Here is a 461,373-nt window from a genome sequence, read left to right as displayed (position 1 = left end):
GAAGGATGTTTTAGCCGAGGAAAATGTTGAACCTTTCCCCAATGATATGAAGCTTAAGGGCTATAAAATCTTTGGCAGGGGTAACAACAGTAATGTCGAAGAAGTTGTCCAAGCGCTCTCGGAGTCTAAAAAGCCCGTCATCTATGCTGGCGGGGGAGTTGTGACGGCAAATGCCGAAGGCGTTCTCCGTCAATTGGCCGAAAAGGTAAATTTGCCCGTTGTCACGACGTTAATGGGGATTGGAAGTCTGCCTTACAGTCATCCTAATCTTTTGGGTATGGTTGGTATGCATGGTACAGTAACAGCCAACTATACAGTGGATGATTGTGATTTGCTTATCGCTGTTGGAGTTCGCTTCGATGATCGGGTAACTAGCGGCTTAGGACATCGCTTTGCAACCAAGGCGAAAGTTATTCATATCGACATTGACCCGGTGGAAATCAGTAAAGTCGTTAAAACCCACCTACGAATAGTAGGAGATGCCCGCAAAATTATTGAAAAATTACTGGAGGTTCTGCCGGAAAATTCTCTTCCTGGAATTGACGAATGGTGGGGACAAATTCGCAGCTGGCAGAACGATCATCCTTTAAGCTGTGATCTAAACGGTCTTACACCACAGTTAATCATAAAAACCCTGGGAGAATTGGCCGGCAGTGAAGCTGTTATTGCTACGGATGTCGGACAACATCAAATGTGGGTCGCTCAGTTTTATCCTATCGAGCAGATGCGCAATTATGCCACAAGCTGTGGCCTGGGAGTTATGGGATACGGACTTCCCGCTTCTGTCGGAGCCCAGTTTGCTCGTCCCCATGAAAAGGTATTTCTTGTAACGGGAGATGGTTCACTGCAAATGTCCATCCAAGAACTGGGGACTATTGCTCAAAACAAACTGCCAGTTAAAATTATCTTACTCAATAACGGTGTTCTGGGAATGGTCCGTCAAATGCAGAAAATGTTTTATGACGGTCGGTATAACCAAATTCAGCTGGAAGGGAATCCGGATTTTGTGAAGGTCGCCGAGGCTTATGGGATTCGCGGAATCCATGTAAATTCTGTGGATCAAGTACGCAGTGCTATCGAGGAGGCCGTTAATTATTCCGGTCCGATTTTACTGGACTTCAAAATTTCTCCTGAAGAAAATGTTTTACCCTTCGTTCCTCCCGGAAAGGCTATCACTGAAATGATTGTGAGGTAATCGTATGTTGCATACACTTGCAGTTCTTGTAGAAAATCACCCGGGTGTTCTGATTAAAGTCGCAGGGCTTTTTGCCCGCAGGGCCTACAACATTGAGAGCCTGACAGTTTGCCAGACTGAGGACCCGGAAGTATCGCGGATGACCATTGTCGTGGCAGGTGACGATCAAGTCATTGAACAAGTAAGAAATCAGCTGAGTAAACTCGTGGTTGTTCATACCGTTGTGGATTTGACGGAAATGAGCGTTGTGGATCGCGAACTGGCTTTGGTTAGGATTCCGATTAACTCAGAAACTCGCTCAGAAATTTTTCAAACGGTGGATGTTTTCCGGGGGCGGGTTGTTGACATGGGAAGAAGCAATATCACTGTGGAATTGACCGGAGACATTGACAAAATCGATGCCTTCGTCCATACCATTCGTCCCTATGGATTATTAGAATTAGTTCGCACAGGAAAAATTGCGATTATGAGATCCGAAGCTTGAGGTGTATAATAGATACAGCTTACTGCTTATTTTATTATAATAGTTTAGAATTAGAGAGGAAGATTTCTTATGGCAAAAATGTATTACGAAGTTGACGCAAATCTGGAATTACTCAAAGGAAAAGTTATTGCGGTTATGGGTTATGGCAGTCAAGGACATGCTCAAGCTCAAAATCTTAAAGATTCCGGACTTAAAGTATTAATCGGACTTCGTCCCGGCAGCGCTCGCTGGAAACGGGCTGAGGACGCAGGTTTTGAAGTTATGACCGTTTCTGAGGCAGCCGCTCGTGCTGATATTATTCAAATCCTTCTTCCTGATGAAACGCAAAGTAAAGTCTATGAAAATGAAATCAAGCAACATTTAACCTCCGGCAAAGCGCTTGTTTTTTCCCATGGCTTTAATATTCACTTTGGCCAAATTGTTCCTCCCAGTGATGTCGACGTTTTCATGGTTGCACCAAAAAGTCCGGGGCATCTGGTCCGCAGAACCTACACTGAAGGCGCTGGAGTACCATCTTTGATTGCTGTTCACCAAAATGCTACCGGCAAAGCCAAAGAATTGGCCTTAGCTTATGCGAAAGGAATTGGCTCCACGAAAGCCGGGGTATTAGAAACCACCTTTGGTGAAGAAACCGAAACAGATTTATTCGGAGAACAAGCTGTTCTTTGCGGAGGGACTTCGGAACTCGTTAAAGCCGGGTTTGAAACCTTGGTGGAAGCCGGATATCAGCCGGAAATTGCTTACTTTGAATGCTTACATGAGCTCAAGCTGATCGTAGACTTAATGTATGAAGGCGGCTTAAGCTGGATGCGTTATTCGGTGTCGGATACTGCTCAATACGGAGATATGACTGTAGGGAAGCGGATTGTCAATGATGAGACCCGCAAGGAAATGAAGCAGGTATTGACGGAAATTCAAAACGGAACCTTCGCTAAAAACTGGTTATTGGAAAACCAAGCCAACCGTCCGGCCTTTAATGCTATGGCTCGCCGTGAAGAAAATCATCTTATTGAAAAAGTTGGAGAAGAATTGCGCGGGATGATGAGCTGGCTGAAAAAACACGAATAAAGTTCGATTTGATGCTAGTTCAGGTTATCGTCAGCGAAGCCTCAATGTTCGGCTCAAGCTGAAGGAGTCATTCGGTACGTTTTATAAATAAAAGGCAATTATAAAGGAGGGAGTAAGAGCTATGTCCATGACCATAACTGAGAAGATTCTTGCAAAACATGCCGGATTAGATGAGGTGGTGCCCGGGCAACTGATTACTGCCAAGTTGGACCTTGTCTTGGCTAATGATGTCACAGGACCGGTAGCGATCCGGGAGTTCGCTAAGTTTGGCACCGACAAAGTTTTTGATTCTCATAAAGTGGCTCTTGTTCCGGATCATTTCGCTCCGAATAAAGATATTTCTTCGGCAGAACAATGTAAGGTCATGCGGGATTTCGCTCGCAGTCAAGAGATAGAACACTATTTTGAAGTGGGGAAAATGGGGATAGAGCATTGCCTGCTTCCCGAACAAGGACTCACTTTACCCGGAGATCTTATTATCGGTGCTGATTCTCATACCTGTACCTATGGCGCTGTGGGAGCTTTTGCCACCGGTGTAGGCAGCACGGACTGTGCCGCAGGTTTAGCTACCGGTGAAGCTTGGTTTCGGGTGCCTGAATCCATGAAATTTGTCTTTCACGGAACTAATTTCCAGAAGTATGTGGGCGGAAAAGATCTTATTCTTTATCTCATTGGCAAAATTGGTGTAGACGGTGCCCGCTACCGAGCGATGGAATTTGCCGGAGAGGGAATTTCGGCTCTGTCCATGGACAATCGTTTTACAATGTGTAACATGGCTATTGAAGCTGGGGCTAAAAACGGCATTATTGCCCCTGATGAAAAGACCTTTGCTTATTTGGAAGGACGAGCCAAACATTCCTATACTTCTTATTACAGTGATAAAGATGCTAACTATGTTGAGATTCAAGATATTAACGTTGCAGATATTCCTTTGCAAGTAGCTTTTCCCCACCTTCCGGAAAATACTAAATCCGTTCAAGAAGCGAGCGGGATAAAAGTAGATCAGGTTGTGATCGGTTCCTGCACCAACGGCAGGCTGGAAGATCTGCGGCTGGCGGCAGATATCCTGAGAGGCAAAAAAGTTCATCCTGAGATCCGTCTTTTGATTTTCCCGGGAACGCAAACCATTTATCGCGATGCCATGAAAGAAGGCATTATTGATACTTTGATTGAGGCCGGCGCAGCGGTGAGTACGCCGACCTGCGGCCCATGCTTAGGCGGTCATATGGGTATTCTAGCCAAAGGCGAACGGGCAATTTCCACCACCAATCGAAATTTTGTAGGACGCATGGGTCATGTCGAAAGCGAAGTTTACTTGGCTAATCCGGCGGTAGCTGCTGCATCTGCCATTAAAGGACAAATAGCCCATCCAGAGGAGGTATCTTAAGATGGGAAAAGCATGGAAGTTTGGACATGACATTGATACGGATGTCATTATTCCGGCCCGCTATTTAAATCAGTCTACTCCGGAACATCTTGCCGTACATTGTATGGAAGATGCAGGAACCAAGTTTGCTGAGGAAGTCAGCTCTGGAGATATCATGGTCGGCGGAAAAAATTTCGGCTGCGGTTCTTCCCGGGAGCACGCCCCTATTGCTATTAAAGCTTGCGGTATTAAAGTAGTTATTGCTGAATCCTTCGCCAGGATTTTCTATCGAAATTCTCTTAATATTGGCTTGCCGATCTTAGAATGCCCCGAGGCAGTGGCAGGAATTTCTCAGGGTGATGATTTGGACGTTGATTTAACCACGGGTAAGATTATTAACAAAACCACAGGATCAGAGTTTCAGGCCCGGCCCTTTCCTCCGTTTATGCAGGAATTGATTCGTGCAGGCGGGCTAATTCCTTATGTCCGAGGGAGGGAAGAGAATGCCTAATGTTGTCGTTCTTCCGGGAGATGGTATCGGTCAGGAAATTACGCCGGAAGCAATTAAGGTGTTAAAGGCTGTCTTAAAAGACAGCTCTTTAAAGTTGGAGTTTGAGAATTACTTAATAGGCGGAGCAGCCATTGATGAAGCAGGCAAAGCTCTTCCGGATGATACCCTTGAAGCAGCCCTTGCAGCTGATGCGGTTCTTCTGGGATCGGTGGGCGGACCGAAGTGGGATACCCTCCCTGCCCAGCAGCGCCCTGAGTTGGGGGGCCTGCTCGCTATCCGCAAGGCTCTGAGTCTCTTTGCTAATATCCGGCCGGTCAAAATGCTGCCTATGTTAGTCGAAGCGTCGACTCTTCGTCCCGAAGTTGTTAAAAATGTTGACCTGGTGGTCTTGCGCGAGTTGACGGGCGGTCTGTATTTCGGAGAAAAAGGAAGAAAAACGAATCCCCCCAGTGCCTACGACACGTTGATTTATTCAGATGAGGAAATTCGCAGGATTGTTGATCTTGGTTTCCAAATGGCTCGCCAACGCTGCGGCAAGCTCTGTTCAGTGGACAAAGCCAATGTTTTGGAGTCCTCGCGTTTTTGGCGTGAGATTACCCTGGATGTTGCCAAGAAGTATCCTGAGGTTGAGTTAACTCATATGTACGTAGATAATGCTGCTATGCAGCTTGTCCGTTACCCGACCCAATTCGATGTCATTGTGACAGAAAACATGTTTGGAGATATACTGACGGATTTAGCTTCAATGCTCATGGGCTCTATTGGCATGATTTCTTCAGCCAGTTTAAACGGGAAGAAAGGTCTCTATGAACCGGCTCATGGGTCGGCTCCCGATATTGCGGGTAAAAATATCGCTAATCCTTTAGCCACCATTTTGTCAGGGGCATTGATGCTGCGTTATTCTTTTGATTTGGAAGATGAAGCAAAGCTGATCGAGCGTGCTGTGGAGAGCGTATTGGAACAGGGCTATCGTACAACGGATCTTGCGAAACCGGGTGATAAAGTACTGGGAACCCGGGAGATGGGGGACGCAGTTGTCGCTGCTTTAGGCAAGAAATAACTGAGCTGACCCTATTAGGACCAGCAGAGAAATTAGGAATCCGTGATTAGAAATCTCTAATTACCTGGAGGATCATGGGGATTCCTGAAATTTCCTAACATGTCAGACTTGAAATTAGTAAGTACATGCGCTAGAGTATAATTAATTGTATATGTATAGAATGCCAATGAACGATCCAGTATGATGGACGCCGGAGTTCAGAGAGAAAAACAAACGCTGAGAGTTTTTCCGCCCGCGTTGTCAGAAACCCAGTCGTGAGGCTCTGATGATGAATCAGACGGTTTCCCCCGTTAGATGGTTGTTTATTGGATTTACTCTGGTGACATTGAGCCGGCATTGCAATAAAGGTGGTACCGCGGAAGACTTCTTTCGTCCTTAATAAGGATGGAGAAGTCTTTTTTATACTTTTAGTAAGTAACCTTCCGTTAAATACTGCTAGAAGAGCTAATACATGCGAAGACAGTGTCTGCGTGCAAGCTCCAGCAAGTTTTCTTTATTCTCCTTTGGAGAGAGTTTATGGTTGAGAGTGAGATAATAAAACTCTTTGGCGGAGGCAGAATAAAGAAGATCTTTAGCTAAGGTTTTTACAATAGGCTCTGAGATTTAGGTCCGAAAAAACGCCGGTGGATATCCGCAACTCAGAACTGGTTCGACTATACAATGAGAAAGGGTGTTAAATTTGAAACTAAGTGTTGGTTTCATTGGTGCAGGAAATATTGCCGAGGCCATGATTAGCGGTTTGACAAAAGTAGAAAAAACGATACAAATACGGGTGACGAACCATACAAATAATGAACGTTTGCAGCAGTTGGCCTCAAACTATAATGTCCTTGCCGCCAGCTTCGAGGAACTTGTCAATAACTCTCGTGTATTGATTATCGCGGTAAAACCTAAAAATGTTAAGGACGTTATCAAACAGCTTAGTAATTATGATTTAGGGGATAAGCTAATTATCAGCGTGGCGGCTGGTGTTCCTATGAAATTGTTTAACAGCTATTTGCCTGGAGCTGCTGTTATCCGGGCAATGCCTAATACATCGACAACCGTACTGCATTCTATGACTGGATTAGTACGGGGCGAAAATGTAACTTCAGAACAGGCTGAGATCGGCGAACAGATTTTTTCAGCCGTAGGGAAAATATTGTGGATCCCTGAGGAAAAAATGAATGCTCTGACTGCGATCAGCGGAAGTGGGCCGGCGTATTTTTATCTGTTTATCGAGAGTTTAATTCTGGCCGGTGTTCAGTTGGGGCTAAGTGAAAAAGAAGCGGAAATGCTGGTACTGGAAACGTCCATCGGAGCAGGAAAAATGATTGCGGAGAGTGATAAGACACCGGGAAGACTGCGTAAGGAGGTTACTTCGCCCAATGGTACTACCTACGCGGCAATCAATATTTTTATGGAAGAGAAATTAGCTGAAACCGTGGTGAAAGCCACAAAAGCCTGTGCTGAGCGTTCAGAAGAAATGGAAGGAGAGTATTCGGAGTGACCAAATTTTCGGCGCGTCGACTTGTTTTGAAAATTGGAAGCAGCAGTTTAAATCATCCTCAAGGAGGTTTAGATGATCAAGCCATTGCTGAAGTCGCAGAGGTGATTGCCGGTTTAAGACAAACGGGAGTAGAATGCGTATTGGTAACTTCTGGAGCCGTGGCGGCAGGAATGGGACAATTGCAACTGCAGACACGACCCCGGGATTTGGCAGGCAAGCAAGCGGTAGCGGCGGTGGGTCAAGGCGTTCTGATCGAAAAGTATGCTCAAAACTTAGAACGCCATGGGTTAGTTGGAGCACAAGTTCTATTATCGCGGATAGATCTGGCGGAAGCGTCCCGCTATCATAATGCTCAAAATACCTTAGAAAAACTTTTGCGGTTACAGGTAGTCCCAATTATCAATGAAAATGATACGGTAGCAATTGAAGAACTTTGCTTTGGTGATAATGACAGCCTTTCGGCTCTTGTCGCCGGGCTTGTGCATGCAGATTTATTAGTTATTCTCACTGATGTCGATGGATTGTACACTGCGAATCCTAAAAAGGATCCTTCGGCTCAACTTATCGAAGAGGTTGATGATGTTTCAGCGGTAGAAATGATGGCCGGAGGAGCTGGGAGTATCCTGGGAACCGGAGGCATGCTGACAAAACTAAGAGCGGCTAAGATTGCTACGCGTTTCGGCATAGGAATGTTTCTTTTAAATTTCAAGCGAATCAGAGAATTGTTGAGGTTAAACGAAAACCGGGGCCCCAAAGGAACTTATTTTCAGCCTGTTAAGCATCGTCTTGCAGGACGTAAACGCTGGATAGCTTATGCTGGGCTCACTGAGGGAAGCATTCAAATCGATGAAGGTGCGGCAAAGGCCTTAGTAGAAGAGGGTAAAAGCTTGCTGGCTAAAGGAATTAAATGGACCGAAGGAACCTGGGAACGAAAAGAAATTGTTCGGATTATGAATCTTCAAGGGGAGGAGGTTGCCAGGGGAGTTGCGGAATTAAGCCGCGAAGAGGTGGAGCTTGTAAAAGGGTTACACTCTGAAAAAATTCAAGGGCTAATCCCCGATTTTCTCGGGGAAGAAGTAGTTCATCGTGATAATATGACGTTGATGATCGATATATCATCGCAATGTTAAACTTAGTTTAGATTGGGTTAGGTTACCTCAATTGAGTAAGCTAATTAGTCCGGAAGTTTGATAACACGATTATGGTTCTTTTGAATATCATGATTTCACGCATTTTGTGCAAAGACTTGGGAGGGATGGATTATTATGATTCGCCGGGAACTTGTGGAAATCGGGCAACGAGCAAAACAAGCAGCGCGTCAGTTGGCCTATGCAAGCACAGAGTCTAAAAATAAGGCTTTACTGGCAATGGCTGAGGCCTTACTGGAAAATGAACAGGAAATTCTCCGAGCAAACACTATTGATGTTCAAGCCGCTGAGGACAAAGGTATTAAAAAAAGTCTCATTAATCGTCTGAGACTTACTTCTCAAGGAATATCCAATATAAGCAGTGCTTTGAGGGAAGTTGTCAATTTGAAAGATCCGGTGGGAGAAGGCGAAGTTTGGACCAGGCCTAATGGTTTACGGATTCTGCAGACTCGAGTTCCCTTAGGGGTTGTGGCTATGATCTATGAGGCAAGACCGAATGTAACGGTTGATGCAGCGGCCCTGTGTCTAAAGTCCGGCAATTCGGTAATTCTAAGAGGTGGTTCAGAGGCCTTAGAAAGTAATAAAGCCTTAGCGAAGGTCATTGCCAAGGCTGCCGAGGATAGTGGGTTACCGGCAGGCTGTATTCAACTTATTACCGAAACTGATCGGGAATGGGTTCAGCAGCTAATGCGGATGAATGAGTTCGTGGATGTTATCATCCCCAGGGGTGGAGCAGGATTGATTCAAACCGTCGTCCAATATGCAACGGTTCCCGTTATAGAGACCGGAACCGGAATGTGCCATGCTTTCGTTGACCGAGATGCGGATTATGAGAAGGCGATTCCTATTGTGATTAATGCCAAAACGCAAAATCCCGGTGTATGTAATGCCCTTGAGACCCTTTTGGTTGATGAAACCATTGCTGAAGATTTTTTGCCTAAAGTGGAAGAAGAATTAAAGAAACACCATGTGGCACTGAAGGGATGTCCAAGAACCTGTGCTATATTGCCCAACGCCCTTCCTGCTGAAGAGGACGATTGGGTCTTAGAACATTTAGACCTTGTTCTTAGTGTAAAGGTTGTATCAGACTTAGATGCCGCGCTCGACCATATTTATCGCTACAGTACTAAGCATTCTGAAACAATCATTACCGAGAATTACTCGAAAGCTCAACGTTTTTTAAAAGAGGTGGATGCGGCTGTCACTTATGTTAATGCATCAACTCGTTTTACTGACGGAGGACGTTTTGGTTTTGGGGCAGAAATCGGGATCAGTACCCAAAAACTGCATGCCCGCGGACCCATGGGCCTCAAAGAACTTACAACAATCAAGTATATGGTTTACGGAGATGGACAGATAGTAACCTAGAATTAAGGGTAAAACCCTACCCCTTAGGAGTACGCATTGAGCGTAAAGCGGAACGATAGTCTTCGTCACCGTGCCTCCTAGAAGGGGTAGGGGATTCTTTTTTTTCGTCAAGGTATTGACGTAAGGTATTTCTATATTGCTGATCGGACATCTGTGCCAGGTGAATATTTTTAGGATTAGGTTTAGGGTCGTATTCTATATCAGTAGCTGTAGGCTCATCCGTTGAGATGAGTTCTTTTTGATTTTCCAGCAAAGTTTTCTCTTTTTCATCTTGGGAGTTGTCTTGCCCGGCTGTTGCTTCAGTATGACGGTCTTGTAATGTTTCTGTCCGGCTAAATGCGCGTATATTAAAGGTTAGCAAAAGAGTTATGGCAATTATGGCGATTACCCCAAATACAATAAACGAAATCATTCTCATCTCACTCCTTCACTTGTTTCATTGGTTTATATTCCATTGACTTTTAGGGCTGAAAGTATGATCAAGCTTTAAATTTTTGAACAGTTTCAGCAACACGTTGGCCAAGTGCCTTTCCCAGCGCCAAATCCGATTCCGTTGGCATATTGGGAGGACTGTCGGGATTGATTTCAACGGGACATGTGATCCCAACGCCGTAATATGATCCATAAAGAGCATTCGCCGGAATGTTTCCTGGCAGCCCAACGATAATCATACCTTGATGGAGCATAGGGATAATAAGGTTTAAAAGGGTTGATTCGATTCCGCCGTGAACAGTGGCGGATGTACAAAAAACAGCTCCGATTTTGTTAATCAATTTCCCTTCCGCCCAGAGATTGCCAAGATTATCTATCGATGTTTTTAAATTAGCACTTATTGTCCCAAAATGACCGGGACATCCCCAAATGATTGCATCCATATCCGCAAGCTCATCGGGCTGGCTCTCGGAAATGTGTTTGAGGTATATTTGAGTATCTTTGACACTTTCTGCTCCCTCGGCAATAGCTTTAGCCAGCATTTCGGTATGTCCGCTTTCGCTGTCATAAACAATGTAGACTTTCATTGTTTGTATTCCTCCTTGTAACAACATCCTTCGTTAGATTACCAATTTTCACGAACTGCTATACAACTCTCCTAATCCATTTGTTTCCTCATTTTTCCTGACATAGTAAATAAGAATATGGAGCAAATTAGTTGCAGTTTAGCCTAATGAAGTTTTGTTTAATGATTTAAGGAACAAGTTTCTAAACTTCTCAAAGGCCTCATAAATTGGTCAAATCATGCTTGTGGAATACAAAAGGGTACAGGAGGATTGAAAGAATGAGTAACGGACGTGCAGTAAATACAAGCCGCATTATTTTAATTAATATTCTCGTTTTGGTGCTGATTATCGGCGGAGGAATTACAGTCTATTATTATTACAATCAATCCTATTATTACGTCTCGACGGATAACGCACGAATTGATGGTCAACTCATTACAATCAGTGCCCTAGGCAATGGCAAAATTGCTGATTGGAGCGGAGCAGTAAATACTCGGTTTAATGCAGGGCAGCGCCTTGGAGGTATGCAAATGCTCGGGGCGACGCAAACTTCCGGAATCACAGATATCACGATGCCGGTCAATGGAACCCTTGTTCAGCAGAACGTAATAGCCAATAGTTTTGTAGCCGCAGGGACACCGTTGGCGTACGCTTATGATATGGATAATTTATGGGTGAGTGCTAACATCAATGAAACGAATATCAATAATATCCAACAAAATCAGGCGGTGGACGTATATGTCGATGCCTATCCAGGTACCACTCTTTCGGGGAAGGTCAGTCAAATTGGTCTTACTACCGCCGCCCAATTTTCGCTTATTCCACAGCAAAATACTACCGCCAATTTTACAAAGGTTACACAGGTGATTCCCGTTGTTATTACGCTGGATGGGTATAAGGGATTAAATCTGGCTCCGGGTATGAGCGTAACAGCACGAATACATATTAGATAAGGGAGGAAAGGCTATGATTTTTCTAGCGTCTGGTTACCTTCTACTAGCATTCCTTCTGTTAATTCTAATTAATATGGGGCTTTGGCGAAAGAAGAGGGAGCATACAATAGAGCATACAAATGATGATCTGTCTCCGGCGTTATCAATAGCTCCCGGAACGGAACAGCCTTTATATGGAAAGTCGCCGTCTGCAACAGCCGGGTCAGCCAATGATACCGGCATGGAAGCCTTTAATACGCTCCAAATTCTTACCGTATTAATGTTAGGAGCTTTTGTTTCCATCCTTAATCAAACTTTGGATAATGTGGCAATTCCCCATATGATGTTAGACTTTAATGTTTCCGCGAGTACTATCCAATGGATCGTAACGGGTTATATGCTAGTTAATGGGGTTCTGATTCCTATCACGGCTTATCTTATGGAATCTGTAGGAAGCCGAAAACTGGTCTTTGCAGCAATGACCAGTTTCACGATAGGTTCATTTATCTGTGCCTTAGCTCCCAAATTTCCTGTTTTTATGATTGGCAGAATTATACAAGGAATTGGTGCAGGTATTCTGATGCCTTTATTAACCAATGTCTTTCTGACAATTTTTCCACCCCATCAAAGAGGCAAAGCTTTAGGAACCATGGGAATCGTCATGGTTTTTGCTCCGGCCATTGGTCCAACTCTGGGAGGGTGGGTAGTTCAAACGTATTCTTGGCGGCTCCTTTTTTCCGCCCTGGTACCCATTGGTGCGTTGGATTTGTTTTTAGCCGCTATCTGGATGAAAGACGTCTTAAAACTAAGCTTTCCGGAGTTTGATGTCTGGGGAGCTGTGTTTTCTACTGTCGGTTTAGGAAGCTTACTTTATGGGGTCAGCGAAGCAGGAAACAATGGATGGGGTAGTACAGAAGTGATTGCCTTTATATCTATCGGTATTTTTGCCATTTTGCTTTTCATAAGGCGTGAACTGACAATTGAGACCCCTCTGTTAGAATTGAGAGTTTATAAATACCGGGCGTTTTCCTTGACCATCATTATTAATGCTGTAGTAACGACGGTCATGTATGCGGCAATGATGCTGCTGCCAATATACTTACAGAATATTCGGGGCTTCACTCCTTTACAGTCAGGATTTCTTCTATTGCCGGGAGCCTTGCTCATGGGAATTATGGGGCCAATCGCCGGTGCAATATTTGACCTGATAGGTCTTAGGGTCTTAGCAGTTGTCGGCCTGATGATTACGGCTGTAGCAACCTGGGAATTTACCAAACTCACGGATGCCACCATGTATAGCAATATATTATTGCTTTATACGATCCGTTCACTGGGAGTTTCCTTAATCATGATGCCTCTCATGACCGCGGGCCTCAATGAGTTGCCTAGGCATTTAAATAGTCATGGTACAGCGATGTTTAATACGATGCGTCAAGTTTCAGGCTCCCTGGGCACTGCGGTTTTGGTTACGATTATGACAACCCGATCAACGATCCATTTGGCAACGTACTCAAGTACAATTACATCCCTAAATCCTTCAATTCTTGTCCAACTTAACAATTTTATTCAACATTTGGGTCTTTCACCTCAAACAGGACGCGTTCTTGGCCTGAAAGAAATCTACGCTTTGGTGTCTGAGCAAGCAACCATTCAGGGTATTAATGATTCATTTATTGTAGCAACAGTCTTAGCAATTGTTGGCTTAATTCCGGCTCTTTTTATCAGAAAAGTAATTACTTCCAAGTCTGATCCGGTTTCGTAATTGACAAGGGAGATCTTCATAGTCGTCTAAAAGGGAGCAATGGGACAGATCCATTGCTCCTTTAAGTTCCATCATCAGAAAGTATAACCTTTGGATATGCAGAAGAAAGGCTAACTAATACGTGCGAAGACAGTGTCTTCGCGTGAGCGCCAGCTAAGAGTTCCTGTATCATGATAGTTCACATCATTACTTAATTCCAAGAAAAATGAATTTCTGCGAATATGCGAGTATTCAGGAGATATTGAAATTACACTGAGGGATTTTTCATTAAATCCTTTAATATCCTGCGGCTAAGAGGTAATTCGCAGTAATAGTAGAATAGATATATAACCTATTACCATACCTGGAAGACTTAGCTTTTAAATTTGTCAGAAAGGGTGAGTTTTTGAATATTTCATGCAGTGCTGCAAAAGAAATCTTAGATATACCCCTTGAAGGCAGGGCAATTATCGCAGGATACTGGAGCCCTAAATATGGTCTAAGCTCTCAGCCTACCATCGTTCAATGGAGGGCAAGTCAGCTCAGCAGTCTGACGCCTTTAAGCAATACAGAAAATCCAGATCTTGATCTTTTTCATTGGGAATCCTATTATTTACAGCCTGGGTGGATAGATTGTCATGTACATTTAGCTTTAGACAGTTTGGATTTCTACCAGTGCCTAAAAAATTGGGAGAATCCTAGCCTGATTCAGAAGAATATTCAGGTCTATCTGCAAAACTATCTCAGGCTGGGCATTGTTGCAATCAGAGATGGCGGAGATCTGCCCGGCTACTCTTGGCTGGCGCGAAATAACGTTCGGGAGGGTACATGGCTTGGCCCAAGAGTAATTTCCGTTCGTGAAGCAGTCAATCGAAAGGGTATGTATGGCCGTTTTCTTGGACGAGGCTTTGCAGGAATATCCGATTGGCACAGGGAATTGATTGATTTTTATGGGCAAGGACTCGATCAACTTAAAGTCATCGTTTCCGGATTGATACGTTTTGATAACTTTAAGGTTGTTGGTCCCACTCAATGGACAGTTGCCGAATTAAGCGAGATTGTGCAAACTGCTCACCAGAGGGGAATTTCTGTGATGGCTCATGCCAGCGGAGAAGATGGGATCTCAACAGCCATCGCCGCTCGTGTAGATTCTATTGAACATGGTTACTACATGACCGCCGAGCATTTGAATCAGATGAAAGAATACGGGATTGCCTGGATTCCGACGGTGGCTCCAATCGGCAATATTTTAAAATATCCAACCGATCGTTATTCAAGTTTTGAGATTGATACTTTAAGGCGTATTCTTGAAACCCAGCTCACCATGATTTATGAAGCTTATAAAAGGAAGGTTCGGATCGGAGTCGGGACGGACGCGGGAGCTTATCTCGTACCCCATGGTGAGAGTTTGTTTGACGAAATGGATTGGCTGGTTCAAGCCGGAATTCCAAAGTTAGATGTATATTCTATGGCTACGCAAGAAAATGCTGGGATAGTAAGGCAAAAAGATTTAGGTAGATTAGAAATTGGAACTCCTATGAATCTACTGCAGCTTACTAAAGGGAACGTTTCTCTAGAACGAAATAGAATTTAGGTTATAACTTTCGTTTCCTTCTTCGTTGTCATCAATTTTGCAAAAGATATACCCTCATTTTAGCGGGTTAGGAATATTAATTTTTGTATAGGACGATTCCTTCAGTAAATGTTTGGCGATATTAAAAATTGGAGGCAAGGAAAGCAAATGGAAGAACGTATTAAATTTCCGGTAGTTGAAACAATTAATAAGAGAATTTCCGTGCGGACGTATAATGATACAATATCTTTGCCCCCTGAAATGAAAGTGAAGCTTAAAGAGTTTATTGACTCAATCAAAGGTCCTTTTGGCGGTCAGTTGAGATTCGAAATTATTGAGAGTGACACTGCTCTAAAAGGAACAAACGCTCGTTTAGGGACTTATGGCATTATCAGGGGAGCAACGTCTTATGGTGTAGCGGTAGGTAAAAAAAGAGACAAAGACTTAGAGGATTTTGGATATATATTTGAATCTTTAATTCTTTATGCAACTTCTTTAGGGCTAGGTACATGCTGGTTAGGCGGGACTTTTAAAAAAGGTGAATTTGCTAAGGCGATTCGGCAAAAAGAAGATGAGATCCTGCCTTGCATAACCCCGATTGGTTTTCCAAGTGGACGTAAGACGTTGCTGGAATCTGCAATGAGATTTTCAGCCGGCTCCAATAGAAGAAAGGTGTGGGGTGAACTCTTTTTTCAGAATGACTTTCAGAAGCTTTTAACCAGTGAAGAGGCGGGAAGCTACAGAGTCCCCCTGGAAATGGTGCGCTTGGCGCCTTCCGCGTCTAATAAACAACCTTGGAGAATCATCAAAAATCAGAATGAGTATCACTTCTATCTTCAACATACGCCTGGATATGCAAAATTCCTAGCCTATGATCTTCAAAGAGTAGATATGGGAATTGCGATGGCACATTTTGAATTGACTGCACAAGAGCAGGGCATTATCGGGAAATGGGTAATAACTCCGCAACAGGATGTTATAGTACCCCAAAATACTGAGTATATTGGCAGCTGGCAAGAGGAATAACGATTAGGTAAAAATTAACAGAATAAAAAGTGTTGACAGGGAAAGCTGAAAGTGGTACTATAACTAAGCGCTCAAGAACAGCGCTTTTAATTCTCTCAAAACCTGTTGCTTAAATAATCTAGTTTAAAAAAGTGATTGACAGAATAAAGAGAGAGTGTTAAGATGAAATTCCTGGCGCAAACGCCGGGAAGATAAAAAGATGGTCTTTGAAAACTAAACAACAAGGACAGCCAATGAGAGAAACTCGCAAGAGTTTCAAAAGAATCATGAAATCATGAGCAAGAAATCATCTTCTTACGAAGAAGTTGAATAACTTTTTTGGAGAGTTTGATCCTGGCTCAGGACGAACGCTGGCGGCGTGCCTAACACATGCAAGTCGAACGGAAACAAACTCTAAGTTTACTTAGAGAGCGTTTTAGTGGCGGACGGGTGAGTAACGCGTGGGTAACCTGCCCATAAAACCGGGACAACTCTTGGAAACGAGGGCTAATACCGGATACGCTTAAGAAGCGGCATCGCTTTTTAAGGAAAGATGGCCTCTGAGTATGCTATCGCTTATGGATGGACCCGCGTCTGATTAGCTGGTTGGTGGGGTAAAGGCCTACCAAGGCGACGATCAGTAGCCGGCCTGAGAGGGTGAACGGCCACACTGGGACTGAGACACGGCCCAGACTCCTACGGGAGGCAGCAGTGGGGAATCTTCCGCAATGGACGAAAGTCTGACGGAGCAACGCCGCGTGTATGATGAAGGTCTTCGGATTGTAAAGTACTGTCTTTAGGGAAGAACGGTCTCTTCAGGAATATGGAGGAGACATGACGGTACCTAAGGAGGAAGCCCCGGCTAACTACGTGCCAGCAGCCGCGGTAATACGTAGGGGGCGAGCGTTGTCCGGAATTATTGGGCGTAAAGGGCGCGTAGGCGGGTATTTAAGTCCGGTGTGAAAGATCAGGGCTCAACCCTGAGAGTGCATCGGAAACTGGGTATCTTGAGGACAGGAGAGGAAAGTGGAATTCCACGTGTAGCGGTGAAATGCGTAGATATGTGGAGGAACACCAGTGGCGAAGGCGACTTTCTGGACTGTAACTGACGCTGAGGCGCGAAAGCGTGGGGAGCAAACAGGATTAGATACCCTGGTAGTCCACGCCGTAAACGATGAGTGCTAGGTGTAGGGGGTATCGACCCCTCCTGTGCCGGAGTTAACACAATAAGCACTCCGCCTGGGGAGTACGGCCGCAAGGTTGAAACTCAAAGGAATTGACGGGGGCCCGCACAAGCGGTGGAGCATGTGGTTTAATTCGACGCAACGCGAAGAACCTTACCAGGGCTTGACATCCTCTGAACTCTCTAGAAATAGGGAGGTGCCCTTCGGGGAGCAGAGAGACAGGTGGTGCATGGTTGTCGTCAGCTCGTGTCGTGAGATGTTGGGTTAAGTCCCGCAACGAGCGCAACCCCTGTATTTAGTTGCTAACACGTCAAGGTGAGCACTCTAGATAGACTGCCGGTGACAAACCGGAGGAAGGTGGGGATGACGTCAAATCATCATGCCCCTTATGTCCTGGGCTACACACGTGCTACAATGGCCGGTACAGACGGAAGCGAAGCCGCGAGGTGAAGCCAATCCGAGAAAGCCGGTCTCAGTTCGGATTGCAGGCTGCAACTCGCCTGCATGAAGTCGGAATCGCTAGTAATCGCAGGTCAGCATACTGCGGTGAATACGTTCCCGGGCCTTGTACACACCGCCCGTCACACCACGAAAGTCTGCAACACCCGAAGCCGGTGAGGTAACCCGCAAGGGAGCTAGCCGTCGAAGGTGGGGCCGATAATTGGGGTGAAGTCGTAACAAGGTAGCCGTATCGGAAGGTGCGGCTGGATCACCTCCTTTCTAAGGAGAACGGTTTAGAGCTTAGGCTTTAAACGAACATCCTATGGGTCGATGCTCTTGCTAAGCAAGAGATCAAAAAGAGTCGCAAGACTCAAGCCGAGGGATCGGCAAACTCATTGGCAAAACTGTTGTTTAGTTTTGAGAGACCAGGAAGATGAACCGCATAAATACTTGCGAATTAATCAAAATGGAATCTCGTTCACAAAATTATTGGTAACATTGAACATGCTGTTCTTTGAAAACTGCATAGAGAAATAATTTCTAGTAAGTCAAAGGAAACATCACCTCAAAACGACGTGTCAACGAAGTTTTGAGAAACCCTAACGTAGTATAGATTTTAGGTCAAGCTACTAAGGGCGTACGGTGGATGCCTAGGCGCTAAGAGTCGAAGAAGGGCGCGGTTAACAGCGAAATGCCACGGGGAGTCGTAAGCAGGCTTTGATCCGTGGATACCCGAATGGGGCAACCCCACCGGAGTCATATCCGGTGATCTGCAGTTGAATACATAGGCTGCCGAAGACAACCCGGGGAACTGAAACATCTAAGTACCCGGAGGAAGAGAAAGAATAATCGATTCCCTGAGTAGCGGCGAGCGAAACGGGAAGAGCCCAAACCAATCCCTTCGGGGATTGGGGTTGTAGGACCCTCTTTTAGGCACAATGTTCTAGCTGAAGAGATCTGGAAAGGTCGAGCAAAGAAGGTAACACTCCTGTAAGCGAAAGAGCAGAGTGCTGTGAGGGAATCCTGAGTACCGCGGGACACGTGAAACCCCGTGGGAAGCAGGGAGGACCACCTCCCAAGGCTAAATACTACTTAGCGACCGATAGTGAACCAGTACCGTGAGGGAAAGGTGAAAAGCACCTCGGAAGAGGAGTGAAAAAGAACCTGAAACCGTACGCTTACAAGCAGTCACAGCACTTCGGTGTAGTGGCGTGCCTTTTGTAGAATGAACCGGCGAGTTACGGTATGCAGCGAGGTTAAGGCGAAGAGCCGGAGCCGAAGCGAAAGCGAGTCTGAAAAGGGCGACGAGTTGCATGCTGTAGACCCGAAACCGTGTGATCTACCCATGGCCAGGGTGAAGGTGGGGTAAAACCCACTGGAGGCCCGAACTCACTGTCGTTGAAAAGGCAGGGGATGAGCTGTGGGTAGGGGTGAAATGCCAATCGAACACGGAGATAGCTGGTTCTCCCCGAAATAGCTTTAGGGCTAGCCTCAATTGATGAACCATGGCGGTAGAGCACTGAATAGGCTAGGGGCCTTACCAGGTTACCGAACCTTATCAAACTCCGAATGCCATGGTCTTAAGATTGGGAGTCAGACTGTGGGTGATAAGATTCATAGTCAAAAGGGAAACAGCCCAGACCATCAGCTAAGGTCCCAAAGTATACACTAAGTGGGAAAGGATGTGGAACTGCACAGACAACCAGGATGTTGGCTCAGAAGCAGCCACCATTTAAAGAGTGCGTAATAGCTCACTGGTCGAGTGGTTCTGCGCCGAAAATGTAACGGGGCTCAAGTGTATCACCGAAGCTATGGCTTGCACGTTTACGTGCAGGGGTAGGGGAGCGTTCTAAATGCAGGGAAGTCATTCTGTAAGGAATGGTGGAGTGTTTAGAAGTGAGAATGCCGGTATGAGTATGCGAAAAGACAAGTGAGAATCTTGTCCGCCGAAAATCTAAGGTTTCCTGGGGAAGGCTCGTCCGCCCAGGGTAAGTCGGGACCTAAGCCGAGGCCGAAAGGCGTAGGTGATGGACAACTGGTTGAGATTCCAGTACCACCGAGAAGCGTTATTAACAATGGGGAGACACAGAAGGATAGGTTAAGCGTGCCGTTGGTCGAGCACGCCCAAGCGAGTAGGAGGTAGGGTAGGCAAATCCGCCCTGCGATAACTCTGAGACGTGATGGGGAGCGAAACATAGTAGCGAAGTAACCGACTCCAAGCTGTCAAGAAAATCCTCTAGTGAGTGACTGGGTGCCCGTACCGCAAACCGACACAGGTAGATGGGGTGAGAAACCTAAGGCGCGCGAGAAAACCCTCGTTAAGGAACTCGGCAAAATGGCCCCGTAACTTCGGGAGAAGGGGCGCTCACTGCAAGGTGAGCCGCAGAGAAAAGGTCCAGGCGACTGTTTAACAAAAACACAGGTCCCTGCGAATCCGCAAGGAGAAGTATAGGGGCTGACACCTGCCCGGTGCTGGAAGGTTAAGAGGAGAGGTTAGTCGCAAGGCGAAGCTTTGAATTGAAGCCCCAGTAAACGGCGGCCGTAACTATAACGGTCCTAAGGTAGCGAAATTCCTTGTCAGGTAAGTTCTGACCCGCACGAAAGGTGTAACGATCTGGACACTGTCTCAACGAGGGACTCGGCGAAATTGTAATACCCGTGAAGATGCGGGTTACCTGCGACAGGACAGAAAGACCCCATGGAGCTTTACTGCAGCTTGACATTGGATTTTGGTATAAAATGTACAGGATAGGTGGGAGACAGAGAAGCTAGGGCGCCAGCCTTGGTGGAGTCGCCGGTGGGATACCACTCTTTTTGTACTGAAGTTCTAACTAGGTCCCCTGAATCGGGGATTAGGACAGTATCAGGCGGGCAGTTTGACTGGGGCGGTCGCCTCCTAAAGAGTAACGGAGGCGCCCAAAGGTTCCCTCAGCGCGGTTGGAAATCGCGCGCAGAGTGTAAAGGCAAAAGGGAGCTTGACTGCGAGACCTACAAGTCGAGCAGGGACGAAAGTCGGGCTTAGTGATCCGGTGGTACCGAGTGGAAGGGCCATCGCTCAACGGATAAAAGCTACCCTGGGGATAACAGGCTTATCTCCCCCAAGAGTCCATATCGACGGGGAGGTTTGGCACCTCGATGTCGGCTCATCGCATCCTGGGGCTGTAGTAGGTCCCAAGGGTTGGGCTGTTCGCCCATTAAAGCGGTACGTGAGCTGGGTTCAGAACGTCGTGAGACAGTTCGGTCCCTATCCGTCGCAGGCGCAGGAAATTTGAGAGGATCTGTCCCTAGTACGAGAGGACCGGGATGGACGAATCACTGGTGTACCAGTTGTCTCGCCAGAGGCACAGCTGGGTAGCTATATTCGGATCGGATAAGCGCTGAAAGCATCTAAGCGCGAAACCGGCCTCAAGATGAGATTTCCCACAGTGAGAGCTGGTAAGACCCCTGAAGGAAGATCAGGTTGATAGGCCGGATGTGGAAGCACCGTGAGGTGTGGAGCTGACCGGTACTAATCGGTCGAGGGCTTGACCTAATGAACTACGGCAGGAACGTGGCTCAGTGTTTCCGAAGAAGAGAAGACGAAACTAGAAAGAAGACTCTATGTGGTTTTGAGAGAGCAGGGTTCTGTAAAAGAAAACTGAAAATCTCAGAGATCTGGTGATCATGCCGGAGGGGTTCCACCCGTTCCCATACCGAACACGGAAGTTAAGACCTCCAGGGCCGAGCATACTTGGGGCATAGCCCCTGGGAAAGTAGGTCATCGCCAGGTAACAAGCGATGGACTGCCAATTATGGCAGTCCATCTGTGTCTATAACAAGAAATATATAGCAAAACTACCGGGGTTCCACCCGTTCGATCCACGTTGCAGGAGAATGCGTTACGAGACGCAGTGTAGCGAAAAGCTCATCCGCCTTTCGTTCCAGGGCCAAGCATACTGCTGCGATTTCACGAAAGATAAAGTCATCATAGAGGGTTTCCGGTACACTGATCAATTGTCCATTCAGCGTGGCCCGCAAAGGTGTGTTCTCCCTTTGAAGCTCTTGCCAATGAGATGCACAGCTTTGTACAAATACCGGTATCACAGGCTTTTGCATGGCAAGATACCGATGCCATTCTCCGGGAGTAACTTGCCCCCATCTGCTTTTCTGCACGATATTTCCCTTTTCGTCGGCTTCCCCTTCCGGCAACTTGACAATAGAAACCCGTTGACCATGCGCTTTCCACTGATTCAACTGCCCCATGAACCAATAGAGTCCACACATTTCATCAGGATGATTGCTGTACCAGATTCGAAGAGATTCTCCCACTGCGCGCGTTCCTGAACTGTTTTCAGATCTTCTTTTACCCTTTTAAACATTTTCTGAGCCGCCTGATGCCCCACGTCACTCGGAAAAATGCTGTATAAGTGTTCCAAAGTCTGCTTCCGCTTGATACCGGGCTGATTCTCCGAAATATCTCCAACGCTCAGCACCAAGTCAAATCCATAAAGTAGGCAGCTATATTTATGAATTTTGTTCACAAAACGGGAGATTTGGGAAAATAAATTCGGGTAATGGACATATTGACCTTTGCAGGATTTAAAGATAAAAAACAAAAGTTAAGTTAATATAGAAGGAAAAAGGGTATCTACCCTTTGGGTAGAATATGTAAATTAGCCGAAAAAAGTAATAAATTTTTATCATTAAGTTTGTCTAACCTTGGTTATCGGTCTCAAAAGGGTGGCTGAAGGAGGGGATTAGCATGGGTTTCACCCTCTTAGAATGGGGAATTCTACTTCTTTGTTTTGGAATGGTGTGCCATTGTGGAAGGAGTAAACCAAATATCCTGCCATCGTTACTCGCTGGGGCGGTTGCTTTAGACATTTCCATCGACTGGTTTCCACCTTTGGGACCACTTGGTTCACAGTCGATAAGTCTTGCCCGTCTCGTCACTGTTGGAATCCTCGGGTCTGCCCTCTGGCGACTTTGGTTAGAACCTCAGAAACGCCAAAAACTAAAGGTAATACTAAATTGTTTCCTGTCTCGATCCTTGTTAATTTACATTGCAGTTGGGGCCTTTAGCCTCTTTTACACTATTGATCTGGGAAAAACGGCGGTTGGAGTGGTTCGATTACTAATATTATTTTTGCTTTATCTCGGCACCTTTCTGCTTGCAGAACGTAACCAAGTCCTTCTTCCTTTTCAGGTCGTCCATTGGGTTGGGGTCGCTCTTGTACCACTTGCGCTTTATGAAGGAATGACGCGTCACTTTATCTGGCGAGAATATTTGGCTCAGGGAGAGATTGCTCGAGTTAATGCAACCTTTGTTGATCCAAATATTTTTGCCCGCTACCTCGTATTGGCTATCGTTGCAAATTTAGTTCTTCAATACTTTAACCGTGAAACAAAGAAGCATGTTGTGTATTTGGTTTCGCTTTTTTCATTGTTAGGAGCGTTAGCTATAACATTATCACGTAGTGGAGAATTAACTTTGGTTATCATCTTAGTTCTTATGATCCTGCTTATTCCACGTAAACAGATGATTCAGCCAATTGGACTAATAGGACTCATTGGGTCCGGTATTGTGGCAATGAGCCCGCTCGTCCGGCATCGTCTGCTTACCTTCATGGACGGGATGGGAGCTTTGGATCAACGAAAGTATTTGATAAAGGTTGCCTGGACTATGTTTACAGACCATCCTATGTTCGGGGTTGGCTTGGGTGTATTTGAAAAGATGTTTAAAACCCATTATATAAACATGAAGACAGTAATTCCGTATGTTGAAGGTGCAACTCTCTCCCATACGACCCTCCTAACGATTGCAGCAGAACTTGGCTTTATGGGTCTAACTGCACTGGCGTTGGTTTGGTTTGCTCTCATACGGATTCTTCGAAGCTTACGAAGACTTGATCAAAATGGAACTGAACGGTATCTCCTTGGAGTAGGGTACTTTATATGGATTGTGACTATTTTTATTAGTTCACAATCAGAAGGACGTTTTTTTGAGGATCCGGTACTCTGGATTAGCATGGCAATGATGCTTAGCTTGTTTAATTGCGAAGAATGTGGGTTATAGATACAAGGGAATAAGAAAGAGGTGTACGGAGATGTTCCTTTACGTATATAGGCCCGCTTACTGCGATTGGAATGCTTTTATTTGCCAGTATACCACCAGTTCTTTTAATCGTTTACATTCTGAAAGAGTTGATAAAAAAATAAGGATTTGTTCTTGTGAAGAATTACAGAAAACACCTATTGACTTTCCCTTGCAGTGGAGGGTTTATACTGCTTCCAAAGGAGGTGAGGTCATGTATAAAATCAGTGAGTTTTCTAAAATTACGAATTTAACGGTTAAGACCTTGAGGTATTACGATGAAGAGAATATCTTGAAGCCGTCTTACCGTGCCGAAAACGCTTATCGTTATTATGATGACAATGATTTTGAAAGAGCAAAGGTTGTAATTTTATTGCGTAATTTAGATTTTTCCATATCGGAAATTAGAGATATCATGGCCAATTGTGATTGTCATAATGATTTATCATATTATTTATCCGAGAAGCAAGAAATGATTGCTGAACAGATCAATAAAGGAAAAGAGCTCATTAATAAAATTGACCTTTACCTTCAGCCGAAAAAGATGGAGGTAAGTTGTATGAACTACAAAATTGAGCTTAAAGAATTCAATGCCCTGACAGTTGCAGCCATTCGATTTAAAGGGAAGTATAGCGATGTTGGAAAATACATAGGCGTGATCTATCAAGAGGCTAAAGGAAAAACTTCCGGTGAACCGTTTTGCTGCTATTACGATGACGAATTTAAGGAAGAGGCAGATATTGAACTTTGCGTTCCTACTAAAGGGATGGTGGCAGGAAAGAAGATTGATTCAAAACAGTTGCCCAAAATAAGAGCAATTTGCACCATGCATGTCGGGACTTATGAAACTTTGAATTTAGCTTACAAGGCTGTGCTAGATTATGCGAAGGAACATAGCCTTAATTGTATACTGCCTTCGAGAGAGATTTATCATAAAGGACCAGGTTTGGTTTTTAAAGGTAATCCCAATAAGTATGTTACAGAAATTGTGATCCCCATTGAGCAGGAGGGTTAAGATATGGCTGATAAATTTGATTACAAAAAAGAATATAAGGATTTGTATGTACCTAAACAAAAGCCCGTCCTTATTGACGTTCCGGCGATGAATTTTATTATGGTTGATGGTGCTGGGGACCCAAATACTTCTGTAGAATATCAGGAAGCCTTGGAAATTCTTTATGGTTTAAGCTTTGCCGTTAAGATGAGTAAGATGAGCGGAAAGCAACCTGCGGGATATTTCGAATATGTTGTACCGCCTCTGGAGGGACTGTGGTGGTTTAAGGATGATAGTTTTGACGGTACAAAGTTAATAGATAAATCTAAATTTCAATGGACCTCAATGATCCGTCAACCTGAATTTGTCACCCAAGAAGTTTTTGACTGGGCTGTTAGTGTGTTGAAACAGAAAAAGCCTAAGATCGATCCCACAAAAGCTCGTTTAGAATCTTTGACAGAGGGACTCTGTGTGCAAATGATGCATAACGGCCCCTATGATAGTGAGCCGGTTACTCTTGGGAAAATGGAACAATTCCTTTTGAGTAATGGCTATATATGCGCAATCTCCGAAACACTGCCTTCCGGTCAAATCCGGCGTCATCATGAAATTTATTTAAGCGACCCACGAAAGACGACACCCGAAACGTTAAAAACAGTATTAAGGCACCCAGTAAAAAAGGTCTAGATTTAAAAGACTTCTGATCACTTTTCAGGACAAAAGTTCATGGGTATTGCCGCAGTTTCCGTCACGAGTCGATATGCGCCTAAGCCTCATCCGACCTTCGTCTCACGGCAGCATTCTTTGGGGACGACCTATTGCGAAAACCTTATAGTTTGCCGTGAAGCGGTTCAGCAAAAGTTTAGAATTCTAAATAACACGCTGAAGTATTATTTGTGTTAGAATCCTCCATACTAAAAGAGAACCTTATAAGATTCATATGAAATTCATGGAATAGTTGCAAGTTGAGGTTCTTTAATGTGAAGGGGGTTAAACTATCAGTGTTTTTGAATACAATAAAATCCGATGAAGAAGAGGAATCTAAAGCTGGTGAGGCCACTACCGCGATTAAAGAGTTAGGGCAAACTGAGGTCCCTGAAGTATCCGAAAGGATTTTTTGCTTGCCGATTATTGGTCAGATTGAAGGCCATCAAATATTACCGGCTCAATCTAAAACGACCAAATATGAGCATATAATTCCCCAACTGCTGGCGGTTGAGCAAAACCCTAAAACAGAAGGAATTTTAGTTATATTAAATACGGCGGGTGGGGATGTAGAGGCTGGATTGGCGATTGCTGAAATGATTACCAGTTTAAGTAAACCTTCTGTTTCTCTAGTTCTTGGCGGTGGTCACAGTATTGGTATTCCCATTGCTGTTAGTTGTACCAAGAGTCTTATAGCTCCGACAGGTACAATGACGGTTCATCCGATACGCTACACAGGTTTAGTAATTAATGGTCATCAGCAGTTTGATTATTTGAGAAAAATGCAAGAACGAATTGATCAATTTATATATTCACATTCAAAAATTAGTAAAGAAAGATTAGAACAGTTGATGTTCCAAACCGGAGAGTTAGCTCAGGATATTGGAACAATCCTTATTGGGGAGGAAGCTGTTAAAGCGGGACTAATCCAAGCGGTTGGAGGTGTTCAGGAGGCATTTAATGAATTGAACAGTTTGATTGGCTCTTCTTAATTGATTATGTTACACTATAGATAAAAAGCGGCGAGAGCCGCTTTTTATACTGTCTGTAAGTATAATCTTCGGTTGTATAGTGCAAGAAGGGCTAATACCTACGAAGACAGTGTCTTCTGGTACCGGCCAAGTTTTCTTAATATGGGGAGAAGCGCAGGTTTAAAATGCAATTTCAATAAAAAAGGAAAACTTCATATCTATGTGGAATTTACACTAGTGCAAAAAATAGTAAACGTTTGGGGGACTAAGTGTGGCGAAAAAAAGAGGACGCCGCAAAGTAAATAAAAAGATTGATATGAGAGCTGGTACTATAGCAGAAACGATACGTAAAGAAGTCATTGGAGTTTGTATTGTTGGTATGGCTTGTTTAGGGATGGTCTCGCTCTACTCGCAGAGAAGCGGCGTCGTCGGTAAAGAAATAAGCCAACTATTGATTATGTTAGCTGGAGACGGAAAGATCGGAATTCCGATTATGTTAGGAATTTTGGGTATCGCTTACATGAATAAGCAAACTCCGCGCTTAGGTCCAAAAACTGGAGGGATGCTCCTTCTTTGGCTTGTTTTCTTGGGAATTCTTCACCTTCAATTACCGGGAATAGAGGCTTTTTCTCGCTCCGATATTATACATGAGGGACAACTTGGCCATGGAGGGGGCCTTATCGGTGCAGCTATCGTATTTTTATTAAAAGAAACCGTTGGGATTTTGGGAAGTTACGTGATTTTAATTATGTTGGCAATTATTGGGGCATTACTGATTACCAATCGTTCTCTGATAAAGGGAGTACGTGAGGTTAGTCAAGTGGGTAAAGAATCAGGTGTGTGGATGAAACAACACATTGAGGATTTCCGAGAGGCTCTAAATAATTCTGATAGCGGCAAAACTAATGAAATAAGTGAAGAAACGAAATCGGATCTTCGTTATAAAGATGCTAAACACTCTAAAAAATCCGCAATGTCAAAACCTGTCCTGGATCCGGATATTATTGAACGTCCTCTCGTCATTAAGACTCTGGATGATCCCCGTGAAAATCCCAGTGAGGACATGATCGAGGATATTGTATCTGAAACTCTTCCTAAGGGACAATTGGGTTTTGGTAAAGCCCCCGGTAGCGCATCTCCTAATGGCACATCTCCTTATGGTGCGTCTTCTCATGGAGCAGGTTCCAAAGGGACATCGGCTCAACCGGGAAAAGTGACCAGTACTCCTATTTCCCGGCAGACTCATGAAGACGGAAATTATCAACTTCCGCAAGTTTCGCTCCTGCATAAATCATTGAAAGTAAAAAATCCAAGATTAAATAAAGATTTGACGGATAATGTGCGAATACTTGAGGAAACCCTTGCTAGTTTTGGAGTTAAAGTTAAAGTGACTCAAGTCACTCAAGGACCTGCAATCACGCGCTACGAAGCACAGCCTGCGCCGGGGGTAAAAGTCAGCAAAATAACTAATTTAGCCGATGATATTGCTTTAAGTTTAGCTTCGGCAGACGTGCGCATTGAGGCACCGATTCCCGGCAAATCTGTTGTCGGAATAGAAGTGCCAAATAAGGAAATTGCTATGGTTCATTTTCGTGAAGTTCTGGAAACACCTGAATTCCAGGGCTCGAACAATAAGCTGATCTTATGTTTAGGCAAAGATATCACCGGGGCACCGGTGATAGCAGATTTGACTAAAATGCCCCATCTTCTAATTGCCGGGGCAACAGGTTCAGGTAAGTCTGTTTGTATTAATACCTTGATTCACAGCATTCTTTTCAAAGCTCGTCCTGATGAAGTGAAGTTTTTGCTGGTTGATCCGAAAATGGTGGAGCTGGCAAATTATAACGGCATTCCCCATTTGATAGCCCCAGTTGTCACTGATTCTCGCAAAGCGGCTGGAGCGCTGAAATGGATTGTGACGGAAATGGAGACTCGTTACGAGTTGTTTGCTGCATCAGGTGTGAGAGATATTGTTCGTTACAATTTTTTGCGTTCACAGGAAAAAACGGATGAACATCCGCCTCTGCCCTATGTTGTGGTTATCATTGATGAATTAGCCGATTTAATGATGGTTGCCCCGGGAGATGTCGAAGATGCTATTTGCCGTTTGGCTCAAATGGCACGAGCGGCAGGTATTCATTTAATCGTAGCGACTCAAAGACCCTCAGTTGATGTCATAACGGGACTCATTAAAGCCAATATCCCTTCGCGAATCGCCTTTTCTGTTTCTTCGCAAACAGATTCAAGAACAATCTTGGATTTGAATGGAGCGGAGAAACTTATGGGTCGCGGGGATATGTTATACTATCCAATGGGTGCCAGTAAACCCATACGGGTACAAGGGTGCTATCTTGGCGATAAAGAAGTTGAAAATGTGGTAGAATTCCTTCAAAATCAAGCGAAACCAGAATATCAGGAAATCCCTAATATGGACATCGGAAGTGTGTCCAAGGATGAAATGGAAGACGAACTGTTTTATCAGGCCGCTCAGCTTTTTATTGAAAGTGGTACCGCTTCAGTTTCTTTGCTGCAGCGCCGCTTACGGATTGGATATACTCGTGCTGCACGACTCATGGACCTTTTGGAAGATAAAGGTGTCGTTGGAGGATATGAAGGTTCGAAGCCACGGGAAGTTTTGCTGACAAGGGGACAATTTGAATTAAAGTATGGTCCATGGAATGATGAAGCTGCATTTTAGTTGCGAGTTGCAAAAAAATTTGTTAGGCTTTATGATAAGAAAGAAAATTACTTTTTTGTAAAGGAATATAAAGGAATACTTATGGTAAAAGAGATACATATTAACGAGCTAAAAACTCTAGATCATCCTGTTTTGATTGATGTACGCTCTGAAGGAGAATTTGGAGAAGCAACAATCCCTGGTTCAGTTAATATCCCTCTATTTAATAATCAAGAACGTGCTGAAATAGGAACAATTTATACTCAAGCATCGCCGAGTCTTGCTCGCGAAGCTGGGTTGGAAATCGTTAGCCCTAAATTACCTGATCTTGTCAAAAAGGTTGAGGAACTTTCTAAATCAGGTCCCTTAGTGCTTTTTTGTTGGCGAGGCGGCATGCGTAGTAAGTCACTTGCTACTGTCATAGAATTAATGGGTATCCCTGCTTATCGTTTACAAGGAGGTTTTAAAGCTTACCGTAATCAAGTGGTAGAATACTTTGATAATCCGCTTCCTGTTAAGGTCGTAGTACTTCGTGGCAACACAGGCGTCGGAAAAACAGAGCTTCTAGGAAAATTGCGTTCGGATGGGTATCCTGCCATTGATCTTGAACAATTAGCAAACAACCGGGGATCAGTTTTTGGTGCCTTGGGTTTAGGTGAACCGCCCTCTCAGAAGAAATTTGAGGGCTTATTGTATGAAGAATTAGAGTCATTAAAGGATTTTCCCTACGTCATTGTAGAATGTGAAAGCAAACGAATCGGCAGAGTATCCTTGCCAACATCTTTTTTCTCTGCCATGCAACAAGGCCTTCAAATACTGCAGTATGATAGTTTGCCAAATCGGGTTCAGCGTTTAATACGGGATTATACGGCAATCCCTAATGCTTGTGCAGAGATAGGGATTGCACTGGAACGGTTGGTGAAGACCCTAGGGCATGTTAAAGTTCAAGAATTACGTTCTCTTTTAGAAACGAATCGCTTGGAGACCTTTACTGAACTTCTTTTAATTGACTATTACGACAGGCTTTATGCTTATCCGAATCATCCAACCGCAGAGTATGAATATTTTATTGATTATAGCGAACCTACTAAAGCGTCAAGGGAGTTGGAACGCTATCTTGATGAAAAGATGGCCTACGCAGGCAGAGAGCCTGATGTACTTGGAATACGACATTCAGCAAAATAAGCCGGGCCTGTTGGGGGCTGTGACGACCTTAATGGGCATGTTGGATCTTAATATTTTGGCGGTCACCAGCATTGGTCAAACTCGGCGCGGGCTTCTTTTGGAGGCCCACTCGGATACTAAAATCCAGACTCTGCATGAGGCCTTGCTGGAAGTAGATGCTATCAAAATGACTGCCTTCCGGAGACCGACATTGTTAGATTGGATAGCCCTGCGCCATGGTAAACGCTTAGACATGGCTGAAATTAATCCGCCGACTTATCGCTTTGTACGCGAAGAATTAGGAGTGCTCGTTGGATTTTTAGGAGATACTTTACTTGAAGGCGGAAATAAAATCATTGGTATTCGAGGAATGCCGCGTGTGGGAAAAACAGAGGCGGCCATCGCTGCCTGCGTTTATGCTAACAAGCGTTGGACTTTATTATCTTCAACAATCATTCGGCAAACCTTACGCACAGAGTTATTACTCAACGAGTCAACAGACAGCGTCTTTCTGATCGATGGAATTACGAGTACGACGCGAGGAAACGATGCTCATTGGTCCCTAATCCAAAAGGTTTTGGAAATGCCAACTCCGAAAATTATCGAACACCCAGATGTTCTCTTAAGAGATGGGCGTTTGGATATTGACTTTGATTTTATCATTGAAATACGTCATCACGAAGATGACATAATTCGATGCGAGGATATTGCAATGAGTTTTTCTGCCTTCGATTTAAGCTAAAAATACAAGGGGGGGTAACCATGGCAGGAGAAGGTCAAATGCTCCGGGCCGCTCGTGAGGAGAAACAATGGAGCCTACGATTTACCGAAGACACCACCAAAATTCGCGTTCGTTATATTCAAGCACTTGAAGAAGAGAATTATGGGATACTTCCAGGAGCTACTTATGTTAAAGGATATTTACGTACCTACGCTAAGCACTTAGGTTTAAACCCGGATGAGATCATTCAACTCTATAACAGTAACCCTGAAGCCCGGGAAACTTTAAAGGTTTTAGAAACTCCCGACCATATTCCTTTAACGAGAAGACCAAATTGGGTCAGACCTTTTGTTGCAGGGATTATGGCTGTATTGGCTATCGGCATCGTCATCGGAGTTTCGGAATGGAGTCATAAAACACCCGTGAAGCCCTCGAATGCTGCCTATTCGGCTTCAGCGCTGCCAACGCCGCCTCCACAGACAGATAATTCAACACCAAAGCAGAATAAGACACCGAGCAATACTCCGGACCCTAGTCAGAATAATGCTCAGGATGCAACTCAAAGTTCTCCTCCTTCGGTTGCGGCGGCAACACAGGATGGTTTAACTGCTCAATTAGCGTTCACCCAGCCTTGTTGGGTTGTTGTTCAAGCCGATGGCCAGCCGGTATTTCAGGGAACTTTTGGCGCGGGAACCACTAGGGTCGTTAAAGGTACCAGCAAAATTGAACTTGTTACGATAGGAAATGCCGGAGGACTGACAGTAACTTTAAATGGAAAAGTGTTGCCGAGCCTCGGGAATTCGGGACAAGTTCTGCACAATGTTATCTATACGCCGGAAACTTTGAAAACACTATAGGATTGAGGGGAGAAGAAGGTTGGCTAAAGATTCTTCATTTGACGTTGTTTCTAAGGTGGATTTGCCTGAGGTTTCCAATGCAGTTCAGCAGGCCCAAAGAGAGCTGACTCAGAGATTTGATTTTAAGAACAGTAAATCATCGATTACCTTGGAAAACGATAAAATTATTTTAATCTCTGATGATGATTTTAAATTAAAGAATGTCGTCGATATTCTGGAGAGTAAGCTTGTTAAACGTGGGATTTCTCTAAGAGCGTTAGACTATGGAAAACCCCAAGCAGCTGCCGGTGATACTCTGCGACAAGAAGTGAAAATGGTACAAGGGATTGCTCAAGATAAGGCAAAGATGATCAATAAAGTTCTTAAAGACAGTAAAATTAAGGTGGTTAGCTCGATTCAAGGTGATGAACTCCGAGTATCCGGTAAAAATAAAGATGACCTGCAAGCGGCCATCGCACTTCTAAAAAAAGAGGACTTCGGAATCGAATTACAATTTATCAATTACAGATAGATAGAGATAGAGGGGGTGGCCCGTTCCGTTGGCCCCTCTTTTCTTTTTACTGCATTCAATGGAAGAGAGATGTGCTTAGACATAACTATAGTATCTGTTATAGCAGAAAGGTGAGAATATGCGTTTACGAAGTTTTTTACCGATAAATCGAACGGACATGGAAGCCCGGGGATGGGCCGAACTTGATTTCCTGTTAATTACAGGGGACGCTTATGTGGATCATCCGAGCTTTGGGATTGCAGTGATCGCCCGTGTTTTGGAGAATCAGGGTTTCCATGTAGGTATCTTGGCTCAGCCCGATTGGAAAGATCTTCAGGCGTTTAGGGTTATGGGTAAACCTCGTTTAGCTTGCATGGTTACCGGTGGAAATCTTGATTCTATGGTCAACCATTATACGGCCGCTAAAAAGAAACGTCATGAGGATGCCTATTCTCCGGGAGGGGAGGAGGGGCTTCGACCGGATCGTGCTACAATCGTCTATTCCAATAGAGTGCGGGAGGCACTTCCGGGAGTTCCGGTGATCATTGGTGGAATAGAAGCCTCTTTAAGGCGTTTTGCACACTATGATTATTGGAGTAATGAGGTTCGTCGCTCGATCCTTATTGACAGTCAAGCTGATATGCTGGTTTTCGGTATGGGAGAAAAACCGATTACTGAGGTGGCCAGGCGGCTCAAGGATGGAGAGTCGATCAGTCAAATCTCAGATGTAAGGGGAACAATGGTTCCTTACAGTCTCGAGGATAGTACAAATGATGTCATAGTCCTTCCTGGTTTTGAAGAGGTAGTGGCAGACAAGAAAAAATATGCCGAATCATTTTGGGTTCAATATAATCAACAGGACCCTTTTCGAGGCAAACCAATGCTGCAAGTTCATAACCGCAAAGCGGTCTTGCAAAATCGACCTTCACTTCCCTTGAGCCGACCTGAAATGGATGCCATTTATGCGTTACCTTTTGTGGGAACTTACCACCCGTCTTATGAAGAAAAGGGCGGGGTACCTGCGATTAAAGAAGTTGAGTTTAGTTTGACCAGCACCCGTGGGTGCTACGGAGCTTGTTCATTTTGCGCTTTAACATTTCATCAGGGACGGATTATTCAGAGCAGAAGCCCCGAATCAATTATTCAAGAGGCTGAGCAGATGACTTGGAACAGTCGTTTTAAAGGGTATATTCATGATGTTGGAGGGCCTACGGCTAATTTCCGCCGTCCGTCCTGTCAAAAACAATTGACTAAAGGGACGTGTTCCCATAGACAATGTTTATTTCCCAAGCCCTGTGAAAACCTTGAACATGATCATGAGGAATATTTGAGTTTATTACGGCGCTTGCGAAATTTGCCGAGAGTTAAAAAAGTGTTCGTGCGTTCAGGTATTCGTTATGATGCCGTATTGGCAGATAAAACAACCAAATTTATTCGTGAGCTATGCGAACATCATGTTTCCGGTCAATTAAAGGTGGCGCCGGAACATGTCAGTGATGAAGTGCTGCGCTACATGGGCAAACCGGGGAAAAAGGTTTATGAGAAATTCGTGCAGCGATTTAAAGAAGAAAATAAACAATTAGGGAAAAAACAATACCTTGTTCCTTATCTGATGTCATCTCATCCGGGCAGTACTTTGAAAGAAGCCATAGAATTGGCTGAATATGTGAGGGATATGGGTGTTAATCCTGAACAAGTCCAAGATTTTATCCCTACACCGGGAACTCTTTCTACCTGCATGTATTATACGGGTATTGATCCCCGCACGATGGAAAATGTATATGTGCCTCGCAGCATGCACGAAAAAGCCATGCAAAGGGCTTTAATTCAGTATAGAAACCCTAAGAATTATGAACTGGTTGAAGAAGCTTTGCGGCGATCCCATCGGGAAGATCTAATCGGCTACGGTCCCCAATGCCTCATACGGCCTCGTAAAGAAGCGGGTTCTGGCACCGGAAACTTGGAAAGGTCCGCTAAGAAAACCACGAGACGGTCAGGGATGAAGCCTAAGCAAAGCAAGGAGCTTGACCATAAGGCACATACAAATGAAAAACACTCGGCCAAAGGTCGGCAAAATGTAAGAGACCCTAAAAAGGACATTAAGCGTTAATAAAAAACTGAACATCGGGGCTTCAGATGGGGACTCTACTCCACCTGAAGTTCACGAAGAACCCACCCCCACTTATAGAAGTGGAAGTCTTAAAAACTAGATAAAGGCGGTGTGAGCAGGTATATGCCCACACCGCCTTTATCCCTTACTAAGGGGTTGTGCCAAAACTTATTGTCACACCATTGAATTTCCATTTCTGTTTGCAAATTATTAAATAAATTTCACTGGATTATTTCACCAAATTCATCGAGCAGAGTATCTTCCACCTCTTCAAGAGTGATACTGCCAAGTTCTTTTAAATATCCATCTTCAGACCATTTTACAAATCCCTCATAGGTGAGATTCGGTTCATTATAATAAAATTTTAAAAAGTCGAACCAGATGCCTTCTGATGATGGATTCGTTTCATAGCGTAAAAGAAAATATTCCGAGTCTTCAATAGTACTTTGAAAGAAAATGGCCTGACCAGGAACTACAAAGGCAACATGAGCATCTGCATATTCACGGCCTATAAATTGAAGGGTAAACGCTTCTGCTTGCATTTGTTGATAGGATTGTTGAATGGGCTGATTAGTATCGGGTTGATTCGATTTCCAAGTGTAAACAGCAATCGTAGAACAGTCTGCCTCCATTTGTTCAGCAATATCTTCAAGGCGTCTGGAGACTTCAGGCGGCAACGTAAATTCCGAACAGGATTTGGAACGACATTGATAGACAGGAACATTTTCTATGTATCCGACACCGTGAGCCAGGTCGATAGGGACTTTTCGGGTAGTTAAATACCCAGTATCCCCGCACCCACAGGTGTCTACCGGATTAATTGTTTGCTCAAACACGCTGTACACCTCTTCTTAAAGTAGATATGTTATGCCGGCAGAAGAATTTAGGGAGTAGTTTTTATCATATATTACCATACTATGAATCAAAGGTTAATATCCCCTTTGAAACCCGGCTAAGTAGAAGTCATAATGAATAACCAAGATAAGCATATTGTTAACATATCTAAGCGCAATTAAGCGTGATGAAAGGATAGTTCGCAGGCTTATAGGGAAAACTATCGGACTTAAACATGTTAACAAATATAAAAAGTTAACATTAAATTAACGTTCCGTTTGTTTTTACATTACAATGGTTTGCTATAATCAAAACAGTTCGAAGGGAATCTTAAGATTTTGGATATATTAAGATATATTCAAATAATAAAAAGGAGGAAACGTTAGTGATTCGTAAGTCTGGTAGAATTCTCACCGCAGTTTTAACAGGAGTTTTGGCGATTTCTTTAGTAGGGTGTGGCAGTCAAAATCAGTCTCAGGGTCAATCATCCACTTCCGGAACTCAACAAGCCGATCAAGCAGTCACTCTTACAGGTGCTGGAAGTACTTTCGTACAGCCTCTCTTGTTACAGCAAGTTGCTGAATATCAAAAAAGCCATTCGAATGTAACCATTAACTATCAAGGCGGTGGAAGCGGCTTCGGAATCCAACACTTATCTGATTCAACCATTGACTTTGGTGCAACAGATGCATTTATGACCGATGATCAGCTTAGCAAAGCTCAAGGCGGCAAAGTTCTTCAACTGCCGGTTGCTTTAGGAGCTGTAACACTCTCTTATAATGTTCCTGGAATTCCTGAACATATTAAAATCAGTCCTGAAAATTTAGCGAATATCTATTTCGGTAAAATTACAAACTGGAATGATCCCGCTCTTACTAAGGACAACCCGGATGTAAAATTCCCCGATTTAGCGATTATCCCAATCCACCGTTCTGAGGGAAGCGGAACGACTTCGATCTTCACACACTATCTAAGTGCTATTAGCCCGGATTGGAATACTAAAGTTGGCAGCGGTACTTCAGTCGATTGGCCGAATCCATCGGGAAAAGCTCTTGGTGCTAAAGGAAACCCAGGTGTTGCCGGTGCAGTAAAAAGCACTTCCGGGGCTATTGGTTATATTGAATTAGCGTATGCTTTACAAAACAAAATCCCCTATGCTTATATGCTTAACAAAGATGGCAAATGGGTCTTACCTTCCTTAGAAGGCGCTTCTGCCGACGCAGCTTCTTTCCAAATTCCTGACGATATGCGCGTGAATATTGTTAATGGACCTGGAGCCGCAGCTTACCCGATCTCCGGATTCTCATGGGCGCTTGTATATCAAAATCAAACGGATAAAGCTAAGGGAACTGCTTTAGTTAACTTCTTGAACTGGGCTTTACACGATGGACAAAAACTTGCTCCTACCCTTTCCTATGTACCATTGCCTGATAATTTGGTTGCACGTGAAACAGCAATGTTAAAAACTGTTACTTCCGGGGGACAACCTTTTTTGAAATAATCATAAACAGATGAATATTGTAAAGATAAGATTTAGACTACAAGAAAGAAGAGAAAAAGCTCAGCTAGACGCTGGGCTATTTCCTCTGTTTGATAAAATGAAGGAAGGATGCGGGCAGTGAGTAGAGATAATAATCGCTTATATGAATCCGTGGGAGACAAAACCCTGCGTTACATCACCTTGCTGATGGCAATCCTAGTTGTGGCTCTGATGATTTGGATAGGGTGGCAAATGTTCTCCTCTTCGCAGGAAAGCATCCATCACTTCGGTTGGGCCTTTATTACGGGCAGAGTGTGGGATCCCGTTCATCATACCTTTGGTGCCTTGCCTTTTATCTATGGAACGTTGGTGACCTCTATTGTGGCTATAGTCATAGCAGCTCCTATTGGTATCAGTGTGGCAATTTATTTAAATGAAATGGCACATTCGAAGGTACGAAAGGTAGTCGCTTTTTTAGTCGAACTTCTGGCGGCAATTCCGAGCGTTGTCTATGGATTATGGGGGATATTTGTACTTGCACCCGTACTAAGACAATCCGTTGAACCCTGGCTGACGAAATGGTTTGGCTTTATACCATGGTTTAAAGGTGCTCCTGTTGGTTTCGATATGTTTGGTGGGGGTATCATTTTAGCAATTATGATTTTGCCGACGATTTCTTCCATTTCTCGTGAAGTTATGGCGGCGGTGCCGACGGCTCATAGAGAAGCTGCCCTGGCTTTGGGCGCTACGAAATGGGAGATGATTAGAATATCGGTGCTATCCTATTCTAAGTCAGGAATCTTGGGAAGCATGATGCTTGGTTTAGGACGTGCCTTAGGTGAGACTATGGCAGTAACTATGGTCATCGGAAATATGCCTAAAATATCTTCGTCACTATTTTCATCGGCCTATTCAATGGCTGCCGTCATCGCTAATGAATTTACGGAAGCGACCTACAGCTTATATCTAAGTGCTTGTATTGAGATCGGACTTATTCTCTTCGCCATAACGCTTCTCCTGAATATACTTGCTCGTCTCTTAGTATGGTCAGTCGCTCGTGGACCGAAAGGAGGCCATCTGGTATGATAAATGCTAGGCGAAATATTGTTAATAAAATAATGCTGGGAATCTTTACAGCGGCGACTCTTTTGGCGATCATTCCGTTATTCGCCTTATTTGGTTATGTTGTCAAAAATGGGATTACTTCTTTAAATCTTGATTTCTTTATCAAATTGCCTGCACTCATGGGAATGACAGGCGGGGGTATGGCGAATGCCATTGTAGGAACCCTGATTCTGATTGCTATAGCGAGTATTATTGGGATTCCTATAGGAATTCTGATTGCCATTTATTTGACAGAATATGATCGTTATAGTTGGCTGAGCACCGCAGTACGTTTTACCACGGATGTTTTAACCGGGATTCCCTCGATTATTATTGGGATTGTTGTCAGTATGGCAATTGTCTCAAAGACCAAACATTTCTCGGCCTTTTCCGGAGGGGTTTCCTTAGCCATTATTATGATCCCAATGGTCATCCGCTCCAGCGAAGAGATGCTGAAATTAGTACCTCACGCCATCCGTGAGGCGGGTTATGCCCTAGGTATTTCCCAACGGAGGATCATTCTCAATATTGTTTTACCAACCGCGGCTAAAGGAATTGTTACGGGCGCAATGCTGGCGGTGGCTCGTGTTTCAGGAGAGACCGCACCACTGCTTTTTACGGCTTTAGGCAATCAATATTGGACCCATTCATTGTTTAAGGAGCCTATTGCTTCATTACCGGTTCAAATTTATACGTATGCCACATCACCCTATGATGAGTGGCACAGACAAGCTTGGGCAGGAGCATTAGTCTTAATTACGATTATCCTTATTTTGAATTTATTTGCACGTTTTGCCTTTCGATCGCGAAGCAACTAGGAGGGGTTAGAATTGGGTCAGAGTTTAAGTGTTCGGCAACTTGAAGCTTGGTATGGTACAAATCAAACTCTTAAAGGGATTAACATGGAAATTGCGGCGAATCAGGTTACAGCTATTATCGGACCGTCGGGCTGCGGTAAATCGACGTTTGTAAGATGTATTAATCGTATGCACGACACGCTGCCAGGTTCCAGAGTTAAAGGCGATATTATTCTGGATGGAGAGAGTATTTATGCTCAAGATCCGGTTTCCTTGCGTAAAACAGTGGGGATGGTTTTCCAAAAACCTAATCCCTTTCCATCCATGAGCATCTTTGAAAATGTTGTGGCAGGCGTAAAACTCAATGGGATGCGGAATAAACAGAACTTGCAAGCTATTGCTGAAAAGAGCTTGCGTATGGCTGCTTTATGGGATGAAGTGAAAGACCGACTCAATTATTCCGGAATGAGTTTGTCAGGTGGTCAGCAACAGCGTCTTTGTATCGCCAGGGCGTTAGCCGTAGAACCGTCAGTCTTGCTCATGGACGAACCGGCTTCAGCGCTGGATCCTATTGCAACGATGCGCATTGAAGAATTAGTTGTTCAACTTAAATCTGAGTATACTATTGTCATAGTGACGCATAATATGCAGCAGGCCGCTCGTATAGCAGATACAACCGCATTTTTTCTTAACGGAGAACTCATTGAGCATGGCCCAACGTCGGATATATTTACAAATCCACGTGACAAACGAACTGAAGATTACATTACGGGACGTTTCGGATGATGAGGGAGGAACTTAAATGCGTCATTCACTGAATGAAGGTCAGCAGATTTTGACTACCTTACTTAAAAAAATGGGTGAGGAAGTCTCAAGAATTTTACAAGGAAGTATGAAAGCTTTATATTCTCTCGACCGAGAGAAAGCGGAATTTTGGATCGCAGAAGATCAGAAAGTCAATGATTACGAACGTCAGGTGGATGATGAGTGTGTTCTCCTGATTGCAACTCAGCAGCCCGTGGCTAAGGATTTACGAAAAATTATTTCAGCGATGAAAATATCGACAGATCTTGAACGAATAGCGGACTTAGCCATTGATATCGCTAAAGTTGTGCGGAGAATCGAAGGACCTTTATGCAAACCGCTCATTGACATTCCTCGCATGGCCGATGAGGCTATGAAGATGATGCGTCAAGGTTTGGAAGCCTACAGTAATGAAGATATGGTCCTAGCCCAAAACTTATCGGAACTTGATGACGCAGTTGATCATCTTTATAAGCAAGTAGTGCGGGATTTATTAGTTATTATGACTCAGGAGAGTGACAATTTAGATCAAGCCATGCACTTGACGTTTGTTGCTCGTTACTTAGAAAGAATAGCCGATCATGCTACAAACATTGGCGAAAATGTTATTTATATTGCGACCGGTGAGCGGAAAGACTTGAATAAATAATAATTAGGGATCGTGTGAAGGGGCATTAGTTTAATTTGTGACTAATGTCCTTTTCTTTATTTTGTAATGTCACAAGTTATATGGATAATATCTTTTGACCTTGTTGAAGTGTTGGTTTATACTAAGATAGGTAAAACAGTGATTTGAGGTGTAACCTTGACGAAGAAAGTGGCAGTTGTTACTTTAGGTTGTCCTAAAAATCAAGTGGATAGTGAAATTATGGCTGGTTTTCTAGCCCAAAACTATGCACTGACAGAAGAACCTGAAGCAGCAGATATTATAGTAGTGAATACATGTACTTTTATTGATTCGGCTAAGGAAGAGTCTATAGAAACGATCTTTGAAATGGCCGGCTATAAGCAATCAGCAAAATGCAAAACGTTAATTGCCGCCGGTTGCTTAGCTCAACGCTATGGTCCTGAATTAATGCAGGAAATTCCGGAGCTTGATGGTGTTATAGGGACAGGTAATGTGGATGAAATCACGACGATAGTTCAAGCTGCCGGAGAAAAACGAACAAATTTAATAAAAATTGGGCCCCCTAATTTCCTTCACCATGAATTAATGCCAAGAAAGCGTTCAACTCCCAATTATTTAGCCTATGTTAAAGTGGCTGAAGGCTGTGACAATTTTTGTACGTATTGTGTGATTCCCCATGTGCGCGGACATTTTCGCAGTCGTCCCCAAGAATCGGTGATTCGTGAGGTTCGGGAGATGGCAGCTCAGGGTGTTAAGGAAATTATGGTTATGGCCCAGGATACCACACGATATGGACAAGACTTAGAGGGGAAATTAGTTTTGCCGCAGCTGCTTCGCCAACTTGCGCAGATCGAAGGAATTGAGTGGATCCGGTTAATGTATTGTTACCCTGAACGTTTTACAGATGAACTCATCGAAACCATGCGTCAGGAACCAAAGATATGCAAATACATTGATTTGCCGCTGCAGCACGCTGATAATAAAATTCTTCGAGAAATGAATCGCCAAGGAACCATTGAACGGGCCGAAGCATTAATAAAAAAGTTACGATCGGCTATGCCGGAACTTACTCTTCGCACTACGATGATTACAGGATTTCCGGGAGAGACGGAGCAAGAATTTAAAGCTCTGGTTGAATTTGTTCAGCGAGTACAGTTTGACCGCCTTGGAGTTTTTGCTTATTCCCAGGAAGAAAATACGCCTGCCGGGCAAAGAGAGGATCAAATACCTCTGGAAGAACGCGAGCGACGAAGGGATCATCTTATGCAGATTCAGCAAGAAATATCCCGGCAAAGGCAGCAACGCTGGGTAAACCAAATGATAACAGTGCTGCTGGAACAGGAACTTCCTGACGGACGCTGGATCGGGCGAACAGAAGGAGATGCTCCGGAAATTGATGGCCAGGTATATATTAACAAAACGAGTGCGAAAATCTCACTTCAGGTAGGGGACATGATTAAAGTACGTATCCTTGAGGCGGATAGTTACGATTTAATAGGAGAGGTTGCTTCGTGAATTTACCCAATCGTTTAACATTAGCGCGCATTATTTTAATACCTGTGTTCATGGCCTTTCTGCTGCTCCAAGTTCCCAAAGGTCATACACTTTTTCCTCATCAAGAAATAGTAGCGGCGATCATTTTTATATTAGCCTCTGCCACAGACGGCTTGGACGGTTATATAGCCCGTAAGCGTCATCAGGTAACGAATCTTGGTAAATTTATGGATCCGTTGGCAGATAAACTTTTGGTTTCCGCTGCGTTGGTTTCTTTGGTTGAGCTTGGTGAAGTAAATGCTTGGATTGCTTGGATTGTTTTAGCCAGAGAGTTTGCGGTTACTGGACTGCGTGCCATTGCCGCAGTGGATAGGGTTGTGATTAGTGCAAGCAAGCTGGGGAAAATAAAAACAATCACTCAAGTCGTTGCGATTTCTGCTATACTACTCAACGACTGGCCGCTTTCACTTATAGGCCTGCATATTGGGCAGCCTCTGCTGTATGTAGCCGTATTTTTTACAATTATTTCGGGGCTTGATTATATGCTGAAGTCCCGGAAATTGTTACATAAGTGATCTAATTGGTATTGATTATATTAAAGATAAAAAAAGGGAGAGCTTTCCAATCCAGAAAGCTCTCCCTTAGTTAGCATTTGAGATTTTTAACACGAATTACCTAACTAGGAAAAATCTTTAATTTCTATATGATATACTGCATGCTATAATGTCGATATAGCAAATAGTATTGCATATGGAGGACGATGCGTATATGACGAAACGGCGCGTATTAATTATCAGCTTTGTTGCAGTTATAATATTCGGTTTATTAATAGGTGGAAAAATTCTTTACCAGAAGCAATGGATAGATTCATCAATCCTTACACAAAGTCAAAAAATATCCGGTATTGTTTCAGTAAAAACAGTTCAGGGTGATGGTCAAGCAGAATTAGATGTTACGACCCAACACATAGCAAATTTGCGTCAAGTAAGTTTGTCTTTGGAAACTATAGTGGGTAAAGAACCTATTCGATATTTAGATCATAGGAATGCTTCCCTGACAACATTATTTGACCAAATGCAGTTCCCAATTCAAGAGGGAATTACGCGTGGCAATTTTACCGAGATGCAGCAAAGCATTCAAACGATGGCTAAAAAGGCCGGCGTTCAAGTTCAGCTGCAAATGGACAGTGATAATATTTATGTTCTATTGGAACAAGGAAAGGCTCAATTAATTGAAGTGGTTGAACGGCATGATCAAGGGCAGTTTCTGCCAAGTAAGGAGTTAAGTTAATACTCGCTGATGGCATTGGATAACAATCACTTTATCAAGCAATTTCTTTATAAGGAGGGGACCACGTGAAACGAGATATCCTTATTGGTTTAGCATTAGGTGTTTTTGCCTTTCTGCTGGTTATGGGTTATAATGTTTTGCCCATTGCCTTATTGTGTATAGGAGCGTATTTTTTATGGACGCTTGGGATTTCCCGTCAAGTATTAAAAACGGGAAGTGGTGAATCGATTACCTCAACGATGGTTAATTTTGAGGACATTGGCGGGCAAGCAATTGCTAAAAAGGAACTTCAAGAGGCCTTGGATTTTCTGCGTTACTCAGATCGGATGAAGGCTTTAGGAATTCGTCCGTTAAAGGGTATTTTATTATCAGGCCCGACGGGGACGGGAAAAACGCTGCTTGCGAAGGCAGCGGCTAAATATACAGATTCATCATTTTTATCTGTTTCCGGCAGCGAGTTTGTGGAAATGTACGCAGGTGTCGGTGCGGAGAGGGTACGAAGTTTATTCCGTCGGGCGAGGGAAATGGTTAAAAAAGAAAGGAAATCCAGCGCCATTATTTTTATCGACGAAATGGATATTCTGGGAGCAAAACGAGGGAGCAATGTTTCTCATCACGAATATGACCAAACTCTTAATCAATTGCTCATTGAGATGGATGGTCTGAAGACGGAACTAGGCCCGCATATTTTGGTGATGGCAGCAACGAATCGCCCGGAAGCCTTAGATCCGGCAATACTTCGACCGGGACGTTTTGATCGGCAGGTTAAAGTTGATCTACCCGACAAGGAGGGAAGAGTTGCGATTCTGGAGATCCATACCAAAAACAAACCCTTGGCTCCTGATGTGGATTTGGAAGCGATTGCTCATGAAACTTTTGGTTTTTCAGGCGCGCATTTAGAGAGCGTAACGAATGAGGCTGCAATTTTTGCCTTGCGGGATCAGGCAAAAGAGATTACAGCGCGGCATTTCCATGAAGCCGTTGAAAAGGTCATGCTTGGCGAGAAGTTAGATCGAAAGCCAACTGCAGAAGAACTGCAACGTATTGCCATTCACGAAAGCGGACATGCCATGCTGGCAGAAACTGTACGACCGAACTCAGTTTCTCAAGTCTCAATTCGTTCTAGAGGAAACGCTTTAGGATATGTTCGTCATTATCCGAAAGATGATTTATATCTTTATACACAAGCTATGTTAGAAGAGCAAATTATGGTTGCCTTAGCAGGGGCTTTAGCTGAAGAAGAAAGTCTGGGAAATCGCAGTACAGGTGCTGCCGGCGATTACGAGCAAGCCTTGAATCTTGTGGAAAAAATGCTTCAAGCAGGTATGTCTCCATTAGGAGTGACCGATGTTTCATTATTAAGTGCCGAACAACGGCAACCTGTTACAAAAGATATCCTTGCTGAGCTAGAAAACCGTACCAAGCAGATTATTCAGCAAAACAAAGAGGTCTTATTGCATTTAGCCGAGATTCTGCAGGAAGAGGAAAGTCTAAGCGGGGATACTTTGAGAACTTATATACAAAATGTTGCTTAACTCTGAACCTCTCCGAGGTTCTTTTTTTTTTACTTTTCATCTCAGCACCAGATAAGTTTTTCTATCGTATGAAGGATAACATAATGTAAGGTGAGAAATAACTAAGCAAGCAAGACAAAGCGCGTATATTTGCGTTGATATAGGGAGAGTGATAAAATAATATGAAAGCTGAAATTGTAGCTACTGGGACAGAGTTGTTACTTGGAGAAACTCTAAATACAAGTGCTCACTACTTAACAGGAAAACTTTCCTCTTTAGGCATCGAGGTAGACTATCACACGACGGTTGGAGATAATTCTTTGCGTTTAGAACAAGTTTTACGTCAGGCAATGGATCGTTCAGATCTTTTAGTCACAACCGGCGGACTGGGACCGACGGCGGATGACTTGACAAAGGAACTTGTTGCTAAGGTCTTGAATTTGCAAATGGAGCTGGACCAAAGGAGTTTAAACAACATTAAAGAGTTCTTTGGTCGGCGGAAAGCTCCCATGCCTTCTAGTAATGAGAAACAAGCCTATTTCCCCAAAGGCTCAAAGATATTGCCCAATCCTATCGGTACAGCGCCTGGAGCAATTATTGAAAACGGCGGAAAGACAGTCATTATATTGCCGGGACCACCTTTTGAAATGCAGCCCATGTTTGAAAATTATGCTTTGCCCGAAATACAACGTATTATTGGACCCAATTCCGAGCGAATGAACGAACGTGTTTTGAAAGTTTTTGGTATTGGTGAATCTGCTCTTGAGGAAGTTCTGGGAGATCTGATGCATCTTCCCGACCTATCTATGGCTTTATTAGCTAAGCGTGCGGAAATGCATATTCGTTTAGTTGCAAGAGGAACGGTGGCAGCCTCAGAGAAGGTACTGGATGCTTTAGATAAAACTGAGACCGAAATTAAAAGGCGTCTTGGGGACAAAGTATTTGGCCGTGATCAGGAGACGATGATAGGGATCGTAGGGCAAATTTTAAAAGAGAATCATTTGACTGTTTCTACGGCCGAGTCTTGCACCGGAGGCTTACTCGGTGCGGCCTTAACACAAGAACCAGGCAGTTCGGAGTTCTACCTGGGAGGAGTGGTTAGCTATTCAAATTCCTTAAAACAACAGCTTCTAGGGGTCAATGAAAAAACTCTCGGGCTGTTTGGGGCAGTTAGCGAAGAAGTCGCCAAAGAAATGGCCGAAGGAATTCGGACGAGATCGGGATCGGATTTTGCCGTCTCAACCACCGGTATTGCCGGTCCGGGTGGAGGCAGTGACCTGAAACCCGTGGGGTTGGTTTATATTGGATTTGCTTCGACGGAGAAAGTTTATGCTCAAAAGTTTCAGTTTTATGGAGAAAGAGAGTCAGTTCGGCAATTGACCGTTCAGGCCGCTCTTAATGGGATAAGACAGTATATGTTGAACAAGGAAAGGGGATTACACATAGGTGATGGTTGAACGTTTACAATCTTTCGGGGATATTCAGTTAAGCAAGCAAATAGTCCAAGGTTTGTCTGAAATGGGATTTGAGGAACCTTCTCCAATTCAGCAACAGGCAATTCCGGTAGCTCTTGAAGATACGGATATTATTGGGCAGGCACAGACAGGAACGGGGAAGACGGCGGCTTTTGGGATTCCCATCGCTGAAAAGGTCAATGCGAAATTCCAAGCCGTCCAAGCACTCATTGTAACTCCAACGCGCGAATTGGCTATTCAGGTTGCGCAGGAAATATCTAAAATCGGTAAATATAAACACGTAAAACCGTTGCCTATCTATGGCGGCCAGCCGATAGACCGTCAAATTCGTGCCTTGCGTATGGGCTACCAAGTTGTTGTCGGAACCCCCGGAAGGTTGTTAGATCACTTAAATAGGGGCACACTGCGCTTGCAGCATGTCAAGATGATGGTTTTGGATGAAGCGGATGAAATGCTGGATATGGGATTTGTCGATGATATTGAGAGCCTTCTCAAAGCTGTTCCCGAGGAAGGCCGTCAGGTTATGCTTTTTTCAGCGACAATGCCGCAGGCGATTCGCAAGTTAGCACAGACCTATATGAAAAATCCTCAATCTGTGACAGTTAGCAGGGATGAATTAACAGTTCCTCTCATTGAACAGGTTTTTTATGAGACGAGGGAAAGCAAAAAAGTGGATGCTTTATGTCGTATCATCGATATGGAGGATATCGGTCAAGGGATTACTTTTTGCCGCACAAAACGAGGAGTCGATGAACTTGTCGTCGCCTTGGAAGCGCGGGGGTATTTTGCGGATGCCCTGCACGGGGATTTGAGCCAGCAGCAGAGAGACAGGGTTATGAAGCGCTTCCGTGATGGAAAAACAGAAATGTTAGTTGCTACTGATGTAGCAGCCAGAGGAATCGACATCAGTAATTTGACCCATGTCATTAACTTTGACATTCCCCAAGATCCCGTATCCTATGTACACAGAATAGGAAGAACAGGGCGTATTGGCCGACGAGGACTGGCAATAACCTTGATTTCTCCTAAAGAATATCGTCAACTTCGTTTGATTGAAAATTTAATTAAGACTAGGATACGACGCCGAGAACTTCCTTCCTTAGCAGATATTAGCGAACGTCAAGCGGAAAATCTAAAAAATCAACTGATTAAATTAATTCAGAACGATCGCTTAGGAAATTATCGGGCTATCGTCGGAGATTTGCTGGAAGAATACGATTCAACGGATGTTGCGGCGGCTGCTCTAAAGTTTGCAGTTGAGGGAGCTGATTCAGAAGAGCGAATTGACGATAACGACCCGGATGTTAATCACTTTGGCAACACCGGAGCAGCGCCGGGGATGGTTCGTTTCTTTATGAATATAGGAAGAGTTCAGCAAATTCGCCCTCAGGACATCATACGCTGGATTGCAGAAGAAAGCGGAATTCCCGGAAATATCATTGGGATGATAAATATCTATGATAAATTTACGTTTGTTGAGGTTCCTGAAGAATACGCTTCGAGGGTCTTAAGCTGTATGCATCAAGCAATGATTAAGGGCCGAAGAGTCAGTGTCGAACCGGCGAAAGCCCGCGAAAACTCCTGATTGCAAGTTAAATATCGATGATAATGAAGAAGCTAGTCTCTAAGGATTAGCTTTTTTCCTTTTCTATACTAGCCGGAAGGTATAACCCTCGGTTAATTACTTTCCGGAAGCATAAGTGCAACTAACGGTTTCTGCTTCGCAAGCTCAGCACAAACCGAGTTTTCTATATGTCCTTAAGATCGTTTTTGATATATAATGTTGATGGTAGTTGTCCATCTCTATAATGTTAAACGAATTGACAGGGATGGAGCCTGCCTCTATAATGATAATCGAACAGATGTTTTGCGGATAACGAAAATTTGTTTTAACCGATTGAGGAGGTTGGAAGATGGCCGAAACAAATAAGCTCAAGGCACTGGATGTTGCCTTAGCACAAATTGAAAAACAGTTTGGCAAAGGTTCCATTATGAAACTGGGAGAATCTGCGACGATGTCAATTGATGTTATTCCTACAGGTTCTCTAGCTTTAGATTTAGCCTTAGGTGTTGGCGGGGTGCCGCGGGGCAGGATTATTGAAATATATGGACCTGAGTCTTCCGGGAAAACGACAGTCGCCCTCCATATTATTGCCGAGGCCCAAAAACTTGGCGGAGTAGCAGCATTTATTGATGCTGAACATGCGTTAGACCCTGTTTATGCTAAAGCTCTGGGCGTTAATCTTGAAGACTTATTGGTTTCTCAGCCTGATACCGGAGAACAAGGCTTAGAAATTTGTGAGGCCTTAGTGCGCAGTGCTGCCGTCGATGTAATTGTTCTTGATTCAGTGGCTGCCCTAGTGCCTCGTGCTGAGATTGAAGGGGAGATGGGCGACAATCATGTTGGACTGCATGCCCGTTTAATGTCCCAGGCCTTGCGTAAGCTGACCGGATCAATCAGCAAGAGTAATACTTGTGTTGTTTTTATTAATCAAATTCGTGAAAAAATTGGTGTGATGTTTGGCAGTCCGGAAACGACAACAGGGGGACGGGCTCTTAAATTCTACGCCACCATCCGAATTGATATTCGTCGTCAAGAAGCCCTTAAGCAAGGGCAAGAAATAATTGGCAATAAAACCCGGATTAAAGTTGTTAAGAATAAAGTGGCTCCGCCTTTTAAATCTGCCGAATTTGACATTATGTATGGTGAAGGAATTTCTAAAGAAGGAAGTATTGTCGATATAGGAACTGAGATGGAAATCATCACAAAATCGGGGGCTTGGTACTCATACAATGGAGAACGCTTAGGGCAGGGACGTGAAAATGTTAAGGAATACCTGAAGCAACACCCCGATATGGCTCTGAAACTTGAAGAGCTGATTCGTTCCAATATGAATGCGGTCCCCTCCGCGCCCATAGAAGATGGTTCCTTTGACGAAGAATAAACCTAAGAAAAGCGCATGGGAAGCGGCACTCGATAGTTTGTCCAGAAGAGCCTTGACAAACTGCGAATTGGAAACACGCCTTACGGAAAAGGGATATGAAAACCAAGAAATTGAGAAAGTCATTGCCAAATTGACAGATTACGGTTACCTCAATGACCAAGAACTTGCCCTAAACTATTCTAAGAGTCGTCTTAAACGATATTCGCGCCGCCGCGTCATCTCTGACATGAAAAACCGCGGAATTGCAGGCACTTTAATTGAGCAAGTCTTACAGGAAGTATACTCCGGTGATGAGGAATCAAAACTCTGTTTAGCTTTGGCTCAAAGATGGTGGGCACAAGAGGAACAACGCTGGGAAGAAAAGACGTCTAAAGATCCGGACAAAAAGTCCCCGCCGGTTGAATTATGGGTACGGCAAAGAGTAGCTAGGAAACTTTTACAGCGAGGGTATCCTTCAGAGATGGTAAGAAATGTTATCATGGAAATGCGAATAGAATCGTCTCATTTAGGACAAGCTTGACAATAATAGCAAATGATATTAAAATCTTAGCAGAGACCTGTCTCTGTTAAGATTTAACCTTTATGGTTTTCTTATAGATTTCGTGGTAGTCATTCTTAATATTGTTTTTTGACTAACGAGAGTTGTAGGAAGCGGGGGAAGTCTGGAAAACTCCCGTATTAAAGGTTGCTTAAGAGACTGGTTTGAAGCCAGTTTTTTTTATTTAATTGTTAAATTTTGAATTTTTACAAACAAGGAGGTGTAAATGTTGCTTGAAATAGTTATTACAGGTTTGATTGCCATAATAGTTGGCTTAGGTTTAGGAGCCTTAGTTGGCTGGCATATTCGCAGAAATACTGCCGAAAAAGTTATTGGTACCGCTGAAGAAGAGGCAAAACGTATTGTTGAAAATGCACTTTCGACTGCAGAAAGCAAAAAACGAGAATCAATTATTGCTGCCAAAGAAGAAGCTATGCATATTCACAATGAGGTGGAAAAAGAAACTCGCGAGCGTCGGAATGAACTCCAGCGCTTGGAACGACGATTATTGCAAAAAGAAGAGAGTTTAGACCGTAAAATTGAGTCTATCGAACGAAAAGAAGAAAATATGCATCGCCGGGAAAGTGAAGTTGATTCCCTCAAAGAAGAGCTGAATTTACTTGTGGAAAAAGAGCAAGCTGAGTTAGAGCGCTTATCAGGGATGACTTCGGAAGAAGCTAAGCAGCTTCTTCTCAAAAGAGTTGAAGAAGAGGTTCGCTATGAATCAGCGATCATGATTAAGGAAATTGAGACTCGCGCCAAAGAGGAAGCAGAAAAGAGGGCTAAAAACGTCATTTCTCTGGCTATTCAGCGGTGTGCCGCTGATCATGTGGCTGAGACTACAGTATCAGTCGTAGCATTACCGAGTGATGAAATGAAAGGGCGAATCATTGGACGTGAGGGACGCAATATTCGAACATTGGAGACATTAACCGGAATCGATCTTATTATTGATGATACACCTGAGGCGGTTATTCTGTCTGGTTTTGATCCCATTCGCCGTGAGGTAGCACGTATTGCTCTGGAGAAATTAATTGCTGATGGCCGCATCCATCCTGCTCGTATTGAAGAGATGGTTGAAAAGGCTCAAAAAGAAGTGGAACAGAAAATACGTGAAGAAGGAGAGCAAGCTACCTTTGAGACTGGGGTTCATGGGTTGCATCCGGAATTGGTACGATTACTTGGCCGATTGAAATTCCGTACCAGTTATGGTCAAAATGTGTTAAAGCATTCCACTGAAGTTTCTCATCTGGCGGGACTTATGGCTGCCGAATTAGGGATAGACATTCAATTAGCAAAACGCGCGGGACTTCTGCATGATATCGGTAAAGCAGTGGATCATGATTTAGAAGGAACCCACGTTCAAATCGGTGTTGACCTTGCTAGAAAATATAAAGAATCCAGCGATGTTATCCATGCTATTGAAGCTCATCATAATGATGTAGAAGCCAAAAGTTTAGTTGCTGTATTAGTGGCAGCGGCTGATGCAGTTTCGGCTGCTCGCCCTGGTGCTCGACGTGAGACTTTAGAAACGTATATTAAACGCCTGCAAAAACTTGAGGAGATTGCCGAGAGTTTTGAGGGAGTGGAAAAATGCTTTGCTATTCAAGCTGGTCGGGAAGTTCGAATTATTGTCAAACCCGACAAGATTGATGATGTTCTGGCACCACGTGTTGCACGTGAGATCAGTAAGCGAATTGAAGAAGAACTTGAGTATCCGGGACAAATTAAAGTTGTAGTGATTCGCGAGACAAGGGCCGTTGATTTTGCTAAGTAAAACGTTTAATTCTGATCAGGCGTCTAGATAGACGCCTGATTTTTTTTTATATTATCAGAAAGTACAACTTTTGGTTAAATACTGCAAGAAGAGCTCATTCGTGCGAAGACTGTGTCTTCGTCTTCTGGCATAAGTGCAACTAACCTGCCGCTTTCGCCGGAGGCATAGCGCCGGCTAAGTTTTCTTCACTATCAGCCCCCCATGTTAATACGCAGCACTGGTGGATGATGGAAAACAGGCGTTCACTCAGCACTCCGAGGCTCGCCCACTTGCTTGCGCGTGAGCTGTCTTCAGCGGGCAAGTATTCTTTGGGGATAGCAGACTCCAGCAGTGTGGATTAACCGAGTGTCCCCGAAGCCAAAGACGGCGAGAAGAGAATTACGAATGTTGCAGGAGTTTGGTTTCTTATGACGAATAATTCTCATGATAGGTCAGAGCAACAGAGAGGATTGACAAGGGTGCCGAATAATATTCCGAGAGATATAAAATATGTTACAGATGGAGTCGATTTACTAACTTCAATTTTAACGAGATATCCTGAATTAGGAGCTGTACATTATTGGTGTGAGCGGCAGGCTCTTAAGTTTACGTTTATGTTTAAGCAAGCCATTGATGTTGAATCAATTCAGGGAATTCTACGCCCTGCTTTAGAGTTCTATCATCATTTAGAACGACGAAAAATCCGTGTTTTTGACATAAGCTGCCGAAGTGAGGAAAATATTGGCGTTTTACATGTAGTTCGCGATATTGAAAGCGTGAGTCAAAGGGAAGTTGGACTAATGATTGAGTTGTTAAGGCGAAACTATATAGAAGAGATGATATATGATGAGCCTTATTTACCGGAAGAGGAATTAGAAGTTCAAGAGGAAGTAATTAACCAAATGCTCACTTCGCTTAAACACATGGACCTTGATAAGAATGTTATAGCTTTGAGAGATGAGGGACGTGTCTTAGTATTTAATAATTAACGGCTCAAAACTTTCGCATTCATCCAATCGTGAGACTCCTGCTTCTATAAGTGGGAGTGACCCCGTTCTCTAAGAATAATAACGGCATTTCAGGGGAGTTTAATTGAGGAGAAAAAGGGAAAAAGTATTAGAGTATATAATAAAGACATTTAGATAGGTTTGAAGTGGGGGGAACGCTTTGCGTATACTTTTTGTTGGGGATATAGTCGGTAAACCAGGTAGGGAAGCGATTAAAAGGTTTTTAAAACCGCTTCAGCTTGAATATAATATAGATGTAACAATAGCTAATGCAGAAAATGCTGCATCAGGAAAAGGAATAACCAAAGACATAGCGGAAGAACTTTTTGATTACGGAATTCATTTTTTTACAATGGGGAATCACGTATGGGATAATCGTGATATTATGAATTTTATTGATTATGAGACAAAAATGGTACGACCGGCAAATTATCCTGTCGGGGCCCCGGGGCGGGGATACGGAATAATAAGAGCTAAGGGTTGCAAAATTGGCGTTCTAAACCTTTCAGGACGGGTATTTATGACACCGTTAGATGATCCTTTCAGTGGGGCTATCCGTTGGATTAACCAACTAAAGCAAGAGACTCCCATCATCCTAATAGATATCCATGCTGAGGCAACCTCAGAAAAAGTGGCTTTAGGATGGTTTCTTGATGGAAAAGTCAGTGCCGTTGTTGGAACCCATACTCATATACAGACCGCTGATTTCAGGGTGCTTCCCCAGGGAACCGCTTATATCACGGATGTGGGCATGACAGGCCCAAGAGATTCTGTATTAGGAATAAAAAAAGAGATTATTATCAATCGATTTTTAACTCAACTGCCAGCTAAGTTCGAGTTGGCAACAGGACCTATCCAAATCAATGCTGTGGTGATTGATATCGATGAAAGCACCGGCAAGGCACGCAAAATTGAAGCGATTCAGCGCTGCTTTGAATCATAAAGTAATTTTATATAAAAATCAGAAAACTTAGTTAAAAAAAGAGGATTTCCTCCTTAAGCTCTCGAATACATATTTAAAGATGTGGTAATACCTGTAAATGAATTCGAGCAGGAGGATGAATTATGGATGTATTAAAAGTTTCAGCAAAATCAAGTCCCAATGCCGTAGCTGGAGCGCTTGCCGGGGTTCTGCGAGAGAGTGGAGGAGCTGAATTGCAGGCTATCGGAGCAGGGGCTCTGAATCAAGCGGTAAAGGCTGTTGCTATTGCACGTGGTTTTGTGGCGCCTAGTGGGGTCGATCTTGTTTGTATTCCGGCTTTTACAGATGTTGTCATCGATGGGGAAGAAAGGACAGCCATTAAGTTGATTGTTCAGCCGCGCTAGGATAATTTGAAGCACCTGTTTGTGAGTACAAGCAAACAGGTGTTTATTTATGTGAATTTATAGTAAAGTCCTTCGGTAATATGTCAAGACCCTAAGTGAGTCAATTTTTCAGTAAGTTAGTTATCCGTTGGCAAAAAAGGCAATAAAAAACCCTCTTATTCCCAAAATGAAATGGAAACAAGTTACAAAAATGGGACTTCAATTCTCGTAGTTCATGCTTAGTTTGCAATCCCCCTATTGCCATGTGGCATATAGATTTGGTTGCTGCGTAGCAGAGCATCAACCATACGGACGAGTTTGCGTGCAGTAAGCACGAGAGCACGGCGATGATGGTGAGTCTTACTTTCCGAGAATTTACGTTGGTAGAAGGCTTTGTACTCTGGTTCCTTTTGGCGTACTAGGTTAGCAGCCTGGATGATATAACTTCGCAAGTAGGTGTTGCCGGTTCGAGTTAAGGGCGTGTCATCGGCTGTAAAATCACCGGACTGGTGAGAACGCCAGGTTAGCCCAATAAACTTTGCTAAGGCTCCTTCATTCGGAAAACGGCGGATGTCTCCAATCTCAGCAATAATACCAGCTGAAAGCACAGGGCCAATACCGGGAATGGTAATGAGCGTATTAGGGAAATGCCTGATTTCAGCTTCGATCGCCTTATCGATTTTCTTGACCTGTTTCTCTAAAGTGTGGATGGTTTCGATGCTCGTGGCTAGGATAAGGTTAATGGGTTGCAATAGGCTTCCACGTAGTCGATGGGCCTTGCGAGCGGCTTCCTTCAACTCTCTGGCTTTGGCTTCCGGATCCTCGAAATGACTTCTTCCTTTCTCCATGAGGAAATCAATCAGTTCATCAAGCGGTCGAGCCGCAACCTCTTCTGGAGAAAAAAACTCAAGTGTCAAGGATTCAGAAGTAACGCTGAAAGTATTACTAAAAACCGTACCTTGGGCAAGAGTGCTAAACTTTAAGAACAAGTTCGTGAGGAAATAATTCTTCTCTCTGGAGATCATCTCGATCAGATGACAACGAAAGCGAGTGAGTCGCTGTAACGGTAAGTAGCGGAAATCGACCTGAGAGCCCTCCGGGAGCCGGCCGAAGCGTAAACGTTCGGCAATGACCCAGGCATCAATCCAGTCGTTCTTCGGAAGGTCCACATAAGCCTTTTTGAAATTAGCAACGACCTTGGGGTTAAAGGAATAAATTTGGGGCTGTAAAGGTGCTAAACAATGGTCTTCCGCTAAGAACATTTGTAACGGCCAACTGTACACGGAAGTGGCCTCTAAACCAATAACCAGCCGGTCCTCATTCTCTTTATTACAGGCTTCAGAGAGATATCGGGCAACTTGCTCACAACCAGGCTGATCATTCAAAACCCTTAGCCTTTTAACTGGTTCATTACCACGCTCATCTAAGATTCGCACTTTAAAATCACTGGAACTCACATCTATACCGACAAATAAACTCAAGTAAAATCACCTCACTTTCCGAGTCGAAGAATTTGTAAGATTAACGTTGGGACCAGGCACCACAACAGGTCAACAACCTCGCCGAATCAGCACTTGTCTTAAAAAGACCTCGGATCCAACCGATCTGCTACCATCGGAGGGGTTCCCTTTAAGCTGTGCAACCTTCGAGTTAAAAGTTCAAATTGTGGGCTGGCAGTCAGACTTAATAAGAGGTCATAGCCTCAAGGAGTGAAAGGCCTTACCAGAACGAACCTCACGGTATCATTTTGCCTGAAACCCCAACAAACTTAAATACTTTTTTGTTGTCAAAGAACGACTTAAGGAATCATTACTCAGGTATTCCTTATCCTGAGCCTGTGGACAGTGCCAGCCTATGGAAAAGCCCTTATGGGTCTATCTTAAAAGAGCTTTCCCTCAGGCTTTGGACAAGTCGAATTTGAAGTGTGCTTTGGGGTTGACTTGTCCACACTGCCCACAGGCACGACGACTGCATGGGGTATGCGTTATTCTGCGCGCATCTTGTTGATGATGACCAACCAACTGAATTTCCAGTTTTCTTTGGTCATTTAAATACCCCACGTTCCATTAGTTTTTTGGACTCGTGGGGCAGGAACTAAATTAATTATACGAGGAGTGTTGTCATTGGATAAGGTTTTTATCGTTGACGGACATTGTGATAGTATCGGTTACCTCAGTAGTCAGACAAGGACGTTGTTGCTGCCATCTGAAGGGGGGCATTGGGATGTTCCGAGAGCAAAGAGTGCCGATATTTCACTTCAGTTCATGGCGGCTTTTATTGAATCCAAGTTCAAGCCCTCCCTAGCCACATTAAGAGGTTTGGAACTTATTGAGACAGCACAGAGGTTTGTGGAAGAAAACCCAGATCAACTATTTTTGATAAAAAACCAATCGGATTTAAATCAAATCCCGGACCCGACGCGGATAGGAGTTTTGCTAAGTGTTGAGGGAGGAGAAATAATCGGTGAAAATTTGTTTATGTTAGACATTATTTATAGGTTGGGAGTCAGAGCCCTTGGACTAACCTGGAATCAGCGAAACGCTTTAGGTGACGGGGTTTGGGAGAGAGAAACGAAGAGTAGATTGACGAATCTTGGTCAGGATGTTATAAGGCGCATGAACCAATTGGGAATGCTGATTGATGTTTCTCATTTAAATGAGAATGGGTTTTGGCATGTTCTGGAGCTCTCAGAATATCCTATTGCCGCAACCCATTCCTGTGCCTATTCTCTGTGTCCAAATTCGCGTAATTTGACAGACTCCCAACTTCGTGCCCTAGGTGAACATAAAGGAATTGTAGGAGTGAATTTTAATCCCGGATTTTTAAAAGAAAACGGTCCTGTCACCCGTAAAGATGTCGTCAGACATATATCTTATATTGCTGAAGTGGCAGGTGTAGAAACAGTAGGCTTGGGTTCGGATTTTGATGGGATTGAGGAGACACCGGATGGGTTAGAAAATGTCAGTGATTTATCCTATCTTCTAGACGATTTGACAAAAGCCGGATTTTCAACTAAAGAAATTGAACAGATTTCTGGCAGAAACTTTATGCGATTATTGTCGGGCGTGCTAAAATAAACATTGGTATTCCTAGAAAAGAGGTAGAATTATTGGAGTCAGTAATATTCGAAGTTGATTTACATTGCCACACAACTGCATCGGATGGAGAGCTTACGCCATCGGAGCTTGTACATTGCGCTGCCGGCTTAGGCTTGAAAGGGGTTGGCATTACCGACCACGATACGATTCAAGGATGGAAAGAAGCTGAAGAAGCTGCAAAAGTCTATCAAATCAAGCTAGTTAAGGGTATTGAATTAAATACCGATTGGAATGGCAAAGAGGTACATATTCTAGGATATGAGCTCGATGATTCCTCCGATTACTTAAGGCATAGGTTACAAAATTTAAGAGATGCTCGTAAGCAGAGAATGCTCGAAATCATTGAGCGTTTTCGGCGCTTGGGGATCACCATTGAAGTCCAAGAAGTTCAAAAGTATGCCAAAGGTGAATCAATGGGCCGTCCGCATATTGCTCAGGCACTTATGGAGATGGGTTATGTCACCAGCATTAAAGAAGCTTTTGAGCGTTACATTGGGAGGGGTGCTCCCGCTTATGTTCCGCGTTATAAACTGACTCCGGAAGAGGCAATTGAACTAATTAGGGAATCCCATGGAGTTGCTGTTCTTGCGCATCCTGGCATATATCGTCTTGAAGAAGGAATCCGGCCTTGGATTGATGCCGGTTTACAAGGCATCGAAGTAGCCCATTCCGAACACAATCAAGAAGATGAACAACGATATCGTGCTTTAGCGGGGGACTATCATTTAATCATGACAGGTGGGTCTGATTTTCACGGTGAGAAACACAAACCGGGTGTAAAACTCGGTCACTGGGGTGTTAGTGAGGATGTAATTCAACAAATATTGACCTTAGCAAAAGGTAATACTCTCAAATAGATTTAGCAGGGTTAAAATGTTGCGTCCCGGCATAGAATAGTTTTGAAGAACTTGTCGGGGGGCGTTGTCATTGGATTCTGCAGAGGAAATACGGCTGTTAAGGGCGCGTATCGGAGAATTGGAACAGCGGGTTGAACATCTAAGAGTTAGCCGAAGAGTGCTAATGAACCTGTTAGAAAAAGTAGAACGCGAGAAGGTCGCTCTTGTTCACAAACTTGAGAAAGAAAACGTACGCCTGCAGCGAGATAATAAACGATTTGCAAAATGGATATTTTCTAAAAATAAAGAGATTGTAGAGCTTAAGGAAAGAGTTGAATCAGCAGTGCAAAAAGCATGAGTAAGTATGATTACTCGTGCTTTTTAGTGCTGATTATCAGCTCTGTATAACATCTGACCAAGCTTAGAGTTTGGTGAGTGGTGATCGTTTATTAGCAAACATACCCTGGAATTCAGTCCTATTTCTTGAGCTAAATTACTTCCCCAGCGGGCATGATGGTCAGCAATTTGTAACGGCGCAGCCAAAAGTGATGGCCCATTTTTTAGTAGGCTCCAGATACCTTGAGGCAATTGCTGAATTAAAACGATAAATACTCGCTGCCAAAGTCGAATCTTGGTGAGAGATTTGCCACAGTCATGAAGTAAAGCCGCTGTGATCAAGTCCAGATATTCGGACGAAGAAAGACTTTCTTGATAAGGCAAAAGGCTTTTAGCCACTGCCAGAGCATGTCGCTGTTCAGCCTTTGACTGTTGAAGAAAAAGCAAATTTGCTTGAGGAGATAAAATTTGTTTTGCCCAAAGTAATTCGGAAGGATATATTCGGGGAAAAAATGCTTCTATGAATTGGTGGGTACGATAGAACATGAGTAATTCCTCCTTACTCCATAATAAGGAGCAATAGTCTGCCTGACAAGTCTACTAGAGTAGTTTCTAATTAAATAGGGAAATATAATTGTAAATTTCCGAACTTGTTCAAGGAATAAGGGCCGGACATAAACTTGATAGTCTCTCTTAGCTGGGGTGAATTATTATTTCGCTGTTTTAATAATAGAATTTCTGATATACTAGTTAGAAAACTATTGGGAAAGGGAGCTAAAACTAATCATGCAGTCCAATCGTATTTTACAAGAGGCCCTTACATTTGATGATGTCCTAATTGTTCCGGCAAAATCCGAGGTACTACCACGTGACGTGAATGTCAGTACTTATTTGACCAAGAAAATCAAACTCAATATCCCCCTGATGAGTGCGGGCATGGATACGGTTACAGATTCCCGTATGGCAATTTCCATGGCGCGGGAAGGTGGTATAGGGATTATTCATAAGAATATGAGTATTGAACAACAAGCCTTGGAAGTTGATAAAGTTAAACGTTCAGAGCACGGTGTTATCACGGATCCAATATATTTGAAACCAACGGATAAAATTACAGATGCTTTAAAATTGATGGAGCGATATCGGATTTCAGGAGTCCCGATAACTGTTGAAGGAAAATTAGTCGGGATATTAACAAACAGAGACTTGCGCTTTGAAAAAAATTACGATCGCCTAATCAGCGAGGTCATGACCAAAACAAATTTAGTGACGGCCCCTCAGGGCACCACTCTGGAGCATGCTAAAGAAATCTTAGCTCAACATAAAATTGAAAAACTCCCGATTGTCAACTCGGAAGGAATTCTTAAAGGCTTAATTACTATTAAAGATATTGAAAAGTCTAGGCAATATCCGAATTCTGCGAAAGATGAAAGAGGCCGGTTGCGTGTTGGTGCAGGGATAGGGGTTACGGCAGACGCTTTGCAGCGGGCTGAAGCCTTGATTAAAGCAGGTGTGGATGTTATTGTTCTCGATACGGCTCATGGACACTCCAAAGGGGTTATTGAAATGGTAAAGGTACTAAAAGAACATTTCCCGGAAACCCAGTTAATTGCAGGAAATGTTGCTACTGCGGATGCTACTCGTGAATTAATTAAGGCTGGTGCAGATGCTATTAAAGTTGGTATCGGACCGGGCTCGATTTGTACAACTCGAGTAGTAGCCGGTATTGGCGTACCCCAGGTAACTGCGGTTATGAATTGCGCTGAGGAAGCGGATAAGTATGGAATTCCAATTATCGCTGACGGAGGAATCAAATTTTCTGGTGATATAGTTAAAGCCTTAGCAGCCGGGGCTCGCACTGTTATGATAGGAAGTCTTTTCGCCGGGACGGAAGAAAGCCCGGGGGACATGGAAATCTATCAAGGCAGAAGCTTTAAGGTATATCGGGGGATGGGATCAATAGGGGCTATGAAAGAAGGAAGTCGTGATCGGTATTTCCAAGAAAAAGATCAGAAACTGGTACCGGAAGGCATTGAAGGACGAGTTCCCTATAAAGGCCCAGTTTCTGAAACGATTTACCAAATGATCGGTGGATTACGAGCTGGGATGGGGTATTGCGGAACTCCAACGATCGACGATCTGAGGACAAAAACGCAATTTATACGTATAACTTCTGCAGGTTTGCGAGAAAGTCATCCTCACGATGTTACTATTACTAAAGAAGCACCAAATTACAGTTAGACCGATATGCACGTTAGGTAGAGGAAAGTAACCGGGAAGTTTATTCTCTAAGTTAGAGTCTTGGAATTATGGGGGGAGAGTGGAGGGATCCTCTCCCCTTTTAATGGAGGTATATATGAATAAAGCTTTCTGGAGATACATGCTGCTTTTAAGCTTGCTCTTCCTTTTTTGGAGCGAGTTTTTTGTTTCGGGTGGAATACTGAGTCAATTGGCCTTTAATTTTGCTCTTTTTTATCCCCTCGGTTTTTTTGTCGGCTATAGGTCTCGGCAAGAAAATATTAGGACTGCCTATTTAGCTGGATTTATTTTTAATTTATTATCCTATTTGGCTTCTTTCATTTATCAAATTCCTATTCAAAGTTGGTCTATGGTAATTTTGGATTTTGTTAGTTTCTTTATCTTTGTCAAACTTGGAGCTATTTTCGGAAAACGTGCACAATCTTAGAATGAGGAGTGATTATCATGAGAATTGTCATTGCCCCGGATTCATTTAAAGGTTGTTTGAATGCTATGAATGTTGCGCTGGCAATGCAGAAGGGTGTACAGAGGGTCTATCCTGAAGGGAAAATAGATTTGATTCCTATGGCAGATGGAGGAGAAGGAACTGTTGAAGCTGTTCTAAGTGCAGTTAACGGCAGAAAAGTAGAGGTTGAGGTTAAAGATCCTCTCGGACGTTCAATATCTGCAAACTATGGGATTCTTGAAAACGGGAAGACTGCAATTATTGAAATGGCCGCTGCTTCAGGGTTACCGTTATTGCTTCCGGAGGAGAGAAATCCTCTTATTACTTCAACACAGGGAACAGGAGAATTAATCCGGGATGCCTTAGACCATGGAGTAGAAAAGATACTCCTGGGGATAGGGGGAAGTGCCACCAATGATGGGGGTGCCGGGTTAGCCGCTGCTTTGGGTGTCAAGCTATTGGATGATCAAGGCAAGGAGTTAGCTCCGGGCGGAGCAGCTCTAGGAAACCTTCGAAAAATAGACACATCAGGTATTGACCCACGACTGGCAAAGGTACAAATCGAGGTTGCTTGTGATGTGCAAAATCCGCTTTGTGGGCCGGAAGGTGCAAGTGCAGTTTATGGTCCGCAAAAAGGGGCAAATCTTGAGGATATTAAAATTCTGGATGCAGCGCTCTTGAATTTTGGTGAGCAGCTGAGTGAACTCTGTGGCACGAATCTTTTGCAATTACCGGGCGGTGGGGCTGCAGGCGGATTAGGTGCAGGACTTGTTGGTTTTTTGGGAGCAAAATTACGCCCAGGTTCACAGATGATTTTAGATGTGGCAAATGCTGAGGAAAAAATTCGAGAAGCTGATCTTGTTCTCACCGGTGAAGGAAAGACTGATTTTCAAACAGCCTATGGGAAAGTACCCGTTGGGGTTGCCGCCTTAGCCCAAAAATATCATGTTCCAGTCATCGTCATTTCCGGGACTGTAGAAGGCCTGCCGGATCTTCTTTGGGAGCATGGGGTCAGCAGCTGTTTCAGCGTTGCTGAAGGTCCGGCATCTTTAGAAGAAGCTTTTTCTAAGGGAGAAGAACAACTGGAAAGGGAAGTTTGGCGAATATTAACAGTTTGGAAACTTGGAACGCAGGCGTCGGCGAAAAACATTAATTAATAGATTTATGGCTGTTCCCCTCTTTGCTAGAAGGAAAAAAATGGTATATGGCGAATAGATAAACTATCTATAGTGTTTATACCTAAAGTTAAGGGGGAATAAGCGTGGCGGATTTGTCTCGTAGAGAGCGTAAGAAAAAGGAGACTCGCGAGAAGATTTATTCTAATGCTATGAAACTTTTCCGATCACAAGGATTTGGAGCAACCTCTATTGAACAGATTACTCAACATGCTGATGTTGGAAAAGGAACTTTCTATAATTACTTTCCCACCAAAGAAGCAGTTGTTTTAGAATTTTCTAAACGGACTTGTCAAAATCTGATTAATATTGGACGTGATAATTCAGGTCTTAATACAAGGCAGCGCCTAGAAAGCCTTCTTCATGACTGGACTGATTTTATGGTGAGAGATCGCGAAATTGCCTGGGTTACTGTACGTAATCGTGACGGAGCTGAATATGACATGAGTCTGCATTATGCCTTACTGGCAATTTTGAATGTGGGGCAAATGAATGGGGAGATCAATGGGGATTTTGATTCGGCTTTTTTGGCAGAAAGCCTTGAAGGAATGGTTGTTCAGCATTTTATACGCTGGTTTGTTTCCGGTTCAAGCGATTTACATAAAGAGGTCAATGCGGCTCTGAGCGTTTTTTTAGATGGACTTTTAGAAAAGCAAAAAGAGGCCTGATGCATGTTGATCTGAATAAGAATTCGTTCATATCCCTCTTCAGTTGCACATACTGTTAACTGCGGGGGGATTTTTATGTCTATAAGATCTAGTCCGAGAGATCTTGGGCTGTGGCTTGGGCAAATGCCTGTGGGAACGTTTAATGATATAACCGATGTTCCGGGAGTAAGGGTGGGGCATGTTTCCCTGGTCAAAGGAGCAGGCCCCCTGCTTCCATCGGGCAAAGGTCCGGTGAGAACCGGCGTGACAGCGGTTATTCCTCGTGGGGAAAATTTATATCGGCATCCTTGTTGGGCAGGAATTGAAGTTATCAATGGCTATGGGAAATCGCTAGGTGTTCCTTTTATTCAAGAAATGGGTTATCTGAATTGTCCTATCATGTTAACAAATACGTTAAGTGTAAACGATGTGGCCCATGGGGTGTTAACATATCTGCTGCAGCAAAACCCTGAAATCGGGAATGATGCCAGGAGCCCCAATGTTGTGGTTATGGAATGTGATGATTCCTATTTAAATGATATACGAGGGCGACATGTAAGACCATGGGATGGACTTATTGCCTTGCAACGTGCCGGAGGAGGACCTATAGCACAGGGAAATGTGGGAGCAGGAGTAGGAATGTCTTGCTTTCAGCTTAAAGGCGGCATCGGGAGTTCTTCGCGTATTGTCCAAAACAAACGCCATCGTTATACTCTTGGCATGTTAGCGTTGGCTAATTTTGGACAATTAAGGGACTTGATCATTTCAGGTGTTCCCATCGGAGAATTGCTGACGATTCAAGCAAAGGGATATATACCTGGGTCATTGATTCTTATCGGGATAACCGATGCACCTATATCGAGGTGGCAGTTGAGACAACTTGCCCGTCGAGCAAGTCTGGGAATGGCTCGGACTGGATCAATCTCTATGACTGGGAGCGGGGATTTTTGTCTTATGGTTTCCACGGCTCCTTTTGACAATCGGAATTATCTATCAGACTGGGATCTCGATGACTTTTTTCGGTCAGTTACCGAAGCAACTGCAGAAAGTATTTGGAATGCTTTATTTTTAGCAGAAACTATGGAAGGCAGAGACGGAAATATTCGTCGAGCCCTTCCCATTGAGAAAACATTAGAACTTATCAAAAGCTGGAAAGGTGGTTATTGAAGTTTTGTCATGAATTTCGTTTTTTGTACGTAAACATGCTAAAGGAGAAAACTAAGGGAGGTTCATTGTGAAAATCACCTGGGATATTATCTGGGAAGCGCATCCGGAAGTATTTATAGCACAAAATTGGATTGAATGTACAGAAGACAAGAAGAAGGCTAATCGTCTGCCGGCTCAATATTCCTATTTTATGGGCGGAGAGACGACGCTTCGAGCTGGGATTGTAGCAAGTTCTTCAATTTTGCGAGAAGAAGACTTTTTGTTGGCTGGCGTATTATGGGGCAATAGGCTGAGCAATGGTGCAAAAACAATTATTTATTATGTTGCCCCTGATTTTTCGGCGGCCTTCTTAAAGAGTATTAACAAAATAGGCGGCAGTATTTCCGCCAGGGCAGTCTATTGGCGTGAAAAACTTACACCAAGCTTGTACCTGATTCCTGAAGAAAGACAGAACATGCGGCAACGGTACTCTATTGGCGAAGAACGCCCAGACTGGAAACGATGGGGTCAAGGTTTAAACCCTGTGGCTCGTCAGCACTTAATGATTGTCAATAGATTTTTTACAGAACTAAGCAAACGAAGAATCAGGACTGAATTCAAACCACAACATATTGCCTTTTTTTGGGGGAATTTTGAAATAGCTGAAGTTCGAAGAACCGGCAAGAAATTCGAATTAAGCAGCAGAGTCAAGTGGCTTAAAGATCAGGATCTTTGTATAAAGTGGCAAAAACTGGGTTGGGTAGATGCCTCAGGTTCTCTTAACAGTGAATTTTGCGGGACTATTTACTGTATCCTCGATTACTTAGAAACACTAGAGTCCGAAAGAAATCTTCGTACCCAAGATCTGCTTTCTCTTTGGCTTCACCAAGGTGACGGTGTCTTAAAATCCCTTTGGGGAAGTTCGTGGTCTTGGCCATGGCTGCCTAAAGAACGAAGTGAAAGTTCAGTGTTAGAATTAGAGCAGTGGCATTTCTTCCAGGGGAATGGTCAACTGAGCGTTGTTTGCCCAATCTTTGAAAGACCTTTGCTCAAAGCTTCTAAAAGTATTATTTTATCCAGCGTACTTAACAGCAGCTTTCTACTGGAAAATGTTAAGGATGAGTTTGGAAATTTATTAGCTTGGGATGGCCGCGTACATTGGCTAACCACTCATGGAATGGAGGATGAGCTGCGGCGTTGGTATTGTTGGCTTAAAAATAGCGATGATTTCCCTATTTGGACCTTGCCGGAGAATTGGAAGGAAAAGGGGATTTATGAACTCAATAGTCGGGGACCCCTTTTTAATTAGCCACTACGCCGTCAGAAAATTTGAACAATTACTATAGCGGGGCAATTCGATGATGACTTCCGCACCGGAATGCTGAGAAGGATCTTTAAAATGTAATTTTCCATGATGGGCGAGAACGATTCTTTGGGCGATTGTCAAACCTAGGCCTGTGCCCCCGGTTTGGGTTGAGAAAAAGGGGTCGAGTATACGATGACGTAAATTTTCAGGGATACCATGCCCGTAATCAATAAAGCTGATGCGAATGTATTGATCATTACGGCTAAGTCGAATAATTACTTTTCCTTCTTGTGGTGAAGCCTCAATGGCATTATTTAATAAGTCCTTCGGTAATATGTCAAGACCCTAAGTGAGTCAAATTTTCGGTAAGTTAGTTATCCGTTGGCAAAAAAAGGCAATAGAAAGCCCTCTTATTCCTAAAATTGAATGGGAATAAGTTACAAAAATGGGACTTCAATTCTCTTAGTTCGTGCCTAGTTTGCAATCCCCCTATTGCCATGTGGCATATAGATTTGGTTGCTGCGTAGCAGAGCATCAACCATACGGACGAGTTTGCGTGCAGTAAGCACGAGAGCACGGCGATGATGGTGAGTCTTACTTTCCGAGAATTTACGTTGGTAGAAGGCTTTGTACTCCGGCTCTTTTTGGCGTACTAGGTTAGCAGCCTGGATGATATAACTTCGCAAGTAGGTGTTGCCAGTTCGAGTTAAGGGCGTGTCATCGGCTGTAAAATCACCGGACTGGTGAGAACGCCAGGTTAGCCCAATAAACTTTGCTAAGGCTCCTTCATTCGGAAAACGGCGGATGTCTCCAATCTCAGCAATAATACCAGCTGAAAGCACAGGGCCAATACCGGGAATGGTAATGAGCGTATTAGGGAAATGCCTGATTTCAGCTTCGATCGCCTTATCGATTTTCTTTACCTGCTTCTCCAAAGCGTGGATGGTTTCGATGCTCGTGGCCAGGATAAGGTTAATTGGTTGCAATAGGCTTCCACGTAGTCGATGGGCCTTGCGAGCGGCTTCCTTCAACTCTCTGGCTTTGGATTCCGGATCCTCGAAATGACTTCTTCCTTTCTCCATGAGGAAATCAATCAGTTCATCAAGCGGTCGAGCCGCAACCTCTTCTGGAGAAAAAAACTCAAGTGTCAAGGATTCAGAAGTAGCGCTGAAAGTATTACTAAAAACCGTACCTTGGGCAAGAGTGCTAAACTTTAAGAACAAGTTCGTGAGGAAATAATTCTTCTCTCTGGAGATCATCTCGATCAGATGACAACGAAAGCGAGTGAGTCGCTGTAACGGTAAGTAGCGGAAATCGACCTGAGAGCCCTCCGGAAGCCGGCCGAAGCGTAAACGTTCGGCAATGACCCAGGCATCAATCCAGTCGTTCTTCGGAAGGTCCACATAAGCCTTTTTGAAATTAGCAACGACCTTGGGGTTAAAGGAATAAATTTGGGGTTGTAAAGGTGCTAAACAATGGTCTTCCGCTAAGAACATTTGTAACGGCCAACTGTATACGGAAGTGGCCTCTAAACCAATAACCAGCCGATCCTCATTTTCTTTATTACAGGCTTCAGAGAGATATCGGGCAACTTGCTCACAACCAGGCTGATCATTCAAAACCCTTAGCCTTTTAACAGGTTCATTACCACGCTCATCTAAGATTCGCACTTTAAAATCGTTGGAACTCACATCTATACCGACAAATAAACTCAAGTAAAATCACCTCTCTTTCCGAGTCGAAGAATTTGTAAGATTAACGTTGGGACCAGGCACCACAACAGGTCAACAACCTCGCCGAATCAGCACTTGTCTTAAAAAGACCTCGGATCCAGCCGATCTGCTACCATCGGAGGGGTTCCCTTTAAGCTGTGCAACCTTCGAGTTAAAAGTTCAAATTGTGGGCTGGCAGTCAGACTTAATAAGAGGTCATAGCCTCAAGGAGTGAAAGGCCTTACCAGAACGAACCTCACGGTATCATTTTGCCTGAAACCCCAACAAACTTAAATACTTTTTTGTTATCAAAGAACGACTTAAGGAATCATTACTCAGGTATTCCTTATCCTTATCCTGAGCCTGTGGACAGTGCCAGCCTATGGAAAAGCCCTTATGGGTCTGTCTTAAAAGAGCTTTCCCTCAGGCTTTGGACAAGTCGAATTTGAAGTGTGCTTTGGGGTTGACTTGTCCACACTGCCCACAGGCACGACGACTGCATGGGGTATGCGTTATTCTGCGCGCATCTTGTTGATGATGACCAACCAACCGAATTTCCAGTTTTCTTTGGTCATTTAAATACCCCACGTTCCATTAGTTTTTTGGACTCGTGGGGCAGGAACTAAATTAATTATACGAGGAGAGAAATGCTTCCGAAAGCTGTTCACGATCACCTAATACATAAACAGGATCAAAATCGGAATCAAGAAAGACTGAAATTCTCCGATTTTGACAGAATGGTTCATTGGCTTGTAATATGGAATTGAGAGTTTCAATTAGGTTTATCTCACTCATTTGCGGGGCTGAAGGACTTGTAATCAATATGAATTTATTAAGAATCTGATCAATGGACTGAATTTCGTCAAGTATTAGCTCTTGATAAGGTCGAAAAGATTCAGGCCATTCTTCGGGTTTAATTAATTGCATGAACCCCTTGATTGTCGTCAGGGGGTTGCGAATTTCATGGGCTAATCCTGCGGAGACTTGATTGATTATTGAAAGTTTAGCAAATTGCACAAAGGCTTCTGAGCGTATTTTTTCTTCGCTGATATCGCAAAGAGTTAGAAGTAATCCATAGGGTTTGTTATGATCGAGCAAAGGTTGAGTACGATAGCGTAAATGCATAGGGTTTTCTGAGGAGGCTTTCCAGGTGAATTCTCCATACTCAGGGGAATTCGCTAACTGAATATTGGGGAGAATTCCTAGTATGTCTGAAATATTTTTGCCGACTATGGCTGATTCGGAGAGCATTAAAAGGTGGTTTGCAAGATGGTTAGATTCGAGAATTGTCCCAGAATTATCAAGAATCATGATTGCTTCCCGTGTAAAGTCGATGGTAGGGATGATTGATGGCTTTTGATGGAGTAGAGCTCGAATTGCTTTGATATGGCGTTGGTGGAGAAGTTTAAGACGAAGCTGACTGCGGTCAAATAAGTACATTGTACCTAATAAGAGGATAAAAAAGATTACATGAATAAGATAGATTTTGAGTGACGGAAATTTATTATATCCTATCGTTAAAAACAAGAGAAAGGTTATTGTTGCTATCCAAGCCCTTCCCCAGGAAGAAGACAAGAGCTTGAACCAAATTATGAGGACTGTATATGGAAGTAGGACAAGCAGTAGATCGAAAAAAAGGCTGAGATGAGTGAAAGAAATTACTAATACATTGGTGATAAGAAGAAGAGACAATATGATTAAGGCACCTTGGCGATGGAATGTGAGGAATTTAAGGGAAAACACAGTCATATCTCCTTCCGGATTCAACAATAAACCCTGGAATAGTGTATCATAATTTGCTGGTAGAAAATTGTAAAAAAAAGGGGATATATTCATTGAATTTAATATTTTAATGAATTGATACTCTAAAGGCACAATCTAGATATTTTAAGCTATTCAGATGTAGGCGAAATAGATGTTAATAGCTGACGAGAAGCGGCTTGGTTGTATAAATTTATTGGATGAAAATATATAATATTTGTTGTATAATTATGCAAAGGGAAAGGAGAAACGATCATGAAATTGCGTAAGGCCAAAATAGCCGATGTGGAAGAGATGATGTCACTGATTAATAATAATGCAGAACAAGGTCTGATGCTTCCGCGATCGAGGAATATGCTCTTCGAAAATATTCGCGAATTTATGTTGGCAGAAGAAGATGGAAAACTAATAGGAGTTGCTTCACTCCATATTTTATGGAGTGACTTAGCTGAAATTAGAGCATTAGCCGTTTCTGATAATCACAGGAGACAAGGTATAGGGACTAAAATCGTCAAAGCAATTGAGGAAGAGGCTAAAGAACTGGGGTGTTCAAGACTGTTCGCTTTGACCTATCAGCCTGAATTCTTTAAATTTTGTGGATATGAAGAGGTAAGTAAAGATCAGATGCCGCAAAAAGTTTGGACAGAATGCATTAATTGCATTAAATTTCCAAACTGTGATGAAATAGCTGTCAGTCGAATAATATAGTTATTGGTTAGTAATACAGTTATTAGGTGTTCTTGATGTCTTTAATGTCTGAAGATAGTATGCGAAAATCCATCGTCTAGTTTTCCAACTGGGACGATGGATTTTTTGTGCTATCAGAAAGTTTAACGTTTGGTTGTATACTGCCAGAAGGACTAATATGTGCGAAGCCAGTGCTTTCTGGCGCCTGCCGCGTTTTCTTTAAATATCAAAGGTTTTTCTAAGTCAATTTCAGTCAATAACTTCATGTTCGATAACTAACGGTTATTAACGATTATTTATTAAGATTGCTGCTTAAGAATAGTATGAAGAAAATCCCACTGAAGTTCCAGGTAGGCGTTAGTCATCTCATTTTCGCTTAATCCTTTAGATTTTAGATATTCGCGTGAAGATATTTCGAATTCTCGTATAAATCCTAGAATCTCATCCTTATGAGTTGACAGCATTTTTCACCCTCCATTCGAAAACAGTATGCTATTGTCTTAATTTGCATAATCCTTCCAGTCAAATTTATTATAAAATAATATCTTTAAAAATTATGTTGTAATTGGGTGCCAGATAGATAAATTAATATAGAAAGAAAGAAGAACTAACAAGAATTATTGTAGTTTTACGTAGAATTATATAGAGTTAGATGGATAATTACGCCAAAGTGAAACATCAAATAATAAAAGATTGCCTGATAGGTAATGAAATTTCGCCTTTTTGAGATTTTTCATCATAAAGTAGCAATCACCTAAAGTATGATGAATACGGGCTATATAACCTAAAGACAGAAGTTTTTGGGTAATCCAGGCTGAACCATTGCTGGGGAATCCCCTTGTCTTGGCAATGTGCAAGCTCCGTTCAAAGACTAAAATTGATTCGGAGATTTTACCAAGCTTGAGAAGGGCAATTCCTTGAGTTGCCAATAAAAGTGGATTCAAAAGCGTATAGGGGTTATCTCTGATGATATAGAGGGCTTGGGCGGGTTTTCCTTCTTTAAGAAGAATATCGCATAAGGTAGTACAGAGTAAAGGATCATGAGATGAGAGGAATTTTTCCAGCAGTGAAATTGCCTGAGATGGTTTATGAAAATAGTAATAGAGCTGGCTGGCAAAACGAGATAGGGATATTGGGCTGGCGTCTTGGGCAATAGCACGAGCCATTCGTTGTGCAGTAATTTTTTTCTCGGGGGGAGAAAACGATTGTTTTTTTATCATGGCAATGTATGATGTGATAAGGCCAATGATAAGCACAATCAGAGCAACTTTAATTCCAAATGCCCAGATCGTGACGGCAAAGCTCAATAGCGTCAAAGTCATGAGGAACATAAAAAAATAAATCTTTTGAACATAAAGTATTTCCAGATCAACTTGAATACTCTGCATTCCATCCCCCCATACCATAACTACGATATTTTGCGGACAAATAGACCTTTTAATACTCAAAATAAAGAAATTGTATGGACACCATTAACCAGAGGGAAGATTTTTTGGGTTGTGGTGTTGATCTTAGAGAATTGGGTTCCGGCATTCGGTCAGGCTGAATATATGAGGGTTCCTTATGGCAACTTTACACCTTTTAAAATCCCCGAGAACAGTGAGGTGGACGATAAGAATTTAGTCTTGCTCGCTAATGCCATGACAACTGCTTTTTGGAGCGTAGAAAATGCCGGTGTTAAACATGGAGATACAGTGATTGTATTAGGCTGCGGACCTGTAGGATTGTTGGCTCAAAAATTCCCTTGGTATATGGGAGCTCAGAAAGTGATATAATTGACGCATAACTCTTTCCTGTCGACTGCTCTGAGGCATACTTTCTTTGTCTAAAGAAATTTCCTATGGAGGATACTTAATGCGTCTTCAACGTAAAATAAGCATTTATTTTCTCATCATCTTATCTGTCTCTATTGGAAGCATCGTGTTTTTATCTGTCTATCAAATGAAAAGTCTTGTAAAAAACCAGGTTAGTAAGAGCCTCTTAAATGTTGCCAATTCAGTGGCTAATTTTTCAGAAGTTCAGGACTTCCTAGGCGGGAAGAGCACTTTAACAGAAAACGCATTTAATGAGCAGATTGAATCGATCCGGTCAAAAACCGGAGTTGCCTTCATCGTTGTCATGAATATGAAAGGAATCCGCTATTCTCACCCGGTAGAAACAAGAATTGGAGAGAAATTTCAAGGCGGAGACGAAAAAAGAGTCTTGATATCCGGACAAGAATATGTTTCTGAGGCTCATGGAACGTTGGGCATATCGTTACGGGCCTTTGCCCCAATTTATAAAAACGGGCAGCAAATAGGTGCCGTGTCTGTCGGTATCTTATTGACAGAACTTAACTCAGATGTGTACAAAGCGCTGCTGAGTTTTTTGCCGTTCATAATCCTTGGTCTTTTTCTCGGAGGAATGGGTGCAACTTTCCTGTCGTTGAGTATTAAGAACACTATCTACGGGATGGAACCGGAAGAGATTGCTTTAGCACTCAAGGAGAGGGAAGTTGTCTTGGAAAATGTAAAAGAAGGAATTGTCGCTGTCGATGACAAGGGAAAAATCGCTTTATATAACAAAGAAGCAGCTAACATCTTGGACCTTAACGAAAGCGACAAAGGAAAGAACGTCTTTGAATTCATCTTTATAGACGAAAAGCAGGGTCCTTTGTCCCTTGGTCAGTTACTGGAGGATGTGGAAATCAGAATAAAACCGGGACTTACGATCGTGTGCAAATATAGTCCTCTCGTAGACGAAAAAAACAGAGTCATGGGTGCCGTAATCAATTTTCGTGATCTGACAGCAGTGAAAAAGATGGCTGAAGAGCTTACAGGTATTAGGAAAATGGCCTGGTCGCTAAGGGCGCAGAATCATGAGTTTATGAATAAATTGCACACGATTTCTGCCTTGATTCAGATGGAAGAGTACGATGAAGCCGTCGACTATATTTCGAGCACGGCGAAAGCAAGAAACAATATTAACGGCATTTTGACCAGAAAGATAAAAAATGTTTCTGTGTCAGCCCTGCTCTTTGCCAAATACAACAAAGCGGAAGAGTCTAGGATAAAGCTGAAAATCGACCCCAATTCCAACCTGTCTGAACTCCCTCAAGCAATGACTGCCGATGATCTGTGTTCCGTACTTGGAAATCTGATTGAGAATTCATTTGATGCAGTTAAGAGTGATGGCAGCGGAGAAATTTATGTAAAGCTTGATGAGGAAGACGACTTTCTCAATATTACCGTTTCGGACAACGGTTCAGGTATTCCTGAAGCTGTTCAGCCATACATCTACAACCTAGGCATGTCAAGCAAATCCGGACAACGAGGTTATGGTATGTATATTGTGAAGAAAATTATCGATGACGCTAGGGGTACAATTCGGTTTGAGGTTGAAAAGGGGACCTCATGGTACATCTCAGTGCCCATCAAGGGGAGGGACAGGAATGTTTGATGTTTTGATCGTAGAAGATGACCCCATGGTAAGCCACGTGAATACAAAATTCCTCAAGAAAGTTCCAGGTTTTAATTTGGTGGGAACGGCCGCAAATTTGGCGGAAGCCAGAGAGTATGTACAAAAGGAAAAGATTGACTTGATCCTGCTCGATCTATTTCTCCCCAAAGAAAACGGCATTGACTTTCTCAAGTGGCTGCGCAGCAACGAAATTCACATCGATGTTATTTTGATCACAGCCGACAAACGCAGCGAGAGCGTACTGGAAGCCTTTCGTTTTGGAGCGGTCGACTATCTAATCAAGCCTTTTACCTTTGAACGTTTCAAAGATGCTATGCAGCAATATAAAGAGCGGGCCGACAGCTTGCTAAACAGTATTTACATAGAACAGGATGCCTTGGATCGCTACGTTCTGCCTGGAAGAGCGGAGGATGAAACAGATAAGCCTTTGGAAAAGGGTTTGAGTAAATATACATTTCAGCGAATTTGGAATCACATTGTCCAGAACGGTGAAGAGTACTTCACCGCAGATGAAGCAGCAGAATCTTTAGGGATGGCACGGGTTTCCGTCCGTAAATATCTTGATGTCATGGAACGGGAAGGAAAATTAGAACTTTTGATCGAGTATGGAAAAGTCGGCCGGCCTCAGCATAAATTCAAACTCAAGGACTTCTAGGAGATATTGTCCGTTTTTAACGCACAGTGATACCTTCTACCGAAATTGCAGAACTCAGCCCTTTAAGTTAAAAAGCATCTGAAGAAGAGAACAAGCCAAGAACAATTGTGGTGATAAAGTTCTCGGGAGCAAAATGAATTTAAAGTTCTTTATCTACGAAAATAACTCTTAATTTACAGAATATTGCCAATAGTCCTCCACTTCGGCTAATATGAAGTTGCGTATATTTTCTATACAAAAAGGAGGTTTTTTAATTTTCAGATTCTGAAAACAGTAGACTCTGGAACGAACTGCTGCATATCCGTAACACAGATTAGCCGTTGTTTCAATTCAAACTACACATCAAACTTCAGAATGAATTGGGAGGATATTTAATGAAACCTACAAAAGTGCGTTGGGAAGTCATAACCCTGTTATTCTTCGCAACAACGATTAATTATCTCGACCGAACTAATCTATCAGTTGCGCTCCCGGTCATTGCCAAACAGTTAAACTGGACACCTGCGGCCATGGGCGCTATTTCTTCAGCTTTTCTTTTGACGTATGCACTTTTGCAAATGCCAATTGGTGTTTTCATTGACAAAATCGGAACCAGGATGACCTATATCTGGTCTGTCATTATCTGGTCTCTCGCCTCGATGGCGACAGCCTTGGGTACTTCCTTCGGTTCGATCTACTTCTTCCGCTTAATCTTGGGTGTAGGTGAAGCGCCTGCTTTTCCGGCAGCGACAAAGACAGCCGCTGACTGGATTCCCCGGCGGCAGAGAGGAATTGCAACCGGATTTTTCACTGCCGGAGTAAACATGGGCTCTGCTATTGCCCTCCCTCTGGTTGCTTGGATCGTGAGTTCTTTTGGTTGGCAAATGTCTTTCATCATTACCGGTTCCCTCGGTTTCATCTGGCTCCTTTTCTGGCTTGTTCTTTACCGTGACAGGAAAGACAATAAACGGGTCAATGCAGCAGAAAACGCCTTGATTGACGCTGACATTACAACGCTGCAGGAACAACCGCGAGTGCCCTGGATACAGCTGTTTAAAAAGATGTCGACCTGGGGTCTTATGCTCGGCTACTCCTGTCAGCTCTATATCATGTTTGTCTTTGTCACCTGGCTACCGACCTACCTGGTGCAGGCTCGCCATATGACCCTCTTGCATTCCGGAATTTATGGGATGATGCCGTTTATTGCCGGAACGATCAGTGCCTTCCTCGGCGGCAGGACTTCAGATCTCTGGGTACGCAAGACACCGAACGGCAGAAAAATTGCCATGAGCCTGGGGCTCATTCTGGCGATGACCATTATTCCTGCGGTTTACGCAAATTCTGCCTTCACAGCTCTAATCCTTTTGACGATATCTGAATTTGGAGTTATGTTTTCCAACGGTGCCGCCTGGGCCGCTGCTTCGGAAATTGCTCCCGCAGGACAGGCTGCTTCCGTTGCCTCTATCCAAAACTTCGGCGGTAATGTCGGCGGTTTCCTGGCCCCAACTATTACTGGGATACTCGTTCAGGCTACCCATTCCTTCAATAGCGCTTTGATCCTAGCAGGAATTCTAGCTTTTGTTGGTGCGATTATCTACTACACGATGCTTCCGGGTTCAAAAGTGCAAGAAGAAAGCAAAACCTTAGCAGTTTGATTTCTCTGTAAGTTTACCAATCCTTTGTGTTGATATTATTACCACCGATACTTTGATACATTGTTTCTCTTTTGGCAAAACTAATTGATAGTAAGTATTTAATTCTGTAAAATTATTTTTGTGTAATGCTGTTATTGGTATAACTTAGTTATACGCCAGCTGCAGATTCTTCGGGGTCTGCAGTTGTATTTTTACTTAGGAAAGTATATAAATTGCGACCTGTGGATACCTACTCTGAACGCGTGCGGGAGCATGGTTTTTTTATACTATCGGAAAGTATAACCTTTGGTTATATACTGCAAGAAGAGCTAATTCGTGCGAAGACAGTGTCTTCGCCTTCTGGCATACGTGCAACTAAGCTGCCGCTTCGCCGGAGGCTTAGCGCCAGCTTAGTTTTCTTTATGGAGCAAAAAAGGAGCGTTCCTCGAACTACTCAAGTTCGTTTTCGACACTCCCAAAATTCTGTAACCCTTAGCTTATGTCATTTCGTCATGTTTGCAGATGTCTATTCTCAACCCCGTTGTGGTCAAATTTTGTGTCAAGCCTCTTTAATTGTAAAAAAATAGAAGCGGTGTTCTCTCAAACCCGCTCCATGATTGTTTTTTTGGTGGAGGTAAGCGGGATCGAACCGCTGGCCTCTAAAATGCGAATCTAGCGCTCTCCCAGCTGAGCTATACCCCCAACAACTTCTAATTATATTCCGAAAAAATAAAAATGCAAGCAGTAAAGTTATATTATCTAATTACTTGGGATACTTGGGATAAATACATTGGGATTAATGGAAGGGACTTGGAGGATTTCCGCGTCCGGAAACCTCCATATGCGCAACGTCTACAAGAGTGAAGTCTACAAGACTTTACTTAGTTAAACATAACTCATATTTTGTCGAAAATCAATGGGCAATTTATAGGAGATTTTATTATGTAAGGTTTATAATTGACGAATTTATTCAATGAGATAAGATTTACCAACGTTTATAATTCATTCTCGTTCTTATTTTAGTTAGCTACATAATTTGTATAAAAACTTGAAATTTTAATCATAATTATTTGAAATTTTAGAACTGGGTATTGTTTTTTATTATATTATATCTTAAAATAAAATTAATGGTATGATGGTCTGACCAGATTGGATACTTTTGTCTAATAACTAGCCAGCGATCGTATGAAGAAAAAACATTGAGGAGGATACCTCTATGGCAAATGCTCGTTCTAATGAATTATATGAAAAATTTAAAGCAAAATTGGAAGCAGTATCAGGAGAATGTTACCGCGCAGATACGGAAGAGGAAGCCGGAAAACTGATAGGTACTATCTTGAAAGAAAAAGGTGTACAAAATGTTGCTCTTTTAGAAGGTGAAATATCACAAAAGGGGAATTTGGCCCAGCAATTTAAAGACATGAACATAGATGTTATAACCAGCAATTTTCGAGAAGTTACCCCTGATGCTCATGCCGGAATTACTCAAGTTTCCTATGCTATTGCTGAATTAGGTACTTTAGTTCAGGCAGATGAAGATGCCAATGTTGATCAACGCTTATGCTCGACGCTAGTCCCAATCCATGTTGCTTTGGTACGGACGGAGTCCTTGATACCGACTTTAGCGGAAACAATGTCAACAATTCATCAACTTCCTCAAATTCCTGGATTTGTGGGTTTTATCACAGGACCTAGCAGAACATCGGATATTGAGCGGGTTTTGACAATTGGAGTACATGGTCCCAAACAGCTCGTCGTTGTTTTCGTGGATTAATTGGGAGAGGGAGTGGTCTAAATGGCAGATAAACAATTTAAGAAGAAAATTTCGGATGCACTGGAGAATGATGTGCTGCGCGGTGCCTTAGGTCGTTTTGGAGATACTTATATCACTGCACGTGAAAAAGCATACGAGGGATATGATTTTCCGTCAATTCGTGAAAATATTGTTAAAGTTAAATCCTATGCCGCCAGTCACTTGGATGAGATGATCGATCAATTTGAAAAGGCGGCTACTGCAAGAGGGGCAAAAGTTTTCCGCGCAGCTAGTGGGGAAGATGCCAAAAAGTATATCAGTGATTTGGCAAAACAACAAGGCGTTAAACGTGTTGTTAAATCGAAGTCAATGGCTTCAGAAGAAATTTCGTTAAACAAAGCATTAATGGCTGAAGGAATCGATGTTCAAGAATCAGACTTGGGTGAATGGATACTTCAGCTTGCCGGGCAACATCCCTCGCATATGGTTATGCCGGCAATCCATATGACGAAAGAAGAGGTCGCAGATGTTTTTTCGGGGCATTTGGATAGGGTAAGTCAACCTGTTATCACAGAGCTGGTTAAAACAGCTCGAGTTGAACTCCGTAAAAAATTTCTCGAGGCAGATATGGGGATTTCCGGAGCGAATATGGCTATCGCTGAAACTGGTACTTTAATGATGGTTACCAATGAAGGAAATGCCCGGCTCACATCAACCTTGCCTCGGGTTCATGTTTTCCTCGTAGGTATTGAAAAACTCGTGCCAAAATTTGAAGATGCTACGCATATTTTGCAAGCGTTGCCCAGAAGTGCTACTGCACAGCAAATCACGAGTTATGTAACTATGGTTACAGGCCCGACACCTGCCTATTATCAAGACGGTTCAGTAAAGGACAAAGAGTTCCACATTATTCTCATGGATAATGGGCGGCGTAAAATGTATAACGATCCGAAGTTCAAAAAAACATTCCAATGTATACGATGTGCCTCCTGTCTCAATGTGTGTCCTGCTTTTCAACTTGTAGGCGGTCATGTTTACGGTCATATCTATACCGGTGGAATCGGAACCATCTTAACAAATTTCTTAAACTCAGAAAATGATGCCAAAAATCCCCAGAATCTTTGTCTTCAGTGCGGGAAATGTTCCGAAGTGTGTCCGGGAAATTTAGATATCCCCGAAATGATCTTAGAACTTCGCAACCGCATGGGAGAAAAACAAGGGTTGCCTTTTACCCAAAAGTTTGCTTTAGATGTTGTTTCCAATCGACGGTTATTCCATTCGTTGTTACGGGTAGCTTCCAAAGCGCAAAAACCATTTACCAAAGGACAGCCGGTCATTCGCCACTTGCCGCTATTTTTATCGGGCATGACTGAAAAGAAGAGCTTGCCGGCGGTAGCGGATATACCATTCCGTGATGTATTTAAAACGATTAAACAAGACGTTAAAAGCCCAAAAGGAAAGGTTGCTCTCTATTCAGGGTGCTTAATTGACTTTGTTTACCCTCGGATCGGCGAAGGAGTCATCAGTGCTCTCAATGAAAAAGGATATGAAGTTGTTTTCCCAGAGGGGCAATCTTGTTGCGGTGCTCCGGCTACCTATATGGGTGACCGCAACAATGCACGAAAACTGGCTAAAATGAACATTGAAGCTCTCGATGCTGAAAATGTTGACTATGTGGTAAGTGCCTGCCCAACCTGTACCCACGCTCTTAAAGATAGTTTTCTGGAACTCGTTGAAGACGATCCTGCTTTAGCTGCTCGGGCTGCTGAGTTAAGCCGTAAATCCTTCGACTTTTCCAAATTGCTTTCGGATCTGGGAGGTCTTGAACCAGGTGGAGATGGTGTACCGCTGAAAGTTACTTATCACGATTCCTGTCACCTGAAAAGAAAAATGGGTGTCTTCGCTGAGCAACGTAAACTTCTGAGTGATACAAAAGGGGTTGAGCTCATCGAAATGAAAGAGTCTGATCGTTGCTGCGGATTTGCAGGTTCGTACTCCATCAAATTCCCGGAACTGTCTGAACCAATTTTGGAGCGAAAGCTTAATAATATTGAGGAAACGGGGGCTGAAGTCGTAGCCGTGGATTGTCCCGGATGTTTGATGCAAATTTCCGGTGGATTGGATAAACGAAACCCTAATATTAAAGTGATTCATACTGCCGAACTTCTTTTCGAAAAGCGTAATAAAAAGAAGCAAAAAGGAAACAAGAAATAGTTAATTCTACAATAGTTACCAAAAGTTATCTTTTTTCGTTCAAGGAATTTCTTATGATCAGCGCGAATAAGTAGATAGGAATGGATACTTTGTCCGGCATGAACAGGCTAAATAATTAGCCTCGAAACGAATGAAATCAAAAGGACAAGGAAAACCATGGTTCCTGATTTCTTGCCATATGTTCTGTTTCTCCGGTGCTGCAGCACCGAGAAAGGATGTCTCAGTTTATGCACCTCTGTAAAACAGAGCGGGTCGTAGCAAACGCTGAGATTTGGCTGAAGCCTCTGAGAAGATTATGCTCAGAGGCTTTTTTTTAGACCTCCACGATCCAAGCGGTATCAAAGAAAAGAGTTTAGAGATTCTAAATGCGTGAAGGAATTTTATATGGAAGGGTAGAATGGTAAAGGGGGATAATATAATTATATTGTTAATTCTTTCCGCAGATTGAATATAAACTAGAGGGGGAGATACCTTGGGAATCTACGATCATCTCCTGTTCCCAAAACCAGCAGTACCCATGAATCTTCCGGTGCCATCAACCAATTTTGCCAATTTATTTTATGAATTCCTCAGACGTTATTATGAATGGAAAAGCGCAAAGCTCAGAGAGATTATTGGGATGCTGTTGTTGATGATTATTGGGGTCTGCATCGTCAGTATACCATGGTTATTACCCAATTTCGGAATACTCTTCAGTCTCTGCTTGTTAGTCTTGTTTTATTTGGCGGTAAGATATTTTTTAGCGGTTAGTCAAAGGGTAAGTCATTTATATGTTAATGTACATGTTTTACAGCATCATCTCGTCGGCAAACTTGAAGTTGGCTTTTGTGAACATCGTGAACCCTGTCACTGTGCTGAGGAGTTTATTGATTATGTGTTAAGGAACTATAATATTTCCTTGACAAAGATTTTAATATAGAACATTAAGATGAAGAGCAATTTTAGCAGAATAATGTTATTATAATAATGATATGATAACAATGATATTTAACATCAATTGGAGGTTTGATCATGAAAAAATACGTTTGCAGTGCTTGTGGTTATGTTTATGATCCTCAACTGGGAGACCCGGATTCAGGAATTGAACCGGGTACCGCTTTTGAGGATATTCCGGATGATTGGGTTTGCCCGCTTTGTGGTGTGGCCAAAAGCGAATTTGAAGTTGCCGATTAAACTGAACGGACAACATAGTTGCGGATAATAAAAAAGGGGTGTCACAAAGCTTGCTTTGAGATACCCCTTTTTTATACGATCAGAAAGTATAACCTTCGATTAACTACTGCAAGAAGAATTAATTCATGCGAAGACAGTGTCTTCGTCCGCTAGTATAAGTGCAGCTAAGCTGTCGCTAAGCTTCTGGCGAAAGCGACAGCTTAGTTTTCTTTATTACCATCCAATCGTGAGATTCCTACTTATAGAAGTGTGAGTGGTCCCCCGTTCTCTGCTGCTGCTTACAGTTCCATAATTGCAGCTTCATCCCGATCGAGTTTATCCATGCATTCTTTGAAACGCGATCTTAAATTTGAGTCATTCACTGCATCACGCATTTGACGCAATAAATCGATGGTACGTCGAAAAACACTAATGATATCTCCTTCGTCGAGATTACACATCTTTTGAACTTCACTAAAGGACTGTCCCTGACTCCAAGCGTAAGTGATTCCTGAAACACGAGGGTCAAAGCGAACAGACTCTGGCCCGCATATACTCTGGATGTACGTAAGGATATCCTTAACCGGTGTTGAATCAAAGGCTGCAGAACGCTGGAAAATATCATTTTTTCGAGCTTCGAAATCAATGCTTGAAAGCAGAGCATTCATTTGATCATCGTCGAGCTGAGTCAAGACGTCTGAATAAATCAACTCCGTCACTAGCAGCTCCTGTACATAAATCCGGCTGGCGCATAGACCTCGTGGTAATAGTTCATCATCACGAAGATATCCAAGCTGGCGAAGATGATTTTTTTTATACTCATATTCCATTAGAAAGGCATTCTCATTAGGAAGGGCTTCAAGAGCATTTAAAAGTTCTTTCTGTTGTTGTTTTAATTTAAGGTAGGTTTTACTGTAATTTTCGCAGCGATCTCTTTGCTCTGAAGGACAGTTTTGCGGAGGGTGTAATAATATTTTTTCCCATGATCGAATCTTACGCGCCATTTCACGACCATAAGCACGGTTCTGCTTACGGGGCCCCAGAGCTCTGTAAGCTTTACGCAATCTTTCTAACTCTTTTTGTTTAGGACGGTGCTTTATAGGACACTTAAACGACTCAACATCTTCGCATAAATTCTTTTTGGATTCTGCCAGTTGTTTTTCAATGTCAGCCAACTCTAAATGAAATTGATCAGAGTTCGATCGGTAGCTGTAGGCGGCGAAACTCTTCTGAAAATAGGTTTCTATTTGCTCTTGATTAAGTGTGGCCGTTAGATTTAAAACGGAATTATAAGACAACCGAAATTGGCTGGTCAAAGGTTCAAGCTTGTTAAGCTGAAATTTGGGAGGGGGACTTTTTTCCATATAGGCTAAGTCTACTATGGCAAAAGAAAACCCTTTTTTATCAATACCTCTCCGTCCGGCCCGACCTGACATTTGAAAGAACTCATGGTTAGCCAAGGGACGGAAATTGCGGCCGTCATATTTATTGAGAGAATCAAAACAGACCGCTTTTACAGGATAATTAATGCCGACACTAAAGGTTTCAGTGCAATAAAGGACTTTAATAAGTCGTTCTAGGAATAGCTCTTCTACCACCATTTTTTGAGAGGGCAGCAACCCTGCATGATGATAGGCGATTCCCTTCGAACATAAGCGCTTTAATTGACGAGTTGATGAAGACCAATCATTTTCCGGACCAAAGTATTGAAGAAATTTTTCTTCGACCATTCGCCGCTCCGGAGATTTTAGATAGTTGGCAATAGCGGCTAGTTCCATAGCTTTAATGGCACACTGCTTGCGGCTAAAAACGAAAAAAAGAGCAGGCAGATGGTCGCGCTGTATTGTCCGGATAAGATCCAAGTGGGTTGTGGGACTGAAGGGATTCTCTTCATTTTTGTTTTGCTTGAGTTTTTGACGGTAAAATTTCCAAAGGTGATTGTAATCTACAAGTCCCGTATCCTTGGTAAAATAAAAATATTCTAACGGAACAATGCGTTTGGGTTCTTCGATTAAGGCAACTTCCTCATGACGGATGGATTCAATCCAGTCCACTAACTGCCGGGCATTGGCAATTGTAGCGCTAAGCCCAAGAATTTTCATCTTGGCAGGAGCAAGAATGATTGATTCTTCCCAGACCGTTCCTCGTTCCTCGTCGTTGAGCCAGTGAATTTCATCAAAGACAATGTGAGATACGAATTCAAGATTAGGGTCTTCCGTTATAACTTGATTGCGGAATACTTCCGTCGTCATAATGAGAAGAGGCGCTGTAGGATTTAAGACAACATCTCCTGTCATTATACCCACTGAATCTTCTCCGAACTGGTCCTTAAAATCACGATACTTTTGATTGCTTAAGGCTTTGATAGGAGCTGTGTAGATCACTTTAAGGTGTTCAGACATAGCTTTCTCGATTAAATAATCAGCAACTAATGTTTTGCCTGTTCCGGTGGGTGCGGCTACGATAACTGATTTCCCCGCATCAATGGCTGCTAAAGCTTTTTCTTGGAAGGGGTCTAAGGTATATTCATGAAAGGTAAGCTCAGACATGTAAGTCAGCTCGTTTCTGATGTCATTTTTTACTTATTTTAACAAAAGGGTCATTGGTGGTCAACTTTACGCAAGGTTTGGTCTTAATCGGTTCTTGAATCCATATGATGAAACAAGAGACAAGGCTAAGGAGGGATTGGTGGTGTCTTCGCTGAGATTAGAGATAGAGCAGTCCATGGGGCTAAAATTTCCGGAACGAAACGGAGCAGCAATTGTGAAGTTTGAGGAATCCATGGAAATACCCCGTGCGGCTGAAACAATGATGCGGGGGGTATACCGAGATCCTGAACGTGTTCGGCAGGGCTTTAAACGCTTGCATCAAGAAACAGGCTCGATGATCGAGCTATTAATGCCCAGGCGCTCGCGGTTAAGGGAATGGTCGGATTCTCTTCCGGAACGTCCAAAAGATGCTGAGGCTTTTTTAAAAGAAACCACGGATGAACTATTAACGAGAGAACAACGCTTAGTGCAAGCTGAACAAGATTTATTAGGCCAATTGCAAGAGAGCGGTTTAGAAGATGTCTTCCCAGTTTCACTATCGGCCTTTGGAGTTTGCACTTATCGAGATCCAAGTGTAAAGGTTTTCCTAAAGCCTTTAGGAAGGTTTGCTGAGATTTTTCAGATGAATCCTGACTCTTTGCGTCAAGCAGTTCGAGTACATTTTCTTTGTCTGCTCTTGATAATTGCCGGTGAAGATTTAGATGGGCAAGTTTTTATACGTGGCGTCGAAGAGGAGGTTATCCATTGGCTGACAATTATTTACACCATTCGATATTTGAAGCGGCAGGCAGCAGAACAGATTCATTGCTATCTCGAATGGGTTAAAGCATGGGGAGGGAAGATCCCTAATCAAAGCATGTTCAATGATCGGGTTAATGAGAAGACACGAGCCGCCATGATTTTTTGGAGGCGTCAACTAAACATGAGTTGGTCTGACTGCTGGCAGATAATAAATCAATTCGAATCCGTAAACATACAGGACCTAGAAATTAATTAAGGCCAATCGGCTAGTTCATGGGGTTTGATAATTTCTAAGCGGTCGTCGACCTGTCTAAGTATTCCGGTCTTCTTCCATCCGTTGATAGCCCGGTTGACACATTCCCGGCTTGTCCCAATCATATTGGCAAGATCACGATGCGTGATAGAAGCATCGATAAAAATGGGTTCTCCCGGAGAAGCCGCAGGCTGAGCCAGACGCAGAAAGAGCGCAGCCAATATTCCCGAGGTAGAGCGATTGGTTAAAATTCGGATAAACTCTTGAGCTAATCTTAGCCTGCGGTTTAAAGTACGAATAAGGGCTAAAGAGAGTGTGGGGCTGACCTCAAGGATTTGGGGCATAATCTCATTGTCTAGGACAAATAAAACAGTATCTTGAAGCACTTCAGCGGTTGCAGGATATGGGCCTGCCTCTAAGAGCAAAATTTCGGCAAAGCTATCGTAAGGGCCATACCAGTCGAGAATTTGTTCATCACCTTCAGGAGATCGTTTACTAAGTTTTACTTGTCCTGAATGCACAAAATAAACGCAGGTGCCGATTTCTCCTTCCACAAACAAAAGCTGTCCCTTCCGGTAATGACGTTCTAGGAGATGGGGAATGAGCGGGGACAGATCGTCTTCTGTTAACGATGAGAACAGAGAAAAACGCAGGAGTTCATTAGGTGTAAGCACAATAAGACCTCTTTTCCATCCTCAATGCAAATTTATTTAATCGGAGTTTAATGTTATACTAAGACCATAAAATAACACTAAAACTGACGAGAGCATACATTATTTACAGGAGGCAAGAGTATGCTCGGAATTGAACTCGTTCGTATTCGATCGGTCATTAATTCACCTTTCAGAGTTACTGTTGTATTCGTTGTTTTTTTTCTGATGGTCATTATCATCATAAATTCTGTTTAATTCGTAACCCAATTATGATTTGTTATCTCAATAATAAGGGGAAATAAATAAAGAAACAAGTAAAAAGAGCATCCTTTATGGGGATGTCTCTCTATTTCTCTTTATTTATTGAAGGAACAAGATTTAATTATTTTTTTAATTTACTGGTAACTCCTTGCCAAAACCGATTGGTCTCATATCCCAGGCGCCAAATAGCAATACCTCTTAAACGGTAACTTTTAACAAAACCAAGACGGATTTTGGTTGAAATCTCATTTTCAAACCAAACACTATGGCGGGAGCGGCTGAGCCAATAGTAGAAATATGGTTCAACAGCTGTATCGGACCAAAGGATACGGGCGTTGGCTTTAGCAGCTAAACCAGGAATGTCACGCATTGGCACTATTTGAGTGGCTTCGTTGGACCAGTCGTATCCATAAACAGGTATTCCTAATAATAGTTTGTCCTGAGGGAGATAACGTATTGCATAGTCGAGCGTCTGAGTCATCCATGGCAAACTGGCAATTGGGCCCGGAGATCCGCCGGAAAAGTGTTCGTCGTAGGTCATAAGAGTGATTGCATCACATAACCTTCCTATTTCTGTGAAGTCATAGCCCGGAGCTTCCCATTCTGAACGCTTTGCAGGGACGGCAATAGTTAAGAGTAAACCTCTGTCATGCAAAACAGCTCGAAGAGATTCAAGAAAAGCGATAAAAGGAATTCGGTACGGGGCTTCGACTCCCTCAAAATCCACATGTACACCGGCTGCGGAAGGCGGCAGTAAATTGATCATTTGTTGGATACAATTTTTTTGGGAAGAGGTTGAGGCAAGAACAGTCCGTATGGGTATTGGATCAAAAATTCTTCCATTAAAATTATGGAACAGAATGAGTGGTGCAATGTTTCGTGCCAGACCTTCTTGTAAAGCGAGATTATTAATCTGCCCTGTAAAAAAACCATTCGTCTGAAGCTGAAAAGCGAAGTCTGCGTATACATCGATGTGGGATCCTTGTTGGCGAATCGAATCTATTCCTCGCAAATCTCCGGGATAATCATCGGAAACATAGCCAAGGACCCACAGGCGGTTATCCATGAGATGTCGTACGGTTGGTGTCCAATTCAATTATATCCTCCTCCTTTATCGGTACTCTTAGGATAAGATATGAGAAATTTATAATTTAATTTTACTTTTTTAACTGTAAAATTAAGGAAGGGATAACGGCTATGAATACGGAATTCATTAAAAAATTACATGATATTTATCACCTCTTGGATCAAATGGAACTTAAAGAAATGGAACGGGATTATCCGATCCTTTGGGAAAAAGTTCATTTGACTAGCTGCGCTCAGATTGGTAGGCTATTAGCACAGAAGCGTCATGTGGATAGTGAACAAGCAGCCTTAGCTTGTGCATTACATGATTGTGGGCGCTGGGTCACCGGTCGCCAAGAAAACCATGCCCCTCAGGGAGAAGATTTTGCCCGTCACTTTTTAGCACAGCAAAGTATTTCTCCAATAAACCAAGAGCGGATAGTTCAAGCGATCATTAATCATTCGAAAAAAGAAGAAGTAGGTTCACCTCTTGAAGAACTGGTGAAAGACGCGGATATTCTAGATTGTTATTGGTATGGTGACGTTATCTCTAAAAAATATCATGTTGCTAGGCTTCAAAGTCTTCTTTCAGAGCTAAATATAACATCTTCAATGGAGGGATAGTCTTGGAAAAGGTTCTTCTTATCGCTACCGGCGGAACAATAGCTATGCGCAAAGATAAGGCAGGGAAAGCGGTACCTGCGGTGAGTGGGCATGAACTTCTGGAAAGTATTCCCGAACTTACAAGACACGCCAAGTGGGATGTATGCGATTTCAGTAATGTAGCAAGTTGTAATATGGACTTAAATCAAATGAAGAGGTTAGCCTCTGTCATTGAAGAATGGTTATCTAAGGATTCTTCCTTAAGAGGAATTGTTGTGACTCATGGAACAGATACCCTTGAAGAAACGGCCTATTTTTTAGATATAACGATTAAGGACCCTAGGCCGATAATATTAACGGCTTCCCAGAGAGACGCTTCGGAAGCAGACTCCGACGGGCCGCGCAATTTAACAAACGCTATGCGGATTGCCCTTGATCCTCGTGCTGTAGGTCGTGGAGTTGTGATCGCACTTAATGAACAAATTCACGCAGCCAGAGATGTCAGGAAACTGCACACAAATCACGTTGATGCCTTTAATTCCGGGGAGAAAGGTGATTTAGGGACCATTGATACAGGAGAGGTCATTTGGCACCGTATGCCGGAAAAAACGATCAAACTCGGCGTCCCCCAGAATTTGGCTGATGTTGCTATTTGCAAGGTCTATACGGGTATGCCCAATAATATTCTACGCTCAATAACGCAAGAGAAAACAGGTGCTTTGGTTATTGAAGCTTTCGGTCGAGGTAATTTACCGCCTCATCTCGTTCCGGAAATCGCAGAGATAGTTGAGAGAGGTATTCCAGTGGTGATAACGTCACGCTGTTTATTCGGACGAACTTCTCCCGTCTATGGATATCCTGGCGGTGGAGCTGATCTCGAACGTATTGGTGCCTGGTTTGCTTCCGATTTATCGACTGAAAAGGTTCGCTTATTTCTAAGTATTGCCTTGGGACAGAGAGTGAGCAAAAAAATTATAAAGGAAATGTTACTTACTGGGGCTGTAAGTTTTGCTGATTAGCGACGTAGTCAGAATTCAGCGAATTCAGGATTATGACGCTGCAGGGAATTAATCATATTGACAAGGTCAAGAAAGAATAGTATGCTATAAACAAATGAGATAGATTCTCAATTAAGTTGCCTATTTTATTGAGAATGAGTATCAATTGCGGAGGAGGGATCAACATGGAACGCTGTCTTGGAGAGTTAAAACCTGGAGAACGGGCTTGTGTCGAGCGCATTAACGGCGGAGGAGCATTGCGCCGCCGGATGATGGATATGGGAATTGTACCGGGAGTCGAACTGGAGGTTGTCCGTTGCGCTCCTATGGGAGGTCCGCTTCAAATTCGCCTAAAAGGTTATTATCTTGCCATGCGTCGCGGAGAATGTGCCAAAATAGTTGTCTCAGAGAAGCAACAAGACTTTAATCGACATTCCTTGGCCAGCCGCTGATGGATAACGATAAATCAATTTGCCGCTTTGACATAGTTAACAATGCTTTGAGAAGGAGGGCGGCTGTGCCATGAAAATTGCTCTAGTAGGCAATCCTAACGTTGGGAAGAGTACGGTTTTTAATGCTCTAACAGGGTCAAATCAACAGGTAGGAAATTGGGCGGGTAAAACGGTTGAACGTAAAACGGGATATATACGCCGGGATAATCTTGACATCGAATTAATTGACCTGCCGGGGACATATAGTTTGACGGCTTATACTCAGGAAGAGATTGTAACTCGTGAATATATTCTCCGTGAAAAACCAGATGTCGTAATGGCTATGGTAGATGCTTCTAATATCGAAAGGAATCTTTATTTGGTTCTTCAGATTCTTGAGCTAGCTCCACGCGTAGTCATTGGACTCAATATGATGGACTTAGCAAAATCCTCGGGCATAATCTTACATACCACTGAGCTGGCAAGAGCCTTCAATGTCCCAGTGGTTGAGATTGTGGCAGCCAAGGGGATCGGAATTGAGCAGTTCTTAGCAGAAGCTATTAACGTTGGACTCATGAAGGAGGACCCTGTAATTCGTGAAGTGCCCTATCCGGCTGAGCTCGAAGAGAAAATTCAAGCGATGGAGACTCTTTTAAAAGATACGGTCTGGGCTTCTAAGTATCCATTACGGTGGTTAGCCCTTAAACGTTTAGAGAGAGATCAGGAGATAGGACAAGAATGGACGGCAATCTCTTCTTCAGATTCTTCAAAGAGTAGGCAGCGCGATTCTTGCTGTGATTCGGGCGATGCTTTAAAATACAGGCTTATGAACGCGGCAGAGCTTCCGGGAGATGATTTGCTGCGTACCTTTGAGGAAGAAGGATGGACTAAAGACCATTTCGAAATGGCTTTTGCTGATGCGAAGTATAACTATATATCTCAGATCTTACCCAAGTTTTTAACTCAAGAGGCTCTTAAGAAACCTTCCCGTACTGATTCCTTGGATCGTTGGATTTTATCCCCTTTATGGGGATATCCCATCATGATCCTGGTTCTTGCCCTTGTATTTTGGGCTTCCTTTATCGCCAGTGCCCCTTTAGGAAATGCTGTTTCTCAAGGAATGGCATGGGCTGCTGATCGTTTAGTCGACTTATTGCAATGGGTACACGCACCTGTTTTTCTATTGAGCCTGATCAGGGATGGGATTTTTGCCGGAGTTGGGGCTGTTCTGGCTTTTGTTCCGCAAATTGCTATTTTCTTTGCTTTTTTCTCCTTTCTGCAAGACAGCGGATATTTGGCCAGGGCTGCTTTCTTAGGTGATCGCTTGATGCAATTGATGGGTTTGCATGGCAAATCATTTTTTTCCTTGGTATCCAGTTTCGGATGTAATGTTCCGGGAATTATGGCCACACGAACCCTTGAAGATCCCAAGGATCGATTGATTACAATGCTGCTGAATCCCTTAATTCCCTGCGTACCGAGGTTAGGAGTTATGAGTGCTGTCGTCGCGGCATTCTTTCCTGGAACTCGCGGAGCTATGGTTATGTTAAGTCTTATGCTTATTAGTTTACTTCTTGTCATGATCTCTGCTTTATTTATGCGGAGAGTTGTCAATCAGAAAGAACGCTCAGCCTTTGTTATGGAATTGCCTTTGTATCATCTTCCCACCCTGCGTAATGTTTTATTGCCAACTTGGCATAAAACTTACACGTTTCTGAAGAGAGCTTGGACATTTATATTAGGTGCTTCTATTGTGGTCTGGGTGCTGAGTTCTTTCCCCCAAGGAGTTCCCATGAACTTAACTTGGGCCGGTAAGATGGGAGGATGGTTGGAATTCATCGGAAAACCCCTTGGTTTTGACTGGAAGATTATGGTTGCTATAGTTTTTGGCTTTACGGCTAAAGAAACTACGTTATCGACTTTGGGGATTTTATATGGTGTTGCAGCCGATGCCTCACAATCAATTGCCCAGGCGATGACCGGAGCCATGTCTCCTTTGCGAGCCTATACGTTTTTAGTAGTGTATATGCTCTACATTCCCTGTTTAGCCTCGGTCGTGACGACGTATAAAGAGTCCGGCAGTCTGCGTTGGACTGGTTTTGGGATCGCTTATAACTTAATCTTAAGTTTTATCGTGGGGTGGATTATCTTTCACGGAGGTCTAGCCTTGGGCTTTCGCTAATTGAATTTAACTCCTGGAGGTGGTCTCGAATGCTTACTAGTATTTTAAACATCTTGGCTCGCAAAGAATCATTATCATTGACTCAACTTGCTCAAGAATTAAATTCTTCGCAAAGGGAAATAGATAGCGCTTTGGAACAAATGGAACACATGGGTTACGTTCGCAGAGAGAACTATGGACAGGCTTGCAGTGTTAATTGCGGTTCAAGCGAATGCAGCAGCCATTGTCAAGGTTGTGGATTCGCCTCCTCAGAAACCTATTCTTTTTGGGTGCTTACCGACCGGGGGAAATCGTTAGCGGGTACCAAGTTGTCTTGAAGTATTTATGAAAATCAAAAAATATGATATCATCTAACTATTGCTTAGATGGAGTTATCTGTGATTGAAGGGAGTCCTTCCTAATGAGTAGACCCCGTGAGGAAAAATATCAAGCGATTCTTGACGCGGCAACGGAGGCATTTGCCGAATATGGTTTCTTTAACAGTCAAATATCTAAAATTGCTAAATTAGCCGGTGTTGCCGATGGAACGATTTATCTTTATTTTAAAAATAAAGAAGATATTCTTATCAGCTTATTTACGGAGCGCATGGGACAATTCATTAATGAGATCCGTCATGAAATAGAGGAGTGCCAGTCTGCCAAGGAGCGACTATTACGTATCATAAAAACACATTTGAGATATATGCAGGAAAACAGATCCTTAGCGATGTTTACTCAGATTGAGTTGAGGCAATCTAATCCAACCATCAGAGAAGCTATTTCCGGTCCCCTTCGGGAATATTTTCATATAATTGAACTGGTTTTGACTGAAGGCGTTAATAAGGGTGAGCTGTTGTTGTACGACGTGAAAGTCGGACGACAAATGTTTTTTGGCACATTGGATGCCATGGTTAGTGATTGGGTTATTTCCAAAAAGCCAAGGTCCTTAGAGGGGATGGAAGAGGTTGTTTTCGATCTCATGTGTGGTGCTTTCAAGATCGGAGAAATTAATTAAGGTCAACAAGCTCGGCACAAGCCGAGTTTTTCTTTACACTTATTCAGCCTAGACAACAAACGCCCAATCGCGTATTATTTATACGAATGTCCAATACTATAGTGAGACATGATCGTAAGAATGGGAGAAAGCTTATGGATTTTTCAGGAAAAGATAAAGCAACTTATGTTCAAGAAACGTTCAATGCAATTGCGGGTCATTATGATTTAATGAATAGCTTAATGAGCTTGGGAATGGACAAACGCTGGCGAAGACTAGCCGTTCAGCAGGTCGGTGCTAAACCCGGCATGAGTATTCTGGACGTTTGCTGCGGGACAGGACAGTTTTCCATGGAATTAGGCAAGACAGTAGGCAGTAAAGGCAAAGTCACCGGTTTAGACTTCTCGCAAAAAATGCTCGATGTTGCCCGGCAGACACTTGCTGAAACTCCGGATATGCATTGGATTGAATTTATGCAAGGAGATGCTATGGAACTTCCTTTTCCGGATAATTCTTTTGATGGAGTCACTGTAGGATGGGGGTTGCGAAATTTACCGGATTTAAGAAAAGGTATTAGAGAGATGGCACGTGTTGTTAAGCCGGGAGGCAAGGTAGTTTCCTTAGACATGGCTAAGCCGTCATTTCCTGGTTTCAAACAAGTTTATTGGTTATATTTCGAAAAATTAATTCCCTTGATGGGGCAAATTTGGGCTAAAAAGGCCAGTGCTTATCAATATCTACATGACTCTGCGCTGGAATTCCCGGCACAGCAGGAACTCGTTAAAATTTTTGCAGAGTGTGGTTTGGAAAATACGAAGTATATTAATTTGGCAGGCGGTGTTGTTGCGATTATCGTCGGCACAAAGCCAAAGTTTTATTAGTTTACTTAGCATCACATGCCATTTGCAACACTTCATTAAAAGTTACTAAGTTCGGCAGGGTGAGGTATTTGAATAGGATAGAAAGTTGGGAGTGTCGTAAAACTACTTTATCTGGAGGTAGCAAATGATACTCCCTTATTTATCCTATTAGTATAGATAACATCTATTAGTATAGATAACATCTATTAGTATAGATAACATCTATTAGTATAGATAACATCTATTAGTATAGATAACATCCGGTTGTTACCGTTATACCTCCATTCCCGAAAGCTGCACCACCGAATAATGAAAATTTATTACGTAACTAAGTAACTGCTGCTTAAAATAATATTAACAGCTTGGCATGGATTTATTAATAATGTACATACTAATCCTGTTTAGATAATTATTATTTAGGAGGGTAAAACAATGAAAGTCAGTGACGTAATGACAAGCACTGTTGATTGGGCAGGATCCAAAACCTCGGTTGCAGATGCTGCACGTTTGATGAAGAAGGATGATGTTGGATCCATTCCAATTTGTGATAACGGTAAAGTAGTTGGCATGATTACAGATCGAGATATTGTTTTAAACGTCGTAGCTGCCGGTAAGGATTATAATACTACTTTAGTACAAGAAATTATGAGTAAAAATATTGTTAGTGTTTCCTCAAATCAAGATGTTCATGAAGCGGCCGATTTAATGTCGCAATATCAAATCAGAAGGCTTCCTGTCGTAGACCAAGGAAAATTAGTTGGCATTCTGGCTATCGGAGATTTGGCGATTGAAAGAATCCATGTTAATGAAGCAGGAGATGCTCTGAGCGATATTTCTCGAGGAGCCCATCAGAATATGAACTAATCAGAAAGGATGAAACGTAAATGGCCGATTTGCGTGAACGGATGGATTTAGGCACTTGGGGAGCGTTTCGGACAGGCTGGTGGGTTTTGCACATTGTTGGTATTGTAGTAGTGGGTTACATTGGTTATTGGCTGGCTAAAATGTAATTCTTGAAAATACTTTTGTTTAAAAGTAGTGTTGTGATAATTTCACACACTACTTTATTTTATGATAGAATATACGTAAATTTTTAATAAAAGGATGTAGTATAGTGGCGATTAGTATTGGGATGCGGGGTTATGCTGAGACAAATGTAACGTTCTCAAATACGGCTAAATCTATGGGAAGCGGAAATTTAGAAGTATTTGCCACACCTGCCATGGTGGCACTCATGGAACAAGCCGCTGTAAACGCTTTGGAATTACCTGAGGGACAATCGAGTGTAGGAACTTCTTTGACAATCAATCATATTGCTGCCACTACTATAGGCGTTAAAATAACAGCAACTGCTGAGTTGATTGAAATTGACCGGAGGAGATTAGTGTTTACAGTGGAAGCCAGCGATGAAGCGGGACAGATCGGAGCCGGCAAGCACGAACGCTTTATTATTGATATAGAACCTTTTTTAAACAAAGCTCAGAAAAGGAACCGGGAGATTTAATTATGGAAGGGTTTTATACACTCTCCCAAAAAACAATTGCCGAGCAAACTATAGATAAATCACGTTTTATAGGAATTGGAATGCCTGTAAACTGTCTTGAACAAATCAATCAGGCAATGCAGCGAATCCGTCAGGATTATCCGAATGCGCGGCATTATGTTTATGCCTACCGTCTGCATGATGGCCATTTGGAAAAAGCTTCTGACGATGGAGAACCCCAAGGAACAGGAGGGCGACCGGTCCTTGATATTCTCAAACATCAAAATATATGGAACATCTTACTGGTTGTTGTTAGGTATTTTGGAGGAGTTCTTCTCGGTACTGGTGGTTTAACAAGAGCTTACGGCGGTACCGCAAAGAAGGTTTTTGAGGAAATACAGTTAGTTCAATTGACTCTTTTTCATCAATATCGATTACGCGTTTCATATGATTTATATGCTTCCTTGAAATATCAATTGGAGCAAAAGGATTACCATATCAAAGGTGAAGAATTTAGTGAAGCTGTTGATATGATAATCTCTGTTCCGGAAGAACAAAGAGAATTATTCTTAACGTGGCTGGGGAATTTCTCCAACAGTCAAATTTCGCCTGAAGATAATGGACTTATTTGGGAATAGAGTCATTTTTGAAAATAAAAATAATTTAAAAGAGTTAAACTTTGGGAAAGTGAATACAATCACTTTCCTTTTTTATATATATATGCTATCATTATAGCAAGATAAGGAACGGCTATAATGATATTAAATACATTAGGGAGTGTGCATATGTTAACTTGGATTGGAACAGTGATGATTGGCTTTTTTCTTTTAAGTTGTGCTTCAGTAATTGTTACTTCTGGTTTTCAAATTTTAAAATCACTTCTAAAAGTTCCTAAAGATCGTGGTTTTGTGTCAAGGGCTCAAGAGGCTTAAGACAGGTGCTTTTTTCAATTTTAAACAAAATATAGCAGAATGAATGAATTCAAAACTCCGCATCATTAAAATAGCGGGGTTTTTCTTTTCTTATACTATCAGAAAGTATAACCTTTGGCTAAATACTGCAAGAAGAGTTTATACGTGCGAAGACAGTGTCTTCGTCCTCTGGCATAAGTGCAACTAACCTGCCGCTTCGCCGGAGGCTTAGCGCCAGCTAAGTTTTCTTTATATACGAATGCAACAAATGTAATTCGAATCAGAATTCACTGTATTTTTCGCAGCGCAGAATGCTTGCAAACTGTGGAAATAGAAGAAGGAGAAAGTAATTTTCTGTCGAATCTAAATAAAGATTGTACAGAAGAAGGGGGGACCCGTACTCTGGCATATGAAGTGATTGTTTTTTTGGGAAGTATTCCGTTTGTTGCGTTCATAACTGTGAGAGCAAAATCTTGGGGATTGACTAAACGAAGTGCTGTTTTTATTGCTTTCTTATTGTGTGGAGATGTGATGGCTTTTCCCAGTGCTCTCCAGTCAGGGTATATTAGTTTGTGGCTTATTTTAACTATAGTCCTGATATTCGCAGGTTCTTTTTGGCCAAGCATCGTTGTGAAAATTGTCAAAAAACAAAAAACAGATTCCCAAAGAGACAGCTATGCTGAAACGAGGAATAACGACAAAAGAAATGAACAAATTAACCTCAATGATGAAGGTTACTCTAGTAGTCATCAAAATTTCGGCATAGCAGAATCCATTGCGGAGAAAGACCATTCGAATCAAGCGGAACTAATATCCGGCGAGCTCTATGACTTTGAGGATTCCGAGTGCATAGAAAACTCTCGTTTAGACAGGAATGAAGTATTGAACGAAGCAGCAGCAGTAGAAGCATATCATGCCGAAGACTTACAGAAAGAGGAACTCGGTGAAAACAAAGCGGATGAAGAATTCGAGGGGACAAAAGTCACCGAAGAGGCAACTGAGGTAATTGAAGTCGATGAAGAGGCAACTGAGGAACCGGAAGTCACCAAAGAGGAGACCGAGGTAATGGAAGTCGCCGAAGAGGAAACCGAGGTAATGGAAGTCGCCGAAGAGGAAACCGAGGTAATGGAAGTCGCCGAAGAGGAAACCGAGGTAATGGAAGTCGCCGAAGAGGTAACTGAGGAAATTGAAGTCGCCGAAGAGGAAACCGAGGTAACTGAAGTCGCCGAAGAGGAAACCGAGGTAACTGAAGTCGCCGAAGAGGAAACCGAGGTAACTGAAGTCGCCGAAGAGGAAACTGAGGAACCGGAAATCACCGAAGAGGAAACCGAGGTAATGGAAGTCGCCGAAGAGGAAACCGAGGTAACTGAAGTCGCCGAAGAGGTAACTGAGGAAATTGAAGTCGCCGAAGAGGAAACCGAGGTAACTGAAGTCGCCGAAGAGGAAACCGAGGTAACTGAAGTCGCCGAAGAGGAAACCGAGGTAACTGAAGTCGCCGAAGAGGTAACTGAGGAAATTGAAGTCGCCGAAGAGACAACTGAGGAACCGGAAGTCACCGAAGAGGTAACTGGGGAAATTGAAGTCACCGAAGAAGCAACTGAGGAACCGGAAGTCACCGAAGAGGAAACCGAGGTAACTGAAGTCGCCGAAGAGGTAACTGAGGAAATTGAAGTCACCGAAGAGGCAACTGAGGAACCGGAAGTCACCGAAGAAGAAATCGAGGAACCCGAAGTCGCCGAGGAATACCCTGAGGAAATTGTTGCGTCGGAAGCGTTACCTGAGGAATCTGTATTGGTTGAAGTTCATACGAATGAGCGGCTAGACTCCTTATCCTTAGAAGAACTTATTGATTTGGGCTTTAATGAGAAATTTGCTGGGAATTTTACTCAGGCAGCAGTTTATTTTATGCATGCTTTAACTCTGGAACCTAAGCCTGATGTAGCTTTTTACTTAATTTTGGATTGTTATTGGCTCTGGAAGAATATTGGAAAATCTGACTATGCAGTTTTTAGAATTATGAAATATGCCCGAAAGTATAGTTCACAATTCAGTTTGGATTTACAATACCAATTTGAGATCTGGTTAAAAAAAGAAGGTCTCGATAAATATTTATATTAATAGGGGGCTGGTTTGCAAAATGAAACCTACAAAAGAAATTATGGGATTAAGGATTATTAGTATCTCGGATGGTACTCAAACGGGTGTGGTCAAGGATTTTGTTCTTAATCCGCAAGAGAAAACCTTAGACTTTGTTATTGTTGATCAGCCTACAGATTATTTTGGCGCCAAGATTATTGCCTTTAAAGATATTTTAGGTGTTGGTGAATTCGCTATGACGATACCAAACCCTAATGTTATTCAAGATGTTGCTCAAAATGTAGATGCTCAAAAGTTATTAAATTTGGATACCCGAGTGATTGGAACAAAAGTGCTGACTAAAAAAGGGCAATTGATTGGAGAAGTTACCGAGATACTTATCGATGAAGAGACAGGCCGCATTGCTGCTTGTATTTTTAAAACTAATAACCAAGAGCATGAAATTGGAGCCGAAAAGGTTATTACCTTAGGTAAGGAATTGCTTATTGTAGAGGGGTTTAACGAAGAACCTATTCAAGGGAAACCGCAAATTGGAAATGTTGAATCGGTTTCCAATAGCGCTGTAACAGAAGCCAAGGAACAGGCCGCTCCTGCTCCTGCCCCAGTTCCTGCTCCTGGTGAGGTCGAAGCCGATAAGGGATTTAACCTGTTTGAACAGCGTCAACTGCAGTATTTTATTGGCAAAATAGTAGAAAAAGACATTGTTTTGGACAATGGGAATGTTTTGCGGGCAGGAGAACGGATTACTCCTGAAATGATATCGTTTATTACTTCGCGCAGTACATTGATGGAAATCACATCGCACTTACAGAAAAATTAAGGAACTGAAAAGTAATGAAAAAGGCTGGATTCATTCTGACCGCGTTAGTTGTTCAGTTTTGTGTAACTTTAAGTCTGGGGAGCGTAGTAGCTTATGCTAGTACACATAACCGCGCACCATCAGGTTTAATCATTTGGGGTCGGAACTTTTCTGGATTGAATCAAGCTGAGGTAGCTTCTGAATTAAAAGCGGAGATTCCCAAGACTGTAGTTTACCAAGGAAAAATATTTCCCTTAAGATTGGAACGCTCCTACATTAAAATTGACAACTGGCTGAACCAAGTTTTTCCGCCCACATCTGGAGTTTGGTACTGGGATGTCTTTCAAAGTTTAATTCATAAACCGGTTTTGAATCCGGTCTTAGAATTGGACCGGGAAGATATTGTTTCTCAACTGAAGACTATTAGTACCCAGATTAATGAACCGATGCTTCCGGCAACAATTTCTTATGAAAATCATCATTTTATAAAGATAGCAGGTAAAAAAGGACAAACGCTGGACATTGACGCAACATGGCGTAAAATTGCCGCTAACCATACAGACAAACAAGTTGAAGCGGTAGTAAAAGATGTTCCAATTCAACCTGCTACGGATCAACTCAATGAAGTCGGGGATGTCTTAGGAGATTATACTACTTATTTTAATCCCGAAGATATTTCAAGAACCAAAAATGTAAGATTAGCCGCTAATGCCATTAATAATCACTTGATTGCCCCAGGTGAGGTTTTTTCTTACAATAAGGTGGTTGGGGAACGCACTGAGGCGGCTGGGTACCTTCCCGCTTATATTTTCGTAGATAGCAAAGAGGTCAAAGGAGATGGGGGGGGCGTTTGCCAAGACTCCAGCACCTTGTTTCAAGCTGTTCGTCAAGCAAACTTAAAAGTGGAAGAAAGACATGTTCACTCGTTGCCCGTATCTTACGTTTCAAAAGGTCAAGATGCCACTGTTGCTTATGGTCTGCTTGACTTTCGCTTTCAAAATAATACAAAGGGTTATCTTCTTGTCAGTGCTCTAACAGGCGAAAATTGGTTAAGAATTAGACTGTTTGGAGTTTCAGATGCTAATCATCCTGTTCAACAACCGGATGGTTATCCAGTTCGACCCGATGTATTCAGCGATGATTTCAAGTAGTTATCACTTTAATCATCAGTGGTACCGCTTTTGCGGCATGGGACCTGCCCCTATAAGAAGAGCTCCCTAGTCGGAGGTAACGAAAGCCTTTGACTAGGGAGCACTCTATTTTCCTATAATTCAATAATATAAATTGGAATAAGTAAATAATAAATTTTAAATATATTGGTAAATTAACTTAAATGCTACTAAAAGAGACATTGTAATAAAGATAGGTTTTACAAGAGCGGCGCCCCGACGAATGGCAAGTTTTGTTCCCAGAAATGAGCCTAAAATCATAGCCAGAGCCATTGGGATCCCGTATAAGAAGAGGATTTTACCGTTCCAAGCAAATAGTATCAGTGAGGCAAAATTACTGACGAAATTTAAGACCTTTGAATTTGCCGATGCTGAAACGAAATCAAAGCCGAAAAGTGCGATAAAGGAGAAAATTAAGAAAGAGCCTGTTCCTGGGCCAAAGAAACCGTCGTAGAAACCTAAAGCCAAGGCAAAGCAACAGCCTGCCCTAAGTTTTGAGGGAACTAATTGTTCAAAGCGGTTTTCCATACCTAAGTTCTTGTGGAGTATCGTATAAATTCCGACAATTAGGATTAAGATTAAGACAACTTTGTTCAGAAATTGAGAACTGACGCTGAGGACTGCCCATACTCCAAGCAACGCTCCAATAAACGTAAAGGGGATTTGCCATTTTACTAATGGAAAATGCACTTTACCTGAACGAGCGAAGGTGATGGAACTGTTTAGGGAAGCCATGGACGCAGCGAACTTATTCGTTCCTAGAGCTAGTTGAGGGGGTACACCAATGAGTAATAAAGCCGGTAGGCTTATGAGTCCGCCGCCTCCTGCAATTGCATCAACTGCCGCTGCCAAGAAACCTAAAATGATGACAATAAGAAGATTAAGCCACATATTGTTACCTCACTTATACCAATTTGCAAAGACCTTTTTAAGTATACCCCTAGAGAGTGAGTTCGTCATTATTTTTTCCATTAGTTTAGGGTAATCTATTTGATTTTTACTTAATCCCATATTATATAATGTCAAAGGGCAGAAAATGTATTATTTAAGAATTACACGTCATTAGGGGGAGGTAATAATGAACAGAAAATTGGACGCTTCCCAACTGGAATATATTTATACGGCTCTGCAAAATAAATTCCCTGATGCCCACTGCGAGCTGAACTTCCGTACTCCTTTTGAACTTCTAATTGCCACGATTTTGTCTGCTCAATGTACTGATGAGAGAGTGAATCAAGTTACAGCATCATTATTCGAGGCAGCTAACACTCCAGAGGATATTCTTGCTTTAGGATTAAGTAGTCTCGAAGGCAAAATTCGTTCTTTAGGCTTGTTTCACAATAAAGCTAAAAGTATTCTTGCAACGTCTCAAATACTCGTCGAAAAATACTCTGGGATTGTACCTGAATCTATCGATTTATTGAGAAAACTGCCGGGAGTAGGACGGAAAACGGCTAATGTGGTTGTCAGCAATGCTTACGGAATTCCCGCTATAGCAGTAGATACTCATGTTTTTCGTGTTGCACATCGGATAGGTCTGGCAGAAGGTTCTACAGCAGAGAAGGTGGAAAAAGAATTGATGGAGCAATTTCCACGCGAACAATGGTCGGATCTTCATCATTTATTAATTTTTTTGGGCAGACGAATATGTACGGCCAGAAAGCCAAATTGTCCGGCATGTCCAGTTGCTTCCGTTTGTAAGATGGCTAAGGGTCACGAACTTTAATTCAACAAATTTCGCGTCTCTTCTTTTTAAAGTCCTTTCGTGTTAAAATGCAAAGAAGATAATCGAATACGGGCTAGGGCATCTTACTTAGGTATTCGTGGATTAAAAGGATAGGATTAACCAGTCCATCAAAAACTAGAAAGGGTGAAAAAAGTGAAATTTGTTCGCTTTATGGATCAAAGCAATGAAATTAAATTTGGTGTCCTAGAGGATACAAACATTCGATTGTTCGACAGAACATTCTTGGATTCCAAGAGACAGCTTACTGATCAAGTAATAAAATTGGAAGAGGTTCGCCTACTGGCCCCTGTTGAACCTAGTAAAGTAATATGTGTAGGATTGAATTATTCTTTGCATATAAAAGAAATGAAAAGTTCTTTAAATTTAAAGGACACGGAACCTTCGAAACCCGATGACCCTATTGTTTTTTTAAAACCACAAACAAGTGTCATAGGACCCGGAGATAAAATTATTTATCCCCAAATCAGTCAGAGAGTGGATTTTGAAGCTGAACTTGCTGCAGTTATTGGAAAGACCATTAAAGGAGTAACAGAGGAGGAAGCCTCTAACGCTATTTTAGGATACACATGTGCCAATGACGTTACGGCAAGGGATTTGCAGCAAAAAGATGGCCAATGGACTCGCGGAAAGTCCTTTGATACGTTTTGTCCGCTTGGACCTTGGGTTGTCACAGATATCGACCCAAGCGATTTGGATATTCAACTTTTTCTGAATGGAGAAGTTAAACAATCCTCGAATACAAAGTATTTTATTACACCCGTGCCAAGGCTAATAAGCTTTATTTCTCAAGTTATGACCTTGAATCCCGGTGATGTCGTTCTAACTGGGACTCCAGAAGGTGTTGGTCCAATGCAGCCCGGGGATGAGGTCGTTGTTAAAATACCTGCGATAGGAGAATTAGGCAATACCATCATTGCAGAGAATTAGAAAATCAACTTAAGATTCTTGATTTTGCTGAAAGGTATAACCTTATGGGGGTAATTGAATGATCCGAATTGGACATAACCCGAATACAAACATGTTGCCGATGTTTTATTTTTTGCCTAAAGAACATCCTCTCTTAAAGTCAGTTACGGCAGAACCGACTGGGCATAATGCTATGTTAGCCCAAGGGCTGATCGATATGGCCCCGATTAGTGCATTTTCTTATGGTGAGCATTGGAAAGAGTATCTAGTACTCCCCAATCTCTCTGTTTCTACCAAAGGAAGAGTAGGCTCTATTCTTTTGTTTTCAAAAGTTCCTTTAGAAAATTTAAATGGTTTAACCGTTGCTTTAACAGATATGTCGGCAACCTCTGTTAATCTGACAAAGATATTACTCCATGGATTTTATAAGGTTTTTCCTAACTATATCACGACGCCTTCAAATCTAACGGATATGTTCGCTCAAGCAGATGCGGCGCTCTTGATAGCCGATTCCGCTATTCAAGCGGCCCAAGAACACCCGGATTGTTTAATATACGATTTGGGGGCAGAATGGTTAAAACAAACGGGACATTCTATGACTTATTCTGTATGGGCTTTTCCTAAGAAATTGCTGCTAAAGCAGGCCGATGAAATAAAGGGTGTTTATCAATTGTTGTTGGAGGCAAAATCGAAGGCCTTGAATCATATGGAGGATATCGTCAATGCCTGCCAAGGGATGCTTGGTGGAACAGGTGATTTTTGGGAGGATTATTTTACTCAGTTTCATTATGATTTAGATCCTATGCTAAGGTCAGGACTGCAAAAATATTTAGATTTGTGCTATGAACAGAATTTGCTGCCAAGCCGTCCACATATCGAAGTTTGGGCAGAGGGGTAAGGTATGGGGTATTGGGTGTATCTTGCACGTTGTGGGGATGGTACGATTTATACCGGGGCCACTACAGATCTCAAACGGAGAGCGCAAGAACATAATCGAAAAAGTTCCGGAGGGCATGGGGCAAAATATACAGCCTCTCACCTTCCCATATCGCTGGTTCAAGCCTGGGAGGTTAACTCATGGGGGGATGCCCTGCGTTTAGAATATGCTATTAAACGTTGTGAGCGGACCGAAAAGCTGCGTTTAATCCAAGACCCTTGGGAAATTTGTCGTATTGCCGAGAGACGAAAGTTAACCTTCTGTATCAGAGCAGCAACCGAGGAAATCCGTCACATAAACTCATAGATGAAGCGAGACTGAATCTTACTTAACAAGAATGAGGTGGAAGACTTGAGAATTGCCTTAATTGCCCATGATGAAAAAAAAGCAGAAATGATTGAATTTGCTAAAACACACAAAGATCTCTTGGCTCAGTGTGAATTGACCGGGACTGGCACAACCGGTAAATTGATTAAACAACACGTAGGCTTAAATGTACAAGCTCTGTTGTCAGGTCCTATCGGAGGGGATCAACAAATTGGCAGCTTAGTTGCAACGCAAAATTTAGACATGATTATTTTTATGCGGGATCCATTAACTGCTCAAGCCCATGAACCTGATATTGCGGCATTGTTAAGAGTATGTGATGTTCACAATGTTCCTCTGGCGACCAATCGGAAAAGTGCAGAAATATTAATGGCTTATGTGAAACTTTGTTTGGAAGAGCAAAACGATTCTTCCAATAGTTAAATAATAGTAAATAACTGACTTAAAAATGGATTGATAAATAAAGAAAACTCCGTCTCAGTACCAGAGCGGAGTTTTCTTTTACTATCGTTTACCATTCTCACTAAGATTCGAGGGTATCAGCCACTGACTGGGCGATAAACGAATGAGTTTATCGCCACGCCGCAACTTATTTCAAACTCCCGCAGAGCGGATTGGCTGAGTGTCTCTGGAACCAAAAAGTGCGCTGCTCTCCACTGGAGACTAGCGGGATGGCGGGAGGAGAACGATGGTTGTATATGGTTAAACGTTATAAATACTCCCGCCTAAAAATTCTCTGAGAATCGAGATGAAGGGGATGGTAGAAACATCTAAGGAGTTGAAGAAAGACAGCAAGGTTAAGAGATGAGTCGCCGTTTGATAGTAATCAGAATCTGGGGTGACCGTGAGCAGAAGTCGTTCCGCATAAGGGCGCAGCGCATTCAATTCATATAAAAGGCTGGAGTTAAACATAACATCGGCTTCTTCTTGATAAGGAAAGATATTGTGGTTCTCACCGCGGCGCACGCTCTCCCATTGAGCTAATGTCCGCTCAGGATTAATGCCGCGAAATTGATTATCTCTGACGATACGTCGTATAAGTCTGACTTCAGTCGTAGGTACTCTGGTATAGTTATCGATGTTAAGTTGAAATAAAGCGCTGACATAGATCTTAAACATTTGGTTTCGATCCAGCGAAGGAATTAAACTTGGATTAAGGCCGTGTATTCCCTCGATCACAAGGATTTCATCTGAGCTAAGGTGCATTGGTTTACCTGCCGGTGATCGCCTTCCATGGACAAAATCGAAAATTGGAGTTTCTACATTTTCACCGCGAATGAGAGCATTTATCTGAGCAGCAAGGAGAGGTAAATCTAAAGCTTTCAAAGATTCAAAATCATATTGCCCATTTTCATCGAGAGGAGTTTCTTCCCTGGATAGGAAGTAGTTATCCAGAGAAAGGGCGACAGGCCGCAGACCGCTGACTCTCAGTTGAGTTGATAAGCGCTGAGCGAAGGTGGTTTTGCCCGAAGAGGAAGGTCCCGATATGAGAATCATGCGGACATTACGCCGTTGTTCATAGATACGGTCGGCAATAGAGGATATTTTCTTTTCGTGCAAAGCTTCAGCTAAGCAAATTAGATCGTTTGATCCATGTTCAGATATAATGGCGTTAACGTCCTTTACTTTATCGAGGTGCAAATTTTCCAACCAACGCTGGCTCTCAGAGAAGGTAGAGGAAAGCTTTTCCGGTGGGACAAAAGGGGCCAGTGTTTCAGGGTGATTAGCATTGGGAAAGAGCAGAATAAAGCCTGGAGGGAAATGAATCAGCTGGAAGAACTGTAAGGAACCGGTGCGTTCGAGAGGGGGGTACAGTGTTTTAATTTCAAGGTCACCTAAGCGACATTGATATAGATGATCTTGACTTGGATTACAAGAGATGGTTTGATCTGATAATACCCAGCTTCTTAACGCTTCTTCAACTTGAATGACTTCCCTGGAGGATAACAATGAGTCTTCGAGCTCACAATAGACTCCATCGAGTATTGAGTGAGAAATTTTGAGCTGCTCATCTGGGAAGAGTTTTTTGGCGACCCCTATGAGGCCGAGAATTAAACTTTGACGATATCTGCGAATAGTGTAATCAGACATTCAAGGCACCGCCTTTCTAAAATGTTGTAGTTTTGGAGAGTATATTTAACATGATATTCTACATATTTATCCAACTTTCCTTTAAAAATAGGGGAGGATTGCCTTTTATTAACTTGCTCAGGGATTGGTCTGTTAATTTTGAAGGAATTTAGCGGGTAATAGCGAATATACTGCGAATAGAACGCAAATAAATAAAAAAATTAAAGTCAAGGAAGGAAATGAAATGTACGAAAGCACTCGGGGTAATTTATCGGGACAAAGCGCTTCTCAAGCTATTGCATTAGGTATGGTACCTAAAGGGGGACTTTTTGTTCCGTCAACGTTTCCTGTCTTGAATTGGCAAGAACTTCAGGGACTTTCCTATCGTGAAGTGGCCAAGCGTGTCATGACAGCATATTTGCCGGATTTTGCTGAGGTGACTCTCGACAAAATTGTTAATGTATATGCCGATGGAACCTTTGACGGCCAAAATCCAGCCCCGCTCGTTTCAGTGGGTGATTTTGGCGTACTCGAACTTTGGCATGGTCCCACATCAGCTTTTAAGGATATGGCTTTACAAGTATTACCTGACTTACTAAAAATTAGTCTTGAGCAAATTAGCCTTGAGGCAGAAGTATTGATCTTAGTTGCGACCTCAGGAGATACGGGTAAAGCAGCCCTGGAGGGATTTAAAAACCGGGCAGGCATGCACATTGCAGTTTTTTATCCTGAAGGCGGAGTAAGCCCGGTACAAGAGCGTCAGATGACTACCACAGAAGGATCTAATACCCATGTGATTGCCGTTAAAGGTAACTTTGACCAGTGTCAAACAGCGGTTAAACAAATGTTTTCCTCAGAATCCCTAAAAACTAAACTGTGGGAAAATAAGCTGGTTTTCTCTTCAGCTAATTCGATTAACTGGGGACGACTGCTGCCCCAAATCGTCTATTATTTTTGGGCCTATTTGCAGGCGGTTGAACAGGACAAGGTTGCCCTTGGCGGCGTGATGAATGTGGTTGTACCCACAGGGAACTTTGGGAACTTACTAGCGGCGTATTATGCTCAGCGCATGGGTTTGCCAATCGCCAAAATCATTTGTGCTTCAAATAAGAATAATGTATTAACGAATTTTTTTGCTGCCGGTGAATATCAAAGTCAGCGTGATTTTTTTCAAACCATATCTCCTTCCATGGATATTTTGATTTCCAGTAATTTTGAACGTTTCTTATATGAGATGAGTGGACGGAAGGCTGATTTAATTAAAGATTGGTATGCTCCTGAAAAGCGGGGGAGTTTTAAAGTTGATCTTCAAACGCTAAATAATTGCCGGGAAGTTGTGTTCGCGGGTTGGGCCAGTGAAGAGGAGACCTTAGAAACTATTGCTCACAGTTATAAGGCTTATCAGTATGTTTTTGATCCTCACACTGCCGTAGGCATGAAAGTTTTTGAAGATTATCGTACATCAAGTCAAGACTCAACCTTTACCGTGATCGCTTCAACTGCCAGCCCTTTTAAATTTGCCCCTAATGTTTTGATCGCTTTAGAAGGAATTAATCATAAGCAGAGAGATGAGTGGCAGGCTTTAGCGGATCTAAGTCAGTTAACAGGCTGGAAGATTCCTGAAGGATTAAAAGATTTAGATAAGAAGAAGGCCAGAAACGTTGATTCCTTCCAACCTGAGAGCATTGAAGAAGCAATTCGGAAACTGTTTATTAAAGAAAATCTTTAGAAACTGTCAAGCTTCAAATTTCAGATGATTTCCGAGACTATTTACGCCTCCATCTGTTTTGCTTCTCTAATCATTAACGAAAGGGATAGTCACTCTCTATAGTGGTAAAGTGACTATCCCTTTGGGTATTTCGCTCGCTTTTTTTTGATCCGGTTTTTAAGGCCCCCACTTCATAAGCGGGGGTGGGTCCTTCGTAAACTTCGGGTGGGGTAGAGTTCCCATATGAAGCCTAATGTTCAGCTTTAGTTGAACGAGTTCCCTCAAGTTTGGGCAATCCTTACGATGGGGATAATGAAAATTGACCCGTAATATAAATATCAATGAGCCTTTTAATATGTTTTCGCTGTGACATACTAAAAGGCTCATTGATTGGCGTTTAAGACGTTTAGAAGATTGTTTCGTCGGGAAGAGCTTTGGGGTATGAACCCAACAACTTAACGGAAATGTTTTCTACTCTCAGGGCGTGGAGAACATCTTGGATCGGAGGAGCAAAAACATAACCGTCAACATCAATAAAGAAAACATACTCGCCAAGTTTTCGCTTTGAAGGACGCGATTCAATGCGGGTAAGGTTGATATGACGTTTGGAAAATTCCCCGAGAATAGAATATAGGGAACCTGGAGTATTATTGGCGACAATTAGTAAAGAGGTTTTGTCGTTTCCTTCGGACATTTCTGCCAAACGATGACCGACAAGAACAAATCTGGTAGGTTGAAGAACCACATCCTGAATGCGTTCCGCCAGAATGTGAAGATTATAAAGGTCGGCCGCTCTGCGTGGACCAATAGCCGCCCAATTTTCCCGAATTGACGATATTCTTTGAGCGGCTTCCGCCGTACTCAAACAAGTCACTTGTTCAACCTGGGGAAGGTGTGTTTCCAGAAAGTCTCGGCATTGCCCAATTGCTTGTTCGTGAGAATAGATACGTTGGATTTGTTCCAGTGGCATGGGTTCGTGAGTTAATAAACACTGGTCAATTGGCTGGACGAATTCATAGCTGATATAGAGGTGTTCAGTCTGGCCCAGTATATCCATGGTTACGCCAACTTGTCCTTCAGCCGAATTTTCTAAAGGAATGAAGGCCCAGTCAATCTTGTTTTCATCACAAGCAAGCAGCAGACGAGGAATGGTGGGAAAGGGGATCAACTGCGGCGGGGACAGGTTAAACTCGGGATGATCAGCTAGAAAAAGATGGATTGCTTCTTCAGAAAAACTTCCTTTTGGGCCTAAATAACCCATCGTTGTCATGGTGTTGTCTCCTTCCTCTATATAAAATGATCTGTCCCGCATCTTTTAGAGACGAAACAGAATCCTGGAATATCTCATTGTCTCTTATCATAATACAGATATACAATACCAGCAAGTCACCTTCTAAAAGTATTGGTTAAAGAATGTCACTTTGCCTAAAAGATACTTGCGCAGGCGAAAAGAATTTAGTAAAATTAGAATAGAAGGTTGGGGAACCTTCTAGGGGATCAGTGGACAAGGTGAAGAAGCAGGCAGTGGAACGTACGCTGCCTGCTTCACTTTTATTTAGATTAAAGTCTGTAGAGGAGATGTTAATTTGGCTTTGGAAATCGAACGCAAATTTTTAGCAATCCAGGAAAAGTTGCCTGACCTGCAAGGAGGACAGTACATAATTCAAGGGTATTTGTCTGAAGTGCCGTCAGTTCGCTATAGAATCCTCGGTAATTCCATCAAGATAACGGTAAAAGAACAACTAAGTGACGGCACCCGTCAAGAGATTGAAACGGTTAATTATTCGGCAACTGAAGAGGAACGGGAGGCTTTGAAAAGAATATCTATGGTCCCTCCTATTGAAAAAATTAGGTATAAGATTCTCTTCGAAGGTCTCATCTGGGAAATTGATGAATATCAGAAGGAAAATCGGGGCTTAATAACTGTAGATGTTGAAGTACCGGAAATAGGTTATTCCCTAACGTTTCCGAATTGGGTTGACAGCAAGCAAGACATTACCAGCGATTCAAAATACTTTAACATAAACTTAGCTCGCAGACCATATACTACTTGGTAGATATCTATGATATTCATAATAATTGATAATAGCGATGCAAAATTAGTCCTTGACCCTTTTCTGAATACTTGCTAAACTTAGTAATGGAGCTGTTCGATGTCCAACGACTTAAAAGAGCAGAACCTTAGATTTCAAAGTCTCATTAAGGCAATTTAGTTAGTTAGATGGAGGGAAAGAAAGAATGAAAAAGTCAAGGTTCCTAAGCACTCTGGTTGTCGTACTTACACTGGCTGTTGCTCTTGTCGGATGCGCTAACACATCAGCGCCAAAATCCACGAACTCTGCCTCAGCGAAAAAGGATTTTAAAGTCGGGTTAGTCACAGATGTCGGAGGGCTTAACGACCACAGTTTTAACTTCTTGGCCAACAAAGGGTTAGAGAAAGCAGCATCTGATCTGGGTATTACCAAAGGTGTTGTGGAATCGAAGCAGATGACGGACTATGAGACTAATTTAACGCGCTTTGCTCAGGATAAATACAATTTGGTCATTGCCGTTGGATTCTTAATGCAAGATGCTGTGGAAAAGGTCTCCAAAGAGTACCCTAATACCAAATTTATGATCATTGATTCTGAGGTTACAGATCGCCCCAATGTTGCCTCTGCTATGTTTAAAACAGAACAATGCGGCTATTTGGTAGGGGTCATGGCAGGCTTAATGGAGAAAACACCTGGGATTCCCAATGCCCTTGGCAAAAATACGGTTGGAGTCGTTGGTGGTATGAAAATTCCTCCGGTTGACGATTATATTGCCGGATTCATTCAAGGTGCTAAAAGTGTGAATTCTGATATTAAGGTAAATTTGAACTATACGAACAAGTTTGATGATCCCGCCTTAGGTAAACAAACGGCACTTTCGCAAATTGCCAATGGCGCTGATATTGTTTTCCCGGTCGCTGGCGGAACCGGTACGGGGGTTATTGATGCTGCCAAACAAAAGAATGTTTATGCTATCGGTGTTGATGCCGATCAGAATTACATGGCTCCTGAGACAGTTATGACAAGTGCTCTCAAAGGTATGGATACTGCTACTTACGATATCATTAAGGATACAATGGATGGTAAATTCAAGAGCGGCGATGTGTACTTTGATTTAAGCAATAATGGCGTTGGTTTTGCTACGCCTATTAAAGCTGTGCCTAAAGATGTTGTCGATAAGGTAAACGATGTTGCCCAACAAATCAAAGACGGAAAAATTAAGGTATCTAACAAAATGCCCGCAGGTTTCTAATTGGATTTGATTGCTAAGGGTTTTGACAAGTGGATTGCTTCATAGCCAATATGAGGCAATCCCTTTCTATAATTGTCCTAAAAGTATCAGTATTGCTTGGGTCTGACGGTTTGCCTATTATTAAGGCTGGTGCCTGCGCCTGACGGCTTGTCACTAGCCAAGTTTTCTTTATTATGGAGGGGACTATGCGTACTTGTTTAGAAGTTAGAGACATCACAAAATCATTTCCGGGAGTGATCGCTAATGATCACGTTAATTTTAGTGTGAGCGATGGAGAAATCCATGCAATTTTAGGTGAGAACGGCGCTGGAAAATCAACGCTCATGAAAATCATCTATGGACTTTACAAACCGGATTCGGGGAGCATAAAGCTTTATGATCAAGAACTCAACTTCACAAGTCCTCGCCAAGCAATCCAAGCAGGCATCGGAATGGTTCATCAGCATTTCATGCTAATTCCTGCTTTAACAGTGGCTGAGAATATAGTCCTTGGCGGAGAACCTGGTAACATTCGCTATCGACGCCGTGAAAATATTGAGATGGTTCGTGACCTCGCAAAACAATATCATATGGATATCGATCCCAGTGCTAAGGTTGGGGACCTCACAGTGGGTCTTCAGCAGCGAGTAGAAATTTTAAAAGTTTTTTATCGCAAGGCTAAGCTTCTTATTTTGGATGAACCGACAGCTATGCTCACACCTCAAGAAGTTGAAGAATTAATCTTAGTCATGGAACGACTTCGCTCGCAGGGGATTCCCATTATTTTTATCAGCCATAAGCTTGATGAAGTTAAGCGCATTTCCGATCGGGTAACTGTCATGAGGGCAGGTAAAACCGTCAATACTGTTGAGACAAAATCTGCTTCCGCTCAAGATCTTGCTAACATGATGGTTGGACGGGAAGTCGTACTCCACGTCTCTAAACCGCCCCAAGAGCCAGGCGAACCTATTCTGAAGGTTGAGGACGTTGTTGTTTCAGCCGACCGGAGTGATAAAGTAAAAGGCGTTAGTTTTCAAGTTCATCGCGGAGAAATCTTTGGTTTAGCTGGAATCGATGGAAACGGCCAATCTGAGCTCATCGAAGCAATTACCGGCCTAATGCCCTGTAAAGAGGGCAAAATCGAATTTCTGGGAAAAGATATCACCCATTCAACAGTTCGCCAGCGGACAAAGGAAGGGATTGCTTATATCCCTCAAGATCGTCATTTAGATGGATTGGTGTTGGATTTCGAACTGACGGAGAATTTTGTACTCCGAGACTTCTCAGCGGAACCCTATTCACATCTGGGTCAATTAAATAAAAAGTCAATCGAAGAATACTCCACCCGTTTGTCAGAAGCCTTTGACGTTCGGCCTCGAAGAATTCACGCTTTGGCCAGAAATCTTTCCGGCGGAAATCAGCAAAAAGTCATCCTTGCCCGTGAAGTCTCTCGGAATCCTGAACTGCTGATTGCCGCACAGCCGACTCGCGGCCTTGATGTTGGGGCTATCCAATTTATTCATAATAAACTTTTGGAGCTGCGTGCTCAGGGAAAAGGTGTTCTTTTAGTTTCTTTGGAATTAGATGAGATTATGGCCTTGTCCGATCGTATTGGAGTGATCCATGACGGAAAGTTAATGGCAATTGTTCCTGGGGGAGAAGCAACTCGCGAACAACTGGGCTTATTGATGACAGGTGTAGACATGGAGAAGGAGGGGTGAAAATGCAGAAAACACTAAAAGGCTTGATTACCCCTTTGTTGGCGATAGTAATTGCTCTACTAATCGGTGCGGGGGTCATGTTAATCACAGGAGACAATCCGATCACTGCTTACGGAGCTCTATTTTCCGGAGCATTTGGTTCTACTGCAAATTTCTCTAATACCTTGGCTAGCGCGATTCCTCTTATCCTTTCAGGTCTTGGAGTGGCAATTGCCTTTAAGTCCGGGTTGTTTAACATTGGGGCGGAAGGACAATATTGGATCGGCAGCATGGTGGCTGTCTGGATTGGTTACTCACTGAAAGGACTTCCTTCCATATTGCATATTACCATTGCCATTGTCTTGGCCATGTTAGCTGCAGGTTTATGGGGAGGGATTATCCCTGGATTGGCTAAGGCATTTGTCGGAGCTCACGAAGTCATTACAACCATGATGATGAGTTATATTGCAATTTTTTTAAGTCACTATATGCTGGAAAATGGTCCGATGATGCAGCCCGGATATACCCCACAATCTCCGGTTATATTACCCTCGGCAACGATTGGTCTGATTGTTCAGCGCACTCAATTGTCCTGGGGGCTTTTAATCGCCTTGGTTGCTTGTATCATAGTCTATTGGATGCTCTACAAAACAACGTTGGGCTATCGCTTGAGATCCGTAGGCTTAAATCCCCGGGCGGCAAAATATGCCGGAATTAATGTTCCCTTACACCTTATCTTAGCTTTATTTATCAGTGGTATGCTTGCAGGTCTGGCAGGAGCTGTACAGATGCTGGGTGTTCAGCATCGGCTCTATGACAGTTTCTCGTCAGGATATGGCTTTACTGCTATTGTCGTTGCTCTGCTTGCCAATAATAATCCTTTTGGGGTTATTCTTGCTTCGATATTCTTTGCCGCTTTGTCTTCAGGGGGACAATCTATGCAATTGGTTTCCGGAGTCCCGGCTAATTTAACCGATGTTATATCGGGAATCATCATATTTTTAGTGGCCTCAAAGGATATCGTTCAAATGGTTCAAAAACGCTGGCGTAAGGATCAGACCCTTGCGTCAGGTAAGGAGGTTTAGCTATGTTGTGGGCGGCATTATTAAGACCTGACCTTTGGGCGGCAACGTTAGCCATGGCTACTCCAATTGCTCTGCCTGCACTGGGGGGGACTTATTCGGAACGCAGTGGGGTTGTAAACATTGCTATGGAAGGCATTATGCTTATCGGAGCATTTTTCGGAGTCCTTTTCGCTTATTATTCAAACAGTGCTTGGGTCGGACTTCTGGGAGCATTGATTATGGGTGCTTTGATATCAGTCTTATTCGCCTATGTTACAGTGAACCTTAGTGCCGACCAGGTTATAGTTGGTATGGGGATTAATATTTTCGCTGCAGGCTTAACGGCATTTTTGTTAAATACGATTTTTGGCTATGGCGGGACTCCTCGTACGACGCCGGCTCTGCCCAATATCACATTACCTGGAATAAGTAACATTCCTCTGGTCGGCCCAATCCTCGGTTCTCAAAATGTTGTTGTTTATTTAATGTTGATTCTAGTCGTTGCTTCCCATTATTTTCTTTTTCATACAAACTTGGGACTGCGTCTCAGAGCAGTTGGCGAAAACCCTCAGGCTGCGGATACTGCCGGATTGAATGTACGAAAGTTGAGATATTTGGGAGTCATTATTGGAGGTATGCTTTCAAGCTTGGGAGGCGTTTACTTATCACTGGGCCTCTTGAATAGTTTTGAGGTTAATATGAGCGGCGGCAGAGGTTATATCGCTCTTGCAGCCATGATTTTTGGCAAATGGACTCCCTTGGGGTCTTTAGGAGCTGCTTTATTATTTGGCTTCGCTATGGCCTTAAGCATGGTCTTGCAGGGGGGAGGCATCTCTTCAAATATTATTCAAATGCTGCCCTACGCACTGACCATTCTCGCTTTAACCGGATTAGTTGGGAAGAGTACTGCGCCTGCCGCAGATGGAATTCCGTATGATCCGAACAAATAAATAGGAGGGGTTATCGTAGATGGGACGTATTCAGCAGAGTGGAAAATCCCTCTCCGATCTTGTTCGCTTGGAGCTTTTGGATGAAATTCGACGAGGGAAGTATCTGGTAAACAGCAGACTTCCTAATGAAGAACAATTAGCCAAAGAAATGGGTGTCAGCCGAAATACGCTTCGTGAAGCCTTGCGAGTGCTGGAGGCCAGTGGTGTCGTTGAAAAAAAACAAGGACTAGGGACATTTATTCTGGGAGAACCTTCACCCAAAGCTAAACCGGGTTTAGAAGTTCTGTTTCGAGTAACGGATGCTATTTTGGAAATGGGCTCTACTCCGGGTACTAGTGAAGCAGCCTTTGAAATGTCCACTGCAGATGCCCGGGTTGCTGAAAAGTTAGGGATTGAGGTGGGGACTTCAGTTTACCATTTGCGCAGAGTACGTACTGCAGATGGTATTCCGGTGGTCTATTGTATCGACACGTTTCCCGCGGTGATCGGAGAACTTGAAGTTGAAAAAATGAGATCTTCCGTGTTTGCCTATCTTGAAGAGGTAAAAGGTGTTCGCATTTCTTATGCGTCAACGGACCTTCGCCCTATTGTGGCCGGTAAAGAACTAGCCGATAAATTGTCCGTTTCCGCTGCGAGCCCCTTGCTTCTTCTGGATGAAGTTCATTTTGACAAATTAGATCAGCCAATCTTTTATTCGCGGCTATTCTTCCGCTCAGATTATTTTGTATTTCATCTTTTACGATCTCATTAATCGAGAGTGAATTCGTTCAGCAAAAGATGAACATCAGGGCTTCGGTGACGAAAGTGTCCTGTGGACAGTTTCGCCGAAAGCGCCTAGCCAATAACAAATACTATCGCGCTTAAGGATGGACTTAACACTCACTGAAGATACCGAGGAGTAAGAATAAAAGGCAAGTTGCTCAAGAAATCGGGATTCCAACGAATTTAAGCATAAACTAAGGGTGTAACCAACGATTTGTTTGGTTACACCCTTTTGATACTATCTGGAATGCGAAGACAGTATCTTGAGTGCCGGCCAAGTTTTCTTCAAAGAAAGCTATAGAAAATGGTAATTTTTGATGGGCGTGTATATAATAAGTGTGACGAACAACAAGGAGGGTATATTTGTGGAACAAAATCGACTAAAGTCCAGAGAAGAAGTTCCGGAGGCCATGAAATGGAGACTGGAAGATATTTTCGCCAGCAATGACCTTTGGGAACAGGAGTATATTCATATTGAGAAGCTCTTGGATGAAGGGGAAAAATTTGAAGGTCACCTAGGAGACTCCTCAAGTGTCTTGGTGTCCTGTTTAAAATGGATGGATGACCTTAGTTTACGACTTGAAGAGGTTTACTCTTACGCGCGAATGAGAAGGGATGAGGACAATCGTCAGGGGAACTATCAGGCAATGACGGATCGTGCCGGAGCCCTTGCTGTTAAAGTCAGCAGGGCAACAGCCTTTGTTGTCCCTGAATTATTGGCAATGCCTGAAGGGAAGCTCAACGAATTTCGTGCCGAGTCTGAAACGTTGAAAGTTTATCATCATGCCCTCGAAGAGATCCTGCGTAAGAAAGAGCATATTCTTAGCTCCAATGAAGAGAAATTATTAGCCGGAGTTGGTGAACTTGCTGAAGCTCCGAGCGCTATTTTCACCATGGCAAATAATGCGGATCTTAAATTTCCTTCAATTGAAGATGAATCTGGGCAAATGGTTGAATTGACCAAGGGGAATTTCATTCACTATATGGAGAGTTACAAACGTGAAGTACGCAAGGAGGCTTTTGAGACTCTCTACAAAACCTATGGCAAACAGCGAAATACCTGGGCTGCAACCTTAAATTCCAGCATCAAATCGGATGTTTTTTTTGCCAAAGCTCGAAACTATCCTTCCGCCATAAAGGCTTCCTTAGATGATGATCGGGTTCCTCTGAAAGTCTACGATTCCTTAATTGAAACGGTCCACGAATTTCTTCCCGAAATGCACCGCTATGTTCGCCTGCGTAAAAAGGCCTTGAATCTTTCGGAGATACATATGTACGATATCTATGTACCTATGGTCCCTGAGACGACCATGAAGATATCCTATGAAGAGGCTAAATCAATGGTACTAGAGGGTTTGAACCCTTTGGGAGCTGATTATCTCAAGATTTTGAAAGAGGGATTTGAAAACAAATGGGTTGATGTCTGCGAAAATGAAGGCAAGACAAGCGGAGCTTACTCCTGGGGTACCTATCAGTCGCATCCTTTTGTGCTGCTGAATCATCAGGATACCCTCGACTCTATGTTTACGTTAGCTCACGAAATGGGTCATTCTTTGCACACGTACTTATCAAATCATGCCCAACCTCATCTTTACGCCGGTTATAAAATTTTCGTTGCCGAAGTGGCCTCAACTTTGAACGAAGCTCTTGTCATGGAGCATCTGTTGGCAAAAACGAAAGACGCTAATCTTCTTGCCTACTTAGTGAACCATTATCTTGAACAATTCAGGGGAACCATCTTCAGGCAAACTATGTTCGCTGAATTCGAAAAGAAAACTCATGCCATCGTCGAAGAAGGAGGAGCACTGACTGCCGATCAGTTCTCAGAAATTTACCGCGACTTAAATGCGACTTACTATGGAAATGATATGATATTAGACCCCGAAATTGCTCTTGAATGGTCGCGCATTCCCCATTTCTATAATGCTTTTTATGTCTATAAATATGCCACAGGTTTTTCTGCAGCTATAGCCTTTGCCCGGGCGATTTTGAAGGAGGGCCAGCCGGCTGTGGCACGTTATCTCAAGTTTTTAAGCAGCGGCAGCTCAGACTATCCTATTGAATTGCTGCGTAAAGCCGGAGTAGATATGGAGACACCCCAGCCTGTTCGGGAGGCACTGCAAGTTTTTACAGAACTTATTGATCGCTTAGAAAATCTCCTTAACTAATTTTAAGGTGCAATGAGTGCTTGAAAACGTGGATATTCTCGCACAGGAGCAAAATCTTTTTCCTCCCGGGCAACCTCTTTGACATCAGGATCAAGGGCGATGGCTTGCTGCAGGTATTCGACCACCTTGTTAATGTTCCCGAGCCGGCCATAGATACTTGCAATCCCGTAATAACTCCAAGTGTCGTTTTTGTCTAATTGTAATGTCTTTTGATAAGCGGCAATGGCCTCATCCCACTGTCCAGCAAGTTCGAAAGCTAATCCTCGGTTGAAATTTCCATAAACATAGGCTGGATTAAGATCAAGGGCTTGCTGAATCAGAGCGAGTCCTTGATTATAATTGCCTAAATAGGCCTGAGTTGCCCCCTTGCCGTTAAGGGCTTCGTAACAAAGGGGGTCAATGGTTAATGATTTATTAAAGAGCTCAAGGGCCTGTGAAAACCGGCGTTGATAATAGAGCTTAAGTCCTTCTTCGTAAAGTGTAAGGGCTTTGGGATCTGAGGAATGAATAGGAGGAGGGTTTGAGTCGGAGATTGAGATTGGAGAAGCGAGTTGAGCCGGAGAGGACTGTGGGTGAGAGATTTCAATGGATTTTTGCTCAAAAGTTGAGGTATTCACCTCAGAATAATCATAGTATGAAGTAATGCAGAAGGTTATGCAGAAGGTTATGAAGACGGTTAGGATAAGGAACGTGTTAAGAACGGTTGTTTTGCTCATAAATGCTCCTTTTAATTAGTAATAAGTAATATTGACAAGTCCGAAAAACGGGGAGTAAGATGGACTAAATTGGAAAGAGTATTCAATATAGGGGAATGGAGGTGGGCACAATGGATTTTCCCTCGAGTCAGGAAATGATAGATCAGGTAGTCCAAATTGCAAAAGGCTTTTACGCACGCAAGGATCGGGCACATGACTTAGAGCACGCCTTGAGGGTTAGAAACTGGGGTAAAAAAATAGCCTTAGCTGAAGGTGCAGACGTTACTGTGATTGAACTTGCGGCCTTACTGCATGACATCGGTCGATCCGGTGCCGTTGAAAAAACACATGCTCAAAGCAGTGCAGGGCTTGCAGTTAATATTTTACATAAAGCCGGATATTCAGAGGATCTTATTGCAAGAGTCAAAGAAGCAATTATTGCCCATTCTCGGGAAGCTGGGTATGAACCGGAAACATTAGAGGCCAAAATATTGTATGATGCGGATAAATTGGATTTTGTAGGAGCCATTGGTTTGGGGCGTCTTTTTACACTCGGGGGTGTGCAAGGTTGGCCCATTATGGGAGAAAACTCTTGTGAATCCTTTTATCAGGAGAGAATTCAAGGTTATCAAGAACATTTATTTACGAAGACGGCCTTAACTTATTTTAAACCATTATTCCTTTATATGGAAGAATTTTGGCGACAGTTACATTCGGAAATGATTTAAATCTATCTTATCTGGGTAAGCTATTTCCATAAAACATTTATAGTTTTTTTAGCTTATTTGGAAGGATGAGTTTAGATGCGTTGGCTTTGGCGTGGTATACTTCTTATTGCGATCGCGTATTTTCTAAAAACTTACACGTTCTCAGAACCGAAGGCGTTTATTTCTTGGCCTGAAGGGAAAAACTGGGTAGAGAAAATTAACTTTGAAGTTAAACATTGGCAAAGTATTACTCAAGGTCTTCCCGAAAGCTTAGAAGTTGAAGTACGCCAATTTTTGAAAGATTTTCGTGCATCAGGAAGTGGGGAAGAAGTCTAGGATTTAAATGATAAATTGGTTTAAATTTTAGTTTATTTTTCCTTGCTAAAAACTAAAAATATGGTATATTTAGGACTAGCGAGATGAAAGGGAGTGAGATTTATGGTAGCAATAACAGAGCTCGCCGCCCAAAAAGTTAAAGAAGTGTTAAAAAGCCAAAATAAAGAAAATGCATTTCTTAGGCTTTATTTAGCAGGTGCTGGCTGAGGTGGGCCGAATTTCGGCATGACTCTGGATGAGTCAAAGACAACGGATGATGTACTTGATGAAGGCTTTGGCGTGTCAATACTCACCGATAAGAAGCTTTCCTCTTATTTAGAGGGCGCAACAATTGATTTCATTGATTCTCAAAATGGCGGTGGGTTCGAAATCCGCACAGCCAATCCGAGCGGCGGTTGTGATAGCTGCGGCGGAAGTTGTTCATAATACGTAAAGTTTCTAAAGAGAGCTCTTTGGGGCTCTCTTTTGACATAACATATACTAACGTCTCAAAGGGAGGATAACAATATGTCAGTGATTCGAGAAGAGTCCAATCGAGCCATCATTACGGTTATTGGACGAGACCAGATAGGGATTATTGCCTGGGTTTCCAATAAACTTGCAGAGTTTCAAGTAAACATTTTAGATATAAGCCAGACGATTCTTAAAGAGTTTTTTACGATGATCATGGTAGTTGACTTGAAATCTGCAACGTTGGAGTTAGTTGCATTAGCCAATACTCTTGAACGTGAGGGGCTTGAGAAAGGACTTCAAGTAAAGGTTCAACACGAGGATATTTTCACTTATATGCACCGCATTTAGGATTGGCGTTGAAAGAATATTAAAGGTAATTGTGGAGGGAATCGTGAATGACGATTACATTTGCCCGTGAAGAAATTCAACAAACGATCAAGATGATTCATGAAGAGAATCTTGATATTAGAACGATCACCATGGGTATAAGTTTGTTGGACTGCATAACAGACGATATTAATTCTTTGGAACGGAAAATTTATGATAAGATCGTGAAAAAAGCAAGTCAATTGGTTAGCGTTGGGGAACAGGTCTCGTCACGCTTTGGAATCCCGATTATTAATAAACGTGTTGCAGTTACACCGATAGCCATCGCGGCAGCTCATTTATCGCCGGAAGGAATGGTTAAAATCGCAAGGGCCTTAGACCGGGCAGCCAATGAGTTAGGCATTAATTTTATCGGCGGTTTTTCGGCATTGGTGCAAAAGGGATTTACGAATGGAGATTTGGCCTTAATTGAGGCAATTCCTCAGGCTTTGAGCGAAACAAACTATGTATGCTCATCCGTTAATATTGGAACAACGAAGGCCGGAATAAATATGGATGCGGTATTAAAGATGGGAGAGGTTATTCTGGATACCGCACGTAAAACCGCTGATCAAGACGGTATTGGTGCGGCGAAACTTGTTGTCTTCTGCAACGCTCCGGAAGATAATCCCTTCATGGCCGGTGCTTTTCATGGTGTTGGGGAACCGGAATGTGTAATTAATGTTGGAGTAAGCGGTCCGGGAGTTGTGGCAAAGGTTGTCAAGGAATACCCGGATGCAGATTTCGGTGAACTATCGAATCTTATAAAACAAACAGCCTTTAAAATCACGAGGATGGGTGAATTGATTGGTCGAGCTGCCTCCAAGGCTTTACAGGTTCCTTTTGGGATTGTTGATTTATCTTTGGCTCCTACGCCGGCAATCGGTGATAGTGTGGCGGAGATTCTTGAAAACATGGGTTTAGAACGGTGTGGAACTCATGGAACAACGGCTGCCTTAGCTCTACTAAACGATGCGGTTAAAAAAGGCGGCGCGATGGCTTCTTCTCATGTCGGCGGGCTAAGCGGCGCTTTTATCCCCGTCTCTGAAGATGCCGGGATGGTTAATGCAGTTGAAGTCGGAGCTTTGAATCTGGATAAACTTGAAGCAATGACTTGTGTTTGTTCCGTTGGTTTAGACATGATTGCGCTGCCCGGGAATGTGAGCTCGGAAACTATTTCTGCTATCATAGCTGATGAAGCTGCCATCGGAATGATCAATAAAAAAACAACGGCTGTTCGAATCATTCCCGCCATCGGCAAAAATGCCGGGGAACGTGTTGAGTTCGGAGGATTATTGGGTGGTGCTCCGGTTATGGATATTCATCCCTTTTCTTCAAAAACATTTATAAAGCGCGGAGGTAGGATTCCTGCTCCCATTACAAGTTTGTCCAATTAAAATTTAGGCTTTATTATCTTTATTTTTACTGATTTTCGTAGGAAATATTCGATTCTATGATAATAAGAAACTCGATAAAAGTTTTTGCTCGCTCTATCGAAGGTATAACTAGCTAAAAGGTTTTTTACAAAGTAACGATAATCAGGTAAAATAATCACTGTAAATTCTTTGAGACATTAATTTTACTTTGGGCTATGGAGCGTTATTCTAGTGCACGATTGGCAATCGAAGGCGGGCCTAATAATCCGCCGAGGGCATACCGATGAAGTTCCTGGTGGTGGCTTTCGACGCCCAGTCGAGGGCTGCTGCTGGGGGTTAAGGAATGAGGGGGATCCGCAATGGCATGCGGGCGCGACCCTTTTCCGTGGAGGCCTAAGTGCGTGGCTTTTATAGCTATGGCTTAGGGTAGAACCTGCATTAGGAAGGAACTTAGTGCAGTGTAGCCTGCCTTGAGGTGGAAAAGTTGGGAAGGCTGTAAGAGGTTTGGAAGGTGTTGGCCGATGCCTTACAAACTGCCGGAAATGCTTTTCTGCAAAAGAGGCTAGATTGTCTAGGAGTGTTAAGGAAACTTCTAGAACGTTAACTAGAGAGGATTGAAGTGGGGACTAAGTGGTGATCAAGTTCTGGTGATGGTGACATCCCAGGCTGAGAAAAAGGAGAAATCGCCTTATGGGAAACCGAAGGAGCTCAGTGGGAAAACCTACTTGACCTAAGCCTCAATATTGACTCTTTAGCCTCCTGTGGCCCAAGAAAAAACCCGCCCCTCAATTTGAGGGGCGGTTTTTTGTACTATCAGAGAGTATAACCCTTGGTTGTATACTGCAAGATGAGCTAATTCGTGCGAAGACAGTGTCTTCGTCCTCTGGCATAAGTGCAACTAACCTGCCGCTTTCGCCGGAGGCTTAGGGCCGGCTAAGTTTTCTTGATAGATTTACTAAATGTTTCCTGAGTTGCAAAAATAATGGAATTGCTAGTTAGAATTTCCACGAATTATTGCAGGCCTTTTTAGACATACTGGCGAATAGCCTAACATAGACGAATAGACTAATAGTAAATGCTGAATCCCAACTATGTTAGGAGCGGGGGACTTTCTTGGGGTGAATCACGAATTTCGTGTAGGGCTTACACCTTTAGCCCGAATCCGTCAACTAACCTCGTAAGCAAATGAAAGGTGGATTTTCCTTGCTAATTTCCTCATCCGGGCGGATGTGGTTAGGAAGCACAGTTTTGGCAGGCATCTTGTTGGCAAGCAGTCTATCAGTACCGGAAACGGGTAAAGTTGCCGCCAACTCAGTTTCAATTTCCCTGTCAACTGGATCCTACACCAAGACCATCCGCACTCAGTTCCATTGGAAGAATCCTTCAATTACCACAAGTGACATTGGCAAATCTGCAGAGAAAACAAATTCAACGGTAGTCCAGGTTCCGACAACAAGACCCGAAACGATTCAATCCGAGCCTGTTCAAGTGGCAAATGCGTCCCAAAGTCATGTCTCACGGTCGGACAGTTACCAATTAATTGCTAATGCACTAAGCCTGCAGGGTGTCCCTTACCGTTTTGGCGGAACGAGTCGAAGCGGCTTTGATTGTTCAGGATTTACCCAGTATGTATACCGGGCGGTAAATACTTCTTTGCCTAGAACGGCTGCCGAGCAATTTAGAGTTGGAGCCTCAGTGAGCCGAGGACAGCTGCAAGTAGGTGATTTGGTTTTCTTTTCAACTTATGCCTCAGGGGCCTCTCACGTGGGTATTTATATTGGCGGAGGGCGTTTTGTTCATGCCTCAAATAAAGGTATTCGTGTTACCAATTTGAATGAGAACTATTATGCAAACCGTTATTTAGGCGCACGGCGGGTTAATTAGATCATCATAAAAGTATTTAGTGAACTTGTTCAACTCAAGTTGAATCTCGGGGCTTTGGTGCCGAAAGTGTCCTGTGGACAGTTTCGCTCCGCAAGTGCCTAGCCAATAACAAATGCTATCGCGCTGAAGGATGGGCTCTACTCCCCGCTGAAGAAATAGAAGGAGTAACCCTCACTCATTGAAGTGGGGGTCGAGGTACCCAAGGAACGGGCCTGTAGTGAAGACACTCACCGCCAGGTTTCGTTAAAAAGTCATTTGAATTATTGATATAGTCATCTGTACTTAAGCATTGTTGAGTGCGTTTATAGTAACATTTTCGGCATAACTCCACTCTGTAATTTAAGATCATGGAATTGATTTCTCCTCCTCCAAAGGGTTAAGTGACGGAGCCGGGTGAAAATATTCAAAAATTGAGACTGCAATTGCTCTTGGCAGTCCTGTCGCTTGTAGTTCTTCTATAGTAGCCTTCTGTATCTCAGAAAGGGAAGAATAATGCTGTAAGAGATGCTGCTTGCGTTTGGGCCCGATTCCAGTTATTCCGTCTAAAGCAGAAAGTGTCATATTTTTAGTTCGCTGCTGCCGGTGAAAGGTGATGGCGAAACGGTGAACTTCATTCTGAATTCGCCCCAACAATAAGAACGTTGGATGGTTTCTCGCCAAGGGAATTGAATTCCCCTCCCTATCCATGAGTTCATTTGTTTGGTGACGATCATTTTTAACCATGCCTGCCACAGGAATATTGAGGCCAAGGGCTTCCAATTCTTTTAAAGCCGCATTAATTTGACCTTTTCCCCCGTCGACCAGGATCAGGTCCGGCAAAGGTTCATCTTCAGATCTAAGGCGAGCGTAACGGCGGCGTATCACTTGACTCATAGAAGCAGTGTCATCGGAAGTCTCCATTGGTTGAATTTTAAATTTACGATAGCCTTTTCGATGGGGTTTACCCTCGATAAACTGAATCATGCCTGCCACAGAATGAGTGCCGGCCGTGTTTGAAATATCAAAGGCCTCAACTCGTCTAGGGTATGATATCTTCAAGAGCTCCCCAAGGGTTGTCAATGCTTGGAGATTATCCGATTGTTGGCGGATTTCCAGAGTAATCTGCTCATGAAGTGTTGTTTGAGCATTGGACATGGCCATGAGAACTAAATCTCTTTTTTTCCCTTTTTGAGGAATTGAAATAGGAAACAGACTAGTTAAGGCTTGTGAGTCGATAGGAGGGATGAGAATTTCCTTCGGCCATGCTTTACGATCAAGGTAGAATTGAGCAATAAAGGAACTAAATGCATCTTCGGGATCTTCGAAATAAGGAAAAATAAAGTTATCTCTCGCCAATAATTTACCTTGACGAAGATAAAATATCTGTATACATAATTGATCAGTGGTTTGAGCATAGCCAATGACATCACGGTCAATAAAATCGTTGAGAGTGATATTTTGCTTCTCACCAAGGCGTTTCAAATCCTCGATGAGATCTCGATATTCTTTGGCTCTTTCGAATTGGAGGGATTCTGCAGCTGTATGCATTTTTGTCGCTAGAAGATTCAATACTTCACTTTGGTCGCCATTGAGAAAGGTTGTTGCATTCTTGGAAATTTCTTCATAGGCATTAGGAGTGATATCATGAACACAGGGCGCTAAGCATTGATCCAGATGATAATAGAGACAAGAACGAGTCGGTATTTGGCGGCATTTTCTAAAAGGAAAAAGACGGTTGAGCAAACGAGCGGCTTCTTGGGCGGCCGTTGCGTTGGGATAGGGTCCGAAATATTTACCGGAGCCTTTTTTAATTTGACGTGTCACAATAACCCGCGGGTGCCTTTCATGGGTAATCATCAAATAAGGGTAAGTTTTGTCGTCGCGCAGAAGAATGTTGTACTTGGGGTTATGTTTTTTTATTAAATTACATTCCAGTACTAAAGCTTCTACTTCGGAATCGGTTAAAATATACTCAAAATCTATGATCTGGCTCACTAAACGAGCGGTTTTTCCATCATGGGATCCGGTAAAGTACGATTTTACACGATTTTTTAGTTGTTTAGCTTTGCCGACGTATATAATTTGACCTTGGCAGTCTTTCATAAGGTATACACCAGGTTTTGGAGGCAGCAGGCTTAGTTTTTGGCGGAGTATATCCATCTATAACACCTCTGTTCTATTTTAGAACTCGGGTTAGTTAGATGCAAGTATCTTACACATATCTTCATATAGCTGAACGTATATATGTTTAGGGATGCTTAATTATGATAGAAATCATGACTATAGGGGGAGAGGCTATGCCAAATACCTGGGGTAGACCACCACATAGTGAATTGTGGCAAGATTTACAAGCCTTGGCCCTATGGATTTTTATCATAGGAGTCGTAGGATATTTGTTATTTCCTAATTTTTTTAAAGATATTTACAATCGTTTATCTTCTCCCGTGACTCAAACAAGTACGTTAAATGACAATTACACTATGAACGGTACAACGGATCAAATTTATAATAATATAAACTCACAAAATTACCTGGGCCAAGATTATTCAAATGCCTCCAGTGCATTTGATAATGGAAAAAGCGAGATCACCTCCGGATTTTGGATAATATTTGTTGCCGATGGAGTGTTTAAGCAACTTCCTGTAAGCAGTGAAGCTTATGAATTCTTGCTTCGTTTGATTGAAATAGATAAAAACTCGAATGGCAAAAATACGGTTATTCTTGCCTCAAATGGTCAAATTCATAAATTCATTGTCAGCGATGAAATATATTCCATTATAATAAACATGGCAGCTATTACAGCTCGTTCGAATAGCTAATGTTAGCGAAAAAGAAGTTTCGCTCCAGCCGCAAACAAAATAATCCCCAAAAGCTGCCATTGATTCCAGGGAAGTCGATGAATACCAAACCAACCAAAATGGTCGATAAGAACTGCGGTGGCAACTTGACCAATAATAATGGCTGTTGTTGCATTACATACGCCGATCTTAGGAATGCTGACCGCAACAAGTCCTACAATAACAACACTTAGTACCCCGCCAAGATATAGATACCAAGGAACTGACATCCAATGTTGTTTAAAGATGGGTGTCTTGTATGCTAAGAGAGCTAATAAGGCAACAAAAGTTCCAATAATATGAACTACAAAAGTAGCAGATAATAAAGACGTTTTCTCACTTAATAAAGAGTTTAAACTTCCTTGAACAGCCATGGCAATCCCGGAAATGGCTGCAATGACAAAAGGCAGTGATAGAAATTTTAACATTGTTACCTCCTCATATTCATAAATTTAATGTAAGATATCGCCAGATCCGTAAACAACTCATCAGTATTCATTAGAAAGGTTAAGGGAAAAATGAAGACATCAAAATAAAGTGGAGGTGCGTCATGGAAATCGATTACAATTTAATTCAACGCGCCCAGATGTTACTCACCCTTGACCATCCTCTAACTCAAGTAAAAGATATTCTTTTGCGAGAAGGATATCCTCAAGAACAAGTTATAGAGTTAATGGATGCTACTGAAGAGGTTTTAAATTATCTTGTTCCTCCTCAATATGACGAACATAAAATAGGGATTGATATTTTACACCCGGGAGAGAAGGAACAAGGAAGAAAGCCAACGGTTGATATTTTAATCGATAAAAGATCGGGAAAATTAGAATTGATTACACCTCATCTGCCGGAAACTTGGCGTGTCGCCAACGAAGTTCGGAAGGCCATTAAACGCCAACGTTATCCAGGGAAGTATTTACATTGATTTTTAAGGATTGTTTGGGAAACCTTACAATCCTTTTTCACTCTTAGCTTTTCTCCAAATCCAAGAATTATGTTATAATGTATCAACGAAACGCGAAGATTTAGCTGTAAACGAATAATATAGATGACAAACAAGATGAGAAAAATTACATATGAGGTGCATCTGATGAGAATTGCTGTATTATCTGATACCCATCTAAAAGCCGGACGATCACTGCCGCGTTTGGTATGGGAGCATTTAAGCGACGCGGATCTCATTCTTCATGCAGGAGACTTAACACACAAGGAACTCGTTGATGAACTTTCCCTTGTTGCCCCAGTAAAAGCAGTGTGCGGGAATTGTGATGACTGGACTGTAGATTTGCCAAGTCAAGAATGGGTTGAATGTGAATCGTTTAAATTTGGTATTATCCATGGACATCAAGGCAAGGGAAAGACTACCTTAGAACGGGCTTATTCAGCCTTTGAGTCGAATCATGTTGATGTTATTGTATTTGGGCATAGTCATACTCCAACTCTCAAGTGCCATAATGGAGTACTTATGTTTAATCCTGGTTCCCCTACGGACAAACGACGTGAACCTCAATATTCTTTTGGCTGGCTTGAAGTGCAAGAAGGTCATATCAATGCAAAACATATTTATTTTTAAACAAACAGCTTAGGAAGTTTCCTAAGCTGTTTTAACCATAACAGAAACGATTGCTAACGGAACGGGAGAAAGAGTATGGAAATAAACATAAATTCCTTATCCCTAAAGTCGATGGATTTACTAAAATCTAAGCTAGGGCAACCTGGAGAACGACTTCTCGTGGAAGTAATCCAGAAAGATGGAGAGAACATAGGGACAATATCGGTTAAAGGTCAAGAACTAGCGGCTATTTTTGAGACATCGGCGAAGGTCGGGGATAAATTCTGGACAAAAGTTGGCGAAGACGAAGGGTTTTACCTTTTGCTGAGAGACATTAATCAAGATAACCCTCAGGAGATTTCGGTCAATTCCCCTCAATCGTCGGAACTGACTGAAAGAGGACTACCGATGAAACAAGAACTCTTGGGTTTGCTTAGGAATTTTAATGCAGGTGGAAGCGGAACATTTCTCTTGGAAAATTTACAGGGCTTGTTACCGGACGAACTTCTAGAAAATGTTAAAGAATCTTTTCCCAAATGGGAGAGTCTATCCGATGAAAATGGGGCCGAACAAATAATTGAGTGTTTGCGTAAGTTAGGGATAAATTATGAACAACGGCTTTATCAAATGGTTGTTATGCTCGATCCCAGCGCCATAGAAGCAGAAAAAGAAAGTCTCAAAAACACCTTGAAATATGCGATTTTGAAAAAATTGAATGAGCAAGGAAGCGGGCCGAGAACAGAGCAAGGAACAGGGCAAGGAACCGGCACAAGAACAGAGCAAAGTACCGGATCAAGGACGGAGCAAGGAACCGGCCCGAGGACAGAGCAAAGTACCGGCCCAAGAACGGAGCAAGGAACCGGCCCGAGGACAGAGCAAAGTACCGGCCCAAGAACAGAGCAAGGAACCGACACGAAAACAGAGCAAAGTACCGGATCAAGAACAGAGCAAGGAACCGGCTCGAGGACAGAGCAAAGTATCGGCCCAAGACTAGAACAAGGAACCGGCCCAAGAAAAGAAGAAGGTATCGAGCCAAGAACAGGGCAAGGAACTGTACAAGCAGAGGAAAACCATTTAAAAGAGCCGCTCCAACGTCTTCTTAATACAATTACCGGACAGCAATTGTGGTATAAAACGGGGACACAAAATAATGGGTATATGTTGCTCCATTTGCCAGTTATGTATCAAGACCAATGTCTACCCGTTCAAATAGGCATAGAAAGCGCTCGCAAAGGTTCAAAAATGGATGAAAAGCATTGCCGAATAGCCATCCAGATGGAAACCGAAGGCTTGGGACTTATAGGGGTGGATGCATTTTTTAATGAAGATTCCTTAACTCTCAATATTCTTTCCCATGACCCTGAGAACGTATCTGAGTTAGTCGAAGAGGTTCTGCCCGAAGCAAAAGCTAGATTTGCAAGATTAGGATTTCAACTTATGAAGGTAGGAACAGACGATTTGAAGGAGAGCTCAGAGCTTGAAGATTTCCTCCGAGGCCTTAGAAGAAGTGGGGTAGATGTTAAACAATGACGATCAAGAATACTAAACTTGAAATGGCTGCCGCTTTAAGTTACGACCAGACAGGAGCGCCGCGTGTTGTTGCCAAGGGGCGAGGCGACGTAGCTCGGAGAATGATCGAGGTCGCTGAGGCAGAAGGGATACCGATCCAGAGAAATGAAGCCTTGGTAGAAGCCTTAATTCAGATAGAATTAACGAAAGAGATACCTCCGCAGCTTTATCGGGCCGTAGCCGAAATACTAGCCTTTGTTTATTCCTTGGAGGAAGAGGCAAAACAAGCAAAGATTTCATCCTCAAGCACATAATAGCAGGATTATGGAACAAACTATTCAAAAATGAATAGGAGGATTGGAAAATGGATAGATCTTTTGAAGTATTAAATACTATTTTACAAGGTGAGCATATGGCCATTGAACAATATCAGGCATGTATAGATACTCTCTCTGATGGTCCCCTCCGAAACCATCTTACAAGCATTCTTACGGATCATAAAAATCACGCGACAAGACTAGCCTATCATATTCAAACGAATGGAGGACATGTTCGCGAAGGCGCGGGGGTCATTGGGAAAATTGAAAATTGGAAACAACGAATACTTAACTTAGGGAAGGAAAATCCTGAAGCAATGCTTGATCGGCTCTATAATGGTGAAGATAAAGGTCTGGCACGGGCAGTCCAATATTCTGAGCGTAATTTAAGCATTGCAGAGAAAGAATTACTGGAACCAATTTTTGCTGATGAACATGATCATTTGAAGCAGCTGCAAAAAATTAAGGAAGGTCTTTATTTTCACTAAACAAAAAGAAGCGGCGGTTGCCGCTTCTTTGATTAGGCGTCTTTTTCCCTATGTTTCCTGGTTAGGAGTTGTTTGCGGGCCAACATATCTGCTACTTTACTATTGTCACCAAGCTTAATTCCCTGTAACCGCCATTCACGAAAGGTTTGCCAAAACTGCTGTTCCGAAATACGACGAGTAATTCGTTCGGATTCCTCATCATAGGGCCAAAAAACATCAACCCATAAAGTCCCTTTATTACTTAGAACCAGCAAAAAATGTACAAGCTGAGGGTTTAGAGATTCGGAATCACGCATTAGTATGTGTGAACGGCCATTAGGGAAATCAGTACGTCCATAAGTAAGCTTCATTCATTTAATCCCCCTTTGTGCACTTCAAGTTGAGCTTCTAAGGTAAATGTAGTATAGCATGAACTACAAACAAATACACTCAAAGCTCAAAACTAAGAAATTGGTGTTGCCTAAAATCTACGCAATTTAAAGTATGCTAATGTTGAGATGAAGGTTCATAGTTTAGAGTATGCTAAAATTCAGTTTAGGGTAAACTATTCTAAATAAGAAGTTTTGGAGGTAAAGTTTATGCTCACTGTGATTCATACCTTTGATGGTCCTGACCTCGAGGGATTATTGGGACAAGTAAGAACCGGAATTCGAACTTGCGAAGACTTCGATGGATTCAAATTTGCCTCGGTAAATCAACAACAAGATACTTCAGAAATTATGCTCTTTTCAAAATGGGAAAATCGCCGTGCTTTTGAAAATTGGGCAAATACCATTGGCGAAAATAATGCTTTTAAGTCTTCAACTCCCCAAATATTTGAAGTCCTTGAGGAGAAATATTAGAGAAGGTGTCAGGTATAACCTGACATCTTTTATTTTGAGGGCAAGAATGCATAAGATTCGGATAGTATTTACCTCTGGCATAGGATAAATGATGCCTGGTCATGACAGGACAAGCTGCATTGATTTTAACTATTTTGATCATGGAGTATTTTTTCAAGTTCTTGAAAGGCGGGCTGGAGGTTAGAGTCATTTATCCCTTGCAGGATCATTGTTCGATTAATAGTAACTCGCCCAACATTTGCTCCTTCAACCTCTATCTGCAGGGATTCAACATCCAGGGTAACAGGGTGCTTATCTACGACTAAGGTCATCCGTTTTGGCTGGGGAAACGTAGCCTGTAAACTAATGGTGGTGGCAGGATCAGTACTTGCTAATTCTTGAGAACTTGGGGTATGTAGATCACTCAAAACAAAAGAACATTCGTCAAGTAGATTTTGCATGACAGCCATATTTGAATTCCAAGGTAATTGAATAACTTCTGATTGGGTCATACCAGATGGCGAAACAGTCAGAATAACATAGGATCCGTCTTCAGACAAAAAAGGTTTTTCAGAGCAACCGCCAAGAAACAAAACTGAGAACAAAATAGTTAAGCTGAGTGCCAGTGTTGAAAATCGTCGCCTCAACAACAATGGGTTAGCCTTCTTCCTTAAACAAGATTGTCCATTCTTGCATGTTTAAAAATTTACTCTATGTATATTCGCTGCCTAAACTTGAAATCCTGCTTTTTTCGTACTGTCAGAACGTATAAACTAATGTGGTGTAATTTTCCTTCTTTATACTAGCCGAACGTATAACCTTTGGTTAATTACTTTCGGAAGCATAAGTGCAACTAACGGTTTCTGTCTCGCGAGCTCGGCACAAATCGAGTTTTCTTTATTGCTTATTGCAGAAAGATTGGTTACAATGGCTCAAGAGAGGGGTCAAGAGTGTGCATAAGGACATGGTTTTTTTTCACATAGAGACGGGTTTTTTAGAGGGCGGGCAGGAAAAAATCCGCGAGTTCGCCGCCCTTAGAATTCACGATGGACAAGTTCAAAAATCATGTTTCTTTCAGGAACACCCTAAAATAGAAATAAATAATGACGATTACGATGAACTTTCTCAAAATGATCGAACTTGTGCGATTTCACTTTCAGGCAAACGTGGAGAAATCCTTGATGTTTTAAAAGAAGCAGTTTTGATCAGTCATCAAGGAACCTTTAATTTACAAATTTTAGAGAAAACAATCAATAGTTATTTAGTGAACGACTATTGGGATACTTACGAATTAGCTCGGATATTTTTTCCGATGATGCAAGATTACCAGTTGTCCTATTTGGCAGAGTATCTTTCTCTTGGCAATGATGAGGAAGAAGACCTTCAACTTGCAGAGAGAAAGGCTTATTTAACGTGGAGAGTTTTTGAGGCCTGTAAGGATAAGGGACGGCAATATGATCTTAGTTTTTTTGATCAAGCTCAGGTATTTTTGGAGGGGTGGTCTGGGAAGGGTTTTTTTGATGATTTACGGCGAGAGATTAGAACCCAATTTCCCGAGCGGCGAATACAGACCGACCTGGTGCTTGCTCCCGCGCCGGAAGGGTTATTTGCTCAAGTTCAAACTTCCCATCGTCAAATACCGGATTCTATAGAGTGGGTTATCAAAAGCTTTTCCCAGGGTGGTATTCTCGAACAATCTCTCCCAGGTTATGAATGTCGTTTCGGCCAGATGAAAATGGCAAAACTTATCGCAGAAGGACTTACTTCAGCCCATCATGTCGTTGTTGAAGCCGGCACTGGAACAGGGAAATCCTTCGCTTATCTGCTTCCAAGCTTATGGTTTGCTCGAAAAACTGGCAATAAAGTGGTTATCGCAACTCATACCATACCGCTGCAAGAACAACTACAGAAAAAAGATATCCCAATGCTCGAAAAAGTCCTTCCTTTTTCTTTCCGAACCTCAGTTTTAAAAGGGAAAGGTAATTATTGCTGCCTTAAGAATTGGCTGAGTTGTTTGAACAACCCAAGCGAAATTCGCGTTCGAGACCAAAAGTTAGCGGTCTTAAGCATTTTGATCTGGCTGAGGGAAACACATACGGGGGATATCCAAGAACTTTCCAAAGTCCCGGGGCTGATGGCGCTCTGGCCGAATTTAAATGCAGATCATGAAATGTGTAATCCGAGTAAATGTTCTAAAGCCGGAGTTTGTTTTCTGCTGCGAGCGCGTAAAAAGGCTGAAGAAGCAGATGTATTGATCGTTAACCATTCCTTATTATTTTCTGATTTAAAAACGGATTATAATGTATTACCTGAACATCATCAGTTGGTTATTGATGAAGCCCATCAGATATATCAAACAGCGCTGCAAAACTTGGGATCCGAACTAAGTCTGGAAATGGTTTTGCGTACAACAGAGTCAATTTACCGAAAGACAGGCCCGAGTTTTTATAGCTCACTAAAAGTTCGTTTGGGTTCCTTGAGCGAAAGAGTGCCTGCAGTGGCTTGGGATACCTTCGCAAAACATTTGGAAACGATACCTGAGTTATGTCTTAAGGTGTCAGAACAAGCGAAAGAGTTATTCCAGTTATTTGAACGTATCTTAGGCCCTAATCGTACATTTCGCTTCGTTCCCCAACATACAAATCTCTCTTGGTGGGAACTGCTGTTGATCCAAATTGAAAATTTAACGGGACGTATAAAATCGTTATCCGTCGTATTTCAAAATCTTACGAGCGCCTTGAACGGAGAAGAAGCTGATGAAGCCGAAGAACTAAGATACCTATTCGCTACTCATCTAAGGGAACTTCAGCAAATTCAGGAAACTCTAGCTCTGGCGGTAAACGTAAATGACCCCAAACAAGTAACGTGGCTGGAACAAAGTGCCAGGCTATACTTAAAATCGTCTCCCATTGAAGTTAATGAAATTCTAAGGGAGAAAATATTTAAACGCCTTGATACGGTCATTTTAACTTCAGCGACACTAAGTATCGCTGATTCATTTAATCATTTCTTGCAGGATATTGGCTTACCCTTATCAACAAAAACCGCTGTTGTTGATTCACCTTTTGATTTCGATGAGCAGATGAAGTTTTATATCCTCAAAAACTATTCTCATTCTCTGCCTTCTTCTGATCAAGAAAAGGTCGAACGTTTGTCTGAGACAATTTTGGAGATTGTTAAGCGGATGCAGGGACGCACGTTAGTTTTATTTACCGCCCACAAATTGCTGCAAGAAACTTATACGTTATTGCAGCCTCGTCTAACAAACATTAATATTGATACATTAGCTCAGGGAATTCATGGAGAACGTACTTCCTTGTTGGAAACCTTTAAGAGAAACTCAAGGAGTGTTTTGTTGGGTGCCAATAGTTTTTGGGAGGGGATAGACATCCCTGGAGAAACGTTATCGTGTGTTATTCTTGTTAAATTGCCCTTTTGGCCTCCTTCCCTGCCCTTAATTGAGGCTCGGTCAGAATTCCTGAAATCACAAGGGCGAGACCCCTTTCAGGAACTCCTTCTCCCGGAAGCCGTTATCCGATTTAAGCAGGGCTTCGGACGTTTAATTCGCTCGAAAGAGGATCGGGGGTTCGTTGTATTATTGGATGATCGGGTGCTTGCTAAATACTATGGACGATACTTTTTGAATTCGTTGCCTATTAAGACCCATCTTCGAGGAGATGATAATTTGCTGTATGAGAAAATACAGGAATGGCAATTAGGGATTAATTAGGTGCTTTAATAATCGTTATAAAAATGGTAAACTAGAGAAGATTGAGAGGGGGTTACTTTTTCGGTGGAACAATATTCCTTATCGTGTGATGATTGGTCTCATTATGCGATATTACCTGTTTTATCCGTTTTAGTCTATTGGTATAGGCCGCAGTTATTATCTTTATTTATTTTAGTCTTAACGGTTGCCTTATTTGTTAATTACAATGTTTTGAAGAATAAAGACGATGTGGTTGTTGGAGTAAATGCGATAGGGAGGTTGAGTAAAAAATGAGTAGCGGTAAACCAATCCCGGCTCGTATGATCCCGAGCATGTTTACTCTTGCAAATCTTTTATTTGGTTTCCTTGCCTTAATATGGGTTTTGGAAGCGAATTTTGATTTAGCATCGACGATGATCCTTCTCTCAGTGCTCATGGATAGTCTTGATGGTAAAGTTGCTCGAAGACTTTCGGTTAGTTCCGATTTCGGAAAGGAGCTTGATTCCCTCAGCGACTTAGTATCTTTTGGTGTTGCACCAGCCATATTAACCTATCAAGGTATTATCCAACCTCTTCAGTTTAGCTATATGAGGTATATCGGCTTAGGAATTGCTGTGATTTTTGCTTTATGTGGTGCGGTACGTCTGGCACGTTTTAATATGCTGAACATCACAACTTATTTTGTGGGGGTACCCATTACCTTCGCAGGCGGGCTCATGGCTTTATTAATGTTTTTACGCCATATGTTGCCTTGGTACCTTTACCCCTTTAGCATGGTTATCCTTGCTTTCTTAATGGTTTCAACGTTCAAGGTTCCGAAACTAGGCAAATAGTGTTTATTTTACCGGCCTTATTTTCTAATTCTTATAGTTTAATTAAATATCTTCTAAACGAGCAGGAATCATAATCTCCTGCTCGTTTTTTCACCCTTGAAGGCAGTACGGCATATAGTATGGCACAGGACTGTGAACACTAAGGGGGAAGCATTTTATGGATAATCAACAAGTTAGTTGGAATAACGTAGGATTACGGATAGTTCAAGGTCTGACCACCACAATTGATGTCGTACGCCAACTGGATGTTCAAGAAGCCTCTTTGGTTATGCGTTTATTAGGGAAGAGTTGTACCCGGATGGTCAAAGAGGGCGTAGGGCATCAGTTTGGCATTGCTCTCATCGAAACCAGCGCACAATTGGCAATGAAAGAATCATTAGTACTGGAAGATGTTATTAAACTTATTACGGGCATTATTGGCCGCTTATATTTTACTGCCAATACGGAAGAAGAACGTCAACTTGTAGCCCAGCTTGAAGAAGCAGTTAAAAATTACCAGGCTGTTTGATTTGGAATTTCGAAGCTTAAGAGCATACATTACCTCTAGGAAAGGTTATTTTCGGGGCGAAGGAGGAATTATTCATGCGGATCTACTATGTACGATTACCAGAGTTCGTACTTAATGTATTGAGAAAAGTTTTTGGCTAAAGTGGAATAAAAATGCAATTCCCTCCTAAAATGGTAATAGAGACAAGCAAGGAGGGAAAACAATGCGGCAGAGTCGTTACGTATGGATCTTGGGTCTGTCTATCGTTTGCTTATTTACAATTGTTATGTTCCAGACACCGCAAACAGTAATTTCAACCATGGCAGATCCTCATTTTCAAAGCAATCCAAGAACAACTATTCAGCATTTCTGGTCTTTAATGGATAGGCGTCAAACGGATCTTGCTCAAGACCTATTACTCTTGCCCAAAGGTTCAAGAGATGACCAAGAGTTTAAGACCTGGGCAGCAACGCTAAATAAAGATCCTTTGTTATCGTTGCAAAAGGTTGAACTACTAAATTCAGAGCAAACTGCAGGGCAAGAGGTTATCGTGAGGGTTTCCTGGTTATCGCCAAACCAAGAAGTGCAAAGTGCGACCTTTGCAATGGGATTAAAACAAACTGAAAATGGATGGCGAATTCAGAAATTTAAGCGGATAAATACCCTCTCCTAAGTTCTATGCGTAGAATGAATAGGGAAGCAATTTTTAGGACGCAGTCTTCTAAAATCTAGGGACTGGGTCCTGATTTTATTTTGCCGCTAGTTTAGCTGAATTGAAATAACAGATAGCAGACTTCTTGTCTGAGGAAAAGTTTCAAAATGCAGGGAATTAAGGTCTTTATGCAGAATTATATACAGAACATTCAGTAAATTCCACTAAGGAGGATATGAACGTGAGAAGAGAAAGGGGTTTTGCGGCAGTCATTGCTATTATTCTGATCCTCGAGTTGATTCTTGCGGGCTGCGGAAGTAATAGCACAAAAGGCAGTGAAGGAATCCAACTGCCCAAAAAAATGAAAATGAGTTTTGCGCCTGGAGGAGAACCAAAGACTCTGGATCCTCAGATGTCTGATAATATCCCCGAAGCGATTATCGAAACAGCTTTGTTTGAAGGCATAATGCGTCTGGACAAAGAAAATACACCTCAATTGGCAGTTGCTAAGAGCGTTGAAGTTTCTTCCGATGGATTGAACTATACGATTACCTTAAAAAACACAAAATTCAGCAACGGAGATCCTCTAACAGCTTCAGATTTTAAAGACTCTTGGATGCATGCCCTTAATCCATCTTCGGCAGCAGCGTCTGCCTACCAATTATTCTATATCAAGAATGCTAAAGCGTATTATTCCCAAACTGCTGAAGCAGGAGAAGTAGGTATTAAAGTAGTGGACGATAAAACGCTGGAAATAACTTTGGAGTCTCCTTGTCCTTTCTTTAAATCTCTTTTAGCTCTCCCGACGTACTTCCCTGTTGATCAACTGAACTCTCAAGTACATTATGACTGGAGTAATGGTGCAGCAACGTTTGTGGGGAACGGTCCCTTCATGCTTAAGTCATGGAGTCATAAGGATAAAATGGTATTGGTCAAAAATCCCAATTATTATGATGAAGCAAGTGTGAAATTAGCGGAGCTAGACTTCAACTTGAGTGCAGACGGAAAAGAGGCTGCTTCCGATTTTGAAGCCGGAAAATTAGATGGACTGAATAATCTGGTGCCTGAAGATACCTTGCGTTTTAAAAAGAACGGCACACTCAAATGTGCACCGATGTTGGGTACATACTTCTACTGCTTTAACACGACTAAAAAGCCCCTCAATGATCTGAGGATTCGCCAAGCTTTGTCTATTGCCCTAAATCGTCAGGATCTTATGGATAATGTTTTAGAAGGTGATGAGCTTCCTGCCTATGCCTTTGTGCCGGGTGCGATACCTGATGCCGTTCCGGGCACAACCTTTCGAACTGCGGGCAGTAATTTAATCAAGGAAGACATTGAAAGGGCAAAACAACTTTTGAAGGATGCCGGCTATCCTGAGGGTGTTAATTTTCCGACATTAACGATTCTCTATAATACGAACGGCTCCCATCGACTGCCGGCTGAAGCTATTCAAGATTATTGGAAAAAGAACTTGGGTGTTAATGTGCTGCTGCAAGGTCAAGATTGGGATGTTTACCAAAAAAGTCAACAAGTATTACAGTACGACATTGCCCAAGCTTGTTGGATTGGTGACTGCGTCGACCCGATGCCGTTTTTAGACATATTTGTAACGAATGGCGGAAACAACAAAACCGGGTGGTCTAACCCAGTTTTTGACCAAGCTGTCGAAACCGCCCAAAAAAGTCCTGATCAAACGGTACGCATGAAAGCTATGCATGATGCCGAAAAAATATTAATGCAAGAAATGCCGATTATCCCGATTTATTACTACGAACAAAACTATCTCCTTAAAAACAACATAAAAGGAGTCATAGTATCTCCTCTTGCCTGCTTCGATTTTAAGAATGCGATAGTGCAATAAAAGTCAAAGAGCCAATACGCCTTACTACTGAGTTCTATAGTCGGGCTATATTATTCCTAAGTTTGCATAGTTTTTCGGTGAATCGTTTAAACTTAAACTAATTGTTTAATTAAGGTGCGTAAAAGCACACAAAAATGTGTGTTAAGTCACACTTCCTGGAAAGTTATCATGGTAGACTAACCCATATAAAGAAGGAGGTAGACAACTATGCCGAATGAAAAAAAAGAGGCCCCGGAACTTGAGTGTGACCAATGTGGAACAACGAGTGAATTAACACCTATCTTGACATATGTTCACCAAGGTGAGGAAAAACATGTTTGTACGCATTGCCTGCCAATGCTCATTCATGGATAGGAGAATACGATGCGCTTTACACTTGATATGAAATTAAAAGATATAATGGCGGCTAACCCGAAAACAGCGGAAGCAATGCAGGAATTAGGATTGCATTGCCTGGGGTGTGCATTTTCGGTGAACGAAACATTAGCTAATGCGGCACAAATGCACCATTTAGATCCTAACCTCTTGTTAGAAAAAGTGAATGCGGTGGAACAGGGTGAACTCTCCCCTGAGGCAGCAGCAAAGGCACAGCCATCCGGTTCAATTCTCCAAATGGATAAAAAAACCTATTCAATTGCTCCCCATATTCCGGCAGGAGTTGTTACTCCGGATATCTTGCGCAAGATTGCTGATGTTGCCGAGAAATATAAGGCCCAAGCTCTGAAGGTGACCTCTGCACAACGAATTGCCATTGTTGGTCTGCAGCCGGAAGATATTCCGAAAATTTGGGACGAGTTAGGTATGGATCCGGGTCATGCGGTGGGTTTGTGTGTAAGAAGCGTCAAGGTTTGTCCGGGTGATACTTTCTGTAAACGAGGGCTTCAGGAAACACTAGCTTTAGGGATGGAAATTGATAAACGTTATCATGGCTTGGAATTGCCTTCAAAGTTCAAAATTGGCGTTGCCGGTTGCCCGAATAAGTGTACCGATGCGGCTTCAGTGGATCTTGGCTTAATGGGAACCAGTAAAGGTTATCACCTGTATGTCGGTGGAAATGGCGGTGTTAAGCCAAGGCAAGGTGACATCCTCCTAGAAAACCTGCAAAAGGAACAGGTACTGCCCGCAGTGGATGCAGTTATTTCTTACTACAAAGAAAATGCAAGACCCCAAGAACGAATTGGCCGGCTAATTGACCGGATAGGACTTGATGGTCTTCGTGAATATGCGGAAAAACATGTTCAATGAATTGGGTTTGTAAAAGATAGCAAAGAAGAAAACTCGGCATAAGCCGAGTTTTTCTTTGTACTATCAGAAAGTATAACTTTCGGTTGTATACTGCAAGAAGGACTAATACGTGCGAAGGCAGTGCCTTCGTCCTCCAGCATAAGTGCAACTAGGTAGCCGCCTGCGCCGTAGGCTTGGTGTCAGCCAAGTTTTCTTTATACTATCAGACCCCCCATGCTGTTTAAAACGACACCATGAATGATTTGCTATAAAGCAGTTATTTCACAGTAATAGCATCAACAGGGCAGCCTTCTTCTGCTTCTTTGGCAGCGTCTTCGACTTCACTGGGAACCGGGTTGGTATAAGCTGTTGCAAGTCCATCGTCTTCCATCTTAAACACTTCCGGGCAGAATTCAGGGCAAGCACCACACCCAATGCACGTATCTTTGTCTACTTCAGCAATCATTATGTACCCTCCTTCAGAAAATCTAATGATAGTCTGCCCTTGTAAAAGTTGTCTATTCACGATACTTTAATATTATAAGATTTTTTCTGGTTTTCAGTGCAAAAGATACGGAGAGGGGTCCAGAGAAAACAAATGAAAATTGGGATACGTATTGCAGAAAGTCACGATTTGGAACAAATACGAGAGATTTATAATTGGGCGGTAAAGAATACCGTCGCGACCTTTGATCTTGAGGAACGAACCATTGAACAAAATATAAAATGGTTTAACGAGCATCATACGAGGTATCCTCTGTATGTAGCCATAGATCAAGAGACGGTGACCGGTTGGGGGAGTATTTCGCCTTTTCACCCCAGACCTGCCTATCGGCCCACGGGAGAATTTTCTATTTATATTGCCCCAAACTTTCAAGGAAAAGGTATTGGAGACGTGCTTCTGAAACATCTTTGCTCTTGTGCTAAAACCTTAGAATATCATTCTTTAATCGGGTTAATAACAGGTACTAATAAAGCTAGTTTGAAGTTGGCAGAAAGGAATGGTTTTGTTCAAGTTGGCCATTATCGAGAAGTCGGAATAAAATTCGGGGAATGGCTTGATGTTGTTGCTGTTCAAAAAATGATTGCAAATCAACGTTTGGAAAAAATCATTTGAGTAATCTCGATATAGTTCTCTTTATTTCATGATCAAAATAAGTTATTTCGATCATGTGGAAAATATAGGGAGATTTTGCGTCCGAAATAATTACCAGTATTATCCAAAAACCATAGCCTGTCCGCTTTACAGCTTATGAAACACCTTTATACAGCCCCCTAATTATTTGCGATTTCGACATTGAGCATAACGTATAATAAGGGCACCGGAGTTACAAAAAGAAAAAAGGTTAGCCGGAATACTATTAAGGCGGGTTGATGGTCGAATGGGTAAGAAAATAAAAATAATTGTGGCGGATGACAATCGTAATTTATGTCAAATGCTACAGAACTACCTACAAGGTCAAGAAGATTTAATCGTTGTTGGCGTTGCCAATAACGGTTTAGAAGCTTGGGAACTCATTCAAACTCAAGAACCGGATTTAATAATCCTTGACTTGGTAATGCCGAATTTAGATGGATTAGGAGTTTTAGAACGTGTAAATAGTCGTACTACGATGACTCGTCCAAAAGTAATCATGCTCACTGCGTTTGGTCAAGAGTCTCTTACTCATCAGGCGATGCTGCTAGGAGTCGATTATTTTATACTTAAACCCTTTGATTTAGAAATTTTAAATAAAAGAATTCGTTCCTTAACGCAGGATGTTCCGACAAATCCCCCTGCTCAATTTACATCAAATGCTCCTGCAGTGACGTCCGTCGGCAACGGAGTTAATTTAAGCGTAGAGGTCACTTCAATGATGCATCAAATTGGCATCCCTGCCCATGTTAAAGGATACCAATATATTCGTGATGCAATTCTGATGGTGGTTGAAGATGTTTCCTTGTTAGGAGCAGTTACTAAAGAGCTGTATCCGGGAATAGCCAAAAAATTCGATACGGCACCAAGCAGAGTGGAACGCGGAATTCGCCATGCCATCGAATTAGCTTGGGAACGGGGACATACGGATACTCTGAAACGCATTTTCGGATATTCCATGAACATAGAGCGTCAAAAGCCTACAAATTCAGAATTTATTGCTCTTTTAGCCGATAAATTGAGAGTCATGAGTAAAGTTAGCTAAGACAGCCAATTAAAGGTTTAGCGATTTTGGAAAGGCAATGAATTTTAAAAATAGCAAAACACGTTCCTTTCATACTTTTTCGGTATGGTGGAGAGGCGGTCAAGGAATTATATTAGTTAACCCCTAGCGGGTTCAAGAGTCTAAATAAGCGTTGGGCAGGTGGTTATGATTTTTCCGATATCTGGGAAGTCATAGCCACCTGGTTTGTTATATAGGCTATTAGATTAGAAACTGGAAGATGGGATCCTGCGTATGACAAGCATTTGAGAGAAAGCAGCTGCCTCTAAAGTCTTCTCTCTGCAATAAGGGAGGGAGTTATAGTCTTTTAAAATTATCTCGTGTGACAACAAAATGGGCAACTAAATAAATACCGAAAAATATTGGAAAGGAGTAATAATGATGCCAATGTTTTGGAGAATAATAGCCGAGAACCACAAATAATGGTTGTGCCCCAAATGAACCTATTAAAGAAAAAATAACTGCCTTAACTAAAGGGTTAACCATAGGTTTATATTGTAAAAAGGCCATTGTAATTACAGGTAAAAGGGTGAAGTCCCAAGGTATAAAAGCGGGTGAAAGTGGAATAACTTCAGCGTGGTAAGACCAAAGACCAAAGAGTATCCCTACAACATCCAACCATGATGATATAAGTATCGTTATGACTCCTGCATATAAAAGGCGGTTAGTACTATCCTTCCTCCTTTTAACTATCCATGCTGCCCAAGGAACTATGGTAAAAACGAGGGATAACCACCATCTCCAAGTGAATAATATTTGGTGATACCAAACATAAATCATATCTTTATTAGCTTGAATGATTAACCCATACGCTTTTTCAAGGTCGTTTATCATTTGTTGATTCATAATCGCATCTCACCCTCAACTATAAAGAAAGTAACTAAAAGCATAATTGAATAGTCACGAGAAAAGAATTTATATATTATTATCGAGGCTTAATTTGCTTACACCTAGTGCGTTGTGTTCCCACAAAGTATTTTTAATCATATCTAATTGCTTGTCATTACAATCGATGATTACTACAACTTCTGACGACTTCGACTTTTTTTGTCTATTATATTTTCTTGTGGTTATCAGTTTTATTACGAGACCTACGCTAAAACCAACACACATGCCGATTATTCCCCACATAATGGGGCCCCACGCTAGAATAAAACCATAAATTCCACCAAAGAGGCAAGATATGGTTGCCAAGATAATGGGGAAATCAATTAAACTCAAACCGTCGGCGGAATGGATTGTATCAAAAAGCTTTTTATCTTCACTTTTTTTATCCAGTGGAACACACAGGATGTTTTCCTTGGCAATTCCTTTCATTTGGATAGCAGTTATTGCTAATTCTAAATAATTTGAGTGTTCAAAGGTAGAGATAACATACATATAAAAGGTCACCCCTATATCTTACTTTTTAAAGGGCATTTTGAAATACTTATATTGGTAATCCCGCTTTAAAAATTTGGCTTGTTCCCAATCAAATAATTTATTGTTTTCCACAGTGTTTACATAAGACTCGTAAATAGCAAAGAAGTAAAGACATGGAATATTTAATAACCAATGGGCATCAACGATGGATTTAAGATAAATGGATTTAACATAGTCAAACTGTCCCATTAACGTGTAATGAATTGCTGGAAGCAGTTTAGAAAGGTAGACCATACTAATAAACCAGCACATAGAGAACAATGCACTGGGAATTCTATGAATATAGATTTGCCCTAATCCAGGCATCAAAGCTGACCAGGCGGCTGCGACCCAGGGTTTTCTCTTGTCTAAGTGATTAATCTCAGTTGAATTGATGTTAAACATCTTTACCTCGGCATCTTCTCTCGCTGCCAATATATATTGAAGGTTTATGTCAATCGTAGTTCGATACGAATCATAAACTGCAAATAAATAAGTTGGAGGATAAAGCATCACCCAAGTTAAATCTAGCACGTTTTTGGCCATTTCGAACCTGCCTGTGAAGGAGTATAAAATTGCAAGATTAATATGTGCTTTATAATTCAAAAATATTTCCCAGGTAAACAAAAGAAAACCTCTTAAGTATTTCGATAATAGAAGGTGTCCTAAGCCTGGAAAGGAAAATGACCACCAAGCTATTACATATGGATTTCTCAAATGAAGTTGCGTTGTACCAAGCGTACTGACGTATGCTATATAACGGCGAACAGTAGAATTAGAATCAGGGCGGTCCATAATAATCTCCTTTAAAAAATTGTTATGATTATTATGCCGTTTAGTTAGGTATCTAACCCGAAAAAATAGTATAAAGTTGCCATTATCCTGGAAGCATCCTAGAATAAAAAAGGAAATTTCTATTTGACAGTAGAAGAAAGAAACAGATGAAAGACTTTAGGCAATAAATCGGCTTGAGAACAGAATATGAGGTTAGGGAAAGGAGCAGTCTATGGCTATTCAAATAATCGTGGTAATTTTACTGAATTTTATTATCTCGTTAATAGGAACATTAGCCTATTCGGTAAGATTAGTCGGCGTTAGAACCGGAAAAATTGCTGTCTCATTTGCGCTTTTCAACATTTTAATGTTGGTCTCCAGAGTCGCAGTTTCATTTCAAGTTCCGATATTAACAAGATATGTAGAAGGAAACCCGGGAGCGGGTGATCTTCTGACGGTCTTTAATGTAATTATCGTCATTTCCGGTACAGCGACGGTTTTTGGGGCTATTCTAATTCCGACGTTTCAAAGATTACTCTATCGGGGAGTTCAATCATTTACCATTGACAGGTCATTATCTAAGTTGATAATACATAGTTTCTCGAAGTCCGGAATTCGCTATATAAAAGATTGTGTTACGGTCCCATCAAAAGAAAACGTCAGGCAGCTAACCCACAAAAAATATCCCAGAAGAATAATATTTTATAATTTTCTTGCAGTAGCTTTTTTGACAGTGGGTTCTTTAGCTCCTATCTATGCGGGAATCTTAGAACCGGACTTAAGAGCTACTTGTATTACCCTTTCTTCGATTGTCAATGGCATAGCAACAATACTCATGACAATTTTTATAGATCCTCATTTATCAATCATGACGGATGACGTTATTGACGGGAAACGAACTGAGGATGAATTCAGAGTTTGTGTCATAGGCTTGGTGGGTAGTAAAACGTTGGGGACCTTTGCTTCGCTGTTGTTACTCCTGCCTTTTTCATATTTGATTGTTTTTATGGCTAGAGTAATATAAAAATAGATTGTAGTCCATTCAATGTTAACTATTGATAGTTTAATTGGGATTAAACTAGAGGAAAGAAAACTGGTAAAACAGTTTGGCATATCGAACATTAATTATCAAAGGAAGGTTCCGGCACTAATTCCGTTTATAAAAAGAGTGGATTAATTGAACTTGAAAATATGACCAACTGCTTGAAGTGGCATTTTCGGAGACAAATTCACTTTATCGTTTTAACTTTTGCTTGAACCCTAGGGCTTAAGATTGTATTATAGGTTGAACGATAATGTCTAATTCGACAAGGAGGCGCTTTTCTTGAAGGGAAAGCTGATTGTAATAGAAGCCGGTGATGGTTCTGGCAAAGCAACTCAAACGAAATTATTATTTGACAGGCTAAACGCTGAAAGTTATAACATTAAAAAAATAGAATTTCCGGATTATGAAAGTGATTCCTCTGCTCTCATCAAGATGTATCTAAAAGGAGAATTCGGCAGAAATCCTGCGGATGTTAATCCCTATGCCGCTTCGACTTTTTATTCGGTAGATAGGTATGCATCTTATAAGAAAGAATGGGAAGACTTCTATTTGAGCGGCGGTATTATCTTAGCTGACCGTTATACTACCTCAAATATGGTACATCAGGCAGCCAAAATTTCAGACGAAGAAGAGAGAAAAGCATATCTTCGCTGGCTATCAGATTTGGAATTTGAAAAATTTAAACTGCCTGTTCCTGATTGCGTAATTTTCCTAGATATGAATCCACACTTTAGCCAAAAATTAATAAAAAATCGAGAAAATAAATTCGGTGACAAGGATAAGGATATTCATGAAAGTAATTTTGAGTATCTGGTTCATTCCTATGATACTGCCTGTGAAATAGGAACAGCCTATCATTGGCAAAGAGTTAATTGTGTTTCTGATGATAAGCTGCGAAGTATTGAAGAGATTCATAAAGATATATATGTAATTGTAAAACAGCTATTAAACGGATAATGTTGTTACATGTGAGGGCACACGCATACGATATTTAATTTAGTATAAGCATGAGGAACGAACGAATTATCTTGTGAACCTGAGAAAAGGAGAAACAGGTAATGCTTGAATATGTTCTACTCATAATTTAAACCAGATTATCATACATAAGTGTTATTGAACCAAGAGGGATACGGAAAACAAAATAAAGCCACAACTAAAGTTGTGGCTTAAATACATTATGGTGCGCCCGGCGGGATTTGAACCTGCGACCTCCGGCTTCGGAAACCGTCACTCTATCCACTGAGCTACGAGCGCATAATTGGACACCACTTTATTTTACCTAATTAGAGACAGTTCGTCAAGTATGAAATCTGCCTCTTTTTGCCTAAGTTGTCTCTAAAGGCCCCCTGCTGTATAATGCTACCAGGACTGATATGTTATTAGAAATGAGGAATTTTGTTGCACTGGAAGAAGATAAATGAATTATTTTCGTGGCAATTCTTAAAAAGGATTTTAGGGATAATACTCGGAGCGACCATCGTGAGTGCAAGTATTAATTCCTTGATTATTCCTAACCGCATAGCAGACGGCGGAGTTACAGGGATTGCGATTATCTTGCACTATTTATTTAAATGGCCGGTGAGTTGGATTATTTTGGTTTTAAATATACCTCTTTTTATCGTAGGACTCAAATTGGTTGGACGCAGTTTTTTATTATTGAGTGTTCTTGGAGTCGCTGTTCTCTCGTTAACCCTTTCAATGACAACGCATTTACCGCCATTAACACAGGACACTTTACTTGCGGCAATATCCGGAGGGGTTGTTTCAGGAATCGGGATGGGGATTATTTTTCGCTCACGGGGCTCTCTGGGGGGAACAGATATTTTAGCGGTCTTATTTGCCAGAACGACACCTTTTAGTGTCGGGCAGATTTTGCTGGGAATTGATGCAGTCATCTTCTTGTTAACAGCTATTCTCTTTAAACCGGAAATGGCCATGTATGCCATGATTTATATGTTCATTGCCACCCGGGTTGTTGACTTGGTTCAAGAAGGTCTCAGCCACTCGAAATCAGTCATGGTTGTAACATCTCATCCACAACGGATCGCCAATGAAATTATGTCTAAGTTGGAACGAGGCGTCACATTGTTCCAGGCAACCGGTGCTTTTTCGGGAGAGTCCAAGCAGGTCGTTTATTGCGTCATTAATCGTACAGAGTTGTCACAATTAAAGGAGATAGTACGAGAACAAGATCCGGTGGCCTTTGTAGCTATTTCCGAAGTTCCGGAAGTCGTTGGGGAAGGTTTTTCATCTTGGAAAGGTCATTAGGATCTTTGTGATAGAGGAGAGATTATCTTGCTAAGTAATAAGCGACAGCATTTATGGCGCTGCCGCAAAGCTCTAGCAGTTTTTGTTCTAATAGTTTTTATTAGTTTATGTACTTGTGTTTTATGGGAAATCCAAGGTCTGGAACAAGCTATCAATAATTATGATGTGGTAATGGTACGATCAGAGATAGAACGTCTTGAAGCATATGGAATGTTTTTTAACCAATTTAGTTTTATGCAGGACGCTAAGTTATGGTTAGCGCTTAACCTGAACAAACAAAACCTAGAGTCGAAGCTATCAGACTATAGAGATGATAAACATATTTTCTGGTTATTTTTATTGAATTTACAGCAGGGAGATATTCACCGAGCTCGACAAGACATGCTTAAAATTCAAAACTCCGCTAGAAACCATTTGGCTCAGGGTCTCATGGAATTGGCCGAGGGAAATCCGAGAACAGCAAAAAATTCCTTAACAGATAAGATGACGGATTGGTCATCTTTACCTCGCCAGGAGCAAGCATTAAGGCATCTGGCCTTAGCCCAAGGGGCCATTAGAATCAATGATTATCCTTCGGCACATATAGAATTGGCAGCGGCTCAAAAAATACAGCCTTTAAATCCGGGAGTCCTCAATCTAGAATTTAACCTGGCCTTGCAGGAAGAACAGTGGAGCAGAGCTTTTGCAGCCGGAAAGTCTATACAGGCTCAGAGTTGGAGAGCTGATACCATGCTTTTTGAAACTAAGATGGCTTTGTTGGCTCTTCGCGAGCATGATGAAATGAATCTGGAAAATAGTTTTCGAGCATTAAGGAATTTTCCTCAAGGAGAAGCCGTCATTCTTTATCTTAATGGGATCCAAGCTTTAGGGAGCGGAAGAATCCAAGAAGGAAAGCATTTTCTGGAAACAGCTCTGCAAGAAGGACTGGAAGGGAGTATTAATCAAGATGCCCATCAAGCCCTTGAGCAAGTGAAAAAACGGCAGGATGCGGATTACCTATTAAAAAGCTTAGCGCAGGAATCATAATCAATTATGGCTAGGTGACGTTTCATTTTCTAATTTACTCTCCGGAGGCCATGTTCCGCTTGCCTCAGAAAGGAGTTTTCCAACGGGCATGAGTGTGTAGCCTTTCTGCTTAAGCTGCTCGAGAACGGAGGGCAAGGCTTGAATGGTATCGGGAGCTGAGTCAGAAGCATGGAACAGGATGATATCGCCGGCTTTCGCGCCCCCTCCTGGGCGTATACCATTTAGGACATTATTAACGACGGCACTCGGACCGGGGCGTTTCCAGTCCAGAGAATCTACACTCCATTGAATAACCCGGTAGCCAAGTTTATGTGCTACTGTAATTACTTTATTGTCATAGGCTCCGTTGGGTGCACGGATGAGCCGAACTTTCCGTCCCGAGATTCGTTCTAAGACTTGCTGGGCAGAGGAGATTTCTTGTTCTATTTCTCCGGCTCCTAAGGTGTTAAGATCAATATGACGGTTTCCGTGGGAACCAATTTCATGCCCGTCAGCGACCATTCGTTGTACTAATGCCTGGTGTTTTTCGGCCCAGGGACTGGAAAGGAAAAATGTGGCATGAACGCCTTCGCGTTTGAGAATATCGAGGATCGGTTCGGCTGTTTTTTCCCCCCAGCTGATATCGAATGTTAGGCCAATAGCTGGTGTATTGACAGTGGCAGAATAAATGGGCTTCAACTTTCCGGAAAAAACTGATGTTACATTTTCTCGATAGGTGATTAAGACAAGCAATAAGATTCCCCAAAGGGCAAGGTTACGCCAAGACGGTCTTCTGAAAATTATTAATTTCATATTCGGCATTCCTCCTTTGGGATAAAGATATTCGTTGAATTACCGGATCATGAGGTAAAAGAACAAAAAAAACGCCTGAAACAGGCGTTATGTAGTGCGTAATTATCTGAAACTATTTAAAAGCGTTGGGTAAACCTACTTCCAAATACTACCTTGATCAAATCGATTTTAAACAGTAACTTGAGCAAAACGTGAAGCACTAAAAAAGAGGCAGCTATAATTACTACAAAACGTATTAGGAAGAAAGCGATGGCGAATAGCCAGGTAAAAACTTTACCCAAGACCACAGCTGAAATATAAAGACCTAGAATGAGTACGAGAAGCTTGATGGCTATCATCCAGACATTTGATGATTGCGACGGGCGATAAGTATTCAAGGCCTAAACACCCCCTTCAAGAAAAAGATTATCATATTTCGACTTTTATGTCTAGGTTGCAAGCTTGTTCGTTCTAAAGTTCCTTAAGGCTCTAAAACTTACAATTTTATAATACCCAATAAATTTAATCGTGCATATTATGGAGCATACATGGAGGGGATAATATGTACGAGGTGGAATTAGCGGCCTGGAGGAACTTGATGGAGGAAGGCACTCAGTGTTTGGGAGAGGAACAGTTTGCCAAAGCGGAAAACTATTATTCTCAAGCGCTCATCCTAGCAAACCAATTGTCAGTTCCGGAGATTGTTGCGTTTACCATGCGGCTCTTAGCTACGGTTAGAGTTCGTTTAGGATTTTTTGAATTGGCCGAAGAAGGCTTTCAATCTGCACTTCGTATTTGCCAGGATATCGAAAATGCCAAGGGCATGTCAGAAGCCTGGGCTGGGTTAGCCAGTGTATCTGTAAAGAGGGGAAGGTTTCAGACAGCGTGTCAATATTATGAAAAAGCCATAGCGATTTACCCACTGACTTCACCGCCTTTAAGACTTGGGATGTTGTATGCTGATCTTGGTCAGGTTTATGTGACGCTGGCAGATTGGTCACAAGCGAAAACGGCCTATGAACAAGCTCAAGAAATTTGTCGTCTCAATGGTTTTCTTAAAGGTGAGGGTGAATTGGATATTCTTATTGGTGAGTTGTGTTTTCGGCAAAGGAAAAAGGAAGAAGCCATTAAAAACATAAAGCATGCCTGCTTAATTTTTATCCAGATACTCGACGTTGTTGCTTTAACAAACGCGCTTCAATATCTGGCTTTATTATACTTTGAGCAAAATGAAATGCAGTCTGCCTTTGAATGTCAGCAAAGAGCCGTTGCTCTTTGCTTGAAATTTGACTCAAAACAGGTCATGAGTGAGAGCTGCTTTTTTCTTAGCAAGATTGAACAATCTATAAATTTGCTTGAAGAGGCGAAATATTATCTTGAACTTTCTATAGGATATCACCCGCAAGATGATTTGGAGATGGCCTTGCGCTATCAAAACTTGGCCAATTTACTGCATCTAACCATGGATTATGCCAAGGCAGAACAATACTATTTTAAATCTCTGAGCCTCTTTGAAATTTTGGGGGAAAAATCGCATTTGGGTGAGGTTTATGAAGCTTTGGCCATTTTAAAAGAAACTCAGCATAGCGAGGAAAACAAATGGAACAGAATAGGGGAAACGGATGTAGGATCAAAAATGCCTGGAGGATTCCCCTTAGATGCCATGATTCGGTTGGCAGAATTTTATGAAGAGAGACGAAGCTATCGAGAGGCCCTTGAGTGCTATTGGAAGGCCTTGGAGATTGGTCGAGATGCCGAAATTGAAACGGGTTGGATTGAAGCCAGAGTACAAAAAGTATCTAAGAAAATTCGTCGTAGGAGGACAATATAGTAATCTTTCCAAAATTTCGCAAAGAAGCTTTATAATTCACGGCAGTTCAGATAAAATAAAGATAAATAATTTTCTCTGTATAGAGATAGGACTGGAGGGGAATCTATGGGTGAGGAAGATACGATACTCCTCGAATGTATTGAAGAAATTTACCATTGTTTTGAAAATGTCTTAAAGAAGGCACAAAAAGTTCGATCGATCCATGTGAGAAAATTTGAGTCCCTTCTTGAGGAACTTCTTAGCGAACGCAGAGCTTTTGAAGACATATCTGTACCGGCACGACTTATTATTGAACAACTTTTGGAATTGCAATTTAAAGTTGGACAAGTTGCTTTAGAAGCTGAATATTTGAGCCAGCCTTTTTCCGGCGTGGGATCTGTGAAGATTGAGGAATTTGGCCTTATTCGGATTAAGCTTGGTGACATTGAAGTCCGTTGGCGCGATGGAAGCTATTCTTACTACCTCTATCCAGATAAAGTAGAGTTAAGAGCGAAAGACGAGAAAACGGCGATCAAACTCTTCTTTTCTATTCCCTTTAACCAACAGGCCTTAGAAAGATTTCCGGAAATTTTGACTTCACCTAATGTTGTCTATATTCATCCTCAACTAGAAAAATGGATTCGGAAGGTGTAAAAATGGCAGGTTTAGACCAGGGACTCGTTCAATTATACACAGGAAACGGCAAAGGAAAGACGACGGCCGCTTTTGGGCTTGCAGTAAGAGCAGTAGGGCACGGTTTTAAGGTATTTATTATTCAATTTATGAAAGGTAACGATGACTACGGAGAATTGAAGGGGTTAAGCCGTTTGTACCCGGAATGTCATCATGAACATTTTGGAGGAAAGGGGTGGGTACATAAAGGTACTCCTGAAGAAGAGCACATCCAGGAAGCACAAAAGGCTTTTCTAAGAGCCCAAGAAATTGTTCATTCCGGGGAGTGGGATATCGTCATTCTCGATGAAATTGTCAATGCCATATGGTTTGAACTATTAGTAGAACAAGATGTTCTAGACTTATTAGATTCTAAACCGGATCATGTGGAGATAGTCTTGACCGGACGTAATGCTTCTGAGCAATTAATTGCCAAAGCTGATCTCGTCACAGAAATGGTTCAAAAAAGACATCCCTTTGATCAAGGAATTATGGCCCGCAAGGGTATTGAATATTAAACAGTTCTTGACATTGGACAAAGCCGTCCATGCAAAACCGAATAGGGTTGGAGCATGGGCGTTTATCGTTTAAGAAACTAAAAGGAGTGATTCACTATGATGATGACTAATGATGATGTCCTTCGGGAAGCTCAGGAAAAAGGGGTTAAGTTTATTCGCCTGCAATTCACGGATATTTTCGGGATTCTAAAGAATGTGGCCATTACCATTGAGCAATTGGAAAAAGCCTTAGATGGCCAGCTTATGTTTGACGGTTCTTCAATTGAAGGGTTCGCCCGGATTGAAGAATCGGACATGTATTTGCGCCCAGATCCGAATACTTTTGTCGTATTTCCGTGGCGGCCTAAAGAAGGCGGAGTTGCCCGCCTGATCTGCGATGTTTATAATCCGGATGGATCTTCTTTTGGCGGCTGCCCGAGAAGTGCTTTGAGAAACGTTTTGAAAGAGGCTTCAGATCTTGGTTATACCTTAAATGTCGGCCCGGAACTAGAATTTTTCCTTTTTCATACTGACCCGGAAGGGCGTCCAACCACGGTGACTCATGATAAAGCCGGATATTTTGATTTAACCCCCGTTGATCTGGGAGAGAATGCTCGCAGGGATATGGTTCTTACCTTGGAACAAATGGGCTATGAAATCGAAGCCTCTCATCACGAGGTAGCTCCCGGGCAACACGAAATAGACTTTAAATATTCAGATGCACTGGATATTGCCGATAAAATTGCAACCTTTCGCTTTGTGGTCCGTACGATAGCACAGCATCACGGCTTACATGCGACATTTATGCCAAAACCAATTTTCGGTATTAATGGTTCTGGGATGCATAGCAATCAATCTTTATTTAAAGACGGAAAAAATGCCTTCTATGATCCTAATGATTCTTTAGGACTTTCAGAGATAGCCTATTACTATATCGCAGGATTGATGAAACATGCCCGTTCCTTTACCGCAATTACAAACCCAACCATAAATTCCTTTAAACGACTTGTGCCGGGATATGAAGCACCCTGTTACATAGCTTGGTCAGGACGCAACAGAAGTCCCCTGATCCGGATACCAGCGAAAAGAGGCTCTTCAACCCGCATAGAATTGAGGAGTCCTGATCCTTCCTGCAATCCTTACTTAGCCCTTGCAGTACAATTGAAAGCGGGATTAGATGGCATTAAGAATAAGCTCACTCCCCCTTCAGCGGTGGATTTAAATATCTATGCTATGACGGAAGAAGAACGTGCCAAGCTTAATATCGGCTCCTTGCCCGGCAGTTTGAAAGAAGCCTTGGATGAATTAGCTCAAGCTCCGGTTATTCAGGAAGCTCTGGGGAGTCATATTTATCACCGCTTCTTTGAAGCTAAAATGGAAGAATGGGATAGCTTCCGAGTTTCAGTATCCCAATGGGAATTGGATCGATATTTAGCCTTGTATTAAGGTAAAGTTATCTCTACATAACCCGCACTAAGCATTTTGCCGGTGCGGGTTTTTTCGTGCTTTCGCCATACTGCAACTCATTACGCATACTCCTACAGTATGAATTGGCCGAGTGTCTCTGAAGCTATGGTAGTGTTTTCGGGCGACAACCGAGTTTTCTTTACTTAATTGTTCGCGATCTAGAATCTTTATGTCTCCTTTAATAGAGGTCAGAAGATTGGGGGCATAAACTTTAAGAAAAAGATCACATAATAAAAATTTTAAATATTCTAAATTTTACACTAGATATTTTTATTTTTACTATGTTACTATAGTTAACATAAAGCTCTTGGAGAAGGAGGACGATCGACGTGTATGCGATAAATCGTGATTCGGTATCGCGCTCTTCCTTTCGAGCTCAACGCAAATTTAGAGTTGGGGATCGAGTTGCAACGAGTAATCGTTGCTTAGGAACAGTTGTCCGAATTGACCGCGATGAGATTGGTGAGTATATTGTAGCGCGTTTAGATATTTTACCAGGTGAATTTGCTTATGATCCTTGGGATTTGGAAAAAATTGAATAGAGCTTTAACTTAGGCTAAAAGCCACGCAGGACACCACTTTCAGGGGTGTTCTTTCTTTATGCACATTGAAAGAAGTTTAAAAGTATATGCCTTATCTAGTACGACTAGGCATATACTTATATATACCCGTCACTGATTTGTTCCGAAGAAGGGAGGGCTATTAATGGAAGTCATTAATTGGTTACGCGAGTATCGCGAAATAGAGGCATCATTAGAATGGAAGGGAACATTTGCGGACTATCTGCAGATGGTTATTAAAAATCCTAATTTGGCCCTGCATGCGCATGCACGAATCTATGCCATGATTAAAGCGGCAGGTGTTGAAGCAAATGGTGATCAGAAAAAATATCATTTTTTTGACACGGAACTTTTTGGCTTAGATAAAACATTGGAACGCCTAATTGAGGAGTATTTTCACAGTGCTGCCAAGAGATTGGATGTACGAAAACGGATTCTCCTCTTGATGGGTCCTGTGAGCGGCGGCAAGTCAACCATTGTAAGCTTATTGAAACGAGGCTTAGAACAGTTTACGAGAACTGATGAAGGTGCTGTTTATGCCATTGAAGGCTGTCCCATGCATGAGGATCCTCTGCATCTCTTGCCCTTGTCTTTGCGGACCCAATTTGAAGAGAAATACGGGATTCGCATTGAAGGAAATCTTTGTCCGGTTTGCCGCTTGCGCTTGGATGAAGAATTCAGAGGAGAAGTTGAACATTTTCCTGTAAAACGGATTCTCTTTTCTGAAGAACAGAGAGTGGGAATTGGTACCTTTACTCCTTCGGATCCCAAGTCTCAGGATATTGCTGATTTGACCGGAAGCATTGATTTTTCTTCAATCACAGAGTATGGTTCGGAATCCGATCCTCGAGCCTATCGCTTTGACGGGGAACTGAATAAAGCCAATAGGGGTTTAATGGAATTCCAGGAAATGCTTAAATCCGATGAGAAGTTCCTGTGGAATCTTTTAAGTTTATCTCAGGAAGGAAATTTTAAAGCCGGGAGATTTGCCTTGATTTCGGCGGATGAGTTAGTCATAGCTCACACCAATGAGAACGAATACCGGAGCTTTGTGGCTAATAAGAAAAACGAAGCCTTACAATCCAGGATTATTGTGATGCAAATTCCTTATAATCTTAGAGTCAGTGATGAGGTTAAGATATACGAAAAGTTAATTAGTCAGAGTGACATCAATAATGTTCACATTGCCCCCCATAGCCTCTGGGCAACCTCCGTCTTCGGAGTTCTTTCCCGGCTGAAACCTTCCAAAAAGCAAGGAATGGATCTCGTCAAAAAAATGAAAATATACGATGGAGAAGATGTTGAGGGATTTAATCAAAAGGACATCAAGGAACTCATGATGGAAGGAGAGGAGCAAGCCGAGGGTATGAGCGGGGTCGATCCGCGCTATGTCATTAATCGCATCTCAACGGCCTTGATTCGGGACGAACGGGCCTGTATCAATGCTTTAGATATCTTAAGAGCTCTGAAGGACGGTTTATCTCAGCATACCTCAATCACGAAGGAAGAAAGAGAAAACCTTCTGAATTTAATTTCGGTAGCACGTCGTGAATATGATGAAATGGCAAAAAAAGAGGTTCAGAAAGCCTTCGTTTTCGCCTATGAGGAATCAGCAAAATCTCTTTTAAACAATTATCTCGACAACGTAGAAGCATTTTGCAATTCTACGAAATTGTTGGACCCAATTACCGGTGAAGAATTGCCTCCTGATGAACAATTAATGAGGAGTATCGAAGAGCAAATCGGTGTCACGGAAAATGCAAAGAAAACCTTCCGGGAGGAAATTTTGATTCGAATTTCTATGTATGCCCGCAAAGGAAAAGCTTTTAATTACGAATCTCATGAACGCTTAAAAGAAGCCATTGAAAAGAAACTGTTTGCAGACCTCAAGGATATTGTCAAAATTACGACCTCAGTGGATCATCCTGATCAAGAACAAATGAAGAGAATTAATCATGTTATGGACCGTTTGATTAATGATCATGGATACTGCCCAATCTGTGCTAATCAAATCGTTAAATATGTCGGTGCCCTCCTAAACCGTTAAACAAAAAAGAGGAGGGATAAAATGGCGGAGGATATTATTGTTAACCATGATGACTGGGGTTTGCATCGTAAAGGTTATTTGGACCAAACAAGACACAGAGAAAAAGTTGAAGAAGTCATCAAACAACAATTAGGGGATTTAATTGTTGATGAAAGCATCATTTTATCGGACGGCAAAAAGAGTACGAAAATCCCCATGCGCTCCTTAGAGGAATTTCGCTTTAAATACGATATTAATAAAAATAATCATACGGGTCAGGGAAATAAAAAAATGTCCCCGGGTGACATTTTAGGGCGTGAACAGGGGAAAGGAAAAGGTGCTTCCGGAAGCGGAGCCGGTGAAAATCCCGGTGAAGACATTTATGAAGCGGAAGTCACGTATGACGATCTGGCCAATATCTTATTTGCTGAATTACAGCTGCCCAATTTAGATGACAAGAAACGCCCATTGATTGCTCACGATCGCCCCGAGTTCAATGACGTTCGCAAAAATGGACTCATGTCTAATGTTGATAAAAAACGTACCCTGCTGGAAAGTATTAAAAGGCAGGCTATGAGAGACAAAAAGGATAAGAACGAACGACTGAAGATTACTCCCGAAGATTTGCGCTTTAAAACCTGGGAGACACGTCCGAATTTCGAGACGAATGCCGTCATTTTAGCAATGATGGACACATCAGGTTCTATGGGACAATTCGAAAAGTATATTTCACGTACCTTCTTTTTCTGGATGGTTAGGTTTTTACGACTAAAATATGAAAATGTGGAAATCCGTTTTTTGGCTCATCATACGGAGGCGAAAGAAGTTACAGAAGAAGAATTCTTTACCCGGGGAGAAAGCGGCGGTACGCGGTGCTCTTCCGTGTATAAATATGCTTTGGATCTAATAGAAAGCGACTACCCACCGGCACATTATAATATTTATCCGGTTCATTTTACCGACGGGGATAATATTGGCTCGGATAATTCGCGAGCTTTAACCCTTATGAAAAACCTTGTCGATGTAAGTCAGGTAGTCGGGTATGGGGAAATACTCAGAACTCATTATTCCAGCACCTTAATGTCTACCTTAAAAAAAATCACTGATCCTAAGCTTAGGTTAGTGACCATTCGCGACCGAAACGAAGTTTATGACGCTCTAAAGACCGTTTTCTCTTAATTGAAGAATTAACCTGCCTTGACTTCGGCTTTAAAGCTAGAGTGATCATAAGGGGGGAAGGCATGGATACGGAAATGAAAGCATTAACGGCAATTGCCCAAGAAATAGCTCAGGTGGCACGTGGAATGGGATTAGATTTCTATCCGGTTAATTTTGAAATTGTTCCTGCGGAGGCATTGTATACCTTTGGAGCTTATGGAATGCCTGTGCGTTTTACCCATTGGAGTTTTGGCAAGGCATTTTATCGCATGAAAACTCAATATGATTTGAATTTAAGCAGAATTTACGAACTTGTGATTAATACAAATCCGGCCTATGCTTTTTTGCTGGAGGGCAATCATTTAACCCAAAACAAACTAGTAATTGGTCATGTCTACGCTCATGTAGATTTTTTCAAAAATAATTATTATTTTTCCCGTACGCCCAAAGACATGATAGAAAGAATGGCTGCTCACGCTGAGAAGATAAGGGAATATGAAAGCTTATATGGTCGTGAAAAGGTAGAATCAACACTCGATGCAGTGCTTTCAATTCAAGAACATGTGGACTTCCGTTCTCATATCGGACCGGATTATAAAAAAGATAAACCTGTGAAGCATAAACTTTCAAATAAACAATCCGGAGGAGAACATTCTTGCCATACCTCTGGTTGTACAGGTCAGGGATGCACTTCCAAAGGAACTTGCGGAAATTGTCAGCAGCCAAAAAGTTCGGCCACGGAGTCTAGGAAAGCAAAAATGAAAAAATCAAGAACTTCTAACCCTTACGAAGATTTATGGGAGGATGACTGCCAGAAAGAAAATGATCTCCATCCTCATGAGGATTATGAAGACCTCCTTTATTATTTGATTGAATTTTCTCCGGGGTTGGAAGAATGGCAGCGGGATATTGTGAGTATTGTGCGTGAAGAGTCTCTCTATTTTTCCCCTCAAATCGAAACGAAAATTATCAATGAGGGGTGGGCAACCTTTTGGCATGCCAAAATAATGCGCGAACTTGATCTTACTGAAAACGAATCCTTAGAATTTTCCTTGATGCATAGTCAAGTGGTGCAGCCATCGCGCATGGGTCTCAATCCCTACTACTTGGGAGTTAAATTATGGGAGCACCTAGCCAAAGATAAAACAAAGGAAGAACTTTTTGAACTGCGGGAGGCTGAAAACGATCTTTCCTTTATTCGTAATCATTTGAGTAAGGAATTAGTCGAAGAATTGAATATGTTTAATTTCCGTAAAGTAGGAGCCCACTGGCAAGTTACTGAAAATGATTGGGAGAATGTCCGCAACAACTTAGTCCGGCAGCTTGTTAACGGGGGCAATCCGAGAATTGTTGTGCAAGAAGGAGATTATGAAGGTAAAGGGGGGCTGTATCTCAGACATCGTCACGAGGGTGTGGATCTAGATATCGTTTATCTCGAAAAGACCCTCTCTTTGGTGCAGTTTCTTTGGGGTAAATCTGCTGCCATGGAAACGGTGGTTGATAATAAAGCCTATATCTTTGAGGCGTCAGACGGATTGGTCAGCCGCAAACAAGTGAGCAAAACTGACTAAGTAAAGCCAAAGCTTCAAAATCATCGACCAAAGCAGATGCAGGATTCATCTGCTTTGGTTAATTTTAAGAAATTGAATTTTACAGAAAGAAACTGGTAAAGATTATGAGTCTATGGTAAAATACCCACGGTACGTCATTATTTAATTAAGGGTAAGATCAGGAGGTACAATTTGGAAACGATTATCAGCCAACTTGGGCAATTTGTTGTACATATAATTTCTTCTTTCGGCTACGCGGGAGTTTTTATAGCCATGGCAATTGAAAGCGCATGTATCCCACTGCCTAGTGAAATCATCCTGCCTTTTACAGGCTATATGGTATTTAGCGGGCATTTCGGCTTTTGGCAAGCGATCATTGCTGCTACTCTAGGGAATCTATTTGGGGCCTTAGTCGCTTACTATGTTGGTGTATGGGGCGGTCGGCCCTTCCTGAAACGGTATGGCAAGTACTTTTTTATTAATGCCAAGGAATTAGCTTGGACAGAGAAAGTCTTTGAACGCAACGGTGAAATAACCGTTTTTATTGGACGTGTATTGCCCATTGTACGGACGTTTATTTCTTTACCCGCCGGCATTGCGCGCATGAATCCTTTTAAAATGGCTGCGTACACTACTATTGGGGCGTTTTTCTGGTGTACCTTATTGATATACATAGGACAAAAATTAGGTGAGAATTGGGATTCCCTTAAGCCTTATTTTCACCGCGTTGATGTCATAGTCGGTGGAGTTATTGTCGTCTTTATTATCTACCTCGTTTGGAAGCATTTAAAAAGACAAAGATAATCATAATCAATGGCAGCCCATCGATGTTGGTACTAGAGGATCCAGATAATGGAGGAAGGAAGCTAGGCATGCACGGATTAGAACACTATGTAATGAGCATAATTTTCCACTATCGCTATGCCGGCTTATTTATAATGCTTACGGGTGGTATGATTGGTATCCCTGTTCCTGATGAATTTTTAATGACCTTCAGCGGGTTTCAAACAACCTTAGGCCGAATGGATTTCACAAAAACTCTTTTTGTCGCCGCTACTGGAAGCTTTATGGGGATGAATTTGAGCTATTGGATTGGCAGGAGGCTAGGAATTCCTTTTCTGCAGAAAATAGGGCCGTTCCTTCACTTTAACGAGCATAAGATTAATAGCGCCGAACACTGGTTTCGGCGCTTTGGTGATCGCTTGATCGTGATTGGTTATTTCTTTCCTGGATTTCGTCACTTTACAGCCTATTTCTCGGGAATGAGTAAATTAAATTATGCTCGTTATGTCGTTTTAGCGGCCACCGGTGCTTTGCTTTGGTCGATTACATTTATTACTCTTGGCCGAATCTTAGGTGAACACTGGGAGAAGATCACCTTTATCTTGCATCGCTATCTTGTAAGAGGGGGGATCATTCTTGCCTTGATCGTATTTCTCATTTATCTCTACAGTCTTAAACGGGGAAAAGCAAGCCTAGAGGATTGACTTAGGAGGCTGTACATCTTCTTTTGCTTGACAGTGGGGACACAATCCGAAAAATCTCAGCCAGTGATTTTGGATACGGTATCCGCTTTGAGACTCAATGGTCTGAGCGAGATGTCTGATTGGACAATCCCCTAACTCTTTGCTTTGACCGCACTTAGTGCAAATAAGTTGATGTCCGTGTTGTTGGGCGGCATTCTTCAGACAAAATCGTTCGCTGCCGGTTCCGAATTCCTCTTTTTCGAGCAAGCCTATATTGTATAACATTTCCAGAACACGATAGATCGACACGACTGCAACCTGAATGTCGTTTTGTTCTAAAATATGATGAATGTCGTAGGCACCAAGATACTCAGAATTTTGGCAAAGTACTTCTACAACGCGCTTTCGTGCTGAGGTAAGACGATAGCCTTGTTCTTGGATATATTGAAGGATTTCTTCATAGTTCATGATCGTTATCTCCTAAGTTGGGGCGGTTAAGGCCTCATTTTTTCTTAATCTTTTAGCCCAAAGCTTCGTCGCAGCGGTTGGCGTTCCGATGAAAAAATAAAACTTATGAAGAAGAATACAGTCGCTGTCAGAGCAATACTTGCACCTGAGGCGATGTTGAAGTAGTAAGAAATATAAAGGCCAATTACGGCACTGGTCAGACCAAAGAAGACAGCAAGCAGCAGGAGCTTTTTTAGAGACTTGGTCCATTGCTGTGCTGAGGCGGCAGGAATGATGAGGAGTGCCGTGACCAAGATAATCCCTACTGTTTGTGAGGCAACGACGACGGTAATTGCGGTCATGATAAGCATGGTATAGTGAAGTATTGTTCTCGATAAACCGGCAACTTCAGCCATCTCAGGATCGAAAGCATAGAAGACAAATTCTTTGAAGAATAGAATAATGATCGAAAGGATAATAAAGGCTGCCCCTAAGATTATTTTGAGGTCAAACGAGGTTATTGCCAACACGGAGCCGAAAAGATATCCTGTGAGATCGGTGGTATAAAATTTCATGCTGCTTATTAAAGCAATCCCAAAGGCCATAGACGCAGAAAAAATTATGCCAATGGCAGTGTCTAGAGTGACCTTGGCTTTTTCATGGACAAATCCTATGAGTACTGCCAGCCCAATGGTATAAAAATTGGCCGTTAGGTAGAGATCCCAATTCAAAAGATAACCAATAGCTAATCCTGCCAGAGAGCCGTGAGCTAATCCTTCACCTATAAAAGCTAAGCGGAGTAAAACAACAAAACTTCCAACGACGGCGCATAAAATTCCAATAGCCACAGTTCCGATAAAAGCATTTTGCATAAACGTATAATGGAGAGGATCTAAGAGCAGGTGCATGAACAAGTATCCTCCTTAATGGAACGTTGAGAGCCCTCTTCAATAAGATGATGAGGCCAGGGAAGTCCCGAAAATGTTTGGGTTAATATTTCTGGTGTCAGGACTTTCTCGGGAGGGCCGAAGGCAATCACTTGCTCATTTAAGCAAAGGATACGGCCGAAGTGGTGAAAATCCAAAGCTAAAAGATCATGAGTTGTCGTGAGGCTCGTTATGCCATCCTCATGCAGTTGTTCAAGGAGCTCATAAATACTTTGTTGGGTAGGAATATCGAGTCCTGTGGCAGGTTCATCCAACAATATAAGTTTCGACTCTTGAGCCAGAGCACGGGCTATAAAAACTCGCTGCTGCTGTCCGCCTGAGAGCTGACCTATGGGGCGATTAGCAAGTTCGGACATTTTCACTCGTTCGAGGGACTCCTGAACCACTTGATGATCTTTTTTTTGGGGAAAATGTAGAGCTCCCAACCGTCCAACCCGGCCCAACATAACCACTTCATAGACCGAAATAGGGAAGTCTTTGTTGATGGATTTGAGTTGAGGCACATAGCCGATTTGGTGCCGGCGGCGCCAGGAGCGCTGAGGTCGTTCTCCAAATACACGGATGGTTCCCTGAGATGGTTTGTTGAGTCCCACAATACTGCGAATTAGGGATGTTTTACCGGAACCGTTGGGCCCTATGATTCCGGTGCAGGATCCCTTAGGTATGCGCAGGTGAATATCTTTCAGGACCTGATGGTCTCCGTACTTGAGGCTAAAGTGATCAAATTCAATGACATAACTATCAGACATGGTTTTGTCCTACTCTCTACTTGTTTATTTTAAGGCAGAAACGATGGCTGCCGTATTGGATTTCATCATAGCGATATAGGAATTAGAGTCTGGGGTATCCCCTAAGGTATCATCATGCAGATTATCGATAAATTTGACGCCTGTTTCCGAGGCCAGCTGCTGAGCTAACTTTGGATTAAAGCCTTCTTCGCTAAATACTGCGTGTACCTTCTGCTCTCGGATCATTTGGATTAAATCAGCGTATTCTTTGGCTGATGGCTCGGCTTCCCCTGTATGAAGCATAGGTTGAACAAAGGTTAGGCCATATTGTTTGGCATAATAGCTCCAGGCATCGTGCAAAACCACCATTTTCCTGGATTCAGGCGGAAGACTGGAAATTTGGGTTCGAATCCATTGATCGAGCTCGGTTAGTTTTGTGAGATAAGCGGCAGCATTTTGAGTAAAGTATTGTTTATCCTCCGGATAGGTTTGGGATAACTGATCACGAATGGTTTCAACATAGTGTTTGGCGTTTTGTACATCAAGCCAGAGATGGGGATTTCCCTCACCGCCTTGATCTTTACCTAAGATAGGAAGACCGTCAGATAATACAACTTTACGGAGACTGGGATTTGCAGCATTAGAGACAACTTTATCGAGATACACTTCTTCCCCAACTCCGTTGGCGAAGAAAATGCTGGAGGCAGCAACTTGACGAACATTTGAGGGTGTTGGTTCGTATTCATGAGGATCGCTCCCGGCAGGCACAAGATTGATCACTTTAACTTTATCCCCTGCCACCTGTTTGATAAGATCTGCCAGAGGAGAGATACTTGTAACGACCGTTTTAGGCTGGGCTGTAACAGCAGGTTTTTGGGAACCGCAGCCGCTGACCAGCAAGAGACCGATAAGTATAAGGGACAAAAAAACGTAGGGACGTTTAGGAGACATGGGACACACTCCTTAATGTAATATTGTTTCAATAAGCAGTTTAATATAGGCTCTCCCAAATGTCAATTTTAATCCGGCCCTTTCCGGTTATTTCTTTTAGTATTAGGCGAAAATTAACTCTAGTGGTATAATTTAAAGGATAAATTTAAAGGGGGTCACTCTCGTGACGAATGAAAGTACACAAGATTTAGAACAAACTAAAAATCCGCTCGTTGCCATTGAGATGGAAAACGGCAACATCATTAAAATTGAACTCTATCCGGACATAGCTCCGGATACGGTTAAGAACTTTATGACACTCGTATCACAAGGATTTTATGATGGGCTTATTTTCCACAGAGTTATTCCCAGTTTTATGATTCAAGGCGGAGACCCTAACGGAACCGGCATGGGAGGGAGTAAACAGGCAATTCGCGGTGAGTTTTCTGCCAATGGTTTTAAAAATGATTTAAAGCATGACCGTGGAGTTATTTCCATGGCGCGAACAGCAAACCCTAATTCGGCAAGTTCCCAGTTTTTTATCGTGGTCAAGGCTTCAAGCCATTTGGACGGACAATACGCTTCTTTTGGGAAGGTTATCGAAGGCATGGAGGAAGTAGACCGCATTGTCAACGTTCCCAGAGATCGTGCCGATAAACCTCTTGAAGATCAACGAATGAAAAAAGTGACTACTATTGCGGAATAGGGGGGCTTTGCCCTCTTTTCCCCTCTAAGAGGAGAATAGTTTATGTTCGATCTGATGCGTTTATTTGTTCAAGTAGTAGAAGAACAAAGCTTTACCATTGTTGCCCGTAAATTGGAGATTAGCCAACCGGCAGTTTCCAACCAAATGCGGGTTCTCGAAGAGAAGCTAGGCGGAGTTAAACTTATCAATCGAAAAGGGAAAGGTTTTGCCCTGACCCAAGAGGGTGAAATATTTTATCGCCATTCCAAACATATGCTGGATTCATGGGAAGAATTAATGGGTGAAATTGGGGATTCCGAACGAATCATGAGCGGGAAAATACATATTGGAGCTTCTAATATTCCGGGAGAATATTTACTTCCCAGCTTATTAACAAATTTCCGCAAGGCCTTTCCCGATATAACCTTTAAGTTAACGATTGGAGACAGCTTGGACATCGCGGAAAAGGTATTGACCCGCGAAGTAGATTTTGCCGTTGTAGGAGCAGTTTTTGATACTGAAAAGTTAACATCCGAATATTGGTTAAAAGATGAGTTAGCCTTAATTGTTCCGGAGGACCACCCTTTAAGTCTAAAGCGAAGTGTTGAACTTCAATCTCTCAAAGCTTACCCCATGGTCATAAGAGAAAATGGCTCTGGGCATCGTCGAGCTTTCGAAGAAGCTCTTGCTAAACAGGCCTTAGATTTGCATGATTTCAATATCGTACTGGAAGCAGGCAGCACCGAAGGGGTTAAAAACTTTGTACGAGCCGGGTTAGGCTATTCATTTTTGTCAAGACATGCTATTGAACAAGGCGAAAAATCGGGTTTAGCCGAGGTGCCTGTTGAAGACTTCAGTCTTGAACGAGGCTTTTATTTGTTGACTCGCCGGAATAAGTCTCTAAACTATATTGCTGAACAGTGTTATAGGTTTTTGTTCCAGCAAAGGCAGGACGGCACCATCGTATCTTAAAGTACCGACTACAATGACAGTTATAAATCACGGTACCACTCCTACTTAGGGAAGTGGGAGTCTCACAATGGGAAGAAATTAGATCTCTAAAAAGGAGAGGATCGCTTGAACTGGTTTTTAAGCGATTTTAATATAAAGGCATGGCGGTTCATTAATCACTACGAACCGGCTACGGCACCAAGTATGACCCTTGTTTATGGGCCGGCGGGAGTTGGGAAATCTTCTCTCTTAAAGCATGTTGAGCAAACGTGGAAAAATGAGGGGAGCCTTTTAATCGATGCTGCGTCTTTTTCCCGTCAATATGCTTTTGCTTCACAGGAAAACAGGCTTTTGCAGTTTCGTCGATCCTATCGTGCGGTGCCCTTGCTGCTTTTAGACGATTTGCAAGGTTTGGCAGGAAAAAAGCAAACGATTGAGGAAATTCACTATACGTATGAATATATCCTGCAAAATGGAGGAAAGATGATGGCGGTCGTGGAAACGGAGCTGCTAAATCTAACCTTCTTAGGGGAACGGTTAATGTCGCGTTTGCTGAGCGGGGTTGTAATTCCTCTGGCAAGGCCGCAGGAATACGAGATTGAAGCTTTTATTGAAGAATATTCTCACCGTCTGCTGCTTTCTATGGATTCCGCAATTCCTGAATTCATTGCTCGGCAAACCACCAGTCTGGCAGAGGCGAAAAAAGTCCTTCGCCAATTTATTGATTATGCGGAACTTTATAACGACGAATTGAGCGTTCAATGTTTTCTCTCCTATTGGCGTGAGCAAGCAAGAAAACAGAGTCAAGAGAAAAGCCCAATGAATATTTTGCGGGTAACGGCTCAAATCACGGGTCATACTCCTGAAGAGTTAGTTGGACCGGCTCAAAAACCGTCAATCAATGAAGCCAGACAATTGGCAATTTATACGGTTAGAATGCTATGTAAGCTTTCATATCCGGAGATAGCCGTATATTTTAACCGCCGGCATACAACAATAATTGCGGCATATAAAAAAATGCAGGAAAAGTTACTCCAGGATCAGGCGTTGTTTCGACGTTATCAAGAAATAACAGGTAAGTTTAAAGAAGATCATAAGAAGTCCTTCGGTAATATGTCAAGACCCTAAGTGAGTCAATTTTTCAGTAAGTTAGTTATCCGTTGGCAAAAAAGGCAATAAAAAACCCTCTTATTCCCAAAATGAAATGGAAACAAGTTACAAAAATGGGACTTCAATTCTCGTAGTTCATGCTTAGTTTGCAATCCCCCTATTGCCATGTGGCATATAGATTTGGTTGCTGCGTAGCAGAGCATCAACCATACGGACGAGTTTGCGTGCAGTAAGCACGAGAGCACGGCGATGATGGTGAGTCTTACTTTCCGAGAATTTACGTTGGTAGAAGGCTTTGTACTCTGGTTCCTTTTGGCGTACTAGGTTAGCAGCCTGGATGATATAACTTCGCAAGTAGGTGTTGCCGGTTCGAGTTAAGGGCGTGTCATCGGCTGTAAAATCACCGGACTGGTGAGAACGCCAGGTTAGCCCAATAAACTTTGCTAAGGCTCCTTCATTCGGAAAACGGCGGATGTCTCCAATCTCAGCAATAATACCAGCTGAAAGCACAGGGCCAATACCGGGAATGGTAATGAGCGTATTAGGGAAATGCCTGATTTCAGCTTCGATCGCCTTATCGATTTTCTTGACCTGTTTCTCTAAAGTGTGGATGGTTTCGATGCTCGTGGCTAGGATAAGGTTAATGGGTTGCAATAGGCTTCCACGTAGTCGATGGGCCTTGCGAGCGGCTTCCTTCAACTCTCTGGCTTTGGCTTCCGGATCCTCGAAATGACTTCTTCCTTTCTCCATGAGGAAATCAATCAGTTCATCAAGCGGTCGAGCCGCAACCTCTTCTGGAGAAAAAAACTCAAGTGTCAAGGATTCAGAAGTAACGCTGAAAGTATTACTAAAAACCGTACCTTGGGCAAGAGTGCTAAACTTTAAGAACAAGTTCGTGAGGAAATAATTCTTCTCTCTGGAGATCATCTCGATCAGATGACAACGAAAGCGAGTGAGTCGCTGTAACGGTAAGTAGCGGAAATCGACCTGAGAGCCCTCCGGGAGCCGGCCGAAGCGTAAACGTTCGGCAATGACCCAGGCATCAATCCAGTCGTTCTTCGGAAGGTCCACATAAGCCTTTTTGAAATTAGCAACGACCTTGGGGTTAAAGGAATAAATTTGGGGCTGTAAAGGTGCTAAACAATGGTCTTCCGCTAAGAACATTTGTAACGGCCAACTGTACACGGAAGTGGCCTCTAAACCAATAACCAGCCGGTCCTCATTCTCTTTATTACAGGCTTCAGAGAGATATCGGGCAACTTGCTCACAACCAGGCTGATCATTCAAAACCCTTAGCCTTTTAACTGGTTCATTACCACGCTCATCTAAGATTCGCACTTTAAAATCACTGGAACTCACATCTATACCGACAAATAAACTCAAGTAAAATCACCTCACTTTCCGAGTCGAAGAATTTGTAAGATTAACGTTGGGACCAGGCACCACAACAGGTCAACAACCTCGCCGAATCAGCACTTGTCTTAAAAAGACCTCGGATCCAACCGATCTGCTACCATCGGAGGGGTTCCCTTTAAGCTGTGCAACCTTCGAGTTAAAAGTTCAAATTGTGGGCTGGCAGTCAGACTTAATAAGAGGTCATAGCCTCAAGGAGTGAAAGGCCTTACCAGAACGAACCTCACGGTATCATTTTGCCTGAAACCCCAACAAACTTAAATACTTTTTTGTTGTCAAAGAACGACTTAAGGAATCATTACTCAGGTATTCCTTATCCTGAGCCTGTGGACAGTGCCAGCCTATGGAAAAGCCCTTATGGGTCTATCTTAAAAGAGCTTTCCCTCAGGCTTTGGACAAGTCGAATTTGAAGTGTGCTTTGGGGTTGACTTGTCCACACTGCCCACAGGCACGACGACTGCATGGGGTATGCGTTATTCTGCGCGCATCTTGTTGATGATGACCAACCAACTGAATTTCCAGTTTTCTTTGGTCATTTAAATACCCCACGTTCCATTAGTTTTTTGGACTCGTGGGGCAGGAACTAAATTAATTATACGAGGAGTGATCCGATGGCAGGGGAGATTCAGAGGATCGGGGTACTTACAAGCGGAGGAGATGCCCCAGGCATGAATGCAGCTGTACGGGCAGTTGTTCGTAAAGGGATTTTTCATGGCTTAACAATTTTCGGTATTCATCGAGGTTATGAAGGACTCATTCATGGAGAACTACAAGAAATGAGTATAGGTTCTGTTGCTGATATCGTACTAAGGGGAGGAACTGTCCTAAAAACTGCCCGCTCGGAAGAAATGAAAACTCCGGCGGGACAGAAAAAGGCTTTTGAGCAACTCCAAAAACGCCAGATCGATGCTCTAGTTGTTATAGGCGGAGATGGTTCCTTTAGAGGTGCACAGACTCTAGCTGCTCAAGGAGTTCGGATTATCGGAATTCCGGGTACCATCGATAATGATATTGCCGGAACGGATTTAACGATTGGGTTTGATACCGCAGTTAATACCGTGGTTGATGCCGTAAGTAAAATTCGCGATACGGCTTCTTCCCACGATCGGACATTTATCGTAGAGGTTATGGGCAGAAATTGCGGGAATATTGCTTTACAGGCAGGGTTGGCTTGTGGTGCAGAGTCCATTTTAGTGCCTGAGATCCCTTATGATTTAGATGAAATCAGCAATAAATTAAAAAGGGGTCACCAGCGGGGGAAAAATCATAGTATTATCCTTGTTTCAGAAGGGGTTGGCAGTGCTTTCAAAGTTGGTGAAGAATTGCGGGCCCGCTCAGGGTTTGAGACCCGGATCACAGTTCTTGGTCACTTGCAGCGCGGAGGAAATCCCAGTGCACTTGACGCCGTGATTGCTGCGGCCATGGGAGGAAAGGCAGTCCAGAGCCTTTTAGATCAAGAGACAAATCGTATGACAGCCTATATTAATCAAACGGTAATTTCCCGTCCTCTCGACGATGCTTATGGCACACGGCGCCCCTTAAATCGCGAACTTTATGATTTAGCCAATGAGTTGTCAATTTAACCAATGCTTAAATTTTACTGGAGAGATGAGGTTTTATGATTCCGATGGAAACATCTAAGCTAATTATAGATTATACGGGGATGATGGTTTCGGAGCAAAACTCCAAGGGCTTTGCTAAAGAAGATTTACTAGGGCTGCAATCTAAATTAGACGAGGCCCAGACTAATTTACACGCCCTCAGAGATTCAGGAAAACTGGACTTCTCGCTGCTTTTGCCAGAGATGCTGGCTCAGCTTCCCGAATTATGCGCCTATGCCGACGAAGTTGCTGCAAAATTCGAGAATTTTGTGGTGCTTGGTATCGGCGGGTCAGCCCTTGGACCTTTAGCGGTGCAGCAAGCCTTAAATCACTATTATTACAACGAATTGCTTCCAGATCAACGATCAAACCGGCCGCGATTTTATGTATTGGATAATATAGATCCGGTACGCTTTAAGGAGTTGGGGCAAGTTCTCGATCCCCGAAAAACTCTTTATAATGTTATTTCCAAATCAGGAAACACCTCGGAAACAATGGCCCAGTTTCTTATTGTACGAGATTACTTGCGCCATTTCTGCGGAGAAAGCTATGCTGATCATATTGTGGTTACAACAGATCAACAAAAGGGCAACCTTTTACCGATTGCTCTCAAGGAAGGATTTAAACGGTTTGTTATTCCCTCGGGAATTGGAGGACGCTTTTCCGAATTGACTCCCGTTGGCTTACTGGCAGCGGCAATTTGTGGAATTGATGTGGAACAACTTTTAGCGGGAGCTCTTGAGATGGATCGGCGGATCAGAGAGACGAAAGGAGTCTTTGCTAATCCGGCACAATTGAAGTCAGCCTTATCTTATTTGTCCTGGCAAAAGGGAAAAAAGATCTCAGTGTTTATGCCCTATGTGGATGGTTTGAAGACAATGGCTGATTGGTATGCTCAATTGTGGGCTGAGAGTTTGGGGAAACGTTATGACCGGACAGGCAAGGCGGTTTCTTTGGGGCAAACGCCTGTGAAAGCCCTTGGTGTGACAGATCAGCATTCTCAGGTGCAATTATATGCTGAGGGACCCGATGACAAAGTGATCACCTTTTTAACTCTGGAAGAATTTAAAGATACTCAAGGAATTCCCGTGGATTCAGCGCTGCCGGAAGACATTCAATTTTTGGGAGGGAAAACGTTAGAGGAACTTTTATTTGCTGAGCAAAAAGCTACGGAATATGCTTTAACCTTAGCTGGACGCCAACATCAAAAAATTATTCTCTCAGCATTAACTCCTTTCAATATTGGCCAATTGCTCCTCCTTTTGGAATGGGAGACAGCCTATATGGGCGAATTGTTCAATATTAACGCCTTTGACCAGCCGGGGGTTGAGGAAGGTAAAAACGGAACCTATGGTTTAATGGGGCGTGCAGGCTATGAGGCCAAAAAGCAAGCAATCAAAGAGTTTGGTCAAGAAAGGCATCTTTTAGAGTAATCAACTAACTCCCCTTAACCTTCACCTATCCCAGGATATGTGGAGGTTTTATTATGTCTATTTTCGGAAGGATTTTCTCAAGAAAGGTCGAATTTATCCCAAAAGAGGTGAAACAATGGAACCAATTTTTGCCTTGGACATTGGAACCCGTATGGTCATGGGATTGGTGATGACGAAACACAAAGATCACGGGTATGAAATTTTAGCCAGTGCCTCAACCGAACACCGTCAACGTGCTATGTATGACGGGCAGGTCCATGATGTCAACGAAGTGGCACGGGCTGTAACCGCTGTTAAAGAGACTTTAGAAAAAAAGCTGGAGGTCAGTTTAAAACATGTCGCCGTTGCTGCGGCAGGCAGGGCTCTGCGGACGGAAGTCGCTGCTGCGGAATATACGGAGTTGCTGCCTGTCCGGTGGGAACGAGAAACTATCTTGGCTCTGGAATTAGAAGCCGTTCATAAAGCTCTGCGACAACTTAAATCATCCGCAGAAGATGACTCAGAACAATATCATTGTGTTGGTTATAGCACTATCGCCAGCTGGAATGAAGGAGAGGAAATTTCTAATCTCATAGGCCAGAGAGGAAAACGCGCTCAAGTCAAGGTGATAGCAACATTTCTCCCCAGAACAGTAGTTGACGGCTTAATATCTGTTCTGAGCAAAGTTGGCTTAGAAATGACCAGTCTAACCTTAGAACCTATTGCGGCTGGGCAAGCAGCGATACCTCAGAACATGCGGCGACTTAACCTGGCACTTGTTGATGTGGGAGCTGGTACGGCAGATATTGCTCTGACGCGAGAGGGATCCTTCTTTGCCTATGGAATGGTGCCCATGGCAGGGGATGAGGTGACAGAAGCGATTTGCGAGCATTTCCTTCTTGATTTCCAAGTGGGTGAAAAAATTAAGCGGGAAATAAATATTAAATCCCAACTGAAGTTTTCGGATTTTTTAGGAACTAAGGTGGTTGTTTCCAAAGATGACGTATTATCTGTCATTGAACCTGTTGTTCGCAGACTTGCCCAAAATATTGCCCAAGAGATTATTAAACTTAATCAAAAGGTACCGCAAGGAGTCATACTTATTGGGGGAGGAAGTTTAACTCCTCTGCTTCCTCAAATGTTATCCGAGCTTTTGGATATTGCTCAAAAACGGGTAGGGGTTCAAGTTCGCGAACGCTTAACGGATATTTACGGAGAAAAAAGTCTTAAGGGGCCTGAGAGCATTACTCCCATGGGAATTGGAATTTCCGCACTAGAAGAGACAGGACTTCAGTACTATACGGTAACTGTCAATCAAATGCCGATACCGATCTTTGAAATACAATTAACGACGGTAGCAGAGGCCTTGCTTGCCGCAGGCATATCTCCTCGTTCCTTTGTAGGAAAACCGGGGGCTGCTTTTACCTATGAATGGAATCACGAAATGCGAATGATCAAGGGAACAATGGGTCGTCCCGCTCAATTGAGTGTGAACTCTCAACCAGGTCGATTTGATCAAACCCTGAATCAAGGAGACATTATTGAGTTTATACCCGGCATTCCCGGTGAAGATGCTGAGGTTACGATTGGCGAAATCCTTCCCCCCTCTGAACATAAATTGATTTCCTGGAATGGGAGGCGGGAAGATTATTTTCCCCAAGTTTTTCTGGACGGCACTCTCTTAAACTTCAGCGACAAAATCCGTGATGGCTATAAGTTGACGTATATTTCTAATGAAGACCTGCAAGATTTATTAGATCAAAAAAGCCTGCAAAATGAGCAAATTCCTGCCCAAGAGACGTTAACGATTAAAATTAATGGAGAATTTCAAACGATTATTCTCAAACGGCAGATGTTAGTCAATGGCTGCTCTATCAAGGACAACTGTCCGATTCATGAGGGAGACATTGTTGAAGTTCGCCTGGAACAGAAAACAGTGGGGCAGTTAAACCTTCAGCCAAGGCCCCTTATTTTTACTGTCAATGGAGAAGAAATTGAGTATCCTGCCCAGAATGTTGAAATCTCATTTCACGGTAAGCCAGTGGCCGAAAGTGACCTGCTCGAAGATGGAATGGATTTGAGAGTTACAGGTCATAAGAAGATGCTAATTCTCTCTGATCTCTTGCCCTATGTCAAATTTCCTGACGAGATGCCAAAAGGTGCCTCTTTAAAACTTCGTGTAAATGGGCAGATGGCTGAGTTTACGACGGTTTTGCACCCGGGTGACCGAGTGACGGCTATTTTTGAGTAAAGAAATTAGGGAAAAAGAATACTTGACAATCTAGCCAGAGGCCATAAAATGGTGATGGAGGTGTTAATGATAATGCTTTTTCAATGGTTAGTAGTTCTTATCGCTGTTGCTATTTTAGTAGTTACTGTATATTCAGATGCTTTAACAGGTAAAAAGAAGCATTCAAGCTATTACCAAACAGTTCAAAAACCAATGGGAAAAAAAGAACGAGAAGCTTCAATACCGGATTCCAATGGATATAACCGTTTCTTTTCTAAACTAAATAGCTTATAAGCCAAAACAGATCCGATAACTAGTATCGGATCTGTCATTATTTTTTATACATCCACAAGTGCGATACTCTATCGGAGACTATCGGGACAATGGAAAGAGACCTCTGGCTGACGATAAGCGGACGAGCTTATCGTCACACTGCGACTTATTACGCATGATCTTGCAGTTTGGGTTGGCTAAGTGCTTCAAAAAGAATATTATTAAACGATGTTTGGCTATAATACAGGGAAACTTATGAAATAGGTACATAGTTGAGTGGAGGAAGCAATAATGCATCAGTTCTGGTTTTTTATCGGAAATTTCCCGGTACGTGCTTACGGCACGCTTTTTGCACTGGCATTTGTTCTTGGAGTGGGAGTTACACTATACTTTGCCAAAGCTGAAAAACGAGAAGACTATATGGAGACCATGCTTGATTTAGCACCAATTTTACTCCTTGCGGGTTTATTGGGGGCTCGGATCTGGCAGGTGTTTTTTTTCGATTGGTCCTTTTACAGCAAATATCCAGGAGAAATTATTGCAATATGGCATGGAGGACTTTCTATTCAAGGCGGGGTTGTAGGGGCCTTAATTGGTGGAGGAATCTTTGTTTGGCGTAAAAAACTGCCCTTTTGGGAACTCGCTGATTTAGCAGCTCCTGGATTGATGCTTGCCCAATCCATCGGCAGGGATGCTAATCTTATGAATGGCGATGCCTTTGGAGGGCCAACGGGTGGAAACTTTGGAATTCTCTACCCGGTTGGGACGATCGCCCGTGACACTTTTGGAAATCAACCTCTCTGGCCGGCAGAGGTTTGGGAGGGGCAAGTCGATGTTATTATCTTTGCGCTTCTCGTTATCTTGAAACTAAGAAAATGGCCTTCAGGGACGATTTTCTTACTGTATTTAGTATTGTATAATACCTCAAGGTTCTTCCTGGAAGGATTGAGAGGTGACAGCCCAAGGTTCTTGTTCCATTGGACAGCAGCACAATGGAGCAGTTCGGTGGCGGTTATAATCTCTTTGGTCCTGTTGGCTTGGAGGATTTGGAAAGACCGTCAGCCTAAAGACGCAGATGTTGTTCCACAAGATCCCATGGAATAAGATCGTTATTCTTTTTGGATTGAACAAAACATGCTCTCTTCGGAGCTTAGTAGAAACTGTATTGCTTCCAATGTTGCATTTTGCACTTCACGACGGGAGCTCAAATCTTTTGGAATGACCAGATGATCAAGAATTTCAGGGTTTATGGTGATGAACACCCGAACAGTGGTACCGGTGTATTCAAACATATAGTTGTGTTGTCCTTGCTCTTCAACGATTAGTGCTCCTCGGCCATAGGTAGCATGATTCAATACTTGAAAAGCATCTAAAGCACAAGAATGGGTCTGGGCCGTTACTTTAAGTTCAGCGCTGGGCGTCGGTTTGATACCCAATTCACGCATAGCAATTTGGGCAACTCTATAACCTAAGGCTATTTCCGGACACGTATGGCCATGAAAATCTATCACCTGTTCCCAAGGAGTTTTTTCTACACACATGGTTTTGTTCCCCTTTCAACCGCTATGAGGATATTGTATAACTTAAGGGAACAAATGAAAAGGGTTTACAGGTTCAATAAATGACGTGTAATTGCAGGAATTTTCAAATACAAATAGAAATTAGAGGGAAATCGCTTAATTAGGATTTCCCTCTCTTTTTCTCATCTCCGGACCATCTTTGAACAGTAAAACATAAAAAATGTGAAAAGAATGTTTTACAAAATATTTCCAGGCTGTTATGATCTAGCTGTTAGGGATAAGCACTCCGATTATTCCACCTATCCCACCCGATACCAGGGCTATAATGGCTTTTTCTCCTATTCTGAGCCATGAAGGAGCCTCCGGCCACAAAACCGCGGATAGAACAAGCACCACAAGAGAAAAGCCCAGTCCAATTGACAGCCCATAGTATAGACCTTTTGTACCTGCTTGATGTGCGGTCATAAGAGATGCCACAAAAACACTGAGACCAAAGATAATATTGAGGAACAGCTCGGACTCTGGAACCGATGTGTAGGAAAGTACAATGCCGAAAACTACGGACAATAATAAGGCTAATACGGTCGCTAAAAGAATTCCTTTTAAAATCAGGGTCAACTGAAAGGATTTTGTCATGGTATCCCTCCTTTAATTGTTAACTACCTATGCCTTATTTTCTCGGAGTATGACAACACCCCAAACATTAAAACAAAAATATTTATGGAGGAACAGGTTATGAAAAAATTGATTCCGGACTTTGAAACGATGAAACAAGCAGGAGAAAAAATTAGTATGCTCACTGCTTATGATTATCCATCTGCAAAATTGGTCGAAGAAGCAGGAGTTGATACCATCCTCGTTGGAGATTCTTTAGGCATGGTTGTATTAGGGTATGATTCTACGGTTCCAGTGACAATGGAGGAAATGCTCCATCACACGAAAGCTGTACGACGCGGTGCACCTCAAACCTTTGTGATTGCCGATATGCCTTTTTTAAGCTACACCTCATCGGAACTTGCCTTATTAAACGCCGGCAGACTCATAAAAGAAGGAGGAGCAGATGCGGTTAAACTTGAAGGGGGAACTCATGTTTCTCCTATTGTTCAGGCTCTTACCGGAGCCGGAATCCCGGTGGTTGGACATATTGGACTGACTCCTCAAACGGCCGGTCAAATGGGAGGATTTAAAGTTCAAGGAAGAGATTTGGAAAGTGCCCGGCAATTAATCCATGATGCTAAGGCTATCGAAGAAGCGGGAGCTTTTATAATCGTTATTGAAGCAGTTCCGAGACAAGTCGCGGAGAGAATTACCACGAGTCTTAAAATTCCAACTATAGGAATTGGTGCGGGCTTAGATTGTGACGGGCAGGTATTGGTTTATCATGACATTCTTGGATTATTTGAACGTTTCAAACCGAAGTTTGTGAAACAATATGCTCAATTAGGCCAAGAGGTCGTACGGGCGGTTCAATCCTTTCATAAAGAAGTTAAAGAATGCAAGTTTCCTGCCGAGGAACATACTTTTGGTTTATCAGACGCAGTAATTCAAAAACTTTATGGAGATAAATAGTTTATTGCAAAAATGTATTGAAACTTAATATTAAAATCAATTCTTAGTTATAGCTTTTTATTTAAAATTTGCTATAATATAAATTATTCTTTAGTGTTTTTTAATAAATGTGTGGAAGGATGGACTAGCTTTGAGATTAAAGGAAAAAACTCATCGGAAGTTTGTAGATTTTTTTGAAAAAATTTCTAATATGTATCAAGGACAAGACTTTGAATTAGCATATTCAGATATTCAGAGAGAAACGGGAGCTGCCAGTGTTACCTTAAAGCGTGCCATTCAGGCCTTGGCCGAAGATGGCGTCCTTGATGTACAGCCGGGCAGAAACTCTCGATATGCTCGTTTTAAATATCTTCTCACGTCACAGACCATTGAAGGGACTATGGAATCTTCTCCCGAAGAAAATGAAAAAACTAATGAAGAAATAAATGAATATGAGCAACAGAGTAAAGATACCATGAACGAAAATGTCCAAGAACTTCTCCAGCTAGTAGATCACCTTCGCCGGCGTGTACGCAATCAAGAAATGTCTATTGCCTTATTGCAGGATCGTTTGGCGGAAATTGAGGATAAACTTCGAAAACGATAATTTCCAAGCATTTGCTAGAGATTTTTTTATACTTTGGTGATATAATACAAACATAACCTGACTTGTGCGTAGAGACTTTCATGGTTTTGATCCTATTAATGACACGGGAACTAAATGCTAAGTTAGTACAACATGCCCTTTTCCTTTCGGAACTAGGGAAGTTGGAAAGCTTAGACTAAGTGCCCACCTGCGAAAGCGGGGTCAGAAACCTGAAATCTTACGGCAAGTTGGGCAAGGGTAGGGAGAAGTTCCTACCCTTTGTTATATTCTGAATATTTAAATATCAAACCACCAAACTACCCCATACATATCAGTGTTTTTGGAATATGGCCAATGATATACTTCACCAAATGGTTGTTGCTAGTTAAGGTTAAGGGGTGTATGTATGATAAAAATAATTCTAACCCGCCATGGTCAAACTGTATGGAATACCGAAGGACGTGTACAAGGACGTTTAGATTCCCCGCTTACCGAAAAAGGCTTGATTCAGGCTCGTTCTTTGGCCCTTAGGCTTAAGGACGAGGGTATCCAATATATTTATTCCAGCGACGCTCCCAGAGCTCGTGGGACGGCAGAAGAGATTCGGCGCGAAATCGGCTTGGGCCAACTCATCATAAATCCAGCTTTGCGAGAGTTTTCATTTGGAGAATGGGAAGGGAATGTCTGGGGAGAACTGCGGGAAGCCTATCCGGATATTTTTAAAATATGGGATTTGTCTCCACATTTAATCACCACTCCTGGCGGAGAAAATATGGAGATGGTGCTCTCCCGTTCTTGGGATTTTATGCAAAGAATTCTTGAAGACCATCAAGGGGAGACCGTTTGTGTGGTAACTCACGGGTTAACCCTAAAACTATTAGTAACTAAAGCCTTAGGCTTTGAACTTCATGACTGGGCCAAAACACCGTGGCAGAACAACACTGCCTTAAATATTTTCGAAGTCGAAGGCGGAGTGTGGACACCTAAGCTCGTCGGCGATTGTAGACATTTGGGAGAAGAGGATTATTAACCCTATAAATTTCTATTGAAAAGGGGTTGCGTAAAAACTTATCTCGGAAAACCAAAAGTGGGGCAAACTAGCCAAAGGCGTTATCATTTCACTAATATAGTGGAATGACGACGCCTTTCTTTAGTGATTAGGGAAGCAAAAGTGGGAATGCAATGCGGGGGCAAACAAGTTTTGGCACAGTCCATTTTATTATGAACTAGGGTTTGCTGTTTTTCCAATCCTCTTGAAACATTTGGTCTAATTTTGAGGAGGCTGTAGGAGATGGGACCGTAATGGAAAACTCATGATCTGCAAGAAAGGTATAACGGGTCCATTCAGAGCTGCTCAGCAGGAAGGAGTTTTGATCAAATATTGCCAGATGAAGACCGAGAGGCGTCTGACTTGAAGAATAACGTATGGATATCCCGCCAGTTTTTAATTTTTCTAGAGTTACCGGTGTTTTACCAGCTACACTGGGGTCAAGAATTAGACGGATATCACGTCCTTTTCCTGCAGCATCAAGTAAGGCCTGAACTATATCTGGCTCGGTAATTTCTGTATTTTCTAGCCAAATGGTTTTCGTGCTGGAGGAGATGTACTCTATAATTTGTTGTTTCACATTTGCATTAACAGCTAATGTAATATTATCGTTGGGGAGGGTTGTAGGTTGTGTCTTTGTCACATCCAAGGGAAATGTTGTTGTAAATTCCCAGTCCTTAGAGAAGAGAGCGGCTGCTTTCCAGGCAGAACTTCCGGAAAGTTCTACTGCCAAATCATGGGCTTGGAATCCCTCGCTTGTCCACGTAGGTCCGTAAATAATTGCTTTTGTTTGGTCAACAATTAACCATTTAGTATGGTCGCTTTGTCCTTTTTGAGCAGGATAATATTGAATCGATACATTTTCGCTTTTCAATTGGTCTAGAGTAGGCCAGTTTCTTTTTTGCCATTGATCTAAGAGAATGTGGACGCTAACACCTGAACGGGATTTTGCGAGCAAAAGATTAATAAGCTTAGGGTCGTCAAACTCTGACTGTTCAACAAAAATTGAAGATTGTGCGGATTGAATTAGACTTAATGTGCGATTATAGATTGCGTCTTTATCTATGAGGAGTGCATCCGCAGAAAGGTTGGAAATAGGAGGCTTTTTACCAAAAATTTTAGGAACCTTAAATGTACAGCCGCTTAAAAATAAAAGACAGGCTAAGAGCATAAGAATTATAGTAACTAAGTTGAAACTTCGCTTAGGCATACTAACGTCTCCTGAGGTCAAAATTTGTCTACATTATAACATATGTGTCCAAAAGGTTAAAAGATTGGAAAGGCATAACCCTAAGAAGTTTTTCATAAGAATTGGCAGGGTGAGATTAAACACTTTGAAAGGGCATGGGGTTATGAGGGTGATAAAGACTCGTTGGCGTATAATCATGGCAATTATTTTCGGCGTTCTGATCACAATAGGATTTGCTCATTCTAAGACTGAAGCTGTTTCGCCTTCCCAAGGGTCAGGCTCGGATTTTTCGGCGACCTTGGCTTTTGACCATGTTAAATATCTCGCTGAGAAAATTGGCCCTCGCCCGGCAGGAAGTAAAGGGGAGTTAAGGGCGGCACAGTATATTGCTTATGTTTTATCACAAAATGGCTGGAAGGTACGAGAGCAGCCTTTCAGTAAAGTGATCTTTCACAATGCTTCCCTCAATGACCCGAAACAATGTGTTGAATTGGTTAATAGTCAAAATATTATTGCTGAGCTGCCGGGAACTCTTCCGGATACTATCGTTCTTGGAGCTCATTACGATACTGCAACTATGAACGTTCCCGGTGCCGTTGATAATGCCTCAGGAGTAGGTGTGCTGCTTGAACTGGCTCGTGTTTTAAGTAAGGAGCCGCACCAGAAGACCTATCAACTGGTTTTTTTTGGCGCGGAAGAAAATGGCCTTGTTGGTTCAAATTACTATATTTCACAAGCTGATTTATCGGCTGTTCAATGGATGCTCAATGTTGATATGGTGGGAACTCCCCTGGAAATTGATGGTGCAGGTAAAAAATCTGCACCGCCAGAGTTGATTAAACAAGTCTCCGCTTTAGCTAGAAAAAGCCATATTCCCTATCACCTCAGCCGGGATTTTACCATAATGACTCGTGAAAGCACTCAAGGTGGTTCTAGTGATTTTAGCCCATTTTTGGATCAGGGTATCCCAGCCCTGGGGTTAGGTATCTACGGGAGGCCTGCCGGTTACTTTCACAGGCCTGAAGACCGTTTAGATCATGTAACTTTAGAAACGATGCAAACTGAAGGTGACTTTGTCCATTCCTTAGTGCATGAAGTAAAATTAAATAAGCTAGGGCCTCAGATTTGGGATGAGTTATATCTTTCATTTCAACTTGGAAGCTATGTATTAGTATTGCCCAGCTCTATGTTAAGAGGTTGTATCATCGCGGTTTTACTTTTAACGGTCATTATTGTTTACAGATTATTAAAAAATAGCAAGAATAAATTAAGTTGGAAAAAGATTTTATCAAGTTATGGAGTTATTTTACTTCTTAGCATAATCATTGTAGGGTTTAGCGGGTGCGGGGAAATTCTTTGGCAAATCATAAAGCATCAACAAATGATTTACTACGCTCATCCGGAATGGTATCTTATCGCTCGCGGGGGTATCACGATCTGTCTGATTTTCTTTCTTGCCAGTTGGCTCCATAAGCTCCCAATCAGCCGTGAACCGTGGCTTTACTGGTTAACCGCCGGAATTTTACTCTTGATCCTGAGCTTAAGTTTGGCCCTAATACGCATCGACCTTGCCTTTCCCTTTGTTTTTTGGCTTCTATGTTTGGACCTCCTGTATTATTTTCCTAATATCTTATTACTCGTAATAGGTCCCTATTTTCTCTATTCGATACATTATGAGCTTCTAAATTCTGAGCAATGGCTAAATTTTTGTGAGGCCATTTATAAATATCCTGCAATTTTCCTAGCGATCTATGCTTTGCTGTTAGTTCCTTTTTTGCTGGCTTGCTGTTATATTGGTCTGATAAAATCTGCTCTTGCCAAGAAAAGTTTACCGCACTTGAGAATGCCGGCCCTGATTGGGATGGGGCTGTTGGTGCTGTGTCTAGGCTTAGTGCCATCCTTTACCCCAAAGTATCCTCAAGCGGTAACGGTTAGCGAGGAATGGTCAGGAGAAAAGGAAGGGAAAATTCATATTTTTTCGGATGAACCTTTACCGAGTTATTTAATTAAAGATTTAGGCGGTAAAGGAGGAAAAAGTGTGGATGTGCCTCTCCAGAATAATAAACCTCCTTTAAGTGTTACGGCTTCGGTGGAGGAAAAGAATTTAGATGCTCAAAGAATCCTGGATGTTTCTCTTAAACTAAACTATCTTCAAGAACCTTACATCGTTAAACTGGACTTAGAAAGTGATCAGCCCTTCGAAGTCAAAACAGATGAATTCTTACCTATGTCGAAATTGCCGAAAAAAATACAACTCAAAGGAGTACAGCAGCCTTTAGGTAAATATTCTTTGATTATCCAAAGAACCCCGCCGCAAAAAAATACGATCCATTTAACGGTAGAAACGAAAGGCTTTTTAACTTGTTCAGTGGAAGGGATTTTTCCCTGTCTAACGCCACAGGTACAAATACAAAATGAGAAATTATCCATAGATTATCAGCGTTTATTTAAAGAAAACTATACTTTTTAAGGAAATTTATCTCTGGATAAGATGACTTATCGGTGGAAAACTAAACTTAATTCGAGGAGAGGTGAAAAAAATGTATAAATTAATAGCAGTTGAAGATGGGCTTACTAATGTCACTCAAGCATTACATGCTTCGGGATTTAAAACCACTCCTTTAGAAGGAAAGGCATTGTATAATATTCAGGCGGTCGTTGTCAAAGGTGACGGAACCAATAACTTATCGCCTGAGTGGCCGCTTAAACTGCCGGTGATTAATGCCTCTGGTCGGAGTGCGGAAGAAGTTGTTGAGGTTCTCAGAGATCGTTTCTCTTAAAAAGGTATTGGAAATGTTACTCTTTTCGGAAGTTCTAACAGAATAACGTTCAAAAAGAAAGGAAAGTGAATAAAACTTTCCTTTCTTTCGATTTCACGGTATATTTTTAAGATATGAACTTATTATTATTTTCGAAGGAGAGGGAATCATTATGTCGATACCGCGAGTATTTCTTATAAAAAATCGCAAACGGAGGCTTGAACAGGGGCATCCCTGGGTTTATCCCGGGGAAATTGACAGAGTCGAAGGAGAGCCTTCGGGGGGAGATATTGTACATATTTTAAATCACGACGGACATTTCCTGGCCCAAGGATTTTATAATCCCGTGTCTCAATTAATGATTCGAGTACTTTCTTATTCTGAGACTATTATTGATGAAGAAGTTTTTTTGGAAAAAATACGGAAGGCGTGGAGGCGAAGACAATGGCTTTTGCCTGAAATATCCTCTTGTCGGGTGGTTCATGGCGAAGCAGACTTTTTACCCGGTTTAATTATAGATAAATATGAAGATGTTCTGGTAGTTCAAATACTGGCCTTAGGTATGGAAGTACGGCGCCAATGGATTTTTAAGGCATTAAAGAGGATTTTCAACCCGCGGGGGATTTATGAACGAAGTGATGTCTCTGTTCGGCGTTTAGAAGGCTTGGAGGAACGGGTTGGTTTTGTGGATATGCCTTTTGATACCCAAGTAACCCTTCGCGAAAATGAATTAAAGATTACAGTAGATGTCGCCGAAGGACAGAAAACCGGATATTTCTTTGATCAACGTGAGAATAGAGCCTCATTAAAACCAATAATGACTGGATGGGGCGAGAGTCACGGAATTTATAGGGACTCAGACGGATGTCCCAGGGATAAAAAAGGCAAAGAAATCAAAAATCCATTTTGGGATGGAGCTGAGGTGTTAGACTGCTTTTCGCATACCGGTTCATTTATGCTGCATGCCTGCATGTATGGAGCCAAAAAGGTAACTTGTGTCGATATCTCTGAAAAAGCCATTGAAATGGCCAGAAGAAATGCCTTGCTTAATGGATTTCTTCATCGAACTGATTTTGTCGCGGCCAATGCTTTTGATTTTTTAAGGCAACAAGTTAAGGAAAAAAATTGCTGGGATGTCGTGATTTTAGATCCTCCAGCTTTTGCTAAGAGTCGACAAGCCTTGGAGGGTGCGCTTCGCGGCTATAAAGAGATTAACCTTCAAGGTATGAAACTGGTTAAAGATGGCGGAATTTTGGTTACAGCTTCATGCTCCTATCACTTAAGTTCCTTTCGCTTTCAAACAATGCTGGAGGAAGCTGCAAGGGATGCCCATAAGATCTTGCGTTTAGTAGAATTTCGCCGCGCAGGTAAAGATCATCCGGTTCTTTTAGGAAGTGAGGAGACGGATTATTTGAAATTTGCTATTTTTGAGGTGTTTAATCGCGAATAATGATTGAAACCTCTTTGCAAAGCAAAAACTTTACATTATAATAGGAAATATATAGGAGGGACGTGGATGGAGAATATGGGGGCCTTTGAAAATATTTGCAACCTATTGCGTAATCACTCCTATAAGGTGACTCCTCAGAGACAAACAATTTTACATATGTTCGTTGAACATGTTGATCGTCATTTAAGCGCTGAAGAAGTGTACATGCTTGTTAAAAACGAAAATCCGGAAATTGGTTTAGCGACGGTCTATCGGACTTTAGACATACTGGCGGACATTGGAGTTTTGATAAAGAACGATTTTGGAGATGGGCGAACCCGTTATGAGTTTAGCCGTAAGGATGAACACCATCACCATCATCATCTCATATGCTTAAAGTGTGGGAATGTTTCAGAGTTTGATGATGATTTGTTAGAGTCGTTGGAAGCAGTGATTATGAAGCGAAACCATTTTAAAGTTTCAGACCATGATTTAAAATTTTATGGCTACTGTTCAAACTGTGACGGGACGCAATAATGCGTCCTTTAACTTTTTGGGCTTGGTTTATACCAAGTCCTTTTTCATTGTCTAAGAAGGTATATCAATTGCGAACTGCGGATAATTATTTTTCTGAACGCATGCGGCAGCACGCTTTTTTTTATACTATTAGAAAGTATAACCTCTGGTTGTATACTGCAAGAAAAGCTAATTCGTGCGCAGACAGTGTCTTCGCTCTCAAGTATAAGTGCCTGCTTAGCTAAAATTATTTTTTTATGAGAATTAATAACTTATAATGGCATAATTTAAAGACGATTTAAAGAAATCTGACGAGTGCAAAGGAAATAGTAGCCCAGCCTAATGAATAAGCGCGTATCCGCAAACCATTTGACGTTCGATTCTTGAGTTTGGCTGGAGGAGAAAAGGAAAAAAAGGAGAATGATAAAAATGGAAAAATAAGTAAATGAATAAAGGGGATGAGACTATGGGTGTTCCTTTGGCCTCAAACGTCAAACAAAAAAGGCCATCCCTTAAAAAAACATATTTATGGAATTCAATGCAAGCAAAATGGCACTTTTTGATGGGAAAAACTGATTTGGCGATTCAGGAATGGATAGATTTATTAAAGCAAAGCGGAGGCAAGCTTAAACGTAACGAGATTGAACAATTAATTAAAGTTCAAGCTTTTCAAGAAGCGAGAGATTATTTGGAAACCTTAGACCGAAAGGAACATGAGGAATCAGCATTAATTTCTAGCCTTTTGGCCCGCTGTTATCTTGGGCAAGGTTTAATTGTCCAAGCTAAAAGTGCTATCGAAGAGGCCATTAAATTAAAACCGCAAAATGGGGGATACTGGGAAATACTCGCGGATTGTCATTTGGAACAGGGGGATTGGAAAGAGGGAGTCAAAGCACTTGATAAGTCTTGCCGGGCAGAGCCCAAAAATGCAGTCATCTATTATCGTCTAGGTATTATTTATGCCTACCACGAAGAATATCAAGAAGCTTTGAGGTGTTTTCAAGGGTGCTGTCAGCTCGAACCGCGTGAATCATCATATTGGGAAGTAAAAGGGGAAATGCATCTTAAATTAGAGCAATTGTCCGACGCCTGCTATAGCTTTGACCGTGCCCTTCGCTATGGAGGAACTCCCGATTTGGCGGCAAGGTTGGCATACTGTTATATTCAAACCGGACAGATAAAAAAGGGAATCCAATATTATAAATTCACCCTTAAATATGAACCGGATCATTACGATTCCTTAAGCAACTTAGCGGCGGTTTATCAAAATCAAGGTCAAACTCAAGAAGCGTTAAACCTTCTCGATCGGGCGATCAAAATTTATCCCCAAGATCCTATTATACTAAACAATTTTGCCTTTACCCTTGTTCATCAAGGTAAGGCAAGACGCGCGGCAGAATATTACAACAAGGCCTTGGAATTAAGTCCCGACCATCCGCTGATTCTCTATAATCTGAGTGTATGCCTTACACGCAAAGGTAATTGGCAAGAGTGCATAGACTCACTAAATAAACTTATAGAAATAGACCCGAATCATTCTGCAGGGTGGGCCCTGTTGGGAAATGTCTACGATCAGATGAATCAGTATGATACCGCCGTTGATTGTTATAATAAAGCTTTAAAATTAGCTTAAAAGAAGGGGAAACCCTTCTTCTTTTAATTGAGGTACGTTTTCTTTTGGAAATAAAAATGTTAATATAGAGATTAATATGTCAAATAAGGAGTTAACTATGTTTCAGGTATGTGTTCAGGCGCATTTCGATGCTGCCCATTTTATTCGCAATTATAAAGGAAAGTGTTCTAACCTGCATGGACATCGTTGGAATGTTGTAGTGTGTATCGAAGGCAGTAAACTAGATCACTTAGGGATGCTGGTAGATTTCAGCGAAGTTAAACAGGTCATTAAGAAAACCTTGGATTTGTTAGATCATAGCCTGCTCAATGATTTGCCGATTTTTGGACCTGAAGGAATCAATCCTACGGCTGAGCTTATAGCCCACTTTTTATTTAAAGAATTCAAGAGAAGTCTCGTTTTAGAGGAAAAACGCTTAGCCTGGGTAAAAGTATTTGAAGCCCCAGATGCTTGGGCAGTTTATAAGGAGGATTGACCTTTGTCCGGCATTGTTCTATTATCGGGCGGCTTAGATTCTACAGTGTCCTTGGCACTATTTTTAGAAAAAGCAACTGTTGATTTAGCACTAACCTTTGATTATGGTCAAAGGGCTAAGGACAAGGAATTATCAGCCTCACTCGAGATTGCTAAATACTATAATATTCCTCATAAAATTGTTGCCTTGCCGTTTCTGCAGGAGCAAACGCGTACTGCCTTGGTCAATCGTTCTCATGAACTACCGCAAATAATGTATGAACAACTCGATGATCTTCAAGGAGAGGCTCTCGAAAGTGCCCGTCAGGTTTGGGTGCCGAATCGTAATGGCCTATTTATGAACATAGCTGCTGTATTCGCTGAAAATATGGGCGAAGAGGCGACGATAATTACCGGTTTTAACCGCGAGGAAGCGGCTACATTTCCGGATAATTCTATAGAGTTTATGGCGGCCATGGATGAATGCTTTAAATATTCTACTCAGAATAAAGTGAAGGTTGCCAGTCCCACCGCAACCTTCTCAAAATCAGAAATAGTCCGGGAAGGGTTAAGAGTCGGCATACCCTTTGAGAAACTATGGAGTTGTTATGAAAACGGAGTGCAGCCTTGCGGACACTGTGAGAGCTGCTTAAGAATGAAACGAGCGCTCATAGCCAATAATGCCCAAGAATTAGCAAATACGCTGTTTACGGTTCCTTAACAATTTATCCTAAGTTTTTGGAATTTTGAATACAGTGAAAAGAGGGAAAAATTTTGCGATATTATATTCACCAAAATCCTCTCGACTACGATGGGAGTCAGCTCCAATCGTTGTTTACCTACAAAAACTTTGGCCTGATGGGGGATAGTATCTGCGTATTTAGAGGAAAATGCCGGGTGGAACAAAATGAGATGGTGGACATGGAGGATGTCGCAGCAAAAGATTGGATCTACAGCGAAGACATGCTGCATTTTATCGTCGAACATTTTGAAATGGATTTAGAAAAGACAATTATCAGGCAACGATTATTGATTGCCACCATTAAAGAGGAATTAGAAGCTTTAGGTGTTAAATCACTAAGGCGAACCGGTGATGACATCTATGACGGGGACCGAAAACTATCTGTGAGTATTGCAACTCTCTCACCTGTCTCAACGCTCATTCACTGCGGCTTAAATGTTTCTAATCATAATACACCCATTCCTACAATTGGGTTGACTGATCTTCAGGTTCATAACATTTATGAATTCGGGGAGAATGTGGCCAAACGCTATTGTGATGAAATCTCATCCATAGGCCTTGCTCGCTGCAAGGTTCGAGGGGTAGTGTGATGCTTAAGATACCGGTCACTGAACTGTTTTCATCCATTCAAGGGGAAGGCCCTTATGTCGGTGCCCGACAAATTTTCCTGCGGCTGCCCAAGTGTAACTTAAACTGTCCTTATTGTGATACCGAGACGATCATTCCGGAAAAGTGTAGGATGGAATCAATTCCTGGCTCAAAAGATTTTCGTATGTTAAAAAATCCTATTGAACTTAATGAATTGATCGAGTTGCTTAGGTCTTATGATTTTTCTCTGCATCATTCTATAAGCATCACCGGCGGCGAACCCCTGTTATGGGCGGATGAACTGCAATTGCTATTGCCCTTAATACGTGAGTATAATCTCCCGGTCTATCTGGAAACTAATGGAACTCTCCCTAAACAACTTGACAAAATATTGCCATTTGTCGATATTATTAGTATGGATATAAAATTGCCTTTTGGGGAAAAGGTTTTTTGGAATGTTCATGAAGATTTCCTGCGCAAAAGTCTTAGCAAAAATGTATTCCTAAAAATAGTGGTTGACGAGAAAGCTAAACTTCAAGATCTTCAAAATGCTCGGGATTTAATTGCGAATGTTGATCCATCGCTGCTAACCATACTTCAACCTGTCACAAAGATCAACGGTATCGAAAGTCCCAAACCTCGCCAGATTCTAGACTGGCAGCGACTTTTTCTCGAAAAACTTAAAAATGTCCGGGTTATTCCTCAAACACACGTTTTTATGGGACAGCTTTAGTTTATATGAGGGATCATCGTGCAAAGGAGATATAATTATGGGGATGGATTTAGAAAAGATTGAAAAGGCTGTATATATGATTTTAGAAGCTATTGGGGAGGATCCTGAGAGAGAAGGGCTTCTTGATACACCTAAACGTGTTGCCAGGATGTATGCCGAAGTATTTGCTGGGCTGCATGAAGACCCCAGCAGGCATTTAAAAGTTCAGTTTTCAGAGGAACATGAGGAAATGGTGATTGTCAAAGATATTCCAGTCTATTCGATGTGTGAGCACCATCTGGTACCTTTTTATGGAAAGGCCCATGTTGCCTATATTCCCAGAAAGGGAAAGATTACCGGTTTATCGAAATTCGCCCGTGTCGTTGAAGGATATGCACGCAGACCTCAACTTCAGGAACGACTGACTTCGCAGATAGCTGATGCCATTATGGGTGAACTTACACCGTTAGGAGTTCTGGTGGTAATTGAGGCAGAGCATATGTGTATGACCATGCGCGGTGTAAAGAAAGCGGGTTCACAAACATTGACGTCTGCAGTCCGTGGAATTTTTAAATCGAATTCGATAACCAGATCAGAAGCTTTTTCCTTAATTCAAGGTAATAGAAGTTAAGAAAGAGGTATTCTATTTTATGGATGACAGACCAACACCTCCTATATCAGAACGTCCGGGAAAACTTGAGCTTATAGCTACCCAGAAAGTCGGTCTGAATCGTGAACTTTATAAAGTCATTGATTTTCTTAATAAAAACCTGAAAGATTACCGTCTGATGTTTGGGCTGACCAAAAAAGATGATAAAATGATTGTTTCGATCTATGAAGTAGATTGATAGGAGGAAGTATGCATATTTTATTGACCAATGATGATGGTTATTTCGCTCCAGGCCTCCAAACCCTCTATGAGGTTCTTAGCGAGTGTACTGACCATGATGTCAGCATTGTTGCTCCGGAAGGTCAGCGTTCAGCAACAGGCCATTCGATTACCTTATTTAATCCCTTGTTTGTGACAGAGTATCCACTCAGAGATCCCATTAAAGGCTTTGCTATCAGCGGTACTCCCTCTGACTGTGTGAAACTTGCTGTCCAAGGTGAACTAATTCCTAAGCCGGATCTTTTGATTTCTGGGATTAATCAAGGCTCAAATTTAGGGACGGATATTTTCTATTCCGGGACTGTATCTGCGGCTATGGAAGGAGTTTTACTGGGAATACCTTCTATCGCTGTGTCGCTGGCTAGTTTCGAATATAAGGAATTTAAACCTGCAGCGAATTACCTTGTGGAGAACTTAGATCGTTTCCTCAAACTGGAGCATCATGGTTTGCTAAATTTAAACATCCCCGGAAAACCCCGTGAGGAGTGGGGCGGTCTAAAAGTAACAAGGCTGGGTAAAGCCGTTTACGAAAATATTTTTGAAAAACGCACAGATCCTAGAGGCAGAGTGTATTTTTGGCAAAGCGGTAGTATGATGCAGGATTACGAAGATGACACGGATTTAAGGGCAATACAGGAAGATTATGTGTCTATAACCCCTGTTCACAGCGATTTAACGGATTTCGACTGTTTGTCCATATGGAAGGAATTACTTGTCAAGACAAAGTAAAGGAGTACAGATTTAATCTGTACTCCTTTAGCACTAATACGGTTCTCAGACGGGGGTGTTCAGAGATTCTTTTGCTCGTCGGATCATTGTTTTAACCATACTTCCGCCGATTCTACCGCCAACATGTCCACATTCACGAGAAGTCATGTTTTCCCAGCCTTGAGATTGGATTTTAGCACTAAGTCCCAATTCATCGGCGACTTCCCATTTGAACTGTTCTAAAACCGATTGGGGTAAAATACCGGCATCTCTATTGCGACGACTCATATATAAATCTCCTCCCTCTTATCTTTTTCCGTACAATGATAGTATTTACATTTTTAAAAGCTTTATGGTGCTCAAATACTGGATATATTATTTCATTTTGTCAAGGGAGGAAGTTACATGATGTCTTTCATTGCCTATGTTTTGATTTTTGCTTTATTGTTATCGTATCCAAGTTATAAAAATAAAGAGCGCTCCGGCTCTGTTATTAAATTATTGGTTATTCCGGTATTATTAGGAGCTATCCTAGTTTTTTTAAAAATGATCAGAGTTTATTTTGTCTATAAGTTTCTGATTATTCTATTTATTGCCTTGACACTGCTTTTGTCGTATTGGCAATGGGGAGGTCCGATGCGGCGGTGGCGGAAATGAGCCATTAAGGTTTTAAATATTTACCAAGCCAGGGCAGTCGTCTTAAATCGGAGAATGTTATCCCGCCATTAAAAACTAAAATTAAAGCGTAAAGTAAGAGTCCGCAACAAAATTCAAAGCTATAGCCAATGAAGTGACCTCCTAATTTAGGGTCTAAAGTATGAAAAAATAACAACATGCCGATCCCCCCGCTAAAGGGTTGGAGGAGAAAACGCTGAAGGTCAATAGGCATACCGCTGCTTCTGGTTATTGCTTGAAGATTTAAGGCGGCCATGATTATAAAACCAATCACGTAGGCCCAGGCTGTTCCCCGAAGCCCCCATTGAGGAAGGCTGGTGAGATAGATTAAAATTGGAATCCGCAGTACAGCAGCTATGATGGAATGAAGTACCGGAAGTTGGACCTTACCGAGACCTTGTAAAATTCCTGTGGTTGTTTGCTGTATATATGAAAAAATACCTCCTAAAGCTAAGATTCGTAAAACCGGTGAGATTTCCGGACTTTTAAAAAACATGGTCAGTGGTTGAGAAAAATAAAACAAGATAACCAAACAGGGGATACCAATCATGATCGTTAAGCGAATAGCTTCGGAACTGCGGGCACGAAGGATGTGAAACTGGCGTTGTGCCGCTGCTTCAGAAATTGACGGAACAAGCGACGTCGCTAAGGCAAACGTAAAAACGCTGGGGAAGGTAAGTAAGGTAAAGGCGGAACCTCCCAGCTGCCCGAACAACGTTGTTGCTTCCCGAGCACTGTATCCGGCTGTGAGAAGGCACTGAGGGATGAGCATGGCATCTAAGGCAGAAAGTCCCGTAGAAAATAACCTGCCGACTGTGACTGGGGAGGCGAGATGCCATAATTGGCTTAAAATATGCCGTGAAGATGGATGGGGGCCGCTGTTTTCTGTTAAGATTATTTTTGATCTTTGGTAATGAATGATAATCACGAACAATCCGACGGCTTCTCCTGCCAGCATACCTATAGCTAATCCTGCTGCCGCCCATTCAACACCGACTTTGAGAAGTTGGACTGCCGTTGTATACCCGACGGTGACGCGGATTACCTGTTCGCAAATTTGACTCACTGCAGTAGGAACCATATTTTGAAGTCCCTGAAAATACCCACGAAAGACCGATGAGATTGAGACAATGAAGATAGCAGGTGTACAAATCTGAAAAATTGTAAGAACTCTGGGGTCCGGGAAAATTCTATGAGCTATGTATGGGGTAAGAAAATAGAGACTGGTAGAAACAAAACCTCCTGAAACCGTAAGAAGCCAAAAGGCCAGACGAAAGATGGAACGGGCTTGGTAGGCCCTCCCTAAAGAAACTTCTTCAGCGACCATTTTGGCAATAGCTAAGGGAATTCCTGCTGTCGTAAAAACCAAAGCAAGCATATAGAGAGGAAAAACCATAGTAAAGAGACCATAGGCTTCTCCGCCAATATGTGCCATGATTAAATATTGATAAGCAAAACCTAGGAGGCGATTCAATAAATTAGCTCCTAAAAGAATCGTTGCCCCATAAACAAAGGTCCTTCTCGGCATTTTTAACCTCCCTACATTAGGCGTTTACTTCTAACCATATGCTTATGGAAAGGCGGAAATGCTTAAGAAAATTTTGACTTTGCCTTAAAGCTGAAAGGATTTTAATGTTGTTTAGAGAAAATTTTTAGTATAGGAATATGATTCTAAAATTGGGGCATTCTACCTCTAGGGAGGAAGTCATGATGTGGCAATTACTAAAGAATGCTAAGATTTATAGTCCGAAATACATAGAGGAAACGGATGTCCTTATTGTTGGATCGACCATCGCTTCCATCGGGAAAAATCTTCGTTTGCCTGACTTTGTCGAGGGAGAAGAGGTAGACCTTCGGGGTTTAACTCTGGCGCCCGGTTTTATAGATGCCCATGTACATATTTGCGGCGGTGGGGGGGAGGCTGGACCTGCTTCCAGAACTCCTGAAATTCAACTGTCGCTGCTTACACTCAGTGGAACGACAACGGTTGTTGGCTGCTTGGGAACTGATTCAATTTCCCGGTCCGTTTCAGAGCTTCTAACAAAGGCCTATGCCCTCGAAGATGAAGGGATAAGTACTTTTATATACAGTGGTGCCTATCAAGTACCTGCGAGGACTCTGCTCTCAACCTTACAGCAAGATATAGCTCTCATAGAGAAAGTCATCGGGGCGGGCGAAATTGCCATTTCAGATCATCGTTCTGCCCAACCTCAAATTGTCGAGCTTGAACGTTTAGCTTCAGAAGCCCGGGTCGGCGGGATGCTCGGAGGCAAAGCCGGGGTGGTTCACCTCCATCTGGGGGAGGGTAAACGTGGACTGGATTATATCTGGAAGATTCTTGAACAAACTGAAATTCCTATTACTCAATTTATGCCCACACATATAAATCGAACTCATTCCTTATTGGAGCAGGGAATTCAGTTTCTGCAAGCCGGCGGACACATTGACCTTACAGCAGGATGTGACGATTTTCCCGCTGAGCTTCAAGTTCCGGCCGTGCTTTCAATGCTGGAGCAACGAAAACTCCTTAATGAACGAATTACCGTGACCTCTGATGGAAATGGAAGTATGCCTCAATATAACCAAGAGGGCGTCTTAGTCGGCATGGGCGTTGGCTCTGTCGAAGTTTTATGGCGCGATGTCCGGGAATCTGTTCGTCGCTATGGAATCCCGTTAGAGAAGGCTTTAAGCACTATAACATCCAATGTGGCAGGAATCCTGTCACTTAAAAATAAAGGCATGATACGGGTGGGCTATGATGCTGATCTCGTAGTTTTGGATGAATCGCTGCAAGTCCTAGACGTCTGGGCCAAAGGGAAATGGATGGTAAAGAATAAACAACCTCTTGTCTGGGGCACTTATGAAAAGAAAAAATCTGAATAGCAAGAATACTTGACCTACTCGGCTCCATAAACTAATCAAAACTATTATCTTCAGACTTTAATGGAAACTCCCAAAAACTGTTGCAAGTAAAAGGCAAGGACCTTTTTCTTAATAACATACTAGGAGGAGATCGTCTTGAAGACTTATGACACGGAACATCTGCGAAATATCTGTTTGGTCGGCCACGGTGGAGTGGGAAAGTCTTCCCTGTCGGAAACTTTTCTGTTTAATTCAGGAGTGATCAACCGAATTGGCAAAATCACAGAGGGCAACACTGTCTCGGATTTTTTGCCGGAAGAAATTAAGCACAAAGTGTCGATTAGTACGAGTCTTATTCCTATCGAATGGCAAGGAGTAAAGGTCAACGTTCTGGATACTCCGGGATATTCCGATTTTTTTGGGGAGGTCATGAGCGCTCTGAGAGTTGTTGAGTGCGGTGTGGTCGTGCTCAATGGTGTATCCGGTCTGGAAGTGCAGGCGGAAATTACGTGGGAAGCGATGAATGAAAAGAAATTGCCGAGAGTTGTCTTTATCAACAAATTGGATCGTGAAAATGCTAATTTTAATAAAGTCTTGGAACAGCTTAAAGAGACATATCCGGATGCAAGGTTTGCTCCTCTGCAAATTCCAGTTGGACTTGAAGCTGGCTTCCATGGAATTATTGATATCATTAAAAATGAGATGTATGATTACGAGACCAATGGCAGCGGTAAGTTTCTTGTGCAAGCAGTTCCGGAAGAGTATCAAAATGATAGTGCCCGTTTACGGGAACAATTAGCAGAAGCTGTTGCCGAAGCTAATGATGACATACTGACGAAATACCTTGAAGGGGAAACATTAACAACTGATGATTTACAAACAGCGTTGCGTTTAGGCTTAAAGCAAAACCTGGTGATTCCGGTGCTTTGCGGTTCGGCGTTTAAAAATATTGGAGTCAATCAGCTTCTGAATTTCATAACCAATTCATTTCCTTCCCCTGAGGTTTTGCCGCAAAAAGCCGCTTTAGTTTTTAAGACTCTTGCTGATCCTTACGTCGGCAAAATGTCCTTTTTCCGGGTCTATGGGGGAAAATTCAACGCTGAAACAATGGTATATAATTCAAACCGCGATGTTGAAGAAAAAATTGGTCAGCCCTTTTATTTAAGAGGAAAAACACAGGAGCCGGTGGCTTTGGTTTCTGCCGGTGATATTGCGGTGGTAGCCAAACTACAAGAAGTAAAAACAGGGGATACCTTATGCAGCAAAGAGAACCCAATCCAATTAGTCGGTATCGATTTTCCGGTTCCGACACTGGCGATGGCTGTTGAACCTAAGAGCAAGGGCGATGAAGATAAACTTGGCAATTCTTTATTACGCTTAGCAGAAGAAGATCCTACCCTTAAACTTACTAAAAACTTGGAAACCAAGGAATTATTATTAACCGGTTTAGGTGAGATGCATCTTGATATTCTTCAGGAAAAGTTAAGTCGAAAATTTGGAGTTGCAGTAACAATAAAAGTACCGCGGGTTCCCTATCGTGAGACCATTCGGAAGGCCGTGAAAGTCGAAGGGAAACACAAAAAGCAAACCGGCGGTCATGGTCAATATGGTCATGTCTGGATAAATTTAGAGCCTTTAGACGGGAAAGACTTTGAATTTACTGAAGCGATTTTTGGCGGTTCAGTCCCTAAACAATATATTCCCGCGGTGGAAAAAGGAATTCGTGAAGCCATGACCGAAGGTACTATGGTGGGATATCCAGTGACTGATATTAAAGTTACTCTTTGTGATGGTTCTTATCATTCCGTTGACTCGTCGGAAATGGCCTTTAAACTTGCTGCTATCATTGCATTTCGCAAGGGAGTCGAGTTGGCCAAACCGGTCTTGCTGGAACCGGTGGTAGAAGTGGAAGTAAAGGTACCCGAAGTCTTTATGGGCGATGTAATAGGAGATCTTAACACCAAAAGAGGTAAGGTATTGGGGATGGAGGCTTGCGACAAATATCAGGTTATAAAGGCTCATGTGCCCCAGGCCGAAATGATGCGCTACGCCATAGATTTGAGAGCACTAACTCAAGGGAGAGGCTCATTTACCCTTAAATTTCTTCAGTATGAAGAAGTCCCCGAAAGAATCAGCGAAACCCTTGTAAATCAGTTGAAGGCAGTTCAGAACCATTAAAAAACTTTCGATAAAGTTAAGGCATTAGCAAGAAGGGACCGTTGCAAGGAACAAGAAAAGTTCACAGGCGACGGTCCCCTTATTTACAAGGCAGCTGCTGGCCGCGGACGGCGAAAATACTAACTTGGGTTCCAATGTCCTTCAGTGCGTTCCTTTTGTTCCTTCTTAGTTTCCCCTAACCTCTCTATTTGAGGTTCGTTCATTTCTTGTTTAATATTTTGAAAGTGCTGTTCAACTTCGGGATATTTTTGAGCTAATTCGTCTCTTCTGGTTTTATTTTTACTCATTTAGAATCCTCCTTAATCGTTACATTCTGAAGTATTTCCTTTAAAAGTATTTCCTAAGTTAAGCTAATAAATGTTAGCTTTTAAAATTCCAATTTAAGTATCTAAATTAGTTTCTTTTCCTCCAATCGTGAGAATCCCATTTCTAGAAGTGAGAATGGTCCCTGTTCCTCTGCTTCGGCGGGGATAGAGCCTATCCTTCAGAGCGATAGCATTTTTTTATTAAAAAATTAATAAAATTTTAATAAAAAATTCATGGAATTGAAATATATTTAGTTTACTCTATAGACGATAGGTAATTTACCTGTACAAACATAGTTTAAAGGATGCTTGCCATGAGATTAATCATTACGTTGCTTTCCTGCGGTTTACTCTTTACTTTTTTGAGAAGTCTTTCGGTTACTGAATAAACATACTCTATGAACTGCAAAAATGAAAATGAAGAAGGGGTTTAAGCAATAAATCCCTTCTTCATTTTTAAATCCAAAGTAATTATTTGGTATGTGAGTCAATTTCATAATGTTTAATTGTTAAAGCTCAGACCTTCAGAATTTCGTTAGTAACATTTTTTGAAGATTTATGCTGCAGCTATACGTTTGAACTTGTTCAATCGGTCTACGGCTAATTTGCAGAGGGTATAGGTCAGGATAGAAAACTCGAAATCGACTTTGGCTACGTTTCCTCGATGTCGAATGTTGTTTAACTGAAAGTACTCTTTGAGATAAGCATTAACACGTTCTACGGCTGTTCTCTGTTTATAGAGTTCAAAGTAGCGCCCACTTCCTCTGGCTGGAACGGTGTATTTTCTGGGGTCTGAGGAAACCTTAACCTTGAATACCTTTTGACACTGGTTGTTTTCTTTCAGAGGACACTCTTTGCACTCCTTGGGTTGAGTATATTTCAACGTGTCGTATCGGGAATCATAGCTATCATATCGGTAGGAATGACCTTCTTGACACTTAGGGCAAAAGTATTTGTCCTTGTCTTCGGGTAGTTGTTCATTGCGTGGATTGTAATCAATCAGGGCCCTTGACCCCATGGCTTTTGCTTGTTGGTAAATTGAGCTGTAATCGTAACCAGCATCCAAAAGCGAATAGGAAGGCTTCAGCTGGGGGTGAAGTTCATGAAGAGCCTTGAGTAGAGGAATCGCCATTTTGCCATCATTGACATTTCCCGAGGAAAGTAAGGACTTTAAAATGTATTGGCTTTTACAGTCCACGAGAAGATGACCTTTGAACCCGAACCAAAAGACGTTTTTGCCCTCGGAGTTTTTCTTAATTCCCCAGTGAGGATCTTGCGGGATTTGCTGTTCGATCGTCTTGAAATCAAGAGGAAGTTGAGCTTCAATTTTCTTCTCAAAGAGGGGTCGATTCTCTTCCAGTTCCTGTTGTTCTTTGAGCCATTTCTCCCGTTCCGATTTGGGTTTTCGTCCGCGTTTTTTGGAGGTTTGCTTGACCGGAATCTCTTCGTCTTTCTTTTTCTCAGGTTTACGGTCTCTCGCTTCAATATGAGTAGCATCGATGGCTATAACATCCCCATCGATGAAGCCTTCTTGAAACGCCTGAGAGACTAGTTCATTTTGAATTTTTTCCAAAGCAGAAGAACCCTTGATTTTTTGAATCATTCGAGTATAAGAGGACTCGCTAGGAACTGCATCAGCCATCGTAAAGCCGCAGTCGAAACGGAATTCCAAGCTGTTTTTTAATCGTTTTCGTAAATCTTTGATCGTAGGAATTCGTTCGATCACTCGAATGAATAAAGAATAGATCATGGCTGAATAGTTAAGCGTGGTTGGAGCTCCCAAAAATGCCCTTTTTGAAACCACTCTCAACAAAGGAGTAATATTCAGCGGTTCCAATAGAAGCGGATACGATTCTTTCGGTGACATTTCTAAGATTTCTTCCAAGGAAAATAGACGTTCTTGGCGAATACTAAACATTGGGAGTTCTCCTTTCAACCTCTCGGTGTTTGTTTGGTCACTTACACTTTCGAGATTTTGGGGAGGTACTCCTTTTTTTACGGGTAAAAAGCCCGCTTATATCAAGGGGTATGAATTATGAAACTAACTCATGTAGATAAAATAACTATTTGCCGATATAATGAAGTAAGGTGACGCTATGTCATCTTAGATTAAACCTACATAAAGAAGAAAGTGGGAGGGAAAAAATGAGGAGAAAGAGAATAATAATCTGGGTTGCATTGGCAATGACGATGCTGCTTGTCTTAACAGGGTGCAGTCTCAATGAGCAAGAAATTTTTAACGCCGCTTTAAACATGCAAAATGTACATTCTGGTGATGTTCATACATCGATGACTTTACATTTGAGCGGTACGGGGTTTGCTCCGGATGTTCAGCAGCAAATCGATACGACTGCTGCGTTGCTCAACAACGCTTCACTTGACCTAGACGTAAAATCTACCACCAATGATCAGAAAACAGTCAGCAAGAGTCAGGTACTTATGAACGTTATGACTCCCGGTATGAAAATTGATGTTCCTATTTGGGTTGACTCCGATTTAAGCGGTGACACTCCAAAGATTAATGAAGTGATTAAACTTCCGTTAATTGCCAAAAGTTCCTTGCCTCAACAATTTGCCAGTAAGGATTACTTAGTTATGAATCCACTGGATGCCAGTGATTCAAAGATTGATCCCAGTTCTTTTAAACAGCTCTTGGAATTCAGCAAAACTCTCCAAGAAAAAGAAGTTAGCTTCTTAAAAAGTTATTCCACACGATTTAATCCGAATTTTGATACAGCCTCAAGTTCAAGTCTGTACATGCAGACAGATGATGGCTTTAAGATGGTCCGTCGTTATGAAATACGACTTGATGATCAACAATTTAAAGATTTTATTCGCTATGCAGTAACTAACTTTGCCCAAGATAAAGAAGCGATGAATTTTGTGAAGGATATTGTAGATTCCACACTACAAGTGAGCCAGGCTCCGGACAAGGAGAAAAGTATCAAGGCCTTCGATCAGGCGTTTGATCAATTCAACGCCAGTAAAGAGAATCTTTTAACAACCTTTAATACTGCGATGGATCAATTGAAAAATGTTACAATTTTAGGCGATAAGGGACTTGACCTCAATTATTATCTTTATAATGGTTATATAATAAGAGAAACCGGAACTATCAATGTTAAAGTTGATCTAAAACAATGGAACCAATTCTTGAAGACGTTAAACGAACAACAAGGTTCTTCTGATGAACCTCAAGGGACTCTGGATATGATCCTCAAATATGATACAACTATCTCCGGAATAAATACTCCGCAAGAAATTCAAACTCCGGAAGTTAACTCCACGAACTCCTTTACTATGAAGGATTTGCTTGATAAAACAAAAGAGAAATAAGCTTTTGCATTTGTAAGTATTCGAGGGATTTATGCAAGAGAAAAGATGTTTGCGAACGTGGGTGATAAAAATCCACGTTCGTTCTTTTATCCAATCGTGAGACTCCCACTTCTTGTAAGTGGGAGTGGTCCCTGGTCTCTGCTTCGGTGGGGGTAGAGTCCACCGAAGCTCCGATGTTCAGCTTTAGCTGAACGAGTTCACTTCCTAAAATACTTGCTTGGGAATATAAAGATTTAAACTATATGATGCGAGGAAAGTGAATTGAAAAGCGAGGAAAAGCGAACATAAAACTAGAAATTTAAAATTTTGTTGAAAAATACACAATATAATTGTATTATGTATAAGAATAGCAGAAAGTGAAATCTAAAGCTTTAGGCAAGGAGAAAATTTATGATATATATTCTCATCTACCTTGCAATCGCGGCCATTTTACTGATCTTTAATTACGGTGCTCATGTGAAAGAGAAAGATTTACAAGAAAAAAACAACATACAGTCCCAAGAAAATCAAGAATAAAGAACGATACCAATTCAAAGCTGATAATCTCCCTTTCGAAAGGGGGATTTTTTATTGCTTAGGAAGGTATATTAATTGCGAACTGTGGATAACTACTCTCTGAACGCGTGCGGCAGCACGCCTTATATGCTTGGAGAAAGTTTAATTTTTGTCTGCATACTGCGAGAAGAGCTAATACGAGCCAAAACACTGTTTTCGTCCCCTAGTATAAGTGCATCATAGATGGTACAATTTACCTCATTACTTATTAACACAAATATGTCAATATATAGTATAATGTGTCGTAAGAACTCTATTCTAGTGCTATTCAAGAGACATAGAAATGAGGCATTGCGCTTGGGAACCTCTGGACGCGGAGGTTCTTTTGTTTTGCGTTCATTTCCAATAACTTACCAATGGCTAATAGGTATTAACATGCTATAATACGACTAAGGGTTATTCCCTTAAGTCTTTTTCATGTTACTCCTATTGCCCTCCGGGGACAGCAATTCGGAGGGGCTTTTTTCAAAGAGCTAGCCTAATTAACACCAAGGCAACTCTAAGATCGAATTAGACCTCCCTTAATGGGGAGGCCTTTTATTTAATATCTGACCTCTATGCCGCGAAGAAGTGTCACTGATACATGAGAATAGTGTTCATATTACTATTAGGCTGCCCCAATGGCATTATATATTCGAAGGTTTTGCAGGGTTATGACAGTATGTGTAGAATATTACAATCAAGGTGGAGGGCGGACCAATCACTTAGACCCCTTATTGACACAAATTAGTTATCGTGTTTGCTGATAACATCCTAAAGAGGGGGATTATTATGTTTGATTCAAGAGAAAATGGGATTCTAGCTAAGATTTTCGCCAATAGAGCTAAAATTGAGTCGTGGTTTGAGACCTTACAAAAGCCCAATACTTTTTGGCTTATTCCCTTATCCAGTAGAGGAATACTGCGTACTTTATTCAGATCTCAGAATGAGATTAGCTTTAATGAACTAGCAGAAATGAGTTCGGATAATCGTGAAGTAACCAGCATGTATATGCTTGAGTTAGAATCAATACTGGAAGAACACAAGTTGTTTATTTTAAATTAAATTCCTTCCGCGGCTCTATAGAGGGAAATTGCATTTTGAGAAACGAGGCGATTTGCAAGGAAAACGGTATGTTTTCTCTCAATTAGTGAAATATGGTGCTAATAGCTAGGGTCTTTGCTAATTGACGGAGTATGAGGTTTCTCCATATAATAGCATAAGAATAATGTATTATGAATGAAAGGACGTTGTTTTGTGTCGATTGCATTTAGCAAACCAGATATTAAAAATAAAAGGAAAAAACAATCTGTAGAATTAGATCATATGAATTTTGACTTGCAAGAAAGCATTTCTCCATTTGTTCCTTTTATCCAGAAATGTGCAGTGTGTCATTCCATCTGGGATTATTACAGTGAGATGACTGAATGCCCGAAATGCAAAACTAAATTTGAAGAAAAGATTAAATAAAAAAGAGCGCTTTTTGCGCTCTGTATTTGTTAGCTGGAGCCGATGGCAGGACTCGAACCTGTAACCTGCTGATTACAAATCAGCTGCTCTACCAATTGAGCTACATCGGCAATTAAAGTGAAGCAGATATTATTTTAACAAAACTAACGGTTAAGGTCAACCTTTTTAATAAATTATTTTTAAATATTATATCCATGGCCTGCAAATTTATGAGACTTGTTCCGCGTAAATTGTTTCAATGCAGACATAGTTTCCTGTTAGGCTTCTCTAAATAGGGGACTAAGCTTGTACATAGCTAACACGAAGACGGAACAAGCCAGGGCGATTATACCCATGAATGAAAACGAGAAAATTTTAGATGAATGATCTACCAAAATGCCCATAACTATGGGACCAAACGTAATACCGAGTGAGTATATCGATTGATAAAAACCCATAGCTGTGGATTTTTTATCCGCGTCAAAGCCTCTGACAGCAATGGCCATTAAAATTGCTGTTAGTATCCCTGCGCCAAAACCGCCGATCATTTGGAGCGGAAAGAACCAGATAGGATCAGGAGCAACAGCTACTCCTGCACAATACGCTGCCAGTAATACAAAACCCAAAGCTATATTATTCTTTTCGCCAAGGTTGCTCGAAGCCTCTGTACTGACGGAATAGGCGCCTATAATATTCATTACGCTAAATAAAACATAAATAGCGCCAAGTTGAAGCCCTGTCGCCCCTAGCTCTTTTGCAGTGCTGGTCGTAAAAGAATATACTGTTCCAAACATTAGAAACCAAACAAATCCGCCCAAAAGAGAGACCGTTAATAGTTTCTTATTCTTCATTACTTTCATAAGACTGGCGGCAGTAACATTCGTTCTGCCGCCAGTCTCGGGTTTAATAAAAAAAGAAAGGATGAAGCCGGTCATGCCAAAGACAAAACTTAAAATAAACAAGGAGCGGATACCGAACTGTTCGAACACACCACCGAGTAGAAAGGCAGCTAAAATACCAATGTTTTGCAAAGAGGTGATAAGGCCAATAGCCTTCGTACCTTCCTCTTTGCTATAGTACGAAGAGTAAAGTAACGTAAATGAAATCCATGTCGACGAGGCAGCCCCCGATAGAGCGTTAGCTACAAACAGCATGATAGGTGAACCAAACAGTATTATCATGATGGAAGATGTGCCGGCTAAGAAAGCCCCTATAATTATAAAAATTTTGTGATTGCCAATAATATCCGTCATGATTCCCAAAGGAATCCTTAAAAGAAGTTGGGTAACTCCGTATGCTCCAACTATTATTCCCACAACTGTTGCCGTAATTGAAAGGGAAAGCAAGTAGGGAGTAAGAAATGGTATGTAGACATACTGGGCAAACCAAAAAAGGACAGTGATTGCGGCTAATAGACTTCTTTTGAACTTTATGCCAGACATTTTTATGCCCCCTCAAGCGAATTAATTCATTTTAAAGTATAACATATAATGAAACTGTGTTTCATTAAAAATGGAAGATTTAGCAAAACCTTTTGAAGTATCATAATTAATATTAATCTATACTGCAGGAGTAGCGTAAAGAGTTGCAGTGTTACGATAAGCTCGCCCCCTTATCGTCATGGCTAAGGACGATAGTTGCACTTGTGCAAGAGGAAGAAGATACTGTCTTTGTACGTATAAGTCCTAACTTACTGAAAATTCGACTTGTCTAGGGTCTCGGCATATTACCGAAGCACTTGCAGAATTTAACTGAAGGTTACTCTTTCTATTACTGAAATAGTATGAAAAAGAGAGCTAAATCTTAATCGCTCTCTTTTTTGATCTTAAATCTCTTGATAATTCTTTTTATCATCCCACATCTGCTGAAATTCATCGGTCCATTTCGCCGCGATACCGGAATCATGGATAATAACTAGTACCTCATCATTTTCCGTCGAAGCATTTTGAGTATAGTTATATGATCCTGTAGTCAGGACTGATTTATCAATAATAGAGACTTTCATGTGCATTAATCCCGAATGAGTATTTTCCTTAATTGGAATACCGGCTCTTTTAAGTAATGATAATTCGCTTCCTTGAGCTTTTGTTTTAGCTTCTGTGCGGTCGGTAATGATCCGCACATTAACACCGCGTTTCTTAGCTGTGATAATGGACTCCACAATATCTTTCTTAGTCAGGCTATAAATGGCGATATCAAGAGTGGATTTGGCAGAGTTAATTTGCGATTCAAGTGCCTTTTCAGGGTGCTGCTGGGCTTTGGTGAAGTAATATTCCACCTGAGGAACAGCAGAAGTTTGAGCGCTGGCCGTTGTGGATAATGATGAACAGCCGGAAAGTGAAAGGGTGACAAAGAGTAGTAAGGGGATAATGAGTTTCTTCATTGCAGCCTCCGATTTCAAATGTATCTCTAAGAGAATAGTATATAATAACTATCGGAAAGTGACTAGTAGGTTAGGCACGTGTGATCCGGATCATCTTTTATTTTTTACACCTCCTCAGTTAGATTGCATAAGACGAGATAGAGAAGGTTGATACATTGTATTCGACATGTCCAAAGGATGTTCCTAATATGTTGCCTACCAAACAAAAACCACCGTTCAATAACGAGAACGCGAATGCTGATTCAATAAAAAGCCCACTTAAAGGTGGGCTTTTTTCGTTGGAAGTTTTCAATTTTTTTGCGAAACCGATGACAGGTAAAGGGTTGATAGCCTCACCTGATTTTCGGCCTGACTTATTATAAACATAGATCTTTGCCTGGAGATGAATAGCATTACTTGTGCTTGATACCTGTGCATTCGCCTGTTGCACTGGGGAAGTTTGTTTTAGCTCCTGGGACCTCCGTTTAAATTTGTTATGTGCTTGTATTAAGGCAAGGAAGCTATTCTTTTTAAGGCTTTTACTATTGTTCCCGATTGACGTTTCATCTGTTTCATTAGTCTCTTATTTAGTCTCAATGTTGATCATCTCCTCCTTAGTGATATAAATATTCTGTGCATTTGTCAGTGATAAAATACAAATTCATTCGTGAGTGAATAGCGGAACAAATTGTTTACAAATGTAAAGGCCCCCGTGTCCCGAGGGCCAACCTTTTTAATAGCTGACAAAATTAACGTTTCGAATGGGGATGCGGACCACGGACTGAATGCCATCAATGGGGTTGCCAATATTGGAGAATAAACGAGCATTCGTTAAAAATACAACTCCGTCAATGACTCCTCCATAATTACCGACCCATTCACTGGAGTCGGTTCCCAGAACAACACGTGCTCCTATTGGAAGGGTATCAAAAAGTATTCTAGTGATAGATGGGCTTCCAAAGGGCGGTACTCCGAATGGTACGCCGGGAAAACCAAGTCCGGCCATAAATAAACCCTCCTCCTGAAATATTTGGCCTTTAAGGCCTATAAGAACTAAGAAGGAGAGATTTTGATAGTGTTTGTTCTAATTCATACTATGAAGGTCGGCTCTAAAGTGTGATATCGTGCAAAACCAAACGAAGAATTACAATGTATATATTTTGAACATAATGTTTGTTATTCCTTTCTGAAAATGAAATCCTTCGACATGGAAAATTATTCAGATGCAATAAAAAGCCTCCGCGTCCGGAGGTATAGCAAAGTCTAAAGTGTGTCTTATATAGTTTTACGTTTTGGATATAGATTTTTATGGGGGTCGATTTTAATTTTTAGGCGATTAATTAGATTGGCTTGCAACGCACCATCTTTAGTTAAGAGTTGTATTATCTCTCGGGATGAGTACCCTTTCGCTTTTAATTTCCCCCACAAAAAGAACCGTCAGGGAGCATTCCCCAGCGGTTCTTTGACGATATAGGATAGTATTTTTCCCTTCGGATTCTATCACTTATTGTTTTTTCTGTTTTGTAGCCAAGCACATTGACAGAATTTTATAATTGTACTAATATATTAGTACAATAGCACTGAGAGGATGTTTTAAATGCCCTTTAACCTCAATCCCGATAGTCGAATCCCGATTTACATTCAGCTTAAAGAAGCAATAAAACTTGCCATTGCTACTGGCAAATTTCTCCCAGGTTCACAGTTACCTACTGTTCGTCAACTTGCCGTGCAATTAAAAATAAATGCCAATACAGTTTCTAGGGTTTATTTAGAGTTGGAAAGCGAGGGGGTGCTGGCCTCAAGACAAGGTAAAGGAACTTTCGTTAAAGAACGGCCGGAAATTGATACAAATATGAAAGAAAACACTCTCAATGATCTTCTGGATGATCTAATTATCAAAGTATCTGCCCTGGGGTTTTCTTCTACTGAGCTGCTCAAAGCTCTAGAAAAAAAATTAAAGGAGTGAGGACGAATGATTGATAGTAATTTCACTAATGTAATCCCTCTGAGAATATCTTCAATTTCCATAGTCCTATTTATTATCATCTTCACATTAGGTTCAGTAATAGGATTTTTCCTCCATATACCGGTTATTATAATTGCATCTTTTCTTGTGGCTCTTCTGGTTTCGGCTTCAGTGAAAGTTTCCCGTCAATGGGAGAAAGCTATAATTTTACGCCTGGGTAAATTTCAAAGACTATCCGGACCGGGATTATTCTTTATCATCCCAATAATCGATTCTGTCTCAAGTTGGGTTGACCAGAGAATAATAACAACTTCATTTAACGCTGAACAAACATTGACTAAAGATACAGTCCCTGTTGATGTGGATGCTGTACTTTTCTGGATGGTATGGGATGCCGAAAAAGCTGCTTTGGAGGTAGAAAAATACAAAGATGCAGTAACATGGGCTGCCCAAACAGCTCTCAGGGATGTTATAGGCAGAACACAGCTTGCTGAAATGCTAGCGGGTAGGGAAAATATTGATGAAGAATTGAGAAGAATAATTGACCGTCGCACGGAACCTTGGGGAGTATCGGTACAATCGGTTGAAATTCGCGACGTGATTATTCCCAAGAGTCTCCAGGACGCTATGTCAAGGGAGGCTCAGGCTGAACGGGAACGTAAGGCCAGGGTCATTTTAGGAACGGCAGAAACGGAGATCGCTACCAAATTTGCCGAAGCCGCAAAAGCTTATGAGAATAATCCGGTGGCACTGCATCTTAGGGCTATGAATATACTCTACGAAGGGCTCAAAGAAAAGGGAGCTTTGGTTGTAGTACCCAGTACAGCAGTTGAAACCATGGGCTTGGGTACCATCACCGGACTTGCGTCGATGGCAAAATATCCGCCCGAGTAAAACAAATTGGTATGATATACCTGACATAACCCTGGATAAGCTCGAAGCGAATAGTACGTGGCTCTGGCGTACTGTCGTTGCCGCTATCATTAGTGCAGTGGTATTAATGTATTTTAAGAAGTGAGATGATAAGTCATTGAAGCGAACAAGTAATTTATAAAATCTCGACTTCTGTTATAATGAGGTGATAGGGGTGATGATTTAGTAGTGAGGAAATTAAATGATTTTTTGGCCGAAAAAGCAACGCTTGTATTCGGAACGATGTGGATGTTTTATGCTTTTTTTGTTTATGGTTTATTACCGCTAATTCCTTTTTTTGCTCCTTTTCAAAGTCAAATTTTCTATTGGTCAGGTTGGGTGCAACTCTGGGCGCTCCCACTTCTTATGGTCGGGCAGAATGTCATGGGTCGTTCGGCAGAACTTCGAGCTCAAGAAACTCACGATACAGTCATGGCCGAATTATCCATAGTCAAAGAAGAGTTAGCCATAGCTCGAGAAGAACGGGAAGAACTTAAAATGCTTTTAGCACATCTTCATGTGAAAATACCAGATGTGATTAGGCAATGTGATGTGTAAAGAGTCACCCAAACGGGCGGCTCTTTTCTTTTGTCCATTTAAATTGGAAGGAGAAAGCAAATGTATGGAATTGACTGCTCTATAAAAATATCAGCCGCAAGTGCCATAGCCCTTAAGAACGCAGGAGTAAAGGCTATCGGACGTTATATCGTAGGCAACTACGGCTTAACTCAGGACGAATTAAAGGCTAAGGTTATCTCAAGGAATATATCATTGATCAATCAAAAGCTCATGAGCACTATTTTACAATTTCCAATGAGTGGATGGTAGAATTTCCCACAGAAGATAGAGTGAAGCATTCAATTCATCCAGATGGCTTTGTGCAATTCTCAGGTGAAAATCCCCATAAAATCTTGGCCAAACCAATCGAAGTCATTGCTTGGTTCGAACTTAATGGTCGCCCTCATCCATCCCGATTTAAGCTTGACGACAAAGAAATCAAAATTGAGCAAGTTTTCTCCGTATCCCAAGAGAAGCTTGCAGGAAATCCAATGTTTGTCTTCAAATGCCAAAGCAAGATTAACGGAGAACTGCGTCCCTTCGAGATTAAGTACGAACTGAATACATGCAAGTGGATGCTGTGGAAAATGTAAAGACTTGAAATTGATTCATATTTACGGCAAAATACTCAAAACAGAATAACAAGCTATTACCGCGGTAGACGGAGGAAAATTTAGACGTTCAAGATCTTGAGCGCTAGACTAGACTCTTTTTGTTTTTTCTGAGGTTGAATGGAAGAAGGAAGGTATTTGTATAATGAAAGATAGAGAATAGAGCTGCTAGTTGAGCTCGCCCTAGCCCCAATATTAGGCATAATATTAGCAGTATCTCAACCATCCTTACAATTCTTATGCACTAACACATGAAAAAGAGAGCTTAATCGCTCTCTTATTTGTTGGGTGCCTTTATCAAAGTTTAAGTTTTGCTCTGGCCAACTTCAAATACTGCCCGGCCTTTACTGTAATATATATATCGCCTTGGAAATTGTCGTTTGAAACAATACTATTCATGTCGTGAGAGCTGTCAGTCTGCAAAAAGAGTAGGATCTAAAACCCTACTCTAAAATAACATATGTAACTTTAAAAACGAATGTTCCACTTTTTTTCCCAACCTAATCATAAAGTCGCTCAGTCTCTTGGTATAAATACTGGCAGGGGATGAAGGAGTTGAACCCTCACTGACGGTTTTGGAGTCTGGTATTTCTCGTTTTGTATCTTGTCATAAATGCGTGAAACCATTGGTATATCTAGGTTTGTCCGTTTTCATTTACTTTAACTTTTCGCGTTTTATGGCTACTTTTTGTACTCGTAGTAGCCAAATAGTAGCCAATTTTTCGACCCCAAAAAGCACATTCGATCACTGAATGTGCTCTTTTTTATGCCTGTTTCGATGTATCTTTCTTGTTGCTAAATAGGTTTTGTAGTTTATCTGCCGCTTCAGTGTCTGGCTTTCTTAAAAAGTGACTATATACGCTCGTTGTTGTGGTCGCTTTTGTGTGACCAAGTCTTTTAGCGACTGTTTGTACATCTACGCCATGACCAATCAATAGAGAGGCGTTTGTGTGCCTTAGACCATGAAATTTAACGTCTGGTAGGTCATGCTTTCGGCGGAAATCTTTAAACCATATTGTTGGAGTAGAGGGAAAAATGGGCTTACCATTCCATTGAGTGAACAAGCGGTCGTGATCCTGCCACTGGTCGCCACACTTTAACCGTTCTTCATTTTGCCAGGCTTTATATTCTTTCAGCAAATCCATAACTAACGGCGGCATAGTAATAATTCTTTGGCTGCTATCATTTTTAGGGGATTTAGTAAAAGTTCCTTTGCCGGGCAAATATTGTGATGCTCTACATATCCGTAAAAGGTTATTCTCAAAATCAACGTCTGACCATTCTAGGCCTGCGACTTCACCTAAGCGGCTGCCAGAGTAAACGGCTAAATAAATCATAGTCTTATATTTGAGCGGTTCCTCCTCGAGAAGAGTTAACATGTGTTCAGTCATTTCCTCATCAAAGTGTGACGCTTCTGTTTTCTCAACCTTTGGCGGCTTGACTCGAGCGGCAGGATTATTAAGAATACACTGCCACTGTACTGCATTGGTTAGAATAGAGCTAATAAGTCGATGATGATGCTTTATGCTTTGGCCAGAGAGATGACCAACTTCTTCTTTGATAAATAGTGTATCCATCTTAACGTTAAGTGTCTTACATAATTTTTCTGCCGTTTTAGCAGTTATAGAGGATCCTGAGCGTATTCTTCTTATAGTTTCGGTTCCTACCTTTGCAGATCGGCTAAGGTCCACAATCCTTAATCCTCGTTGTTTCATCAACTCGTTAAATTCAGGTTTAACCGAGTATTTAATGTCCAGTCTAATGCCGTCTTCCTCTAGGTTATTATAAAACTGTAAGAGATGATTAGGCTGCAGCTTTTGAAGCTTAATATGACCTATGGCAGGGAGAATACGAGAATCAAGCATATCTTTGTATCTGAGAAACGTCTTTGGCTGCAGTTGCTTTTCAGCATAATCCTTTATCCAACGTTCGGTAAATTCAGCAAAGGTCAATTTACCTCCGTCTAGATAAGTTCCGTCCTCGACTTCTTTCTCAAAGAGTACCGCCTGTTTTTGGACTTCCTTATCTATTTGTTTTGCAGTTAGGCTTGATTCCAATGTAATAGTTTTAGTCTTAACTATTTTTTTACCGGTCCCATCATATCCGCAGGAAACTGTTATCTGGTATGAGTTTTCACCTCGTTTTTTGATGGATGCCATATGCTTATTCCTCCGTGATTTCAGTTATTGGTTCCGAATCAATTATCGAATAAATATAAAATGAGATAAATTCATTGAAGAATCTGTTACAAGCTCTAATTTGAGTTTGATCTGCTTGAATATTACCAAAATCGGAAGTAAGAAGTGAGGTGTCCTTTAATTTGTTGAGAAACTTAATGTATTCGTCCATGTCCGAATCGTATTCGTTTTCCTTTAGAATTTCACCAGTTAAGGCTACCATGTTTAAAAGTTTGTCGAGAGAATCTAGTGCAAGCTTACGGAATCTAATGTTTCCAGTAATGATATCACTTACTATTGTTGAATATTTTTCGTCGACGGAAACCATTAGTTCGTTAATTTCACGGATTAATGGATTTGACTCATAGTCTTTGCATCTTCTATTTAAATCATCGAAGAATTCTGGTGCTAACTTTCTCCGAAAATCATATTCCTGGCCATAATTTTTAAAATCACTTCTCCCCAATAGGTAGTCAGTAGATACGCCAAAGAAATCAGCAAATTTAACTAGAACTTCTCCGTCTGGCATACGTTCATCTTTTTCATAGTTCCCCACTGATCCGCGGCTTATATTCAGTTTTTCTGCTAGTTCTGCTTGAGTTAATAGTTTTTCCTCTCGGAGTTCTTTTAACCTTTTATTTAGCATGACAAAAACCTCACATACCTTCATTTTTATTCATTATATATCATGTTGAACAAAAGTACAAATATGTGTCTTTAAATTCTTTTAAGATTAAATATGTTGACAAGCATACAAATGTGGTGTAAATTTTACACATGAATAAATATGTGTGGAGGAGATACGATGAAAATATTAAAAGTTAAATCTGATAAACTCTGCGAGCTTCGTATAAAACAGGGAGATACATTCTCATCTTTATCAAAAAAAGCAGGAGTTCATTATTTAGTCATTTCAAGGCTTGAGAGTGGCGTCAATACCACAAGACCAGCTAATGCAGTTCGTATAGCTAATGCCTTGGGAGTTCCTTTTGAAGAGCTTTTTGAAATCGTTGATAAAAAGGCGGTGTAATTTGTGGCTAGGATTCGTACAATCAAGCAAGCAGTTCAGTCTATCAAAGAGCAAGATCCCGAAAGTTGTATCAGCGAATGGTGGGTAAGACAGCTGGTTAAGTCGGGAAAACTTAAGTGTCATATGGCTGGAAATAGATACTTAATCGACATGGACCTTCTGGAGGACTATCTTAAAAATCCACCGGCTGAAGAAACGGGAAGAAAACCACTTGGGATTCTCCGTAAAATTGAAGTTTAGTGAGCATAGTAATTTAACTAGTGAATGTTACCTTTACAGTATTGCTCACTAGCTTTAGTTAATCATGCCTTTGAAAGGATGTGTAAATGTGCGCAACAGGGAAAAACAACGTGAATTACGTAGGAAAGAACGTCGGGAATTTGGACTTGATTCAAAAAATGCTTTCGGCGTCAATGATCCTACACCTAAGCAAGCTATAAGTAAAATACTAAAGGACCGCTCAGACAAGTGAGAGGTCCCTTAGTATTAAAAGGAATTTGAATGGTCGGTGAAGGGTTATGGCCAAGGGATGGATCAGTGTACATCGTCAAATACAAAATCATTGGCTATGGGAAGATAAACCATTTAGCAAAGGTCAAGCATGGATTGATTTATTACTAATGGCCAATCATGAAGATTCAAAGTTTTTATTGGGAAATCAAATTATTGAGGCTAAGAGAGGTGATGTAATAACCAGTGAGGTAAAACTCGCTAAACATTGGGGATGGTCAAGAACTAAGGTTAGAACTTTTCTAGAACTTCTAGAGGCAGACTCAATGATCGTCAAAAAATCAGACAGCAAAAAAACAGCCTTAACCGTAGTAAACTATGGGCTTTGGCAGGATATGCAAACAGCAAAAGAACAGCAAAAAGACAGCATTAGAACAACGTTAGTACATCAAAAAAACACAATCAATAATGTAAATAACTATAATAACTCAAATAATAATATATCTTCTTATCGGCCAAACAAGTTTGCCGACGATTCAACTGAGCTTTCAATAGCAAATGAGCTTTTTAGTTTAATCCTCGAAAACAACTCGAAGGCAAAAAAACCTAACCTTCAAAGCTGGGCTATAGATATTGATAAAATGATTCGCCTGGACAAGCGGAGCCCAGAAGAAATAAGGGCTCTTATTAATTGGAGTCAAAGAGATCCGTTTTGGCAACAGAACATTTTATCAGCTAGAAAGCTGAGAGAAAAATTTGATCAACTTACTTTGAAAATGAATTCTAACTACTGCGAAAAGGGGGAGCGGAATAATGACAAATCCGGTTTTAATGGGAGAGATCCTCAGCCAAAGAGAAAGCCCTGGGAACTCATTAGTGACGAGGACAAGGTATTCTTTAGCCGGGGCTTCGAGGATTAAGTTAACGACTGAGGAAATGAACGAAATTCCCGCATACCTGACTCCAAGTGAGATTAAGCGGTATGGTTTCCTAGTTGAATCTGAACCGTCCAAGCCCATTAGGTGTCAATTTTGCAACAAGGAACTGCTTTATTTGGGGATGAGATCATTACTAACAAAAACAATTCTGAAATGGAAAAAAGAACCCGAACGATGTAATTGTAAAGAGTCGGTTAAGTATTGGAAAGAGGTTGACCAAGCTAAGGAAAAGGCTGAATTAGATATGCAAGAACAAAAAGAGCAGGCCAAACTTATGGCCAGTGCAACAAGGCTTTTTGATCAAAGTAAAATGGGAAAACGATTCCGTAGTCGAACCTTCGAAAGCTTCGAAGTCAATAGTTATAATTCAAAAGCCTTCGAGTCGGTTAAAAGGTACTCCGATGGATTCGGAAAATTTGCAGATCAGGGGCTTGGCTTTATGTTGAGCGGCCCATATGGAACTGGGAAGACTCACCTAGCTGCAGCTTTAGCGATTGATTTAATTAGCAAAGGGATTCCAGTGGTGTTTGGTACCTTGCTAAGCTTGCTGGGAAAAATCAAACGAACGTATGTTGAGGATCGAGGTCAAGACCACGAACTAGACATACTCGAAACATACAGCACAGTTGATTTACTTATAATTGATGACCTAGGCAAGGAACGCGCTTCAGACTGGGTATTAGAAAAACTCTTCAGCATCGTAAATACACGATATGAAAATAATTTGCCAATTGTTGTAACGACCAATTTCAATCTTGAAACATTGATTGATAAGCTCGCTGTGAATAAGAATAGCGACATTGCCGAGAGCATCGTAAGTAGATTGCATGAAATGTGCAAGGGAATTTATTTGAACGCGCCGGACTATAGGAAGGTGAAATAAATGAGTTGCGGCTTTTGTTCCGGAAAGGGTTATAAACTTTATAAAGTCACGGAAGGTTCGGGCTATATCGTCGACAAGATAACTTATTGCCCGTATTGTAAAGCAGGAGAAAAATGGAAATACAATGGTAGGACGCTAAACAACCATAGATCGTATTCTTATATCGAGTCAGCTCAAGTTTATATAAAGGCCGGAGCTGTGCCAATGTAAAAAACTCGTCTGATAGCAACAGACGAGTTTTTTCTCCCGAGCATTTTTCAAATTATTTATATCTTAATGCTTTTGGGGGTGTATGGCAAGTGACCAATGAAGAGTTAGCCTCAAAAATAAAAAGCGGTGAAACAGAGTTGTTGATTACGCTTTGGGAACAGGTTCAGAAGTTAGTAATCAAAATCATTTTTCAACGATATTTACCAAGGGATGGAAGTACAAACAAGGTTGAGCTTGATGATTTACTTCAAGCGGGATTTATTGGAATGATGAATGCAGTTCGCGACTTTAACCCATCATCGGGCTTTCAATTTAACACTTATCTGGATAAGCACCTTGCGAATACAGTAAGAGAGGCCCTGGGCATACGTACTAGTAAACGGGATCCATTGCTTGACGCTTTATCAATGGACAAGCCATTAGATAAAAATGAAGATAGCAATCCTACCCTTGCCGATACCATGCAAGATAAAAAATCTAGGTATGTCTATGACGATTTGATTGAGAAATTATCAGATCAGGAAGACTGTAGGGTTATCCTGGAGCAATCAAAACAATTAAGGCCAATGGAACAAGAGATTTTTTACGAGAGATTCCTTGCAGGCTTAACTTTGAGAGCAATTGGAGAGAAACATGGATTCACTCGGGAAAGAGCTCATCAGATAGTTAATAAATCATTGCGGAATATCCGAAAATCCAAGGCCATTCAATTGATTGCAAAAGAATATCTGATTGATCGGAAGACAAATTTCTATGCTCGAAAAGGTCTTAAGGGATTTAAAACCTCATTCTCTTCAGTGGTTGAGGATTCAGTTTTACGTAGGGAGATCATTAGGATTCGATTTGGCGAATTAGTCTATAAGTCAGTATTTGAAGAATAACCAAATAAGGAGGATTAAAAATTGAACAAAATTAATTTAACTATCGAGCAATACGGGAAAATTTCAAAACTTATTGAGGATCCTATGATTGACTCTGTGCATTTTAATAATGCTAATCCTTTCAAAGAGCTTGTTATTAAAGTTATTGGCCAAAATGAGGCTATTCGTATTCTCAAGGAGATCAAAACTATTTTGCCGGACTTAGAGGCGACAGTTCGTTTTTGGAAATTAGGGAATGAACATTACCCAATGTATTGTTATAGTGCTCTAGACTTTCAGCTTGATTTAACTTTGGCTGTTATGCCGAAGGATATTGGAGGTAATGATGAATTAAGCAAATGATATGAGTTTATTCAGCTTAAGGACTCATCATAAGGAGGTTGGAAAGTGAGTGAGGATCAAGTGGATTATAATGAAATTTTAGGCATAGAACATAAATTAACTGGTATGTGCAGCATGAAATCTATGCGGGACAAGATTAGGGAGAGGGAGCCGACTTACTTTTGGCGTTAATACATTCGCAAAAAGTTATTGGTTGTAACGGCAAACGAGTCCCAGAAGAAAGGCTTAAAAACGTAATAAGCGAGCTTTCGAAAATGCCCGATATCAAACCAATGAAAGATTTCATAAGAGCAAATAGGCTTAGGAAAAGGCTAAAGGATCGAGTCATAGCTGAAGGGTATAAAATTCGAGAGATTGATGAACTTACCTGGATGATTGAACGTTAAGGCTACGGAAAGAAAGCGAGGAGATGATTTTTAGTGATTACAATTGATGCCGAAAACTAAGAGAGCCTGTTGTTCATCAAAGGCTAGGAAACTCAAGTATCAAGGAACATTTAATCTGAGGCAGCTAAGATGTTCGATCAATGGCTCAATTACGAAAGCCAATGATTTTAGAAGCACTAAGAAAGCTGGGTAGTAGGAAAGGATGTAAATATTATGGCAAAAAAAATTGACAATCTATTAAGTATTCCCGAGTATGTAAACGCAAAAAATGAACTTTCACAATTAGAGGCGGAAACATCTAAAATCAAGTCAATGATCACTGATAATACAAAATTTATTATTGAAGCATCAGGCCGCTTGGAAGCGGAATTAGAAGAAGCAAGAAAAAACTTGATTTCTTCAAGAGCTCAACTTGTATCAGAAGAAATGCGTGGAAATAGTACTGTTGAAACATCTCAAAAAGTAAGGATTGCAACTGATGAAGTGGAGCGAATTGAATCCACCTTACAGGCTATTAGTCATTGTGGTGGGGTGACGATTATCAAAATAAAAGATAAGATTCGTAAACTTAAATTGCATAAATTCGAAGCGGAATGCAAGAGAACTGCATATCGAGGTATTGTACCACACAGGGACTTGATTCGAGAAGATGAAAAAGCCATAAAATTGAGTGAGATTGAAAAAGAGATAAATCAATTGAGTGATGAGATTAGTTCAAATGAAAACATCTTGAACAAATTGAAGAGCAATAAGGAAAGGTTCGGGGCGCTTTTATCTGCAGACGCTGCCACTCAAGAAGAAGCCAGGAGATGCCTGCAAATTGCTGTAAACACCGTTAATACATTGGATAGGCTTCGAAGTGAAGTCATAGAGAAAAGGAGAATCAAAAAGAAAGAGATAGACCAGATTAAGGCTGAGAGGGATGCACTTGAACTAGCCATTGTCGATATGGACTCTGATTATACTTTTAATATTCTCTGGTCTTCAGATGTCTTTCATGTGCTATGGCCAGAACTATTTTCAAATGCTCACCCACACGATATGGGAAATATTAGAAATCTTGCAAAGATAAAATTTCGAAATGTCGTACGTAAAGGCTTAGCCTAATGAGTGACGGGATCGATTGGCAGGTAAAACCGGTCGGTCCCTTGTTAGGTTCTATAAGAAAACCTTAAGTCATCGTGTCATAATGCTATGCACGTATAAGGGCATATTATTCTTGGGGTAGGGGGGCATCAAATCTCTAGAGCTTTTCAAAGCTGGACCGTGGCCCCCTCAACTTCATAAAAAAATCCGTTTTTGAAAGTTTTAGAAAAGGGGTGGTGGCTCTGGGTGGGAGAAATGGGATATTTCGAACTAAATAAAAATGGTGATTTTGTTTTAACCGATAATGGGAAAAGTGTTAAAGAAGAATTAGTTATGTTTGGCAATATCAAATAATAAAAGTGTAAGAAGATGTATGGAAAACTGAAAGGAGTTGATTAGAAAATGGCACGTGTGATCGATGCGGTAATCCGATTACGGGATCAGTTTTCAGCAACATTGAGAAATGTGAACGGCAATCTATCGCAATTTCAAAGACAAGCTAGTTATGCCGGTCGTAGCATGGTATCAGTTGGCAAGGATATGGAGAAGGTCGGGAAAAATATATCCACGAAGGTATCCTTGCCCATTATTGGATTAGGGATTGCCGCCTCAGAGGCAGCCACGAAATTCAAACATGAGATGGCCGACATCCGTAAGGAAGTTGAAGCAAGAGGGCTTCCTGAATCTCAGGTTAACGCCCTCATGAAAGATATGTCTGATAAATCTCTGAAGTGGTCAGAGGACTTTGGACAATCCACCGAATCAATCAATGAAGGTCTCCTCGTGCTTGTTAAAGATGGCTATCAAGCGGATGAAGCTATGAGCATCATGAACACATCCCTATTAACAGCGCGCGGAGCGAATGAGCAACTTTCCACGGTCGTTGATCAGCTTGGCTCTTCACTCGAAGCTTACGGCATGAAAACGAATAATTCAGCCCAAACAACTAAAAACATGGCACATATGGCCGACACATTCGCATATATAGCCAACCACACGAAAGCGAGCATAACCTCATTAGGTGAAGCCTTCAGTGTAGCCGGATCCACAGCAAATGCAATGCATCAACCGATGGCGCAAACAGCTGCAGCGATCGGAATCTTGGAATCTAACGGGGTCGACGCGAATACTGCGGCAACCGCATTAAAAGCCGGTCTAGTAAATCTTACAAAGCCGACCATAAAAATGCAGAAGGCATTAAATCAAATGGGCTTCAGCGCCTTTGATAGTAAAGGCCATATGAAAGACCTGTCGACAATTCTGAACGAGGTGGAGAAGAAAACAGAGGGTTGGACCGATCAGCAAAAGCAAGCTGCCATCGCAACCATATTCGGCAAAGATTCTTTATCATCCTGGAATATTCTACTTCATAAAGGTGGAGGGTTTCTGGCCGACCTAGCTAATAGCGCAAATGGAGCCACAGGCGAGGTTCAGAGGTTATCTGACGCTATGAAAAATACTGAAGAGAATAAGTTTAAGGAGTTAACTCAGTCTGTTCATGCCCTTGGCATTGCATTTGGCAAAGATATTCTTCCATCAATTATACCAATCGTTAATAAAATAACGGATCTAGTTAAAAGCTTTGCAAATTTGGATGATGGCACGAAGCAAGCAATTATTAAGTTTGCCATGATCGCCGCGGCTGTCGGTCCTCCAATTTTAATACTCGGTAAATTGACTCACGGGATAGGAGAGACTATTCAGTCTTTTACTAGGCTAACACATTCAATTTCCGATGCAGGAGGGATTCTAAAATATCTCGCAACACCGGGAGGAATGGTTATTGTTGTAATAACAGCGGTCGCTCTTGCTGCGTTTCTGCTTATCAAATATTGGGGTCCGATAAGTACGTTCTTTAAGAAACTGTGGGCAGATATTCAGGCGGCGTTCACCGGCATAAAAGCTGTCGTTGTTGGGGCATGGACGGCAGTCGTTAACGCAACACTAAGTGCTTGGAATGGCATAGTAAACGGTGTAAAGACATTTATAAATTGGATTGCAAATGCTGTTTTAGGGCTTGCTAAGGCGATTGTTAATCATTTTAAACAGCAGATTAACGACCTTAGATCTATATTCAATAGCTATGTTGCGATTTTTAAGAGCTATTGGGATATCATTAAAAACGTCTTTCTCGGAGCGGTTTTGCTTATTATAGACCTTGTGACGGGGAATTTTGGCAAACTAAAGGAAGATGCGGGTAAAATCTTTAAAAATATTAGCGCGGACCTCTCGAATATCTGGGAAAATATCAAAAGCATCTTTGCTCATGCCCTAGATGCTGTCGGAGCCACATTTGCCCAGGCTTGGGCGGGCATAAAGACACTCGCCATAAACACCTGGAATGGGGTCGTTGCTTGGTTTGAGACCCTACCGGGACGTTTCCTAAATGCAGCCAGCAACATTGGAACTTCTATTATTAGCGGAATTACCACGGCACTAACCTGGATAGAGAACCTTCCGGCCAAGATGCTCGAATATGGAAAGGACATGATTCAGGGATTAATCAATGGTATCAAAGGGGCTATTGGGGGAATTGGTGATGCAGTAAATAGTGTTGCAGATAAAATCAGAAGTTATCTCCACTTTTCGGTTCCGGATGTTGGCCCGTTGACCGATTATGAAACCTGGATGCCCGACTTCATGAAGGGGATGAGCCAGGGTATCAAGGTTAACGCCCATCTTGTGACAGACAAAGTAAAAGACGTGGCACTCGGCATTAAATCCAATATGCAGCAAGGAACGTTAAGCGGATCAGGGACAACGGGCAGTCCCCTGGGAAATGCAGTCATTAATAACTACTTCACCTTGAACGGAGTAGTTAGAGATGATTCTGATATTGATAAGATCGCCGACGCCCTCGTTCTAAAAATAAATGCCGCGGCCATTAATATGGCATAAATACAAAAGAGGGTATCCATACTTTATGGATACCCTTAAAATCCCAAATCTAATTCTTCAGCCTATAAAAAAGGAATAGGCAATTGCAACTTTTTTCTATAGGCGAAATAAAGGCTCTCCAATTTGAAGAGTACCCTTTACATTCTTTATAAGAGTTCCATAAGTTGCTCTATGGTTAGGCCGGCTTGATTCAAAACGCTTTTTAAAGTCTTGGGTTTAAGGATTTTATTGCTATGTACCGGCACAGTTACCAGGGCTTTATTATCTGGCCGCTCAAGGTAATGATGGCTGCCCTCAATATAAAGTTCTTTAAATCCCGCTCGACGCAAGGCAGCTACAACATCCTTTCCTGATACTCGTGGCTGGCGGGGCGTCATATATTAATCACCAATTCTTGCTTTTCGAAAGGAATAGCATCACTTTGCGGAATTGGTTTTCCCTGTATTTCAAGGGCTTTAAGATATCCCCGGATAGCTTCTTTAGCGTTGACCAGAGCCTCTTCAATGGTATCTCCTTCAGTAATACAACCAGGCAGAGCAGGAACGGTCACAGTGAAGCCGCCATCGCCTTCGTCCCATTCGAAAACGATTTTATAACGCATTATTGTTCCCCCTTTCCTTTTTAATTAATGTTGTCGGTTGAAACGACAGCACTCGAATTAAATTCAAATTGGGTAAACTTTTAAAGAATTTCGGTTGTAGTATTCAAGTTTACCTTGTTTCTCAGACTTGAAGTAGTCTGTTTTTTCAGTAAGTTTTGTTTCTCTTATTATTCTTCATCAGGTATGTATTCGAGTAGGTCCCCAGGTTGGCATTTAAGGACAGCACACAGCTTATCTATTACTTCTAGCGAAACATACTTATCTGTGCTGCTTAACCTTGCAATAGTGGCCTTTGATACGTTAGCTAATTCCATTAATTCACCCTTTTTTATATTTCTGTCAATTAATAGTTTTAACAATGGCTTATAACTTATCATAATTAACCTCTTTCTTCAGCCGAACAAAGTCTCTGCTCAGCTATTTATATATTAAACTTACGTCTATATTATAAATAAAAAGTTTATTTTAGTAAACAAATTTACAGATTTTACATTGTAACATATGGTTTAACATGTTATACTTAGGTATAACAAATAATACATTTAATTCTTATTGAGTTTAGTCAATAACTTTTCTAAATTAACGTATCCCCAAATGAACAATAACAAAAAAGGAGGAAAATTTTTCAATGAAGTTATTCAAAAACTTTCTCCACTTACTAGGGAAACATACCCAGGCAAAACGTAAGGCCCATAATTGGAATTGTTATTTTACTGGTAAATTTCAGGCATAACCCTAACTAAGGCAATGAGAAGGAATGAATTATCTATGCAGATAAGAGTGATTAATCGTGAATCCCTAGACAGTGAGGGAACACAGGTCGAATTAAGAATTCCGCTTTCTCAAGACGAGAGCCTAGAATTGACATTGACCAAAGAAAAGTATAACAGTTTGAGCAAAACGGCTAGAGCAGAGCTGCGAGCAGTTGAAGCGAAGGGGTATTTCGTTTTAAAAGTAATGAGGATATTAAAAGGTCATAAGCAGGCTGACATGGCAAAAATGCTGGGAATTTCCGTGAAGTGTTATCAAAGAAGGGAGTCCAGATATAACAATGCTGATTTCGCTTATGCCGACATTTTGATTATGCACAAAGAATTCAAAATGAGCATTGAAGCATTATTCCGGACCTGTCAACGTCAAGCCCTAGCTTGATCAATTTCTTATCTTTTATGAAATTGGCAAGCGCTTGCGAATTTGAAAAGGGGTTACTACAAATAAGTTAGTAACCCCAGATAAAATTGAGGAGGTTATGAGAATGAAGGAACCGGCTAGGCCATTGAGTGAGGCGATCCGGGAGCTGATGGAGGAGCGTCCGCGCTCTTGTGATTTTTACCATTCTTGGGAGCATGACGAGAATCTTCGTAAGCACAAAGCGATTACTGACAGAATCTTTAATAAGATCGGCAAGGCTCTGCGCAAACGAATATTCAAGGATTACTTAGAAATGGAGATGCTTGAGGGAGAATTTCAGGCAGAACTTCAAATGTCAAGCTATAAACTTGGTTTTACTGACGCTCTTCTTCTGATGGGCGAGATTGAACGAGCTAAAAACGGCCAAAATAGTATTTTTAGATAGAAAAAGGGATTCCCAACTTGGAAATAGCTTGGAACGAATGGAGTGAGGCAACTGTTTGATTTCAATTTTGATGAACTATCCCGGGATGATTTAATTTATATTTTAAAAAGAGTTACGTCTTCACTTGAATACTTAAAGGACTTAAGCGTAGAAAACAAAGAACAAGCTGAAAAGGCTGAAAAGACTGAGGATTTCCGGGCTTTAGATTATTACTCTAACCGCAGTCATGCTTTAAAGACGGCTTACGATCAGGTAATAAGTGATATTAATTCAGGCTTAAAGATCATTGGTAAAGTCACGGACTAGGGATTTTTTCCTAGTCCGTTCTTGCCCCCAATCGTTTTATAAATATAAATAATGGACAGCATATAACGCCTTCAGAGAAGCGGTTTTGCTAAACGGTTGGATTACTAGGAAGCAAATAAAAACCGCTCAGAGGGGAACACAAGGGCTACACGGTCAATCTAGGTGTTATGGTTTAATCATTTGGGAATATTAGAACGAGAATCAAAAGGCATTTGGAAAAGTACCGCTCATAAGTTTTCGGGATATAATTGATCGGTTGACTTGCTGACTACGGTTAGAAGTACAAGTGAAAACGTGCCCAGTTATTAGGCACGTTTTGGACTTATTGGTATCTAGTTAACGTATAGATATGCCCTCAATAATTCGTATATATTAATGTAGCTTTTTATATCGTTTAATATCTTTAGTAGCCAAATAGTAGCCAATCCCTTATGCAGTAGCCAAAATTGTTAAATAAAAAAATCCAGCAATCACTTGCTGGATGCGGTTTCTAGCTTGGCAGGGGATGCAAGAGTCGAACTCGCACTGACGGTTTTGGAGACCGCTGTTCTACCATTAAACTAATCCCCTTTAATTTTGCGACGAATTGAATTATATCTTAAAATAAGATATGTGTCAACTATATTTCTGGAGCTGAATTAAATGAATTATAATAATAATTAGCAGGATTTTTAAAGAAAAGCCAGAATAGGCATAAATAAGATAACCCGATGGGAGGGAGTGGGTCTTGAGGATTGATTTACATGTCCATACTTTAGAATCGGACGGTTCCCTTACAGTCGAAGAGGTCTTAAATCTCGCCCATACACAGGATATTAATGTGCTTGCTATTACTGATCATGAGAGTACGGAGGGTATCTCAAGGGCAAAAAAGCTGGCCAAACACCATAATATTGAGATTATTCCCGGTGTGGAGTTATTAACAAATTTTCAGGGTGAGGAAGTTCATCTTCTTGGCTATTTTAAGGATATTAGCAGCTCTTTATTGCAAACCCGTCTAAGTGAGCTTCGCTATCAGCGGACTACTCTGGCCTACGAAATGGTTAAATCGCTCCAAAAAGGAGGACTCGCCATTGAGTGGAAAGATGTCGAGCGTGAGGTGGGTTCGGTAGGAGCTGTAAGCAAAGGCCATATTATGCGAGCTATATATAACCGGTATAGTGAAATTAATCCAAAAAGTTGGCAAGATATTGCAGCTTATTTTCGCCCTGGTGGGATAGCTTATCTTCCCTATTTGAAACATCGATTTGAAGATGCGGTGGACTTGATTTTTAATGCCGGTGGTTTGCCGGTTGTGGCGCATCCCGGTTTATTGCGCCAGCCAAATATAGTCTTTGACTTGCTTAGGTACCGGCCCATCGGTCTAGAAGTCTATTATGGATATTGGGAACAGCAGCGGAGTCTAATTTCTTACTACGCGAAAGTTGCAGCTCAATTTGCTCTCTTAGCTACGGGGGGAAGCGATTATCACGGACCTTTTGGTCAAATTCAAATAGGCCAGATGGATGTTCCGGTTGATGGCGTTAATAAATTGCGGATTCTTTTAGACAGAAGTCTATAAATGCTGAAAGGTTTGCAGGAAGGAAAGAAGTGATTCGTTGGGTAGGCGTATCGGACTTGCCTTTTTAGCCTTAGTGATTACATTGCTTTTTGGAACAACCGGATTAATGGTCACTGAGCACCTAAGTTTAGCTCAAGCTTTTTATTTTACAGTGGAGACTATTACGACAGTGGGTTATGGGGATTTTGAAATAAAATCAGATGCCGGGCATGTGTTTATCATCATCCTCATGATTGGCGGGGCAGGAGTAATGCTCTATTTTGCAGGACTTATGATGGCATTTTTGATTGAAGGTCAGTTGGCCGGGGCCTATGGGAGAAGGAAGATGAATAAAAAGATTGAACAACTCCAGGACCACATCATTGTTTGCGGAGCGGGGCGTGTTGGCAAGCAAGTGCTTTATCGTCTTCGCAAAGAAGGGCATCCCAGCGTCGTCATTGAACTACGGGAGGATTTGGCACAGGAGTTTATTGAGGAAGGATACCTTGTAATTCATAATGATGCTACTCAAGATGACGTTTTAAAAAAGGCAGGAATTGTACGAGCGAAAGGATTAGTTACTGCACTTCCTGATGATTCTTTAAATGTTTTTGTCACCTTAACAGCAAAAGGGTTAAACCCTAATATTCAAGTGGTTGCCCGAATGGATCGCTTAGAATCTGAGAATAAACTGCTGCGAGCAGGAGCTGACAAAGTAATCTCTCCGGCCATCTTAGGCGGTTGGCGCATGGCGATGTCTATTTTAAAGCCCATCAGTATTGACTATATCGAAACGGTTATCCAAGATCACAACATCGAGATGGAAATCATGGAACTCAAGGTTGATCAAGGTTCATGTCTGATAGGAAGAACATTGACAACAAGCGGTATTAAACAACAGACTGGGGCCATGATCTTAGCAATTGTGCGTGAGAATCGTGTTATTAGTAATCCAAGTGCTCAAGAGGAAATTTTGGAAAGAGATCTCCTCATCGTGTTAGGATTAAGAGATCAACTGCGTCTTTTGGAAAAGGTTGCCGCCAATCATACAAAATTAAAGCCTGTAGACTTTGGTTAGACTAAAAGAGAAAGTCTTGGGATAAAATACCCTCTGAGTATGAAAACACAGTTTCATGGTGGAGGGAAATTTTATGCATAATTCGCGGTCTGAACAAGAAATTCTACGTGATATCAAAAAACTTATTCATACACATTTTGGAGAAAGCGGACAAGGAATTCACGTGGAGGTCAAGGGAGATCGAGCAACAATTTGGGGAATGGTCGATAGTTTAGCCGAAAAGGATTTCTTTGGGAGTCGTGTAGGACGTATTGATGGTGTTCGTGAATTAGATAACTCTTTAACTGTTGCCAATGATGGAGCTATCTTGGATAAGGATATTGAGCAAGGCATCATCGAGCGGTTTAGGGGATCGAATTTTGAAGATTTAACCCATCTGGGGTGCCGGGTGAGCAGGGGAATTGCTACATTGCTCGGACATGTTGAGACGCAAAGTACTGAACGGTTAGCGAAGCGGCTTGCATCTCAGGTCCGCGGTGTGAAAGAAATTCGCAGCGAAATTCAGTTCCTGGAGAAAGCTGTTGATGATGCGACATTGGTAAATCGGGTGGAAAATGCTTTGGTTGCTTCTCCCTGGGTCAATGCTCATGAAATCCAAACGGGAGCACGCAATGGCTTAATAACCTTGAGCGGTCTTGTGGATACCCAAGAGGCAATGGAATGGGCTGTAGAGACAGCTTATCAGGTTCCCGGTGTTAAAGCGGTTGTCAGTGAAATTCAGACACGGCACCGTTCACAGGGAGATGACTTATGGCTGACAGAGCAACTCGTTTCGAAGTTGGGACAGGATCGCCTGAACTCCGGTCAAATACGTGCCTTTGTTCAGGATGGCATTGCTTTTTTGACCGGGGAGGTATATACAGAAGAAGAACGGGATTTGGCTGAAGAACTGATTAAAAGTATTCCTGAGATTCATAATGTCAACAATTCTATTAAAGTGGCCGCACACTCCATTAAATGATATAGAATCGGTTTAGAAATAAAAAAATTGCCCATGAGAACGATTTGATAGGACTTCCCCTGTAGTAAACAGTTAAAAAAATAACTGTTTACTACAGGGGAAGCTTTTTGCTTTGTGTTCCTTATTCAACCATAAATCAGTGGCTTCAAACAAATCAATTTATAGGGCAAAGCGTCCTGCTCAATATATCTAAGAATACCGAAATTACGTTAACAGTCCATTGCACAAATGTATGGTGGTGGACAAAAAGAAAAAAAAGGAAATCAATTTATGAGTATGAAATCTGAGTTGCTGCAAGCACTTTGTGCTATAATAAAAACTGATTAAGGTCGTGACAAAAATATCATAAGGAGGGCACTAATGGATCCCATTACTCATGGACTCGTTGGAATTGCCTTAAGCGCTTTTTCAGGTCATACAATGCAGTTAAATGACCCCGTATTCTTAGGATGCACATTGGGTGCAATGCTACCCGATATGGATATTTTAGCTCACCTTAAAGGCCGTTTAAACTATTTGTTGAACCATCGGGGAGCAAGCCATTCATTAATTGCCTTAACAGGTATGGCTATGGGGCTTGGAACGACCTTATACTTGATTTATCCCTCCACTTCCTGGTGGACCGTGGTTATCTGGACACTGATCGGAGCCTTATCTCATAGTCTTCTGGACTTATTAAATTCTTTTGGAGCCGAATTGTTGTGGCCCTTTTCCCGCAAGAAAATTACCTTTGACATGATAATGCTGACTGATCCCGTTATTTCTTGTTTATTTTTAGGCTCGTTTATGGCCTCTTTACGTTCTGCAGACTTTGCCAGACCCTCTGCGTCAATGGCCATATTTTTTAGTTTATGCTATTTAGGTTACCGTCAAATCGATCGCTTGAAAACACGTATTGAGCTTATGGAAAAATACTCCATTCAGACTCGCAGTGAAGTTAAAGTCCTGCCGGCTATGTATCATCCTTTTGCTTGGAATTTTATTCTTTTTCATGGAGATACGGTACGGTTTGGAATTATTCGTAATCAGACTCCTTCTATTTGCAGGGTTTTGCCGAAATGCGATAAAAATAATCCCTCAGTTTCTAATGCTTTGGAGGGAAACCTCGCGGAAGTTTTTTGTCAATTTACCCCTTACTATCATGTAGTAGCTCATGACTGCGATTCCGGTGAATGTCAGGTGGAATTTGTTGATCTTCGGTATTGGTCGAAAGGAGACTTCCTATATACCGGTAATGTTTTTTTAGATGAAAACGGTGAAATATCCTCTGAAATATTCCATCATTTACCGAATCAGGAAGGCGTGCTCTTAAGTTATTAAAGATAATACCGAGCCATTAAAAAAACCTTTTGACATTCTCATAGCTTATCAACCATAATGAATATAGCATGGGGGTGGAAAGGTGCGTACCAACAGAAAGAACGTAAATACGATTGGTATAAAAATCGCAAGTATTTTAATAGGGCTGTTTTCTCTCTTGGGTTTATTGGGTGGTCTGGGATTTTCCATAGGGAAACAAATCTTTTTAAAGATTTCTGTAATTTTTGGAACTCATTTTGCTTGGGTTGTACTTTTCTTTTGCTTCTTTAGTGCTGTTGCCTTATGGATTTATTCAGTCCAACTGCAGTCGTTTCGATCTCGAGCACAGACAACGGCAAAAAGTATTCATCCGAAAGCTGTTGCTAAAGCACAGCCTGCGAGCCAAGTTGAGGGAAAGCCTTCGAAATCGTGGTTAACAAGTTCTAAATCCAAATCCAAATATATTGAAGAGGGAATACCGCTTCCTTCTGGAAAACTTGTTAATTTGCATGGGTTTAATCATTACTTTTCATCGCCGGAATGGGTCGAAATTAAAGAGATGGATCTGGATCAAGCGATGGAGATGGAAGAACTGGGGAGGGATTTTCCTTCCTACTTTGGAACCGGGGAGACATTTATGCCTAAAAAGTCTCCTAAACTAACCCTCCTTAAGGGACTTGATGCATATTTTGAGGAAGTTGACAAAGAAGAAAAATCAGAGGACTTGACGACTCAGTCGGAAAACAATAGACCATCATTGTTGGAAACTATCAAGGAAAAGACATCACAACCTAGGCCTATCTTCAAATCTCAAGCAGATCAAGCCGAGTTTTTGGCACAATTTAAAATCGATCGTAGTTCATCTGGTGAAAATAAACACGATATTCCGCTAGTATCATCAGAAAACGATAGTGCGGAAAATCTTGAAGATGTAGAAGTCAACCTAGAAAGCAAACCGGATCAAAAGATGAATATGGATAATGTTTTTGATAGCGCTGCGAAGTTTACGACTGTAACGGAAGGTAAACGTGGAAGCGAACTTTTAAGCGACCGCGAAACTATTCCGGAGGTTTTTGCTGATGATTCTTTGCAGTCCTTGCCGGATAAGGGCAAGGACAAAACTGTCGATATAACCGACGCCGAGATGAATTCGAAATCTAAAATACAACCTATGATTGAACATAAACTCGAACCTATTTTAGAACCGAGAGCAGAATTAATATTAGAACCAATGTCAGAATCGGAACCAATTGCAATATCACCAACATCAACATCCATTTCAAAATCAGGACCAAAATCGGACCTTATGTGCGAACCTATATCAGACCTTATATCAGAATCAATCGTAGATCGATCTCTTGAAACCCAAGTGCCTATTACTTTCGAAGATGAACCGGAGGAAAGCGTTCGGAGCGATTTTCTTTGGGAAACCCCCGATCTTTCTTTGCTTGCTCCAGTCCCGCCACATATTCCTATCCAAGACTCCGAGACTTCCAAGCGGTTAGAGAAAGTTCTCTTGGATTTCGGTGTCAAAGCTAAAGTAGTTGATGTTACAAGGGGTCCGGTGATCACACGTTACGAATTAGCTCCTGCTCCGGGTGTAAAAATTAGTAAAATTGTTAACTTGGCGGATGATATCGCGTTAGGATTGGCAGCACGCGATGTGCGTATTGAAGCTCCAATCCCCGGAAAAGCGGCTGTTGGCATCGAAGTTCCCAATAAACAGGCTCGTTCCGTTCCTTTTCGTGAGGTCCTTGAGGCAGCAAGCTTTCAGCAACATCCGTCCAAACTTAAAGTAGCTTTAGGAAAGGATATTGCAGATCAAGCCATTGTGGCAGATTTAATCAAAATGCCCCATCTATTGGTGGCCGGAGCTACAGGTTCGGGAAAGAGTGTTTGTATTACTTCGATTATTAACTCAATCTTATTTAACTCAACACCGGCAGAAGTTAAGTTTTTGCTTGTAGATCCAAAAATGGTTGAGCTCAGTCAATACAACGGAATCCCTCATTTGCTGGCCCCGGTTGTCGTTGATCCAAAGAAAGCAGCCAGTGCCCTTAAATGGATTGTTAAAGAAATGGAAAACAGATACGAACTATTTGCTGCCGCCGGAGTAAGGGATGTTGTCCGCTATAATAAACTGAAATCTGATAATCAATCATCGTTAGCATTACCCTATATTGTTGTAATCATCGATGAATTAGCAGATCTCATGCTGGTAGCCCCCGGAGAAGTCGAGGAGGCGATCTGTCGTTTGGCTCAAATGGCGAGGGCTGCCGGTATTCATCTTGTCATTGCTACCCAACGGCCCTCGGTTGATGTGATAACAGGGGTTATTAAGGCAAATATCCCCAGCCGAATTTCCTTTGCCGTATCGTCCCAAATTGATTCGCGTACTATTCTTGACGCTACAGGCGCGGAAAAACTTTTGGGCAAGGGGGATATGCTTTATTCTCCTTTAGGGATCAATAAAGCCATACGTGTCCAGGGCTGTTTAGTCACAGATGAAGAGGTTCAGAGGATCATTAGCCATTGGAAAAGTCTTGGCAAACCCGAATATTTGGACCCCGAGCGGCTTTTTGCAGACACGCCCGAAAAGAGTGACGATGGAAACGGGCCGGATGATGCTCTGTTTTTTGAAGCGGGAAATCTATGCCTTAAAACCGGTTTTGCCTCCACATCGTTGCTGCAGCGCCGCTTAAAAATTGGTTATACTCGAGCGGCCCGGTTGATTGATATGCTTGAGGATCTGGGGGTTGTTGGAGGTTTTGAGGGAAGTAAACCCAGGCAGGTGCTCATTTCCATGGATGAATTCTCAGAGAGATTTGGCTGAGGCCTTTAAGTAAATATTCAATTTGACACCCTAGCTGTGAAATATGGCTAGGGTGTTTTGTTTGTTGATTAATGAATGAAGTGGGAGAGATTGGGAATAATGCAATAATGATGCTCAAAAAATGACAAACGGAGACGAACAATGAAGTTTTTCGCACGGTCAATGATTAAAGAAAAGCCTTATAAGGATATTGCCCTTCATGGGGAAGATTTACTGAAGCATGCGGAAGAAATTGCCCGTTTCACTTCCAATCAAACTACACAACAGCCCAAGCGAACTTTGCTGCCAAGGGTTAAACAAAATATTAAGTTCTTGGAACGTGCTTATCACGAGATTTCTGATTATGGTGCTCGTACTAAAGATACCATTCCGGCAACGGAATGGTTCTTGGACAATTATTATAGTTTGCGAGGACTAAAGGAGGATATCACCGAAAGTCTTCCTTTGAGTTTTGAGCGCCAACTGCCCAGAAATTCAAGTGGTGACTTTATGGGTTATCCCAGAGTGTATGCCCTGTTGGTTGAGCTGATTGAGCATACGGACAGCCAGTTGCAAAGGGACACTCTTAAGGCGTTTATTAATGCCTATCAACGGCATATACCCCTATCGAGCGGAGAATTATGGGCAATACCAACCATGCTTAGAATTGTAATTCTCGAGAACATTAGGAGATTGGCGGAACAAATTTTATTCACTCAGACAGAAAGAGAAAGGGCTGATCAATGGCTTCTGCCTCTGCTGGAAACCGACCATGACAGAACGAATTGGGATGAGGTGTTAAAAACCTTAAGTCCTGAGGAAGAATACTCTTCAGCTTATGCTGAACAAATTTTACGACGGATACGTGAATTTGGTGTGGAAGGGGCACCTTTACTGCATTGGATTGATCGGGTCGTTGCCAAACAAGATACTACTATCGAGGAATTAGCCAAACTTGAACGTCAGCGACAAACGATGTATCAAGTATCCATGGGACATGCAATTACAAGCATTCATTTTATTGCGGCTGAAAACTGGCCTATATTTTTCGAAGAAGTCAGTTTAGTGGAAAGCATTTTTGCAAGAGATCCAATCAAAATATATGGCCAAATGGATTTCGATTCTCGTGATGCCTATCGTCATGAAGTGGAGGAAATCGCGAAGAATTTTAACACCTCTGAACTCGTTGTGGCCCGCAAAGTGCTTTCCAGGGCAGAAAAAGCTCAAGAACGAGAAGACGCTTTAGCTTCCCATATAGGGTATGATTTGCTGGGTTCTGGCAGAGATAGTCTAGAACGAGAATTAAAACAGGATTTCGGAGCCAATTTAAGTGTTCTTAACAAACTTCGTCATACCATCCGCAAAAGCCCCCGTTTGTATTATTTCGGAAGTCTAATCCTTGGAACCGGCTTGCTGACTCTTTGGGGTTTGTCTTACGCTCAGCGAATAAACCCATTCTCTGTCAGCTATCTTGTTTTGCTATTAACCCTCTTCATTTGGGCCAGCGGTTTAATCATTCCCACGGTCAACTGGTTAATAAGCAAACTATTTAATCCCACATTTTTGCCTAAGTTGGAGTTACGAGATGGGATTTCCGATGAATTTAGGACAATGGTTGTTGTCCCTACTCTTCTCTCGAGTATTGACCGAGTTAAAGAACTCATCGCTGAAATGGAAGTCTATTTTCTAGCTAACCGGGATAATAACTTATATTTTGCCTTGCTGGGTGATTTTGTGGATGCTTCCTCCCAGACGATCCCCGGTGATGAAGAAATTGTAGCTTCTGCCATTGAAGGAATCCAAAATCTCAATCAAAAATATAACCAGGACCGGTTTTATTTTTTTCATCGACACCGTTTATTCAATCCTGCGGAAGGAGTCTGGATGGGTTGGGAACGCAAACGGGGAAAACTCATGGAGTTCAACTCGCTTTTGCGTCAAGCCGGTGAAACAAGTTATGACGTCCAAATTGGCGATTTAACAATTCTTCCAAGTATTCGTTACGTCATAACTCTCGATGCCGACACTAAATTACCTCAAGGAACAGCCAAAAAGCTCATTGGAACGCTTGCCCATCCGCTCAATGCTCCCCGTCTAAATGAAGACAGAACGAGAGTAGTCCAAGGATACGGAGTCCTCCAGCCTCGAGTAGGCGTTTCAATTTTAAGTGCCGGAGCAACAGAATTCTCACGTATCTATTCTGGAAGAGTCGGTGTAGATCCGTATACTCATGCTATATCCGATCTATACCAAGATTTATTTGGCGAAGGAATTTTTACAGGCAAGGGTATTTATGAGGTTGAGGTTTTTAAGCAGGTGACCCAAGACACCTTTCCGGAAAATACGATTCTCAGTCATGATTTGATCGAAGGCATTTATGCACGGGCAGGCCTTGTGACGGATATTGAATTAGTTGATGGTTATCCTTCGACCTATCGTGCTTTCCTGCGGCGGCAACATCGCTGGGTTCGAGGAGATTGGCAGCTTATTCCTTGGCTTTTTCGACCGCTGCCTTTCATTGCAAAATGGAAGATCTTTGATAACTTAAGGAGAAGTTTGGAAAGTCCGGCTCAATTATTGCTCTTGACTTTAGGCTTCTTAGTTCTGCCTGGGAATCCCTGGGTTTGGACCGGACTGGCTGCTTTAGGAATTCTATGGCCAATGATCTTGTGCCTATTCAATATGCTTTTCTCAATTGGAAAAGAAGGGACAGACCTTGCACATGATTCCGTGACTCTTGCCGAACAATTTGGGCTGCAGTTTCTGCTGTTGCCCTATCAATCCTATACCATGTGCGATGCTATCTTAAGGAGCTTATACCGGCAGTTTATTTCTCACCGCAATATGCTGGAATGGGAAACGGCTGCAGATACTGAAAAGCGTATAGATTTAGGCTTTAGAGCCACTTTAGGAGCCATGAAGTCCGTCGTCGTCTATGCGATGGTTGTTTTTTTACTGTTGGCGTTTATTTACCCTGCGCGACTGATAGGCTTTACTCCTTTAGCGATTCTCTGGCTTTTTTCCCTTTGGTGTGCCTATAGAGTTAGTCTTCCGAAACGGCATCATAAGGAATTGCTTTCTGCGGATGAACAGCAGTCTTTAAGGCTTTGGGCCAGAAAGATCTGGGCTTTTTTTGAAGAGTTTGTGAGTGAGAATGAGCATTGGCTTCCGCCCGATAACGTTCAAATTGATCCGCCTAATGGTATTGCCCATAGAACATCTCCAACCAACATTGGTTTGGCTTTACTTGCCAATATTGCAGCCAGAGACTTTGGCTATATACCCTTAGAAACAGCCATCCAAAGAATTGAAACTATGCTGCGGACTATACAGAAGCTTGAGCATTGGAAAGGGCATCTTTACAATTGGTATAATACTCTTACCCTTCAACCTTTGGAACCAAGTTATATTTCAACGGTAGACAGCGGAAATTTTGTATTATATTTGGTGACGTTGAAGTCAGGAATCAGCGAATCCCTCGAAAAGCCGGTTTTAAAGCCTGACTATTTGTCTGCTTTACAAGATACGTTAATCCTTTTGAAGCAAGCTGCCGGTGAAGAGGATATAGAAGTATTTACTGATTTTGAAAGATCACTTCATGAGCTTTTAGAGAGTTCTGATAAGTCTTGGGGCCTCGAAACATGGAGCGCTCTCTTATCGTCTTGGCCGAAAGCTTATTCGAGCGAGAAATGGCCGGAAGACGTCAAATACTGGGCTCAACAACTGGATACGATGATTTCTTCTTTTCGCCAGGAAATTCAAGATTATTTTCCGTGGTTTAATGAAACGTCCCTTCAGGAATCCGTAAACAAGCAAATGGATGCCGATCTTCAATCTTGCACTTTCCATGATCTTTCTCTGTACTATTCCCGGGGGTTGGACACAGGGAATTTTATGCCGGAGATTGAAGAACGGATAAAGACTGCTTTGGAAAAAATTAAAAACTTGATCCTCAAGTCCAGAAAACTAGAACAATGGCTCGAAGAGATGGTTTTAGCTACGGAGTTTCGTCCCTTATTTGATGAGAAACGTCAACTCTTCTCGATTGGCTATCGCATTGGAGACAGCACGCTTGACAAGTCCTATTATGATTTATTAGCCTCTGAGGCTCGACAAGCGAGCTTTATTGCCATAGCCAAAGGAGATATTCCCCATAGTCATTGGTTCAGGCTGGGACGTACTTTGACCTTAGCTAAAGGAGAAAGAAGTCTCGTTTCTTGGAGCGGCACAATGTTTGAGTTTTTAATGCCGCTGCTGGTCATGAGAAACTATGAGGGTACGTTATTGGATGAAACCTATCATTCGGTGGTTGAAGTTCAAAGAAAGTATGCCGGGGAACATAATTTGCCTTGGGGAATTTCCGAGTCAGGCTTTTATGCTTTTGATCCACAGCTTAATTATCAATATAAAGCCTTTGGAGTTCCTGGATTAGGGTTAAAACGGGGTTTAATACAGGATTTGGTGATTGCACCTTATGCCAGTTTCCTGGCACTGATGGTTTCTCCTCGGGAGGCTCTGGCGAATATTTCAAGTATGAGTCATCAGGGCTTTGGCGGTCGTTATGGACTTTACGAAGCTGTTGATTTTACAACCGACCGAATACCTGTGGGGGGATCCTATAAGCTGATTAAGAGTTTCATGGCCCATCATCAAGGAATGAGTTTTCTAGCTCTGGACAATGTTTTATTTGCTGACAGTATGCAGAGGCGCATGCACAGTGAGGCATTTATTCAGGCCTCAGAGCTTCTTCTGCAAGAAAGACTGCCTTCTGCGGTATCCCTTGTATCTCAACCGGAGAGTGAACAGGTTAGAGCAGAACAGCAGGATCAAGATTCTCCTACGGAGAAGAATCAGTCAATTTTCCTGCATACCGCCATGAGTCCTATACCGGTAACGCATTGTATTTCCAATGGGCAGTATTCTGTGATGGTGACAAATTCAGGGTCTGGGTTTAGTAGATATCGCGAAATCAGTATTTCGCGCTGGCGGGAGGATGTGACCCGAGACGCTTGGGGCATGTATTTTTACATCCAAAACTTAAATTCAGGTGATTTTTGGTCAGCGGCATTTCAGCCTTGCCGGTACAGTGGGGAGGACTACAAGGTAACCTACGCACCTGATCGGGTGGAGTATTTTCGTAAAGACGGGAACCTTACGACGAAAACTGAAATCGTCGTTTCTCCTGAAGATCAAACCGAAATCAGGCGTATTTCCCTGACGAATCACAGTAAGTTTGAGCGCGTCCTGGAAATCACCAGCTATTTTGAAGTGGTGTTGGCCAGGGCGAACGATGATATAGCGCATCCTGCCTTTGGCAATCTATTTATTCAAACAGATTTCCAGAACGAAGCGCTCTTTGCCTCCCGCCGTCCCCGCAAAGAAAACCAGCGGCGTTTGTGGTTGATGCATACGGTAGCGACAGAGGGGGATAAAGTTGGTGCCCTGCAATATGAGACAGACCGGGCACGATTTATCGGACGGGGGAGAAGCCTTGCCAAGCCCCAGGCTTTAGATGCCAATCGTCCGTTGTCCAATACGGTGGGAGCAGTTCTTGATCCGATCATGAGCCTGCGGCAGCGAGTTAGAATTGGTCCGGGACAGACTGCCAGGGTTTCCTTTTCGGTAGGTTATGCGGATAACCAAGAGGAAATAATCCGAATTTCTGAGAAATATCGTGATCCACTTTCTGTGAATAGGGCTTTTGAGCTGGCTTGGACACACTGTAAAATGGAACTTCGCCATCTTAACCTGACAGCAGCACAAGCCAATGAAGGTCTAAGTCTCGGAGGTCATCTCCTCTTTCTCAGCCCGTGTCGCAGAGATGTGGCGGACTATATCGAAAAGAATTGTAAAGGACAGTCATCTTTATGGCCCTATGCTATTTCAGGAGATCTTCCCATTGTGCTTGTTCGGGTTGATCGGGAAGAACATTTGGATTTAGTTCGCCGCCTGCTCACTATCCATGAATACTGGAGCTTAAAGGGATTATATGCTGATTTGGTGATTCTGAACGAAGATGAGAGCGGTTATGTACAGGCCTTTCAAGATAATTTAAGGGATTTAGTTTCTATGGGACATGCGAGGGATCGCTTAAATCAACCCGGTGGAGTTTTTATCCTGCAAAAAGGGCATGTGTACCCGGATGATTTAAGATTGCTTTATACCGTAGCAAGAATAATTTTCAGCGGTGAAGGAGGATCTTGTTCTCTTCAGGTTCGCAAGAAGAGCAAATTAATCACTGAGGCCCCAATAAACCACAGCACGAAAGCTGCCAGTGACTTTGAAGATGTCGCCATAGAAACTTCCCAGGAAAATAAATTCCCAGAATCCTTTGACCGAACCTTAAGCCCTTTAACCTTCCCGAACGGATATGGAGGCTTTAGTGATGATGGGAAAGAATATGTTATCCAGCTTCAGGAAGGTAGGAATACCCCTCTTCCCTGGATTAATGTCATTGCTAACTCAAAGTTTGGTTTCCAGGTTTCTGAGGCGGGGGCGGGTTATTCCTGGTCTATGAACAGCAGGGAGTATAAATTGACTCCTTGGTCTAATGATCCGGTTCTTGATCCTCCTGGGGAAGCCATTTACTTAAAGAATGTCGAAACGGGTGAATTTTGGTCCGTGACGGCTAAGCCAAGGCGGGAGAAAGGGATCTATACAATTCGTCATGGGCAAGGATATTCGGTTTTCGAACACTGCAGCCACGGCCTAAAGCAAACGCTGAGGCTGTTTGTACCTGTTGAGGAACCTGTCAAAATCACCGATTTGACGCTTTCAAATATATCTCAACAAACAATGCATTTAGACGTAGTCTGCTACGTCGAATGGGTTTTGGGAGTGGCTCGGGAACTGACTGCCCCGTATTTGGTCACGGAATATGATGAAGAGAATCAGGCCTTCTTAGTCCGTAACAGTTACCAAGAAGAATTTGCAGGTCGAGAAGCTTTTTTGACGGTCACCGGCGGTGACGTGGAGAGTTATACCGGGGATCGGTCAGAATTTATCGGGCGAAACGGAAGTCTGGCAGATCCTGCGGGCTTAAAGATGGAAAGCTTCTCAGGTACCTGCGGATCAGGCCTTGATCCTTGTTCCGCTATGCAAATTAAGGTATCAATCGCCCCGGGAGAAGTAAAAACAATGACCTTTTTATTAGGGGATGCTCAGAAGCGGGAAGAGGTTGAACAAATCAGAGAAAAGTTTGGAACTTTAGAAAAGGTGAGTGGAGAACTGGAAAATGTTAAAAACTATTGGGACGTCTTACTGGGTAAAATTCGGGTCGAAACTCCAGATATGTCCATGAATTTACTTTTGAACCAGTGGCTCCTTTATCAAACCATGGTCTGCAGGATATGGGCAAGATCCGCATTTTATCAGTCCGGAGGAGCTTATGGTTTCAGAGATCAACTTCAGGATGTCATGGCTTTAGTTTATACGTCCCCTGAAATGACAAGGCGGCAAATTGTTCTGCATTGCGCCCATCAATTTAGGGAAGGTGATGTACAACACTGGTGGCATGAGGGAAAGAGTAAAGGAATTCGAACAAGATTCTCGGATGATTTGCTATGGCTTCCTTTCGTAACGGCTCATTATATTGAACGTACCGGGGATAGCGGAGTCTTGGATGAAATGACGCCGTTCCTGGATGATGAGCCACTAAAAAAGGGAGAAGATGAGCGCTATTCTGTTCCTAATGTTTCTCCGGAGATGGGAACTGTCTATGAACACTGTCTTCGAGCGCTTGAACATGGAATGCGCTTTGGTGAACATGGGCTGCCTTTGATTGGTTCCGGAGACTGGAATGACGGATTCAGCCAAATTGGGCCCCAGGGCCGGGGGGAAAGTGTTTGGTTGGGATGGTTTTTATATTCAACCTTAATGCACTTCTCTTCAATATGCCTGGAGCGTCAGGACAGGGAAAGAGGAGAAGACTATCGCAGGATTGCTGAAGAACTTCAGGATTCTCTCGAAAAACACGGCTGGGATGGAGGATGGTACCGGCGTGCCTATTTTGATGACGGAACTCCTTTAGGCTCAACTCGCAACACAGAGTGTCAGATTGATGCCATTGCTCAGTCTTGGTCGGTCATTTCCGGGGCAGCAAAGCCCACTCGTGCCTTAGATGCAATGTTGGCTTTGGAACATTATTTATGGCGCAAAGACGATGGAATCCTCTTGCTGTTGACACCTCCCTTTGACAAATCGCTGCCAGACCCCGGATATATCAAAGGTTATGTTCCAGGAGTCCGGGAAAACGGCGGGCAATATACTCATGGGGCTATCTGGGCCGTATTGGCTTACACAACCCTTGGGGAAGGGGATAAGGCTATGGAATTGTTTCATATGCTGAATCCTATCAATCATGCGCGAACGGAAAATGAGGTCAATCGCTATAAAGTTGAGCCCTATGTCGTTGCTGCGGATGTCTATGCTATTCACCCCCATGTTGGCCGCGGCGGCTGGAGCTGGTATACTGGAGCTGCAGGGTGGTTATATCAGGCCGGACTTGAAGGAATCTTGGGTTTCCGGCGGCAAGGTGAAAGGTTGATTCTCAAGCCGTGCATACCCAGCCATTGGAAGGGTTTCAGTTTGACCTATACTTATTTCTCCACAAAATACGAAATCGTCATCGAGAATCCGCAAGAGAGGATGACAGGATTTGAAACAATTATCTGTGATGACGAACTATTAGAGGAGCCGGTTATTTTACTCAAGGATGATGGTCAAGTTCATACTATACGTCTAACTATGTAGAAAACATGAACTTCAATCATCAAGGATAATTGAAAGAGAAAGAGGGGGACAGAGGTTGGGTTTTTATCAGAGGCTGGCGGAGTATTACGACGAAATTTTTCCGTTTAAAGGGGCCCAGAAGACATTTCTCCAAACTTATTTTGACCAGGAATCAATGACTTCGATCCTCGATGTGGGATGCGGCACGGGTACGTTAGCTTTAGAATTTGCTCAGAAGGAAAGAGCGGTGCACGGTATTGACTTAAGTCCTGAAATGATCGAAATCGCCCGCAGAAAGGCTCGGGAACTGGAAAATTCCGCAACGTTTTCAATAGGAGATATGCGTGATCTCAGAAGTATAGGGCAGAATTTTGACGGGATAGTCTGTTTGGGAAACACTCTGGCTCATGTGTCCGAGGAAAATGAATTAAAACAGGTTCTAGCTCAGTTTCGGCGGAAAGCTGCTTACGCCCTCGTGCAAACTGTTAATTATGACCGGATTCTTGCTAAGCACGTTACGGAGCTGCCGCTAATTCAAACTCCAAATTTGACCTTTCAGCGATCCTACTCATTTCGTTCAGATGGCCGCATAGATTTCACCATGAAACTAACCTTCCCCGATGCCAGGGAACAGGTTTCCGGTGTAAATTGTCTATATCCTGTATCGTGTTCAAGCCTAATTAAAGCCTTTGAGGAAGAGGATTGGGAGATAGCCGGGGTGTGGGGAAACTATGAAAGACAGCCCTGGACCAATGACTCTCCTGCCACTATATTAGCGGCTCGCTTAGCAAAATAAGAGCGGAAAAGCCAGGCTCATTTTTCATAGCGCCTGGCTTTTTCACTAAATAAAAAGGTTATTGGCATAGCTTAATATTAAAATTACTTGAGGCTTATTCAGTTTTTAAGACCCTCAATTCTATAAGTACGGGAGGATCCTTCGTAAACTTCAGGTGGTGTAGAGTTCTCATCTGAAGCCCCGATGTTCAGCTTTAACTGAATGAGTTCACTAAAAGCTTAGGTTCAATTGGCTTGCCTATCCGAATATCCCTTAAGCGATTCCATTTAACCTTTTGTAAATTGCTTCACGTTCCCCGACCGTCAAGACCACGACAAGATTTTCGGGGCCGAAGATCGTGTAAATAACCCGATATTCCTTGATCCCGCTGCGGAAGGAAACACGATATGTTTCATAATAGGGACCTTTCAGCCTTTTAAATCCAAAAGGGTCTTCCTCAAGACGGCTTAAAACTGCCGGGATTTCTTTAAGTTCTGCTTGATGAAGGACGGCTAAATCGTGGATCCCGCGTGTCGTCAAGACTACTTGATAAGAATCCTGAGGTGCATTGGAACTAACCCAGGGAGTATTTTGCACGAAACGCCAATTTACTGATTGAGAATTTTTATGAGCTCGATGTCCTTCTTCCGACATACGGTCAAGAACTGTACTTAATTTGATTTTACATTCTAATAATCTGGTCTTGAGTTCATCCCCAGTATATCCGGCACCATGTAACTCCCCAATGATTAGATCTTCGAAAAAATCAGAAAGTGGCCCGACCGAACGTTCAGCAGTTCGTACGAATACTTTGCCTTCAGAATCAACACATAAATCTAAAGTATCCTCCGCGGCAATGCCAAAGAGATTTCTCAATTCCAGGGGCAAAAGAATTTCCCCTTCCGCTCCGACCTTCACTCGATAAGTTTCCATAGTTTTTCCCCCTTTTAGTTCCTTTCATCGTAATCTTTGGTAAGTTTGAAATCCGCTCTCCTATAATTTCAACCAAGACGTCAGTTTTCCTTCTGCATAGTACATAATATTTAGATTATTCTGATAAATTCTGATTCGTTACTTTATTCTAATCTTATAATATAATGAAAGTTAAGATTTGAGACTTCATATTAATAAAAGGGGACGGCAGATTTGGGGAAAAAGAACTTCTATGTTGTCAAAGCTGGCTTCAAAACGGGTGTTTTTGATAATTGGCCTGAGTGTCAAGCCGCTGTTAAAGGATATAAAGGAGCGGTTTATAGAGGATTTGAAACAAAAGAGGAAGCACTCGTCTGGCAAAATCATGGGGAAGTGGTGTCAGGGGCGAGTACCCTGGAATCTCCGGAAGACAGGTTGGTTCAGTCACTCAGGGACTACGATTATGAGGTGTATACTGACGGCAGTTATCGGGATGGGAAGTATTCCTATGGTTATGTTTTTGTCAAGGAAGACGAGGCCGTTTTTGAAGGCAAAGGCTGCGGGGAAAATCTTGAAGCTGCTGTTATGAGAAATGTTGCCGGAGAGATAGCTGCGGTCATTCATGCGGTAAAAAGGGCTGAGAGTCTTAAGGCACGGATCAGAATTTATCATGATTACTCCGGAATTGCTCATTGGGTTACAGGAGCTTGGCAAGCTAAGAACAAGTTTACACAAGCTTATGTTGCGTTTATGCGCCAACATCAAGATCTTTACAGTTTCGAAAAAGTAGCCGGTCACAGCGGAAATCGATTTAACGATTACGCAGACCGGCTGGCCAAAGAGGCCTTGGGAATTATGACAAATTGATTAGATAAAGAGCTGCATATCTGACTCTAAAGCATCTTTTAGGTATTCCTTAGCAGTTATGATCCGGACTTCCGGCAGCAACTCATCTTCTTTAAACCCCATAACATCCACGGAAAGTTTACAACCAAAAAAAGTTACCCCTTTTTTTCTGGCTCCATTGAGGAAATCGGTTAGTGTCGGGGTTTGGTCATCATCCATCATTTCCAGGAGCATTTGTTTTCCCAATCCTGCCATATTCATGCGGGAAAGCGGTAATTCTTCCGGTCCTTTGGGTGTAACGAAGCCGAACATTTTTTCAAAAGCTGTTTTATCTTCCAGCGATGATTTAGCAGGATCTCTTACTAAAAATAATCCCCAGAAGGCAAAAAACATACTTACATTAACTCCTAATTCTTTGGCGGTATTCGCCAGAATCAGGGCGGCTAGGGCTTTGTCATAATCACCGCTGAACATAAGAATATTCATCTTTTTTTCTTCCAACATGTACACCCCCTTAACTATCGTTTCACTAATGCTATTATAAGTAAAAATTCAAATAGTATAACTTAGGAGATGATCATTGTGGGGTGTCTGACGATTTGCTCCAGGGTTTGCAGGAGATTGTTAATCTCATTGAAATTATTATAAAGGCCAAAACTTATCCTTACGACACCGGGGCGGGAAGTACTCCTGCTCTTTTTGTAATACTCCATTTGTTTAGGGGAAATTGCCAATAATTTTTGGATGTAGGGTTGGGTACAGAAACAACCTGTCCGAACGGCAATACCTGCTTCCTGAGAAAGGATTGAAGCAACCCGCTCATGGTGCAGACCTTTGACATTGAAGGGGATAACGCCTATATGGGGTTCACCTGGGCTATATTGGGTATAGAGAGTAATCCCCGGAATGGATTTCAGTCCTGAGTAGGCATATTCTGCAAGTTGGTATTCGTAGTGATCAATTTTTCTCATATCCAGAGCGCACAACGTTTTTATCGCGGCGACAAGGGCGGCCACGCCCATGACATTTGGAGAGCCTGCCTCGTCCTTATGAGGAGGGTCGTTCCAGATAACCCAATCGTGGGTTACGATCTCGGCAGTTCCTCCTCCCACCATTTCCGAGACACCCTTTTGGAACGTTTCGCGCGGTCCGATTAAGACACCGCTGCCAAAGGGAGCATACATTTTGTGAGCGGAAAATGCCAGATAATCTATACGCTGAAGTGGATTTTGCGGTCTCATGTTGACAAGAGTATGAGGCACCATTTGAGCACCGTCAACTAGGATTTTAGCTCGATACTGATGAGCTAATTCGGCTATTTTATGTATCGGGTTGATATAGCCGGTTACGTTGGAAGCCCCTGTCACTGTGACTAATTTTACCTTGCCCTTATAGCGCATTAATTTATGTTCCAAATCTGTCAAGTTAAGTTTTCCCTGAGAGTTTACCTCAACATAATCTACCTGAAACTTGTTTCTCCAAGGCAAATCATTGGAGTGATGTTCCATCCATGTTGATAAGACGATACTTTTTTTATTATCTTCCCAGAGACGATAGGACAATTTATTAATGGCTTCCGTGGTATTTTTAACAAAAATCACGGTATCGTTGACAGGGTCAGCATTGACAAAATTGAGGACCTCTGATCTAGCTTCTTCGTAGAGCTGGGAAGAATACCGTGACTTATAGCCAGTCCCTCGATGAACAGAGGAATACATGGGCGCGAAGCGATTGATTTCCTCCATGACTGAAACAAAAGGCGGAGTTGAGGCCGCATTATCAAAGTTGATGCTTGTTGCCCATTCACCATTGCCTAAGGGAATTTTCATGTCTGTACCCATAACAAGATGCCTATAAATCGATTCTGATAGTTTATAGTTCATGCAATCATCTCTTTCGGCTGAAGTTTAGGTTCCTGTCAGCATTATATTATTGTTGGTGAGAAAGGTGACTGAAGAATAGAACTACATGATATTTTCCTCTCTGTATATACTAAGTTTGAAATTTACTTGCGAAAAGTTATGGAGGTAAACATGAAAAAATCGGGTGAAATCCAAAAACGACCTAAAGGCCTCGCAAGCGCCAAGTATGATTCTCGGAGTGCGGAATTTAAGCAGAATCAAAAGAAGGATAAGGAAATGAAAGAAAATTCTAATAGTGATCTCTAGAAATCAAGCCTCAGCCATTGGCTGGGGCTTGATTTCTAGAAAAGATCATATCATGATTGCAAATTAGGACAGATATCGATATATTTAAATGATAGGAACAAATGATAAAACTAGAAATGGTGTAAATGGAGGCTTCATAATGAAGAGCGTTACCGAGCGATTCTTAGAGTATGTTACATATGATACACAATCTGATGAAGATGCTTCAGTGATCACAACTCCCGGTCAGCAAGAATTAGCTAAAATTCTTGCTGGAGAATTAAAGGCCATGGGCTTGGACGATGCATCTGTGGACGAAAAGGGTTATGTTATGGCCCATTTGCCCGCAAATACGACAAGACAAATTCCTTCTTTGGGTTTTATTGCTCATTTGGATACTAGCCCGGATATGCCGGGGAAGGGTGTAAAACCACAGCTCATTGAAAATTATGAAGGCGGAGATATTATTCTCAATAGCGAGCAGAATATTATCCTTTCACCCCATGATTTTCCCGAACTCCGGAGCTACCGGGGGAAAAGCTTAATTACCACAGATGGTACGACGCTTTTGGGTGCAGATGATAAAGCAGGAATAGCGGAGATTATGACGGCCATTGATTATCTCCAGAGTCACCGTGAAATTATGCATGGAAAACTATGTTTTGCCTTTACCCCTAATGAGGAAGTCGGCAGGGGAGCAGATTATTTTGATGTTCGAAGGTTCGGGGCTGAATTCGCTTATACTATTGATGGAGGTTCTATTGGAGAATTAGAATACGAGAATTTTAATGCGGCAGGAGTGAAGATAAAGGTTAAAGGGAGAAATGTTCACCCGGGATCTGCCAAGGGCAAAATGATTAATGCCATTTTGCTTGCTCAAGAATTTATTCTGCAGCTGCCCAAAGACGAAACTCCAGCCAATACTGAAGGATATGAAGGATTCTATCATTTAACGGACTTCCAAGGTAACGTAGAAGAAACAACCCTTAAATATATAGTCCGTGACTTCGATTTAACTTCTTTCCAAAAAAGAAAAGAGAACTTACAGAGAATTACCAATGAGCTTAATGAGAAGCATGGAACGGGGACTTTTTCTCTAGAAATTAAGGATCAATACTTTAATATGAAAGAAAAGATAGAGCCTGTAAAGCATATCATTGAAAATGCGGAAAAGGCAATAAAGGAAGTAGGAGTTGTGCCGGATATCCGACCGATTCGAGGAGGAACGGATGGAGCCCGACTGTCATTTATGGGGCTGCCTACTCCCAATATTTTCACGGGAGGACATAATTTTCACGGGAAATTTGAATTTATTCCTACCTTTGCCATGGAGAAAGCAGTTGATGTTATTATAAAGATTGTGGAAATCTATTCGACAAAGGCCTAGGTCTTGTCAATTGTCCATGAATTTGTGGAGATAAAGATATTTATTACTCGGATGAGAACGTGTGTTCTGCGTATTCTGTCGAATACTTAAACTTGCGAAAGATTTAAGGGGTTGAATCTATTTGGCAAAAATTCAGTTAATAGCCACCGCCGCCTTTGGTCTGGAATCTGTTGTGGCTCGAGAGCTAAAGGCACTGGGTTACTTCGATCAAATTGTTGAAAATGGTAAGGTTATATTCGAATCAGATGAGTTGGGGATTTGCCGTTCAAACATTTGGCTGCGAAGTTCAGACCGGGTATTGTTAAAAATAGGATCTTTTAAGGCAATGACTTTCGAAGAGCTTTTTCAAGAAACTAAAAAATTGCCATGGGAAGAGTGGCTCCCTGAGGATGCTAACTTTCCCGTCCAGGGAAAATCCATTAAATCGAAACTATTCAGCGTTTCTGACTGTCAAGCCATTGTTAAAAAGGCAATCGTTGAAAGGCTGAAGGAAAAATATGGCCGAAGTTGGTTCGAAGAAACCGGGCCCCGTTATCAAATAGAGGTTGCCCTATTAAACAATCAAGCAACTTTGACTATAGACACTTCCGGGCCGGGTTTGCACAAACGGGGTTACCGCAAACTTGCGGGACAGGCTCCCCTAAAAGAAACATTAGCAGCCGCTATGGTTCAATTAAGCCATTGGCATAAAGAGCGGGCATTATTAGACCCTTTCTGTGGGACTGGAACAATTCCTATAGAAGCTGCTATGATTGCACTTAATCGGGCACCCGGTCTTAAACGCAGCTTCGCGGCTGAAAAGTGGCAGAACATTCCTAAGTCGTTTTGGCAGGAGGCTTTTCAAGAGGCCCTTGATTTGCAAGAACACAGTACGGATCTGCATGTCTATGGTTCAGATATTGACGGTAAGGCCTTAGCTCTGGCGAGGACACATGCTCAAGAGGCAGGTGTCAGCGACATCATTCATTTCCAGCGTTTGCCTGTGGCTGAAGTCAGATCAAGGTTCAACTATGGACATATGATTGCCAATCCCCCTTATGGAGAACGTTTAGGCGAAAAGGACGAAATTGAACAACTCTATCTTGACTTGGGTGAAACATTTAAACGCTTGGAGAATTGGTCTCTTCACTTCATTACCAATCACCAATCTCCTGAACGTTTAATTGGCCGGCGTTGGGATAAAAGCAGGAAATTATATAACGGACGATTAGAGTGCCATTACTATCAATTTTTCGGACCTCGGCCGCCGAAAGAAAATTAGTCGAGTGCGGCTTAAAAACAAGAAGAGTAGTGTAAAAACTTAACTCGAAAAACATAAAGCTGGTTCAAATAGCAAAGGCGTTATCCTTTCACTATTATGAGCCGTCCCTGTCAAACAGACAGTGAGCAGAGCAATTATAGTGGAATGACAACGCCTTTTTTAACGATTAGTTATGCCAAATGGCACACAACAAGTTTTGGTACAGCCTCATCCTGCAGTGATTGGTTATTTTCAGAGGTTTACGGCCAATGTCTATTGGACACGAACGGGTGGTTCTCCTTTTAATGTTTGAATATCTCTCAAGGCTCGTTGAACTTCTTCATCGAGGCCTTCAATAGCAATTACAACGGCACCTTCCGAGCCATCGACTCCACCGGCAGCAATACAACGGGCTTCTACATCATATAATGTTTCCAGTGCTGTCAGCTCTGTGACAGGGGTTGCTCCCAACATGGGAACGAGCCCTACCTTATGTCCCAAGGATTCATCAACCGATGATTTAGTCATGAATTCTACTGCCTGACGAACATCTGGAACCATTTTTTCAAGGCCGATAGGTACGATTAACTTAACCCCGCGGGCATAAAGGATTCCTTGGGCTGCACCTATGGTTCCCCCTGCAGAATCTGAAACCATCACTGCAGCTAAGCTTGTGTGATCTATGGCATTTCCTCCTTTGATAAAAACATCGTCGGATTTTAGCTTTGGCAGATAGTCCTTCCAGGGAGTCTCTATGGCTTTTCCTTCGACAATTACATAGGGAGCTGTTTTCTTTGTCGAGCGGCTAACCCCTAATTCCCCTTGAGTAACGATCCCCATGGTGTAGCTTGTCTTGTCTTCGATGGATATGTTCAATAATTCCTCGGCCACAAAAGCGTTGGTTGTTCCTCCGGCAACAATAATGGCATGTTTGTCTAAAGCATTTTGCACACAGGGCAATCCTTTAACGCCTTTCGCGATGAGACGTTTTGATTCACAGGTGGTTAAGGTAATGAGGGCCTTCATAAATAATTCCTCCTTGAAGTGTTTTTAATCTAATTATGTAATTATGTTAAACGAAAAAAATAATTAATAAAAGATATAATTATGATTTTTTGCTTGTATACTAAGAAATAGTTCATGAAATGCAAAAATAAAATGGTTAACTTATTATAATTATGAAATATCTGACCATTAAGCCTATTTCGAATTAAAAATTAGTTATGTGCATCACTAAGATACAATTATATAATGAAATGGTAGGATAAGAAATGATAATTTTACAAGCAATAATAACTCAAATACACTTAAACGTGATAATAATAACAAAGGAGGTTGACAGTTTTGTTCCTTAGTTTAATTGGTTACGCGGCCATACTCCTTTTTCTTGGTCTATCCGCTTATAAGGCCTATCAGTTCTCAAAATTACCATTACATGGACGAATGGAACTATACCCGGTACCAAAAGAAAAAGGCTTTGAGCACGGAGGTTCTTTCTATGAGGAGATTTCCTGGTGGACTAAACCCCGGGAAGTTTCGCATGTTCGGGAAATTGTCGAGATGTTTAAGGAAATTGTTTTCATTAAAACGTTGTTTGATAACCAGCGTCCATTCTGGTGGCTTTCTTATGCCTTGCATTTAGGCATCTATTTTATTGTTGTTTGGTCATTATTATTAGTTGCCGGGGCAATTTCTATGCTTAACGGAATTGTAATCGCTGCAAACAGCACGAACCTCTGGGGACTTTTGGTATTTTATTTAACCTATATTACTGGGATTATTGGACTTGTATTAGCAGCGCTGGGATCCGGGTTATTAGTTCTTCGTCGTATGTTTGACAATACTCTGAAAAAGTATACGACACCACAAGAGTACTTTAATCTTTTGCTGATTTTTGCTGCAGTAGTAACCGGAATCTTGACCTGGAGCAGCGATTTTTCATTTAATACTGCTCGAGAAGTTACAGCGGGCATCATTACCTTTACACCTTTTGCTGCCAGTGGTCTCTTAGTTTTACACGTTATTTTAGTCGGAATTATGCTTATATATATCCCTGTAAGCAAGATGAGTCACTATGTAGGAAAGTACTTTACTTTCCATACTGTTCTCTGGGACAACAGCCCTAATCTTAGAGGAAGCGCTATTGAGGAAAAAGTGAAGGCGGCAACGTCTTATCGCCCAACGCATACGTGGTCTGCCCCGCATATTCAGGCCCCGAAGAAATAGCATTACATTCCTAAGTGAACTTTTTGGAAAGAGGAGAGCTAAATGTTAGATCAAAAAGATTTACGCCCGAAAGATTTGGGACGTCCGGATGAACAGTTGATTAAACTCGAAACTTATAATCTTATGCCATTATTGCCTCCCTATGACAAACCGGGTATGCAGCCGCCCTTTACGGAACCTAAACCGGCTTGGAGAGAAAAATATTGTGCTTCTTTAGATGGCTTTATCGGACTAGATACTCTTACTCGTCCTCAAACAAAAGAGGAAGAGGATGAATTCGTCCGGAAGTTTATAAGTGGCTTAGAGAAAATTTTTACAGATGCCAATAATGGGATATTAGAACCGCTCTTATTGTCTTTTGAATATTGCGCTAAATGCAACACATGCTCAGAAGCTTGTCATATCTATAAAGCTGCCGGGGACAACGAGCTTTATCGTCCGATTTTCCGGTCAGAAGTTCTTCGTAAAATTTTTAAAAAGTATTTTACCAAGAGCGGAAAGCTCCTTGGCGGTTTTGTTGGGGCTGACATCGATGTCAATTGGGAAACAATAGCACGTTTGGGCGAGTTGGCTTACCGTTGTAATCTCGACCGGCGTTGTGCTCAGACTTGCCCCTTGGGCTTAGATAATTCGATCCTCTCAAAAGAAATCCGTAAGATCTTCAGCCAAGAATTGGGGATTGCACCGACACCTCTGCATAATAAAGGAACGATGCTGCAACTTAAGACGGGTTCTTCCACAGGGTTAACAAAACCGGCTTTCTTGGATACTTTAGAGTTTCTGGAAGAAGATACTGAAGAGAAATATGGTATTAAACTAAAGTTCCCAGTTGATAAAAAAGGTGCGGACATTCTCGTTTTGCATAATGCCGGAGAATTTATTGCCTGGCCGGAAAATCCGGTTGCCTTTGCGATTTTGATGAATGAGGCAGGCTTGAATTGGACACTCAGCAGCGAAATGATGGGGTATGACAGCGTCAATTATGGTCTGTGGTACGATGACTATCAAGCTAAGCAAATTGCTTTGAGTCAAATGAAGGCTGCTAAAGCCCTTGGTGTTAATCGTATTATTGTCGGCGAGTGCGGTCATGCTCATAAAGCATCCATTGTTGCCGGCGACCGTATGGCATATGGCGATGCTAAAGTTAATGTAGAAAGCTGTTTGCCGCTTCTTTGGGATTTAGTGCAGAGCAAGACCTTGAAATTTGATCCCAGCCGAAATAACTTCCCAGTAACCCTTCATGATCCCTGTAACGTTGTCCGCCAAATGGGCATTGTTGAGCCTCAAAGAAATGTCTTGAGGGAAATTTGTCCGCAGTTTAGAGAAATGACACCCCATGGTGTTGATAACTATTGCTGCGGCGGAGGCAGCGGCTTCGCTATTATGAATTCTCAAAATTTCCCGCAATTCAGAGACAATGTGGCTTCCCGCATGAAGTTCAACCAAATTCTTGGGGCTTTCCAGGGAAAAATGGAAGATACCTCTCTGGTTAAGTATATATGTGCTCCATGTTCTAACTGTAAGGGAGCTATGCGGGCAATTTTAGAGCATTTTGAGGCTACTGAAAAGTTTAACCTGCAGTACGGCGGTCTCGTAGAACTTATGGTTAATGCTTTAGTGAGCATGAAAAAGCCCTTCTTCGAATTCTTAGAATAGTTGTCGGAATACGATTAGTTTATGGACCATTTCAATGATTTGAAATGGTCCATAGTTAGAATTGAATTGCAAGCAAATAGGAAAAATTGATTAGGACGGAACAGGTTAAGGCAATAGAATTATCAAAAAATCAAGTCTCTTGCTGATCATATGGTCTGACTATTAGACTGGTTTTTCTTAATTTAAGGAACATTCGTTCTTTTATGTTTGTTTTGTAATGACTTAAATTCTTTATTAAAATTAAAAATGTTGTATGAAAAATCCCCTATGCTTCTTGTATTTAACACCCGGTTGTCGCCAGCTGACGTACTTTTAATATAGATGTAATTAACAGTTGGTACCACGCTTAAACTAGTAATATTATAATTAGTTTTGCGTATTGTACAATCGTAATTATATATTGTACGTATAGAATACAAGGTGTTAAATTAAGAATATGAACTAGTGTTAATTTACACAAGAAGATTTTCTCCAATTTTTCACAATGTTCATTTATTTGCTACTTCTCTTTTAAAGTTAAGGAGGTGTAATTAGTGTTTATCGTATCAATTGACGAGGATCAGTGCTCTGGCTGCAACTCATGTACTGAAGGGTGCCCAGCTCACCTGCTTGGCTTTAACGATGACAAAGCACAAGTAGTCGGCGACGAATCAGAATGCATGGGTTGCGAGAGCTGCATTTCTGTATGTCCGACGGGTGCTATCACAATTACCGAAATGTAAGAACCTGATAAACTAAAAGACGGAGGGTGTGCAATGACGGAAAAGAAAACGCCGCTACTGGACGAGTTAGAAAAAGGAAAATGGCCCAGTTTTGTGACGGAAATGAAACGCGCTGCAGTTAAAACTGAATCTGCCAGCGAGTTGCTCCAAGTCTTGGAGAGATCCTATGTAGAGCACAGAGGACACTGGAAACATGGTGGAATTGTAGGAGTAAGAGGTTACGGCGGTGGTGTTATCGGCCGTTATGTTGATGAGCCGGAAACCTATCCGAATGTTGCTGAATTCCACACAGTCCGCATCAACCAACCATCAGGCTTTTTCTACAACACGAAAACACTTCGTACAATTTGTGATATTTGGGAGAAATATGGCAGTGGCTTAACCAACATGCATGGTTCCACTGGAGACGTCATCTTACTCGGCTGCAAAACTGAAGATATCCAAACAATCTTTGATGAGTATAGCGAAGCTGGATTTGACTTGGGTGGTTCAGGTTCCTGCCTGAGAACCACTAACTGTTGTGTAGGACCTGGCCGCTGTGAGTATGCATGTTATGATACTCTTGAAGCCTGCTACAACATTACGAATGAATTCATGGATGAGCTTCACCGCCCAATGTGGCCATATAAGAGCAAAATTAAGTTCTCAGGCTGCGCTAATGACTGCACAGGTGCAATTGCCCGTGCCGATATCTCCGTAATTGGAACCTGGCGTGATTCTCTCCAATTCAATCAAGCTGCTGTCAAAGAATATGCAGCTAAGAACTTTGATATTCAAGGTCAGGTTTGTGATAAATGCCCAACTAAATGCCTGACTTATAATAGTGAAAAACAAGAACTTTCTGTTGTTGCTGAAGATTGCACACGTTGTCATCACTGCATCAACATGATGCCGAAAGCAATCAAAGCCGGTAAGGAAAAAGGTGCTACCATTCTGATCGGCGGTAAGTCAACAATCGTTCAATCCGCATTTATGTCTTCAGTCGTTGTACCTTTCATAAAAATGGAAGCTGAAAATGATTATGAAGAATTCAAGGATCTGGTTCGCCGCGTATGGGATTGGTGGGATGAAAACGGTAAGTCTCGTGAGCGTCTCGGTGAATTAATCTATCGCGTTGGAATGGGCAAATTCCTTCGTGAATGTGAAATTCCTGCAGTACCGCAACAAGTCTTCCGTCCGCGTGCTAACCCGTATGTATTCTGGCAACAAGATGACCTCGACAGGTCTGGAACTGCTCTTGATGGTTCGAAACTCTAATAAAAATAAGTAGCTTACGAGAGGTGGATAATCATGGCAAAGTTAGACCAAGGACCTCCTAATTATAAAGAGATGCTTCCCCAAGTAATCTTAGAAAACTACGGCAAATGGCAATATCATGAGATCCCACAGCCGGGTGTACTCAAACACGTTGCAGAGAGCGGCGCTGCTCTTTACAGTGTGCGTGTTGGTTCTCCGCGTTTGGTGAGTATCGATTTCATTCGTGATATTTGTAATCTTGCTGACCAATACTGCGATGGACATCTTCGTTTTACAACACGTAACAATGTTGAATTCTTAGTGTCTGATGAGGCAAAACTTAAGTCTTTGCTTGAGACTTTAAATGCTCAAGGATATGCAGTTGGTGGTACAGGAGCTTCCATCAGTAACATCATTCATACTCAAGGTTGGGTACACTGCCATACACCTGCAACGGATGCTTCCGGCGTAGTTAAAGCAGTTATGGATGACTTATACGAGTATTTCGATTCCATGAAACTTCCTGCTAAATTAAAAATGGGCTTAGCTTGCTGCTTAAACATGTGTGGATCTACACACTGCAGTGATATTGGAATTGTTGGTGTACACCGTACGCCTCCTCGTATTGACCATGAAAAGCTTCGTAAAACAACCGAAATTCCGTCACTCGTCGCCAGTTGCCCAACTGGTGCGATTCGTCCAGATCCGAAGAATAAGAGCGTTATCGTTAATGAAGATAAATGCATGTATTGCGGTAACTGCTATACTATGTCTCCTGCTATGGAAATCTATGATCCGAGAAATGACGGTATTGCCATCCTCATCGGTGGTAAAGTTTCTAATGCCCGTACGGCACCGAGCTTTTCTCGCATGGTAATTCCGTTCCTGCCTAACAATCCGCCGCGTTGGCCAGAAGTTACTGAAGCTATTCGCAGTATCATCGAGCTTTGGATTGCGAATGCAAACAAAGGTGAACGTCTGGGTGAATGGATTGAGCGTATTGGTTGGGAGAAATTCTTCAGCTTAAGCGGACTTCCTTTCTCGGAAATGCTCATTGATGATTACATCTTTGCGCGTGATACGTTCCGTACAGCAGCAGGATTTAAATTCTAATAAAATTTAAGGGGGTACTGACCAATGGGAAGAGGACCTGCGAACCCCGAAATCAAAGCTAAAGTTCTAGAGTACTTGGCAAAGGTTGACAAAGCTAAAAGTAGAGACGTTGCAGTAGCCATCGGTGAGAAAAAGAGCGATGTAGATGACGCTGTAAAAGAACTTACTGCAGAAGACCTTGTTGAATATCTCTATATTACTACGACCTTTATTTGCTTAAAAGGTAAGGTAAAAACACCAAATTCATAATGATTGATCGACAAGATCTTATCGTTAGAATATCAGATTAGTCCGTTGACCATCCTGCCTCTTGATCCTGTTTCTGCTGATTATTCGATCAAGCATACTCGGGAACGAGGGGCGGGTGGTCAATTTTCTTCTTACTTCGCAAGCCTTGAATCATTGTTCCAAGAAAGGTGTGGATGATGTTGACATTGTCAGAAGGTTCTTCCTTAAAAATTAAAGAAAACAGCTATAACGTCCCACGCTTAGTTATTGGAGCGCCTCAAGGGAGAAGTGGTAAGACCACCTTCACTTTAGGCTTGTTGAGAGCTCTGTCCAGTCAGGGTATAAAAGTTCAGCCATTTAAGAAAGGTCCGGATTACATTGATACCAACTGGCATACTGTTGCCGCTGGGACTGTAAGCCGGAATTTAGATGCCTATTTTATGACCCAGCAAGAACTATGTGAGTCAGTTTTTTGTCATACTCGTGATAAGAATGTTGCTGTCATCGAAGGTGCAATGGGTTTATATGATGGGTCTGATCTGAAAGGAAGCAGTTCAACGGCAGAGATTGCTAAGATAACTCGGACCCCAGTTCTTTTAGTTGTAGACGCCACTCGTATGACCCGAAGTATTGCTGCAATGGTCATGGGGTATCAGCATTTTGATCCTGATGTTCAAATCCTTGGTGTTGTTCTAAACAAAGTTGCCAGAAACCGCCATGAGAAAGTTGCTCGTGAATCCATTGAAGAATTTTGTAAGGTCCCAGTGGTTGGGGCAATACCTAAGGATCTTAATTTAACCATTCCTGATCGGCACCTTGGCTTAATTACCAGCGGAGAGATCCATGAAACAAATCAATTATTGGACTACTTTGCTGAAATTATCATAAAACACGTCGATCTTGATCTTGTTCTGAAATTAGCTCAAAGTGCACCGGAAATCCCGAATATATCAGATTATTTTAAAGTTAATCAAAGCGAGGTTCCTAAAGTTAGAAGTAATGCACCTAAAATTGGTATTATTCGAGATGCTGCTTTTAGTTTTTATTATCCGGAAAATATTGAGGCCTTGCAGCGTCAAGGTGCTGAACTTGTCACAATAAAGGCACTCTCTGATGATAAGCTGCCAAGTGATCTGGATGCCCTATATATTGGAGGAGGCTTCCCTGAAGTTTTCGCAGCAGAACTTGAAAAAAATCAATCAATCAGGGAAGAGATTAAGGGCTGCGCCGAAAAGGGACTCCCTATTTATGCCGAATGCGGTGGATTAATGTATTTAGGCCGTACCATACGAACCTCAGATCAATGTTATAATATGGTGGGATTACTCCCTTTTGACACACAAATGGAACGAAAACCTCAAGGCCATGGATATACACTAATGAAGGTAAGCCAAGCGCAACCTTGGTTTGATCAAGATACGGAAGTTAAGGGACATGAATTCCACAATTCTCGAATTATTAACTTGCCGTCTGAGATAGAATTTGGTTTTCAAGTTAAACGTGGACATGGAATTGACGGGCAAAGTGATGGGATTTGTTATAAGAATGTATTTGCTTCTTATAATCACCTTCACGCCATAGGCTGTCCGGCGTGGGCTGAGCGTATGGTTGAACTTGCCTTGCTATATAAACAAAAGAAATGGCTATCTATTGAAAAGGTAGCAGGTCAGAATTAATTTATAATCGGTCCTTTAATACTCCTTTAATGTGCGAGTCCGATTCTAAGACTAACCAATTAGCTGCTCATAAGAAATGATTAATTCATTTTTTTCAGAACTACCTTGATTGATTAAATTAGATTTATTATATAACTCCGCAAGCAATGAAATGCGGAGTTCTTAAATTTTCAAGATTATATTACGAAAAGAAGGTTGGCTCGTCTGGAATAATCTTTCTGCTAATGGTATTATAAAGATATACGATACCAAACTGATTAAATTTATGAATAACCCTAATTAAAACCTTAGCAAGACTATTTATGGATATAAATCTAGGAGGGAGACATACCATCATGGAACAACACTTTCTTGTTTTTAAAGAAGTGGCGGAAACTAAAAATATTACGCTCTCTGCGAAGAAACTCCATATGAGCCAATCTAGTATAAGTTTGCAGATCCAAAACCTGGAGAATCAATATGGCGCTCGTTTTTTTGATCGGACCAATAAAGGGGTAACCTTAACAAAAGAGGGGGAAATTTTTTATACTCATGTACGCAGTGTTCTGGATATCCTTATGAATGCTAAGGAACAGATCAGTGCCTTGTCAAAAGGTCGCAGGGGCTTAATTTATTTGGGTGCAACGCTGACAATAGGTGAATATATTCTTCCTAATATTCTGGCATATTTATATAGAAATCATCCGGATGTGGATTTTAAAGTTAAAATTGCCAATACCGATTCTATATCGCAAGATGTTCTGGAGAAGAAAATTCATATCGGCTTAATTGAGGGCCCAGTCCCACGTCATAAAGATCTTAATGTTGAGAAATTTTGGGAAGACGAATTAGTGGTTGTCCTACCGTATTTTCATCCCTGGGCATCCAGAGAAAGTATAACCTTAGCTGAATTGCCTCACGAACGCTTAGTTACTCGTGAAGATGGTTCCGGGACGAGAAAGGTTATGGAGATGGCCCTTAAGGAGCGAGGACTTGAACCTGAGCAATTAAATATCAGTATGGAGTTGGGAAGTACTCAGGCAATCAAAGAAGTTGTGGCAGCAGGGTTAGGAATAACGATTATTTCCTCACTTACTGTACGGCGAGAATGTGATCAAAAAATCTTTAAATCGTTAAAGATTCAGGATGCTCCGGTTTATAGGCCTCTTAGCATCCTGACCAATGCTCAGCCAAATGCCCAGTCTGCTCAAAGTAAAGACGAGCGCTTATTAATTGATTTACTTCATGATCATAGATTGCTGTCCAATATTTTAAGTAAAGACTATAATGAATTGGATAGTATCGAATAAGTTTTTGTTATCGATCTATGATACGAGTTTGAAGAACGAGGGAATAATATGAAACAGGACTGCCGTATAGGTTTGGTTCAGATGGAATCTCATATTGGAGAAAGAGAAGCTAATTTCATGAGAATCACTCATCTTGCACAAGTGGCCTGTAAGGAGAAGATTTCCTTTTTGTGTTTTCCCGAATGTGCTTTAGATGGATATTCACCACGTGATGCTGCTGAAATAGGGGAACCATTTACTTCTTCTGCAATGAAGCGTTTGAGAGAGTGTGCCGAAGATCTTGGAATTACGTTACTTGTTGGACTTGTCGAGCACGACAGAAAGGTTGCAAAGCCGTATATTTCTCAAGCTGTATTGTCTCCTGGAATAGAGGATATGGTGTACAGAAAAGTGCATTTAGGAAGAAGTGAGTTGGATTATTTTACGCCAGGTGATCAATTTCCTGTGTTCAATGCTCATGGAACAACATTTGCTGTTGGAATATGCTGGGACTGGCATTTTCCGGAAATGGCAGCTATCTATTCTTTAAAAGGTGCGGAACTTATTTTTGCCCCTCATGCCTCTCCTGTGGTAGCAGGTGATCGTAGAGAAATTTGGTTAAGATATCTGGGAGCAAGAGCTTACGATAATTCGGTCTATCTGGGAGCTTGTAACCTTATTGGGAGTGACGGAAAATCGAAAGAGTTCAGCGGCGGAACTTTGACCATTGGCCCTAAAGGGGAAGTAATAACTCAATCCGAAATTTCCGGAGAAGGAGTTTTCTGGGCTGATTTATCTGCTGAGCGAATTAACAAGATTCGTCAATTTGATCGCACTTCAATGAGGGACAGTTTCTTTCTCGCAGACAGGCGTAAGGAGCTCTACCGCGAGTTAATTGAACTTGATGTTCAAAGACCGAGTCGGTAATTTATTCACTGATGGTCAAGCTTTCTATCCAATATTCGCTCCAAGTTATCGACAATGATGGTTTATTATAAATATGTTAACCCATTAAAAAACCTTTCTAAGATAATTATCTTAGAAAGGTTTTTTTACTATCAGATCTTCATGCCCCTTAGCAGTATTACTGATAAATGGGGAATTAAGGCATTATTACGCGCCGGAACTACCAACTGCTGCGAGAACGTTGCTGGTAGCAATCCCGGCAATATACGGGTTTGTCGCCGGATGGCTGAAATGGAACCGTTGTTTCTTTTCCACAGGTTGCACAAATTGCAGAGAACATTTCCCTAGGTTGTCTGGAAAACCCATTGCCGTTTTTCCTGGTTTGGGCTTTTCTGGCGGCTCGGCATTCCGGACAACGGCCAGGCTCGTTTGTAAATCCTTTCTCAGCGTAGAACTCTTGCTCAGAAGCGGTAAATTCGAAATCCCGACCACATTCTTTACAAGTTAAGATTTTGTCGTTAAACATAAAAAAACCTCCGAATTATTATTACCCGCAACATGGGAAGTTCAGAAAGTTCTTCCCATAGCCTGAGGCATTCGAGAAGGTCTGTGCAAATTCCACAAGTTCTTCGAGCAATTTTATTATAGTCAAAGAATTATTAATAGTCAATTAGCAACAACCAAAAATAAAAAAATTTATCAATATTTGGATATTAACACTCGGGGATATTTATTGAAAAATATCCCAAATATAATATAGTGACATAAATTATTAGACTTAAATTAATTATTAGATTTAATTTAATTATTAGACTTAAAGTTAACTAAATAGCATAATATTTAGCCTATTAACGTTATCGGGTAGGAGGGATGAAGTGGAAGAGTGCCACTGCGAGATTATACCAGAGCGTATTTTAGGGTTACAAAGATTGGAGGATTTATTTAATTTAAAGGGATACCTAATTTGTCAGTCCACGGGAGATAAGATTTATGATTTTGATCAAGTCGTTGCTGTTTTCATTCCCATAAGTCCAACTATGGAGCAGGTTATGGCTGTTCATACAGATCATGCTCGGGACTTTTTACAAAGAAACCTTTCGTTTCTCTTTCCATAAACAATTAGGGATTTCGAACAATGCTTTAATACTCAATGATTATTCGTGGCGCTCATAAAATTGGGCAAAGACATTTTTTATTGCTAAATGGTCTTTAACTCCCCCAAGTTCCCGTATAGAATGCATGGCCAAGATTGGGTTTCCAATATCCACAGACCGAAGATTAAGATGGGTGTTTATGATGGGGCCAATGGTTGAACCTCCCCGCTCATCAGATCGATTAACAAATTTTTGGACAGGAATACCTATACTCCGGCAGAGGGAGGAAAAAATAGCTGCCGACTCAGCGTCCGTAGTGTAGCTCTGATTAGCGCTGTATTTTATGACCGGGCCTTTATTGAGAAGAGGATGGTGGCTTGGGTCATGTTTTTCCCCTGCATTGGGATGAAGGGCGTGAGCCATATCTGCGGATATAAAAAATGATTGAGCTAAGGCTCGGAAATAGTCTTCCCGGCCTTTTTTCTGGGCGATTAGAATTCGCTCAAGAACATGAGATAAAAGAGGTGAATTTGCACCTTGTTTTGATGTGCTGCCGCATTCCTCATTATCGAAACAGGCTAAAACTTGAGTTGCTAAGGCTGGTTTAGCGTTAAGTAAGGCCGAAGTGCCGGCATGGACCATTGCTAAATCGTCCAATCGCCCGCAGGAAATATATTCCTGCTGCAAACCTACAAAGCACCCGGGTTGTTTATCATAAAGGAAAAGGTCAAAATCTAAAATATCTTTCTGGAGACATTGGAAATGATCTGCCAAATGTTCAATAAGTGCTCCTTCTTTTTGCAAATTCTCTTGGATTTGAGATAACAAAGGAAGAAGGTCTTTTTGTCTGTTTAATTCAACACCTTCGTTTACTTTTTTATTCAAATGGATGGCTATATTAGGAATAATGAGCAAAGGGTCTTCACTGCAGTATAATTTAATTTGAGGGGAAAATGCTGAAGGTCCCCGTAAGATGACTCGACCGGCTAAAGAAAGAGGACGATCTAACCAGGTATTAAGAATCGGACCTCCATAGGTTTCAACATTAAGTTTTATATATCCTTCAGTTGACATTTCGGGTAATGGTTTAATTCGAAACGTCGGACTATCTGTGTGTGTTCCAATTAAGTGAAAACCATCGTCCTCCGGTTCTCCCGAACCAATTATAAAGGCTATGATTGCCGAGTTGTTTTGAGTGACAAAATATTTTCCGCCAGGGATGAGTGACCACTTTTCCGAGAGATTTAAGCTTTGGAAGCCGGATGGCAATAATAATTTTTTTATACTTTCTACGGTATGAAAAGAAGAGGGGCTTTCCTCAACGAACTTTAGAAGTTCGCTGGCAAATTGAACCTCTTCCTCTGTAATTATCGATCTTAGCATGGTGAGGACCGCCTTTCTATGCTGAAATAGTTGCTATTTTGCGAAACAAATATTACCATTAACTATAATATCAGCTTATTCACCGAAATCAATTTATTAAAGAATAATTAGTTAAGTTTTACGCTGAAACAAGATGCGGTTAGAGTAAGATAAGTAAAGGCGAGTTTTGAATTATGGAATCTCTAAAAATAATTACCTTAGCAAAGATTCAATTGTCTGAAATGGTGGAAATCTGGAATCGCTGTTGGCAAGGATACTACTATGATATGACTTATAGTTATGAACAGATGAAATTTTGGCTGGGTTTAGGTAAGGTTGACCTGGCAAATTCTATTGCTCTTTATTCACATGATCATGTTGTAGGGTTTTCTTTATTAGCTGTCGATAATTTTGAAGGTTGGATTGCAGGAACTTGTATTGAGCCTCAATACAGGGGTAGGGGGCTTTTTGAACCGTTAATGGAGTCCCAGATAAAACGAGCTGAAAGTATTGGTTTGAAAAGATTATATTTGGAAGTTATGGTCCAAAATCCTGCTCAAAAGGTTTATGGTTCTGTTGGCTTTAAGAAACTACGTCAACTTCACATCTACCGAACTGCTTCCGGAATCACTGTTCCGTCAAAACCATCCACGATCATGCCTTTTAAGCAACTATTAATGTCTGAGTATTTTGAGAACCGCCGGCAGGCATCTATTAATCCTGCTTGGCAGCGTCGGCAAAACTATTTAGAACGCTATGGGAATGCCAAGGCTTTTATTAATTCTTCCGGTACCGCAGGGATTCTGATTGTAAGACAGAAGAATGCGCCAATACTCGATGTATGGAGTTCTAATAATACGGGTGCTGAGGAAATAATCTCAACGATTTTAACAACTCTGAAGAAGGGATTTTCCCTTCTTAATCAACCGGAAGATTATATCGTTGCTTATCTTCACCAGAATGGGATCCCCTCTCACGCCCAACAGTATGAAATGTGCATGGAACTGGCATAATTCTCTTCCTCAATCATATAATGATAGAGTCCGGTCATTTAATGAAAATTTTGGGTTGTTTTCAATTAATTACTTTGATGTATTTCTTGCAAATTACTTGAAATGGCGTAAAAACAGCGCTATAATTAAAAAACATTAAATATTCAATCAATTGTTAAGAAAGGAGATTTTTATGACGAAAAAAGAGCAGCTAATGATCAACGCAATCTTGGAATCTATCGGTCTTGAATCAATTAAGACCGATCAAACTGAGAGACCTCTTCATCAAAAAGGATAAGCAGTTACGAAAGGGAGCGGTGTTTTGGCCCGAATTCGAATCCTTAATTGTAACCTCGAAGAGAATGCATTCTTGAAAACCAGAAATTGAAAGCGAGTTTCTTATATAATAACTATATAAGATGCTCGCTTTTGCATTCAGGGAATAAAATGATGTGTTTTTGATCAATTGAGTTGAACATTGATGAGTTAAGTTGTTCTGCCTATTGGGTGTGTGTTATACTCACTTGAAAAGATATTACGCAAGCAAAGAGAATTGAAGGAGGAATTTTAGAGTATGAGTTTCCAGGATCAATATCAAATATGGTCAGAAAATTCCTATTTTGATGAGGAAACACGTCAGGAATTAAGGCAACTCACCGATCAACACGAAATTGAGGATCGTTTTTATAAGGATTTAGAATTTGGAACAGGTGGTTTAAGGGGAATTATGGCCGCCGGTACGAATCGAATGAACAAGTATGTCATTCGCAAAGTTACCCAAGGATTAGCGGAATATATTTGCGATCATGGCAGCGAGGGGATGAACCGTGGAGTTGCTATTGCCTATGATTCTCGAAGGTTCTCTGCAGAGTTTGCTCTCGAAGCTGCTTTGATTCTTGCCAAAAATGGAATTAAAGTCTATCTGTTTGATGCTTTGCGGCCTACACCAGAGCTTTCCTTTGCGGTTAGAGAACTTCACACTCTGGCGGGAATCGTTGTCACGGCAAGTCACAATCCAAAGGCTTATAATGGGTATAAAGTTTATTGGGAAGATGGGGGACAGGTTCCCCCTGCCAAGGCGGATGAAATTCTTGCACGAATCGAAGCTCGAGAAAGTTGGCTGGGCATCGAACCAATGCCTGCTGCCGAGGCGATAGGAAAAGGTCTTCTTCTGATGATCGGAGAAGAACTTGATAATGTTTACCTCTCGAGGGTAAAAGAATTGGCACTTCATACACAGCTTGATGCACGGTATGGCAAAGATCTTTCGATTGTATATACTCCTTTTCATGGCGCAGGGAATAAACTTGTCCGCGGAGCCTTGGCTGAGATGGGTTTCAGTTCTGTGACCGTAGTTAAAGAGCAAGAACTTCCGGATCCCGATTTCACCACGATTCCTTATCCCAACCCGGAAATACCATCTACCTTTGATTTGGCCCGTGAATATGGACAGAAGGTTAATGCCGAGTTGCTTATAGCGACAGATCCTGATTCTGATCGTCTGGGTGTTGTATTGAAGGACAAAAGTGGGGAATATATTCAGCTTACGGGCAATCAGATTGGAGTATTGTTAACCTATTATGTCCTTTCGCAGAAAAAAGATTTAGGAATTCTCCCCGAAAATGCAGCAATCATTAAAACAATAGCTTCCACTGATCTGGCTGATGATGTTGCCCGTTATTTTCAGGTTAAAGTTGAGAATGTCTTGACTGGCTTCAAATTCATCGCTGAAAAGGAAAAAGAGATGGAAGATGGCGGCTGGGGTAAATTTCAATTTGGCTTTGAAGAAAGTTATGGTTATCTTGCGGGAGATTTCGTCCGCGATAAAGATGGAGTCATCGCTTCAGTTCTCATGGCGGAAGCGGCGCTTTATTATAAAAATGTTGAACATCGCAGTTTATTTGAGGTATTGGAAAGTATTTATCAAGAGTTAGGTTATTATCTTGATTCCCAAGAATCCTTGACTTTAGAAGGACATCAAGGGCACGACGAAATTCTTCGGATTATGGATTCCCTGCGAAAGGTGGAACTACGTGAACTTTGTGGTATTCAGATCGTTAAAATTGATGATTATGAACAACGTATTGGTAAAAATCTCATAACCGGTGAGTCCTATCCGCTATTATTACCGCGGTCTAACGTTTTGAGGTTTTCTTTTGTCGGAGGCGGCTTCGTTATGGTTCGCCCCTCAGGAACAGAGCCCAAAATAAAGTTTTATTTTTCGATAAAAGCAGATTCTAAGCCAGTAGCTGAGGAGGTTCTCGGAAGAGTTAAGGAAGAGGTAATGAACCGCATTTCCTTGATACGAGCTCAATAGAATTTATGAATTCAGGAGGAGAGTGTAGCTCTATCATATAGGGTTAAAGACTCTCCTTCTTTGGTAAAGGATTTCAACCGTTAAGTGTCGAATTCTCTTAGCAAATAATTTCGCAGCCCGGGATTAGACATAAGGGAGAATTCCTGATGATAAATAACGATGTTTGGTTTGCCGTTGTCAACCCTCAGTCAGCAAATGGCTGCACAAGAAAGCGGTGGCCGAAATTTTTGCAGCGTCTAGAGCAGGAAGGATATACCGTTGATTTTGCTTACACCTTGGGACCAGGTGATGCAACGTCAATAACCCGGAGGGTTTTGCACGAAGGGTATACTCGGATCATTTCTGTCGGGGGAGACGGAACGATTAACGAAGTAGTTAATGGCTTCTTCATTGATGGCTGTTTAATCAATCCAGATGCTGAATTAGCCCTTTTTTCCCATGGAACGGGCGGTGATTTTGTTCGATCTCTCTCTATATCAAGGGGAATTGAAGGTTTTATTGAGATTCTCAAGAAGGGTAGGAAACGCACAATCGATGTAGGGGAAGTACAATTTCTGGATGATCATGGACAGCCTAGAAATCGATATTTTTTAAATGTCGCCGATATCGGACTGGGAGGAGAAACAGTCAATCGGGTTAACCGGCAAAGCAAATTGCTGGGAGGGAAGATATCATTTTTAATAGGTACCATGGTAAGTATTTTCCGTTATCGTAATAAAACGATGCGTTGTAAAATAGACGACAAGTACTGTATCGAGGGACGATTAAACAGCATCATGGTGGCAAATGGACGTTATATCGGCGGAGGTATGATGATCGCGCCCAACGCAGAAATTGATGATGGCCTGTTTGACGTCATTAGCTTAGGCGATTTTTCTGCTTGGATGTTATTAAGAAATATACCCAAAATCTATAAAGGAGAACATCTGAAGATTCCTGGTGTTTCAGAACAACGTGGAGGTTCGGTTTCGATCACTACGGCGGAGAAAGCACTTTTAGATATTGACGGAGAACAACCGGGTCAAACGCCGGTTAAATTCACTATCCATCCAAAAAGTCTATGTATATGGGATGTTTGATTAGATTTGCACTAAGTTTAGATCATCTGCAGTGGGTGTGTTTGGCTCCAGAGACACTCGGCCAATCCACACTGCAGGAGTATGGGTAAGGAGTCGCAGTGTGGCGATAAGCTCATCCGCTTATCGTCATGGCCAGCGGTCTCTTCTCGCCATCCTTGGCTCCAGAGACACTCGGCCATCCATGGCCAGCGGCTGGTTGTACAACCGAAGGTTATAATTGGTGATAGTATAAAAAGGGTAGGTCTTTGGATTTGTTTCCAAAGCCTATCCTTTTTGCACTAAGATATGAAAGATCAAATAAACTCTGACCATTATTGACCTTTATGAAAAAAGAGAATATAATCTAATTGTCAAGGAAAAATAAAGCCAATATCTCCCAAACTTATAAATCATCATCCACTAACAGATAGCGTATTTGAGGTGAGACAATGGATTTTAAAGATTATTACGAATGCCTGGGGGTTTCCCCTGATGCGGATGATAAAACGATAAAAAAAGCCTATCAAAAGCTGGCAAAGAAGTATCATCCGGATGTTAATCCCGGAGATAAAACTGCGGAAACTAAATTCAAAGAGGTCAGCGAAGCCTATCAAGCAATTAGTGATCCAGAGAAACGGCGTAAGTACGATGAACTGAGGCAGGATTATCAACAATGGCAGAAACGCGGTGGACGCGGAGATTTCGATTGGGGCCGTTGGCAAGCCCATCCAGGAGAAGGAAATCATCAGACCTATTCAATGTCTCCTGAAGAGTTTGCTCAAATGTTCGGGGGTTCAAGCGGATCCGGAGGATTTTACGGGTCAGAAGGTTTTTCAGACTTTTTCTCGACTCTGTTCGGAGGCGGTCAGTCCTATGGCTTTGGAGGAGCAGGAGTAAGATCTCGCGCCGGACAGGATCTAGAAGTCGACGTTCAAGTGACTCTTGAAGAAGCTTATCATGGTACGACAAGAGTCATAAGAACCGGTGAAAAACAAATTCAAGCCAAAATTCCCAAGGGAGTACGGACGGGTTCAAAAGTGCGGTTGGCCGGTCAAGGAGGCCCGGGAATTTCGGGCGGTGCGGCAGGTAATCTATATTTAAACATTACAGTTAGCCCGGATGAACGTTTTATAAGGGACGGAGATGATTTAAAAGTTATACTGCCCTTAAACTTTTATAAGGCTGTCATAGGCGGAGAAGTGCGGGTTCCTACTTTCGGCGGGGAAGTACTGCTTAAAATTCCTCCCCTGTCACAAAGCGGTAAAAAATTCCGCCTGAAAGGAAAAGGGATGCCGAAACTTGAAAACCCTCAGCAATATGGTTCACTTTTAGCGGAATTGTCAATTATTCTGCCGGATAATCTCAACCAGCAAGAACTTGATACGCTGCGTGAATTAGCTCAAAAACGGGGTATAACTTAAATTTTAATTCTTGACATCATTTAACAGTACTAGAGAGGAGAGTGCGCCAATGTCCTTTGATACAAATCGATTTACTCAGAAATCTCAGGAAGCCATCGCCCAGGCTCAAGCAGTGACGGAACGTAATGGGAACAGTCAGGTTGAGCCAGAACATCTTTTGCTCTCTCTTTTAGAGCAGGGAGATGGTGTTGTTCCTCAAGTATTATCAAAACTAGACTTAGCTGTCGGAGCTCTTATTCAATCCCTTCGTCAGGAAATTAATCGTTTCCCGCGCATCAGCGGCGGAAACCTTCAAATTACTATATCTCCTCGCTTACGGACAGTGTTGGTTGCAGCTCACGATGAAATGTCAACTTTCGGAGATGAATATGTCAGTACAGAGCATATGCTTCTGGCTATTTTTGAGAAGGCAGGAGGGGCTGCAGAAAAGATCCTAAAACAAGCCGGGTTAAGCCGGGAAAGTCTCCTCCAAGCCTTGCGGGAAGTGAGAGGAACACAACGGGTAACAAGTGCTAATCCTGAAGGAACGTATGCTGCTTTAGAACAATATGGATTAAATTTAGTTGAACAAGCCAAACGCGGCCGTTTGGATCCCGTCATCGGACGGGATGAAGTAATTCGCCGAGTGATTCAGACTTTGTCACGAAGAACTAAAAACAATCCGGTGTTGATAGGAGAACCTGGAGTTGGAAAAACGGCAATTGTCGAAGGGTTAGCCCAACGAATTGTTCGCGGGGACGTACCTACGGCCATTAAAGATAAACAAGTCATCGCCCTTGACCTTGGGTCTATGATTGCTGGGGCAAAATACCGGGGGGAATTCGAAGAACGCTTAAAAGCAGTACTGAAAGAAATTCAGAACCGTGACGATGTGATTTTGTTTATCGATGAACTGCACACAGTTGTGGGTGCCGGGGCAGCCGAAGGAGCCATGGACGCCAGCAATATGCTGAAACCTATGCTGGCCCGCGGAGAACTGAGCATGCTGGGGGCAACGACTCTTGCCGAATACCGCAAGCATATCGAGAAAGATGCTGCCCTTGAACGGCGTTTCCAACCGATCCTGGTTGATGCTCCGAGTGTAGAGGATACCATTTCAATCCTGCGGGGTTTGAAGGAACGTTATGAGACTCATCATGGAGTTCGCATCACGGATGGAGCTATCATTGCAGCTGCCGTATTGTCAGATCGCTATATCAGCGACCGGTTTCTCCCCGATAAGGCAATCGATCTAATCGATGAAGCTGCCGCAAGAATGCGAATGGAAATCACAAGCGATCCATACGAGCTGGATCAAATCAAACGACGGGTAATGCAGCTGGAAATTGAGCGGGAAGCGCTTAAAAAGGAAAAAGATGAGGCAAGCAAAGAACGTTTGAGTAAGATTGAAAAAGAGCTTGCCAATCTCAAAGAAGAAAGGTCTGCTCTGGAAGCACAACTGCAAGGCGAGCGGGAAATTTTAGCTAAAATTCAGCAGCTCAAGGAAGAAGTGGATCGATCGAGGATTCTCATGGAACAAGCTCAGCAGCAATTAGACTATAATAAAGCAGCTGAACTGCAGTACGGTATTATTCCCGGCTTGGAAAAAGAATTAAAGAATCAGGAAGAAAAACTTCATGCTAAGCAAAATTCCCTGCTTAAGCAAGAAGTCTTGGAACAAGATATTGCCGAAATTGTCGCCACATGGACTCATGTCCCTGTTTCAAAATTAATGGAGAGTGAGATGGAGAAACTTGTTCAGATGGAAGAACGAATCCATCAACGAGTGATCGGTCAAGATGAAGCGGTACGTGCTGTTGCAGATGCCGTTCGGCGTGCACGTGCTGGATTGCAGGACCCTAATCGCCCGCTTGGTTCCTTCCTTTTCTTAGGGCCTACCGGTGTGGGTAAAACGGAATTGGCCCGGGCCTTAGCTGAGTTTCTGTTTGACGATGATCAAGCCTTGGTCCGGATTGATATGTCCGAGTATATGGAAAAACACACAGTAGCTCGTCTTATTGGAGCGCCTCCCGGTTATGTGGGATACGAAGAAGGGGGACAATTAACGGAAGCCGTGCGCCGGAAACCTTACAGTGTTATTCTTTTTGATGAGACTGAAAAGGCGCACAGTGATGTAACCAATGTTCTCTTGCAACTCTTGGATGACGGTCGTCTTACGGATGGACAGGGCAGAATTGTCAATTTTAAAAATACTGTGGTTATTTTAACCAGCAATATTGCCAGCCCTCTAATTCAAGAAATGTCCCGGCGAAATGCAGCCCAAGAGGAAGTGCGATCAGCCATCAATGAGGAACTGAGGCAACATTTCCGCCCTGAATTCCTCAATCGGCTTGATGAAGTCATTGTCTTTCATCCGCTTGACCGTTCACACATTGGCAAAATTGTCGAAATCCAACTCGGTCTTTTACGCAAGCGTTTGAGTGAGCGAAAGATATCCCTAGAATTGACGGAGCAGGCCTTGCAGAAGTTGGCAGACGAAGGATATGATCCTATTTATGGGGCAAGACCTCTTAAACGAGTGATTCAACAACGTCTTCAGAATCCGGTAGCTCTTAAATTGCTGCAAGGTGAATTCAAGGACGGACAAAAAATAGTTGTAGATGTAGATGTTTCAGGAGATTATACCTTCCAAGTATAAGTACAGAATAAGCACAAGTAAAAGAATACGAAGAATTTTGGCCATTTGTTCAGCAAAACAATATATCTTTCGGCTTCCGCTCTTAGCATTGCTAGGCGGAAGCCGCTTTTTATACTTTACATTCTATTCTGAAAAAACTGTCCCGAACACTATAGACCTCAAAGGAAGGTAGCTTCGTCCACAAGAGTGAGCTCATTGCAAGGAGAGGCGGTAAAGCTCACAAAGCTTGCGTGGGGAGAAGCGGAGCCGTGGTCCCCTTTCGCCGTCCTTGGCTTCGGGGACACTCGGCCGTCCTGGCCAGCGGTTCACATCAGGTAATTCCCAGAGGTTCGGCGTAGCTCCCACGCAAGCAAGTGAGCGAGCCTCGGATTGCTGAGTGAACGATGTGAGCGAAGATACCCTACCTGGAGCATTGCCTATTTTAATGAAAAACTTGTCTAATAACACGGTCAAACGTATAATAAAGCGGGATATAACGTTTGAGAGGTGGGGATCACTTTTGCTGTTTGATAGCCGCTCCTGTTTAAAGTTATATCAATGGCAAGAAGGAGTTGGGCGCTGTCAGGTTTGGCTAACCCTAATCGATACAGGCAGTGGTCTGCAAGGCCTTTTGACAGGAGGAGAAAAACCACATGTCGGGGGAGTAGTCCTGGCCACTCCACGTCCGAGTTTACGCGGAGAGGGGTGGAGCTCGGATGTTTATATGACTCCGGTACCAGGACACAAAGACGTGGAGGTAGCTCGAACCATGGCGGAAATATTGGCTCAGGAAATCTTGTCTCCTGTGTCTATTACTTCGGGCATACATTCGGATCACTTAAATTCGGAAGAATTAGATGAAATTATGAGAAACTGCAGGAACCTTACACAGGCTGCCTTAAGGTCCTTAAAATCTGTTACCAAGGCATAAGATAAATATCGCCTTAATTAAAATTAAGAAGGTGAATTATGCATATTAATTTGCGCCAGTTTATCGATACTCTTAAAAAGGAAAAGCAAATCGTCGAAATCGAGGCTGAAGTTGACCCCTATCTTGAGCTGGCCGAAATTCATCGCCGAGTTATTCAAGCAGAAGGGCCGGCCCTATTTTTCAAAAGAGTTAAAGGCAGTAATTTTCCGGTTGTGACGAATTTGTTTGGTACTCGGCGAAGAGTAGATTTAGCTGTGGGACCTAGGCCGGAAGAAACTGTCCAAAGAGCGGTATCGGCTCTAAATCGTCTGCTTCCGCCGAAACCGTCAATGCTATGGCAAGAAAAAGACTGGCTTATGTTCATGGCCAAAAGCGGCATGCGTTTGATAAAACCTAATAATGCTCCCGTTCTTGAAATCAGAGAGAAGTCCGTCGATTTAACTCGTCTTCCGGTTCTAACAAGTTGGCCGGAGGATGGTGGTCCTTTTGTGACCTTACCTTTGGTTTACACAGAACATCCCATTACCAAAGAACATAATCTTGGCATGTATCGCATTCAAATATTTAATCAACAACAGACAGGTATCCATTGGCAAATACATAAAGGCGGAGGTTTTCATTACTTTGAAGCAGAACGGCTAGGGCAGGATCTCCCGACAACCCTTTTTCTGGGAGGCCCGCCGGCTTTGATCCTTTCGGCCATAGCACCACTTCCTGAAATGCTGCCCGAGTTAATGTTCACCTCCTTTTTAATGGGAGAAAAATTATCACGGGTAAATGTTCCTTCTCATGATCACCCCCTTATCGCTGAAGCGGAGTTCGCTATCTGCGGAAATGTTCCTCCGCATCTCCGCAAACCTGAGGGACCTTTTGGGGATCATTATGGCTATTATTCTCTTACCCACGATTTTCCTGTCTTTAATGTCCAGGCAATTTACCATAGGCGGGATGCGATTTATCCAGCGACAGTGGTTGGCAAACCTCGCCAGGAGGATTACTTTATTGGGGAATATTTACAATCTTTATTATCCCCCATGTTTCCGGTAGTCATGCCCGGCATAAAATCACTTTGGACGTATGCCGAGACAGGATTCCATGCTCTGGCAGCTGCCGTTGTCAGAGAAAGTTATCGCCGGGAAGCATTAGCCCATGCCTTTAGAATCCTTGGGGAAGGACAGCTCACCTTAACAAAATTCTTGCTTCTTACGGATGTTCAGCTTGATCTCAAGAATTTCCGGGGCCTATTGGAAACAGTGCTCGCTCGCTTTGAACCTGAATCTGATCTTATGATTTTAAGTGAAACATCGATGGATACGTTAGATTACACTGGGCGGAGACTCAATCATGGCAGCAAGGCAATCATGCTTGGCTTGGGTGATACAAAAAGAGATTTGCCTGGGCAATTTGAAGGCGAAACTCTGGCTGGACTGTCTCGAATCAAACCCTTTTGCCCAGGGTGTCTTATATTAGAGTCATTGCCCTATAGGGATGCCCCGGAACTCGCTGAGGAAATTTTACCCCATCTCCAAGATGAACAGTTTAAGAATTGGCCTTTCATAGTGATGGTTGATGATCTTGATTTAGCACTGGATAATACCGGATTCTTATGGCAAGTATTTACCCGTTTTAATCCTGCTCACGATATTTATGCGGTCACTGAAGTTAAGCAGAATCGACTCGTCTATCACGGCCCCATTTTAATTGATGCCCGGATGAAACCCGATTATCCCGGGGAAGTTCTTCCTGATGAGGCTACGGTCCGCCAGGTTGATGATCGTTGGAATAAATACGGGTTGTCCCTTTAAATAGCCAAAGGCGTTATCAATTCACTACTATAGTGGAGTGATAACGCCTTTCTTTAATGATTAGGGGAGCAAACGTGAGAACGCAATGAGGAGGCTGAGAAGTTTTGGTACAGCCTCTTTTTGGCCGCTGGCGATATGCAGATTAGCTTATGGCCCGGGGCATCTAACGACGCGTATTCAGTGTGGTTGTTCGAGTGTCTTCGAAGCTACGGCGAATCGAGATTAAGATACTTCAGTAATCACGGAGATGATATTGGAAGAAACAGGTCTATGGAGATCTCCCAATAATTTTTGAACAACGTCTAGATGATGGATGCTTTTTTCGACGAGACCTTGGAGTTCATCTTTCCTACATAGCAATGCCTGAATTTCGTCTTCTAATTTAAGAACCTCTTGTCTTTTTTCAACAAGCATTGTTTCGACTTCCGCTTCCTTTGATTCAGAGAGACGGGTTGCTTCATGAAGGATGACTTCACTTTCATCTCGAGCCGATTTTATGATAGTTTCAGCATTTTTTGCTGCTTCCTCCCGAACTTGATTAGCAACTCTCTGAGCGCTTAATAAAGCATCTCGCAGATCACTTTCAATTTTTTCATAAGCTTTAAGACGATTTCCCCATTCTGTATTTTGCTCTCTGAGACTGTTAATTTGCAAACGAAGTTCTTTGTTTGCCGTGTTTGCTTCTGATAATTGGCGATCTGTTTCAGCCCAGGCTTGATCGACTGCCTCGGGCTCATAACCCCGGAGTACTCTTTTAAAGTCTGGCATTTCCAAATCTCTAAGCCTCCTTCTTTGTCTTGTATGAAATAGGTATTATAGGAAAAAGTCAAATTAGGTTAAAGGTATAGGGACAAATCCATTTCTATAATAAGAAATTTGGATTTGGTGAATAATTTATGTCATTTTTACACATCCTGAAACTGTTATATGGAATAAGTTTCAAAAAGGAGGGACCAAAATGCAGCTTAATGAGATGGAAATGAAAAAACTTCTGGATCAAGGAATGCTGACACGAAGTATTATTGAAAACGAAACTGCCATGAAGAAATGCGCTTTGTATTCTGAAATGGCCAAAGATCCTAGTGTAAAAGGATTTTTTAAAGATCAGGCCAAAGGTTTGGAAGACGTTATAGGATACTTTAAAAAGGGTATCAACGAAATCCAATAGAAAAGGAGGATTAAAATGAGTGATTTTACTGATTTAGATATGCTTTACGATTATGAGAAAGATGCCGCAAGTGCTGCCATGGGATACATGACCTTGGCTACTCGGGCTCATCACGGGCAATTGAGAGATATCTACTTACGCTTAGCTAACGAGGCTACCAATGCACATAGTAAAGCTAGCAAGTTAATTAATCAAAATGGTGGAATTGCTTAAAAAGCGAATGCTAAAGAAAACAGGCTGTAACAAACTTACCAATTTGTTACAGCCCAATTTTATTACGAATCCCAATGTATTTCAAGGGTTATTCATGATCCTTTAGGATTTCCACCATCCCGGAGTCATGCTATTCGTGATTTTGTTTAAGGTGTAAATAGCCGATTCATTAATATGAAATAATTGTTGGCGAAAATAAACAACTCCTAGTCGGGGGTTGTATTGAAGTGCATAATCCTCTTCAGAATGAAACTTTGATGAAGCACGATGCAATGTAAAGAATTCTGTTTTTTGATCTTTTGAGAAATCTGCGGGAAGATCCGATAGGGAAACTGGTGTGGTATGCTGTAAGTCATGCATTAATTCACTTATGGTTTTTTGGTCAGAGAAATAATAGGGATGATAAGGATCGTCCGATTTAAGCATACCAAGCATTGTGATCGTATGAGGATGAAGCTCGCGATTACTTAGATTCAGGGTACTAAAAGGATCGAGCCAACTTTCTTTATAAACTGGGGGGCCTATGAATATTACGATCATTAGGACGATTAGAGTTGAACTCAGTGCTAATTTATGATGCTTAAGTTTTGCAAGACGCATTCGACAAGAGAAAACGAAACTGGAAAAGGAAAGCATTCGATACTCCTCCACAGGGCTGGTAATTAACCAGCTATTTGTCGAGAACGATAAAGAACGGTTTTTCGCCTAATACGTTGGATAGCGTTGTCCAAAGATTTGGGCTGAAGTCCGAGTTGCTCAGACAATTCTCGCTGTTTGAATCCTTGAAGAAAATAGTGCTCAAATACGATTCGTTCAAGTTTGGAGAGATCTCGGTTTAAATCGTTAATAATAGAACGAGCCTCTTCACTGGCAATAACTGTAGTGGCGGGATCTTCAGCATTAGGAAGAAGCGAGATGAAGCTTGTTTCTTCCGAGTCGGAAATTGTATTATTCAGGGAATAAGCATTGTTCAGATTGACATGCTTATTACGGGTATATTTTCTGATACTATCGATTAGCTTTCGTTTAACAACCATTCTCAAAAAATGAAGGAAAGGGATATTTAAGCGGTCATCATATGACAAAACTGCTCGATAGATGGCTATTCGTCCTTCTTGGATGAGATCATCATAATCGGCCCTCGGCAAAAAGTATTTGCAGGCAATCATACGTACTTCAGGTTCATAATACTCTATCAATTGGTTTAAAGCATCTCTATCACCTGAGCGCGCTGCCTTAAGCATCGAAGTTTCAAATTCACTTTCTTTAGAAGACATAGCACTCAACTCCTTGTCAAAAACTAGTCATCTTAATGAGTCTATTAAAGATCAACCATTTTGACAAGGAGTTATTGGTGGACGGTCAACCATATTCTACCAATTAATATTGTTTTTGTCTATCATTTAAAATGCTTTAAGTAGGTTAGCGGTTTCAATGGCAGTCATTGCCGCATCAAATCCTTTGTTTCCTGATTTCGTTCCCGCGCGTTCAATAGCTTGCTCTATACTGTCCGTGGATAATACTCCAAAAATAACTGGAATACCGCTTTGTAAGCCGACTTGAGCGATTCCTTTACTAACTTCATTACTCACTAAATCAAAGTGCGGAGTTGCACCGCGAATGACGGCTCCCAGGCAAATCACGGCATCATATTTTTTCGAATTTGCCATGGTTTGGGCAACAAGAGGAATTTCAAAAGCCCCCGACACCCAAGCTAATTCAATATTTTCCTCGCGGGCACCATGACGTCTTAAGGCATCCAAAGCTCCGCTTACAAGTTTGCCGGTAATAAATTCATTAAATCGAGCAGCGATAATTCCAATCTTTAATTCTTGAGCTAACAAATTTCCTTCAATGGTTCTCATAGTAAGTGCATCCTTTCTATTGCTTAGTTTATGGTATTATCTTACGGCCGATAAATAATGACCTAACTTTGTTTTCTTTGTACAAAGGTACTTGAAGTTCTCGGGCTTTGAAGGGATCTCCAGAGGCACTCTTTCAACGACATTTAAGCCGTAGCCCTCCAGTCCGACAATTTTCTTGGGGTTATTTGTCATCAGACGAACTTTAGAAATACCTAGATCCGCTAAGATTTGGGCGCCTACACCGTAATCGCGCAGGTCTTCCGGGAATCCTAAAGCAAGATTTGCCTCCACTGTATCTTTGCCCTCTTCTTGCAGTTTATAAGCTTTAAGTTTATTTAAGAGACCTATACCGCGGCCTTCTTGTCTCATGTAAAGCAAGACACCACGACCTTCACGTTCAATTTCTTCCAGTGCAGCTGCAAGTTGGTCACCGCAATCACAACGGCGGGAATGGAAGACATCCCCTGTGAGACATTCTGAATGAACTCTTACAAGAACCGGATTTCCATTATCAACATTTCCTTTAACAATAGCCAAATGTTCTTTTTGATCAATGATACTGAGATAACCGGTGGCATAGAAATCACCGTAATCTGTCGGAAGATGGATGGTTTCACCTCTTTCAATCAGCTTTTCGGATTGACGACGATAGGCAATAAGATCTTTTAATGTTACTATTTTGAGATTATGTTTCTCGACAAAAATTTGTAAGTCAGGTACTCGGGCCATAGTTCCATTTTCATTCATGATCTCACAAATAACACCAGCCGGTTGTAATCCGGCAAGACGAGCCAAATCTACGGAACCTTCCGTATGGCCGGCTCGTACCAGCACGCCGCCTTCTCGGGCTTGAAGAGGAAAGATATGTCCCGGGCGATGCAAATCGTCAGGTTTGCTCTTGGGATCCATCAGAACTTTAACGGTATTTGCGCGTTCAAAAGCAGAAATTCCCGTGGAACTGTCAGAGGCATCGACGCTGACTGTAAAGGCTGTTCCATGCGGATCTGTATTCTGGGTAACCATAGGCTCCAATTGTAGGGCTTGAATACGATCCTTGGTCATGGGAACGCAAATAAGACCTCTTCCGTAAGTTGCCATGAAATTAATTGCTTCGGGGGTAGAAAGCTCTGCGGCCATAACCAGATCGCCTTCGTTTTCTCGGTCTTCATCATCAACCATGACGATCATTTTACCTTGGCGAATATCTTCAATGGCTTCTTCAATCGTATTAAAATGCATGATAATCACTCCTCAAGAAATTTCTTGTACTTTCAGCAAGGTATCTTCTTCATATCCTTTCCTCAGTTATAAGTTAGGTAAAGCCATTTTCTGCTAAAAAATTAAGGGATAGATTTTCTTTGGATTTAGCGGGTGTCTTCTGGAGACCCATGAAGCGGGCAACATATTTGCCAATAAGGTCTGTCTCTAAGTTAACTGTAGCACCGATTTTTTTTATGCCTAAGGTGGTTTCCTTAAACGTGTGGGGAATTAGAGATACTGTAAAATAATCATCTTCTACATCAATTACGGTTAGTGAAATCCCATCGATGGCAATAGAACCCTTAGGCAGGATGAAGGAAAGAAGAGTGGAGGGGGCACTGATTTCGAGAAGTTGTGCAATTCCCCAAGGAGTTGTCCTTCGAATTGAACCAACTCCATCGACATGTCCGCTTACTAAATGTCCCCCCAGACGGGTTTGAAGCTGCAAGGCTCTTTCCAGATTCACATGGCTGCCGTTCTTCAGTTCACCGAGATTTGTTTTTGCCAGCGTTTCAGCCATAACGTCAACAGTGAATTCATTTTGGTTTTGATGAATAACTGTTAGACAAACCCCATTAACAGCAATGCTGTCACCCACCTGTGTACCTTCAAGAACTTTTTTTCCCTGAAGGGTAAGCTGACCGGAGTCCGGTAAGAGACGAAGAGTGCGGACGATACCAAGTTCTTCTACAATTCCGGTAAACACGAATATCCTCCTTTTGAATTCTCGTCATTGATTATTTGTCGGGACGTCAGATATCCCGTTACATGAATATCTCCAAAAGTGGTATCTACCTGGAGATCATGAAGGTCAATTGCCTCACTCATTAACGGGATATGTAATCCGGAGAGGGGAGAGGGACCGTTTCCTCCCACAAGTTTGGGTGCAATAAAACATTCCAGTTTGTCAACACATTGTTCTTGGATGAGAGTACCGGCAAGGGTCCCGCCGCCTTCGAGTAAGACGCTGTTCCAACCCCGACTGAATAGATCTTTAAGCATTTCTTTAACGGGGACATGGCGTGGTGTATCATATTGCCAGATTTCTAGGTTTTCAAGCTTTGTTAGCTGTTTGAGTTTTTCAATCGGCGCTGCCTTCGTCGTAGCAATGATGCAAGGGCTCTCGCCGGAAGAAGTAAGAACCTGTGAGTTTTCTGGAATACGCAATTCTCCGTCGACAATAAGTCGGATTGGATCTCGTCCGCCGGGTAAGCGGCAAGTAAGTGCGGGATTGTCGCGGAGGATCGTTCCGCTTCCTACGAGAATAACATCGTAATAATTACGTAATTGGTGAACATAACGGCGCGAGCTTTCATTGCTTACCCAGCGTGAATCTCCGGTTTCCGTTGCAATTTTGCCGTCTAAGGTTAGAGCTGTTTTATAAAGAACAAATGGCATTTTTGTTGTTATGGCTTTAAAAAATGCTTCATTCAACATAGCAGCCTCATGAGACATGACTCCCACCTCAACCGGGATTCCGGCTTCATGCAAGCGCTGAATTCCACCACCTGCTACCAGAGGATTGGGATCCTTTAGGGCGACAACGACACGTTTTACTCCGGCTCTGATCAAAGCATCCGAGCATGGCGGAGTTCTGCCAAAATGCGAGCAAGGTTCCAGAGTTACGTAGGCCGTAGCACCCCTCGCCTGGTCTTTCGCTTCTGACAAGGCATGAATTTCAGCGTGAGGTGTGCCGGCTTTCCGGTGATATCCTTTTCCCACAATTTGATCGTTTTTAACGATTACACAACCGACAACGGGATTAGGACTGGTTCTCCCCAAGGCCAGTGCCGCAAGTTCTAGGGCTTTAGACATGTATATTTCGTCTGTTAATTTTTGCGAAGTATTTTTTGGCTGCATAAGAATCCTTTCTTAATATTTGATAGTTTAGTTTTCCCCAAAAGAAAATCGAAAAACTTTTAAATTTAGGAAAATAAAAAAAACACTCGTTTATCCTCGAGTGTTGGGTTAAAGTCATAATAAAAAAGCGCGCAAAAAACACTTTTTAACGACCTATTCCTCTTCTCATCCAGACTTTACTGTCGGCCTCGGAATTTAACCGAGTCTGCCAAAAGGCTCGCGGGCTTTACCGCCGGTAGGGAATTTCACCCAACCCCAGAGGATATTTCATGATTAAATTATTTATAGTTTACTCTAGGCGGCCAGATTTAGCAACCTGTAATTTTCCATGAAGGGCCAAGAATTCATCGCGCAATACCCCCATCAGAACAGCATCATGATAATTTCCCAGGATAAAGCGCGCTTCTCGCTGCCGGCCTTCGATTTTAAAGCCGACTTTTTCGTAAGTTCGGATGGCGCGAAGGTTTTCATCCCAAGTATCAAGGGAAACTCTATGGAAGTTCCACTGAGTAAACAGAAAACGCACAAAGGTTATAAGAGCATCTGTACCGTAGCCCAGTCCCCAATAGGATTTTTCCCCTATGACAATGAAAAGGGTTACCGAACGACATGGAATATTGACTTCTTTAAAACCAATGGTACCAATTAATAAATCATTTTCATTTAACATTGCGTAGCGATAAGTGTCCGAGGGATTTTCGAGGTATTTATCAATGATTTGGTCTCTGGTATAAAGAGTATTCAACGGCCAGGCACCGCTGGACCAATAGTTGATTTCTTCATCATTTGACCATTGATAGAGAGTATCAATATCTTCTTCTTCGATGGGCCGGATTTTTATTTTCTTACCTTCTAGCATTTTAGGCTCCTATTCAGTTGGTTTTACGCTCAGGCCTTCGTACCCTGAGCGGCATAAGTACAATTAGCGATAGACAGACAAGTGCAATTAACTAATTATATCACTCGTTATATTTTTATAAAAATTATAATCAATTCTATTAGACGAGATTAACGTCGAAAATTAACTAAACGGTTGTAATCATAATTAAATGCTTTACATGATTGTACAGATGGAATAAAATTACACCATGAACAAGTGGGTAGGGTAGAAGCTCATAAGGAAAATAACGTATAAAGTGTAAAATAAAAAAGAGTTCCTCTCATCAGAACTCTTTCATCAAAGCTAAGTGGTCGGGGCGACGGGATTCGAACCCACGGCCTCTTGGTCCCGAACCAAGCGCGCTACCAAACTGCGCTACGCCCCGCAATCGTTTGTTACAACGAGTATTATAATAACAAACCACTTTAATCCTGTCAACCTTATTCCTTAATGAATTATATTCTTGGCATAAATTTTGAGGAGAGAAGAATTTTGAGAAAAATCGGAATCGTTATGGATTCTACAGGATATTTAACGAAAGATATTTTACAACAATTCCAAGTTATTGTCGTTCCCCTTGCAGTCACGATTGGTGCAGAGACATTTCCAGAAACTGAATTATCGAATAAGCAATATTTCGAAAAGCTTAATCATATTAATAGTTTATCAACGACTTCCCAACCACCAGTGGGAGCTTTTCTTGATGCCTACGAATCCTTGTTTGCACAAGGTATTGAAGAAATCATTAGTCTTCATCTTTCCAGTGCTATCAGTGGTACTATACGCTCAGCTCAAATGGCAATTGATTTGGCCTCTAATAAGAAAATCCATGTTTTTGATTCGGGATCATCAGCTCTAGGACTCGGGGCCTTAGCATGGGCAGCCGCAGAATGGGCAGAGCAAGGGTTAGACTCATCGGAAATATTACCAAAACTTCAGATGTTAAAAAAAGAGACGGAACTTTATTTTATCGTCAATACTCTGGAAAATTTGCGACGAGGCGGTCGAATAGGCGGTGCGGCTGCTTTGCTGGGAACTTTACTTCAGATAAAACCGATCTTATATTTTAACCAACAAGGTCAAATCGATGTTTTTGATAAAGTTCGTTCTCGATCAAGAGCATGGCAGCGTGTACTTGAAGAGTTAGTGAGAGCGTTGTCAAGTGGAAAAAGATTCCGTATTTGTGTCATGCATGTAAACGTTCCTGAAGAAGGGGAAGAACTCATGTCGGAACTTAAACGTCGCTTTCCAGAACATGAGATATGCTTATTTGAAGCAGGGGCTGTAATAGCGACTCATGTGGGAACGGGTGCATTTGGATTGGTATTTCATCCTTGGCCTCTACTCTAGAGGTGTGCAAAAATTGAAGTTTCCTCTAAAGCCTGAGGTATAATCTTATGATTTGTTTTTAGTTGCGCCTCAACACTAAGAGTCACGTAGTAAATATCTTAGATTGACTAAAAGTTACCGTCCTCATGTAATTAAGAATCATGATTTTTTACGAGAATACATATGAATTTAACAGGTTAAAAAAAATTAAAAGGGAAAATAAGAATTAGTACCACATACTAATATCAGAATATTAAGTAATTACTGAATATAAAATACAATCATAATATAAAATGAATATGGATTTATTTACCTTATGTAAAAAAATAAAAATATTAAAATAAATTAAGAATGTTTGAAGGATTCGGGAAAGAAAAAAAGAATATATATTTGTATAACCAAGACTTGTTCCAGGTAATGGTAGCTTAACTGTAGCTAAAAGGAGAGGTGATCCTCATGAAAATCGCGATCTCCGGTAAAGGTGGTGTCGGAAAAACCACCTTTACTGCAAATTTTGCCCGTTGGTTAGTAAACAGAGGAATTACAGTCTTAGCAGTTGATGCGGACCCCGATGCAAGTTTGGGGACAATATTGGGAATTCCGGATGAGGTACTGACAAATTTGAAAGCTATTGTTGATATGAAGGAACTAATTGAAGAACGGATGGGAGGGAGCGGAGCATTTTATCCTCTTAATCCTAATGTCGATGATATCTTAAATGATTACAGTGTATCTCTTGGGCAGCTTCGCTTTTTCAGGATGGGGAATATCAAAGGCGGAGGAACTTCTTGTTATTGTAAGGAAAACAGCTTCTTGCAAGCTTTAGTTAACTCGCTGATTCTTGGAGAAAAAGATACTGTGATTCTGGATATGGGCGCGGGTATAGAACAGTTGACACGTGGCACAGCGTTAGGCGTTGATGTTCTGGCAATTATTACAGAACCGTCTAAGGTAAGCGTACAAACTGTCCATGTGATTCAACAACTTGCTAATGAGCTTGGTATTCCCCGTGTCGTCGTTATAGGCAATAAAATTCGCAATTTGAATGATGAAAATTTTCTTGGAGACCGCTTTTCTGAAGAGCAGCTTATTGGCATCATCCCTTACAGCGACGAACTGTTGGAAATGTCCATCAATACAGGCGGTTTTCAATTGCCTGAAGGGTCTCTGGGAGTTCAGCTCAATAAAATCTATGAAAAAATTGCCGAAGAAGGGAGATGACAGGAGTTTCTTTAGCAGCAATAAGAGTATGAGAAGGGGAACTTATTAAAGAGGAGGTTGTAACATGCCTAGATATCGGGATTTAACCCATACTGCCCGGCCATCGGATGCACCGCGTGTTGTTGATCCGAAGAATCCTGTTCGTACAACGGATCCAGGTACTCTCCAAATGTTAAAAATGCTAGAAGGCAGAAATATCGAAACGGTTTTTGATCGCGTAGTAGCTCAACAACCGCAGTGTACTTTTGGCTATAAAGGTGTGTGCTGCAGGATTTGCATCGCCGGTCCATGTCGAGTCAAAAAGGAAGATGGTCCTGGCAGTCGTGGAATTTGTGGAGCATCAGCTTACACCATTGTTTCTCGTAATCTTGTACGTTTAATCGCCGGAGGAGCAGCATCCCATTCGGAGCACGCACGTCACGTTCTTCATACCGCTCATGCTTTAGTCGAAGGTCACGCCCCGGATTATGAAATAAAATCAGCAGATAAACTTCATAATTTAGCTCAAAAATTAGGGATATCAACTCTTGACCGCGAGGATAAGGAAATTCTCAAAGATGTAGTTGAGCTGGGATATGCTGATTTTGGACGCTATCAAGACCGTCCGTTGGCATTTTTGGATTCTTTCATGACCCAAGGGCGTCGTAATAAATTTCAACACACTAATGTTATGCCCAAAGCAATTGACGGCACAGTTACTGAATTATTAGCTCAAACTGCTATGGGAGTTGATAATGACCCCGTCAATATTATTTTCGGTGGGATTAAAACTGCTCTTGCGGATTTAGCTGGGGAATATGTGGGAACAACTCTCAGCGATGTGTTGTTTGGAGTCCCTGAACCCATTGTTTCCGAAGCTAATCTGGGAGTTATTGATCCCAAAATGGTAAATATAGCTGTTCATGGTCACAATCCTGTCCTCAGCGAAATGGTCGTTGCCGCTGCCAGGAAAATGAAAGCGGAAGCTCAAAAGGTTGGGGCAGAAGGGGTTAACGTTGTAGGTATTTGTTGTACCGGTAATGAACTGCTCATGAGGGAAGGAGTTTATTTAGCAACGTCTTCAGCTTCGCAAGAAATGGCAATTATGACTGGGGCTTTGGATGCTATGATCGTGGATATTCAATGTATCTATCCTTCTGTTCAAACTGCCGCAGAATGCTTCCACACTAAAATTGTTACCACAGAAGGCATCATGAAAACTCCCGGTGCCCAGCATGTTGCCTTTAAACCTGAAACGGCCATGGAAGATGCTCAGAAACTTATAAGCATTGCAATTGAAGCTTATAAACAACGAGATCCTAATAAGATTTCGATTCCCTCGGAACGTCATAAACTTGTAGCCGGCTTCAGTATGGAGGCTCTTACAGATATCTTCGCTAAAATTTGTCCGGAACGGCCGATTTCCGTGTTAACAGATGCCATCTTAAGCGGTCAGCTTAAGGGAGTTGCCTTAATGGCAGGCTGCAACAATTTAAAGAGGACTCAAGATGAAGGCCATGTTACAGTCTTAAAAGAACTTGTTAAAAACGATGTATTTGTCATAGCAACCGGTTGCTCGGCAGGTGCTTACGCCAAATTCGGTCTCATGTCGCCTTTAGCTGTTGAGGCATATGCCGGGGAAGGGCTTAAGTCATTCCTTAAAACCCTTGAAGATGCTAATCCACAATTGTCAACTGGTTTGCCCTTAGTCTTCCATGTCGGTTCCTGCGTTGATAACAGCAGAGGTGCTGATTTAGCAGTGGCTATGGCTAATGAACTTGGAGTCGATATCCCGAAAGTTCCGTTTGTAGCTTCAGCTCCTGAGGCTATGCATGAAAAAGCGGTTGCTATCGGTACTTGGTGTGTGAGCTTAGGTCTGCCGACTCATGTAGGCTCGTTGCCGCCGGTTGAAGGCAGTGATTTGATTTATGGTGTCACAACGCAAATCGCTCATGACGTTTTTGGTGGAAACTTCATCTTTGAAGTCGATCCGCTTATTGGTGCCCAAAAACTATTAGATGCTTTGGAGTATCGTACCTGGAAACTTAATATCCATAAGAAAACGGCCGAAAAAAATGAAACACCTATAGCCCAAGGTTGGTAAGAAAGGAGGAATGTCTGATGTCAATGGAACAAATCTACGCAGAAGCTATAAAGGACCCTAATAATCAACCCAAAAAATTGCTGCGCAAAGCTTATGACGGAACTGTAATTGCCATGACTTACGCTGAAATTCTCCTTAACCGCGCGATTAAAGATTATGGGGCAGCTCAGGCGATTGCTTATCCTGACACTGCTTATCATCTCCCGGTTATCACATGTCTTTCCGGCGAAAAGGTAACCACGCTGGGTGAATTAGTTCCTATTTTGAACAGAGTGCGCAATCAAGTTCGCACTGAACTTACCTTCGATAACGCCAGACTCTGGGGTGAATCGGTTCTTTATGCTGCCGAAGTCATTGAGACGATTCATTATCTCAGAGGAGATGAACCAAAGGTAAAACCGTGGACAGGATTCCTAGGTGACCCTGTTGTTCGGAAACACGGAATTAAGATGGTTGACTGGACTATTCCCGGTGTGGCGGTAATCCTTGGACGGGCCAAGGATTCTAAGGCTGCTAAGAAAATCGTTGATAATTTGATGGGTAAAGGGTTTATGATCTTCCTCTGCGATGAGGTTATTGAACAATTACTTGAAGAGAACGTGAAAATTGGAGAAGATTATATCGCTTTCCCCTTAGGAAACTTTACCCAGGTTATTCATGCTGTAAACTATGCTTTCCGCGCAGGTCTGGCTTTCGGTGGAATTCCTGCCGGGGAAAGAGAAAACCATCGCGACTATCAGCGACGCAGAGTTCGGGCCTTCGTGCTTCATTTAGGCGAACTTGATGATGTTAAAGTAGCTGCAGAAATGGGCGCCATTTTCATGGGCTTCCCGGTTCTGACGGATCAAACTCTTGGGGAGGATATGCAGATCCCTGATTGGTATATTTCAGAACCAGATTATGAAAAAATCGTACCTCTCGCTTTGGAGGTCCGAGGAATTAAATTAACGAACATCGAATTACCGATTCCTGTTAACTTCGGTCCGGCCTTCGAAGGCGAGACGATTCGCAAAGGAGATACCTACGTCGAATTTGGCGGCGGCCGTACAACTGCTTTTGAGCTTGTGCAAATGGTTGGACCCGAGAATATCCAAGACGGTCGTGTCACCGTTATTGGCCCTGATATTGATACTGTTCCTGAAGGTTCCAAACTTCCTTTAGGAATTAAAATCGATATTTATGGACGAAAAATGCAGGCGGATTTTGAAGGCGTCTTTGAACGTCGAATTCACTATTTCGCCAACTATGGTGAAGGTGTTTGGCACGTAGCCCAACGGGATTTGTGCTGGGTCCGGATTTCTAAAGATGCCCGGGCCAAGGGCTTCTTAATGAAACACTTCGGGGAACTTTTAATTGCTAAGTTGAAAGAGGAATTCCCGGCAATTATTGACCGGGTCGAAGTAACAATTATGCTCGATCAGGCCGCAGTGGATGAAGGCATCGTTCTTGCCCGCGAACGCTACAGAGCTCGTGATGATCGCATGAGGAGCCTGACGGATGAATCTGTGGAAGATTTTTATTCCTGTCTGCTTTGTCAGTCCTTTGCTCCAAACCACGTCTGCATTGTTACACCTGAACGGGTTGGCCTTTGCGGAGCAGTGAGCTGGCTGGATGCAAAAGCATCACATGAAATTGCCCCCAATGGGCCAAATCAGCCGATTCCCAAAGGACCGGCCATTGACGAATTAAGGGGAATGTGGCAATCCTGCAATGATTACCTGTATAAAGCTTCGAATAATACTCTGGAAGAAGTTAACCTTTATACCCTGATGGATCGGCCAATGACCTCCTGCGGCTGCTTTGAAGCCATTATGGCGATTGTTCCGGAAGCAAACGGTCTCATGATAACCACTCGTGAACATTCTGGTATGACTCCCTCCGGTATGACCTTCTCAACACTGGCAGGAACTTGCGGTGGTGGTATGCAGACTCCGGGCTTTATGGGAATTGGGCGCTCCTACATCCTTAGTAAAAAATTCATTCCGGCGGACGGCGGTATCGCACGTATTATCTGGATGCCCAAGGAATTGAAAGAATTTTTGCGTGAGGATTTTGTACAGCGTTCCATTGATGAAGGGTTGGGTGCTGACTTCATCGACAAAATTGCCGATGAGTCCATCGGAACCACTGCTGAGGAAATAGTCCCATTCCTGGAGGAAAACGGACATCCCTGCTTCACTCTTGACCCATTAATGTAAAGCAGGCTGTTAAAACTCAAGGCCCTGTCATGTTTTATGAATTCCGGGGCCTTCGAGTCTGCTTGCTTGATACTCAATAAGAAAGGGGTTTAACTATGGCACTAACAGGTTTAGAAATTTATAAGCAATTACCTAAGAAAAACTGCGGAGAGTGTGGAGTACCAACTTGTCTTGCTTTTGCTATGGCCTTAGCTTCTGGAAAAGCAGCCTTAGACACTTGCCCTTATGTCACGGCAGCTGCCAAAGAGGCCTTGGATTCTGCCTCTGCTCCTCCGATCAAAGCTATTAAATTCGGGAAAGACTCGGTTCTTGGCGACGAAAATGTTCTTTTCCGTCATGATAAGACGTTCTATCATCCGACAACTTTATTGATTCGAGTTTCTGACAAATTGAGTGATGCTGAAATTGAAGCGAAGGTTAAGGAAATTGACAGCTTAGAGTTTGATCGTGTGGGCCTTCACTATGCCATCGACGGCGTTGCAGTTGTCAATGAATCGGGAGATGCCGCTCGTTTCGAAAAAGCAGCCGGGATTGTGGCAGCAGGAACAGATAAATCATTGCTCCTGATCAGCAGCGATCCAGCAGCTTTGAAAGCGGCACTTGCCCCCTTAGCGGCCCGTAAACCCTTAATCGGAGAAGCGACGGCAGAAAATTATGAAGCGATAGTTAATATTGCTAAAGAAAATTCAGTTCCGGTGATTTTAAAAGCAGAAGGCCTTGATGCTTTAAATGACCTCGTGGAAAAGGCTCAGACATTGGGCTATAAAGAGTTCGTTTTAGATCCTGGTTCGAGAACTCCGGTGGAAACGTTAGCTAATTTAACCCATCTGCGTCGTTTAGCCATTAAGAAAAAATTCCGCCCGTTTGGATATCCGGTCATTGCATATTCCAGTCATTCCGAACCTTTGGATGAAATCATGGAAGCTTCAGTTTATGTCTCTAAATATGCCAGTGCTGTCGTTTTAAATACCAGTACTAAAGCTCATCTTTTACCGTTGATGACGTTGCGTCAAAACCTCTATACTGATCCGCAAAAACCGATTCAAGTTGAACCAAAACTTCATACAGTTGGAGACGTAAACGAAAACTCTCCATTTTATGTTACGACGAACTTTTCCTTAACCTATTACAGCGTAGAAGGAGAAGTTGAAGCAACAAAAATTCCCAGCTATATTCTCCCCATTGATACTGACGGAACTTCGGTGCTAACTGCCTATGCCGCCGGTAAATTTGAGCCTGACAAAATTGCTCAAGCCATGGAAGCAAGCGGTATCGGGGATAAAGTAAAGCATCGCAATATTATTATTCCGGGTTATGTCGCAGTAGTATCAGGAAAACTAGCGGAATTAACCGGATGGAAAGTAATTGTCGGCCCTCGTGAATCCAGTGGAATCATTTCCTTTGCAAAATCTCAATTAATGTAAGGGTCTGGGAATTTCTCGGATTTTAAGGAAGTGAAAAAGATGCCCATAGCTCAAATTAAATTCATGCCGGATAACCGCATTATTCAAGTTGAAGAGGGAACAACGCTGCTTGCTGCGGCTGCTCAAGCTGAAATATTTATTAAGTCTGGGTGCGGAGGTAAAGGAACGTGCGGTGCCTGTAAAGTCGTCGTTCAAAGCGGGGAGCCTCAAGTAACAGGGACTGGAAACCTGACCCCCGATCAACTCTCCAAAGGTGTTCGGCTGGCCTGCAAAACAATTATTCAAGGAGACATGATTATTGAGGTGCCTCCCGAGTCCCGGCTGCAAGAACACCAAGTTTTATTGGGAGATACTCAAAAAGGACTTTTACAGGAAAGCGAACATGATTTGCTTGAAACATTTGGGCATCATCCCTTAGCAACGAAGCAAAGAATAGTGTTGTCATCTCCGACCTTGACGGAAAATACCAGTGATTGGGCACGGCTTACTATGGAACTGCGACGTGTTCTGAAAGCCGGTGATAGACCAATCCACATTCCACTGTCAATTCTTCAGAATTTACCTGAGACGCTGCGTAAAGCCAACTGGGACATTTCGGTGACGTTAACGGATCTCGAATCCGGCTTCACAGTGACCCATGTTGAAGCAGGCAATAATAATCCGCTTTTCGGTTTGGCTATTGACATTGGTACAACGACAGTGGTGGTCTATCTGATAGATCTTTCCAATGGAAAGATTGTCGACCAGCAGGGCTCTTATAATAAGCAAGCGCGATATGGAGATGACGTTATTTCCCGGATTGTCTATGCGGTAGAAAGCGAAGAAAACTTACAGTTAATTCGTCAAGCTGTTGTAGAAACCATTAATGACCTTGTGGACAAACTGCTGAGCCGGCAATCAATACCCCAAACTGATATTTCAAGTGCTGTTGTGGCAGGGAATACAACAATGACCCAGTTGTTTTTAGGAGTTGATCCGAAATATATTCGACTGGAACCTTATATTCCCACTATGTCAACAGTTCCTTCAGTTACGGCGCGGGACCTTGGCCTGCACATGCTGCCGGAGGCCCTAGTTCATTGCTATCCTTCTGTGGCAAGCTACGTGGGCGGAGATATCGTTGCGGGAACATTAGTCACCGATTTAGCCAATGGGGAAGATATTACCTTATTTATTGATATCGGAACAAACGGGGAAATTGTGCTCGGAAACCAAGATTGGCTTGTATCCTGTGCCTGTTCTGCAGGCCCGAGCTTTGAAGGCGGCGGAATAACCTTTGGTATGAGAGCTATGCCAGGAGCTATTGAACGTGTTGTGATTGATTCTGATACCTTGGATGTTTCACTTAAGGTGATTGGAAAAGGTTTGCCTGTGGGTATCTGTGGATCAGGACTTGTCGATTGTCTGGCCAAAATGCTCAGTGCCGGTATTATTGACCGGGCCGGCAATTTTCAATTAGGTCATCCTTCTGGCTCTGAACGATTGCGGGAAACTGCCGATGACAAAGAATTTGTCCTGGCTTGGGCTCACCAAGCAGGCGGACAAAAAGATGTGGTCATTACTGAAAATGATGTAAAAAACATCATTCGTGCCAAAGGAGCTATTTACGCTGGGATCCGATCGCTGCTTAATATGGTTGCCGTAGATCTGGAAATGATCAGCCGTATTGTGATCGCCGGTGGTTTTGGTAATTATCTCAATGTCCATGATTCTGTCCGCATAGGATTATTGCCGGACCTTGAACCGGAACGTTTTGAGTTTATCGGAAATTCTTCAGTGAAAGGAGCTCGTCTAGCCTTGTTATCCCAAAGGGCTTGGCGCGAAGCGGAAGAGTTGGGGCGAAAAATGACTTATGTAGAACTGTCGGTTGGGGCAACATTCATGGACGAGTATGTATCGGCGTTGTTCTTGCCTCATACAGATTTATCCCTATTTCCATCTTGTCATTAATGTGATTAATGGAGGTTTTCTAAATGGCAAAGTATATAGCAGTTGCAGGAAAAGGCGGGGTAGGGAAGACCACATTCACTTCATTATTGTTAAGGCAAATGGTTCAACAAAAAAAGGGAATTTCTATTCTGGCCGTTGACGCCGACCCTAATGCAAATTTGGATGAGGCTTTAGGTTTAGAAGTGACTGGGACAATTTCAGAGGTACTTGAACAAAGCAAAGATCCTAAAGCAATTCCCACAGGAATGCCCAAAAATATCTTTATTGAGTATAAACTTCAGCAGGCTCTTGTGGAGACTAAGGATATTGATCTTCTCGTCATGGGCGGGCCACAGGGAGCAGGATGCTATTGCTATCCTAATGATATCCTGCGCAAGCATTTAGAGGATATCGGAGAAGGCTATGATTATGTGGTTGTTGATTCCGAAGCGGGTCTCGAACACATTAGCCGGCGAACAATTCCTCATATTGACGTCATGTTTGTGATCAGTGATTCATCTGCACGTGGTGTACGTTCGGCCCGGCGGGTTTATGATCTTATTCAAGGATTGAAATCAGCAGTGGGAAAATTGTTTTTAATTGTTACTAAAACAAATGAGGACAGCGTGGAATTGCTGAAAGAAGAAATTGTGCAGACAGGCCTCACCTTAATAGGGGATATTCCCCTCGACCCGATGGTTGTGGAATATGACTTGGCAGGAAAGCCATTATTTGAGTTACCCGATGATGCCGTCTCGGTCAAGGCTGTTGGAAGCATCTTGAATCGTGCCGGAATCTTTAACTAGAAAGGAGAGAAGTTCATGTCCGTTGCATTAGTAAAAGAGAGATATACGAGTAAAGTCGGAGAAGTTGTCCTAGGCGCAACTTCTGAACAAGGAGGAACCCGAACTTCTACTGTCACCGTTGGTGGAGATAGTGCTCTGCCCTTTCTTCACTTCGAAGGAGAACTAAATTACCGCCCGGTCATCGCTATGGAGGTCAACGACATTGTCCCTTCTTGGAATGAGACAATAAAGAGTCAATTCGGAGATGTTCTTAATGATCCGGCAGCTTGGGCTAAAAAATGTGTCGAGGAATTTAAAGCCGATTTAATTTATCTCAAATTAAATGGAGCAGATCCTGATGGAGAGAATCGATCTCCGGAAGATTGTGCACGTATTGTGAAAGATGTTCTGGCAGCGGTTGGAGTTCCCCTCATTGTTGTAGGGTGTGACAATGACCAAAAGAACAATGAAGTCATTGCCGCAATTGCTGAAGCTGCAGCGGGAGAAAATCTGCTTCTGGGACTGGCAGAACAAGATAACTATAAATCGATTACAGCCGCAGCCATGGTTCACAAGCATACTGTTATCGCCCGCTCACCTCTTGATATTAATATTTGCAAACAATTGAATATCTTAATTAACGAAATGGGTTTACCTCTCAATAAAATTGTCATTGACCCAATGATCGGGGGACTTGGCTTTGGTATCGAATATGCATATTCCATCATGGAACGCGCCCGTCTAGGTTCTCTGGCAAACGACAAAATGCTGTCCATGCCGATGATTTGCACAGTTGGCTATGAGGCCAACCGCTGTAAAGAAGCGAACGCCTCAGCCGATGAGTTTCCTGGTTGGGGTGAACTTCAAGACAGAGGCGTGCTTTGGGAAGCTATGACCGCTTCGGGTATGCTCCAAGCAGGGGCTAGTATTCTTGTCATGCGTAATCCTGCTGCGGTGCGTTTAGTCCAGAAAAATATAGCAGATATGATGAGCAAATAACTCATTCAAGTTACTCCTTTACTGTGACTTTATTTATCAATTTGATAATAATGAAAGGTCGTGATTCAATGCTGATTTTTGGAGAACGTATCAATGGAATGTTTACTGACATTGGAAATGCCCTGCGCAATAAAGATCCTAAGCCGATTCAACATTGGGCAGTAAAACAACAAGAAGGCGGAGCCCATTATCTTGATGTTAACTCAGGTCCTGCGATTCCTACGGAGGAACGTGTGGAAGCCTACGAGTGGATGGTTAACGTCATTCAAGAAGTATCAGATTTGCCGTTGGTTTTGGACTCAACGAACTACAATGCCATTGAAGCAGGCTTGAAGGTATGTAAACGCCCGGCAATCATCAATTCTTGCCCGGCTGAACGGGTCAAAATTGAACGTGTATTTCCAATGGCCATTCAATATAATGCCGGCGTCATTGGCTTAACTATGGATAAAAAAGGGATTCCCAAGGACTCAGAAAACCGGGTGGCATTTGCCATGGAATTAGTGGCAGCTGCTGATGAATATGGACTGAGAATGGAAGATCTCTTTATCGACCCCTTAATTCTTCCGGTTAATGTTGCTCAAGAACATGCACCAGAGGTTTTAGAGAGTCTTCGCCAAGTAAAAATGTTGTCTGATCCGGCTCCCCGTACTGTTCTTGGGTTATCAAACGTATCTCAAAAATCACCAGACCGTAATTTGATCAATAGAACCTACCTGGCAATGGCCATAGCTTGCGGCTTAGATGCAGCTATTATGGATGCCAACGATGATGATTTGGTCGATGTAGCTGCAACAGCTCAAATCCTGCTTAACAAGAGCATTTACGCTGATTCGTATCTAAAAGTTTTCCGTTCGCGCTAAATGTCACAAAATCATACTATATCTTACAAGTATTTATAGCTCCAATGGATGGAAAATGTACTTATCCATCCTAACGATAAAACTCCTCAGAACACTGAGGAGTTTTATATTGCCGATTTAGCTAAGTTTCCTTAAAGCGATATTGAGATATTCTTGATAGATATTCATACCTAACCATAAGCAAGCATAGCTATCTACAGAAAGTAAAACCGGAGGTGTGCTATTATGGAGACACTTTTCCACAATGATTCGCGAATTAATGAATGGATTGATCAAATTATTGAAAGGATTTTTACTGTTTGCCTTTTAAAAGGTTTGGATGCTGAGACAGAATTTAATAAAGGATGTCAAATTGTTGCAAAGTTAACTTCGTTACTACAAAGTATCGCACTGTTTCCCGCCGAATATCTTGAAGATGGAGTAAAGCAGCTTATCGAACAACGACTTCCCGATGCGCGGATTATTAATAACTTTGAGTCCTTCGATGATATTAAAAAACGAATGCTCTCTGAAGGGACAGCTCAGGCAATACAAACTACGACGAAAGAGAACATATCTGAAGCAGAGATTTCTAGTGTAACTTCTGAAAGAGAGGAGAATATTACCGGTTCTGTATCTTTTAACGATCAAGATCCAAGAATAGAAAGCGAAGAAGCTTTATCTAAGAAGAAACACGAGGAAGGTATCGAAGGTATCGAAAGTGCATCTCCTGTTTTCGCAGTAGTAAACGAGGTTAATAAGGATCGTCAAGAAACGGAACAAGGATTCACTGAAGCGGCTGGGATTTTAGAAAGAGAGAAAGAACTAGCGGATAATGTCCAAGAGCTGCAACATAATCTAGAGGGTCTAGAGTCAAGTAATGAAGCAATTCAGCATGATTTAGTAATTCTGAATAATGATGATAATAATATAACTTTTCAGAGGAAAAATGAACTTCAGGAAGCATTGATTTCAGCGGAGTCCAGTTGTGAACCAAACCAAGAGAATCGTTTGAAGAATGTATTACAAACAATCTTTCCGGGTAAATCAATTCAATGGAATATAAAAGTAATGAATCAGTCAGTTTTTGCTCAAGTCGAGGATTTACTGATTTGTTTACATGAAACAGAGAAATCTTGCGATATAAAACTACTAAATCGACAAGGCTGGAAGGTATTAATTTGCAATTCAGACGATTTAATGTTTCCCCGCAGATTGGAACGAGGAATACGACAGATTTCACGTCAAAAACAGAAACAACCATTAAATTAACAGGTTTTTTTTATACCCCAGGTAGTAGGAAATACTATTTCTTTGTCGAATATTAAACTTTAAGCTAATTCTCGAGAAAACCTTTAAAACATAATTTCGTAGTGCAAGATACAATGGAAAAGAGGTATCGTTTTTGTCTGATAAGTTGGGAGATATTATAAAAAATACTTTAGAAGCTATCGAGTCGGGAAAAGAAGAAATTTTTTTTATAGCTGAAACTACACGCAATGAAACCCTTCGCTTGACAAATGAACTCTCTCAGCTAAAGTCTGATATTTCAGATACTATCTGTCTAGTTGATGCCCAGGAGAAAGTTGATCGCCAAAAACGAATGCGGTTAATGGCAGTCAATAGTTCCTATCAACAATACACCCAAAAAGAGATGATTGAGGCCTATGCAGAGGCCAAGGATGCTCAGGTGAGTTTGCAGCTCCTGCAGTCTAGAGAAGCTGAATTGCGTAAGCGAAGGAATGAGTTGGAACGATCCTTGAATCAGATGCAGGAAACCATTGATCGGGCCCAAAATTTGATGACTCAGGTAAGTATGGCCATTAGTCTTTTACAAGGTGAGATTGAGGGAGCGCTTAATTCCCATAGCCACGAACAACGACAAGAGTTAGGATTGCGTATTATAAAAGCTCAGGAGGAAGAGAGACGGCGAGTTGCCAGGGAAATACATGATGGCCCGGCTCAAACTCTAGCAAATATTGTTCTGCGTTTAGAGATTGCTGAAAAGTTAATGGAATATAATCCTAGTCATGTAAAAGCGGAACTAATTGATCTCAAGAATTTAGTTCGTGCCAATCTTCAAGATATCCGAAGGATTATTTTTGATCTGCGCCCTTTGGCCTTGAATGATCAGGGATTAAGTGCTGCAATTTCCAAATACCTGGATAATTTTAGTAACACCTATGGAATAACCTGTGAATTTAAGGTAGCTGGACATGAAAAAAGGCTTCTTCCAGGTATGGAAGCAGCTCTTTTCAGATTAATACAAGAAGGTATAACAAATGTAGCCAAGCACGCGCACTCCGCCAAAGTAAATATCTTACTAAACTTCCAAGACGATTGGACATCTGTTCGAATTCAGGATTATGGGATAGGATTTGAAGTTGATTCTGCCATGCAAACACCCGGAGAACACTTCGGTCTTATAGGTATGCGGGAACGTGTTGAAATGTTTTATGGACGTCTATCTATTCAATCTAGTTTTGGAAAAGGAACAATTATCAAATTTTTAATTCCATCGAGGGGTGAGAGAGGGGACAAACTATGATACGCATTGTCATTGCTGATGATCACCCACTGTTGAGAGAGGGCTTGCGCCGCATTTTAGAATTTGAAGATGGGATAAAAGTCGTTGCCGAAGTCGGAGATGGACAAGGTGCCATCAATATTGCAAGAAGTTTGGAATTTGATATTTTGTTAATGGATCTAAATATGCCGGGAGTTAATGGCTTAGAGGCTGGGCGGGTTATTCGCCGAGAAAAGCCAAATATCGGTATTTTGGTTCTTACAGTTGACGACTCTGATGATAAGATTCTTGAAGTTCTGCAGATAGGTGTGGCAGGCTATTTGCTTAAAGACGTAGACTCAAAGACATTGATTCAGTCTATTTATAAAGTATTCAATGGTGAACCAATTTTGTCTCCAACGGTTACGGGTAAATTGATGGGTCAATTAACCCAGCCTTTAGTAAGGAACACTTGTGGGCTTAGTGAGCGAGAATTAGAAATTCTTCACTATGTAGTTCGTGGGGCGTCGAATCGTGAAATAGGAACCGCTTTATTTATTAGTGAAAAAACAGTAAAAAATCATTTATCAAGTATCTATAGAAAGTTAGAAGTAGAAGATCGCACACAAGCTGCCTTAAAGGCTGTAAAACTTAAATTAATTCAACTCGATTAAATTTCCTTAAAGTCAATACTCAATGTATTGCGTATTAGATCTTTTGCAGGTAAGATTAAATTAAATTATTTTTGGATCTTTTAGCTTCAGACCTTGGAAAATGGAGGATTAGTCATGAAGATTAGTTTTTTTGGTGCAGCTCAAGTAGTAACTGGATCATCATATCTCGTGGAATCCGACAAATCACGAATTTTAATTGACTGTGGAATGTTTCAAGGCTCTAAGGCTCTTAAAGAATTAAATTATGGAGACTTTCCTTTTGATCCTGCAAGCCTGGACGCTGTTATTTTGACCCACGCACATACGGATCACTCAGGTATGCTGCCAAAATTAGTGAAAGCAGGGTTTAAAGGGAACATTTGGGCTACTCCTGAAACCATTAAGCTGTGCTCGATAATGTTGCCGGACAGTGGTCACATTCAAGAGATGGAAATTGAACGAAAAAATAGAAAACGCTTGAGAGCAGGATTAAAACCTTTAGTACCGATATACACCGTTCAAGATGCCTTGGATAGTCTTCCGAATTTTCGGGCAGTATCGTATCACGAAAATGTCGAACTAGTCCCTACAGTATCCTTTGAATTATATGATGCCGGTCATATTTTAGGTTCGGCTCATGTGGTGCTTCACGTTAAAGAACCTGACTTCAATAAATCGATTGTTTTTTCCGGCGATATTGGGAATGTAAACCAACCCTATCTCGAGGAACCCAGCATTTTAAGTGATGCAGAAATGGTTATTATGGAAACAACCTATGGGGATCGTCTTCATGATGACGGCGGGAAAAAGACAGATCGTGAGGAGCAGCTCGCCGAGACGATTCGTTCTACTTATGAGGCGGGGGGGAATTTAGTTATCCCTGCTTTCGCTATTGAACGTACGCAAGATCTTCTCTTTTATTTGCGGAAACTGCAGGATGAACATAGAATACCGGTTCTACCTGTGTATATAGATAGTCCCTTAGCAATTGCGGCAACCAAGATATTTCAAGAAAATACAGAACACTTTGACTTAGAAACGCGTGAGTTAATAAAACATGGAAGTAGTCCGCTTACTATGGCGAATGTGCATTTCAGTCAGACAGCAGAAGATTCTATGGCTCTTAACGAAATTGAAGGCGGGGCTATTATTATTGCTGCTAGCGGAATGGCAGATGCCGGCAGGATCAAACACCATTTAAAACATAATTTATGGCGCAATAATGCTACGGTATTGTTTGTTGGCTTTCAGGCTCAAGGAACTCTTGGCAGATTACTTTCCGAAGGAGCAGAAAAGGTTACTATTCACGGAGAGGAAATAGCCGTAAAAGCTCGAATACGTCATATGGATGGTTTGTCGGCTCATGCCGATCAGGCCGAACTTCTTCACTGGCTTTCTCTTTTAGGGAAAAAGGCAGAGCAAATTATTCTTATTCATGGAGAATTAGAAGCACAAGCAGCTTTTTCTGCTAAAATTCAAGAAACATTTGGGAAGACACCTCTCATTCCTCAGTTAGGTGAAGTATTTGAGTATACTTCTCATGAATTTATCCGACATATTCCCGAAAAATCATGGTTAACGGAGGATTCTTCGGTTATCTCCGGGGAGACAATACCATCACCATCCGTTCCTTCTGAGAGCCCTCTGAAGAAATCTTGTTTACAGTCTGCACCTTTGCCGACCAAACGGACAAGCCGTAAGGAACCGCATCATTCTCGAGCTCAGGTTAACAAGGCTTACCTTCGACTTCGACATCATCTTAAAAAGATTATTGATGAAGGCAATCGTTCCCGCAATTTCGATCGAGTTGTGTACTTACTTGACGGTTTGACACATTGGCTTGAAGAACATGATCAGGCAAATCGTCGTTAAACCATTTCAAACTCGGCGGTTTGGCGTTTTATTCCTGCAAGAAACCGCAGTGTTTCTTCACGTCGTTTAATAGCTATCCGTTTTCCTGATTTTGTGGAGACTTTATCCGGCAAAGCATCTGCAAATAGTCGGGCCCTTTCGATTGCCTGCTCTGGAGTTTGGATTAATTCATCATGGCCTACAAGACTGAATAATCTCATTAAGCCGATATTCCCCAAATTATCTAAGATGTCTGATTCACGTATATAAACCGCTTCATCACTGCGGCCAGGTTCCGAATAATACATGTGATTTTCAACGGCATCTAAAACCAAGGGTATTTTATCTTGTGGGAAGTTCATTTGTTGTAAAAGGTTTACAGAGACTCCTTTTGACCGCAAAGCATGATCAACATTTTTAATAGCATAAACGGGGTATTTTCCCGTGTCATGCAGCAGCGCAGAAGCAAATAATACCTCGTCATCGAGAATCAAATGCGAGGAAAGTTCTTTTGCCAAATGATAGACCCTAAAGCAATGCTTTGTTCCCCAGGCGGGATGAGCACCAGATTTATCCACAATTTGAATAAGTTCTTGACGGAACTCCATAAATTAGCCTCCTTGTTTCTTTTGAGAACTATATACGCCAAAGGAAGAGAAATATCCTCCTAAATATTGGTAATATATTAGGTGCTAATGACACTTAGATATCGTTTATTCGATATATAAAGGGTCAGGTCTTTGGTTTTTAAGAAGGAAAATAGTTTAAAAGCATGAATATTCTAGGAATATTTTGATAGATATACAGGGAGTGATATTGAAATGAATAAGGTAAGTGTTTATGGGAGCTTTACACAAGCTCTTTTCTTTTCCGGGGTTGTGTCCGTTCCAAAGTATCTTTTAACCCACTATAAAATGCTCGATATAACAGATAGGGAAGTCATGGTATTAATTCAGATTCTCTGTGAAGCAGAGACAAATCCCTACCCGACTCTGACTTCTTTAGCTGCGCGTATGACTGCGACCTTATCTGAAATAGAAGAAAGTGTAGGTCATTTGGTTGAACGAAATTTACTGGCAATTGAGAGGTATTGGAATCCCACTGAGGAAAAGTGGTCAAATTGTTATCGCTTTGTTGGTTTAATAGATGAACTTGCGGAAATGTGGGCCATAGAACGCTCTCAGCAATTAGAAGAAGAACGTACATTAAGTCAAGCTCAATCGATGGCCTTTACAAATCCAGCCAAGAAGTCTCTGGAGAATTTAGTACGAGTTTTTGAACAAGAACTTGGCAGACCCTTAACAGGTATCGAGTGCGAAAACTTGGATCGGTGGTTGGCAACTCATTTTTCCGAAGAACTCATTATTGAAGCGTTGAGACGAGGAGTTAGTGCGGGAATTCGAAATTTTCGGTATTTGGACTCTATACTTCGAGAATGGGAGAAGAAAGGACTTAGGACAAAAGCCGAAATTGAAGCTGAAGATGCCTATTTTCAATCTCGCCAAGAGAAGAAGGTTTCAAGATCAAAAAAGCAAGTCCCCAAAACTTCCCCAAACAAATATGATAATTTTTACCTTTAATCTAGGAGCTTTAGTCGGGAGTGATTAGACATGAAACACATTAATGAGATCTTAAACGTCAAAGCAGACGTTTCAATACCTTCACATAGCAAGGAAACCAAGGAAATAGTTCAACCTACTGCAGCATATAAATGCCCGCTTTGTCAGGACCGAGGCATTCTGCTCGAGGGAGATGTGGCATTTCCCTGCAGTTGTATGAATTCAAAGAAACTGGATAATCAATTTCGTACCGCTCGGATATCTCGGGAGCTAAAGAAATGCCGATTTGAGAACTTTAAGCTTGATTACTACCTTTCCCAAACCGGAGATCAAACTCATTACGAAACAGCCATAAAAGCTTTAGGAGCCTCCCGGAGTTTTGTGGACGAATATCGAAAAAATCCCCATATCCTGGGAATCATGTTTTCGGGCCCAGTAGGGTCTGGAAAAACGTTTCTGGCGGCTGCTATTGCCAATGAGCTTATGGATGCGCAAAAACAGGTCCTCTTTTTAGTAGTGCCTGATCTTTTAGATGAATTGAGAGCAACCTATAAATCGGAAGTCAATGAATTGGATTTGCTAGATACGGCCAGAACGATACCAATTCTAATCCTAGATGATTTAGGTGCCCATAATTACACTGATTGGACAAGGAATCGATTGTATTCAATTATTAACTATCGCATGAATGAGCAACTTCCCACTATTTTCACTTCAAATCTTACGCTTGAGGAAATGGAAGAGTATTTAGGGGTTCGTACTACTTCGAGAATTATTCAAGCATCACGTATTTTTCGCTTAACCGTTGAGAGCGATATTCGTCATCAGAAATATCAAGAGCGGGAAGGTAGAGTCAAAAAATAACTTAAATATTTTTAGATTTTATAAGAAAATTTTTAAAAGCTATGCATGTCTTTAAAGGGACATGCATAGCTTTTCTATAGAATAAATTTGAAAAAGGAGGATGTCAGCTTTGACTAAAATTATAGCTCTTAACCGTAAGTACCTCGTGATGGTGACCAGTGTCCTAATAATTTGTCTGATTGGTATAGCAGGGTTCTCACTTTGGCAAACAAAGCAAACTAGCGGAAATAGCGCTAAAGGCACACCGGAAATTCAAATGTTGGGGGTAACTGTAGAACCCGCAGTGGTTGTGAAAGATCTATCTTATGGTAATGTTACCTTAAAAGGTGCACAAGTAATTACCAGTAAAACGTTTGATCTAATTGTAACTGTGCAAAATAATACTGCCAAAAAGATGACCAATATCCCGGTTGAATTGCAGGTTTCTTTACTGGGAGATGAAACTAAAAAGGTTATTTCTCCCGGTGTATTGCCTTCATTAGAGCCCGGAGCTAAGGCTAGAGTTGCTTTTCGTCAAATAAAGTGCTTAGGAGATGCCTTAGGAAAAAGTGCGACAGCCGGACAACATTTAATGAGTGTACGAATTAAACCTAATCCGGTGGGCGGCGTTGACCAGGCTACTGAAGCAAGCTTCCGTTTTGTGGTTGACACTACTGTTAAGGCTCCGGCAACCGCTAATAAGCAATAGTCTTCTTTTTCCTTCGAACTTTTGTTTACTCCATTCTAGAGTGTTATAATACTCTAGAGGTGAGACGGTTGAATATAACAATATTAGTAGATCTACATACCCATACAATTACTAGTGGACACGCCTATAGTACCATTTCTGAAAATGCCTTAGCTGCTTCTCGTAAAGGATTACAATTGCTTGGAATGACAGATCATGGTCCCAGTATGCTGGGAGCACCATCTTTATATCATTTTGGGAATTTATCTATTCTGCCGGAAGAACTTTACGGAGTCCGTCTATTACCAGGAATAGAGGCCAACATTATAAGCCATGAAGGAGAGCTGGATCTGCCGGTAAACTATTTAGTTCGGATGAAACTTGTTTTAGCAGGTCTTCATGTACAATGTTATCCTGGAGGCACTATTGAACAAAATACGCAAGCTTATATTAACGCTATGAAAAACCCTTTTACCGATATGATGGTACACCCAGGCAGACCTGAATTCGAGCTGGACCTGGAAAAGGTTGCTTATATGGCGGCTCAATTAAATGTCCCAGTGGAAATCAATAATAGTTCTCTTGCGTCGGGGAAAAAAGAAACTCAGGAGAATTGCCACCGCTTTGCAGGCTATATGGCTAAATATAAAGGTCCCGTTATCCTGGGAAGTGATGCTCACTTTTGGGATCGGGTGGGAGTATTGGATCGCTCTCTCCATTTAGCTCAAGAGGTTGGAATTAAGGAGGAACAAATTTTCAATACCTCACCTGAACGCGTTCTTGCTTATTTGGAAGAACGACGTCAAAAGCGTTTTACGGCCAAGCAATAAATAGGTGGTTATATAATCTCCGGGAATGTTTTAAACCTGTGTTTAGAACAGAAATAGGATTTAAAGAGGGCTGTGAGCCTTCTTTTTTCATTTTCTATCCATTTCTTGATAGATTGTTCCTATTGATAAATTAATTAATATTTGTTTCCAAAAAAAAATTATAGTACAATGAGTTTTGTGGTTAAACTACAAGTATCTGAGAAGATAAGAAAAGGACGTGTCGGAGTTGTTTAATAAAGAAAGACAGTTCGATCGCGAACGTATAGCGGGAGCTGTGATCATTTTAAGCATATTAGTTATCTTCCTGTCAATGGTTGGCATAAAGCTCCTGGATGTTAAAGTCTCAAATATCGAATTGGTTGATGGCGATTTGTATACTGTTGTTACTGGTAATGGACCAGTAAATTTTAGCAAAAACGATATTTTGCGGATAGAATATACTGATACCAAAGCAGGTTTAACCGGGACACCTATAGAGCTCGATAAAATATATACGACAAAGGGGTTTATTTATTTTTCCTCAATAGATCCTTTTTATAAAATTGGTCAGCAGATCATTCAATCTGTTGAAGATAAAAATAATCTAAAACCTGTTTGGATTTTACCTGACAAAAGCCCGATATCTGGTTCGACCACCAATGAATTACAGAATGCTAACCTTAAATTGATTCAGCCTTTTAGTTATGCTATTGGAACCCCTGGGAAGTTTATCCCTATTGTTTTTGCCTTATTATCTATACAATATTTAGCCTTTGCTTTTGGAGGAATTGCTCTATTTGTTCTCGTCTTTCCTCTAAGAATTGATTCTGTCAAATATAATCCTGCCGCGAGTCAGCAAGATCCTGAGTTTTGCGCCAATGAAGATCATATTGGTGCGGTAGCAAAATAAACTATAAAAGAAAACGCTCCTGCGAGCGTTTTTTAATACCATCGAAAAGTATTAACTTTGGTGGTATGCCGTAAAAAGGGCTATACGTGCGCAGACAGTGTCTTGGTTGGCACCAGCCAAGTTTTCTTTAAAAGCAGGTAAGTACATAGTTATGTCGAAGAAATAATAACATTATTCAAGGTTAATTACGGAAGTGAAATGGGTGAAATTCTTTGAAAAGGGCTATCTTAGTTTCGGGAAAAGCTTCCTTAAATCAGGAAATTAAATCTATGCTGCCCTTGGCTAATTATCAACTTCTAGCTTCAACTGACAACGGTATGGAGGCCCTTCGTTTTATTCATCGTTATGAACCGGATCTCGTAATTATGGGGTGGAATCTTCGTGGCTTAAGTTCATCGGAAGTTCTCCAAAATCTCGTGCTGCAACACCTTTGCCCAATAGTAGTTGTCTTAACGCAGGAAGAACATTATGTGCTTCCAGAAGTCATAGAAGCAGATGCACATCATGTCATTGTATACCCTTCGCGCGTTTTGGAAATGGTAGCGGGTATACAAATGGCGGAACATCGTTATCAGCGTGAATCAGAACATTATCAGCAAGTACAGCGTATAGAAGAAGAACTCAAGACTCGGAAGATTATTTTTCAAGCGTTATTATGCATCATCCAAAAACGGGGTGTTACCGAGCAGGAGGCTTACAAGTCGCTTCGCGATCAGGCGATGTCTACCAGAAAATCCATGAGGACTGTAGCTCAAGAAGTTCTTAAAGGCGTGTGGCTGCCTGCATAGATTTACTTTTAAACTGTTGGAAAAAGGAGATGATTTTATTATGAAAGTTAAGGTAAAATATATTAAAGGAATGTACTTTCAAGGTGAAGGAAGCTCGAAAACGATAACTCATATTGATACAGCGATAACTGCCGGTGGTTCAGGGCATGGCTCCAATCCTATGGAACTTCTTTTAATGGCTATTGCGGGCTGCAGCGGTATGGATATCGTTTCAATCCTAGGTAAAATGCAAGTGAAATTTAAACGATTTGAGACAACAGTAGAAGGGGAACGGTCCAGCGATCATCCCAAGGTATTTAAAGATATTGAAGTTGTTTATAAGTTTTGGGGTGAATCTCTTCCCGAGGATAAATTGCGTCGGGCTGTTCAGCTCTCTATGGACAAATATTGCAGTGTGGCCAATATGATTGATAAAGCAGCTAATTTGACCTATAGGATTGAAGTGAATCCCGATCAAGTACAGCCTTGAGAGTCGTTCTTTGAACGACTCTTTTCTAGCTTTTTGGGTGAATTCTCCAAAGTATAATCCTAAGACAATCCTTGATTGAATTACTATGTTTTGTTATACTAGATACGGCGTTATGGGTGTAAATTTGTGATGAATGAGGATGAAGAATGTCAATTTTATTGATGGCTTTAAGAAGTATATTTATTATAGCGGTCATACTTTATTTTTATTATTTTTCCAAGCGAAAAAATCATCAGGTTACACTTTATTTATGGACTATCATAATTGTTGGTATGGCTTCCGGGCTCTTTATCCAACTGATTGAGGTATATCAGCGAACGGCTCAGTGGTCTTCTATTCAGTTTAGCATATTTTTTTATTTAGTAATTATAGTTTATTCTATCTGGAAGTTGATATCGGAATTTAAAAAACGAGGTCAATAAATGACAAAAGGTCAATAAGGGTTCGAGGCCGCAAAAATGCGGCTTTGTTTTTTACACTATCAGTAACCTTTGGTTGTATACTGCAAGAAGAGCTAATTCGTGCGAAGACAGTGTCTTCGTCTTCTAGCATAAGTGCAACTAACCTGCCGCTTTCGCCAGAGGCTTAGCGCCAGCTAAGTTTTCTTTAGAGAATTTTTTAATTTATTTTATTTTATTTCTATCCATAGATAAATGGAGAAGGGGAAAATAATACTTATGAAAATGAAAAAAAAGCGAACAATTAGATTCAAGAAGATTTTAGCCTTTCTGGGCTATAATCTTATCCTTGCAGTAATTCTTGCGCCTTTTGTTTTGTTCTGGGGACCATTTCAGGCACTTAAAACCGTAGCGGTAGGTTCTGTTTATACCTCGCGTCATCCACAGGTTGTTAAAGCCTTTTTATCACAGGATGAAATTAATAAAATTATGGACAGTAACTATGATAAAGGCGTTTTAAGCGGGCAGGACATATCGCGTAACAGTGTTGTCAATGATGCCAGCTCGGGTATAACAATCGAAGACATCAAAGGTCCAAGTTTTAAGGGAAAAGTTATGTTAATTAAAGATCCTAAACGCGTGAAATTAGCCGTAACAAAAGAAATTGGGACCACAGGGGAACGAGTGAGCGATCTTGTGCAAGATATGGGGGCCATTGCAGGAATTAATGCGGGAGGATTTTATGATCCTAACGGAAAAGGTAATGGCGCCTTTCCTGATGGATTGACTGTTCAAAATGGTAAATTGGTTCATAATAATGTCGGGAATCAAACTGTAAATATCGTTGGCTTTGATGATCAAGGAAAATTAGTGATCGGAAATATGACTGCGAGTCAATTGGAAGAAAAACATATTCAACAAGCTGTTTCCTTCGGACCGAATCTTATTGTTAATGGACAAAAGGTGATATCGGGAGATGGAGGATGGGGTATCGCCCCAAGGACGGGAATTGGGCAAACGGCCGATGGAACCGTAATTTTCGTAGTAATTGACGGTCGTCAACCTACTTGGAGCATTGGAGCGACACTGCGGGATCTCATGAATGTTTTTAGTGACTATCATGCAATCAATGCGGTTAATCTTGATGGCGGTTCTTCTTCTGAACTCGTCTATAATGGGAAAGTCCAAAATAAGTTGTGGGATATTTTTGGCGAACGCTATATCCCGACAGCTTTCGTCGTAACCCCTTAACAAGCAATCCCAGTAAAAAAGGAGAAATCTCATGAAGAAGCTGCGTATCATTGCCATTTGGACCTTAGTTTCCTTATTATTGCAATATGCGGGATACTCATATTTAAATAACAAAGTTCAACAAGTTATTTCCCCGGATCAAGGTACTAAAATAATCACAACCCAGCTTAAAGCAACAATTCCCGGCTCGAACCTCACAAATGTGCAAGTTTCCTATGCCAAGGATTATTTAGCCTATACGGAAGATGGAACTCTTAAGGTTTTTAATCTTCAAAAACAAAAAGTTGTATTTGAGAAAGCCCCTCCCTCCGGCAACGATAAAACCTTGGGAGTTTTAACCTATCAATGGCTGCCGGACAGAAATACATTGCTGTATTTCTATGCTAAGAAAAATCCTAATCCCTATACCTTAGTAACTGTTTATCCCAAGCAAACTGATCCCCAATCATCGGGTCAAACTCCAAAGACGACTGTTCAGACACCAACAACTTCGGAGCCCAAAACCGAAGATCCGAATGAAAAGGCTAATTCGAAAACAAACGATAAAACTACGGGTAAATCTAGTACGAACACCAACACCAATTCAAACACGAATACAAATACCACAAATTCTAATTCTAATTCTAATTCTAATTCTAATTCTAATTCTAATTCTAATTCTAATTCAGCGGCTAAAGATACAACTAAAGAACAGTCTGCTAAACCTTATACCGTGAAACGTTATAACAACCCACAACTAACCGAGTTATATTCTCTCGACCTTCCAGACAGCAATGATGACTCGACTGCACCTGATGATCGATTTAATCAAACGATTGATAACTTCCCTGCCGGCGGAAAGATCGAGGAATTAGTGGTTTCTACATTTACTAATTTGATGTACCTAACAGTAAAAAGTGAGAAATCCGAATTGCTTCTGGAAATTGATGTTATGAAAAATGTGAAAACTTTAAGTAAGTCAGGAGAAAGTATAGATAATATGGCAGCTTCTGATCGCTATGGGACACTTTACCTGGACAGCAAAGTTGGCTATAATCACGAAGTCGTTGCTTTAGATGGTTCTAAGCGTGTTACCATTTCTAAGCAAAATAATGATCAAATTTTAGGTATTAGAGATGGTAACGTCTATATCGGAGAAATAGAAAATAACCATCTTATCAGAGTGAAAACGGCCAATGATCCCAACCACGTAACGAGTAACCCATCGTTTAACACCCTTTGGGAAGGATCAATTCCTTATGATGATTCAGTGCGAACTCTCATTGGAGCAAATGGGCAAGTTGTAGTCTATGATAATCAAACTGCCAATATTATTAGCAATAAAGGCAAGCTCTCAGAAGTTCAATTGAAAGGTGACGAAAATTATGTCTCCGTGGATGGCGCGGAACTTGTACAGCTTACCAAAAATGGGGATTCAACTCTTGCTGAACTCCAGCCGCTAAAATCATAAGTGAAGGAATGAGTAAGACAATTCACAATTAAATCGGTAAAAAAATCGAGGAGCGCTTATCAGCGCTCCTTAATTTATTCTTCTAGTATTCAGATACCTGCCACGGCTCCACTTCTATCAAGAAAGCTTTGTTAGCTTTACCGTCTCTCCAGGCAATAAGTTCACTCTTTTGGGCGGAGCTAACTTCCCTTGAGGTCGATTGTGTTCGGAAAGTTTTATCAGAGTTAGAAAGCTTAACCTTGGGATTGCGAAAATGTCTTTGAGTTACAGGCCTGCAATGGATTAGTTTTACTGTGCCGTGCTTGAGCCACTTTGTAGATTTTTTAGCTGAGTTTCTAAGTTATCAAGTAAGTCCCGCATTTGGTTCATTTGGTCAAGGATTGAGGTAATGGATTGTGATTGATTACTTGGGTTTTGCGATTGGGGCGTAGTGGTTTGCGTCGGCGGAACAGCGCTTTGTCCTGGGGTTGTTGGTTGAGGAGTTCCTTCGCCAAATACTTGGGTTAAGGCTGATCCTAAATTGTCCGTCATCACTAACTTATCTTCGTAAGCGAGTACGACTCGTTTCATTTCTGGGATGCTTCCGCCTTTATCAGATTGGAGATAAATCGGTTCAACATATAAGAAGTTTCCCCCTATGGGAATGGCTAAGAGGTTTCCGCGGATGACACTTGAACCTTTTTGATCCCACAGGGACAATTGGCGTGAAATATCCGGATCCTGATCAATGCGCGATTCAATTTGCAAGGGTCCGTCGACTTCAATATTTTTCGGTAGCTTAAAGAGCAAGAGCTGGCCATAATGTTTTCCATCCATTCGGGCGGCCATCCAAGCCACCATATTGTTACGAGAATTAGATTCGCTGGAAGCAGGTGTAAAGGGCAGTATAAGTACAAACTCGGGTTTTGTTTCGCCGGGAATGGTCATGATCGTATAATAGGGATCAACATTTTGAGGTTTTGCTTGGTAAAGTTCTTTAGCAATGTCCCAGGCATCTTCCTTATTATAGAAGACTGAAGGATCAGTCATATGGAACGTTCTAAGCATATTACTTTGAATCGTGAAAAGAGTTTCAGGATAACGCAGATGACTCTTCAGTGATGGTGGGAAACTGCTGAAATCTTTAAAGACCCCTGGGAAAATGCTCATGTAGGTTTTTAGGATAGGATCTTGGGGATCAACAGCGTAAAAATCAACAGTACCGTCATTGGCATCAATAACTACCTTCACGGAGTTACGGATGTAGTTGAATTCTTGGTCAGAGTATTTATTCGAGTAGGGTAAGGCATCGGAAGTAGTATAAGCATCAATGATCCATTTAAGACGGCCATTATCGATGACCATATAGGGATCAGAATCATAGGTGAGAAAGGGAGCTAACTTTTGCACCCGTTCCTTAATATTGCGATAGATCAGCATTTTGCTATTGGGGGTTATTTCACTGGCAAGATAGAAGCGTAAAGTTCCGTGACTAAGGGAAAGCATGAATTTGTTGAGGGGGGTAAATTGGATACCTGTTTTGCCGGTATAAGAGGTTTCGGCATTAGAGTCGCCCTGAGGATAATCAAACTCTTTAACTGAGGTATCGGCAACCACCCAATCGTTGGTAAGTTCTCCATAGTAGATACGGGGTTCCTTTAGTTTGAGTTCAGGGAAATTAGTGACAGGAGGGATGTCGCTGATTGCAAACGATGGCAATCCCTCGGGACTGACAGCATTGGCAAAGGAGGCGGCGACACCATAACCGTGAGTATACACAAAGTGTAAATTGACAAAGGTTTGAGCCTTAGGGTCTAAGTCGGGTGTTGAGATTTCCCGTGGTCCTAGCATCACTTGGCGGTATTCACCATCAATCGTATAACGGTCGATATCAATATCATTGAACTTGTAATAAAGACGAATTCCTTGTTTTTGGGTGAACGTTTGCAGCAGAGGACGTGTATCATTGAGACGGATATTGTTTAAAGTCCCCTGATCCGCTTTTAACGCGCCCAAGGTAATCGGAGTGTTTCCGGGATAATTTGTTTCAGCGATATGGTCTAAACCATAACCGTAACGAGTCATGGCAATTTCATTTTGAATGTAAGGCTGTTCTTTAGTCAGTTCGTTAGGAATTACAACAAACGATTGCAGCAGAGATGGAAAGATGCCATAGATGAGAATTCCAACGACAACGATTCCGGCAACCGGAAGTGTCAGAAGACGAGGGTCTTTAAATGATTGGGCAATGATAGCTGAGATAAAGCCTATGATGCTGATAACTATTAAAACTTTGAGGGCAGGGAGAGTCGCCGTTAAATCAACGTAACCTGCACCAACAACATGACCATGGACAGAATAAAGTAACTGAAAAATGTTAAGATAATAGCCAAAGGCTTTGAGGGCAAAAAGAATACATATTAATAATGCAAGGTGCCTGCGGGCTCCCGCTGTAATTTCTACCGATCCCTTACGCCAAAATTTTAGGGAATGAAGTTTCAGCACTCTTGTCACAATATAAAAGATTGCCGTAAATAAGGTCAAAAGAAAGAGAGGGCCAAAGAAAGCATTAAATAAAGTTCTTAGAAAAGGTAGTTGAAAGAAATAAAATGCTAAATCCTTACCGAAAATTGGATCGGTTTGACCGAAAGGAGTAGCGTGGATAAAGGATAAAACGTCCAGCCAGCCGGTAAACCCAGCGATAAAGCTCACCCCAAAGCTTACGACAGCCGATATGATGAGCAGCCAAATCGTCACTCTGCGCTGGCTTAGGCTCAAGACAGGTTTGTTCATATCTTGCACCAGACGTAACCTAAGGCGCAGACGTTCATTAACGAAGGTTACAATGGCATGCCGTATGGAAAAAAGAGTTCCGGCAATAAATAAGAAGAGAATCGTTCCGTTGACAGCTTGGAAAAGAACCTTACTTAAGAGCGGTGTCCAAAAGAGCTGTGTGTAACCTAAGTCCTTAAACCATAACCAATCTTCATATAAGCCGCTGGATGCTTTTAGTAAAGCGGCAATTAGAATTAGGCCAACGAGAATTTTGTAAAAACGTTGCAATAGAGAATCCCCCTTCAAACTATAACAATAAATTGTTGTTTCATTAAGCTAGTATTCATATATTCTTCCCAAGAATTAAAAATCCCTTCCAAATTTTTTCGAAATTGCAATTAGAGTCTTTCTAACCTTAGCATTAATATGGTATACTATAAAAAATACCCGTAAGGGGTATGTCGACAGTATTGTTAGAGGAGTTGTTACAAATGATTTATGATGTAATAATCGTTGGAGCAGGTCCTGCAGGTCTTACTGCAGGAATCTACGCCTCCCGTGGAGGACTTAAAACGGCCATCGTTGAATTAGCAATGCCCGGCGGACAAGCAGCTTCAACAGACAAAATCGAAAACTATCCTGGTTTTCCTGAAGGTGTCAACGGTTATGAACTAATGAACGCCTTCCATCAGCAAGCCTTGTCATTTGGAGTTGAATTTGTTTATGAAGAAGTAAAAGGCCTTGATCTCAAGGAAACCGTGAAGAAAATTCATACCGACAGCTCTGTTTTAGAAGCAAAGGCCCTGATTATTGCGGCAGGTTCTAAGCCTAGGCTGCTGAATGTTCCTGGTGAAGAGTTTTTCAAAGGGAGGGGAGTGTCTTATTGTGCCACTTGCGACGGAGCTTTCTTTCGCGGAAAAAAAGTTGTCGTCGTTGGCGGAGGAGATTCGGCTATTGAAGAAGGATTATACCTTACTAAATTTGCTGAAGAAGTCATTCTTATTCATCGGCGTGAGGGTTTCAGGGCTTCACAAATTATCGTTGACCGGGCCAAGGAAAACTCTAAAATTCGCTTTGAACTTAATTATGTGGTAGAAGAGATTCTGGGGTCAGATCATGTCGAAGGAGTACGCGTTCGTAATGCCCTTGACTCAACAAGGAAAGAAATAAAAGCTGATGGTGTCTTCATTTATGTTGGAACAAGTCCTAACGTTCAGTTTATTGATAGTGAGATAAAAACCGACGAACGAGGGTATATATATACTAACCAGTTTTTGCAGACAAATATAGAGGGTGTGTACGCAGCCGGAGATATTCGCACTACGCCGCTGCGGCAAGTCTCTACGGCGGTTGGTGACGGAGCCCTTGCTGCAGTTGAAGTTGAGAAGTATTTAGCAGAGCAGCATCACAAGTAAGCATTATTTGTAGAATTTTAAGGTTTTTTGAAAAATAAGACCTTGATAATTTGTAATGCTTATAATATGCTATAGTAAACTTCAAACAATTTAAACTAATTAAAAAATAGAGGTGGAATGCTCAGTGCACTTTGTGGTCTGCCTAAAACAAGTACCTGATACCTCAGAAGTCCGAATTGATCCCAATACCAATACCCTCATGCGGGAGGGAGTACCCTCAATTATTAATCCCTATGATGCTCATGGCTTAGAAGAAGCAATTCGCTTAAAAGAAAAGGCTGGCGGTAAAGTAACTATCGTCAGCATGGGCCCTCCGCAGGCCAAAGAAGCTCTAAAAAAAGCCATGTCTTTTGGCGCGGATCGCGCAATTCTCTTGAGTGACCGTGCTTTTGGCGGTTCAGACTCATTGGCAACAGCTTATATTATTTCGACGGCTCTTAAAAAAATTCATGAGACAGAACCCATTGATTTAGTTTTTGCCGGTAAAGAAGCAATTGATGGCGACACTGCTCAAACTGGGCCGGGCATTGCTCAAAGGCTTGGCTTTCCACAGTTAACTTATGCTATTAAGATTAAGGAACTAACGGATACAAGCATCACCGTTGAACGAAAAACTGAAAGTGGCCGGCAAATAGTTCAAGCTCAACTGCCCGCGTTAATTACGGTGGAAAAAGAACTAAATGACATACGCTACGCTTCTCTTCCCAATATGATGAATGCTGCTGCCTACGAACCGGAAGTTTGGACCGTTGATTCCTTACCTTTTGACTTGAAGCAGATGGGCCTTAAGGGATCTCCTACAAGTGTTTCCAGGATATTTGCGCCTCCCGGACGATCCGGCGGGGAGATCATGGATGGTACGAAAGATCCGGCAGGGATTGCTGCTTCGGTTGTCCAAAAGCTTCTGCAACAAAACGTCATCATGGTTCATCCCCTGATGAAGGGAGGCAAGCATTAATGACTGTAGCTATTGATAAGACAAAGTGTATTGGTTGTGGAGCGTGTGTTATGGAATGCTCCCTGGAAGCCATTGATTTAGTCGACGGAATTGCTCATCCTGACCCCAATAAATGTAAAGACCTGGGGAGCTGCGTCAAAGTTTGTCCGACAAACGCTCTATCTCTTTCTATTCCCCAAGAACCAAAAACTGAAATTGCTTCGGAGGCTGGTTCGAAGTTTGATTTAAAAGAACCTCTGCCGGAAGCGGTAAGTGATTATGCTCAAGGTAATGCGAAAAAGACAATTCGTTCTCAAGTGAAACCAGTTGCCGGGGGCGATGTCTGGAGCGGAGTTTGGGTAATTATTGAATATAACAACGGGAGAGTTGCGCCGGTTTCTTGGGAGTTGTTGGGCGAAGGCCGAAAGCTTGCCAATTCTCTGGGCTGTGAACTTTGCGGCGTGATCACCGGTTATCAAGTCGATAGTGTGATTCCCGAAGCTTTTGCCTTCGGGTCAGAGAAAGTCTATGTTATCGATCATGAAGTGCTTAAGGACTATAGAACAGAACCCTATGCTGAAGCAATTTCGGGCCTTGTTCGAAAATACCAACCTGAAATTATACTTATGGGCGCTACCTCCATGGGACGAGATGTATTCCCGGCGGTCGCTACGAAGATGCAAACAGGATTAACTGCTGATTGTACGGTATTAGGTATTGATCCTGAGACGAAACTCCTGCAGCAAACCCGACCTGCCTTCGGGGGGAATATCATGGCCACGATCCTTTGCCGCAGCAGACGCCCGCAAATGGCCACTGTACGGCCGAGAGTCATGGAAATGCCTGAAAAGGTTGAAGGACGACAAGGAGAACTGATACGCGAAGAATTCACATCGAATGAAAGCGATTTTCGCACAAAAGTTCTGGAGTTCATTCCGGCTGATGCCAGAAGCGCATTTCTAGACAAAGCTGAAATTATAGTTTCTGTGGGTCTGGGTCTCGCGGCCAAACGGAACTTGGTCCTGGCAGAAGAATTAGCCGAAGTTTTAGGCGGTACTCTGGCGGGGTCCCGAGGAGCCGTAGAAGCAGGCTGGCTTAGTCATGATCAACAGGTTGGTCAATCAGGAGTTACCGTTCGTCCAAAGGTATATATTGCCATCGGAATTTCAGGAGCTATTCAGCATTTAGTAGGTATGGAAACTTCAGATTTTATTATAGCCATTAACAATGACCCAGAGGCACCCATCCTAAAAGTCGCTAATTATGGGATTGTTGGTGATCTTTTTCAAATCGTACCTGCACTAACAGCAGAATTTAAAAAACGCCTTCAGCACGGCGTGGCTAATTAAGGAGGGGCAATCATGGAAAACTTTGATGTAATCATCGTCGGAGGCGGTCCTGCTGGCCTATCTGCCGCAATTAGCGCTGCTCATGCAGGTATGAAAACATTAGTCATCGAACGCGGAGATTACCCCGGTACGAAGAATGTGATGGGCGGGATCCTCTATACAAAGGCCACGGATATGGTCGTGCCGGAATTTTGGAAAGAGGCACCGTTAGAACGCCCTATCATTGAACAGAGGATCGCCATGTTAAGCGGAGATGAATCAATTCTGGCCGGTTATCGAGATCCGGATTGGGCAGCGGAACCTTATAATGCACATTCGATTTTAAGGGTTAAATTTGACCGCTGGCTGGCTCAACAAGCGGAAAAAGCCGGAGTTATGATCATCACGGAAACACTGGTTGAAGATCTTCTTTATAAAAACGGTAATGTTGTGGGAGTTCGAACAGGCAGAGCTGAAGGGGACTTAGGAGCTAAAGTTGTTATTATTGCCGAAGGAGTCAATAACTTTTTAGCTGTTAAAGCCGGATTGGCAAAATCCTTAAAGCCGGCAACGGTCGCTGTCACCGTCAAAGAAATCATCTCGTTGCCAAAAGAAAAGATCGAGGATCGTTTCTGCCTCGATGAAGGACAGGGAGCCACCATCGAGTTATACGGGGACTCAACAGCAGGGATGATGGGTGTTGGATTTATCTATACCAATAAGGATTCAATTTCCATCGGAGTTGGAGCTATCCTGGAATCGGTAGTACGGGAACATTGGACTCCCAATGATCTCTTGGAAAATCTTAAAGCGAAACCTTATGTCAAGCGGCTTTTGCAGGGCGGTGAAACTAAGGAGTATCTGGCTCATCTCATCCCGGAGGGTGGGTATACACATGTCCCAAGGCTTCATCGCCAGGGGGTTATGGTCGTTGGGGATACCGCTATGCTGATGAATTCTCTTAACCGTGAAGGCTCAAATCTTGCCATGGTATCCGGAAAAATTGCCGGCGAAGTTGCCGCTCAAGCCATCAAAGCCGGAGATGTCAGCGATCAAGCTATGGCTGTTTATGAATCCCGTTTGCGCGATTCTTTTGTTTTGAAGGATCTTCATCATTATCGCCATATGGGTAAATTCTTCGAGGATAATCCCCATCTTCTAAAGATCTATCCCAAAATGTTCTCTAAGGCTGCTAAAATGTATTTAACGGCAGATGGAACTCCCAAAAAACAACGCCAGAAAGAAATTATACAAATGCTTTTCGAACAGCGGTCAAAAGGCGGCTTCATTAAAGATCTCTACGGTGCATGGAGGGCCTTATTATGAAATTAGATGATAAACTCTATTTGGTGCGATTTAATACGGATAAGTTGAGTCATATTAAGATTAATGATCCTAAAATATGTTTAAATCAGTGTCAGGACAAACCTTGTACCCGCATCTGCCCCGCCCACGTTTATGATTGGGACGATGAGGAGAAGCGTATTTCCGTGGGATACGAAGGGTGTCTTGAATGCGGAACTTGTTTGATTGGCTGCCCTTATGGCAACATCAATTGGAAGTATCCTAGAGGCGGGTTTGGAGTCTCGTGGAAAAATGGCTGATTGAATATCCAGTTCACAAAAATGCTAGAAACTCGACAAAGAGGAAGACCGTATTGCAGTCTTCCTCTTTTCTTGACTATTAGACCTCCATGCCACTGCGCAACATCATCGGATGATGAAAACAGGCCATCCCTTCAGGTCGGGCAGCATCGATAGGGGATGGGGATTCTTAATTGTTTGCTTTCTAAAGTTTCTTTGACAGCCATTTAAACGATAGGTAGAATAGAGTGGAAGGGAGAAAAGCATGAACTTGACACTTAGCGAAGAAACGTTAAACAAAGAAACTCAACTTATCGAGCTTATAAAATCCTATAAAAAGGTGTTAGTAGCCTTTTCAGGCGGAGTAGATTCTACGTATCTCCTGGCCATAGCCCATGAAGCTTTAGGCCAAAATTGCCAAGCGGTGTTTGCTTGCGGGCCGATGGTTTCTGCGCAAGAACAGACTTCAGCCTTAAATTTAGCTCAAATGTATAATTTTCCGGTCAAAGTAATCGATATCAATGTTATGGAATTGCAAGCTTTTCGTGATAATCCACCAGACCGGTGTTATTTTTGCAAAAAGGAGCTTTTTGCGACCTTCTTATCTGTGGGTAAAAGAATGGGGTATACTACCTTGATTGAAGGTACCAATGCTTCTGATAACCATGATTATCGACCCGGCCGCAAGGCTCTGAAAGAGTTAAAGATCATAAGCCCCTTACTGGAAGTCGGCCTCAAAAAAGAAGAGATTCGAGCTTTGTCTCGGTGCCGTAATTTACTAACTTGGGACAAGCCCTCCATGGCCTGTCTTGCTTCGAGAGTTCCTTACGGCGATATGATCACTCTCGAATTATTAACGAGAATTGCTCAAGCTGAAGCTCTCCTCAACAGTTTGGGTTTTAATGAGTGCCGCCTTCGGGTGCATCAAGATATAGCACGGATTGAAATTCCCATCCAAGCTTTCACATCATTGATCCAAAAACATACAGAAATCGTTACGGCTATCAAAAAATTAGGTTTCCGCTTTGTAACATTAGACTTAGAAGGGCTTCGTTCTGGAAGCCTAAACCCAGATCAGAAGGATGATTAATCATGAATGAAGAGACAATCAAAGCCCTCCTTGAAGAGGTTAAGTCAGGAGCTTGCTCACCGGAACAAGCGTTGGGTCAATTAAGAGAATTACCCTTTGAGGATTTGGGTTTTGCTCGTTTAGACCATCATCGAGGGCTGCGGACAGGGCAATCCGAAGTTATTTTTTGTCAAGGAAAACAGCCCGAACAGATCATCTCTATCTTAAAACATTTGGGTGCTAAATCTCAAAATGTCCTGGCAACCCGGCTCGTTCCAGACCATGCCGAACGGATTTTGCAGCATTTTCCAAACGCTCAGTACGATCCGCTGGCACGCTGTCTCTTATTTCATCCTTTGGAAGAGCCATCAATTCCGGGGAAAATTCTGATAATGACAGCTGGAACTGCAGATTTGCCCGTTGCCCGGGAAGCTTGGATCACAGCCCGTTATATGGGTCACGAAGCAGAGACAATTTATGATGTTGGAGTTGCGGGTCTTCATCGCCTTCTTGCCCAACGAGACAGTATGGATAGTGCCGAAGTGCTGATTGTCGTGGCAGGAATGGAAGGAGCCTTAGCGAGTGTCGTCGGTGGATTAGTTGACCAGCCTGTGATTGCTGTCCCGACAAGCGTAGGTTATGGCGCACATTTTCAAGGGCTCGCAGCATTACTCAGCATGCTGAACAGCTGTGCTTCAGGGGTAGGCGTTGTAAATATTGACAATGGTTTTGGTGCTGCTTCTTTAGCTTCAACAATCATTCGTAGAATTAATAAAAATCGTTAAGAGGTGCAGCAAATTGAAAGTTCTCTATTGGGATATATTTGCCGGAATCAGCGGAGATATGGCTTTAGGCTCTTTAATAGCGTTAGGTGCGAATCCGGAAAAGATTATAGAGCAATTACATTCAATAGGCCTAAATGAATTTCGATTAGATATCCGCTTGCGTCAAGTTCAAGGCATTCAAGCAACGGACATTGATGTTGTAGTATTAGATAATCACGAACACAAACAAAACTTCAGTCACAATCACGAGTTTGCAAATAATCATACTCACGGTCATGACCATGACCATGACCATGAGCACGAGCATGAGCATGCCCATGAACATAACCATGAACATGGGCATGAGTATAAGAACGAGTACGTTCAACATGATCATACTCCCGTGACTCATGCTCACAATCGATATCTTCCGGATATTCAAAAAATGATAATGTCAGGGTCCCTGTCTGAACGTGCGCAAGAAAGTGCTTTAAAAGTGTTTAACGTCCTAGCTGAAGCGGAGGCTAACGTTCATGGGACAACAATTGATAAAGTACACTTTCATGAAGTTGGAGCCGTAGACTCGCTGGTTGATATTGTGGGAACCTGTATAGCTTTGGATCAGTTGGATATTGAAGAAATACGTGTTTCTACTCTCCCTTGGTCAAAAGGATTTGTTCAATGTGCGCATGGAACGCTGCCCTTACCGGCCCCGGCGACTCTGATGCTGTTACGTGGCTTCAAATTTAGAGATTCGGGAATTACAGGCGAACTTATTACCCCTACAGGAGCAGCGCTCATGAAGGCCTTAGCCCAGCAGACAGATTTTCCGGAGATGATTATCCATAATGTTGGTTATGGTTCCGGTAAAAATGATTATGGCATTCCAAGCCTGCTTCGGGGTGTAATTGGAGAGATATAACTTAAGGAGATAGTATGATTGAGAAAATTATCGATAGTCTGAGACAGTCTGACTGGAGTGTGAGCTATCCTGCAGGAAACTGGGTTTGTGCAACCCATGACTCTCTGCAGCGTGGGCTTCTTTTCGGATATTTAAATGAGATGTCTGAAGATCTAACGGTTAAGATCTCTGAATTTAAAATCCCAACCTGGGATGCAATTATTTTTTGTCCCTCGGGATTTGACTCTTCGCAGTTAAAGAAATCTCGTTTGCCGGGCATTCAATTATGGTATTGGGATCTGGAATTGGGAAATATTTTCCCCAATCCACCTACCAAAAAACAAGATATTCCCAGAATGCTGAAACAAATAGCCAGTGGGACACCGGTTTCTCTAAATGCTGAACTTCAGCCCCAAAAACAGCCGATTCCTTATTTTACTTATGCATTTATTGGAATCAACTTGCTCGTTTTTTTACTTATGACTCTAGCGGGCGGATCGGAAAATCAGGATGTATTAATCGCCTTCGGTGCTAAAGTTAATTCTTTAATTCAAGCCGGGCAAGTGTGGCGCTTATTAACATCTATGTTTATTCATATTGGATATTTTCATCTCGCCTTTAACTTGTACGCATTATGGGCCTTAGGGCCTTTGACTGAACTAAGTTACGGTCATGGAAAGTATTTTGCGATTTATATGTTAAGTGGTCTTGGAGGCGCAATGGCAAGTTTCTTGTTTTCCCCGTTCCTTTCGGCAGGTGCTTCAGGAGCAATTATGGGCCTTCTGGGAGCTCAACTGTTTTTTATTTACAAACGACCTTATCTATGGAAATCCGGTCTTGGTATGAATCTTGTCATTGTAATTTTAGTGAACCTTGGATTTGGATTTTGGCAGCCGGGGATTGATAATTTTGCCCATCTCGGCGGACTATTTACAGGAATGTTCATGGGTGCCCTTTTATCATGGAAAAACTTTATAAAACCTAAGAGTGCCAAACTTTCATAAAAATACCTCTTTTTAATAAGCATAGTTTCCACCCATCTAAGGACAAAATACAAACAAGAGCTTGCGGTTTCTTAGCGAGGTGGCTTTAATAATTGCCATCGTTAGTTAAGACAGCGTAAGCTCTTTTTATACTATCTGTAAGTATACTTTTCTGTTAAACCATCCCTCTAGATAAGTACTACAACCCGCACCGACCATGAAGATAAGCTGATGAGCATATCGCCGCACTGCAACTCATTATGCCCACTCCTTCAGTGCGGATTGCTCAAGCGTCTCTGTAGCCAAGAATTACGGGAAGAGTGTTACTTGCTCTCTTATGTATTAGTTTTTTGAGCAGTTCTGTGAATTTCCGCAAAGAATTCACTGACTTCTTGAGGGGTAGGAATATGTTGATCAACGTGCCCTAATTCCTTCGTAATTGTGGCAAAGGCGTTTAACCAGGCTTCGGTTATACGGGTCGCGATTTCTTGGGGACTATTCATAATAAAACTCCTTTCAGTTTTTCTTTAATTTATGTAATTTTGGGCAATAGGTGCATATCTATCAGCTTTTACAATGATTGCATCATGTATCAGAAAAAGGTTCGTGTTATTAACCAATAAAGACTTTCTTAAGCGAGAGGAGAGCAGCAATGCTTTGAAAAAACGAAAGAAGGGTTTATTAAATTATTTCTCGCGAGATTATTGGGTCCAAATAGGGCTGTTTCTACTTATCTTCTTGGTAGCAGGAAGACTTGTGGTTCTCCAGGTAGTTCAGGCATCTAATCTTCAGGCCAAGGGAATTGAACGAAGGACAACTGATAAGCGTCTTCATCCTAAACGGGGATCGATTTATGATGCACAGGGAAATGTTTTAGCGCAGAGCATTCCTGTCAAAGAGGTATATGCAGATCCCAAAACGTTGTCCAATTTAATAGCCCAAAAGAAGTATAAAGATACCAAAGAACATGCGGCTCAAGAGCTTGCGGAGATCTTAGGCCTTAATCCGCAAGACATTCTTGGTAAGTTAAATAAGGACTTATTGTGGATAAGTCTAGCTCATCAAGTAGACCTTCAGAAAGCTGATCAAATTATGGCCCTAAAAATTCCGGGGGTAGGGACAACAGATGAAGAAAAACGTGTATATCCTATGGGAAATTTGGCATCCGCTGCACTTGGTATTGTAAATCTAGAAGGACATGGTGCTGAGGGTATTGAATCATATTATGACAAAGCCTTATTTGGCAAGCCCGGATTCCAATCAGTGGAACAAGATACTCGAGCACGTTCTATCTTTGAAACTGCAGATCAGCTTGAGCCTTCTCATCCAGGGAATTCTTTGGTACTTACTTTAGACTCTGCTATACAATATTCGATTGAACAGCAATTAGATAGTTTGCAGCAAAATACAAAAGCCAACAGCGTGACAATTCTTGCTATGGATCCGATGAGCGGACGCATTTTGGGGTTAGGTTCTCGACCAACCTTTGATCCAACAAATTATCTCAAATCATCACCGGAAGAACGACGTAATTTAGCCATCAGTATGTCCTATGAACCGGGATCTACATTTAAAATTATCACAGGTTCCAGTGCCCTGGAAGAAGGAGTCGTCAGTCCGGATGAAACCTTTCCTGATCCGGGATATTTGCGGGTGGGGCCACGTTTAATCACGAACTGGGATTCTGATCAAAAACCCCATGGAAATCCTACCTTAACTGAGGGAATGCAATTGTCCTCAAACGTTGTTTTAGCTCAGGTAGGACTTAAACTAACCAAAAGAACCTTCTTTACGTATTTAAAGGCCTTTGGTTTTGGTGCCAAAACCGGCGTAGATATTAGAGGGGAAGAAAGTGGTTTGCTTGTTCCGCAAGAAAATGTACGAGATTTAGAATTAGCAACAATGTCCTTTGGACAAGCTAATTTAGTGACGCCTATTCAATTATTGACGGCAATATCAGCTGTTGCTAATGGAGGAACTTTATATCGGCCCTATATCGTGGATAAAATTGTTGCTCAGGATGGAGAGGTGGTTCAGGAACTGAAATCTAAGCCCATTCGTCAAGTCATATCAAAGGCGACAGCAGTACAAATGACCAATATTCTCGAACAAGTTGTATCTGCTGGGACAGGTCATCTTGCTCAAATCCCTGGAATCAATGTGGCAGGCAAAACGGGTACCGCACAAAAAGTGGATCCCAGAACCGGAGGGTATTCCACGACGGATTTTATAGCTTCTTTCGCCGCCTTTGCACCGGCAGAAAATCCTAAAATCGCAGTCCTTGTGATTATTGATACTCCTAAAAGCGCAGAAGGCCATCAAGGCGGAACTTTAGGAGGACCTCCGGCTAAGGCTATTATTGAAGGTGCTCTTCAATATTTTGGTATTCCGTCAGCAAAGGATACTCTAAGCACTGTTTCCATTTCATCTGGTGATTCACAGGTTAGGCCTTCGCCCCAACCCGTTATTCCTGAACGTTCGCCAGGTGTTTACGAAGCAATTATTCCTGATTTAACCGGAATGACGATGCGTCAAGCAGGTGACCTAATAGCAAAATCAGGCCTGCATTTTGACTTTACGGGGAGCGGACTCGTAGTTCAGCAAAATCCTCTCCCTGGGAAAGTAGTGAGTAAGGGTTCAACACTCGAAATAAAGTTTTCTCCTTTAACGCCTTAGATGATAACTAATCGAACTCATCGTGGCAAGAGAAGAAACAAAATAATGGAGGAATGATCAATAATGGATCTCGATAAGCAAATTGAAAGCATGAAAGAAGAACTAATCTCCGCTGTTCAAGACTGTATTAGAATTAAGAGCGTTAAGGATGTTGCTCATGCAGCACCTGGAGCTCCTTTTGGCCCCGGAATACAGGATGCTTTGGAATGGACCTTAGAATTGGGAAAAAAGCTTGGCTTCAGCGTTAAGAATGTCGATGGTTATGCAGGCCATATTGAAATGGGTGCTGGAGAGCTGTTAGGAATATTAGGGCATTTGGACGTAGTACCGGAAGGTGACGGGTGGTCAGTCCCTCCCTTCAGTGCAGAGATTGTGGATGGAAAAATATATGGGCGGGGCGCTTTAGATGATAAAGGGCCGAGTTTGGCAGCGTTATTCGCCATGAAAGCTGTTAAAGATGCCAAGATTCCTTTAAAAAAGCGGGTTCGTCTAATACTAGGCACGGATGAAGAATCTGGCTGGGCAGATATGGATTACTATCTAAAGAAGGAAGAAGTTCCTAACATCGGTTTTGCACCGGACGCAGAGTTCCCGCTGATTCATGCCGAAAAAGGGATACTGCATCTGGAACTGAAAAAGGCTTTTAAGGAATCCTTACCTCATCTTGTAAGTATTCGTGGAGGAGAACGGGCCAATGTTGTTCCTGATATTTGCGAAGTTACGTTAAGAGGGTTCGATCATGAATTTATAGCTCAGTCAATCAATACGGGCACCTTCCCTGAGGGGGTCAGCGCGCAGTTGAAGGATCAAGTGGATTCTCAGGATCTTATTCTTGCGTTTAAAGGCATAGGGGCACACGGCAGCCTTCCTCAGAACGGAAAGAATGCTGTTCTTTATGCTCTAAACTATTTGCTGCAATTACCGCTTAGCCCTGAGGAACAAAACATTCTTGAGTTCATTTTAAAGCATCCTGGAAGAGGCTTTTTTGGAGAGGGATTCGGAATCGCTTTCAGCGACGAGCCATCCGGTCAACTTTCACTCAATCTCGGAATATTCGAATTATCGTCAGATGGGGTGCGATTTGTTCTCGATATTCGCTATCCAGTGACCTATAAACAAGAGGATGTTTTACAGCCTATCGAAACAATTATCCAAGCTGAAGGATTTACGTTAGACGTTATTAACCATCAAAAAGCACATCATGTTCCCAAAGATAGTGAGCTCGTAAAATCCCTGCTTAAAGCCTATGCAGATGTTACAGGACTTGAACCGTATGCCTTTGCTATCGGAGGAGGAACTTACGCTAAAGCACTCCCTCGGGGCGTTGCTTTTGGCCCGGTTTTTCCGGGTGAACCGGAAGTGATTCATTGCGCTGATGAATATATTTCTATAGACAACTTGATATTAACGACAAAAGTCTATGCTCAAGCTATTGTAAATATCGGCAATCTTGAAAATCACTAAAAGTATGCGGGAATAGTCCGGAGGAATAATAAGAAGAAGGAATAGTCAGAGGTTAAAAACTCATATGAAATAGCTTGACTATTTTATGATTCTTAAGTATACTAATTAGTGTTGTTAATGCGCCACTAGCTCAGCTGGTAGAGCATCCGACTCTTAATCGGCAGGTCCGCGGTTCGATCCCGCGGTGGCGCACCAAAAATTACTGTTAAGCTAGATACGGCAGGTGTTTCAGGTTTTCTGAGACACCTGCTTTGTTGTGTCCTATCAACACTGAAGAGATCGAAGGAGTGCTCCCGCATAGAGAAGTGGAGACTTAAACCAAGAAAAAACAGCGGCAACAATAAAAACAAGTGTTTGGAATACCAAGACACTTGTTTTTAAATTTAAGACAGTGCCGCAAGCAAAATAGCTATAAAAAGTTACCCTCAAAAACGATTCGCATAGCCTATAAAAGAATATCATAAATAATTTTATTAAAATTTATTGCTATTTATATAGAAAGTGCTATAATTAGAACATAAGTTCGAACAAAAACCAAATAGATGTACTAATAGCTATAATGAATTCATTGCCTGAGCAGGTCATAAAATGAGTAATTTATTTATAACTGGATGAATTTCGTCAATGCGGAGGTGTAAAATAATGCCTAAAATCTCAGTGATTTGTTTTATTGCTTCTTTTTTGTTTTACGGATTAGGGTATTCGAAAAGTATGATGTTTAATACAGGCCATATTTATACTTATAATGATACTTTGTACTTGTACTTAGCGACGATATATTATGTTTTAACAATCTTTTTTGCCGTAATTGGATCACTTGCCTTCTATATCAAAGCCATCGCAGTTCGTGGAAAACTTAAGGGTAAGCAAAGTTATGAATATCAATGCTTAAAAGAAAAGGCAGCGGTAAATCGAGCGAGATCGAGGGTTAACATACCATCGGTGGAATATTCCTATCGAGGGGATATGGAAAGAAGAATGACCTCATAGATTCAAGTGAACATAAAAATATACTATGAAAATAGTAGTCTACTTTTCCTTTCATGTATGAGAAGTTTCTAAAAAAGCCAAACCAAAAGTGGTTTGGCTTTTTGTGTATTTAAAAAATTTAGAATTTCAAAATTATTTATTAAATTAGGAAGGAAAACAATCAAAAATGTTGAATGTTTAAACTATACTGATTTTTATAACAATACCTACATATTATATTGAAACGTTATAGGGGGGATTTAAATGACAAAAACAATAAAGATTATTGGCCTAACTGGAAGTTTGAGAGAGAAATCCTATAATATGGCGGCTTTAAGGGCGTCAGCAGAACTACTCCCCGAATGGGTTACATTAGAAATACTGGATCTATCTTCAATCCCTTTCTTTAATGAAGATATTGAATCTGAAGGCGTGCCTCAAGTTGTAGCGGATTTTAAAAGAAGACTTGCAGAGGCCGATGCTATTCTCATTTCAACCCCAGAATATAATTATTCAATACCTCCGGTCTTAAAAAACGCTTTGGATTGGGCTTCAAGGGGGACAGAATTGCCGTTAAGCGGTAAACCGCTGGCCATAATGAGTGCATCTCCAGACATGTTAGGGGGAGCAAGAGTACAGTATCACCTTCGACAAGTTTGTTTGAGACTTCGTTCACAGACACTTAAAAGCCCCAAAGTTTTGATAACCAACGCCAAAAATAAATTCGATCAAGATGGGAAGTTAATTGATAATCTTGCTCGAAAATCCATCTCCAAACTACTTCAAGCACTGTTGGATAAAACGAAAACTAATCCTCAACTGGATCAACCAGCTAGTGTTGTTAAATAGGGATAAAAGAGCATAAAAGAAGATTAATTGCAATGCCGAAGCAATGATGCAACTACTTGGGGCATAAAGAATTAAGGCATCCCGATTAGGATGCCTTTCTAGTCATTACGACATTTCCTTAGATTGTAATCCTTTGCGATTAATATCGAAATCCGAACTCTTTGGCCATTGCCACGAATTGATCCTTTTCACAATTTACATTGACCGTAAAGTGAGACAATTTTTTAAAGTGGGTAGTAGAGCACTCTTTGCTATCGATTTGCCATTGAATTCCCCGACCTTTTGCAAAGGTAAGAATTCTGGCCAAGTATTCTAAACTTACATTAACAAGACCCATTGGAGTGATATTCTCGCCATCATGGGTATAAACCTTATTGATTACCTGAATATCTAATCCCTCAGGAACTTCTCCACAGGCTTCAATGTGTTTGGACATGAGGTCATTATAGATTGATTCATATACTTTGACTTCATGATCTCGAAGCTCTTTAATACCGCTAGCTTGGCCTGCTAATGTAAATCTTTGAATTGACTTATCACACGTATTCATGGGTAGCCTCCTTAAAAAATAGATCTACTCAAGAGTGCTTAAATTGCTATAGCTAAAGTACATAGTTTAATCCCAATTTTGTAAATCTCGACTTTTGATCAATAAATTAAGTGTATTTATTGGCAATCCGTAGATAATTGAATGGGATAATAATCCGATATAAATCGGTATTAACTAACCATTTTAGCGATAAGCTCTGCTGGGTCAACAACCCGTACGGTTTGCTTGTCGGTATCAACCTTTTCTTTGACGCCGTCTTCCAACATCGTGATACAGAAGGGGCAATTTGCACCAATAACTTCCGCATTCTTCTCGAGAGCTTGCTCAACCCTTAAGTTATTAACGCGTTGGTGATTTTCCTCTTCTAACCACATGCGTCCGCCGCCGGCTCCGCAGCAAAAGCTCTTATTATGATGACGATCCATTTCAACGATCTCCACCCCTGGGATCATTTGAAAGAGAGAGCGGGGGGCATCAAACTCTTGCTGATAGCGTCCTAAATAACATGAATCATGATAAACGATCTTTTGAGGTTCGACAGAACCCGTATTATTCAGTACTAATTTGCCGTCCTTAATTAATTGATTAAGGAATTGAGTGTGGTGAATGACTTCATAGTTACCGCCAAATTCAGGGTACTCATTCTTTAACGTATTTAAGCAGTGAGGACAAGCTGTAATGATTTTCTTAACGTTATAGTTATTTAAGATTTCTACATTTTCAGCAGCAGCGGTTTGGAATAAATATTCATTACCTGAACGGCGTACAAAGTCTCCGCAGCATTTTTCTTCAGTTCCCAAGATAGCAAAATTTACTCCGGCAGCTTTAAGAATCTTGGCAATAGCTACAGTTACTTTTTGAGCTCGGCTGTCAAAAGAACCTGCACATCCGACCCAGAAAAGGTATTCAACATTTTCTGTTTCACTGATTAAGGGGATATCTAGGTCAGCAGCCCAATTTGCACGCTCTGTATACCCGACACCCCAGGGGTTGGCATTATTTTCAACATTACGGAAGGATGTTTGTAATTCTTGAGGGAAGTTACTATCCATCATAACCAGGGATTGACGCATATTAATGATCTTGTTAACATGTTCGTTTGCTACCGGACATTGGACTTGACAGGACATGCAAGTAGTACAAGCCCAAATTTCTTCTTCTGTAACAATATCCCCAATCAATGATTTTTGCAGAATTTCAGCTGCTTGCGGATCGTTTTCTGCAATTTCAGCCAACACTTCGGCATTCTCGTCACCGGTGGATGTTAAGCCTTTGGCCTTCATAACTGCACCTTTTTCCAGGAGATGGTCTTTTAGTTGGTGACTGAGTAAATGTTTGGGGTTTAAAGGTTTACCTGAAATATTGGCAGGGCAGTTGGACATACAACGTCCACATTCTCCGCAGGCAAAACTGTCTAATAGTTGTTTCCAAGTAAAGCTTTCAATTCTGTTAACACCTAACTCAGTGAGTTCTTCGTCTTCGAGATCAATCTTCTCAATTTGGGCACCTAGAGGTTTTAAGGATGAAAGATATGTGTTAGGATGAACGGCTAAAAGGTGCATATGCTTGGAATTCGGAATATACACGAGAAAACTAAAGACAACAACCATATGAATCCACCAGAATGATGTTTGGATTCCGACTAATGTATCTGGGCTTAGTCCCATAAATAGATTGGCAAAGGTATGGTACATCATTGCAAGAGCATATGCGCTTTTTGTTGGTTCAAGAGCGACCTTAGCGCCGCTGGAAATCCATTCGGTTACTATGACTCCGATAACTAGTAAGACAATAATTGCTGCTTCTTTAGAACGATATAATTGAGCTGGTTTGAAGACCCACCTTCTGATAGAACTAATAATTAAGCCAATGGTAACAAATAGGGTCAAGATATCCTTGATCATATAAAAATAAGGGTTTGTACCTAAAAAGGGAAAGGAATAGGCAGGAAAAATTCCTTCAAATATTAATGGTAATTCTCCCAAACAGATAAAAATAAATCCCCAGAAAATGAAAAAATGAATAATTCCATAAGGCTCGTTGATTATTTTCTTTTGTCCTAAGACTAAGGATACAAAATTCATAAAGCGTTTTTGAGGGTTTTCAAATCTTTCATCTTCTACTTTAGCCCCTAAAGCCAGAATACCAATCTTTTTCTTTAAGGCAGAACTAAATAACCCAATTGCAACGACAGCCATGATCAGGAAAACTATTAGCCAACTTAAACGCATTTAACTCCCTCCATTTAAATAAACTCTTTACTTTTTAAAGATTGAAAATTAAACCTACTAAAACTCATACAACCCTAGGATTAGGATCCCAGAACTACCACCTTCATGCTCCAGTAAATACCAACCCCTTCTAAATTATAAAATTTTGAAAAGTTAAACAAGTGAAATAATTCACTTTTTTTGTGAATTTTTACACTTAAAGAGTAAGGGTTGCTTTAAAACGTTTGATGATTATTACGGTAAGTTCATTTAAAAAATTACTAATAATACACCTGCGTTTTCTTTATAGTCAAAGACTAACATTGGGGTCGTATTATGTCAACACGCTTAATATTAATTTAATATATGGATGCTAATTGTCGAATTGTAATATTTTATGTCATTCATGACGGATTATGGATGCAAATCAACTGTGATTTTTAAATTTTAGAATGATGTGTCTTGTTTTAGAAGTACTTATTATGTGAAATGCTGTACCTGTGATTTCGTTGAACATTATAAATACTTATATCACTATTAGTCAGAGGCTACTGCCATAATTAAGTTATATTGGCATTCCAAATATAATTAACTTAAACCGAGAGGATCCTCACGCAGCAGTTACATTTTTAAAAAAGCTCCATAACCTAAATTAGGAGAGGAGTTAGAGCATGAACAATAGTCCAATAGCTGCGTCATCAAGTGCCCCCTTAAATATGTATAATTCATGTGAACCCGTGGCCACTGGAGACAATATTCCGAAGGAACCTTTAAATTTTGGAATTTCTTTCTTTGCTCCAATAAGCTCAACGCCCGGAAGTTCAACTCTGTTTTTTCTGCAGCCATTATTAACTGGGAAAGTATTTGCATCCTTAGGTATTTTGATTTCTGCTCAAATTTTTCTTTTTCTAATAAACCGGTTTTTTGGATTAGAATTAAGTACTACTAAATCTGGAACGGTTTTAGCTCCGGAACAATCTGTGAGTATGTCTATGGGAGATTTACAAGAATTTTTAAATTCAGTGTCTCGCAGTTCTATTCCAAGTTCCGCTGTTCAACCCACGGCTGTTCAACCCCCAGGTTATCGACCTGATGTCACCTCCGGAACTTTGGAATCTCCTGAAGCTCCTGTTGTTGTGGCCTTAACTGTTTGGGGAGATTTTGTAGGCAATCCATTTGGACCTACGGTCTTCCTTATTGTACCGATCATTACGTTTCCCGGCTTGCGCGGAGCCTTACCGATGTTTATCTTAGAATTATTAGCAACAATTTTTGTCAGAGCGGTGGTACCTCCCCAGACAACAGGGGCTAAGCCCTTGCAGGAAGCTCCTGCTGGTAAGCCTGCCATTCTGCAGTTTACGCCGGAAAGCTTAGTGAATTTATTAAATCGTTTTAGCAAACATTTTTAACTTGGTATTTAGAAACATATCAAGTATAATGTATTAGCTGACGGAGTAATCTTTTCTTTTTTCTAGGGTTTATCTATAATATAAGTAGATAATGAAGAGCTTTCAGGATAATTATTTTTATGATTTATATTACGGAGCGTTAGAGTATGAATGTAGCTTTTTTTCTTATTCCAAAGAAGGATATTGTTTATCTTAAAGAAAATGCAACCATGCGCCAAGCCTTGGAGAGGATGGAGTATCACAGCTATTCGGCAGTACCTCTTATCAATAATGATGGGAAATATGTAGGGACAATAACTGAAGGGGATTTGCTTTGGAAGCTAAAGAATACTCCTGGATTAACATTTCATAACACGGAAGATATACATTTATGCGATGTGGAACAGCATGTTCAGAATTTACCGGTTACGATTGATGCACAAATTGAGGATTTAATTTCCCGAGCTGTTGTGCAAAATTTCGTACCAGTTGTGGATGACCAGCAGACTTTTATTGGAATTGTAAGGCGTCGTGAAATGATTGAATATTGTTCTAAGTTGTTGCTTCAGAAGAAAGAAGAGTCCCTGGATTAGTCACGGCCGATGTGTAATGGGTCGATGGATTAATTGCAGCTAAACCACGTTTTCGTGGTTTTTTTATGCAAATCCCGGCAGCGTCTGATCCTCAAAGCATTAGGCAGTCGCAGGACATGAAGAAAAATTGGAAAGGAAATGTCTTTGCAATTAAAAAGAGAGATTTTTCTATTGGTAATAGTGATGATAAACTTGAGTAAATAATGAAGGAGAGGAGGGCGAAAAGATGCCAATGCGTCAAAAATTTGATCGCGATTTGGAAGACCTTCGTTTGAATATTCTCGATCTGGGGAAAATGGTTGATAACCGAATTAGTTCTGCCGTGAAATCTCTGCTTGATCAGGATCTTACATTAGCAAATAAGGTTATCTCCGATGATTCTGTGGTCAACGACCTTCAAGCGAAAATTGAAGAACATTGTATTCGTTTGATTGCAACCCAGCAACCCTATGCCCGTGATTTACGTAAAGTAGTCGCCGGGTTAAAAATTGCCATTTATCTTGAAAGAATGGGTGACCTATCAGTCGATCTGGCAAAGTTAACCAACAGGATAGGCCAAGAATCCTTGATTATGCCTTTAATGAATATTCAGCAAATGAGCGCTAAGGTAAAAGAAATGCTTGATCTTGGACTTAAAGCTTATGTTCAAGAAGACTGCGATGCCGCGGCTTCTATGGCTATAATGGATGATGAGGTTGATAAAATATATTCTCAAGCCTTTGAAGATTTAAAAGGCATTATGATGTCAAAACCAGAACAGGTTCATCAAGCAAATTATTTGCTTTTTGCCTGCAGGTTCTTAGAGCGATTCGGAGATTATTGCACAAATATTTCTGAAGAAATTGTATATCTATGTTCGGGTAAGAGAGTGAATTTGAACGATTAAGAAAACAATGGAGTAATCTCCACGTACTAGAAGTTAGAAATGGAAGTCTTGATGGGGATAAATAACGATATCTAAGGAGAACAGGAGAGAACAGATACGAACAGAAAAACAGATGAAGTTGGACTTCATCTGTTTTTTTATTCTCCACACTATGGTTAGAGAAGATCTTGACTGTCAAAGTTGACAAGTAAAATCTAATATCATGGCAGTAAATGTGATTTAAAACACATCACTGAAGAAATTTTTTTGTTAAGCTAATCTATACTAACGAGTAGCGAAAAATTTTTAAATAATCGTTTCCCGGAGGAAGATAAGATGCAACAGAATGGATTTCAACTTGAACATTGCCGGCCAAATTGTCCTAAAGCTGCTTGTAATTGGCAAAACCTCTATGAAAAAATGCTTAAGAAACTCGATGAATTAAACCTTTTACAAACTCTTGCTCAAAAATTTACACCCGTTCATTATCATCATTTACCAAAAATCAGTGTGGCAGGGTGCCCTAATGGATGTTCGCAACCCAATATCAAGGATTTCGGTATATCTGGATATGTTGTTCCAAAAATTACTGAAATACCCTGCGCAGAGTGTGATGTCTGTATTGGCGCTTGCCTTGAGAAAGCAATAACAAGAGAATCACAGGAGATTATTATAAATCAAGACAAATGTATATCCTGCGGAGATTGTCTAAGAGTTTGCCCAACAGGTACGTTGTCCGGATCCGAAAAGGGGTGGATAGTACGATATGGTGGAAGAGTAGGCCGCCATCCGCAATTTGCCAGACTGGCCGGTCAACTCAAAACAGATGATGAAGTAGTGTCTTGGGTCATTGAAACACTCCAACGGTATATAGATCAAGGGGAACCGGAGGAACGCTTAACGCATTTTTTGGATTCTATTCATCTTACTCAAGAGCAGAGCGAGAACGTACAGAGCGGTCGTGGATCCAAAGACTCAATTTTTGAGGATCAGAAACGGTAATACTTTTTTTATCAATTTCGATTAAATGAGATTCCTTTAATTCGCTTAAGATACGGCTTACTGATTCTCGGGCCAGACTACACATCCCGGCAAGTTCCGTGGCAGATAAAGGAATTGTAATCAATACTCCTTTAGACGTTGATTGTCCATGAACATGAGCTAGGGCATACAATTTTGCCCCTAGGCGCAACCGGGCGTCACCAATGGAGAGATTTCGGATTTGACGATAAGAGCGTCGCAAATCCAAGGCTAACATTTTGTAGAACCCCCAAAGAATAGAAGGGTTGCTTTGGATAAAATGTATTAAAGTCTCGCGATTAAGAGCAAGAACTTCTGTTTCTTCGATACAAAGTGCTGCATGAGGGTATGGCCTTCCATCCAGAATTACTTCAGGAAAGAATACCGGGGGGCTTAAGACTCGGATGATCTTTTCAGTTAACTCTCCCATTAGATATAATCTGATTCTTCCGGATAATAGAAAGTAGACAGTATTTCCTTCATCTCCGGCAAAGTAAAGGTATTGTTTTGGTGCATAATGACGCGTTCGGCCATGGGTTATACAAAAATCAATAAATTCATCAGACATTGTTGTGAAAGGTTTTATCGTCAATAACTCTTTAATTTTTTGCTCTTTAAACACGTCATACCTCCCCGTAGCAATCAGTCGATTAGCTTTTCTCTTTATTATAGCGTAAAAAGAGTCAAAATTTAAAACGGATTTATGGGATTTTCTTTTCATAGATGTGTTTCTCCAAAATTTCGTTCTTTAAACAACAACGATTAAAAGCATAAGACTTTTTATCTTGGAAAAGATATAGAGTGTAAAAATGATCGAAAGGGAGGATGGATATGGGCGCTCGAAAGAAAGTATCTCGACCGAAATCTCCCGTTACCAAATCTGATCCCCATTACACTGAATATGATACTCACAAAGAACGAAATATCCAGAAAACAATACCAAATGGTTAAAGAGATTGAGGAGTGTGAAATAAGTAAGCACACTCCTCAATTTTTTACATTATCAGACTTCCATGCCGCTTAGCGGCATTCTAGGCAGTCGCCCGCGCTAGAGGCCGCAAGAATGACTTGGGTTAAAAACTGATCGGTATTAGACCCTTTTAGCGTTGTAAATAGGACTGTTAGGGAAGAAAACACTAAGCGCTTCAGTAGAAGGATTCGTTTGATTTCTGTCGAATATGATTGACTAGACAGAAATTTCAGGGGGGCTCTCAACGATGCTGGAGCAGCAGTCTGGAACAATTCCTATAGATAAAATACTCGATAACACGAATAATGCAGTGATTGCCGTCAACTTAGAAGGCCAAATAATCTACGCTAATAGGGCTGTCTATAATATTCTGCAAACTCCGGATCGCGACCTTGTTGGGCAATCAATTACCACCTATTTTCCCGGAACCGGGTTATTAAGAGTATTCGAAAAAGGAATTCCTGAGTTAGGCCAGCAGTTGACCATGAATAATAAGGTTCTATTAAGTAATCGCACGCCTATTCATATTCATGGTGAGCTCGTGGGAGCCGTGGCAGTATTTCAGGATATTACAGATCTCCAAAACGTAATTGATAACTTAGTAATCGAACATGAAAAAACGAAGCAACTTCAACGAACTCTGGAGGTTGTTCTTAATACTGCTTACGATGGTTTAATTGTCACGAACGAAAAGGGAATTGTAACCATGACGAATCAAGCTTTCGCTAATTTCTTTAACAAATCTCCTGAGGAAATGATCGGAAAACACATCCAGGAAATTTATGAAAATCCAAAATTTACGGATGTACTGGTTACGGGACAACCTGTTCATGGCTATATTCATGATTTAAATGGTCATGAAATCATCGCCAGCAGAATTCCTATTACTCAAGAAGGAAAAATAGTTGGGGCGTTAGGTAAGGTTGTCTTTAAAGATGTCAATGAACTATATGCTTTGACGAAAAAAGTTAATTCGCTACGCTCAGAACTTGATTATTATAAAAAAACCATTCTGAAGAAAAATTTTTCTGCCATAGAGCTTTTAAAAGGGAAAAATCCTCGCATGGTTTCTTTGGTGCAAATTGCTCTTCGAGTTGCGAAATCAGAATCTACGGTTCTTTTAAGAGGAGAAAGCGGGACAGGAAAAGAATTATTTGCCCAATTGCTTCATATGGAGAGCTTAAACAAAGAAGGTCCCTTCATAAAAGTAAATTGTGCCGCGGTTCCGGGAAATCTGCTGGAATCTGAATTGTTTGGTTATGAAGAGGGAGCTTTTACCGGGGCCCGAAAAGGAGGTAAGATCGGCAAGTTTGAACTCGCTGACGGTGGAACCTTGTTCCTTGATGAAATCGGGGATATGGAAATGGCGATGCAAGTTAAATTGCTTCGTGTACTGCAAGAACGAGAAATTGAACGTCTTGGCAGCAGTAAACCACGAAAAATACAGGTTCGGCTAGTGGCTGCTACAAACCGTGATCTCGAAACGATGATTCGTGAAAAACAGTTTCGTGAGGACTTGTATTATCGTTTAAACGTTGTCACCTTAACAATTCCGCCTTTAAGAGACAGAATAGAAGATATAGATGCTCTCATTGATACCTTTATAAAGAAGTTTAATCTTCAATTTGCTCAATCGGTCACAGGAGTTTCGGAGGAAACAAGAAAAGTATTTCTAAATTATCGTTGGCCTGGGAATGTCCGTGAACTTGAGAACATTATTGAGAGAGCCTTTAATATGCTTGATGGTTCGGAAATTCAGTTAAAGCATTTGCCGAGTTATTTGCAAATTTTAGCGGGTACGGAAACTCGCCATCTTTCAGGAACTTTGGAGAGTATTCTTGATACCGTGGAAAAAGAAGCATTAATTTATGCTTTGGATGCAACCAACGGCAATAAAGTGCAAGCGGCAAAAAGTTTAGGTCTATCGCGTGCGGGCTTATATAAGAAATTAATAAAACATGATCTTCATTAAGGATATACTCTTGTAGAGCTGTAGATTTCCTTGTTCTTTTAAAGGCAGTTCTCTTTAATGGTCAGAATATTTAAAACAGACATGTAAACGTTCGTGAACATGTCTCAATTTATAGACATTTTGATTTTCGCTGGAAATAAATCGCAAATGCCTTGTTCGCATTAAATTAGTGTCAATAAACGTTTACAGTTTCCGTTTCTTTTCTTATTTAATATTCATAGATCAGTCACTGGAAGGCTTGTCAGAGCCGGATTTAAGATTCTGAATCTATTGAATAATAAATGGCATGGAAATTGCATTAAGATTCGTATGATTCGGAATCACCCATTTCTGCGGGTACTAAAAATTATAATAGAAAAAGGAGGAGCATGTGTGAAAACAATCATGGTTATCGGGGCAGGACAAATGGGTGGCGGGATCGCCCAAGTCGCAGCTCAAGCAGGTTATTCCGTTGTCCTAAATGACATTAAAGAAGAATTCGTGAATCGTGGCTTTGGGATCATTGAGAAGAATCTGAATCGTTCGGTAGAAAAAGGAAAGCTGCCGGCAGAGGAAAAAGATAGTATTTTGTCCCGAATCACTAAATCTACTTCCTTGCAAGATGCAGCTTCCGTAGATTTGGTCATTGAAGCGGCAGTGGAAAATATGGCCATAAAGGTACAGATCTTTTCTCAGCTTGACGTGATTTGCCCTGAACATACGATTCTTGCAACGAACACTTCATCACTCCCGATTACTGAAATTGCTGCTTGCACGAAACGTCCTGACCGAGTAATAGGGATGCACTTTATGAACCCTGTTCCAGTAATGAAACTTGTCGAGGTTATTCGTGGCTTAGCTACCAGCAATGACGTTTATTCCACCATCGAAGACCTTAGTATAAAGATGGGTAAAACACCAGTAGAGGTTAATGATGCTCCAGGTTTTGTTGCCAATAGGATTTTAATCCCCATGCTCAACGAGGCCATTTATACACTTTCTGAAGGCATCGCAACGGTTGAAGCTATTGATAACGTCATGAAACTGGGGATGAACCACCCTATGGGTCCGTTGGCTTTAGCTGATTTGATCGGCTTGGATACAGTCCTGTCAATTATGGAGGTTCTCCACGAAGGATTAGGCGATAAATATCGTCCTTGCCCATTACTTCGCAAATATGTCAAAGCAGGTTGGTTAGGAAGGAAGACGGGCCGAGGCTTCTATCAATATGAGTCATAATACAGAAGGTCGTTATCATGGCTAATACAAGTCTTTGCTGTAATATCTGCTCCATTAAAGAGTGAGGATATTTATGAGATTTGTAAAATGAGGAGGTCAAAGCGTGGAGTACACCAATCTTTTGCTTCAACAACAAGGAAATATTGCTGTCCTAACAATCAATCGGCCGAAAGCCTTAAATGCTTTAAACAGTGACACATTGTCGGAACTGTCCACCGCCCTTGATGAACTGGGGAGAGATTCCAGTGTCAAAGCACTCGTTATTACAGGCAGCGGTGAAAAAGCATTTATTGCCGGGGCAGACATTTCTCAAATGAAAGACTTTTCTCCTTTAGAAGGCCGCCGATTTGCTCAATTGGGTCAGGCAACCTTCCGAAAACTGGAGCTTTTGCCTCAGCCTGTGATCGCCGCCGTTAATGGTTTTGCCTTAGGCGGAGGATGTGAACTGGCAATGGCATGTGATATTCGCATTGCCGCCGAGAATGCCAAATTCGGACAACCGGAAGTGACGCTAGGGCTTACCGCCGGATTTGGGGGGACTCAGCGTTTGCCGCGTTTAGTAGGTACCGGACTGGCCAGCGAATTGCTGTTTAGCGGTGATATCATTGATGCTCAGGAAGCTTACCGCATTGGACTTGTCAATAAAGTATATCCTTTAGACTCTTTAATGGAGGAGGCTCTGAAACTTGCTCAGAGAATTGCAGGAAGAGCTCCTGTGGCTGTCCAGTTAACCAAGAGCGCCATTCAAAGAGGAATTAATTTAGACTTAGATAGTGCTCAGGGTTATGAAGCTGAAGTTTTCGGCTTAACCTTTAGTACATCAGACCAAACAGAAGGCTGTACTGCTTTTGTAGAAAAACGCAAACCTAACTTTGAAGGACGATAAAACTAGAAGAAAAATAATTGGAGGCTGAGTTTCATGAATTTTGATTTAACTGAAGACCATATCATGATGAGAAAAATGGTACGTGATTTTGCAGAAAAGGAATGTGCACCGGGTGCGGAACATCGGGATGAAACTGAAGAGTTTTCTGTAGAGATCTGGAAAAAAGCCGGTGAGCTTGGATTAGCCGGCATTACTTTCCCTGAAGAGTATGGCGGTGTAGGAGCAGATTATATTTCCTATGCTATTGCCGTTGAAGAACTTTCCCGGGTTGATGCTTCAGTGGGTGTTACAATTTCTGCTCATTCCAGCCTTTGTGCCAACCCTATCTATAAATTTGGAACGGAAGAGCAAAAGAAGAAATATCTAGTTCCTTTAGCCACAGGTGAAAAACTTGGAGCGTTTGGTTTAACAGAACCCATGGCTGGCTCCGATGCTTCCGGAACGAGAACTACAGCAGTTCGTCAAGGCGATGAGTATATCTTAAATGGCAGCAAAATCTTTATTACCAACGCCTATTATGCTGATACGTATGTTGTTACAGCCCAAATGGATAAGAGCAAAGGTAATCGCGGAATTGCCGCTTTTATTATTGAAAAAGGCATGCCTGGATTCTCCTTTGGTAAAAAAGAGAAGAAGATGGGGATTCGTTCCTCGGCAACCTATGAGTTAGTGTTTGAAGATGTTCATGTACCTGCTGCAAATCTCTTGGGTGAAGAAGGCCAAGGATTTAAAATTGCGATGCAGACCCTTGATTTTGGTCGGATTGGAATTGCATCCCAAGCTTTAGGTATTGCTCAAGGAGCCTATGAGCAATGCATGAAGTACACAAAAGAACGTGTGCAATTCGGCAAAGCCATTTCAGAGTTCCAGAACACTCAATTTAAACTGGCCGATATGGCAACTCAAATTGAAGCTGCTCGCTTGCTCGTTTATAAAGCTTGTAAAATGGCTGATGCACACGTACCGGTTTCCAAGGCATCGGCAATGGCTAAATTGTTTGCTTCTGAAACGGCAATGGCTGTGACGACCATGGGAGTTCAACTCCATGGAGGATATGGTTATACACGTGAATATCCAGCTGAGCGTATGATGCGGGATGCCAAAATTACGGAAATTTATGAAGGAACCAATGAGATTCAACGTGTCGTTATTAGCAGCCATATCCTTAAAGGATAATATAAGAATCCTTCAATACTTTAAATATTGCTGTAGGAGATGACTTAATGAAAGACGTTGTTATCGTTAGCGCTGTACGTACCCCAGTAGGTTCTTTCTGCGGGGCTATAGGACAAATACCTGCCGTAGAACTTGGGGCAGTCGTCATCAAAGAGGCAATCCAAAGAGCTGGAATTACCCCTGATCAAGTAGACGAAGTTATTTTAGGCAACGTATTGCAAGGCGGTTTAGGACAAAATCCTGCTCGCCAAGCGGCGATAAAAGCCGGAATTCCCCAAGAAGTTCCTTCATGGACGTTAAATAAAGTTTGCGGTTCCGGTTTAAAATCCATTGTCTGTGCTGCGCAAGCAATTATTAGCGGAGATGCTGATATAGTCGTTGCAGGCGGAATGGAGAGCATGTCCCTCGCACCCTATGGTCTACCAAAGGCTAGAACGGGATTAAGAATGGGGAATGCAAATGTCATAGATCTAATGGTTAATGACGGACTTACAGATGCTTTTGATAATATTCACATGGGAATTACAGCTGAGAATATTGCCGAGCAATTTGGTATTTCTCGTGAAGAACAAGACCGTTATTCAGTATCAAGCCAGAACCGGGCGGAAGCTGCCATTAAAGCCGGCAAGTTTACCGAGGAGATTGTTCCGGTATCTATTCCGCAGCGCAAGGGAGATCCGATTGTATTTTCCCAAGATGAATTCCCGCGTTTTGGTGCTTCTTATGAGTATGTGGCCAAATTAAAGGGAGCCTTCAAAAAAGACGGTACCGTGACTGCAGCTAATGCCTCAGGTATCAATGACGGTGCTGCAGTGGTCGTAGTAATGTCTAAAGAAAAGGCTTTAGAGTTGGGCTTAACCCCCTTAGCTACCATTAAATCCTGGGCTTCGGCTGGAGTTGATCCGCGCATTATGGGCACAGGACCGATTCCTGCAACTCGGAAAGCTCTAGAAAAATGTGGCTTGAAGATTGAGGATATCGATCTTGTTGAAGCAAATGAAGCCTTCGCGTCTCAAACGTTAGAGGTAGCTAAAGAATTAAAGCTTGATATGGAAAAAACCAATGTTAATGGTGGAGCTATTGCCCTGGGCCATCCAGTGGGAGCTTCGGGAACGCGAATTTTAGTTACCTTGCTTCATGAAATGAAGCGCAGAAATTCTCAAAGGGGCTTGGCTACACTCTGTATCGGAGGCGGCCAAGGAATCGCCGTAATTGTTGAACGTTAATGAATAAACTGTTTAATAACAAATAGTTAAGTATAGCGTCAGAGTTTTTCACAAAGCATAATTATTTAGAAGACGGCTTGTTAACAACTTACCACTGTTACAAGCCGTTCTTAAATTTTCTTAACAAAGTAAACTTGTTCAGTTAAAAGATAAGAACGACTATTTACGGGTCTAATTGTGTTTTGTTAGCGCAGCCGGTTCGAAAAAACTTGCAAACTATGGTTTGCAAGTTTTCGTTGTGTTTAGGGAACCCTATGTACAAACAAAATAAATGTGTAATTAAACATTTTTTATGCAGGAATTTGTTTATTTGCACAGAATAAATGTTAATATGCAAGAGTTGCATTATCTGACGCTGAACGTTGGATCATTAAGAGGAGGTTAATAAAAATGAGTTTACGCGTAGCTATTAATGGATTCGGTAGAATTGGCAGACTAACACTTCGTGCCGCTCTCAAACAACAATCACTTCCTTTTGAGGTAGTCGCAATTAATGACTTAGGAAGTCCGGCTTTATTGGCTCATTTGTTTAAGTATGACTCTAACCATGGAATTATTCCCAATTCCGTAGAACTCGACGGAAACGCCATGGTCATTGACGGAAAACGTATTGAAATTTTGGCTGAGAGAAATCCCTTGGATTTGCCCTGGGCAAAACTTGGTGTTGATATTGTCATTGAATCAACTGGTCGTTTTACAAAACGTGATGCAGCGGCCCAACATCTCACGGCAGGGGCTAAAAAAGTTGTCATTTCCGCACCGGCAAAAAATGAAGACATAACCATTGTGTTGGGTGTTAACGAGGGTAAATATGATCCTAAAAACCATCATATTATTTCAAATGCTTCTTGCACCACCAACTGTCTTGCTCCCGTGGCCAAAGTATTAATGAACTCCTTTGGCATTGAGCAAGGAATGATGACAACAACTCACTCGGTAACCAATGACCAAAGAATTTTGGATTTAGAACACTCCGATTGGCGCAGGTCAAGGGCTGCATACCAATCTATGATTCCCACCACAACGGGTGCGGCTAAAGCGGTGACCCTAGTTCTTCCTGAATTAGAAGGAAAAATGAACGGACTGGCTGTCCGTGTTCCAACTCCCAATGTCTCATTAGTTGATTTTGTAGCTAATTTAAGCAAACCAACTACAAAAGAAGAAGTTAATGCCGCCTTGCGTCAAGCTGCAAATAACGAATTGAAGGGTATTCTCGAATATACCGATCTGCCTCTTGTCTCGCATGATTTCAACGGAAATCCTGCAAGCTCAATTGTTGATGGTTTATCAACGATGATGATGGGAGATCGAATGGTTAAAGTATTATCCTGGTATGACAATGAATGGGGCTACTCCAACCGTGTTGTTGATTTAGTTAAACTGATTGTCGCGAAAGGTTTGTAATCAGGAGGAAATGAACAATGAGAAGGACTAAAATTGTCTGCACGATAGGCCCGGCAAGTGAATCTAGGGAAAATGTTCAAGCGCTTCTGGCTGCGGGTATGAATGTAGCACGTTTGAATTTTTCGCATGGAACCCATGAGGAACATGGACGACGAATTGCAGTATTAAAAGAAGAAGCCGCTAAAATCGGCAAGCATTTAGGTATTCTTCTCGATACAAAAGGTCCGGAAATTCGTACCGGAATGGTCCCCAATGAGGGAGTCAGGTTAGAAAATGGCTCGACATTTATACTTGATACAGATCTCAGCCTTGGGAATCAAGAACGGGTAGGAATTACTCATAAAACCTTGTGGCAAAATGTTGAACCCGGAACCCATATTCTTATTGATGACGGACAACTTGATTTAGAAGTAAGTTCCGTCGAAAACGAAAAGATTCAGACCATTGTACGCAATGGCGGAGTTCTTAAATCGCAAAAGGGAGTCAACGTTCCGGGTATTCACGTTGATTTGCCGGCAGTAACCCAAAAAGATATTGATGATATTCGTTTTGGAGTCTCACAAGGCATTGATTTTATTGCTGCTTCCTTTACTCAAAAGGCAGTTGATATTCTGGATGTGCGCAGGGTCGTTGAAGAAATGGGCGCTGATGTTCACATTATTGCCAAAATAGAAAGTCAAGAAGGCATCGCAAACTTGGATTCTATTTTAGAAGTAGCCGATGGATTAATGGTTGCCCGTGGTGATTTAGGGGTGGAAGTTCCAGTTGAAGAAGTTCCGATTTATCAAAAGGAAATGATATCGAAATGTAACCTTATGGGAAAACCGGTGATTGTCGCCACTCAAATGTTAGACTCGATGATTCGCCAACCCCGGCCAACCCGGGCAGAAGCCAGTGATGTTGCTAATGCCATTTGGGATGGAACTGATGCCATTATGTTATCAGGTGAAACAGCGGCTGGTCTATTTCCTATCCAAGCTGTTCAAATGATGGATAAGATTGCCTGTCGTACCGAGAAGACGATCTTAGACACTCAGGCAAAGCGTCATCCGCATTTAAATGTAGCTGAAGCAATAAGTTATGCAACATATAATATTGCTAATGATCTTGATGCTGCTGCTATTCTTACTCCGACTCATTCCGGATTGACAGCACGAATGATTGCCAAATATCGTCCTAAAGCTCTGATTGTAGCTGCAGCTCCTTTTGCGGCAACGGCTAGAAAGCTGTCTCTCACCTGGGGAGTTCAACCCCTTGTAGTCCCCGAAAGTTCAGGAACTGACCAAATGTTATCTGTGGCTGTCAACAGTGCCTTAACTATGAATTATATTTCCTCAGGCGATGTGGTTGTTATTACGGCCGGGGTTCCAATTGGTAAAGTTGGTTCCACGAATATGATTAAAGTCCAGATTATTGGCAATATCCTTACCAAAGGAACCGGTATTGGCCGAAAATCTTACTCCGGTATTGCACAAAAAGTTAAGAATCCTGCTCAGGATAAATTCAACGACGGTGATATTTTAATAGCCGAGAGTACAGATGCCAGTTTTGTATCACTTATTTCCCGCGCCGGGGCAATTGTCGTTGGAGAGGGTGGCTTGACTTCACATGCAGCAATTGCAGCATTACAATATGGAATTCCTGCAATTGTCGGTGCGGTAGATGCTTTCTCTAAAATATCCAATGGACAGTTGGTCACCGTTGATGCATTGACAGGTATCATGTATGAAGGTTCAATGAGTATTCTTTAATTCAACTTTAAAATCGAGAGGAGGGAGATCGTGAGTTCTGAAAGGCAAGATGAAATTCAGTGGTTACTTCAAGAACACGGCAATTTAACGGTCACTGAATTGGCCAAGCGGTTTAACGTTTCAGAAATGACCATTCGCAGAGATCTCAGAAACTTAGCCGCTCTGGGTCTAATCCAACGCGAACATGGACGAGCGATCTATCCTCCAGTTCCAACAACGGATATTTTGATGATGAGTATGGGAGAAGCCGAGCGTGAAAAGGCCAGAATCGGACATTTAGCTGCAACCCTGATTTCCGAAGGAGATTCAATTTTTTTGGATGCAGGAACAACAACGTTAGCTGTAGCCCAAGCATTGACTACTAAATGTACCGTAATAACCAATTCATTACCTATTGCGAGTGTCCTAGGAAATCGGAATGATATTACCGTTTTACTAACTGGAGGGGAAGTCCAAAGTAAGAATTATGCTCTTGTTGGACCGATAACACGTTCAGTTATAAAAGGTTTTAACGCGGATAAACTATTTTTGGGGGCAACAGGTGTAACCATCGAACGTGGTCTATCAACTGCAAACATGCTAGAATCAGAAGCAAAACAAGAGATGCTTAAAGTTGCCAAAGAAGTTATCCTTGTCGCGCACAGTGCTAAAATAGGGCAAATTCATTTTCATTCCTTCGCTAGCTGGGATAGCATTCAAACTTTAGTTACCGATTCCGGCTTAGAGGAATCGGTCAGAGAAAAACTAAATTCAATGGGAGTTAAGGTTCTTCTTGCTTAAGCTTATCTTCCGGCGCCACTAAAAAAATTCCGTTACAAATAAGGTTTGTACGGAATTTTTTGTGTATATTATGTTATCGTCACGATGTAGGTGTGGGCAGTGGCTAGGTTTTATAGCCACTGAATAACAGTAAAAAACGTCCACTTAACTTAACAGTGAAGTGAACGCAAACGTTTATTTAGTGCAACCGTTATGGAACATCATTTTATACACGTAAACACGTAATGAAGACTAGAGATCATGACAATGACTAATTCTATTTGGGCAGGTTTAAGGAATCTTTTTCGTTGATATGCCGTTTAAAACTTGTTAAATCATGTGCAAAATTACCAGTATTCGTCATTTGGTCATCAATTGTGTCCTTATCCATTGTGCTCTGGGAACGCGAATTTAAAACATCAATCATTCCAGCATCTTGTAATTCGGAGGCAATTTCAAAAAGCGAATCGCGTTTGTTTAATGGCAACTGATTGACAAAACGATTTATCTTTACTGGGGGGACAAGATTACGGATTTTGACGCCTCCAAATTTTAGAATTCGTTCCGGCAAAGAAATCCTCCTCCTTTTTAAAACGTTTGAGCATTACTTATTATTTGCCGTATGGTGTAAAAAATACATTGACAAAGTTTTTGTAATTTTGAATCGTCCACCATACAAAGTTCATTGAAAAGGTATTTAACGTTTTCTGTCGAACAAACTTACCTAAGAAATAATAAACTGCTAATGTTCCTAATTGTTAAGTGAACAGATCAGCACGTTTCCGTTGGATGGGGGAAATATCATAGTGTTGGTAACTGATGGTATTCATTTAATTGATGGGGTTAAGGGTGCCCACTCTTATCTGATAACTGGTTCACATACATTTTTAGTTGATACAGGAATGCCTGGTCAAGAATATAAGATAATAAAGTATATGAATACAATTGGACTAGATCCTATGCTTATAGAAGGAATTGTTCTTACCCATTATGATATCGATCACGTTGGAAGTGCAGTTAAACTACAAAACTATTTTACATGTGCTCTTTATGCCCATTTGCTTGAGATTCCATTTATCATAGGACAGCAGAAGCGTTATGGCATTAAACGCTGGTTACCAACCTTGACTCGTCCTATTTTTGGACGATTGAATCTTCCCAAAGAAATAACACCACTGAAGGATGGGAAAATATTCGGTGATTGGGAAGTGATACCTACGCCTGGACACACTCCCGGGCATATTGCACTCTACCGTAATGGGATAGCCATTGTCGGAGATTTATTTCAGGGAGGCGAGATTCGGCTTGCTCCGAATTATTTTACTTGGGATAAAAAAATGTTAAAAGATTCGGCCCGCAGTGTAACTGAGCGTTCCTTACGTTGGATTCTGCCCGGTCATGGCCCTGCGACCCCAGCGTCGAGTCATTGGTTGGACACACTCAAAAGAACTTTAAATAGTTAAGTAATTCTACCCTTAATCAACTCGCGTTTAGCTAAAGACGAACATTGGGACCACTCCCACGAGAATCTACGATTGGATGAAGAAATCGAAGGAAAGCCCCCCGCTTCGATAAGTGGGGGGCTGAGATGGGGATGTATGCGATGCCTCTATTGAATGGGCGGATCATCAACAAATTTGACTTTGCTTAAGGTCTCTTTCACTTGGCCGCGGATAAAAGATAAGTATTCTTGCCGCAAGACCTCCTGTTCAGCCTTCTCCCATTCTTCAAGACCTTCAGATCGTTGCTTTCTAGAAAGTTCATTGATTCTTTGAATCAGTATGTTAATTGATGAAGTCGTCAAGAAATATGCCCCTTTCGTAGGATTTACTGAGATTACGATATTCAATTATAACATGTTGTAACAAATAATTAAAACAGGACGGCGGTCTTTCAAGGGATACCTGCACTTTGGGACAAGTTTAATTAACGTCATGAAGGGAAAACTATAGAAAAGGCCTTTTACGGGGATATACGATATAAGGGAGGGCTAAAAATGGGGTTATCAGGAACGAGTCGATTGCGAGTTCGCTACGCTGAAACGGATCAAATGGGGATCGTTTATCATGCGAATTATCTCATTTGGTTCGAGGTAGGCCGTACTGAACTTTTTCGAGAAATAAATCTCCCATATACGAGGTTTGAAGAGCAAGGCTTTTCTTTAGCGGTGATCGAAGCTAATTGCCGATATCGAAAGCCAGCACGCTATGATGATGATATTAAAATAGTGACAACGATTGATAAAGTTACAACTCGTTCAGTGACGTTTTCTTATTTGGTGTATCGAGATGAGACGTTATTAGCTCAAGGAAAAACGGTCCATCTGTTCATTAACAAAGAAGGGCGGCATACCGATATTCGAGATACTGATTTATGGCGACAACTACAGATGATTATTAGTAATAATTGATATAGGAATCGTTTATGGCCCTTCGGAAAGCCTTGTTTCCCATAATGTATTATGGTATTATGTATACATAATCCAAAATGCAATTGAGAGAAGGGATTCTATGTTTTTAGTAACATGGATCGAAGGCGAAGAAGTAAATTATCGGTTGGTTAAGAAACAGGAACTTCCGAAATTGATGTCTATTGTTGGGCAACATGCCATTATTCAACGATTAGCGTCTTAGAGGTCAATGTATCCGATTATAATAACCCGCTGATTAATTGTCATAGAATTAAGTGCCCATTGCGATTAAGCATGGGCATTTATTTTTTTTAAGTGTGCAGGATAATATTGCCCCATCTCGAATTATATAACGTCGAACCCTGTTTGTTGGGAGGTATTATTATGTCTTTCAAAGTTCTTGTTGACAGCGCGTCAGATATCCCTTTAGACCGCGCCATTGCAGCAGGTATCGATATAATTCCAATGACGGTAACTATTGACGGGAATACTTATCTCGAAGGCGTTAATCTTAATACTCAAGATTTTTATGCAGACTATCGCCACTTCAAAGAATTGCCTAAAACATCTCAGCCTAATCCCAAGATCCTTTTAGAGCATTATGAGCAGTATTTATCTCTGGGGTATGATGTGGTGGCTATCCATCTTTCCTCGGGTCTTAGTTCAACCTTTGCCACAGCTCAAATAATGGCCGAATCCACTTCGGCACCGGAGCGGGTTCACATCATTGACAGCTTGGGAGCTTCCTTCGGCTATGGTTTGCTGGCTATTTTGGCTCAGCAAATTCTTACCTCTGCTGCAAATTGGAGAGAAGCTGAAGCTGCGATTCTTGATCTTCGGGCCAAGATGCGATATATTTTTACATTGGATACCTTAGAGTATTTAGTTAAAGGAGGCAGGGTGAGTAAAACCGCCGGACTCCTAGGTGGTTTACTCGACGTGAAACCTGTTTTACACATGACCTCTGAGGGAAAAATTGAGCCTTTTGCCAAAGTGCGTTCCAGACGAGCAGCTATTCGTAAGTTAGCCGAAGTCTTGGAGCAGGAAATTGATAATCCTGGAGAACAGATCATTGGAATATCGCACTCAGCATGTTATGAAGAAGCATTGATTCTTGCCCGAGAAATCAGGGAACGCGTTGTCGTAAAAGACATTTGGATTAGTGATATTGGCTGTGTAGTAGGCAGTCATACGGGGCCAGGCACTCTCGCACTTTTTTATCAGCGTAAAGTATAGCAAGAACAGGAGGCTTCTCTTCTTTGAAATTTAAATTCATGACGATTTTTGTATTGGCTTTATCAATGATGATGAGCAATATTCAAACTACTTATGCAGCGGACAAGCCTTCTGACAGTCAATCCTTGCCGGTAGTGCACGGTGAGGGAGCTTATCTAATCGATGTTCAATCCGGCCAGACTCTTTTTGCCAAAAATCCCAATGAACAGCTGGCACCCGCCAGCACGACAAAAATTATGACAGGATTATTAGCTATTGAGCGAGGCAATTTGAATGACACGGTTACGGCATCATCTACCTTGCTTAATAATAAGCTTGTCTATGGAACCCAGATTTATCTGGAACCGGGTGAAAAAATGTCACTTAAAGATTTGCTCTATGCTATGCTTTTGAATTCTGCCAATGATGCTGCCGTAACCGTGGCAGAACATATTGGAGGAAATGTCAGTAAATTTGTTGACCTGATGAATCAACGAGCCCTTGAGATTGGAGCTACACGGACACATTTTGTGAATCCGAGCGGTTTGACTGCGGATGGACATGTGACGACTGCCCATGATTTAGCCTTAATTGCTCGAACAGCTTATCAAAACCCTGTCTTTGCTCAATATGTTCGCACCAAAAATTATGTCATTCCCAGAGCTAAGCCGGATATGCCCACTCAAATGGTTAATGAAAATAAACTGTTATGGCGTGATTCTGAGGTCGATGGCATAAAAACAGGATATACAGCCGCAGCAGAAAACTGTCTTGTGGCCTCAGCGACCAGAAACGGACGTCAATTGATTGGTGTGATTCTTAAATCTCCCGGACGGGAGATCTATACCGATATGCAGGCAATGCTGGACTATGGGTATAAACAATATGCGGATAAGATCTTTAAACCCGCAGGTTCTGTTCTTACCTCAATAACAGTTAATCAAGAACCGGTTGATTTAAAAATAGATCGGCCGATTTATTTAACGCAAGGGGTCAATGATCAAACACCTGCTGATTTGACCCTAAAAGTATCAGGCCCTAAGAATGCTCTGAACTCGGTTGAGGAAGGACAGGAGGTTGGGCGAGTTGAGGTATATGATGGAACAACTCTTCTCGATACGCTCCCCCTTAAAGCCGGAAAGACAATTACACTTCCGCGGGCCAGTGCCAAGAGTCTTAAACCGGATTTTTCTTGGCAGGCGGGTATAATAATCGCCAGTCTTTTTGTACTAATTTTCTATCGTCGAAAGATCATGGCAAAACGTTTAGCCCAAAAACGGATATTGCTTGCTAGAAGAAGGGAGTCTAGTTAGTGAGCCATGTAACGAAGCAGTTTTTGATACGAAGCCTAAAATTTATTGCCTTTTGGTTAGTGATTGGTATCTTGATATATTTAGTGGGGCGCTACAGTTATCTCTTTTTGCCGTTTATTTTGGCATTTATTATGACCGCTGCCATTAGCCCACTCAAGAATTTTTTGATCAGAAAAGCTCAAATTCCTTTGGTTCCGGCCGTACTGACGGCAATGATTGTAGAAATTGGCGGTTTAGGTATCGTAATTACCCTTTTGGTACTTCGTTTGATTCGAGAAGTTCAGGATATTTATATTCATTGGCCATTTTATAACCAGTTTCTACAGCGTTTTATCACCCATTGGCTTACGAAAATTGATGTCTATTATTTAAATATCCCTGGTTCTGAGGAAAGTATTAATAATACCGTTAAGGGTTTTGTGAGCAGAGTGCCAGATGTTCTTTCGAATGTCTTGACATTCGCTGCCAAGATTCCCGAATTTATTATCGTTATAGTCATAGCCCTTGTGGCGACATTTTTCATGTCTAAGGGTGCTAAACGCTATCTTAATGACATCGTCAGTATTTTTCCTTTTGAGTGGCGTGATGAGGTGCGAGAATTGGGTTATGACTTTTCACGAGCATTTGCGGGATTTGTGCGGGCGGAATTCATCGTGTTCCTTGTGACACTTTTTTTATCCATTGTTGGATTGTTGATCATTCATCCGAAATATGCAATTATGCTGGGGACCATAACAGGGATTTTTGGTATCCTTCCTGTCCTGGGCGTCGGGATTGTTTTAGTTCCTTGGGCATTTATTGCTTTCATCGGCGGACATAATTTATTAGCCTTTGAATTAATTCTCCTCACGATTATTATTACGATTACCAGACACGTCATTGAGCCTAAAATTTTAGGAGATAATGTGGGGCTTGATCCTCTCTTTGTTCTCATAAGTATGTATATTGGTTTAGCCTCAACGGGGATTGTCGGTCTGGTTTTGGGACCGTTCATCCTTATCGCATACCATGCGTTGAGCAAGGCAGGCGTTTTCCGTAATCTTTAATCTAAATCAATCAAAGCCGCTTAGCCTTTATGGTTAGAGGCTTTGATTTGGTTTTTTCCAGATAGTTCTTTATAATGAAGTAGAGTAAACAGCCATTTAGGAGTGAATTTATTGAATAACGAAAAGAAAGTCGTCACCTTGACATATGGATGTCAGATGTCGGAACGCGATGCTGAGACTCTGACCGAAATTTCACGCCAAGAAGGATATGTAACGTCGAATGATCTTGAAAATGCTGACTTAATTATAATTAATACATGTTGTGTTAGAGAAAGTGCAGAAAACAAGATTTTAGGCAAAATTGGTGACCTTAAAAAACTTAAAGATAAAAATCCAAACTTGAAAATTGCTGTCAGCGGCTGTATGGTCCAGCAACCCGGTGCCTTAGAGAGATTGCAAAAACGTGCACCTCATATCGACATTTGGACTGGCACTCACAATCTGCATGAATTTTCGGGGCTTCTGCATCGCTCGGCTGCAGGGTCTAAAGTCGCCGAAATTTGGCAGGAACCTCAGGAAACAATCGAGTCAACGCCCCTGGCGGAAAAAGGAAAGCTTCAGGCCAATGTGAATATCATGTATGGCTGTAATAATTTCTGTTCTTACTGTATTGTACCCCATGTACGCGGAAGAGAGAGAAGCCGTAAGCCGGAGGAGATCATTGAAGAGATTAAATCTTTGGCGGCGAATGGCTGCCGGGAAGTTACCTTGCTGGGGCAAAATGTGAATTCTTATGGAAAAGACTTTGATCCTCCCTTTGATTTCGCAGATTTGCTTAGGGAGGTCGATCAAATTCCTGAGCTTTTACGTATTCGCTTTATTACCTCTCATCCCAAAGATTTGTCTGATAAATTAATTCAAACCATAGCCAGTGGAAAAAAACTCTGCGAACACTTTCATCTTCCCCTGCAATCAGGCAGTAATTCTATTTTATCTAGTATGAATCGGCAATACACCAGGGAATACTATTTGAGTATTGTAGAAAAAATTCGCGATCTTGTTCCTCAGGCGACATTGACCACCGACATTATAGTCGGATTTCCCGGTGAAACTGAGGAAGACTTTGAGCAAACCCTGGAAATGATAAATTTAGTACATTATAGTCAAGCTTTTACCTTTATGTATTCGAAACGTTCCGGCACTCCTGCAGCCACCATGAATGACCAAATTTCCTTGGATGTAAAAAAGCGCCGCCTGCAAAAGCTGATGAGTGTCCAAAATGAAGAGAGTCATCAACTGAGACAGCGAATGATTGGAAAATTCTATGAAGTACTGGTAGAGGGCCCGAGCAAAACAAATCCGAATCGCCTGACAGGACGTACCCGGGGTAACATTCTTGTGGTATTTAACGGACCTCAGGAAGTTATCGGTTCCTTAGTTTCTCTGAGGATTATCGAAGCAGGTTCTTGGACCTTAGTGGGAGAACTCGAAACAACGGAATAAGCTCTTAAACACTTTTTAATTGTCATTAGGCAGGAATTAAGTTGTTTAATGTAGAATGTAGGAAATGGAGGTGTGAATATGACAAGTGAAATTTTAGAAAAGGCTCAGATTTTAGCAGATGCGATTGCTCGAAGTCCGGAGCTTGCTGAGTTGCATAACATGGAAGATGCGATGACAGCTGATGATTCCGCACAACAACTGATTGCAGAGTTACAGAAAGCGCAAGAACGATTTATGGAACTGCAGCAAAACAATCAAGAGCTTTCTGAAGAGGATAAAAAAGCGGTGGATGAAATCGAATCGAAAGTAGAGGCTAATCCCGCTATTTCTGCTTACATGAAAGCTCAGGATAATTTTACTCAGATGTTGGACAGTGTTAATGCCATCCTGGCAGGTGCTATTGCAAACGCTTCAGAGGATGGTTCCTGTGGAGACGGCGGTTGTTCCAGTGGCTGCTGCGGAAGCTGCAGCTGCGGCTGATGATCTAAGACAACGTTCGAGATTACCTAAGGGAAGGGCTAAATCTATAGCTCTTCCCTTTTAAGATTAAGCTTGTTAGCAAATAACGATGTTCAAGAGGGAGAGTATAAGGGATGACTACCCCGATGATGAAACAATATCAAGGAATTAAAGCAAAGGTACCTGATGCCATACTTTTTTATCGGCTAGGCGATTTTTATGAAATGTTTGGTGAGGATGCTGAACTGGCTGCTCCAATCCTGCAAATTGCCCTGACAAGCCGTGATGCGGGAGAAGGCAAACGTATACCTATGTGCGGTGTACCCTATCATGCAGCAGAAACCTATTTAATAAAACTTGTAAGTACGGGACATAAAGTTGCCATCTGTGAGCAAGTTGAAGACCCCAAAGCAGCAAAGGGTATTGTCAAACGAGACATTATTCGCATTGTTTCTCCAGGTACCTTAACTGAGTTCATTTCCGAACGCAGTAATCATTATTTGGCGAGTGTATTTTTTGATACACAGTGGGGGTTGTCTTTTTTAGACTTATCAACAGGGGAATTTACAATCTTTCAGACTGCTGAATCCGAGGTCTTGCTTGCAGAACTTTCCCTTATCCATCCGGCTGAAATTCTTCTGCCTCCTGAGCTGATGAAAAAATCGAAACTATGGGTCGGATATTTTTGCAGTATTCGAGATCGCAGTTCTTATCAGAGCAGAGTCCTTGATCAGCGTTTCCCGGGTCAAGCATCTCTTCTGGAGGAATTTCCTGTGGCTGCTTCAGCAGCAGCTGCTTTATGGGAATATGTTCTGGAAACTATGCCGGGAGTCGATCCTTCTCACATTGTTGAAATCAAAACCTATCGCTCCGAACAGCGGATGTTTCTGGATCAATGGACTCGCCGAAACCTTGAACTTACTGAATCCCTACGAAATCAAGGCAGGAAAGGTACTCTTCTTTCAGTCCTCGACATGACCCAAACAGCCTTAGGCGGGCGATTATTGAGGCATTGGATTGATAAACCTTTGCTTGTGGAAGCAGAGATCGAACAACGTTTAAACAATGTTGAAGAATTAACGTCAGATTCTTTTTCTCGCCAGGATTTAAGCAAAATCCTAGCGAAAGTTTATGATCTGGAACGATTAATGGGACGAGTCTCTTATGGAACGGCCAATGCTAAAGACTTATTGTCCCTGGCTCAAACCCTGGCTCTCCTCCCGGAACTTCGTGAGGTTTTGAAAGCGAGTACTGCAGGAAGTCTGAAAGCGAAAGTTCCGTTACTGGAGGGGCTTGACCCTTTAGTTCATAAGCTTCTGGATGCTTTGAATCCTTCACCACCCATATCCCTTCGGGATGGCAATATCATTAAAACCGGTTATTCCCAAGAGGTGGACGAATTACGATCCATTGCGACGGGCGGAAAAGAATGGGTTGCAAAGCTTGAGAATGCCGAACGTGAGAGAACAGGAATTCGATCTTTAAAAATTGGTTATACGAAAGTCTTTGGCTATTATATTGAAATTACCCATTCCAATGCGCGCCTTGTACCCGAAGATTATATAAGAAAACAGACCTTATCCAATGCAGAACGTTTCGTAACTCCGGAACTCAAAGAGTACGAACAAAAAATCTTAGGTGCTGAAGAACGACTCAAGGAATTGGAGTTTGAACTTTTCCAGACGTTAAGAGAGGAAGTCCGTTCCTATACCCAGGTTATCCTAAGAGCGGCGGATAGTTTAGCTGAGATCGATGTTTATGTGAGTCTTGCGGAAATCGCAGTTCGCAAACGCTATACACGTCCCCAGATTACAACGGATGGCCAAATTTCAATTACCGAAGGGCGGCATCCGGTCGTAGAAGATATGCTGGAAGCAGGAGTCTTTGTACCTAATGATACTCAACTCTCTTTTGACCATCATTTAGCAGTTATAACCGGTCCGAACATGGCCGGAAAATCCACCTATATGCGTCAAGTAGCACTCATCGTCCTCATGGCTCACATTGGCTCTTTTGTGCCTGCGAAACAAGCAGCCATTAGCCTAGTGGATCGGATTTTTACCCGAGTTGGAGCCTCGGATGATTTAGCCGCTGGACAAAGCACCTTTATGGTCGAAATGCATGAAGTAGCGCATATTTTGAAATATGCCACCAAGAAGAGTTTAATCATTTTAGATGAGATAGGCCGAGGAACAGCAACTTTTGACGGTTTGAGCATTGCTTGGGCTGTCGCAGAATATTTAGTTCAACATCCTGAATTTACCCCGAAAACCCTTTTTGCAACTCATTATCATGAATTGACCCAACTTGAAGATGATTTTCCAGGCTTATTCAACCTCCATGTAGGAGTTAAGGAACGTGGGGAGGACATTATTTTTTTACATAAGATTTTACCGGGGCGTGCCGACCGCAGCTACGGAATTCAAGTTGCCCGCTTAGCCGGTCTGCCTCATGAACTTCTTCAGCGAGCTAAAACCTTGCTTTTGGAACTTGAAGCCACTAAATCAGTGCCTTCCCTGGCAGATTCTTCTCAAGCGGTAACTCAGTTCTCTTTCTTTGACCTTCCTAAACCTCATCCCCTGTTAGAAGAACTTGCCCAACTGCCCTTGGAAGACATGACCTCACGCCAGGCCTTACAATATCTCTTTGATCTCAGAGATCGCATTCAATCCGATGAAACCGTTTGAACTATGGGCAATGAAGTGAACCGTTCAGCTAAAGCTGAACATCGGGGTTTCAGTTACGAAAGTGTCCTGTGAACAGTTCCGCCGAAAGCGCTTTTAGAACATTGAATGATGTCCAATGTTATCGAACCACGAATATCGATCTGGGGGGATTTACATGTCCTGTCACGTAGGTATTGATGTTGGAGGTACTTATACTGATGCAGTGTGTCTTGAAGACGGTGCAATTCTGCAGACAGCAAAAGTCCCAACTCGGGAAGAAAATCTTGTAGGAACTATCATTAATGCCCTGGAAACTTTGAAATTGCCTGACGTAAAGCAACTAAACCATATTACCGTTAGTACGACACTTGTCACGAATGCCATACTTCAGGGACGTTTGCCATTCGTCAACTTATTATTATTTCCCGGTAACGGCATGAGTTTGACTGCTCTTCCCTGGCCCGTTGATTATCATGTATTATCAGGGGAAATGGATTTTCGGGGACGGGAAGTGATACCTGCTGATCCGAGCGAATGGCAGCGTCTGCCCTGGACTGAAAGCCCCAATCATACCGGGCTGGCTGCAATTGTAGGGAAGTTTTCGCATCGTAATAATCTTCATGAAACTCAGCTTGCCGACTATCTGAGAAAATCTCATCCTCAATGTCAGCTTGCTTTAGGCCATGAGTGGGGTCAGGCAAATTTTTATCGCCGCAGCCTTACGACCTATCTGAATTTAGGGGTATCAGGTCTCTATCAACAATTTAGCCGTCACTTGCAAGCAGCCCTTTCAAGCCTGGAAATACAAGCCCCCGTATCTATTTTAAAGGCAGACGGAGGCATCCTGCCTCTTGGCAAACTTCGGCCGATCGAATCAATATACTCCGGTCCTGCTGCAAGTGTACTTGCCGCTTTGACACAGAGTGAAACCGCTGTTTCGACAATTGTCGTCGATATTGGCGGAACCACCACAGATTTAGGATTAATTCTTTCCGGATCTCCTTTGCTCAGTGCGCGAGGGGCTCAAATCGGTCCATACGCTACACTCGTTCATTCCCTGGCCGTACGCTCGATTCCGGTGGGAGGAGATTCGGTAATTGAAGCATCCGAAGAGGGATTTGAGCTGAAAAGCTATCGTCTTGGACCGGCTTATTGTCTTGGAGGCAAGGCCTTGACCCCTACGGATGCTATGCGTTATCTTGGGCTGATTGACTATGGCAGCCGGCAATTGGCTGAAGAAGCTTTGGCCTCTCTTTTACCGCCAGAGCGAAGAGCATCTCAATTTTATCAAGCGTTTGCCACGGAGATTATCCATGCTGTGGTGAATCGGATTGCGGAGGCTGTTGATTCGTTAAAACGCGAATGGCAAGAAGAGCCTGCCTATAAAGTATGGGAAGTACTTCATCCTCATGAGGCTCAGATATTTAACACCTTGGTAAGCGGAGGGGGTGCCCAAGGGCTTGCTAAGGCTTTGGGAGAACGTTTTGGTACCCCCGTACAACTTGGAATATATCCTGAAGTTTCCAATGCTCTGGGTGCCGCCATGGCTCGTCCGACCTTTGACTGTACTCTTCACCTTGATACCTACATGAAACGTTACCACGTTGAAGAAACAGGGGAACAGGGAAAATGGAGCGGATCGTCCCGTCCCTACCGGGAAGTTGAGGGCTTTCTGGATCAGCTTGTGCAAAAACAAGCGCAACAGTATGGAATTCAAATTCAGGATTTAGAAAAAGAGCCCTTTGATTTCTTCCCTATTGTGCAGAACTATCAAACGGTAGGTCAAATTATTCGTGGGGCCGCCCATCTTCGACCCGGAGTAACAGGGAGGGTTGTAAAATGAAGCAGACAGGAATTTTATTTTTCCCCGCCTTTGATTGGTCCTTGGGTACTTCCCATCCCGAACGGGAGGAACGCCTTCTTTATACACAGGAACAACTTTTCGAAGAGGGTGTCCTTGATCTGCCCCAAATAAGACAATTTACTCCTCGTATTGCTTCACTAAATGATGCAGCCCAAGCTCAAGCCTTATTTCCCACCCCGTCTTCTTATGCGGAGCCTTTAGAACCTCATCTTATTGCGGCAGGAAGTGCCATTTTACTTGGAGAGGCACGGGTTAAAGGTGAGATTACCAATGGTTTTGTTCTTGTCCGCCCCCCCGGACATCATTCAGGAGCAACGGTGTGGGGAAACCGTGGATTTTGCACCTTAAATAATGAGGCAATTCTCATCAATCAGTTAAGGGCGCGCTATGGCATCAAGAAAATTGCTGTTGTTGATACTGATGTTCATCATGGCGACGGAACTCAAGATATCTTTTACCATGATCCTGATGTTCTATTTATTTCACTTCATCAGGATGGGCGCACTCTCTATCCTGGCAGTGGTTTCATTGATGAACAAGGCGGCCCCAACGCCTGGGGACAGACCCTTAATATTCCTCTTCCTCCCGGTACGGGGGATGAAGGCTATCATTATACGTTGGAGACTTGGGTCTTACCCCGCCTCCAAGCGTTTGGACCGGAACTGATTATTAATTCCGCAGGACAGGACAATCATTTTACAGATCCTTTAGCTTCGATGAATCTCACGGCTTCAGGGTATGGACGGATTACCGAACTGCTCCGGCCTGACCTGGCTGTCTTGGAAGGCGGGTATTCTATTGAGGGAGCGCTTCCTTTCGTGAATTTGGCGATTTTACTGGCTTTGGCAGGGGAAGACTATCATCATGTGCGGGAACCTCAAAAAATTGGGCGCTCAAGCTTGCCTTTTGCCAGCCTTAAATCCTATCTCGAAACCCTTAAAAAGCAATCTCTAATGGTTAAACCAGATTTTTTAATTCATAATGTTAAGTTCTTCCCGCAGGGGGATTGGGTTTACATTCCTCATTCTGTCTATTATGATACGGAGGGATTTCAAGAAACCAGGCATGATTTCGTGCGCAAATGTAATCATTGCGCCGGGACGGTCTACATTGAAAGTCAACGAACATCTTCCCAAAAGTCAGTTTTAGTGCGGATTCCTTTTGCAGCGTGCCCTCAGTGTGAACAGGCGGGTTATGATCTCTGGGACTACGTTCAACATCAGCATCAGGAGATTAAAAGCGGTGTGTTCCAAAATCAACTCCATAATCAACATGATGTATGGCAGAGAAAGAAGGATTAAGGCTTGACATCAGCAATTCATATCCTTGATTCCCATTCTGCAAATCAAATCGCAGCGGGTGAAGTGGTGGAACGTCCGGTTTCCGTGGTCAAGGAACTGATTGAGAACGCCTTAGATGCGGGAGCAAAACATATTGATATTTCTATCGAAGAAAACGGTGTTCCGATGATCCGGGTGAGAGATGACGGCAAGGGTATGAGCAAAGAGGATTTGCCTTTAGCTGTGCTTCGTCACGCCACCAGTAAAATCACCAACATTCAAGACTTGGATCGCTTACAAACCCTGGGTTTTCGCGGAGAAGCCTTAGCAAGCATTGCTTCTGTTTCAACCTTGGAAATTATTTCCCGCCCCGGGGCAGAGATCTCTGGCTTATCTTATACGATCACCGGAGGTGAAACCGGAGTTCTCCAAGAAGTGGGGTGTCCGGCCGGAACGTCTGTTACTATTCGTAACCTATTCTTTAATACTCCGGCACGCTTGAAATTTCTCAAATCCAAAGCCACAGAATTTGGTCTGATTAGTGATACCGTGGGGCGGCTTGCTCTTGCCCATCCGAACATTGCCTTTTCCTTAGCCCATCCCACCCAAACTGTTTTACAGACGTCAGGGCGGGGAGATTTAAAGGAAACCATGGGCGCCATTTTTGGGCAATCGCTGGCTCGTCAGCTCATTGCAGTAGATGTCCAGGGGCAAGACTGGAGACTGGAAGGCTTAATCAGCCCGCCGGATCTGGTACGCAAGACAAAGCAAGCCCAGACCTTTATGATTAACGGACGGGTTGTTCGCTCCTCCTTCTTAAGTAATGCGTTAGAAGAGGGGTATCATACCCTGATTCCCGTAAAGTTCCATCCTATCGTTGCCCTTCATTTACATGGCTCCCCTTCAGATTATGATGTCAATGTCCATCCCACAAAAATGGACGTAAAATTTAAGAACGAACAAGAACTCGCGTCCTTTATTACTAAAACTGTTTATCAGACATTGCTCAAAAGTCGACCTCTGCCATCTTTTCGAGGGGAGAGGGAGTCGGCTTTTAAACCAACTCTGAATTCTCCAATTGAGAGTAAGTCCATGACTATCACAGATTCCTCTTATGCTGTGCGAAACAGTTTGCTTAAAACGGCCGAGCAGGTTCGAGAAAATAAGGATACCGTAGAGCCTTCAGCTTCCAAAGCTTTCTTTCAGAGAGAGGAAGATAAAATCAAGGACTCTAGGAAAATAGTCTCTACGACGATGCCTTTGTCGATGAAAGCTGAGTCAACCCCTGAGGTTACTGAGGTCGCTCAGGTCTCTGAGATCACCAAAGAACTATTACAGCAAACGAATTTATTTCCCAATACCTCTTTGAATCAAGTAATTCCTTGGGATACCAAAAAAAATCCCAAAAGCAGTGAGCCGGAAACGAATGTTTCAAAGGCAACAGACAATGAAGATAAGGAAGTCAAGGAAAATAAGGAAAATCAGGCAGGTCAATTACTCAGCAATTTTTGGCCGATAGGACAACTGTTCAATACTTACATTTTGGCCACAGATGGCGAAGTTTTACTTATGATTGATCAACATGCAGCCCACGAACGGATAAACTATGAACGAATCCTTGCCGAGTTTAAACAAAAGCAGCAAGCAAGTCAAACGCTTCTAATACCAATTCCTATGGAATTTACCCTACAAGAAGAACAAGTCTTACTTGAGCATATGTGGATGCTTAACGAAATGGGGTTTGTCCTGGAACAGTTTGGCAGCCAAACCTATTTATTGCGTGGTGTTCCGGTTCAAACAGGAAATTTTCCGGCAGACGAGTTGCTGCGTCAATTTCTTGAAGAGGTCTTGCAGAAAAATGCCACCCCAAGCTATGATCATCTCTTGAAAGAATGGATTTATCTTTTGGCCTGCAAGGAATCTATCAAGGCCAAAGATTCCCTGGCTCTATTAGAAATGGAACAATTAATGGCTCGTTTAAATCAAACAGAGAACCCTTATACCTGTCCGCACGGGCGACCTACTACGATCAAAATTACCCGCGCAGAATTGGAAAAACGTTTCTATCGTGTTTTTTAGAAGTTTGTGTACTTGGCAGGAAGAGAATACTAATGGTAATGCTGCATGGAAAGTAATGGAATGATATTGGACGCTGTATAGATGATTCTAGGAGATGATTCATAATTAAGGACATACCCATTCGCATAAGAGCAACCCAGTCTGATTTAGAACTCCAGGAGAGAGTTCAATGGTTTCGTCAGCAGCCGGGCTGCCAATGGGCCGCGAACGAGAATGATTTAGATTCTCTTCCTGAGCTTAAAGTTTCCCGTCGTGGCGTGGAGCTGCTATTTAATCAAGAGCGTATCACGTTTCATCCAAGTATGGCCCTTATTCGTGCCATGAATATTTTGGGAGGCAGCTCGGACCGGTTTCTTGCAGCTGCCCAATTGGGCCTCGGTGATTTCTTTCTCGATGCTACTTTAGGACTGGCTTCGGACTCTCTCATCGCTGCCCTGGCAGTTGGAGATCACGGTCGGGTTTTGGGACTTGAAAAATCCCCGATTTTAGCAGTGGTTATGCAAGACGGTTTAAAGCATTTTGGAGAACATAGCTTTAACGTCAAAACTGAGCCCAAAAAACAAGCTTGGCTGTCACTGGTTCAGGCTGCCCGCAGAATTGAAGTTCAGTGGGCGGACCATGGGGAGTTTCTGAGTCATTGCCCGTCAGAGTCATTTGACGTAATTTACTTTGATCCTATGTTCCGCAAAACATTCCACGAATCTGCTTCCATTCAACCCCTGCACCAGTGGTCTGAGCATAGCCCTCTTGATCTGCAGACCGTGAGGGAAGCCTGCCGGGTCGCCCGTAAAAGAGTTGTACTTAAGGAACGTAAGGACAGCGCGGAGTTTAAGCGCCTAGGTTTTGACGTTTTGCCTGGAGGACGATATAGTTCTGTTGATTATGGTGTGATTTTAGTTTAATGGGGGAGTTGACGTGTTACCACTGGTTATTATCATCGGTCCTACCGGTATTGGCAAATCCTCCTTGGGTCTGGCTCTGGCTCAAGAAATCGGGGGGGAAATTATTTCCGGGGATTCCGTACAAGTGTATAAACAACTTGACATCGGGTCTGCTAAACCAACCAGAGAAGAACTTCAACTTGTTCCTCATCATTTAATCGATTGTTTAGATCCTGCGGAGCCATTTACAGCAGCTCAATTTAAAACATCGGCAACGTCGCTCATGCAGGAAATTAGAAAACGAAACCACGTTCCCATCGTGGTTGGCGGAACAGGTCTGTACATTCGTTCCCTGCTCGATCCTTATGATTTTTTGCAGCATGGCTCAGAAGAAATTCGGCTAAAATGGCAAGAATTTGCCCAAATTCATGGAAACACAGCCCTTCATCACATTTTAGAGGAACGGGACCCGGAAACTGCCCGGCAATTGCATCCCAATAATGTCTTGCGGGTGATTCGAGCTCTGGAAGTTCACGAATTGACAGGTAAACCTTTGTCTGACCAACGTCAGTTTAAGGATGATGAATACCGACCTTTGGATCCGGGGGTTCTTTACATCGGGTTGACTGCTCCCCGAGAAATCATCTATGATCGGATTAATCGCCGCTGTGAAATGATGATCGACGATGGATTGCTCGCAGAAACTCTGAATCTTCTTAAGGCAGGGTATTCATCAGCCTTAAAACCACTGCAAAGTATTGGGTATCGACATGCAATTTGGTGTTTGAAAGGCCTGGTGACCCAGGCGGAGATGCTGCGGATTCTGCAAAGGGATACCCGGCATTTTGCCAAGCGGCAATTGACCTGGTTTCGGCGTGACCCCAGAATTCACTGGTACGATACGGAAGGGGGAATAGACCGGATTCTCAAAGAACTAATCCAGACTTGCAGAGCCTATCAAACTCGTGTAGAATAGAGGCGTAGAAATATAAGGTGGTGGAGGGAAATATATGAATAAATCACCCATCAATTTGCAAGACACCTTTTTAAATCAAGTACGCAAGGAAAACCTTCCCGTGACCATTTATTTGGTTAACGGATTTCAACTTAAAGGACTTATCAAAGGCTTTGATAATTTCACGGTTGTGATTGAATTCGAAGGTAGACAACAAATGGTTTATAAACATGCCATCTCTACGGTTATGCCCATACGTCCAATTAATTTCACAACTGCAGCTGCGGTAGAATAGAAATTTTATAAATAATTCTTAATTTTAAGGACAAACATAAAAATCCTGACGAAATTTAAACTTGAACTAAAGAACTAAGTTCGGAAAAATGCCGAGCTTAGTTCTTTTTACTTGAATTCACCACATAACTGTGATATGTTAGCTTTGTGTGCATTTATAAAGGTAAAAGAAAGGAATTCAATCCACTATGGAAACTCGAAATTTAAGAAATATTGCAATTATTGCTCACGTTGATCATGGGAAAACAACACTTGTTGATGCGATGTTAAAACAAAGCGGAACCTTTCGTTCCAATCAACAGGTTGTGGAACGAGTCATGGACTCCAATGATTTAGAACGTGAGCGTGGTATTACTATTTTATCCAAAAATACCTCGGTTCATTGGCTAGGCACAAAAATTAACATTATTGATACACCAGGACATGCCGATTTCGGAGGAGAAGTCGAGCGGGTCTTGCAAATGGTTAATGGAGTTCTTCTCATTGTAGATTCCTTTGAGGGACCTATGCCTCAAACTCGGTTTGTTTTGCGTAAAGCCTTGGAATTGAAATTGATTCCTATTGTTGTCATTAATAAAATTGATCGTCCGGATGCCCGTCCCACGGAAGTTGTGGATGAAGTTTTAGATTTGTTTATTGAACTTGGAGCAGATGATGATCAATTGGATTTTCCCGTGGTCTTTGCTTCAGCTCGGGCTGGGATTGCAGGACTTTCCCACGATGCTCTTGAGGATACCCTGGAGCCTTTGTTCTCGGTTATTCTTGATCACATTCCGGCACCGGAGGTGGACCTTGAAGCTCCCTTTCAAATGCTCGTTACGACTCTTGATTACGATGATTATGTTGGAAAAATCGTTGTTGGCAGAATTGTAAGAGGAACAGTTCATCAGAATGAAAATATCACCCTTATCAAAAGGGACGAGAGTTTTGAACGCGCCAAAGTTGGCAAGGTTATGGTTTTTGAAGGGCTGAAACGCCAAGATGTGGCTGAAGCGTCAGCGGGAGAAATTGTTGCTCTCACCGGATTAACCAGCGCCAATATTGGGGAAACTGTGGCTTGTGCTCTTAATCCCGAAGCTTTGCCTACGATTGAAGTAGACGAACCGACGTTGTCTATGAATTTCATGGTTAACACAAGTCCCTTTGCCGGACGCGAAGGGCAGTTTGTTACTTCCCGGAAGCTGAGGGAACGGCTTTGGAAAGAAATTGAAACCAATGTTAGTTTAAGAGTTGAAGAAACGGATTCGGCAGATTGCTTTAAAGTATCCGGTCGAGGAGAACTGCACCTTTCAATACTAATTGAAAACATGCGCCGCGAGGGGTATGAACTGCAAGTCTCTAAACCTGAAGTTATCTATAAGATGATTGATGGGGTAAAATGTGAACCTATGGAATTTCTCATTTGTGACGTCCATGAAAAATCCCTGGGAGCGGTTATGGAGCTTTTAGGGAAGAGGAAAGCGGAAATGGCCAATATGACGAGCCTGTCGGAGACTCAGCTGAGAGTTGAGTTTAAAATCCCTGCCCGCGGTCTTATTGGTTTCCGTGGTGAGTTCCTTTCAGAAACACGGGGCGAAGGCATGATGAGCCACGTCTTCCTTGGGTATGAACCTTATAAAGGAGAAATTCCCGGCAGAACACGGGGAGCCTTGATCGCTTTTGAGGAAGGTGAAACGACAACCTATGGGTTGTATTCCGCTCAAGAGAGAGGGACTTTGTTCGTTGATCCCGGACTTCATGTATATGCGGGACTGATTGTGGGAGAGAACAACCGCGAACAAGATATTGAAGTTAACGTCTGTAAGAAAAAGCATCTTACAAATATGCGGACAAGTGCTGCCGATGATGCTCTGCGCTTGGAAAAACCTAGGGAAATGTCCTTAGAACAATCGTTAGAATTCATCAATGATGACGAGTTCGTGGAAATCACCCCTAAAAGCGTACGCTTGAGGAAGAAATTCCTGGATCGTGACTCTCGAGTAAAATATGCTAAAAGCTTGACAGGAAAATAATAACAATTAAAATTAGGACACCTTTTATTCCTTCCTGCGTATAGTAGTAAGGATGGGAGGTGTGCCTGTACATATGACAATCCGAGTTACGTTTCGTCCGGAGAATCAGCAATCACCGGTGATTCAAACGCCTATCCCTCCAAAACCCGAGGTGACTGCTCATTCCACGGAGGGGATAGGGTTACGCATTCGCAAAAATAGTCTTTCTTCCGTCGAGAAAGATAAAGATAAAATTGCGGAAATCCTTGCTGAGCTGCAATCATATATCGGACTTGAAACGGTGAAACGTTTTATCTTAGACTTACAGGCTTTTGTCGAAATACAAAAACGCAGAGTTCAAGAGAAACTTGTTTCAGAGCCTTTGGTTCTGCATATGATTTTCCGTGGAAACCCGGGAACCGGAAAAACCACGGTTGCCCGCTTAATTGGACGATTGTATAAAGAGATGGGAGTTCTGCAAAAAGGTCATGTCATCGAGTGTGAACGAGCAGATCTTGTCGGTGAATATATCGGGCATACGGCTCAAAAAACCAGGGAACAATTAAAAAAGGCCCTGGGAGGAGTTCTTTTTATCGACGAAGCCTACTCTTTGGCACGCGGCGGAGAGAAGGATTTTGGCAAGGAAGCTATCGATGCTTTGGTTAAAGCTATGGAGGATAACAAAGACAATCTTGTCTTAATTTTAGCAGGTTATCGTCAAGAAATGGATTGGTTTCTTCAGACGAATCCGGGACTTCGTTCCCGATTCCCTATTCATATTGATTTTCCGGATTATACTTTAGATGAACTGTTAGCTATCGGAAACCTCATGTTTAAGACCCGGCAATATGAGTTAACCAAAGAAGCCAATGCAGCTCTGCGTAATTATTTGCAAACTCTTCTGCATTCCCATCCTTATGCCGGAAATGCTCGTTTGGTGCGCAATCTCGTTGAGAAAACAGTGCGCAAACAGGCGGTACGCTTATTTCAAAAAGCAAGCTCCAGCCGGGAAGAACTTATTCAAATTTTACCAGAAGATATTAATATGGAAACAATTTGACCTTGAATTAGGTCTATGATCAGTTAGCAATTACGGATAAAGTAGAGGTTTTGAGCCATGGAAATCTCGGGCGATTTGTCTGGGATAAAAGCTAGTCAATTGCGGGACCTAAAAAAACTCTCAGAATATCAAACGGGGCGGGATGATTTAATTCATCCCGAAATTCTCTCAGGCCTAATACGCTTGACACAGCTTTGGAATCGGGAAATTTGTATTTATCTCTCGCGGTCAGGGCTCTTAATCGCGTCTGCCGTGGGAAAACATGCGACAGTGACTCTGCTTCCCCTCAAGGGTAGATCTCAGAGCAAACATTTGCGCTGTCTTCATACCCATCCCAATGGGGTTCCAAGACTCAGTTCTCTGGATTTCAGTGCTTTAACATCTTTAAAGCTTGAAAGCATGACTGCAATCGGAGTGCTTCGTGGAGAACTTACCGGTTTTCAATTGGCTTATTTAACAAGTGACGGTAGTCCTTATGTTGTTGACCTTAAACCAGATAACTGGAACAAATTTAACTATTTTGAGTCTCAGCAAGAGCATTATCATAATCATAACAGTCAAATAAAACTGGAATCAAAGCCTGACAAAGAGCGGGCTTTTCTGCTTGCGCTCCAAGATGGGGAGCAGGAAGTTAGCGAAAACCTGGAAGAGTTGGCGGAATTAGCGGACACTGCGGGTGTCGAAGTGGTTGGACAGCTTGTCCAACCGCGTCGCTCCAGCCAGTCTCGGAGCTTCATAGGGAGCGGCAAACTGGAAGAATTGGTTCACCGGATTCAGGAAACCCGAGCCGATGTCCTCATTAGTGATGATGAATTATCTCCCTCACAATTGCGAACCTTAGAAATGGAAACGGGATTAAAGATATTAGACCGGACGGGATTAATTTTAGATATTTTTGCTCAGAGAGCTCATTCTCGTGAAGGTAAACTCCAAGTTGAACTCGCTCAGCTTAAGCACTTGCTGCCCTATTTAACAGGACAAGGTCAAACCCTATCCAGGTTGGGGGGAGGCATTGGCTCGCGCGGCCCCGGAGAAACGAAGCTAGAACTCGATCGCAGGAGGATGCGGCAGCGTATTAATCTCCTGGATAAAGAGTTGAAACTTGTTCTCCAGCACCGGGAGATTCAGAGGCGGCAAAGGGCTAAAAGCGGCTTGCCTATGATAGCCCTGGTTGGTTATACGAATGCCGGAAAGACAACCTTTATGAAGAATGCCATGGAGCAAGCCGGCTTTCGCTCTGATATCCCAAGCGGAGAAAATAAACTATTTGCCACCCTGGATCCCATCGTTCGCCGGATAAAACTTACGCCCTCTTTAGAGATTCTGCTGAGTGATACCGTAGGATTTATTCGCAAGCTCCCCACACAACTGCTCAAGGCCTTCTTAGCCACTCTGGAAGAAGTCCAGCAGGCAGATATACTTATTCATGTCTTAGATGTCAGCCATCCTCAAGCGTTGCAGCAAGCTGAGACGGTCCATGAAATTTTAGGACAATTGGAGTGTCATGATAAGCCGGTCATCACCCTGCTTAACAAGGTTGATAAAGTCCACGATGATGAGGAAATCTCTAGGATAGCACAATTGCTGCCCTATTCTATTCCACTATCACTTAAACGTGGGGATTCATTAGCTCCCATATGGAATGTCCTGGAATCGTTGTTGGAGTAGCGCCTCCATGCAACGAGTTTACTCTTGTGGTCGAAGCTTCCAGCCTTTGGGTTCTAAAGTGTTCGGGGCAGTGAAGTGAGAGGCATAGATGGGGAAGTCTTTCGTTGGTAAAAATTACTTTTGAAATAATAAGGAGGAGCATCGTGTATCCGAATTCTAATTGGCCAGAGTTTATCAATAAAGCTGTATTTGAGGCAGAGAATATTCTCCAGCAACAATTGCCTCATCTGATGGAAGTATCTGCACGAAATCATGAAAAAGTCCTCAGGGCTTTTCAAGAAGAGCGAGTATCCGCCTATCATCTTCAGGGAACCACGGGTTACGGCCTTGGTGACAGCGGTCGGGAAACTCTTGACCGCGTGGCTTCACGTATCCTTGGGACAGAGGCGGCACTTGTTCGCGGCCAGTTTGTTTCCGGTACTCATGCCATTGCTGCTGCCTTATTTGGTGTTCTGCGTCCCGGTGATGAAATGATTTCCGTCAGCGGTACTCCTTATGACACGCTTGAGGAAGTGATAGGGCTTCGGGGAGAAGGACAAGGAAGTTTGAGGGATTTTGGAGTTGGCTATCAAGAGATTTCTTTAGATTTTCAAGGAAATATTCAATTTGAGTTATTAAAAGAGGTTATAACGGACAAAACTAAATTGCTGACGGTTCAGCGTTCGCGGGGATATGCGTGGAGAAATTCTCTTACTATTGCTCAACTAAAAGAGCTGGTAGACTTTGTCAAAACACACTTTCCAAAACTCGTTATTTTTGTCGATAATTGTTATGGTGAATTAGTCGAGTCTTTGGAACCAGGGGATATAGGGGCAGATTTGATGGCAGGATCGCTTATTAAAAATTTGGGCGGGAGTATAGCTCCTACCGGAGGCTATGTTGCAGGACGATCTGATTTAGTCGATTTGGCCTCACAACGTTTAACAGCACCTGGAGTAGGGGGGCACATGGGTGCGACTCTTGAATGGCAACGCTTATTTTATCAAGGCTTATTTTTTAGTCCTTTAACAGTAGCCGAAGCTCTTAAAGGAGCTGTCTTCTCAGCTGCTTTTTGGCGAGCATTAGGTTTTGAAGTGAATCCCGAGCCGGAATTACCAAGAACAGATCTCATTCAGGCCGTAAAACTCGGGTCGAGGGAAAAAATGATTGCCTTCTGTCAAGGACTTCAGAAAGGGTCACCCCTTGATTCCCATATTAGACCTGTTCCCTCCGGGATGCCTGGGTATGAAGATGAAATTATTATGGCGGGAGGAACCTTTATCCAAGGTTCAACCAGTGAATTTTCTGCCGATGGTCCTTTGCGGGAGCCCTATATTGCTTATCAGCAGGGTGGTATCTCTCATACCTATATCCAAATGGGGAATATTTTAGCGGCTCTGAATTTATGGCAGCAAGGTCTTTTGACCTAAGAATTTCGCCATGAAATTTGGAAGTTTACCTATCCTGTGATAGTATAAAATAAGAAACGAGGTGGATTATGGAAGAGTTGGAATCAAAGAAAAGCACGACTCGCTTTGTTGTGGAATTGCTTGAAATTATCTTGATTGCTTTCGCGCTCTCTTGGGTCTTACGAACTTATGTAGTAGAGGCACGTAAAATTCCTACCGGTTCGATGCTCCCGACCATTCAGCTTCAAGACCGAGTCATCGTAGATAAGTTTTTCTTTAAAGAGTTTGGTCACCTGAATCGAGGTGATATTGTGGTTTTTAAACCACCGGCCAGCGCCCATGCTACGGAAGACTTTATAAAACGTATCATCGGTTTGCCCGGAGATAAAATAGAGATACGTAATCACACCACATATGTCAACGGTCAACCTCTCGATGAACCCTACATCTTAGAAAAATCAAAAAATGATTTCGGCCCCGTTGTTGTTCCGCAAGATTCCGTATTTGTAATGGGTGATAACAGAAACAACAGTGATGATTCTAGGGTTTGGGGCTTTTTGCCAATTAAGAATATTACGGGCCGAACTCTGTTCCGCTATTGGCCGCTTAATCATTTTGGAGCTCTTGCCCGATAAGGCGGGAGCTTTTTTAAATTTTTATCATATACTATAAAGGACGTTACAATTTAATAGTAAATTTAATAGTTTTATTTTAATAACATAATTTGCCGGGACATATGGTATCAATAAATACTTAGGAGAGGGTGGAGGTTTGTGGAAAATCACAAGATCCGTGTGATTCTTTTATTTGGTGGGCGTTCAGGAGAGCATGAAGTCTCTCTGAATTCGGCCCAGTCTATTTTTAAAGCTATTGATCGCAGTCGCTTTGACGTTGAAACTATTGGCATCAATAAGCAAGGCCAATGGTTTTGGGGTCTTCTTCCCCAAACTTTACTTAAGGAGGGATTTCCGGAGACCGGGGAGGCCCCTCAAGTGACTTTGGTGGTTGATCCGTCCAATCCGCGCTTTATCGCTTTAGATGGCCGCCCTTTGCCAAATGACGGTAAGTTTGATTTGATCTTTCCAGTGCTTCACGGTCCTTATGGAGAGGATGGAACGCTGCAAGGACTTTTAGAAATGGCCAATGTTCCCTACGCAGGCTCAGGAGTTCTGGGGTCTTCCCTTGGCATGGATAAAGATCGTATGAAAGCAGCCTTTTTAGACAAAAAATTGCCCTTAGCTCGATTTGTTACCCTTTTGCGTTCCGATTATTTTAATCATCCGGATAATTGGGTGGCTGACATTGAAGCTAAGATTGGCTATCCTTGTTTTGTGAAGCCTGCCAATTTAGGTTCCAGCGTAGGGATTTCCAAAGCCCATGATCGCTCGGAATTAATTCAGGCCTTAAAACTAGCCGCTGACTATGACCGTAAAATTGTTGTCGAAGAAAACATTGTGGGCAGAGAAATAGAAGTTGCGGTTTTGGGTAATGATCAACCTAAGGCTTCATTACCGGGGGAAATTTTGCCGGCCGAAGAGTTTTATTCCTATGAAGCTAAATATTCGGATATAGGCTCAAGTTTAAAAATTCCGGCGCCCCTTCCGCAATTTGTTATAGATCAATTACAGAAGATGGCTAGAGAAGCATTTCTGGCTGTTGATGCCAGTGGGCTCAGTCGAGTGGATTTTTTCGTCACCGAAAAAAATGAGATTGTTCTAAATGAAATTAATACCTTGCCTGGTTTTACAGAAATTTCAATGTATCCGAAACTTTGGGAGGCAACGGGTATTCCTTATTCGAAACTGATTGATCACTTGATCGACTTAGGTTTTGAACGTTATCAAGAAAAACAAAAAAGCAGAATATCCAGGGATTAGTAAATTACCTTTAATGCTAAAGAAAAAAGGGATGGAGCAAACGATTAGACGTTTGTTCCATCCCCTTTTTTGCACTATCAGAAAGTATAACCTTCGGTTAAATACTGCAAGAAGAGTTTATACGTGCGAAGACAGTGTCTTCGTCCTCTAGCATAAGTTATCATGAACGAGACGGCCCCAATTCGCAGCACACAGGTTATTTTTGGTAATGCTATACATGTTAATGATTACCAAAACAGAGCTGAAATGCGAAAGGAGCCGTTACTATGAAGGATAACACAAAATACGTAGGTTTAGACGTATCCAAAGAAAAAATAGCAGTTGCAATTGCCGATGAGGGCAGAGAAGCCCCACGCTACTGGGGTGTTTGCCAAAATAACTCTGAATCGATTAGAAAGTTAATGAAACAGTTAGGAACACCGGGACAACTCAAAGTTTGCTATGAAGCTGGCCCTACGGGGTATCCACTTTATAGATTATTGCTTAGTCTGGGCATCGAATGTAGCGTTGTAGCTCCTTCTTTGATTCCCACAAAACCTGGAGAACGTGTAAAAACCGATCGTCGTGATGCTATTCGCTTATCTCAATTATTTCGTGCTGGAGAATTAACCCCCATTTATGTTCCTACTGAGGATGATGAAACTTTGCGAGATTTAGTTCGTGCTCGAGAGGATTCAAAAGAGGATCAGCTTCGAGCAAGGCATCGATTAACGAAATTCTTATTGCGATATGACTTAAATCCTCCGGCAGGCATAAAAAAGTGGACAGCAGGTTAACCGGGATTGGGCTGGACCCTTCTGAAGTTCAGCCGTGCTGCACAGAGTACAGTATTTCAAGAGTACCTTCACCATTTAGACGAGATTGAACAGCGCATAAAACGGCTTGAAGCAGAAATTCATGACCAGGCGACAGATAGTGTTCATGCCCCGATGATTCAAGCGCTGCAAACCCTGCGAGGTGTGGCAGAGCTATCAGCGACCAGTTTAGTTGCTGAGATTGGATCGTTTACACGGTTTGGCAGTGCCCGACGAATAATGTCTTATACTGGGTTGGTTCCAAGCGAGCGCTCGACGGGAGAAACACGTCATCAGGGAAAGATGACCAAAACGGGAAATGCTCATGTACGACGTATATTGATTGAAGCCGCCTGGAGCTATCGTTATACACCTGCGATAAAGGGGGAGATTCGTAAAAGGCAGCAAGGGAAACCGCCAGAGATCACAATGATTGCATGGAAGGCCCAAGACCGGTTACATCGGAAATATAAACGATTAATGGGGCGAGGAAAACCAAGTGGGAAAGTAATTGCAGCCGTTGCAAGAGAATTAGCGGGTTTTGTTTGGGCGATAGCATGTGAGGTGAAAAAAGCATCCTAAATTTGGTGAAGGATGATTATTAAAGAATTTGGATTATAAGAGGTGCGAATTAAAAGTAGGGCACGTAGGCAAAAGGAAAAGTCCGTAAAGGAGAATCCACGAGTTGCACTTGTTGCTAGGTTTGTTATACAAACTGAACGCACGCCATAAGTTCGTGGCAGCTCCCCAGACGAAGCGATAAAATGTGAAAATCCACGAATATCAGACTGCTCATCGTCGATGTAAATCGTTTGCCTTCGTGCCGTGTTTTTAAATCAGCAGAAAAGAATGTTGGGGCTTCGCCCCAAGAGTTTAACGCTTTAAATTCTCCTGCAATTTAAAAAGGAAGGGAACAATTTGTTCCCAATTCCTCATTGCAGCAGAAACCAATCTAGCGCTCAGGTTGCTCTCCAGCATTGCCCTATCCTCTAAGATTGGCAAGAGCTACCTATAGTGTTACCAAAATGTGCCCAAAATAAGGTTTTACCAATAAAATTTTAAAAAAGAAGACGGGGCTAGTTGACAGTCTCGTTCATATCAGTGCAACTAACCTGCCGCTTTCGCCAGAGGCTTAGCGCCAGCTAAGTTTTCTTTAATTCGTCAGAAAGAATAAATATGCATTGTATTATTGTTAAACGCAGCTCGGTAGACGTCGGCTGACGAGTTTTCCTAAACTATCAGAGCAATCATTCAAGTTTGTGAGAAGGCTGACCTAAGTATTACTGAAGATGCATATCTTAAGAAGAGAGTTTAGTTTAAGATTAATGAAGAGTACGGAAAACACCCATGACTTTTCCTAGGATCGAAACATCTTGAGAATAGATAGGTTCCATGGCTGAATTTTCAGGCTGAAGTCGAATGAGAGTTCTTTCTTTGAAAAATCGTTTTACTGTTGCTTCGTCCCCGATTAACGCGACGACGATCTCCCCATTGCGAGCTTCATTTTGTTGATGAACAATAATTAAGTCGCCATCTAAGATTCCGGCCTCGATCATGCTGTCTCCCTGCACCCGCAGCATAAATACATTGTCTTGACGGACCAGATCTGCAGGAAGAGGAAACGTTCCTTCCATGTTTTCCACAGCCAAAATAGGTTGACCTGCTGTCACACGACCGATAATTGGAATATGAACAACTTTTCTGGAATCAAGAGTGTCACTAGACCCGTCTAAAATCTCAATGGCCCTTGGCTTTGTAGGGTCTCTCCGAATATATCCTTTATCTTCAAGAGTTTGAAGATGCCCGTGAACTGTAGAACTAGATAATAAGCCAACTGCTTCGCCAATTTCTCTAACTGAAGGGGGATATCCCTTTTTATGGATTTCCTGTTTGATAAAATCTAAAATTCTAGTCTGACGTTCAGATAAATCTGGGTACATACTTTCACCCCCCTTTAAATTCAAGTATATTTTACCATTTCTTAAACCGAAGTGCAAACAAACGTTCGTGAAATTATTACGGTAAGTAAAATGCCTAGGAGCAAGGAGATAAGTATATGGAAACAAAAGTTCAGTCCAATTTAATGGTTATTATATCTCAGATCATAGTTCTGATGATGGTGGCCCTGGTTCTTTGGAACATACTCCATCGGCCACCCAGCCAGGACAAAGACATTTATCCTTACTTACGTTCAATTTCTCCGTCTCTCGTAATACAATGTTCCCAAGAATATCAGGCAAAAAAAACGGTTTCTTGGGAGGATCTTCTGGCGATCCGTTCTACTCTTACCGAAGATATTGCTCGGCCATTAATCGAACAGCTGCAGAATAGCGTTGCTTTTGTCAATTTAAATTGGGGAACTATTCCTTCTCAGACTGTAAAGACAGTTACCAGACATCGTAAGATATTACTCCGATATCAATTTTTTACACCTGGCAGGTATAAGTTCCCCGTTGTCGGAAAAACATGGTATGAAGATAGTTTCGGATCAGACCGAGAAGGAGGCAAACGTACTCATGAAGGGACAGATCTTTTTTCTCCGGAGGGTACCCCAATTATTAATATTTGCCAAGGAAGGGTAGAACAGTTAGGATGGAATCGTTTGGGAGGAGAACGTGTGGGCGTACGGGGTGATGACGGAAATTATTATTATTACGCTCATTTACAAGTCATATCTCCCAAACTAGTAAAAGGAAAACACATCGAAAAAGGCGAAGACATTGGAAGGATGGGGCATACTGGAGATGCATTGACAACTCCGGATCATCTTCATTTGGGAATTGAACTTCCAAATGGCCAGTGGCTTAATCCTTATCCTTTTTTAGTTGTATGGCAATATTGGGATAAACAAGGAAATTAATCTGAAAATGTACATAGTTTTACGTTTGAACAAAGGGGACTTTTCTAAATGTCTAATAAAATAAAAAGTATACTCTGGGTCATGCTATTCCTAATATCCGGAGTGTTTTTAAGCTGTTTTCCGTATTCAACAGCAAACTTCGTTAAAGAAAACAACAACTTATTAGCAGACTCTGAAATTAAAGGGCAAAGCTCCGTTGTTAATACATCATCTCCGGAACTCATAACGAAAGATTCGAGTTATGTTCTTTTAAATCCTCAAAATAAGCAGATACTAAACGAGTACCAAGGTGACATTAAGCGTGCTCCCGCAAGCACTACAAAACTCCTTACCGGATTAATTGCTGTTAAGGATCTTAAGGAAACTGAGTTAGTTCGGGTTGGCCGGGAAGTGGAAGTTGAAGGCTCTCGGTTAGGCCTAAAACCAGGGGACGAAATTTCAGTTCATGATCTCTTAACAGCACTCTATGTTCAAAGTGCCAATGACGCAGCCGCTGCCATTGCAGTAAAAGTAAGCGGTTCTATTCCAGCCTTTGCCGTAGAAATGAATAACTATGCCCTATCCTTAGGATGTTTGAATAGCAATTTCCGAAATCCTCATGGATTGCCTGAGCCAGGTCACTATACCACTGCTGAAGATCTCAGCAAAATTGCAGGTGCCTTTTTAAAACAGGCTAATCTCATGAAATTTGTTAAGGAAACAAGTGCTGCCGTCCGCTGGAGGGATTCAAAAGGTCAGAACCATTCAGCGCTGCTTAAAAATACTAACAGTCTTTTGGGCGTTTACCCCGGTGATCAAGGTCTTAAAACAGGGACTACAACAGAAGCCGGTCAATGTCTCATTTCCTATGTCTGCAGACCGGATGGGGAGCTTTTGCTCATACTATTAGGCAGTAAGCAGCGTTACAGCGATAGCATAAAATTATTGGATGAGGGTTGGGCTGATCAACGAATAAACGCTGCGATTCGTAACCTTTCCAATGATCAAAGAGATTTCTTTTTTAGCCCGGGACTTTTTTAATCAGAGTCTAGATTAGCAATTTTGTGTTATGATATAAATAATAATGAACTATGAAATAAGCGGGAACTTTACCCCCACTGAAGCATGATATGGGAACCACTCTCACTTGTCTAAGTGGGAGTCTTACAATTTAATAAAGAAAAAGATCAAGAAAGATAGAGAAGAGAAATAAGAAAGTCAGAGTGATTTGGAAGCAAGTAAATAATAAAGAAATTGTTTAGCTTGTAACTGGGAAAACAGTACTAAACTATATTATCAAAAGGATTGATAGGCTTGAAAAAAATTGGTGAACCTTGTATTTTAGAAAATCGTCCTTGTTCAAATTGTGGCGAATGCGAACTTTGTGATTTAGACCCAAGCAAATTATGTGACAATTGTTGCCGCTGTATCAACACTCTTGAAGGGGATTATGCGGAAATCGGAATTGATGATATTTTGCTTAACAATGAAGAAAAGAGCTCTGGAAATCGATATAAGAAAAAGAGTTTAAAATACACGTTCAAACGCTAAGCCTTTGGCGAACTTGGTCTCTTCCGGCCATCTTTGGTTCCGGTGACATTCCGTGAGTATAATAAAGTTGAAAGGTTAGTCAATGCGAGTTCTGAACAGAGCTCCATAGCTTAAGGATATAAATCTAGGGAGCTCTATTTGTTACCTATAAATGGAAATAATCTTACAAAATATTACAATATATTGGAAGGTAATTATTAATGATTCATAGAAAATAAGAGGAAATAATCTTTCAGTGAATTAGGTAATATTATTATTCAAAGATTTATATTAGGATTGAGGTGGACTAAATTAATATGGTTGCTCAAATTTTTGAATCTTGTCAAAGGATTAGTTTTCAGGTTAATTTATTTGAACTACTCGAAGTTCTGTCCATTTTAGTACTAATATTAGTGATTGTTTTATTACAAAAGAAAATTCTTAGTACTGTTAGAAAAGAAAGCATCATTGATGAACGGGTGAGAGAAACGAGTGCCCGAATTGCACGCGTCGTGGCGGAAATAGAACAATCCATCGAAGGAACAAAAGGAGATACTCAAGTTCCAAGTCACACTTTAGAGAATACTGTAAATGAACTCAATGGGCCTCTAAAAGCGGAGGCAGTTAATTCTCCGAAAGGCAAGAAGACTCGAGCAATGTCAATGGAAGAACGATGGGCCGAGTTTGAAAAAAAGAGAGGAATGCGCAGTTCTGCCTCAGGTTAGAGCCACACCTATAATTATAGGCTGTGGCCTTTATTGTTATTGTCAACGCCGTCAATTTTAGTTGATCTGGATATCCTTGAATCAAATATTTGTCGGATTCAATCGTTATGTACTAAACATGGCAAATATCTTAATTTGTGTTATGGCAGTAAGAATGTTCTTGAATTCCTTTTAAGGGAGGTATTGCTTTGATAATATTGGGTGTTTTAATATTTTTTGCCAGGATTATAGACGTTTCTTTGGACACTCTCCGGCTTAAGTCAATGATCAGAGGAAAGAAATTTATTGTTTCATTGATTGCCTTCATTGAAATTATTGTTTATACCTTAGGGGCATCTCAAGCGTTTAAATACGTGATGCATCCGGTAGTGCTGCTCTTCTATGCCTGCGGATACGCAGCAGGTAATTATGTGGGTATGTTAATTGATGACAAGCTTTCGAGAGACAGTGTTTATGTTTTAGTAGTGACCAATCGTGACGAGTGGAACTTGGCGGATACACTTCGAGAGCAAGGGTTCGCAGTAACAACGGCTAAAGGATATGGAATGAACGGCGCAGAAAAGTCACAACTGATAATTATTGTTAAGAAGAAGCGGTTTAGAGAATTGACGATGTTAATTGAAGAGTTTGATTCATCAGCTTATGTTGTTTCAATGGATGTCAAGGATATGAAGAGATGATTGCCGTCCGAACGCCTTTCTTTTAGTGATTAGTGAAGCAAAAGAGGGGATGCAATGCGTGGGCCATCAAGTTTTGGCACAGTCCCCTTTTATGGCAAAATTCCCTAAGTTTTAGCATCTCTTGGTGCGGAATTCATATGGTATCTGAGCTTTTTACGCCATTAGATAGTAAAGGGTCTAAAGTACCTTCGGTATACCCAATATGCCATGCTTTTGCTTTCGAGCAAGCGGAGTACCAGACCCGAAATTTAGGGTTATTTCCGTGTTCCCGAACAAAACTGCTTCGATAGATATACCCGTCATCCCAGCGACTTTTGCTGCCAGCTTCCAATACCGGACTCATTAATGGCATACTTAGTTCTTTAGGTTCTTTCATGGGTGCGATTGCATACAGCAATTGGCAATTATTAATTGTTTTTTGTTTTGGCCAACCGACAATTAGAAATTCAATAGTTTGTTCAGGGTAATTTGGTTTTACGGCAACATGCCAGGGAACATAGCCGCCGTTCCAAGTTTCCCAGGGGCTACTGCAAGGCTGAGGTGAGCTCCAGGTCATACCATCCGGGGAGGTGTATAAATCTATGGTCATTCTCCCGTCACAAGTCCACATAAACCATTCTTTCGAATTTTTACGCCAGACCGTCGGAGATAAAATTAATCCAGTCTTTTTGAAGTCCCATATTTTTTCTAAGCATAGAAATTTGTCGCTTTGCTGATAATTTGATGTTATTTTTTTGGCCCATATTTTTTCGAAAACATTCCCTCGATATTCACGCCAGTACAAGATTAGGATGTTTTGATCCGGGTCAAAGACTAATTCTGGATCAGAATTATAACTATCTAGGACGTGGCCGGTTGGTTTTGGTGCTAAAGGATTAATAATACCGGGAGGGGCAATCCATCTTATTCCATCATTGCTCGCTAATATGCTTGGATTTTCAAAAGCACTATTGAAGTTTGGGTAAGGTGTAAGAGCCATCCAATATCGGAATCCTCCCCAACTGTTAACGCCGTATTCGGTTTTCAAATCAATGACACTAGGGTGAACAGACTGATCTGAACGATCGTAAGTGGGGGTACTTAAGTGACTTAAGGCATTAAATAAGGGTTTTGGGCCGTTTAATTTACTCTGAAGAGGTTTAGATTGTGATGTGTTGACAAGGGAGCCGGCGCCTAATTGAGCAGTTTGGGGTATTGGAATTGCTTTTGCAGTCTCATTCGTCAGCGGCAACAAGCCTGATAAGTACCAACCAGAGCTTGCAGCTAAAAGGACTTTGAGAAAACTTCTTCTGGTAGGCATAGAAATTGCTCCCTTGTATTAATTTTAATAAACTTTCTGTCGAAAACTTTCGAAATTACTACAAATTCCGCTAATCATTTTTATTATAAAGATTAATTAGAACCCGTCTATAGGCCAAATATTGGAACTTTTATGCTTAAAACCATCTTAATATGTCGTTTGCGGAATATTGATAATCTGATAATTTTCTAGGTCCTTCAAGAAAATCTTTGTCAATGTATAAAGTCCCATCATCTTTGGTTTTAACACTCCACTTGATAAGGGCAATAGAACCATCATTGATCTCAATTCCCGTGATGCTCAGCGGGTGGACACAACTTCCGTCATTAAAATAGGGGGGAGTGCCTACTTCAGGAAACATCGGTCTATGGGTATGTCCGGCAATAAGGATTTGGTTATTTTGAGTTACCCAATCGATTAAAATATTATCGACTTCTTCTTTCTTTTCGTAATTTCTTCCAGTGCTTGTGGGGTCGTTCATGCCAAACAACTCAAGGTGTCTCCAGAGATATCGGACGAGAAATCTTGAAAACCACCACAGTTCATAATCCATGATGTTTGCTTGATGCCCGTGGATCAAAAAGAGTTGCTGATTCGTTTCTCGATGTTTCAAAATTAAACCCTCATGTATTTTAATCTTCTCAAATAAAGGGACATATTTTTTAGTTCGTTCATCAAAGTATTGATATAAATTATCTGTTACATATTGATTAGATTGTTTTACAATGTCGTGATTTCCTGAAATCATATAAAACCGGCCTTCATTATAGAACCTAGAAAGTAAGTTAAATGTATCATTATGCACATCGATTATTTCGGACAGTTTATTATTTTTCCAAAGTTCGTCACCGTCGCCAATCTCTATGTAGCTATAATTTTCATGATAGTAATGGTTCAAGGCGGCATAGTACAAATTTTGGTTCTTTAAAAAATCATCAGCCCAACTACCGTCCCCTCTATGAACGTCACTAAATAGAATAATCTTAGAGGAGTCGTCGAAGGGAATTTTTTCCGCATCTTGAAAGATTTTCGAAATACGTTTTAACTTATCCATTTATCCGTGTCTACCTCCCTTGTCAGATGTACTGTGTTTGGAAATATCTGCTGCGATTTGAGATATATTACAGATATTAGATACTGTTTAATCCAATATATTAAATAGAGTCAAATAGAGTGAGTGCTCAGAAAAGGTTTTTGAATTCCACGAAGGTTTTAATTGCCAAACCTACTGGCAAGTTTGTGTTTTTTTACCCTTTAGAATAAATCTTTGTGCCAGGATATGTTTAAAGATCATAATAACTCAATGTGAATTTTCTCAAATGAAATATCGATAACATAATTAGAGATAAAGTCTTGAGCAGGGGGGAATTATTTGGATGACAGGATAGAGGAAATAAAACCAATCAGCAGCATACGCCCAACCCGAAAGCTGGCATTTGCAGACCCACAAAAGGGAGAAGGGGAACAAATGTACCAGTTTAACCGGTTTAAAAAACTTTCCAAACGAAAGGGATCATTTCTTGTTGCAAAAAAAAGGTACGGTCTTTCTACGAGTGGGGAATTAAATCCTGAGGCTATTTCTGAAGAAGTAAAGGATATCAAGAACCGTTTAGCTTATGACAGGGCCAGAATAATCGGAGACAAGTGAAGTCTCCGAAAAATTAGAATAGGATGTCAGCTGTGTTTCCAGAATGGGGTGTCGGGATGACAATTTATTATGAAGAGATGGGGAACAGAAGCAGGCCATCGATCGTATTTATTCATGGCGGCGGATTAAGTGGCTGGGTTTGGTGCAGGCAAGTTGAACATTTTAACGATTATCACTGCCTTGTGCCTGATTTGCCCGGACATGGGAAAAGTCTGAGTCAAGGGATAATGAATTTAAAGGATTGTTCAGCCCTTATAGCAGAACTCATTGAAAACCGCGCCAATAATCACAAAGCCCATGTCATTGGTCATTCGCTGGGAGGTAAAGTCGTTGTTGAATTATTGAGCACGAGGCCGGATTTAATTGATCATGCCATCATAGCCAGTGCATTCGTTGGACCACTATTTTGCCTTAAGCTCATCCATCGGCCGGTTACTTATAAAATCTCTTCACTAATGTTACGAAACAAAGTTGTGCAATATCTGCTCATTAAACTGTTAAAGTTACCTGACGAGTACTCTATCGAACATTATAAGGAGGATTTCTCGAACCTCACTTCAGACTCCCTTTTTAGGCTATATGACCAGCTAATTCAATTTTCTAAGATTCCCAGAAATTTGGAGCTGGCAAATGTTCCAACTTTAATACTAGCCGGAGAAAAGGAACTTAAGGCAATGAAACAGTCCGTCAAGGAAATTGCCGAAATCCTGCCCGATTCGAGAGGAATATTATTAAATAAGGCAGACCATACCTACCCATGGACTAGGTATGAAGAATTTAATAAAATCATTCGGTTATGGATTCATGAAAAAACCATCCCGCGTGAATTTGTGCAAGTTATATATTGAATATGGATTATTGAGCCGGATATTCTCAGATGGTTTCAGACAAAAGGGGGTTGCATAACGAACTTGAAACGTTCATTATGCAACCCCTGTTATTCCACAGAAAAGCATAAACTTTGTTATTTACTTGCCAAGCAAACTTGAACTAGCGGTCGCCGGCTAAGACGATAAGATTCCATGAGTTAGGAAAGTTGGGCAGTGAATTGGGCATAAATATATCCATATCCGTTTTTGTAAATAATCTTATACCAATCGCCGGAAGCTCCAACGACCTCTACGAGAGAACCATAGGGCAATGCACCGAGAATTTTGCCGGATAATGCGGCACCATCGCGGACATTGAGTCCTATTTGCGAAATAACCTTTACAGTTTTTAGAACTTGAGATCTGGGTTTAACAAATTTGGCATTGATAAAATACGTATTCCCCTGATAACTGATTTTGTCCCAATCTCCAGAGGTGCTTACGAGTTCCACCAGAGTACCGTGAGGAATCGAGCCAACGACTGAATAATCAAGTCCCGGACCAGTGCGGAGATTGAGCCATGAGGCCGTAACTTGCAGTTTGTTCGCATCAGTTGTACTGGGGGCAGGAACTGCAGAACCGGTTCCATTTATGACCGGATTCATTGAGATCGTCCAATCATTATCAATGGTCGGTTCAATGGTGCCTTTTTCCTGGATATACTTGATCATTAAGTTACGAACTTGACCGTCGTCTCCATATTGTTTGGCGGAGTCAAAGGTTACTTCCGGGTTGCTGATTCCCGCTTTGTCCATGAAGCCGCCCCCGCCATTATAACGGTAGTTATTAATGGCAACAGTAAATACATCATTATCCTGTACAAGCTTGCCGTTGACCTTTAAATTTTTAATTCGACTGCCAATGGGCTGAGTCAAATCAATCGTGTAGGTTGCTCCGTATAACTGGTCGAGATTGTAGTCCGGAACATTTAATGCGGTGTCCTTAGTCACAGGATCACTAGGAGATGCAGCTTGTTTATAGTAGCGCGCCGACCATTCCATCCAGTTTTTCAACTGTTTGCCGGTCATTTTAATTCCATAAAGGTAGTTCTCATAGACGTAAACGCCCATGAGGTCTTGGATGGTCACGTCACCTTTTAGAATTTTGGCTTTGTTGCTGAGCGGCGCGGCAATGGAAAGATCGGTTTTGGCATAGTGCTTTTGGACTTTGTTTATCAAGTCCATCAATGGTGTTTCCTGGCTCAACTGGTTAGTACCAAGGAAATCACCGGTGGCCGCACCAATCTTTGTAGCTACATAGGATAACGTTTCATCCTGATACGGCTTGGCGATCTGAAGGATTTTGGGATCAGCAGCAATCTTGCTGTCAATGGTGATCGCTTTGCTTGATTTATCAGCAATTTGCCATTTTCCATGATCATCTTTGGTGATGGTAAAATTAATTTGGCAGACATCTTTTCCGGCATTCCTGGGTTCGGTGACAATAACCTTTTGTCCGTCAGGGTTAGTGAAAGTATCCTCATCAATTTTTTTATGTGTGTGGCCGGCTACAATGGCATCAATCCCATTGACTCCGGTTGCCATAGCTTTAATCTGATTTTCAGGAATGGTGTCGGAAGGTGATTCTTCACCGGAGTGAGCCGCAACCACCACGATATCGGCTCCGGCCGCTCTGACAATTGGTACCCATTTATTCGCTTCTTCGACGAGATCATTGAAATGAAGTCCGGAATAATGGGCCTTGTCCTCCCAATCTGGAATGCACTTGGTGGTTAAACCGATAATGCCAACGTTCACATTTCCTTGGTTAGTGGAGATTGTCTTAATGTAATAGGGTTTAACAAAGTTTGAGTTATCGTCTTTATAAGTATTGGCTGAAAGAACATTGATATTTTCCTTCTGCATATCGCCAATTACGCGGTTCAAAACGTCCAGGCCATAGTTATATTCATGGTTGCCGAGAGTCCAAGTATCATATCCCATGGCTCCCATGACCTTCGCGATGGGATATTCAGTTTTGGTATCGATTTTGTCATAATAATAGGTTAGTGGTGTCCCTTGAATGGAATCGCCGTCATCAACTAAAACCACATTGGGATTTTGGGACCGGACTTGATTGACGTAGGTTGAGATTTTTGCCAGACCCAGGTCAGCCTCTTTGGCACTGCTATAATCCCATGGCAAAATGCTTCCGTGAATGTCAGAAGTAGCTAGAACAGTTACTTCGACCGCGGTTGACTGAATCCGGTGGTCTACGGACGCAGTCATTGTTTTTTGGGTTTTCATCTCTTTAATAAACGCATCACGTACGAGAATGCCCGTATCTTGTTTATTCACTATTGAAGGATCATTAAACCCAATAAACTTGTCGCCTCCGTCAGCCATAAAGTCATTGGTTGCCACTGTATAGCTTTTCGATAATTCAATGGGGATTCCACCGGAGGACTTTATTGAAATAACGCGATTCATAGAAGGTTTAGAAGGGTCGTAAGCAAAGGAAAGACCGGCAATTTGTATCCCGAGTCCGCCATCCTGCACAGCATCTTCAAGCACGGCTTTGATTTGAGCCCCGGTCATTTTCATGGTATAGATTGTATCGTCAAAGGGCATCAAGGCCCAAACATCACTGACTGTAATGTCTCCTTTAGGAAGATCGACTCTCAGCCCGCCGTTATTCATAAACGCAAAGTCCGTTTGAGCCGTATCTTTGATGGCCTGACTGGACCAGTTACCTAAGAGGGAATCGCCAAACGGCATGGCGCTTTGCTCTCTAGTCAGATTAAGAGAAGCGGTTCCCACTACTTCGTTAAAGGTTGGGCCTACATCTTTTGAAGCTTTGGTCACGATCGCTTTCACTTCAGAATCGACTGCTGGATTGTCAGCTTTATACATGACGGTATCGTCGTTGTAGATCATATTTCCGGCACTTACTGTTCCATCTGAATTCAGTGTGACCTTGAGATCTAAAAATCCCTTGCCATAAGCATTACCAATACCCACAGGGATATTATTGACTTTGGTAGTAACAATCGTATGAGTATGTCCGCCAAAGACTGCATCCACCCCGGACAGCTGTTTCACCATATCAATTAAATTGCCGCTTACAGTTCCGTTTTTGTCCTGAGAAGCTCCCATATGGGCCACAACAACGACAATTTGGGCACCTTGATTCCTTAAATCCTTAGCCAATTGATTGATAATTGGAGCAGGATCTTTGAAATTCACATCTTTAATTAACCCAGGAGTGATTGAGGTTGGAAACTCCAAATTGTCTACTGCACCGATCAAACCGATTTTAACACCGTCTTTTTCCAGCATGATGTCAGGTTTGGAGTAGCTGACCGGATGTCCTGTTGTCTTACTATAAATATTGCAGGCCAGAACGGGAATAGAGGTTCCTTTTATTACAGCGTTCTGTGAATCGATGACAGAATCAATCCCCCAATCATATTCGTGGTTTCCCAGAGCCATAGCATCAAACCCAATGTTCGTCATCATATTAATGACTGGTTGTCCTTTTAGAATATTGGATAAGGCAGAGCCTTGGAACATATCTCCACCGGATAGAACAACTGTATCGGGGTTTTGTGCTTTGATGGTCTTTATTTGCTCAGCTAAGACTGCAGCCACCGGCTGGGTGCTGCCGACAGGGTTCAAAGTGCCATGAAAGTCTGTCACTTCAACGAAATCGAATGTTTTGGCAGCTGTTGCACCGATAGCAATTTGCGGTATACTGACAAAAACGCTCAGGATCATAACGGCTAGCATTAAGAAGCTTAAAGCCTTATGTTTCGCTTCTCTAAACTTGATTCCCAACATTTCTGATTCTCCTCCAAATCATTGGTCTTTCTTTATACGGCTTCTGCTTTTGCAAGCTCCGCACAAGCCGAGTTTCCTTTATGAACAGTATAAAATAATATATCTGGCCGAAAACTTTGCATAATGCATATGTAACATTGGACATTGGATGTCCAACCTCTTGATTTCTAGATTAACACCCCCTTTGACATGATCAACCAACCTAAAGAACTCAGAATGTTTAGATCAGTTGCAATTAATAAACTTCGACAGGGGAAAGCGAACTCCTACTCGAATAGTTGTCAGCAGAAAATTTTATGTTGCCTCCACCGCGAGTGGCAGAGAGATTGCGCCCGCTATGAAATACCGAGTGAATAAAAAAAACTGCGGGCCCTATAGAGCTCGCAGTCAGAGAATATTAGATAGTACAGCACGTCAAAATAACAATAAAATGATACCAAGTTGACAGATTACATAATAATTTATTTGTGTTCAGGAGGCATTTGTTGCAACTTAGACTGAGTCATGTCTTTTGAATATACCGGTTGTCCATTAATGAAAGTAAAATCGACCTTTGAGTTAAGATTAAAAGGGTTACCATCAAAAACAACCAGATCAGCATCAAAGCCGTTTTTAATTGCTCCAATCTGTTGACCGCAACCGAGAATTTCGGCGGGGTTTATAGTGAGGGCACGCAAAGCATCGTCCTGATTCAAGCCTTCGCTGATGCTCAAGGCTGCAATCGTACGCAATTGGTCAATTGAATTATAAGGATGGTCAGTAATTAATGCTACTTTTATACCCGCTGCCACAAGATTGACGGCGGTTTTATAATTTCGGCTTTTGAGTTCCATCTTGATTCTTGGTGTCAACATAGGGCCAAAAGCTACCGGTATCTCACGCTCTTTTAGATAATCTTTGACCAGGTCAGCTTCAGTTCCATGCTCGATGACAAGTTTGTGAATTTTAAACTCTTCAGCTATTCGAACAGCGGTAACAATATCGTCGGCCCTATGAGCATGCGCCCGTAGAGGAATTTCTCCTTGGAGGACCGGGATGATTGATTCTAGACGAAGATCACGGTACTTGATTTTGCCTTGCTTTTTTAAATCTTGATAATCTTCAGCCCTTGCGAAGAGTTCTCTGATTAAGGCAGCGGTCCCCATTCTTGTAACAGGACATTTGCTGTCGGTTCCATAAGTATTGATTGGATTTTCTCCAAGAGCGATTTTTAAGCCAACAGGACTTTTGATAATCATTTGATCTATAATACTTCCTGAGGTTTTACAGGCCAAGGAGAGTCCACCAACTACATTATTACTGCCTGGACCAACCATAACTGTTGTAACTCCGGACTTAAGAGCGTCTTTAAAACCTACGTCAAGCGGGTTAACTGCATCAATTCCGCGAAGATGGGGGGTAACAGCGTTGGATGTTTCGTTATTGTCAACTCCAATCTTTCCTGTACATTCTTCAATGATACCTAAGTGTGTATGGCAGTCAATAAATCCAGGTAAGACATAATGTTCTTCTATATCAATAGTTTTAGAACGACCGGCGGAGGATAGATTCTCTCCTAGAGACGTTATTTTTCCCTTTTCGATTAAAATATCCTTAAGTTCAACGTTTCCGTGTTGTTCTAAAATCAGGCAATTCTTAAGAAGTAGTGAGTACAAAGGAATTATCCTCCTTGTATGTTTATCTTAGTTTGTCTTAAAGTGTTTAGGATTATGAAATTTAATTATAGTTGTCAGGCTTCAGACATATTCGAAAGTATACACCGGAGATTATTCGTTTTGACGTGATATAAATTTCATTGATCAATAGGTGCCGCTTAGGGTAGGGTATGAAGGTGGCTCCCCATGCCGCGAAGCGGTACCGCCTTATGAATAGAAAGTTAATTTTCCGGGATTTCTTCCAAATCCTCATTTTTTTGCGAGTTTGGCAAACCACAACTTGGACAAAAGAAGACTAAGCTTGGATTATTTCGTTTTATAACCTCCTCACTGTTCATAGTTAAAGCGTAAGCAGTCGTTATACACCAAAGTTCTTTTTTGTTTTTTTTACCACAATGAACACATTCAACTTCTTCTTTCACGCTAATTCCTCCCTTACTCTAATTTATGGACAATCATGAACAAGGTTCCAAGTAATCTTACCAATAATTTGGGAGTATCCATTCACCTGAGGGGGAGTGGGGTAGCACTTTTCATAAAACGCTAATACTATATTGGATAAGAAGGTAGTAAGTTACCTACTTCTTGTGATTTTTTTGGGCGGAATGAGAGGAGATTATCGAAATGAAAATACAATGCAATATTTGTGGATCTAAGCAAGAAATTACTCCAGCGCATAAAGATTATTCCTCAGTCAAAAAGAACTCTAAGTATCCCTATATCTGTGAATTCTGTGCTCGAAAGATTCAGTTTGAACTTCAGGGTGCTAATGATATTTATAAACCCACCTCTTTTCCTAAAATCAGCTGCTAGAATTCTAAAATTATCAAAATAACCTTTACCTATGGTATAGTTGAGCTAAAACAACATGGAGTGAGTCAATTGGCAGTACTTGGAGGACGCGCCCATCTAAACGGGATTACGTTTGCTACCAATAAGTTTGTGGTGCGTGGCAAGCTAAAAAATGGGGATGTTAGGATTCATATTCGAAAGCTGCCGGAAAACCGGCTGCTTGAAGTGATGGACCGAATCCCCTTTATTCGAGGGATTTCTAAACTTGCCAAGCTTAACGGAAAATTGTTTCTTGTCATTATCTTGTTGTTAGCTATTCCCTGGGAATGGTTTTTCTCATCTAATTCCGCGGATGCAGCTGTTTCTCTTTGGTCTGTTATTGCCATATATGGTACTGTTTTGATTGTATTGGTATTCCTTTTTAAAGAATTGTGGCAATATCATGGTGCGGAACACAAAGCTTTTAATGTATATTCCAGCGGAGGACTGCTTGAAGCGGAGCAGGTACAAGCTGCTGATCGAGTGAGTAGTCGGTGTGGTACCAATTTAGTTGTCATTATGCTGCCAATTGTCTTCTTGCTTTCCAATGTATTAATCCAGATTCCCTTACTTTTGTATTTGGTATCTATGTCTTTGAGTTATGAAATATTCGATTGGAGTTATCGGCGAAAGCGTCTTAGCATCATTTTTAAAATTGCTGCCATCCTCCAAAAGTACATTGTCACGAAAGAACCTAATGAAGATCAGCTAAGGTTGGCTATTAAAACCTTATCCAAGGCTATTGAACTGGATCGGGTAAAATGAATGAAATAAAAAAGGCGATTGATTCCGTCATTTTAAAGCAGGTAATAAAAGTGAAGTATAAATATGCCCCGGCAGTTTGCAGTTTGCCGGGGTGAATTTATATCATTTGTATGAAGGTGTTTCTTTTTGTTACTTACGCTCCCCATCAATGGACTGCATCCACTTTTCACCAAAGCCCATCTGCAAATGCTGCCCCATAGGGAGCTATTCTACAGCCTTTATGCACCCTAAGTTTTTGAGGTTTCTGGGGTAGTTGAGGCTCAAGGAATGGTAAAGGCTCCGGTGGTAGTGGTAGAGGTCTCCTGAGTGTTAGAAGTTTTGGTAGTTTTAATCTTACTGGTTCCGGTAGATGTTGTTGCCTTGGGTTTGGGGACAGGAATTGGTTTCTTCAGCCAGCATATTGTTAAAGGTTCTCCATTTAATGCCTGGGTTAAGTCAGCGATACCTAAATTCTGGTTCTGAATGATGTTTAATAGCTCTATAAGTTCTTTATCCAGCCCAGGAACCCAATGTAAAAGAATAATATCTCCTGCCTTAAGCCCCAAAGCATTTCTTGTAGTAAATTTGGAATTTTCCATTTCTGCATCCCACATTACGATATATTTAATCCCAGAATCATGGGCTTCTTGTCCAACTTCAGAATTGAAATCCCCGTAAGGTGGCCGTAACTCATCAGGTGGTGAACCGATCTGGCGTAAATAATCTATAGGTTGAGAAATCTGATTTTTTTGATCGGTCACTGACAAATGCGTCAAATAAGGGTGGCTAAAAGTATGGTCTTCAATATGTCCACCTGACTTCAAGAATTCATTCCAAAAGTCAGGATGTTTCTGAGCTGCTTGTTCTATAAGGAAAGTAGTAATGGGTAGATGGTATTGTTGCATTAACTTTATAACTTCTTCGTTTGGATACCAACCGTCATCAATAGTGATATATACTACGGGCTGTTTCTCTGGAAGTTCATACACGACTTTGATTGGGCCAGCGGAGGTTTTCGTGGGATTTAGTTGATCCAATGATTCGGAACGATTGTTATTCAAAGCCGCATTGGCAGATGACAGGGGTTTATTAGGTTTATTAAGTGAATTAGAAGCATTATAAAAATAAATTTTTAAGAAGACCGTAGTGGAAATAACGAGTACTAAAATAAAAAAACCTAGGATTTTACCAAAATCAGATTTTCGAGGACTTGGTTTGCCGTACATCATTAAAGCTGCTTCTCCTTCCATAAAATGACATAAGCTAATGATTCGATAAATAAGATAAATCTCCTCTAGAAATATCCAATATTTAATTCAAGAGCTTTAACCAATCGTTCGAATGAGCAGATGTGTGGAGCTATGTAATTTAAAGGATGTAAGTTATTTTTTGCCGTTGGGGAGAATATCGGTTATTTATCAAGTTCCGAATTAAATGAAACAGAGCAAACAGATAACGTTCCTGATTGAATGGCTTTTTCATTTTTGAGAGCACAAACGAAGGAATGGGAGTTAATTTGAGAATATTTAAGAGTAGTAAAATGATCATCATAGTGATGGCGTCTATTATAATGGTTGGTGTACCCCCAACTTCAAGAATAATTTATGCCATCAACCCGGCCAGTACTTAAAAATCAAAAAGCAGTTTCAACCAAATGCGGTCAAAACTTCTTTTTGATTTTTCTTTTAAGGAATAGAACAGTTATGCAATTTCTAAGCAGAAATTAGAAGCGAGATCCTAGAAAATTTAATGGATAATGATAAACATCTAATTATTTAATCTTGCGATTTCAACAACGGATGAGAATTTTGCATTAATCGCCGTATAAATTTTAGGATCTTCTCCCCCCAAACTCCAAATTGAAATGCCGTTTAGGTTATACTTGTTTACTAGGTCGAGAAGGGGTTGTATAGATGCTTCGTTTTCAAACCATACTGTATGTTTGCCTTTTTTGTCTGAGTAAGTATAATGGGGACCGCTATTTGGCTCATTGATAACTTTGCTCTTATAACGAGCGGCTGTATTTATAGCATGCAAATAATTTATACCAATACCTTTAGAGTCCGACCAGTTATAGCCATAGTCCGGTATGCCTAATTCGATTTTATTTGGATTAATAACGGATATCGCATAAGAAATGATGTCATTGACCCAATTCACAGGAGCAATGGGGCCGGGACTGGAGGTTGACCAAGAGTGATCATAGGCCATAATACGGACCTTATCGGCTGCTTCACCAATAGCTTTGTAATCTTGTCCAGGGTGTTCAGTTGCTGAAGTCTTTGAAGTCAGGGTTACATAAAGAAGCTTATTTTTTTCATGAAGTGCATTTGCTAATTTTTGAACAAACAAGGTAAAGGCCCCTTTATCGGATGGTAAAACATTTTCGTAATCAAGGTCAATCCCAGAGTAGTTCTGAGATGTTACTATGTTTACTATATTTTGGATATGATTTTGCATTAATACAGGATCATTAACAATGGCGGATATTAAACTTGAGCTGAATTCGTTACTGATTAAGGGTGTGAGAATTAATTTTTTATTCTGCGCGTAATGGATTATTTGAGGATCTTCCGAATTATTAAGTGGTTTAATGTCGCCGCTCTTTGTTGCGTCATACCAGAAGGGTGAGATCTCAGTAAATACTTCCGGATTATTCTTAACAGAGGTAATAGCTGTTGCCTGATTCCAGTAAGGAATCCAACCATTAATTGAACGAATTCTCTTAGGAAAGGTATTCTTAGAATTACCAATAAGAAAAATCGTTGCCATCAGAATACAAAGGACCACAGCTGCAGATAAAAACAGTAAACGTTTATTTATTTTACACATAGGAATATACCTTTCTACGAATAGGCTGCATTTATTGGCGGATTACTTAGTGGATTAGTTATTTAAGTTATAGGTTAATGCGGGAAATTTGTGAATTAAACCAGATAGCGTTTCGTTCAGGTTTTAAAGAAATTGTAACATTATCATTTGAAAAAGAATTTAAAAATAGATTAAAATTGTATGAAAATAGCTATTTGAGTCGAATCCTTTACGTTCATTGTTATCGGTACTAGTGGTTTAGTAAATAAGGAACACAAGGATATATTATTAAGATTCGACTGAAGGCGGCGGATTATTTATAGTGAGCTGAATTACAAAGTAAAAACGAGGCTTTAGCAACAAATGCTTTAGCCTCGTTTTTCCATCTGACTTCAAAAGGACTGGAATAGTTACGAAATTTGGATCGTCAAACTGCTGACTACCGCCATGGGCGAATCGACATCTGATTATCTGGTCAATAATATCAATCCATATTTGGCTGTAATCCTGGGGGCAGTAGGATTTGTTATCGCGCTAATCTTACAATTTTCAGTTCGCAAATATGTGGCTTGGGTATATTGGCTTCTCGTGGTCATGGTGGCTATCTTTGGAACAATGGTTGCCGATGTCATACATATCGTTTTAGGTGTTCCGTATTATGCGTCCACCATCGCCTTTGCCATTATCTTGACCGTGGTATTTTCGACTTGGTACAAGGTGGAAAAGACGTTATCTATCCACAGCATCTATACACGTCGACGTGAGGTGTTTTATTGGGCAGCAGTACTTGCTACGTTTGCCATGGGAACGGCCACGGGGGATATGACCGCAATGACCTTAAATCTAGGCTACTTAGCTTCAGGAATCCTATTCATAGTATTGTTCGTGCTTCCAGCAGTGGGTTACTTTTTGTTTGGGTTGAACGAAATATTTGCTTTCTGGTTTGCCTATATTATGACCCGTCCCCTTGGTGCTTCCTTTGCAGACTGGTTTGGAAAACCAAAGGGCATTACGGGTCTGGGATATGGTGATGGGATTGTCGTGGCGGTGTTAACGATACTCATAGTCATATTCGTCGGTTATTTATCGGTGACACGTAGGGATGTCTAACGTGAGGCAGGTAAATCACTAAGGTTTGACAAATGAGTTTGGCGCCTTAATTCAAGCAAATTTATAATCAACGGTCTTTTATTAAAACCTTATCCAAGGCTATTGAACTGGGTCAGGTAGAATAATGTTATTAAGGCGATTAGTTTCGTTGTTTTAAAGCAGGTAAAAAAAGTGAAGTACAAAAATTAGCCGCGGCAGTTTGCCGGGGCTAATTTTTATCATTTGTTTTCCAAAGTTATAACGTTATAAAACTCATCAGGCAGCTATACTTTGGAATATTAAAGATAAATATGGAAATTATAAACATACATATAGGAGTGATTACAATAACTTTGAAAAAGATTACAAAAAAAATATTAAACCCAGCCCGAAAAGGATTTCAAGGGAAACCAACTGTCGAAACTGGGTTCAGCGATAATCAAACAATATCGACCAATATCCAAGATACAATGAAGTTGCTAAAGGCGGAGTTTGAATATTGTTCCGACATAGTATTCAGGGAAATTACTCTCCAACTTGAGCGCCCCTTAGGTATGGCTTTCGTTTATCTATCAGGGCAGAATAAATTTGATTCAAATAATGAATTCATTCTCCAAAGTATTATGCTGGAGCTGCCTAAAATTTTGGCTGAAGATTCTGGAACAGAGTCTGATTTTATTCAGGTTCTTGTTAGTAAATTTCTTCCCACAATGAATGTTTCGCTAGTTGATACCTTCGCTGCTTTGATGGAAACGATTTTTGCGGGCAATATCATAATGCTCTTAGATCATGCTGACAAGGCTATTTCGGTTAGTGTAGCAGGCCCTGAAGGGCGTGTTATTGATGAACCGGATGTTGAACCCTCTGTGCGTGGTCCTCATGATGGGTTTGTAGAAAATATTGACCGCAACATAGCTCTTCTGCGCAGCAGGCTTCATACCAGTCAATTTAAGACTGAAATTCTTGTCCTGGGGAAGTTAACCAATACAAAAATATGCATTTGTTATGTTCGAGGAATTGCCAGCGATGTTATAGTTGGCGAAGTTAAAGCCAGGCTTGAAAGATTTAAAGGTAATGGCATTATGGCCAGCGGCATTGTAGAAGAGTTAATTGAAGATGAACCTTATAGTATTTTTCCCACAATACAAAATACGGAACGTCCTGATAAAGTGGTTGGTGCTCTATTAGAAGGTCGTGTAGGTATTTTAACGGATAACACCCCCAATGCCTTGATTGTTCCGTGTACATTTGTAAGTTTGTTACAAGCCGCTGAAGATTATTATCACAGATCATTATTTGCGACATCCTTACGCATCCTCAGATTTGTTGCTCTAAATATTGCCTTACTGTTGCCTGCCCTTTATGTGGCGGCCTTGAGTTTCCATCAGGAAATACTCCCGGGGCCGTTAATAGCTTCCCTAATGGCGTCAAGAGAAGGAGTACCATTTCCAACGTTTGTTGAGGTATTTATGATGGAATTGATTTTCGAGATTTTACGAGAAGCGGGTGTCAGATTACCAAAAGTCAGTGGTCAGGCAGTCAGTACCGTCGGCGGTTTGGTAATCGGTGAAACTGCGGCAACGGCAGGATTTGTCAGTCAAGGTGTGCTTATCATAGTAGCACTCACTGCAGTGGCAAATTTTACCATTCCAAATTATGAAGCCGCTTTTACCATTCGCTTGCTTAGATTTGTATTCCTCATAGCTGCCTCTGTGTTAGGCATACCAGGTATTATTTTAGGTCTCATGCTGGTATTAGCCCACCTTTGTGATCTGCGTTCTTTCGGTGTTCCTTATTTATCGCCATTTGCCCCGTTGTCCGTCGGCTCCCTGAAAGATACAATTATACGCGCTCCTTGGTGGAATATGATCTACTTGCCTCGTTTCGGAGGCGAAAAAAAACCATTGCGTATCTATCAAAATGCAACTCCCCAGAAACCCGGAGAACAGGATAAGAATAATGAATAAAAGAGCCGCTCCAATCAGGAATATTTCGGACACACAACTGGCGATGTTGATGTTTATAAGCATTATATCCACGGTCACTTTGTTTGTTCCTGCCATTGCCGCTCAGGGTGCTCATCAAGATTCATGGTTAGCTTCAGGGGTGATTCCGTCCTTGACGGGCATTTTCAACGTTGTTCTCGCAACAAAACTCGCTCAATGGTATCCGGATCAAACAATTATTCAATACTGTGAGTTGATTTTTGGCAAAATAGTGGGTAAATTGCTGGCTTTCTCCTATGTTTGTTATTTTCTAATAACGAATATTGTAATCATTCGTGAATTAGTTGAATTTCTAACCGTAATGCTCTTGCCGGGGACACCTATCATTTTCTTGTCAGGAGTTTTTGTTATTGCCAGCTGCTATGTTGTGCCTAAAGGCCCTGAGGTAATTTGCAGAATGTCTCAATTTTTACTTCCATTATTTATCACGTTTTTTATTATCTTAATCTCTTTAACAATCCCAGATTGGAATTATACAAGGCTGACTCCTGTCTTCGAAGGAGGAATCATCCCGATTATTCGTGGTTCCATTGTACCATCTGCTTGGTTTGGAGAGATGATTCTACTGACGATGTTTATGCCTAATGTAAATAAACCCCAAGAGATGCTAAAAAAAGGTATTTTAATGGTTATAATTTTAAGTTTGATGGTGACCCTAGATACCTTTGCAACTTTGGCCGTTTTTGGCCCGGACTTGACCGCAGTTCTTACATTTCCGGTCATGTCACTGATAAAATATATAAAAATTGGTTCCTTGTTTCAGAGGTTGGAAACCTATATGATCGGTTATTGGATTGGTACCATGTTTTTAAAAATCATCGTGTTTTTTTACGCAGTTCATGAGGGCCTGGCCCAAAATTTAAACATCAATAATTCAAGATGGATTCTCTGTTTACTAGCAATAGTTCAAATACTTGGAGCTACATTTCTTTTTTCCAACACCTTAGATATCAATGAATTTTTAACGTTGATCTGGGTGAAAATGGCTTTCGCTTTTGAAGGGGGTTTGCTTTTATTCATTTGGTTCGCGGCATTTATTCGTATCAAGTGGAGCAAGCAAGTGAGGAGGACAAAATGAAACGATTCATTATTTTCCTTTTTTGCGGCTTTATATTGCTGCTACTATCGGGGTGTTGGAGCAAACGAGAATTGGAAAAGCTGGCAATTGTCAATGTAGCGGGGTATGATAAGGAAATCATCGACGGACGAGTAGAGTATCGAATCACGGATCTGGTATTAAAGCCTCAAAGAAATAAGGGCGCCAGTGGAAAGTCAGGGTCGGGGGAAGGTGATCTTCTGTTAACCGGGACGGGTGATACTTTGCAAGAAACCTCTCGCGAGGCTACTCTCCGTACCCCTCGTCAGCCTTTTTTTGGTCAGATGGAAGCAGTTATTGTGGGAGAGTCGTTGGCCAGGGACGGCTTGAACCAAGTCATCGAATTATTGGGACGCTACCCTGAAGCTCGTCTCAGGAACTATATTTTAGTGGCGAAGGGTACTGCCTATGATGTCTTGAAGAGTAAGCCGGAAATGGATGAATCTCTGTCCCGCGAAATCATTGATTTTGCGGATTCCAGTAATGTAAAATTGGGAGTTTCCAGCAGTTGTGATCTAAACGAGCTCTTTCAGGATTTATTAGCAGAGGACCGAGCTGTGACAACGGGTGTTATAAAAAAATCTGTCTCTCCTACAACTCACGAAGATAGGATTAGTATCATTGGAATGGCGGCTTTTCGCAAAGATAAACTGGCAGGTTATCTTAATGTTAATGAAACCATTGGTTCGCTGTTACTTTGGAATAAATTCAGAAACTGCCGTACTCCCATTGCCATTGTACGAAGCGACCAAGAGAAATACACGTATCTTCTCCGAACAGATCAATGCAAGATCGTTCCTGAGATTCAGGGAGATTCTATGCATGTAAAAATAATTCTAAAGACAATGGGGAGCGTCGTTGATGTAAGTGGTATCCAGGTTTCTTCAAAGAGCATTCCAGATTTAGAAAATGAGGTGGGAGAAAAAATAAGTGCAATTGTTAAAGACACAATTGATAAGGCCCAAACTTTAAATTCGGACTTTGTAGGTTTTGGATATTTCTTACATCGCCAGAATCCAGAGATCTGGCATTTATGGAAAGATAAGTGGGACAGGAAATTTCCGGATATAACCTATGATGTCTCAGTCACTGCAAAAATAATCAATGTTGGAGATCTAAATCAGAATATTCAAGTTAACCATTAAAATGAACTAAACTTCTGCTGATCATCATAAGATTGTGTTTTAAGGCACTTTGTGAAATTTGCAGGCGAATTTTTAGATTATTAAAGGATAATTGTTGATTGAGGTAGAATTATAAAAAAATGTAAATGGTTACAGAATAGTTAAAGTTATTATAGCAAAAGCAAAATTTTAGAGGTAAGTTTTCAAGGGAGGAAGCTAATATGAAATCCATTTTTTTTGCAGCTTTGACACCTGATATGGCTCAAATTGCGGAACAGGTAAGGCGTGAACTCAATTTGTCCTTTCCCATTGAAGTGGTGAGTTTCGATAGAGGTCCGGATGTGGTTAGAGCTAATCCTCAGATCGATGTGATGATCAGCAGAGGTCTAATGGTAGATCTTTTGCGGGATCATACGGACAAACCAGTTGTAGGTCTCACTATGACTATTGCCGAAATGCTTGAGGCAGTCCAGCGTTTGATCGTTAACGGAGCTGTAAAAGTGGGTGTGGTGGCTCATCGTGGGTTTTTGGATATGGATGATTCGGACTTTGCTGTGGGAGAAACAATGATTTTTGTGAGACCATGGAATACTCTTGAGGATATTCCGAAGATATTAGAGCAGTTGAATAAAATAGGTGTGAACGCAATTACGGGTGATAAAGGTGGTTACACTGCGGCGAAGGAGCAGAGTAATTTTATCGTGGATCTTCTGGAATCGGGAAAACTGGCTGTGAAGCGAGCAATTAATGAGGCCTTGAAAATTGCTCAAGTGCAGGAATTAGAGAGAGAGAAAATGCGCCGCTACGAGCAGGTGTTATCTGAACTTTACGGGGAGCTGGAGCAGTCAGCAGCCTTTGTACAAGAATTAGCGGCCTCTTCAGAGGAACTTGCTGCTACGAGCGAAGAATCGTCTAATATTGCTAAAATTGCTGCTGATGAGGTGAAAGGCATTACCGATATATTGGAAGTTATCCGGCGGGTGGCACAGCAAACTAACTTATTAGGACTCAATGCTGCTATTGAAGCCGCTCGTGTGGGGGAACAAGGGAAAGGCTTCTCGGTGGTAGCTGAGGAAGTGCGCAAGCTAGCTGTTGAAAGCAATAAGTCGGCCAAAAATATTGATGAAATGCTTAAAAAGTTTCGAGAGTCAGTTATACGGGTGCAAAAAAATGTCGAACAGAGCAATGTGATCACTAAGGAACAGGCAACTTCCACTCAAGAATTGGCTCGGAAATTAGACAGTCTCAAAGTACTAGGGGAAAAACTCACAACTGTATCCTAGTAGGTTTTGGCAAAGGTGATTTAAGTACACAAATTGTTTGTGTTTGTACACGAATTTAGAAAACAATAACCTTGCATAAATAGTGGTTAAAATCATCCACTTATATGCAGGGTTTTATTTATAAAAGCGTATAAATACTCATTATGCAACGGTCCCATGTTTTCTCTGAGGACTCTAAAGTGTTCGCCGTTTTTTCTTATGATTAGCTCTCGAGGGCCGTTTTTTCAAAAACTTTCCTGAAATGATAGCCATAAATAGACAAAGTAATTGCTAAGGGAAAAACTTGAGGCCTTTTAAGTAGAGACCAAAGGACGAGCCGCCAATAATAGCGTCTTTCTTTTTCAATAATTCCCAAGCGAACCATTGATTTCAGAAAAGCCATGATGTGGTTAAAGCTTAGAGGTCCAGTCGAGGAAGCAATGGGATTGTATTCTTTCAAAAAAACCAGGATTCTTTCATAGTAACGACTGGGGGAATAGATTGTGTTGACAATCCTATGATATCCCTTGACTAGAAGTTCTTGATCCATCTTGGGAATAAAATTCATACTGTAATCTGTGTTATCACCGGTAAATCCTTTCAATAATCTGCCTTCACCTGCTAAACGCTGATATAGTTTCGTTCCCTTGGGTGCATTTAACAATCCGACCATAGCAGCAGCAATCCCGCTTTGTTGGATAAAATCTATAAGACTATCAAATATCGAAGAATTATCATTATCAAAACCGACAATGAAGCCGCCATGAACCTGAAGGCCGGAGTGCTGAATTTTTTTCACGCTCCAAATTAAGTCTCTGTTTTTGTTTTGCGTTTTGTTGCATTCGGCTAAACTGCTTTCATTGGGAGATTCGATACCTACAAAAACGGTATTGAACCCGGCTTTAACCATCATCTCCATGAGCTTCTCGTCATCAGCAAGATTGATCGAGGTTTCAGTTAAAAATGCAAAGGGATAATTTTTCCCCGCCATCCAATCTATGAGGGCAGGTAAAATATCATTCATAAGTTTTCTCTTATTACCGATGAAATTATCATCAACGAAAAAGACTCCTCCGCGCCAACCGGATTCATAAAGGGAGTTTAACTCATTGATCAGTTGGGGTGCATCTTTGGTTCTGGGGACATGTCCGAATAAGCTGGTTACATTACAAAAATCGCAGTTAAAAGGACAACCGCGTGAATATTGAATATTCATGGTTGAATATTTCTTTTGATCGATAAGTTTCCATATAGGCACAGGAGTATCACGTAAATCTGCCCATTGATCGGATGTATATATGTGTTGAGCATTTTTAGCATTTAGATCACGAATAAATTTAGGGATGGTAAGTTCCCCTTCATTTAACAGAAGGTGATCAACATCATCAAATGACTCAGGTTCTGAGGTAAAAAGAGGTCCGCCGGCAACTGTTTTGATGCCCAGAGCCTTACAGCGATCAATAACTTCCCGGGTTGATTCTCTCTGAACAGCCATGGCGCTGAGCATTACATAGTCTGCCCATAATAAATCTTTGTCCCTTAGTGCGGTTACATTCATATCAATGAGCCGTTTTTCATCATCTTTCGGGAACATTGCAGCAACGGTTGCCAGACCTAGAGGCGGAAAGCTAGCCTTCTTTGAAACAAATTTCAAGGCATACTGAAATCCCCAATAGGTAACGGGGTACTGTGGGTAAACAAAAAGGATTTTCATAGCTAACTCCCTTCTTAAATATAGATATGGAAACTATTTTTCTAAACTTAGACGTATTATTTAGTGAAGAAGATATATGTATTTTTAATGATTATATACCTCCAAAAAGCAAAAAGCAAAAATATGGTATAAATAAGAAAAAGTGTAAGTTAAAGCTTATCTAATTTAGGAGATGTATATAAAATGAGGACAATTAAAATCTTTTATGAAACGTAACTATAGTAAAAGGGTTATTTCGAAACATGTCGAAATTCAAAAAGTTATAAAGACTATGTAAAAGAATTTAACCAGAAAAGAATATAGGGTTTGTTTTGCTTAAAGAGTCTTGAAAGCATCTTTGGAACTTAGGCAGAGGGTATAAATTATCTGGCGTTTGGGGATTTTTGAAATAGATGTAAAGATAGGGACAGGTCAGAAGTAACTTGAATTTTTTTATTCCGTACAAGCTGTGGTATAGTATAATTTGGTCGAAATAAATGAACTAAGATAGATAGGCGGAGAAATAATGATTGACTTTAAAGATGTAGACTTGGAAGATAAAAAATGGATTAAACCCCTTCTTACTGCAGCTGACATGCGGGGATGTCATCAAAACTTCACAAACATATTTGCCTGGTCGAAAATTTATCACTATCGTGTTGCTCAGATAGATGGTTATCTTGTGGTGAAAGGAATTTTAGATGATTTACCATACTATTTTTATCCGGCAGGGCCAGGAAATATTAAACCGATATTGGAAGTTATGAAACAAGACGCAGCTTCCAGTGGTCATGAATTTGTTATAGCAGGACTCTCACCGGAACAAATTACAGAGCTAAATTCCATATATCCGGAGCACTTTGAGTATAAAGAGATGCGTGATAGTTACGATTACGTTTATCTTTTGGACAAGCTTGTGTCCCTTTCAGGCAATTCCCTTCATTCTAAAAGAAATTATATCAACAGATTTATGAAGGAAAATAAGAACTGGTCTTTCGAGCTGATTACCTCAGATAACCTGTCGGAATGTTGGGAAATGAATAAAGAATGGTGTAAAATAAATCCCTGTGATGAGGGTAGTATTGCCGAGGAAAACTGTGCAGTTCGCCGCTGTTTCAATAACTATGCCGGACTTGGCATCGAGGGTGGGCTTATCCGTTTAGAAGGAAAAGTAATTGCTTACACTCTGGGGGAAAGGCTTAATTCTGATACCTATGTAATCCACGTAGAAAAGGCTTTTGGCCATATGCCGGGAGCTTATCAAATGATTAATCGGGAGTTTGCTGCTGTAATTAAAAAGCAATACCCTCAGATAGTTTATGTTAATCGTGAAGAAGATATGGGGGTGGAAGGTTTAAGAAAGGCCAAACTTTCCTATCACCCGGACAAAATGGAGGAAAAATATATCGGCACTTATTTTGAAGGATAATGGAATTATAAAGCAGTCAGGTGGAGAGTAAGTTTGCGATGCAAGAACTTAGATTAGCGTTAAAAGGCGAGGAACTACGACTAAAAGAGTTATGGAAGCTCTGTTTTGGTGATCCTGAAAGTTATATTAATTTCTTCTATACCAATAGATACAAAGCAGACGAGACCGCCGTTTTACTTGAAGAAGGAACTATTTTGGCAATGCTTACGATGATCCCTGTTAGAACAATAACGGTTGAGAAGCGAAATTTTAGAACTGCCATGCTCTATGCTATTGCGACCGATCCTAAACATCAGAACAAAGGTTTAGCAACCAAGTTGATTGATTATTGTGATATCTATCTTAAAACTTGTAAGACTCAACTTTCTGTATTGGTTCCAGCCAGTTTACAACTATTTAACTTCTATCGTAAGCTTGGATTTCAAAACGGGTTCTATATAAAGGAGGCTCAATTTTTTCGGAGCAACATGGATCGCATGCCAATTCAGACACGGGATGAGTGCACGATTTCTGCAATAACGCCTCAAGAGTATAATCGGCGGAGAAATAATCAACTGAAGGGAAAAGTGTATATTTCCTACTCCGATGAAGACATTGCTTACCAGAAAAAACTGTCCCAATTGTCCGGAGCAGATATCTATGGGGTGGATGTTGGAGATAGCCAAGGCTGTTTCGCTGTTGAAAGACTGAGTTCCGATAAGGTACTCATAAAAGAAATTTTACTTCCTGAGAACTGCATGACCGCCGCCCTTAAAGCGATAAGCACAGAAATTGAGGCAGATGACTATAGTTTGCGGACCCATCCGCATTTGGGAGCGCAATTGGAAGGCACCGTGCGTCCCTTCGGAATGGTTAGGATGGCTGGAGAAATCGAGGGGACTATTACTTCTAACAATTTTGGGTATTTGGGCTTAGCTTTTGACTAGAGATAGATAATAGTTTGGGGATTTTGTTCCGGTACCTTCAGTGGTATTGTGTTCAATCATAATAAACCTATGATGTTGAATTTTGGGAAAGTTTATACGAATTCTGCTTCAATGAACGAACTTTATAACGAATTTAAAATAGAAAAGTCGCCCTACAGCAAGGGCGACTTTTCATCTTTTTCATGTCAGTATAGTTCTAGAATACTTTTTTCTATTTCTTTTTCTATCTGTTTATCTTAAGTGATATCCTCTGTACTAATACTACAATACAGATGTTGATATCTTATCATAATCATCTTAAGAAGTTATTAAGATTCGACCGGTAAATGTTGCTCAGATTGCCAATAACAAGAATACTGCATCGCGCACAATTTTCTAAAATGATTTTTGTGGCCTTCAGCAAAATAACAAGTTCAAAAGAGATGGAGAAACATTTTAAGAAGGGTAGGGATGAAATCCAAAAAGTATTTGATTCCCTTCAAGAAGTCCTTGAAGAAGAAAACATTCCGATTTCTGCATCCAGTGATTATCAGATCTATGAAGTGAAATTCCCCCCTTTTTCCGACCGATTAATGCTGTTTTTTGTTAATATGTGTTTGGGACTTTTCTGCTTTAATATAGTATTACAGGCTTTGACCTCCAGTTTTAGGTCAGATATTGTCATGAAAGTAAACAAGATTATGAATGATGTGAGGCGATATTATGGACATGGTGTACTTTTAATGACTAAAGAAGGATGGTTAGAGAGACCTCCCCAATCAATGAATAAATAGTTTTAGTCTACCCCCTTAATTAACACTCATAACAGTTAAATAAACATTCACAGGAAACTAAGGAGGAAGTATTTTGACTGAGGCTGATTTTGAAGATCGAATAGAAATTGGAATACTCGGACTTGGAAATTCCATAAGGCAAGATGAAGGCTTCGGTATTCACCTTTTAGAACGACTTAGAAATAATCTTCCTCCGGAAATTGATCTTCTCGATGGTGGAACAGATGGATTAAGACTATTAGACTTCGTGGAAAAAACGAAACGTCTTATTGTTTTGGATGCGGTTGATGCGGGGAAAAAGCCTGGTGAATTGGTAGTTTGGCGTGGGGAAGAGGTTCCGAAATATACTGGCAATAAGCTTTCCGTGCATCAAATGAGCTTCGCTGAAGTTTTGTACTGGGCAGAATTTCAGGGCCATTCGCCGGATGAAATTGTAATCATCGGCGTTCAGCCGGAGAGTCTGGACTGGGGCACTGAATTAACGGATACATTACAGAGACGTATACCTGAAGCGGTTGATCAAGTTCAGGCATGCTTGAAAGAATGGATTTAATGATGTACGTTCAAAGGATTTTTGCTAAAACTTTAGCACGAACTTGCCGATATTCTTAGTAGCGGTAATTTTGGATGGAAGGAAGTTCGTGATGCCCACAAGAAGACGTTTTATTAAATGCTTAATTGCTTTAGGCGCAGGATTACTCCCTTGGTCAGGTTGGTCAGAAATGCTAAAGATCGTCAACCATCAAGCCGCACAAGCAGCTATTCTAACCAACGATTCATCTGCTAAAACTCTTGACTTGATCCATCCCAAAGATGTTTCTTATTTATACCACACTGCGGCGGACGATATCTCAGCCCTTACAGCGTCTGACTTCCAGGGTCGCCGAGCCGGAACTGTTGGTGAGGAAAAAGCTGCGGCCTACTTAATAGAACAAATGAAGGGTTTAGGCTTAGAACCTCTGGGGGATTTAATAAATAAGAACACCCGAAATTATTCAAATGCCTTCACGGTTTATCCGGTGATAGAGGAATTTTATAATGGCCGGTTAACATTTCGCCCGGGAAATTCCCAAGACTTGCGTACCCCCTGTGCCAATGTCATAGGGGGTATCATGGGAAAGAACAAAAGTGAATCGGTAATCTTATCCGCTCATTTTGATCATTTGGGCATTTTTCAAGGTCATCTTTATCCAGGGGCTAACGATAATGCCTCGGGAGTAGGGTGCATCCTTGATCTTGTGCGCCAGTTAGTGCAGGAAGGCGTTAAACCAAAATGCAACATAGTACTCGCTTTTTGGAGTGCAGAGGAGATGGGTTTCGTAGGGTCTTTTTCCTTTTTGCAAAATCCAACCTTTTCTCTTGGCGGACTCAAAGCAGTATTTAATGTTGACACCATTGGGAACGGTGCACTCAATGACTTTTCCGTATGGGCAAGCAGTGACAATGAGGCAGTTCAAGCGATACAATCAGCCGCTTCGGAGCATAATATCAGCATTCCCTTAGCCTCACATGAAGGTTACAACAGTGACCAAGTTTATTTCAATCTGGATCATCTCCCAGCAGTAACTTTGATGGCAAGGGATTGGCTTAACAAAAACCACACTCCTGATGATGTTCCTGATTTTGTGAACCCCGAGAAAGTCGCTCTAGCTAATAAAATCCTTTATAAGGCTGTAAAAAAAATTGCCTACTAAGCATAAAATCAAAATCGCAAATGGTAAATTGGCCATAGGATCAAAGACAATTCATTAAGTAACATTCTCAATCATTGATAGTAACCCATAAAGCTGCGTTAGAAACATAAATGTATTTGGCATATGCTGGATACATTTTTTTTGCGTGAAGCATTAGTTGTTAGAAAGAATTGGCCCCTAGCAAAGTTGAGGCTGCATAGTTCTTCAGGAAATGCTGAAACTAGTCTAGGAAACGGGTCTTGAGGCAATGCGTCCCGTCATTTTTGGAGTTTGTGGAAAAGAAGAGGTGTCGTACTTGAAAGTTGCCATTATGGGTGCCGGTTTGTCGGGATTGGCATGTGCCATTACTTTAGAAAAACAGGGAGTAGTTCCAACCATTTTTGAAAAGAGGTCAAAAGTTGGTGATCGGTTTGTCAATGGTGAGGCATTTTTGCCCGCCTTAAACAGACCCATTAAGGATTGTTATGCGTATTTAGCAGAAAAGCATGGCATCTATTTACAGCCTTTAAACAATATCCGAAAAATGATTATTTCATCGGAAAATGATCGAGCTGTCTTACACGGCCAATTGGGTTTCCTTAATATAAGAGGAAGAGACGAAGATTCGCTAGAATTTCAGCTTTATAAGCAAGTGAAATCAGAGATAATCTTCAATTCCCAATATACCTATGAAAACCTTCTCCAAAATTTCACCCATGTTATCGTTGCAACCGGAGATGCTGCTTATACCGCTAAAATACAGGATTTCACACAGGATCTTACTGTCACCCTTAAGGGTGCAACGGTAGAAGGAACTTTTGATAAGCGTCATGTTGGAATCTGGCTCGACAATACTATTGCTCCCCAAGGTTACGCCTATTTGCTTCCTTTTTCCGAAAAAGAAGCCACGATTGCCCTAGGATATCCCGACTACCCTCATAATCAAAAGTTTGACATAAAGTCCTTATGGAATAAATTTTATCACCGAGTATGTAAAGAAATAGAACAAGAACTGCGAATAACCGATCAATTTGAAGTAACTCGCTATATCATCGGAATTTGTTCCGCCCCTCGTCTGGCAAATACCTTTTTTACCGGCAATTGTTTTGGCGCAATTATGCCTGCCTACGGTTTTGGACAGCTTGCTGCAATATTGACAGGCATCTATGCGGCGCAAGACCTATGTGGCTTAGGTAATTACTTTGAATTAACAAAACCTTTGCGGCAAAGCTACAAGAATTCTTTAGCGTTACGTCGTGCCGTGGAACAACTGGATAATCATAAGCTGGATTTGTTGGTTAAATTAATAAACACAAATTTAGCCAACAGTTTAATCACAACCCCCAACTTAAACCTTTTAGGGTTCTTAGGATTCGTTTTAAGACCATACCTCCTTAAGAGGGTATAGGATTATCAATATCCCGTTAATTATGTTAATAAATCATTTTAGCTTCATAAAGGACAGGGATTGGAAGGAGTAAGCAATGAGAATGAAATATTTTTTAATCAAGTGGAAATATATGGATATAATGCATATTTTGTACTAGGCTTGCATGAAAGGAGGAAAAGAGTATGGCATTTGGAGCAGCTGGCGGTGGAGTAGGTTATGGTTGGGGAGCAGGCATCGGGATTGTTGTAGTTATTATTTTGCTTTTAATTGCTATGGGTATCGTTTTCTAAGAAATTATAAAGAAAAAGGAGAATAAACTATGTACGGATATGGAGGCTTCGGCGGTTTTGGCGGCGGCTACGGATACGGCGGCAGCTGCATAGGTGCAGGAATCATTGCCATTGCGGTTCTTATTTTGATTGCCCTGGGAGTAATCTTTTAGAAATTAGAGGGTTGTATGTGAATTCTAAAGCCCCTGGAAGACTGTCAGTATTTGCTGGCAGTCTGAATTTATTTATCAAGGAGCTTACCTCACTGATAATATTTAATTGATGCTTGATGGTTCAAAAAGATGGCGGAAAATTTGTTTATTAATGCTAAAAATGAACCGGTAGGTTTTGTCAGTGATGGTGATATTATGAAGAATATAGGTTATCAAGATCCGAAGATTTTCTTTATCGATGCTTTTAACTCTGCTTCATGGGTTGATACTGAACCCTTTGATGAGAAAATAAAAAACCTCATGAATCGTAATGTCATGGAAATAGCGACTAAACGAGTGATAACGGTGGATGTAAACGAAGATCTTGATCAAGTGGCTAAGATTCTAGGCAACAAGAAAATCAAAAAAGTTCCTGTTGTGTCTGAGGAGAAACTTGTTGGTATTATTAGCCGCGGAGACATTGTACGTTTTATCGTCAACAATTATATTTACCAATAAGCGACACGTTTCTAGCTTTAATAGAAATCGGAGTCCCCATACTTAGAGTAAAGGTCTTAGAAGGGCATAAATAAAATAGCCCCCTGTTTGAAATGTCTCATGACTGTTTCAGGCAGAGGGCTATTTTATGTTTCGATATTTATTTTATAAAGCAGCACGATTTATTAGACTTGGGAATTCTTAGAAACGAATCAGTTTCCATAGTAATCCAGGTTGGTTGATGGCTTGAGTATTCTGAAGCGGAACAGATTGAACCCCTTGGCCGGTTTGGATTTTTAGAGTGGCGATGTTCGTGTTTGCTGGCAAAGGAAGTTCTGTATTTTTCAGATTTATGGAATAGTTAATTTTCATTCCAGGATAGCCAAATACTTTAACGGGTTCTGTAGCTTTTAACGGACTGTTGTTTTGCCATGCAGTGGTTAGTTCGCCATAACCTGAGGTGGGCTGATCGAGAGTATATAGCTTAAATTGAGATCGAACCTGATCCTGTATGTTGACATTAGCCTCAAGAGCACTTTGGAGAGATTGTTGTGTAACTTGACCTAACACAGCACCAATAATGTAATGAGTTTCATCGCCCGCTTGAACAGGTGTTGCAGAGATGAAGCAGCCCCCTGCAGCTGATGTAGAACCTGTTTTTATACCAACAATTGCGTGCTTTCCGAGCATACCATTTACATTATAGACAGTTCCGGCTACGGGCAGGGTCACTTGCGGCATAGCAACAATTTGACGAAAAACAGGATCCTGCATTGCAGCTTGAGCAATTTTTATTTGATCAACAGCATTGCTGACAGTAGTTTCACTGACACCACTGGCATCCGCATAGTGAGTTTTAGTCATACCAAGGGATTTGGCAGTTTCGTTCATCTTGGCAACAAAATTCTCGTTAGATCCTGATACCCAGCGCCCTAAGGTATCTGCCACATTGTCTCCTGACGGAAGTAATAGACCTTCAAGAAGCTGTTTTTCAGTAAGAGTTTCTCCTTCTGCAACCTTTAAGACGGAATAGCCATTACTTAAATCGCTTTGGTAGCTTGCGACATCCTGAGCAGTCATGGTTAATGTGGGACCGTTTTCACCAGGCTGCAATGGATGAGTTTTTAAGACCAAATAGGCAGTCATTATTTTTGTTACACTAGCAATAGGAACAGGACTTTGGTTAGAAGTTGAAGCGACAACACCTAAATTTTCTGTACCAACAGCTGATTCACCCTGCGTGGGAAATGTTACCGAAAAGTGGCCGGGTAACGATGAAGACGTTGATGTCACTTTCGCTTCCATGGAAGGGAGAGCACCAGTAAACCGACCATAAGCTAGCACGCAGACTAACAAAACAATGACTAAGAATAATATTCCTCTGATGGGAAACATAGGAACCTTGCGAGACGGGGAAGTGGACGGAGTCCCAGACATAAAATAACCTCCTTAATAATATTTAATGTGAACAGTTTAATTTTACAGGAAGAGTAAGGATTCGACAAATGGGTAATCATAACTTTTTCATTTGGGCATCGTTTTTACATAAGTTTTTATTGGTAAAAAGTATTTTAGACGACGAATAATAAGTGATATACAGTACTTAAATGTCAAAAAAGTTTGTAAAGTGTTCCAGAATTAGTAGTATTGTAATAAAAGGATAAAAATTTGTTATAATGGGCAAAAAATGTTGTTCTTTAGAATATTGTATAATATACTACCTTTCAGTGGAGATTAATCCCTTAAACATTAGTAGGAATAAAAGTTAATTAAACTTCAGTGCTAAAGGCAAACTCAGTGAGAGCTGAGGACGCAAAGCCACGGGTCTTAGATTCTTGATAAGATAGCCGGGTTACCATATAAAATTGTGTCGCCGATCGTTGAGTTCGGTGCTTTATTTTTTTTATGGTTAAGAACCAACATTAACAGGTAAAACAAAACAACAAGAGTTTAAGAGACACTACATTTAATGTTTCTCAAAGGGAATTTACATATAGAGAGCAAAGAGACGGAGGGAGGGGGAAACTCTTTGAATTGGTTATTAAAACCTGCACAATTAAATCTTACGGTAGGAATGCCTGCAAGTGCAGATCTATTTGATAAAGCCGGTGTATTATTACTTCATAAAGGACAGCCAGTGACAGAAGGTATAGGAGATCTTTTAAGGAAGAGAAAAGTTTATATTTGGGATAAACAAGAGGATGATGAATATCCCTCTAGAAACAGTGGGAAACCATTCCCCAAAGATGTCTATGAAGGTTTAGTTGGTTCCTTATGGAATATTTTTCATGAAGCAAAACTGATTACTGCCGAACAAATAGAAAAAACCATCGTTCTCGTGGAAACAATCGTTGAACAACTAAAACCACTCAATGTTTATTTGAACTTAGATGTTGTACCCTTGGACCTTGAACAGTTTAGAAACTATGATTACGGTACATTCGTGCATAGTTTGAACGTAGCTATTTTGGCAACCATGACAGGTATGCGTTTAAGGTACCCTGAGACAAAACTTAAGCATTTAACCTTGGGTGCCCTCCTGCATGATTTAGGCAAATTGAATATTCCCAAGGAAATATTGAATAAACCGGGTAATTTAACCGAGAACGAATTAGCTATTATGAGACGTCATCCTCAGCTTGGAGCAGAAATGCTGGAGAATTGCAACTTATTGACAAGCATAATGGATACGGTGATTAAACATCATGAACGTTGGAATGGGACTGGGTACCCTTTTGGATTGAATAAGCAAAAAATTCATCTGGATGCACAAATTGTCGCTGTTACGGATGTATTCGAAGCTTTAACGGCAGACAGGCCCTATCGAAAAGGTTTACCTCCCTATTATGCCCTGGAAATGATTATAGCAGGAGCAGATAAAGCCTATAATCCACAAGTTGTGAAAGCTTTTCGAGAGAGTTTAATTTTATACCCGGAAAATTCAGTGGTGACTCTCAATACCGGTGAAATTGGAGTAGTTGCAGCAGTTCCGATGCAGATGCCGACACGTCCTTTGGTTCGTCTTTTACTTGATAATAAAGGCAGGACAATCAATAAAACTCAGTATGTAGATTTAATGCAAGATTTAACTAGGTTTATTGGTCGTGTGGAATATGATTTTCCAATGAGAGGCTGCCCAGAGTGCTGGGATCCAAACAAGGGCAAATGGAAAAATTAAATAACTTTCGACAAAAGAAAGCTTAGTACTTAAATAAAATCCTTTCTGAACCCCGAAAGCTATTGTAAGAAAGACGACACTTGTGATGAGCCTCCATTTGAGGCCTTTCAAATTAAAGACGGTTTCTAATCCCCAACTTGTCATAAAAAAATAGGCGCTGCATTTAATAACTAAGGCTCCAAGCCAAACTCCCATAAATAGGGATTCGACTCCGGCAACCGTCCTGCTTATTTCTACCATTTTTCCTAATTCTAGAATACCGAATAATAATCGGATGGTTTCCGTCGGACCAAAGACGAGAATCTGGATAACAACAACAACTGTATCTAAAATCCCCACAAGAAATCCAATTCGCCAAATTGCAGATTTTAATTGAGCGAAATCTTGCCTATTACTGTGAGGTAAAAATCTAATAAATCCCGCCAAGAACAGGATATAGACCATGGGAAAGGGGATCACTTTAAAGACTCCCCAAAGCAGAGGGATAACTCCGTTTTCCAGAAATGGAAGGAGAGCACCTTGTTCAATTCGTGGGATCGTTAGGAAAATATTAAGAACTAAGGCAACAACAATGATAGGCAAGAGAACTTCGGAAAAACGTGCAAACACTTCTATACCTGAAGTTGCCAAATAAAACACAAGAATTAGCCCACCAAGGTAAAGAACCCAACGGGGAACTAACGGCATGATGGATTGTTCGTAAATAATACCAATAAAGGCTAATAATAATCCACCATAGTAGCAAGAGATGATGAAATAGACAGAACCAATAAGTTTGCCGACCCATCTCCCTAAGATTAATTCAGAGATCTGCAATAAATTTTTTTCTGGGTAATGGGCTGAAAGAGAAAGCACCATAATACCATAGGGAATAGTCAGAGCAAATCCTGGCATGATAGACATCCAACCATCTCGCCCTCCCGCCTCTGTAACGAATGTTGCAATGAGAAGGAACGTTCCGCCCATGAGAACAGATGCCCCTAAGGTCATAAATTGATGTACTGAAATTCTTTCCATGGTTCCCTTCCGGCGAAAGAGTCTCACGTAATACGGAAGTATTGCTAGATAAACTCCCGGAAATAAACGTGGTATCTTGTAGTTTGCCCGCTGATTCACCTCTTATCCTATATTCGTCGATTTGCCAATGTGAATGCATTCTAAGTCAAAGTGAGTGCTTTATTAACAAAGGATTATGGACTTTTTGCCTGAGATTTTAATAATTTGGATAATGAGACTATTTCTATTCCCTGGGCTTTTATTTCCGGCAGCATCTCCTTGATTGCTCTAGCTGTATTGGGACCTTGTGGGCCAACATGCCCGATACCTATAGCCTTGCCGGAAGTTTTGGCTTTCGAAATTAAGAGCCGGATTTGTTTCTTAATAGAATTCAGGTCCGACGAATTATCTAGGAATACATCTCGGGTACCTGAGATAACACCTGCATTATTAGCCTCTCGAGCTAAGATTGTTGATTCAGTGGTCTTGCTGTCCAGAACGAATAAATGATGGTCTTTAGCCATTGCTATTAAAGTTGCGACAATTTTAGGATTTTCCGTACCTTTCGAGCCCATATGGTTACTGATCCCAACAGCATAAGGAATCTGCCTGAAACTTTCTTCGAGTCGGGTTCGTAGTTCCTGAGACGATAAATTGGTTGTAAGGGCACCGGGCCCAAGCCATTCCGGACGTCCTGTTTTTGCCTCAACAGGCATATGGATAATAATTTCATATCCCAGATTGTGAATTAATTCAGCTTCCTGTTTAGTGTAAAGTAAATTAGGCATGATTGCCGCAGTTAAAGGGATGCCTAGTTCCAACATTTGTTTTGTTCCGGGATTATCAATGCCGAAGTCATCAATAACGATTGCAATTTCCCGGCTGTCCGGTTGTGAGCTCATGGAGCTAATGACAGGTCCTGCAATACGAGCGAGTCCTAAGCCAGCCAATAACGTAATGATTAGGGCCGAAATCAACGAAATAGGACGGCGAATAATTAAGATTTTTTTGTGGTGATCCATTGTTACGCGTCACCTCATTTTTAATTCTTATTTGAGTATATTGAATGGGACAAAGAGTCAGACATAAGATTCTTAAAGAATGTATGGATTTTAATCACGAAGCAGCCTTGGTTCCAGAATTGATGGAACTGAGGCTGCTTATTAGTTTTCAGCAAATTTTCAGCTTATATTTAGAAGCAATTCAGCAATAGAGGTTATAGTAAACAGAAGAAAATAACCGAAATAAATTTACAAAGGAGTAAACATTGATGAGATTAAAGGAAAAACGCATAGATCCGGTTCTTATGGGTATTGCGTTGCTAGCGGCATTTTTAAATATATTTAACATTTGGAAAGACCAATATGCTAACGCCTATTATACTGCTGCAGTAACAAGTATGCTCCAAAGTTTTCACAATTTCTTTTTCGCTTCTTTTGATCCTGTGGGATTTGTTACGGTGGATAAGCCGCCCATTGCTTTTTGGATACAGACACTGTTTGCTTCCGTCTTCGGGGTCCATGGCTGGAGCGTGGTTTTACCCCAGGCGTTGGCTGGAGTTGGTTCCGTGATCTTAGTTTATGTCTTGGTTAAACCGAGTTTTGGCAGAAGGGCAGCTCGAATTACCGCCTTGGTTATGGCTTGTACTCCCATCGCAGCCGCAGTCAGCCGCTCAAATAATGTGGATAGTTTGTTAGTCTTTACGCTTTTAGCGGCGACTTGGTTGTTATTTACGGGAATCAGAAAGAGTAAAGCCCTACGGGTTATAGGAGCTTTTTCTCTCATTGGTGTCGCTTTCAATATCAAAATGCTGCAAGCTTATATGGTACTTCCGGCCTTCTATTTCTTCACTTGGTTGGCCTATAAAGTGGATTGGAAGAAGAAAATAAAAGTTTTGGCTGCTGCAACGGCAGTTATGCTCACTCTAACATTTTCCTGGGCTCTCATCGTCGACAGTATTCCGCAAGCAGATCGCCCGTATATCGGCAGCAGTCAGACAAACTCTGTTCTTGAGCTGGCTTTCGGTTATAACGGTGTTTCCCGCTTAACGGGTCAAGGCGGTCCGGGCGGAGGAGGCAGCAACTTGAAAATCTTTGGCGACGGACAAATGCGCAGCCAAGGGCAGCTGAACTCTATGCCAGAGGTTGAGGGAACAAGTTCTTCACAAGACAGTCACTGGGCAAGGCCGGATGGCGGTAACCCACCGGCTGGGATGGGAAATGGAGGGCCTGGAGGCAATAGGGGCGGGGGAGGTATGTTCAATACTGGTACCGCTGGGCCCCTCCGATTATTCCAAGCACAATTATCAGGACAAATAAGTTGGATGCTTCCCTTCGCTTTGTTATCAGCTTTTGGGTTATTAATAGGGATACGCAGGCGGAAGCCGCTGACGGACAAACAGAAGGAGAGTCTATTTTGGTTAGCTTGGTTACTGCCAATGATGGGTTTCTTCAGTATTGCGGGTTTTTTTCACCAATACTACCTTGTCATGCTGGCACCGGCCATTGCAGCTTTAACAGGAACGGGATGGGTTGAGTTATTGGGGTTCAGCCAAAATCGAGAAGGTTGGAAACGTTGGCTGCTGCCTGTCGGGATCCTTGGAACCACCGCCTTTCAACTCTATATTCTCGTACCTTATAGGGAATCCATTGGTTGGGGTTTACCAATCTCATTAGGAGTCCTAGGCAGCCTCTTGACGATCTACTTTGCTTTGCCATTGCGAAAAGGAGATAGCCAAGAGACACCCCTTCAGAGAAACAAAGTCTCTGCGTTCTTAGCCAAGACCGCTGCCTTTGGCGGGATACTGGTTTTACTGGCCGGTCCTCTTTATTGGGCTGCAACCCCTTTAATTTATGGAGATAACGCAATGATGCCGGCAGCCGGACCGCAGCAAACCTTTAGAATCGGCCAAGGGCAAAACTGGAATCAGGACCGATCCTTTAACCAAGATTCCAGTTCGACGGATCAACAAGCGCAGAATCAAAGACGAGATGGCGCTTCAGGTCAGGGCGCAGGCCCGATGCAGGGAAATGTTAATACTCAGCTCTTAGCTTATTTGGAAACGCACAACACCGGTGAAAAGTACCTCTTTGCTACAACGAATGCAGGGACCGCGGAAGCTTATATAATTCAAACGGGTAAAGCTGTAATGGCTATGGGGGGATTTTCCGGTTCGGATCCAATCCTTACCGTAGACAAACTGAAACAAATGGTCGCCAATAAAGAAGTGAAATATTTCTTGCTTTCAGGGGGCGGCCCTGGCAGAGGCAGTTCGGATATACAAACTTGGATTCAACAAAATGGTACAGAGATACCTCAGTCTGAATGGCAATCTAATGCAAGTTCAAGCGGCAATTCTGGCGGAGGCATGGGCATGAATGGAGCCGGAACGTTATATGAAGTTAACCCGTAAAAGGAGGTAAACTTATGAATACTAGTGACATTCGTTACTCTGTGGTTATTCCGGTGTATAACGAAGAAGCTGTTCTTGAGCAGACTTACCGGCGTTTAAAACAGGTGATGACCTCAACGGACGGACCCTACGAATTGATTTTTGTCAATGATGGCAGCAGCGATCGCTCAGCAGACTTGATTAAGAAATTTTGCGATGGAGACCGTTCGGTAAAACTCATTTCCTTCTCGCGCAATTTTGGCCATCAGGTTGCAATTACAGCGGGAATGGACTATGCAAACGGGTCGGCAGTTGTGGTAATCGATGCGGATCTCCAGGACCCGCCTGAACTTATATTAGACATGATCAGCAAATGGCAGGAAGGTTATGAGGTTGTTTATGCTAAGCGCAGGCAGCGTCGTGGTGAAACATTCTTCAAGAAACAAACGGCTCATTTATTCTATCGGCTTCTGCGGGCTTCTACGGATATCGACATCCCCATCGATACCGGTGATTTTCGCTTGATTGACCGCAAGGTATGTGATGTGCTGAAACAATGTCCGGAAAAAAATCGGTATGTTCGTGGTTTGGTAAGTTGGGTGGGTTTTAAGCAAACAGCTGTAGAATATGATAGAGATCCTAGGCTCGCTGGGGAAAGCAAATATCCTCTGAAAAAGATGATAAAATTATGCCTTGATGGTCTGACTTCCTTTTCCTTTAAACCGATTAAATTGGCCAGTTATGCAGGGGCTGTGTTGATCGCCCTAGGGTTTGTCTACTCGATTTTCTTAGCACTTTTCAATGTCCTAGGCTCGGCTGTTCTCGATGGCTGGACTATTTTGCTGGCTGTTGAGTTAATCTTGACAGGAGTTATGCTCATTATGATGGGAATCATGGGGGAATATATGGGACGTATTTATGATGAAACAAGAAACCGTCCTCTTTATATCGTAAGAGAATCTTATCGTCAGGAAGAGAAAGAACGGAACGTGATGAAGATTGGTTAAAATAACAAAACGCCAACTCGAATTTCTTAGGTTTTGTGCCGTTGGAGGAATAAATACCGGGATAGATTTTGGGGTATTTGCAGTTTTGTTTGCATGGGGAGTTCCTCTGCTTCCCGCCCATACATTTTCCTATAGCTGCGGGATTGTAAACAGCTTTTGGCTCAACAGAAGATGGACGTTTAAGAGCAAAGCGGGCGGGTTCTCTCCGGATGAATCAGGCACCGGCCGTTCCTTTAAGCAAATACTTCAGTTTCTGGCGCTGAATATCATGACCTTGGCTTTAACCTATGGCCTTTTAATATGGGTTCATAATAACTGGGGATGGCCTATGATCGCGAGCCGGCTATTCGCTGTTGGAGCAAGTTTAGCAATTAACTTTTTAGGCAGCCGTTTATGGGTTTTCAGGCAGCCTAGATTAAGTCCTTCGGTAATATGTCAAGACCCTAAGTGAGTCAAATTTTCGGTAAGTTAGTTATCCGTTGGCAAAAAAAGGCAATAGAAAGCCCTCTTATTCCTAAAATTGAATGGGAATAAGTTGCAAAAATGGGACTTCAATTCTCTTAGTTCGTGCCTAGTTTGCAATCCCCCTATTGCCATGTGGCATATAGATTTGGTTGCTGCGTAGCAGAGCATCAACCATACGGACGAGTTTGCGTGCAGTAAGCACGAGAGCACGGCGATGATGGTGAGTCTTACTTTCCGAGAATTTACGTTGGTAGAAGGCTTTGTACTCCGGCTCTTTTTGGCGTACTAGGTTAGCAGCCTGGATGATATAACTTCGCAAGTAGGTGTTGCCAGTTCGAGTTAAGGGCGTGTCATCGGCTGTAAAATCACCGGACTGGTGAGAACGCCAGGTTAGCCCAATAAACTTTGCTAAGGCTCCTTCATTCGGAAAACGGCGGATGTCTCCAATCTCAGCAATAATACCAGCTGAAAGCACAGGGCCAATACCGGGAATGGTAATGAGCGTATTAGGGAAATGCCTGATTTCAGCTTCGATCGCCTTATCGATTTTCTTTACCTGCTTCTCCAAAGCGTGGATGGTTTCGATGCTCGTGGCCAGGATAAGGTTAATTGGTTGCAATAGGCTTCCACGTAGTCGATGGGCCTTGCGAGCGGCTTCCTTCAACTCTCTGGCTTTGGATTCCGGATCCTCGAAATGACTTCTTCCTTTCTCCATGAGGAAATCAATCAGTTCATCAAGCGGTCGAGCCGCAACCTCTTCTGGAGAAAAAAACTCAAGTGTCAAGGATTCAGAAGTAGCGCTGAAAGTATTACTAAAAACCGTACCTTGGGCAAGAGTGCTAAACTTTAAGAACAAGTTCGTGAGGAAATAATTCTTCTCTCTGGAGATCATCTCGATCAGATGACAACGAAAGCGAGTGAGTCGCTGTAACGGTAAGTAGCGGAAATCGACCTGAGAGCCCTCCGGAAGCCGGCCGAAGCGTAAACGTTCGGCAATGACCCAGGCATCAATCCAGTCGTTCTTCGGAAGGTCCACATAAGCCTTTTTGAAATTAGCAACGACCTTGGGGTTAAAGGAATAAATTTGGGGTTGTAAAGGTGCTAAACAATGGTCTTCCGCTAAGAACATTTGTAACGGCCAACTGTATACGGAAGTGGCCTCTAAACCAATAACCAGCCGATCCTCATTTTCTTTATTACAGGCTTCAGAGAGATATCGGGCAACTTGCTCACAACCAGGCTGATCATTCAAAACCCTTAGCCTTTTAACAGGTTCATTACCACGCTCATCTAAGATTCGCACTTTAAAATCGTTGGAACTCACATCTATACCGACAAATAAACTCAAGTAAAATCACCTCTCTTTCCGAGTCGAAGAATTTGTAAGATTAACGTTGGGACCAGGCACCACAACAGGTCAACAACCTCGCCGAATCAGCACTTGTCTTAAAAAGACCTCGGATCCAGCCGATCTGCTACCATCGGAGGGGTTCCCTTTAAGCTGTGCAACCTTCGAGTTAAAAGTTCAAATTGTGGGCTGGCAGTCAGACTTAATAAGAGGTCATAGCCTCAAGGAGTGAAAGGCCTTACCAGAACGAACCTCACGGTATCATTTTGCCTGAAACCCCAACAAACTTAAATACTTTTTTGTTATCAAAGAACGACTTAAGGAATCATTACTCAGGTATTCCTTATCCTTATCCTGAGCCTGTGGACAGTGCCAGCCTATGGAAAAGCCCTTATGGGTCTGTCTTAAAAGAGCTTTCCCTCAGGCTTTGGACAAGTCGAATTTGAAGTGTGCTTTGGGGTTGACTTGTCCACACTGCCCACAGGCACGACGACTGCATGGGGTATGCGTTATTCTGCGCGCATCTTGTTGATGATGACCAACCAACCGAATTTCCAGTTTTCTTTGGTCATTTAAATACCCCACGTTCCATTAGTTTTTTGGACTCGTGGGGCAGGAACTAAATTAATTATACGAGGAGTGAATTGACATGAAGATAAAGAAGGCCATTATCCCGGCCGCCGGTTTAGGGACAAGATTTTTACCGGCAACAAAGGCTCAGCCTAAAGAGATGCTGCCGATTGTCGATAAACCGGCCATTCAATATATCGTTGAAGAAGCTGTTCAATCCGGTATTGAAAGCATTCTCATTGTAACCGGTCGTAATAAAAAGTCCATTGAAGACCATTTTGACAAGTCAGTAGAACTGGAACAAACCTTGAAAGATAAGGGGAAGACAGAGGTCCTCAGTGAGCTGCAACGGATTAACGAACTGGCTAATATCCATTATATTCGTCAGAAAGAACCGTTAGGATTAGGGCATGCCGTCCTCTGCGCCGAGCAATTTATTGGCAATGAGCCCTTTGCAGTTTTGTTGGGGGATGATATCATGGTTTCCCAGACACCAGGCCTGCAACAATTGATAGAGGTTTATGAGAGTTACAATACTACGGTAGTGGGTGTACAGCCGGTACCAACGGATGACGTTTGCAAATATGGAATTATCGCCCCAACAGCCTATAAAACTCAAACGTATCAGGTTAAAGACCTCATTGAAAAGCCGTCAGGTTTTCAGGCCCCTTCTAATCTGGCAATTATGGGCAGGTATATTTTAAAACCGTCAATCTTCCCGGTTCTTCACTCGTTGGACAGAGGAGCGGGAAATGAATATCAACTAACTGATGCCTTGCGCCAGGTTTGCAAAAACGAAGGTCTCTTAGCTTGGGAGTTGTTGGGGGAGCGATATGACATTGGTGATAAGTTTGGATATATAAAAGCAATTGTGGAAATGGGACTGCAGAGGGAAGAATTAGAACCACAGCTTATGGCATATTTGCTGCACATTATAAACAGAAAGCAGAGCCTAACGGAGACAAAGATAAGAGCATTGTGTTCGAGTTTTTAAAAACAAGAGAACTCGTTCTGCGAAAGCTGAACATCGGGGATTCAGATGGGAACTCTAGCCCACCTGAAGTTTTCAAAGGACCCACCCCCACTTACAAGAAGTGGGGGACTTAAAAACCGGATAAACCTTGAATTCGCGGCGAGATTTTATGAAAGGAGTTGATGGGGGTGAGGCTTAAAAGTAACCTATTTAGGATTGGGTCAATTTTGTTAATCGTGATGTCATTTGTAGTTTGTCTCTACGTTTTGATTAACCATAACTCGGGAAATACAGCCTCTCAGAGTATCAAGATACAAGAACAGTACTCAAAAAATCAACTACCAAATTCCTTTGGCCATCCGGATGAGCAGCAGTTCAATAACCAGTGGCAAACTTGGTCAGGGGGTTCGACAAACGGCCAAAATTCCAACAGGGATCAATATGTGACTAACGGTGGAGCCTCAAGACAGCAGATGCAACCCATGGGGAGAAAGGGCGGTAATTCTTCAAGTAGCTATGGACTACAAGTCTTGGCCTATACAATAACCTTCTTTTTAGCAATTCTGGCGATCTACGTACTAATAATACGAAAGAAGTTATGGGCGAAGTTTAAAATCCCGGAACATAACCGAAAGCTTCTGGTCATTACTCTGTTTGTCGTGGGTTTTTTGTTAAGAATTGCCCTGGGCTGTCTGATTCAAGGCTATACTTCAGACCTCATGCTATTTAAGTCCTGGGCATCTTCCGCGGCAAACAATCTGTCGCAATTTTATTTCGGCGGCAGTTCCAGTGACTATCCGCCTTTATATATTTATGTATTGTATATGGTTGGCAAAATTGGAAGTGTCCAAATGCTAACGCCGTATTTTACCTTGTTATTAAAAATACCTTCTATCGCAGCGGATATGGGAACAGCTTTACTGCTTTACAGATTGGCGCGAAAATACCTTTCCCCTGAATTAAGTATCGCGGCAGCAGCCTTCTATATCCTCAATCCCGCGGTATTTATCAATTCAACAATTTGGGGACAAGTTGATTCCTTCTTTACCTTGATCGTCGTTGCCGGAATAGTATTATTGGCGGAACGGAAAATTGTCTTTTCCTCGATGCTTTTTACAGCCGCCGTACTTATGAAGCCTCAAGGGATCATTTTTTTACCGGTTCTGTTTTTTGAATTAGTCAGGAGAAAAAGCATCAAGGTTTTCCTAAAAGTCCTCTTGGCGTCGATGGCAACGTCTCTAGTCATTATTCTTCCCTGCTCAAGCAACCTAAATTTTCTTTGGATAGTGAAGCTCTATATGAATACCTTGGGAGAATACCCATACGCTTCGGTAAATGCCTTTAATTTTTTTTATTTAGTGGGTGCTAACTATACAAAAGATGCATCAACCTTATTACTGGTTAGTTATCATACCTGGGGAATGGTATTCATCGTTCTCTCAACCTTAATATCGTGGCTGATGTATGCCCGGGGAAAAGGGAAAGGCATCGCTGCAGTTTCAGCGCTTATTTTAATATCCGGAGTGTTCATTTTTTCTGCAAGAATGCATGAACGCTATTTATTCCCGGCAGCAGCTCTAGCAACATTGGCTTCTATATATTTGAGGGATAGAAGGCTAATTCTGCTGGCGGTTGGGTTCAGCATGACGTCCTTTGCTAATACCTTCGCAATTTTATATCAAAACGTAACCGCAGGCAGTCAAGCGATTTCGGCCTATTTACCGAATGTGATCTCGGCGTTTAATATACTATTATTTCTTTGCTTGATAAAAGTAACTTACGATAATTCCTCCAAAAACGATCCGAGTTTATTCGTCTCTTGATCTGAGAGATTTTTCCGGTTTCGATTGTCCCTGCCTTTGTTGTTCTTACGAGAAGGTAGTGGTATAGTAAATTTAAGAAACCTGAAAGTGGGGAAATGCTTTCTATGAAGAAATTAACGTCTATGCTACTAATTGTGCTCTTTACATTTTCATCGGCACTTCCGGCATCAGCTACAACCAATGATTCGACCATTTCTCCAATCATTAATAGAATTGCAGGTCAAGATCGTTATGATACTTCAAGCGCAATCGCTGAACAAGGTTGGCCAAATGGTTCGCCAAACTGTATTTTGACGTATGGAGGCAGTTACACCGACAGCCTCGCTGCTGCCCCCCTAGCCAAAAAATACGATGCCCCGATCTTACTTACTGACAGCACTACACTGCCGGCTGCTACCCAAAAAGCATTAATTGATTTAAAAACGAAAAATGTCACAATTATTGGCGGCACAGGAGTAATTTCAGCTTCTATTGATTCTGAATTGCAATCCATGGGAATAACGACTAACAGAATCTATGGCAATGACAAATATGAGACTGCCATTGCAGTGGCAGAACAAGTCACGTCAACCCCTTCGATGTTGTTTGTTTGTCCTGCCGATGATTTCGCGGATGCACTGTCCATCTCTCCTATTGCAGCCATAAAGCAAGATCCCATCATCCTAGTTCCTCAAAATAATATTCCTGACTCAGTTCAAAACTATATATCCGCGAACAAGAGCATCGTTAAGACCTATGTTATAGGTACTTTAGATGAAATTGATAATAATACAGCGAGTCAGTTCCCTGATTCTGAAAGAATTTCAGGAAATGACAGATACAGCACAAATATTGCGGTCAACAATCAATTTGCTACCGCTTTCAGCGATAAAATTATCGCCATGGCTTCAGGTGAACAGTTTCCGGATGCCTTAAGCGGAAGTGTTTGGGCAGCTAAAATGGCTGCGCCCATTATTTTAATCAATGATTCTCCTGCGGATGTGACAAGAAGCTATTACCAAAACAGAATATCCAAAAGCTTAAACAGCAGCAGTAATGTATCCCCTTGTGTTTATGTATTTGGCGGAACCGCTGTTATCCCGGATAGCGTTGTAACTGGGTTAGGGCAAGGAAATGCCGGAGTAAGCCGTTTAAGTGTCGTGAATGTATCGACGACCATGGGAGTTGCTCCGGAGCTGCCGTCAACAGTGACTGCGACTATGTATGATGGAACTACAAAAACGGTCAATGTCACTTGGCCGTACATTGATTCAAGCAGATATCAATATATTGGAAGTTTTTGCGTCAGAGGTTCGATTGCTGAATCTACAACCGTTGAACCTATCGCAACGGTTTATGTTCAAGATAAAACTCCAGTTTCCACTTTGACAGTAGACCAAGTACAACAAGAAATTGTGGGAACTTGGAGGACTTCTGATATGAAGAACACACTAAAATTTGACAGTGATGGAACATTGGAAGTGACAGATGTAGAAACGGGATATACGAATAATTATAAAGCAAGTTATTCATTCCCTAATTCCACAATCATTAAAATATCAACTTCTAGCGGTACTGAAGAAGATAATTTTTTGTTAATGGGGAATTACTTGGAGATTTATAATATGGGTATTCCCAGAACTACGGGTGATAATATTATTGCCGGCGATGCCGCTTATTCGGGTTTTCTCAATCATCCCATTGGTTTCCCGCCTTCAACTGATCCGGTAAATTTTATATTTACAAAGATTGATTGACAAGGCGCGTTTCGACAAAAGCTGAACATCGGGGCTTCGGTGGGGGGAGTCTACCCCACCGAAGCAGAGAACGGGGACCACTCCCACTTATTGAAGCGGCAGTCTCACGATTGGATGAAAGTGGGCTGGATTTGTTTTTGAAAGAAGTTTTATGAAAATTAGTGCTTTTGGCACATATTTTTGTGCCAAAGGTCACTATTCAGTACCTGTTATTTAAATTATGATTAAAGGAAAAATTAGTTATTTGATAGGCACCATTTTTCACTAGTTCAACAAACGAGCCAAGCTTTAACAAGTATTTATTTTAATGATTGTTTGATCGATTGCATAGGAGGGCTGATAGAGTGGAAATATCGGAGCAGGATTTGCCCAGTTTGATTGAAGAAGGTTTACAACTTTTGCAGTCTGGCTGCAAAATCCAAGACTGTCGATGTATCTATTGGTTTCTGAAAGGTAAGTGTACGTTAGATCGTCTCGGCTTAGAAGGAGAATTGGTCGATAAATTTCGATTTAGTTTGGAACTTGAAGAAAGAGTAAAACTTTTGCAAACAGTATTCGATCAATAACTTCTTTGCAACTTGGTTTTATCAACTAATTTTTGGAACATATTAAGTAAACAGATACCCGGTACTTCCGTAAGGACACGTACCGGGTATCTGCTTTACAAAATCGTGAGACTCTCATTTCTATAAGTGGGAATGGTCCCCGTTTAGCCATCTGTGCCGTTTATACGGTAAACGAATGATGGGGTAAGTTAAGAATATCTTCGGGCTCCAAGATAATGTTCAGTGTAAAAGCTATCACTTAGACTGGTAATAGTTACACCTTTACGTGGGTTATCAGCATGAACAAAACGGCCGCCACCGATATAGATACCAACGTGAGATGCTCCATTAGAATAGGTCGAAAAGAAAACTAAATCACCCGGTTGTAGTTTATCTTTACTTACAGCATTGCCCGAAGAATACTGTGCATAGGAGGTTCGAGGAAGAGAAATGCCCGAGCCTGCATAAACATACTGGGTGAATCCAGAACAATCGAATCCATTGAGAGATGTTCCTCCAAAGATGTAGGGTCTGCCTACTAGGCTGACAGCATGATCAATGAGTACATTAAAGTCACTGCTTCCGCGGGATATGTGTGTGTCAACCGGAGATTCGTTTGGTGTAACTTGAGCTATTTGCACCGCCTGTACTGTTTGTGTAAGTTTGCTTGCTTCTTGATTGTTTGCAGTCTGAACTTGTTCTGTTTGTGCAGTTTTCAAACGTTCATTGGATGTTAAGGTTTTAAGATTGACTTCTGTGGTATTCAAAGGCAACTCTTGGTGTATAAACTGAGGGACTAAGGGTGACGTTGATTTAAGATTAAAGGCAATGGGCACAATTTGAGGATCGCCGGCTGAGACTTGAGACGTTGATGGCAGAAGGGTATTGCCACCTATCAAAAGCATTCCGGAAAGAATGACTCCCGATAGGCGTGATAGTCCTGGAGACAGTTTCATTAATTCTTCACCTTTCATAGCTTACGAGGTTAGTTGACGGATTCGGGCAGCAGGTATAGCCCTACGCATGGAAGCGATTCACCCCAATATCAGAAGTAAAATCCCCCGCTCTAGAGCAGACTCTAGATTCAGCTTTTTTTGTTGTTCAATTTGCATAAGTAAAAAATTCGACAAAATACCGTTATTTCCTGCTCAAACGGATGTGTAATATCTGGAAAACAAAAATGCCAAAATCCCATCATTTATATGATGGGTATTTTGGCATTTTTGCTTAAGATTAAAGAAAGATTAAGCCCTTATGTCAATAGTACTATTATTCAGCGAACTCCGTAAGCTTTGCTGAGGACTAATATTTTCTGCTTGCTGATTTGAAGTATTGTTTTGATTTTTTTTTGATTCAAGTTGTTTTAATTGAGCTTCCAGTAGTTCTATTTGAGTTTGTATTTGTTGCACTTTTATCTGTTTGGTTCGGGCATCATCTTTGCTTTGATTTTCAGATTTTAAATCTTGATCGAGCGTTTGTATTTGATTTTGGATTTTCTTAATTTGGGCATCGCTGACTGATGAAGAATAATCATTATTTAGTTCTGATAAAATTGCTGAAATGTTCATGATAATAACATCCTTTCGCAAGAACGATTTTGAAGCGAGAATCGATATAAACGACTACAGAAAATTAAACAGGTTGTAAAAGATACCCGGTGTTACGAATAGTTTTGATTAAGTGACTGCCTAACTTTTTGCGAAGATAATGAATGAACAAATCTACATTTGCTATGCTTGTTTCTGAGTTTAATCCCCAGACTTTAAAGTAAATAGTTTCTTTCGTAACGACATTACCATAGTTGCGCATTAACAATTCTAGAATGAGTGCTTCTTTGTTGCTTAATCGATATACTGTATTTCCGTTTCGAATTTCACGTCGTAACAAATCAAGGGTCAGGCCTTTGATAACAATGACCGAATCAACTAATTCTTTGTTCTTTCTTCGAGTCAAGGCACGAATCCGAGCCGCAAACTCTTCTTCTGAAAAGGGTCTGCTCAGGCAATCATCGGCCCCTGCATCCAAGGCATCGGCCCGTTCCTTCGGGGCATTGTTTGCCACTAGAATCAGAATAGGGGTATCTAGTTTATTGGCGCGAATTACTTCTAACATTGAAGGTTCTCCTTGAAGATTCACGGAAGTTGTTTCTTCGATAATAATGACATCGTAGATTTTGGTTAAAGCCATCTCAATTCCATTCTCAACATCTAAAGCTGTGTCGGAAGCATATCCGTTTACTTTGAGTATCTGAGACAGTCTTTGATCAAATTCGTTTCCATTATTGACGATTAAAATCCTTATCTAACTCACTCCTAAGGCTCATTGCATTTTCTAAGGCATAGGTCCGGTGCGTAAAGATTGCCGTTGTGCCTAGTAATCCGGTAATACTAATATAGAAATTGCATTTAATACTAAATTACTACTAAAAATTGAATCCTAGCTGAAGTGAAACTGAATATTAGCTGAAAGTTTGCTGAAAAACCCATTTTATCTTTTCTAAATCGAAAATCTTTAAAAAATGAATAATCTTCAAAGGATTTTCCAAGAAAAAAACACGATATAAACAATGAATCTAAAATGAAGGAGATGTTTAAATGAGCAGTATATCATCTATAACCAATTATTCTTATAATTCCTTTCTAACCTCTCAAAATAAAACATCATCAAAAATTAGTACTGATGGAGAATCCAGTAACTCACTTTTATCTCTATTAAATGCGGACACTGTTCAAAGCAATGGTGATGGGGATACCTTTGAGTTAAGTTCTTCTTCATCGGCAAGTAATAGTAATATTTCATACGATTTTAGCGGGGGGTCCTCAGACCCGATCAAGAATTTTCTTGATAAAGTAAAAAATGGGACAGTGACGGATAATGATATTGCTGCGATGCAAAGTCTATTAAATTCCAATACGACTCAGACAACTTCTACAGAGGACAACAGTTTATCATCAAATTCCACAGATCCAATAGGAAGTTTTCTAGAGAAAGTCAAAAACGGTACGGTTACCGCAGACGATCTTAAATCAATGAAAACGACCTTGAGTCAAATTCCTCAAGGTCCGCCACCGGGCAATAACAACAATTCTACAGACCCCATCGGAAGTTTTCTGGATAAAGTGAAAAATGGAACAGTCACAGCTGATGATATTTCTGCAATGCAAAGTTTATTAAATTCCAGTGATGACCAGACGATCTCAAGTGCAGACAGTGGTACTGTTTCAAGTGTGTCCAGCAGTTCCTCCTCAAGTACCACAGACCCAATCGGGAGTTTTTTAGATAAGGTTAAAAATGGCGCTGTTACTTCCAATGACCTGACATCTATGGAAACCTTTTTAAACCAATCCGACGATAACCAAAACAATGATTGAATGACTTCTTGAAATTCAGGTTGATTTATCGGGATTTTGTTAATGAGTACTCCCTGCTAAAGTTAGATGGGGATGTTGCAAAATGCATAAGCGTCCCCTATTAAAACGAAACCTTGCATAAATAGTGGTTAAAATCATCCACTTATATGCAGGGTTTTATTTATACTAGAAGAAAGTATAACCTTCGGTTAAATACTGCAAGAAGAACAAATTCGTGCGAAGACAGTGTCTTCGTCTTCTAGCATAAGTGCAACTTAGCTGCCGCTTTCGCCGGAGGCTTAGCGCCAGCTAAGTTTTCTTTATAAAAACGTATAAATACTCATTATGCAACGGTCCCATTTTTGCATGGTTAATTTTTCCTGAATTATTGGTATATTGCTTTGAAAGGGAAAAAAGGATTTAATGTCGAACATTTAAAATTAATTACGTCTTAATTCGGGCTACCCCCCCTAAAAGCTTTAGCCCCATCGTATAACCGTGTAGGAGGAAAAAAGCATGCCAGAATGGGAAGACCAATTGTCTTGGCAGCGTTTACAAGAGGATTCGAAAGCTCGCGAGGATTTTTTAGCTAAATCACAAATGTTTATCTGTCATGTGGCTAGTCAAGTGTGTTTTCGTTTTCTGGAATGGGGCAGGGATGAAGAATTATCTGAGGCTTTAATCGCTTTTAATGAAGCGATTGATTTGTTTAAAGCCGATAAAGGTGTACCGTTTCTAGCCTTTGCACGGATTTTAATTAAACGGCGACTGATTGATTATCATCGAAAACAACGTGTTCCTCTTTCTAATTCCCTAGATCAAGAGGATTATGGGCGAGACGTGGAAATCCATCTTAGTTTAGATGAATTTAAAGAAAACGAACAATCCCGTGAGAGAGCAGAAGAAATTCAACAGTTCAACAAAGCCTTAGCGACCGTTAAACTTACTTTTCAGGATTTAGTGGCAGTTTCCCCCAAACATCGGGATTCTCGTGAGACATTGCTTCGTGCCGCCAGAGAATTAGCCTTTGATAAAGAACTATGGTCTAACGTAGAACGTACCGGCAAAATTCCCATGCAAGCCTTAGCGCTGAAAACTCAAATTCACCCGAAGGTCTTAGAACGGGGTAGAAAGTATATCTTAGCTGTTGCTCTACTTATAGCTAATCAACATGATTATATTTATTTAAGGGAATACGTGCTCCCGCGAGAAAAGGGGTGAGAGTATGAGTAAATCAAAAGCTGTGGTGTTGGAAAAGTCCGGACTGCGTTACACAGTTCTGGGAAATGACGGGACCTTTCGCCACATTTATCGCAGAGGCAATTTGGGGATAGGCGAAGAAATTGAAATCCATACGGGGATAGTGAACTCTCATGGATTGCGCCTATGGGCAGGAATCGCAGCCGTATTTCTTTTGGTTTTTATGGCTTGTTTTGGGTGGAACCTATATCAAGCGCCAACTGCAGTTGCATTGCTCTCAGTGGATATTAACCCCAGTTTACAATTTACAATTGATGCCAAGGGCAATTTGTTGAAGCTCCAATCTCAAAATGATGATGCAAAGCGCATCCTGAGTCAGGTCAATCTTACAGGGCTGCCTATGGAACAAGCCATAGGTCAGATTATCACCCAGTCCTATAATCAAAAATTCCTTAATTCTCAGCAGCACTGGGTTGTGGTGGGATATTCTCCGATGTCAGATAAAACCTCTGCTCAAATGCCTAAAGAACTTAATGATCAGCAAATCGCCAATTGGATTACAGGAGCTGCTCAGAAAAATGGGTTTACACCTCAGATTGCAGTTTTTCCTTTGACTTCACAAGAGAGTGAGCTTGCTCAAAAAAAAGATTTGACTCTCGGTGAGTATGCTCTATGGCAGACTGCTCAAAATGCAGGTGTTGTGACGGGGGATCAGAATCTGAAGGACACTCAAGAACGAGTTCGGTTATTAGAAAACCCTCAAGTTCAAGCACAAATAAAGGCAGAAAAGCGAGGAATAGAATTAGGGTTACCTCTAACAACTGGAACAAAAAAACCTGATTCGGACTTGACGAATAAACCAACTATAGAGTCAAACGATAAATCAAAGTCTAACATGCAGCCTTCTTCGCCGGATAAGAATCAGAATAAACCAGGTATAGGCAAGGAGAAAGGGCAAATAAAGGATAATAAAGAGCAATCAGGGGATAACAATAAGGGGAATGAGCAGCATGATCTCCCAAAGACCAATAAGAGAACAGATCAGTCTGACAGGGGAACAAATCAAAGACCAGGGGACGACAGCCAAAAATCGGGTAAGCAAAAAGAGAGAGACGATTAGCATGTATACAGAGATAACTTGATTCGCAGACCCTTTCCGGCCTATCCAACACATGCATCTCATGTTAAACTATTAAATGAGAAAACCCTAAAAACATAAGGAGGTTATGTCATGATTGCTGAAGTAGATCAAAATGAGTGCATAGGATGCGAATCTTGTCCCGCGTTCTGTCCGGAGGTGTTTAGAATGGGAGCCGATGGCTTGGCAGAAGCTTATACTAATCCCGTGCCTAGCGAATGCGAAGAAGCTGCCAAAGAAGCTGCTGAAGGTTGTCCGGCTCATTGTATTTCTATTGAAGAATAAGCAAAGTATGTATTGAAGAGTAAATATCCCCGCCTTTACCGGCGAGGATATTTTAAGTATGAAATGGTTTAAGAGTTTTTCTCCTTGAAATTAAAATATTAGGCTTAGATCAATTGCTTAATCTAAGCTTAATTAAGATACCTGTAATGAATGTAATAGATATTTCAGTTTGCAAAATAATGGTTCCTTAAAGGTGTAAGAAAAACGAAATTGCTTATAATAGAAAGACTGGCTATCAAATATTGAATGAAGCAATATAATCAGGTAAAGGAGCAAAGAATATGGATAAATCGAAGCATCCAGTTGATCAAGTACTTCCGCCAGGACAGCTTTTCCTGTATGGTTTACAGCATGTCTTAGCTATGTATGCCGGTGCAGTAGCAGTTCCATTTATTATTGCCGGAGCTGCCCATTTTTCGAAAGAACAAATTGCTTTTCTCATTAATGCAGATTTATTTACCTGCGGAATCGCGACTCTTCTTCAGACTCTTGGACTATGGAAAATGGGGATCAGAATACCGGTTATCCAGGGGGTTACGTTTGCTGCTGTTACTCCAATGATTATGATCGTTCAGAACAGCGGGATGACTGCTATTTATGGATCTATTATTGTTGCCGGCCTTGTCACGTTTCTCTTAGCACCTTATTTTAGTAAGTTATTACGATTTTTCCCGCCTGTGGTCACGGGAAGCGTAATCACAGTCATTGGTCTCTCCTTGCTTCCTGTTGGTGTGCAATGGGCATGCGGCGGGGTGGGGGATAAAAACTATGCGTCTCCCACCTACCTTCTTGTTGCTTTCGTGGTACTAATCGCTATTCTCTTTATAACGAAATATTTTAAAGGGTTTATTGGAAATATTGCGGTCTTACTAGGATTGTTCATTGGTTTGATTGTAGCAATTCCCCTTGGTTTGGTTAATTTTTCAGGTGTTAGCAGCGCGCCCTGGATTGGATTAGATACACCTTTTCATTTTGGGTATCCAACCTTTCACATGGATGCAATTATTTCTATGATTTTGGTGATGTTAGTCGTTATGGTTGAGTCAACCGGCGATTTTCTTGCCATCGGAGAAATCATCGACAAACCTATTGGACCGGAAGATTTAACCCGTGGCTTACGTGCCGATGGTGCGGCGACGATGCTGGGAGGTATCCTCAACGCATTCCCTTATACGGCTTTTGCCCAAAACGTCGGTTTAGTGGGTTTAACAGGCGTGAAGAGTCGTTTCGTTGTAGCAACATCGGGAGTCATACTAGTCCTCATGGGTCTCCTTCCTAAATTGGCGACAATTATCGCCTCTGTTCCCAATGCTGTCCTCGGTGGTGCCGGTATTGCTATGTTCAGCATCGTGGCAGCAAGCGGCATGAAAACTCTCTCGAAGGTAGACTTCCAAAAGAATCGCTACAATATCTATATTGTTGCAATAAGTGTTGGAATCGGACTAATTCCTCTAGTTGAACCAAACTTCTTTAAGTATTTTCCCAATTGGAGTCAAACTATTGTTCACAGTAATATTACCCTTGGTTCACTGACGGCTATTATCCTCAACGCCTTCTTTAATGGGAGTAAAGGCGGAGATAATATCGAAAAGGAATTAGCTGCTAACTCTGGTATGGAAGTTTAAAGTTTGCAATTCTATTTTGAAAACAAGCTCGTTGGGAATTCGCCCATAAACGTATAGTTTAAACTAAGTCAACTCATTCAGCTAAAGCTGAACATTGGGGCTTTCATTGAACTATGAGTCCTACGTCGATAACTTCGGCGTAGGCTATTTTTTGCTTTCAGAAGCATAACCTTATACTGCTGTGAGCATTACTGATGATAAGTACAGAACTATATATTAGGAAATAAAATTAAATAATGCAAGCAATCACTTGCATTTGCACATAAAATACATTAAACTTAAGCAAGTAAGTACTTGCATTCAAAAGAGGTGGTCAAAATTCATGAAGAACCTTGAAAAAGCTATTGTCACTGATAATGCTTTAAGCATTAGGATTATTGAAGCTGCCAAAAAACTTTTTATGGAGCATGGCTTTAAAGGCACGACAACTAAAATGATCGCCGAAGAAGCAAAGGTCAATGAGGCAACCATATTTCGACATTTTAAAAATAAAGAGGGAGTATTTCTGGAACTATCCAAAGAATTAACCCGATATAGCAATTCAAAACTTGAAAGCGTCATGGAAAGTGAACTCCCCGTGGAAGATCTGCTTTATGAATTTGGATTGGGGTTATACAGGAGAATCGTTGAAAGCAAAGGACTTTTAATCGTCGCAATTATTGAATCAAAAAGAAGATCTGAATTAGTTACTAATGTAACAAATACGCTTAAATCTATTGTTGAAGTTCTCGAGAAAAAGCTAGAATCCTTATACATAGCAGGAAAGCTGGATAAGCATGACTTTTTTACGATTTCTTTAATGTATGTGGAATCTTTAATTGGTCTTTTCATTGTTCAGAACAGATTAGAAGGAGACCTTATCCCGGTAGAAATTCAGAGATTATGTCGAGGTGCATCCAAAGTTTTGGCAGCGGGTTTAATAAAACGGGATTGATAAATGAGAAGAATGTTTAGAACTTAACGGTATTTGGTTTATTACGAGATCTAAAAAATAAGATGCAAATAATTTAATTTCTTTGGATACAATGGGAGGAGTCGGGTATGAAAAAAAGAGCTTGGCTTATTTATGCTTTAATCTTCGTTGTTGTTATGCTCAGTGGATGCGGAGGAAACACAGATACAGTTAATTCGAATATTAAAACTTATCCAGTCAAAACATTACAAGTCAAAGAAGAAAGCTATCCCGTTTCTTTGGAGTATGAGGGAATTACCGGTGGGAGCGAAGTAAGAAAATTATCCTTTAAAAGTTCGGCTAAAATAGCAAAAATCTATGTAACCAAAGGCCAACATGTAAAAAAGGGCGATCCCTTGGTTGATCTCGATAAAACTGATTTAAATTTTGCTTTGGAAGCTGCCAAATCTCAAATGGATGCTGCTTCAGCTCAATATACGAAAGCCGTGAATGGAGCACAGTCTGAGGATATAAATAAGGCTGAGATCGCGGTCAAAAATGCCCAAGATAATTATAATTATTATCAGGATTTATATAACAAAAATGTTGCCTTATATAATAGTTCGGCGATTTCTCAACAGGCTTTAGACAGCTCGAAACTACAATTGGACAGCAGCGAAGCTGCCTTGAACAGTGCCCAGCAAAGCTTGGAGCAGCTACAAAATGGTACCAGAGCAGAGGACAAGGAAGCGCTGTTAGCCCAGTTAAATACGGCAACCGCCGATTATAAATCTAAAATGGACTTGGTTCAGGATGCTTCCTTAGTTGCTGATACGGATGGTTATGTGGTAGACGTTCTCTGCAAAGAAGGTGAATTACAGGCAGCCGGAAATCCCGTAGTTTTGATGAGAAGTGAAAATCAAGTCATTACTGTTGGATTGTCCGATAACGATGTAAAGAAAATCAAGGTTGGTACAAAAGCACAGGTTAAAATTGATAATACGACAGCAGATGGAGAGGTTATCAATATCGTGCAAATGGCGGATCAGCAATCCGGGACCTTCAGTGCAGAAATCAAGCTTTTAAATCCTATTGATAATGATCAGTTTTATATCGGTGAAAGTGTAAAAGTATACTTAGATGCCGGTGAAAAAGAATCCATTTTGATTCCCATCAGCAGCATATTAAATGATGGCGAAGATTACGTCTATGTAGTCGAGAATGGACGTGCAGTCCGAAAAAATATTACCCTGGGGGATGCTCACGAGGATAAGGTTTCCGTCGAAGGCTTGAAAGCTGGGGATAAACTTGTTATTGAAGGAATGAAGGAAATAAAAGCAGGTTATCGGGTTTCTGAAAAGTGAGGTGAAACGTAGTTATGGGATTGATTAAAGCAGCTATCGAGAACAAAAAAATTGTCTTATTTCTAGTCATATTAGTTATTATTGGAGGCTTTTATAGTTATTACATAGTCCCGAAACAAGAGAGCCCTGATGTATCCTCTCCGGCAGCTATGATTACGACTATTTATCCGGGAGCTTCTCCTGCAGATATTGAAACTCTTGTTACCAAGAAGATTGAAGACAAAGTGGAGGAAATAGATGGTTATGATTACGCAGAATCGTACTCTAAAAATAGTGCCTCAATCGTTATCGTTTATTTAAACAATGATGCCGATAAGGATAAAGCCTGGCGGGATTTAAGAGATAAAATTAATGATTTGAAACCACAACTTCCAGACGGATGTCAAGCAAGTACCATTAATACTAACCTCACTGAGACCGCCGGGATGATATTAAGTATCTCGGGAAAAAACTATTCTTATGAACAGCTAGGTAATTATGCGGACGATATAAAAAAATCTTTGAACAATGTTAATGGAATTTCGAGGTTTGATGTCGACGGTAAGCAAGATAAGCAAGTCAAGATTGATGTTGATTGGACGGAAATAAATAAATATGGTATTTCCTTAGTTGATTTGTGTAATGTACTTAAAGCTCAAAACATCAATATCCCTTCAGGATCTTTGAACCTAAAAACAGGGAAAATAAAGGTTGAAACACCAGGTACATTTACCTCACTGCAGGATATACAAAATACCATTGTCGGAGTTTCCAAGACGACAGGGGAAACTGTGAGGATTAAAGACATTGCTAAGGTCTATATGGATTATGATGATAATTCAGACCTTAAATTCACGGATAATGGGGAAAATGCAGTACTGCTTGCGGGTTATTTTCAAGACAACAAGAATATCGTACTCGTGGGCGATGATGTTAGAAAAGAATTAGACACTATAAAAAAACAGCTTCCCAGTGATTTGACGATTGATGAAGTTACTTTTCAACCTAAAGATGTCAGTGATTCTGTTTCCTTTTTCATGAAAAATCTCAGAGAAGGTATTATTCTTGTTATTATCACGGTGCTTATAGGCATGAGTCTTAGGAATGCCATGGTGGTATCCGCAGTGATTCCGATCTCAATCTCAATGTCTTTCTTGGCAATGTACGTGCTGGGGATTAAAGTTCAGCAAATGTCTACCACAGCTCTGATCATTGCCCTTGGGATTCTGGTTGACGATGCGATCGTTATCGGTGATGTTATTCAAGTAGGTATTGATCAAGGATTATCCGGAAATGAAGCAGCATTTCAGGGAATCAAGAGGCTGTTTGTTCCCGTATTCACGTCCACCTTGATTATCGTTGGTGCCTTCGCACCGCTTCTGACGATTCCCGGAGCTGTTGGGGAATTTATGAGAAGCTTACCTCAGGTTGTTATGATCTGTGTTACTTGTTCGTATCTTTCGGCCTTACTTGTAACTCCTGCCATGTCTTCTTTATTTTTTAGAAAAAGCAAAAACGTTGATAAAGAGAGCATTGTGCGCAAAATGTTCCGTAATCTCTTAAGCTATGGTCTTAAGCACAAGAAGACGATTGTTGCGGTAGCTCTGGGAGTTTTCATCGTGGCGATAGGTTTGCTGAAAACGTTGGGGATGCAGTTTTTTCCCTATGCAGACAAAAATATAATCTATATTGATGTAGCTAACGAGAAAATGGAGGATATTGACAGCACAACTAGTTTGGTAAAACAAATAGAAGCTATCCTAAAAACAGAGAAGGATGTAACGGGATATACATCAGCTATTGGGGGCGGAATGCCGAAATTTTATATAACGATGCCTACAGTCGCAGGTTCCAAGGATACTGCACAAATCATGGTAAGAATAGATCTTAATAAATCGAAACAGTTTAAAACAAGACAAGAATTGGCCGAGCATCTACAGAGTTTGTTGGACAGTAAAATTTCGGAAGGGACAGCTACGGTAAAACAGTTGGAACAAGCGCAGCCCATAGGAGCCCCCATACGCTTGAGACTTACCGGGGATGATTTAGATAAACTATATGCGGCTTCAGATAAAATTCAGCAACAATTATTGAACATACCCGGAACTTTAAATGTCAGAGATGATGCCGCTAAGAAATCTTATGAATATGAAGTAAACATTGATGATGCTAAAGCATCACAGCTTGGTTTGCTCAAATCAGATATTCTTCAGCAAATTAATATTGCTTTGAATGGGTATAGTAGTTCCGTCTATCGAAAAAATGGCAAGGAATATGATATCTTAGTAAAAACAAATGTTTCGTCTGTAAAGGATTTGGAAAATCTGCAAATTAAATCAAGCATTACTGATAATAAGGTACTCTTGGCTCAGGTAGCATCCGTAAAACTTACTCCTGAATTGGATCAAATAAAACACTACAAAAAAGAAAGAACGGTAACCGTCTACAGTGATGTAAAAACTGGGTACAATTCAGTGAATATCGAAAACGCTCTAAGTGAACAAATTAAGAAAATGGATTTAAATGGGGTGAATGTTCTCTACGATGGAGAAAAACATCAAATTCAAACGAACTTTACCAGTCTTGCGGTGGCTGGGGTGTTTACAGTTCTAATTATTTACGTTCTCTTATTTGTTCAATTCAAATCATTCGTCCAGCCTTTAATTATTATGTGCTCACTACCCTTATCCTTAATTGGTGTAGTTATAGGGCTGATGATCTTTAGAATGCCACTATCGTTAACAGCTGTCATGGGGATTATAAGTCTTATTGGGGTTGTTATCAGAAATGCAATCCTGCTGATTGAATATATTAACGGCGGGAGAGAAGAGGGATTATCTATTAATGAAGCTTGTCTGTATGCTGTTAGTCAAAGATTCAGACCTATTATTCTGAGCTCAACCGCAACGATCACAGGGCTTATTCCCTTAGCCCTATCAAATAGCGCTTTATTTGGCCCCATGTCGGTAACCATTATGTTTGGTCTTTTGACTGCCACGTTCCTTACCTTTATCGCCATACCGGTAATTTATTCCGTAGTTAATACGAAAATAGAACAGAGAGCAGTTCAGGGAAAAGGGATAAGTCTTTAAAAGTTCCCAAAGAATTAATTAATAAGGTGCCGTCTTATAGCATAATGAGACGGCACCTTTTGGATGTTCATCCTAGGCTTTTTTTGGTAAAATTATTTTAACGGAAAGACTATTTTATAAACTTGGTGAGGCAGTCATGAAAAAGAAACCAAAAGCAACTCGAAAACCAAGAACTCAGGCTTTATTCAATACCGGTACTCGTCCCCATAAATCGATCAAGGACTATACACGAAAAGTCAAACACAAAGAAGCAATTACTGATGGGGAAAAGTGATTAATACTGATATTATGGAGGTGCATGAAGCCAACCAGGACCTGATTGAATCTGTTAGGGCCATAGAGCGCAAACTAGATTCCAAATGAGCTGTTCGATGAGACTAAAACTATTAAAGATTAAAGACCAGTTACCCGTGCAATGCAAATTCAAATTATAGTAACTGTTGAAGCGGGTCTAATCTTATAAAATCTTTGACAAATTATTCATAACTCATTCATCAATAATCGCTAGATTAGGAGTATAGTTCATTGTGAATTCAAGAATTTTAAGGAGGAGTCAACATGCTTAGATTTGGACTTCTGGGCGGTGGTCTCATGGGTCTTGGGCTTCTCAGCGTGGCTATACATCTGATTATATGGGTTTTCTTAATTATGATGGTCGTAAGAATATTCCGGGGTCATAGTCATAGGCCTAACGTTGTTACAAGACAATCTGACTACGCCTTAGAAATTCTTCGGGAACGATTTGCCCAAGGCGAAATTGACGGTGAGGAATTTAACAGAAGGAAACATGATTTGTTGTCCTAAGTTAGTAAAAGCGTTGATGAGAAGATAAAATCATTCTCTTCAACGCCTTTTAGTACTATCAGAAAGTATAACCTTCGGTTAAATACTGCAAGAAGAATTAATTCGTGCGAAGACAGTGTTTTCGTCCTCTAGCATAAGTGCAACTTAGCTGTCGCCTTCTCCAGAGGCTTAGCGACAGCTAAGTTTTCTTTACTTTTAAGTGACTTGTGTAGATTAACTCTTAATTGGTAAAATTAGCTTAGAGAGGAGGCAAGGAAACCTCCTAAGTTTATGATCGGAGAGGTAATGATGGGAAATGTCGATATCTTTGAAATGATGGCTAATAGATATGATACTCCTGAAAGAATCCAAATTTCGAAGGCCACAGCAGATGCTATTCGCAAATATTTAGTTGACACTCATGATAAGAATGCTATTGATTTTGGGTGCGGAACTGGTCTTGTTGGAATGAACTTGTTAAATGATTTCAATTCTATGCTTTTTCTGGATCCCTCACAAAAGATGATCGAACAAATAAAACAAAAAATTGACGACTTTAATATCCGGAATGCAGACACATTATGCTTTGATTTCGAAAAGGAAAGCAGAACAAATTTACAGGCTGACTATATTTTTATGGCTCAGGTTCTCCTCCATATTAATGATGTTGAGTTAGTTTTATCAAGATTATACGATATTCTAAATGTAGGAGGGCATTTACTAATCGTAGATTTTAATAAAAATGATGAAATAGTCTCAGATAAGGTTCATAACGGATTTGATCAAAATAACCTTACTGAACTTATGACTAAAATAGGGTATAGAGAAATTCAATCTAAAACGTTTTATTTTGGAAGTAAACTATTCATGAATCATGACGCATCTTTGTTTATACTTGATTCTCGAAGATGAATTTGAAAACAAATCCTTAATAATAATACAATTATTTTTGCAAGCCAATCTAGTGCTAATTATTGTCCTCAAGCAATCATGCATTTATGTTCTTTCTCTATGAGTGAGATTGGAAAGAATATGTAAAATGTAGTTCCCATTGAACTAGAATCAAAACAGATCTTCGCCCGATGAGATTCCACAATTTTGTAACAGGTTGCCAAACCTAATCCAGTTCCGAAATCTTTCGTCGTAAAGAAAGGAGTTCCCAGCTTATTGTAATTTTCTTGTGGTATTCCACATCCTTCATCCTCAATTGCCAGTACTACCCTGCCTTCCTGTAAATTGCTTTCAATAGTAAGACAACCCCCATCCTTCATTGATTCAAGTCCATTTCGGGCAAGATTTAGAATCAGTTGTGTGATTTCTTTTGTATTCAGTTCTAGATTGGGAATCTCCCCTGGTATAAAGCGTATTTGTTTATTTTGGGTAAATGCATCAGCTTCTAATAGGGGATATAGACCACTGATGATATCGTTTAAGTTTTGAGACTGAAGTTGAGTCTTCTTCGTTTGTGCCAACGATAGAAACTCTGTAATAATCGAGTTTGCTCGATCAAGTTCCGAAATCATCAGGTCAAATGTTGTTTTTTGAGCTTCATACTCAGACTTAATCCCCAATAATTGAAGATAGCCACGAACGGTTGTCATAGGATTCCTGATTTCATGCCCTATTCCCGCAGCTAATTGGCCCACAAGATTAAGGCGATCAAGTCTAGCCATTTCCTCTTGAGCGATTTTTCGACTGGTAATCTCCCGAAAATAACAGCTCATACCGATATCGGCAGGGTAGGCACTTATCTCAAACCATTTATTACCTAACACTTCAGAAAGAATCTCAAAAGTCACCGATTTTTTTCCGTAAAGTACTTCTTGATAATGTGCTAGAGCTTTGTCGTCAATCTTAAATTCTTCCGTTATTATTTTGCCTAACAACTCATCACGAGATTTTCCAAAAGCGATTTCTCCAGCACGGTTAATGTAGGTCAATTTTGAGTCACTATCAACTGTAAGAAAGCAATCCGTCATACTTTCGAGGATTGAAAGCATTTCTTCTTGAGATTTAATTAAATTTTCACACGCCAATTTTCGCTCCGTGATGTCCTGATAATAAACAGATAATCCGTTTCCGGAGGGGTAGGTTTTGACTCGATACCAGGTATCATCCTGTAAAAAACTATGATATTCAAAGATTATGGGGGTGCACCCCTTGATCACCTTTAAGGAGTTTTGTTCTAATAATGTCCCTCGTGCTTGCGGAATTACCTGCCATATTACCTTACCTAAGAGCTCTTCGTGTGTCTTCTGAAATAGTCTAACTGCCGCGTTATTGACAAAGGTAAATCGCCATTGATGGTCTAACACATAGAAGGCATCAGGCATCTGATGAATAATATCTGCTATTAGTTGATTACTTCGAGACAGAGCAGATTCTAAAGATAAGTATTTAGTAAGTTGTTCAACTCGTTCTTTTTGCATCTGTTTCATTTCCGTTACGTCAATATACGCGAACAATATGCAATCTTGATCATCGATTTCAATTGTTTCCGCCGACAGAATTCCGGTACCAATTGATCCAAATTTCGTAACAAGAGTACATTCAATGTTTCGAATTGAGCCGTGTAATTCTATCGCTTCTAGGAATCGATTAAATTCATGTTCAGGGACCCCCAATTCAATGGGCGTTTTGCCAATGACCTCTTCTCGAGTAAACCCCCTTTCTTTTATGAAACGATCGTTAACATACAGATATTGATGATCAGACTTTCGAAGGATCGTCATCATATGGGGGCCAAGCTGAAACGCCTTGCTGAATCGTTCATTTGCACCTTTCAACTTTTCAGCTTGCTTTTTTCCATCAGTAACATCATTAACAACTGCTACATACGCATAGTCGCCACTAGGCATTTGAAAACCTGACAAGTCGGCCACAATGTGTCGATTATCTTCGGTTTTTAGTTTTCTATGGAGCTGTTTTGTCATATTCAGGCTTTCAATATCTGAGTCTTTTAATTCCAACAATTTGTTTATTTCTGCCGAAGAATTATTGAGCTTTTCTAAACTTTTACTGACCATCATTGGACCATTTGGATTATATATTAGGAGATTTATAGGGCTGTCATTGATAATTTTGTTTAGAATGGATCCCTTACTAAAGAAATCGCAAATCCTGAAATAGAAATTAAATATTATGGTGGTTGCCAGTGAATTAACCACCATAATAGGAACAGCAATTTCTCTGAGAATTGTTATCGAATTGTTATTCATCGGATGATTACACCAAATAATAAATAGTGAAGTAAAGGCCATGAAAATACCAAGAGGGATACCAAAGAGGGGCTTCTTTCTATTCAGACAATTCTTGACTCGCCAGCCTAAAATGCTTCCCAAACATGCAAAAACTATAATGCTGGCAATTCCGCCCATAGAACCGTTTCCACCAACTATATATCGGTATAGAGCGCCAAGGAAAGTTGCTATTACAGCACATAAAGGACCTCCAATAAACCCAGCCATAGTCATGGTAATATTACGAAAGTCAAAGAAATAGCCCGGAACAATAGTAATTTTTCCTTTGATTACAAAAGTCGTAACTAACCCGAAGAAAATACCTAAGACGTAAATGGAGTATTTTTTATGGAGAGAATGCTTGATCCATATTGCGAAACCACAGAAGAATAGGACATCAAGTGCATTGCTTACAAGGTCGTAGTACAAAGATTCTTCCCTCCCATTTTGCAAGTATAAACGTCAACAATATCAATTGTACAACCATAAGGAGTAAAATTTTGTCATATTTTTGTGTCGCATTATTGCAATGATTAGAAAAATAGCTCACATTTAATTGCTTTCATATTTCGCATATTGAAATATTGTAAAGCCTTCTTCAGAATTAATCTGTATTGAGTATTAATTTGTATTGAAGAGTCGATAGTTTGGCTTAAGCTCCAAAAGTCTCATTACGATCTGGATTAAAACGTGGAATAATAGCCCGTAATTTAACTTTTTAATTATTAATGGATAAGTTTGCATAGTTTAAGATTAATACTTATTGATTTTATTTTTTACAATTAATTTAATACCAATAAACTGAATCTTCAAAGCTTAGTAATTGAGACTTCTAAGCTTTTTCTTAATGGCTATAATATTTTATTAATAATCGCCATAGGAAATATATAGATTAGAATCATAAATGATCAGGTATAAATTGGAAATCATGAGGACTGAAATTTCTGAATATTTATTGACACGTCTCTATTTCCTTGTTATCTTAGTTTTACTAATTAAAGGGAGGAATGATATGTCAGATCAAAGCTTAAAAGCCCGCTGGGGGCAGCCATTAACCGGTATTCTGGCCACGGTCTCATTTTTACTTATCGCCCTCATAACTTGGTACATTTTTTCATCACCCCAAGGAATTTTTAAATTCTATGAACACCCTATGATTGAGTTTTTAGCTTGGATGATTTTAGTAGGTGCTTGGCAGCATATTGTCTTTGGAAATTGGCCATTTGAAAAGCTTCAACCTATCAAACGCGGAATTGTTATGACGTTGGTAAATGTTCTTGCGAGTTATGTCATTGTTTATGGGGTCTTTCAAAATTTCCTCGGCAAAATGATCCTGCCGCTTTGGAGTGTTGAAGCACTAGAATTGCGCGGTTTAGGTGAAGAAGCTGCTCGTGAATACGCGGGTGGGGCAATTGTTATGTTTGTTCTGATGGGTTTTGTTACCTACACGTTTTGGTCGATTTTATTCAAAAAGTGGCCGTGGGGAGGTAAACTCAGCCAGCCAGCGCTGGGATTAGCAGAGTGGAGTTTAACAACTGTCATTACTCTGCTGGCTTATGGAATGTTAATTTATCCCTTTTATGTCGCTGTAGTTTTTAAACAACCCCTAGCCGCTCAGGCACCATGGTGGGGATTCATTGATGGAATTCCACATCTCAATTATATTGTGGGAATCTGGGAGTGGATGGTTGTCTATCTCTTCATGACTGCCAATGTCTGGTCAGGAAAACCTTTTCATCTAATTAAAAAACAGCCCTGGAGCGGTCTGGTTGCTATTCTTTCCATTATTATTCTGGCTTACCTGACAGTTAAATTCCTGATGTTCGGAATGTCGGCCATCTGGGGAGCAGTCGATCCGAAATCAGCCGATGGTCCAAGCTCGCTTGCCTGGCGTTATTATCACACGGCATCCATTGCCGGATTTACTTTATTCCCATTTTTGATTTGGAACCATTATTTCGATAATTGGCCTCAAAAATGGGGAAGTGTTGTTGGATGGATTGTACGTACGGTCTGGGTCTATATTTTAGGTGCAATATCATACTTCGTCTATTATATGGTCTGCCAGCCTTTACTCGGTCTGAAGCCGGAACTATCCAATCATATTAACAAACCATTGGTCTGGTTATTCTGGGCCATTATTCCTCTTCTCTTCAATGATTGGTTTATGGGGAAATTCCCCTTCTACAGTTCTGGAGTTAATGCTTTAAAGGTAAGTACTTCACGAGTATCTAAAGGGAAGACCACGAAAATGTAAGTATCTAGATTGAGAGATTAGGAATTTCATTTTGGCTTCGAGAATAATTCAAGAAGAATAAATCCATTCCTATAATCGCCAGACCGCTTGATCTGGCGATTGTTTTCTCTTGTGGTCCGCTCAAGGTGGTAAATCAGACATAGAATGTACTGCCACAATCTATGAAGTGCAGAAGCGAAAACTTCGGCTCATAGGGAAGACGAACCTTGGGAGTTATTTGACAAAACATTCTCTAAATTATAATATAATTTGTATATCCTTGTATATATATGGTCATGTTTATAAACAAGTTAGAAAAAGTATCTTTTAAGAGCTAAAGACAAATTATTGTTAAATAAGCCTAAACAAAGGTTTGGCGGAGGAGAAAATGGAAGACTTCAGCAAAACAAGTGAAGCGTTATTAAGATTTGTAGAGCAGCTCGATGAAGAAAATGCTATAAAACTGGCAAATGAGGCTTTGCTTGAGGGAATTAATCCTATCTATTTGCTTGATGTGATGAATGAAGGGATGAGACGAGTAGGGAAACTTTATGATAGTAAAGATTATTATATCGCTGATTTGATCATGGCAGGGCTGATTTTTAGACAGGTATTAGAATTGGAAAAAATGACTGAGTTTTTCCATAGAACCTGTGATAAGAAAGTTGGGAAAGTCGTCATCGGGACAGTAAGTGGAGATATTCACGACATAGGAAAGGATATCTTTAGACACATGCTGGAAGCCTATGGATTCGTAGTGATTGATCTTGGGGTGGACGTATCGAGAGAGGTCTTTGTGAAAAATGTTGAGAAGCATAAACCGGATATTCTGGCCCTTAGCGGTGTATTAACAAGCACAGTTAAAGAAATGAGAGAAGTGGTAAATTCTTTGAAAGAATCTGGTCTTAGAGACAAGGTGAAAATAATTATAGGTGCTAACCATCTCACTCTAGATTCATTCAAATATATTGGTGCGGATAGCTATGCTACTGATGCTTCAGAAGGGGCGAAAGTGTGTAGGGAATGGATAGATGGTAAGGAGTAGAAGGTAATGGCTAATCCGGTTTATATTGAAATCGTTGAAGATATAAAGAAAAAAGTAACGAATGCGGTGTTAAAACCAGGCGATACAGTTCCGTCTGAAATGGCACTTTGTAAAGAATATGGTGTCAGTCGAATGACAGTAAGAAAAGGTTTAGCCATTCTGGCAAATGAGGGGTACATTTATTCCGTTCCAGGTAAAGGAAGTTACGTCCAAAAACCAGAAATTAATAAGTATACGTTAGACTTTGACGAAATGAATAATCCTATTAATAGTGTTGATAATGCAAGATTGTTAGAAGTAAGTATTATTATGCCGGACGATAAGTTAGCTGATGAGCTGCAAACAACCAGAAGTAAACATGTTATTATGATTCGCAGGCTGTTCTATACGGATGGAATCCCTGTGGCTTATGATGTTAAATATCTGCTTTATAGTAAAGGGATGCCCATCGTAGAAAAAGAGATTGAACAAGCGACATTTCAAGAAATGGTTTCCAATAGTACGTCTATTTTTGCCCTAAAGAAAAATATAAGTATTAGTGCTCAGATTCCTAACGAAGAGACGAAACGCTATCTGAATATTTACGATGAACTTGCCTTATTAGTTGTTGAACAAAAGCTATATAATCATGAAAATAAGCCGATTGGCGTAAGTGTTACTAGTTATCGCGGAGATTATATAAAATTACAAGGCCGCAGCGATTAATAAAGTTTTGAACGTTTTGGGGAAAATGGGGGCATTTTATGAACTATTACAAACTTCTTTTAAAACCTCAAGATGTACTGGTAGACGTGGCAGAAGGCAGAACCCTAAAAGAAGCCATGAATGATGCCGGGTTAGTGTTTGATTTCCCCTGTGGTGGCAGAGGGACGTGCGGAAAATGTCGTGTTAAGATTTCTAAGGGAGTTGGTACCCCGGTTGCCAAGGAACAAGAACTGATACCGTCGAAGGAATTAGACGCAGGTGTTCGCTTAGCTTGCATGACAGCTGTATATAACGATCTGACAGTGGAACTTCCGGATCAAACGAAACTTCAGCACCACATTCTCATAGACTCGGAAAAAAAGGATATGCAAGTTGATCCGCATCTTAAGAAAGTGTTTGTTGAAGTGGATAAGCCTTCACGTGAGACCCATAGCTCTGATTGGCGCCGGCTGAAGAAAAGTCTTGTTAAGCAAGGGTATATGGGCAGCGAATTAGAGTCTTCGGTTGCTATTTTGCGCCAGATGCCAGATTTGTTTAGAGCTGCCAATTACCGCATTACGGCTGTTATGTTCGAAAATGTTGTGGCCGGATTAGAAGCGCAGGATACATCGAAATCAATGCTCGGTATGGCTTTTGATATTGGAACAACAACCATTGTGGGGTATTTGCTCGATCTTTATTCAGGGGCAGAGTTATGTGTTGTTTCTACACTAAATCCACAGACAAGCTTTGGAGCAGATGTCATTTCCCGTCTCACTTTTGTGGGACATGAGGAAAAGGGTCTGATGAAACTGCAAGCTGCTGTGGTTGAAGCCATCAATAAATTAATCGCGGAGGCTGCAGAAAGGGCAGCGGTAACTAGAAGTCAGATTTATGGGATTTCTATTGCGGCGAATACTTGTATGCATCACCTTTTTTTGGGCATAAATCCTCAGAGTATTGCTGTTGCACCGTACGTACCTGCTGTTAGTGAACCTTTGGTCGTGGACGCTTTAGAACTAAAGATTGACATTAACCAGGCTGGAAAAGTTTTCGTGCTGCCAAATATCGCGGGTTTTGTAGGTGCCGATACGGTAGCAGTACTTTTGGCCACTGAGTTGGATAGAAGCGAGGATGTCAAGCTTGTCATAGATATTGGTACTAACGGAGAAATTGCGCTTGGCTCAAGAGGAAAAATAGTTGCCTGTTCTGCCGCCGCCGGTCCTGCCTTTGAGGGAGCGCAAATAAGCAGCGGGATGAGAGGTGCCGTGGGAGCAATTGACCATGTTTATTATCGAGATAAACTGGAATACACGGTTATTGGCGGGGGAAAACCTCTGGGAATTTGCGGCTCTGCCTTGCTGGATACAGTAGCCGGTCTAGTTGAACTTGGGATTATCAACAAAAGAGGGAAATTTATCGCCTACGAACAATTAAATGACCAAGCGGCTAAAAAATACAAGGAAAATCTTATACAACATGAGGGACAGGGAGCATTTTTGCTGGCTGATGCTGGTATAACCGGTCATGGCAGACCGATAATGATTACACAAAAAGATATACGGGAGCTGCAAATGGCTAAAGGTGCCATAGCAGCGGGTATCAGAATATTGATGAAAACTTGTGGTGTCGAAACAGAGGACATTAAAGAAGTTCTTTTAGCCGGAGCCTTTGGAAATTACCTTAATCCGCATAGTGCATGTGCCATAGGGTTGATCCCTGAGGATCTGGAAAGTAAAATTCAAATGATTGGCAATGCGGCGGGCACCGGTGCGAAATTAGCTTTGCTGTCATTGAGTCAATTTCGAAGAGCAGCTGATATCGCTGAGACAGTTGATTTTGTTGAATTGGGCAGTTATCCCAAGTTTAATAGTATTTTCGGTGAATGTACGTACTTTACCGTAAAATAAAGAGGAAAAGCTTCGGATAATGTTTAGGGGAGGTAACATTACTTTATGTTTGTTACCTCCCCTTTTGATCCTCCAATTGCAAATAGCTGGGAAATTATTCTCAAATTGTCTTTTATATTGGCTTTATGAAAGAAATATTAATTGACAATTGAGTCAATTTCATAATGTTTAATTGTTAAAGCTCAGACCTTCAGAATTTCGTTAGTAACATTTTTTGAAGATTTATGCTGCAGCTATACGTTTGAACTTGTTCAATCGGTCTACGGCTAATTTGCAGAGGGTATAGGTCAGGATAGAAAACTCGAAGTCGACTTTGGCTACGTTTCCTCGATGTCGAATGTTGTTTAACTGAAAGTACTCTTTGAGATAAGCATTAACACGTTCTACGGCTGTTCTCTGTTTATAGAGTTCAAAGTAGCGCCCACTTCCTCTGGCTGGAACGGTGTATTTTCTGGGGTCTGAGGAAACCTTAACCTTGAATACCTTTTGACACTGGTTGTTTTCTTTCAGAGGACACTCTTTGCACTCCTTGGGTTGAGTATATTTCAACGTGTCGTATCGGGAATCATAGCTATCATATCGGTAGGAATGACCTTCTTGACACTTAGGGCAAAAGTATTTGTCCTTGTCTTCGGGTAGTTGTTCATTGCGTGGATTGTAATCAATCAGGGCCCTTGACCCCATGGCTTTTGCTTGTTGGTAAATTGAGCTGTAATCGTAACCAGCATCCAAAAGCGAATAGGAAGGCTTCAGCTGGGGGTGAAGTTCATGAAGAGCCTTGAGTAGAGGAATCGCCATTTTGCCATCATTGACATTTCCCGAGGAAAGTAAGGACTTTAAAATGTATTGGCTTTTACAGTCCACGAGAAGATGACCTTTGAACCCGAACCAAAAGACGTTTTTGCCCTCGGAGTTTTTCTTAATTCCCCAGTGAGGATCTTGCGGGATTTGCTGTTCGATCGTCTTGAAATCAAGAGGAAGTTGAGCTTCAATTTTCTTCTCAAAGAGGGGTCGATTCTCTTCCAGTTCCTGTTGTTCTTTGAGCCATTTCTCCCGTTCCGATTTGGGTTTTCGTCCGCGTTTTTTGGAGGTTTGCTTGACTGGAACCTCTTCGTCTTTCTTTTTCTCAGGTTTACGGTCTCTCGCTTCAATATGAGTAGCATCGATGGCTATAACATCCCCATCGATGAAGCCTTCTTGAAACGCCTGAGAGACTAGTTCATTTTGAATTTTTTCCAAAGCAGAAGAACCCTTGATTTTTTGAATCATTCGAGTATAAGAGGACTCGCTAGGAACTGCATCAGCCATCGTAAAGCCGCAGTCGAAACGGAATTCCAAGCTGTTTTTTAATCGTTTTCGTAAATCTTTGATCGTAGGAATTCGTTCGATCACTCGAATGAATAAAGAATAGATCATGGCTGAATAGTTAAGCGTGGTTGGAGCTCCCAAAAATGCCCTTTTTGAAACCACTCTCAACAAAGGAGTAATATTCAGCGGTTCCAATAGAAGCGGATACGATTCTTTCGGTGACATTTCTAAGATTTCTTCCAAGGAAAATAGACGTTCTTGGCGAATACTAAACATTGGGAGTTCTCCTTTCAACCTCTCGGTGTTTGTTTGGTCACTTACACTTTCGAGATTTTGGGGAGGTACTCCTTTTTTTACGGGTAAAAAGCCCGCTTATATCAAGGGGTATGAATTATGAAACTAACTCAATTATAAATTAATTCACTTATCCAATTAGTGAAAATAATAGTTTGACATGATAATTGAATATTGATAATATTAAATCAGATAATACATGTATATACATGGATAGATATGATTTAGGAAGGGGGCATTTTGATGATTATCATTGGCGAAAAAATTAACGGAACTATACCGAGCGTTAAAAAAGCCATAGAGCAAAGAGATGCGGAGTTTATCCGCAGCCTCGCTGTAAAGCAGACAGAAGCAGGCGCGGATTATCTTGATGTATGTGCTAGTACTGCTCCGGACGTCGAAGCAGACACGTTATTATGGTTAATGGACATTGTCCAAGACACTGTGGATACGCCTTTATGTATTGACAGCCCAAATCCAAGAGTTATTGAGAAAGTCTTTCCGTATGCCAGGCGGCCAGGAGTTATTAACTCAGTATCAGAAGAAGGTGGGAAATGCGAAATCATTTACCCGCTCATTAGAGGAACAGAGTGGGAAGTTATTGCACTGACTTGTGACAATAGAGGCATACCAAGGGATGTCCAAACAAGAGTTGATATTACCAAAATCATGGTTGATAAGGCTTCGATGTATGACATCACCCCTGATCGAATTCACATCGATCCCCTGGTCATGGCTTTATCAGCCGATAATCAATCGCTCTTAAATTTCATTGAGACATTAAAAGAAGTTAAAATTCTGTATCCCACGATCAAAGTAACTTCTGGCTTAAGCAATATATCCTTTGGAATGCCTTTAAGAAAAGTGGTTAATCAACATTTCTTGACCTTGGCAATTGAGGCGGGTATGGATTCTGCTATCTTAGACCCCTGTAATCGGGATATGGTCACTACCATGTATATAACAAATGCCTTGCTTGGAAAGGATCGTTTATGCAGAAATTATTTAACAGCTTACCGAAAGAATAAAATTGGTCCTGTAAAAGTTGATGCAATTTAATAAGTATAAATGTGAATGTTAATGAGAACAGAAGGATATAAAGGTACGGGCAGATCATTGAATTTGAGGAGGATTGAACATGATCGATTTGCAATTGCTAACTCAAGCCGTGGGTGATCTTGATGAAAATACTATGTTAACTTTGATCAATGATTTTGTTTCCACAAACCCCAGTGGGGAAGATGCTCAGAAGATTGTTTTCGCTTGCCAGCAGGGTATGGCGATCGTGGGAGACTTGTTTGAAAAAAACGAATATTACGTTGGCGATTTGATATTTGCCGGAGAGTTATTGTCAAAAACGATTGATATATTGAAACCGGTCTTAAGCGAGGTCAGTACACAAAAAATAGGCTCGATAGTTATTGGCACGGTTCAGGGAGATTTACACGATATTGGCAAGAATATTTTTGGCAGTATGGCAGAGGCTGCAGGCTTTGATGTCTATGACTTGGGAATTGACGTTTCACCCGAAGCGTTTGTCGAGAAGGTCAAAGAAGTGAACCCTCAAATTGTCGGGATGAGCGGCGTTCTGACTCTCGCTATCGACTCAATGAGAAATACAATCAGTGCCTTAAAGCAAGGGGGTTTAAAAGATAGCGTCAAAATTATTATTGGCGGTAATCCAGTTAATGAAGACGCATGTAAGCAAATCGGTGCAGACGCTTTCACGACAAATGCCGCTGAAGGCCTAAAAATTTGTCAAGGGTGGGTGAATTAACATGTCTGACGCTGTTTCATTGACGAATGAACGAAATCAGATATTTCGTAATCTTTTCAGCGGTAAAATTCCTAAAAGAGTACCACTCAGCAATCCGGCTACTCAGGATTTTGCGATTGAATATGCCGGCTTGAATTTGGCTGAATGTCAATGGGACCTAACGAAATTGGGGCCAGTTTATGAGAAGTTCTGTCAGGATTTTAGAACGGACACATATCCCGGAGGTTCTATCAGAATTCCTTCTCATTATCAGCTTTTAGGGTCAAAACCTATTGTGATGAGTTCCAGCGGATTTATGCAGCATCCGGAAGTCGTAGGTTTGTTGGCCGAGGAATATGATCAATTTATTTCTTCACCCTATGACTGTATTATCGAAACGATTCTCCCTCGATTGTACACTGAGTTTAACGGAAAACCGGGCAAAGTAGCTATGGCTTTGGCTAAAGCAGTACGGGCCCAGTCTGATGACCTTGCTTTTCTAGGAACAATTAGAGCAAAAATGACTGCCCAATATGGCTACGCAACGATGGGGGTTGCTTTAACCGAAGCTCCCTTCGATTTTATGGCTGACTTTCTCAGAAGTTTTAAAGGGATTTCTGGTGATGTCAGGCGTTATCCGGATAAGGTTGCGGCAGCTTGTGAAGCAGTGTTGCCCTTGATGATAAAGAAAGGCACACTGCCGAATCCTTCGATGCTTGGTTATTCATTTATTCCTCTGCATATGGCGCCATATTTGCGGGATAAAGATTTTGCGTCGTTATATTGGCCAACCTTTAAAAAGTTAGTTGAAGCTCTGTCAAATATGGGACAAACTGTCTACTTGTTTGTGGAAAATGATTGGATGAGGTACCTCGATTATTTATATGAATTACCAGAGAATACAATCATGAGGTTTGAATACGGAGATCCAAGACTTGTTAAGGAGAAACTGGGCAAGAAACATATAATTTCCGGATTCTATCCCATAACCTTGCTGCAAACGGGGACTAAGGAGCAGTGCATTGACAAAGCGAAAGAATTATTGGACATTCTCGCTCCGGGTGGGGGGTATTGGTGGCAAGCCGATAAGAGCATCATTAATTTAGATGTCAATTCGCCGGTGGTTGAAAACTTGAAAGCTGTTTTAGAGTACGTATCTGAAAACGGGACTTATTAAAGTTTGAAGGAGAGGTTGAAATGAATTCAGAGTATTACGCAACTTGGGAAGAATATTTAGCTGTGCATCCGGAATTGGAAGGGAAACCGTCGGAGGCGATCGCAGCCAAAATTGAAAAATACGAGGACGTATTATTTACGTTCATTATGGATTTATTGCTGTAAGTGGATTTCATTATCCATGCTGTAATGATTGGGCAACGTTAGACCTCGCTAGGAATTAGTTTCTGTTGCTGCAAAAAGGAATTGTCGGGGTCGAGGTTGCCCTTTATTTTTCTCAAAAAGTATCCGAATATTCTTTAGATTAGTACCTGGTCAGTGTTAGAGACCCAGAGTTATGAATCTTTAGTTTAAAACTGGAGGTGAGAAGGATTTATTGATGCTAAAAATTTAAAGTTAGAAACTTAATTTAGGGAGGAGAATATTATGGAGACGCGTTTGAAGAAGTCGATTATTAATCTTTACGGTTTGCCATCCTTCGGATTTCAATTGTTTGTAAGTATGGAAGTATTTTATTTCGCGGCGTTTTTAACGGATTATGCCAAGCTGCCAATGGCCCTGGCCGGCAGCGTATTGATGATTACAAGTATCTTCGATATCTTATGGGTTCCTACTGCAGGAGTAATCTTGGAAAAGAGCAATATGAAATGGGGAAAATACCGTTCATGGCTGCTAGTGGGACCTCCTTTTGCCGCATTATTCTTTATTCTGCAATTTTCTAAGATCGGCTCTCCGACACTCAACGCTATTATTATTACTCTTGGATTTGTCATAAGTCATTTAATTTGGAACATTTACTACGGGGGACATATCGCCTTGAACTCCTCAATGACCACTGTCAGAGAAGAAAGAATTGCTATGGCATCAAACAGGGGGATGTTTAATTCGTTAGGGGCCATTAGCTTTTCCTTGATCGGTATGCCGATGATTTTGGCTTTAGGTAAAGGCAATCCTCCGATGGGATATACGCTTACCGTTGTATGTACCGGCGCCGTTATGATTATTTCTTATTATGTATTGTTCTTTATGACCAAAGACTACGCTTTCCATGGTACTGCAGTGTCAACAGGTAAATCTGAAGAGAAAATGTCCATCGGCGAGATGCTTAAACAGATCGTTGTCAATCCGCCACTCATTGGGCTAATGTTAGGTGAACTTGGAAGGTATTTAGGACGGTTTGTTATTTTCGGCCTGGCCTTCTATTATTTTAAATATGTCGTTAATAATTTAGCAGCGATTACGATTTTCATGACAGGACTCAACGTGGTAACCTTTTTTGGAGCAGCAATAACAAATCCCCTTGCCAAAAAGATTGGAGAACGAAATACTTATATTTTGTCGCTCTTAATATTTATCATCGGGTTGTTGGCAGTATGGGCACTGCCGATGAATTATATTTCCTTCATGGTAATAATGTTCATCGCCTATCTGGGATATGGGATGCCCGATGCTTTAGGTGTTGCGATGTATTCGGCGACGGTTGATTACGGTGAATGGAAAACAGGAAAGAACGCAAGAGGTTTTATCATGTCTTTAATCAGTTTCCCCATTAAGGCAGCTATCCTTGTGAGAAGTGTTATAATCACTGCTGTTCTTGCCGGAGCGGGATATGTAGCCAATATGAAGCCTACTCCGGTACTGGCAAATGGCATAAAGGACGGAATTGCGTTAGTTCCTGCAATTATCATGCTCATAGGGTTGTTATTTATCGTTCTCCTATATAAAATCACACCTGCGAAACTCGTACAATTACAGAAGGAAATTGCTGACAGAAATGCCTAGATTATTGGGTTTGACAAGATTATGAGGCTTCATTAAACTTGAAAGAGAGATGATGCGTCATCCCTCTCCTTAATTAATGCTGTCGTTATAAGTGCCAAATACATGAAAAAGTGGTGATGGTAATGGAAGAAAAACACCTTCAACAATTTATAGAGTTAATGCCAATCTTAAATGAGGTTATGCAGGATGATATCACCATAATTGTATTTGATCTTCGAAAAGAAATTATCGCCGCTTATGCACCGGGTGAACTTAAAATGCCCTCAAAAGTTGGGGACCCAATTAAAAATATGGAAACTTATAATTTTGTTAAGAAAAGTAAAAAGCAATTACCGTCGGTGGTTCCCAAAAGATTTTTTGGAATTCCTGCCAAAGGTCTTCTCACCCCAGTCTTTGACGACAAAGGAGAAGTTGTTGCCATTGTATCTGTTTCTAAGAGTATAGAAAAAGAGACAAGAATTGAAGAAAGTACTACAAAGCTCTTTTCTTCTATGGAACAATTAAACGCAAGTATAGAGGAGGTTGCTTCGAGTTCCCAGCAATTATCAACTTTTATTAAAGAAATTGATGAGTTTAGCTTGGAAACAGAAAACAAAATTAAGGCCATTGACAGTATCATTGAGGATATAAAAAATATATCTAAACAGTCTAATCTCCTTGCCTTAAACGCGTCAATAGAGGCAGCAAGAGCGGGTGAGGCCGGGAGAGGATTTAGTGTCGTTGCAACAGAAATGGGCAAATTCTCGGGCCTTAGCAAGGAATCGACTGAAAAGGTTGCCAGGTCCCTTTTGGATATAAAGGGGGCCATTGAATTAATCAGCGGAAGGATTAATAAAACATACCTTTCGTCGGAAAACCAAGCTGCTGCTACTGAGGAGATTGCTGCTCTGACAGATGAAATTATATCAATTGCGAAGCAGTTATCGGTGATTGCAAAGGTTCATACAGTTGAAGAAATCATGAATAATAAATGAAATATAACGTCACATGTTTCTTTTAGGGGCCGTGAGAAACTAAAGTTTCTAAACGGTCCCTGCTACCTTTTGTAAGAATCTAAATATATTTCATACTTTTGCTCGGTTTATTGGATATAAAACAATCAAAAGAAAAAGATATAATAATGAAATGAGTCAACGTTGTAAAGACAATAAATGATTTAGGCTTTAGGGTTATTCTAATATAGATATTTATTGTTTTATAATTTGTTATTTAAGTGTTAGCATGTGAATTTGGTCATTGTATAAGAATTTAAGAAATTTAAGTTTAAGAAATTTAAGAAATTTAATTATAATAGTTCGGTTTCTTGCCCTTGACAATGTAAAACACCAATGTTAAAATAACATTCTGGTCGTAAAAAGAGGTCTCTGGTCGCACTCGGACATCCTAATAGTCTCCATTGGAGAGCATAGCACTTATTTGTCCTTCGCGACACCCAGACCCGTCGAATATTTTGTCATCCGTGACATATTCGACACTAGGCACATCCTGTGTCGTCGTCCATGGTCTTTGGTCTTTGAAAACTAAACAACAAGGACAGCCAATGAGAGAAACTCGCAAGAGTTTCAAAAGAATCATGAAATCATGAGCAAGAAATCATCTTCTTACGAAGAAGTTGAATAACTTTTTTGGAGAGTTTGATCCTGGCTCAGGACGAACGCTGGCGGCGTGCCTAACACATGCAAGTCGAACGGTCTAATGCTTAACACTGAGTGTTCAGTGACGTTGGGACAGCGAGAGCGCGAAGTATGAGCGCTCCACGCATCAAAAAGTACCAACACAATCGGAGAGCTGAACGTTGAGTGTTAAGTATTAGATAGTGGCGGACGGGTGAGTAACGCGTGGGTAACCTGCCCATAAAACCGGGACAACTCTTGGAAACGAGGGCTAATACCGGATACGCTTAAGAAGCGGCATCGCTTTTTAAGGAAAGATGGCCTCTGAAAATGCTATCGCTTATGGATGGACCCGCGTCTGATTAGCTGGTTGGTGGGGTAAAGGCCTACCAAGGCGACGATCAGTAGCCGGCCTGAGAGGGTGAACGGCCACACTGGGACTGAGACACGGCCCAGACTCCTACGGGAGGCAGCAGTGGGGAATCTTCCGCAATGGACGAAAGTCTGACGGAGCAACGCCGCGTGTATGATGAAGGTCTTCGGATTGTAAAGTACTGTCTTTAGGGAAGAACGGTCTCTTCAGGAATATGGAGGAGACATGACGGTACCTAAGGAGGAAGCCCCGGCTAACTACGTGCCAGCAGCCGCGGTAATACGTAGGGGGCGAGCGTTGTCCGGAATTATTGGGCGTAAAGGGCGCGTAGGCGGGTATTTAAGTCCGGTGTGAAAGATCAGGGCTCAACCCTGAGAGTGCATCGGAAACTGGGTATCTTGAGGACAGGAGAGGAAAGTGGAATTCCACGTGTAGCGGTGAAATGCGTAGATATGTGGAGGAACACCAGTGGCGAAGGCGACTTTCTGGACTGTAACTGACGCTGAGGCGCGAAAGCGTGGGGAGCAAACAGGATTAGATACCCTGGTAGTCCACGCCGTAAACGATGAGTGCTAGGTGTAGGGGGTATCGACCCCTCCTGTGCCGGAGTTAACACAATAAGCACTCCGCCTGGGGAGTACGGCCGCAAGGTTGAAACTCAAAGGAATTGACGGGGGCCCGCACAAGCGGTGGAGCATGTGGTTTAATTCGACGCAACGCGAAGAACCTTACCAGGGCTTGACATCCTCTGAACTCTCTAGAAATAGGGAGGTGCCCTTCGGGGAGCAGAGAGACAGGTGGTGCATGGTTGTCGTCAGCTCGTGTCGTGAGATGTTGGGTTAAGTCCCGCAACGAGCGCAACCCCTGTATTTAGTTGCTAACACGTCAAGGTGAGCACTCTAGATAGACTGCCGGTGACAAACCGGAGGAAGGTGGGGATGACGTCAAATCATCATGCCCCTTATGTCCTGGGCTACACACGTGCTACAATGGCCGGTACAGACGGAAGCGAAGCCGCGAGGTGAAGCCAATCCGAGAAAGCCGGTCTCAGTTCGGATTGCAGGCTGCAACTCGCCTGCATGAAGTCGGAATCGCTAGTAATCGCAGGTCAGCATACTGCGGTGAATACGTTCCCGGGCCTTGTACACACCGCCCGTCACACCACGAAAGTCTGCAACACCCGAAGCCGGTGAGGTAACCCGCAAGGGAGCTAGCCGTCGAAGGTGGGGCCGATAATTGGGGTGAAGTCGTAACAAGGTAGCCGTATCGGAAGGTGCGGCTGGATCACCTCCTTTCTAAGGAGAACGGTTTAGAGCTTAGGCTTTAAACGAACATCCTATGGGTCGATGCTCTTATGAAGAAAACGAAGGTTAAACTTAAGTTTTTGATAAGAGATGAAGAGAGTCTAAAGACTCGAGCCGAGGGATCGGCAACTCATTGGCAAAGCTGTTGTTTAGTTTTGAGAGACCCGAAGCGGTAACTCAATTTTAAGTTCCATCCCTGCCCACAACCTTCAAGTGGCCCCGTGGTGTAGTGGTTAACATGCCTGCCTGTCACGCAGGAGATCGTCGGTTCAAGTCCGATCGGGGTCGCCATTTGCTGGAGGGGTGTCCGAGTGGTTTAAGGAGCTGGTCTTGAAAACCAGTGACTCCGCAAGGGGCCGTGGGTTCGAATCCCACCCCCTCCGCCATGTTATGCCATTGTAGCTCAGTCGGTAGAGCGTATCCTTGGTAAGGATAAGGTCACCGGTTCAATCCCGGTCAATGGCTCCATTCTGCAGGCGTGGCGTAATTGGCAGACGCGCACGTGTGGGTAACAAATAGTCCAAACTCTGGAGAAGTACTCAAGTGGCTGAAGAGGACGGTTTGCTAAACCGTTAGGGTGGGTAACTGCCGCGAGGGTTCAAATCCCTCCTTCTCCGCCAGATATATTCCTCGATAGCTCAATGGTGGAGCAACCGGCTGTTAACCGGTAGGTTGTAGGTTCGAGTCCTACTCGGGGAGCCATGCGGGTGTAGCTCAATGGTAGAGCACTAGCCTTCCAAGCTAGCTACGTGAGTTCGATTCTCATCACCCGCTCCACTATACTTTAGGGCGGCATAGCCAAGTGGTAAGGCAGAGGCCTGCAGAGCCTTTATCCCCTCGTTCGAATCAGGGTGCCGCCTCCAACTTGCCGATGTGGCGGAACTGGCAGACGCACGGGACTTAAAATCCCGCGGGTTAATAGCCCGTACCGGTTCGATTCCGGTCATCGGCACCATCGTCTAAATCAATCTATCTTCACTTTATAAGTGATTCCACGGGGAAAATTTAACTGAATAACTGAAACGCTGCGTCCTGAAAGCGATACAAATTTGTTAGAATGTGTATCGCTTTCAGGACGTTTTTTTATACTGTCAGATCTCCATGTTCGCCGAGCGGCACCACCGATTAACTGATAAATATATTTTCCAGGCAGGCATATAACCTTAGGTTGTAGACTTCAAGAAGGGCTAAGACGTGCGAAGACAGTATCTTCGTCCTCTAGCATAAGTGCAATAGGCAGCAGTATGTTATGACGATAAACGGAGGAGATTAGCGCAAAACTGCAACTCAGTACGTATACTTCTGCAGTGCGGATATTGTGCAGCTCCTAATTGGTATAAATCTTGCAATTGAGAATATTAAGATTATTGATAATAATCAAGGCAATGCTCTAAAGAAAGGAGGTATCTGGATGGCTGGATTAATACTAGTCTATACCGGAAACGGCAAGGGCAAGACGACTGCCGCTCTCGGCTTAAGTTTAAGGGCTTTAGGCCATAATCAAAGGGTTGGATTTCTACAGTTTATGAAGGGGAGCAAGAATTACGGTGAAATAAAAATAACTCCTGTGCTCCCGAAATTAACACTCGTTCAAGCGGGGCGGGAATCCTTTGTTTCCTATGAAAATCCTGACCCCATAGATATTACGATGGCTCAAGAAGGATTGGCTTTAGCCAGACAATGGTTGGAAGAAGATAATTATGATCTTATAGTACTGGATGAAATTCTTGTCGCAGTAGCCTTTAAATTAATATCTGTTAATCAGGTCTTGGAATTAGTTCATAAGAAACCGCCTCACCTTGATTTGGTTTTAACCGGACGGTATGCAGCAGCTGAGATAATAGAAATTGCCGATACAGTCACCGAAATGACAGAAATAAAGCATGCATATAACCAAGGTGTTGAGGCAAAGGCGGGGATGGAGTTTTGAATAGAGAAGCACTTGATCAATGGATTGCTCGTCTTTTGGCAAAAGATCGTCGGGCAGCCGCCAAAATTATTTCTTGGGTTGAAGACGGTTTAGACCGAGAGTATATTATGTCTTCAATTTTAAAAACCATTAAAAATAACTTAGTGGTGGGGATAACAGGGCCTCCAGGGGCAGGAAAAAGCTCCTTGGTTGAAGCGTTGACAATACTTTACCGGGCTAAAAATGAAAGAGTTGGGATTGTGGCAGTAGATCCCAGCAGCCCGTATTCAGGAGGAGCGATATTAGGAGACCGTATTCGCATGCAGGCTCATGGTACGGATAGGGATGTTTTTATCCGCAGTTTGGGCACGCGAGGACATCTTGGGGGTGTTACACGTTCCACGTTAGATATCTTGCACATTTTAGAATGTGCCGGGTATGAGCGTCTGCTTTTGGAAACGGTGGGTGTTGGTCAGTCGGAACTTGAAATTATGCAAATGTCAGACACGGTGGTGGTTGTGCTTAATCCTGGAACAGGAGACGGAATCCAAGCTATTAAAGCGGGAATCATGGAAGTAGCAGATATTTTTGTCATTAATAAAGCGGATTTGCCGGGGTCTGATCGGATGAAAAATGATATTGAAATGATGTTAAATTTGAGTTGCGATGGGAAGAGTTGGCGCCCTCCGGTTGTCATGACAAGTGTTGTTAATAATACAGGGCTGGAAACATTATTAGCAAAGATTGAAGATCATCAAACTTATTTACTCGAATCGGGACAAAGGATTGAGCGCCATAAAGAGCGCTTACGCCTTGAGGTCTGGCGTCAGTGGGAAGATAAAACTCTGGCAGTCTTTAACATGGCTTGGGAAGCTGCAAAAGGGAAGTTAATGGATTGTGATTATGAAAATCCTTATGAATTGACTCACAATCTTTGGAAAGAGTGTTTTAAGGAGGATAAAGGAGATGAAGGATAATTTCCTGCGTTGGAAAGCAACCTACGATGCTCAGAAGGAGCGAAACTATTCGTTTATGACTGTTTCAAGTGTTCCTATTGATCCGCTCTATGCTCCCGGGCATATGGCAGAGATCAATTACGAGGAAGACTTGGGAAATCCCGGAGTATACCCTTATACTCGAGGTGTCCGTCCCAATATGTATCGCGGCCGGCTATGGACCATGCGACAGTTTGCAGGTTTTGCTACAGCGAAAGAATCTAATGAACGGTATAAGTTTTTGCTCGAACAGGGTCAAACAGGGTTGAGTGTTGCTTTTGATATGCCCACCATCATGGGATATGATTCGGATCACCCCCGTGCGTTCGGGGAGGTTGGCCGGGTGGGTGTGGCAATCGACTCGCTGGCTGACATGGAAATATTGTTTAAGGATATCCCCCTTGATAAAGTCAGTACCTCTATGACTATCAATGCCCCGGCGTCTATTGTTTGGTCCATGTATATTGTCGCTGCCGAAAAGCAGGGCGTTCCCGCTCATAAGCTAACCGGAACTATCCAGAATGATATTCTTAAAGAATACATAGCCCAAAAGTCATGGATCTTTCCTCCCGAACCGTCTTTGCGCCTTATCACCGATATCTTTGGTTTTGCTAAAGAACATGTTCCTAAGTGGAATACTATCAGTATCAGCGGCTATCACATACGAGAAGCAGGAGCAACCGCGCTCCAGGAGCTTGCTTTTACCCTAGCCGATGGATTTGCTTATGTTGAAGCAGGTATCAAGGCCGGTTTGGATGTTGACGATTTTGCGCCTCGGTTATCGTTCTTCTTCAATTCTCATACGGATTTTTTTGAAGAAATCGCCAAATATCGAGCCGCTCGTCGGATTTGGGCGCGTCATATGAAGGAGAAGTATGGCGCCAAAAAAGAAGAAAGCTTATTATTGCGTTTCCATACCCAAACGGCCGGTTGTTCTCTGACCGGACAACAACCTGAGAATAATATCGTGAGAACTGCCTATCAGGCAATGGCGGCAGTCATGGGTGGAACCCAATCTTTGCATACCAATTCCATGGATGAGGTCTTAGCATTACCGACTCAAAAATCCGTCCAAATTGCTCTCAGAACCCAGCAAATCCTCGCTTATGAAACAGGTGTAGTGAATACCATTGATCCTTTAGCCGGTTCATATTTTGTAGAAACCCTGACAAATCAGATGGAGGAGGGAGCAGAGGAATACTTCCGGAAAATTGATGAATTGGGCGGGGTACTGGAAGCCATTCGGAAGAACTTCTTCCAGCAGGAAATTGCTGATGCGGCCTACCGCTATCAACAAGAGATAGAAAGCAAAGACCGAATTATTGTCGGTGTTAATGAATTTATCAATGAAGGGAAAGCAGAAATCGATTTACTGAAAATTGATCCGGAGGTTGAAAGGGCTCAAGTACGCGGGCTTCAGGCGCTGAAACAAAGCCGTGATAATCTCCGAGTCCAAACCACCTTAGAAGGCTTAAAGCAAGCAGCTCTGGAAACAGACAATTTAGTGCCTAAAATCCTTGATGCCGTGCGGGCTTATGCCACAGAAGGGGAAATGATCGCTGTTCTTAAAGACGTCTTCGGAGAGTATCGCGAACAAGCTGTATTTTAGATCATAGGGGGAGGGAAGAAGCGATGAAGACAAGTCGCATTCGTGTTCTAGTTGCCAAGCCAGGTTTAGACGGACATGACCGTGGGGCGAAAGTAATTGCCCGGGCATTACGTGATGCAGGAATGGAAGTTATCTATTCAGGATTGCATCAGACACCGGAGCAGATCGTGGAAGCTGCAATTCAAGAAGATGTTGATATCATTGGTATCAGTGTTTTATCTGGAGCGCACATGACAATTTTCCCAAGAATAAAAGAATTACTCAAAGAGCAAAACGCGGATGATATATTATTAATGGGTGGAGGAACGCTTCCTGAGGAGGACATTGATTCACTTTTGGAGGGAGGACACGCAGAGGCCTTGTTTACGCCGGGCACAACTACGGCAGAGATAGTAGGTTGGATCGAAAAGAGACTAGAGGTTTTATGATACGAGGAGTTCAATTCAGGAAAAAGGGGTTGATTACGTGGCGTTGTTAAACTCTAAGGACGATCTTACTCGAGAACAAGCCATAGCATTATTAGAAGACTTCGCAAAACGATGGATAGCTCATGACGGACTTTGGTTTCAAGCTATCGAAAAAGTGCGGGGTCTTGATGAAGCAGTTGAACAGGATATTGAGGCTTGGCGGAAATTTACCGTTCTAGAAGCTAAACGCATCATGTCTTTTTTGGATCTGCCGAAAAACGGAGGATTAGACGCTTTAGAAAGAGCCTTAAAGTTTCGCCTTTACGCTTTTCTAAATATTCAAGAGTGTACTCGACCGGATGACCACACCTTAATATTTAAGATGCTCGACTGTCGTGTCCAATCGGCGAGAAAAAGGAAGAACCTTCCTGATCATCCCTGTAAACCTGTAGGAGAAGTTGAATATTCTCTATTTGCCTCGACCATTGATTCCCGTATAAAAACTAGTTGCCTCGCCTGTCCTCCTGATCCCCACCCCGAAGAATTTTACTGCGGATGGAAGTTTACTCTTGAAGAATGATGATTTCAAAGCAATACCCAAAATTATATCCCTGGTTCCTTCAGCTACTGAAATTCTCTTTTTTCTCGGCTTAGAGTCTCATCTTATAGGAGTTACAGAAAACTGCAGTTATCCGGATCAGGCAAAAATAAAGGGCAAAGTGGGTACCTTTGGCTATCCTCAACTGTCAAAGATTCTCGCGCTTAGACCTGACCTTGTTCTTGCAGATGGGGCCTTGCACAGAAACCTAATAAGCAAACTCAAATTGAATCAAATCAACGTTCTTGAGGCTATTCCTCTAAAAATTGATGACATTTTTGTACTTATGAGCAGACTAGGACAGATCTGCCAAAAAGACATGACAGTGCAACCTCTCATTGGGATTTTAAAGGATCGGGTTGATAAACTTAGCAGTGATACAATAATTCGAAGACCGAGGGTTTTTCGCCTGATGAGCACAAATCCTTATGTAACCCCGGGTGTAAAGTCGTTTCAATATGATGCGTTGCGGCTGGCTGGCGCCCAGTTGATGGAATTTCAGACGAACGATCCTTATGTTCCTGTGAGCTGGAACCAAATCGAGGAATTTGATCCGGAAGTGATCCTGTTTTGTGGAGTTGATAAAGGGCAACTGCTGCCTCCCAAATGTAAAGGATGTGATGCGAAAGATCCCCTTTGTCATAGAACTGTGGAGGAATTCATAACCGAAGATTGGGGTAACATAACAGCCGTTCGCCAGAATCATATTTATCCAATATCCTGCGACTGTCTATGTCGACCAGGCCCCAGACTGATCGCCGGGATGGAGAAACTGCACAAACTGTTTGAGAGTATCAGATAGAGAGGGGAACAAGTATTAAATTTGTATTAGGTAAGGGTCTGAGAAATTATTAAAGAAAGGCGTTGTCACATTCTGACAACGCCTTTAGCTATTGGTCCTCTCTTTTTGGGTATTCAAGTTAAGTTTTTGCGCGGCCCCTTGGTCATGACTTTCCCATAGGTTAAATTCTTCAAAGAAAATGCCCTTAGGAATGAATGAATGAATGAACTCATTCTAAGAGGTTATTGGGTCATCACTTTTGGTTAAGATATATTAAACAACCCTTATTCCTTGGGGAGAATTTCCAGCCAGTAATTATCGGGGTCATTAATGAAATAAATGCCCATTTCCTTATTTTCATAGCAAATGCAGCCCATCTTTTTGTGAAGTTCATAAGCTGCTTCAAAATCGTCAACCATAAAAGCTACATGGAATTCGTTCTCTCCTAAGTCATAGGGTTTCGTTCGCTCTTTCAACCAAGTAAGTTCCAGACTGTGCTGGGTTACTCCATCTCCAAGATAAACAAGTTTAAATTCGCCGCTTGTGGGTTCGAATCGTTTAACTTCTACAAGACCTAAGGCTTCTTTATAAAATTTTAGACTTTTTTCAAGATCTAAGACATTAAAATTGTTATGGCCAAATCGAAATTTCATAGATAGAACCTTCCTTCATAGTTTATAGCTTTACTTCTACAGATCAAATTAAGTAACACGCTATAAATATTGTATAATTATTATGAGGTGATAACAATGGCAAAAGAGCTGATAAAAATTAAATATTTATTTCATAGTGGTTTTCTAGTTGAAACAGATAATAATTTGTATATTCTTGATTATTATCGAGGAGATATTGGGGATGTAATAAAGAAAAGTCCTAAAAATATTGTAGTCTTCTCCTCACACAACCATCCTGACCATTTTAATCCGCTAATTTTAGAATGGCAGAAGGTGAGACCGGATATTCACTATATACTAAGTTCTGATATTGTAATATCTAAAAAAGTAAATAACCTTAATGTTCTGTCTCCGTATGATCAACTTACGTTGGGTAACCTTACAGTAAAGGCTTATAACTCAACAGACATTGGAGTCTCCTTTCTTATTCAAGATGGAGGAAATCACCTCTTTCATGCCGGAGACTTAAATTGGTGGTATTGGGTTGATACGCCGGAAGAAATGGCCAAGGCCGAAAAGGCTTTTAAGGATGAAGTTCAGAAAATCAAAGGGGAAATCATCGATTTTGCCTTTTTTCCGGTTGATCCAAGACTGGAGAAGAATTATAAAGCAGGAGCAGAGTATTTTATTCAAGAACTTGCTCCTAAGTATTTAATTCCTATGCACTTTGCGGATAGTCCTGAGATTGTAGAAGAATTTGAAATTGAAATGAAAGATTCTTCTTGCCAAATCCTCAAATTCACCCGAAAAGGGCAAGAGCTGATTATTTGAAGAATCGGAGGAGTATAACCCATGGTGGACTTTGCGGGTGCTAAAAGCTTTATTACAATTAGCAAACAATCAATAGGAGGTCACCAAGGAGGTTTTCTTAAATTGAAGCTTAAGAGGCATATTTGTGAGCGTAATTCTCTTTGGCCTCTAGTTCAGGCCATTCCGTTAGCATGCTGTGCAGTCAGTGCTGAAACGGGTATGATCTTTTTTTCAAATTCGAAATTTACAAAGTTATGGAACTTAGAAAGGTTCGGTGACCAACTTGCAAAGAGGGAATTTAAATATACTGATTATATTAGACATTGTCTGACACTAGTTCAGGATGCTTCGAAATTTGGGGAAATATGCAATAACAATAACAATAACCTACCAAATGAAGCCGGAGGCTCGCAGGAGGATATGATACATCGGTACCTGGGAGGTTGATCTGATCAACAATACAGGGTGCCACGATTCCCGTTGGAAAGCAATTCTGGGCTACAGTGAACATGAGGTTATCGATGATTGGCATCGTCTTATTCATCCAGAAGATGTAAAGAAAGTCGACAAAGCAATACAAGAAACGGTGAACAGAAAAAGTGAGAGATATTCTTCGGAGTATCGTCTTCTTCATAAAAATGGGACGTATCGTTGGGTTGAATTCTCATGTAGTATTATCTATGATCAATCGCTTCAGCCGCTTCGTTTATTGGGGTTAACCATAGCTCAGAGAAGCTGCTGACGAACTATACATTCACAGAAAAACATTGGTGTTTCGGAAACAGCGTATTGAAAGATTGCTATCAGTTTCTCTAGATAAGTATCAAACACGTTTAGCGCTTTCAGCGGCTATTATGTTATATAAGTTAGACAGGAGTCTATAATTTTTATCTTTTTATCAGTTTATTACCCCAAATAGGTAATAAACTGAAATTTTTTTGTCTAAAGAATGGGGTAGTCTGCAGTGCTAATAATCTGGTATTAGCCATGGATGGTTATAATAATATGAAAAGAATATGAAAAGAAAGGCAAAAAAAGTTATTAAAGAGCGAAGAGCCATTGAATAATTGATCTAATATGATATAATAATAATTGTAAAATAGTTTTAATTACTGTTATTGGATATCTATTATTCTAAAAATTATCAGGCTCGAAAATCAAGTAAAACACCTCACCTAAACCTTTTTCCTTAAAACGGGTTGGCAGCTTTCGGCTCTTATGGTAGGGGAGGCAAAGCGTTGGCATGATTGAAGTATATTCCCAGTCGGGATCAAGAGATTACAAATAAAATAGAAATGAGCATTTAGCTAAAATCAGATTCTGGCAAGGAAGAGGATTTGCTTAATGAAGGAGGTTTCCGAAATGACATATGCTATCAATACCCAGAGAGATGTTTTTAAATTAGCACTACTTCTCTACGATTATTTAAGTCAACATGGTCATGTCGATGAGGCGGAGCGTTTTAATCAATTGGTGGATTCTTGCTATCCTCAGGATAAGCTGGCCTTAGAGGCCCATCTTAAGGCTTTCAGGCAAATTAAAACAACGATTCCTGATTTACCCTTGGCTTATGTAAAGGCAATTGATGAGGCTGAGGAGATTTTAGCGGATAATCAAGGACTTTGAAATTCACTTGATGAAAAGAAACGGAGGATTGATTAAATCGGTTTAAATTTAAAAAGTCTGTACATACTAATTTTAAACATTTAGGAGGGATAAAATTGACTGTACAGGCAGATTTGGAAAAAGCGGTAGCTGCAGCCCAATCAGCACTAGGTACTTATGAAACTTTTTCGGCTTCAACTCTTGATGATTCGGCGAAACAAATGTTTAAGGAAATGTCGAGTGATATGGAGCGTCATGTTGCGCTGCTAAGAGGTCGGTTAGCTTATGTAACTCAGAACAACAGTATGAATAAGTCATTGAGTTAAGAAAAAGATATTATAATCCAGACACAAAAAAGTCGCCCCACAGCAAGGGCGACTTTTTTGTGTTTTAAGAAAGCGTAACCTTCAGTTAAGCACTTTCCTCGAGCATAAGCTTTTTTTATGTATTCGTCGTTATTAATTTGTTAATCTTTATCTAAGTGATAACCCCTTTAATAATAATACAAAAAAGATTTTGAGATTGGTCCTTGATGGTGTTGAGAATTCATTAAGAATTAACTCTATTATTTCATGGGTTGTGTATATGGGAAATGATTCGGCTTGAAGGGGGATTTAAGGAAAAATTTATAGTGAGTGGAAAAATGTGGAGAACTGACATATAGTGGGTTAGGTCCGTAAGAAAGGAGGAAATCACAATGGCTTTTGGAGGAGGAGCAGCTGGAGGAGTAGGTTTCGGCTGGGGAGCAGGCATTGGAATCGTTGTGGTAATTATCTTATTACTAATTGCTATGGGGATTGTATTCTAAATTAGCGAAAGAAAGGAGATTGAAGGCATGTACGGTTATGGCAGTTTCGGTTATGGTGGTTACGGCGGCTATGGCACTTGCGGTGGCGGAAATTGTGTAGGAGCAGGAATTATTGCGATTGCCATTCTTATTCTGATCGCTTTAGGTGTCATTTTTTAATCCTTATGTGATCGCATAATCTCCGATTAATATAAGCTAGACTGCTCATTATTCTGGATGGGCAGTCTAGTTATAGTTATATCCGAGTTTTATGATTTGGAGTTATAGGCTAGTATATAAAACTCAAGAAGCTGCTTAGCTGCTTCATCCCATCCAAGATTACTTGCTGTCTTAAAAGCATTTTCAGAAAGATTATGGTGCAGGCTTTTTTTCTTTAATTTAAATATCGCTTCCTTAAAACTTTGCGGATCTTTTGGTGTGTAAAGGAATCCTGTGATGCCGTCAGCGATTTGCTCGGAACTTGGTTCGGAACGTGCAGCAACAACAGGGAGTCCAGAAGCCATTGCTTCCAGAATAACTAATCCTAAGGTTTCCGTGACGGAAGGAAAAACGAAAATGTCCGCAGAAGCGTAGGCCTTCGCTAGCTGCTCACCATGTAAGAAGCCGGTGAAAATACAACGGGTGCCTCTAAAATAGTCCTGTAACGTTTCTTTATAGGGTCCGTCACCGACAAGAGCCAGACTAAGTTCAGGAGATGATTCCAAGACATTGCGGATAGTTTCAATTTCCTTTTCCGCTGCTAGTCTTCCGACATATAAAAGAAGCGTTTGTTCAGGTTGTCCACCTGTTAAATAGTCTCTCATGGTTTGATCGTAATTTTGGGGACCGAATCTATCGATGGCGACGCCCCGCTTCCATACATAAAGATTATTAAATCCTTGGTCGGTTAATTCATCTCTCATTGCTTCTGAAGTGCATAAATTTATATCTGCCTGATTATGTAAGCAGCGAAAGTATCGCCATAGCAGGGGGGAAAGGAATGGCAAATGGTAATATCGGGCGTATTTGGCAATATTCGTATGATATGAGGCAACAAGTGGTAACCTTAAACGACGACTGTAATAAACGCCGGATGCTCCCAAGAGCACAGGGTTAACAACATGAACGATATCAGGACGAAATTCTTGCAAATACTTTTTAACCTTGGATGTGGGCAGTGAGAATTTCCGATCCCGATAAAAGAAAAGGGTACGAGCGTGAACTCCTTGAATTTTTGCCCCTTCGAATTCGTCAATACCCAGATCAGGAGCAATGATGAATACTTCGTGTCCGTTTTGTTGGAGCCAATGCAAGGCAGCACGGAGACGGGTTACAACACCATCTGTTGATGGTAAAAAAGTCTCAGTAATAACAGCGATTTTCATAGTCTACCTCTGTTCAGGCCCAACGGATATTAGGCAATAGGTTATCCTTAAGTAGGCGATCCTTGTGCTCAAGAACGGATACAAAGATATCTGATAGTACTTGATAGGTAAGTAAGTGTGGCTCTAAACCAAGATCTTGTAATTTGCTATGGGCCGCATGATAATAATGATCTTCTTTTTCGATTCTTGGATTTTCTATATGAGTAATATGAGGGTCAAAACCTTTAGCACGGGCAACTTCCTGAACCTTTTTGGCAAGGTCTGATACAGAGAATTCTTCAGTAAATTGGTTAAAGACACGAAAATCACCGTGCTTAGCAGGATTGTCAATTGCAAGTTCAATACATCGAATGGTATCCATGATATTTAGAAAGCCGCGAGTTTGACCGCCTTTTCCATAGACCGTCAAATTTTGTCCGACAGCAGCTTGGGCCAGAAAACGATTTAAAACTGTTCCGAATACAGCATCATAATCTAAGCGGTTCACTAACATGGGATCCATGAGGGTTTCTTTGGTATGCAACCCGTAAACAACACCCTGGTTAAGATCTGTAGCCCGAATCTTCCAAGCTTTGGTTGCGAACATGATATTATGGCTATCGTGGACCTTTGAGAGATGATAGAAAGACCCAGGCTGTTTGGGGTAAGGTATAGTATCTTCACGACCATTATGGATAACGTTAAGATAACCTTCTTCAATGTCAATGTTTGGTGTTCCATATTCTCCCATGGAACCGAGTTTGATAAGATGACAATCTGGAACAATTTCTTTGATTCCATAGAGGACGTTTAGAGTGCCAACAACGTTATTAACTTGAGTAAAGACAGCGTGCTCGCGATCAATCATTGAATAAGGTGCTGAACGCTGTTCAGCAAAATGAACGAAAGCATCCGGCTTAGTCTGAATTAGAACCTCCCGTAAGAAGTCATAATGATTTAAGTCTCCGATATAAGTTTTAATCTTTTTGCCGGTTAGCTCTTGCCAGCGGGTAATGCGTTGATCTAAGTTGGCAATAGGTGTTAAGGAGTTTGAATGGAGCTCTTGGTCCCATTTCCTGCGTATTAAACTATCCAATATAATAACGTCATGTCCTTGGTTTGACAAATAGAGTGCGGTTGGCCAGCCACAAAAGCCATCTCCTCCGGCAACAATAATTTTCAAGTTTGCTCCCCTTTTCTTCAATTAACTTTAAACCGTAGGATAAATGCTATCTTGATAATTGTAATCGTATATCAAAACGTTTTACCCCAATTAAATGGCTAAGCCGCTTTTAGTCTTTTAAAAACAAAATATTTCATAAACAGAAAACTTGCGATAGAAGGGGATATCATGGCGAGTACTTTGGAGATATTCTGGATAAACCAAAGGGAAAATCGGCAAAGAGTAAAAAAGCGGATACCTGCTATAAATATTAAATTGCTTATGATTAAGCTTATTCCCGCTTGAATTAGAAAAAATACTTTTTCGCGAACATCTTTTTGAGCATAACCTTTGAAGGCAAGACGCGAGTTCCATATATAACTATTTACAATTGCTAAAATGTAGGCTGCGGTATTAAATAATATGAGTAGTGTTTGGTCATTAGTAGGGTACAACCATAATGAAATGTCTAAAAAACCTAGGTCAATAATAGCATTGAGACTCCCGACGAAAATGAACTGCAGAAATTGTCCCTTTAATATATTACGCTGTTTAACTGAATTGACAAAATTGCTAACCATTCGTTTCACCTCCATAATAACAATAAACTTCAATTCTTAGAAAACTATTAATTATTTTTTAAATAATTGTTAAGATTTTAGTTCTAATAAAATGGCTTCAATATTTTTAGAAAAGGTTTAGACTTTTTGACTTAATTTATTCCTTTTTTCAAGAGGATTTCACAGGAATAATATCGAATTTTCCATAGTGATTTTGTCTCATGAGGCGTATAAATTTTAGTTGCCTGTGGAGAAGTAAAATAAATTTCAAACTAGACTTATTTATATGGAGGGTATCAATTGAAACCAATTAGATTGCTCATATTTTCAGCCACTTTTGGAGCCGGTCATGTTAAGGCGGCTGAAGCGCTTATTGAGTCAATAAAAAGTTTCCAACCATCTGTAGAAATAATTCATGAAGACTCTGTGGGTAAGTTTAACAAGTATCTCAATTATTTCCTTTGTAAATTGTACATAACAATGATGAAGAGGGCACCTAAACTATGGGGGATGTTTTACAAACAAACACAAGAAATAGCGGAAGATTCCCTCTTTCAACGTTTTCTAAACTCTTTCGGGCGCAGTCAGCTTGCTGCTTATATTGAAATGGTAAAACCCGACGTAATTGTTTGCACATTTCCAACAGTTACCGGCGTATTATCACAGTTAAGAATGAAGGGTGAATTAAATGTACCGGTGACTGCAGTTGTTACTGATTATACGATTCATAGTCAATGGATTCATCGAGGGGTTGATGGCTATATCGTAGGCTGCCCGAAGGTTTCAGAGGGTTTCATAGCTCGTGGGATAGAACCCAATCGCATTCGAATATCGGGGATCCCCGTAATGCGGAAGTTCGAACGTTCTCTCGATAGAAAAGATGTCCTGAGAAATTTGGGGTTAGATGAAGATCGTTTAACGTTTTTGGTTATGTGCGGCGCATGTGGTGTTCTCGAAAAGGCAAAATGGATTTGTAAGCTAATTTTAAAGGTTGAGGCACCGGTTCAGGCTATAGTTGTTTGCGGCAATGACCACAAACTGTATCAATCTCTAGATAATATCGTGAAGGAAGCACGCAATCCCGTGGTTAGATTTAAGTTTATAGACAATGTTGATGAGCTAATGTCTGCCTCAAATATCATAATTACCAAGGCAGGCGGGCTTATAGTATCTGAAGCTTTGACCAAACGTCTTCCTTTGCTGATTTTTAAGCCTATACCTGGCCAGGAAGAAAATAATGCCAGATTTGTTTCTGATATCGGGGCTGGCAGGGTTGCTTATACAAAAAAACAGTTGACCGATATCTTGAATGATCTAATTGCTAATCCAGAGAAGATTCAGCATATGAGTCAAGCAGCAACTCAAAGTTTTAACGGTGATTCAGCTGAGAAGGGAGTTGAGTTTATTCTGGAAATGGCTGCTAACTCATCTTCTTATGAATCCATAAGTAAGATGAACGC

At 41.7% G+C, this 461,373-nt stretch carries 428 protein-coding genes, 14 tRNA genes, 4 rRNA genes, 1 other RNA gene, 3 pseudogenes and 4 riboswitches (2 of these 454 cut by a window edge); of the genes and pseudogenes, 351 read left to right on the top strand and 99 right to left on the bottom strand.

What is annotated here, in order from left to right; all coding sequences use genetic code 11:
* From ilvB to DESACI_RS15455, 9 genes are all read left to right on the top strand, one after another.
* On the top strand, positions 1-1,195 hold the 3' portion of the coding sequence (gene ilvB, locus DESACI_RS15495; protein ID WP_014828140.1) for a biosynthetic-type acetolactate synthase large subunit. The gene continues 494 nt to the left of window position 1, outside the view; only the last 1,195 of its 1,689 coding nucleotides appear in the window; its start codon lies beyond the left edge, outside the window; the stop codon is at positions 1,193-1,195.
* Between the two features lie 4 nt (positions 1,196-1,199).
* On the top strand, positions 1,200-1,679 hold the full coding sequence (gene ilvN, locus DESACI_RS15490; protein ID WP_014828139.1) for an acetolactate synthase small subunit: 480 nt from the start codon (positions 1,200-1,202) through the stop codon (positions 1,677-1,679).
* A gap of 69 nt (positions 1,680-1,748) precedes the next feature.
* Positions 1,749-2,747, top strand: a complete 999-nt coding sequence (gene ilvC, locus DESACI_RS15485) for a ketol-acid reductoisomerase (protein ID WP_014828138.1) — start codon at positions 1,749-1,751, stop codon at positions 2,745-2,747.
* Positions 2,748-2,868: 121 nt separating this feature from the next.
* Complete coding sequence (leuC, locus tag DESACI_RS15480) at positions 2,869-4,134, top strand: 3-isopropylmalate dehydratase large subunit (RefSeq protein ID WP_014828137.1); 1,266 nt, start codon at positions 2,869-2,871, stop codon at positions 4,132-4,134.
* Between the two features lies 1 nt (position 4,135).
* On the top strand, positions 4,136-4,624 hold the full coding sequence (locus tag DESACI_RS15475) for a 3-isopropylmalate dehydratase small subunit (protein ID WP_014828136.1): 489 nt from the start codon (positions 4,136-4,138) through the stop codon (positions 4,622-4,624).
* Positions 4,617-5,684, top strand: a complete 1,068-nt coding sequence (leuB, locus tag DESACI_RS15470; RefSeq protein WP_014828135.1) for a 3-isopropylmalate dehydrogenase — start codon at positions 4,617-4,619, stop codon at positions 5,682-5,684. The genes DESACI_RS15475 and leuB overlap by 8 nt, the downstream gene beginning before the upstream one ends.
* A 679-nt stretch (positions 5,685-6,363) precedes the next feature.
* Positions 6,364-7,173, top strand: a complete 810-nt coding sequence (proC, locus tag DESACI_RS15465; RefSeq protein ID WP_041276105.1) for a pyrroline-5-carboxylate reductase — start codon at positions 6,364-6,366, stop codon at positions 7,171-7,173.
* Positions 7,170-8,303, top strand: a complete 1,134-nt coding sequence (gene proB, locus DESACI_RS15460; protein WP_014828133.1) for a glutamate 5-kinase — start codon at positions 7,170-7,172, stop codon at positions 8,301-8,303. The genes proC and proB overlap by 4 nt, the downstream gene beginning before the upstream one ends.
* A 135-nt stretch (positions 8,304-8,438) precedes the next feature.
* Positions 8,439-9,689 carry a glutamate-5-semialdehyde dehydrogenase gene (locus DESACI_RS15455; RefSeq protein ID WP_014828132.1) on the top strand — a complete coding sequence of 417 codons (1,251 nt, stop codon included), beginning with the start codon at positions 8,439-8,441 and terminating at the stop codon, positions 9,687-9,689.
* Positions 9,690-9,705: 16 nt separating this feature from the next.
* Here the strand turns inward: DESACI_RS15455 and DESACI_RS15450 are convergent, their stop codons facing one another.
* Entirely contained in the window at positions 9,706-10,101 is a 396-nt protein-coding gene (locus DESACI_RS15450) for a hypothetical protein (RefSeq protein ID WP_014828131.1), read from the bottom strand.
* 67 nt (positions 10,102-10,168) lie between these two features.
* Entirely contained in the window at positions 10,169-10,708 is a 540-nt protein-coding gene (locus DESACI_RS15445) for an NAD(P)H-dependent oxidoreductase (RefSeq protein ID WP_014828130.1), read from the bottom strand.
* Between the two features lie 257 nt (positions 10,709-10,965).
* Here DESACI_RS15445 and DESACI_RS15440 point away from each other — a divergent pair, with 257 nt between their 5' ends.
* From DESACI_RS15440 to rrf, 7 genes are all read left to right on the top strand, one after another.
* Positions 10,966-11,640 carry an HlyD family secretion protein gene (locus DESACI_RS15440; protein ID WP_014828129.1) on the top strand — a complete coding sequence of 225 codons (675 nt, stop codon included), beginning with the start codon at positions 10,966-10,968 and terminating at the stop codon, positions 11,638-11,640.
* A gap of 13 nt (positions 11,641-11,653) precedes the next feature.
* Positions 11,654-13,381, top strand: a complete 1,728-nt coding sequence (locus DESACI_RS15435; protein WP_014828128.1) for a DHA2 family efflux MFS transporter permease subunit — start codon at positions 11,654-11,656, stop codon at positions 13,379-13,381.
* A 385-nt stretch (positions 13,382-13,766) separates the two neighbouring features.
* Positions 13,767-14,954 carry an amidohydrolase family protein gene (locus DESACI_RS15430; RefSeq protein ID WP_014828127.1) on the top strand — a complete coding sequence of 396 codons (1,188 nt, stop codon included), beginning with the start codon at positions 13,767-13,769 and terminating at the stop codon, positions 14,952-14,954.
* Positions 14,955-15,101: 147 nt separating this feature from the next.
* A complete protein-coding gene (locus DESACI_RS15425) occupies positions 15,102-15,959 on the top strand; it encodes a nitroreductase family protein (protein ID WP_014828126.1) in 858 nt (285 codons plus the stop codon).
* 315 nt (positions 15,960-16,274) lie between these two features.
* Positions 16,275-17,842 (top strand): 16S ribosomal RNA (locus tag DESACI_RS15420).
* A 340-nt stretch (positions 17,843-18,182) separates the two neighbouring features.
* Positions 18,183-21,095, top strand: a 23S ribosomal RNA gene (locus tag DESACI_RS15415).
* A 121-nt stretch (positions 21,096-21,216) separates the two neighbouring features.
* Positions 21,217-21,332: ribosomal RNA gene (gene rrf / locus DESACI_RS15410) — 5S ribosomal RNA — on the top strand.
* The 16S, 23S and 5S rRNA genes sit together here, the layout of an rRNA operon.
* Before the next feature lie 65 nt (positions 21,333-21,397).
* Here the strand turns inward: rrf and DESACI_RS15405 are convergent.
* Entirely contained in the window at positions 21,398-21,871 is a 474-nt protein-coding gene (locus DESACI_RS15405) for a DUF1835 domain-containing protein (protein ID WP_242833066.1), read from the bottom strand.
* 433 nt (positions 21,872-22,304) lie between these two features.
* On the opposite strand from DESACI_RS15405, the gene DESACI_RS15400 reads away from it, so the two are divergent.
* From DESACI_RS15400 to DESACI_RS15355, 10 genes are all read left to right on the top strand, one after another.
* Positions 22,305-23,618, top strand: a complete 1,314-nt coding sequence (locus DESACI_RS15400) for an O-antigen ligase family protein (protein WP_014828125.1) — start codon at positions 22,305-22,307, stop codon at positions 23,616-23,618.
* A gap of 232 nt (positions 23,619-23,850) precedes the next feature.
* Positions 23,851-24,651: a MerR family transcriptional regulator gene (locus DESACI_RS15395; protein ID WP_041276556.1), complete on the top strand. Its 801-nt coding sequence runs from the start codon at positions 23,851-23,853 to the stop codon at positions 24,649-24,651.
* Between the two features lie 3 nt (positions 24,652-24,654).
* On the top strand, positions 24,655-25,317 hold the full coding sequence (locus DESACI_RS15390; RefSeq protein WP_014828123.1) for a GyrI-like domain-containing protein: 663 nt from the start codon (positions 24,655-24,657) through the stop codon (positions 25,315-25,317).
* Between the two features lie 320 nt (positions 25,318-25,637).
* Entirely contained in the window at positions 25,638-26,327 is a 690-nt protein-coding gene (locus DESACI_RS15385; protein WP_242833197.1) for a ClpP family protease, read from the top strand.
* Positions 26,328-26,577: 250 nt separating this feature from the next.
* Entirely contained in the window at positions 26,578-29,004 is a 2,427-nt protein-coding gene (locus tag DESACI_RS15380) for an FtsK/SpoIIIE family DNA translocase (RefSeq protein ID WP_014828120.1), read from the top strand.
* An 81-nt stretch (positions 29,005-29,085) separates the two neighbouring features.
* Complete coding sequence (mnmH, locus tag DESACI_RS15375) at positions 29,086-30,168, top strand: tRNA 2-selenouridine(34) synthase MnmH (RefSeq protein WP_014828119.1); 1,083 nt, start codon at positions 29,086-29,088, stop codon at positions 30,166-30,168.
* Positions 30,137-30,889, top strand: coding sequence for a DUF3388 domain-containing protein (locus DESACI_RS15370; RefSeq protein WP_014828118.1), 753 nt, complete (start codon positions 30,137-30,139; stop codon positions 30,887-30,889). The genes mnmH and DESACI_RS15370 overlap by 32 nt, the downstream gene beginning before the upstream one ends.
* A 20-nt stretch (positions 30,890-30,909) precedes the next feature.
* The gene (locus tag DESACI_RS15365; RefSeq protein ID WP_014828117.1) at positions 30,910-31,725 is read left to right on the top strand and encodes a helix-turn-helix domain-containing protein; all 816 of its coding nucleotides are present in this window, start codon (positions 30,910-30,912) and stop codon (positions 31,723-31,725) included.
* A 19-nt stretch (positions 31,726-31,744) separates the two neighbouring features.
* Complete coding sequence (locus tag DESACI_RS15360) at positions 31,745-32,236, top strand: YajQ family cyclic di-GMP-binding protein (protein ID WP_014828116.1); 492 nt, start codon at positions 31,745-31,747, stop codon at positions 32,234-32,236.
* A 118-nt stretch (positions 32,237-32,354) separates the two neighbouring features.
* Positions 32,355-34,325: a YgiQ family radical SAM protein gene (locus DESACI_RS15355; protein ID WP_014828115.1), complete on the top strand. Its 1,971-nt coding sequence runs from the start codon at positions 32,355-32,357 to the stop codon at positions 34,323-34,325.
* A gap of 221 nt (positions 34,326-34,546) precedes the next feature.
* On the opposite strand, the gene DESACI_RS15350 is transcribed toward DESACI_RS15355, so the two are convergent.
* A complete protein-coding gene (locus DESACI_RS15350; protein WP_014828114.1) occupies positions 34,547-35,161 on the bottom strand; it encodes a hypothetical protein in 615 nt (204 codons plus the stop codon).
* A 383-nt stretch (positions 35,162-35,544) separates the two neighbouring features.
* On the opposite strand from DESACI_RS15350, the gene pstS reads away from it, so the two are divergent.
* The 17 genes from pstS to DESACI_RS15265 all read left to right on the top strand — a co-directional run bounded on the left by pstS (position 35,545) and on the right by DESACI_RS15265 (position 53,317).
* Positions 35,545-36,660, top strand: coding sequence for a phosphate ABC transporter substrate-binding protein PstS (gene pstS / locus DESACI_RS15345; protein ID WP_014828113.1), 1,116 nt, complete (start codon positions 35,545-35,547; stop codon positions 36,658-36,660).
* Between the two features lie 117 nt (positions 36,661-36,777).
* A complete protein-coding gene (gene pstC / locus DESACI_RS15340) occupies positions 36,778-37,725 on the top strand; it encodes a phosphate ABC transporter permease subunit PstC (protein WP_014828112.1) in 948 nt (315 codons plus the stop codon).
* Positions 37,722-38,561, top strand: a complete 840-nt coding sequence (gene pstA / locus DESACI_RS15335) for a phosphate ABC transporter permease PstA (RefSeq protein ID WP_014828111.1) — start codon at positions 37,722-37,724, stop codon at positions 38,559-38,561. Before pstC ends, pstA begins: the two co-directional genes overlap by 4 nt.
* Positions 38,562-38,573: 12 nt before the next feature.
* Positions 38,574-39,326 carry a phosphate ABC transporter ATP-binding protein PstB gene (gene pstB, locus DESACI_RS15330; RefSeq protein ID WP_014828110.1) on the top strand — a complete coding sequence of 251 codons (753 nt, stop codon included), beginning with the start codon at positions 38,574-38,576 and terminating at the stop codon, positions 39,324-39,326.
* A 16-nt stretch (positions 39,327-39,342) separates the two neighbouring features.
* A complete protein-coding gene (gene phoU / locus DESACI_RS15325) occupies positions 39,343-39,993 on the top strand; it encodes a phosphate signaling complex protein PhoU (RefSeq protein WP_014828109.1) in 651 nt (216 codons plus the stop codon).
* Between the two features lie 156 nt (positions 39,994-40,149).
* Positions 40,150-41,487, top strand: coding sequence for a 30S ribosomal protein S12 methylthiotransferase RimO (gene rimO / locus DESACI_RS15320; protein ID WP_014828108.1), 1,338 nt, complete (start codon positions 40,150-40,152; stop codon positions 41,485-41,487).
* The gene (pgsA, locus tag DESACI_RS15315) at positions 41,484-42,041 is read left to right on the top strand and encodes a CDP-diacylglycerol--glycerol-3-phosphate 3-phosphatidyltransferase (RefSeq protein ID WP_014828107.1); all 558 of its coding nucleotides are present in this window, start codon (positions 41,484-41,486) and stop codon (positions 42,039-42,041) included. The genes rimO and pgsA overlap by 4 nt, the downstream gene beginning before the upstream one ends.
* 193 nt (positions 42,042-42,234) lie before the next feature.
* The gene (locus DESACI_RS15310) at positions 42,235-42,756 is read left to right on the top strand and encodes a hypothetical protein (RefSeq protein WP_014828106.1); all 522 of its coding nucleotides are present in this window, start codon (positions 42,235-42,237) and stop codon (positions 42,754-42,756) included.
* Between the two features lie 65 nt (positions 42,757-42,821).
* Positions 42,822-44,291 (top strand): AAA family ATPase, encoded by a 1,470-nt coding sequence (locus DESACI_RS15305; RefSeq protein WP_014828105.1) that lies wholly within the window; start codon positions 42,822-42,824, stop codon positions 44,289-44,291.
* A 161-nt stretch (positions 44,292-44,452) separates the two neighbouring features.
* Entirely contained in the window at positions 44,453-45,727 is a 1,275-nt protein-coding gene (locus DESACI_RS15300) for a competence/damage-inducible protein A (RefSeq protein ID WP_014828104.1), read from the top strand.
* Positions 45,717-47,330: a DEAD/DEAH box helicase gene (locus DESACI_RS15295; RefSeq protein WP_014828103.1), complete on the top strand. Its 1,614-nt coding sequence runs from the start codon at positions 45,717-45,719 to the stop codon at positions 47,328-47,330. Before DESACI_RS15300 ends, DESACI_RS15295 begins: the two co-directional genes overlap by 11 nt.
* A 328-nt stretch (positions 47,331-47,658) precedes the next feature.
* A complete protein-coding gene (gene recA / locus DESACI_RS15290) occupies positions 47,659-48,690 on the top strand; it encodes a recombinase RecA (RefSeq protein ID WP_014828102.1) in 1,032 nt (343 codons plus the stop codon).
* The gene (locus tag DESACI_RS15285) at positions 48,668-49,210 is read left to right on the top strand and encodes a regulatory protein RecX (protein WP_014828101.1); all 543 of its coding nucleotides are present in this window, start codon (positions 48,668-48,670) and stop codon (positions 49,208-49,210) included. The genes recA and DESACI_RS15285 overlap by 23 nt, the downstream gene beginning before the upstream one ends.
* Positions 49,211-49,454: 244 nt before the next feature.
* Complete coding sequence (gene rny / locus DESACI_RS15280; RefSeq protein WP_014828100.1) at positions 49,455-51,005, top strand: ribonuclease Y; 1,551 nt, start codon at positions 49,455-49,457, stop codon at positions 51,003-51,005.
* 407 nt (positions 51,006-51,412) lie between these two features.
* Positions 51,413-51,973: a hypothetical protein gene (locus tag DESACI_RS15275; RefSeq protein ID WP_014828099.1), complete on the top strand. Its 561-nt coding sequence runs from the start codon at positions 51,413-51,415 to the stop codon at positions 51,971-51,973.
* Positions 51,974-52,151: 178 nt separating this feature from the next.
* Entirely contained in the window at positions 52,152-52,934 is a 783-nt protein-coding gene (locus DESACI_RS15270; RefSeq protein WP_014828098.1) for a TIGR00282 family metallophosphoesterase, read from the top strand.
* 122 nt (positions 52,935-53,056) lie between these two features.
* Complete coding sequence (locus tag DESACI_RS15265; protein WP_014828097.1) at positions 53,057-53,317, top strand: stage V sporulation protein S; 261 nt, start codon at positions 53,057-53,059, stop codon at positions 53,315-53,317.
* Positions 53,318-53,535: 218 nt separating this feature from the next.
* On the opposite strand, the gene DESACI_RS15260 is transcribed toward DESACI_RS15265, so the two are convergent.
* Entirely contained in the window at positions 53,536-54,777 is a 1,242-nt protein-coding gene (locus tag DESACI_RS15260) for an IS110 family RNA-guided transposase (protein WP_014826601.1), read from the bottom strand.
* Between the two features lie 642 nt (positions 54,778-55,419).
* Here DESACI_RS15260 and DESACI_RS15255 point away from each other — a divergent pair.
* The 3 genes from DESACI_RS15255 (at position 55,420) to DESACI_RS15245 (ending at position 57,588) form a co-directional block, all read left to right on the top strand.
* Positions 55,420-56,373 (top strand): dipeptidase, encoded by a 954-nt coding sequence (locus DESACI_RS15255; protein ID WP_014828096.1) that lies wholly within the window; start codon positions 55,420-55,422, stop codon positions 56,371-56,373.
* 32 nt (positions 56,374-56,405) lie between these two features.
* Positions 56,406-57,251 (top strand): PHP domain-containing protein, encoded by an 846-nt coding sequence (locus DESACI_RS15250; protein ID WP_014828095.1) that lies wholly within the window; start codon positions 56,406-56,408, stop codon positions 57,249-57,251.
* 70 nt (positions 57,252-57,321) lie between these two features.
* Positions 57,322-57,588: a hypothetical protein gene (locus DESACI_RS15245; protein WP_014828094.1), complete on the top strand. Its 267-nt coding sequence runs from the start codon at positions 57,322-57,324 to the stop codon at positions 57,586-57,588.
* A gap of 23 nt (positions 57,589-57,611) precedes the next feature.
* On the opposite strand, the gene DESACI_RS15240 is transcribed toward DESACI_RS15245, so the two are convergent.
* On the bottom strand, positions 57,612-58,112 hold the full coding sequence (locus DESACI_RS15240; protein ID WP_014828093.1) for an HD domain-containing protein: 501 nt from the start codon (positions 58,110-58,112) through the stop codon (positions 57,612-57,614).
* 240 nt (positions 58,113-58,352) lie between these two features.
* Here DESACI_RS15240 and guaB point away from each other — a divergent pair, with 240 nt between their 5' ends.
* The 6 genes from guaB to DESACI_RS15210 all read left to right on the top strand — a co-directional run bounded on the left by guaB (position 58,353) and on the right by DESACI_RS15210 (position 64,544).
* Positions 58,353-59,804, top strand: coding sequence for an IMP dehydrogenase (gene guaB, locus DESACI_RS15235; protein ID WP_014828092.1), 1,452 nt, complete (start codon positions 58,353-58,355; stop codon positions 59,802-59,804).
* Between the two features lie 115 nt (positions 59,805-59,919).
* Positions 59,920-60,249, top strand: coding sequence for a hypothetical protein (locus DESACI_RS15230; protein ID WP_014828091.1), 330 nt, complete (start codon positions 59,920-59,922; stop codon positions 60,247-60,249).
* Between the two features lie 17 nt (positions 60,250-60,266).
* Positions 60,267-61,424 carry a glycerate kinase family protein gene (locus tag DESACI_RS15225; RefSeq protein ID WP_014828090.1) on the top strand — a complete coding sequence of 386 codons (1,158 nt, stop codon included), beginning with the start codon at positions 60,267-60,269 and terminating at the stop codon, positions 61,422-61,424.
* Between the two features lie 104 nt (positions 61,425-61,528).
* Complete coding sequence (locus tag DESACI_RS15220) at positions 61,529-62,110, top strand: TetR/AcrR family transcriptional regulator (protein WP_014828089.1); 582 nt, start codon at positions 61,529-61,531, stop codon at positions 62,108-62,110.
* A gap of 75 nt (positions 62,111-62,185) precedes the next feature.
* Positions 62,186-63,256, top strand: a complete 1,071-nt coding sequence (locus tag DESACI_RS15215; protein ID WP_014828088.1) for a DmpA family aminopeptidase — start codon at positions 62,186-62,188, stop codon at positions 63,254-63,256.
* A gap of 67 nt (positions 63,257-63,323) precedes the next feature.
* Positions 63,324-64,544 (top strand): hypothetical protein, encoded by a 1,221-nt coding sequence (locus DESACI_RS15210; RefSeq protein WP_014828087.1) that lies wholly within the window; start codon positions 63,324-63,326, stop codon positions 64,542-64,544.
* 3 nt (positions 64,545-64,547) lie between these two features.
* Here the strand turns inward: DESACI_RS15210 and DESACI_RS23760 are convergent, their stop codons facing one another.
* The 3 genes from DESACI_RS23760 to DESACI_RS15200 form a co-directional block, all read right to left on the bottom strand.
* Positions 64,548-64,877 carry an ATP-binding protein gene (locus DESACI_RS23760; RefSeq protein WP_083845605.1) on the bottom strand — a complete coding sequence of 110 codons (330 nt, stop codon included), beginning with the start codon at positions 64,875-64,877 and terminating at the stop codon, positions 64,548-64,550.
* 137 nt (positions 64,878-65,014) lie between these two features.
* The gene (locus tag DESACI_RS15205; RefSeq protein ID WP_014827116.1) at positions 65,015-66,256 is read right to left on the bottom strand and encodes an IS110 family RNA-guided transposase; all 1,242 of its coding nucleotides are present in this window, start codon (positions 66,254-66,256) and stop codon (positions 65,015-65,017) included.
* Positions 66,257-66,880: 624 nt separating this feature from the next.
* Complete coding sequence (locus tag DESACI_RS15200; RefSeq protein ID WP_158310189.1) at positions 66,881-67,780, bottom strand: histidine kinase dimerization/phospho-acceptor domain-containing protein; 900 nt, start codon at positions 67,778-67,780, stop codon at positions 66,881-66,883.
* Positions 67,781-68,269: 489 nt separating this feature from the next.
* Between DESACI_RS15200 and DESACI_RS15195 the strand changes: the two genes are divergently transcribed.
* Positions 68,270-68,722 (top strand): N-acetyltransferase, encoded by a 453-nt coding sequence (locus DESACI_RS15195; RefSeq protein ID WP_014828085.1) that lies wholly within the window; start codon positions 68,270-68,272, stop codon positions 68,720-68,722.
* 278 nt (positions 68,723-69,000) lie between these two features.
* On the opposite strand, the gene DESACI_RS24840 is transcribed toward DESACI_RS15195, so the two are convergent.
* Together DESACI_RS24840 and DESACI_RS15190 are read right to left on the bottom strand one after the other, a co-directional pair.
* Complete coding sequence (locus DESACI_RS24840; protein WP_014828084.1) at positions 69,001-69,165, bottom strand: hypothetical protein; 165 nt, start codon at positions 69,163-69,165, stop codon at positions 69,001-69,003.
* Positions 69,166-69,339: 174 nt separating this feature from the next.
* On the bottom strand, positions 69,340-70,089 hold the full coding sequence (locus DESACI_RS15190) for a tetratricopeptide repeat protein (RefSeq protein WP_014828083.1): 750 nt from the start codon (positions 70,087-70,089) through the stop codon (positions 69,340-69,342).
* 147 nt (positions 70,090-70,236) lie between these two features.
* On the opposite strand from DESACI_RS15190, the pseudogene DESACI_RS15185 reads away from it, so the two are divergent.
* The 4 genes and pseudogenes from DESACI_RS15185 to DESACI_RS15170 form a co-directional block, all read left to right on the top strand.
* Positions 70,237-70,473 (top strand): annotated as a pseudogene (locus DESACI_RS15185) (glutathione-dependent formaldehyde dehydrogenase); the annotation flags it as partial.
* Positions 70,474-70,555: 82 nt separating this feature from the next.
* Positions 70,556-72,139: an ATP-binding protein gene (locus DESACI_RS15180; protein WP_014828082.1), complete on the top strand. Its 1,584-nt coding sequence runs from the start codon at positions 70,556-70,558 to the stop codon at positions 72,137-72,139.
* On the top strand, positions 72,132-72,815 hold the full coding sequence (locus DESACI_RS15175) for a response regulator (protein WP_014828081.1): 684 nt from the start codon (positions 72,132-72,134) through the stop codon (positions 72,813-72,815). The genes DESACI_RS15180 and DESACI_RS15175 overlap by 8 nt, the downstream gene beginning before the upstream one ends.
* A gap of 374 nt (positions 72,816-73,189) precedes the next feature.
* On the top strand, positions 73,190-74,449 hold the full coding sequence (locus tag DESACI_RS15170; protein ID WP_014828080.1) for an MFS transporter: 1,260 nt from the start codon (positions 73,190-73,192) through the stop codon (positions 74,447-74,449).
* A 605-nt stretch (positions 74,450-75,054) separates the two neighbouring features.
* On the opposite strand, the gene DESACI_RS15165 is transcribed toward DESACI_RS15170, so the two are convergent.
* Positions 75,055-75,130: transfer RNA gene (locus DESACI_RS15165), tRNA-Ala, on the bottom strand.
* A gap of 514 nt (positions 75,131-75,644) precedes the next feature.
* On the opposite strand from DESACI_RS15165, the gene DESACI_RS15160 reads away from it, so the two are divergent.
* The 4 genes from DESACI_RS15160 (at position 75,645) to rd (ending at position 79,568) form a co-directional block, all read left to right on the top strand.
* Positions 75,645-76,202, top strand: a complete 558-nt coding sequence (locus DESACI_RS15160; RefSeq protein WP_014828079.1) for a LutC/YkgG family protein — start codon at positions 75,645-75,647, stop codon at positions 76,200-76,202.
* Between the two features lie 21 nt (positions 76,203-76,223).
* Entirely contained in the window at positions 76,224-78,395 is a 2,172-nt protein-coding gene (gene ldhH, locus DESACI_RS15155) for an L-lactate dehydrogenase (quinone) large subunit LdhH (RefSeq protein ID WP_014828078.1), read from the top strand.
* Positions 78,396-78,867: 472 nt separating this feature from the next.
* Complete coding sequence (locus DESACI_RS15150) at positions 78,868-79,314, top strand: hypothetical protein (protein WP_014828077.1); 447 nt, start codon at positions 78,868-78,870, stop codon at positions 79,312-79,314.
* Between the two features lie 92 nt (positions 79,315-79,406).
* Positions 79,407-79,568: a rubredoxin gene (rd, locus tag DESACI_RS15145; RefSeq protein WP_014828076.1), complete on the top strand. Its 162-nt coding sequence runs from the start codon at positions 79,407-79,409 to the stop codon at positions 79,566-79,568.
* A 278-nt stretch (positions 79,569-79,846) separates the two neighbouring features.
* Here rd and DESACI_RS15140 read toward each other — a convergent pair whose 3' ends face one another.
* Positions 79,847-82,096 carry a DEAD/DEAH box helicase gene (locus DESACI_RS15140; RefSeq protein ID WP_014828075.1) on the bottom strand — a complete coding sequence of 750 codons (2,250 nt, stop codon included), beginning with the start codon at positions 82,094-82,096 and terminating at the stop codon, positions 79,847-79,849.
* 139 nt (positions 82,097-82,235) lie between these two features.
* Between DESACI_RS15140 and DESACI_RS15135 the strand changes: the two genes are divergently transcribed.
* Complete coding sequence (locus DESACI_RS15135; protein WP_014828074.1) at positions 82,236-83,093, top strand: hypothetical protein; 858 nt, start codon at positions 82,236-82,238, stop codon at positions 83,091-83,093.
* Here the strand turns inward: DESACI_RS15135 and DESACI_RS15130 are convergent.
* Both DESACI_RS15130 and DESACI_RS15125 read right to left on the bottom strand, forming a co-directional pair.
* The gene (locus DESACI_RS15130) at positions 83,090-83,764 is read right to left on the bottom strand and encodes a Crp/Fnr family transcriptional regulator (RefSeq protein WP_014828073.1); all 675 of its coding nucleotides are present in this window, start codon (positions 83,762-83,764) and stop codon (positions 83,090-83,092) included. The genes DESACI_RS15135 and DESACI_RS15130 overlap by 4 nt on opposite strands.
* A 361-nt stretch (positions 83,765-84,125) precedes the next feature.
* Positions 84,126-85,100 carry a glycosyl hydrolase family 18 protein gene (locus DESACI_RS15125; RefSeq protein ID WP_014828071.1) on the bottom strand — a complete coding sequence of 325 codons (975 nt, stop codon included), beginning with the start codon at positions 85,098-85,100 and terminating at the stop codon, positions 84,126-84,128.
* Positions 85,101-85,201: 101 nt separating this feature from the next.
* Here DESACI_RS15125 and DESACI_RS15120 point away from each other — a divergent pair, with 101 nt between their 5' ends.
* The 15 genes from DESACI_RS15120 (at position 85,202) to DESACI_RS15060 (ending at position 97,557) form a co-directional block, all read left to right on the top strand.
* On the top strand, positions 85,202-85,693 hold the full coding sequence (locus DESACI_RS15120; protein WP_014828070.1) for an HD domain-containing protein: 492 nt from the start codon (positions 85,202-85,204) through the stop codon (positions 85,691-85,693).
* 2 nt (positions 85,694-85,695) lie between these two features.
* Positions 85,696-86,691, top strand: coding sequence for an asparaginase (locus tag DESACI_RS15115; protein WP_014828069.1), 996 nt, complete (start codon positions 85,696-85,698; stop codon positions 86,689-86,691).
* Between the two features lie 164 nt (positions 86,692-86,855).
* Positions 86,856-87,122, top strand: coding sequence for a FeoA family protein (locus tag DESACI_RS15110; RefSeq protein WP_014828068.1), 267 nt, complete (start codon positions 86,856-86,858; stop codon positions 87,120-87,122).
* 70 nt (positions 87,123-87,192) lie between these two features.
* On the top strand, positions 87,193-89,283 hold the full coding sequence (gene feoB / locus DESACI_RS15105; protein ID WP_014828067.1) for a ferrous iron transport protein B: 2,091 nt from the start codon (positions 87,193-87,195) through the stop codon (positions 89,281-89,283).
* A gap of 29 nt (positions 89,284-89,312) precedes the next feature.
* Positions 89,313-89,600, top strand: coding sequence for a FeoC-like transcriptional regulator (locus DESACI_RS15100; RefSeq protein WP_014828066.1), 288 nt, complete (start codon positions 89,313-89,315; stop codon positions 89,598-89,600).
* A gap of 83 nt (positions 89,601-89,683) precedes the next feature.
* Complete coding sequence (gene fadR / locus DESACI_RS15095) at positions 89,684-90,277, top strand: fatty acid metabolism transcriptional regulator FadR (RefSeq protein ID WP_014828065.1); 594 nt, start codon at positions 89,684-89,686, stop codon at positions 90,275-90,277.
* A 134-nt stretch (positions 90,278-90,411) separates the two neighbouring features.
* Positions 90,412-91,137 carry a demethylmenaquinone methyltransferase gene (locus DESACI_RS15090; protein WP_014828064.1) on the top strand — a complete coding sequence of 242 codons (726 nt, stop codon included), beginning with the start codon at positions 90,412-90,414 and terminating at the stop codon, positions 91,135-91,137.
* Between the two features lie 411 nt (positions 91,138-91,548).
* Positions 91,549-91,980: a CBS domain-containing protein gene (locus tag DESACI_RS15085; protein WP_014828063.1), complete on the top strand. Its 432-nt coding sequence runs from the start codon at positions 91,549-91,551 to the stop codon at positions 91,978-91,980.
* 20 nt (positions 91,981-92,000) lie between these two features.
* Positions 92,001-92,126, top strand: a complete 126-nt coding sequence (locus DESACI_RS25560; RefSeq protein ID WP_014828062.1) for a hypothetical protein — start codon at positions 92,001-92,003, stop codon at positions 92,124-92,126.
* A 122-nt stretch (positions 92,127-92,248) separates the two neighbouring features.
* Positions 92,249-92,620 (top strand): thioesterase family protein, encoded by a 372-nt coding sequence (locus tag DESACI_RS15080; protein ID WP_041276550.1) that lies wholly within the window; start codon positions 92,249-92,251, stop codon positions 92,618-92,620.
* Positions 92,621-92,622: 2 nt separating this feature from the next.
* Positions 92,623-93,237 (top strand): YigZ family protein, encoded by a 615-nt coding sequence (locus DESACI_RS15075; protein ID WP_014828060.1) that lies wholly within the window; start codon positions 92,623-92,625, stop codon positions 93,235-93,237.
* 147 nt (positions 93,238-93,384) lie between these two features.
* A complete protein-coding gene (locus DESACI_RS24835; protein ID WP_169314529.1) occupies positions 93,385-93,531 on the top strand; it encodes a hypothetical protein in 147 nt (48 codons plus the stop codon).
* Between the two features lie 177 nt (positions 93,532-93,708).
* Positions 93,709-95,628, top strand: coding sequence for a hypothetical protein (locus tag DESACI_RS23150; protein ID WP_014828058.1), 1,920 nt, complete (start codon positions 93,709-93,711; stop codon positions 95,626-95,628).
* 19 nt (positions 95,629-95,647) lie between these two features.
* A complete protein-coding gene (locus DESACI_RS15065; RefSeq protein WP_014828057.1) occupies positions 95,648-96,427 on the top strand; it encodes a PRC-barrel domain-containing protein in 780 nt (259 codons plus the stop codon).
* 14 nt (positions 96,428-96,441) lie between these two features.
* Entirely contained in the window at positions 96,442-97,557 is a 1,116-nt protein-coding gene (locus tag DESACI_RS15060; protein ID WP_014828056.1) for a VanW family protein, read from the top strand.
* 156 nt (positions 97,558-97,713) lie between these two features.
* Here DESACI_RS15060 and DESACI_RS15055 read toward each other — a convergent pair whose 3' ends face one another.
* Positions 97,714-98,466 carry a TSUP family transporter gene (locus DESACI_RS15055; protein ID WP_014828055.1) on the bottom strand — a complete coding sequence of 251 codons (753 nt, stop codon included), beginning with the start codon at positions 98,464-98,466 and terminating at the stop codon, positions 97,714-97,716.
* A 187-nt stretch (positions 98,467-98,653) separates the two neighbouring features.
* Between DESACI_RS15055 and nth the strand changes: the two genes are divergently transcribed.
* The 5 genes from nth to DESACI_RS15030 all read left to right on the top strand — a co-directional run bounded on the left by nth (position 98,654) and on the right by DESACI_RS15030 (position 101,915).
* Positions 98,654-99,301: an endonuclease III gene (gene nth / locus DESACI_RS15050; RefSeq protein WP_014828054.1), complete on the top strand. Its 648-nt coding sequence runs from the start codon at positions 98,654-98,656 to the stop codon at positions 99,299-99,301.
* A gap of 153 nt (positions 99,302-99,454) precedes the next feature.
* Positions 99,455-100,249, top strand: coding sequence for a fumarylacetoacetate hydrolase family protein (locus DESACI_RS15045; protein ID WP_014828053.1), 795 nt, complete (start codon positions 99,455-99,457; stop codon positions 100,247-100,249).
* A 58-nt stretch (positions 100,250-100,307) separates the two neighbouring features.
* Complete coding sequence (locus DESACI_RS15040) at positions 100,308-101,126, top strand: menaquinone biosynthetic enzyme MqnA/MqnD family protein (protein ID WP_014828052.1); 819 nt, start codon at positions 100,308-100,310, stop codon at positions 101,124-101,126.
* Between the two features lie 3 nt (positions 101,127-101,129).
* The gene (locus tag DESACI_RS15035) at positions 101,130-101,471 is read left to right on the top strand and encodes a GIY-YIG nuclease family protein (RefSeq protein ID WP_014828051.1); all 342 of its coding nucleotides are present in this window, start codon (positions 101,130-101,132) and stop codon (positions 101,469-101,471) included.
* A 45-nt stretch (positions 101,472-101,516) separates the two neighbouring features.
* Positions 101,517-101,915: a methylglyoxal synthase gene (locus tag DESACI_RS15030; protein WP_014828050.1), complete on the top strand. Its 399-nt coding sequence runs from the start codon at positions 101,517-101,519 to the stop codon at positions 101,913-101,915.
* A gap of 279 nt (positions 101,916-102,194) precedes the next feature.
* Here the strand turns inward: DESACI_RS15030 and DESACI_RS15025 are convergent, their stop codons facing one another.
* Positions 102,195-103,583: a uridine kinase family protein gene (locus DESACI_RS15025; protein ID WP_014828049.1), complete on the bottom strand. Its 1,389-nt coding sequence runs from the start codon at positions 103,581-103,583 to the stop codon at positions 102,195-102,197.
* Between the two features lie 223 nt (positions 103,584-103,806).
* Between DESACI_RS15025 and thrC the strand changes: the two genes are divergently transcribed.
* Positions 103,807-105,291, top strand: a complete 1,485-nt coding sequence (thrC, locus tag DESACI_RS15020) for a threonine synthase (protein WP_014828048.1) — start codon at positions 103,807-103,809, stop codon at positions 105,289-105,291.
* A 385-nt stretch (positions 105,292-105,676) separates the two neighbouring features.
* On the opposite strand, the gene pheA is transcribed toward thrC, so the two are convergent.
* Positions 105,677-106,540 (bottom strand): prephenate dehydratase, encoded by an 864-nt coding sequence (gene pheA / locus DESACI_RS15015; RefSeq protein WP_014828047.1) that lies wholly within the window; start codon positions 106,538-106,540, stop codon positions 105,677-105,679.
* A 316-nt stretch (positions 106,541-106,856) separates the two neighbouring features.
* On the opposite strand from pheA, the gene DESACI_RS15010 reads away from it, so the two are divergent.
* The 7 genes from DESACI_RS15010 (at position 106,857) to pepF (ending at position 115,178) form a co-directional block, all read left to right on the top strand.
* On the top strand, positions 106,857-107,327 hold the full coding sequence (locus tag DESACI_RS15010) for a CYTH domain-containing protein (RefSeq protein WP_014828046.1): 471 nt from the start codon (positions 106,857-106,859) through the stop codon (positions 107,325-107,327).
* 181 nt (positions 107,328-107,508) lie between these two features.
* A complete protein-coding gene (locus tag DESACI_RS15005) occupies positions 107,509-108,555 on the top strand; it encodes a BMP family lipoprotein (RefSeq protein WP_014828045.1) in 1,047 nt (348 codons plus the stop codon).
* Between the two features lie 185 nt (positions 108,556-108,740).
* Positions 108,741-110,255, top strand: coding sequence for an ABC transporter ATP-binding protein (locus tag DESACI_RS15000; RefSeq protein ID WP_014828044.1), 1,515 nt, complete (start codon positions 108,741-108,743; stop codon positions 110,253-110,255).
* 2 nt (positions 110,256-110,257) lie between these two features.
* Positions 110,258-111,319: an ABC transporter permease gene (locus DESACI_RS14995; protein WP_014828043.1), complete on the top strand. Its 1,062-nt coding sequence runs from the start codon at positions 110,258-110,260 to the stop codon at positions 111,317-111,319.
* Between the two features lie 2 nt (positions 111,320-111,321).
* Complete coding sequence (locus DESACI_RS14990) at positions 111,322-112,248, top strand: ABC transporter permease (RefSeq protein WP_014828042.1); 927 nt, start codon at positions 111,322-111,324, stop codon at positions 112,246-112,248.
* 19 nt (positions 112,249-112,267) lie between these two features.
* Positions 112,268-112,999 (top strand): GntR family transcriptional regulator, encoded by a 732-nt coding sequence (locus DESACI_RS14985; protein WP_014828041.1) that lies wholly within the window; start codon positions 112,268-112,270, stop codon positions 112,997-112,999.
* A gap of 376 nt (positions 113,000-113,375) precedes the next feature.
* On the top strand, positions 113,376-115,178 hold the full coding sequence (pepF, locus tag DESACI_RS14980) for an oligoendopeptidase F (RefSeq protein WP_014828040.1): 1,803 nt from the start codon (positions 113,376-113,378) through the stop codon (positions 115,176-115,178).
* A 2-nt stretch (positions 115,179-115,180) separates the two neighbouring features.
* Here pepF and DESACI_RS14975 read toward each other — a convergent pair whose 3' ends face one another.
* Positions 115,181-115,894, bottom strand: a complete 714-nt coding sequence (locus DESACI_RS14975; RefSeq protein ID WP_014828039.1) for a tetratricopeptide repeat protein — start codon at positions 115,892-115,894, stop codon at positions 115,181-115,183.
* 110 nt (positions 115,895-116,004) lie between these two features.
* Between DESACI_RS14975 and DESACI_RS14970 the strand changes: the two genes are divergently transcribed.
* The 6 genes from DESACI_RS14970 (at position 116,005) to DESACI_RS14945 (ending at position 120,995) form a co-directional block, all read left to right on the top strand.
* Positions 116,005-116,601: an HD domain-containing protein gene (locus DESACI_RS14970; RefSeq protein ID WP_014828038.1), complete on the top strand. Its 597-nt coding sequence runs from the start codon at positions 116,005-116,007 to the stop codon at positions 116,599-116,601.
* A 75-nt stretch (positions 116,602-116,676) separates the two neighbouring features.
* Entirely contained in the window at positions 116,677-116,916 is a 240-nt protein-coding gene (locus tag DESACI_RS14965) for a hypothetical protein (RefSeq protein WP_014828037.1), read from the top strand.
* Positions 116,917-117,018: 102 nt separating this feature from the next.
* On the top strand, positions 117,019-117,342 hold the full coding sequence (locus DESACI_RS25250; protein WP_014828036.1) for a HesB/IscA family protein: 324 nt from the start codon (positions 117,019-117,021) through the stop codon (positions 117,340-117,342).
* 81 nt (positions 117,343-117,423) lie between these two features.
* Positions 117,424-117,717 carry an ACT domain-containing protein gene (locus DESACI_RS14955; RefSeq protein WP_014828035.1) on the top strand — a complete coding sequence of 98 codons (294 nt, stop codon included), beginning with the start codon at positions 117,424-117,426 and terminating at the stop codon, positions 117,715-117,717.
* Positions 117,718-117,764: 47 nt separating this feature from the next.
* On the top strand, positions 117,765-119,132 hold the full coding sequence (locus DESACI_RS14950; RefSeq protein ID WP_014828034.1) for a PFL family protein: 1,368 nt from the start codon (positions 117,765-117,767) through the stop codon (positions 119,130-119,132).
* A gap of 1,045 nt (positions 119,133-120,177) precedes the next feature.
* Positions 120,178-120,311, top strand: a riboswitch (cyclic di-AMP (ydaO/yuaA leader).
* 3 nt (positions 120,312-120,314) lie between these two features.
* Entirely contained in the window at positions 120,315-120,995 is a 681-nt protein-coding gene (locus tag DESACI_RS14945) for a C40 family peptidase (RefSeq protein ID WP_014828033.1), read from the top strand.
* A 345-nt stretch (positions 120,996-121,340) separates the two neighbouring features.
* On the opposite strand, the gene uvrC is transcribed toward DESACI_RS14945, so the two are convergent.
* Positions 121,341-123,134, bottom strand: coding sequence for an excinuclease ABC subunit UvrC (uvrC, locus tag DESACI_RS14940; protein WP_014828031.1), 1,794 nt, complete (start codon positions 123,132-123,134; stop codon positions 121,341-121,343).
* A 137-nt stretch (positions 123,135-123,271) separates the two neighbouring features.
* Here uvrC and DESACI_RS14935 point away from each other — a divergent pair, with 137 nt between their 5' ends.
* Positions 123,272-123,793 carry a hypothetical protein gene (locus DESACI_RS14935; protein ID WP_014828030.1) on the top strand — a complete coding sequence of 174 codons (522 nt, stop codon included), beginning with the start codon at positions 123,272-123,274 and terminating at the stop codon, positions 123,791-123,793.
* Between the two features lie 2 nt (positions 123,794-123,795).
* Here DESACI_RS14935 and DESACI_RS14930 read toward each other — a convergent pair whose 3' ends face one another.
* The gene (locus tag DESACI_RS14930) at positions 123,796-124,239 is read right to left on the bottom strand and encodes a DMT family transporter (RefSeq protein ID WP_014828029.1); all 444 of its coding nucleotides are present in this window, start codon (positions 124,237-124,239) and stop codon (positions 123,796-123,798) included.
* Positions 124,240-124,361: 122 nt separating this feature from the next.
* On the opposite strand from DESACI_RS14930, the gene DESACI_RS14925 reads away from it, so the two are divergent.
* From DESACI_RS14925 to DESACI_RS14900, 5 genes are all read left to right on the top strand, one after another.
* On the top strand, positions 124,362-124,733 hold the full coding sequence (locus DESACI_RS14925; protein ID WP_014828028.1) for a hypothetical protein: 372 nt from the start codon (positions 124,362-124,364) through the stop codon (positions 124,731-124,733).
* A 165-nt stretch (positions 124,734-124,898) separates the two neighbouring features.
* The gene (locus DESACI_RS14920; RefSeq protein ID WP_014828027.1) at positions 124,899-125,381 is read left to right on the top strand and encodes a metallophosphoesterase family protein; all 483 of its coding nucleotides are present in this window, start codon (positions 124,899-124,901) and stop codon (positions 125,379-125,381) included.
* Positions 125,382-125,456: 75 nt separating this feature from the next.
* Positions 125,457-126,890: a hypothetical protein gene (locus DESACI_RS25245; protein WP_014828026.1), complete on the top strand. Its 1,434-nt coding sequence runs from the start codon at positions 125,457-125,459 to the stop codon at positions 126,888-126,890.
* Positions 126,887-127,183, top strand: coding sequence for an EscU/YscU/HrcU family type III secretion system export apparatus switch protein (locus DESACI_RS14905; protein WP_014828025.1), 297 nt, complete (start codon positions 126,887-126,889; stop codon positions 127,181-127,183). Before DESACI_RS25245 ends, DESACI_RS14905 begins: the two co-directional genes overlap by 4 nt.
* 50 nt (positions 127,184-127,233) lie before the next feature.
* Complete coding sequence (locus DESACI_RS14900) at positions 127,234-127,674, top strand: DUF2383 domain-containing protein (RefSeq protein WP_014828024.1); 441 nt, start codon at positions 127,234-127,236, stop codon at positions 127,672-127,674.
* Positions 127,675-127,706: 32 nt separating this feature from the next.
* On the opposite strand, the gene DESACI_RS14895 is transcribed toward DESACI_RS14900, so the two are convergent.
* On the bottom strand, positions 127,707-128,024 hold the full coding sequence (locus DESACI_RS14895) for a hypothetical protein (protein WP_014828023.1): 318 nt from the start codon (positions 128,022-128,024) through the stop codon (positions 127,707-127,709).
* Between the two features lie 228 nt (positions 128,025-128,252).
* Between DESACI_RS14895 and DESACI_RS14890 the strand changes: the two genes are divergently transcribed.
* Positions 128,253-128,516, top strand: a complete 264-nt coding sequence (locus DESACI_RS14890) for an antibiotic biosynthesis monooxygenase family protein (protein ID WP_014828022.1) — start codon at positions 128,253-128,255, stop codon at positions 128,514-128,516.
* Between the two features lie 125 nt (positions 128,517-128,641).
* Here the strand turns inward: DESACI_RS14890 and DESACI_RS14885 are convergent, their stop codons facing one another.
* A complete protein-coding gene (locus DESACI_RS14885) occupies positions 128,642-129,148 on the bottom strand; it encodes a hypothetical protein (protein ID WP_014828021.1) in 507 nt (168 codons plus the stop codon).
* Positions 129,149-129,447: 299 nt separating this feature from the next.
* Between DESACI_RS14885 and DESACI_RS14880 the strand changes: the two genes are divergently transcribed.
* The 7 genes from DESACI_RS14880 to DESACI_RS14850 all read left to right on the top strand — a co-directional run bounded on the left by DESACI_RS14880 (position 129,448) and on the right by DESACI_RS14850 (position 137,285).
* Entirely contained in the window at positions 129,448-132,225 is a 2,778-nt protein-coding gene (locus DESACI_RS14880; protein WP_014828020.1) for a helicase C-terminal domain-containing protein, read from the top strand.
* Positions 132,226-132,494: 269 nt separating this feature from the next.
* Positions 132,495-133,037 (top strand): CDP-diacylglycerol--serine O-phosphatidyltransferase, encoded by a 543-nt coding sequence (gene pssA / locus DESACI_RS14870; RefSeq protein WP_014828018.1) that lies wholly within the window; start codon positions 132,495-132,497, stop codon positions 133,035-133,037.
* A gap of 157 nt (positions 133,038-133,194) precedes the next feature.
* Positions 133,195-133,545, top strand: coding sequence for a hypothetical protein (locus DESACI_RS14865; RefSeq protein ID WP_014828017.1), 351 nt, complete (start codon positions 133,195-133,197; stop codon positions 133,543-133,545).
* A 202-nt stretch (positions 133,546-133,747) separates the two neighbouring features.
* Positions 133,748-134,197, top strand: coding sequence for a hypothetical protein (locus DESACI_RS14860; RefSeq protein WP_014828016.1), 450 nt, complete (start codon positions 133,748-133,750; stop codon positions 134,195-134,197).
* Positions 134,198-134,411: 214 nt separating this feature from the next.
* Complete coding sequence (locus DESACI_RS14855) at positions 134,412-136,040, top strand: peptide ABC transporter substrate-binding protein (protein ID WP_041276098.1); 1,629 nt, start codon at positions 134,412-134,414, stop codon at positions 136,038-136,040.
* A 207-nt stretch (positions 136,041-136,247) separates the two neighbouring features.
* Positions 136,248-136,394 carry a hypothetical protein gene (locus tag DESACI_RS24825; RefSeq protein WP_169314527.1) on the top strand — a complete coding sequence of 49 codons (147 nt, stop codon included), beginning with the start codon at positions 136,248-136,250 and terminating at the stop codon, positions 136,392-136,394.
* A 9-nt stretch (positions 136,395-136,403) separates the two neighbouring features.
* Positions 136,404-137,285, top strand: a complete 882-nt coding sequence (locus tag DESACI_RS14850; RefSeq protein WP_014828014.1) for a DUF1858 domain-containing protein — start codon at positions 136,404-136,406, stop codon at positions 137,283-137,285.
* Positions 137,286-137,541: 256 nt separating this feature from the next.
* Here DESACI_RS14850 and DESACI_RS14845 read toward each other — a convergent pair whose 3' ends face one another.
* Entirely contained in the window at positions 137,542-137,730 is a 189-nt protein-coding gene (locus DESACI_RS14845; protein ID WP_014828013.1) for a ferredoxin, read from the bottom strand.
* Between the two features lie 132 nt (positions 137,731-137,862).
* Here DESACI_RS14845 and DESACI_RS14840 point away from each other — a divergent pair, with 132 nt between their 5' ends.
* Together DESACI_RS14840 and spo0A are read left to right on the top strand one after the other, a co-directional pair.
* Positions 137,863-138,381, top strand: a complete 519-nt coding sequence (locus DESACI_RS14840) for a GNAT family N-acetyltransferase (protein ID WP_014828012.1) — start codon at positions 137,863-137,865, stop codon at positions 138,379-138,381.
* Between the two features lie 265 nt (positions 138,382-138,646).
* Positions 138,647-139,444 (top strand): sporulation transcription factor Spo0A, encoded by a 798-nt coding sequence (spo0A, locus tag DESACI_RS14835; protein WP_014828011.1) that lies wholly within the window; start codon positions 138,647-138,649, stop codon positions 139,442-139,444.
* A gap of 315 nt (positions 139,445-139,759) precedes the next feature.
* Here spo0A and DESACI_RS14830 read toward each other — a convergent pair whose 3' ends face one another.
* The 3 genes from DESACI_RS14830 to DESACI_RS25235 all read right to left on the bottom strand — a co-directional run bounded on the left by DESACI_RS14830 (position 139,760) and on the right by DESACI_RS25235 (position 141,409).
* Complete coding sequence (locus tag DESACI_RS14830; protein ID WP_014828010.1) at positions 139,760-140,308, bottom strand: CBO0543 family protein; 549 nt, start codon at positions 140,306-140,308, stop codon at positions 139,760-139,762.
* Positions 140,309-140,377: 69 nt separating this feature from the next.
* A complete protein-coding gene (locus DESACI_RS25240) occupies positions 140,378-140,842 on the bottom strand; it encodes a membrane protein (protein ID WP_041276097.1) in 465 nt (154 codons plus the stop codon).
* 21 nt (positions 140,843-140,863) lie between these two features.
* Positions 140,864-141,409 (bottom strand): hypothetical protein, encoded by a 546-nt coding sequence (locus DESACI_RS25235; protein WP_242833064.1) that lies wholly within the window; start codon positions 141,407-141,409, stop codon positions 140,864-140,866.
* 460 nt (positions 141,410-141,869) lie between these two features.
* Here DESACI_RS25235 and DESACI_RS14815 point away from each other — a divergent pair, with 460 nt between their 5' ends.
* On the top strand, positions 141,870-142,661 hold the full coding sequence (locus DESACI_RS14815) for a lipid II flippase Amj family protein (protein WP_014828009.1): 792 nt from the start codon (positions 141,870-141,872) through the stop codon (positions 142,659-142,661).
* Between the two features lie 300 nt (positions 142,662-142,961).
* Positions 142,962-143,639: a dTMP kinase gene (locus tag DESACI_RS14810; protein WP_014828008.1), complete on the top strand. Its 678-nt coding sequence runs from the start codon at positions 142,962-142,964 to the stop codon at positions 143,637-143,639.
* A 221-nt stretch (positions 143,640-143,860) separates the two neighbouring features.
* On the opposite strand, the gene DESACI_RS14805 is transcribed toward DESACI_RS14810, so the two are convergent.
* A tRNA-Arg gene (locus DESACI_RS14805) sits at positions 143,861-143,936 on the bottom strand.
* A gap of 144 nt (positions 143,937-144,080) precedes the next feature.
* On the opposite strand from DESACI_RS14805, the gene DESACI_RS14800 reads away from it, so the two are divergent.
* Positions 144,081-144,950, top strand: a complete 870-nt coding sequence (locus DESACI_RS14800) for a YitT family protein (protein WP_014828007.1) — start codon at positions 144,081-144,083, stop codon at positions 144,948-144,950.
* A gap of 27 nt (positions 144,951-144,977) precedes the next feature.
* Positions 144,978-145,976 carry a hypothetical protein gene (locus DESACI_RS14795; protein WP_014828006.1) on the top strand — a complete coding sequence of 333 codons (999 nt, stop codon included), beginning with the start codon at positions 144,978-144,980 and terminating at the stop codon, positions 145,974-145,976.
* Here DESACI_RS14795 and DESACI_RS14790 read toward each other — a convergent pair whose 3' ends face one another.
* Together DESACI_RS14790 and DESACI_RS14785 are read right to left on the bottom strand one after the other, a co-directional pair.
* Positions 145,977-146,768, bottom strand: coding sequence for a polysaccharide deacetylase family protein (locus tag DESACI_RS14790; RefSeq protein ID WP_014828005.1), 792 nt, complete (start codon positions 146,766-146,768; stop codon positions 145,977-145,979).
* Positions 146,769-146,884: 116 nt separating this feature from the next.
* Positions 146,885-147,145 (bottom strand): hypothetical protein, encoded by a 261-nt coding sequence (locus DESACI_RS14785; protein ID WP_014828004.1) that lies wholly within the window; start codon positions 147,143-147,145, stop codon positions 146,885-146,887.
* Between the two features lie 164 nt (positions 147,146-147,309).
* On the opposite strand from DESACI_RS14785, the gene DESACI_RS14780 reads away from it, so the two are divergent.
* The 10 genes from DESACI_RS14780 (at position 147,310) to DESACI_RS14735 (ending at position 157,974) form a co-directional block, all read left to right on the top strand.
* On the top strand, positions 147,310-148,578 hold the full coding sequence (locus tag DESACI_RS14780; protein WP_014828003.1) for a tetratricopeptide repeat protein: 1,269 nt from the start codon (positions 147,310-147,312) through the stop codon (positions 148,576-148,578).
* A 105-nt stretch (positions 148,579-148,683) separates the two neighbouring features.
* On the top strand, positions 148,684-149,211 hold the full coding sequence (locus DESACI_RS14775; protein WP_014828002.1) for a hypothetical protein: 528 nt from the start codon (positions 148,684-148,686) through the stop codon (positions 149,209-149,211).
* Positions 149,212-149,213: 2 nt separating this feature from the next.
* Complete coding sequence (cobO, locus tag DESACI_RS14770) at positions 149,214-149,747, top strand: cob(I)yrinic acid a,c-diamide adenosyltransferase (RefSeq protein ID WP_014828001.1); 534 nt, start codon at positions 149,214-149,216, stop codon at positions 149,745-149,747.
* A 96-nt stretch (positions 149,748-149,843) separates the two neighbouring features.
* On the top strand, positions 149,844-151,172 hold the full coding sequence (gene glnA / locus DESACI_RS14765; RefSeq protein ID WP_014828000.1) for a type I glutamate--ammonia ligase: 1,329 nt from the start codon (positions 149,844-149,846) through the stop codon (positions 151,170-151,172).
* A gap of 359 nt (positions 151,173-151,531) precedes the next feature.
* Positions 151,532-151,735: a hypothetical protein gene (locus DESACI_RS14760; protein ID WP_242833195.1), complete on the top strand. Its 204-nt coding sequence runs from the start codon at positions 151,532-151,534 to the stop codon at positions 151,733-151,735.
* A gap of 163 nt (positions 151,736-151,898) precedes the next feature.
* On the top strand, positions 151,899-153,800 hold the full coding sequence (locus DESACI_RS14755; protein ID WP_014827998.1) for a PrkA family serine protein kinase: 1,902 nt from the start codon (positions 151,899-151,901) through the stop codon (positions 153,798-153,800).
* Positions 153,801-153,821: 21 nt separating this feature from the next.
* Positions 153,822-154,958 carry a sporulation protein YhbH gene (gene yhbH / locus DESACI_RS14750; RefSeq protein WP_014827997.1) on the top strand — a complete coding sequence of 379 codons (1,137 nt, stop codon included), beginning with the start codon at positions 153,822-153,824 and terminating at the stop codon, positions 154,956-154,958.
* A 62-nt stretch (positions 154,959-155,020) separates the two neighbouring features.
* Positions 155,021-156,508 carry a SpoVR family protein gene (locus DESACI_RS14745; RefSeq protein ID WP_014827996.1) on the top strand — a complete coding sequence of 496 codons (1,488 nt, stop codon included), beginning with the start codon at positions 155,021-155,023 and terminating at the stop codon, positions 156,506-156,508.
* A 171-nt stretch (positions 156,509-156,679) separates the two neighbouring features.
* Entirely contained in the window at positions 156,680-157,291 is a 612-nt protein-coding gene (locus tag DESACI_RS14740) for a DedA family protein (RefSeq protein ID WP_014827995.1), read from the top strand.
* 68 nt (positions 157,292-157,359) lie between these two features.
* On the top strand, positions 157,360-157,974 hold the full coding sequence (locus DESACI_RS14735) for a DedA family protein (protein ID WP_014827994.1): 615 nt from the start codon (positions 157,360-157,362) through the stop codon (positions 157,972-157,974).
* Here DESACI_RS14735 and DESACI_RS14730 read toward each other — a convergent pair.
* The 4 genes from DESACI_RS14730 to DESACI_RS14715 are packed head-to-tail and all read right to left on the bottom strand — an operon-like array spanning position 157,963 to position 161,026.
* Complete coding sequence (locus tag DESACI_RS14730) at positions 157,963-158,421, bottom strand: Fur family transcriptional regulator (protein ID WP_014827993.1); 459 nt, start codon at positions 158,419-158,421, stop codon at positions 157,963-157,965. The genes DESACI_RS14735 and DESACI_RS14730 overlap by 12 nt on opposite strands.
* A 44-nt stretch (positions 158,422-158,465) precedes the next feature.
* Positions 158,466-159,308 carry a metal ABC transporter permease gene (locus DESACI_RS14725; protein WP_014827992.1) on the bottom strand — a complete coding sequence of 281 codons (843 nt, stop codon included), beginning with the start codon at positions 159,306-159,308 and terminating at the stop codon, positions 158,466-158,468.
* The gene (locus DESACI_RS14720; RefSeq protein ID WP_014827991.1) at positions 159,293-160,096 is read right to left on the bottom strand and encodes a metal ABC transporter ATP-binding protein; all 804 of its coding nucleotides are present in this window, start codon (positions 160,094-160,096) and stop codon (positions 159,293-159,295) included. Before DESACI_RS14720 ends, DESACI_RS14725 begins: the two co-directional genes overlap by 16 nt.
* 24 nt (positions 160,097-160,120) lie before the next feature.
* A complete protein-coding gene (locus DESACI_RS14715) occupies positions 160,121-161,026 on the bottom strand; it encodes a metal ABC transporter substrate-binding protein (protein WP_014827990.1) in 906 nt (301 codons plus the stop codon).
* A 163-nt stretch (positions 161,027-161,189) separates the two neighbouring features.
* Between DESACI_RS14715 and DESACI_RS14710 the strand changes: the two genes are divergently transcribed.
* The 3 genes from DESACI_RS14710 to DESACI_RS14700 all read left to right on the top strand — a co-directional run bounded on the left by DESACI_RS14710 (position 161,190) and on the right by DESACI_RS14700 (position 163,769).
* Complete coding sequence (locus tag DESACI_RS14710) at positions 161,190-161,711, top strand: peptidylprolyl isomerase (RefSeq protein ID WP_014827989.1); 522 nt, start codon at positions 161,190-161,192, stop codon at positions 161,709-161,711.
* Positions 161,712-161,753: 42 nt separating this feature from the next.
* Positions 161,754-162,662, top strand: a complete 909-nt coding sequence (locus DESACI_RS14705) for a selenium metabolism-associated LysR family transcriptional regulator (RefSeq protein WP_014827988.1) — start codon at positions 161,754-161,756, stop codon at positions 162,660-162,662.
* A 105-nt stretch (positions 162,663-162,767) separates the two neighbouring features.
* Positions 162,768-163,769, top strand: a complete 1,002-nt coding sequence (locus DESACI_RS14700; protein ID WP_014827987.1) for a DnaA ATPase domain-containing protein — start codon at positions 162,768-162,770, stop codon at positions 163,767-163,769.
* 123 nt (positions 163,770-163,892) lie between these two features.
* On the opposite strand, the gene DESACI_RS14695 is transcribed toward DESACI_RS14700, so the two are convergent.
* Positions 163,893-165,134: an IS110 family RNA-guided transposase gene (locus DESACI_RS14695; RefSeq protein WP_014826601.1), complete on the bottom strand. Its 1,242-nt coding sequence runs from the start codon at positions 165,132-165,134 to the stop codon at positions 163,893-163,895.
* Positions 165,135-165,775: 641 nt separating this feature from the next.
* Here DESACI_RS14695 and pfkA point away from each other — a divergent pair.
* The 5 genes from pfkA (at position 165,776) to lgt (ending at position 171,784) form a co-directional block, all read left to right on the top strand.
* On the top strand, positions 165,776-166,747 hold the full coding sequence (pfkA, locus tag DESACI_RS14690; RefSeq protein WP_014827986.1) for a 6-phosphofructokinase: 972 nt from the start codon (positions 165,776-165,778) through the stop codon (positions 166,745-166,747).
* A gap of 35 nt (positions 166,748-166,782) precedes the next feature.
* Positions 166,783-168,198, top strand: a complete 1,416-nt coding sequence (locus tag DESACI_RS14685; protein WP_014827985.1) for a glucose-6-phosphate isomerase — start codon at positions 166,783-166,785, stop codon at positions 168,196-168,198.
* A 115-nt stretch (positions 168,199-168,313) separates the two neighbouring features.
* On the top strand, positions 168,314-170,428 hold the full coding sequence (locus DESACI_RS14680; protein ID WP_014827984.1) for a cell division protein FtsA: 2,115 nt from the start codon (positions 168,314-168,316) through the stop codon (positions 170,426-170,428).
* A 72-nt stretch (positions 170,429-170,500) separates the two neighbouring features.
* Positions 170,501-170,701 (top strand): hypothetical protein, encoded by a 201-nt coding sequence (locus tag DESACI_RS14675; RefSeq protein WP_041276538.1) that lies wholly within the window; start codon positions 170,501-170,503, stop codon positions 170,699-170,701.
* A 270-nt stretch (positions 170,702-170,971) separates the two neighbouring features.
* Positions 170,972-171,784 carry a prolipoprotein diacylglyceryl transferase gene (gene lgt, locus DESACI_RS14670; protein ID WP_014827982.1) on the top strand — a complete coding sequence of 271 codons (813 nt, stop codon included), beginning with the start codon at positions 170,972-170,974 and terminating at the stop codon, positions 171,782-171,784.
* A 5-nt stretch (positions 171,785-171,789) separates the two neighbouring features.
* Here lgt and DESACI_RS14665 read toward each other — a convergent pair whose 3' ends face one another.
* The gene (locus DESACI_RS14665; protein WP_014827981.1) at positions 171,790-172,221 is read right to left on the bottom strand and encodes a formylmethanofuran dehydrogenase subunit E family protein; all 432 of its coding nucleotides are present in this window, start codon (positions 172,219-172,221) and stop codon (positions 171,790-171,792) included.
* A 243-nt stretch (positions 172,222-172,464) separates the two neighbouring features.
* Positions 172,465-172,836 carry a TIGR04086 family membrane protein gene (locus tag DESACI_RS14660; protein ID WP_014827980.1) on the bottom strand — a complete coding sequence of 124 codons (372 nt, stop codon included), beginning with the start codon at positions 172,834-172,836 and terminating at the stop codon, positions 172,465-172,467.
* Positions 172,837-172,935: 99 nt separating this feature from the next.
* Here DESACI_RS14660 and panB point away from each other — a divergent pair, with 99 nt between their 5' ends.
* From panB to DESACI_RS14645, 4 genes are all read left to right on the top strand, one after another.
* Complete coding sequence (panB, locus tag DESACI_RS14655; RefSeq protein ID WP_014827979.1) at positions 172,936-173,769, top strand: 3-methyl-2-oxobutanoate hydroxymethyltransferase; 834 nt, start codon at positions 172,936-172,938, stop codon at positions 173,767-173,769.
* Between the two features lie 130 nt (positions 173,770-173,899).
* Complete coding sequence (locus DESACI_RS14650; protein WP_014827978.1) at positions 173,900-174,355, top strand: hypothetical protein; 456 nt, start codon at positions 173,900-173,902, stop codon at positions 174,353-174,355.
* A gap of 51 nt (positions 174,356-174,406) precedes the next feature.
* Positions 174,407-174,593, top strand: a non-coding RNA gene (ssrS, locus tag DESACI_RS23730) — 6S RNA.
* 147 nt (positions 174,594-174,740) lie between these two features.
* Positions 174,741-175,364, top strand: a complete 624-nt coding sequence (locus DESACI_RS14645; protein ID WP_014827977.1) for a histidine phosphatase family protein — start codon at positions 174,741-174,743, stop codon at positions 175,362-175,364.
* Between the two features lie 196 nt (positions 175,365-175,560).
* Here DESACI_RS14645 and DESACI_RS14640 read toward each other — a convergent pair whose 3' ends face one another.
* Positions 175,561-176,592 (bottom strand): phospholipase D-like domain-containing protein, encoded by a 1,032-nt coding sequence (locus DESACI_RS14640; RefSeq protein ID WP_014827976.1) that lies wholly within the window; start codon positions 176,590-176,592, stop codon positions 175,561-175,563.
* Between the two features lie 142 nt (positions 176,593-176,734).
* On the opposite strand from DESACI_RS14640, the gene DESACI_RS14635 reads away from it, so the two are divergent.
* From DESACI_RS14635 to surE, 12 genes are all read left to right on the top strand, one after another.
* Positions 176,735-179,041: a M28 family metallopeptidase gene (locus DESACI_RS14635; RefSeq protein ID WP_014827975.1), complete on the top strand. Its 2,307-nt coding sequence runs from the start codon at positions 176,735-176,737 to the stop codon at positions 179,039-179,041.
* A 70-nt stretch (positions 179,042-179,111) separates the two neighbouring features.
* Positions 179,112-179,351, top strand: coding sequence for a YkuS family protein (locus tag DESACI_RS14630; protein WP_014827974.1), 240 nt, complete (start codon positions 179,112-179,114; stop codon positions 179,349-179,351).
* A gap of 151 nt (positions 179,352-179,502) precedes the next feature.
* On the top strand, positions 179,503-180,780 hold the full coding sequence (locus DESACI_RS14625; protein WP_014827973.1) for a class I SAM-dependent rRNA methyltransferase: 1,278 nt from the start codon (positions 179,503-179,505) through the stop codon (positions 180,778-180,780).
* 66 nt (positions 180,781-180,846) lie between these two features.
* Positions 180,847-181,296, top strand: a complete 450-nt coding sequence (locus DESACI_RS14620; RefSeq protein ID WP_014827972.1) for a Fur family transcriptional regulator — start codon at positions 180,847-180,849, stop codon at positions 181,294-181,296.
* A gap of 445 nt (positions 181,297-181,741) precedes the next feature.
* Positions 181,742-182,908, top strand: a complete 1,167-nt coding sequence (locus DESACI_RS14615) for a tetratricopeptide repeat protein (protein WP_041276095.1) — start codon at positions 181,742-181,744, stop codon at positions 182,906-182,908.
* Positions 182,909-183,005: 97 nt separating this feature from the next.
* Entirely contained in the window at positions 183,006-183,383 is a 378-nt protein-coding gene (gene queD, locus DESACI_RS14610; RefSeq protein ID WP_014827970.1) for a 6-carboxytetrahydropterin synthase QueD, read from the top strand.
* A gap of 3 nt (positions 183,384-183,386) precedes the next feature.
* Complete coding sequence (queC, locus tag DESACI_RS14605; RefSeq protein ID WP_014827969.1) at positions 183,387-184,082, top strand: 7-cyano-7-deazaguanine synthase QueC; 696 nt, start codon at positions 183,387-183,389, stop codon at positions 184,080-184,082.
* Between the two features lie 53 nt (positions 184,083-184,135).
* Positions 184,136-184,693, top strand: a complete 558-nt coding sequence (locus DESACI_RS14600) for a DUF366 family protein (RefSeq protein WP_014827968.1) — start codon at positions 184,136-184,138, stop codon at positions 184,691-184,693.
* Positions 184,693-185,424: a 7-carboxy-7-deazaguanine synthase QueE gene (locus DESACI_RS14595; protein ID WP_014827967.1), complete on the top strand. Its 732-nt coding sequence runs from the start codon at positions 184,693-184,695 to the stop codon at positions 185,422-185,424. Before DESACI_RS14600 ends, DESACI_RS14595 begins: the two co-directional genes overlap by 1 nt.
* A 37-nt stretch (positions 185,425-185,461) precedes the next feature.
* Positions 185,462-186,034: a GTP cyclohydrolase I FolE gene (gene folE / locus DESACI_RS14590; RefSeq protein ID WP_014827966.1), complete on the top strand. Its 573-nt coding sequence runs from the start codon at positions 185,462-185,464 to the stop codon at positions 186,032-186,034.
* 19 nt (positions 186,035-186,053) lie between these two features.
* Complete coding sequence (locus DESACI_RS14585; RefSeq protein ID WP_014827965.1) at positions 186,054-186,251, top strand: YpmA family protein; 198 nt, start codon at positions 186,054-186,056, stop codon at positions 186,249-186,251.
* Positions 186,252-186,262: 11 nt separating this feature from the next.
* Complete coding sequence (gene surE / locus DESACI_RS14580; protein WP_014827964.1) at positions 186,263-187,021, top strand: 5'/3'-nucleotidase SurE; 759 nt, start codon at positions 186,263-186,265, stop codon at positions 187,019-187,021.
* 45 nt (positions 187,022-187,066) lie between these two features.
* Here surE and DESACI_RS14575 read toward each other — a convergent pair whose 3' ends face one another.
* Positions 187,067-187,288, bottom strand: coding sequence for an alpha/beta-type small acid-soluble spore protein (locus tag DESACI_RS14575; protein WP_014827963.1), 222 nt, complete (start codon positions 187,286-187,288; stop codon positions 187,067-187,069).
* Positions 187,289-187,405: 117 nt separating this feature from the next.
* On the opposite strand from DESACI_RS14575, the gene DESACI_RS14570 reads away from it, so the two are divergent.
* Positions 187,406-187,657: a hypothetical protein gene (locus DESACI_RS14570; RefSeq protein WP_014827962.1), complete on the top strand. Its 252-nt coding sequence runs from the start codon at positions 187,406-187,408 to the stop codon at positions 187,655-187,657.
* A 4-nt stretch (positions 187,658-187,661) separates the two neighbouring features.
* Here DESACI_RS14570 and DESACI_RS14565 read toward each other — a convergent pair whose 3' ends face one another.
* Positions 187,662-189,203, bottom strand: a complete 1,542-nt coding sequence (locus tag DESACI_RS14565) for a putative polysaccharide biosynthesis protein (protein ID WP_014827961.1) — start codon at positions 189,201-189,203, stop codon at positions 187,662-187,664.
* Between the two features lie 182 nt (positions 189,204-189,385).
* Between DESACI_RS14565 and iadA the strand changes: the two genes are divergently transcribed.
* Complete coding sequence (iadA, locus tag DESACI_RS14560; protein WP_041276094.1) at positions 189,386-190,558, top strand: beta-aspartyl-peptidase; 1,173 nt, start codon at positions 189,386-189,388, stop codon at positions 190,556-190,558.
* Between the two features lie 135 nt (positions 190,559-190,693).
* Positions 190,694-192,715: an elongation factor G gene (fusA, locus tag DESACI_RS14555; RefSeq protein WP_014827959.1), complete on the top strand. Its 2,022-nt coding sequence runs from the start codon at positions 190,694-190,696 to the stop codon at positions 192,713-192,715.
* 119 nt (positions 192,716-192,834) lie between these two features.
* On the opposite strand, the gene DESACI_RS24810 is transcribed toward fusA, so the two are convergent.
* A complete protein-coding gene (locus DESACI_RS24810; RefSeq protein WP_014827958.1) occupies positions 192,835-193,002 on the bottom strand; it encodes a hypothetical protein in 168 nt (55 codons plus the stop codon).
* A gap of 574 nt (positions 193,003-193,576) precedes the next feature.
* Positions 193,577-194,938 (bottom strand): IS1182 family transposase, encoded by a 1,362-nt coding sequence (locus DESACI_RS14550; RefSeq protein WP_014826382.1) that lies wholly within the window; start codon positions 194,936-194,938, stop codon positions 193,577-193,579.
* Positions 194,939-195,165: 227 nt separating this feature from the next.
* Here DESACI_RS14550 and DESACI_RS14545 point away from each other — a divergent pair, with 227 nt between their 5' ends.
* From DESACI_RS14545 to DESACI_RS14535, 3 genes are all read left to right on the top strand, one after another.
* The gene (locus DESACI_RS14545; protein WP_014827957.1) at positions 195,166-196,356 is read left to right on the top strand and encodes a hypothetical protein; all 1,191 of its coding nucleotides are present in this window, start codon (positions 195,166-195,168) and stop codon (positions 196,354-196,356) included.
* A 1,326-nt stretch (positions 196,357-197,682) separates the two neighbouring features.
* A complete protein-coding gene (locus tag DESACI_RS14540) occupies positions 197,683-197,955 on the top strand; it encodes a hypothetical protein (protein ID WP_014827954.1) in 273 nt (90 codons plus the stop codon).
* 192 nt (positions 197,956-198,147) lie between these two features.
* The gene (locus DESACI_RS14535; RefSeq protein WP_014827953.1) at positions 198,148-198,360 is read left to right on the top strand and encodes a hypothetical protein; all 213 of its coding nucleotides are present in this window, start codon (positions 198,148-198,150) and stop codon (positions 198,358-198,360) included.
* A 34-nt stretch (positions 198,361-198,394) separates the two neighbouring features.
* On the opposite strand, the gene DESACI_RS14530 is transcribed toward DESACI_RS14535, so the two are convergent.
* The 5 genes from DESACI_RS14530 to DESACI_RS14515 form a co-directional block, all read right to left on the bottom strand.
* Positions 198,395-198,470: transfer RNA gene (locus tag DESACI_RS14530), tRNA-Thr, on the bottom strand.
* Positions 198,471-198,617: 147 nt separating this feature from the next.
* The gene (locus DESACI_RS14525; RefSeq protein WP_014827952.1) at positions 198,618-199,781 is read right to left on the bottom strand and encodes an MFS transporter; all 1,164 of its coding nucleotides are present in this window, start codon (positions 199,779-199,781) and stop codon (positions 198,618-198,620) included.
* 383 nt (positions 199,782-200,164) lie between these two features.
* Entirely contained in the window at positions 200,165-200,722 is a 558-nt protein-coding gene (locus tag DESACI_RS14520) for a phospholipase D family nuclease (RefSeq protein WP_014827951.1), read from the bottom strand.
* A 118-nt stretch (positions 200,723-200,840) separates the two neighbouring features.
* Complete coding sequence (locus DESACI_RS24280; RefSeq protein ID WP_148271313.1) at positions 200,841-201,152, bottom strand: hypothetical protein; 312 nt, start codon at positions 201,150-201,152, stop codon at positions 200,841-200,843.
* A 282-nt stretch (positions 201,153-201,434) separates the two neighbouring features.
* Positions 201,435-201,707 (bottom strand): hypothetical protein, encoded by a 273-nt coding sequence (locus DESACI_RS14515; protein WP_014827950.1) that lies wholly within the window; start codon positions 201,705-201,707, stop codon positions 201,435-201,437.
* A 591-nt stretch (positions 201,708-202,298) separates the two neighbouring features.
* On the opposite strand from DESACI_RS14515, the gene DESACI_RS14510 reads away from it, so the two are divergent.
* From DESACI_RS14510 to DESACI_RS14490, 5 genes are all read left to right on the top strand, one after another.
* Entirely contained in the window at positions 202,299-202,667 is a 369-nt protein-coding gene (locus DESACI_RS14510; RefSeq protein ID WP_014827949.1) for a GntR family transcriptional regulator, read from the top strand.
* A gap of 6 nt (positions 202,668-202,673) precedes the next feature.
* Entirely contained in the window at positions 202,674-203,561 is an 888-nt protein-coding gene (locus tag DESACI_RS14505; RefSeq protein ID WP_014827948.1) for an SPFH domain-containing protein, read from the top strand.
* Positions 203,562-203,768: 207 nt separating this feature from the next.
* Positions 203,769-204,137 (top strand): hypothetical protein, encoded by a 369-nt coding sequence (locus tag DESACI_RS14500; RefSeq protein ID WP_014827947.1) that lies wholly within the window; start codon positions 203,769-203,771, stop codon positions 204,135-204,137.
* A 60-nt stretch (positions 204,138-204,197) separates the two neighbouring features.
* Positions 204,198-204,407, top strand: coding sequence for a hypothetical protein (locus tag DESACI_RS14495; RefSeq protein WP_014827946.1), 210 nt, complete (start codon positions 204,198-204,200; stop codon positions 204,405-204,407).
* 20 nt (positions 204,408-204,427) lie between these two features.
* Positions 204,428-204,730 carry a hypothetical protein gene (locus tag DESACI_RS14490; RefSeq protein ID WP_242833062.1) on the top strand — a complete coding sequence of 101 codons (303 nt, stop codon included), beginning with the start codon at positions 204,428-204,430 and terminating at the stop codon, positions 204,728-204,730.
* Between the two features lie 782 nt (positions 204,731-205,512).
* Here DESACI_RS14490 and DESACI_RS14485 read toward each other — a convergent pair.
* Both DESACI_RS14485 and DESACI_RS23140 read right to left on the bottom strand, forming a co-directional pair.
* Entirely contained in the window at positions 205,513-206,907 is a 1,395-nt protein-coding gene (locus DESACI_RS14485) for a tyrosine-type recombinase/integrase (RefSeq protein WP_014827944.1), read from the bottom strand.
* Between the two features lie 4 nt (positions 206,908-206,911).
* On the bottom strand, positions 206,912-207,571 hold the full coding sequence (locus DESACI_RS23140) for a helix-turn-helix domain-containing protein (RefSeq protein ID WP_014827943.1): 660 nt from the start codon (positions 207,569-207,571) through the stop codon (positions 206,912-206,914).
* 159 nt (positions 207,572-207,730) lie between these two features.
* Here DESACI_RS23140 and DESACI_RS14475 point away from each other — a divergent pair, with 159 nt between their 5' ends.
* The 11 genes from DESACI_RS14475 to DESACI_RS23135 all read left to right on the top strand — a co-directional run bounded on the left by DESACI_RS14475 (position 207,731) and on the right by DESACI_RS23135 (position 216,029).
* Positions 207,731-207,955 carry a helix-turn-helix domain-containing protein gene (locus DESACI_RS14475; protein WP_014827942.1) on the top strand — a complete coding sequence of 75 codons (225 nt, stop codon included), beginning with the start codon at positions 207,731-207,733 and terminating at the stop codon, positions 207,953-207,955.
* A gap of 3 nt (positions 207,956-207,958) precedes the next feature.
* Positions 207,959-208,195: a hypothetical protein gene (locus tag DESACI_RS14470; RefSeq protein ID WP_014827941.1), complete on the top strand. Its 237-nt coding sequence runs from the start codon at positions 207,959-207,961 to the stop codon at positions 208,193-208,195.
* 88 nt (positions 208,196-208,283) lie between these two features.
* Positions 208,284-208,427: a hypothetical protein gene (locus tag DESACI_RS24585; RefSeq protein WP_158310186.1), complete on the top strand. Its 144-nt coding sequence runs from the start codon at positions 208,284-208,286 to the stop codon at positions 208,425-208,427.
* A 46-nt stretch (positions 208,428-208,473) separates the two neighbouring features.
* The gene (locus DESACI_RS14465) at positions 208,474-209,325 is read left to right on the top strand and encodes a hypothetical protein (RefSeq protein ID WP_014827940.1); all 852 of its coding nucleotides are present in this window, start codon (positions 208,474-208,476) and stop codon (positions 209,323-209,325) included.
* On the top strand, positions 209,219-210,226 hold the full coding sequence (locus DESACI_RS14460; protein WP_242833061.1) for an ATP-binding protein: 1,008 nt from the start codon (positions 209,219-209,221) through the stop codon (positions 210,224-210,226). The genes DESACI_RS14465 and DESACI_RS14460 overlap by 107 nt, the downstream gene beginning before the upstream one ends.
* A 299-nt stretch (positions 210,227-210,525) precedes the next feature.
* Positions 210,526-211,317 carry a sigma-70 family RNA polymerase sigma factor gene (locus tag DESACI_RS14450; protein ID WP_014827938.1) on the top strand — a complete coding sequence of 264 codons (792 nt, stop codon included), beginning with the start codon at positions 210,526-210,528 and terminating at the stop codon, positions 211,315-211,317.
* A gap of 21 nt (positions 211,318-211,338) precedes the next feature.
* Entirely contained in the window at positions 211,339-211,659 is a 321-nt protein-coding gene (locus DESACI_RS14445) for a hypothetical protein (RefSeq protein WP_014827937.1), read from the top strand.
* 45 nt (positions 211,660-211,704) lie between these two features.
* Positions 211,705-211,830, top strand: coding sequence for a hypothetical protein (locus DESACI_RS25555; RefSeq protein ID WP_014827936.1), 126 nt, complete (start codon positions 211,705-211,707; stop codon positions 211,828-211,830).
* Positions 211,821-212,045, top strand: a complete 225-nt coding sequence (locus tag DESACI_RS24985) for a hypothetical protein (protein ID WP_014827935.1) — start codon at positions 211,821-211,823, stop codon at positions 212,043-212,045. Before DESACI_RS25555 ends, DESACI_RS24985 begins: the two co-directional genes overlap by 10 nt.
* Positions 212,046-212,258: 213 nt before the next feature.
* The gene (locus DESACI_RS14435; RefSeq protein ID WP_014827934.1) at positions 212,259-213,152 is read left to right on the top strand and encodes a hypothetical protein; all 894 of its coding nucleotides are present in this window, start codon (positions 212,259-212,261) and stop codon (positions 213,150-213,152) included.
* Between the two features lie 381 nt (positions 213,153-213,533).
* The gene (locus DESACI_RS23135) at positions 213,534-216,029 is read left to right on the top strand and encodes a phage tail tape measure protein (RefSeq protein WP_014827932.1); all 2,496 of its coding nucleotides are present in this window, start codon (positions 213,534-213,536) and stop codon (positions 216,027-216,029) included.
* A 146-nt stretch (positions 216,030-216,175) separates the two neighbouring features.
* Here DESACI_RS23135 and DESACI_RS14425 read toward each other — a convergent pair whose 3' ends face one another.
* The 3 genes from DESACI_RS14425 to DESACI_RS14415 form a co-directional block, all read right to left on the bottom strand.
* Positions 216,176-216,406 carry a type II toxin-antitoxin system HicA family toxin gene (locus tag DESACI_RS14425; protein WP_014827931.1) on the bottom strand — a complete coding sequence of 77 codons (231 nt, stop codon included), beginning with the start codon at positions 216,404-216,406 and terminating at the stop codon, positions 216,176-216,178.
* Positions 216,403-216,630: a type II toxin-antitoxin system HicB family antitoxin gene (locus DESACI_RS14420; RefSeq protein ID WP_014827930.1), complete on the bottom strand. Its 228-nt coding sequence runs from the start codon at positions 216,628-216,630 to the stop codon at positions 216,403-216,405. Before DESACI_RS14420 ends, DESACI_RS14425 begins: the two co-directional genes overlap by 4 nt.
* 167 nt (positions 216,631-216,797) lie before the next feature.
* The gene (locus tag DESACI_RS14415) at positions 216,798-217,007 is read right to left on the bottom strand and encodes a helix-turn-helix domain-containing protein (RefSeq protein WP_014827929.1); all 210 of its coding nucleotides are present in this window, start codon (positions 217,005-217,007) and stop codon (positions 216,798-216,800) included.
* A 403-nt stretch (positions 217,008-217,410) separates the two neighbouring features.
* Here DESACI_RS14415 and DESACI_RS14410 point away from each other — a divergent pair, with 403 nt between their 5' ends.
* The 3 genes from DESACI_RS14410 (at position 217,411) to DESACI_RS14400 (ending at position 218,512) form a co-directional block, all read left to right on the top strand.
* Positions 217,411-217,782, top strand: a complete 372-nt coding sequence (locus tag DESACI_RS14410; RefSeq protein ID WP_148271312.1) for a hypothetical protein — start codon at positions 217,411-217,413, stop codon at positions 217,780-217,782.
* A 103-nt stretch (positions 217,783-217,885) separates the two neighbouring features.
* The gene (locus DESACI_RS14405; RefSeq protein WP_014827927.1) at positions 217,886-218,206 is read left to right on the top strand and encodes a hypothetical protein; all 321 of its coding nucleotides are present in this window, start codon (positions 217,886-217,888) and stop codon (positions 218,204-218,206) included.
* 42 nt (positions 218,207-218,248) lie between these two features.
* On the top strand, positions 218,249-218,512 hold the full coding sequence (locus DESACI_RS14400; RefSeq protein WP_014827926.1) for a hypothetical protein: 264 nt from the start codon (positions 218,249-218,251) through the stop codon (positions 218,510-218,512).
* Between the two features lie 496 nt (positions 218,513-219,008).
* On the opposite strand, the gene DESACI_RS14395 is transcribed toward DESACI_RS14400, so the two are convergent.
* A tRNA-Trp gene (locus DESACI_RS14395) sits at positions 219,009-219,082 on the bottom strand.
* Positions 219,083-219,239: 157 nt separating this feature from the next.
* Here DESACI_RS14395 and DESACI_RS14390 point away from each other — a divergent pair.
* The 7 genes from DESACI_RS14390 to DESACI_RS14360 all read left to right on the top strand — a co-directional run bounded on the left by DESACI_RS14390 (position 219,240) and on the right by DESACI_RS14360 (position 235,728).
* The gene (locus DESACI_RS14390) at positions 219,240-220,073 is read left to right on the top strand and encodes a PHP domain-containing protein (RefSeq protein WP_014827925.1); all 834 of its coding nucleotides are present in this window, start codon (positions 219,240-219,242) and stop codon (positions 220,071-220,073) included.
* A 37-nt stretch (positions 220,074-220,110) separates the two neighbouring features.
* Positions 220,111-221,130, top strand: coding sequence for a potassium channel family protein (locus DESACI_RS14385; protein ID WP_014827924.1), 1,020 nt, complete (start codon positions 220,111-220,113; stop codon positions 221,128-221,130).
* Between the two features lie 73 nt (positions 221,131-221,203).
* The gene (locus DESACI_RS14380) at positions 221,204-222,091 is read left to right on the top strand and encodes a BON domain-containing protein (RefSeq protein WP_014827923.1); all 888 of its coding nucleotides are present in this window, start codon (positions 221,204-221,206) and stop codon (positions 222,089-222,091) included.
* A 360-nt stretch (positions 222,092-222,451) separates the two neighbouring features.
* Positions 222,452-223,411: a metal-dependent hydrolase gene (locus DESACI_RS14375; protein WP_014827922.1), complete on the top strand. Its 960-nt coding sequence runs from the start codon at positions 222,452-222,454 to the stop codon at positions 223,409-223,411.
* A gap of 82 nt (positions 223,412-223,493) precedes the next feature.
* Positions 223,494-226,223 (top strand): DNA translocase FtsK, encoded by a 2,730-nt coding sequence (locus DESACI_RS14370; protein WP_014827921.1) that lies wholly within the window; start codon positions 223,494-223,496, stop codon positions 226,221-226,223.
* A gap of 141 nt (positions 226,224-226,364) precedes the next feature.
* The gene (locus DESACI_RS14365) at positions 226,365-234,953 is read left to right on the top strand and encodes a glycoside hydrolase family 94 protein (protein WP_014827920.1); all 8,589 of its coding nucleotides are present in this window, start codon (positions 226,365-226,367) and stop codon (positions 234,951-234,953) included.
* 55 nt (positions 234,954-235,008) lie between these two features.
* Positions 235,009-235,728 carry a class I SAM-dependent methyltransferase gene (locus tag DESACI_RS14360; RefSeq protein ID WP_014827919.1) on the top strand — a complete coding sequence of 240 codons (720 nt, stop codon included), beginning with the start codon at positions 235,009-235,011 and terminating at the stop codon, positions 235,726-235,728.
* 252 nt (positions 235,729-235,980) lie between these two features.
* On the opposite strand, the gene DESACI_RS14355 is transcribed toward DESACI_RS14360, so the two are convergent.
* The gene (locus tag DESACI_RS14355; protein ID WP_014827918.1) at positions 235,981-236,640 is read right to left on the bottom strand and encodes an AbrB family transcriptional regulator; all 660 of its coding nucleotides are present in this window, start codon (positions 236,638-236,640) and stop codon (positions 235,981-235,983) included.
* A 213-nt stretch (positions 236,641-236,853) separates the two neighbouring features.
* Here DESACI_RS14355 and DESACI_RS14350 point away from each other — a divergent pair, with 213 nt between their 5' ends.
* A complete protein-coding gene (locus DESACI_RS14350) occupies positions 236,854-237,486 on the top strand; it encodes a ribonuclease H1 domain-containing protein (protein ID WP_014827917.1) in 633 nt (210 codons plus the stop codon).
* Here DESACI_RS14350 and DESACI_RS14345 read toward each other — a convergent pair whose 3' ends face one another.
* On the bottom strand, positions 237,487-237,969 hold the full coding sequence (locus DESACI_RS14345; protein ID WP_014827916.1) for a DsrE/DsrF/DrsH-like family protein: 483 nt from the start codon (positions 237,967-237,969) through the stop codon (positions 237,487-237,489).
* Positions 237,970-238,031: 62 nt separating this feature from the next.
* On the bottom strand, positions 238,032-239,348 hold the full coding sequence (locus DESACI_RS14340) for an aminotransferase class V-fold PLP-dependent enzyme (protein WP_014827915.1): 1,317 nt from the start codon (positions 239,346-239,348) through the stop codon (positions 238,032-238,034).
* Positions 239,349-239,498: 150 nt separating this feature from the next.
* On the opposite strand from DESACI_RS14340, the gene DESACI_RS25550 reads away from it, so the two are divergent.
* The 3 genes from DESACI_RS25550 to DESACI_RS14330 all read left to right on the top strand — a co-directional run bounded on the left by DESACI_RS25550 (position 239,499) and on the right by DESACI_RS14330 (position 242,260).
* Positions 239,499-239,633 carry a hypothetical protein gene (locus tag DESACI_RS25550; protein ID WP_014827914.1) on the top strand — a complete coding sequence of 45 codons (135 nt, stop codon included), beginning with the start codon at positions 239,499-239,501 and terminating at the stop codon, positions 239,631-239,633.
* 139 nt (positions 239,634-239,772) lie between these two features.
* Entirely contained in the window at positions 239,773-240,999 is a 1,227-nt protein-coding gene (gene pepT, locus DESACI_RS14335; RefSeq protein ID WP_014827913.1) for a peptidase T, read from the top strand.
* Between the two features lie 121 nt (positions 241,000-241,120).
* Positions 241,121-242,260 (top strand): THUMP domain-containing class I SAM-dependent RNA methyltransferase, encoded by a 1,140-nt coding sequence (locus tag DESACI_RS14330; protein ID WP_014827912.1) that lies wholly within the window; start codon positions 241,121-241,123, stop codon positions 242,258-242,260.
* 252 nt (positions 242,261-242,512) lie between these two features.
* Here the strand turns inward: DESACI_RS14330 and DESACI_RS14325 are convergent, their stop codons facing one another.
* Positions 242,513-243,265 carry a hypothetical protein gene (locus tag DESACI_RS14325; protein ID WP_014827911.1) on the bottom strand — a complete coding sequence of 251 codons (753 nt, stop codon included), beginning with the start codon at positions 243,263-243,265 and terminating at the stop codon, positions 242,513-242,515.
* A 318-nt stretch (positions 243,266-243,583) separates the two neighbouring features.
* On the opposite strand from DESACI_RS14325, the gene DESACI_RS14320 reads away from it, so the two are divergent.
* The 10 genes from DESACI_RS14320 (at position 243,584) to DESACI_RS14280 (ending at position 253,291) form a co-directional block, all read left to right on the top strand.
* On the top strand, positions 243,584-244,465 hold the full coding sequence (locus tag DESACI_RS14320) for a respiratory nitrate reductase subunit gamma (RefSeq protein ID WP_014827910.1): 882 nt from the start codon (positions 243,584-243,586) through the stop codon (positions 244,463-244,465).
* Between the two features lie 42 nt (positions 244,466-244,507).
* A complete protein-coding gene (locus DESACI_RS14315) occupies positions 244,508-246,121 on the top strand; it encodes a (Fe-S)-binding protein (RefSeq protein ID WP_014827909.1) in 1,614 nt (537 codons plus the stop codon).
* 533 nt (positions 246,122-246,654) lie between these two features.
* Positions 246,655-246,843 (top strand): ATP-binding protein, encoded by a 189-nt coding sequence (locus tag DESACI_RS14310; protein ID WP_014827908.1) that lies wholly within the window; start codon positions 246,655-246,657, stop codon positions 246,841-246,843.
* Between the two features lie 33 nt (positions 246,844-246,876).
* Positions 246,877-248,100 carry a dissimilatory-type sulfite reductase subunit alpha gene (gene dsrA, locus DESACI_RS14305; RefSeq protein WP_014827907.1) on the top strand — a complete coding sequence of 408 codons (1,224 nt, stop codon included), beginning with the start codon at positions 246,877-246,879 and terminating at the stop codon, positions 248,098-248,100.
* Positions 248,101-248,133: 33 nt separating this feature from the next.
* Positions 248,134-249,192: a dissimilatory-type sulfite reductase subunit beta gene (gene dsrB / locus DESACI_RS14300; RefSeq protein WP_014827906.1), complete on the top strand. Its 1,059-nt coding sequence runs from the start codon at positions 248,134-248,136 to the stop codon at positions 249,190-249,192.
* Positions 249,193-249,216: 24 nt separating this feature from the next.
* Positions 249,217-249,441: a hypothetical protein gene (locus DESACI_RS14295; protein ID WP_014827905.1), complete on the top strand. Its 225-nt coding sequence runs from the start codon at positions 249,217-249,219 to the stop codon at positions 249,439-249,441.
* A 3-nt stretch (positions 249,442-249,444) separates the two neighbouring features.
* Positions 249,445-249,618 (top strand): hypothetical protein, encoded by a 174-nt coding sequence (locus DESACI_RS24580; RefSeq protein WP_158310185.1) that lies wholly within the window; start codon positions 249,445-249,447, stop codon positions 249,616-249,618.
* Positions 249,618-251,096, top strand: a complete 1,479-nt coding sequence (locus DESACI_RS14290) for a cobyrinic acid a,c-diamide synthase CobB (protein WP_014827904.1) — start codon at positions 249,618-249,620, stop codon at positions 251,094-251,096. Before DESACI_RS24580 ends, DESACI_RS14290 begins: the two co-directional genes overlap by 1 nt.
* Before the next feature lie 335 nt (positions 251,097-251,431).
* Positions 251,432-252,385, top strand: coding sequence for a LysR family transcriptional regulator (locus tag DESACI_RS14285; protein ID WP_014827903.1), 954 nt, complete (start codon positions 251,432-251,434; stop codon positions 252,383-252,385).
* A gap of 48 nt (positions 252,386-252,433) precedes the next feature.
* Positions 252,434-253,291 (top strand): nitrilase-related carbon-nitrogen hydrolase, encoded by an 858-nt coding sequence (locus DESACI_RS14280; RefSeq protein ID WP_014827902.1) that lies wholly within the window; start codon positions 252,434-252,436, stop codon positions 253,289-253,291.
* 199 nt (positions 253,292-253,490) lie between these two features.
* Here DESACI_RS14280 and DESACI_RS14275 read toward each other — a convergent pair whose 3' ends face one another.
* Positions 253,491-253,796, bottom strand: coding sequence for a zinc-ribbon domain containing protein (locus DESACI_RS14275; RefSeq protein WP_014827901.1), 306 nt, complete (start codon positions 253,794-253,796; stop codon positions 253,491-253,493).
* A gap of 349 nt (positions 253,797-254,145) precedes the next feature.
* On the opposite strand from DESACI_RS14275, the gene DESACI_RS14270 reads away from it, so the two are divergent.
* Entirely contained in the window at positions 254,146-254,385 is a 240-nt protein-coding gene (locus DESACI_RS14270) for a hypothetical protein (protein WP_014827900.1), read from the top strand.
* Between the two features lie 39 nt (positions 254,386-254,424).
* Here the strand turns inward: DESACI_RS14270 and DESACI_RS14265 are convergent, their stop codons facing one another.
* Complete coding sequence (locus DESACI_RS14265; protein WP_014827899.1) at positions 254,425-255,747, bottom strand: M18 family aminopeptidase; 1,323 nt, start codon at positions 255,745-255,747, stop codon at positions 254,425-254,427.
* Positions 255,748-255,920: 173 nt separating this feature from the next.
* On the opposite strand from DESACI_RS14265, the gene DESACI_RS14260 reads away from it, so the two are divergent.
* The 7 genes from DESACI_RS14260 to DESACI_RS14230 all read left to right on the top strand — a co-directional run bounded on the left by DESACI_RS14260 (position 255,921) and on the right by DESACI_RS14230 (position 266,867).
* Entirely contained in the window at positions 255,921-256,739 is an 819-nt protein-coding gene (locus DESACI_RS14260) for a GNAT family N-acetyltransferase (RefSeq protein ID WP_014827898.1), read from the top strand.
* A gap of 553 nt (positions 256,740-257,292) precedes the next feature.
* Positions 257,293-259,035 (top strand): phospho-sugar mutase, encoded by a 1,743-nt coding sequence (locus DESACI_RS14255; protein ID WP_014827896.1) that lies wholly within the window; start codon positions 257,293-257,295, stop codon positions 259,033-259,035.
* Between the two features lie 146 nt (positions 259,036-259,181).
* On the top strand, positions 259,182-260,114 hold the full coding sequence (locus DESACI_RS14250) for a diacylglycerol/lipid kinase family protein (protein ID WP_014827895.1): 933 nt from the start codon (positions 259,182-259,184) through the stop codon (positions 260,112-260,114).
* 428 nt (positions 260,115-260,542) lie between these two features.
* Positions 260,543-261,514 carry a DnaJ C-terminal domain-containing protein gene (locus DESACI_RS14245; protein ID WP_014827894.1) on the top strand — a complete coding sequence of 324 codons (972 nt, stop codon included), beginning with the start codon at positions 260,543-260,545 and terminating at the stop codon, positions 261,512-261,514.
* 49 nt (positions 261,515-261,563) lie between these two features.
* Positions 261,564-264,152 carry an ATP-dependent chaperone ClpB gene (clpB, locus tag DESACI_RS14240; RefSeq protein WP_014827893.1) on the top strand — a complete coding sequence of 863 codons (2,589 nt, stop codon included), beginning with the start codon at positions 261,564-261,566 and terminating at the stop codon, positions 264,150-264,152.
* A gap of 424 nt (positions 264,153-264,576) precedes the next feature.
* On the top strand, positions 264,577-265,062 hold the full coding sequence (gene lpdD / locus DESACI_RS14235; RefSeq protein ID WP_242833060.1) for a prenylated flavin chaperone LpdD: 486 nt from the start codon (positions 264,577-264,579) through the stop codon (positions 265,060-265,062).
* A gap of 38 nt (positions 265,063-265,100) precedes the next feature.
* Positions 265,101-266,867, top strand: coding sequence for a UbiD family decarboxylase (locus tag DESACI_RS14230; RefSeq protein WP_014827891.1), 1,767 nt, complete (start codon positions 265,101-265,103; stop codon positions 266,865-266,867).
* Positions 266,868-267,089: 222 nt separating this feature from the next.
* On the opposite strand, the gene DESACI_RS14225 is transcribed toward DESACI_RS14230, so the two are convergent.
* Positions 267,090-267,635 carry a DivIVA domain-containing protein gene (locus DESACI_RS14225; protein ID WP_242833194.1) on the bottom strand — a complete coding sequence of 182 codons (546 nt, stop codon included), beginning with the start codon at positions 267,633-267,635 and terminating at the stop codon, positions 267,090-267,092.
* A gap of 190 nt (positions 267,636-267,825) precedes the next feature.
* Here DESACI_RS14225 and DESACI_RS14220 point away from each other — a divergent pair, with 190 nt between their 5' ends.
* Together DESACI_RS14220 and DESACI_RS14215 are read left to right on the top strand one after the other, a co-directional pair.
* On the top strand, positions 267,826-268,035 hold the full coding sequence (locus DESACI_RS14220) for a hypothetical protein (RefSeq protein ID WP_014827889.1): 210 nt from the start codon (positions 267,826-267,828) through the stop codon (positions 268,033-268,035).
* A 15-nt stretch (positions 268,036-268,050) separates the two neighbouring features.
* Positions 268,051-268,248 (top strand): spore coat protein, encoded by a 198-nt coding sequence (locus tag DESACI_RS14215; protein ID WP_014827888.1) that lies wholly within the window; start codon positions 268,051-268,053, stop codon positions 268,246-268,248.
* Between the two features lie 102 nt (positions 268,249-268,350).
* Here DESACI_RS14215 and DESACI_RS14210 read toward each other — a convergent pair whose 3' ends face one another.
* The 8 genes from DESACI_RS14210 to DESACI_RS14175 all read right to left on the bottom strand — a co-directional run bounded on the left by DESACI_RS14210 (position 268,351) and on the right by DESACI_RS14175 (position 274,498).
* Positions 268,351-268,884 (bottom strand): hypothetical protein, encoded by a 534-nt coding sequence (locus DESACI_RS14210; RefSeq protein ID WP_014827887.1) that lies wholly within the window; start codon positions 268,882-268,884, stop codon positions 268,351-268,353.
* A 26-nt stretch (positions 268,885-268,910) separates the two neighbouring features.
* Positions 268,911-269,525, bottom strand: a complete 615-nt coding sequence (locus DESACI_RS14205) for a sigma-70 family RNA polymerase sigma factor (RefSeq protein ID WP_014827886.1) — start codon at positions 269,523-269,525, stop codon at positions 268,911-268,913.
* Between the two features lie 126 nt (positions 269,526-269,651).
* Complete coding sequence (gene ribH, locus DESACI_RS14200; protein WP_014827885.1) at positions 269,652-270,113, bottom strand: 6,7-dimethyl-8-ribityllumazine synthase; 462 nt, start codon at positions 270,111-270,113, stop codon at positions 269,652-269,654.
* 36 nt (positions 270,114-270,149) lie between these two features.
* The gene (locus DESACI_RS14195; RefSeq protein WP_014827884.1) at positions 270,150-271,352 is read right to left on the bottom strand and encodes a bifunctional 3,4-dihydroxy-2-butanone-4-phosphate synthase/GTP cyclohydrolase II; all 1,203 of its coding nucleotides are present in this window, start codon (positions 271,350-271,352) and stop codon (positions 270,150-270,152) included.
* Positions 271,353-271,425: 73 nt separating this feature from the next.
* On the bottom strand, positions 271,426-272,079 hold the full coding sequence (ribE, locus tag DESACI_RS14190) for a riboflavin synthase (protein ID WP_014827883.1): 654 nt from the start codon (positions 272,077-272,079) through the stop codon (positions 271,426-271,428).
* On the bottom strand, positions 272,061-273,233 hold the full coding sequence (gene ribD, locus DESACI_RS14185) for a bifunctional diaminohydroxyphosphoribosylaminopyrimidine deaminase/5-amino-6-(5-phosphoribosylamino)uracil reductase RibD (RefSeq protein WP_014827882.1): 1,173 nt from the start codon (positions 273,231-273,233) through the stop codon (positions 272,061-272,063). The genes ribE and ribD overlap by 19 nt, the downstream gene beginning before the upstream one ends.
* 153 nt (positions 273,234-273,386) lie before the next feature.
* Positions 273,387-273,500, bottom strand: a riboswitch (FMN riboswitch).
* Positions 273,501-273,522: 22 nt separating this feature from the next.
* A complete protein-coding gene (locus DESACI_RS14180) occupies positions 273,523-274,092 on the bottom strand; it encodes a GNAT family N-acetyltransferase (RefSeq protein ID WP_014827881.1) in 570 nt (189 codons plus the stop codon).
* Positions 274,093-274,421: 329 nt separating this feature from the next.
* Positions 274,422-274,498 (bottom strand) — tRNA-Pro (locus DESACI_RS14175).
* A gap of 107 nt (positions 274,499-274,605) precedes the next feature.
* On the opposite strand from DESACI_RS14175, the gene DESACI_RS14170 reads away from it, so the two are divergent.
* From DESACI_RS14170 to DESACI_RS14110, 13 genes are all read left to right on the top strand, one after another.
* Complete coding sequence (locus DESACI_RS14170) at positions 274,606-275,463, top strand: DegV family protein (RefSeq protein ID WP_014827880.1); 858 nt, start codon at positions 274,606-274,608, stop codon at positions 275,461-275,463.
* Positions 275,464-275,898: 435 nt separating this feature from the next.
* The gene (locus DESACI_RS14165) at positions 275,899-276,663 is read left to right on the top strand and encodes an ATP-binding protein (protein ID WP_014827879.1); all 765 of its coding nucleotides are present in this window, start codon (positions 275,899-275,901) and stop codon (positions 276,661-276,663) included.
* A gap of 64 nt (positions 276,664-276,727) precedes the next feature.
* Positions 276,728-278,746, top strand: coding sequence for an anaerobic carbon-monoxide dehydrogenase catalytic subunit (gene cooS / locus DESACI_RS14160; RefSeq protein WP_014827878.1), 2,019 nt, complete (start codon positions 276,728-276,730; stop codon positions 278,744-278,746).
* 17 nt (positions 278,747-278,763) lie between these two features.
* Positions 278,764-280,944 (top strand): acetyl-CoA decarbonylase/synthase complex subunit alpha/beta, encoded by a 2,181-nt coding sequence (gene acsB, locus DESACI_RS14155; protein ID WP_014827877.1) that lies wholly within the window; start codon positions 278,764-278,766, stop codon positions 280,942-280,944.
* 95 nt (positions 280,945-281,039) lie between these two features.
* A complete protein-coding gene (gene acsC / locus DESACI_RS14150; protein ID WP_014827876.1) occupies positions 281,040-282,368 on the top strand; it encodes an acetyl-CoA decarbonylase/synthase complex subunit gamma in 1,329 nt (442 codons plus the stop codon).
* 39 nt (positions 282,369-282,407) lie between these two features.
* Positions 282,408-284,318, top strand: a complete 1,911-nt coding sequence (locus DESACI_RS14145) for an ASKHA domain-containing protein (RefSeq protein WP_014827875.1) — start codon at positions 282,408-282,410, stop codon at positions 284,316-284,318.
* A 23-nt stretch (positions 284,319-284,341) separates the two neighbouring features.
* Positions 284,342-285,103 (top strand): ATP-binding protein, encoded by a 762-nt coding sequence (locus DESACI_RS14140; RefSeq protein WP_014827874.1) that lies wholly within the window; start codon positions 284,342-284,344, stop codon positions 285,101-285,103.
* A 15-nt stretch (positions 285,104-285,118) separates the two neighbouring features.
* Positions 285,119-286,081 (top strand): acetyl-CoA decarbonylase/synthase complex subunit delta, encoded by a 963-nt coding sequence (locus tag DESACI_RS14135; protein ID WP_014827873.1) that lies wholly within the window; start codon positions 285,119-285,121, stop codon positions 286,079-286,081.
* Positions 286,082-286,149: 68 nt separating this feature from the next.
* Positions 286,150-286,944, top strand: coding sequence for a methyltetrahydrofolate cobalamin methyltransferase (locus DESACI_RS14130; protein ID WP_014827872.1), 795 nt, complete (start codon positions 286,150-286,152; stop codon positions 286,942-286,944).
* A gap of 225 nt (positions 286,945-287,169) precedes the next feature.
* Entirely contained in the window at positions 287,170-288,195 is a 1,026-nt protein-coding gene (locus DESACI_RS14125; RefSeq protein WP_014827871.1) for a hypothetical protein, read from the top strand.
* Positions 288,196-288,328: 133 nt separating this feature from the next.
* Positions 288,329-289,471 (top strand): sensor histidine kinase, encoded by a 1,143-nt coding sequence (locus DESACI_RS14120; protein ID WP_014827870.1) that lies wholly within the window; start codon positions 288,329-288,331, stop codon positions 289,469-289,471.
* Positions 289,468-290,103, top strand: coding sequence for a response regulator (locus DESACI_RS14115; RefSeq protein ID WP_014827869.1), 636 nt, complete (start codon positions 289,468-289,470; stop codon positions 290,101-290,103). The genes DESACI_RS14120 and DESACI_RS14115 overlap by 4 nt, the downstream gene beginning before the upstream one ends.
* Before the next feature lie 114 nt (positions 290,104-290,217).
* The gene (locus tag DESACI_RS14110; protein WP_014827868.1) at positions 290,218-291,954 is read left to right on the top strand and encodes an MBL fold metallo-hydrolase RNA specificity domain-containing protein; all 1,737 of its coding nucleotides are present in this window, start codon (positions 290,218-290,220) and stop codon (positions 291,952-291,954) included.
* On the opposite strand, the gene DESACI_RS14105 is transcribed toward DESACI_RS14110, so the two are convergent.
* Positions 291,951-292,541 (bottom strand): HD domain-containing protein, encoded by a 591-nt coding sequence (locus DESACI_RS14105; protein WP_014827867.1) that lies wholly within the window; start codon positions 292,539-292,541, stop codon positions 291,951-291,953. The two genes, DESACI_RS14110 and DESACI_RS14105, sit on opposite strands and share 4 nt — an antisense overlap.
* 213 nt (positions 292,542-292,754) lie before the next feature.
* Between DESACI_RS14105 and DESACI_RS14100 the strand changes: the two genes are divergently transcribed.
* The 9 genes from DESACI_RS14100 to DESACI_RS23130 all read left to right on the top strand — a co-directional run bounded on the left by DESACI_RS14100 (position 292,755) and on the right by DESACI_RS23130 (position 301,098).
* Positions 292,755-293,513, top strand: coding sequence for a DnaD domain-containing protein (locus tag DESACI_RS14100; protein ID WP_014827866.1), 759 nt, complete (start codon positions 292,755-292,757; stop codon positions 293,511-293,513).
* A 30-nt stretch (positions 293,514-293,543) separates the two neighbouring features.
* On the top strand, positions 293,544-294,356 hold the full coding sequence (locus tag DESACI_RS14095) for an ATP-binding protein (protein ID WP_014827865.1): 813 nt from the start codon (positions 293,544-293,546) through the stop codon (positions 294,354-294,356).
* A 109-nt stretch (positions 294,357-294,465) separates the two neighbouring features.
* Entirely contained in the window at positions 294,466-295,044 is a 579-nt protein-coding gene (locus tag DESACI_RS14090; RefSeq protein ID WP_014827864.1) for a hypothetical protein, read from the top strand.
* Between the two features lie 74 nt (positions 295,045-295,118).
* A complete protein-coding gene (locus tag DESACI_RS14085) occupies positions 295,119-295,853 on the top strand; it encodes a phosphatase (RefSeq protein ID WP_041276524.1) in 735 nt (244 codons plus the stop codon).
* 226 nt (positions 295,854-296,079) lie between these two features.
* Positions 296,080-296,742 carry a hypothetical protein gene (locus tag DESACI_RS14080; protein ID WP_014827862.1) on the top strand — a complete coding sequence of 221 codons (663 nt, stop codon included), beginning with the start codon at positions 296,080-296,082 and terminating at the stop codon, positions 296,740-296,742.
* Positions 296,743-296,954: 212 nt separating this feature from the next.
* Complete coding sequence (locus DESACI_RS14075; protein ID WP_014827861.1) at positions 296,955-297,530, top strand: ANTAR domain-containing response regulator; 576 nt, start codon at positions 296,955-296,957, stop codon at positions 297,528-297,530.
* A gap of 40 nt (positions 297,531-297,570) precedes the next feature.
* Complete coding sequence (locus DESACI_RS14070; RefSeq protein WP_014827860.1) at positions 297,571-297,999, top strand: OsmC family protein; 429 nt, start codon at positions 297,571-297,573, stop codon at positions 297,997-297,999.
* 683 nt (positions 298,000-298,682) lie between these two features.
* On the top strand, positions 298,683-299,648 hold the full coding sequence (locus DESACI_RS14060; protein ID WP_041276523.1) for a phosphodiester glycosidase family protein: 966 nt from the start codon (positions 298,683-298,685) through the stop codon (positions 299,646-299,648).
* A 31-nt stretch (positions 299,649-299,679) separates the two neighbouring features.
* Positions 299,680-301,098, top strand: a complete 1,419-nt coding sequence (locus tag DESACI_RS23130) for a hypothetical protein (protein WP_014827857.1) — start codon at positions 299,680-299,682, stop codon at positions 301,096-301,098.
* Positions 301,099-301,386: 288 nt separating this feature from the next.
* On the opposite strand, the gene DESACI_RS14050 is transcribed toward DESACI_RS23130, so the two are convergent.
* Entirely contained in the window at positions 301,387-304,140 is a 2,754-nt protein-coding gene (locus DESACI_RS14050; RefSeq protein ID WP_014827856.1) for a UPF0182 family membrane protein, read from the bottom strand.
* Positions 304,141-304,310: 170 nt separating this feature from the next.
* On the opposite strand from DESACI_RS14050, the gene trxB reads away from it, so the two are divergent.
* From trxB to DESACI_RS14005, 9 genes are all read left to right on the top strand, one after another.
* On the top strand, positions 304,311-305,267 hold the full coding sequence (gene trxB, locus DESACI_RS14045) for a thioredoxin-disulfide reductase (protein WP_148271310.1): 957 nt from the start codon (positions 304,311-304,313) through the stop codon (positions 305,265-305,267).
* A gap of 124 nt (positions 305,268-305,391) precedes the next feature.
* Positions 305,392-306,225, top strand: coding sequence for an electron transfer flavoprotein subunit beta/FixA family protein (locus DESACI_RS14040; RefSeq protein ID WP_014827854.1), 834 nt, complete (start codon positions 305,392-305,394; stop codon positions 306,223-306,225).
* On the top strand, positions 306,225-307,553 hold the full coding sequence (locus tag DESACI_RS14035) for an electron transfer flavoprotein subunit alpha (protein WP_014827853.1): 1,329 nt from the start codon (positions 306,225-306,227) through the stop codon (positions 307,551-307,553). The genes DESACI_RS14040 and DESACI_RS14035 overlap by 1 nt, the downstream gene beginning before the upstream one ends.
* Positions 307,554-307,565: 12 nt before the next feature.
* Entirely contained in the window at positions 307,566-308,858 is a 1,293-nt protein-coding gene (locus DESACI_RS14030; protein ID WP_014827852.1) for an FAD-dependent oxidoreductase, read from the top strand.
* Positions 308,855-309,136 (top strand): ferredoxin family protein, encoded by a 282-nt coding sequence (locus DESACI_RS14025; protein WP_014827851.1) that lies wholly within the window; start codon positions 308,855-308,857, stop codon positions 309,134-309,136. The genes DESACI_RS14030 and DESACI_RS14025 overlap by 4 nt, the downstream gene beginning before the upstream one ends.
* A 244-nt stretch (positions 309,137-309,380) precedes the next feature.
* The gene (gene larE, locus DESACI_RS14020) at positions 309,381-310,205 is read left to right on the top strand and encodes an ATP-dependent sacrificial sulfur transferase LarE (RefSeq protein WP_014827850.1); all 825 of its coding nucleotides are present in this window, start codon (positions 309,381-309,383) and stop codon (positions 310,203-310,205) included.
* Positions 310,206-310,207: 2 nt separating this feature from the next.
* On the top strand, positions 310,208-310,969 hold the full coding sequence (gene larB / locus DESACI_RS14015; protein ID WP_014827849.1) for a nickel pincer cofactor biosynthesis protein LarB: 762 nt from the start codon (positions 310,208-310,210) through the stop codon (positions 310,967-310,969).
* Between the two features lie 13 nt (positions 310,970-310,982).
* The gene (gene larC, locus DESACI_RS14010) at positions 310,983-311,870 is read left to right on the top strand and encodes a nickel pincer cofactor biosynthesis protein LarC (protein WP_014827848.1); all 888 of its coding nucleotides are present in this window, start codon (positions 310,983-310,985) and stop codon (positions 311,868-311,870) included.
* Between the two features lie 14 nt (positions 311,871-311,884).
* On the top strand, positions 311,885-312,853 hold the full coding sequence (locus DESACI_RS14005) for a rhomboid family intramembrane serine protease (protein WP_014827847.1): 969 nt from the start codon (positions 311,885-311,887) through the stop codon (positions 312,851-312,853).
* A gap of 314 nt (positions 312,854-313,167) precedes the next feature.
* Here the strand turns inward: DESACI_RS14005 and DESACI_RS24805 are convergent, their stop codons facing one another.
* On the bottom strand, positions 313,168-313,335 hold the full coding sequence (locus tag DESACI_RS24805) for a hypothetical protein (protein WP_014827846.1): 168 nt from the start codon (positions 313,333-313,335) through the stop codon (positions 313,168-313,170).
* A 154-nt stretch (positions 313,336-313,489) separates the two neighbouring features.
* Between DESACI_RS24805 and DESACI_RS14000 the strand changes: the two genes are divergently transcribed.
* From DESACI_RS14000 to DESACI_RS13980, 5 genes are all read left to right on the top strand, one after another.
* On the top strand, positions 313,490-315,508 hold the full coding sequence (locus DESACI_RS14000) for a penicillin-binding protein (RefSeq protein ID WP_014827845.1): 2,019 nt from the start codon (positions 313,490-313,492) through the stop codon (positions 315,506-315,508).
* Between the two features lie 63 nt (positions 315,509-315,571).
* Positions 315,572-316,972, top strand: a complete 1,401-nt coding sequence (gene pepV, locus DESACI_RS13995; protein ID WP_014827844.1) for a dipeptidase PepV — start codon at positions 315,572-315,574, stop codon at positions 316,970-316,972.
* A gap of 119 nt (positions 316,973-317,091) precedes the next feature.
* A tRNA-Lys gene (locus DESACI_RS13990) sits at positions 317,092-317,167 on the top strand.
* Between the two features lie 447 nt (positions 317,168-317,614).
* Positions 317,615-317,962 (top strand): hypothetical protein, encoded by a 348-nt coding sequence (locus DESACI_RS23125; RefSeq protein WP_014827843.1) that lies wholly within the window; start codon positions 317,615-317,617, stop codon positions 317,960-317,962.
* Positions 317,963-318,205: 243 nt separating this feature from the next.
* Positions 318,206-318,790, top strand: a complete 585-nt coding sequence (locus DESACI_RS13980; protein ID WP_014827842.1) for an NADPH-dependent FMN reductase — start codon at positions 318,206-318,208, stop codon at positions 318,788-318,790.
* Positions 318,791-318,929: 139 nt separating this feature from the next.
* Here the strand turns inward: DESACI_RS13980 and DESACI_RS13975 are convergent, their stop codons facing one another.
* On the bottom strand, positions 318,930-319,340 hold the full coding sequence (locus DESACI_RS13975) for a hypothetical protein (protein WP_014827841.1): 411 nt from the start codon (positions 319,338-319,340) through the stop codon (positions 318,930-318,932).
* Positions 319,341-319,510: 170 nt separating this feature from the next.
* Entirely contained in the window at positions 319,511-321,571 is a 2,061-nt protein-coding gene (locus DESACI_RS13970) for a (Fe-S)-binding protein (protein WP_014827840.1), read from the bottom strand.
* 650 nt (positions 321,572-322,221) lie between these two features.
* Between DESACI_RS13970 and DESACI_RS13965 the strand changes: the two genes are divergently transcribed.
* The 4 genes from DESACI_RS13965 (at position 322,222) to DESACI_RS23725 (ending at position 325,398) form a co-directional block, all read left to right on the top strand.
* Entirely contained in the window at positions 322,222-322,959 is a 738-nt protein-coding gene (locus DESACI_RS13965) for a hypothetical protein (protein ID WP_014827839.1), read from the top strand.
* A gap of 146 nt (positions 322,960-323,105) precedes the next feature.
* On the top strand, positions 323,106-323,531 hold the full coding sequence (locus tag DESACI_RS13960) for a CBS domain-containing protein (protein WP_014827838.1): 426 nt from the start codon (positions 323,106-323,108) through the stop codon (positions 323,529-323,531).
* A 226-nt stretch (positions 323,532-323,757) separates the two neighbouring features.
* Positions 323,758-324,417 carry a phosphate signaling complex protein PhoU gene (gene phoU / locus DESACI_RS13955; protein ID WP_014827837.1) on the top strand — a complete coding sequence of 220 codons (660 nt, stop codon included), beginning with the start codon at positions 323,758-323,760 and terminating at the stop codon, positions 324,415-324,417.
* Positions 324,418-324,732: 315 nt separating this feature from the next.
* The gene (locus DESACI_RS23725) at positions 324,733-325,398 is read left to right on the top strand and encodes a 4Fe-4S dicluster domain-containing protein (RefSeq protein ID WP_014827836.1); all 666 of its coding nucleotides are present in this window, start codon (positions 324,733-324,735) and stop codon (positions 325,396-325,398) included.
* On the opposite strand, the gene DESACI_RS13950 is transcribed toward DESACI_RS23725, so the two are convergent.
* On the bottom strand, positions 325,322-325,984 hold the full coding sequence (locus DESACI_RS13950) for a Crp/Fnr family transcriptional regulator (protein ID WP_049804126.1): 663 nt from the start codon (positions 325,982-325,984) through the stop codon (positions 325,322-325,324). The two genes, DESACI_RS23725 and DESACI_RS13950, sit on opposite strands and share 77 nt — an antisense overlap.
* Before the next feature lie 649 nt (positions 325,985-326,633).
* On the opposite strand from DESACI_RS13950, the gene DESACI_RS13945 reads away from it, so the two are divergent.
* The 8 genes from DESACI_RS13945 to DESACI_RS13910 all read left to right on the top strand — a co-directional run bounded on the left by DESACI_RS13945 (position 326,634) and on the right by DESACI_RS13910 (position 336,799).
* Positions 326,634-328,358, top strand: a complete 1,725-nt coding sequence (locus DESACI_RS13945; protein WP_014827833.1) for a sigma-54 interaction domain-containing protein — start codon at positions 326,634-326,636, stop codon at positions 328,356-328,358.
* 372 nt (positions 328,359-328,730) lie between these two features.
* Positions 328,731-329,576 (top strand): 3-hydroxybutyryl-CoA dehydrogenase, encoded by an 846-nt coding sequence (locus tag DESACI_RS13940; RefSeq protein WP_014827832.1) that lies wholly within the window; start codon positions 328,731-328,733, stop codon positions 329,574-329,576.
* Between the two features lie 103 nt (positions 329,577-329,679).
* The gene (locus DESACI_RS13935) at positions 329,680-330,462 is read left to right on the top strand and encodes a short-chain-enoyl-CoA hydratase (protein ID WP_014827831.1); all 783 of its coding nucleotides are present in this window, start codon (positions 329,680-329,682) and stop codon (positions 330,460-330,462) included.
* Positions 330,463-330,495: 33 nt separating this feature from the next.
* Positions 330,496-331,638, top strand: a complete 1,143-nt coding sequence (locus DESACI_RS13930; RefSeq protein ID WP_014827830.1) for an acyl-CoA dehydrogenase — start codon at positions 330,496-330,498, stop codon at positions 331,636-331,638.
* Positions 331,639-331,685: 47 nt separating this feature from the next.
* Complete coding sequence (locus tag DESACI_RS13925) at positions 331,686-332,864, top strand: acetyl-CoA C-acetyltransferase (protein ID WP_014827829.1); 1,179 nt, start codon at positions 331,686-331,688, stop codon at positions 332,862-332,864.
* Between the two features lie 390 nt (positions 332,865-333,254).
* On the top strand, positions 333,255-334,268 hold the full coding sequence (gap, locus tag DESACI_RS13920) for a type I glyceraldehyde-3-phosphate dehydrogenase (protein WP_014827828.1): 1,014 nt from the start codon (positions 333,255-333,257) through the stop codon (positions 334,266-334,268).
* 17 nt (positions 334,269-334,285) lie between these two features.
* Positions 334,286-336,019, top strand: coding sequence for a pyruvate kinase (gene pyk / locus DESACI_RS13915; protein ID WP_014827827.1), 1,734 nt, complete (start codon positions 334,286-334,288; stop codon positions 336,017-336,019).
* Between the two features lie 30 nt (positions 336,020-336,049).
* Complete coding sequence (locus tag DESACI_RS13910) at positions 336,050-336,799, top strand: DeoR/GlpR family DNA-binding transcription regulator (RefSeq protein ID WP_014827826.1); 750 nt, start codon at positions 336,050-336,052, stop codon at positions 336,797-336,799.
* Positions 336,800-337,055: 256 nt separating this feature from the next.
* Here the strand turns inward: DESACI_RS13910 and DESACI_RS13905 are convergent, their stop codons facing one another.
* Positions 337,056-337,349, bottom strand: coding sequence for a hypothetical protein (locus DESACI_RS13905; protein WP_014827825.1), 294 nt, complete (start codon positions 337,347-337,349; stop codon positions 337,056-337,058).
* Positions 337,350-337,533: 184 nt separating this feature from the next.
* Here DESACI_RS13905 and DESACI_RS13900 point away from each other — a divergent pair, with 184 nt between their 5' ends.
* Complete coding sequence (locus DESACI_RS13900; RefSeq protein WP_242833058.1) at positions 337,534-338,241, top strand: MBL fold metallo-hydrolase; 708 nt, start codon at positions 337,534-337,536, stop codon at positions 338,239-338,241.
* 146 nt (positions 338,242-338,387) lie between these two features.
* Here DESACI_RS13900 and DESACI_RS13895 read toward each other — a convergent pair whose 3' ends face one another.
* Positions 338,388-338,582, bottom strand: coding sequence for a DUF896 domain-containing protein (locus DESACI_RS13895; protein WP_014827823.1), 195 nt, complete (start codon positions 338,580-338,582; stop codon positions 338,388-338,390).
* Between the two features lie 192 nt (positions 338,583-338,774).
* Here DESACI_RS13895 and DESACI_RS13890 point away from each other — a divergent pair, with 192 nt between their 5' ends.
* From DESACI_RS13890 to DESACI_RS24920, 22 genes are all read left to right on the top strand, one after another.
* The gene (locus DESACI_RS13890; protein ID WP_014827822.1) at positions 338,775-339,188 is read left to right on the top strand and encodes an acyl-CoA thioesterase; all 414 of its coding nucleotides are present in this window, start codon (positions 338,775-338,777) and stop codon (positions 339,186-339,188) included.
* 100 nt (positions 339,189-339,288) lie between these two features.
* Positions 339,289-339,411, top strand: a complete 123-nt coding sequence (locus tag DESACI_RS25545; RefSeq protein WP_014827821.1) for a hypothetical protein — start codon at positions 339,289-339,291, stop codon at positions 339,409-339,411.
* A 161-nt stretch (positions 339,412-339,572) separates the two neighbouring features.
* Positions 339,573-340,424, top strand: coding sequence for a DegV family protein (locus DESACI_RS13885; protein WP_014827820.1), 852 nt, complete (start codon positions 339,573-339,575; stop codon positions 340,422-340,424).
* Between the two features lie 23 nt (positions 340,425-340,447).
* Positions 340,448-341,716 (top strand): D-alanyl-D-alanine carboxypeptidase family protein, encoded by a 1,269-nt coding sequence (locus tag DESACI_RS13880; RefSeq protein WP_014827819.1) that lies wholly within the window; start codon positions 340,448-340,450, stop codon positions 341,714-341,716.
* Positions 341,716-342,762 (top strand): sporulation integral membrane protein YtvI, encoded by a 1,047-nt coding sequence (ytvI, locus tag DESACI_RS13875; protein ID WP_014827818.1) that lies wholly within the window; start codon positions 341,716-341,718, stop codon positions 342,760-342,762. Before DESACI_RS13880 ends, ytvI begins: the two co-directional genes overlap by 1 nt.
* 111 nt (positions 342,763-342,873) lie before the next feature.
* Positions 342,874-344,205: a tRNA (N6-isopentenyl adenosine(37)-C2)-methylthiotransferase MiaB gene (miaB, locus tag DESACI_RS13870; protein WP_014827817.1), complete on the top strand. Its 1,332-nt coding sequence runs from the start codon at positions 342,874-342,876 to the stop codon at positions 344,203-344,205.
* 78 nt (positions 344,206-344,283) lie between these two features.
* A complete protein-coding gene (locus DESACI_RS13865) occupies positions 344,284-344,685 on the top strand; it encodes a YlbF/YmcA family competence regulator (protein ID WP_014827816.1) in 402 nt (133 codons plus the stop codon).
* A gap of 113 nt (positions 344,686-344,798) precedes the next feature.
* Positions 344,799-347,351 carry a DNA mismatch repair protein MutS gene (gene mutS, locus DESACI_RS13860; protein WP_014827815.1) on the top strand — a complete coding sequence of 851 codons (2,553 nt, stop codon included), beginning with the start codon at positions 344,799-344,801 and terminating at the stop codon, positions 347,349-347,351.
* A 154-nt stretch (positions 347,352-347,505) separates the two neighbouring features.
* On the top strand, positions 347,506-349,173 hold the full coding sequence (locus DESACI_RS13855; protein ID WP_014827814.1) for a hydantoinase/oxoprolinase family protein: 1,668 nt from the start codon (positions 347,506-347,508) through the stop codon (positions 349,171-349,173).
* Positions 349,170-350,495 (top strand): histone deacetylase family protein, encoded by a 1,326-nt coding sequence (locus DESACI_RS13850; RefSeq protein WP_014827813.1) that lies wholly within the window; start codon positions 349,170-349,172, stop codon positions 350,493-350,495. Before DESACI_RS13855 ends, DESACI_RS13850 begins: the two co-directional genes overlap by 4 nt.
* Before the next feature lie 3 nt (positions 350,496-350,498).
* A complete protein-coding gene (gene mutL, locus DESACI_RS13845) occupies positions 350,499-352,553 on the top strand; it encodes a DNA mismatch repair endonuclease MutL (protein WP_014827812.1) in 2,055 nt (684 codons plus the stop codon).
* 257 nt (positions 352,554-352,810) lie between these two features.
* Positions 352,811-353,455, top strand: a complete 645-nt coding sequence (locus tag DESACI_RS13840) for a class I SAM-dependent methyltransferase (protein WP_242833057.1) — start codon at positions 352,811-352,813, stop codon at positions 353,453-353,455.
* A gap of 13 nt (positions 353,456-353,468) precedes the next feature.
* The gene (miaA, locus tag DESACI_RS13835; protein WP_014827810.1) at positions 353,469-354,410 is read left to right on the top strand and encodes a tRNA (adenosine(37)-N6)-dimethylallyltransferase MiaA; all 942 of its coding nucleotides are present in this window, start codon (positions 353,469-353,471) and stop codon (positions 354,408-354,410) included.
* Between the two features lie 34 nt (positions 354,411-354,444).
* On the top strand, positions 354,445-354,684 hold the full coding sequence (gene hfq, locus DESACI_RS13830) for an RNA chaperone Hfq (RefSeq protein ID WP_014827809.1): 240 nt from the start codon (positions 354,445-354,447) through the stop codon (positions 354,682-354,684).
* Between the two features lie 187 nt (positions 354,685-354,871).
* Positions 354,872-356,695: a translational GTPase TypA gene (gene typA / locus DESACI_RS13825; RefSeq protein ID WP_014827808.1), complete on the top strand. Its 1,824-nt coding sequence runs from the start codon at positions 354,872-354,874 to the stop codon at positions 356,693-356,695.
* 73 nt (positions 356,696-356,768) lie between these two features.
* Complete coding sequence (locus DESACI_RS13820) at positions 356,769-357,734, top strand: AAA family ATPase (RefSeq protein WP_014827807.1); 966 nt, start codon at positions 356,769-356,771, stop codon at positions 357,732-357,734.
* A gap of 57 nt (positions 357,735-357,791) precedes the next feature.
* Positions 357,792-359,402, top strand: coding sequence for a GTPase HflX (gene hflX / locus DESACI_RS13815; RefSeq protein WP_014827806.1), 1,611 nt, complete (start codon positions 357,792-357,794; stop codon positions 359,400-359,402).
* 143 nt (positions 359,403-359,545) lie between these two features.
* Positions 359,546-360,811: a methionine gamma-lyase family protein gene (locus DESACI_RS13810; RefSeq protein WP_014827805.1), complete on the top strand. Its 1,266-nt coding sequence runs from the start codon at positions 359,546-359,548 to the stop codon at positions 360,809-360,811.
* 68 nt (positions 360,812-360,879) lie between these two features.
* Positions 360,880-361,425, top strand: a complete 546-nt coding sequence (gene lepB, locus DESACI_RS13805; protein WP_014827804.1) for a signal peptidase I — start codon at positions 360,880-360,882, stop codon at positions 361,423-361,425.
* 138 nt (positions 361,426-361,563) lie between these two features.
* The gene (locus DESACI_RS13800) at positions 361,564-362,667 is read left to right on the top strand and encodes a D-alanine--D-alanine ligase family protein (protein WP_014827803.1); all 1,104 of its coding nucleotides are present in this window, start codon (positions 361,564-361,566) and stop codon (positions 362,665-362,667) included.
* A 266-nt stretch (positions 362,668-362,933) separates the two neighbouring features.
* The gene (locus tag DESACI_RS24925) at positions 362,934-363,443 is read left to right on the top strand and encodes an IS110 family transposase (RefSeq protein WP_202947857.1); all 510 of its coding nucleotides are present in this window, start codon (positions 362,934-362,936) and stop codon (positions 363,441-363,443) included.
* 6 nt (positions 363,444-363,449) lie between these two features.
* The gene (locus DESACI_RS24920; RefSeq protein ID WP_202947856.1) at positions 363,450-364,043 is read left to right on the top strand and encodes a transposase; all 594 of its coding nucleotides are present in this window, start codon (positions 363,450-363,452) and stop codon (positions 364,041-364,043) included.
* A 740-nt stretch (positions 364,044-364,783) separates the two neighbouring features.
* On the opposite strand, the gene lexA is transcribed toward DESACI_RS24920, so the two are convergent.
* Positions 364,784-365,401, bottom strand: a complete 618-nt coding sequence (lexA, locus tag DESACI_RS13790; protein ID WP_014827802.1) for a transcriptional repressor LexA — start codon at positions 365,399-365,401, stop codon at positions 364,784-364,786.
* A 116-nt stretch (positions 365,402-365,517) separates the two neighbouring features.
* Here lexA and DESACI_RS13785 point away from each other — a divergent pair, with 116 nt between their 5' ends.
* The 5 genes from DESACI_RS13785 to DESACI_RS13765 all read left to right on the top strand — a co-directional run bounded on the left by DESACI_RS13785 (position 365,518) and on the right by DESACI_RS13765 (position 369,235).
* On the top strand, positions 365,518-366,321 hold the full coding sequence (locus DESACI_RS13785) for a M23 family metallopeptidase (protein WP_014827801.1): 804 nt from the start codon (positions 365,518-365,520) through the stop codon (positions 366,319-366,321).
* A gap of 48 nt (positions 366,322-366,369) precedes the next feature.
* Positions 366,370-367,341: a D-alanyl-D-alanine carboxypeptidase family protein gene (locus DESACI_RS13780; RefSeq protein ID WP_014827800.1), complete on the top strand. Its 972-nt coding sequence runs from the start codon at positions 366,370-366,372 to the stop codon at positions 367,339-367,341.
* Positions 367,342-367,614: 273 nt separating this feature from the next.
* Positions 367,615-367,851, top strand: a complete 237-nt coding sequence (locus DESACI_RS13775) for a hypothetical protein (RefSeq protein WP_014827799.1) — start codon at positions 367,615-367,617, stop codon at positions 367,849-367,851.
* A 296-nt stretch (positions 367,852-368,147) separates the two neighbouring features.
* On the top strand, positions 368,148-368,555 hold the full coding sequence (locus DESACI_RS13770; protein WP_014827798.1) for a hypothetical protein: 408 nt from the start codon (positions 368,148-368,150) through the stop codon (positions 368,553-368,555).
* 188 nt (positions 368,556-368,743) lie between these two features.
* A complete protein-coding gene (locus DESACI_RS13765; protein ID WP_014827797.1) occupies positions 368,744-369,235 on the top strand; it encodes a DUF2179 domain-containing protein in 492 nt (163 codons plus the stop codon).
* Positions 369,236-369,368: 133 nt separating this feature from the next.
* Here DESACI_RS13765 and DESACI_RS13760 read toward each other — a convergent pair whose 3' ends face one another.
* Positions 369,369-370,535: a hypothetical protein gene (locus DESACI_RS13760; protein ID WP_014827796.1), complete on the bottom strand. Its 1,167-nt coding sequence runs from the start codon at positions 370,533-370,535 to the stop codon at positions 369,369-369,371.
* 136 nt (positions 370,536-370,671) lie between these two features.
* Complete coding sequence (locus tag DESACI_RS13755) at positions 370,672-371,589, bottom strand: metallophosphoesterase (protein WP_014827795.1); 918 nt, start codon at positions 371,587-371,589, stop codon at positions 370,672-370,674.
* Positions 371,590-371,907: 318 nt separating this feature from the next.
* On the opposite strand from DESACI_RS13755, the gene DESACI_RS13750 reads away from it, so the two are divergent.
* Complete coding sequence (locus DESACI_RS13750; RefSeq protein WP_014827794.1) at positions 371,908-372,183, top strand: hypothetical protein; 276 nt, start codon at positions 371,908-371,910, stop codon at positions 372,181-372,183.
* A 32-nt stretch (positions 372,184-372,215) separates the two neighbouring features.
* Complete coding sequence (locus DESACI_RS13745) at positions 372,216-373,031, top strand: alpha/beta fold hydrolase (RefSeq protein ID WP_014827793.1); 816 nt, start codon at positions 372,216-372,218, stop codon at positions 373,029-373,031.
* Positions 373,032-373,210: 179 nt separating this feature from the next.
* Here DESACI_RS13745 and DESACI_RS13740 read toward each other — a convergent pair whose 3' ends face one another.
* From DESACI_RS13740 to DESACI_RS13730, 3 genes are all read right to left on the bottom strand, one after another.
* On the bottom strand, positions 373,211-376,831 hold the full coding sequence (locus tag DESACI_RS13740; protein ID WP_014827792.1) for a 5'-nucleotidase C-terminal domain-containing protein: 3,621 nt from the start codon (positions 376,829-376,831) through the stop codon (positions 373,211-373,213).
* Between the two features lie 461 nt (positions 376,832-377,292).
* Positions 377,293-378,486, bottom strand: a complete 1,194-nt coding sequence (locus DESACI_RS13735; RefSeq protein WP_014827791.1) for an amidohydrolase — start codon at positions 378,484-378,486, stop codon at positions 377,293-377,295.
* Positions 378,487-378,707: 221 nt separating this feature from the next.
* Positions 378,708-378,908, bottom strand: a complete 201-nt coding sequence (locus tag DESACI_RS13730) for a hypothetical protein (RefSeq protein ID WP_014827790.1) — start codon at positions 378,906-378,908, stop codon at positions 378,708-378,710.
* 202 nt (positions 378,909-379,110) lie between these two features.
* Between DESACI_RS13730 and DESACI_RS13725 the strand changes: the two genes are divergently transcribed.
* Both DESACI_RS13725 and DESACI_RS13720 read left to right on the top strand, forming a co-directional pair.
* Positions 379,111-379,299, top strand: coding sequence for a hypothetical protein (locus DESACI_RS13725; RefSeq protein ID WP_014827789.1), 189 nt, complete (start codon positions 379,111-379,113; stop codon positions 379,297-379,299).
* A 60-nt stretch (positions 379,300-379,359) separates the two neighbouring features.
* Positions 379,360-380,082 (top strand): DUF1385 domain-containing protein, encoded by a 723-nt coding sequence (locus DESACI_RS13720; protein WP_242833056.1) that lies wholly within the window; start codon positions 379,360-379,362, stop codon positions 380,080-380,082.
* A gap of 260 nt (positions 380,083-380,342) precedes the next feature.
* Here DESACI_RS13720 and DESACI_RS13715 read toward each other — a convergent pair whose 3' ends face one another.
* Together DESACI_RS13715 and DESACI_RS13710 are read right to left on the bottom strand one after the other, a co-directional pair.
* Positions 380,343-381,311, bottom strand: coding sequence for a polysaccharide deacetylase family protein (locus DESACI_RS13715; RefSeq protein ID WP_242833055.1), 969 nt, complete (start codon positions 381,309-381,311; stop codon positions 380,343-380,345).
* A 517-nt stretch (positions 381,312-381,828) separates the two neighbouring features.
* Positions 381,829-382,833 carry a glycosyl hydrolase family 18 protein gene (locus tag DESACI_RS13710; protein WP_158310184.1) on the bottom strand — a complete coding sequence of 335 codons (1,005 nt, stop codon included), beginning with the start codon at positions 382,831-382,833 and terminating at the stop codon, positions 381,829-381,831.
* 456 nt (positions 382,834-383,289) lie between these two features.
* Here DESACI_RS13710 and DESACI_RS13705 point away from each other — a divergent pair, with 456 nt between their 5' ends.
* From DESACI_RS13705 to DESACI_RS13685, 5 genes are all read left to right on the top strand, one after another.
* Positions 383,290-383,982 (top strand): COG4705 family protein, encoded by a 693-nt coding sequence (locus DESACI_RS13705; RefSeq protein ID WP_345788494.1) that lies wholly within the window; start codon positions 383,290-383,292, stop codon positions 383,980-383,982.
* A 332-nt stretch (positions 383,983-384,314) separates the two neighbouring features.
* Entirely contained in the window at positions 384,315-385,928 is a 1,614-nt protein-coding gene (locus DESACI_RS13700; RefSeq protein ID WP_014827783.1) for a spore germination protein, read from the top strand.
* The gene (locus DESACI_RS13695) at positions 385,921-387,045 is read left to right on the top strand and encodes a GerAB/ArcD/ProY family transporter (RefSeq protein WP_014827782.1); all 1,125 of its coding nucleotides are present in this window, start codon (positions 385,921-385,923) and stop codon (positions 387,043-387,045) included. Before DESACI_RS13700 ends, DESACI_RS13695 begins: the two co-directional genes overlap by 8 nt.
* Positions 387,042-388,208: a Ger(x)C family spore germination protein gene (locus DESACI_RS13690; protein WP_014827781.1), complete on the top strand. Its 1,167-nt coding sequence runs from the start codon at positions 387,042-387,044 to the stop codon at positions 388,206-388,208. The genes DESACI_RS13695 and DESACI_RS13690 overlap by 4 nt, the downstream gene beginning before the upstream one ends.
* A gap of 200 nt (positions 388,209-388,408) precedes the next feature.
* On the top strand, positions 388,409-389,470 hold the full coding sequence (locus DESACI_RS13685) for a PrpR N-terminal domain-containing protein (RefSeq protein ID WP_014827780.1): 1,062 nt from the start codon (positions 388,409-388,411) through the stop codon (positions 389,468-389,470).
* Positions 389,471-389,672: 202 nt separating this feature from the next.
* On the opposite strand, the gene DESACI_RS13680 is transcribed toward DESACI_RS13685, so the two are convergent.
* Entirely contained in the window at positions 389,673-391,163 is a 1,491-nt protein-coding gene (locus tag DESACI_RS13680; RefSeq protein WP_014827779.1) for a B12-binding domain-containing radical SAM protein, read from the bottom strand.
* A 505-nt stretch (positions 391,164-391,668) separates the two neighbouring features.
* Between DESACI_RS13680 and DESACI_RS13675 the strand changes: the two genes are divergently transcribed.
* The 8 genes from DESACI_RS13675 (at position 391,669) to DESACI_RS13635 (ending at position 398,273) form a co-directional block, all read left to right on the top strand.
* Positions 391,669-392,571, top strand: a complete 903-nt coding sequence (locus DESACI_RS13675) for a DUF2156 domain-containing protein (RefSeq protein WP_014827778.1) — start codon at positions 391,669-391,671, stop codon at positions 392,569-392,571.
* 20 nt (positions 392,572-392,591) lie between these two features.
* Positions 392,592-393,497, top strand: a complete 906-nt coding sequence (locus DESACI_RS13670) for a GNAT family N-acetyltransferase (protein WP_242833054.1) — start codon at positions 392,592-392,594, stop codon at positions 393,495-393,497.
* 338 nt (positions 393,498-393,835) lie between these two features.
* Positions 393,836-394,270 (top strand): DUF3231 family protein, encoded by a 435-nt coding sequence (locus DESACI_RS13665; RefSeq protein WP_202947855.1) that lies wholly within the window; start codon positions 393,836-393,838, stop codon positions 394,268-394,270.
* A 73-nt stretch (positions 394,271-394,343) separates the two neighbouring features.
* On the top strand, positions 394,344-394,823 hold the full coding sequence (locus tag DESACI_RS13660; protein ID WP_014827776.1) for a HyaD/HybD family hydrogenase maturation endopeptidase: 480 nt from the start codon (positions 394,344-394,346) through the stop codon (positions 394,821-394,823).
* 91 nt (positions 394,824-394,914) lie between these two features.
* Complete coding sequence (locus DESACI_RS13655; protein WP_014827775.1) at positions 394,915-395,964, top strand: M28 family metallopeptidase; 1,050 nt, start codon at positions 394,915-394,917, stop codon at positions 395,962-395,964.
* A 295-nt stretch (positions 395,965-396,259) separates the two neighbouring features.
* Complete coding sequence (locus tag DESACI_RS13650) at positions 396,260-397,351, top strand: NAD(P)/FAD-dependent oxidoreductase (protein WP_014827774.1); 1,092 nt, start codon at positions 396,260-396,262, stop codon at positions 397,349-397,351.
* 301 nt (positions 397,352-397,652) lie between these two features.
* Positions 397,653-397,775, top strand: a complete 123-nt coding sequence (locus DESACI_RS25540) for a hypothetical protein (protein WP_014827772.1) — start codon at positions 397,653-397,655, stop codon at positions 397,773-397,775.
* Between the two features lie 129 nt (positions 397,776-397,904).
* Positions 397,905-398,273 (top strand): CBS domain-containing protein, encoded by a 369-nt coding sequence (locus DESACI_RS13635; RefSeq protein ID WP_049804065.1) that lies wholly within the window; start codon positions 397,905-397,907, stop codon positions 398,271-398,273.
* Between the two features lie 180 nt (positions 398,274-398,453).
* Here DESACI_RS13635 and DESACI_RS13630 read toward each other — a convergent pair whose 3' ends face one another.
* Positions 398,454-399,689, bottom strand: a complete 1,236-nt coding sequence (locus tag DESACI_RS13630; RefSeq protein ID WP_014827770.1) for a D-alanyl-D-alanine carboxypeptidase family protein — start codon at positions 399,687-399,689, stop codon at positions 398,454-398,456.
* Between the two features lie 340 nt (positions 399,690-400,029).
* Positions 400,030-400,112: riboswitch (cyclic di-GMP riboswitch) on the top strand.
* A 169-nt stretch (positions 400,113-400,281) separates the two neighbouring features.
* Here DESACI_RS13630 and DESACI_RS13625 point away from each other — a divergent pair.
* A complete protein-coding gene (locus tag DESACI_RS13625) occupies positions 400,282-401,430 on the top strand; it encodes an HD-GYP domain-containing protein (RefSeq protein ID WP_242833053.1) in 1,149 nt (382 codons plus the stop codon).
* On the opposite strand, the gene DESACI_RS13620 is transcribed toward DESACI_RS13625, so the two are convergent.
* Together DESACI_RS13620 and DESACI_RS13615 are read right to left on the bottom strand one after the other, a co-directional pair.
* Positions 401,338-402,447, bottom strand: a complete 1,110-nt coding sequence (locus DESACI_RS13620) for a GerAB/ArcD/ProY family transporter (RefSeq protein ID WP_041276089.1) — start codon at positions 402,445-402,447, stop codon at positions 401,338-401,340. The genes DESACI_RS13625 and DESACI_RS13620 overlap by 93 nt on opposite strands.
* 173 nt (positions 402,448-402,620) lie before the next feature.
* Positions 402,621-403,448 (bottom strand): divergent polysaccharide deacetylase family protein, encoded by an 828-nt coding sequence (locus DESACI_RS13615; protein ID WP_014827767.1) that lies wholly within the window; start codon positions 403,446-403,448, stop codon positions 402,621-402,623.
* Positions 403,449-403,492: 44 nt separating this feature from the next.
* Here DESACI_RS13615 and DESACI_RS24575 point away from each other — a divergent pair, with 44 nt between their 5' ends.
* The 4 genes from DESACI_RS24575 to DESACI_RS13600 are packed head-to-tail and all read left to right on the top strand — an operon-like array spanning position 403,493 to position 407,275.
* Positions 403,493-403,639 carry a hypothetical protein gene (locus DESACI_RS24575; RefSeq protein WP_158310183.1) on the top strand — a complete coding sequence of 49 codons (147 nt, stop codon included), beginning with the start codon at positions 403,493-403,495 and terminating at the stop codon, positions 403,637-403,639.
* Positions 403,640-403,696: 57 nt separating this feature from the next.
* Positions 403,697-405,838, top strand: a complete 2,142-nt coding sequence (locus DESACI_RS13610) for a glycosyltransferase family 39 protein (RefSeq protein WP_014827766.1) — start codon at positions 403,697-403,699, stop codon at positions 405,836-405,838.
* 14 nt (positions 405,839-405,852) lie between these two features.
* A complete protein-coding gene (locus DESACI_RS13605) occupies positions 405,853-406,824 on the top strand; it encodes a glycosyltransferase family 2 protein (protein WP_014827765.1) in 972 nt (323 codons plus the stop codon).
* The gene (locus DESACI_RS13600; protein ID WP_014827764.1) at positions 406,817-407,275 is read left to right on the top strand and encodes a GtrA family protein; all 459 of its coding nucleotides are present in this window, start codon (positions 406,817-406,819) and stop codon (positions 407,273-407,275) included. Before DESACI_RS13605 ends, DESACI_RS13600 begins: the two co-directional genes overlap by 8 nt.
* Positions 407,276-407,395: 120 nt before the next feature.
* On the opposite strand, the gene DESACI_RS13595 is transcribed toward DESACI_RS13600, so the two are convergent.
* The gene (locus DESACI_RS13595; RefSeq protein WP_014827116.1) at positions 407,396-408,637 is read right to left on the bottom strand and encodes an IS110 family RNA-guided transposase; all 1,242 of its coding nucleotides are present in this window, start codon (positions 408,635-408,637) and stop codon (positions 407,396-407,398) included.
* A gap of 649 nt (positions 408,638-409,286) precedes the next feature.
* On the opposite strand from DESACI_RS13595, the gene galU reads away from it, so the two are divergent.
* The 4 genes from galU (at position 409,287) to DESACI_RS13575 (ending at position 414,305) form a co-directional block, all read left to right on the top strand.
* Positions 409,287-410,201 carry a UTP--glucose-1-phosphate uridylyltransferase GalU gene (gene galU / locus DESACI_RS13590; protein WP_014827763.1) on the top strand — a complete coding sequence of 305 codons (915 nt, stop codon included), beginning with the start codon at positions 409,287-409,289 and terminating at the stop codon, positions 410,199-410,201.
* A gap of 167 nt (positions 410,202-410,368) precedes the next feature.
* Positions 410,369-412,003 carry an MptA/MptB family glycosyltransferase gene (locus DESACI_RS13585; protein ID WP_014827762.1) on the top strand — a complete coding sequence of 545 codons (1,635 nt, stop codon included), beginning with the start codon at positions 410,369-410,371 and terminating at the stop codon, positions 412,001-412,003.
* A gap of 104 nt (positions 412,004-412,107) precedes the next feature.
* A complete protein-coding gene (locus tag DESACI_RS23120) occupies positions 412,108-413,739 on the top strand; it encodes a cell wall-binding repeat-containing protein (RefSeq protein WP_014827761.1) in 1,632 nt (543 codons plus the stop codon).
* A 344-nt stretch (positions 413,740-414,083) separates the two neighbouring features.
* Positions 414,084-414,305 carry a hypothetical protein gene (locus DESACI_RS13575; protein WP_014827760.1) on the top strand — a complete coding sequence of 74 codons (222 nt, stop codon included), beginning with the start codon at positions 414,084-414,086 and terminating at the stop codon, positions 414,303-414,305.
* A 188-nt stretch (positions 414,306-414,493) separates the two neighbouring features.
* On the opposite strand, the pseudogene DESACI_RS25685 reads toward DESACI_RS13575, so the two are convergent.
* The 3 genes and pseudogenes from DESACI_RS25685 to DESACI_RS13560 all read right to left on the bottom strand — a co-directional run.
* Positions 414,494-414,874, bottom strand: a pseudogene (locus DESACI_RS25685) (C40 family peptidase); the annotation flags it as partial.
* 369 nt (positions 414,875-415,243) lie between these two features.
* Positions 415,244-415,384: riboswitch (cyclic di-AMP (ydaO/yuaA leader) on the bottom strand.
* A gap of 144 nt (positions 415,385-415,528) precedes the next feature.
* Positions 415,529-415,852: a FlxA-like family protein gene (locus DESACI_RS13565; RefSeq protein WP_014827758.1), complete on the bottom strand. Its 324-nt coding sequence runs from the start codon at positions 415,850-415,852 to the stop codon at positions 415,529-415,531.
* Positions 415,853-415,916: 64 nt separating this feature from the next.
* On the bottom strand, positions 415,917-416,573 hold the full coding sequence (locus tag DESACI_RS13560) for a response regulator transcription factor (RefSeq protein ID WP_282434176.1): 657 nt from the start codon (positions 416,571-416,573) through the stop codon (positions 415,917-415,919).
* Between the two features lie 305 nt (positions 416,574-416,878).
* Here DESACI_RS13560 and DESACI_RS13555 point away from each other — a divergent pair, with 305 nt between their 5' ends.
* The 11 genes from DESACI_RS13555 to DESACI_RS13510 all read left to right on the top strand — a co-directional run bounded on the left by DESACI_RS13555 (position 416,879) and on the right by DESACI_RS13510 (position 428,904).
* Positions 416,879-417,655, top strand: a complete 777-nt coding sequence (locus DESACI_RS13555) for a hypothetical protein (RefSeq protein WP_014827756.1) — start codon at positions 416,879-416,881, stop codon at positions 417,653-417,655.
* A gap of 495 nt (positions 417,656-418,150) precedes the next feature.
* Positions 418,151-418,855: an RNA polymerase sigma-I factor gene (sigI, locus tag DESACI_RS13550; protein WP_014827755.1), complete on the top strand. Its 705-nt coding sequence runs from the start codon at positions 418,151-418,153 to the stop codon at positions 418,853-418,855.
* 4 nt (positions 418,856-418,859) lie between these two features.
* Positions 418,860-419,954, top strand: a complete 1,095-nt coding sequence (locus DESACI_RS13545) for an anti-sigma factor domain-containing protein (RefSeq protein WP_014827754.1) — start codon at positions 418,860-418,862, stop codon at positions 419,952-419,954.
* A 111-nt stretch (positions 419,955-420,065) separates the two neighbouring features.
* On the top strand, positions 420,066-420,257 hold the full coding sequence (locus tag DESACI_RS13540; protein WP_014827753.1) for a ferredoxin: 192 nt from the start codon (positions 420,066-420,068) through the stop codon (positions 420,255-420,257).
* 281 nt (positions 420,258-420,538) lie between these two features.
* Positions 420,539-421,882: a nucleobase:cation symporter-2 family protein gene (locus DESACI_RS13535; RefSeq protein WP_014827752.1), complete on the top strand. Its 1,344-nt coding sequence runs from the start codon at positions 420,539-420,541 to the stop codon at positions 421,880-421,882.
* Positions 421,883-422,204: 322 nt separating this feature from the next.
* Positions 422,205-422,816 (top strand): TetR/AcrR family transcriptional regulator, encoded by a 612-nt coding sequence (locus tag DESACI_RS13530; protein WP_014827751.1) that lies wholly within the window; start codon positions 422,205-422,207, stop codon positions 422,814-422,816.
* A 107-nt stretch (positions 422,817-422,923) separates the two neighbouring features.
* Positions 422,924-424,138, top strand: a complete 1,215-nt coding sequence (locus tag DESACI_RS13525) for an efflux RND transporter periplasmic adaptor subunit (protein ID WP_014827750.1) — start codon at positions 422,924-422,926, stop codon at positions 424,136-424,138.
* A gap of 14 nt (positions 424,139-424,152) precedes the next feature.
* Positions 424,153-427,209, top strand: coding sequence for an efflux RND transporter permease subunit (locus DESACI_RS13520; protein WP_014827749.1), 3,057 nt, complete (start codon positions 424,153-424,155; stop codon positions 427,207-427,209).
* 136 nt (positions 427,210-427,345) lie between these two features.
* The gene (locus DESACI_RS24800; RefSeq protein ID WP_014827748.1) at positions 427,346-427,483 is read left to right on the top strand and encodes a hypothetical protein; all 138 of its coding nucleotides are present in this window, start codon (positions 427,346-427,348) and stop codon (positions 427,481-427,483) included.
* Positions 427,484-427,767: 284 nt separating this feature from the next.
* A complete protein-coding gene (locus tag DESACI_RS13515) occupies positions 427,768-428,013 on the top strand; it encodes an SHOCT domain-containing protein (RefSeq protein ID WP_014827747.1) in 246 nt (81 codons plus the stop codon).
* Between the two features lie 288 nt (positions 428,014-428,301).
* Positions 428,302-428,904, top strand: coding sequence for a class I SAM-dependent methyltransferase (locus DESACI_RS13510; protein WP_041276505.1), 603 nt, complete (start codon positions 428,302-428,304; stop codon positions 428,902-428,904).
* Between the two features lie 68 nt (positions 428,905-428,972).
* Here the strand turns inward: DESACI_RS13510 and DESACI_RS13505 are convergent, their stop codons facing one another.
* The gene (locus DESACI_RS13505; protein ID WP_014827745.1) at positions 428,973-431,660 is read right to left on the bottom strand and encodes a PAS domain S-box protein; all 2,688 of its coding nucleotides are present in this window, start codon (positions 431,658-431,660) and stop codon (positions 428,973-428,975) included.
* Between the two features lie 583 nt (positions 431,661-432,243).
* Between DESACI_RS13505 and DESACI_RS13500 the strand changes: the two genes are divergently transcribed.
* The 4 genes from DESACI_RS13500 to DESACI_RS13485 all read left to right on the top strand — a co-directional run bounded on the left by DESACI_RS13500 (position 432,244) and on the right by DESACI_RS13485 (position 437,106).
* The gene (locus DESACI_RS13500) at positions 432,244-433,488 is read left to right on the top strand and encodes a hypothetical protein (RefSeq protein ID WP_014827744.1); all 1,245 of its coding nucleotides are present in this window, start codon (positions 432,244-432,246) and stop codon (positions 433,486-433,488) included.
* Between the two features lie 367 nt (positions 433,489-433,855).
* Entirely contained in the window at positions 433,856-434,512 is a 657-nt protein-coding gene (locus DESACI_RS13495) for a cobalamin B12-binding domain-containing protein (RefSeq protein ID WP_014827743.1), read from the top strand.
* A 6-nt stretch (positions 434,513-434,518) separates the two neighbouring features.
* Positions 434,519-435,217: a GntR family transcriptional regulator gene (locus tag DESACI_RS13490; RefSeq protein ID WP_014827742.1), complete on the top strand. Its 699-nt coding sequence runs from the start codon at positions 434,519-434,521 to the stop codon at positions 435,215-435,217.
* 38 nt (positions 435,218-435,255) lie between these two features.
* Positions 435,256-437,106 (top strand): ASKHA domain-containing protein, encoded by a 1,851-nt coding sequence (locus DESACI_RS13485; protein ID WP_014827741.1) that lies wholly within the window; start codon positions 435,256-435,258, stop codon positions 437,104-437,106.
* Positions 437,107-437,328: 222 nt separating this feature from the next.
* On the opposite strand, the gene DESACI_RS13480 is transcribed toward DESACI_RS13485, so the two are convergent.
* On the bottom strand, positions 437,329-438,690 hold the full coding sequence (locus DESACI_RS13480; protein ID WP_014827740.1) for an IS1182 family transposase: 1,362 nt from the start codon (positions 438,688-438,690) through the stop codon (positions 437,329-437,331).
* A 261-nt stretch (positions 438,691-438,951) separates the two neighbouring features.
* On the opposite strand from DESACI_RS13480, the gene DESACI_RS13475 reads away from it, so the two are divergent.
* The 6 genes from DESACI_RS13475 to DESACI_RS13455 all read left to right on the top strand — a co-directional run bounded on the left by DESACI_RS13475 (position 438,952) and on the right by DESACI_RS13455 (position 444,396).
* Positions 438,952-439,767, top strand: a complete 816-nt coding sequence (locus DESACI_RS13475) for a methyltetrahydrofolate cobalamin methyltransferase (protein ID WP_014827739.1) — start codon at positions 438,952-438,954, stop codon at positions 439,765-439,767.
* A gap of 79 nt (positions 439,768-439,846) precedes the next feature.
* Entirely contained in the window at positions 439,847-440,485 is a 639-nt protein-coding gene (locus DESACI_RS13470; RefSeq protein WP_014827738.1) for a cobalamin B12-binding domain-containing protein, read from the top strand.
* A gap of 1 nt (position 440,486) precedes the next feature.
* On the top strand, positions 440,487-441,641 hold the full coding sequence (locus DESACI_RS13465; RefSeq protein ID WP_014827737.1) for a uroporphyrinogen decarboxylase/cobalamine-independent methonine synthase family protein: 1,155 nt from the start codon (positions 440,487-440,489) through the stop codon (positions 441,639-441,641).
* Positions 441,642-441,661: 20 nt separating this feature from the next.
* Positions 441,662-441,805, top strand: coding sequence for a hypothetical protein (locus DESACI_RS24795; RefSeq protein WP_014827736.1), 144 nt, complete (start codon positions 441,662-441,664; stop codon positions 441,803-441,805).
* A 261-nt stretch (positions 441,806-442,066) separates the two neighbouring features.
* A complete protein-coding gene (locus DESACI_RS13460; protein WP_014827735.1) occupies positions 442,067-443,422 on the top strand; it encodes an MFS transporter in 1,356 nt (451 codons plus the stop codon).
* 122 nt (positions 443,423-443,544) lie between these two features.
* On the top strand, positions 443,545-444,396 hold the full coding sequence (locus DESACI_RS13455) for a methyl-accepting chemotaxis protein (protein ID WP_014827734.1): 852 nt from the start codon (positions 443,545-443,547) through the stop codon (positions 444,394-444,396).
* A 409-nt stretch (positions 444,397-444,805) separates the two neighbouring features.
* Here the strand turns inward: DESACI_RS13455 and DESACI_RS24275 are convergent, their stop codons facing one another.
* On the bottom strand, positions 444,806-444,988 hold the full coding sequence (locus tag DESACI_RS24275; protein WP_207643897.1) for a hypothetical protein: 183 nt from the start codon (positions 444,986-444,988) through the stop codon (positions 444,806-444,808).
* 56 nt (positions 444,989-445,044) lie between these two features.
* On the opposite strand from DESACI_RS24275, the gene DESACI_RS13450 reads away from it, so the two are divergent.
* The 15 genes from DESACI_RS13450 to DESACI_RS13380 all read left to right on the top strand — a co-directional run bounded on the left by DESACI_RS13450 (position 445,045) and on the right by DESACI_RS13380 (position 453,032).
* A 16S ribosomal RNA gene (locus DESACI_RS13450) occupies positions 445,045-446,703 on the top strand.
* Between the two features lie 224 nt (positions 446,704-446,927).
* A tRNA-Asp gene (locus DESACI_RS13445) sits at positions 446,928-447,003 on the top strand.
* 6 nt (positions 447,004-447,009) lie between these two features.
* Positions 447,010-447,098 (top strand) — tRNA-Ser (locus DESACI_RS13440).
* 6 nt (positions 447,099-447,104) lie between these two features.
* Positions 447,105-447,180, top strand: a tRNA-Thr gene (locus DESACI_RS13435).
* A 61-nt stretch (positions 447,181-447,241) separates the two neighbouring features.
* Positions 447,242-447,332, top strand: a tRNA-Ser gene (locus DESACI_RS13430).
* Positions 447,333-447,339: 7 nt separating this feature from the next.
* Positions 447,340-447,414, top strand: a tRNA-Asn gene (locus DESACI_RS13425).
* A 1-nt stretch (position 447,415) separates the two neighbouring features.
* A tRNA-Gly gene (locus DESACI_RS13420) sits at positions 447,416-447,489 on the top strand.
* An 11-nt stretch (positions 447,490-447,500) separates the two neighbouring features.
* Positions 447,501-447,575 (top strand) — tRNA-Cys (locus DESACI_RS13415).
* A 4-nt stretch (positions 447,576-447,579) separates the two neighbouring features.
* Positions 447,580-447,667 (top strand) — tRNA-Leu (locus tag DESACI_RS13410).
* A 456-nt stretch (positions 447,668-448,123) separates the two neighbouring features.
* Positions 448,124-448,642 (top strand): cob(I)yrinic acid a,c-diamide adenosyltransferase, encoded by a 519-nt coding sequence (cobO, locus tag DESACI_RS13405; RefSeq protein ID WP_014827733.1) that lies wholly within the window; start codon positions 448,124-448,126, stop codon positions 448,640-448,642.
* Positions 448,639-449,598, top strand: a complete 960-nt coding sequence (meaB, locus tag DESACI_RS13400) for a methylmalonyl Co-A mutase-associated GTPase MeaB (RefSeq protein WP_014827732.1) — start codon at positions 448,639-448,641, stop codon at positions 449,596-449,598. The genes cobO (DESACI_RS13405) and meaB overlap by 4 nt, the downstream gene beginning before the upstream one ends.
* Complete coding sequence (locus tag DESACI_RS13395) at positions 449,588-451,225, top strand: acyl-CoA mutase large subunit family protein (protein WP_014827731.1); 1,638 nt, start codon at positions 449,588-449,590, stop codon at positions 451,223-451,225. The genes meaB and DESACI_RS13395 overlap by 11 nt, the downstream gene beginning before the upstream one ends.
* Positions 451,226-451,248: 23 nt before the next feature.
* A complete protein-coding gene (locus DESACI_RS13390) occupies positions 451,249-451,653 on the top strand; it encodes a cobalamin B12-binding domain-containing protein (protein WP_014827730.1) in 405 nt (134 codons plus the stop codon).
* Between the two features lie 43 nt (positions 451,654-451,696).
* Positions 451,697-452,212: a DUF6125 family protein gene (locus DESACI_RS13385; RefSeq protein WP_041276504.1), complete on the top strand. Its 516-nt coding sequence runs from the start codon at positions 451,697-451,699 to the stop codon at positions 452,210-452,212.
* Positions 452,202-453,032, top strand: coding sequence for an ABC transporter substrate-binding protein (locus DESACI_RS13380; protein ID WP_014827728.1), 831 nt, complete (start codon positions 452,202-452,204; stop codon positions 453,030-453,032). Before DESACI_RS13385 ends, DESACI_RS13380 begins: the two co-directional genes overlap by 11 nt.
* A 263-nt stretch (positions 453,033-453,295) precedes the next feature.
* Here the strand turns inward: DESACI_RS13380 and DESACI_RS13375 are convergent, their stop codons facing one another.
* Entirely contained in the window at positions 453,296-453,664 is a 369-nt protein-coding gene (locus DESACI_RS13375; RefSeq protein ID WP_014827727.1) for a VOC family protein, read from the bottom strand.
* Positions 453,665-453,760: 96 nt separating this feature from the next.
* On the opposite strand from DESACI_RS13375, the gene DESACI_RS13370 reads away from it, so the two are divergent.
* The 6 genes and pseudogenes from DESACI_RS13370 to DESACI_RS25535 all read left to right on the top strand — a co-directional run bounded on the left by DESACI_RS13370 (position 453,761) and on the right by DESACI_RS25535 (position 457,007).
* Positions 453,761-454,456 (top strand): MBL fold metallo-hydrolase, encoded by a 696-nt coding sequence (locus DESACI_RS13370; protein ID WP_014827726.1) that lies wholly within the window; start codon positions 453,761-453,763, stop codon positions 454,454-454,456.
* A 406-nt stretch (positions 454,457-454,862) separates the two neighbouring features.
* Entirely contained in the window at positions 454,863-455,177 is a 315-nt protein-coding gene (locus DESACI_RS25815) for a PAS domain-containing protein (RefSeq protein WP_083845593.1), read from the top strand.
* Positions 455,176-455,319 (top strand): annotated as a pseudogene (locus DESACI_RS25810) (helix-turn-helix domain-containing protein); the annotation flags it as partial. The gene DESACI_RS25815 and the pseudogene DESACI_RS25810, both read left to right, overlap by 2 nt.
* Positions 455,320-455,797: 478 nt before the next feature.
* Positions 455,798-456,061 (top strand): adenylate cyclase, encoded by a 264-nt coding sequence (locus DESACI_RS13360; protein WP_014827725.1) that lies wholly within the window; start codon positions 455,798-455,800, stop codon positions 456,059-456,061.
* Between the two features lie 95 nt (positions 456,062-456,156).
* Positions 456,157-456,366, top strand: a complete 210-nt coding sequence (locus DESACI_RS13355) for a DUF1657 domain-containing protein (RefSeq protein WP_014827724.1) — start codon at positions 456,157-456,159, stop codon at positions 456,364-456,366.
* A 509-nt stretch (positions 456,367-456,875) separates the two neighbouring features.
* The gene (locus tag DESACI_RS25535) at positions 456,876-457,007 is read left to right on the top strand and encodes a hypothetical protein (protein WP_014827722.1); all 132 of its coding nucleotides are present in this window, start codon (positions 456,876-456,878) and stop codon (positions 457,005-457,007) included.
* 89 nt (positions 457,008-457,096) lie between these two features.
* Here the strand turns inward: DESACI_RS25535 and DESACI_RS13340 are convergent, their stop codons facing one another.
* The 3 genes from DESACI_RS13340 to DESACI_RS13330 all read right to left on the bottom strand — a co-directional run bounded on the left by DESACI_RS13340 (position 457,097) and on the right by DESACI_RS13330 (position 459,934).
* Positions 457,097-458,212: a glycosyltransferase family 4 protein gene (locus DESACI_RS13340; RefSeq protein ID WP_014827721.1), complete on the bottom strand. Its 1,116-nt coding sequence runs from the start codon at positions 458,210-458,212 to the stop codon at positions 457,097-457,099.
* 13 nt (positions 458,213-458,225) lie between these two features.
* On the bottom strand, positions 458,226-459,374 hold the full coding sequence (locus DESACI_RS13335; RefSeq protein ID WP_014827720.1) for an NAD-dependent epimerase/dehydratase family protein: 1,149 nt from the start codon (positions 459,372-459,374) through the stop codon (positions 458,226-458,228).
* A gap of 98 nt (positions 459,375-459,472) precedes the next feature.
* Positions 459,473-459,934, bottom strand: coding sequence for a GtrA family protein (locus tag DESACI_RS13330; protein ID WP_014827719.1), 462 nt, complete (start codon positions 459,932-459,934; stop codon positions 459,473-459,475).
* Between the two features lie 279 nt (positions 459,935-460,213).
* Here DESACI_RS13330 and DESACI_RS13325 point away from each other — a divergent pair, with 279 nt between their 5' ends.
* Positions 460,214-461,373, top strand: partial view of a UDP-N-acetylglucosamine--LPS N-acetylglucosamine transferase gene (locus DESACI_RS13325; RefSeq protein WP_014827718.1) — the 5' portion only. 118 nt of this gene lie beyond the right edge of the window; 1,160 of the gene's 1,278 nt are visible here — the first part of the coding sequence; the start codon lies at positions 460,214-460,216; the stop codon falls past the right edge of the window.

The organism is Desulfosporosinus acidiphilus SJ4, from assembly GCF_000255115.2.
Taxonomy (GTDB): Bacteria; Bacillota; Desulfitobacteriia; order Desulfitobacteriales; family Desulfitobacteriaceae; genus Desulfosporosinus; species Desulfosporosinus acidiphilus.
Note: the sequence above shows the minus strand (reverse complement) of the source record. Positions and strands in the feature narration are given on the sequence as shown.

What these genes read in the sequence shown, in the direction of transcription:
- ilvN (WP_014828139.1), top strand. Translation starts at nt 1,200, where the DNA reads ATGTTGCATACACTTGCAGTTCTTGTAGAAAATCACCCGGGTGTTCTG.
- ilvC (WP_014828138.1), top strand. Translation starts at nt 1,749, where the DNA reads ATGGCAAAAATGTATTACGAAGTTGACGCAAATCTGGAATTACTCAAA.
- leuC (WP_014828137.1), top strand. Translation starts at nt 2,869, where the DNA reads ATGTCCATGACCATAACTGAGAAGATTCTTGCAAAACATGCCGGATTA.
- DESACI_RS15475 (WP_014828136.1), top strand. Translation starts at nt 4,136, where the DNA reads ATGGGAAAAGCATGGAAGTTTGGACATGACATTGATACGGATGTCATT.
- leuB (WP_014828135.1), top strand. Translation starts at nt 4,617, where the DNA reads ATGCCTAATGTTGTCGTTCTTCCGGGAGATGGTATCGGTCAGGAAATT.
- DESACI_RS15455 (WP_014828132.1), top strand. Translation starts at nt 8,439, where the DNA reads ATGATTCGCCGGGAACTTGTGGAAATCGGGCAACGAGCAAAACAAGCA.
- DESACI_RS15450 (WP_014828131.1), bottom strand. Translation starts at nt 10,101, where the DNA reads ATGATTTCGTTTATTGTATTTGGGGTAATCGCCATAATTGCCATAACT.
- DESACI_RS15445 (WP_014828130.1), bottom strand. Translation starts at nt 10,708, where the DNA reads ATGAAAGTCTACATTGTTTATGACAGCGAAAGCGGACATACCGAAATG.
- DESACI_RS15440 (WP_014828129.1), top strand. Translation starts at nt 10,966, where the DNA reads ATGAGTAACGGACGTGCAGTAAATACAAGCCGCATTATTTTAATTAAT.
- DESACI_RS15435 (WP_014828128.1), top strand. Translation starts at nt 11,654, where the DNA reads ATGATTTTTCTAGCGTCTGGTTACCTTCTACTAGCATTCCTTCTGTTA.
- DESACI_RS15425 (WP_014828126.1), top strand. Translation starts at nt 15,102, where the DNA reads ATGGAAGAACGTATTAAATTTCCGGTAGTTGAAACAATTAATAAGAGA.
- DESACI_RS15400 (WP_014828125.1), top strand. Translation starts at nt 22,305, where the DNA reads ATGGGTTTCACCCTCTTAGAATGGGGAATTCTACTTCTTTGTTTTGGA.
- DESACI_RS15395 (WP_041276556.1), top strand. Translation starts at nt 23,851, where the DNA reads ATGTATAAAATCAGTGAGTTTTCTAAAATTACGAATTTAACGGTTAAG.
- DESACI_RS15390 (WP_014828123.1), top strand. Translation starts at nt 24,655, where the DNA reads ATGGCTGATAAATTTGATTACAAAAAAGAATATAAGGATTTGTATGTA.
- mnmH (WP_014828119.1), top strand. Translation starts at nt 29,086, where the DNA reads ATGGTAAAAGAGATACATATTAACGAGCTAAAAACTCTAGATCATCCT.
- DESACI_RS15370 (WP_014828118.1), top strand. Translation starts at nt 30,137, where the DNA reads ATGTACTTGGAATACGACATTCAGCAAAATAAGCCGGGCCTGTTGGGG.
- DESACI_RS15365 (WP_014828117.1), top strand. Translation starts at nt 30,910, where the DNA reads ATGGCAGGAGAAGGTCAAATGCTCCGGGCCGCTCGTGAGGAGAAACAA.
- DESACI_RS15355 (WP_014828115.1), top strand. Translation starts at nt 32,355, where the DNA reads ATGCGTTTACGAAGTTTTTTACCGATAAATCGAACGGACATGGAAGCC.
- pstA (WP_014828111.1), top strand. Translation starts at nt 37,722, where the DNA reads ATGATAAATGCTAGGCGAAATATTGTTAATAAAATAATGCTGGGAATC.
- phoU (WP_014828109.1), top strand. Translation starts at nt 39,343, where the DNA reads ATGCGTCATTCACTGAATGAAGGTCAGCAGATTTTGACTACCTTACTT.
- DESACI_RS15310 (WP_014828106.1), top strand. Translation starts at nt 42,235, where the DNA reads ATGACGAAACGGCGCGTATTAATTATCAGCTTTGTTGCAGTTATAATA.
- DESACI_RS15300 (WP_014828104.1), top strand. Translation starts at nt 44,453, where the DNA reads ATGAAAGCTGAAATTGTAGCTACTGGGACAGAGTTGTTACTTGGAGAA.
- recA (WP_014828102.1), top strand. Translation starts at nt 47,659, where the DNA reads ATGGCCGAAACAAATAAGCTCAAGGCACTGGATGTTGCCTTAGCACAA.
- DESACI_RS15285 (WP_014828101.1), top strand. Translation starts at nt 48,668, where the DNA reads ATGGTTCCTTTGACGAAGAATAAACCTAAGAAAAGCGCATGGGAAGCG.
- rny (WP_014828100.1), top strand. Translation starts at nt 49,455, where the DNA reads ATGTTGCTTGAAATAGTTATTACAGGTTTGATTGCCATAATAGTTGGC.
- DESACI_RS15275 (WP_014828099.1), top strand. Translation starts at nt 51,413, where the DNA reads ATGACGAATAATTCTCATGATAGGTCAGAGCAACAGAGAGGATTGACA.
- DESACI_RS15265 (WP_014828097.1), top strand. Translation starts at nt 53,057, where the DNA reads ATGGATGTATTAAAAGTTTCAGCAAAATCAAGTCCCAATGCCGTAGCT.
- DESACI_RS15240 (WP_014828093.1), bottom strand. Translation starts at nt 58,112, where the DNA reads ATGTTCTATCGTACCCACCAATTCATAGAAGCATTTTTTCCCCGAATA.
- guaB (WP_014828092.1), top strand. Translation starts at nt 58,353, where the DNA reads ATGCAGTCCAATCGTATTTTACAAGAGGCCCTTACATTTGATGATGTC.
- DESACI_RS15230 (WP_014828091.1), top strand. Translation starts at nt 59,920, where the DNA reads ATGAATAAAGCTTTCTGGAGATACATGCTGCTTTTAAGCTTGCTCTTC.
- DESACI_RS15225 (WP_014828090.1), top strand. Translation starts at nt 60,267, where the DNA reads ATGAGAATTGTCATTGCCCCGGATTCATTTAAAGGTTGTTTGAATGCT.
- DESACI_RS15215 (WP_014828088.1), top strand. Translation starts at nt 62,186, where the DNA reads ATGTCTATAAGATCTAGTCCGAGAGATCTTGGGCTGTGGCTTGGGCAA.
- DESACI_RS15195 (WP_014828085.1), top strand. Translation starts at nt 68,270, where the DNA reads ATGAAATTGCGTAAGGCCAAAATAGCCGATGTGGAAGAGATGATGTCA.
- DESACI_RS24840 (WP_014828084.1), bottom strand. Translation starts at nt 69,165, where the DNA reads ATGCTGTCAACTCATAAGGATGAGATTCTAGGATTTATACGAGAATTC.
- DESACI_RS15190 (WP_014828083.1), bottom strand. Translation starts at nt 70,089, where the DNA reads ATGCAGAGTATTCAAGTTGATCTGGAAATACTTTATGTTCAAAAGATT.
- DESACI_RS15180 (WP_014828082.1), top strand. Translation starts at nt 70,556, where the DNA reads ATGCGTCTTCAACGTAAAATAAGCATTTATTTTCTCATCATCTTATCT.
- DESACI_RS15175 (WP_014828081.1), top strand. Translation starts at nt 72,132, where the DNA reads ATGTTTGATGTTTTGATCGTAGAAGATGACCCCATGGTAAGCCACGTG.
- DESACI_RS15170 (WP_014828080.1), top strand. Translation starts at nt 73,190, where the DNA reads ATGAAACCTACAAAAGTGCGTTGGGAAGTCATAACCCTGTTATTCTTC.
- DESACI_RS15160 (WP_014828079.1), top strand. Translation starts at nt 75,645, where the DNA reads ATGGCAAATGCTCGTTCTAATGAATTATATGAAAAATTTAAAGCAAAA.
- ldhH (WP_014828078.1), top strand. Translation starts at nt 76,224, where the DNA reads ATGGCAGATAAACAATTTAAGAAGAAAATTTCGGATGCACTGGAGAAT.
- rd (WP_014828076.1), top strand. Translation starts at nt 79,407, where the DNA reads ATGAAAAAATACGTTTGCAGTGCTTGTGGTTATGTTTATGATCCTCAA.
- DESACI_RS15140 (WP_014828075.1), bottom strand. Translation starts at nt 82,096, where the DNA reads ATGTCTGAGCTTACCTTTCATGAATATACCTTAGACCCCTTCCAAGAA.
- DESACI_RS15120 (WP_014828070.1), top strand. Translation starts at nt 85,202, where the DNA reads ATGAATACGGAATTCATTAAAAAATTACATGATATTTATCACCTCTTG.
- DESACI_RS15110 (WP_014828068.1), top strand. Translation starts at nt 86,856, where the DNA reads ATGGAACGCTGTCTTGGAGAGTTAAAACCTGGAGAACGGGCTTGTGTC.
- feoB (WP_014828067.1), top strand. Translation starts at nt 87,193, where the DNA reads ATGAAAATTGCTCTAGTAGGCAATCCTAACGTTGGGAAGAGTACGGTT.
- DESACI_RS15100 (WP_014828066.1), top strand. Translation starts at nt 89,313, where the DNA reads ATGCTTACTAGTATTTTAAACATCTTGGCTCGCAAAGAATCATTATCA.
- fadR (WP_014828065.1), top strand. Translation starts at nt 89,684, where the DNA reads ATGAGTAGACCCCGTGAGGAAAAATATCAAGCGATTCTTGACGCGGCA.
- DESACI_RS15090 (WP_014828064.1), top strand. Translation starts at nt 90,412, where the DNA reads ATGGATTTTTCAGGAAAAGATAAAGCAACTTATGTTCAAGAAACGTTC.
- DESACI_RS15085 (WP_014828063.1), top strand. Translation starts at nt 91,549, where the DNA reads ATGAAAGTCAGTGACGTAATGACAAGCACTGTTGATTGGGCAGGATCC.
- DESACI_RS25560 (WP_014828062.1), top strand. Translation starts at nt 92,001, where the DNA reads ATGGCCGATTTGCGTGAACGGATGGATTTAGGCACTTGGGGAGCGTTT.
- DESACI_RS15080 (WP_041276550.1), top strand. Translation starts at nt 92,249, where the DNA reads ATGCGGGGTTATGCTGAGACAAATGTAACGTTCTCAAATACGGCTAAA.
- DESACI_RS15075 (WP_014828060.1), top strand. Translation starts at nt 92,623, where the DNA reads ATGGAAGGGTTTTATACACTCTCCCAAAAAACAATTGCCGAGCAAACT.
- DESACI_RS24835 (WP_169314529.1), top strand. Translation starts at nt 93,385, where the DNA reads ATGTTAACTTGGATTGGAACAGTGATGATTGGCTTTTTTCTTTTAAGT.
- DESACI_RS15065 (WP_014828057.1), top strand. Translation starts at nt 95,648, where the DNA reads ATGAAACCTACAAAAGAAATTATGGGATTAAGGATTATTAGTATCTCG.
- DESACI_RS15060 (WP_014828056.1), top strand. Translation starts at nt 96,442, where the DNA reads ATGAAAAAGGCTGGATTCATTCTGACCGCGTTAGTTGTTCAGTTTTGT.
- DESACI_RS15055 (WP_014828055.1), bottom strand. Translation starts at nt 98,466, where the DNA reads ATGTGGCTTAATCTTCTTATTGTCATCATTTTAGGTTTCTTGGCAGCG.
- nth (WP_014828054.1), top strand. Translation starts at nt 98,654, where the DNA reads ATGAACAGAAAATTGGACGCTTCCCAACTGGAATATATTTATACGGCT.
- DESACI_RS15040 (WP_014828052.1), top strand. Translation starts at nt 100,308, where the DNA reads ATGATCCGAATTGGACATAACCCGAATACAAACATGTTGCCGATGTTT.
- DESACI_RS15035 (WP_014828051.1), top strand. Translation starts at nt 101,130, where the DNA reads ATGGGGTATTGGGTGTATCTTGCACGTTGTGGGGATGGTACGATTTAT.
- DESACI_RS15025 (WP_014828049.1), bottom strand. Translation starts at nt 103,583, where the DNA reads ATGTCTGATTACACTATTCGCAGATATCGTCAAAGTTTAATTCTCGGC.
- thrC (WP_014828048.1), top strand. Translation starts at nt 103,807, where the DNA reads ATGTACGAAAGCACTCGGGGTAATTTATCGGGACAAAGCGCTTCTCAA.
- pheA (WP_014828047.1), bottom strand. Translation starts at nt 106,540, where the DNA reads ATGACAACGATGGGTTATTTAGGCCCAAAAGGAAGTTTTTCTGAAGAA.
- DESACI_RS15005 (WP_014828045.1), top strand. Translation starts at nt 107,509, where the DNA reads ATGAAAAAGTCAAGGTTCCTAAGCACTCTGGTTGTCGTACTTACACTG.
- DESACI_RS15000 (WP_014828044.1), top strand. Translation starts at nt 108,741, where the DNA reads ATGCGTACTTGTTTAGAAGTTAGAGACATCACAAAATCATTTCCGGGA.
- DESACI_RS14995 (WP_014828043.1), top strand. Translation starts at nt 110,258, where the DNA reads ATGCAGAAAACACTAAAAGGCTTGATTACCCCTTTGTTGGCGATAGTA.
- DESACI_RS14990 (WP_014828042.1), top strand. Translation starts at nt 111,322, where the DNA reads ATGTTGTGGGCGGCATTATTAAGACCTGACCTTTGGGCGGCAACGTTA.
- DESACI_RS14985 (WP_014828041.1), top strand. Translation starts at nt 112,268, where the DNA reads ATGGGACGTATTCAGCAGAGTGGAAAATCCCTCTCCGATCTTGTTCGC.
- DESACI_RS14975 (WP_014828039.1), bottom strand. Translation starts at nt 115,894, where the DNA reads ATGAGCAAAACAACCGTTCTTAACACGTTCCTTATCCTAACCGTCTTC.
- DESACI_RS14970 (WP_014828038.1), top strand. Translation starts at nt 116,005, where the DNA reads ATGGATTTTCCCTCGAGTCAGGAAATGATAGATCAGGTAGTCCAAATT.
- DESACI_RS14965 (WP_014828037.1), top strand. Translation starts at nt 116,677, where the DNA reads ATGCGTTGGCTTTGGCGTGGTATACTTCTTATTGCGATCGCGTATTTT.
- DESACI_RS14955 (WP_014828035.1), top strand. Translation starts at nt 117,424, where the DNA reads ATGTCAGTGATTCGAGAAGAGTCCAATCGAGCCATCATTACGGTTATT.
- DESACI_RS14950 (WP_014828034.1), top strand. Translation starts at nt 117,765, where the DNA reads ATGACGATTACATTTGCCCGTGAAGAAATTCAACAAACGATCAAGATG.
- uvrC (WP_014828031.1), bottom strand. Translation starts at nt 123,134, where the DNA reads ATGGATATACTCCGCCAAAAACTAAGCCTGCTGCCTCCAAAACCTGGT.
- DESACI_RS14935 (WP_014828030.1), top strand. Translation starts at nt 123,272, where the DNA reads ATGCCAAATACCTGGGGTAGACCACCACATAGTGAATTGTGGCAAGAT.
- DESACI_RS14930 (WP_014828029.1), bottom strand. Translation starts at nt 124,239, where the DNA reads ATGTTAAAATTTCTATCACTGCCTTTTGTCATTGCAGCCATTTCCGGG.
- DESACI_RS14925 (WP_014828028.1), top strand. Translation starts at nt 124,362, where the DNA reads ATGGAAATCGATTACAATTTAATTCAACGCGCCCAGATGTTACTCACC.
- DESACI_RS14920 (WP_014828027.1), top strand. Translation starts at nt 124,899, where the DNA reads ATGAGAATTGCTGTATTATCTGATACCCATCTAAAAGCCGGACGATCA.
- DESACI_RS25245 (WP_014828026.1), top strand. Translation starts at nt 125,457, where the DNA reads ATGGAAATAAACATAAATTCCTTATCCCTAAAGTCGATGGATTTACTA.
- DESACI_RS14905 (WP_014828025.1), top strand. Translation starts at nt 126,887, where the DNA reads ATGACGATCAAGAATACTAAACTTGAAATGGCTGCCGCTTTAAGTTAC.
- DESACI_RS14900 (WP_014828024.1), top strand. Translation starts at nt 127,234, where the DNA reads ATGGATAGATCTTTTGAAGTATTAAATACTATTTTACAAGGTGAGCAT.
- DESACI_RS14895 (WP_014828023.1), bottom strand. Translation starts at nt 128,024, where the DNA reads ATGAAGCTTACTTATGGACGTACTGATTTCCCTAATGGCCGTTCACAC.
- DESACI_RS14890 (WP_014828022.1), top strand. Translation starts at nt 128,253, where the DNA reads ATGCTCACTGTGATTCATACCTTTGATGGTCCTGACCTCGAGGGATTA.
- pssA (WP_014828018.1), top strand. Translation starts at nt 132,495, where the DNA reads ATGAGTAGCGGTAAACCAATCCCGGCTCGTATGATCCCGAGCATGTTT.
- DESACI_RS14865 (WP_014828017.1), top strand. Translation starts at nt 133,195, where the DNA reads ATGGATAATCAACAAGTTAGTTGGAATAACGTAGGATTACGGATAGTT.
- DESACI_RS14860 (WP_014828016.1), top strand. Translation starts at nt 133,748, where the DNA reads ATGCGGCAGAGTCGTTACGTATGGATCTTGGGTCTGTCTATCGTTTGC.
- DESACI_RS14855 (WP_041276098.1), top strand. Translation starts at nt 134,412, where the DNA reads ATGAACGTGAGAAGAGAAAGGGGTTTTGCGGCAGTCATTGCTATTATT.
- DESACI_RS24825 (WP_169314527.1), top strand. Translation starts at nt 136,248, where the DNA reads ATGCCGAATGAAAAAAAAGAGGCCCCGGAACTTGAGTGTGACCAATGT.
- DESACI_RS14850 (WP_014828014.1), top strand. Translation starts at nt 136,404, where the DNA reads ATGCGCTTTACACTTGATATGAAATTAAAAGATATAATGGCGGCTAAC.
- DESACI_RS14845 (WP_014828013.1), bottom strand. Translation starts at nt 137,730, where the DNA reads ATGATTGCTGAAGTAGACAAAGATACGTGCATTGGGTGTGGTGCTTGC.
- DESACI_RS14840 (WP_014828012.1), top strand. Translation starts at nt 137,863, where the DNA reads ATGAAAATTGGGATACGTATTGCAGAAAGTCACGATTTGGAACAAATA.
- spo0A (WP_014828011.1), top strand. Translation starts at nt 138,647, where the DNA reads ATGGGTAAGAAAATAAAAATAATTGTGGCGGATGACAATCGTAATTTA.
- DESACI_RS14830 (WP_014828010.1), bottom strand. Translation starts at nt 140,308, where the DNA reads ATGAATCAACAAATGATAAACGACCTTGAAAAAGCGTATGGGTTAATC.
- DESACI_RS25240 (WP_041276097.1), bottom strand. Translation starts at nt 140,842, where the DNA reads ATGTATGTTATCTCTACCTTTGAACACTCAAATTATTTAGAATTAGCA.
- DESACI_RS25235 (WP_242833064.1), bottom strand. Translation starts at nt 141,409, where the DNA reads ATGGCCAAAAACGTGCTAGATTTAACTTGGGTGATGCTTTATCCTCCA.
- DESACI_RS14815 (WP_014828009.1), top strand. Translation starts at nt 141,870, where the DNA reads ATGGCTATTCAAATAATCGTGGTAATTTTACTGAATTTTATTATCTCG.
- DESACI_RS14790 (WP_014828005.1), bottom strand. Translation starts at nt 146,768, where the DNA reads ATGAAATTAATAATTTTCAGAAGACCGTCTTGGCGTAACCTTGCCCTT.
- DESACI_RS14780 (WP_014828003.1), top strand. Translation starts at nt 147,310, where the DNA reads ATGTACGAGGTGGAATTAGCGGCCTGGAGGAACTTGATGGAGGAAGGC.
- DESACI_RS14775 (WP_014828002.1), top strand. Translation starts at nt 148,684, where the DNA reads ATGGGTGAGGAAGATACGATACTCCTCGAATGTATTGAAGAAATTTAC.
- cobO (WP_014828001.1), top strand. Translation starts at nt 149,214, where the DNA reads ATGGCAGGTTTAGACCAGGGACTCGTTCAATTATACACAGGAAACGGC.
- glnA (WP_014828000.1), top strand. Translation starts at nt 149,844, where the DNA reads ATGATGATGACTAATGATGATGTCCTTCGGGAAGCTCAGGAAAAAGGG.
- DESACI_RS14755 (WP_014827998.1), top strand. Translation starts at nt 151,899, where the DNA reads ATGGAAGTCATTAATTGGTTACGCGAGTATCGCGAAATAGAGGCATCA.
- yhbH (WP_014827997.1), top strand. Translation starts at nt 153,822, where the DNA reads ATGGCGGAGGATATTATTGTTAACCATGATGACTGGGGTTTGCATCGT.
- DESACI_RS14745 (WP_014827996.1), top strand. Translation starts at nt 155,021, where the DNA reads ATGGATACGGAAATGAAAGCATTAACGGCAATTGCCCAAGAAATAGCT.
- DESACI_RS14735 (WP_014827994.1), top strand. Translation starts at nt 157,360, where the DNA reads ATGCACGGATTAGAACACTATGTAATGAGCATAATTTTCCACTATCGC.
- DESACI_RS14730 (WP_014827993.1), bottom strand. Translation starts at nt 158,421, where the DNA reads ATGAACTATGAAGAAATCCTTCAATATATCCAAGAACAAGGCTATCGT.
- DESACI_RS14725 (WP_014827992.1), bottom strand. Translation starts at nt 159,308, where the DNA reads ATGCACCTGCTCTTAGATCCTCTCCATTATACGTTTATGCAAAATGCT.
- DESACI_RS14720 (WP_014827991.1), bottom strand. Translation starts at nt 160,096, where the DNA reads ATGTCTGATAGTTATGTCATTGAATTTGATCACTTTAGCCTCAAGTAC.
- DESACI_RS14715 (WP_014827990.1), bottom strand. Translation starts at nt 161,026, where the DNA reads ATGTCTCCTAAACGTCCCTACGTTTTTTTGTCCCTTATACTTATCGGT.
- DESACI_RS14705 (WP_014827988.1), top strand. Translation starts at nt 161,754, where the DNA reads ATGTTCGATCTGATGCGTTTATTTGTTCAAGTAGTAGAAGAACAAAGC.
- pfkA (WP_014827986.1), top strand. Translation starts at nt 165,776, where the DNA reads ATGGCAGGGGAGATTCAGAGGATCGGGGTACTTACAAGCGGAGGAGAT.
- DESACI_RS14685 (WP_014827985.1), top strand. Translation starts at nt 166,783, where the DNA reads ATGATTCCGATGGAAACATCTAAGCTAATTATAGATTATACGGGGATG.
- DESACI_RS14680 (WP_014827984.1), top strand. Translation starts at nt 168,314, where the DNA reads ATGGAACCAATTTTTGCCTTGGACATTGGAACCCGTATGGTCATGGGA.
- DESACI_RS14675 (WP_041276538.1), top strand. Translation starts at nt 170,501, where the DNA reads ATGCTTTTTCAATGGTTAGTAGTTCTTATCGCTGTTGCTATTTTAGTA.
- lgt (WP_014827982.1), top strand. Translation starts at nt 170,972, where the DNA reads ATGCATCAGTTCTGGTTTTTTATCGGAAATTTCCCGGTACGTGCTTAC.
- DESACI_RS14665 (WP_014827981.1), bottom strand. Translation starts at nt 172,221, where the DNA reads ATGTGTGTAGAAAAAACTCCTTGGGAACAGGTGATAGATTTTCATGGC.
- DESACI_RS14660 (WP_014827980.1), bottom strand. Translation starts at nt 172,836, where the DNA reads ATGACAAAATCCTTTCAGTTGACCCTGATTTTAAAAGGAATTCTTTTA.
- panB (WP_014827979.1), top strand. Translation starts at nt 172,936, where the DNA reads ATGAAAAAATTGATTCCGGACTTTGAAACGATGAAACAAGCAGGAGAA.
- DESACI_RS14645 (WP_014827977.1), top strand. Translation starts at nt 174,741, where the DNA reads ATGATAAAAATAATTCTAACCCGCCATGGTCAAACTGTATGGAATACC.
- DESACI_RS14640 (WP_014827976.1), bottom strand. Translation starts at nt 176,592, where the DNA reads ATGCCTAAGCGAAGTTTCAACTTAGTTACTATAATTCTTATGCTCTTA.
- DESACI_RS14635 (WP_014827975.1), top strand. Translation starts at nt 176,735, where the DNA reads ATGAGGGTGATAAAGACTCGTTGGCGTATAATCATGGCAATTATTTTC.
- DESACI_RS14630 (WP_014827974.1), top strand. Translation starts at nt 179,112, where the DNA reads ATGTATAAATTAATAGCAGTTGAAGATGGGCTTACTAATGTCACTCAA.
- DESACI_RS14625 (WP_014827973.1), top strand. Translation starts at nt 179,503, where the DNA reads ATGTCGATACCGCGAGTATTTCTTATAAAAAATCGCAAACGGAGGCTT.
- DESACI_RS14620 (WP_014827972.1), top strand. Translation starts at nt 180,847, where the DNA reads ATGGAGAATATGGGGGCCTTTGAAAATATTTGCAACCTATTGCGTAAT.
- DESACI_RS14615 (WP_041276095.1), top strand. Translation starts at nt 181,742, where the DNA reads ATGGGTGTTCCTTTGGCCTCAAACGTCAAACAAAAAAGGCCATCCCTT.
- queD (WP_014827970.1), top strand. Translation starts at nt 183,006, where the DNA reads ATGTTTCAGGTATGTGTTCAGGCGCATTTCGATGCTGCCCATTTTATT.
- DESACI_RS14595 (WP_014827967.1), top strand. Translation starts at nt 184,693, where the DNA reads ATGCTTAAGATACCGGTCACTGAACTGTTTTCATCCATTCAAGGGGAA.
- folE (WP_014827966.1), top strand. Translation starts at nt 185,462, where the DNA reads ATGGGGATGGATTTAGAAAAGATTGAAAAGGCTGTATATATGATTTTA.
- DESACI_RS14585 (WP_014827965.1), top strand. Translation starts at nt 186,054, where the DNA reads ATGGATGACAGACCAACACCTCCTATATCAGAACGTCCGGGAAAACTT.
- surE (WP_014827964.1), top strand. Translation starts at nt 186,263, where the DNA reads ATGCATATTTTATTGACCAATGATGATGGTTATTTCGCTCCAGGCCTC.
- DESACI_RS14575 (WP_014827963.1), bottom strand. Translation starts at nt 187,288, where the DNA reads ATGAGTCGTCGCAATAGAGATGCCGGTATTTTACCCCAATCGGTTTTA.
- DESACI_RS14570 (WP_014827962.1), top strand. Translation starts at nt 187,406, where the DNA reads ATGATGTCTTTCATTGCCTATGTTTTGATTTTTGCTTTATTGTTATCG.
- DESACI_RS14565 (WP_014827961.1), bottom strand. Translation starts at nt 189,203, where the DNA reads ATGCCGAGAAGGACCTTTGTTTATGGGGCAACGATTCTTTTAGGAGCT.
- iadA (WP_041276094.1), top strand. Translation starts at nt 189,386, where the DNA reads ATGTGGCAATTACTAAAGAATGCTAAGATTTATAGTCCGAAATACATA.
- DESACI_RS24810 (WP_014827958.1), bottom strand. Translation starts at nt 193,002, where the DNA reads ATGAGTAAAAATAAAACCAGAAGAGACGAATTAGCTCAAAAATATCCC.
- DESACI_RS14550 (WP_014826382.1), bottom strand. Translation starts at nt 194,938, where the DNA reads ATGTTTAGTATTCGCCAAGAACGTCTATTTTCCTTGGAAGAAATCTTA.
- DESACI_RS14545 (WP_014827957.1), top strand. Translation starts at nt 195,166, where the DNA reads ATGAGGAGAAAGAGAATAATAATCTGGGTTGCATTGGCAATGACGATG.
- DESACI_RS14540 (WP_014827954.1), top strand. Translation starts at nt 197,683, where the DNA reads ATGTTTGATTCAAGAGAAAATGGGATTCTAGCTAAGATTTTCGCCAAT.
- DESACI_RS14525 (WP_014827952.1), bottom strand. Translation starts at nt 199,781, where the DNA reads ATGTCTGGCATAAAGTTCAAAAGAAGTCTATTAGCCGCAATCACTGTC.
- DESACI_RS14520 (WP_014827951.1), bottom strand. Translation starts at nt 200,722, where the DNA reads ATGAAGAAACTCATTATCCCCTTACTACTCTTTGTCACCCTTTCACTT.
- DESACI_RS14515 (WP_014827950.1), bottom strand. Translation starts at nt 201,707, where the DNA reads ATGGCCGGACTTGGTTTTCCCGGCGTACCATTCGGAGTACCGCCCTTT.
- DESACI_RS14510 (WP_014827949.1), top strand. Translation starts at nt 202,299, where the DNA reads ATGCCCTTTAACCTCAATCCCGATAGTCGAATCCCGATTTACATTCAG.
- DESACI_RS14505 (WP_014827948.1), top strand. Translation starts at nt 202,674, where the DNA reads ATGATTGATAGTAATTTCACTAATGTAATCCCTCTGAGAATATCTTCA.
- DESACI_RS14495 (WP_014827946.1), top strand. Translation starts at nt 204,198, where the DNA reads ATGTATGGAATTGACTGCTCTATAAAAATATCAGCCGCAAGTGCCATA.
- DESACI_RS14485 (WP_014827944.1), bottom strand. Translation starts at nt 206,907, where the DNA reads ATGGCATCCATCAAAAAACGAGGTGAAAACTCATACCAGATAACAGTT.
- DESACI_RS23140 (WP_014827943.1), bottom strand. Translation starts at nt 207,571, where the DNA reads ATGCTAAATAAAAGGTTAAAAGAACTCCGAGAGGAAAAACTATTAACT.
- DESACI_RS14475 (WP_014827942.1), top strand. Translation starts at nt 207,731, where the DNA reads ATGAAAATATTAAAAGTTAAATCTGATAAACTCTGCGAGCTTCGTATA.
- DESACI_RS14465 (WP_014827940.1), top strand. Translation starts at nt 208,474, where the DNA reads ATGGCCAAGGGATGGATCAGTGTACATCGTCAAATACAAAATCATTGG.
- DESACI_RS14460 (WP_242833061.1), top strand. Translation starts at nt 209,219, where the DNA reads ATGACAAATCCGGTTTTAATGGGAGAGATCCTCAGCCAAAGAGAAAGC.
- DESACI_RS14435 (WP_014827934.1), top strand. Translation starts at nt 212,259, where the DNA reads ATGGCAAAAAAAATTGACAATCTATTAAGTATTCCCGAGTATGTAAAC.
- DESACI_RS23135 (WP_014827932.1), top strand. Translation starts at nt 213,534, where the DNA reads ATGGCACGTGTGATCGATGCGGTAATCCGATTACGGGATCAGTTTTCA.
- DESACI_RS14425 (WP_014827931.1), bottom strand. Translation starts at nt 216,406, where the DNA reads ATGACGCCCCGCCAGCCACGAGTATCAGGAAAGGATGTTGTAGCTGCC.
- DESACI_RS14420 (WP_014827930.1), bottom strand. Translation starts at nt 216,630, where the DNA reads ATGCGTTATAAAATCGTTTTCGAATGGGACGAAGGCGATGGCGGCTTC.
- DESACI_RS14415 (WP_014827929.1), bottom strand. Translation starts at nt 217,007, where the DNA reads ATGATAAGTTATAAGCCATTGTTAAAACTATTAATTGACAGAAATATA.
- DESACI_RS14405 (WP_014827927.1), top strand. Translation starts at nt 217,886, where the DNA reads ATGAAGGAACCGGCTAGGCCATTGAGTGAGGCGATCCGGGAGCTGATG.
- DESACI_RS14380 (WP_014827923.1), top strand. Translation starts at nt 221,204, where the DNA reads ATGCATAATTCGCGGTCTGAACAAGAAATTCTACGTGATATCAAAAAA.
- DESACI_RS14375 (WP_014827922.1), top strand. Translation starts at nt 222,452, where the DNA reads ATGGATCCCATTACTCATGGACTCGTTGGAATTGCCTTAAGCGCTTTT.
- DESACI_RS14365 (WP_014827920.1), top strand. Translation starts at nt 226,365, where the DNA reads ATGAAGTTTTTCGCACGGTCAATGATTAAAGAAAAGCCTTATAAGGAT.
- DESACI_RS14355 (WP_014827918.1), bottom strand. Translation starts at nt 236,640, where the DNA reads ATGGAAACTTATCGAGTGAAGGTCGGAGCGGAAGGGGAAATTCTTTTG.
- DESACI_RS14345 (WP_014827916.1), bottom strand. Translation starts at nt 237,969, where the DNA reads ATGTTGGAAGAAAAAAAGATGAATATTCTTATGTTCAGCGGTGATTAT.
- DESACI_RS14340 (WP_014827915.1), bottom strand. Translation starts at nt 239,348, where the DNA reads ATGAACTATAAACTATCAGAATCGATTTATAGGCATCTTGTTATGGGT.
- DESACI_RS25550 (WP_014827914.1), top strand. Translation starts at nt 239,499, where the DNA reads ATGAAAAAATCGGGTGAAATCCAAAAACGACCTAAAGGCCTCGCAAGC.
- pepT (WP_014827913.1), top strand. Translation starts at nt 239,773, where the DNA reads ATGAAGAGCGTTACCGAGCGATTCTTAGAGTATGTTACATATGATACA.
- DESACI_RS14325 (WP_014827911.1), bottom strand. Translation starts at nt 243,265, where the DNA reads ATGAAGGCCCTCATTACCTTAACCACCTGTGAATCAAAACGTCTCATC.
- DESACI_RS14315 (WP_014827909.1), top strand. Translation starts at nt 244,508, where the DNA reads ATGTTAGATCAAAAAGATTTACGCCCGAAAGATTTGGGACGTCCGGAT.
- dsrA (WP_014827907.1), top strand. Translation starts at nt 246,877, where the DNA reads ATGACGGAAAAGAAAACGCCGCTACTGGACGAGTTAGAAAAAGGAAAA.
- dsrB (WP_014827906.1), top strand. Translation starts at nt 248,134, where the DNA reads ATGGCAAAGTTAGACCAAGGACCTCCTAATTATAAAGAGATGCTTCCC.
- DESACI_RS14295 (WP_014827905.1), top strand. Translation starts at nt 249,217, where the DNA reads ATGGGAAGAGGACCTGCGAACCCCGAAATCAAAGCTAAAGTTCTAGAG.
- DESACI_RS14290 (WP_014827904.1), top strand. Translation starts at nt 249,618, where the DNA reads ATGTTGACATTGTCAGAAGGTTCTTCCTTAAAAATTAAAGAAAACAGC.
- DESACI_RS14285 (WP_014827903.1), top strand. Translation starts at nt 251,432, where the DNA reads ATGGAACAACACTTTCTTGTTTTTAAAGAAGTGGCGGAAACTAAAAAT.
- DESACI_RS14280 (WP_014827902.1), top strand. Translation starts at nt 252,434, where the DNA reads ATGAAACAGGACTGCCGTATAGGTTTGGTTCAGATGGAATCTCATATT.
- DESACI_RS14275 (WP_014827901.1), bottom strand. Translation starts at nt 253,796, where the DNA reads ATGTTTAACGACAAAATCTTAACTTGTAAAGAATGTGGTCGGGATTTC.
- DESACI_RS14265 (WP_014827899.1), bottom strand. Translation starts at nt 255,747, where the DNA reads ATGCTAAGATCGATAATTACAGAGGAAGAGGTTCAATTTGCCAGCGAA.
- DESACI_RS14260 (WP_014827898.1), top strand. Translation starts at nt 255,921, where the DNA reads ATGGAATCTCTAAAAATAATTACCTTAGCAAAGATTCAATTGTCTGAA.
- DESACI_RS14255 (WP_014827896.1), top strand. Translation starts at nt 257,293, where the DNA reads ATGAGTTTCCAGGATCAATATCAAATATGGTCAGAAAATTCCTATTTT.
- DESACI_RS14250 (WP_014827895.1), top strand. Translation starts at nt 259,182, where the DNA reads ATGATAAATAACGATGTTTGGTTTGCCGTTGTCAACCCTCAGTCAGCA.
- DESACI_RS14245 (WP_014827894.1), top strand. Translation starts at nt 260,543, where the DNA reads ATGGATTTTAAAGATTATTACGAATGCCTGGGGGTTTCCCCTGATGCG.
- clpB (WP_014827893.1), top strand. Translation starts at nt 261,564, where the DNA reads ATGTCCTTTGATACAAATCGATTTACTCAGAAATCTCAGGAAGCCATC.
- lpdD (WP_242833060.1), top strand. Translation starts at nt 264,577, where the DNA reads ATGAAAAACTTGTCTAATAACACGGTCAAACGTATAATAAAGCGGGAT.
- DESACI_RS14230 (WP_014827891.1), top strand. Translation starts at nt 265,101, where the DNA reads ATGCATATTAATTTGCGCCAGTTTATCGATACTCTTAAAAAGGAAAAG.
- DESACI_RS14225 (WP_242833194.1), bottom strand. Translation starts at nt 267,635, where the DNA reads ATGCCAGACTTTAAAAGAGTACTCCGGGGTTATGAGCCCGAGGCAGTC.
- DESACI_RS14220 (WP_014827889.1), top strand. Translation starts at nt 267,826, where the DNA reads ATGCAGCTTAATGAGATGGAAATGAAAAAACTTCTGGATCAAGGAATG.
- DESACI_RS14215 (WP_014827888.1), top strand. Translation starts at nt 268,051, where the DNA reads ATGAGTGATTTTACTGATTTAGATATGCTTTACGATTATGAGAAAGAT.
- DESACI_RS14210 (WP_014827887.1), bottom strand. Translation starts at nt 268,884, where the DNA reads ATGCTTTCCTTTTCCAGTTTCGTTTTCTCTTGTCGAATGCGTCTTGCA.
- DESACI_RS14205 (WP_014827886.1), bottom strand. Translation starts at nt 269,525, where the DNA reads ATGTCTTCTAAAGAAAGTGAATTTGAAACTTCGATGCTTAAGGCAGCG.
- ribH (WP_014827885.1), bottom strand. Translation starts at nt 270,113, where the DNA reads ATGAGAACCATTGAAGGAAATTTGTTAGCTCAAGAATTAAAGATTGGA.
- DESACI_RS14195 (WP_014827884.1), bottom strand. Translation starts at nt 271,352, where the DNA reads ATGCATTTTAATACGATTGAAGAAGCCATTGAAGATATTCGCCAAGGT.
- ribD (WP_014827882.1), bottom strand. Translation starts at nt 273,233, where the DNA reads ATGCAGCCAAAAAATACTTCGCAAAAATTAACAGACGAAATATACATG.
- DESACI_RS14180 (WP_014827881.1), bottom strand. Translation starts at nt 274,092, where the DNA reads ATGCTAGAAGGTAAGAAAATAAAAATCCGGCCCATCGAAGAAGAAGAT.
- DESACI_RS14165 (WP_014827879.1), top strand. Translation starts at nt 275,899, where the DNA reads ATGAAAATCGCGATCTCCGGTAAAGGTGGTGTCGGAAAAACCACCTTT.
- cooS (WP_014827878.1), top strand. Translation starts at nt 276,728, where the DNA reads ATGCCTAGATATCGGGATTTAACCCATACTGCCCGGCCATCGGATGCA.
- acsB (WP_014827877.1), top strand. Translation starts at nt 278,764, where the DNA reads ATGTCAATGGAACAAATCTACGCAGAAGCTATAAAGGACCCTAATAAT.
- acsC (WP_014827876.1), top strand. Translation starts at nt 281,040, where the DNA reads ATGGCACTAACAGGTTTAGAAATTTATAAGCAATTACCTAAGAAAAAC.
- DESACI_RS14145 (WP_014827875.1), top strand. Translation starts at nt 282,408, where the DNA reads ATGCCCATAGCTCAAATTAAATTCATGCCGGATAACCGCATTATTCAA.
- DESACI_RS14140 (WP_014827874.1), top strand. Translation starts at nt 284,342, where the DNA reads ATGGCAAAGTATATAGCAGTTGCAGGAAAAGGCGGGGTAGGGAAGACC.
- DESACI_RS14135 (WP_014827873.1), top strand. Translation starts at nt 285,119, where the DNA reads ATGTCCGTTGCATTAGTAAAAGAGAGATATACGAGTAAAGTCGGAGAA.
- DESACI_RS14130 (WP_014827872.1), top strand. Translation starts at nt 286,150, where the DNA reads ATGCTGATTTTTGGAGAACGTATCAATGGAATGTTTACTGACATTGGA.
- DESACI_RS14125 (WP_014827871.1), top strand. Translation starts at nt 287,170, where the DNA reads ATGGAGACACTTTTCCACAATGATTCGCGAATTAATGAATGGATTGAT.
- DESACI_RS14115 (WP_014827869.1), top strand. Translation starts at nt 289,468, where the DNA reads ATGATACGCATTGTCATTGCTGATGATCACCCACTGTTGAGAGAGGGC.
- DESACI_RS14110 (WP_014827868.1), top strand. Translation starts at nt 290,218, where the DNA reads ATGAAGATTAGTTTTTTTGGTGCAGCTCAAGTAGTAACTGGATCATCA.
- DESACI_RS14105 (WP_014827867.1), bottom strand. Translation starts at nt 292,541, where the DNA reads ATGGAGTTCCGTCAAGAACTTATTCAAATTGTGGATAAATCTGGTGCT.
- DESACI_RS14100 (WP_014827866.1), top strand. Translation starts at nt 292,755, where the DNA reads ATGAATAAGGTAAGTGTTTATGGGAGCTTTACACAAGCTCTTTTCTTT.
- DESACI_RS14095 (WP_014827865.1), top strand. Translation starts at nt 293,544, where the DNA reads ATGAAACACATTAATGAGATCTTAAACGTCAAAGCAGACGTTTCAATA.
- DESACI_RS14070 (WP_014827860.1), top strand. Translation starts at nt 297,571, where the DNA reads ATGAAAGTTAAGGTAAAATATATTAAAGGAATGTACTTTCAAGGTGAA.
- DESACI_RS14060 (WP_041276523.1), top strand. Translation starts at nt 298,683, where the DNA reads ATGAAAAAAAAGCGAACAATTAGATTCAAGAAGATTTTAGCCTTTCTG.
- DESACI_RS23130 (WP_014827857.1), top strand. Translation starts at nt 299,680, where the DNA reads ATGAAGAAGCTGCGTATCATTGCCATTTGGACCTTAGTTTCCTTATTA.
- trxB (WP_148271310.1), top strand. Translation starts at nt 304,311, where the DNA reads ATGTCGACAGTATTGTTAGAGGAGTTGTTACAAATGATTTATGATGTA.
- DESACI_RS14035 (WP_014827853.1), top strand. Translation starts at nt 306,225, where the DNA reads ATGACTGTAGCTATTGATAAGACAAAGTGTATTGGTTGTGGAGCGTGT.
- DESACI_RS14030 (WP_014827852.1), top strand. Translation starts at nt 307,566, where the DNA reads ATGGAAAACTTTGATGTAATCATCGTCGGAGGCGGTCCTGCTGGCCTA.
- DESACI_RS14025 (WP_014827851.1), top strand. Translation starts at nt 308,855, where the DNA reads ATGAAATTAGATGATAAACTCTATTTGGTGCGATTTAATACGGATAAG.
- larE (WP_014827850.1), top strand. Translation starts at nt 309,381, where the DNA reads ATGAACTTGACACTTAGCGAAGAAACGTTAAACAAAGAAACTCAACTT.
- larB (WP_014827849.1), top strand. Translation starts at nt 310,208, where the DNA reads ATGAATGAAGAGACAATCAAAGCCCTCCTTGAAGAGGTTAAGTCAGGA.
- DESACI_RS14005 (WP_014827847.1), top strand. Translation starts at nt 311,885, where the DNA reads ATGATTGAGAAAATTATCGATAGTCTGAGACAGTCTGACTGGAGTGTG.
- DESACI_RS24805 (WP_014827846.1), bottom strand. Translation starts at nt 313,335, where the DNA reads ATGAATAGTCCCCAAGAAATCGCGACCCGTATAACCGAAGCCTGGTTA.
- pepV (WP_014827844.1), top strand. Translation starts at nt 315,572, where the DNA reads ATGGATCTCGATAAGCAAATTGAAAGCATGAAAGAAGAACTAATCTCC.
- DESACI_RS23125 (WP_014827843.1), top strand. Translation starts at nt 317,615, where the DNA reads ATGCCTAAAATCTCAGTGATTTGTTTTATTGCTTCTTTTTTGTTTTAC.
- DESACI_RS13980 (WP_014827842.1), top strand. Translation starts at nt 318,206, where the DNA reads ATGACAAAAACAATAAAGATTATTGGCCTAACTGGAAGTTTGAGAGAG.
- DESACI_RS13975 (WP_014827841.1), bottom strand. Translation starts at nt 319,340, where the DNA reads ATGAATACGTGTGATAAGTCAATTCAAAGATTTACATTAGCAGGCCAA.
- DESACI_RS13970 (WP_014827840.1), bottom strand. Translation starts at nt 321,571, where the DNA reads ATGCGTTTAAGTTGGCTAATAGTTTTCCTGATCATGGCTGTCGTTGCA.
- DESACI_RS13965 (WP_014827839.1), top strand. Translation starts at nt 322,222, where the DNA reads ATGAACAATAGTCCAATAGCTGCGTCATCAAGTGCCCCCTTAAATATG.
- DESACI_RS13960 (WP_014827838.1), top strand. Translation starts at nt 323,106, where the DNA reads ATGAATGTAGCTTTTTTTCTTATTCCAAAGAAGGATATTGTTTATCTT.
- phoU (WP_014827837.1), top strand. Translation starts at nt 323,758, where the DNA reads ATGCCAATGCGTCAAAAATTTGATCGCGATTTGGAAGACCTTCGTTTG.
- DESACI_RS23725 (WP_014827836.1), top strand. Translation starts at nt 324,733, where the DNA reads ATGCAACAGAATGGATTTCAACTTGAACATTGCCGGCCAAATTGTCCT.
- DESACI_RS13950 (WP_049804126.1), bottom strand. Translation starts at nt 325,984, where the DNA reads ATGTCTGATGAATTTATTGATTTTTGTATAACCCATGGCCGAACGCGT.
- DESACI_RS13945 (WP_014827833.1), top strand. Translation starts at nt 326,634, where the DNA reads ATGCTGGAGCAGCAGTCTGGAACAATTCCTATAGATAAAATACTCGAT.
- DESACI_RS13930 (WP_014827830.1), top strand. Translation starts at nt 330,496, where the DNA reads ATGAATTTTGATTTAACTGAAGACCATATCATGATGAGAAAAATGGTA.
- DESACI_RS13925 (WP_014827829.1), top strand. Translation starts at nt 331,686, where the DNA reads ATGAAAGACGTTGTTATCGTTAGCGCTGTACGTACCCCAGTAGGTTCT.
- gap (WP_014827828.1), top strand. Translation starts at nt 333,255, where the DNA reads ATGAGTTTACGCGTAGCTATTAATGGATTCGGTAGAATTGGCAGACTA.
- pyk (WP_014827827.1), top strand. Translation starts at nt 334,286, where the DNA reads ATGAGAAGGACTAAAATTGTCTGCACGATAGGCCCGGCAAGTGAATCT.
- DESACI_RS13890 (WP_014827822.1), top strand. Translation starts at nt 338,775, where the DNA reads ATGGGGTTATCAGGAACGAGTCGATTGCGAGTTCGCTACGCTGAAACG.
- DESACI_RS25545 (WP_014827821.1), top strand. Translation starts at nt 339,289, where the DNA reads ATGTTTTTAGTAACATGGATCGAAGGCGAAGAAGTAAATTATCGGTTG.
- DESACI_RS13885 (WP_014827820.1), top strand. Translation starts at nt 339,573, where the DNA reads ATGTCTTTCAAAGTTCTTGTTGACAGCGCGTCAGATATCCCTTTAGAC.
- DESACI_RS13865 (WP_014827816.1), top strand. Translation starts at nt 344,284, where the DNA reads ATGACAAGTGAAATTTTAGAAAAGGCTCAGATTTTAGCAGATGCGATT.
- mutS (WP_014827815.1), top strand. Translation starts at nt 344,799, where the DNA reads ATGACTACCCCGATGATGAAACAATATCAAGGAATTAAAGCAAAGGTA.
- DESACI_RS13855 (WP_014827814.1), top strand. Translation starts at nt 347,506, where the DNA reads ATGTCCTGTCACGTAGGTATTGATGTTGGAGGTACTTATACTGATGCA.
- DESACI_RS13850 (WP_014827813.1), top strand. Translation starts at nt 349,170, where the DNA reads ATGAAGCAGACAGGAATTTTATTTTTCCCCGCCTTTGATTGGTCCTTG.
- hfq (WP_014827809.1), top strand. Translation starts at nt 354,445, where the DNA reads ATGAATAAATCACCCATCAATTTGCAAGACACCTTTTTAAATCAAGTA.
- typA (WP_014827808.1), top strand. Translation starts at nt 354,872, where the DNA reads ATGGAAACTCGAAATTTAAGAAATATTGCAATTATTGCTCACGTTGAT.
- DESACI_RS13820 (WP_014827807.1), top strand. Translation starts at nt 356,769, where the DNA reads ATGACAATCCGAGTTACGTTTCGTCCGGAGAATCAGCAATCACCGGTG.
- hflX (WP_014827806.1), top strand. Translation starts at nt 357,792, where the DNA reads ATGGAAATCTCGGGCGATTTGTCTGGGATAAAAGCTAGTCAATTGCGG.
- lepB (WP_014827804.1), top strand. Translation starts at nt 360,880, where the DNA reads ATGGAAGAGTTGGAATCAAAGAAAAGCACGACTCGCTTTGTTGTGGAA.
- DESACI_RS24925 (WP_202947857.1), top strand. Translation starts at nt 362,934, where the DNA reads ATGAAGGATAACACAAAATACGTAGGTTTAGACGTATCCAAAGAAAAA.
- lexA (WP_014827802.1), bottom strand. Translation starts at nt 365,401, where the DNA reads ATGTACCCAGATTTATCTGAACGTCAGACTAGAATTTTAGATTTTATC.
- DESACI_RS13785 (WP_014827801.1), top strand. Translation starts at nt 365,518, where the DNA reads ATGGAAACAAAAGTTCAGTCCAATTTAATGGTTATTATATCTCAGATC.
- DESACI_RS13780 (WP_014827800.1), top strand. Translation starts at nt 366,370, where the DNA reads ATGTCTAATAAAATAAAAAGTATACTCTGGGTCATGCTATTCCTAATA.
- DESACI_RS13770 (WP_014827798.1), top strand. Translation starts at nt 368,148, where the DNA reads ATGGTTGCTCAAATTTTTGAATCTTGTCAAAGGATTAGTTTTCAGGTT.
- DESACI_RS13760 (WP_014827796.1), bottom strand. Translation starts at nt 370,535, where the DNA reads ATGCCTACCAGAAGAAGTTTTCTCAAAGTCCTTTTAGCTGCAAGCTCT.
- DESACI_RS13755 (WP_014827795.1), bottom strand. Translation starts at nt 371,589, where the DNA reads ATGGATAAGTTAAAACGTATTTCGAAAATCTTTCAAGATGCGGAAAAA.
- DESACI_RS13740 (WP_014827792.1), bottom strand. Translation starts at nt 376,831, where the DNA reads ATGTTGGGAATCAAGTTTAGAGAAGCGAAACATAAGGCTTTAAGCTTC.
- DESACI_RS13725 (WP_014827789.1), top strand. Translation starts at nt 379,111, where the DNA reads ATGAAAATACAATGCAATATTTGTGGATCTAAGCAAGAAATTACTCCA.
- DESACI_RS13715 (WP_242833055.1), bottom strand. Translation starts at nt 381,311, where the DNA reads ATGGAAGGAGAAGCAGCTTTAATGATGTACGGCAAACCAAGTCCTCGA.
- DESACI_RS13710 (WP_158310184.1), bottom strand. Translation starts at nt 382,833, where the DNA reads ATGGCAACGATTTTTCTTATTGGTAATTCTAAGAATACCTTTCCTAAG.
- DESACI_RS13695 (WP_014827782.1), top strand. Translation starts at nt 385,921, where the DNA reads ATGAATAAAAGAGCCGCTCCAATCAGGAATATTTCGGACACACAACTG.
- DESACI_RS13690 (WP_014827781.1), top strand. Translation starts at nt 387,042, where the DNA reads ATGAAACGATTCATTATTTTCCTTTTTTGCGGCTTTATATTGCTGCTA.
- DESACI_RS13685 (WP_014827780.1), top strand. Translation starts at nt 388,409, where the DNA reads ATGAAATCCATTTTTTTTGCAGCTTTGACACCTGATATGGCTCAAATT.
- DESACI_RS13680 (WP_014827779.1), bottom strand. Translation starts at nt 391,163, where the DNA reads ATGAAAATCCTTTTTGTTTACCCACAGTACCCCGTTACCTATTGGGGA.
- DESACI_RS13675 (WP_014827778.1), top strand. Translation starts at nt 391,669, where the DNA reads ATGATTGACTTTAAAGATGTAGACTTGGAAGATAAAAAATGGATTAAA.
- DESACI_RS13655 (WP_014827775.1), top strand. Translation starts at nt 394,915, where the DNA reads ATGCCCACAAGAAGACGTTTTATTAAATGCTTAATTGCTTTAGGCGCA.
- DESACI_RS25540 (WP_014827772.1), top strand. Translation starts at nt 397,653, where the DNA reads ATGTACGGATATGGAGGCTTCGGCGGTTTTGGCGGCGGCTACGGATAC.
- DESACI_RS13635 (WP_049804065.1), top strand. Translation starts at nt 397,905, where the DNA reads ATGGCGGAAAATTTGTTTATTAATGCTAAAAATGAACCGGTAGGTTTT.
- DESACI_RS13630 (WP_014827770.1), bottom strand. Translation starts at nt 399,689, where the DNA reads ATGTCTGGGACTCCGTCCACTTCCCCGTCTCGCAAGGTTCCTATGTTT.
- DESACI_RS13620 (WP_041276089.1), bottom strand. Translation starts at nt 402,447, where the DNA reads ATGGAAAGAATTTCAGTACATCAATTTATGACCTTAGGGGCATCTGTT.
- DESACI_RS13615 (WP_014827767.1), bottom strand. Translation starts at nt 403,448, where the DNA reads ATGGATCACCACAAAAAAATCTTAATTATTCGCCGTCCTATTTCGTTG.
- DESACI_RS24575 (WP_158310183.1), top strand. Translation starts at nt 403,493, where the DNA reads ATGGGACAAAGAGTCAGACATAAGATTCTTAAAGAATGTATGGATTTT.
- DESACI_RS13610 (WP_014827766.1), top strand. Translation starts at nt 403,697, where the DNA reads ATGAGATTAAAGGAAAAACGCATAGATCCGGTTCTTATGGGTATTGCG.
- DESACI_RS13605 (WP_014827765.1), top strand. Translation starts at nt 405,853, where the DNA reads ATGAATACTAGTGACATTCGTTACTCTGTGGTTATTCCGGTGTATAAC.
- galU (WP_014827763.1), top strand. Translation starts at nt 409,287, where the DNA reads ATGAAGATAAAGAAGGCCATTATCCCGGCCGCCGGTTTAGGGACAAGA.
- DESACI_RS23120 (WP_014827761.1), top strand. Translation starts at nt 412,108, where the DNA reads ATGAAGAAATTAACGTCTATGCTACTAATTGTGCTCTTTACATTTTCA.
- DESACI_RS13565 (WP_014827758.1), bottom strand. Translation starts at nt 415,852, where the DNA reads ATGAACATTTCAGCAATTTTATCAGAACTAAATAATGATTATTCTTCA.
- DESACI_RS13555 (WP_014827756.1), top strand. Translation starts at nt 416,879, where the DNA reads ATGAGCAGTATATCATCTATAACCAATTATTCTTATAATTCCTTTCTA.
- sigI (WP_014827755.1), top strand. Translation starts at nt 418,151, where the DNA reads ATGCCAGAATGGGAAGACCAATTGTCTTGGCAGCGTTTACAAGAGGAT.
- DESACI_RS13545 (WP_014827754.1), top strand. Translation starts at nt 418,860, where the DNA reads ATGAGTAAATCAAAAGCTGTGGTGTTGGAAAAGTCCGGACTGCGTTAC.
- DESACI_RS13540 (WP_014827753.1), top strand. Translation starts at nt 420,066, where the DNA reads ATGATTGCTGAAGTAGATCAAAATGAGTGCATAGGATGCGAATCTTGT.
- DESACI_RS13535 (WP_014827752.1), top strand. Translation starts at nt 420,539, where the DNA reads ATGGATAAATCGAAGCATCCAGTTGATCAAGTACTTCCGCCAGGACAG.
- DESACI_RS13530 (WP_014827751.1), top strand. Translation starts at nt 422,205, where the DNA reads ATGAAGAACCTTGAAAAAGCTATTGTCACTGATAATGCTTTAAGCATT.
- DESACI_RS13525 (WP_014827750.1), top strand. Translation starts at nt 422,924, where the DNA reads ATGAAAAAAAGAGCTTGGCTTATTTATGCTTTAATCTTCGTTGTTGTT.
- DESACI_RS13520 (WP_014827749.1), top strand. Translation starts at nt 424,153, where the DNA reads ATGGGATTGATTAAAGCAGCTATCGAGAACAAAAAAATTGTCTTATTT.
- DESACI_RS24800 (WP_014827748.1), top strand. Translation starts at nt 427,346, where the DNA reads ATGAAAAAGAAACCAAAAGCAACTCGAAAACCAAGAACTCAGGCTTTA.
- DESACI_RS13515 (WP_014827747.1), top strand. Translation starts at nt 427,768, where the DNA reads ATGCTTAGATTTGGACTTCTGGGCGGTGGTCTCATGGGTCTTGGGCTT.
- DESACI_RS13510 (WP_041276505.1), top strand. Translation starts at nt 428,302, where the DNA reads ATGGGAAATGTCGATATCTTTGAAATGATGGCTAATAGATATGATACT.
- DESACI_RS13500 (WP_014827744.1), top strand. Translation starts at nt 432,244, where the DNA reads ATGTCAGATCAAAGCTTAAAAGCCCGCTGGGGGCAGCCATTAACCGGT.
- DESACI_RS13495 (WP_014827743.1), top strand. Translation starts at nt 433,856, where the DNA reads ATGGAAGACTTCAGCAAAACAAGTGAAGCGTTATTAAGATTTGTAGAG.
- DESACI_RS13490 (WP_014827742.1), top strand. Translation starts at nt 434,519, where the DNA reads ATGGCTAATCCGGTTTATATTGAAATCGTTGAAGATATAAAGAAAAAA.
- DESACI_RS13485 (WP_014827741.1), top strand. Translation starts at nt 435,256, where the DNA reads ATGAACTATTACAAACTTCTTTTAAAACCTCAAGATGTACTGGTAGAC.
- DESACI_RS13480 (WP_014827740.1), bottom strand. Translation starts at nt 438,690, where the DNA reads ATGTTTAGTATTCGCCAAGAACGTCTATTTTCCTTGGAAGAAATCTTA.
- DESACI_RS13475 (WP_014827739.1), top strand. Translation starts at nt 438,952, where the DNA reads ATGATTATCATTGGCGAAAAAATTAACGGAACTATACCGAGCGTTAAA.
- DESACI_RS13470 (WP_014827738.1), top strand. Translation starts at nt 439,847, where the DNA reads ATGATCGATTTGCAATTGCTAACTCAAGCCGTGGGTGATCTTGATGAA.
- DESACI_RS13465 (WP_014827737.1), top strand. Translation starts at nt 440,487, where the DNA reads ATGTCTGACGCTGTTTCATTGACGAATGAACGAAATCAGATATTTCGT.
- DESACI_RS24795 (WP_014827736.1), top strand. Translation starts at nt 441,662, where the DNA reads ATGAATTCAGAGTATTACGCAACTTGGGAAGAATATTTAGCTGTGCAT.
- DESACI_RS13460 (WP_014827735.1), top strand. Translation starts at nt 442,067, where the DNA reads ATGGAGACGCGTTTGAAGAAGTCGATTATTAATCTTTACGGTTTGCCA.
- DESACI_RS13455 (WP_014827734.1), top strand. Translation starts at nt 443,545, where the DNA reads ATGGAAGAAAAACACCTTCAACAATTTATAGAGTTAATGCCAATCTTA.
- cobO (WP_014827733.1), top strand. Translation starts at nt 448,124, where the DNA reads ATGGCTGGATTAATACTAGTCTATACCGGAAACGGCAAGGGCAAGACG.
- DESACI_RS13395 (WP_014827731.1), top strand. Translation starts at nt 449,588, where the DNA reads ATGAAGGATAATTTCCTGCGTTGGAAAGCAACCTACGATGCTCAGAAG.
- DESACI_RS13390 (WP_014827730.1), top strand. Translation starts at nt 451,249, where the DNA reads ATGAAGACAAGTCGCATTCGTGTTCTAGTTGCCAAGCCAGGTTTAGAC.
- DESACI_RS13375 (WP_014827727.1), bottom strand. Translation starts at nt 453,664, where the DNA reads ATGAAATTTCGATTTGGCCATAACAATTTTAATGTCTTAGATCTTGAA.
- DESACI_RS13370 (WP_014827726.1), top strand. Translation starts at nt 453,761, where the DNA reads ATGGCAAAAGAGCTGATAAAAATTAAATATTTATTTCATAGTGGTTTT.
- DESACI_RS13360 (WP_014827725.1), top strand. Translation starts at nt 455,798, where the DNA reads ATGACATATGCTATCAATACCCAGAGAGATGTTTTTAAATTAGCACTA.
- DESACI_RS25535 (WP_014827722.1), top strand. Translation starts at nt 456,876, where the DNA reads ATGTACGGTTATGGCAGTTTCGGTTATGGTGGTTACGGCGGCTATGGC.
- DESACI_RS13340 (WP_014827721.1), bottom strand. Translation starts at nt 458,212, where the DNA reads ATGAAAATCGCTGTTATTACTGAGACTTTTTTACCATCAACAGATGGT.
- DESACI_RS13330 (WP_014827719.1), bottom strand. Translation starts at nt 459,934, where the DNA reads ATGGTTAGCAATTTTGTCAATTCAGTTAAACAGCGTAATATATTAAAG.